We start from the raw sequence: 452,475 nt of genomic DNA, 5'->3' as shown, positions 1-452,475 counted from the left end.
CTGCCATGTTGATACTCCTTTGTCGGGGAATGCCTGACCTTATAAATAAAAAGGAAGCTGGCTATGCAGTATCACCGTATCCCACACAGTTCTCTTGAAATCAGCACCCTCGGGCTGGGAACCATGACTTTTGGTGAACAGAATAGCGAGGCCGATGCCCACCAGCAGCTCGATTACGCGGTTGCCAACGGCATCAACCTGATCGATGTCGCTGAAATGTACCCGGTCCCGCCGCGCCCGGAAACCCAGGGGCTGACTGAAACCTACGTCGGCAACTGGCTGGCGAAACGCGGCAATCGCGAAAAGCTGGTGCTCGCCTCGAAAGTCAGCGGGCCCGCGCGCAATAACGACAGCAGCATTCGGCCCAATCACGTCCTGGACCGCAAAAATATCCGCGAGGCGCTGCACGCCAGCCTGAAGCGGCTGCAGACCGATTATCTCGATTTATATCAGGTTCACTGGCCGCAGCGGCCAACCAACTGCTTTGGCAAGCTGGGCTATACCTGGGCCGACGCCGCGCCCGCCGTGACGCTGCTGGATACCCTCGAAGCGCTGACCGAGTTCCAGCGCGCCGGGAAGATCCGCTACATCGGCGTGTCGAACGAAACCGCCTTCGGCGTGATGCGTTATCTGCACCTGGCGGATAAGCACGACCTCCCGCGGATCGTGACTATTCAGAATCCTTACAGCCTGCTGAACCGCAGCTTTGAAGTCGGCCTCGCGGAAGTGAGTCAGTTCGAAGGCGTGGAGCTGCTGGCCTACTCTTGCCTGGCTTTCGGCACACTGACCGGCAAGTATCTCAACGGTGCGAAGCCGGCGGGGGCGCGCAATACGCTGTTCAGCCGCTTTACGCGCTACAGCAGCGAGCAGTCGCAGAAAGCGGTAGCGGCCTATGTGGATATCGCCAAACGCCACGGCCTCGATCCGGCGCAAATGGCGCTGGCCTTTGTGCGTCGGCAGCCGTTTGTCGCCAGCACCCTGCTGGGGGCGACGACCATGACGCAGCTGCAGGCCAACGTGGAAAGTTTGCAGCTTGAGCTGAGCGAAGAGGTATTAGCGGAGATTGAGGCGGTGCATCAGGTTTATACCTACCCGGCGCCGTAAGAAAGCAAAGCCCCGGGTAAGGCGTATACGCCTTACCCGGGCTACTGAAGAGCAGATATTGGCGACCCCCTCGCCCAGTCAAGCGCAGCGCAAGCCGGGAGGTTATTTACGCCGCCCCCAGACCCACAGCGCGGCGATGGCCACGGCGAATACCGCGCCAAAGCCTATCCCCACGGCGACCGGTGGAACACCCACGCTCACCGCCAGGGAATAGAGCCCCAGCATCAGCAGCATCGCCACGTTCTCACCGAGGTTCTGTACCGCAATGGCGTTACCTGCCCCGACCGAATGTTTCCCACGCTCCTGCAGCAGCGCGTTCAGCGGTACGATAAAGAACCCGCCGAACACCCCGAGCAGCAGCAGCAGACCGAACGCCGGCAGCAGCGACTGCTGCACCGCAAAGGCTATCACCGCGATACCGATCAAAATCCCGGCCGGCATACAGCGCGACACCGTCTCCAGGGTCACCAGCTTCGCCGCCGCCCCGGCACCCAGCACAATCCCCACCGCCACCATCGCATTAAGATAGGTGGGCATGGCGTTGCTGGTAATGCCCAGCGCCACCGGCACCCAGATCACCAGCAGGAAACGCAGGGTCACGCCAGCGCCCCAGAACAGGCTGGTGCCCATCAGCGAAAAGCGGGTTTCGCCGTTGCGCCACAGCGTCCGGCAGGCGCTGAAGAAGCTGTGCGTCATTGGCTTAAAACGCCACGACTGCCCCGGACGCGCTGCCGGCAGCCTGGGTATCCACAGGTTAGCCACTACCGCCCCGCCGTAGACCAGCGCGCAGACGATCAGCGCCGCCAGCACGTGCCAGTCGGCGAGGATCCCGCCGGCCATGGAGCCCAGCAGGATCGCCGCGATGGTCGAGGACTCCATCAGTCCGTTAGCCTTCACTAACTTATCGCCGGTGGTGAGTTCGCCGAGAATGCCATACTTGGCCGGCGAATAGGCGGCGGCGCCAATCCCCACCAGCGTATAGCCGATAAACGGATTGACGCCGAAGCAGATGCAGCCGGCGCCGAGCAGTTTCAGGCCGTTGGCCACCATCATCACCCGGCCTTTGGCAAAGCTATCGGCGAACTGGCCGACAAAGGGGGCAAAGAGGATGTAAGCGCCCACAAACAACATCTGCAGGACCGGCTGGCTCCACTCCGGATAATAGAGCTGCTTCATCAGCGCCAGGGTGGCGAAGAGAAGCGCATTGTCGCCGAAGGCCGACAGGAACTGGGCGCAGATCACCGCCAGCATCCCTTTCGAGTACAGCGAAGGGTTAGTATGTACTGACTCACTCATGGGTTGTTTCCGCCTCGTCGACCATATTTTTCAGGGTGACATAGTCTGGCTTGCCGCTGCCGAGCACCGGTAGCTGTTTCAGCCAGCGTATATCTCGCGGCACCGCCAGCTCCGGTACGCCGTGCTGGCGGGCGTAGCGCAGCAGGGCTTCACGAGTCAGTTCATTATCGGTGGTAAACAGCACCAACGCCTCGCCTTTGCTGGCGTCCTGTTTAATCGCCGTGGCGTGCATTTTGTCCGGCGACGCGCCGAGGGCCACCTGCTCCACCATCTCGAGGGAGATCATCTCGCCGGCGATTTTGGCGAAGCGCTTCGCGCGGCCCTGAATGCGGACATAGCCCTGCTCATCGAAGGTAACGATATCCCCGGTGTCATACCAGCCCGCTTCCATCTCGCCGTGCTGGTTTTCCGCCGCAGGCGCTTCCAGCACGCCGGGGTTTTCCACCCGCAGGTAGCCTTTCATGATGTTCGGCCCTTTCAGCTGCAGCCGCCCCCCTTGATCAATGCCTGGCATCGCCAGCAGGCGGGCGTCCATCCCCGGCAGGATGCGGCCCACGGTGCCGACCTTCGCCGCCATCGGCACGTTAATCGAGACCACAGGCGCGCACTCGGTCACGCCATAGCCTTCGAGAATGCGCAGGCCGAATTTATCCTGCCACAGCTGTTTGGTGCTCTCCTGCAGCTTCTCCGCCCCGGCGACCACGTAGCGCAGGCGGTAGAAATCGTACGGATTGGCGAAACGGGCATAGTTGGCGAGGAAGGTCGAAGTGCCGAACAGCACCGTACAGTTGCGATCGTAGACCAGCTCCGGCACCACGCGATAGTGCAGCGGGCTGGGATAGAGAAACACTTCCGCCCCGGTAAGCAGCGGCGTCAGCAAGCCGACGGTGAGGCCAAAAGAGTGGAACAGCGGCAGCGCCGACATAAAGCGGTCATTGGCGGTAAAGTCGGCGATAGTTTTGATCTGCTCGACGTTGGACAGCAGACTCTTATGGCTGTGCACCACCCCTTTCGGATTGCCCTCGGAACCGGAGGTGAAGAGGATCATCGCCGCGTCTTCCGGCTGCTGCTTAACCTGCGCCAGACGCGGCGCCAGCAGATGAGCAAAAATCCACAGTTTGTCAGCGAGGGTGATATCGCCTTTAAGATCTTCCAGGAATACCCAGCGCACCTGGGTCAGTTGCTCCGGCAGGTGCCAGAGTTTGCCTTTATCGAGGAAGGTGCGCGAGGTGAAAATGGTGTTGAGCTCCGCGGCGGCTATCGCGCTGCTGAGCCCTTTCACCCCGGCGGTATAGTTCATCATCGCCGGAATACGCCCGCGGGCGATAGCGCCGAAAATCACCGCCGCGCTGATGCCGGCGTTAGGCAGCATCAGGCCGATCTTCTCGCCCGGCTGGCTGTATTTTTCCAGAATGCGGGCGACAAACAGGGTTTTGGTCAGCAGCTTGCGATAGGTATCCGGCTGGAAGTTGATATCCTCCACGCAGGGTTTGCGCGCGCCGAAGCGGTCCTGCGCCGCCAGCAGCGACTCATACAGGGTTTCCCGCGGGCGCACCGCCATCCGGGCTTCCATCATGATCTGGTGCAGCATCTCCCCGGCGATCTTCCGCCGGTCGCGGGCGCGCGGCGCCTCGGGCATCGGCAGATGGGTGGGCGGCAGGAGATGCAGCTGAATACGCGGGAACAGGCGACGTTTCACCAGCCCCTTCAGCCGGCTGAAGGGTGTCAGTTCGGCGCCTTCAATACGCAGCGGCACAATGGTCGCCTGCGATTTGGCGGCGACAAAGGCGGCGCCGTCATAAATTTTCATCAGCGAGCCGCTGACCGAAATTCGCCCTTCCGGGAAAATAACCACCGGCCGCCCCTGCTCAATCAGGCGCACCAGATGTTTGATCGACATCGGCTTGGTCGGGTCCAGCGGCACAAAATCGATAATCGGCGTCAGCGCGCGCATAAACCAGCGCTGGCTGATTGAGGTATAGACCGCAAAAACCGGTCGGACCGGCAAAAACAGCGCCAGCAGAATGCCGTCGAGGAAAGAGACGTGGTTCGGGGTGATTAAGACCTTTTGCTGGTATAAAGCCTGCGTGTCGCCGGTCAGTCTGACCCGGTATAACCCCTTGAACAGCAGTCTGAAAAATCCCAAAAGCATAACAACTCCATGTGACCGGTTGATGAGTCAAAGCAGGTTACACGAGAAGGCATGGGAAAGCAGTGCAGCGGGGGGATTTTCGGAATAAAAAAAACCTGCGCATCCGCGCAGGTCGGTGTAAGACGTTCAGTACGAAGAGCGTACCTGAGAAACTCACCTATCAATACCTCTGGGATCTCGATTGTCACGTTTTTTGGCCGTAACGGGCCAGCGGGAAAACGCAAGGGAGTGAGCCTAAGTGCAACGAGTTATTACGATTTTCGCTATCTGTAACAACGCCGATAGCGGGCAAAAAAAAACCTGCGCATCTGCGCAGGCTGGTGTAAGTAAAGTGGTCAACGTGACGTTGACTCCACCTATCAATACCTCTGGGATAGCCAGAATATCAACCGGATCCGCGAACAAACCAGCGAACATTCGCAACAGCGCATCGCAAAGTGTAAGCAAAGGTTTGTATTTTCCTGCGCCGGTTTCAATTACCGATCGCGTCAATGTAAACAGGTCACCGATAAGCCCGCGCTGAATCACATTTGCGCCATTCCTTCGCCGCCGCGCCTTGAATCTGCCGCTCTTTCCCGTAACATAGCAGTATGTAAACGCTTACCCTAGAAAAGGCATGGTATGGCGACTATTAAGGATGTAGCCCGACTCGCAGGAGTCTCCGTCGCTACCGTCTCCCGCGTCATCAACAACTCTCCCAAAGCCAGCGAAGCTTCGCGTCAGTCCGTGGGCGCGGCGATGGAAACCCTGAACTATCACCCCAACGCGAACGCCCGGGCGCTAGCCCAGCAGTCAACGGAAACCGTCGGTCTGGTGGTGGGCGATGTCTCCGACCCCTTCTTCGGCGCAATGGTCAAAGCCGTCGAACAGGTGGCCTACCGCACCGGCAACTTTTTGCTGATTGGCAATGGCTACCACAACGTGCAGAAGGAGCGCCAGGCGATAGAGCAGCTGATCCGCCATCGCTGCGCGGCGTTGGTGGTGCACGCCAAAATGATCCCCGATGAGGAACTCGCCGGGCTGATGAAACAGATCCCGGGTATGGTGCTGATCAACCGCATCCTGCCCGGATATGAAACCCGCTGCGTCGCGCTGGACGACCGCTACGGCGCCTGGCTGGCGACCCGCCATTTGATCCAGCAGGGGCACACGCGTATCGGCTATCTGTGCTCAAACCATGATATCTCCGATGCGGAAGATCGGCTGCAGGGGTACTACGCGGCGCTGGAGGAGAGCGGCCTGCCGTGCAACGACCGGCTGGTCACGTTTGCCGAGCCGGATGAAAGCGGCGGCGAACAGGCGATGACCGAACTGCTTGGCCGCGGCCGCCACTTTAGCGCCGTCGCCTGCTATAACGACTCGATGGCCGCCGGCGCGATGGGGGTGCTGAATGACAACGGCATCGACGTTCCACGGGAGATTTCGCTGATTGGCTTCGATGATGTCCTGATTTCGCGCTATGTCCGCCCGCGGTTGACTACCGTCCGCTATCCGATCGTTACGATGGCGACCCAGGCGGCCGAGCTGGCTTTAGCCCTGGCGGAGCAGCGGCCGGCGCCGGAGATCACCCATCTGTTCAGCCCGACGCTGGTCCGTCGTCACTCGGTGGTCGCCCCGCAGGAAGGCGATAAGTCATAGCGATAGAGGTGCACGGCGGTGGCCGGGTAATCCAGTCCCTCGCCGATGTAGCGCCAGCCGAAGCGTTCATAGAAATCCCGGCAGGCGGAGTAGAGATAGAGCTCCCGAAAGCCCGCGCGGCGGGCATAATCGATCACATGCCGCTGCAGTTTTCCGGCCAGCCCCTGACCGCGGGCGGCGGGCGCGACGAACAGCGCCGCCAGCCAGGGAAACAGATCCTGGCGGCTGATCAAATCGCAGCGCCAGAGGCCAATCGTGCCGAGCAACTGCTCGCCTTCCACCGCAATAAAGGTCAACGGCAGCGCCTCCGCCGTCTGGCTATGCTGCACGATGCTGGCGAAGAATTGCCGCGGCAGCGTCTCGCCGCCAAAGGCCTGCCACAACCAGTCGGTCACCTGCGGGGCGAACTGCGGCGCAGCGTACAGCGGCAGGATCGTCATACCAGCTTCCCCTGAAAAATCGGCACTGAGTCGAACAGATAGCCGTCAAAGTCGGGGGCGTCCTCATCGGACAGCTCCAGCAGGCTGTTTTTGACGTTTTCCAGATGCTGCCACATCGCCTGCCAGGCGCCCATTACATCGCGACGCCGCAGCGCGGCGAGCAGGGTCTGCCGGTCGCCGAGCCATTTCAGCCGCCAGGCGCGGCTGGCAATATGCACATTGAACTGCTGCCACAGCGGGCTGCTGTCCATCTGCAGCCAGATCCGCTCTACCGTCGCCAACAGCATCTGGTTCTGCGTCGCCCCGGCGAGCACCAGATGGAACAGACGAGCGTTATCCTGCGCGGTGTCGTTGAGAGCGATTGCCCGCTGCTCCTGTTCAATAATCCGCTTCAGATTGTCGATATCGGCGCGGGTGGCCATTTTCGCGGCAAAGGCGGCGATGTTGCTCTCCAGCAGCTGGCGCGCCTGGAGAATTTCAAACGGGCCGACGTCGCTGCTGAGCAGCTGCTCCTCTTCGCTGTCGTTCTCGTGGGGAATGCGCATGACATACACCCCGGATCCCTGACGAATATCCACCGTCCCCTGCAGCTCCAGCATCAGCAGCGCTTCGCGCACGATGGTCCGGCTGACGCCATAGGTTTCGGCAATATGGCGTTCCGGCGGCAAACGCGACCCGACCGGGTAGCGCCCCTGCGCGATCTGGGCGCGCAGGTCATCACCAATCTCCTGATAGGGCTTCTTTTCCGGCGGAACTATCGCTTTTTCCACAAAATCACCTGTGCGTTACATGCCTGCGAGTCAAATACGCCGCTATCTTAGCAAATATTGCCCCCGGCTAGCGGTATTCATCATCGATATCCAGCACCAGTTCACGCCGTTCGCCCAGTTGACGAAACCAGTGCGCCGAGGCTTTGGGTCGCCGGGCGCGATGGTTTTGCAGATCGATTTCGATAAGCCCGTAGCGGTTTTTAAAGGCGTTCATCGGCGATACGTTGTCGGTAAACGCCCACAGCATATAGCCCTGGCAGTTGGCCCCTGCCTCGCGGGCGCGCAGGGTGTGCCACAGATGTTCGCTGATAAAACGAATGCGGTAGCTGTCATCGATGACGCCTTCGCGGTTACGGAACTGGCCTTCGTTTTCCACCCCCATCCCGCTCTCCGCCACGAACCACGGGATGTTGCGATAGTCATTTTTTATCCGCATCGCCATATCAAAGATGATTTGCGGGTAGATTTCCCAGCCGCGGGAGGCGTTCATCCGCCGGCCGGGCAGCTCAAACGGCTCATAATACCAGGCCGGATGGAACGGGGTGTGCGGATGCCAGGCCCGCGACGGGGCTTTGACCCGGTGCGGGTAGTAAAGATTAATCCCCAGCTCATCGACGGTGTGCTCGCGGATAACCGCCAGATCCTCCTCGCTGGTCTCCCACGTCACCTGATGCTGCTCAAGCAGCGCGAGAAGCTCCGGCGGCCAGACGCCGTGCACCAGCGGGTCGAGGAACATGCGGTTGTAGAACAGATCGTAGATCTCCGCCGCGCGCAGGTCATGGGGGGCGCGTGAGCGTGGGTAGGTCACCTCCGGATTGAGGATGCAGCCGACGGTCCCGGGATAGCCGAGCTCGCGAAACCGCTTCACGACGCTGGCGGTCGCCAGCACCTTATGATAGTTCCACTGCATCCAGGTGCTGGTGTTCTGCTCATAGGGCCAGCGCAGAGCATCCAGATAGACCCGGGTCTGCACCACAATTGGCTCATTAAAGGTAAACCAGCGCGTCACCTTCGGGTGGTAGCGGGCAAACACCTTCTCCGCGTAGCGCACAAACAGCTCAACCACCGTTTTCGACCCCCAGCCGCCATACTTTTCCAGCAGATAGCCGGGCAATTCATAATGCTCAAGGCAGATCATCGGCGTGATGCCGTTAGCCAGCAGCGCATCGAACAGCTGGTCATAATAGGCCGCATACTCCTCATCCACCGTGACGTTTTCATAGTCGGTCAGAAAGCGCGACCAGTTGATTGAGGTGCGGTAGTGGGTCAGCCCGGCCAGCTTCATCAGCTGCACATCTTCCTGAAAGCGGTTGATAAAATCGGTGGCCACCGCCGGGCCATAGCCGTTATGCCAGACGTGGCGATCGTTTTTGTACCAGAGATCGGGCCAGGAGTCCTGCCCTGGTTTTTTCCCGCTCCAGCCTTCGGTCTGCCAGGCGGAAGCCGCCGCGCCAAGGATAAAATCATCGGGAATGGTCATCCGTACGGTAGTCATAGGCTCCTCAGACAGGGTTGGCGGTTTGTTGATTGTCTACCTGACGCTGCGCGGCATCGGCACGGCGGGAGGCGATTTTGACGAAAGGCAGATAGATAAGCACCGCGACGACGATGCAGATAAGCTGGGTCACCACCGCCCCCATCGAGCCGGCGGTGGAGAGCCAGGCGTTGATCAGCGGCGGCGTGGTCCAGGGGACCATCACCACCGCCTTGCCGGCGAAGCCGGTCAGGGTGGCGAAATAGCCGATGCTGCCGGTCACCAGCGGGGTGATGATAAACGGGATGGCGAGGATCGGGTTAAGCATGATCGGCATCCCGAAGATCACCGGCTCGTTAATATTGAACAGCCCCGGGCCTATCGACAGCTTGGCGATCTCTTTCATCTCTTTGCGCCTGGTGGCGATCATCACCGCAATCAGCAGGCCGATGGTCAGCCCCGAGCCGCCGATGCTCATGTAGACATCCCAGAAGGGCATCGTGATGATGTTCGGTACCTCTTTCCCCTGCTCAAAAGCGCTCATATTGACGGTGATCGCTCCCAGCAGCAGCGGCTCGCGGATCGGCTTGATCATCTGGTTGCCGTGAATGCCGATCACCCAGAACAGCTGGGCGACGAACATCAGCAGCAGGATCCCCGGCAGGCTCTGCACCACCCGCTCCAGCGGCTGCTGCACCACCTGGTAGACCGCATCGTAGAGATACATTCCCGTCAGCTGGTGAAAGAGAAAACCAAAGGTGGCGATCGCGGTGGTGGTGATGATCGCCGGGATCAGCGCGGAAAAAGAGGCAGAGACGTTAGGCGGCACGGTATCCGGCATTTTGATCTTCAGTCCCTTGCGCCCTTCCAGCCAGCAGTAAATCTCCACTGACAGAATGGCGATGAACATCCCAAGGAACAGACTGCGGGTATCGGAAAACTGGCGCAGCAGGACATCTTTCACCACGTGCATCTGGCCATCGACCATCATCTCTACCGTGGTCGGCGTGACGCAGATAAAGCAGATCACCGCCAACAGGCCGGGAAACAGGCTTTTGATGCCGTTGATCCGCCCCAGCTCAATACCGATCAGAAACACGGCGCCGATATTGAGGAAGTTGAGCGTAGCGTAGTTTAGCGCGCTGGTGATCGGCTTCAGCGCCGCAAGAAAGGAGAGCGAGGAAAAGCTGGCGAGCCCATTCTTCGGATCCAGCACCATATTGGAGATCAGCACCGAAAAGGCCCCGACGATGATCACCGGCATCAGGGTAATAAACGCCGATTTGATCGCCATAATGTAGCGATAGCTGTTGAATGTCGTCGCGAAACGCCCCAGCGCGTCGATCAGTTTGTCCTGTAATGCCATAAAAGAGTACCTCAGTGTAAAGGGCTTATTGCGGCCAGGTGAACAGCCAGAGACTTTTGGCATACCAAAACATAGTCGCCAGGCAAAAATAGTTCTGTGACAGCGCTCGCAACGCGCACAGTGGTATCCCAAATATCCGATAAAATCGGCATTGGCATACCAGAGTCTGTCGGCTCGTCAGTTCCTGCCAAAAGCGTGATCGCGATGGTTTTTCCGCCCCGCCCCGTCGATATGTCCCTTTTCGGTCTGTGATAAACTGCGCTTTACCACGTGAAATCAGGAATCGATGAATGGCTACAATGCTGGATGTCTCAATTCGCGCAGGCGTCTCGAAAGCGACGGTTTCCCGCGTGTTGAACGGCACAGGTCAGGTGAAAGAGAGCACCCGCCAACAGGTCTTTAAAGCGATGGAAGAGCTGGGCTACCGGCCCAATTTCCTTGCCCGTTCGCTGGCCAATCAGACCAGCAATAGTATCGGGCTGGTCGTCTCCACCTTTGACGGCTTCTACTTTGGCCGTCTGCTGCAGCAGGCGTCACGCCAGACCGAAGCCTGGGGAAAGCAGCTTATCGTCACCGACGGCCATGATACGCCGGAGCGCGAAGAGGAAGCGGTGCAGATGCTCGCCGACCGGCAGTGCGATGCGATCATCCTCTATACCCGGCACATGAGCGAGAAGGCGATCATGTCGCTGATTAACTCGATCGCCATGCCGCTGGTGGTGATTAACCGCGATGTGGCGCAGGCCCGCGAACGCTGCGTGTTCTTCGAACAGCAGGAAGCCGCCTTCCAGGCCGTGGAGTATCTGATTACCCAGGGCCACCGCGATATCGCCTGCATCACCGTCCCGATGCATACCCCTACCGGCCAGGCTCGCCTGCAGGGCTACCGCAACGCGCTGATAAAACATGGTATTGAGTGGGATCCGAGCCGGGTGAAGTATGGGGACTCGACGATGACCCGCGGCTACGAACTGTGCCGGGAACTGCTGGACGAGAAAGCCCGCTTCAGCGCGCTGTTTTCCTGTAACGATGATATGGCGCTGGGGGCGTCAAAGGCGCTGCATCAGGCGGGGCTGCGTATTCCACAGGATGTGTCGCTGTTTGGCTTCGACGATGCGCCAAGCGCGAAATGGCTGGAGCCGGGGCTGTCGACGGTTTATCTGCCGATCGACAACATGATCACTACGGCTATCGACCAGGCGATCAAGCTTGCCAATCAGCAGCCGATAGAAACGATCCCGCCGTTTACCGGCACGCTGGTGCTTCGCGAGTCGGTGACGACGGGACCTTTTTTTAAATAAGCTCTAAGGCCAGCAGCTCCTGGATGGTCTGGCGACGGCGGATCAGCCGCGCCTTGCCGCCATCAAACAGCACCTCCGGCAGCAGCGGACGGCTGTTATAGTTGGACGACATCGAAGCCCCGTAGGCGCCGGTGTCATGGAGCACCAGATAATCCCCAGGCGCCACCGCCGGCAGCAGGCGGGTCTCGACTTTGCCCCCCTCCTGCTGGGTAAACACATCCCCGGATTCGCACAGCGGCCCGGCCACCACGGTTTCGACCTGCGGCGCGGCGCTGAGATCCCGGCCATCCCCCGCCAGAGCGGTGATATGGTGGTAGCTACCGTACATTGCCGGGCGCATCAGGTCGTTAAAGCCGGCGTCAATCAGCACGAAGTGACGGCTGCCCATCTCTTTCACGCTGCGCACCTGCGACACCAGCACGCCGGACTCGGCCACCAGGAAGCGTCCTGGCTCAATCTCCAGTTTCACCGGGTGCCCCAGATGGGCCGCGATCTGCTCCCGGGCGCGGTTCCACAGGCCATAATAGTGGGCGGTGTCGATGGCCTCTTCACCTTCGCGGTAAGGAATCGACAGACCGCCGCCGGCGGAGATGGCCTGCAGATCCTGGCCAAAGTCGACGACCTGGCGCACCATCGCGCCGCACACCTGCTCCAGGTGACCATAGTCAACGCCAGAGCCGATATGCATATGGATCCCGACCAGCTGCAGCTGATAGCGACGCATCACTTCCAGCGCCGCCGGCAGGTGGCTGTACCAGATGCCATGCTTGCTGTTCTCACCGCCGGTATTGGTTTTCTGGCTGTGGCCGTGACCAAATCCCGGGTTGACGCGCAGCCAGACGCGATGGCCCGGCGACACCTCGCCCAGCTGGCTCAGCATGTCGATCGAGCCGGCGTTCACCGGGATCTGTAACGCCTTCACCCGATCGAGGGTGGCGTCGTCGATCAGATCGGCGGTAAAGACAATATCCTCTGGATTCTGCTGCGGATCGTAGCCTGCCGCCAGCGCCCGCTCGATCTCCCCCAGCGACACCGAGTCCACCTTCACCCCCTGCTCACGCATCAGACGCAGAATATGAATGTTAGAGCAGGCTTTTTGCGCAAAACGCACCACGTCGAACTGGCTGAGCTGGGCTATCTGGCGGCGAATAATCTGCGCATCATAGACCCAGACCGGGCAGCCAAATTCCGCCGGCAGGCGCAGCAGGTTGTCCGCGGTCAGGTCAGTATCGGTGGCGTAAAGCGAGTGTGGCATAAGAACTCCGGTGCAGTGCGTGTGTTGGTCGCTGTTTTTTTTCGATTACGCCACAGTGGCGGACGAATAAAAAATATCGTTTTATCGCGACTCTATGCAAAAATGATATGGTTCCAGCCGAGCCTCACGGAGACCGCATGCCAGCCGTCAATTTGCGTCATATCGAAATCTTTCACGCGGTGATGACCACCGGCAACCTGACCGAAGCGGCGCGGATGCTGCACACCTCGCAACCCACCGTCAGTCGCGAGCTGGCGCGCTTTGAGAAGGTGCTCGGCCTGCAGCTGTTTGAGCGGACCCGCGGTCGCCTGCAGCCGACGGTGCAGGGCCTGCGTTTGTTTGAGGAGGTTCAGCGCTCCTGGTATGGCCTGGACCGTATCGTCAGCGCCGCCGAGAGCCTGCGCGAGTTCCGCCAGGGCGAGCTGTCGATCGCCTGTCTGCCGGTGTTTTCCCAGTCCTTTCTGCCGCTGCTGTTGCCGCCGTTTCTCGCTCGCTACCCGGAGGTCAGCCTGCAGATCGTCCCCCAGGAGTCGCCGCTGCTGGAGGAGTGGCTCTCCGCCCAGCGCCATGACCTTGGCCTGACGGAGACCCTGCATACCCCCGCGGGCACCGAACGCACCCCGCTGCTGACGCTGAATGAAGTCTGCGTGCTGCCCGCCGGCCATCCGCTGGCGGCGCAGGCGACGCTGACCCCCGCCGATTTTCAGGGCGAAAACTACATCAGCCTGTCGCGCACCGACAGCTATCGCCAGCTGCTCGACGCCCTGTTCCTTGAGCATCAGGTTAAACGGCGGATGGTGGTCGAAACCCACAGCGCGGCCTCGATCTGCGCCATGGTGCGCGCCGGCGCCGGGATCTCGGTGGTGAATCCGTTAACCGCCCTGGACTATGCCGATAGCGGCGTGGTGGTGCGCCGCTTCAGCGTCGAGGTGCCGTTTACCGTCAGCCTGATCCGCCCTCTCCACCGCCCGCGCTCGGCGCTGGTCGACGCCTTTGTTGCCCACCTGCAGCAGAGTCTGCCGCAGATCCTCACGCCGCTGGCGTCGGTCCTGCAGAGAGCATAAAGTTGACCGCGTCTTCCGCGTGGATCGCCGCGGTGTCAAAGACCGGCAGCGGGCTGAGCTCGGCAGGCACCAGCAGGCCAATCTCCGTACAGCCGAAAATAACCCCTTCCGCCCCCTGCTCCGCCAGGGCGGCGATCGTCTGCAGATAATAATCCCGCGACGCCTCGCTGAAGGTGCCGAGACAAAGTTCGTCGAAGATGATCTGATTGATCTGCGCCCGATCGTCAGCCTCAGGGATCAGCGTCTCGATGGCAAACTGCTCCTGCAGACGACCGCGGTAAAAGGTCTGCTCCATGGTATAGCGGGTGCCCAGCAGCGCGACCCGGCGCTGACCTTTGGCGGCAATCGCCCGTCCGGTGGCATCGGCAATATGCAGGAAGGGAACCTGGCAGCGGGCGGCGATGGCATCTGCGACTTTATGCATGGTGTTGGTGCACAGGACAATGCCTTCGGCCCCCGCCTGCTGCAGCCCGACCGCGGCCTCAGCAAGGATCTCTCCGGCGCGATCCCAGTCGCCGGCGGACTGGCAGGCTTCGATGTCGTGAAAATCGACGCTGTGCAGCACCAGGCTGGCAGAGTGCAGGCCGCCCAGTCGCGCCTTAACGCCCTCATTGATCAACCGATAATAGGGGATCGTGGACTCCCAGCTCATGCCGCCTAACAGGCCAATGGTTTTCATCTTCTGCTCCTTATGTCGTTTCTGCCAGTGAAGCAAACTTGTGATCAACTTTCCACTTCTCTGGCCGCGTATTTCTTTTTCATGAAGAGTGGGATAAGTTAAATGAAACAATGTTTCACTTTAACAACAGGATCGCCAGATGTTTATTTTTCATAAAGACACCACCCTTGAAGACCTCGGCAATGGCGTAACCCGCCGCATTCTGGCCCACGACGGCAAAATGATGGCCGTGGAGGTGAATTTTGCCGCCGGCGCCGTCGGCCCGATGCATAACCATCCTCACGAACAGCTCACCTATGTGCTTTCCGGCGAGTTCGAGTTCACCATCGGCGAGGAGACGCGCGTCGTCAGCGCCGGCGATACGTTGTATAAGCGGCCGGGGATTATGCACGGCTGCGTCTGCCTGCAACCCGGCACGCTGCTCGATACCTTTACTCCCATTCGCGAAGATTTTCTTGAAGGCTAATCCATAACGGGGGCGTTCGCCGTCCCCGGTTACTGCCCGGCGCCCTTCAATAAAAAGATGCGGCCACAATCATTATCCTGGTAATTATATTTCCCGCTCAGTTAAGCCTAATTTTTCATTCCTTTCAGGCGCCCTTTACGGCCAAAATGCTTACCACCTCACCTTTTTGAAACATCGTTTCGACTTTGATCACATTTCCATCCTGATCTGCATGACGCAGAAACAAATCGCAATAAAATGAAATTAAAACGGTGTTTTATAAAAAACAGTTCAGCATAAAAAAAGGGCTGACAGCCCTTACCTGCTAGACCAGTTAAAGGATAACCCATTAATTAACAAGGATATGTTAAGCAGAGGAAGCGTTCAGACATTTTTGCGTTGTCAGGCGTAAAAGGCCGACAGCGCGGCGTCACCGGATCCGTATTACAACTCGTAAGCCAGGTAGGTATGTATGAATGAAAACAAGCTGCTGGGATTGGCATGGATATCGCCCTATATCATCGGGCTGATCGTCTTTACCGCTTTTCCCTTTGTTTCATCTTTCTTTCTCAGTTTTACCGAGTACGACTTGATGAGCCCGCCGGTATTTAACGGCATCGAAAACTATCGCTATATGTTGACCGAGGATAGCCTGTTCTGGAAATCGATGGGGGTGACCTTTGCCTACGTCTTTTTAACCATCCCCTTAAAACTGGCTTTCGCCCTCGGCATTGCTTTTGTGCTCAATTTCAAACTGCGCGGCATCGGCTTTTTCCGCACCGCCTATTACATCCCATCGATCCTCGGCAGCTCGGTGGCGATTGCCGTGCTGTGGCGCGCCCTGTTCGCCATTGACGGCCTGCTGAACAGTTTTCTCGCCGTCTTTGGCATCGATGCCATCAACTGGCTGGGGGAACCCTCCCTGGCGCTGATGTCGGTCACCCTGCTGCGCGTCTGGCAGTTTGGCTCCGCGATGGTCATCTTCCTCGCCGCGCTGCAGAACGTTCCGCAGTCGCAGTATGAGGCGGCAATGATTGACGGCGCCTCAAAGTGGCAGATGTTCATGAAGGTCACCGTGCCGCTGATCACCCCGGTGATTTTCTTCAACTTTATTATGCAGACCACTCAGGCGTTCCAGGAGTTTACCGGCCCGTACGTGATAACCGGCGGCGGTCCGACCTATTACACCTACCTGTTCTCGCTCTATATCTACGATACCGCCTTTAAGTACTTCGACATGGGCTATGGCGCCGCGCTGGCGTGGGTGCTGTTCCTCGTCGTGGCGGTCTTTGCGTCGATCGCCTTTAAGTCATCGAAATACTGGGTCTTCTACTCCGCCGATAAGGGAGGCAAAAATGGCTGATATTCAACAGATGGCGCCGGTGATGAGCGACGCCGATCGTGAGGTCGCCCGTACGCTGCGCCGGGAAAAGGTGAGCCGGGTGGTGCGCTACGTCGTGCTGATATTCGTCGGCCTGCTGATGCTCTACCCGCTGGCGTGGATGTTCTCCGCCTCGTTCAAGCCGAACCATGAGATCTTCACCACCCTCGGGCTGTGGCCTGCCCATGCCACCTGGGACGGGTTTATCAACGGCTGGAAGACCGGCACCGAATACCATTTCGGCCACTATATGCTGAACACCTTTAAGTATGTGATCCCGAAAGTGGTGTTAACGATCATTTCCTCCACCATCGTGGCGTACGGCTTCGCACGCTTTGAGATCCCGTGGAAGAAGTTCTGGTTCGCAACGCTTATCACCACCATGCTGCTGCCAAGCACCGTCCTGCTGATCCCGCAGTACCTGATGTTCCGCGAAATGGGGATGCTGAACAGCTATCTGCCGCTGTACCTGCCGCTGGCCTTCGCCACCCAGGGATTCTTTGTCTTCATGCTGATCCAGTTTCTGCGCGGCGTGCCGCGCGATATGGAAGAGGCGGCGCAGATCGACGGCTGCAACTCCATCCAGGTGCTGTGGTATGTGGTGGTGCCGATCCTCAAGCCGGCCATTATCTCGGTGGCGCTGTTCCAGTTTATGTGGTCGATGAACGACTTTATCGGTCCGCTGATCTACGTCTACAGCGTCGATAAGTATCCCATCGCGCTGGCGCTAAAAATGTCTATCGACGTCACGGAAGGCGCGCCGTGGAACGAAATTCTGGCAATGGCGAGCATCTCCATTCTGCCGTCCATCATTGTCTTCTTCCTGGCTCAACGCTACTTCGTGCAGGGCGTGACCAGCAGCGGAATCAAAGGTTAAGAGGGAAATATCATGGCTGAAGTGATTTTCAACAAACTGGAAAAAGTCTACTCCAACGGGTTTAAAGCGGTGCATGGTATCGACCTGAAGATTGCCGATGGCGAATTTATGGTGATCGTCGGCCCCTCCGGCTGCGCCAAATCGACCACCCTGCGCATGCTGGCGGGTCTGGAGACCATCAGCGGCGGCGAGGTGCGGATTGGGGACAAAATCGTCAACAACCTGGCGCCTAAATCCCGTGGCATCGCGATGGTGTTCCAGAACTACGCCCTCTATCCGCACATGACGGTGCGCGAAAACCTCGCCTTTGGCCTCAAGCTAAGCAAGCTGCCGAAGGCGCAAATCGACAGACAGGTGGAAGAAGCGGCGAAAATTCTCGAACTGGAAGAACTGCTCGATCGCCTGCCGCGCCAGCTCTCCGGCGGCCAGGCGCAGCGCGTGGCGGTGGGCCGGGCGATCGTCAAAAAACCGGACGTCTTCCTGTTCGACGAACCGCTCTCCAACCTTGACGCCAAGCTGCGCGCCTCGATGCGGATCCGCATTTCCGATCTGCATAAGCAGTTGAAAAAATCTGGCAAACCGGCGACCACCGTCTACGTCACCCACGATCAGACGGAAGCGATGACCATGGGCGACCGCATCTGCGTGATGAAGCTCGGCCACATTATGCAGGTTGATACCCCGGACAATCTCTACCACCAGCCGAAAAATATGTTTGTCGCCGGGTTTATCGGCGCGCCGGAGATGAATATTCGTCCCAGCCAACTGGTTGAGCACGGTGGTCGCCTGCATTTGACGCTGGGCGATCAGCGGCTGCCGCTCAACGACCTGCTGCAAAGCAAAGTTGAGACCCACAAGAACCAGCAGGTGTTCTTTGGCGTGCGCCCGGAGTTTGTCTCTCTCTCCGATGAACCCTTTGCCGAGGGTTCCTGCGCGGGTGAAATGGTACGTGTGGAAAACATGGGACATGAATTCTTTGTTTATCTGAAGGTTGCTGATTATGAGCTGACCGCCCGCGTGCCGTCGGACGATGCGAAGCCGATGATTGCCAAGGGACTGAATCGCAAAGTCTATTTCACCTTTGATCTCAACAAGTGTCACATCTTTGACGCCAAAACCGAACAGAACCTCTCTCTGTGAACCCTGGAGCATAACAATGAAAAACGTGCTGATAAGCGCCACCCTCTCCGCCACCCTGGGCCTTAGCGCCTTCTCTTCGCTAGCGCAGGATGTCGACCTGCGTATGTCCTGGTGGGGGGGCAACGGCCGCCATCAGGTCACCCTCAAGGCGCTGGAGGAATTCCACAAACAAAACCCAGACATCAACGTCAAAGCAGAATACACCGGCTGGGACGGCCATCTTTCACGCCTGACCACCCAGATTGCCGGCGGTACCGAGCCTGACGTGATGCAGACCAACTGGAACTGGCTGCCGATCTTTTCGAAAAATGGCGATGGCTTTTACGATCTGAATACCCTGAAAGACGAGATCGACCTCAGCCAGTTCGACGCCAAAGAACTGCAGTCCACCACGGTCAACGGCAAGCTTAACGGTATTCCAATTTCCGTCACCGCCCGCGTCTTCTACTTTAACGACGAAGCATGGAAAAAGGCGGGCATCCCCTTCCCGAAAACCTGGGATGAACTCATGGCGGCGGGAAAAACTTTCGAAAGCAAGCTCGGGAAACAGTACTACCCGGTGGTGCTCGAACACCAGGACGTGCTGGCCCTGCTCAACTCTTATATGGTGCAAAAATACAATCAGCCGGCCATCGATGAGAAAGGGCGAAAATTCTCCTACAGCAAAGCGCAGTGGGCGGATTTCTTCGGTATGTATAAGAAGCTTATCGACAGCCATGTGATGCCGGACACCCGCTACTATGCCTCCTTCGGCAAGAGCAACATGTACGAAATGAAGCCGTGGATCCAGGGCGAATGGGGCGGGACCTACATGTGGAACTCCACCATCAACAAATATTCCGATAACCTGAAGCCGCCGGCGAAGCTGGTGCTGGGGGAATACCCGATGCTGCCGGGCGCCACCGATGCCGGACTGTTCTTCAAGCCCGCGCAAATGTTATCGATTGGCAAATCGACGAAAAACCCGCAGGCGGCGGCGAAAGTGATTAACTTCCTGCTGAACAGCAAAGAAGGGGTGGATATTCTTGGACTGGAGCGCGGCGTGCCGCTGAGTAAAGCGGCGGTCACCTACCTGACCGAGGATGGGGTAATCAAAGCCGACGATCCGGCGGTGTCCGGCCTGAAGCTGGCGCAATCCCTGCCCACCGCTCTGCCGGTCTCCCCGTACTTCGACGATCCGCAGATCGTCGCCCAGTTCGGCACCACCCTGCAGTACATCGACTACGGTAAAAAGTCGGTGGAAGAAGCGGCCGAGGACTTCCAGCGCCAGACCGACCGCATTCTGCGCCGCGCGATGCGCTAACCTGCCCGTCTGAACTCTCCCGCGGCGCACGCCGCGGGAGGGTCTGCCAGACGGCCCTGTCAGAAGAAATATTTAAAGCGCACCCGGGCGCCGTAGCGTTCATCGGGATTCCCGCTCTTCGCTGCCGTGGAATCGAGCCACGAGGCATAGGCGCCAAGGTAAATATTGAAGTTCGGCATCGCCATGATATTCGGCAACTGCCAGGAGGTGTGCAGGGTATGGATGTCATAGCGTCCCGGCGCCAGGATAGCGCAATCGCCATCGCATTCGCTGGTCACCCCGGCCATATTGAACTGGTCGATTTTATTGTGCGCATAGATATAGCCCAGCTCCACGCGATGCCAAAGGGCGTTGATCCCGGCGCTGAAGTCGGTTTCGTCCGCCGCGTCCAGCAGGGCGGTACTCAGATTGACCACCGCCCCATCCTGCGGATCGCTTTTCAGGGTGTTCCAGCTCATGGTCAGCCCGTAGCCGGTGCGGTTTGACTGGTCGACCCAGCGTCCGCTCTGGCTCTGATAGCCGTAAGCATTGTTGACGAGATTGCTCTCTATCGCCGCGGCCGCCGACCAGGCGCCGGACTGCCACGCCGCCACCGGCCGCACGTACACCACATTTTTGCGGTTTTCCAGCGCGTTACCATGATAGTTCTGATCGACAAACAGCGAACTGCCGTCCTCCACCAGGGTGTTAACTTCGAAATACCAGTTATCCACCGTTTTGCTAAACAGAAGGTTACCGCCGCTGCTGCTGCGCCCGCGCCCCTCTTTCATCATGTAAATATAGCCATAGCCATCGGAATAGAGATCGTTGGCGGTATTACCTGAATATTCAATAAAGGTATCCTGATTCAGCGGGAACATATCCCAGGCTTCAAAGCGGCCTATTTTTATTTTCCAGTCATCCTGCTGGCCGAAGAAAAATACCGCATCATCAAGATTCATTTTGCCATCCATATCCGCCAGAGGCTGCACGCTGAATCCGGCATATTGCCCATCGGCGCCATTCCGTCTGCCATCGAAACCCAGCAGAATACGACCGTTAATATCCCAGCGCTCTTTATCGCCGGGCGCCCAGCTTTTATTCGCGCTGGTCTTGACCGACGTCAGGCTGCCGGTGCGACTGGCGCCATCGAGGTTAAATTCGACGTCGCCATAAAATTTTAATTCGCCATTGTCATTTAGCTGCAAACGCGGCGAAGCAGGCTCCGCGCGGGCGACCGTCGCGGCCTGCTGCTGGCCTTTCAGCGTCTTAATTTCCGCCTCTGCGCTGGCGGCGCGCGCCTCCGTCGCCTTTAGCCGCTGCTCCATTTGCGCCAGTCGCTCCTCCAGCGATAACGGAGCCTGCGCCATAACGGATGGCAGATACAGAGACGTCAGAAAACACCCGACCCAGATTTTATTCATCGGTAAACCCTTTTATTATGGAATGAACTGAATTTTTTATTAATGGGTAACGCACGACGATGCAGGCAATAATAACCCGCCCATCGTCAAAGACGGGTTATTAACGACAACAGCCTTATTATTATTCGAGCTGCCAGGCGCCGGCTTCGTTTAATGCCGCCGAGCCGCTCCAGGCAAATAACGCTAATTCACGGCGGGGAGCCTGCGGATAGATACGGCTGCTCAGGCAGGCTTCGCCGTCATTGACAAAAACCTCCACCGAAGAGCTATCGAAAAATATTCGCAGGTTGAGATCCGCTCCGGCGGTCAACGGCACGCTGCGCGTCCCGCACAGGCCATACTGCGGATAATGCCGCTCCAGCACCAGACGCTGCTGTTGGGCATCCACGTAGATGCGCAGGCCATCGCCAAAGCGCAGACCATACTGCTCGGCGCTGCTGCGGGCGCAGTCCCAGCGCAGATTCACCTCCATCGCCTCGCAGTTGTCGACCATCGTCGTCTGCTGGTTGTTCAGGGTGCTGACCGGCCACGGGAACCAGGCGCCGCGCAGGCTCTCCACTTCTTTCGCCGGGCGCATCTGCAGGCGGTCATCCGCGCTCAGGCTCAGCTCGCGCGGCAAGGAGAGCATGCCCGCCCAGCCGTCCTGCTGCTCCGGCAGCGGCGATTCCCACATATCCAGCCAGCCAATCACGATCCGCCGGCCATCGGGGGTGGCGAAGCTTTGCGGGGCATAGAAATCGTGGCCGTTATCCATCTCCCGGAATTCGCCATGGCGAATAAAACGCTGGCCTGGCTGCCACTCGCCGATCAGATAGCCGCTCTGGAACAGATTGCGGTTGCTGAACCCCGCGGCCTGCATCCCCTGTGGGGAAAACATCAGAACGCGTTTGCCGTTGAGGGTAAAGAAGTCCGGGCACTCCCACATATAGCCCATGGTGCTTTCCGCTTCATCCAGCACCCCCGCGTCCTGCCACTGGCGCAGATCGGCTGAACGGTACAGCCGCACCTGGCCGGTATCGCCTTCGCGCGCGCCGACGATCATGTACCAGCTATCTCCCTCACGCCAGACCTTCGGGTCACGGAAGTGGTGCATACCCGGCGGGGTGTCGACCACCATCCCCTGACGCTCAAAGTGGATCCCGTCGCGGCTGGTGGCCAGACACTGCACCTGATACAGATTGGCTTCGTCGCCAGGATCGCCGTGGAACTTATGCCCGGTGTAAATCAGCGCCAGGGTATCGCCATCGACCACCGCCGAGCCGGAAAAGCAGCCGTCTTTATCCTCCGGGCCCTCCGGCGCCAGGGCTACCGGCAAATGCTCCCAGTGCACCAGATCCTTACTGCGCGCGTGCCCCCAGTGCATCGGTCCCCACTGGGTGGAGTACGGGTGATGTTGATAAAAGGCATGGTACCAGCCGTCGAACCACACCAGACCGTTTGGGTCGTTGATCCACCCGGCGCGGGCCGCCAGGTGATAGTGCGGATACCAGCGCAGATTGAGCGCCTGGCGTTGTGTCTGGAGTACCTGTTCAGCCCGGGAGATTGTGTAAGTCATCATTTTCACTCTTTTTGATTCAGATAGCGGTAGGTTGCGACACCAGCGGATCGGCGGAGGATTTGCCGGAGCGCAACAAGAAGATGGAAATAAAGGTGGTGCAGAACACCAGCAGGCCCATGATCAGGTAGGACTGGGCGAAGCCATATTTTTCATAGCTGTAGCCCGCCAGCGGCGACAATACGCTGGCGATAATCGAGCTGGTGCAGGCGAAGCCCACCAGATAGAGGGTGGAGGAGAGACGTTTATCGAAGTTGAGGCTGTTGTACTTAAAGATAGCCACCAGCAGTATCGGCAACTCCACCGCGTGCAGCAGTTTGGTGATGGAGATCAGCAGCGGCCCCTCCACCAGACCGGAGGCCACCATGCGCATCGCCATCACCATGCCGGCGAAAATCAGACCGTTTTTGGCGCCGATGCGGTTCACCAGCCACGGCGCGCAGAACATGCCGGCCGCCTCGAGGAACACCTGGAAGGAGTTGAGGTAGCCATACATCTCATTGCCTTCCTGCAGGGTCGCGAACTGCGATGAGAAATAGACCGGGAACTGCTGGTCATAGACGCCGTAAATGCAGGTGCCGATGACGAAGAAGACCAGCGCCCAAAAGCGCGGCAGCGTCAGCAGGCGCAGCGCATCTTCGAGGGTCACCTTACCGCCCGATACCGCCTCCTGCATCGCATGCGGCGCCGAGGAGACCCGCAGCCGCGCCAGCAGGATAAAGAACACCAGCCCGGAACAGCTGGCGACGAGGAAGTTTAGCTGCGGATTGATGTTAAACAGCAGGCCGGCGAAAAAGGTGGCCACCGCCCAGCCCAGCGAGCCCCACATCCGCGCCCTGCCGAATTCAAACTGGCTCTGACGCGCCACCCTCTCGGTGTAAGATTCCAGCACGCCGATGCCGCCGTTAAAGGTCAAACCGATATAGATCCCGCCAAAGATGCTGCCCAACAGGACGTTGATTTTCAGCAGGTGGCCGAACAGCAGATACGCCGGACCAGAGAGGATCAGCAGCGCGGTGATATACCAGAGCAGATGTTTGCGCAGCCCCAGCTTGTCCTGGATAAATCCATAGCAAACTTGCGCAAACAGCGCGGAAACCGACAGTACGGCATAGATAATACCGGTATCGCCTGCCTTCAGCCCAACCTCCTGGTGAAGCCAGATAGAGAGCAAGGAGCCGGATGACGACCAGGTCACGAAAAAGAAAAATAGTAAGGCACTGAGCAACGGGTAGCTGTGTGAGTGAGGCGCTTTCATCATGACATTCTCGTGTTAGAGGAATGCAATTATGGTAACGTTAACAAAAAACAAAACGCAGGTGGATTCGCTGCGATATATGATGTTAATCACAAAAGTTAACGTTAACATAATAAAGATGCGATCGCGATCAAAAATCAACCGCAACATAGCTCACGACGGCGATAGCAGAAAATCGTTTCACTCTTTTACATCAGCGACTTAGTTGTATAGCCTGTACTCTGCGGCAATGGCGGAGGAAAAAATGGCGTCCCTGAAAGATGTAGCAAAACTGGCGAATGTATCTCTGATGACCGTCTCACGGGCGCTGAACACCCCGGAGCGGCTCAAGCCTGAGACGCTGGCCCGCGTGCAGGCCGCCATCGCCGAAACCAACTACGTCCCCGACCTGTCGGCGAAGAAGATCCGCGGGGCGCGCGCAACCCCCAGCACCATCGGCGTGCTGGCGCTGGATACCGTCACCACACCCTTTTCGGTGGAGATCACCTTATCGATCGAAGAGACGGCCCGCGCCCACGGCTGGAACAGCTTTGTGGTCAATATGTTTTCTGACGATCGTCCGGAAGCGGTGGTCGACCTGCTCCTCTCCCATCGTCCGGACGGCATTATCTTTACCACCATGGGCCTGCGCCAGGTACCGCTGCCGGAAAAACTGCTGACTCTGCCCTGCGTGCTGGCCAACTGCGAAAGCCTCAGCCAGCCGGTGGCCAGCTATATCCCGGACGATGAACAGGGGCAGTACGACGCGGTGAAAGCCCTGCTTGCCGCTGGCTATCGTCGTCTGCTGTGCCTGCACTTACCCGCCAGCCAGCCGGCGACGATCCGCCGCCGCCGGGGGCTGGAGCGCGCCTGCCGGGAGGCCGGTATCGAACCGGACCATCTGAGCCATTCGTATATGGGCCAGGGCGATGAGCATTACCACGATATCCCGGCGGTGGTGCTGGCGCATATCCGCGAGGGTAAACCTGGCTTTGACTCAGTGATCTGCGGCAACGATCGCATCGCGTTTATGGTCTATCAGACGCTGCTGGGCCAGGGGTTACGCATTCCACAGGACGTGGCGGTAGTGGGATACGACAACATGGTGGGCATTGGCGATCTGTTTCTACCGCCGCTCTCCACAGTGCAACTGCCGCATTATGACATCGGGCGCCTGAGCGCCCTGCATATCATTCACGGCGACAACCATCGGGAGACGCGCAAAGTCGCCAGCCCGTGGTTGCCGCGCGCCTCACATTAACGATTACCGATGTTGCGCAGCTTCTCGCCCGCCATCAGGTTGCGCTCAATGTGCTCGAGGGTGACATTCTTGGTTTCCGGGATCAGCCAGAAGGTGATGCCGATAAAGGCCACGTTGAGCGCCGTGTAGAGCCAGAAGGTGCCGGCGGCGCCAATCGCGTCAAGCAGCGTCAGGAAAGTGGCGCCGATGATCATGTTCGACACCCAGTTGGTGGTGGTCGAGCAGGTGATGCCGAAGTCGCGGCATTTTAGCGGCTGGATCTCGGAGCAGAGGATCCACACCACCGGCGCCGCGCTCATCGCATACCCGGCAATACACATCATGGTCATGCCGACGGAGAGCCAGGAGAGGCCGCTGGATGCGGTGCCATTGTCGAACTGCATCAGGCAGTAGCCCAGCACCAGAGTGCCCAGCGCCATCACGCTAAAGCCGATTTTCAGCGCTGGCTTGCGGCCCGCTTTATCCACTGTGAACACCGCAATAAAGGTGGCAAACATAAAGGTCAGGCCCACCACCAGGGTGGCGATCATCTGCTGTTCAGTAGTGGTAAAGCCCGCCATTTTAAAGATACGCGGCGCATAGTACATGATGATGTTCATGCCGGTGAACTGCTGCATCGCCTGCAGCAGCATGCCCAGGAACACCGCCCGGCGCACGTTACGATTGACCTTAAACAACGCCCAACCGCCCTGCTTCAGCTTGAGGCTCTCACGGATCTCGTTAAGCTCGTCGCGCGCCTTTTCCGAGGTATCGCGCAGCATCCGCAGCACTTCTTCCGCTTCGATATGGCGTCCCTTCTCCGCCAGCCAGCGCGGGCTGTTCGGCAAAAAGACGACCAGAATGATCAGGATCACCGCCGGCAGCGCCAGCACGCCCAGCATGGCGCGCCAGTTACCGCTGTAGCTAAAGGCGGTATCGGAAAGAAACGCCAGCACAATGCCAAGGGTGACCATCAGCTGATACATACTGATCATTTTCCCGCGCACGTTCTCGCTGGCCATCTCGGAGAGGTACAGCGGCGCGGTATAAGAGGCAATCCCGACTGCCACGCCCAACACCACGCGGGCCACCAGCAGCACCTCCACGCTGGCGGCAAAAGCGGATCCGATAGAGCCGGCCACAAAGAGTACGGCCCCCGCCATCAGGCTGTATTTACGACCAAGGCGGAACGACAGCCAGCCGTTAAACAGCGCGCCTATCGCCGCCCCCAACATCATGCTGCTAACCACCCACTCCTGAAGCTGGCTGGATAAGGTGAAATGGTCGGTTATAAAGGGCAACGCTCCGGATATCACGCCGATATCCAGGCCAAAGAGCAAGCCCGCCACCGCCGCGGCGATGGAAACAAACCAGTTCATCCGCCGGGTATCACGTTGCGTCCGCGGCGATAATGTAGAGTCGTTACTGATTGAAGTCATTTTTTTCCTGCCACACAGAGTAAGACATAAGACGAAAGTACGTGACTGGTGGATGAATGGGTCAGGCAGGATAAGCCAAAGATATGGACTATATTGCTGGCAGGATGGGTTTTGTGATGGACATTAAACTTTCAAAGTAACAAAAAATGCGTTTCCAATAGTTAATAACCCTGTTTATACAGAGCGGTAACATTATACCCGTGTTCCGGAGTATGGACGATCCGCACTTTTGCGTATGGACAATAATTGCTCAGATGGCCGGAGCGATACGACAGACCCCGGCCATCGCGGACGGTTAGCGCGCCAGCCAGCCGCCGTCCACCGCCACCGTGTAGCCATTGATGTAATCGGAGGCTGAGGAGGCAAGGAACACGACTGGCCCCATCAGATCGGCCGGTAGCCCCCAGCGCCCGGCGGGAATGCGATCGAGGATTTCGCTGCTACGCTGCTCGTCGGCGCGCAGCTGCTGGGTGTTGTTGGTCGCCATATACCCCGGGGCGATGGCGTTGACGTTGATGTTGTGTTTGGCCCACTCGTTGGCCAGCAGGCGGGTGACGCCCATCACCGCGCTTTTGGATGCGGTATACGACGGCACGCGGATCCCCCCCTGGAACGACAGCATGGAGGCGATGTTAATGATCTTCCCGCCGCTGCCCTGGGCGATAAAGTGTTTCGCCGCCGCCTGGGACATAAAAAATACGCTCTTGATGTTGAGATTCATCACGTCGTCCCAGTCTTTTTCGCTGAACGCCAGCGCGTCCTCGCGGCGAATCAGGCCGGCATTGTTGACCAGAATATCAATATGGCCGAACTCCGCCACCGCCCGCTCCAGAAGCTGAGGAATACCGTCGATCTGGCGCAGGTCGGCGGTCAGGCTGAGAAAACGGCGTCCCAGCGCGGTTACCCGCTCGATAGTCTCCACCGGTTCGACGATATTGATACCGACAATATCGCAGCCCGCTTCCGCCAGCCCGAGGGCCATCCCCTGACCTAAACCGGTATCGCATCCGCTCACGACGGCCACTTTTCCCTGCAGGGAGAATGCATCAAGAATCATATTATGTTCCTTAGTCGTTCAGAGCCTGCTGTTTGCAGGCAAGGTTCTCTCGGCCCGGTCCGCGCCGGCGGCGCGACTGAGCGTGGGGCGAACTCTCGGGCATAGCCCACCATAATGAAAATAAAACAGAGTTCCGTTTTGCTGATGGGTGCCATCTTAGCCCCGCCCCCAGCCATTTTCAATATTATTTAAAACGATGTTTCATTTTTTATGATGATGATTACAAAAAAAGAAAAAGCAAAGGAGCCTCCCGGCACGCGCCAGGCCGGAAAAGGTTTTGAAAAGATGAAGATTCAACCGATTGTCTGCAGAGGTGCCGAAGCGAAGCCAGCAGCCCGCTGAAAACGCGGGAATTACGCTGAACTGCGTGAGCCATCACAAATAATGAAACAATGTTTTGATAAATTAATACCCGTCTTTTAAAACATATCACTCAGCGACACGCCTCTGGTCCAGCGGCATCGCAGGAAAGAAAGGAGCACTACATGGCTAAAGGCATGCGGGTCAAACTGAATTATCACGTCAGCCACGATCCGGATACCGGGGCGGAAGTCACCCGCTTAACCCCCCCGGAGGTCACCTGTCATCGCAACTACTTCTATCAGAAGTGCTTTTTTAACGATGGCAGCCATTTACTGTTCGCCGGCGAGTTTGACGGCCACTGGAACTACTATCTGCTGAATATCGCCAGCGCCGAGGCCGTCCAGCTAACCGAAGGCGCCGGGGATAACACCTTCGGCGGCTTCCTCTCCCCGGACGATAAGTCGCTTTATTACGTGAAAAATGACCGTATCCTGCTGGAAGTCAACCTGACCACCCTCGCCGAGCGCGAAGTTTATCGCGTTAGCGATGACTGGGTAGGGTATGGCACCTGGGTGGCAAACAGCGATTGCAGCAAACTGGTGGGCATTGAGATTGCCAAAAGCGACTGGACGCCACTCAACGACTGGCAGATTTTCCATGATTTCTTCCATAAAGGACCGCACTGCCGCCTGCTGCGCGTCGACCTGCGCAGCGGTGAGAGCCAGGTGATCCATGAGGAAAAAATCTGGCTGGGACACCCGATCTATCGTCCCTTCGACGACCATACCGTCGCCTTCTGCCATGAAGGGCCGCACGATCTGGTGGACGCCCGCATGTGGCTGGTCAACGAGGATGGCAGCCATGTTCGCAAAGTCAAAGCGCATGCTCCAGGCGAAAGCTGTACTCATGAATTTTGGGTGCCGGACGGTTCGGCGCTGATCTACGTCTCCTATCTGAAAGGCCAGCAGGGGCGGACGATCTATCGCTTTGATCCCGAAAGCGGCGTCAACGAGGCCCTGATGACGATGCCGGCCTGCTCGCATCTGATGAGCAATTTCGATGGCACGCTGCTGGTAGGCGATGGCTCAGGTACACCGGTGGATGTCAAGGATACCGGCGGCTACTCCATTGATAACGATCCCTGGCTGTATGTCTTTAACGTGGCGGAAAAGCGCTACTTCCGCGTCGCGCGCCATGATACCTCGTGGGCGACGGTGGCCAACAGCCGCCAGGTAACGCACCCGCACCCCTCATTTACCCCGGACGATAGCGCCATTCTGTTCAGCTCCGATAAAGACGGTAAACCGGCCATCTATATCGCGAAATTACCCGCGCACCCGTCAATGCTGAGCGCCTGATCCACGCCACACTTCTTTCTGTAACTGGCCTTGCCCTCCTCCATGGAGGGCTTTTTTTGTCCCTTCTCTTTCCCCCATAAAAAAACCCCGGCTGACGGCGCCGGGGAAAACAAACGATGAGGGATGAATGGTCGGTCAGAACGAGTAAGCCACCCCAACGCGGAAGCGGGTCTGGCGATCGCTGCGGTCATTGACCCCGACGTTGCCAATTTCGCCATACGGCGACCAGTTATTATCCAGCTTATAGGCCACCTTCACGTTATATTCCTGCGAGTAGGGTTTATTGTCGTTGCGGCTGACCCCTTCCGAGCTGCGGGCATAGACATAGTTCAGCTCTGTACGCCAGTCGCCGAGGACAAATCCGGCCCACGCGTCGCCGCGGTTAACTTTGTCATCATCTTTGCCAGCGTTGTTCGGATAGCGGGTGTATTCATAGCGATAGCGAGCGGCGACATAGAAGCCGTTGTCGAAGCTGTACTGCGCGTGCAGGTGCGGCTTGTAGATGGAGCGGCTGTCGTTGCTCTCAATGGTAAACCCGGGGGTGAGGAACAAGTTCGACGTCGCTTTCCAGCGCCAGCTGATGGTGTCTTCATGACCATTGCCCACCACGTCCGAATAGGGTTGCGAACCGTTGTCGCCGCCTGAGCGCCATTTGGCCTCGACGGTAAAGCCTAAGCCGTTGGCAAAGCGATGAGAAACGGAGACGCGGTCAGCATTACTTTTATCACTCTTTCCGCCATCAATAAATTCATGACGTAAATCTATCGTTACCGCGGTTGCTGCAAAAGACATACCGCAGAGGGCGGCGAGAACCAGAGAGCGTTTTAACATAGGGTACCCTTACAATAAATAAAATGACATTTCGTTTTTATGAAACATCATTTTATTTTTTAGGCACCATAGTTTTAGTGACCAGGATCGTAGTTATTTGTTTCAAAAAAGGTGGCACAACAAGACGTGACGAAGCTCAATAATTTCGCCGGGGAGAGTGAAAGAGGGAGGGAAAAATAAGGGTTCGGCAAAGCACGGCGCATAAAAAAGGCCTCCCGCAGGAGGCCATGGAAATCGAGGTATAGCGCTATGCGCGTTCTACCGCCAGCGCCACGCCCTGACCGCCGCCAATGCACAGCGTCGCCAGACCTTTGCGGGCATCGCGCTTGATCATTTCATGCACCAGCGACACCAGAATCCGGCAGCCGGAGGCGCCGATGGGGTGGCCGAGGGCGATCGCGCCGCCGTTGACGTTGACCCGGCGCTCATCCCACTCCAGTACCCGACCAACCGAGATCGCCTGAGCGGCAAAGGCCTCATTGGCTTCGATCAGATCGACGTCGTCCAGCCGCCAGCCGGCCCGCTCCAGACAGCGACGGGTGGCATGCACCGGGGCAATGCCCATCAGCGCCGGATCGACGCCGACGCTGGCGAAGGCGCGGATCCGCGCAAGGATCGGCAGCCCCAGCTCCAGCGCTTTAGCCTCGCTCATCATCATTACCGCCGCCGCGCCGTCATTGATGCTTGAGGCGTTGCCGGCGGTTACCGATCCAAGGCGATCGAAGGTGGGCTGCAGGCTGGCCAGCCCTTCCGCGCTGGCATCCACCCGCGGTTGTTCATCGGTATCCACGGTGCGCGCCGCGCCGTTATGCTCGGTGACAACCGGGACGATCTCATCGCGAAAGCGACCGGAATCAATCGCCTTGCGCGCCTTATGCTGTGAGCTGAGCGCCCAGGCGTCCTGCAGCTCGCGACTGATGCCAAATTCCCGGGCCAGGTTTTCCGCCGTGACGCCCATATGATAATCGTTGAAAGCATCCCACAGCCCATCATGCACCAGACTGTCAATCAGCTGGCTGTTGCCCAGCTGGGCGCCGGTGCGGCTGTCGGTAAGCACATGCGGAGCGCGGCTCATATTCTCCTGGCCGCCAGCGATCACCACGTCCGCTTCCCCGCACTGGATCGCCTGGGTAGCGAGGTGCAGAGCCTTCAGGCCGGAACCGCAGACATCGTTAATTGTGATAGCCGATACGGTGTTAGGCAGCCCACCGCGAATAGCGGACTGACGCGCCGGATTTTGTCCGGTCCCCGCGGTCAGCACCTGGCCGAGGATCACCTCATCCACGCTGTGCGGATCGATTCCCGTCTTCTCCACCAGCGCCTTCACCACCACGCTCCCCAGCTCGACGGCTGAATGGCGCGATAATGCGCCCTGAAAGCAGCCAATCGGCGTTCGCAGCGCGCCGACGATCACGACATCCTTCATCCTCTACCCCTGCCCATGCATTTGCGCAAAGAAACAGCGATATACTAGATAATTGTTATCAAAAAACTTTGTAATTGTTTAAAAAAAGTGAAGCCAATCACAAAGAAATAGCTATTCGTTAACGTTCACGCCGCTGCAGATGCTGACGCAGCCAGCTGCCGGCCGCTCCCGGCGGCGCTTTCTTATTCCACAGCAGATCGACTGAAATTGCCCGCGGCCAGCCGGGGATATCGAGCGCCACCAGCCCGCCCTGCGGCGCAAACTCCGCCACCAGCGCGCTGGGCAGAATGCACCAGCCGAACCCCTGCGCCGCCATGCTGAGCAGCAGCAGGTAGTTTGGCGCCGACCAGACCTGGCCTGCGGCAGGTTCGGTGGCGCTGGCCAGAAAGGTGCTCAAACGCAGCTCGCGCCAGCTGCGCAGCTCATCCCAGGCGACCTTACCCTGCGCCGCCAGCGGATGGCCAGGGGCTACATAAATGCCCATCGCCGTCTGCAGCGGCAGGCGGGTGTTGCCGATATCGGTGGGGTAGCGCTCCCTCGCCTCAATCAGCCCCACCTGGGCGCGGGATTTTTGCAGGAGATCGATCACATCCTCGTCTTCGCCAATCAAACACTCAAACTCGGTATGAGGAAAGCGGCGGTCAAACTGCACCAGCAGATCTTCCAGCACGTCCGGGTGCAGAGTATCGGAGAGCACGAAGGTCAGCCGCGGCTCCGTCTCGCCGGACAGCGACACAGCCAGTTCGTCCAGCCGCTCGCTGGCGGCGAGAATCGCTTTGACATAGCTCAGCACCTGCTCCCCCTGCGGGGTCAGCGTCGGTTGCCGCGTTGCCCTGTCAAAGAGGGTTACGCCGAGATCGGCCTCCAGATTGGCGATGGCGGTACTGATCGTCGACTGACTTTTCCGCAGGCGGCGGGCGGCGGCGGAGAACGATCCGCTGTCGACCGCCTCGACAAAGGCGGTTAAGGCTTCCGGTGAATAACGCATGATGTATCTACAATATCGATGGGTCTTATCTTTTGTTTATCATATTTTTCCATAAACTGCCGGGTAATTTCCTGTTCAGGCTAAAACTGGAGGTAGCTCGCCATGCAACAGACCCCACATCAGCGCAAGACGCTCACCGAACGCGTTATCCACGCCATCACCTTCGAAGGACTGGCGACGCTGATCCTCGCCCCTACCGCCGCCTGGCTGATGCAGCGCTCGGTAGTGGAGATGGGCGGACTGAGCATTCTGCTCGCCACCCTGGCGATGGTATGGAACATTATCTATAACGCGGCGTTCGATCGCCTGTGGCCGGTCTCCCGCTTCCCCCGCCAGCTGAAAGTACGCGCCCTGCACGCGCTCGGTTTCGAAACCGGATTCGTCATCATTGGCGTCACCATGGTGGCGATCGTGCTGGGCGTCTCGCTGCTGCAGGCGTTTATGCTGGAGATCGGTTTTATGCTTTTCTTCCTGCCCTACACCATGGCCTTTAACTGGGTATGGGACACCCTGCGCGAGCGCGTTATTCGTCACCGCCGCCCGCGCCAGACGGCGCGCGGTTAATCCCGGCGCGGATCTTCGACGATCCGCCGCGACTTTATCACCAAAAACTATCGCAACAGACGAACCATAAATATGGTAAATTGCACTCCTTTTTTTTGGTTTGACGGTTGATAAAGTCGCATAATGTCTAAAATTTGGTCTAAAGAAGAAACTCTATGGAGTTTTGCCTTATATGGCACTGCAGTAGGCGCTGGGACGCTATTTCTACCGATCCAGCTGGGTTCGGCTGGCGCCATTGTGCTGTTCATCACCGCGCTGGTCGCCTGGCCGCTCACTTACTGGCCCCACAAAGCGCTGAGCCAGTTTATTCTCTCGGCCAATATCGCGCCGGGAACCGGGATCACCGGCGCAGTTAATCACTACTATGGTAAGAAAATTGGCAACCTGATCACCGGCCTCTATTTCCTTGCCTTCTTTGTGGTGGTGCTCATCTACGCCGTGGCCATCACCAACTCGCTGGCCGAACAGGTGGCGCATCGCACGCCGATGACCCCAGGGCTGCGTGCGCTGCTGAGTCTGGGGGTCGTGCTGGTCCTCAACCTGATCTTTCTCATGGGACGGCAGGTCACCATCAAGGTGATGGGCTTTCTGGTCTTCCCGCTTATCGCCTGTTTCCTGTTTCTCTCCCTCTATTTAATCCGCGACTGGCATCCGGAGCATCTCACCAGCCAGATGCAGTTCAGCCCGCAGACGCTCCACCAGGTCTGGATCTCTATTCCCGTGATGGTTTTCGCTTTTAGCCATACGCCGATCATCTCGACTTTTGCTATCGATCAGCAGGAGAAACACGGCGACCTGGCCATGGGTAAATGCAAAAAAATCATGAAGGTGGCCTACACCATCATCTGCGCCAGCGTGCTGTTTTTTGTCTTCAGTTGTCTGCTGGCGATCCCGGCAACCTATATAGAGACCGCCCGCGATCAGGGGGTGACTATCCTCTCCGCCCTGTCGATGGTGCCAGGCGCGCCGGGATGGCTGGCGGTGACCGGCATCATCGTCGCCGTCGTCGCTATGTCGAAGTCGTTTCTCGGAACCTACTTCGGAGTGATTGAGGGCGCCAGCGAAATCGTCAAAAGCTCGCTGGGCCTGCTGGGCGTGCGTAAGAGCCGCGCTTTCAACCGCGCGATGTCGATCCTGCTGGTCTCCGCCTTCACTTTTGCGGTGTGCTTTATCAACCCGAATGCGATCTCAATGATCTACGCTATCAGCGGACCGCTTATCGCCATGATCCTGTTTATCATGCCCACGCTGTCGACATGGCTCATTCCGGCGCTGAAGCCGTACCGCTCGGTGGGTAACGCCATTACGCTGGTGGTTGGCCTGCTCTGCGTGTCGGTGATGTTCTTCGGCTAATCCCCTCTGGCGACAGCGGCTGCCTGAGCTGCTGTCGCACATTCTGACAATATTCTCCCCCTTGCCTTCCTTGTGAGCGGATTACACTTACGGCTTAGCCACCGTGAGGAGAGTTCTTATGTCCAGTGTCACCTTATCCGGTCGCGGCACGCTCGGCGATCGCCAGGTCTATCGCTTAGGTTACGGCGCGATGCAGCTGGCCGGCCCCGGTGTTTTCGGCCCGCCCAAAGATCCTGAAGAAGCGGTGCGCGTACTACAGGCCGCCGTCGAGGCCGGGATAAACCATATCGATACCTCTGATTTCTACGGTCCACATGTCACCAATCAGTTGATCCGCAAAGCGCTCCACCCCTACCCTGACGATCTGTGCATTGTCACCAAGGTCAGCGCCCGCCGTGACGAGAAAGGCAACTGGCTACCGGCCATGTCGCCCGCCGAACTGACCCAGGCCGTTGAAGACAATTTGCGTCACCTTGGGCTTGAGGTACTGGAAGTGGTTAATCTGCGCAGTATGCTGAGCCCGCACGGCCCGGTGGAGGGTTCGCTGGAGGCGCCACTCGCCACCCTGCTGGAACTGAAAGAGCGAGGATTAATCCGCCATATCGGCCTCAGCAACGTGACGGCAAAGCAGGTCGCGGATGCGCAGAAAATGACGCCCATCGTCTGCGTGCAAAATCTTTATAACGTTGCCCATCGCGCCGACGACGCGCTGGTGGATGCGCTGGCCGCCCAGCACATCGCCTGGGTGCCCTTTTTCCCGCTGGGCGGTTTTACGCCGTTGCAGACGCAGGAGTTGAACGAGGTCGCGGCTTCGCTTGAGGCGACGCCGATGCAGGTCGCCCTCGCCTGGCTGCTCCAGCGAGCGCCAAATATTCTGCTGATCCCCGGCACCTCCTCCCGCACGCACCTCGCGGAAAATATTGCCGCTGCCGAGCTGGTCCTGCCCGCGGAAGCGCTGCGCACCCTCGATAATATCGCCACCGCCGCGCGCCGCTGACCTGCCAGACAAAATTGAGGGAACCCTATCCCTCCTCAATATTTGCCTGGAAAAACCTCACCGCTACTGGCACTATAGATCCTACAAATGGGGCGTGATCGACGATCGTTCTCTCATTATCCCCGTTAATTAAACTTAAGTTTTTATCCTTCGACCGGTCTCCAGCTTGGAGGCCGTTGTCGTTTTTGTCATGACCAAAATTCGAAACTCTTGATTACAGGAAATACAATATCAAATTCCAAGTTTATACATATCAATCTGACTGCAAAGATAGTCAATAACATCAAACGCTCATAAAAACATCTGATTAACCCAATCAGAATGTTGCTATTGCTATAAGAAAAATCAAACGCCTCACGACAACTATTTACAAGGGATGCATATGACAGAGGGAACGATAAAGACCAGTAAGTATGAAATTATTGCTATTTTCAGAGAGGAGTTGCGCAAACGTACTGAAATTGAAATATTTTTTAACAACACCAGTATCATAACCCAACTGACGCGCGTGGACTTTGCCGAGTTTCATATTCAGACCCATCGCAAAATCCCGTCCGGGCATAAAATTCGCTTTCTCCTGCATAGCGATAGTAATAATGCCGATGTCAGTCTTTACCACCACTTAGTTTGCCGTTTAACCAGATTGGTGTGATTACTGATGCAGTGAAGACCTTCCCGCATCCTGACTCACACAGCGATCGACCTTTTGTGTCCTGCCCTGGACCCGTCGGTTGCCGGAAGCGCCTTCATGCGAGGCATCTCCTCACCGATGCGCGTGACTCAAGAAGGGCCTGACGGCTTGTCTCGTTACTGTCCTGTCCGGGTTATCTGTCTGGAGATTCAACTCTGTTTCCTCACAGGAGCTCTGTCATGGTTGATAAAGTTACCGAAGCTGCCGTTGTGGGTGGCGTGGATACACATAAAGATTTGCACGTTGCCGCTGTCGTAGATCAGAACAATAAAGTCCTTGGGACTCAGTATTTCTCCACAACACGACAAGGTTACCGGCAGATGCTGGCATGGATGACCTCGTTTGGGACATTAAAGCGAATTGGTGTTGAGTGCACAGGTACCTATGGTTCCGGTTTGCTTCGTTATTTTCAGAACGCCGGGTTAGAAGTTCTTGAGGTGACTGCTCCAGACCGGATGGAGCGACGCAAACGGGGTAAAAGTGACACAATTGATGCTGAATGTGCCGCTCATGCAGCATTCTCAGGCATCAGGACAGTTACTCCCAAAACGCGTGATGGCATGATTGAGTCCCTGCGGGTATTAAAAACTTGCCGAAAAACAGCAATATCAGCCCGCAGAGTCGCTCTCCAGATTATCCATTCAAATATTATCTCTGCCCCGGATGAATTACGTGAACAGCTCAGAAATATGACGCGCATGCAGCTCATCAGGACCCTGGGTTCCTGGAGACCTGATGCCAGTGAATACCGCAATGTAACCAACGTTTATCGCATTTCATTAAAGTCCCTTGCCCGACGCTATCTCGAGTTACATGACGAAATCGCTGATCTGGATGTCATGATTGCGGCAATTGTCGACGAGTTGGCACCTGAGCTGATTAAACGTAATGCTATCGGATACGAAAGCGCTTCACAGTTGCTGATCACTGCCGGAGACAATCCTCAACGGTTAAGATCAGAATCAGGATTTGCGGCACTGTGTGGTGTCAGCCCGGTCCCCGTTTCTTCTGGAAAAACGAACCGTTACCGACTTAATCGTGGTGGAGATCGTGCTGCAAATAGTGCACTTCACATCATCGCCATCGGACGCTTACGAACTGACGCAAAAACAAAGGAATATGTCGCCAGGCGTGTAGCCGAAGGACATACAAAAATGGAAGCGATACGCTGTCTAAAGCGATATATCTCCCGCGAAGTTTACACGTTACTGCGCAATCAAAACAGGCGGATCAACAGTATCCCGATAACAGCTTGACTCTTAGAAGGGCGTCCAGGGAAAATAGAGTTTAATGCGGCCCTGACAAAACATGACAATAGCGGTGTCGATAAAGGTATCCGCTACGCTTTTTCATTGCCTGAATGCCTGCAGGTAGTGCAGCGTCGCCGCGATCCCCGCTTTCGTTTACGCCATGAGCATGACTTTTATTGCCGCGGCCGCCATAAAAACGGCGAAAACTATCTTTTCGATATCAAAGACATTTCAGATGGCGGTTGCGCATTGATGACCAAAACGCCGAATCTTAAATTTCTCAGCCATAACGCCTTACTGAAAAACGCCGTACTTATGCTTGCAGAATATGGCGAGATCACCATCGACCTGGTGGTCAAAAATGTCATTGTTATCACCCTGGATAACGCTAATGAAGAGAGTGAGAGCTACTATCAGATATCCTGCCAGTTTAAGTTCCGCCATCTCGATGACCAGCGCAGAATAGAGAAGATACTGCTGGACCTGATCTTAGAAGCCAAGCGCAAAAAGAGAATCTGACAACCTTGGACAGTATATTGCTGTACACCAATGACAATCTCATTGGTCACTCAATCTATCACTACCTTATTGATAGCCATGAAAATGCCACCCGTCTGAGTTATGCCGATGTCATCCATGAGAAACATCTGCCACTGGCCCAGACGATTATTTTCAATTTAATTAATAAGGATATTTCTGCCATCAGAATCGTCGATCTGCTGAATGCGCTCCGCCTTTCCCTGCTGCGCTGCCAGCAGCCGGCGCTAATGGTGAAAAGCGACATTGTCGGGCTGTGCAGAGAGTTGATAAACTTTGACAACGCTATGATTATTAGTGAGAAATCTCCGCTAACTCTTTTTTCATCTATCGTCCAACGCGCCAAAGGCGTCAGCGAACTGCCGCCGCGAGGATTGCGCAAACAGCTTTCACCACGGGAGTGTCAGATCCTCGAACTGCTCATTGCCAACAATAATAATAAGCGTATTGCCGCCCTGCTCGGCATTGCTCATAAAACGGTTCATAGCCACCGCATCCATATCATGCAAAAACTGGGTATAGATAATTCCCGCACTATGAATCAGCGTATTGCCGCTCTCCATCAATGCTAAATGTTCTCCCGGTAAATCAGTAGCGGATAAAGCGTACTTATTCGCTGTTGATTTACATTTCCCGCCATTCCCATTAATCATCAGGTAGCCTATAATTAATGTATCCTCTGCCTATTGTCTGACTAACCTCGTGAAGAGGGATAATGAACACTAAAATATTCGAAGACAACATTTTATCTCGTAATGATATCGCTGTACGCTACGTCTTTCAGAAAATGTTTTCCCCACAAGGTACTCTGGTCGCGGTGGAATGCTTAAGCCGCTTTGATAATCTTTCTATTTCCCCCGAAGATTTTTTCCGCCATGCTACCGCCGCCGTTCGTGAACGTATTTTTCTCGAACAACTGGCACTGATTGAAAAGCATAAAGCCTGGTTTTTACGTAACCATATTTCCGCAACAATTAACGTTGATGACCATATCCTGAACCTGTTGCGCCAGAAGGATATAAAAGCCAAAATCGCCGCCCTGACCTGCGTCCATTTCGAGGTAACCGAAAACGCCGAGAATCTGCTGCATAATTCTCTTGCCGCCTGGCAGAGCCCACAGGATACCTCACTGTGGCTCGACGACTTCGGCTCCGGCTACGCGGGAATTAACGCTATTCGCGGTTATCACTTTGACTATGTGAAAATTGATAAGGATTTTTTCTGGCACCTGATGCGCAAAGAGTCCGGCCGCCAGCTGATGGATGCGCTGGTGACCTTTTTATCGCGCAACCATCATAATGTGATTATTGAAGGTGTCGAAAGCGAAGCCCATAAAGAATGGCTGCAGGGAATGGAGTGGTTTGCTATCCAGGGACATTACTGGCGGGAAGTCAGTATTGAACAACTGGTCGCCGATGATATTGCCATGTAAAAAAAGCCGGGAATTCCCGGCTTTTTAACGTCACTTAATTATAAACTAATTCCCACGTTGCCCAGCTGGTAATCGGCCCGCTGGTGGCGCTTTTCGGCGTTGGCGAAACATAGCCAACGTAATAGGTGAACAGGCCGCCGCTGACCGCGCTTTCCTGCAAACGCACCTGATTTTGCTGCGGGTCCGCCGGGACAATTTTATTACTCTTATCCAGCGTATTATTATCGTTAGTCGATAGCGCCAGATAAATATTCTGCGCTCCATCCGGCAAGGTATTGGCCAGATACCCGGCGTTTTCGTTACCGACCGCCGTCAGTAAAAAACCATCGACCCAGCGCACGCTGACCCGACGCACCTCATCCTGCGAGGCTGCCCCACCATCATGGCGCAGCTGGCAGTTTGACAGTGCCAGGGTAAACGGCTGCGGTTTCATAAACGCCCCGGCCCCGCGATCGTGGACTTCCGCCAGGCTGACCGGCGCCAGCCAGACATTACCGCTGCCGGCATGCTGGCCGCCGTTTAGCGCGACGCTACAGGAAATATCCGTCACCCGCCCGGCAAAATCGACCCGTCCGCGATCGTAATTGGTCTCAAAACCCCACGCCGAGGGGGCGGCGAGGCTGCCGCAAAATAGCAGCCACGCGATAGTGTTTTTCGGCAATCCCTTCATTCCCCCTCCCGTATTAATCGTACGTCAGGTTAAAGATCATATGCGACTCCACCTCGCCGGTGCTGGTCGTCGGGCCATACTGATAAAAACGCGCGTGCAGCGGTATGGTGATGTAGCGGGTCTCCTGATTATTCAAGCGGCCGACGGTGTATTTCTTATTAAACTGCAGCGGGGAGCCATCCTTCAGCACCTGGATGCCAATGCCTTTCGCCATCCCGCTGCCGGCTTTTTCATTCAGCAAGGCGCCCATGGTAGCGGTAGTGCTGGTGGCCAGGGTACCGGAGAACGAGGTGCTAATGTTGGCATATCCCGTTTCACTCAGGCCGCCGCTGCACTGCAGGTCGATATTAAAATCCTTCCCGCCGGCGGTGGTGCCGACCCCTTTCAGGTCGGTGCGCCGGATGGAACCCACATCGACATTCATATTTTTCCCGCTCAGCACCGAACAGGAGGGCGAGACCACGGTGATGGCGTTGGCGCTCAGATAGGTTTCGAGGATCGGGTTACCGCCGCTCTCCCAGTCGTAGGAGGTGTACTTACCCGCCGCCAGGGTGCCGCTGCCGGTGGTTGCCGCGGTTTTGATAATCTGCAGCGTAAAGCGCGACCCTTCGAGGGAATAGTTGGTGGTGTTATATACCCGGGACGAAAAGACGTCGGGATAGACGATATTTACCGTTGCGCCGCCGCGGCTGAAACGCATGCCGATTCCCGGCACGTTGGTGGAGTAGATTTTATTTCCAAGGTCCGTGGCCCCTGGCGACACGATCTTCGCCGCAAAGCGGTTGGTGCCGGAAGTACAGCGATAGCTTGCCCCGCCGGGAGCGCTCATCGTCCAGTCGCGGGTAAGGATCACCGAGCCCACCGGCAGATCCGGGGGCACCACCACCCTGCCCACCACCATGTCCAGCATCACCGTTGGCGATGAGAGACGCGTACAGGAGGCCCAGGACGAGGTGGTTCCCAGCGCCATTAAGACGATAAAAAGCGTTAGTAATTTCCTCAGCGACATACGCTATCCTTTGTTGTTTGCTGTCCCAGATCCACCGAACACTGCCCGCCGCTCCACTTCACAATCGCGCGTTTGGCGTTCGCATCGCTGATAAACATCATGCTGCCCTGGCCGACAACGCCGATCTCCTTGCCGTCGGGGGAGAAAATACTTGCCGCAAACGGCAACGGCTCGTGGTTCGCCTGGCGCGCCTGCAGGGTGAGGTTGTTCTGCACCTTAGTGCCGAACGCGACCTTAACCACGCTGCCTTCCCACGGCACAACCTGCGCCACGGTGCGATCGAAGGCCACGTCGTCATGGCTGCCTTTCGGGTCGATTTCCACGGCGTTAATCCGGTACGGGCGCAGATACGGCAGGATGGCGTAACCATTGCTGTCCACACGGGTGCCCGGCGATCCCGGAAGCATCGCCCCGGCCGCGTCTTTGGCTTCAATCAGGGCCATCGTCGAGCCGCTTTCCGGTGAGAGCACCACGCCGCCGCTGTGGGCGATCATCGTCCCGCTGGCGCCAATGCCGCTCTGACGATAGCCTTCGCCCTGGCTGTAGCTGCCGTTGAGGGTGGTCCATGGCGTACGGTAGCTGCCGTTGAGCGCCACATCATGCTGACCGCCGGTGGCGGTGGTGGTCGACACGCCGTAGTTAAGGTTGTTTTCACTGTCCAGCGAACCGTTGATACCAATCTGCGAGCTGGCAAAGCGCGAGTTATTGAACGAGGTGTTCGACGTCAGGTTGGCGGTGCGGTTATCGCCAAACCACAGCGGGTAGCTGAAGTTGAGTGAAATACGATCGTCGCGGCGATGACCGGAGCTGTCTGGCGTATAGACGCGCTGCGCGCTCGCCGACCAGGAGAGACGACCAAATGAATTGTTGTAGCTGACCTGATACTGCTTCTCGGTCCCGGAGCGGTTCCAGTAATCGGAGATACGGCCGCTGAGATAAAACCCGCCCCAGCCGTCCGGCAGGTTCTGGTTCACCGTGAAGGTCATGCCGTTTTTTTGCCGCCACAGGGTGTAGTTGCTGCGACTATTTTTTTCCTGATCGACGGCGTACAGCGCGTCGTTGAGGTTGTAATAACCTTTCGTCGAGTAGCGATACGCCGCCAACACGATGCTGGTCTGGGTATCGGTAAACATGCGGTTAAAGGTCGCGCGATAGCTCTGACCCGAGTCATCATGGGCATCGCTCTTCAACCGCGAATGGGTGACGTCAAAAGAGAGCGCGCCGATGCCGGTGTTCATCCCGGTCCCCACCAGGAAGGCCTGATAGTCGTCAAAACCGGTGACCCCGGTGTAGCCGGTCAACAGATTGTTGATCCCGTGCTGCCAGGTCGCCTGATAGAGCATCGGCTTGTTGCGCAGCGCGCTGTCGTCCACTTTACCGGCGGAGAGCGCGTAGCGGGTCATTCCCGGACGCAGCAGCTGGGCGACGGAAGCGTAAGGCACGCTAAACACTTCTACCGAGCCATCCGCTTCTTTCACCGAGACCTCAAGATCGCTGCCATAGCCGGAAGGATAGACATCCTGCAGGGTAAATGGTCCGGGCGGAACGGTGGTCTGATAGATAATATTGCTGCCCTGGCGCACGGTGACGAGGGCGTTGCTCTGCGCCACGCCGCGAATTTCCGGAGCATACGAGCGCATGCCGTCCGGGAACATATTGTCATCGGTGGAAAGATTAACCCCGCGCAGACCGATGGTGTCGAAAAATTCACCATTGGTGAAAATCTGCCCGCCGCTGACGATGGAGTTGAGCTGTGGGATAGGGCGCTGGAGATAGGTCTGGTTGCTGTTCCAGTGCGCTTTACCCTGCTGATGCTGCCAGTTCAGGTTGCCGATGTGCTTCAGCAGCCAGCCGTCCCACGACAGTCCGGCGTTGACGCCCAGATAGGCGCTGCTGTTATCCGACCCGCCTACCGAAGAGGTATGGCTGTTCCAGGCGTTCGCCATCCAGCCAAGATTGAGCGCGGTAATACCTTTGTCCCAGAACTCCGGGCTGACATAGTTTTTCAGGCGTTGATCTTCATAGATCTGCGGTACCGAAATGTTCAACCGCAGGGAGGACTGGACCAGGTTGTCTTTGACGTTTTCTTCGTTGCGCCAGGATTTGAGGCTACCGCAGTAGCCCTCCTGCTCGCTCAGCTGCGGATTGAGCTTTTCCGCCGCGATGCCATATTGGGCCAGCATCGCTTTGGTGTAGCAGACGCCCAGCCGACCATCTTTATCGCGCGCGATGCGTAAATCGTAGCGCCCTTTCCACTCGTCGTTGGTGTAGACGTCAAGGGAGTAAGTGCCTTCGGTAATCGCGCTGGTCGAAAAGCGCGACAGATCGACCTTTTCGCGACTGCCGACAATAAAGCCGTCGTTAAACTGATATACCGTTCCCGGGTTTTCCTGTCCGCTGGAAAATGGCGGAAAGCAGCACAGCGCGATGGCGATCGCGGTGCTTAATCTTCCCGGGCAGAATGACCTCTGCTTCATTAGCTTTTCCCTTATTTAACGGCCACTTTCACTGCGACATCGGCGCCATAGTCATTAATGTTGTTAACGGTCAGGGTTTCGCCGCGGTTGACGGCGGAGGAGAGCGCCACCGTTTGGCTGGACTGCGGCGCCAGCATCACGGTTTTGCTGTTCAGGGCTTTACCGCCGTCGCGGGAAATACGGCTGACGGTAATGTAGAACGGCGTCGGGTTGTTGATGGCGAGACCACTGCCGCTGGCGGTCAGGGTCAGCTTCTCGGCCGCCGCATCGCGGTTGCCCAGTCCGGTAGGACGATAAATAAATTTAAAGCGCGAACGGATCGCCAGCTGCAGCACGTTCTGGCCTTCATTTTTCTGATTGGCCACCACCGGCGGAATTTCCAGCAGATTCAGCCACCACAGCGTCTCTTTATCTTTCGCCAGACCGGCGCTGCTGCCGAGCTTAATACGCAGCGTCTGGCCGCTCTTGGCGTCAACACGCGAAATCGGCGGGGTGATAATAAACGGGGTGGTAATGGTATCCGGTGTGGCATCGGCATCGCCGTTATCCAGCCAGGCCTGCGCCAGCGCCGGACGGTCGGCGTTATTTGAAAGCTGTACCGTTATTTCTTTTTCATTTCCTGGATAAATAAAGCGGGTACCGTTAACAATAATATTGTTGGCATGGGCCGCAAAACTAAAAATGAAACAGAAAAAAAGGGCAATACGCTTCATGCTGACCTCAGAATAAAAATACAAGCGGCGGACATTGCCGCTTTATTATTGTTATTAACTGCCCCATCGCGGGGCAGTTTTATTTTCTGACGGAATTACTGGTAAGTAATTTCGTAAGTCGCGTAGCTGTTAACCACACCGGTGGTTACCGTGGTCGGCGCGCTGGTGGCGTAGCCTACGTAGTAGGTGAAACGCGCGCCATCGGCTACAGCGGAAGCGTCGCCTTTCGCTTTCGGCTGAGTGCTGTCACCCGGGATGATTTTGTTGGTCAGCGCGGTAGCGTTGTCAGTAGACAGCACCAGCTGGATGTTCTGAGCACCGGAAGCTTCGGTGTTCGCCAGGTAGCCCTGTTGTTTGCTGGTTGCGCCAGCCAGCAGGTTACCGCCGGTCCAGTTCACGCCCAGTTTGCTTACGTCATCCTGTTTAGTGCCATCAGCAGCCTGGCAGTTAGAGACGTCAATGGTGAAAGATTTCGGTTTCAGGTAAGTATCCGCTGCTGCCGCTTTAACTTCAGTCAGGGTTACCGGAGACAGGTAAACGTTCGCATCGCTGCCCTGGCCGTTAACGGAAACAGTACAGGATACATCGGTAACTTTACCGAAGAAATTAACCTGGCCGCCGCCAACATTGGTATCAGCTGCATGGGCAGCAGTCATGCCAAAAAACGCGGTTGCCATTGCTGCAGAAAGAAGAACCTTTTTCATTGCCATTTCCTTGTCAGAGTGAATTACGAATCAATGAGCACACTGTGAATTCGCATAGAACCAGAAACATCAGGCGATGCTGATTTATGCCACTGCTAATAGAATCTTCGACTGACCGGGAGCCGCAATATTTAAGGCGTCAGGTAACGAACCTAAAAATATAAGTTCGCTGGTGCTATCGGCGTCAAAGAATGCTATTTATTCGCCGACAAATATACATTTGTTCACGTTTCATTAAGTTATATAACAGATAACCATCGACTATTAATAAACAGTCATTGATAGATGAAAACGCGAGGGTGGTTGTTTACAGCGCAGCAAGCCTAACGCCAGAGCGAGAGAAAGTGACCGCAACAGCATGCAGAAAAAGCCCTCGGAAGGCCATCGCGATAAGTCTGAATCTGCCTTTGCGGTGGTGAAAACAGCACCAAACCATTCACACAACGAATGGTGAAAGCATGAATGAGGCGCATTCCTCTCCCTGAACAAGGGCAGCCCATGTGATATCCCCTTCCAGAAATAAATCATTAATTCATTGTTTTTAAATTAAAAAATAGATAAACGATCATGTTTTCGCCATCAAACCGCCATAAAAATGTGATCTAAATCGCACTTTTTGCCACGCGCGTTATAGTTAGCAGGCTTATTATAAGTCCATCGAAAGCAAACATGCTTTCCACCATAAAAGTTAAAAGGACAAACACCATGAAAAACGTAAAATTACTCGCCGCTGCCGGTATGCTCTCCCTGGTCTCTTTCGCTAGCTTCGCTCATCCGGTGAGCGTGACAGCAGACACCCTGGACAGCGCAGAAGCGAAAATCGCAACCATTGCGAAAGAACAAGGCGCTTCCTACCACATCACCGAAGCCTATACCGGCAACCAGGTCCATATGACCGCCGAGCTGTCTAAATAAGCGAATGGTTGCAGAGGGAGCTGCCGGACAGGCCGCCTGCGGGTGGCTGGTCTGGCTCCCGCCGCCCCCCCCGCACGCAGCAATGTCGAGCCCCGTTATGGGGCTTTTTTCGTTTTTGCTCCCGCCGCCTGGCGCGCCAGCGCGCGCTGGATAGACAGCACGCTCGCCAGCACCACGATCAACCCCACCAGCGCCATCCCCTGGATCTTTTGTCCAAGGAAAATCCATCCCAGCACCACGGCGGTCACCGGGCTCAGCAGACTCATCGCCGACACGGCCACCGGTGAGAGGCGGCCAATCCCCCGAAACCACAGGCCATAGGCCAGCATGGCGCCCGCCAGGCACAGCCACAGATAGCCGGCCGCCTGCAGCACTGTTATCTGATGCAAAGGAGGGTCAACGATCAGCGCCACCGGGGCCAGCACCACCCCACCGATCGTCAGCTGCCAGCCGGTCAGCGCGACGATCGGCAGGGAGAGCGCCCAGCGCCGGGAGAGCCAGGTGCCCAGCGCCATACTGATCGCCCCGAGAAACGCCGCGCCGATACCCAGCGGGTCGAGGACGGTGTGCGGCGACAGCAGCAGCATGGCCATACCGAGTATGCCGGCGATGGCGGAGAACACCGCCAGCCAGGGCGAGCGCTGCCGGTCGACACACCAGGCGAGGAGCATCACCAGCAGCGGCTGGATCGCGCCGATCACCGCCGCCAGCCCGCCGGGTAAGCGATAGGCGGCGATGAACAACAGCGCCTGAAACGCGCCGATATTTAAGATGCCGGTAACGATCAGCTTTGCCCATTCGCCGCGCTGCGGAAAACGACGGCTCCAGATCAGCAGGGCGATACCTGCCGGCAGCACCCTCAGCAGCGCAGCAATAAATGGGCGGTCAGGGGGAAGAAACTGGGAGGTGACGATGTAGGTCGTCCCCCAGATAGCGGGCGCCAGCGCGGTGAGCAGCAGGTCGAGAATCAGATTACGTGAGAGAAAAGCCATGATTTTATCTTCACTTCAAGGTAAATTAGGGAGTGAAGTATGTACCGCCAAGTATCTTGATATCAAGACAAGTGAGCACTAATGGACAAATCACCGCCGATCGACGCCGTGGATCGCATCCTCGCCCAGTGGCAGCGGGAGCGGCCAGACCTCGACTGCAGCCCCATGGGGCCGATAGGTCGCCTGAAACGATGCGCTATGCTGCTGGAGCCGCAGGTGGAAGTGGCCTTTACGCGCCACGATCTGGTGCGCTGGGAGTTTGACATGCTGGCGACGCTGCGGCGCGCCGGGGCGCCTTTCGTACTTTCGCCCACCCAGCTCTTCTCCACGCTGATGATTACCTCCGGCACCATGACCCATCGTCTGAAGGCGCTGGAGAAACGCGGGTTTATTACCCGCCTGCCCAATCCGGAGGATGCCCGCAGTATGCTGGTCGCCCTGACTTCCGCCGGACGCGAACGGATCGATGCCGCAGTGGAAACCCACGTCGACAACGAACGGCAACTGCTGGCAGGACTCAGTGACGGTGAACGCCAGCAGTTGGATCAGGCGCTGCGGGTGTTGATGCGACTGCTGGAAACGGGCTAACAGCCAGCGGCGATAAAGTCGCCGTTGGCGCTGATCGGCACCACGCTGAAAAACAATCCCACGGCAAAGAGGATCAGCGCCAGACCGCCGAGGATCTTCACCAACGGTACCAGCCAGGGCCGCGGGCGGTGTTTCGTGACCAATCGTTTGACCGTCCGATGGCGCGCATAGTGAACCAGCAGCGACAGACCGAGGATCGAGAGCGCGGTGCCCAGCGCCATGCTCATCACCGCGGCGATGCCCCAGCTAACAATCCCCAACGCATTGGCGAATAATAAAATCATGATCGCCCCGCTACAGGGCCGAACGCCGATAGCCAACACCACGCCAAGGCGCGTCTTCCAGTCAGCGCCCTGCAGATCCTGCCCCACGCCGTGATGGCCGCAGCCGCACGAGGCGTCATGCTGATGCGCTGGCGTCAGACGGCGAATCACCTGTTTTGTCGGCCACAGGCTTTGCAGAGCGCGAAAGATAACATAAGCCCCAAAGACGCCGATGGTCAGGGCGCTGATCTTCTCGACGTACCAGCGGCTGGCGCTAAGATCGCCGGCGGCCAGATTCAGCCCCACCGCAAGAATAAAGACGAAGAGTATCGCAGTGACGCCCTGCAACAGGCTGCCGAGAAAGGGCACCACCCGCGCCGCCGTCAGGCTCTCCTGATTGGTGCTCAGGTAGGTCGTCACGATAAATTTACCGTGTCCCGGTCCGACGGCGTGCAGCACGCCATAGAGAAAGGCCCCCACCAGCAGCCAGATACCGCCGCTGTACTGATGGTTATTCAGTAACAGAAGGTACATCACCAGATAGCGATGCAGGGTAATTTGGGTGGCGAGACACCACTGGAGAAAGTCACCCCAGTGGCTGTGCAAGGTGATAGCGGCGGCCAGCAGTAGAAGGCCGCCGCACCCGGCCGCCAGCAGGCGCCAGTCGCGGAGCGCAATCGGAGTCGTCATCGTTATACCATTGTAGTAAACGTAAACCGCCTGACAGCAACTTTACGACAGGCGAGCGAAGGCGTCAGCGCTGAAGGGTGAGGAATTTGTCGAAGCTGTTCACGGGATTGTTCGTAGTCATCAGGCTCCGCATTATCTACCGATCGCTATCTTCCCGACACCGTATTAGCGCAGAATGCCTCAATATCTTGAGCATACCACAGCTATATCTTTTTATGCGTTATTGGTTACCAATACCTTTTAACAGGAATAATTACTCAAAAAATCACAGATAAAAATAAATAACTTATTTCTTGGCGAGCATTTTTTGTCAGTTATTATGCTGCGCTTCCGGCAAGAATATTCTTTAACTGCTATTTATTGTACTCTTCAGCAGGATCACTTCCATGAAAAGAGGCTTACTTACCCTGGTTACTGCTGCCATCGCTTTCCGTACAGGCCACCTGGCGCAGCGACAAGCGCCAAGAGGCACGTGACGAAAAGTGGTGAACCGGCAGGCTTCGGCGTATCCTGGATGTGAGTCCTTCCCGCGCCGAAGCGAGTATTCAAACCCGCCGCCAGACCGTGTCGCAATACTTACCTGTCCTCTACTACCTCCCATTGATATCTTCCTGTATACGTTGACCGTGACGAGTTTTCATCTCATTCAACCGCATGTACCAGATTAAGCTTACCCGTTGAAATACGGCGTAATGTGCTCTATTACAGACAATGCTATTATCACCAGGCTTTTTGCAGTATGGTTTAATCACTGTTGTAGTTTTGCAGTGAATGCTATCCAGACGACTTAAGGTTGTATTTTGTCTGAGAAATTTCTCATGCCATTCCCGAAGGTTGTCGGCGAGGGAGGCTGGTTTACTGGGGTGACATTGCCCAGTAAACAGGCAATCAATCATGACGGCATTGATAGCCGCCTTGCCGTGGCCGGAAGCCCAAGCCTTCATCATCATGCGGGTATCATCAAGAGGATCAGGGATGTACAGGACGTGGAAACCCCCAGGAAAGATTCATCAGTTCAGCCAGCTCACCCTTTCTTTACCCTTCAGATCGCGGCCTCTTATCGTTAGCAATGGAGCTAGCCCATGATACCGCTCGCGCTCGTAGCAAATTAAAACGTTATCACCACGCTGTTTCAAAATAAAAAGGCAGTCAAATTTAACAATGACCTGACGCAGGCTCGGAAAACCAAAAATATGCCTGCAATAAAAGGGAAAACCATGACGAATAACGCCGACATAAAAAAAAGGAACTTCCTGACTCAGAATGAAATTGAGTCTTTACTTAAAGCGGCCGATACCGGTCCTTATGCTGCACGTAATTATTGCCTGACGTTACTGTGCTTCATCCATGGTCTGCGCGCCAGCGAGATCTGTCGTCTACGAATATCGGATATCGACCTTGCTGCCCGATGTGTTTACATCCATCGGCTTAAAAAAGTGTTTTCGACTACCCACCCGTTGCTGGATAAAGAGATCTACGCCCTAAAGCGCTGGCTGGCCATTCGCAGCAGCTGGCCGCAGGCCGCCAGCGAATGGCTATTTCTCTCCCGCAAAGGTAATCCCCTTTCCCGCCAACAGTTTTATTAGATTATCGCGTCCTCAGGGGGACTGGCGGGGCTGCCACTGGAGATCCACCCGCACATGCTGCGGCACTCCTGTGGCTTTGCGTTGGCGAATATGGGGATCGATACCCGCTTGATTCAGGATTATCTCGGGCATCGCAATATCCGCCACACCGTCTGGTATACCGCCAGCAATGCGGGACGCTTCTATGGCATCTGGGACAATCCCCGTGACAAACAGCGATCGTCGCTGATCCAATAGCCTTGACGCCACGGATGGCGTTGTATCGCGATCGGTCGACAAATTAAAATATTCATGATTATTAACCCTGCGTTAATTAGGATTACTGTTCCCACAAGTTCTTATTTAATCCTTATTACTGAGAGTTAATATAACCCTGCGTTTACTCAGGAATTAGACTGGGTATTTATTGGTGGGAAAAATTTCCGCGGCTGTGTTTTTAATAACGGCTGGTAGTGAAAAATATCCTTTCATTTTATATACCTGGCGGCAACCCGCACAGATACTATTGAGCCGATGATTAAAATCTTTAAAATTAAGAATTATCACCCGACGATATTTTTAGTGTCTGGCAATGTAATATGTTATCAATTCGTGATTAATCATCTTCACCCTGTACCGTTTTAGCATTACAGAACCTATTTCGTCATGGCGTATGGTTTCGCTGTGACGGTCATTCATACCTATTTTCAGGAGCAACTATTGTGAACCGACGTCGTTTTCTAACCGCCAAAGAAGTTCAGGCCATGATGCAGGCTGCTCGTCAGGGCCCTACCGGCGAACGGGACTACTGCCTCATTCTGCTGGCCTTTCGCCATGGCATGCGCATTAGCGAACTGCTGGATCTGCATTATCACGATCTGGATCTCCATGAAGGGCGGGTTAATGTGCGGCGATTAAAGAATGGTTTTTCGACGATTCATCCACTGCGTTTTGATGAGCGCGAGGCGATTGAGCGCTGGAGCCTGGTCCGTGCCGGCTGGAAAGCGGCGGACAAAACGGACGCACTGTTTATCTCCCGCCGCGGCACCGCGCTCTCCCGCCAGCAGGCGTATCGTATTATTCGCTCCGCCGGGGAAAATGCGGGTACCGTCACGCACACTCACCCCCATATGCTGCGTCACGCCTGCGGCTATGAACTGGCTGAAAGAGGGACAGATACGCGTTTGATACAGGATTATCTAGGACATCGCAATATTCGTCACACAGTACGTTACACCGCCAGTAATGCGGCACGTTTCGCTGGCATCTGGGAAAGAAATAATCTTTTAGAGGAAAAAGACCAGAAGACGAAAAATGAAATAACTGATTGATTTTAAAGAATTAAAAAAAATAACGAACAGGTCAATTGGGGCCAAACTGTTTATATCATAAAAATGTTTTGACATATTTTGCAACTCACTGCGCCATATTTCCGCAAAAAAAATCATATCTCATTGATTATTATCTATTTTTAAACCTGCAATTACTCACTTTTCTCTAACCATATCTCTGCTGCACCGGCGATCCGTCGCCAACGCCATCGCTATTCCTTTCGCACCCCCTCCCACCACACCAGATTATATTACCATAAAAATCAAATTTGGCAGAATTTAAAACCACAGAATACCAGGTTGACACAAAATACAGATCATTTATCCCAACGAGTCAAAATGGCCCCAATTGTCTCATCGGTTGGGCGAAAACTGTGCAGAGCCGGCAGCCGGACCACTCGGCTGAAATCTGAAATGCCTGGAAGGCACAACGGCTGCCAATCCGGTTCGTTATTTCGACATCGTTCAAAGGAAAACAGTATGAAAATCAAAACACTGGCAATGATTGTTGTGTCAGCCCTGTCACTGAGCTCCACGGCAGCTCTGGCCGATACCACCACGGTCAACGGCGGGACCGTGCATTTTAAAGGAGAAGTCGTTAATGCGGCCTGTGCGGTGGATGCCGGCTCTATCGATCAAACCGTTCAGTTAGGCCAGGTGCGTTCCGCGAAACTGGCCACGGCGGGGAGCACCAGTTCGGCCGTCGGTTTCAACATCCAGCTGGATGATTGCGACACTACGGTAGCCACCAAAGCGTCCGTCGCCTTCGCCGGTACGGCCATCGACAGCAGCAATACCACCGTTCTGGCCCTGCAAAACTCTGCCGCCGGCAGCGCAACCAACGTCGGCGTGCAGATCCTCGACAATACCGGTACGCCACTGGCACTGGACGGCGCCACCTTCAGTGCTGCGACCACGCTGAATGACGGCCCCAACATCATCCCGTTCCAGGCACGTTACTACGCGACCGGCGCAGCGACGGCTGGTATAGCGAACGCGGATGCCACGTTCAAAGTGCAGTACGAGTAAGACCCGAGTCAGGCAGGGAAGCTATTCGGGCCAGGAGGGCCCGCTCTCTATTTTCAACCGGAGTGAAACGATGCAGGGAATGAAATCTGGTCTGCTGCTGCTACTGCCTCCGCTGGCGCTGGCCGGTAATCATTGGAACGTCACGCTGCCGGGGGGCAGCATGCGTTTTCAGGGCCTGATAATGGCGAGCTCCTGCCGCGTCGAAGCCGGCGATCGGCAGATGACGGTCAATCTGGGGCAGATCAGCAGTAATCGATTTCATGCTGTCGGCGAAGACAGCAACCCAATCCCTTTCGCGATTCATTTACAGGATTGCAGTACGGCGGTCAGCCAGCATGTGGGTGTGACCTTTCACGGCGTGGCTGATGGAAAAAACCCCGACGTGCTGTCGGTGGGTGAAGGTCCGGGGATCGCCAGTGGGATCGGTATTGCGCTATTCGACAGCCAGGGCCAGCAGCTCCCGCTCAATCGTCCAGCGGATCGCTGGATATCACTCTACCGCGGACCGACGACGCTAAATTTCGTCGCCAAATATCGGGCGACCGGACGCCAGGTCACCGGCGGTGCAGCCAATGCCCAGGCCTGGTTCTCATTGACCTATCAGTAATTAATCCGCAGACAAACAGGACAACACGGTGAGCAGACAAGGAGATAATGTGAGAAAAACGGCAACGATGGCGCATGGCTTACTGGCAGGATGTGTGCTTTTCGCCGCCAGTATCTTTAGCGCCAGCGCGCAGGCGGGCGTTGCGCTTGGCGCGACCCGGGTTATCTACCCGGCGGGACAGAAGCAGGTCCAGCTCGCGGTGACCAATAATGATGACAACAGTACCTGGCTTATTCAGTCATGGGTGGAAAATGCCGATGGTCAGCGAGACGGCCGGTTTGTCATCACTCCTCCGCTGTTTGCCATGCAGGGTAAAAAAGAGAACACCCTGCGCATTATCGACGCCACCAATAACCAGCTGCCGCAGGATCGGGAAAGTCTGTTCTGGATGAACGTGAAGGCGATCCCTTCGATGGATAAATCAAAGCTCAGCGACAATACCCTGCAGCTGGCGATTATCAGCCGCATCAAGCTCTACTACCGTCCGGGAAAACTGGCCCTGCCTCCGGATCAAGCGGCGGAAAAGCTGACCTTTAGCCGTAGCGGATCGTCGCTGACGCTGACGAACCCCACCCCCTATTACCTGACGGTGACCGAACTGAACGCCGGGACACGCTTTCTGGAGAACGCCCTCGTACCGCCGATGGGCAAAACCAGCGTCAAGCTACCCGCGGATGCCGGGAACACCATCACCTATCGCACGATTAATGATTACGGCGCGCTGACGCCGAAAATGAATGGCGTGCTGCGCTAACCAAGAAGCGCCCCGCCGCGCGGGACACGCTGCGCATGACCAGAAGCAATGACAGCCGGGCAACGTCGGGCCGGAGGGATAATGTCACATCGGAAATATGGACTGGATCATTTAGGTTGCCGAACTGCCCGGCGCCTGGTATCTCCGGCGCTGGCGCTGTGGCTCTGCTCACAGCCGTTTGCCGCGCGGGCGGACCTCTATTTTAACCCCCGCTTTTTAGCTGACGATCCGGCGGCGGTGGCTGACCTGTCGGGATTTGAAAAAGGCCAGGAGGTTCCGCCAGGCACCTATCGCGTCGATATTTATCTCAACAATGGTTTTATGACCACCCGGGACGTCACTTTCCAGGCCGATGCCCAGGGTCACGGTCTGTCACCCTGCCTGACGCGCGGCCAGCTGGCGAGCATGGGTGTGGATACCGGTCGGGTGCCGGGCATGGCGACGCTGGACAGCACGGCCTGCGTGCCGCTGACCACGCTTATCAGCGAAGCTACCACGCGCTTCGACGTCGGACAGCAGCGCCTGTACCTCACCGTCCCCCAGGCATTTATGGGTAACCATGCGCGCGGCTATATTCCGCCGGAGCTGTGGGATAACGGTATCACCGCCGGGCTGATTAACTATAACTTCACGGGCAATAACGCCCATAACACCACAGGTGGCAGCAGCCGTTACGCCTATCTGAATCTACAGAGCGGCCTGAACATTGGCGCCTGGCGTCTGCGCGATAACAGCACCTGGAGCTACAGCAGCGGCGGTAGCACCTCATCCAACGAGAATCGCTGGCAGCACGTTAACAGCTGGCTTGAGCGGGACATCACGCCTCTGCGTTCGCGACTCACCCTAGGGGACAGCTACACCAACGGCGATGTCTTCGACGGGATCAACTTCCGCGGCGCCCAGCTGGCCTCCGACGACAATATGCTACCGGACAGCCAGAAAGGCTTTGCGCCGGTGATCCACGGGATCGCCCGCGGCACGGCGCAGGTGTCAATCAGGCAAAACGGCTACGAAATCTACCAGAGCACAGTGCCGCCGGGACCATTTACCATCGACGATCTCTACGCCGCGGGCAATGGCGGCGATCTGCAGGTCACGATCAAAGAAGCAGATGGCTCCCGCCAGGTCTTCAGCGTGCCCTGGTCAACGGTGCCGGTTCTCCAGCGTGAAGGCCATACCCGCTTCGCCCTCACCGCCGGGGAGTACCGCAGCGGCAACAGTCAGCAGGAAACGCCCGATTTTTTCCAGGGCACGGCCATGCATGGCCTGCCGGCAGGCTGGACGCTCTACGGCGGCACCCAGCTGGCAGACCGCTATCGCGCCTTTAACCTTGGGGTGGGGAAAAACATGGGCTATTTCGGCGCCCTGTCGCTGGATATCACTCAGGCCAACGCCACCCTGGCTGACGACAGCGAACATCAGGGGCAGTCGGTGCGTTTTCTCTATAACAAATCCCTGGATGAGACCGGCACCAACCTGCAGCTGGTGGGCTACCGCTACTCTACCCGCGGCTATTATAACTTTGCCGATACCACTTACCGCCGGATGAGCGGCTACAGTGTGGAAACCCAGGACGGCGTTATCCAGGTAAAACCGAAATTTACCGACTACTACAATCTGGCTTACAGCAAGCGCGGCAAGGTGCAGCTGAGCGTGACTCAGCAGTTGGGGCGCACCGCCACCCTCTATCTCAGCGGTAGCCACCAGACCTACTGGGGCACCGACGATGCCGATGAGCAGCTGCAGGCCGGCCTCAACGCCGCCGTGGACGATATCAACTGGTCGCTAAGCTACAGCCTGACAAAAAACGCCTGGCAGCAGGGGCGCGATCAAATGCTGGCGATCAATATCAATATCCCCTTCAGCCACTGGCTGCGTTCCGACAGCCGCTCGGTCTGGCGGCACGCCAGCGCCAGCTACAGCCTGTCGCACGATCTCAATGGCCGCATGACCAATCTGGCGGGCCTGTACGGCACCCTGCTGGAAGACAACAACCTCAGCTATAGCGTGCAGACCGGCTATGCCGGCGGCGGCAACGGCGACAACGGGAGCACAGGCTACACCGCCCTCAACTACCGCGGCGGCTACGGCAACGCCAACGTCGGCTACAGCCGCAGCGATGGCTTTAAACAGCTCTACTACGGGGTCAGCGGCGGCGTGCTGGCGCACGCCAACGGCATCACCCTGAGCCAACCGTTAAACGATACCGTGGTGCTGGTGAAAGCCCCCGGCGCCGGCGGCGTGAAAGTGGAAAACCAGACCGGGGTACGCACCGACTGGCGCGGGTATGCCGTCCTGCCTTATGCCACTGAGTATCGCGAAAACCGGATCGCGCTGGATACCAACACCCTGGCGGACAATGTCGACCTTGACGATGCGGTGGTCAGCGTGGTGCCCACCCATGGGGCGATTGTCCGCGCCAACTTTAACGCCCAGGTGGGGATGAAGATCCTGATGACGCTGACCCATCGCGGCAAACCGGTGCCGTTTGGCGCCCTCGCCACCGGCGACAGCAACCAGAGCGGCAGCATCGTCGCGGACAACGGCCAGGTCTACCTGAGCGGGATGCCGCTGGCGGGCAAAGTGCGGGTGAAATGGGGCGATGGCCCGGACGCTCAGTGCGTGGCCGATTACCGTCTGCCGCCGGAGAGCCAGCAGCAGGCGCTCAGTCAGCTTTCGGTCGCGTGCCGCTAAGGAGATCATGATGAGAACACTGCAGTATCTGCTGGGCGCCCTGTTCACCCTGGGCGCACCGGCTGCGCTTGCCGCCGATAGCACGATCGCCATCAGCGGCTATGTCCGCGATAACGCCTGCGCGGTAGCCGGCGAATCGAAGGATTTTACTGTCGATTTACAGGATAACGCCGCGAAGCAGTTTTATGCCGTTGGGGCGACGCCGCCGCCGGTGCCGTTCCGCATCGTGCTGTCGCCCTGCGGCACTTCCGTCACCGCGGTGAAGGTCGGTTTCACCGGCGTGGCGGACAGCATCAACACCAGCCTGTTAAAACTCGATGCCGGGGCCTCGGCGGCGGCAGGAATGGGGGTGGAAATTCTCGATCAGCAGCAGTCCCGGCTGCCGGTCAATGCGCCGTCATCCACCATGACCTGGACCACGCTGACCCCGGGCCAGACCAATATTCTCAACTTTTACGCCCGGCTGATGGCCACTCAGGTGCCCGTCACCGCCGGGCATGTCAATGCGACAGCGACATTCACCCTGGAATTTCAGTAAGCGGAGGCTGAAATGAAATGGACTCATGTGGGCTGGCTGCTGGCCGGCCTGTTAACCGCGAGCGCTTCCCTGCGGGCGGCCGACGTCACTCTCACCGTCAACGGCAAGGTGGTGGCCAGACCCTGCACGGTTTCCACCGTCAATGCCACCGTCGAGCTGGGCGATCTCTATACCTTTAGCCTGATCGGTGCGGGCTCGGCATCGGCCTGGCACAGCGTGGCGCTGGATCTGAGCAACTGCCCCGTGGGTACTTCACGGGTGAAAGCCACCTTCAGCGGAACGGCGGACAGCACCGGCTATTACAAAAACCAGGGAACGGCGGGCAATATTCAGCTCGAACTGCAGAACGAGGACGGCACCACGCTGAACAATGGCAGCAGCCAGTCGGTACAGGTGGATGAGGCCAGCCAGTCCGCTCGCTTCCCGCTGCAGGTCAGGGCGCTGTCCGTCAACGGCGGCGCCACGCAAGGCACCATTCAGGCGGTGATTAACGTCACCTATACCTACGCCTGAGCCAGGAGAGCATCATGATGAAAAAAATAATCCCCCTGTTCACCACCCTGCTGCTGCTGGGCTGGTCGATGAACGCCTGGTCCTTTGCCTGCAAAACGGCCACCGGGGCGACGATTCCCATCGGCGGCGGGTCAGCCAACGTCTACGTTAACCTGACCCCGGCGGTGAACGTCGGGCAAAACCTGGTGGTCGACCTCTCCACGCAGATTTTTTGCCATAACGACTATCCGGAAACGATCACCGACTACGTGACCCTGCAGCGCGGATCCGCCTATGGCGGTGTGCTGTCGAGTTTTTCAGGCACCGTGAAATATAACGGCACCTCTTACCCGTTCCCGACCACCACGGAAACCGCGCGGGTGATTTATGATTCACGGACCGATAAACCCTGGCCGGCCGTCCTGTATCTGACGCCGGTGAGCACTGCCGGTGGAGTGGCCATCACCGCAGGATCGTTAATCGCGGTGCTGATCCTGCATCAGACCAACAACTACAATAGTGACTCCTTCCAGTTCATCTGGAACATCTACGCCAACAACGACGTGGTGGTCCCCACCGGCGGCTGCGACGTCTCCGCCCGCGATGTCACCGTCACCCTCCCCGACTACCCGGGATCGATGGCCGTGCCGCTCACCGTCCACTGCGCGCAAAGCCAGCAGCTGGGGTATTACCTCTCCGGCACCACCGCGGACAGCGCCAACGCGATCTTCACCAATACCGCCTCCGCCTCGCCGGCGCAGGGGATAGGCGTTCAGCTGACGCACAACGGCAGCGCCGTCCCGGCGAACAGCACGGTCTCGCTGGGCACCGTCGGCACCTCGCCGGTCAATCTCGGCCTGACGGCCACCTATGCCCGGACCACAGGCCAGGTTACCGCCGGCAACGTACAGTCGATCATCGGCATCACCTTTGTCTATCAATGATGACCGATTATATCCTCTCGCCCTGCTCGCTGGCCGCCCGCGGGTTGAGCCAGCTGATGCTGAACGCCGCGAAGCGGCCCGTTGAGCTGCCGGTCGAGGGCGTGTCCCTGCGCGAGCTGGCCGCCGTGAAGCGGATCGTGGTGTATCTCCCTGACGATCCCCTGTGGATGCTCACCACGCTGCGCCAGGCGGCAAGGCTACTCGACGAGGCCTTGCCGCCGTTACCGATGTTGATTCTGAGCCGCAGCCCGGCCATCTGGCTGTGGCAAACGCTGCTCTATCAGGTGAGTCATCCGGATCGTCTGCGCAACGTCCATACTGCCCCCGCCGATCTGTCCTGCGCGGAGCTGGCCCATCGGCTGGAGAATGCGCCGCGGCTTGAGCGGCTTGCCGGCGAAGCCGCCCTGATCCACGGAAAACGGGTCGTCGGGTTGACCCACGCCGAGCTCAAGGTGATCCTCGCCCTGCTGCAAGGGCAGACGATAGGCGAGCAGGCCCAACGTCTCGGATTGAGCCAGAAAACGCTCTACACCCAGCGGCTGGCTGGGGTGAAAAAGCTGGTGGAATGTCATCCGCATCTGGCCCCCCGCTTTCCGCGCACGCTGCTGCCGCGCTCACCCGCAAACGCACTGACGGCGTTTGAACAGGAATGGGTACAAGCGATTCACGATCGCCAGATCTTCCCGGTTTTTCAACCTATCGTCGATAGTCGCTCACAGCTACAGGGGGTGGAGATCCTGATCCGCTGGCGCCACCGCGGCCAGGTACTTCACCCCCAGACCTTTCTGCCGCACTTCCGCGCCGACTACACCTGGCTGCTGCTTACGGCCTTTGTTCTGCAGGAGGCCGTGCAGAATATTAATGAGTATCCAGGCACCTTCTATTTTTCGGTCAACATACCCTCCTCGCTCGCCGACAGTGACAGCCTGCTGCGGATGGTGGAAGCCGCTCGCCAGCAGCTTCGGCAGCCAGAGGGCGTGACAAGGCTGGTGCTGGAATATGCTGAAACTATCGATTTTCGCCATCAGAGCCGCTCCGCCGCCCACGTGGCGCAGCTGCAACGTGCTGGCGTGCGCGTGATGCTGGACGACTGCTTTTCTCAGGGGAGCGTTATCTTTCCGGCGCGTCGACTGCACTTCAATGCGTATAAACTGGATATGAGCATCGTCAACGACGCCCAGCACGATCCAAAGGCGCTTGCGCTGATAAAAAGCCTGGCCTACTACTGCCAGTTGAGCGGCAGCCGCTGTGTGGCGGAAGGTGTGGATTCACTGGCGAAATTTACGCAGTTAAAATCGCTGGGGATTGATCGCTTCCAGGGCTATCTGTTTTCACCACCGATGCGGCGCGAACATCTCCCGGATCTGATCCGCCGCTTTTCCCACCAGCGCGATCCGGCGAAACGTTGAGGGTGCGAGAAAAGCGCACCGGTTAGCACCGGTGCCGGTACGTCATGCGCGAATATCGTCGTATTCGCGGGTGTTATCGAATTCATGTTTGGCAAACGGGCAGAGAGGGATAATCTTCCGCTGCTCCTGGCGCATTTTTTCCACTACCTTCGCCACCAGCTGTTTCCCCACGCCCTGGCCTTTCAGGCTGGGATCAACATCGGTATGTTCGATAATGCTGAGGTGTTCGCCGGTGGGAACAAAAACAATCTCCGCCACCTGGTTTCCCTGCGCGTCGTTAACATAAAATTTGTTATGCCCTTCCAGTATTTCCATCTTCTCCTCGCTTATTTATGACGATATTGCAGAGCGCCGCTCGGGCAGGTATCAATCACGTTTACCACCGTCGCGACATCCACTTCATCCGGGATAATCCACGGCTTACGCTTCAGGTTGAAGAGCTTCGCGCTGCCGCGCACGCAGTTCCCGGAATGCTGACAGATCGCCGTATTAAAGTAGACGTCGATTTTCTCCCCGGTGTAGGCCCGGTAGCCGGCTTCCAGTAATTCCTTATCCATGACATTGCCTCGGTCGTTTTTATCTTTCAGGCTAAGCATAGCCCTCGCCGTGGCGGCTGACTATGCGCAAGCGCGGGAATTGACGCCTCACATCATGCTCTCCCATCGCGCAAGGATCCCGCAGTCAACGATCGGTTGACTTTCATTCCCGCAACGAGGCGATTACACTCATGACACACTGGTATGATCACTCAGGGATGTTCCATTGAATCATATTGCCACCATCGCCCGCCCGGCGCGGTTACTGCTCGTATTGCCGCTTTCCGGCTGCTCACTTTCGCCAGAGATCCCGGTATTGGGCGCTGCTTTTCCCGGCTGGTTTTTCTGCTTACTGGGCGGTGCGTTTTTACTGATCCCCTGCCATATCCTGATTACCCGTAAAGGCTGGCAGCCGCGCTTTTCTCCCCTGGTCTTCAGCTACGTCGCGCTGATGTTCCTGTTCGCCACGTTGCTGTGGTTTCTGTTTTTTGTTCACTGATCGCTTATGACAACTTCCCGCACTCCCCTGTTACGCAAAAAGTGGCCTCTGCTGGCGCTGGTCCTTGCCGCCATCCTGGCGCTGATCCTCGTTATCTGGCAGTTGCAAACCTCGCCGGAGACCAATGACGCCTATGTCTATGCCGATACCATCGATGTAGTGCCCGAGGTCAGCGGACGCATCGTGGAGATGCCCATTCGCGATAACCAGCGGGTGAAAAAAGGCGATCTGTTGTTCCGCATCGACCCCCGCCCCTATCAGGCAATGCTCGATGACGCGAAAGCCCGGCTGACGACCCTCGACGCGCAGATCATGCTGACCCAGCGCACCATCAAAGCGCAAGAGTATAACGCCCAGTCGGTGGCGGCCGCCGTCGAGCGCGCCAGAGCGCTGGTTAAGCAGACCACCTCCACGCGTATCCGCCTTGAGCCGCTGGTGCCGCAGGGGTTCGCTTCCCAGGAAGATCTCGATCAGGCGCGCACCGCTGAGAAAGCGGCGCGGGCGGAGCTGGAGGCCACGCTGCTGCAGGCCAAACAGGCCTCGGCGGCCGTGACCGGCATGGATGCCATGGTGGCGCAACGCGCCGGGGTCCTGGCGCAAATCGCCCTCGCTGAACTGCATCTGGAATTTACCGAAGTGCGCGCGCCGTTCAACGGCGTGGTGGTGGCGCTGAAAACCACCGTCGGCCAGTACGCCTCGGCGCTGAAGCCGGTCTTCACCCTGCTGGATGACGACCGCTGGTATGTGATCGCGAACTTCCGCGAAACGGACCTGAACAACGTGCGCCCCGGCGTGGCGGCGCGGATCACCGTGATGACCAACCACAACCGGACCTTTAACGGGGTGGTGGATTCGGTCGGCTCCGGGGTCCTGCCCGAAGGTGGGAGCGTCATCGAAGGGCTGCCGCTGATCCAGAAAAGCATTAACTGGGTCCACGTCTCGCAGCGCTTCCCGGTGAAAATCGCCGTCAGCGATCCCGACCCGGAACTGTTCCGCATGGGCGCCTCGGCCAGCGCCGTGCTGCAGCCGTAGCCGGCGACGCTATGTTTCCTCTCGCCCATTTTTTACGCCAGGAACTGCGCGACGCGCCGGGACGCGCCAGCTACACGCTGCGCCTGACGCTAAGCTGCGCGGTGCTCATCACCCTGTTTATGACCCTGCAGATCCCTTTCCTGGCCGTTGCGCTGATCGTCGTGTTCTACGTCAGCCAGCCTAACGTGTTGATGATTAAGCTGGTCAGCGTGGTCTTTTTTGTCACCGTCACCGTGGCGCTCGGCGGCGTGCTGCTGATCATCAAGTGGACCTATGACTACCCGCTGATCCGCCTGGCGGCCTCCGTGGCGCTCTTTTTCTGCGCGCTCTATCTGATGCGGGTGCTGGGCAAGCTGGGACTGGCCTTTTTCGTGGTGGCGCTGGCGGTGATTTACGCTCAGACCTTCCCGTCGATGACCAGCCAGAGCGAGATCCTGGTGCGGCTGCTGCTTTGGCTGTGGGTGGCGATTAACACCGCGATCCTCGTCACCCTGCTGGTCAACGCCTGCTTTCAGCAGGCCTTTCCCGGTAACCAGTTTAAGGCGCGCCTGGCCGGGATGCTGCACGAGGTCGCCCGGCAGCTGGCGGCCCCGGACGCTGAAGCGCCACCGACCTTCGGCGAGACCGCCGCGCAGTTCAATCAGCTGCAGTCGCTGTTCGCCCAGGCCAGCCGGGCGACACCGGAGATCGCCGCCGATCCCCTGGCCTGGCGCTCGCGGCTGGCCGCCACTTTGCGCTGCTACCAGCTGGCGGCCCTGCTGCAAGCAGACGAGGCGGATAGTGACGATCGCCAGCAGCTGTCGCAGGCGGTACTTCAGCTGAAGAACGCCCTTAGCGAGGAGCCGTTTGACGGCGCTATTCCTCCCCTGACGCTCAGCGGTCGCGGCGTCAATCGCGCTGTTCTGCAGGAGATGGCTACCACTCTGCAGCGGCTGGCGCAGGGTGAGCCGGTTGCCCTGCCGCAGGGTGAGGTGGAGAAGGCGCCCCTGCTGGCGCCGGACGCCTGGCGCAACCCGGCATATCTCCATTTTGCGCTCAAGACCCTGCTGGCGACCCTAATCTGCTATGTCTTCTATACCGCTGCCGACTGGCAGGGTCTACATACCATTATGCTGAGCTGCGTGATCGTCGCCCAGCCCGGGCTGGGCGCCACGATGCAAAAGACATGGCTGCGCATCGGCGGGGCGCTGCTCGCCTCCCTGCTGGCGCTGCTGTTAATCGTCTTTGTCCAGCCCTGGACCGATTCGCTGACGGGCCTGCTGGCGATGTCCCTGCCGGTGCTGGCGCTGGCGGCGTGGATTGCCGCCGGCTCGGAGCGTATCGCCTACGCCGGGATCCAGATTGGTTTCACCTTTGCGCTGGCCTTTCTCAGCTGGTTTGCTCCGCTGACGAACCTCACCGAGCTGCGGGATCGGGTGCTGGGCATCCTGCTCGGGGTGCTGGTCTCCTCCATTGTTCATTTGTATCTCTGGCCGGACAGCGAAGCGCCGCAGCTGAAAACCCGCCTTGCGGCACTTTATCGCCGGCTGGCGGACTGCCTCGCCGCCCCGAAGGAGGCGGTTCCGCTGGCTCCCCTGCTTGTCGCCTTCACGGACAGCGAAGCGCTGATCCACCGGGTTCGCGCCGAACCGCTGGGCACGTATGCTCACCCCTGGCCCCAGGCGAAAGGCTGGCCGATGCGCGCCACCCTCGCCCAGGCCGAGGAGATCGCCCGCCTCAGCGAAGGCTACCGACTCAACGCCGCGCCGGGAGACCCGACCCTGACCCGCTGCGCCGAACAGCTGCGGCGCTACGCTGAACGTATCGAACAGGAGGCGACGGCGCCTGGCGAACAGCTGACCGCCGACCTGACTAACCCCTTTGGCCCGGCGCTGGCCGCCGCGCTGGCCGCCCTGCCCGACTGGGGGCCGACACCGATAGCGACTGAGCAACAGGCTAAAACGTCATGATGATCCTTCCTTTCTCCGCGCGCCTGCGCGGCACTCTTTTTACCCTGACGCTGACGCTGCTCAGCGGCTGCGCGCTGATCCAGGATGAGCCTGCCCAGGTCGCCATCGTCAATCCGCAGCAGGCCCAGCTGGCGCAGGTGATCCACCTGGCGAACAGCGACTGGCCGGCCGCCCGCTGGTGGGAGGCCTATGATGATCCTCAGCTCAATATGCTGATCAACCGGGCGCTGCAGAACTCGCCGACCATGCAGGCCGCCCGGCTGCGCATCTCCCAGTCGCAGTCCACGGTGGAACTCGCCCGGTCGGCGATGGGCCTGCAGGCCACCGCCGTCGCGGCGCAAAACCGCCTGCGGATCACCGACAAATCCTTTAGCTGGCCCTACTCATACTCCCTGCCGGTGGATAAAAACGGCCCTTGGTATACGCTGAATACCGTTGGCGTCGGGGCGCAGCTGAATATCGATCTCTGGGGGGCCGATCACGCCCGGGTCGCCGCCGCTATTGGCGAGAAAAACGCCCGGCTGGCGGAGAGCGCCGGCATTGAGCTCGACATCGCCAGCAGCGTGGCGCAGCTCTATTTCGCCATGCAGGCGACGTTCCAGAAAATCGCGCTGCTGCAGGAGCTGGAGGGCATTGCCCGATTCTCGGTGGAAGCCCACGAGCACCGGACCCGGCGCGGCCTGGAAGACAGTGTGGATGTGGCCAACGCCAAGGCCGAACAGCTCGCCGCTCGCCAGCAGATCATTAGCGCCGAGGGGATGCTGACCCAGTATCGTGAAACCCTGCGGGCGCTGATCGGCGCCGATGCGCAGAGCATGCCGGCCATCCATCCGGTGGCGTTGCCGGCGCTCCAGGAGACGCTGCCGCCGTCGCTCTCTTTCGAGCTGCTGGCCCGCCGTCCGGACCTGCAGGCGCTGCGCGGCTACGTCACCGCCTCCCTGAGCCAGGTCGATGCGGCGAAAGCGGCCTTCTACCCCCATTTTGATATCAAAGCGTTCTGGGGCTATAACGCCCTGAGCGTCGGGGATCTGTTTAAGTCCTCTTTCCAGCAGATCAACCTGCTGCCCGGGCTGTATCTGCCGATCTTCGACGGCGGCCGTCTGAACGCTAATCTGCAGTCGGTACGCACCGCCAGCAACATCCTGATCAAACAGTACAACCAGGCGGTGCTGGATGCGGTTCGCGATGTCGCCATCAGCTCCAGCCAGCTTAACGACCTGAATCAGCAGCGCGCGCTGCAGCAGCTAAAAGTCACCGCGGCGCAGACCACCACCGATAGCGCTCGCGCCCATTATCAGCGCGGCCTCCTCAGCCGCTACGCCGCCGAAGAAGCCCGCCGGGCGGTCCTCGCCCAGCAGCTGTTGCTGCTGGACATTGAGGCCCAGCGGCTAAGCACCGACATTACCCTGATCAAAGCCCTGGGCGGCGGCTATCGAGGGCAGTAACAAAAATGCCTTCCCCGAGGGGAAGGCAATCAGACTGCAGACAAAGTGCAATCTTCAGCGCTTGCCCGGCGGCGCTGCGCTTGCGCGGGCCTACAGCTAACTGCATAACTGTCTGATATTGGAGTTTTTTGTAGGCCGGGTAAGGCGAAAGCCGCCACCCGGCAGAAAGGCGAGCACAATAGCGAAACGGGTTTGTCATTCGCCAGAATGCCTTCCCAATAGGGGAAGGCATTAAGCTGAAGGGGCGGGGTAGATGCGCGGCGATTACACCAGGGCGCGCAGCTCTTCCCGCATATAGGTGGAAAAGAATTCCGGATGCTTTATCACCAGCCGTTCGCCGGCGGCGACCCGTTCAGCCCACTCCGCCACTTTGTCGGTAAACCCAGCGCTCCAGCCCTGCTGTTGGCCGCGCGCAGCGACGTCGGCCGGGGTGGCGGGTACGCCCAGTTCTTTTAAATATTTGAGAATTCCCTTCGCGGTACTTTCATCCATAGACTGTGGTACTGGCTCAGACGTATTCATACCACCGATGAAATCCAATGCTTTATCAATGACTGCTGGCATAGGTGTGTCCTTATATTAACCACATAGTAAACCTGACTACACTATGGACCGGAAAGCGACGTGATTTCAAAGAACACGCTCACGTTATGGGACATCGCGCATTGTGAAAAGGGGATTTTGTTCTGCTGGGGCGGGGATTGGACAAAAACAAGCCGGCCCGTAGGGCCGGCCTGAGGATCGCGTCAGGCGTTGCTGAGGGATTTTTGCGCGGCGCTGGACCGACTGTTCTCCAGCATCCGGCGGACCGGGACAATCAGCACGGCCAGCACGGCGGCGCAGATCAGCAATGCGATGGAGCAGCGGGCGAAGAGGTCCGGCAGCAGCGACAGCTGATCGGCCTTCACATGACCGCCGATCAGGCCCGCCGCCAGGTTACCCAGCGCGCTGGCGCAGAACCACAGCCCCATCATCTGGCCGCGCATTCTCTCCGGCGCCAGCAGAGTCATGGTCGCCAGCCCAATCGGGCTGAGGCACAGTTCACCGAGCGTCAGCATCAGGATGCTGCCCACCAGCCACAGCGGCGACACACCGGCCCCGCCGTTGCTCAGAACGTTCTGCGCCGCCAGCATCATCAGGCCAAAGCCCGCCGCTGCGCACAGGATGCCAATGACGAATTTGGTCATACTGCCCGGACGAACGTTTTTACGCGCCAGCGCAGGCCACGCCCAGCTGAATACCGGCGCGAGGAGAATGATAAACAAGGCGTTAATCGACTGGAACCAGACCGCGGGGATCTCAAAATCGCCGATCATCCGGTTGGTATAGTCGTTAGCAAACAGGTTGAAGGAGGTCGGTTTCTGTTCAAAAGCGGACCAGAAAAAGGCCGCCGAGACCAGCAAAATAAAGCACACCAGCAGGCGCGCCCGCTCTTTACGGTTGAGTCCGGCGAAGACGAACAGCCAGATGAAATAGAGCGCCACGGAGGCGGCAATCACATAGACCAGCACGCTGGCCACCGCTACCGGGTTAATCACGATCGTGCCCAGGCTGATAAGCGTGACCAGCACCGCCACTCCCAGCGCCAGCGCCAGCAGCCACGCTCCAACGCCATTCTTTTTCGCCACCGGGCTGTTCCAGGTGGAATCGAGGCCAACCTCCGCGTCATAGCGCTTCATCGACGGTACGGCAAAGACACGGAAAATGATCAGCGCCACCAGCATCCCGATCCCTCCGATGCCGAAGCCCCAGTGCCAGCCATGCGATTTGATAAGCCAGCCAGAGATCAATGGCGCGATAAACGAGCCGATGTTGATCCCCATGTAAAACAGCGAAAAACCACCGTCGCGGCGCGCGTCGCCCTTTTTATACAGGGTGCCGACCATCACCGAGATACAGGTTTTAAACAACCCGGAACCCAGGACGATAAACATCAGACCGATAAAGAACAGATCGTTGCCCAGCCATGCTGACAGAGCGATCGACAGGTGCCCCAGGGCGATCAGGATAGATCCGTACCAGACGGCGCGTTGTTGGCCAAGCCAGTTATCCGCCAGCCAGCCGCCCGGCAGCGCGGCCAGATACATACTGCCGGCAAAAATCCCAACGATCGCCGAGGCGTTCTCTCGCGCCAGGCCCATGCCGCCGTCGTACACTGTCGCCGCCATAAACAGGATCAGTAAAGGACGGATGCCGTAAAACGAGAAGCGCTCCCACATTTCAGTGAAGAACAGGGAGCCCAGCGGATAAGGATGGCCGAAAAAGGTACGGCTTTCGTTTTTATTAACAGAGGAATGCATAAATTCTCCAGGTAAGGTGCGCCGCAGCGCAAGTTAACCGTATAAAGCAGGCTGACGATTTATAATTTGTTTGTATTAACATCAAACACGAGCATTTTTAACCATTTGATAACCACGCAATGGTTTTGTCCAGCCCCTTACCTTCCCTTTTTAGATGAAAAGTCGACAAACATCTAGTTTTACAGATTTAATGTTCGCAATAATGCAAACGACGTTGACTTTATATCATTACGCACAAAACGAAATTTTACCCATTGAAAACAAACAGTTAATAATTTATCGAGAGACATAAACCACCGGCGCAGAGGCGGTGTATAACGGCAGGAAAAGTAAGGGAAACAGACTGGATAGTGGAGAAATAGCGCTAAGCGAGAATATTGTCAGCAATCCAGGCGCTACATACCTGGAGAGCCTACCATACAGGAGGATTAACACGGCATGCCGGCTGCTACAGCCGGCGCCATTCTGCGCGCTATTTCACACGCTGCCCTGCGGCATCAATGACTGGCTCACCGTCCTCCTTCACGAATGCGCCTTGTTGCGGCGCCGTCAGGATCTCCAGCACCACCTCTGACGGGCGGCAGAGTCGGGTGCCCTGCGGCGTCGTTACGATCGGACGGTTAATCAGGATCGGATGCTGAAGCATAAAGTCGATTATCTGGTCGTCAGTAAACCGGTCTTCCGCCAGGCCCAGCGCGTCGTAGGGTTCGACGTTTTTCCTCAGCAGCGCGCGCACCGGGATCCCCATCGCGGCGAGCAGCTGGCGCAGCTCATCACCCGACGGCGGCGTCTCCAGATAATAGATAACGGTGGGCTCGGCGCCGCTGTTACGGATCAGCGCCAGCGTATTACGCGAGGTGCCGCAGTCAGGGTTATGGTAAATGGTGATGCTCATGGTACGTTCTCATGGCTGGTTGAAGGAGAGACGCAGCGCCAGCGCGGCCAGCGTCACAAGCAGCACCGGCAGGGTCATGGTGATGCCGCAGCGGAAATAATACCCCCAACCGATGGTGATGTGCTTCTGCGCCAGCACATGCAGCCACAGCAGCGTGGCCAGGCTACCAATTGGCGTGATCTTGGGCCCCAGATCGCAGCCGATGACGTTGGCATAAATCATGGCCTCTTTGATCGTCCCTGTTGCCGCGCTGCCATCAATCGACAGGGCGCCGACCAGTACGCTGGGCATATTATTCATTATTGAAGAGAGGAAGGCCGACAGGATACCGGTGCCCAGCGTCGCGGCCCAGAGCCCGCGCTCCGCCAGCATGTTCAGCACCGTGGTCAGATAATCCGTTAACCCGGCGTTTCGCAGACCATACACCACCAGATACATTCCCAGCGAGAAGATCACTATCTGCCACGGGGCGCCGCGCAGCACCTTGCCGGTGTTAATTACCCGCCCGCGCTTCGCGACAACAAACAGGATCCCGGCGCCGAGCGCCGCGATGGCGCTGACCGGGATCCCCAGCGGTTCAAGGACGAAAAAGCCAGCCAGCAACAGCAGCAGCACGCCCCAGCCGGTGCGGAACGTCGCTGGATCTTTTATCGCCGTGGCCGGCGCTTTTAGTAACGCCATATCCCAGGCCGGCGGGATATCCTTGCGAAAGAACAGGTGCAGCATCGCCAGGGTGGTGAGGATCGCCGCGAGATCGACCGGCACCATCACCGAAGCGTACTCCCTGAAGCCGATGGCAAAGAAATCTGCCGAAACGATATTCACCAGATTCGACACCACCAGCGGCAGGCTGGCGGTATCGGCAATAAATCCGGCGGCCATGACAAAGGCCAGCATCGTTCCCTTGCTGAACCCCAGCGCTCGCAGCATGGCAATCACGATTGGCGTGAGGATCAGCGCCGCCCCATCGTTGGCAAACAGCGCCGCCACAGCCGCGCCGAGCAGGATAATCCAGGTGAACAGCAGTCGACCCCGGCCTCTTCCCCAGCGGGAAACGTGCAGCGCGGCCCATTCGAAAAAGCCAGACTCATCAAGCAGCAGGCTGATAATGATAACGGCGATAAAGGTGGCGGTCGCATTCCAGACGATATGCCATACCACCGGGATATCGGCTACCTGTACGCCACCGGTGGCCAGCGCCAGCGCCGCGCCAAAGGCCGCGCTCCAGCCGATCCCTAACCCCCGCGGCTGCCAGATCACCAGCACCAGGGTCAGGATAAAAATCGTACCTGCCAGCAACATCGTTCCTCCGCCAATCACATTCGAAAAATCATATATGTTAAGATAAATTTTTTACCGGCAACCCGGCCCGCCAGCCAGTCTGCTGATCATCAGCCGCACATCCTCCTGCTGACTGAGCCAGGCCTGCTCAATCACCTGCGCCGCCCAGGCCGGCATCTGCGGAGAGAGGCGGTAATGGACCCACTTACCCTGTTTACGATCCAGCAGCAATCCGCTCTCACGGAGCATCGCCAGATGGCGGGAGATCTTGGGCTGGGACTGGGCGAGCGCCGTACAGAGATCGCACACGCACAGCTCTCCACGCGCCTTGAGCAGCAATACGATCCCCAGCCGAGTTTCATCGGCGAGGTTTTTGAACAGTTGCAGGGGCAATAAAGACATGATTTCTCCTCAAGCGTGACGGACAGCATACGGGGCCACAAAGAAAGATCAATATACATGCGAAAAAACATATATATTAATTCACGTCTGCGATGAGCATCCGGGATTTTGCGCCCCGCCATCCCTGCTAAATAGCACGGAAAAATGCCGCGTTTTCTTTTATCCATCATCGAAATATGTCAGGCTGGAGATCCCATTGGATTGCCAGGGCTTTCAGGATGAGTACGATTTATGTGGTTGTTTTAACGTATATAAAACCGCTCGAAGAGGTTGACCGTGCGATCCCCGCCCACATCGAATGGCTCAAAAAAGGCTATGCCGACGGCCTCTTTCTCGCCTCCGGCCGCCGTATTCCCCGCACCGGCGGCGTCATTCTGGCAAAATGCGATAGCCGGGAAACTCTGCAAGCGCGTCTGAGCCAGGATCCCTTCCAGCTGCTGGGTCTCGCCCGTACAGAGATTATTCCCTTTGAGGCCAGCATGGCGTCACCCGCGCTGCAGTCGCTGTTATAACCCTGTCTGAAAGCATATCCCGGAGGAAAAATGCAGCCGTACTTTCACTGGATCAATGAACCTGCCGAGTGGCGCCGCGATTCCTACGGCCTGACGGTGGTCACTAATAAGCATACCGACTTCTGGCGCCATACCTGGTATGGCTTCGAGCGCTTCTCTGGCCATCTCTATGCCGCAGAAGTGGCGGGCGATTTTACCCTGCAGGCAAAAATCTGTGCGGATTTCACCACGCTTTACGACCAGGCTGGGCTGATGATGATGGCCGACGAGCAGACCTGGCTGAAGGCGGGAATTGAATTCAATGACGATGCCCCGGCCATCGGCAGCGTACTGACGCTAACCCACTCCGACTGGGCCACCGGGCTTTTCCCCGGCGACCCGCGCACCTTCTGGCTGCGGCTGACCCGCAAGGGCGACGCGTTAAGGCTGCAGTATTCAACCGACGGCGAGCGCTGGCCGCTGCTGCGGCTCGGCTACTTTCCGCCAGGCCCGGTGAAAGCGGGCGTCATGTGCTGCTCACCGGAGCGTGGCGGACTGGCGGTTGCGTTTCAGGATATTCAGCTTTCCCCGCCGCTGGACAAAGCGCTGCACGATCTGAGCTGAACGCTAGCGGGAAGACCCGACTTTCTCTGCATCATCCGCGGCATGCATTATCAGGAAATCAATCAGGGCTTTCACCCTTTTCGTTCTGCCTGCGTTTTTTGGGTAATAGAGATAAACCGGCGGATAGGTTTTCCAGTAGTCCTCCATCACGGGAATAAACTGCTCACGATCGGGCTGTAATTGCAGGATAGGTTCAAATAAACGGCCAATCCCCAGTCCGTGGCGAATACCGTCGGCCATGACGTCAATATCATTGCTGATTAACTGTCCGGGCATCTCGACGGTGAGCTGCTCGCCGTGGTCATTGAGGATCAGCGGCAGGATGCGGTTGTTGGTAATAAAGCGATAGCCAATCAGCCGGTGATGATGGAGATCGGCAGGCATCGCGGGCACGCCATATTCGGCAAGATAGGCAGAGGAGGCGTATAGCCCTTCACGAAACGGCTTCATTAACGGGCGGGCGACCACGCCGCCTTCGAGAATATCGCCAAAGCGGATCCCAAGGTCGAAACGTTCTTCAATAATATTGACGGTACCGTCATAGACCGATATTTCCAGCTGGATCCCCGGATATTGCTGACAAAATGCCGCCATCGCCGGTTTGAGAATAAGCAGGTAGGCAAAGCGCGAGAGGGTTATTCTCACTGCCCCGGAGGGCTCCTGATTCTGGTCGCGGATGATTTCCAGCGACTTTTCCAGTGTCTCCACCGCCGCGGCGGTCTGCTCCAGCAGCTGTTGCCCGGTTTCCGTCAGCTCGATACGCCGGGTAGTGCGCACAAAAAGGGGGTGGCCAATATGCTCCTCCAGCAGCCTGAGCGCATTGCTGACCGACGGCGGCGTGATTTCGAGCTTGCGCGCGGCGGCCGAGATATTGCCCTCGCGCGCAATGCTCTGAAAGATGCGTATCTGATTATAAAGCGCGTTATTCATAGCATCTCCTTAAGACACCCTCGCCTGATTATTAAGTACAGGCTAAATATTCTTAAGTCAATGACCGCCTAATCTTCCCCCCCTGCGGCTCGTATACTTTTGTCTCTTCCCGCTGACAACGACTTTCCGGAGACAACTATGCGAATTTTATGTCTGGATATCCCTGCCCCCGGCGCGACGCTGGAACACTATGCGCCGCACCTTACCGCAGAAGCCCTGCACGCCTGGGGACTGTACAAGTCAGGCTTTATTCGCGACATCTATTTCCGTCAGGATCGACCCGGCGTCGCTATTTTCCTCGAGTGCGACACCGTGGAAGAGGCGAATAATGTCATGGCCGAATTTCCGCTGGCAAAAGCGGGTCTATTAACCTTCGAGTGTATTCCACTCGGCTCGTTTATTAGCTGGGAAAATCTCTTCTCTGCTGAATTTAAACATCAGGAGTAACGTTGGGAATGGCTCATATTCTTGTCGTTTCCGGGCATCCGGATCTTAACCATTCCATCGCCAACGCCACCATCCTCGATGAGCTGGCGACCGCCCTGCCTGATGCGGAAATCCGTCGTCTGGACTGGCTCTATCCGGACGGCAAATTCAACATCGCCGCTGAGCAGGAAAGCCTGCTGCAGGCGGATGTAATTGTCTGGCAGTTCCCTTTTTCCTGGTATGGGCTGCCCGGGTTAATGAAACAATGGCTGGACGAGGTCTTTATTCACGGCTTCGCGCATGGATCAACGGCGAAACTGGGTGGTAAAAAGCTGATCCTCTCCTTCACCACCGGGGCGCCTCAGGCGGCGTATAGCGCTGACGGTTTCTTTGGCCATGCCATTGAAGAGTATCTTATTCCGTTCGAGACCACGGCAAGGCTGTGCAATCTTGAGCTGCTGGCGCCGGTGTATACCTGCGGCATCAGCTATGCCGACCGGGATGCCGACAAAATCGCGCAGCAAAAAACGCTTGCCCGGGAACACGCGTCAAGGCTTGTCGATCTGCTCAATTCCGTCGTGAATAATCCAAAGGGAGAATAAAGATGCAGTATATCCGGCTTGGTAAAAGTGACTTACTGGTCTCCCGCATCTGCATGGGATGTATGGGGTTTGGCGATCCGTTAACGGGCCAGCATCGCTGGACGCTGGACGAAACAGCAAGCCGGGACATCATTCGCTACGGTCTCGAAAAGGGTATCAATTTTTACGATACCGCCATCGCCTATCAGAACGGCTCCAGCGAGCGATACGTTGGCCGGGCGCTGCGGGAGATGGCAAAACGTGAGGACGTGGTGCTGGCCACCAAGTTTCTGCCACGAACCGCCGCGCAAATTGCCGGGGGGATCGGCGGAAAAGAGGCAATAGCCCGCTCACTCGACCAGAGTCTGCGCAACCTCGGGATGGACTATATCGACCTCTACATCTACCACATCTGGGATTACAACACGCCGGTTATTGACGTGCTTGAAGCGCTGCACGCCGCCGTGACCGCCGGCAAGGTGCGCGCAATTGGCATTTCCAATTGCTATGCCTGGCAGCTGGCGAAGGCGAACGCCCTGGCCGAACGCGAAGGGCTGACGCCCTTTGTTTCCGTGCAGAGCCACTACAACCTGATCATGCGTGAAGATGAACGAGAGCTGTTCGGGCTGTGCGCGGAAGATGATATCGCCATGACTCCCTATAGCGCGCTGGCCAGCGGCCGTCTCTCCCGCTTAGAAGGCCACACGCGGCGAGCGGTAGAAGATGAGTATGCGCGGGGAAAATACGACAGCACGGCAGAACAGGACCGGATCATTATTGCCCGCGTCGCCGAACTTGCCGAACGACATCAGGTTTCCATGACCGAAATTTCGCTGGCCTGGCTGCTGACAAAAGTGACGTCGCCTGTCGTAGGGGCCACAAAAAAAGATCACGTCGATGGCGCGGTAAACGCAGTCAATCTTCACCTGAGCCCGGAGGAAATCCATTTTCTTGAAGAAACCTACCAGCCGCACGTTCTGACGGGGATCATGGCGCAAAACACGCCGCAAACGAAGGACGTTAAGCAGGTCTGGACGCGGTAACAATCCGCCCTGCTGATCGGAAAGGAGCAAATATGAAAAACGTGATTGCCGCGGCAGCCTTGTCGCTTGTGCTGTCTGATTTTGCTTATGCCAACGAACAAAGAGATGAAGCTATGATGAAAATTACCCCTTCCACCCTTGCCGACGCTGATATTCAAGCGGTGTCGCCGGCGCTGGCGCGCTTCGGCCGCGAGGCCATCAGCAACGACCTCTGGCAACGTGACGCCCTGTCTGCCCGCGACCGCAGCATCGTGACCGTAGCGATGCTGATTGCCCGCAACCAGCCTGGCGAGCTTAAGCACTATATTGAAGTTGCTCTCGACAGCGGCGTGACGCCAGCGGAAGTATCAGAGATCATTACTCATCTGGCGTTCTACTCAGGTTGGCCCAATGCAATGTCAGCCGTCAGCGTGACCAAAACGATCTTTGCAGTCCGCGGCATCACGGCAGAGGCCCTGCCCGCCGCCTCGCCGACACTGCTGCCACTCAATGAACAGGTAGAGAAACAGCGTGCAGACACTGTGGAGAAAAATGTCGGTCCCATTTCGCCTGGCCTGGTTAAATTTACCGCCGACCCGCTGTTTCTCGACCTCTGGCAACGGCCCGCGCTTACGCCCCGCGACAGAAGTCTGGTGACGGTCAGCGCGTTAATCGCTGCCGGACAGAGCGCACAGATTGGCTACCACCTGAACAGAGCCATGGATAATGGGCTTTCGGCTGAAGAGGCCGGAGAAGTGGTCGCCCAGGCGGCATTCTACGCGGGATGGCCAAATGCGTTTACCGCTGCCCCGGTGGTCGGTGACGTGTTGCGATCGCGCGAGAGCAAAGCTGAATAAAAAAGAATAAAGGACAGGAAAGCTGTCCTTTATTTATCAGTTTAAAGGTAGCACGAGGGCTTTCGATTAAATCTCGCGGAAAGGACATAAACGGTCTAACGACGTATGGAGACATCAGGGTGGTAACGCCTTTTTTTCTTTAGCTGTACGTCCCTTTAATTCCCCCTATACTTTCCGAGTGGATTTATGAACAGCATAAGAATATGAATCAATGGCTGTCGGTCATTTTTCATTCAGGAGTGATAAAACAGTTTGTGGCGGCAGGATCCTTGAAGGATGCCCCGACCATCAATTTTTCGATAAAGACATGGCTTGTGAAGGCCATCAGATGACCTGTGGTAAACATACGGGTAGATTCCGCATCGTAGGTGGGTTTGATAGCCACCCGCAATAGTGGCTATCCCCGCAATTACTGGATACGAGACTGGATCCAATTGACAGCAATTTCATCCATCATCGGCGCGCCGTTACCACCCGATTCTCCGTTACAGAAAGCGGCGACATTAGAACTCATAAGATCAACGACGCCGATTATTTCATTATTATCCGTAAGTACAGGCCCTCCTGAATTTCCATGTTCCGCATCACAGTCGAACGCTAAAAGTCTTGGCTCCCATCCCAGTAAGGAATTCAGACAATAATAGTTTCCATCTTCGCGCAGCAGCACGCCAGGCGAAGCCCACATTTGTTGCGAACCTTTATCGCCGGGGTAACCAATAACCAACACTGAAGAGCCAACCTGAAGATCGTCAATCGTTATTTTTTTTATGCTCAACTGCGGTACAACATCACCAATGTGCTTCCCCTCCTCATTTGGCGCGACGATAACAAGCGCATAGTCATAAGTATTCGCTTTTGTCGTCGCCCATTCGTCGGGTATTTGAAGTGACACAACACGAAAAGCACCGTAGGGAGAAGTTTCATTCATGCCGGGGGTAACCATTTCACCAATGCTCATATCATCGGCAACGTGAGCAGAAGTTAAAATCGTATTGCGGCCTATAACGGTTCCAGTAGCAGCAGCCACACTTCCATTATTGACAGGAATTTGAACTATGCTGTTAAAAGGAGCAATAGTTGCATCTGGGACAGGGTAGCGTTGACCATTAACGATGCCCCTCGCACTTGAAGGATTTAAAGAATAAAGCAAGCCATTTTTATCAGTGATATTCATATAACCGCCTCATTAAATAATGAAAATATGACTGGATAGTGTGACGTCATTAACCCCCATAGTGGGTTAAAATTAGCTTTTTGCCAGCCCTCTTTTCGGGGTAAAAATTTCATCCTTTTTGGATTCACACTGACGAATATATTTTTCAATCAGTGACAAATTGACCGCTGAAGGATCAGCCACTGGCAATACGTGAGCGCCTGCTGCGGTGGCTGCCGCAATACCGTGCGGGTTATCTTCGACCACCACGCACTCTTGTGGACTGAGTTGCAATTTGGCAATAGCCTTGCGATAGATTTCCGGATGGGGTTTACCGCAAGAGACATCCTCGTTTGAAAGCGTAAACTGCAACCATTGATTCAAACCTGCTCGTGCAAGGAGAGTGTCGACACTGACACGCACAGAATTAGATGCTACCGCCAGGCGATAACCCTGCTCACTTAGCGCAGCCAACGCTTCCTGATGAGCGTCCACCGGACGACAGTATTTTTCCGCCATCTGCAATGTATAACGCTGCTTGAGATTATTAATTAGCGTATGTAACGTTACTGGCAAGCCCTCCTGTTCACTAAGACGTTTGAGCTTTTCCCGCGTCGGCAAACCGTCAAATCCACCTAGATGTGCTTCGCGGCTAATAGAAAGCCCAAACAGAGACAGCGCCTGATTAAGGGCGTTGTAATGCCACTCGCGAGCATCTATTAGGACTCCGTCCATATCAAATATCACACCGCGTATTCTGGTCATGCCAGCGCCTCCTTAGCCTGAAGCGGATAATCGGTACAAAGCATCAGATTTTTGTGGTGCTTCAAAGCTGGAGGGAGAAGGTTTAACTGTTGCCAGAACGAGTCGGGTTTACGTCCATGTAGCTCTGGCGAAACCAGACAAACGTTACGCTCTTCGATGAGCCAGTCAGCAAGGCGGGTAGATGAAAGTTGCGCCTCCTGGAAATAATCAACCCAAAGAGACGAGGTCACCGTAGTTAACAGTCCTTCCGGCTCGTACTCACTGACCCGCGCCGCGACAGATAGCCCAGCCTTGAGGTATGGCAGGGTGTCGGGCACTGACATATCAAAACAGAAATAATCAGTAACGGCGTAAACGTCGAGCAGTTGCCGCAAGGTTTCAGTCAGGCCGTCAGATTTGATATTCAGAGCCAGGGTGCCGGGTCGGCCAGCAGCCACATATTCGTTGAGCATCGTCCTTAGAGGAAGCGCCCCGCGTCGAGGCATATCGTGGCTAATCACCAGCTCTCCATCCAGATCGCGAATATCTGTTTCTACCCCCAAACCGGCGGCAAAGGCCCGGCGTAACGCATGACGACTGTTTTTGTGTTCAGGATCCTCCCAGAGGCCCCGGTGTGCCAGAAATTGCATTTGTTATCGCCCCTGAAGAGTAGAATAAAAATGAAGCGCGTCATCTACAGGACCGTAAAACTGGCAACGTCCATGCTCCAGCACCAGGCCCCTATCGCATACCGCCAGTAACTGGCTCGGGTCATGACTGACCAGTACCAGGGTGCCACCGCGCCTGCGAAAATGATTTATGCGCGCCAGGCAGCGAGCCTGAAAATCGGCGTCTCCAACCGCCAGCGCTTCGTCAATCACGAGAATGTCACTATCCAGGTGGACTCCTACAGAGAAAGCCAGCCGCAGAAACATGCCAGAAGAGTAAGTTCGAACCGGTTGGTCGAGAAAAGCAGTGAGATCGGCAAATTCAACGATGGCATCGAGACGGCGGGATACAGCCTGACGAGACATACCTAATATGGCACCAGCCAGCCAGATGTTTTCTCTGCCGCTCAAGTCATGGTGAAATCCAGCGCCAATCTCTAATAAAGACGACATGCTGCCCCGCACCGTGATACGTCCTTTGGTAGGACGCGTTATACGCGTGAGCAGTTTGAGCAGTGTAGATTTCCCGGCACCGTTACCGCCAATAATGCCCAATGATCCCCCACGGGGCAGATGAAAACTGATGTCATTTAAAGCGGTAAACATCGGTTTCTCAGGTTGTTGCCGGAAAGACAGTAGCCCCCGCAGAGTATTTCCTGACAGGCGGGACGGAGCATAGCAACGCGTTACGTGGTCAAAGATAATCATTCGCGCTCCGTTGCTGCTGGCTCATAGCGGATAAAGCAGCCGTATCCAAGTACCCCTAAAATCAGGCAAACAGCGATGGCTATCACCAGGGAAAACAGTGATGGTGCCGGCCCGGCAAGGAGTAGGTGGCGAAAAACGGCAAGCAAGGTACTTAGCGGATTGAGCAACAATATCCACCGCCAGCGCTCAGGTATTAACTCCGCAGTCCATACCACTGGCGTAGCATAGAAGAGTCCTTGTAGTAAAAGCGGCATCAGGTGACGAACATCCCGAAAACGCAGACGAGCCACGGCAAGGATGCAGCCCATGCTCCAGCCGCACAACGATATCAGAGCGCCGCACAGAAGCAGCAGTGGCAAGTTGGTTAAGGGCCAGTGAATGCCACACAGATACAAAAACAGGCCCAGGCACAGTAGCATAAGTAAAAAATCGGCCAGGCTTACGCCTGTTGCAGCTACCGTCAGCGCAATTCGGGGAAACCATATTTTCTTAATCAGGTGCAGATTGTTTAGCAGACTTTCACTGGTGGCATTTAAGGTGGCGGCAAACAGCATCCAGGGAACTAAACCGCACAGCAGCACAAATGCCCATGGAACTTGATACTCAGGTGAACGCACGCGCAGCAACAGGCCAAACACCGCGTAATACAGCGTCATATTCAGAACAGGATTAAGGAAGGCCCATAACCATCCTAATAATGTCTGCCGATAGCGAACCGTCAGGTCTCGCCATATAAGCTGGCTCACCATATAGCGGGCCAGCCAAAGTTCGCGAAGAGTGACGTGGCTTGTTGGATCAGAGATAAAGCCGGTCATATTTCTCTTCCTCACCGCTTGCCCGTATTCTTCTTTAGTCATACCTAATTTCCTTCCAGACCACCGTCAGCTACGGTGTAAAAACAGATGCATCGCCATTCGACGTACTGCGGGGCGTTTTAACAGATACACTCTGAATCGATACCCGATACGCCACAAAGCGGTCAGGAGGCGATCGGCCACAGCTATCAGCCGTAATGCCAGCGGCATTTTCCCTCCCAGATACCTCACTGCCAGCCTTCGCCAGCGGGCGTGGGTGTAAACGCTGAACAGCCCGCGCAGCGAATAGCAGCGCCAGTATTTGGGCCAGTGCAGCCCCAGAGTGAAACAGGAGTAAGGCACGAAATTAGCCAGATACCACTGCTCGGAAGCCATCACATTGGCCGGAGAGTATTCAAAATTACCGTCGTACACCCAGCTTCCCGTCACCTTATGGATGGCAGACAACCAGCACCATTGCTCCGGAGCATAACGCCAGGGACACCACAGTCCGGGCATGAGGGCCGGGCGAAACAGTTCCGCAGTTGCAGGTTTTGCACTGAAAAATAGCCTCAGGTCTTCGGTATACCCGGCCAGGAAAATATCCCCGGGATGAAACAGATAGGGCAGACTGCCCCTCGCATCCCGGGCGAAGCGGCTGGCATTGATCACCCGTCCCCGGAACACCCGGTAGGCCGGATCCCGGGGCACTTCACGGGGAACAGTCAGAACCTGCGTTTCCAGCAGGGAAAGAAGGCGCCTGCGGGACAGCCAGCAGTCTGTGCGCATCTTAACGGCCAACGGACGGGTGGCTTCTTCAAGTCCTGCCCGGGACGAAAGTAGCATCCGGTTAAGGTTTGTCACATACTTACCGGCCGTATCTTCCCCAATGAGCGGCCCCGGATCCGGACTCATGACCAGACGGACAGCCAACCCGGAAAGCCTGTGCTTCAGCCTTTCCACCGTCGCTAACGGAGCCTGCCAGGTGGAAAGAATGATTTCCGCAAGCGGGAAAGCCGCCCGGGTACGACGCAGGTTACGGATAACGCGCATGTCCGGTTCCCCATCCGGCCCCATCACGGGTCCCTGCACGATGATACTTAGCCGGTTCATTTCCGCCCCCTCAGCAACCAGTGCTTAAAGCGCGTAATACCCTGCGGTTTCGCTCGCAATCCAGACACCTCAACGCAGCGTTCATTAACGAATAAAAAAGGGGGATGTTGTAACTTCATCCTACTCGCTCCGCCAGAACGGGTGCCGCGACAGGGGCGAAACCATGATGCAATCCAGCTTTCGAGCATCTGCTCATGGCCCGTACAAAGTGAGGTCCGCTCGTGAAGGCAGTCAGGTCTTGTGGTGTTCCCAGCCCATGCATACCCGCGCCGATGTTATAGGTGGCGATAGCCGTCTGCCCGGCGTTATAGAGCCGGGTATAAACAGGCGCGACATAAAACTCGCCCTGGCTACGCTCGTCATCGGCGATCATAGCCTGCGCCTCCCGGCAGAAATCACTGCCACGCTGGAAATGGTAAATACCCGTAGTGGCCTCATTTGAAACAACTTTCTTTTCAACTACCCGGCATACCCTCTCCTTTGTATCCTTGAGCACATAAGACCACTTTGGATCGGTTGCGGGCATAGTCATAATTAAGCCGTCAGTGCCGGGACGGTTAGCTACCGACAGGAAGGCGTCGATATCGATATCGACCCACTGATCAGAGTTGGCAATCAGCAGTGGTGAGGCGTTATCAATCAAATCAGAGGCCATAAGGACTGAACAGGCGGCACCCGCAGTTATGCCGGATAGACCAAGCACCTCGCAACCCGGCGCAAGCGTCTGCAAACGGTGGTGAAAGTCATATCGCTCGAGATGGGATTGCTGGCAAACGAAGATAAAGCGGTGCGGGCACGCCGGACGCAAATTGCGAATAACCAGCTCAATCATGGGCATATCGCCCACCGGGATAAAGGGCTTGGGATCGGTGAACCCCGCCTCTGCAAAGCGACTGCCCCGGCCAGCCATTGGGATAACAATATTCAGCATCAGAGGACACCATCCACATACTTATCATTCAGCGCTCCGGGATGCTTCACTACCACCGTTACGCAGTCGGTTAATGCGATAAATGAGGAAGAAATGCCGGGAGCCAGCGTCAGAATATCGCCAGCAATCAGGCGCTCACCTGCCATTAATGCTTCCCCGCGCAGTAGCAGCGTCACTTCTGTCGCGATTTTATGGTGGTGGGCTGCACTCTGATAACCGGCAGGAAAATGCTGCACGGCGACCTCTACATCAGATGTAGATAAGGCTGCCGGGTGAAAAGCCCCGACAAACCAGCCACCGGTCATGTTATCCAGTCGGTTGCGAACAATACCGGAAGGAGTATTTACGTTATTTGTCATCGAAAAGACTCTGGTTGAAAGAAGGAAGCCGTCCCGCAGTGAAACCTTTGGTCGGTGCGATAGCTCAGGCAGCCACGTTGCCGCCAGGCTTCTGCCAGCGCTCGTTTCTGTTGCACTGCAGCTATGCGTATCATTGTTTCAGTCAGGTTCGGATCGTTGTGGCGGGTAAGCCAGTCACCCGCGTTGCGTTGAAAACGCGCTAACCAGCGGGGATCCTGGGTTTGATTAAACTGCATCAGGTCGGTAACGGCCCAGTCGAACTGGAGGCGTTCTGGTTGGGCATAGATGTTCCACACCTGAGCAAGGGGTTCTGGGGTGACGAAACCACTCGCTTCGGCCTTCCGGATGAGCCAGGCTGACTGCAGTCCGGTGAACATAAAAGCGATGCAGCCCATACACCCCAGCGCCAGCACCGCCCGCACACTCTTTCGATGCCTGCAAGGAAAATCACAGCGACGGGCGCTAACGGGGAGAGCCAGCCATAACAGTACAACCATCAGCACGCCGTGGAGAGCCGATAAATAAAACGGATATTCGGTCATCACGTGAGCCATTAAGGGTAAACTGAACGCACCACGGGCCAGACCACGTCGCGGGAAACGGAAAGGTAACGCCCAAAGCATTAGCCAGCATATCAGCCCCACTAATGCCACGCTCCCTCCTTCAACCCAGGCGTACAACACTTCGTTGTGGGGATGCGCAACAGTGACCGGAAAGGGGTTCGCCACGCCGAGCTGATTCAAAGCGACAGGAAAGGCGGTTTCAAAGGTGCCTGTTCCCTGCCCCCACAGCGGATCTTTAACAATCATTGCCCACGCGCCACGGATCAGCGCGACGCGTTCCTTATTCGAAGCATGGCGATCCTCAGACAAGCGATCTTCCACCTTAGCTGGCTGGTTGCGCGTGGATGGTGTTTGTACAGCGGATCCAGCGGCAAGAGAGGCCGTCACCGGTAATATTGTTGGACGCAACATCCGTGCGCCATGTCCGGCCAGCAACCCGGCGCCCAAGACCATTATGATGAGAATTCGCGAGCGGGAACGATCTGCTGACCATAGAAGCAAAAAGAGACCCGCCGCTGCGCCAAGCCAGGCTGTGCGGGATTCACTTAACATCAAAGCAACGCACAGCACGACAACGCAGCCCAACAGCAGATAAGAAATAGCTTTACGTCGAATAGTTACCGAGAGCCATAACGCGCAGAGCATCCCACAGGCCAGAAAAGAGCCCAGCAGATTGGCCTGACCAAATGCGCCAGTGGCTCTTCCTCCACTCACGAGCGGATTGTAATGAAGCCAGTGCGCGGCGCTCAGGGGCAAAAGCGCTTGCCAGAGGCAAAGCAGGGCCTGGATCAACGCGGCCACCACCACGATCCCGTATATACCCCGGCGCTGATCGCCGCGTACAGGAAGCTGCAGTAGCATCCACAGAAGAAAAGCGAAGCCTGCCGTAGCAGCCAGGCGGTAGATAGCTTCACTCCGAAACGGCGCAGGCGTCCATAATCCCGGTAAATTGAGGAGTATCAGCCCAATAAACAGCATCCTGCCGGCAGCGCCAAACCGTAAACGGCGCCAGGGAAGTGAAAAGCACAACCCAAGTCCCCATAGTCCAGCTACAAAGCATGTCAAAAGGTTAATCGTCACGGTCAACCCGCTGCCTGGCAGGCTCGGCCAGGGATATAATGGCAAAGCGCACAGCAAAATAACGGGAAAAAGAAAGAGGTAATAACGGCGCATTATTTTTCCTCATGTTCCAGAAATTCATTCAGATCCCGCAGATAGATCATCACGTCATGCAGCACGTCAGCTACGACCCGCTCGTCACCATGCGCGGGTAAGTTAATTGCTAAATCGGTGACTCTTTTTTCCAGTGCCTTTCTCCCGCCTGCATAATTAATGACCGCATTTTCCAGCAGAGACAAGCGACGGTAATTTTTATAGATATTCAGCATATTATTTTGGCAGTATAAAATTTGCAGCCATCACCTTTAAAATATGGATATGTTTTAAACATCGCATACATGTGAAGTATTAGAACTTTTATTGCTCAGTCATTTCCATTACGGCATCGGCGGAAAAACTTCCTGTTGGGATATCCTTTAAAGCCGTATCCTTGTCACGAACAGGTACAAATGTGAGCTCAACGTTACTAAAACCGGTTTTAAAATTCTCTACAGGAAGTTCCTGGCCGTTTGTCACCAGAAATCCTTTATAATAAATCGCGATTCCAAGCCCATTTTTTTTAGTAGACACTAAGTTATTACCACTAATGCTTACAGGCGTGTACTTGAATTTAGTCACGTTAGTTGTAGAACCATCACGGGTACAAAGAACAGATACCGTAACCGATTTTGCCATAGAACTGTTGCTATCCGGCACTGTTGGAATGTCACTCCGTTCAAGAGAGCCCAAAGTGACATTTAAATCAGCCAGTTCATTTATATAACAGTCTGCTGGAACAGATGGAAGTAGACGAGCATCGCTACAGTTTATTGTATCTGAAGTACGCCATTGTATTTCGGGATGAGTGATTTCAAAAAAAGTATAACATATTGCTGAATGAGCAGGAATAGTACCGCTCCCCCCACCCAAGCTTCCTCCCTGGTACCCTAACTCTTTTGCCGAGCTTGCATCTACCGCCTTAGCTGAGTCGACAAATGAAGTTGTCTTTGCTAACGTGCAGTTTATTGCGTCAGTAGCCGGGCATATATTCGCTCTGACTTTATACTTGCCAGTATATGGAACGTAACCCTCTGTAAACATAGGCGCACTAATTGAAGTTATAGAAGTGGCATTATTTATATAATTCGTCCCATCCCGAGCAACAAAATTACAGCCAAGGTAGGGTGAGTCATAACTAAACCCTCTACTTCCATCACTACCACTACAATCTGCTGGGCCCGGCGCACCAGTAAAAGCATGAGCGATTGGGGTTATGACTATAAGTAAAATAGTGAAAAACAAGCCCCCCATTAGCTTTGAAATAATCAATTCATATTTATAGTCATTCATAACTCATATCCTATAAAGTGGATTAAGATGCCACTACTGCAGTTCAATTCCACAACAAATTTGCTGTCTTATATTTAAAACATTAATTTAACGAGCATCATTCTTTAAAATACTCATGAGCGAACAACACATCTGCCATAGCTCTAATACTATTAAACATATTCAACAACAATAGTTCCCACTACGGTAAAGTCCTGCTCGGTAAGGTTAACTTTGGGGTCTTTCAATACCTTAGCCCGCAGTTTTGGCGGCATATTGGGATCGTCAATTTTAATATCAGTGTTCAGTTCAATCGGTTCACCATCTTTTAGAATGTAAACGCCCAGCCCTTCTGCACTCGAAGCAATAGCCTTTGGATCCCACAGAGCAGGCGTAGCCTTAATTGATAACGTCACTGTATTATCACTGGTGGCGCTCCCACAATCCAGCGTGTAATTAATGTCTTGTACATAGGTACCTTTGTCTATTTTCGCAATCCCAACTTTACCGAAATGCACTTCTACTGGCTTATCATTATTAATTTTGCATTGCGTCACACCAATCAGGCGTCCGGAGAAGGAATAAGACATTGCATCACCCGTTTGCTTTGCCAGTGCTGCCGTACAAATAAACGCCAAAGCAAATATCACTAATCTCAGAGGTAACAGCATTATGTCTTCCTCAGTTAAAAGCCATGGTCAACGTAGCATTCGCAAAGAAAGTAATCCCATTAGAAAAATCTTCGCCATCACCAACCTGAACGAGTTCCGCCTCCAGTTTCGGCGGGTTGGTCATGTCCACATCGAACCACTCGCCGGTATTTTTTATCGTGCCGTCGGCAGTCAAACGTATTCCCAGAGACTTACTGGCTTTTCCACCAGAATAAGTGACGGGTAGCAATTTGTTACTCCCATCCGATATATATTTGCCTGAACTGTTATCCAGCTTCATCTGCGTCTTGCCATCTATATCACCAGAACAGGTCATGTTGCTAACAAGCGGCTGGGTATAAGTCCCTTTCAGCGTGTTCTTAATATCGGTGTCGTATTTTACATCACCAAACTTAACATCTACGGCATCATCCTGAACAAATGAACATTTTCCGGTCGCAACAACCGTACCTTTGACATGAATTTTCATGTCGAAATTGTCGCCTTTATCTGCCATAACAACGCCTGGATATAATTCCAGAGCCAGAAAGATGAATAACAAAACCTTTTTTATATGACACATTACCTGTTCCAGATTCACGGATAGCTCGCTTCCAGAGTCGCTGTTGCACTAAAGTCTCCGGCCACCAGGGTTTGATGTTTAATCGCATCCGGTTCTGCTTCCACATACGCCTGCAGAGGTATTATGGTGGAGTTATCCTGCAGCTTATAAGCTGGGGATAATTGGTTTATTGGCAGTAACTTGCCTTCTGGTGTTTCGATCCCAACGGCTATTCCATTACTGCCAGCACCGGTGGTTGCCAGGTAGCCTGGGAGGCCATTACTCTCCGGACCGCTCAGCGTTAAATTCACTATTTTACCAAGGCTGGTGTCACAGTCCGTCAAGGTAATGACAAACGGCACGGCGTAGGTCCTGTGATCCTTATACAAGCCCTTCTTTATTACGGTGCCGAAATCGACTTCCAGCGTATTTATCGTTGAATCCAGTGTGCAGGGCTCAAAGACCAGCGCGCCATCCATCTGCAGGTTATTGCTCTGCGCAGCAAGGAGCGAAGACGTCGTTAAGAGCAGGATCACCGCCATCAGCAAACGCATATCAGTCATAGCTCACCTCAAAATTTGCTACTGCCCGAAAGCGGCCAAAGAGTAGCGACGCCGACGTGCGTACAGGGGTAACGGTGTACGTCAGGATGTTATCACCCGGTACCAGCATGATTGGCTCACCGCGCTGACCAAGCCGCACCAGACGCCCCAGAGGATCGTTCAGGCGCAGCCCCATGCCACGAATGCCACTTGCCTGCAGGAGATCGGGGCTATCCGAATCGGCGGCCCCCATAAAGCTAATGGTGACGACAGGTTGAATCGCATCCTGCGTGCTTGCACCTGTATAACGGTTAACCTGATCGCCGCCGCTTCGGGCGCAACCTGTCAGATTGATTTTGAATGACACCGCTTCCCCTGTATCACCAGGATGCTGCAGCACTTGTTTATTTATCGGTTTTAATTCTACCTGCTGCCAGGCCGAGGCCATGTCGATCATGCAAGCGCCTTCAGTCAGCATGCCGCTCAGATACAATTCCCCGAACTCACCCACAACATGCCAGTTGTCACTGGCTTCGGCGTGATGCGATAACACCGCCCCTGCCAGCACAATAGGTACTAAGCGGGATAAGGCATACCGTGCACGGAATGAAGAATTATTTATTCTGGTTATCATGTACTGTCCTGGCCTATAAGAATGCAGGCAGAATTACCCGGCTTTAATATCCGTTACCGTGCAGTTACTGGTGCAACTAAATAGCAATTTTGGTCGTCCGCCATAGTCGTTAATAAAGGTCAGTACAGGGTGGTTACCAAGGGTTGCTGCACTTCCTGACAGAGCTAATGTGCCTTTAGGCGCAACCATATCAGCCTTAAAGCCCGGCACGTCACCAGCATTCACAGACGGTGCCGCGTGAACAAAGGTGACGTAATAGCCAGTAGGGTTATGTACGACATAGCGATCGCCCTCTTTAGTCATATAAAGCTGTTTCTGAGGAATTTCATCGCCTTTCCCAGCGAGCCCGGAAGGTCGATAAAAAAGTTTGACCCGCGTTTGTAAGGCTATCTGCATGGTGTTCGGTTTGTCACTTTTTGGTGGAATCTCCCGCACATTAAAATAAAAAAGCGTCTCTTGATCCTGAGACAATTTAGTATTATCGATTGACTGGATCATCAATTGGCTTTTCGCGCCGGGCTCCACTCGTTGTAGAGGAGGCACGACATTCAGTGGACTCTCAATTTTATTTCCATGAGCGTCTTCCACCCATGCCTGGGCTAAATAAGGCAATGATTTATTTTGATTGGTGATGCTTAAAGCCTCTGAATGTCGATCGCCGTCAAAAATAACGCGCGTGCGATCCAAGGCAATAGCGGCGTGTGCCGCATGCATGGCAGAAAAACTTGCAATAATAAACGTTAAGGTTCGCTTAAAGGTATTTGATACCATATTTTAACTCTCGTCATTAATGGATTACATTGTTGTTGCGTATGCAGGGTAGTAACAACGTTGTGTTTATATCTGTCGGCAACGGATCCGGGAGGGTAATACGACACTGCGTTACCCCACTCCAGTTAACCATTAAGATGCCACCTGGTTGCAGACCTGTAAGCCATACATGGCCATCATCTCCGATAATACCGGTTTGAATCCGATCGCTGTTCGTTACCGTAGCGCCAAATGGTGGAGCACTATTGTCCGCCAACCGTATCGCAGCCATCGCTTTTTGCCCTGCCAAAAGACCAAACTTACGATAACCAATAGCCCCTTCGGTCAGGGTGTCCTCGATCACTGACCGGGTGGCGTCGACATCATTAGCCAGCTCATCCAAATCTATGGTGACGTTGCTGCGGTAATAACTATTAACATCGCTCACGACCGCCTTACCAAAGATGTTGCTTTTAGTAATGCCGCCGTAACCACGCACCGGAACATCACTTATTCCAGCAGTATCAACCATTAACCTCGTTCCACCAGTACTATTCATACGATGCAGCGCTGCGCCATGTAACGTGGCGGTGGCACCACCTTGTAAAGAAAGTCCGATAGCGTTGTATTCAGCATCCTGAAAACTTGTGTTAACGCTTAATTGCGCAAGATCGCCATTATGGGTGAAGTAGCCATTGCCGGTTGTATTGCCCTCTTCCGTTACGCCAGCACTAATCCGATAACTATTATTACTGTCAATTCGATCATACCAACCAACGCTATGACTGCTTCCGCCTCTGCCGGATTGACCGCTATAATCCAAAGAACCTTCTGTGCCCCAAGGTAACGACAGGTTTAAGAAGATTCCGTCGTCATTTTTCCCGTTATATTGAGTGCGAGTTGCAGACAGACCTAAACTGATATTATGAAAATGCCCCACATCAAAATAGGTTGCCAGAGAACCACTCCAGGTGTCATTAGCAGGTCGATCCCAGTAAGTCTGATGGCTATAATTCAAATAAGTACTCACATTCAAATCCCGGAACTGTTTATTAACCGAGATGGTATACAGCTCCTTACCATTACCTGATGTTGACGCAGCATGATACCGGGCGTTTAAATACTGGCTCATACTCATAAAATCTTGTTCTGAAAAACGATAGCCGGCAAAAGTTACCTGACTGTCATACTCATCAAAACGTTTTGAGTAACTCAATCTGTAAGAATTCCCAAGCTTTTCACTTTGATTCGGTAATATCGCTCTGGAATGAGTAATATCAGCCGAAATAGCGCCCAGGATCAGCAGATCACGACCAATACCTATCGACAGAGCATTATAGTCGCCAGCAAATAATCCCCCACCATAGAGTGACCAGCCGTTACTGACCCCCCATGAAAATTCACCCGTGGCAAAACCCGGACCTTCTGTCTTATGGTTATAATGGCTTTGTTGAATAAATCGAACTTTTGCTGAGTTGAAGGATCAGATCACGTATCTTCCCGACAACGCAGACCGTTCCGTGTCAAAGCAAAAGTTCAAAATCACCAACTGGCCCACCTACAATAAAGCCCTCATCAACCGTGGCTCCATAACTTTCTGGCTGGATGATGAAGCTATTCAGGCCTGGTATGAGTCAGCAACACCTTCTTCACGAGGCAGACCTCAGCGCTATTCTGACCTTGCCATCACGACTGTGCTGGTCATTAAACGCGTATTCAGGCTGACCCTGCGCGCTGCGCAGGGCTTTATTGATTCCATTTTTTCTCTGATGAACGTTCCGCTACGCTGCCCGGATTACAGCTGTGTCAGCAGGCGGGCAAAGTCGGTTAATGTCAGTTTCAAAACGCCCACCCGGGGTGAAATCGCACACCTGGTAATTGATTCCACCGGGCTGAAGGTCTTCGGTGAAGGCGAGTGGAAAGTCAAAAAGCATGGCCAGGAACGCCGCCGTATCTGGCGTAAGCTGCATCTCGCCGTTGACAGTAAAACACATGAAATCATCTGCGCAGACCTGTCGCTGAACAATGTGACGGACTCAGAAGCCTTCCCGGGTCTTATCCGGCAAACCCACCGGAAAATCAGGTCAGCCGCCGCCGATGGCGCTTACGACACCCGGCTCTGTCACGATGAACTGCGGCGTAAGAAAATCAGCGCCCTTATCCCTCCCCGAAAAGGTGCGGGTTACTGGCCCGGTGAATATGCAGACCGTAACCGTGCAGTGGCTAATCAGCGGCTGACCGGGAGTAATGCGCGGTGGAAATGGACAACAGATTATAACCGTCGCTCGATAGCGGAAACGGCGATGTACCGGGTAAAACAGCTGTTCGGAGGTTCACTGACACTGCGTGACTACGATGGTCAGGTTGCAGAGGCTATGGCCCTGGTACGAGCGCTGAACAAAATGACGAAAGCAGGTATGCCTGAAAGCGTGCGTATTGCCTGAAAACACAACCCGCTACGGGGGAGACTTACCCGAAATCTGATTTATTCAACAAAGCCCCCCTATGACTACAATGCGCTGGCGGCGATGCCGCTGGTGCTGCTGCACCGGGCGAAAGATTCCGGCACCTATGAAATGCTAATGGACCTGTTCCGTAAATCCGGCGTTAGCGCGAAGGTGATTATGCATATTACCCAGCCCGGAGTGATCCTCGACTGGCTGGAGGACGGGCTGGAAGCGGCAACATTGCTGCCATCTTCGGAAGTGAATGCCGAAAAACTGCCTCATTGCTATGTGGTTGATGTCTTCCCCTCACCGCAGATATTTTATCCGGCGCTGGTGAAATTGCCGTCGATGCCGTATCTCCCGGCGCTGATGGATATTATCGCCGGGGGTTATCCGTTTATCGCGCCGAGGGAGTAGAGATCAGAGAAAAAGCGTAGAGCATTGGGGATTGTGGCATGGACTGGTATGATATTCGCCCTGGTTGCGAGGTAAGTGGTTGTGTTAAGTGCAGGATGCCTGATGATGAAACGCGTTTATATATCACTGATGCTGGTGGCAAGCCTGGTGCTGGCCGGCTGCTCCAGTACGTCCGATTCTGGTGCCACTTATACCGTCAAACGCGGTGATACCCTGTATGGAATCTCCCGCACCACCGGCACCAGCGTTCGCGATCTCGCCCGTCTGAATAACATCTCGCCGCCTTACACCATCGAAGTGGGGCAGAAGCTGAAGCTTAACGGCAGCAGTTCGGCGAAGACGACGAAGAAAAAATCTTCCTCCACTCGCACTGCGGCGGTTACGCCTTCTTCCGCGGTACCTCAGTCCTCCTGGCCGCCGGTGGGACAGCGCTGCTGGCGCTGGCCGACCAGCGGCAAAGTGGTCCTGCCTTATTCCACCGCCGATGGCGGCAATAAGGGCATTGATATTGCCGGGACCCGCGGGCAACCGGTATATGCCGCCGGGGCGGGCAAGGTGGTGTACGTCGGCAACCAGCTGCGCGGCTATGGTAATCTGATCATGATTAAGCACAGCGAGGATTACATCACTGCCTACGCCCACAACGATAAGCTGATGGTGAATAACGGTCAGAGCGTGAAAGCCGGCCAGCAAATTGCCACCATGGGCAGTACGGATGCCGATTCAGTGCGCCTGCATTTCCAGATCCGCTATCGGGCGACGGCCATCGATCCGCTGCGCTATCTGCCGCCGCAGGGCAGTAAACCTAAGTGCTAAAAGGTTATTTTATCGCCAGTCAGTATCCAGCGGGCTTGTCACAGGGTGCGTAAGGGCTATAATGCTTCTCGCACCTCTTCGCGGGCGTAGTTCAATGGTAGAACGAGAGCTTCCCAAGCTCTATACGAGGGTTCGATTCCCTTCGCCCGCTCCAAACTCCAGTCTCCTGAAGTCTACCAAACTCAATTTTCCCTTGATAAATCAGCAGTTATAGCATTTTCTTTCGTCTGTTGAACTCAGTTTTACCCTCTGTACAGGGTTTACACTCCTAGCGCCACGTGTATCCATTCTGATCTCTGTGGCGAGTAGTTCCAGCAGGATGATTTCCTCATCGCGTAACGGGATGTCTGAAGCACTGGCGGCGTCCAAAACGTGATGGACTTTGGTCGTACCGATGAGTGGAAGGGTACTTTTCGCAATAGCCCATGTCTGTGCAACGCTGACATTCCTCTCGGCTTCCATTTTTTCATGGCGGCGGTTAGGGGTAATTCATGTTGAGGGGGTAAAACGGCAGCTAACTATTTACAAAACCTGAAGAAAAAAGTTAACCTATCAAATCAAAAATGCTCCTTAATACTCTTAAGGTGCCATTTGATTCATGTCAATCTCGTAAGTAAAGTTGCTTTTCAATTTAGTAGATATCGGACGGAAATATATTGTAAAATGCTTAGGAATCAATCTATTCTTGGCCGTGAGTGAAAAACATCAGGTAGAGGGTAATAACTAAATCTTGACAATATTGATAAGTTTTTCTAACGATTTTATTTTTTATCAGTGCCGTATGTTGGGAGCAACACATTAAGGACGGTTAATTCAGTTATGCCGTGTAAAGCATAACTTTGTATATAAAATACCTGATGAGAGAACATGAAATATTTCATTGAAAACCAAGTCGTTTTTAACACTGACGATGGAACCCTGACTGATACTTCAACACAGGAGATTATCAGTTTGCCAGTACCTGCGGTTCGTCTGTTAGAGGAGTTTTCACGTTCAGATGGCCGCAATCTCACCCGAGAATATTTATTGGAAAAAGTATGGGAAGAGCATGGACTTCAAGCGACGGATGGTAATCTTCGACAGTATATCAGTATTCTGCGCAGGCATTTGTCCGCTCTCGGTTTTCCTGAACTCATCGTGACTCTACCCAGGGTAGGCTTTAAAGTTCATCCAGGCATCGCAATAACGTTGGATGCAGTTCTCCCCGAACTCCAGGCGCAAAGCAATTCCACCGACGATAAAACAGCATCATTTGTTGAATCAACACCCAAAAATGGATTGGCGACAACGGGTCTAAAAACTGTTTCATATTTTTTGAGTGCCGGAGTGATTTTTACCTTACTCTTGTGGTACGTTGTCGTTGGTCGCGAACAAATCGATAATTCGGTAATCACCTCTGGTGACTGCGAAATAATATTAGTCAAAAATGTTTCACAGGAGGTTGAAAAGAAAATTATTAACCACATTCACCGTATTCTCAGTAATAACAAACTTGTTTGTACCAAAGATAATTTCATCGTTTTTGATCAACAACGTTCTGTATCTTCAGGTAATAACTCTCGAACTATGCTCTCTTTTTGCACCAAAGGGGAGGATGGCAACACGACTTCATGTGAAAATTTTTATCGATATCAGATAATGGAACATAAAAATGGTTAAAAAAAATATAGTGTTTTTGAGCGTTTTTGCCATCTTATCATTCGGTGTTTCTTACTTTGTGTCACATGAAAGACATAAAATACTCCCCCTGGCGCCAATGAAATGTAAAGCATTTTCAAAAGTAGAGATGGAAACCGAATACGGTAATCTGACCTTTTCTATCATTGAAAACATTCAGCTATATGGCGAGGACAAAGGATTAATGCAATTTGAAGGATATGTGACAAATGGAACACAACGAACCTATCTTGACAGAACCGCTTTCATGCACAATACAACCCCTGATGAACCGAGTGATTTCGTCTTTCTGGTCGAGAAATTTGAGCGGTCTGGCGCTGATACCACTCCTGATGAATTATTTAATCAAATGTGGCTGGAATTAGCCGGTAATGATAATTTGTTAAATGTAAGTATCACTGAATTAAAAAATAATGCTTTTACAGTCATTAGTCCTTATGCACCGCAATTTACCTGTGCAGCATACTAATGCTGTTACCCCCTCGGTAAAGACATTTTAGCGCCCTTTAACCCAGGGCTAGTATTAGCGTTGTTGCTACAAGGCAGACCTGGTGTATTGTATCTTCTAATGGCCATTATCTGGTTCATTTTCACTCGCTAAAAAATCGCTTTCCAGCTTCTATCTTCCCCTTTTCTTCCTGCTGAAAGTAACATCCTTTCTTATAGCTGAATAAATAATCCACTATTAATTCATAAATCAATGCAGACGTGAAAGAATGATGGATGAATAGCTATATCTTTCTAAAAATTATTCTCCCCACAACAAAGAGTAGGTTATAAAACAAAGTGAAATATGTCTGCCTTGTTAACTTTTGAAGCTTTACTGTACAAATTCTGTTCGATTCCATGAGTGGTGAGATGATAGTCTTCTGGTTTTTAGTATTAACGATTCGTCAATTTCCAGATGATTATGCTGTTTATGTGGGTCTGAGTTGTTGCTATTTGATATTTTAACCTCAATGAGTGTCATTTTGTTTTATCTGGCATGTGAATTTAAATTGGGTCAAAAAAAGGTATTTTCTAACCAAGCTAAAAATAGAACAATGACCCTGCCAACAACTTGGTGTGACTAATCCCGAACAGGGAATAACTCCCGGTGAGCTAAAGCTGACTGCGAGCGTCATGATAAAAGAAAATGCGCATTGCGTTTTATATAAAAAGATATTGAAGGAAAGCAGAAGAATGAAGATGAAAAAACTCGTATTAGTAATGGGTATGGGTGCGGCTATTTTCGCTGGCATGGCAAATGCTGCAGAGCACGAAGTTAAAGATCAGGGTCACGGTACCATTAACTTTACTGGTTCCATTATTGATGCTCCATGTTCTATTACTGGTGATACTGCCAAGCAGGACGTAGATCTCGGTGAAATTTCTAATGTTGCACTTAAAAATGGTCAGACTTCTGAGCCGAAAACTTTCAATATTGTACTGGAGCAATGTGATACCTCCGATCTCTCTTCAGTAAGCACCACCTTCACCGGTGCAGCTGACGCGAAAGATAAAAGCATGCTGGGTATTACTGGCTCTGCAAATGGTGCAGGTATTGTCATTACTGATGGTAGCGGCACGCCTGTCAAACTGGGTACAGCTTCTGCTGCCCAGATTATTGGCGATGGCCACAATACCTTGACATTCTCCGCTTACCTGAAAGGTAATGGTGCTTCTGTAACCGCGGGTCAATTCTCCTCTACCGCAGACTTTACTCTGGCCTATCAGTAAGAAAACGTGCCCGGTTTCCCTGTGGGAAGCCGGGCCGGATTACCGAAGGAATTTATGTGCATGTTTTATTGTACATTTTGGAGTCGGGTGCTACCCGTCATACTGATGGTACTCTCGGGTATAGCGTTAGCGCGCCAGCCTGAGCAGGGGAACGGTAGCGTCAATATGACGGGCAGTATCATTGACACCGCTTGTGCTATTGCAATGAGCGATCAGCATCAGGCGGTGGAATACGGAACTAAAACCACGGGTGAGATGATCCATGATGGTCAGGGGCCTGTTCTTTCGTTCCGTATCCACTTGATTAGTTGCTCGCTGTCCCCCTTGTTGCAGGGACATAAAGATTGGTCATGGTTTACGGTAACTTTTGACGGCAAGCATGACGACGAATATTTCGGCGTGACGGGCGCAGAGGGGGTTGGGATACGAGTATCAGATCAAATTGGTAATGTTGCGCAGCCCGGTGTAGCTATGCCTCCTCAACCGCTTAGTCCAGGTGAACAGATATTACATTACCGTTTTCAACTCGTAAAAGATCATCATCGAATGCGGGCAGGAAAATGGCATACAACAATACGCTTTAAAGTTGATTACAACTAGAACTCTTCTGGAAATTAAATTTATCAATTTAGCGTTCATGATGGACCGGGGTAAACTTTCTTATGATGCGACTTAGCCAATTAGCTCGCCTGGTGAGCATTCTGCTGGGGTCATACGCCTGTCAGATGGCTTGGTCTGCAGAAGAGGCCATACAATTCAATACTGACGTAATGGATGTTAAAGACCGAAGCAGTATCGATTTGAGTCAATTTTCCCGAGCAGGATATCTCATGCCTGGAGAATATCCCTTAACGTTAAGGTTAAATAAAATTGAACTGGCGGAGCATATTATCTCTTTTATTCCTCCGGATAATGACCCCAAAGGTTCTGAGGTTTGCCTGACACCATTTATAGTAAAAACGCTTGGAATAAAAGAAGAGCTAAAAGATAAGTTAATCTGGTGGCATAACAATCAATGTCTGGGTTTAGAATCGCTGGAAGGCATGACTGCCACGGCCGATCTGGGTTCAGGGATATTATACCTGAACATTCCTCAGGCATATCTTGAATATACGGCAGATAATTGGGATCCCCCTTCTCGCTGGGATGAGGGTATTTCTGGTTTGTTATTTGATTATAATCTTAATGCGAGCAATGTCCGTCAGCAAAAAGGCAGTTCACAACAGTCGATAAGTGGGAATGGTACTACGGGATTAAACCTGGGGCCATGGAGATTTCGGGCAGACTGGCAAGGGGATTACGAACATACCGGCGGGCCAGCACGTAATACCCGGCAGAATTGGGAATGGAGCCGTTTTTATCTTTATCGGGGGCTTTGTTGAATAAATCGAACTTTTGCTGAGTTGAAGGATCAGATCACGCATCCTCCCGACAACACAGACCATTCCGTGGCAAAGCAAAAGTTCAGAATCACCAACTGGTCCACCTACAACAAAGCTCTCATCAACCGTGGCTCCCTCACTTTCTGGCTGGATGATGGGGCGATTCAGGCCTGGTATGAGTCGGCAACGCCTTCATCACGGGGAAGGCCCCAGCGCTATTCTGACCTTGCCATCACGACTGTGCTGGTCATTAAACGCGTATTCAGGCTGACCCTGCGCGCTGCGCAGGGCTTTATTGATTCCATTTTTTCTCTGATGAACGTTCCGCTACGCTGCCCGGATTACAGCTGTGTCAGCAGGCGGGCAAAGTCGGTTAACGTCAGTTTCAAAACGTTCACCCGGGGTGAAATCGCGCATCTGGTGATTGATTCCACCGGGCTGAAGGTCTTTGGTGAAGGCGAGTGGAAAGTCAAAAAGCATGGCCAGGAACGCCGTCGTATATGGCGAAAGTTGCATCTGGCAGTTGACAGCAACACACATGAAATCATCTGTGCAGACCTGTCGCTGAACAATGTGACGGACTCAGAAGCCTTCCCGGGTCTTATCCGGCAGACTCACAGAAAAATCAGGGCAGCATCGGCAGACGGCGCTTACGACACCCGGCTCTGTCACGATGAACTGCGGCGTAAGAAAATCAGCGCGCTTATCCCTCCCCGAAAAGGTGCGGGTTACTGGCCCGGTGAATATGCAGACCGTAACCGTGCAGTGGCTAATCAGCGAATGACCGGGAGTAATGCGCGGTGGAAATGGACAACAGATTACAACCGTCGCTCGATAGCGGAAACGGCGATGTACCGGGTAAAACAGCTGTTCGGGGGTTCACTGACGCTGCGTGACTACGATGGTCAGGTTGCGGAGGCTATGGCCCTGGTACGAGCGCTGAACAAAATGACGAAAGCAGGTATGCCTGAAAGCGTGCGTATTGCCTGAAAACACAACCCGCTACGGGGGAGACTTACCCGAAATCTGATTTATTCAACAAAGCCTCATAGGGGTTGGAAGGCGGCTGCGACAGACATTTTTTATTAATGACCGCTACCAGTTTAATGGGGTCGAAGGAGATATAATCGAAGCCTTCGCTGCGATAAGGCCGCTGTATTAATGCCAGGTCGATAGCACCTTCATTTAATAATGTTTCCAGATGACTTGAGTCGGTCACCGAGATATTTATCGCGGTCTCAGGGTTGCGCCGATAGAGCTCCATTAATAAAGGCTGGAAATAATTCTGATACAGATGAGTTAAGCCAATACGTACTTCCACACGGGCCTTTTGCGCAATATCAGCCGTCTCGCGGGCAGTATCCTCAACCTGGCGTAAAATTTCACAGCCTTTCCGATATAAGAAATACCCCGCTTCCGTCGGTTCAATGCGGTTGCCGCGGCGCTCGAAAAGCGAAACCTGCAGCTCTTCTTCAAGCTCCTGAATCCGCTTGCTGAGCGGTGGTTGCGCCATGTTGAGCGACTTCGCCGCCTGACTCACCGAACCGTGTTCCACTACCCGGCAAAAATAGCGTAAGCGTTTAAGATCCATGACCGACCTCAGTAATTATCTTCCGGGCAGTATCACACTAACGCTGAGAAATAAAAAGCCGCGTCAAATTCACCATATTGATTAATTGTTCATTAACATTTTTTTAAAACCAACTTTTTTGATCTACTGAGCATCCGGTAAACGGTATTTGTTTAATTTATCGAAGAAAAATATTGTGCGCTTAGCAAAATTGCTTTTCAAAGGAACACTCATGGCAAACTCAGATAAAAAAACACCGTCACCGGTACATGATTTACGTTCGGCTCTGGCGCTGTTAAAAACGCTGCCGGGCGAATATGTTGAAACCGATACCGAAGTCGATCCCCATGCCGAACTCTCCGGCGTTTACCGCTACGTGGGCGCCGGCGGCACCTGCCAGCGTCCAACACGCAAGAACGGCCCGGTCATGGTCTTTAACAAAATTAAGGGCTTCAACGATATCAGCGTAGCCATCGGTCTGAACGGCTCGCGCCAGCGCGTTAGCCAGTTCCTGCAGTGTGAGCCGGCAAAACTGGGTCATCTGCTGAAAGATTCCGTTGAAAATGCTATTGCCCCTACCATGGTGCAGGGCGCGGCGGTATGCCAGGAAGTGGTTCATCTCGCCAGCGATGCTGATTTCGATCTGCGTAAACTGCTGCCTGCGCCAACCAACACCGAAGAAGATGCCGGCCCGTATATCACCATGGGCCTGTGCTACGCCTCCGATCCGCAAACTCGTGAATCCGATATCACCATTCACCGCCTGTGTGTTCAGAGCCGCGATGAGCTTTCAATGTGGCTGACGCCGGGTCGTCATATCGATGCCTTCCGCATGAAAGCTGAAGCGGCGGGCCAGCCGCTACCTATTTCGATCAGCATCGGCGTGGATCCGGCTATCGAAATCGCCGCCTGCTTTGAGCCGCCGACTACCCCGCTGGGTTTCAACGAGCTAAGCATCGCCGGCGCGCTGCGTGGCCGTGCGGTGGAGATGGTACAGTGTAAAACCATTAATGAAAAAGCCATCGCTCACGCCGAAATCGTTATTGAAGGCGAGCTGCTGCCGAACGTGCGCGTGCGTGAAGATCAAAACACCCATACCGGCCGCGCGATGCCGGAGTTCCCGGGCTATACCGGCGAAGCGAAAGAGGCGATTCCGGTCATTAAAGTCAAAGCCGTCACCCATCGTATCAACCCCATCTGGCGCACCACCGTCGGGCCAGGCGAAGAACATGTCAACATGGCCGGGATCCCGACCGAAGCCAGTATTCTCGATATGGTAGAACGCGCCATGCCGGGCAAATTACTCAACGTCTTCGCCCACTCGGCAGGCGGCGGCAAGCTGCTGGCGGTGCTGCAATTCAAAAAGTCGTCTCCAGCCGATGAAGGCCGCCAGCGCCAGGCGGCGCTCCTGGCGTTCTCTGCCTTCCCTGAGCTGAAGCATGTCATTCTGGTGGATGAAGACGTTGATATTTTCGATAGCGACGACGTGCTGTGGGCGATGCAAACCCGCTACCAGGGTGATGTCGATACCGTAATGATCCCGGGCGTACGCTGCCATCCGCTCGACCCGTCGCAGGTGCCAGAATACAGCCCGAGCGTGCTGCAGCAGGGAATGTCGTGCAAAACCATTTTCGACTGCACCGTACCGTTCCATCTGAAACACAACTTTGAGCGCTCTAAGTTCAAAGCGGTTGATGTAAAACGTTTCCTGCCGGACTTCGAATAAGGGCGATGACCATGACACCACGCATCATCATTGGCATTAGCGGCGCTTCCGGGTTCCAGTACGGCGTCAAAGCGCTGGAACTTTTGCGGCCACTGGCGGTAGAGGTTCATCTGGTGGTCTCCAAAGGCGCGGAAAAAACCTGCGAGCTGGAAACGGATTACCGCTTAGACGACGTGATGGCGCTGGCTGACGTGGTACATCCCATCAACCATCTGGGCGCGTCCATCTCCAGCGGCTCGTTTAAAACGCTGGGGATGTTAGTCGCCCCCTGCTCGATGCGGTCATTGGGCGCTATCGCCCATTGTCTCACCGATAATCTGCTTACCCGCGCGGCGGACGTAGTGCTCAAGGAACGCCGACGGCTGGTGCTGCTGGCGCGCGAGACGCCGCTTAATCTCGGCCATATACGCAATATGGCGGCGGTGACCGAGATGGGCGGCATCATCTTTCCGCCGGTGCCCGCGCTCTATCAGCGTCCGCAAAGCGCAGATGACATTATTACCCATAGCGTAAACCGCGCGCTTGACCTGTTTGGCCTGGAGGTCAATAACATCCCACGCTGGGGTGAGGGCGAGCTGCATTACGCATAACAGGAACTCGCAATGTTAATTGGTCCGTATGTAAATGGTTCCGCCGTGATTATCGGCGGATTAATTGGCGCAATGGCCGGAGGCAAACTTCCGGAACGCGTCAAAACAGCTCTGCCGATGACCTTTGGTCTCTGCTCCGTCGGCCTGGGGATCACCCTGGTGCTGAAGGTGAAATATATGCCGGCGGTAGTGCTGGCGATGGTACTCGGCGCTTTCCTTGGCGAACTGTTGCACCTGGAAAAACGTATCGGTCGCGCGGCGGGATCAACGCGTGGGTTGATTAATAAAGTCCTGCCCCCCGTTCAGGGATTAGGTCACGAAGAGTTCACCGAAAAATTCGTGGCTATTTTGGTCCTGTTTTGCGCCAGCGGTACCGGTATTTTTGGTGCCATGACCGAAGGTATGAGCGGCGATCCATCGATCCTGTACATTAAAACGATCCTCGATCTGTTTACCGCCGGGATCTTCGCGACGCTGCTGGGCTACGCGGTGATGACCATCGCTATCCCGCAGATTGTGATTCAGGTGGCGCTGGCGATGCTGGCAGTGTTTATTCTGCCGATGATCACCCCGTCAATGATGGCGGATTTCTCCTGCGCCGGTGGATTGCTGATGGTGGCCACGGGATTACGCATCTGCAACATTAAGCTTTTCCCGGTCGCCAACATGCTGCCAGGGCTTGTTTTGGTAATGCCTTTCTCCCATTTATGGGCTACCCTAGTGGCCTGAGTACATGACCCGGCGGGTTTGTGCCGGGTCATTTTTTATTTTCAGGAGTCGTCATGGCCGGGGAACACGTCATTTTGCTGGATGAGCAGGATCAGCCTGCCGGTATGCTGGAGAAGTATGCCGCCCATACGTTTGATACCCCTTTACATCTCGCGTTTTCCTGCTGGCTGTTTAACCAGCAGGGTCAGTTGCTGGTCACTCGCCGTTCGTTGGGCAAAAAAGCCTGGCCCGGGGTATGGACCAACTCGGTCTGCGGACACCCCCAGCAGGGCGAGACCTTCGAGCAGGCCGTCACGCGCCGCTGTCGCTTCGAACTCGGTGTGGAGATCTCTGATATCGCGCCGGTTCACCCGGCCTTCCGCTACCGGGCGGTCGCCCCAAACGGTATCGTTGAGAACGAAGTGTGCCCGGTATATGCCGCGCGCGTGGTAAGCGAAGTGCAGCCTAACGACGATGAAGTCATGGACTATCAGTGGGTTGACCTGGCAACCATGTTAAGCGCGCTGGCCGCCACGCCGTGGGCGTTCAGCCCGTGGATGGTGCTGGAAGCGGAAAATCGGGACGCCCGCCAGGCGCTGACCGACTTTGTTGCGCGTCTGCGCGGGTAAGCTGACTATTCTCCAGGCCAGGCGCAGCCCTGTGCCTGTCATTAATGCCTGGCGGCGCTACGCTTGCACAGGCCTACGGTTCTGCGCCATTGCGTAGCCCGGATAAGGCGTTTACGCCGCCATCCGGGATCCCCGGCTTGCGCTGCGCTGAGCCAGGCTACGCCAGCCTTAGGACCTCACATCAGACATAAAAAAACCCGGCAAGCCGGGTTTTTTGCTTTTCGCGAAGGGCGATTATTTCTGCGGACGCATCGCCGGGAACAGAATAACGTCGCGGATGGTGTGGCTGTTGGTGAACAGCATGACCATACGGTCGATACCGATACCCAGACCAGCGGTCGGCGGCAGGCCGTGTTCCAGCGCGGTGACATAGTCTTCGTCATAGAACATTGCTTCGTCGTCGCCTGCGGCTTTCGCATCAACCTGATCCTGGAAGCGCTGCGCCTGGTCTTCGGCGTCGTTCAGCTCGCTAAAGCCGTTACCGATCTCACGGCCGCCAATGAAGAATTCAAAGCGGTCGGTGATTTCCGGGTTGACGTCGTTACGGCGCGCCAGCGGAGAAACTTCCGCCGGGTATTCGGTGATGAAGGTCGGCTGGATCAGGTGCGCTTCCGCCACTTCTTCGAAGATCTCGGTCACGATACGGCCCAGACCCCAGCTCTTCTCCACTTTGATGCCGATAGATTCAGCGATCGCTTTCGCGGAATCAAAGTTATCCAGATCCGCCATCTCGGTTTCCGGACGGTATTTCTTGATCGCTTCGCGCATGGTCAGTTTTTCAAACGGCTTGCCGAAGTCGAACACCTGGTCGCCGTAAGGCACTTCGGTATTGCCGAGGATGTCCTGCGCCAGGGTGCGGAACAGAGATTCGGTCAGCTCGATCAGATCTTTGTAATCCGCATAAGCCATGTAGAGTTCCATCATGGTGAACTCTGGGTTATGACGAACGGAGATCCCTTCGTTACGGAAGTTACGGTTGATCTCGAAGACGCGTTCGAAGCCGCCAACCACCAGACGCTTGAGGTACAGTTCCGGCGCGATACGCAGGTACATGTCCAGATCCAGCGCGTTATGATGGGTGATGAACGGACGCGCGGAAGCGCCGCCCGGGATCACCTGCATCATCGGGGTTTCTACTTCCATAAAGCCGCGGCCAACCATGAACTGACGGATGCCCGCCAGGATCTGCGAACGCACTTTGAAGGTCTTACGAGATTCATCGTTGGAAATCAGGTCCAGGTAACGCTGACGGTAACGCGCTTCCTGATCCTGCAGGCCGTGGAATTTGTCCGGCAGCGGGCGCAGAGCTTTAGTCAACAGACGCAGCTCGGTGCAGTGGATAGAGAGCTCACCGGTTTTGGTCTTGAACAACTTACCGCGGGCGGCGATGATGTCGCCGAGGTCCCACTTTTTGAACTGGTCGTTATAAACGCCTTCCGCCAGGTCATCACGCGCCACGTACAGCTGGATGCGGCCGCCTACGTCCTGCAGGGTCACGAAGGACGCTTTACCCATGATACGACGGGTCATCATGCGGCCAGCAACGGCCACTTCAACGTTCAGCGCTTCCAGCTCTTCGTTTTCTTTGCCATCGAAGTCAGCGTGCAGTTGGTCAGAGGTATGGTCACGACGAAAATCGTTCGGGAATGCGACGCCCTGCTCACGCAGCGCAGCCAGCTTCTCGCGACGGGTTTTCAGTTCATTATTAAGGTCAATTGCCGCGTCAGCGCCCTGTGCTTGTTGTTCAGACATGTTGGTTCCTCATAACCCTGCTTTCAAACTTGCTTCGATAAATTGGTCCAGGCTGCCGTCGAGCACCGCCTGAGTGTTGCGGGTTTCCACCCCGGTACGCAGATCTTTAATACGCGAGTCATCCAGCACGTAAGAGCGGATCTGGCTGCCCCAGCCGATATCGGACTTGTTGTCTTCCATCGCCTGCTTCTCGGCATTTTTCTTCTGCATCTCCAGTTCATAAAGCTTTGCTTTCATCTGCTTCATGGCCTGGTCTTTGTTCTTGTGCTGCGAACGGTCGTTCTGGCACTGCGTCACCAATCCGGTCGGGATATGGGTAATACGCACCGCGGATTCCGTACGGTTAACGTGCTGACCACCGGCGCCGGAGGCGCGGTATACGTCAATGCGCAGGTCGGCCGGGTTAATTTCGATATCGATATCGTCTTCCACTTCCGGGTAAACGAACGCGGAGCTGAAGGAGGTATGACGGCGGCCGCCGGAATCGAACGGGCTCTTACGCACCAGACGATGAACGCCGGTTTCCGTACGCAGCCAGCCGTAGGCGTAATCGCCAATGATCTTAATGGTCACGGATTTAATCCCCGCGACTTCACCTTCGGATTCTTCGATGATTTCGGTCTTAAAGCCGCGCGCTTCCGCCCAGCGCAGGTACATGCGCATCAGCATGCTGGCCCAGTCCTGGGCTTCGGTGCCGCCGGAACCGGCCTGAATGTCAAGGTAGCAATCGGCGCTGTCGTATTCGCCGGAGAACATGCGGCGGAACTCAAGCTGCGCCAGCTTCTCTTCCAGGGTATCCAGCTCGGCGACGGCTTCGTTAAAGGTCTCTTCGTCGTCCGCTTCCACGGCCAGATCCAGCAGGCCGGCAACGTCTTCCAGCCCCTGGGACATCTGATCCAGGGTATCTACGATGGCTTCCAGGGAAGAACGCTCTTTACCCAGCGCCTGGGCGCGTTCGGGTTCGTTCCACACGTCCGGCTGTTCCAGCTCGGCGTTTACTTCTTCGAGACGCTCTTTCTTGGCATCGTAGTCAAAGATACCCCCTAAGAACGTCGGAGCGCTCCGTGAGGTCCTGAATGCGGTTTTTTACCGGATTTATTTCAAACATGGTCGGTTTCTTTTAATGGATTTGTCAAAATGCGGTGATAAGAGCGGAATTCTACCGGATTCGCGCCCTTATTCCTACACTGTTGTCAATTTGGCCAGAGGTGATCGATGATCAGCTGCAGGCTACGGTTGCCGCGGAACTCGTTGATGTCGAGCTTGTAGGCTAACTGGACTTCACGCACGCCGTTATCCGGCCAGATGGAAGTATCAACGTTGAAGGCGATACCGTCCAGCAGCGGCCCGCCGTCAACCGGTTCGACCATCACCTTCAGGTGACGCTCGCCCACCAGCCGCTGCTGCAGCAGGCGAAAATGACCGTCAAACAGCGGTTCCGGGAACATCTGCCCCCACGGCCCGGCGTCGCGCAGCATCTGTGCCACTTCCATGCTCATCTCCGCCGCCGCCAGCGGGCCATCGGAAACCACCTCGCCCTGCAACAGCGCAGGATCCAGCCATTCGGTCACCAGCTCGCCGAAGCGCTGTTGAAACTCTTCAAAACGCGCCTCCTCCAGCGATAAGCCCGCCGCCATCGCGTGGCCGCCGAACTTCAGGATTAGCCCGGGATAAAGCGTATCAAGGCGCTCCAGCGCATCGCGCATATGCAACCCCTGAATGGAACGACCGGAGCCTTTCAGCGTGCCGTCGCCGGTAGGCGCAAAAGCGATAACCGGGCGATGGAAGCGCTCCTTAATCCGCGAGGCGAGAATGCCGACTACCCCCTGATGCCATTGCGGATGGTACATCGCCAGCCCGCCGGGCAGGGTATCGGCGCTGCGCTCCAGCTGCTGACAGAGCGTTAGCGCTTCCGCCTGCATCCCCTGCTCAATCTCTTTGCGCGTCTGATTAAGCGCATCGAGCTCGTTGGCCAGCACCCGCGCTTCGCCGATGTTGTCGCACAGCAGCAGCGCGACGCCGACCGACATGTCGTCCAGCCGTCCCGCCGCGTTCAGGCGCGGCCCGAGGGCGAAACCGAGGTCGCTGGCCGCCAGCTTTTGCGGATCGCGGTTGGCAATTTCCAGCAGCGCCTTAATACCGGGCCGACATTTGCCGGCGCGAATGCGGCTTAACCCCTGCCAGGTGAGGATACGGTTGTTAGCATCCAGCGGCACGACGTCCGCGACGGTGCCAAGCGCCACCAGATCCAGCAGCTCGGCAAGGTTCGGCGCGGGGATGCCGCGAGCGTCGAACCAGCCTTTATCGCGCAGAAAAGTGCGCAGCGCCAGCATCAGATAAAACGCCACGCCCACCCCGGCCAGTGATTTTGACGGGAAGTCGCAATCGCGCAGGTTGGGATTAACGATAGCTTCCGCCGCCGGCAGCGTCTCGCCCGGCAGATGGTGATCGGTCACCAGCACCGGGATCCCCAGCGCATGGGCATGATCGACGCCGGCATGGGACGAGATCCCGTTGTCGACGGTCATGATCATCTGCGCGCCGCGAGCATGGGCCTGATCGACCACTTCCGGGCTTAAACCGTAGCCGTCTTCAAAGCGGTTCGGCACCAGATAGGAGACGTTGCCGTAACCCAGCGCTCGCAGGGCCAACACGCTGAGCGCGGTGCTGGTGGCGCCGTCGGCGTCAAAATCACCGACCACCACGATGTGCAACCCTTTCTGGAACGCGTCATGCAGCATCTCGACCGCTTTTTCAACGCCGGTGAGCTGCGTCCAGGGGAGCATGCCTTTGACGCTGCGCTCCAGCTCCTGCGCGCTGCGCACCCCGCGGCTGGCATATAGCCGCTGCAGCAGCGGCGGCAGGTCGGCGGGGAGTTCGACGCCGTCAACCGCCTCGCGGCGGCGTAGTTGTATCTGTTGTTTCACGCGAATCAGTTACCGCTTGTCTGTTTTTTGTGCTCATCGAGGAACGCCTTCAGCTCTTTCGGCCCCTGATAGCCCGGCAGCACCATGCCGTTACTGAGGACCATCGCCGGGGTGCCGTTGACGCCCATCTGCACGCCGAGGGTGTAATGTTTGGCGATATCTACGCTGCAGCTCGCCGGCTGCACGCCTTTACCATTCATGGCGTCATCCAGCGCTTTGTTGCGATCTTTCGCGCACCAGATGGCCTTCATGTCCTGCTCCGCCTGGCTTTGCAGACCCTGGCGCGGGAAAGCCAGATAGCGCACGGTGATCCCCAGCGCGTTGTAGTCGCTCATCTGCTCGTGCAGTTTATGACAGTAGCCGCAGGTAATATCGGTGAAGACGGTGATGACGTGCTGCTCCTTCGGCGCTTTGTAGACAATCATCTCATTGCTCAGCGCGTTCAGCTTACCCAGCAGCAGCTGGTTGGTGACGTTGACCGGCTGCGCGCCGCTCACGTCGTACATCGGCCCCTGGATGATATGTTTGCCGTCGTCGGTCACGTACAGCACGCCGCTGTCGGTCAGCACCGTGCTCATCCCGGAAACCGGCGATGGTTGAATATCGGTGCTCTGCACACCCAGCTTCGCCAGCGACTGTTTAATTGCCGCGCTATCGGCGTGCGCCGTTCCTGAAAGGGAGGCCGCCAGCAGGGTGAACATCAATAAACCTTTTTTCATACTCAGTCCTTTTGTTCAGCACTCACGCCCGCGGGTGGTGCTGTTGATGAAGTTGTCGCAGACGCTCGGTCGCCACGTGGGTGTATATCTGCGTGGTGGAGAGATCGCTGTGTCCTAACAGCATCTGCACCACGCGCAGATCGGCGCCATGATTGAGCAAATGCGTGGCGAACGCATGGCGTAACACGTGCGGGGAAAGCTTTTCGCTGTCGATCCCCGCCAGTACGGCATAGTGTTTAATCCGGTGCCAGAAGGTCTGGCGCGTCATCTGCTGGGCGCGCTGGCTGGGAAATAAGACATCCGACGCCACGCCGTTCAGCAGCCAGGGGCGACCATACTCGAGGTAATTTTCCACCCACAGTACCGCCTCTTCCCCCAGCGGCACCAGCCGCTCTTTGTTGCCTTTTCCCACCACCCGCAGCACGCCCTGCCGCAGGCTGATGTCGCTCATCGTCAGCCCCACCAGCTCCGAGACGCGCAGGCCGGTGGCATACAGCACCTCCAGCATCGCTTTATCGCGCAATTCCAGCGGCTGCTCCACCAGCGGCGCCTGCAGCAGGCGCTCAACCTGCGCCTCACTGAGATCTTTTGGCAGCCGCTGCGGTAGCTTCGGCGAGGCCAGCAGCGCGCTGGGATCGTCCGGGCGAATTTTTTCCCGGTACAGATGCTGGAAAAAACGGCGCACGGCGCTCAGCAGGCGCGCGGTGCTGGTGGCTTTGTAGCCGCCGGACTGCCGCTCAGCCAGCAGCGCCTGCAGATCGTCGCTGCCAACGCTTGCCAGCGACAGGCCGCGATGGTGCAACCACTCAACTAACATCGTCAAATCGCGACGGTAGGCGCTGAGCGTATTCTCCGCCAGGTTGCGCTCCAGCCAAAGGGCATCGAGAAACTGTTCGATTAGTGCCAGATCCTGTTTCACATCGGCCTCTTTGTTCGTTAAACGCTCTCATTATGCCTTAAGAGGACGCCTTTCTGGTACACTGCCCGCCATTCACGGCAAGAATAGAGATGTTTACGCGATGAATATAGGTCTGTTTTACGGCTCCAGTACCTGCTACACCGAAATGGCCGCGGAGAAAATCCGCGATATCATCGGCCCCGAGCTGGTGACGCTGCACAATCTGAAAGATGACTCCCCCGCGCTGATGAGCCAGTACGACGTACTGATCCTTGGCATCCCGACCTGGGATTTCGGCGAAATTCAGGAAGACTGGGAAGCGGTCTGGGATCAGCTGGACACCCTGAACCTCGAGGGAAAGATCGTCGCGCTGTACGGCATGGGCGATCAGCTGGGCTACGGCGAATGGTTCCTTGACGCGCTCGGCATGCTGCATGACAAGCTGGCGACCAAGGGCGTGAAGTTTGTCGGCTACTGGCCAACCGAAGGCTATGAGTTCACCAGCCCGAAACCGGTGATCGCCGATGGCCAACTGTTCGTTGGCCTGGCGCTGGATGAAACCAACCAGTACGACCTGAGCGACGAGCGCATCCAGAGCTGGTGCGAGCAGATCCTCGGCGAAATGGCCGAACACTTTTCCTGACGCGGCTTACTCCTGCGCCGGTTTTTGCAGCACCAGCCGGCGCAGATCGCGCCACTCTCCGGCGTCCATGCTGTCCGCCGCCAGCCAAAGATGCTGTCCGCGCCGGGTATCGACATGGCGCAAACGCAGCAGCATACCGCTATTGATAACCCACGGCGTCCCGAGGATCTCCCATTCGGCGTTTTGCCAGCGAAGACGGGAATCGGTGAGCAGTTTTATCTCCCCGCGACGGGCATGGATCCGCCGCTGGCTGCGCACGCAGTCGAAGACCACCAGCGACAGCAGCAGCAGCCAGATCGGGGTATAGCTCAGCGGCCAGGGAACCAACAGCACCAGGGCCGCCACCACGCCGTGAAGCAGCAGGGAAAACCACTGCGCGCGCCAGGAGATACGGAGATCAGATTGCCACAGGACCACGTTCCCGATTCCGTGTCTGAATTAAGGTTACCATCCGCTGCAGCTCCGCATCGGCCGGTTTGCCGTGGTTCATCAGCCAGTTGAACAGATCCGGATCGTCATTTTCCAGCAGGCGAATGAACAGCTGTTTGTCAGCGTCGCTGAGGGTATCGTACTCATACTCAAAGAACGGCATGATGGAGATGTCGAGTTCGCGCATCCCGCGGCGGCATGCCCAGTGGATACGTGCTTTATTGTTAATGTCCATGTTGACCTTCCAGCAGCAAAATATAGGTTAGTTTAACCCGTTTTCTGCCGTAACTTTACAGGAATATCGCTGAATGCGAGCATCCTTCCATAAAAACCTTAAAATAATGATGGGTTTATTGATTCCCTGCGTCAGGCGGCTGTCTCACGCCAGCGCACAAATGGCCTGTTGAAAGCACTTGCAATGCACTATAGCTCTTTTACCATTGGTCACACACACTGCGTTAAGCGATTCAGGATATGACTATGGCTTTTACACCTTTTCCTCCGCGTCAGCCTTCCTCTTCCGCTCGTCTGCCGTTAACGCTGATGACCCTGGATGACTGGGCGCTGGCGACAATTAGCGGGCCGGACAGCGAAAAATATCTGCAGGGGCAGATTACCGCCGATGTGAGTCATCTCACCGATGCCCAGCATCTGCTTGCCGCCCACTGTGATGCCAAAGGCAAGATGTGGAGCAACCTGCGCGTATTCCGTCGCGAGGGCGGCTTCGCGTGGATTGAGCGCCGCAGCCTGCGCGACGCGCAGCTGACCGAGCTGAAAAAATATGCCGTCTTCTCCAAAGTCACCATCGCCGCCAACGACGATCTGGTTCTGCTGGGGGTGGCCGGCTTCCAGGCGCGCGCCGCGCTGGCGCCGCTGTTCGCCGCCTTGCCCGACGCTGCCACCCCGGTGGTCAGCGAAGGCGCCACCAGCCTGCTGTGGTTTGAACACCCGGGCGAGCGCTTCCTGCTGGTGACCGATGTCGACACCGCCAACCGCGTCACCGACGCGTTGCGCGGCGAAGCGCAGTTTAACAACAGCCAACAGTGGCTGGCGCTGAATATTGAAGCCGGCCTGCCGGTTATCGACAGCGCTAACAGCGGGCAGTTCATTCCGCAGGCCACCAACCTGCAGGCGCTGGGCGGCATCAGCTTCAAAAAAGGCTGCTACACCGGCCAGGAAATGGTCGCGAGGGCGAAATTCCGCGGCGCCAATAAGCGCGCGCTGTGGACGCTGTCAGGGACCGCCAGCCGGGTGCCGGAAGCCGGGGAAGACCTGGAGCTGAAGATGGGCGACAACTGGCGCCGCACCGGTACGGTGCTGGCAGCCGTACAGCTGGATGACGGAAGCCTGATGGTCCAGGTAGTGATGAATAACGACATGGAACCGGACAGCGTGTTCCGTGTACGCGACGATGCCGGCAGCCTGAGCATCAAACCATTGCCGTATTCGCTGGAAGAAAATTAAGGAAAAGTTCCCGGCTTGCGGCGCTTGCGCCTTAGCCGGGCTACCCGGCCGCAGAATATCGTAGCCACGGTAAGCGTAGCGCCACCGTGGAATTTCCAGGCCGCAGAATATCGTAGCCACGGTAAGCGCAGCGCCACCGTGGCATGTTTATCAGGACTGGCCGATGTAAAGATAAATCGCCAGGAAGTGACATACGCTGCCGCCGAGCACGAAGCCGTGCCAGATAGCGTGGTTATAAGGAATACGTTTGCAGACGTAGAAGATGACTCCCAGCGAGTACACCACCCCGCCAACCGCCAGCAGCGTTACCCCGCCCACCGCCAGCTTCACCGCCAGCTGATAGACCACGATAAGCGACAGCCAGCCCATGGTCAGATAGGTCACCAGCGACAAAATTTTAAAGCGGTGCGCGATGGTCAGCTTAAACAGGATCCCCAGCAGCGCCAGGCTCCAGATGACGATCATCAGCCCCTTCGCCAGCGGTGAATTCAACCCCACCAGCAAAAACGGCGTGTAGGTCCCGGCAATCAGCAAATAGATGGCGCAGTGGTCGAATTTCTTCAGCCACTGTTTCGCCCGCTGATGCGGGATCGCGTGATAGAGCGTGGAAGCGAGGAACAGCATAATCATGCTGCCGCCGTACAGGCTGTAGCTGGCGATCGCCGTCGCGCTGGCGTTTGTATCCGCCGCCTGCACCAGCAGCAACACAAGGCCGACGATACCGAACACCAGCCCGATCCCGTGGCTGATGCTGTTGGCAACTTCCTCTGCCAGAGAATATCCCTGAGTGATTAATGGTTTGCGAACCATACTGGACTCCGTGAAAACAAGAACGCTTTCATTGCCCACTTAGGGTAACTGAGAATGATTCCAGTGAACACCTGTTAGCTAAAATAAAACGATGTATATTTGTAAACACTTTAAAATCATAAAGTTACATTTTTATTTCAACTCACAGCTGTTCCTGATTATCTTAAAGCGTTTTGAATTCAATGACATAAAACTGGCTCTCGCCAGGATAGATGTCGCTGATGACCTGCCGCAGCTGCCCGAGAGTCATATTCTCCTGTTGCGCATGCTGTTCGGTCAGCGTATCGAGCGTCACCGTCGAGGTCGCGGTCACGGCGATGGTGCAAAAATAGCCGTCATCTTCATAGCGCCCAACGCGCAGCACATCGCCGGGCTTAAAGTGCGACTCCGCTGCATCGCGAATGGTGATGGTTTTGCGCCCGGCGAGGATGTCGTCCTGAAAACGCTGAAAAAAGGTAATGTCATTGGCCTGCATGATATAATTCCGTCCTGGTCATTATGAATTGTGAGTTCGCCCTGTGAGTATGTTCTCCCACGCCGCTGTCGCCAGTCTCAATAATCTTGAGATGATGGTCTACCACTACGTCATTAAAAATCGTGACAAAGTGATGTACATGACCATCCGCGAACTGGCCGAGGCCGCCGGGGTCTCCACGACCACCGTGTTACGCTTCTGCCGCAAACTGCAGTGCGAGGGCTACTCTGAATTTCGCGTGCGCTTTAAATTATATCTCGAGCAGAATGAGCCTCAACAGGCAAATATCGGCGCCAGCGAAATAATGAGCTTTTTTAAAAGCGTCAATAATGACGAGTTCGATGAATTACTCGAGCAGGCCGTCGATATTATTCTCGCCTCCGAACGTATTATTTTTGTCGGCGCCGGCACCTCCGGCGCGCTGGCGAAATATGGCGCACGCTTCTTCTCCAACGTCGGTAAATTCAGCAACCATATTGACGACCCCTATTTTCCGGTAACCAACGATATGGCCCGCAACGCGCTGGCGATCGTGCTTTCCGTCTCTGGCGAGACGGAAGAGATCCTGCGCTTTGCCAGCCAGTTCAGCCTGCATCATTGCAAGGTGATGTCGATTACCAGCCATGAGCATTCGCGGCTGGCCAAACTGGCTGATTTCAATCTCTCCTGGCACGTGCCGCAGACGCGCATCGGCGGCGTCTACGATATTACAACGCAAATTCCAGTGATCTATATTCTCGAATCCCTCGGACGTAAATTAGCGCGCAAAATCAGCTAAAAATAACAGCCTGTTTTTTTGATGTAACATATTACCTTTGGCGGAATTTGTTATATCGTGACATTCACTTTCACTTTGCTAGACTCGAGAACAATAGTTATTAGAGAGATTAGCCAGGATGAAAAAATTAACCCTTCCGAAAGATTTTTTATGGGGTGGCGCGGTCGCCGCGCATCAGGTTGAAGGCGGCTGGGATCAGGGCGGCAAAGGCCCCAGCATCTGCGATGTGTTGACCGGCGGGGCGCACGGCGTGCCGCGCGAAATCACTCACCAGGTCGAAGCGGGAAAATACTACCCGAACCACGAAGCCGTCGACTTCTACGGTCGCTACAAAGAAGACATCAAACTGTTCGCCGAGATGGGCTTCAAATGCTTCCGCACCTCTATCGCCTGGACCCGCATCTTCCCGCAGGGTGACGAAACCCAGCCGAATGAAGAGGGACTGAAGTTCTACGACGACATGTTCGACGAGCTGCTGAAATACAACATCGAGCCGGTGATCACCCTCTCCCACTTCGAGATGCCCCTGCACCTGGTGCAGCAGTACGGCGGCTGGACCAACCGCAAAGTGGTCGATTTCTTTGTACGCTTCGCCGAAGTGGTCTTCGAGCGCTATAAGCACAAAGTGAAATACTGGATGACCTTTAACGAGATCAACAACCAGCGCAACTGGCGCGCACCGCTGTTCGGCTACTGCTGCTCCGGGGTGGTCTATACCGAGCATGACAATCCGGAAGAGACCATGTACCAGGTGCTGCACCACCAGTTCGTGGCCAGCGCGCTGGCGGTGAAAGCGGCGCGGCGCATCAACCCGGACATGCAGGTCGGCTGCATGCTGGCGATGGTCGCCCTCTACCCTTACTCCTGCAAACCGGAAGATGTCATGTTCGCCCAGGAGTCGATGCGCGAGCGCTACGTCTTTACCGACGTCCAGCTGCGCGGTTACTACCCGAGCTATGTGTTGAATGAATGGGAACGCCGCGGCTTCAACATCAGGATGGAAGACGGCGACGCGCAGATCCTGCGCGAAGGTACCTGCGCCTATCTCGGCTTCAGCTACTACATGACCAACGCGGTGAAAGCCGAGGGCGGCACTGGCGACGCCATTTCCGGTTTCGAAGGCAGCGTGCCGAACCCGCACGTCAAAGCTTCCGACTGGGGCTGGCAGATTGACCCGGTCGGCCTGCGCTATTCTCTGTGTGAACTGTATGAGCGTTATCAGAAGCCGCTGTTTATCGTGGAAAACGGCTTTGGCGCCTACGACAAAGTAGAATCCGACGGCAGCATCAACGATGACTACCGCATCGACTACCTGCGCGCCCACATCGAAGAGATGATCAAAGCGGTCACTTATGACGGCGTCGATCTGCTGGGCTATACCCCATGGGGCTGCATCGACTGCGTCTCCTTCACCACCGGGCAGTACAGCAAACGCTACGGCTTCATCTACGTCAACAAACACGACGATGGCACCGGCGACATGTCCCGCTCGCGCAAGAAGAGCTTTAACTGGTACAAAGAGGTCATCGCCAGCAACGGTGAGAACCTGTAACTAACCGCCCTCTCCCGGCCGGGGGAGGGCTAATTGCTTATCCGCCAGACACTTCTTTACAGCTTTACCATTGCCAAAACCCGTTCGCCCGTTAAGATAAGCCTCGTGAATATTTGAGGCAATCATGATTAAGCGACAACGCAAAGCCATTCTTTTTGTCCTCCTGGCCTGTCTGGTGGTGCTAACCTGCACCGCTCAACGGATGGCCGGGATGCACGCGCTGGTCATGAACCTCACCGCCGACAGCCCGTCGCTACAGAAAAACCAGGATCAGGCCGAGGCGCCGGTCACGCCGTGCGAGCTCAGCGCCAAGTCGCTGATGGCCGTTCCGCCGATGCTGTTTGAAGGGGCGCTGTTGGCTATCACCCTGCTGCTGGCGGTGCTGGCGGCGATCCCGCCGCGTATCGAACGCCAGTGGCCTCCCCGCGTTATCTCCTCACCCCGATTGCGGGTGCATCTGCGATTATGCGTCTTCCGTGAGTGATTGATTCTCCTGACAGTTCAGGTTAATTCATCACTTACGGAGCAAACTTATGTATATGGTATTCAGGCGACTACTGGTCTGCCTGCTTTGGCTATGGCTGCCCGTCAGCCAGGCCGCCGACAGCGGCTGGCTGCGCGCCGCCGACAATCAACACGCCAGCGTGCGCCTGCGGGCGCAAACCGAGAGCAATGGCGACACTCGCCTGCTTTTAGACGTAGCGCTGGAAAAGGGCTGGAAAACCTACTGGCGCTCGCCAGGGGAAGGCGGCATCGCGCCGGCTATCGCCTGGCACACGCCGCTGGAGGTGAACTGGCGCTGGCCGACGCCGCAGCGCTTCGACGTCGCGGGCATTTCCACTCAGGGCTATCACGGCGACGTCAGCTTTCCGATGACGCTGCGCGGGAAGATACCGCCGACGCTTAGCGGCGTCCTGACGCTCTCTACCTGCAGCAATGTCTGTATTCTCACTGACTATCCCTTTTCGCTGGATATGACGACTCCGGCGGGGGAGCGATTTAATTATGATTTTACCCGCGCGATGGGCACACTGCCGCTGCGCGATGGCCTGACTTCGCAACTGACCGCCAGCTACGTCAGCGGCAAACTGACGGTGACCGCCCGCCGCGATGCCGGCTGGCAGCAGCCAGCGCTGTTTATCGACAGCATGGAGGATGTCGATTTCGGTAAGCCGAGCTTTACCAGCCGCGGCGATACGTTGACCGCCACCGTACCGGTCACCGATAGCTGGGGCGAAGCGGCGCCGGACCTGAGCGGCAAAACGCTGTCGCTGGTGCTGGCGGATAGCGGTCAGGCGCAGGAAAGCCATATCGCCATCGCCGCCGGCAGCGCCGCGCCGGGGCTGGCGTTAGGCTGGGTGCTGCTGATGGCGCTGGCCGGCGGGCTAATCCTCAACGTCATGCCGTGCGTGCTGCCGGTGCTGGCGATGAAACTCGGCTCGCTGGTGCAAACCGAAGGTCGCGAACGCGGCGCGGTGCGGCGGCAGTTCCTCGCCTCGGTGTGCGGGATCGTCGTCTCGTTCCTGGCGCTGGCGCTGATGATGACCGCGCTACGCCTGGGGAATCAGGCGCTCGGCTGGGGCATCCAGTTCCAGAACCCGTGGTTTATCGGCGCGATGGCGCTGGTGATGGTGCTGTTCAGCGCCAGTTTATTGGGGCTGTTCGAAATCCGCCTCTCCTCCAGCGCCAGCACTTTCCTCGCCACCCGCGGCGGCAACGGCTTAATGGGCCATTTCTGGCAGGGCGCCTTCGCCACCCTGCTGGCGACGCCCTGTACCGCGCCGTTCCTCGGTACCGCCGTGTCGGTGGCGCTGGTGGCGCCCCTGCCGCTGCTGTGGGGCATTTTCTTCGCCATGGGGATCGGCATGAGCCTGCCGTGGCTGCTGATCGTTGCCTGGCCGGGTCTGGCGCAACGTCTACCGCGCCCGGGCCGCTGGATGAATCATCTGCGGGTGGTGCTGGGGCTAATGATGCTTGGTTCAGCGCTATGGCTGGTCAGCCTGCTGACGATCCACATCGGCCGTACGCCGGTGCTTACCCTGCTGGTGATTCTGGCCATCGCCCTGCTAGTGGCCACCGCCTGGCGCTACCGCTGGCGGACGGCGCTGCGCGCGGGCGCCCTGGCCATCGTGGTGGCGGGCGCCGTCGCCTTTGTCGCCCAACAGGACGGCCAGGGCCCGCGCCGCGACCGGGTTAACTGGCAGCCGCTCAGCGAGCAGGCTATCGCCAGCGCCCTGGCGGAGCATAAGCGGGTATTTATTGATGTCACCGCCGACTGGTGCGTGACCTGTAAAGCCAATAAATACAACGTGCTGCTGCGCGACGACGTCCAGCAGGCGCTGTTAGCGCCAGACGTAGTCGCCCTGCGCGGCGACTGGAGCCGCCCCTCCGCTGACATTAGCCAGTTTTTAACCGCACGCGGCAGTGCCGCGGTGCCGTTTAACCAGATTTACGGACCGGAATTGCCGCAGGGACAGATTCTGCCTGCGCTGTTAGACCGCGAACACCTTCTCGCCACCCTGTCCGCCGCTAAAGGAAAATAACATGAGAACTATCACCGCATTATTACTGCTGTGCGTATCGGCCTTCAGCTTCGCCGCCCCGGCGGAAGAACCACAATCGAACGGTAATGACCAGTTAGCCCAGCTGCTGTTTAACGATCCGAATAGCCCGCGCACCGGCGCGAAAGAGCCAAAACTCACGATCGTCTCGTTTACCGATTACAACTGCCCTTACTGCAAACAGTTTGATCCGCTGCTGGAAAAAATCGTCCACGATAATCCGGACATCCAGCTCATCGTTAAGCTGCTGCCGTTTAAAGGGCAGAGTTCGGTGAATGCCGCTAAAACCGCGCTCTCCACCTGGCGTCAGCAGCCCGATAAATTCTGGGCGCTGCATCAGCGGCTGATGGCGAAAAAAGGCTATCACGATGACGCCAGTATCGCCGCCGCGCAGAAGAAAACCGCCACCGATAGTGTAAATATCGATGACAAGACCATGGATTCGCTGAAGATGAACCTGATTTTGTCGCAGGTGCTGAATATTCAGGGCACCCCGGCGACCATAATCGGCGATCAGATGGTGGCCGGCGCGATCCCTGCTGAAGACCTGGAGGGGCTGGTGAAAGAGCAGCTGGCGAAAGCCCGTGGCCAGTAAAATCAGGCGCTGGCTGCGCGAGCTGGCGGTGTGGCTGCTGATTGGCGCGGCGGTGAGCCTGGCGGTGGATTATTTTCGCCAGCCCGCGCTGCCGCAAAACGTCAGCGCCACATCGCTGCAGACACTCGACGGCAGGACGCTGGATCTGAACGCCATGAGCCAGCAAAAGCCGCTGCTGCTGTACGTCTGGGCGACCTGGTGCGGAGTTTGTCGCTATACCACGCCGTCGGTGGCATCGCTTGCCGCGGACAGCGGCAATGTGCTGACGATAGCCCTGCGTTCCGGCGATAACGTCACGCTGGAGAAGTGGCTGACCAGGAAGAAAATGACGCTGCCGACGGTGAATGATCCGAGCGGCCAGCTGGCGCGGCAGTGGGACATCCAGGTAACGCCAACGCTGGTGGTCATTTCTCAAGGCGAGGTGAAGTCGGTCACCACCGGCTGGACCAGCAGTTGGGGAATGCGCCTGCGGCTGTGGCTGGCCTCCTGGTAGACCGTCGGGCTTTAGCGGTTTTTATGCCGGGTAAGGCGTATCCGCCACCCGGCCTACCATTCGGCTTTGACCCCGTAGGCCCGGCAAGCGCAGCGCCGCCGGGCAATAGACATCTACGGGTTATTTCCCGCCCGCCAGTTCAAGGAAGCTACCCGTCACATACGACGCTTTGTCGCTCAGCAGCCAGGCAATGGCCTGAGCGACCTCTTCCGGCTGGCCGCCGCGCTGCATCGGTAGCGAACCTTTCACTCGATCCACGCGTCCCGGTTCACCGCCGGAGGCGTGCATCTCGGTATAAATCAGCCCCGGACGCACGCCGTTGACCCGGATCCCCTGCGCCGCCACCTCCAGCGCCAGCCCGGTGGTCAGGGTATCTACCGCCCCTTTCGACGCGGCATAGTCAACGTACTCCCCCGGCGCGCCAAGGCGCGACGCCGCCGACGACACGTTAACTATCGCCCCGCCCTTACCGCCATGTCGATGTGACATGCGCTTTACCGCCTCGCGACAGCAGAGGAAATAACCGGTGACGTTGGTGGCCAGCACGCGGTTAATACGCTCGGCGCTCAGGCTCTCCACCGTACACTGGGTAAACAGGATCCCGGCGTTGTTGACCAGCGCCGTCAGCGGCTCGCCCATGCGGTCAACTGCCTCAAACATCGCCATCACCTGCGCTTCATCGCTGATGTCCGCCCGCAGCGCCGTGGCTTTGCCGCCAGACGCCACAATGGTATTCACCACCTCGGTGGCGGCGTTAATGTTGTGATGGTAATTGACCGCCACGGTATATCCTTCCTGCGCCAACAGCAGCGCCGTCGCCCGGCCTATGCCGCGGCTCGCGCCGCTAATAAGAGCTATTCCCATACCTTCCCTCCAAAAAAATAAAGGCGCCGCAGCGCCTTTAAAAGTTTAGCTAAAACGCAAACTTACTGGTATTCGCTCATCGGCACGCAGGAGCAGAACAGGTTGCGGTCGCCGTAGACATCATCCAGACGTTTCACCGTCGGCCAGTACTTGTTGTGCAACCCAGCCGGGAATACCGCCAGCTCGCGGCTGTACGGATGGTTCCACTCGCCCACCAGCTCGCCCTGGGTGTGCGGCGCGTTCACCAGAGGGTTATCCTCCAACGGCCATTCGCCGGCTTTGACGCGGTCGATTTCCGCGCGGATCGCCAGCATCGCGTCGATAAAGCGGTCCAGCTCGACCTTGCTTTCCGATTCCGTCGGCTCAACCATCAGCGTCCCCGCTACCGGGAAAGACATGGTCGGGGCATGGAAGCCAAAGTCGATCAGGCGCTTGGCGATATCCAGCTCGCTAATGCCGGTCTCTTCTTTCAGCGGACGAATATCAAGAATACATTCGTGCGCTACGCGACCATCGCGACCGGTGTAGAGCACCGGGTAGGCGTCTTTCAGCCGGGTCGCGATGTAGTTGGCGTTAAGGATCGCGTTCTGGCTCGCCTGCTTCAGCCCTTCCGCGCCCATCATGCGGATATACATCCAGCTGATGGGCAAAATGGACGCGCTGCCGAACGGCGCGGCGGAAACCGCGCCCTGGCGGGTCAGCATACCTTCAATCTGTACCACGCTGTGGCCCGGCACGAACGGCGCCAGGTGCGCTTTTACGCCGATTGGGCCCATGCCCGGGCCGCCGCCGCCGTGCGGAATGCAGAACGTTTTATGCAGGTTGAGGTGCGAAACGTCGGCGCCGATAAAGCCCGGAGAGGTGATCCCGACCTGGGCGTTCATGTTGGCGCCGTCGAGATAAACCTGGCCGCCAAACTGGTGCACGATCTCGCACACTTCGCGAATGGTCTCTTCATACACGCCGTGGGTCGACGGATAGGTGACCATGATGCAGGAGAGATTGGCCCCCGCCTGCTCTGCTTTTTCACGCAGATCGGCGAGATCGATGTTGCCGTTTTTATCACAGGCAACGACCACTACCTGCATACCCGCCATCTGCGCGGAAGCCGGGTTGGTGCCGTGCGCGGAGCTAGGGATCAGGCAGATATCGCGATGGCCTTCGTTGCGGCTCTCGTGATAATGGCGAATCGCCAGCAGGCCAGCATATTCACCCTGCGCGCCGGAGTTCGGCTGCATGCAGACGGCGTCATAGCCGGTCAGTTTCACCAGCCAGTCGGAAAGCTGGGCGATCATCTGATGATAACCTTCCGCCTGCTCGACCGGGCAGAACGGGTGCAGCTCGGCAAATTCCGGCCAGGTGATCGGGATCATCTCCGCCGCGGCGTTCAGTTTCATGGTGCAGGAGCCCAGCGGGATCATCGCCTGGTTCAGCGCCAGATCTTTACGCTCCAGCGCGTGCATGTAGCGCATCATCTCGGTTTCGCTATGGTAGCGGTTAAACACCGGATGGGTGAGGATCGCATCGTCGCGCAGCATCGCCGCCGGGATCGAACGGCTATCCAGCGCCACGTCTTTATCCAGGGTATCGATATCCAGACCGTGATCGTCGCCAACGATGGCGCGGAACAGGTTCAGCACATCTTCGCGGGTGGTCGCTTCATCGAGCGTAATGCCAACCGCGCCGTGAATATCGCTACGCAGGTTAATCTGCAGCGCTTCGGCACGCGCCAGCACCGCGGCTTTATCCGCCACTTCGACGCAAAGGGTGTCGAAGTAGTGAGCATGGCGCAGCTTCAGCCCTTTCTTCTGCAGGCCGTCGGCCAGAATGTCGGTCAGGCGATGAATGCGGCCAGCGATACGTTTCAGGCCCGCCGGGCCGTGGAAAACCGCGTACAGGCTGGCGATGTTGGCCAGCAGAACCTGCGAGGTACAAATGTTGGAGTTCGCTTTCTCGCGGCGGATATGCTGCTCGCGAGTCTGCATCGCCATGCGCAGCGCGGTATTACCCGCCGCGTCTTTCGATACGCCGATAATCCGGCCCGGCATGGAGCGTTTGAATTCATCTTTCGCCGCGAAGAAGGCCGCGTGCGGGCCGCCATAGCCCATCGGCACGCCGAAACGTTGAGCGGAACCGAAGACAATATCGGCGCCCTGCTTGCCCGGCGCCGTCAGCAGCACCAGCGCCATAAAGTCGGCGGCGACGCTGACAATCACTTTGCGCGCTTTCAGCTCGGCGATCAGTTTACTGTAATCGTGGATTTCACCGGTGGTGCCCACCTGCTGCAGCAGCACGCCAAAAACATCCTGGTGATCGAGCACTTTGTCAGCGTCATCGACGATGACGTCGAAGCCGAAGGTTTCCGCACGGGTGCGAACCACATCCAGGGTTTGCGGATGGACATCGGCGGCAACGAAGAAGCGGTTGGCGTTCTTCAGTTTGCTCACGCGTTTGGCCATCGCCATCGCTTCGGCGGCGGCGGTGGCTTCATCAAGCAGCGAAGCGGAAGCGATATCCAACCCGGTCAGATCCAGAGTGACCTGCTGGAAGTTGAGCAGCGACTCCAGACGGCCCTGGGATACTTCCGGCTGGTAAGGGGTATAGGCGGTATACCAGCCCGGGTTTTCCAGCATGTTGCGCTGAATGACCGGCGGCAGCTGCACGGCGGTATAGCCCATGCCGATGTAAGACTTGAAGCGCTTGTTGCGACTGGCAATCGCCTTCAGCTCCGCCAGCGCGGCGAATTCGGTAGTCGCGTCGCCCACCTGTGGTGGGGTCGCCAGCTGGATATCCTGCGGCACAATCTGGCCGATCAGGGCGTTAAGCGAATCCGCGCCGACGGTCTTCAGCATCTCTTGCTGCTGCTGAGCGTCCGGGCCAATGTGACGTTCAATAAAGGCGTCGCGGTTTTCAAGCTGACTTAAAGTCTGAGTCATGAGCGATGGTTCCTGAAACGTGCGGTGAATCGTGGTTGTCTGACTGGTTTGCCCGGCAAGCGCTGATGCTTACCGGGCCAGAATACGCAAAATCATTCGCGTTGCAGGAAGGCGGCGACACAGCGACTCCCCGGGAGCTTACAAAAGTAAGTGACCGGGGGGAGCCAGGAAGCCAACGCCCCTGCAGCGTGAAGGATGAAGCGTATTTATTCGTCTTCCAGTAAAGCTTCATACGCGGCGGCATCCAGCAGCGCGGCAACCTGCGCTTCGTCGCTGGCTTTGATCTTGAAGATCCAGCCGTCGGTATACGGGTCGCTGTTGACCAGTTCCGGAGAGTCGTTCAGCTCTTCGTTGACGGCAACGATTTCACCGCTAATCGGCGCGTAGATATCGGAGGCCGCCTTCACGGATTCGGCAACCGCGCAATCGGCACCCGCTTCAACGGTGGCGCCCACTTCCGGCAGGTCAACGAAAACCATATCGCCAAGCAGCTCCTGCGCGTGCTCGGTGATCCCTACGGTATAGGTACCGTCCGCTTCTTTACGCAGCCACTCGTGTTCTTTGCTGTATTTCAGTTCTGCTGGTACGTTGCTCATCAATTCATCTCCAAAAAAGGGAAATCACACAATGGCTTTGCCATTGCGTACAAAACCAGGTTTAGTCACTTTTACCGGCATTTCACGGTTACGGATTTGCACCACCGCGGTGTCGCCAATCCCGGCCGGCACGCGAGCCAGCGCGATGCTGTAGCCCAGCGTCGGCGAGAAGGTGCCGCTGGTGATAATGCCTTCTTTTTGATTACCGTCGCTATCGGTAAAACGGACCGGCAGACCACCGCGCAGGACGCCTTTCTCGGTCATCACCAGGCCAACCAGCTGCTCGGTGCCTTTTTCGCGCTGCATCTCCAGCGCTTCGCGGCCGATGAAGTTACGATCGGCGGGCTCCCAGGCGATAGTCCAGCCCATGTTCGCCGCCAGCGGGGAAACGCCTTCGTCCATCTCCTGGCCGTACAAGTTCATCCCGGCCTCCAGGCGCAGGGTGTCGCGCGCGCCAAGACCGCACGGCTTAACGCCAGCGTCCAGCAGACCGCGCCAGAAATCAGCCGCCTGCTCGTTCGGCATCGCAATTTCATAACCCGCTTCGCCGGTATAGCCGGTGGTGGCGATAAACAGGTCGCCGGCCTGCACGCCGAAGAACGGCTTCATGCCTTCCACGGCCTGACGTTGAGCGTCGGTAAACAGCGTCGCCGCCTTCGCTTTCGCCTGGGGGCCCTGGACCGCGATCAGCGACAGATCGTCGCGAACGGTAATTTCAAGGCCGTAAGGTTCAGCTTGTTCGGAGATCCAGGCGAGGTCTTTTTCGCGGGTGGCGGAGTTAACAACGAGGCGGAAATAATCTTCAGAAAGGAAATAGACAATCAGGTCGTCGATGACGCCGGCGGAGGCGGTCAGCATGCCGGTGTAGAGCGCTTTGCCCGGGGTGGTGAGCTTCGCCACATCGTTGGCCAGCAAATAGCGCAAGAACTCGCGGATCCGGCTGCCGTGGAAATCGACGATGGTCATATGCGACACATCGAACATCCCTGCATCGCCGCGCACCGCATGGTGCTCATCAATCTGGGACCCGTAATGCAGCGGCATCATCCAGCCATGGAAATCCACCATGCGCGCGCCGCACAGCGTGTGTTGTTCATACAACGGAGTCTGTTGAGCCATCTTTTCCTCATCGAATAAAACGGAACCAGCCACGAAATTGTCGGCGATTTTGCGCCACGAAATTCGGCATCGGCATCGCTGACGGACGCCGACGCAAACGTTCTCTTTGGCCTGAACTTACCACCGAACCCGGCGCTAAACCATAAGCTCATTCAGGGCATCACATTAGCTTATGGCTAAAATCCGCCGAAAAGCCTACAGAGTTATTGACTGGAAAAAAGCGATTTACGCCACATAAAATTAACATTAACGGCGCGACAATTAGGTAATGATGGTGTCTTATGCGATTTTACGGCTCTAATTTCTTTAACAAAAAAAAGGACGCATTAATAAATCTAATGCGAAAAAAGAGGTGAAATTAGAATATTTCAAATGAGGGGGAAAACCCGGCGCCCAGGCCGGGTGAAAGAAGTGTGACGCGGTTAACGTAACCAGGCAGGCAGATCGTTGAGGCCCATCGCCTGGCGAATCAGCTGCGGTTTCACGCCCGGCAGCGTATCGGCCAGTTTGAGTCCCACATCGCGAAGAAATTTCTTCGCCGGATGGCTCCCGGAGAACATTTCGCGGAAGCCCTGCATGCCCGCCAGCATCAGCGCCGCGCTGTGCTTGCGGCTGCGCTCGTAGCGGCGCAGATAAAGATGCTGGCCGATATCTTTGCCCTGAGCGTGCAGGCGCTTCAGCTCGTCAATAAGCTCGGCGGCATCCATAAAACCGAGGTTGACCCCCTGCCCGGCCAGCGGATGGATGGTATGCGCGGCATCGCCGACCAGCGCCAGTCGATGGGCGGCAAACTGACGGGCATAGCGGCCGGTCAGAGGGAAAACTTCACGTTCACTTGCCAGCTGGCAGAGGCCAAGGCGATTATCGAACGCGATATTCAGCGCCTGGTTGAAGGTGGTTTCATCAGCCTGCTGCATCCGCTGCGCTTCCCCCGGCGATAGCGACCAGACGATCGAGCACAGGTGCGGATCGCTGAGCGGCAGGAAGGCGAGGATCCCGTCGCCATGGAACGCCTGGCGGGCCACCGCCTGATGCGGCTCAGCGGTACGGATGGTCGCCACCAGCGCATGATGATGGTAATCCCAGAAGGTCAGCGGAATATCGGCTTTATTGCGCAGCCATGAATTGGCGCCATCGGCGCCGATCACCAGCCGCGCGGTCAGCATGCTGCCGTCCTGCAGGCTGAGAAAGGCTTCATTCTCGCCCCACGCCACCTGCTGAAGTTCCGCCGGAGCCAGCAGGGTAACGTCAGCGCAACGCTGCGCCTTCTGCCACAATGCATGATGCACTACGGCATTTTCGATAATATAGCCAAGGTGGCTAAAGCCCATGCTCTGGTCATCGAAGCTAATGTGGCCAAAGCTGTCTTTATCCCACACTTCCATACCGTGATAGCAGCTGGCCCTCTGGGCGACGATCTCGCGCCAGACGTCCAGCTTTGTCAGCAGCTTTTCGCTGGCGGCATTAATTGCCGAAACGCGCAGCGCCGGCGGCGCATCGGCGGCCAGCGGTCGCGGCTCTGCTTTCTCCAGCACTGCGACGCGCAGGCCGCTACCCTGTAGACCGCAGGCTACCGCCAGCCCCACCATTCCACCGCCAACAATGGCAACATCAACACTTTGCACGTTCTACTCCTTAACGGGGAACCCAACCGAGGGTACGCTGCGCCAGCGCATCGCGCGCCGGGGTAAATAATTCCATCGCCATCAGACCGACGTTGCGCCCCGCCACCAGCGGCGCCCAACGGTTGGCAAACAGATGCACCAGCCCATCGGTCACGCCGATGGTGGCGGCTTTATCCCCTGCCCTGCGCGCCTGATAGCGGCACAGCAGTGGATAATGACCGACATCTTCGCCGCTGAGATGGGCGTCAGCGAGTAATTCCGCCAGGCTCATCACATCGCGCAGGCCGAGATTAAAGCCCTGCCCGGCGATCGGGTGCAGCGTCTGCGCCGCGTTGCCGACCAGCGCCAGGCGGTGCGACACCGCGCGGCTGGCGGTGGTGAGGGCCAGCGGATAGACGCTGCGCTTCCCGGCGTGGGTAATACGCCCCAGCCGCCAGCCGAATGCCTGCTGCAGCTCCTGACAAAAGCGTTCGTCAGTCCAGCTCTGCACCTCATCGCGGCGCGACTGCGGATGACACCACACCAGCGAGCAGCGCCCTTGCGACATCGGCAGCATCGCCAGCGGGCCATGCTCGGTAAAGCGCTCGAAGGCGCGACCTTCGTGGGGCAACGCGGTGCTGACGTTAGCAATGATCGCTATCTGCTCATACGGCTGCTGCTGCCAGCTGATGCCGCAGCGGGCGCCCAGTGCCGAACGGGAACCGTCCGCCGCCACCAGCAGCTTACCGTTAATGATTTCGCCGCCCTCAAGCGTAAGGCTGACGCTCTCCTGGCTGCGACTGACCGCTTCCACTTTCGCCGGACAGTGCAGCGTGACGCCTGGCGCCTCGCGCAGCAGACCAAACAGCCGCTGGCCGACATCGTGGAGTTCAACCACCTGGCCCAGCGCCGACAGGCCATAATCCGCCGCCGCCAGATTCACAAACCCGGCATGACCGCGGTCGCTGACGTGTACTCGCTGGATGGGCGTCGCGCGTTCGGCGAGGCGTTGCCAGATACCGATACGCGCCAGCTGCTGGCAGGTGCCCGCAGCCAGGGCGATCGCCCGGTCGTCAAAGCCAGGGTGGCGTGACGAATGCGGATCCTGCGCTTCAATGAGGTGGACCGGCAGCGCGCCGCCAGTCAAACGGGAGATGGCCAGCGCGAGCGTCGCCCCGGTCATCCCGCCCCCGACGATCAGCACGCTCATGACTGGCGCGCCGCCGCCATCAGCGCCTCGATCTCATCCGCCTTCTTCACCACGCCGGCGGTGAGATTTTCGTTACCGTCTTCGGTAATCACGATGTCATCTTCAATACGGATGCCGATGCCGCGATACTGCGCCGGCACGTCGGCATCGGTGGCGATATACAGTCCCGGCTCGACGGTCAGCACCATTCCCGGCTCCAGGACGCGCGAACGGTCGGTGTCGTAATTACCGACATCGTGCACATCCAGACCCAGCCAGTGGCTCAGGCCATGCATAAAGTACGGGCGGTGGGCGTTGTTGGCGATAAGCTCGTCAATCTCGCCTTTCAGGATCCCCAGCCGCACCAGGCCGGTAATCATAATGCGCACCACTTCCTGGTTGACCTGACAGATCGAGGTGCCCGGCCGATAGAGTTTCAGCGCGGTCTCCAGCGATTCGAGCACAATGTCGTAGATCTCGCGCTGCGGCTGGGTAAATTTACCGTTTACCGGGAAGGTGCGGGTAATGTCCCCGGCATAGCCGCGATACTCGCAGCCGGCGTCAATCAGGACTAAATCGCCGTCGCGCAGTTCAGATTCGTTTTCGGTGTAGTGCAGAATACAGCCGTTTTCGCCGCCGCCAACGATGGTGTTATAGGAGGGGAAACGTGCCCCGTGGCGGTTGAATTCATGGAGAATTTCACCTTCCAGCTGATATTCGAACATGCCAGGGCGGCATTTTTCCATCGCCCGGGTATGGGCCAGCGCGGTGATCTCCCCGGCGCGGCGCATCACGGCAAGCTCTTCCGCGGATTTAAACAGGCGCATCTCATGCACAATGGGCCGCCAGTCGATAACCGAGTTCGGCGCCTGCAGATTCTGGCGCGAGCCTTTGCGCAGTTTTTCGAGGGCGTTGAACACAATCTCATCGGCATAGGCATATTCACCCTGGGCGAAGTAGATCGCGTCCAGACCGTTGAGCAGCTGATACAGCTGCTGGTTGATTTCGCTGAACGCCAGCGCCCGGTCGACGCCAAGCTTCGCCGGCGCGGCCTCCTGGCCCAGACGGCGTCCAAACCAGATCTCAGCGGTCAGATCGCGAACCCGGTTGAACAGCACGCTATGGTTGTGGGTTTCATCGCTTTTAATCAACACCAGCAGCGCTTCCGGTTCGTTAAAGCCGGTGAAGTACCAGAAATCGCTGTTCTGCCGGTAGGGATATTCCGAATCTGCACTGCGCACCGCTTCCGGTGCGGCGAAAATCAGCGCCGCGCTGCCTGGCTGCATCTGCGCCAACAGCGTCTGGCGACGCGATAGAAATTCCTGCTGAGTCATGACGCCCCCTGAACGAATTTTAGTTAGTGTAATGTCGGTTTGCGGACTTCCGGTGCGGTTGGCTGCTGACGGGCAAAGGTGTCGTGGCACAGCAGTGCGGCAACGCGGACATACTCGATAATCTCCTCCAGAGACATTTCCAGCTCTTCCTGATCTTCGTCTTCATCGTAGCCCAGCTGGGCAATATTACGCAGATCGTCAATCGCTTCCCCGGTTTCATCCTTCACTTTATCCAGCTTCGGCTGGCTAACGCCAAGACCAAGCAGGAAGTGGTTGACCCAACCGGCGAGGGCGTCGGCACGGTCAAAGACGCTCACCGCATCGCCTTCCGGCAGATACAGTTGAAAGAGGAAACCGTCGTCATCCAGTGAATCGCTGATGGCGGAATGCATGTTACGCAGCGCCTGAGCCAGTTCATGGCCAAAGGCGAGACCTTCGTTGGTCAGGTCGTGCACCAGCGGCTGCCAGCTGCTGTCCGTGTTGCCGCCGCACAGCAATCCGCTGATCAAACCGTGCATTTCGGCCGGGGTGAGACCTACCCCTTGTTGGTTCAGTAACTGGTCTACATCGTTGTAACCAGGCATTTCGTTCTGTATAGACATGCGCATTCGTCATCGTTGGGAGGAATATTCATGGTATGCTACCACTTTGGACCCTGGTGAACCAGAATAGGGCTTGTATCTTCGCACCAGGGTAGCTATAGTGTCGCCCCTTCGCAGACCCGGGCCAGGGTGTGAAGGCAGCGCAGTCAATCAGCAGGAAGGTGGCATGTCTGCACAACCCGTAGATCTCCAAATTTTCGGCCGTTCACTGCGAGTGAATTGCCCGCCTGAACAAAGGGATGCCCTGAATCAGGCAGCTGAAGACCTTAATCAGCGGTTGCAAGATTTAAAAGAACGCACTAGAGTCACAAATACTGAGCAGCTGGTCTTCATCGCGGCGTTGAACATCAGCTATGAGTTGACTCAGGAAAAAGCGAAGACCCGCGACTACGCTTCCAGCATGGAGCAGCGCATTCGCATGCTTCAGCAGACCATCGAACAAGCATTGCTTGAGCAAGGTCGCATAAGCGAAAAGCCAGGGTCGAAGTTTGAATAACACTTTGCAGTTAACTGTGTTAGAGTAATCGCAAGAACAAAATTTCTCTGAGATGTTTGCAAGCGGGCCAGTCCCCTGAGCCGATATTTCATACCACAAGAATGTGGCGCTCCACGGTTGGTGAGCATGCTCGGTTCGTCCGAGAAGCCTTAAAACCGTGACGACACATTCACCTTGAACCAAGGGTTCAAGGGTTACAGCCTGCGGCGGCATCTCGGAGATTCCCTTCTTTACTTCGCATCATCCCCCATACGTGTTTTCGGCTGAAGCCGCCCTGTATTACACTTGCTCCTATTGTTTCGCCAGCTCGTAACGAGACCTGCATGACTATACAGCCCGATACCCTGCTCTCCCGTCAGCATATTCGCCAGCAGATCCGCGATCGTCGACGCGCACTCAGCCCGGAGCAACAGCGCCTGTTTGCCCAACAGGCCGCCGAGCGGATGATGGCCTGGCCGCCGATAGTTCTCGCCCACAACGTGGCGCTGTTTCTCTCCTTTGACGGCGAGCTGGACACCCAGCCGCTGATCGACCAGCTCTGGCGCGCCGGCAAGCGGGTATATCTCCCGGTGCTGCATCCCTTTAGCCCCGGCAATCTGCTGTTTTTACACTACCATCCGCAGAGCCAACTGATCGTGAATCGCCTGAAGATCCGCGAACCGAAGCTCGATGTGCGGGATGTGCTGCCGCTGGCTGAACTCGATGTGCTGGTGACCCCGCTGGTGGCCTTCGATGTCAGTGGCCAACGGCTGGGAATGGGCGGCGGTTTTTACGACCGGACGCTGCAAAACTGGCAGCAGTATCGCCTGCAGCCGGTGGGCTACGCGCACGACTGCCAGCAGGTGGATAGCCTGCCGAGCGAAGAGTGGGATATCCCGCTGCCGGCGGTCATCACCCCGGGAAAAACCTGGTGTTGGTAGGTACGCGGGGACGAGAAATTCAGCCTGGAAAGTATTAACAAAAAAACGGGCAGGTACGCGACCTGCCCGAGAGGCAAAAATGATTAGAACAGCAGACGGGCGCGGATAGTCCCCGGGATCGCTTTCATTGCCTGCAGCGCCTGCTGGGCAACATCTTCTTCCGCTTCAATATCAATCACCACGTAGCCCATCTGCGGCGACGTTTGCAGATACTGGGCGGCAATGTTGATGCTCTGCGCGGCGAAGATTTGGTTGATTGCGGTCAGGACGCCCGGCCGGTTCTCATGGATATGCAGCAGACGACGGCCGCCGTGCAGCGGTAGAGAAACTTCCGGGAAGTTAACTGCCGACAGGGTTGACCCGTTGTCAGAGTATTTCGCCAGCTTGCCAGCTACTTCCAGACCGATGTTCTCCTGCGCTTCCTGAGTGGAGCCACCGATATGCGGTGTGAGGATCACGTTATCAAACTCGCACAGCGGCGAAGTGAAGGGGTCGCTGTTGGTCGCAGGTTCAGTCGGGAAGACGTCGATAGCCGCCCCGGCCAGATGCTTACTGGCCAGCGCATCGCATAGCGCCGGAATGTCCACCACGGTACCGCGGGAGGCGTTGATCAGCAGCGCGCCCGGCTTCATCAGCGCCAGTTCTTCCGCGCCCATCATATTTTTGGTAGAGGCGTTTTCCGGCACGTGCAGGCTGACCACATCGCTCATGTTCAGCAGGTCGGAGAGATGCTGTACCTGAGTGGCGTTGCCGAGCGGCAGTTTGTTTTCAATATCATAGAAGAAGACGTGCATTCCCAGCGATTCCGCCAGAATGCCAAGCTGGGTACCGATGTGGCCGTAACCGATGATGCCCAGCTTTTTACCACGCGCTTCGAAGCTGCCGACCGCCTGCTTGTTCCACACCCCGCGGTGCGCTTTGGCGTTGGCTTCCGGCACGCCGCGCAGCATCAGCAGCAGTTCGCCGATCACCAACTCGGCCACCGAGCGGGTGTTAGAGAACGGCGCGTTAAACACCGGAATACCGCGCTTCGCAGCGGCGTTCAGATCGACCTGGTTGGTCCCGATGCAGAAGCAACCGACGGCAACCAGTTTTTCCGCTGCGGCGAAAATCTCTTCAGTCAGATGGGTACGGGAACGCAGGCCGATGAAATGGGCATCACGGATCGCCGCTTTCAGCTGTTCTGAATCCAGCGCGCCTTTATGAAATTCAATGTTGGTGTAACCCGCTGCGCGAAGGCTATCGATTGCCTTTTGATGCACACCTTCAACCAGCAGAAATTTAATCTTGTCTTTTTCCAGTGATACCTTAGCCATTTCCCCGTCCTGTTTTGTCTTAACTGATGTCGTGCTGAACGAAAGTTCGTCTCAGCAACATATCAAAAAAAACTATCGCGGCAATATGAACGTTTGCGTCGCCGTCCTGAAGAAATGTCATCCAGAGGGAAATCGCAGGACAAAACACCAGAAAGAGAAGAAATGGTAGCGTGTAAATCAGAATGGTTGCATAAATGTGACAGAAGTCACCAAATTGCACCTGGTGAAAAAATATTTGCGAGGGAGCCGGTCGGCTCCCTGCGGACAGACTATTTTACGATGGTCTTCACGCCGTCGGCAGTGCCAATCAGCGCCACGTCGGCGCCACGGTTGGCGAACAGCCCCACGGTGACGACGCCAGGAATACCGTTGATCGCGTTTTCCAGCGCGATCGCATCGAGAATTTCCAGGCCGTGCACGTCAAGGATCACGTTGCCGTTATCGGTCACCACGCCCTGACGGTACTCTGGACGGCCGCCCAGCTTGACCAGCTGACGCGCCACGGCGCTGCGCGCCATCGGAATGACTTCCACCGGCAGCGGGAACTTGCCCAGAATATCGACCTGCTTGGAGGCGTCGGCGATGCAGATAAATTTATCCGCGACCGAGGCGATGATCTTTTCACGGGTCAGCGCCGCGCCGCCGCCTTTGATCATCTGCATATGGCCGTTGATCTCATCCGCGCCGTCAACATAGATCCCCAGGCGATCGACGCTGTTAAGATCGAAGACGGTGATCCCGAGGCTTTTCAGCTTCTCGGTGGAGGCGTCGGAGCTGGAAACCGCCCCTTCGATCTGCCCCTTCATGGTGCCCAGCGCGTCAATAAAATGGGCCGCCGTCGAGCCGGTGCCTACGCCGACAATAGTCCCTGGCTGTACATATTGCAGTGCTGCCCAACCTACCGCTTTTTTCAGTTCATCCTGCGTCATAATTCTGGTCCGAGATGTGAATGCCTGTGGCGCATTATAGAACATCGATAGTGGAAATGTCCCTGCGATGCAGATCACACAACTGAACAGACCAATTTCGTCTGTATCAAATAAAAATTTATGTCATAGTGCGAGATAACGATTAGTTATGGGGGCACGCCAGAATAATGAAACGACCGGACTACAGGACACTACAAGCGCTGGATGCGGTGATTAGGGAACGAGGATTTGAGCGCGCCGCGCAGAAGCTATGTATTACCCAGTCCGCCGTCTCACAGCGTATTAAGCAGCTGGAAAATATGTTCGGCCAGCCGCTGCTGGTGCGTACCGTGCCGCCGCGCCCCACCGAGCAAGGACAGAAACTGCTGGCTCTGTTGCGCCAGGTTGAACTGCTGGAGGAAGAGTGGCTGGGCGATGAACAAACCGGCTCTACGCCGTTGCTGCTGTCGCTGGCGGTGAACGCCGACAGTCTGGCGACCTGGCTGCTGCCGGCGCTGGCCAATGTTCTGTCAGACTCCCCTATTCGTCTCAACCTGCAGGTGGAAGATGAAACCCGCACCCAGGAGCGCCTGCGCCGTGGCGAAGTAGTGGGCGCAGTGAGTATCCAGCCGCAGGCGCTGCCAAGCTGCCTGGTGGATCAGCTGGGGGCGCTCGATTACCTGTTTGTCGCATCAAAAGAGTTTGCGCAACGCTATTTCCCGAATGGCGTGACGCGTTCGGCGCTGCTTAAGGCGCCGGTCGTCGCCTTCGACCATCTGGACGATATGCATCAGGCGTTCCTGCAGCAAAACTTCGACCTGCCGCCGGGCAGCGTCCCCTGCCACATCGTCAACTCGTCGGAAGCTTTCGTGCAGCTGGCGCGCCAGGGCACCACCTGCTGTATGATCCCGCATCTGCAGATCGAAAAAGAGCTCAACAGCGGCGAACTTATCGATCTCACCCCGGGCCTGTTCCAGCGCCGCATGCTCTACTGGCACCGCTTCGCCCCGGAAAGCCGCATGATGCGCCGGGTGACCGATGCGCTCATTGACTACGGACACAAGGTGCTGCGTCAGGATTAAACCGCGGGCATAAAAAAGCCACTTCGCTGAAGTGGCTTTTTTGTTTCTATCGCTTACTGGGCCGGTTTCGGCGTTTCCGCCGGTTTCGCCGGGGTGGCTGGAGCAGCGGCTTGCGCCGGCTGCAGCTCAAAGACTACATCGACCTGGTCGTCAAACTGGATAGTCGCCTGCTCGTAGGTTTCCTGGGCAGAAACCGGCGCAGCGTCAGCGGCCTTCATCATGCGAACCATCGGGCTCGGCTGATAGTTGGAGACATGGTAGCGCACGCTGTACACCGGACCCAGCTTGCTGTGGAAGCCTGCGGCCAGCTCCTGCGCCTGATGCACGGCGTCGTCGATCGCCGCTTTACGCGCTTTATCTTTGTAGGCGTCCGGTTGCGCAACGCCCAGCGAGACGGAGCGAATCTCGTTGAGACCCGCTTTCAGGGCGCCATCCAGCAGACCGTTGAGTTTATCCAGCTGGCGCAAGGTCACTTCCACTGTGCGCACCGCGCGATAGCCTTTCAGAATGCTTTTCCCGTTCTGATAGTCGTAATCAGGCTGGGTACGCAGATTCGCCGAGTTGATGTCCTTTTTAGCAATACCGCTCTTTTCGAGGAAAGAGAGATATTGCGCAACGCGATCGTCAGCCTGTTTTTTTGCCGACGCGGCGTCTTTTGCCGACACGTTCACTTCAATCGCCAGGGTGGCGATGTCCGGAACCGCGGCAACGCTTGCTGTGCCTGAAGTCACAATGTGCGGGCCATCCGGCAATTCGCTGGCCTGTGCCGCCATCGTGGTCAATCCGAGTGTTGCCGCCAGGGCTAAGACTTTTAACTTCACTGTCGTTTCTCCATGTTACTTAAATCGCCCTTACGGGACGCATGCAAGCAAGCTTAGCGCGTACAGCAGGAAAGTCCATCGGACAACGCTTAGTTAAGCAACGCCTGGATATGGCTGACGCCTTCTCTTGCCAGCTGAAACGCAATAAACCACATGACGGCGCCGACCACAATATTGATGATCCGCTGGGCTCTGGCGGTACGCAGTCTCGGCGCCAGCCAGGCGGCTAACAGCGCCAGGCCAAAGAACCACAGGAAAGAGGCGCTAATGGTCCCTAGCGCAAACCAGCGCTTCGGCTCCACCGCCAGCTGACCTCCCAGACTGCCTAACACCACAAAGGTGTCCAGATAAACGTGCGGGTTAAGCCAGGTCACCGCCAGCATGGTGATGATGATTTTCCAGCGCCCCTGCTGCATTACCTCTGCATTGGCGAGTTCAAGACTCTGACTGAACGCCGTTTTCAATGCGCCGAAGCCATACCACAGCAAAAAGGCCACGCCGCCCCAGGTCACTAGCGCCAGCAGCCACGGGGATTGCATCAGCAGTGCGCTACCGCCGAAAATGCCAGCGCAGATTAACAGCAAGTCGCTGACCGCGCATAGCAGGGCAATCATCAGATGATACTGACGACGGATCCCCTGATTCATCACAAAGGCATTTTGTGGGCCAAGCGGCAATATCATAGCCGCTCCCAGGGCAAGCCCCTGAAAGTAATAAGTAAACATAAGGATTTATCCGCTGAGTTCGAGAGTGGCGCTGACTATAGCGTGAATGAATTATTAGCGGAAATTTAAATAATTAATCATTAATTAGAACAACTAATGATGAGCTATTGAAAAAGGCCGGCATGGCCGGCCTGAGTTATTGAGAGGCGGTTTACTCTGCTTTTTCCGGCAGGCGCACCACATGAACATCCATCTGCGGGTAAGGGAAGCTGATGCCGTTGGCGTCAAATTCACGCTTGATACGCTCGAGGATATCCCAGTAGACGTTTTGCAGATCGCTGCTTTTGCTCCACACGCGCACCACGAAGTTCACCGACGAGGCGCCGAGTTCGTTCAGACGAACGGTCATTTCCCGATCGCGCAGAATTCGATCGTCAGATTCGATAATCGAGGTCAGCAGCTGCTTTACCTTGTCGATATCAGCATCGTAAGCGACGCCGATAATAAACTCATTGCGACGCGCAGGCTCCCGGGAGAAGTTAATGATATTGCCGGCGATGATTTTCCCGTTCGGGACCACCACTACATTACCGTCCGCGGTACGCAGGGTGGTGGAGAAAATCTGCACGTTCAACACCGTACCTGCCACGCCGCCAAGGTCGACATACTCGCCAGCGCGGAACGGGCGGAACATCACCAGCAGTACGCCTGCGGCAAGGTTCGACAGCGATCCCTGCAGCGCTAAACCCACCGCCAAACCGGCAGCACCCAGCACCGCAATCACCGAGGCGGTCTGCACGCCTACCCGCCCCAGGGCGGCAATCAGCGTAAAAGCGATAACCGCATAGCGCACCAGCGCAGAGAGAAAATCGGCCACGGTAGCGTCAATTTTACGCGCCAGCATCAGGCGGTTGACGGTATTAGAGACGACGCGCGCCACGATCATCCCGACGATCAGGATAGCGATAGCCGCGACGATGTTGACGGCATAGCTCAGCAGCAGCTCCTGGTTGCGTGCCAGCCACGTCCCGGCGTGGTTGATGCTATCGACAACGTTCAAATCTTCCATTTAACATTCCTTATGAATCCCCTGGGGGGAAGTAAATAACTCAGCCTGCGACAGGGCAGTCAGGTTATAGGGTAAACAATAAGTGCACGTTTTGCCAAATGGATCACAGTTTTCTGCCGCGCTATCCTGTTGTTAAGATAATAAAAAAGCCCGCATTGCTGCGGGCTTCCGGGTAAGAAACAGATTTTTCTTACAGAACGTCGATCGCGTTCAGCTCTTTAAATGCCTGCTCCAGACGAGTCACCATGGAAGTCTGGGCAGCACGCAGCCATACGCGCGGGTCGTAGTATTTCTTATTCGGCTGATCTTCGCCTTTCGGGTTGCCCAGCTGGCCCTGCAAATAAGCTTCGTTCGCTTTGTAATACTGCAGGATACCGTCCCAGGTTGCCCATTGGGTGTCGGTATCGATGTTCATTTTCACCACGCCGTAGCTGACGGAGTCTTTAATTTCCTGAGCGGAAGAACCGGAACCGCCGTGGAACACGAAGTTCAGGCTGTTGTGCGGCAGGTTGTGTTTCTTGGAAACATATTCCTGAGAGTCGCGCAGGATGGTCGGGGTCAGAACTACGTTACCTGGTTTGTACACGCCGTGTACGTTACCGAAGGAAGCGGCGATGGTGAAGCGCGGGCTGATTTTGCTCAGCTCGGTGTAGGCGTAATCCACGTCTTCCGGCTGGGTGTACAGGGCGGAAGCGTCCATGTGGCTGTTATCCACGCCGTCTTCTTCACCGCCGGTGCAGCCCAGTTCGATTTCCAGGGTCATGCCCATTTTGGCCATGCGCGCCAGGTACTTAGAGCAGATCTCGATGTTTTCGTGCAGGGACTCTTCAGACAGGTCGATCATGTGGGAAGAGAACAGCGGTTTGCCAGTAGCGGCGAAGTGTTTTTCACCGGCGTCCAGCAGGCCGTCGATCCACGGCAGCAGTTTCTTCGCGCAGTGGTCAGTGTGCAGGATAACCGGCACGCCGTAGTGTTCAGCCATCTGGTGCACGTGGTGGGCGCCAGAGATAGCGCCGAGGATAGCAGCACCCTGAGGAACGTCAGTTTTCACGCCTTTACCTGCGATGAACGCTGCGCCGCCGTTAGAGAACTGAACGATAACCGGAGAGCGAACTTTCGCTGCAGCTTCCAGAACGGCGTTGATGGAATCAGTACCTACGCAGTTTACCGCCGGCAGTGCAAAGTTGTTTTCTTTCGCTACCTGGAACACTTTCTGAACGTCGTCGCCAGTGATGACGCCCGGTTTTACGAAATCAAAAATTTTAGACATGTTACTTAGTCCTGTATCTGTATCTTCGACCGTTGAAGAAGGTTCGCGAGCCCTTAAGCGCGCTGAAAAACAGGCGGGTTTCCCCGCCTGAACTGAATTACTGCTTAGCGCGCTCTTCGAGCATCGCTACTGCCGGCAGGACTTTGCCTTCGACGAATTCAAGGAATGCGCCGCCGCCAGTGGAGATGTAGGAAATTTTGTCAGCGATGCCGAACAGGTCGATCGCTGCCAGGGTGTCACCGCCGCCGGCGATGGAGAAACCTTCGCTGTCCGCGATAGCGTTAGCCACGATTTCAGTCCCTTTACGGAAGTTAGGGAATTCGAATACGCCAACCGGGCCGTTCCACAGGATGGTTTTGGCGTTCTTCAGGATTTCAGCCAGTTTCTGTGCGGAAACGTCGCCAAGGTCCAGAATCTGCTCGTCATCTTTGATGTCGTTAACAGATTTCAGGGTTGCCGTTGCGGTTTCGGAGAACTCGGTCGCTACGCGAACGTCGGTCGGAACCGGGATATCGCAGGTGCCCAGCAGGCGCTTGGCTTCATCAACCAGATCTGCTTCGTACAGGGATTTACCGACGTTGTGGCCCTGAGCGGCAACGAAGGTGTTAGCGATACCGCCGCCCACGATCAGCTGGTCAGCGATTTTAGACAGGGAATCCAGAACGGTCAGTTTGGTGGACACTTTAGAACCACCAACGATAGCGACCATCGGACGAGCTGGCTCTTTCAGCGCTTTACCCAGCGCGTCCAGTTCAGCGGCCAGCAGCGGGCCTGCGCACGCCACGTCAGCAAATTTGCCGATGCCGTGGGTGGAAGCCTGCGCGCGGTGCGCAGTACCGAAAGCGTCCATCACGAACACGTCGCACAGCGCAGCGTATTTCTTAGACAGTTCTTCGTCGTCTTTTTTCTCGCCTTTGTTGAAGCGAACGTTTTCCAGCACTACCAGTTCACCGGCAGCTACTTCCACGCCGTCCAGGTAGTCTTTAACCAGGCGTACCGGGTTGGACAGTTTGTCTTTCAGGTAATTAACAACCGGCAGCAGAGAGAATTCTTCGTTGTACTCGCCTTCGGTCGGACGACCCAGGTGAGAAGTAACCATGACTTTCGCGCCCTGCTTCAGCGCCAGTTCAATGGTCGGCAGAGATGCACGGATACGTGCGTCGCTGGTTACTTTCCCGTCTTTAACTGGTACGTTCAGATCCGCACGGATAAAAACGCGTTTACCAGCCAGATCCAGATCGGTCATCTTAATTACAGACATGGTGAATCCTCTCGTTGATTCATAAAGTTTTGTCGACGTTTACGCGTCGAACCTGAAACCAATAGCCGCCATCGCTAACGTCGTGTCGAGCATTCGGTTAGCAAAGCCCCATTCGTTATCGCACCAGACCAGCGTTTTGATCAGATGCGCGCCACTGACCCGGGTTTGCGTACCATCGACGATGGCGCTGTGCGGATCGTGGTTAAAATCTGTCGAGACCAACGGTAATTCCGTATAGTCAACTATACCATGAAATGCACCTTGTGCTGCTTTTTGCAGCAACTGGTTGACTTCACATGCTTTTACCGGTTTTTTCACCGTCACGCTCAGGTCAATTGCCGTCACGTTAATCGTCGGCACCCGCACGGCAATCGCTTCAAAACGGTCGTTAAATTGCGGAAAAATACGGGTGATCCCTGCCGCCAGTTTGGTATCCACCGGAATGATCGACTGGCTGGCCGCGCGGGTACGCCGCAGATCCGGATGATAAGCGTCAATCACCTGCTGGTCATGCATCGCCGAGTGAATGGTGGTGACGGTGCCGGACTCAATGCCATAGGCGTCATCGAGCAGTTTAATGATCGGAATAATGCAGTTGGTGGTGCAGGAGGCGTTGGAGACAATGCGATGCCCGGCGCGAAGTTCATCCTGATTTACGCCGTACACCACCGTCGCGTCGAGGTCGTTGCCGCCGGGGTGAGAAAAGAGCACTTTTTTCGCCCCCGCCTGAAGATGGGCTTCACCGTGTTCACGGCTCCCGTATACGCCGGTACAGTCAAGCACTACGTCCACCGCCAGTTCGCGCCAGGGCAGCGCCGCAATGGTCGGCTCATGCAGCAGACGGATGGCATCGTCGCCAACAAACAGCTGCTCGCGCTCCTGACGGACATCCCAGGCGAAACGGCCATGGCTGGTGTCATATTTCAATAAATGCGCGATGCCCGCGGCATCCGCCAGCTCATTGATTGCCACCACGGTGATTTCCGCACGACGCCCGGATTCATATAGAGCACGAACCACGTTGCGTCCAATGCGACCGAAGCCATTAATCGCGATGCGAATGGTCATAGATCTCCTGCAAGGCTGTCCCTGTTATGAGGTGGCTGACAGAGTAATCCAGCAACGCTCTGAGGGGAACCTTACCAGCTGCAAACTGCGACTGATTGATTAATTGTCGAACATTTAAACGACTGAAACGCTTCAGCTAGAATAAGCGAAATGAGGAATAAAAGGAATGTTTGTCCAGCGCAATAAACCAGCTATATGACTCACATCACATTTTTGCTGGAATAATTTACAACCGTATTACATGGTTCAGGAATAGCAGATACAAAAAATCCGGGTGGCGAGATAAAAGCAAAACGGTAACCCAGGGGTTACCGTTTTTGGTGTTTGCACCCTCTCCTGTGGGAGAGGGTTGGGGTGAGGGCATCAGCCCGCACCGTACCAGCGATTACAGCAGCGCTTTCGCTTTAGCGACCACGTTATCAACGGTGAAGCCGAACTCCTCGAACAGCTGCTCAGCCGGCGCAGACTCACCGAAGGTGGTCATGCCAACGATAGCGCCGTTCAGGCCAACGTATTTGAACCAGTAGTCAGCGATACCCGCTTCCACGGCAACGCGCGCGGTCACGGCTTTCGGCAGTACGGATTCGCGATAAGCCGCATCCTGCTTGTCGAACGCGTCGGTGGACGGCATGGAAACCACGCGCGCCTTCACGCCTTCGGCAGTCAGTTTGTCCCATGCGGCAACCGCCAGCTCCACTTCTGAACCGGTGGCGATGAAGATCAGCTCCGGCTGGCCTGCGCAATCTTTCAGCACATAACCGCCGCGGGCCACGTTCGCCAGCTGCTCTGCGGTACGCTCCTGCTGCGCCAGGTTCTGACGGGAGAGGATCAGCGCGGTCGGGCCGTCCTGACGCTCCACGCCATATTTCCACGCAATCGCGGATTCAACCTGGTCACACGGACGCCAGGTGGACATGTTCGGGGTCACGCGCAGGGAAGCCACCTGCTCTACCGGCTGGTGAGTCGGGCCGTCTTCGCCCAGACCGATCGAGTCGTGGGTGTAGACCATCACCTGACGCTGTTTCATCAGCGCGGCCATACGTACCGCGTTACGCGCGTATTCCACGAACATCAGGAAGGTGGAGGTGTACGGCAGGAAGCCGCCGTGCAGCGCGATACCGTTGGCGATAGCGGTCATACCGAACTCGCGCACGCCGTAGTGGATGTAGTTCCCGGCAGCGTCTTCGTTGATCGGCTTAGAGCCAGACCACAGGGTCAGGTTGGACGGCGCGAGATCTGCGGAGCCGCCGAGGAATTCCGGCAGCAGCGGGCCGAAGGCTTCGATGGCGTTCTGCGAGGCTTTACGGCTGGCGATTTTCGCCGGGTTGGCCTGCAGCTTCGCGATGAACTCGTTAGCTTTCGCGTCGAAGTCAGACGGCATCTCGCCTTTCATACGGCGGGTGAATTCGGCTGCTTCCTGCGGGAAGGCTTTGGCGTAAGCCGCAAACTTCTCGTTCCATGCGGCTTCTTTCGCCTGGCCGGCTTCTTTGGCATCCCACTGGGCATAGATGTCAGACGGGATGTCAAACGGCGCGTGTTTCCAGCCCAGCGCTTCGCGGGTCAGGGCGATTTCGGCGTCGCCCAGCGGCGCGCCGTGGGAGTCGTGGGTACCGGCTTTGTTCGGCGAACCGAAACCGATGATGGTTTTGCACATCAGCAGGGACGGTTTGTCGGTGACCGCCCGTGCTTCTTCTACCGCGCGTTTGATGGCGTCAGCGTCGTGACCGTCCACGCCGCGCACCACGTGCCAGCCGTAGGCTTCAAAGCGTTTGGCGGTATCGTCGGTGAACCAGCCTTCAACGTGGCCGTCGATGGAGATGCCGTTGTCATCATAGAACGCCACCAGTTTACCCAGTTTCAGGGTACCGGCCAGGGAGCACACTTCGTGAGAAATGCCTTCCATCATACAGCCGTCGCCCATGAAGGCGTAGGTGTAGTGGTCGACGATATCGTGTCCCGGACGGTTGAACTGCGCCGCCAGGGTTTTCTCGGCGATAGCCATCCCGACCGCGTTAGCGATACCCTGGCCCAGCGGACCGGTGGTGGTTTCCACGCCTGCGGTGTAGCCGACTTCCGGGTGACCCGGAGTTTTGGAGTGCAGCTGGCGGAAGTTTTTCAGCTCTTCAATCGGCAGATCGTAGCCAGTGAGGTGCAGCAGGCTGTAAATCAGCATCGAACCATGGCCATTTGACAACACAAAACGGTCACGGTCAGCCCAGGCCGGATTGTTCGGGTTATGGTTCAGGAAATCACGCCACAGCACTTCGGCAATGTCAGCCATACCCATCGGGGCCCCCGGGTGGCCGGATTTGGCTTTCTGTACAGCGTCCATGCTCAGCGCACGAATAGCGTTAGCAAGCTCTTTACGTGAGGACATTTTGACTCCAGTTCGGACTGTTGAAGGCCATGCCCTTAACGACTTGACGAGAGCGCGTTTTGGGCTACGCCGGAAAAAAGTGTGAACAATGTAACCCAAGCGACAAGTCATGTACATGGAGCATCCTTTTGCCCTTTAAGAAATCTCTGGAACAGGTTGTGCTACGCCGGAATCCGCTCGCCCGCATCCTGCGATACTCTTTATAATTTACGCAGAATACGGTTCCCTGCCGTCGCCGTATTTTCGGATAAACAACCATAAGATTGTGGAAGATAAAAATGAAAATTCGCTCAACCGTACTTGCTCTTGGGATCGCAGCAACCCTCACCGGATGTCAGAACATGGACTCCAACGGTCTGCTCAGCTCAGGCGCCGAAGCCTTCCAGGCATACTCTCTCAGCGACGCGCAGGTGAAAACCTTAAGCGACCAGGCCTGTAAAGAGATGGACGCCAAAGCGAAAATCGCCCCGGCCAACAGTGAATACAGCCAGCGGCTGAACAAAATCGCGGCTGCGCTGGGCGATAACATCAATGGTCAGCCCGTGAACTACAAGGTCTATGAGACCAAGGATGTCAACGCCTTCGCCATGGCCAACGGCTGCATCCGCGTCTACAGCGGGCTGATGGATCTGATGAACGATAATGAAGTCGAGGCGGTGATCGGCCACGAAATGGGCCACGTCGCGCTGGGCCACGTGAAGAAAGGCATGCAGGTCGCCCTGGGTACCAACGCCGTGCGTGCGGCGGCGGCCTCCGCGGGCGGTATCGTCGGTAGCCTGTCGCAGTCTCAGTTGGGCGATCTGGGCGAAAAACTGGTGAACTCGCAGTTCTCCCAGCGTCAGGAATCGGAAGCGGATGACTACTCTTACGACCTGCTGCGTAAGCGCGGTATCAATCCGTCGGGACTGGCCACCAGCTTCGAGAAACTGGCCAAGCTGGAAGCCGGTCGTCAGAGTTCGATGTTTGACGATCACCCGGCCTCAGAAGCGCGCGCGCAGCATATTCGCGATCGCATGAAGGCCGACGGGATTAAATAATCATCAGCGGGAGGCATTATTGCCTCCCTTTTTTATATATCCGTTAAAATATTTAGCCGCATTAATTGATAATTTAAGCGCACAAACCGTTAATTATTATCACAGCGCATCACAGCCAATTATTTTATGCCCGGCGATTCAGAAATATATTATTTGGTAAATTAAAAAGGCCGCACACTATCTGGCTTCCAGAATCGTCTTTACCCGAATAATAAATAGTCCACCCATTACTGCCTGGCGCACGGCTCATGCACCATACAACCTGTTTCCGGCTGCAATAACTGCTCACACAATGATTGCTTTCGACATTATTTCAGGAGAATATCTGGTCAGCAGTGATTCCCTTGAATATATCGACAGACAGAGAAGTGCCCTCAGTGAAAAAAGAATTACCATTAATCGCACTTGGCATTATTGCCGCCGCGCCGGCTTTCGCCAGCCAACAATCTACCAGTCAGGGCTTTATTGAAGACAGCCACCTGGATCTCTTTTTACGTAACGCTTATATCAAACGCGATTATCGCGATGGTTTGCCGGATAAAGCCGAATGGGGTCAGGGTATCATCGCGACCTTCGAGTCCGGCTTTAGTCAAGGGCCGGTCGGCTTCGGCGTTGACGGCATTGCGCAGTACGCCGTGCGCCTCGACGGCGGCCGCGGCCGCAGCGGCGCGGGCGGTATCGACTTTTTCGCCCAGGATGATGATGGCCGCGCGAAGTCCGATTTAGCAAAATTTGGCGCTACCGCTAAAATGCGCTTCTCGAATACCGTCCTCAGCTACGGTAGCCAGCGCCCGATGCTGCCTATCGTCTACGCCGATGACTCGCGGCTGCTGTACGAGAGCTATACCGGTACCATGCTGACCTCAAGAGAAATCGACGGTCTGGAAATTAACGCCGGTTATCTCACCGATCAGCAGCGCAAAAGCGACGACAGCCACAACAGCGGCCTGAAAAGCCTGACCTTTGGCGGCGCCAGCTATCAATTCAACGACCAGCTCAGCGGCGCGCTTTACGCTTCGCACGTCGAAGACGTGCTGAATAAGCAGTATCTCGGCCTGAACTACAAGAAGCCGTTCGCCGCCGACCAGCAGCTGATTGTTGACTTCAACGGCTATAACTCGCGCTTAAATCAAGAATATGCCGACGCCAATGGCACCGGGCGCAGCAACAGCATCTGGAGCCTGGCCGCCAGCTATATCTGGGATATTCATACCTTTAAGGTCGCTTACCAGCAAAGCAGCGGCAGCACCGGCTACCATTATGGCGGCTACCAGAACCAGGGCGGCGTCGGCGATGGCGGCAACACCATCTGGCTGGCTAACTCCTACTGGTCCGATTTTAACGGCGAGGATGAACGTTCCTGGCAGGCCTCCTATGGCCTGGATTTTGCCGGACTGGGCGTACCGGGCCTGAGCTGGACCACCGCCTACGTTCGCGGGGATAACATTAAAACCGCCGAGACCAGCAACGGTAAAGAACACGAATGGTTTAACCAGGTGCAGTACCAGATGCAAAACGGCATGGCGAAAGATTTGAAATTGAGACTCCGCTATTCGGTGCTGCGCGTTTCCAGCAACGCCAGCGACTATAACGTCAGCGGGAATGAAGTGCGGTTCTACGTCGAATATCCGTTTAACGTGTTTTGACGCGATAATGACCCCTCTCCTGCGCGCCGGCCCTCTCCCGGCGCACAGGAGCACTCGCCCGGCGCCTTGATAACCCCTCTGTGCCGCGCGCAACCCTCTCCCGGGAAGGGAGAGGGTCGGGGTTACCCGGCTTATTCGCCCTTCTTCGCCGCCTGGATGTAGAGCATTTCCAGAGCGAGAGTCGCCGCCGCCAGAGCGGTAATTTCGGACTGATCGTAGGCCGGAGCGACTTCCACTACGTCCATCCCCACGATGTTCAGATCCTTCAGGCCACGCACCAGTTTGATCGCCCGGTCTGAGGTCAATCCGCCGATAACCGGGGTACCGGTGCCTGGCGCAAACGCCGGATCCAGACAGTCGATATCAAAGGTCAGGTACACCGGCATGTCGCCGACGATCTGCTTCACCTGAGCAATCACGTCATCAACGCTGCGGTCGTTAACCTGGCCGGCGTCGAGCACCGTAAAGCCATTGTCTTTGTCGAACTCGGTGCGGATCCCGATCTGTACGGAGTGGTTCGGATCGATAAGCCCTTCGTTCGGCGCGGTATAGAACATGGTGCCGTGGTCGAACTCGCAGCCGTTGGCGTAGGTATCGGTGTGAGCATCGAAGTGCACCAGCGCCATTTTACCAAAGTGCTTGGCATGGGCGCGCAGCAGCGGCAGGGTAACGAAGTGGTCGCCGCCAAAGGAGAGCATACGTTTGCCGGCCGCCAGTAGCTTCTCGGCGTGAGCCTGCAGCTTCTCGCTCATTTCGCGCGCGTCGCCGAAGGCGTACACCAGATCCCCGCAGTCCACCACGTTCAGGCGCTCGCGCATATCGAAGTTCCACGGGAAACGGTTGTGCTCCCAGGCAAGGTTAGTGGAAACCTGACGGATCGCCGCCGGGCCATGACGGCCGCCCGCGCGCCCGGAGGTCGCCATATCGAACGGCACGCCGGTGATGACCCAGTCCGCATCGCTTTCATACGGCATAAAGTTCATTGGCAAACGCAGAAAGCCAAAGGCATTGGATACCAGGGAGTTATCGTATTGATGACCTAAAGTGCTCATGGATATGACCTCTTTTGACAGTCGTGGAACGTAAAAAATAAGTATAAAAAAACCCCTCCGCGTCGTTAGGCCCGACGAGGAAGGGTTTGATAGATAAATCGCTTATTGACGTGAATTATCGCCGGTAATGCATACGGGTTCAAGTGAGTATCGCATGCTGCCGGATGACGGCTTCGCCTTATCCGGCCGACATACGCAGGCCCGGTCAGCGCAGCGCCACCGGGCATCAGCGGCTACTCGTCTTCCAGATAAGTATAGCCGTACAGTCCCGCCTCGAACTCCTCGAGGAACTGCTGCTGCAGCGCATCGTCCAGACCGGTATTTTTCACCTGATCGCGGAACTGGGTCAGCAGCGTGTTCGGATCCAGCTGCACATACTGCAGCATATCCGCTACGGTATCGCCCTCGTCGGACAGCTCAACCTCAACGCTGCCGTCAGGGAAGACGAACACGTCCACCGCCTCGGTATCGCCGAACAGGTTGTGCATGTTGCCGAGGATCTCCTGATAGGCGCCAACCATGAAGAAGCCCAGCATCGGCGGGTTCTCCGGGTCGTATTCCGGCATCGGCATGGTGGTGGCGATCCCGTCGCCGTCCACGTAGTGATCGATGGCGCCATCGGAATCGCAGGTGATGTCCAGCAGCACCGCGCGGCGCTCCGGCGACTTGTTCAGCCCTTCCAGCGGCATCACCGGGAACAGCTGATCGATCCCCCAGGCATCCGGCATCGACTGGAACAACGAGAAGTTGACGTAGATTTTATCCGCCATTCGCTCCTGCAGCTCATCGATGATGGGACGATGGGCGCGGTTGCTCGGGTCGAGCTGCTTCTGCACCTCATGGCACATGTTCAGATACAGCTGTTCCGCCCACGCGCGCTCCTGCAGGTTGAAGGTGCCTGAGGAGTAGCCGATGTGGATATCGTGCAGGTCCATCTGGCTGTCGTGCAGCCATTCGCGCAGCGAGCGGCGGTTGCCGGTCTCGTGCATCTCCAGCCAGGTTTCCCACATGCTCTGCAGCGGACGCGCAGCGTCTTCCGCCGGCGGGGTCGCCTCGGTGTATTCGTTACGCTCAACGCCGATGATGTTGGAAACCAGCACGGTATGGTGCGCGGTCACCGCGCGGCCGGACTCGGTGATCACCGTCGGGTGCGGCAGGCCATTCTCTTCGCAGGCATCGCCGATCGCCCAGATGATATTGTTGGCGTATTCGTTCAGACCGTAGTTCACCGAGCAATCGGACTGCGAGCGGGTGCCTTCATAGTCCACGCCCAGGCCGCCGCCGACGTCGAAGCACTGAATGTTGACGCCCAGCTTATGTAGTTCGACGTAGAAACGCGCCGATTCACGCACGCCGGTGGCGATATCGCGAATGTTAGCCATCTGCGAACCGAGGTGGAAGTGCAGCAGTTGCAGGCTCTCAAGATGGCCTGCCTCGCGCAGAATTTCGACCAGTTGCAGCACCTGGGTCGCTGCGAGGCCGAACTTGGACTTCTCGCCGCCGGAGGACTGCCATTTACCGGAGCCCTGCGAGGCCAGACGCGCACGTACGCCAAGGCGCGGCACCACGTTCAGGCGCTCGGCCTCTTCCAGTACGATAGCGATCTCGGACATCTTCTCAATGACCAGATAGACCTTGTGGCCCATCTTCTCGCCCACCAGCGCCAGACGGATATATTCGCGGTCTTTATAACCATTACAGACGATGACGCTGCGGGTCATCCCGGCGTGCGCCAGCACGGCCATCAGTTCCGCTTTCGAACCGGCTTCCAGGCCCAGCGGCTCGCCGGAATGGATCAGCGATTCAATCACGCGACGGTGCTGGTTAACCTTGATCGGGTAGACGAGGAAGTAATCGCCGTTATAGCCATACGATTCACGCGCGCGTTTGAAGGCGGCGTTGATCGAGCGCAGGCGGTGCTGCAGGATCTGCGGGAAGCAGAACAGCGCCGGCAAGCGCTGCCCTTGCGCTTCACGCGCTTTGACTAATTCCGCGAGGTCAACGCGCGCTTCCGGGACGTCCGGATCCGGGCAAACGCTGATGTGGCCCAGTTCGTTGACGTCATAATAGTTATTGCCCCACCAGGCAATATTATAAGTACGCAGCATCTTGCTGGCTTCCTGGGAGCTCATCGCTACCTCCTGCATGGAACGTAGTACACCGTGTTCGCCTGCTGACGAAGGCGAAACCATAGACATGTCGTCAGACATAGCGAACCTCAATTTTTAATAATAAGTGTAAGACAGTTAACTACTATCGCAGTCCAAAGATGCGATAACAACCCATGAACAGTCCTAAAGCCCAGCACTATCTGCTGGTTTTGCGACTGCGCGACCGGTTTCTTATTCATATCATCGTAAAACACGTAGCCGAACAGAGTATGACAGTCCGGAGAAACCACGAGAAAACTCTTGCCAGGCAAGAGCGCCCTTGTTCAGTTTTCTGACGGCCGACCGGCCCTGGAATCCTGAGAAGCGCCGAGATGGGGTGAACATCGGCTGGTTTGCATGAGAGAGATGCAGGTTGCGGAGTGCTGACGCGCGACAGAACGACGCGACGAATCAAACGAAAAACATTGGTTCATTATCTGGTATCACCTCCACACCGCCCTGCGACAGGGTCGGCGACAAGCCAAAGCTATACATACCGGGCAACAGGCGCTACGCCGCTGCGAGATTCTGTAAATACAGACTGCTTAACCCGGCTGGAAGTGGCACCACAGGGCCATGCCCCGTGCGCTTTTTTAATGAGCCGCGCGCGGCGTTTTATACCGAGAAGCGGGGTAAAAAGCAAAATAAAAATGTGCCTGTTTGCGCGGTTGTCAGGAAATTTTGCCAGGCGGGTTTTCCCATAAATGCGACCGCCATCAAAAAAGGCTGGAAATGGGCTCAAGATTTGACCTAAAATGGCCGTCCAGAAGTTAATCCGTCTATACTGATTAACACTCAGACTGCTCGTGTCGCTACCTGCGCGGCTTTGCGCTGATTATCCACCAAAGCCACATTACACAACAGTATGAGCTATCCGAATCGTCCACAGGTGAAATAAAATATGGCAAAACACCTTTTTACGTCTGAGTCCGTATCAGAAGGGCATCCTGACAAAATTGCTGACCAAATCTCCGATGCCGTGCTGGATGCGATCCTCGAGCAGGATCCAAAAGCGCGTGTCGCATGTGAAACCTATGTCAAAACCGGCATGGTGCTGGTAGGCGGCGAAATCACCACCAGCGCATGGGTTGATATCGAAGAGATCACCCGCAACACCGTCCGCGAAATTGGCTACGTGCATTCCGATATGGGCTTTGACGCCAACTCGTGCGCCGTACTGAGCGCCATTGGTAAACAGTCTCCGGACATTAACCAGGGCGTTGACCGTGCCGATCCGCTGGAACAGGGCGCCGGCGACCAGGGGCTGATGTTTGGCTACGCCACTAACGAAACCGACGTGCTGATGCCGGCGCCGGTGACTTACGCTCACCGTCTGGTGCAACGTCAGGCTGAAGTGCGTAAAAACGGCACCCTGCCGTGGCTGCGCCCGGATGCGAAAAGCCAGGTGACCTTCCAGTATGACGACGGCAAAATCGTCGGCATCGACGCGGTCGTTCTGTCGACTCAGCACGCGGAAGATATCGATCAGAAATCCCTGCAGGAAGCAGTGATGGAAGAGATCATCAAGCCGATTCTGCCGACCGAATGGCTCAACGCGTCCACCAAATTCTTCATCAACCCGACCGGCCGTTTCGTTATTGGCGGCCCGATGGGCGACTGCGGTCTGACCGGTCGTAAGATCATCGTTGATACCTACGGCGGCATGGCTCGCCACGGCGGCGGCGCGTTCTCCGGTAAAGATCCATCTAAAGTTGACCGTTCCGCAGCCTACGCGGCGCGCTATGTGGCGAAGAACATCGTTGCCGCAGGCCTGGCCGATCGTTGCGAAATTCAGGTTTCCTACGCTATCGGCGTTGCAGAACCAACGTCCATCATGGTGGAAACCTTTGGCACCGAGAAAGTGCCTTCTGAACAGCTGACCCTGCTGGTGCGCGAGTTCTTCGACCTGCGTCCATACGGCCTGATTCAGATGCTGGATCTGCTGCACCCGATCTACAAAGAAACCGCAGCCTACGGTCACTTTGGTCGCGAACATTTCCCATGGGAAAAAACCGACAAAGCGGCGCTGCTGCGGGAAGCGGCCGGTCTGAAATAATATCCGCGCTTCCTCTCTTCAAGGCCAGCCTCGCGCTGGCCTTTTTATTTACGCCCCCCTTTTCTGCGCCCCCATTTCAACGCGCGGCCGCCACAAAATGAAAGCGATTACATAGTAAAGACTGTCACCTTCTGCCCAAAGACGCTATCTCCTGTACCCATTTTTCACAATGTTACATATTGTTTCGGTCAACTCTGATTACCGTTTTTCAAAATGTCGTCTATCATTGTTTATACTGCTGATTTAAAAAGCATTTAATGAATTACGTTTCTTTACCTTTGTGGAAGCGATTACACAGCCGTGATTATAGTCACGTTTTTTTACCGACGAGTGTCCTACCCTAACCATCGACAGAATCAATAACTCAACTGGAGGGCGTTATGCCTGACAACAAAAAACAAGGGCGTTCGAACAAGACTATGACGTTCTTCGTCTGTTTCCTCGCCGCGCTGGCTGGCCTGCTGTTCGGCCTTGATATCGGTGTTATTGCGGGTGCCTTACCCTTTATTGCCAATGAGTTCCAGATTTCCGCCCACACCCAGGAGTGGGTGGTCAGCTCCATGATGTTCGGGGCTGCCGTCGGCGCGGTCGGCAGCGGCTGGCTCTCTTTCAAACTGGGCCGGAAAAAGAGCCTGATGATCGGCGCCATCCTCTTCGTCGCCGGTTCGCTGTTCTCTGCCGCCGCGCCAAACGTCGAGATCCTGCTGGTTTCCCGTGTGCTGCTCGGCCTGGCGGTGGGCGTCGCCTCATATACGGCTCCGCTGTATCTGTCGGAAATCGCCCCAGAAAAAATTCGCGGCAGTATGATTTCCATGTACCAGCTGATGATCACCATCGGGATCCTTGGCGCCTATCTCTCTGACACCGCTTTCAGCTACAGCGGCGCATGGCGCTGGATGCTCGGGGTTATCATCATTCCGGCGGTATTGCTGCTGATCGGTGTTATCTTCCTGCCGGACAGCCCGCGCTGGTTCGCCGCCAAACGTCGCTTTGTCGATGCGGAACGCGTGCTGCTGCGCCTGCGCGATACCAGCGCCGAAGCGAAACGCGAGCTCGATGAAATCCGTGAAAGCCTGAAGGTAAAACAGTCCGGCTGGTCGCTGTTTAAAGACAACAGCAACTTCCGCCGCGCGGTGTTCCTCGGCATCCTGCTGCAGGTGATGCAACAGTTCACCGGGATGAACGTCATCATGTACTACGCGCCGAAGATCTTTGAGCTGGCGGGTTATGCCAACACCACTGAGCAAATGTGGGGGACAGTGATCGTCGGTCTGACTAACGTGCTGGCCACCTTTATCGCCATCGGTCTGGTCGACCGCTGGGGCCGTAAACCGACGCTGATCCTTGGCTTTATCGTGATGGCCGCGGGTATGGGCGTCCTGGGTACCATGATGCACATCGGCATTCACTCCTCTACCGCCCAGTACATCGCCGTCCTGATGCTGCTGATGTTCATCGTCGGTTTCGCCATGAGCGCCGGCCCGCTGATTTGGGTACTGTGCTCCGAAATCCAGCCGCTGAAAGGCCGCGACTTCGGTATCACCTGCTCCACAGCGACCAACTGGATTGCCAACATGATTGTCGGCGCCACCTTCCTGACCATGCTCAACTCGCTGGGCAGCGCCAATACCTTCTGGGTGTACGGCGGTCTGAACGTGCTGTTTATCCTGCTGACGCTGTGGCTGATCCCGGAAACCAAAAACGTCTCGCTGGAACATATTGAACGTAACCTGATGCAGGGTCGTCCACTGCGCGAGATCGGTGCCCGCGATTAACCTTCCTGAGCTTCCTCCCATCCCGGGAGGAAGCTTCCTCTTGCTCTCCCCCCTCCGCCGCACTATCCTCTGGCGCTATGAAAACGCCCCGTATTCCCATCGCTATTCAGCAGGCCGTCATGCGCAGCCTGCGGGAGCATCTCGCCAATGCGAATCGCAAGCTGGAACGCCGCTATGCGGAACCGACGCTGGTCTACCAGCAGCGTGGTACTTCCGCCGGCACCGCCTGGCTGGAGAAAAACGAAATTCGTTTAAACCCGGTGCTGCTGCTGGAAAATCAGCGGGAGTTTATCGATGAAGTGGTGCCGCATGAGCTGGCGCACCTGCTGGTCTGGCAGCATTTCGGCCGCGTCGCGCCGCACGGGAAAGAGTGGAAATGGATGATGGAGAGCGTCCTTGGCGTTCCCGCGCGTCGCACCCACCGCTTTGAACTCGCTTCGGTCCGCCAGAACACCTTCCCCTATCGCTGTCGCTGTCAGCAGCACCAGCTCACCGTCCGTCGCCATAACCGGGTGGTTCGCGGCGAGGCCACCTACCGCTGCGTTCGCTGCGGCGATCTGCTGGTGGCTGAAAAATAACCATCGGAATTAATTAGAAACTTTCTGATCTGACTGATTGCATCCGGCACCCTCATTCGCTACGTTGCGGGCTCGTTTTGACACGGAGTTAACGATGTCCCGTATGCATGTTTTAGCCGTAGCGGTATTGAGCGCGGCAGTCAGTGGTCCGCTTGCGGCCGCTGGTATTAATAGTTTTTCCCAGGCCAAAGCCGCTGGCGTCAAAGTGAATGCCGACGTTCCGGGCGATTTTTATTGCGGCTGTAAAATCGACTGGCAGGGGAAAAAAGGCGTTATCGATTTGGAATCCTGCGGCTATAAAGTGCGTAAAAATGAGAACCGCGCCAGCCGGGTTGAATGGGAGCACGTAGTGCCGGCATGGCAGTTCGGCCATCAGCGTCAGTGCTGGCAGGAGGGTGGACGTAAAAACTGCGCCAAAGATCCGGAATACCGCAAGATGGAAAGCGATATGCACAACCTGCAGCCGGCGGTGGGAGAAGTGAATGGCGATCGCGGCAACTTTATGTACAGCCAGTGGAACGGCGGTGAAGGCCAGTACGGCCAGTGCACCATGAAGGTCGATTTTAAAGATAAAATTGCCGAGCCCCCTGCCCGCGCTCGCGGCGCCATCGCCCGCACCTACTTCTATATGCGCGACCGCTATCAGCTGAATCTTTCCCGCCAGCAAACTCAGCTGTTTACCGCCTGGAATAAACAGTACCCGGTCACCGCCTGGGAATGTGAACGTGATGAGCGCATCGCGAAAGTGCAGGGCAACCATAATCCGTATGTCCAGCAGGCTTGCCAGGCGCAAAAGAGCTAACCTACACTAGCGGCAATTGTTAATTTGCAGCCCTGTGCTTCCCGCCCGATGGCGGGAAGCTGGCATCTGCGCAACGAACGGAATATCAAGCATGCGCATTCCTCGCATCCATCATCCAGAACGCCTCATTGTCGGCAGCCAGATCGCGCTGAGCGATGACGCGGCCAACCACGTCGGCCGCGTCCTGCGCATGACCGCCGGTCAGCACCTACAGCTTTTTGACGGCAGTAACCAGGTGTTTGACGCGGTCATCACCGAGGCCGGTAAGAAAAACGTTACGGTTGAGGTGCTCAGTGGCGAACCTGACGATCGGGAATCGCCGCTGCATATCCATTTAGGCCAGGTGATGTCCCGCGGCGAAAAAATGGAATTCACCATCCAGAAATCGATCGAACTCGGGGTAAGCCTCATAACGCCACTGTTTTCCGAGCGCTGCGGCGTTAAACTGGATGCCGAACGTTTGCAGAAAAAGATCCAGCAGTGGCAGAAAATCGCTATTGCCGCCTGCGAACAGAGCGGTCGTAACGTGGTACCGGAAATACGTCCGGCGATGCAGCTGGAGGCGTGGTGCGCCGAGCAGGACAGCGGGCTGAAGCTCAACCTGCACCCGCGCGCCAGCGCCAGCATTAACACGCTGCCGCTGCCGGTTGAACGCGTCCGTCTGCTGATTGGCCCGGAAGGCGGGCTGTCGGCTGAAGAGATAGCGATGACCGCGCAATACCAGTTTACTGATATCCTGTTGGGACCGCGCGTTCTGCGTACAGAGACTACTGCGCTCACCGCCATCACCGCCCTACAGGTGCGTTTTGGCGACTTAGGTTGAGGCGTTAACGGAGAAGAACCATGATCAAGCTCGGCATCGTGATGGATCCCATCGCAACCATCAACATCAAGAAAGACACCAGCTTCGCTATGTTGCTGGAGGCGCAGCGTCGCGGCTATGAACTCCATTATATGGAGATGAACGACCTCTATTTGATCAACGGCGAAGCCCGCGCCCGGACGCGCACGCTGAGCGTCGAACAGAACTACGATAAATGGTATGACTTCACCGGCGAGCAGGATCTGCCGCTGGCGGACCTTGACGTCATCCTGATGCGTAAGGATCCGCCGTTTGATACCGAATTTATTTATGCCACCTACATCCTGGAGCGAGCGGAAGAGAAAGGCACGCTTATCGTCAACAAGCCGCAGAGTCTGCGCGACTGTAACGAGAAGCTGTTCACCGCCTGGTTCTCTGAACTGACTCCGGAAACGTTGGTCACCCGCAATAAAGCCCAGCTGAAAGCCTTCTGGGAAAAGCACGGCGATATCATCATGAAACCGCTCGACGGCATGGGCGGCGCCTCTATTTTCCGTGTTAAAGCCGGCGATCCAAACCTTGGGGTGATTGCCGAGACGCTGACCGAACTGGGCAGCCGCTACTGCATGGCGCAGAACTATCTGCCGGCCATTAAAGATGGCGACAAGCGCGTGTTGGTAGTGGATGGAGAGCCCGTGCCTTACTGCCTGGCGCGAATTCCGCAGGGTGGCGAGACCCGCGGCAATCTGGCCGCCGGCGGCCGCGGCGAAGCCCGCCCGTTGACCGAAAGCGACTGGGAAATCGCCCGCCGCGTCGGCCCGACGCTGAAGGCCAAAGGCCTTATCTTCGTCGGCCTGGATATCATCGGCGACCGTCTGACGGAAATTAACGTCACCAGCCCCACCTGCGTACGCGAAATCGAAGCCGCCTTCCCGGATATTTCGATCACCGGTATGCTGATGGACGCTATCGAAAGACGTATCGATAAATAAGCACGACGGCGGACCAACGTCCGCTTTTGGCGCAGCGAGCGCGGATTACCGCGCTCGTGAAACGTTGCCAGCCTGACGCCACTCGGGCGCCGGCCAGATAAAGTGCATCGACACCATTCTACTTTGCCCGCATACTGGGTGTTGCTTTTTTGAACCAGGAACGAACCTCTGACAATGAATTTACAGCATCACTTTCTGATTGCCATGCCCGCGCTTCAGGACCCCATTTTCCGCCGCTCCGTAGTCTATATCTGCGAGTACAACGACGAGGGTGCCATGGGCATTATTATCAATAAGCCGCTGGAAAATCTGCAGGTGGAAGGGATCCTTGAGAAGCTCAAAATTGTCCCGGAGCCGCGCAATCCAGAGATCCGTCTGGATAAACCAGTGATGCTGGGAGGCCCGCTGGCGGAAGACCGCGGCTTCATTTTGCATACCCCGCCCTCTGACTTTTCCTCGAGCATTCGCATCTCGGATAACACGGTGATTACCACCTCGCGGGATGTTCTTGAAACCTTAGGAACCGATCGGCAGCCGGGCAACGTGCTGGTTGCGTTGGGCTACTCTTCGTGGGAGAAAGGGCAGCTGGAGCAGGAGATTTTAGATAATGCCTGGCTCACCGCCCCGGCGGATCAGAATATTCTTTTCCGTACGCCGATCGCCGATCGCTGGCGCGAGGCGGCTAAACTGATTGGTATCGACATTGTGACGATGCCAGGCGTCGCGGGGCATGCGTGATGAGCGGAACCTTTCTCGGCTTTGACTTTGGCACCAAAAGCATCGGCGTGGCGGTGGGACAACGCATCACCGCGACCGCACGACCATTACCGGCGCTGAAGGCGCAGGATGGTAAACCGGACTGGAACGTCATCGAAAAACTGCTTAAAGAGTGGCAGCCTGAGGCGGTAATCGTCGGCCTGCCGCTCAATATGGACGGCACCGAGCAACCGCTGACGGCGCGCGCGCGTAATTTCGCCAATAAAATTCATGGCCGCTTTGGCGTCGCGATCCTTCTCCACGATGAACGGCTGAGTACGGTTGAGGCCCGCGCGGGCCTGTTTGAACACGGCGGCTACCGGGCGCTGAATAAAGGCAGCGTCGATTCAGCCTCTGCCGTAGTCATACTGGAAAGCTACTTCGAGCAGAGCTTTTAAACTCTGCCCTCCTGCGCCGCCGGCGGACCGCTGACGGCGCACGTTTACCCGCTTAGTGGCGCAGATGTTCGTTAGCCCAGCTCACCGCCTGGGTGCGATTTTTCACGCTCAGTTTACGAAACACATTGTACAGGTGCGTCCGCACCGTGTTCTCGCTGATAAACAGCGCGCGGGCGATATCCAGGTTCGTCGCGCCGCAGCGCAGTTCGTTGAGGATCTCGCATTCCCGCTCGGTCAGCGGCGAGTTCTCTACTGGAGTCGATGCATGGTCCGCAGCGTACATCGCCGGGTGCATCACGCTCAATTCAGCCGTCTGCTCGCCGTTCAGCACGGCCTTAACGCCCTCAATTAAGCGCGATTCATCATCGTCATGACGGAACACGCCATATAAAGCCGGCCACTGCGCCATTTCGTATAGCTCATACTTTTGTGCGCTATTAATAATCAACAAACGAGGATTATCTGCCTGCAGGCGAATAATATCCCGCCACACCCCGTTTAATTTCTTATTTGACACTGCAATATCAAATAATATTACAGAATCTTTTGCCAAACGCTGCGCCAGCGGTTTATTAATATTTTGTAAAACCACCGGTGCCATCAGGGTTTCGCTCAGATAGCTGGCAAAGGCTTTGCTTTGAATAGACGGGTGGGTAATAAAGGTTACCTGACGAGAAGATGATGAATTTCCATTTAAATTAATCACTTAAAACTCTCCTTAGCTGTTACCCACCGCCATGGTGGTTAAATGAATAAAAAAAGATACAAACAGTCGTGAATTTATAAATCACCAAGGTAATTTACAAACTGAAACGTTATTCCATGAGAATCATCCTATTCCCACAAACAGCATAAATCGAATGACTCAAAGCTGTCAAAAGATAATCAAACTTTTTTCCTGGAAATGCGTATTCACTGTCGACATATCTAATCTGAATGTGTTATTTGAATTTATAATCAAAAGTTATTTGTATTACCAAATAATATTAATAAACAACAAATAAACATTCATCTAACATATCATTTAACCTGTCATATCAATCTCTTTCTCATCTTATAGCGCGCCTGCAGCGACACGTTGCTGAAAACTCTGGGTAAAGGTCAACATTCCGGCCTGCATCCCGGTCTGCATCACACCAGGCAATTGATGTACTTTTCCTTCACGGATCAAATTCGCCACCGCTGGCGTGTTGACCAGAAGCTCGTATAGCGCAACTCTCCCGCCCTGACGTGCAGGTAACAATTTTTGCGCCAGCACCGCGCACAGGCTTCCGGCAAGCTGGCTACGAACCTGATCTTTCTCCTCCGCCGGAAAGACATCGATCAATCTCTCCACCGCCGGCGCCGCGCCGCGGGTATGTAATGTCGCCATTACCAGGTGCCCGGTCTCCGCCGCGGTTAACGCCAGGCGAATGGTTTCGCTGTCGCGTAGCTCCCCGAGCAGGATCACATCCGGATCCTGGCGCAGCGCCACGCGGAGCGCCGCGGCGAACGAAGGACAGTGACGGCCAACTTCCCGCTGCTGGATCAGACAGCGCTCGCTGTGATGAATAAATTCCACCGGATCTTCAAGCGTCAGAATATGGCCATCAAGATGCTGATTGAGGTGCCCCACCATTGCCGCCAGGGTGGTCGACTTGCCGCTGCCCGTCGCTCCGGTGACCAACAGCAAACCACTCTCTTCCGCCAGCAGTTCGCTCAGCGCAGGCGGGGCGCCGAGCATATCCAGACGCGGGCACTGTTCAGGAAGGAGGCGCAGCACCAGCGATATCCCACGCGTATGGGCGAAGGCGCTGGCGCGCAGCCGCGCACCGCAGGCCAGGTTCAGCGCAAAGTCAATCTGGCCGTGTTCCTGCCAGTGCAGTAACTGTGCGGCATCGAGCCAGTCGTTGAGTAAATTCGCAATATCCGGCGCGGGAAAGGGCGCGGGCTCCAGCCTGCCCTGCCGCCGCCAGCGCGGTGCGGCGGAATTGCACAGGTGTAGATCGGAGACATTATGCTTTACACTAAGGGCTACGATTTCTTCCAGCTTCATAACTCATCCTCGGAATATGAACGATATTGCGCATAACCTGGCACAGGTCCGGGACAAAATCTCCGGTGCTGCCGCCCGATGCGGGCGTGCGCCAGAAGAAGTGACATTGCTTGCAGTGAGTAAAACGAAACCTGCGAGCGCGATCGAAGAAGCCATTGCGGCAGGCCAGCGGGCATTTGGTGAAAACTACGTCCAGGAGGGCGTGGAGAAGATTAACCATTTCCAGCAGGCTGGCGTCAGCGGGCTGCAGTGGCACTTTATTGGCCCCCTGCAGTCCAACAAAAGCCGGTTGGTGGCAGAGCATTTTGACTGGTGCCACACCGTCGATCGGCTGAAAATCGCCACCCGCCTGAACGAGCAGCGCCCGGCGCATTTATCGCCGCTGAAGGTGCTGATTCAAATTAACATCAGCGATGAGCAGAGCAAATCCGGCATCCCGCTGGAAGCGCTCGACGGCTTAGCGGCGGAGATCGCTGAGTTACCTCATCTGGAACTGCGCGGCCTGATGGCCATCCCCGCGCCTGAGTCAGAATATGTAAGGCAGTTTGCCGTCGCCCGGCAAATGGCGGTAGCATTTGCGCGATTAAAAACGCGGTACCCCACGGTCGATACGTTGTCTCTGGGAATGTCGGACGATATGGAAGCCGCAATCGCGGCGGGAAGCACGATGGTGCGCATCGGTACTGCCATTTTTGGTGCGCGCGACTACAGCAAATAATAAGGAATCTGAGGAACGCCATGAAGACGTTGACTTTCCTGCTTTCAACGGTCATTGAGCTTTACACGATGGTCGTGTTGTTACGCGTCTGGATGCAGTGGGCGCGCTGCGACTTTTACAACCCGTTTTCGCAGTTTGTGGTGAAAGCCACGCAGCCGATTGTCGGACCGCTGCGCCGGATTATCCCGGCAATGGGGCCGATTGACAGCGCCTCGCTGCTGGTGGCATTTATTCTCTGCGTCATCAAAGCGATCGTGCTGTTTATGGTGATCACCTTCCAGCCGATCATCTGGATCTCCGCTCTGCTTATTCTGCTGAAAACCATCGGCTCGTTGATCTTCTGGGTACTGCTGTTGATGGCGATCATGAGCTGGGTCAGCCAGGGCCGTAGCCCGGTGGAGTATGTGCTGATGCAGCTGGCGGACCCGCTGCTGCGCCCTATCCGCAACCTGCTGCCGTCGATGGGCGGTATCGATTTCTCGCCGATGGTGCTGGTATTGCTGTTGTACGTAATCAATATGGGCATCGCCGAAGTGCTGCAGGCCACCGGTAATGTACTGCTGCCGGGGCTGTGGATGGCGCTATGAGTGCCGTTGAAACCTGCGCTGACGGGCTGGTGCTGAGGCTGTACATTCAGCCTAAGGCCAGCCGCGATAGCATCGTGGGCGTACATGGCGACGAGCTTAAAGTCGCCATTACCGCCCCGCCCGTTGATGGCCAGGCCAATGCCCACCTGGTGAAATTTCTCGCCAAACAGTTCCGCGTCGCCAAAAGCCAGGTACTGATTGAAAAAGGCGAGCTGGGCCGCCATAAGCAAGTTAAAATCATCGCCCCACAACAGATCCCGACTGCGGTCGCGGCGCTAACTGAATAAACAGGATTCATCATGCAAAAAGTCGTCCTCGCTACCGGCAACGCCGGCAAAGTGCGCGAACTGGCCTCGCTGCTGGAAGATTTTGGTCTCGATATCGTCGCTCAGACCGAGCTGGGCGTGGACTCTGCGGAAGAGACCGGCCTGACCTTCATTGAAAACGCGATTCTGAAAGCGCGCCACGCGGCGCAGATCACCGGCCTGCCGGCCATCGCCGACGATTCCGGTCTGGCCGTCGATGCTCTTGGCGGCGCGCCGGGTATTTACTCCGCACGCTATTCCGGCGTCGATGCCAGCGACCAGCAGAATCTTGAGAAGCTGCTCGACGCGTTAAAAGACGTGCCGGACGACCAGCGTCAGGCGCAGTTCCACTGTGTGCTGGTCTATCTGCGCCATGCCGAAGATCCCACGCCGCTGGTGTGCCACGGCAGCTGGCCTGGGGTAATCACCCGACAAGCCGCCGGTCATGGCGGCTTCGGTTACGACCCGATCTTCTTCGTCCCGTCAGAAGGTAAAACCGCGGCCGAACTGAGCCGTGAAGAAAAGAGCGCCATTTCCCATCGCGGGCAGGCGCTGAAACTGTTACTGGAAGCATTACGTAATGGCTAATTTGCCGCCGCTGAGTCTCTATATCCATATTCCCTGGTGCGTGCAGAAATGCCCGTACTGTGATTTTAATTCGCATGCGCTGAAAGGCGAGGTGCCGCATGATGACTACGTCCAGCATCTGCTGAACGATCTGCAGGCTGATGCGCACTATGCCCAGGGACGGGAAATAGGCACTATTTTTATCGGCGGCGGTACGCCGAGCCTGCTGTCCGGCCCGGCCATACAAACCCTGCTCGATGGCGTCCGCGCCTGCCTGCCGCTGGCCGCCGGGGCGGAAATCACCATGGAAGCCAACCCGGGTACCGTGGAGGCAGATCGCTTCGTTGATTATCAGCGCGCCGGGGTGAACCGCATCTCCATCGGCGTACAAAGCTTTAGCGAACCGAAGCTGCAGCGCCTGGGGCGGATCCACGGCCCGGAGGAGGCCAAGCGCGCAGCACGTCTCGCCAGCGGCCTCGGCTTGCGCAGCTTCAACCTCGACCTGATGCACGGTCTGCCGAACCAGTCGCTGGAGGAGGCGCTGGACGATCTGCGTCAGGCGATTGCCCTCAACCCGCCGCATCTGTCGTGGTACCAGCTGACCATTGAGCCGAACACCTTGTTCGGCTCCCGGCCGCCGGTGCTGCCGGATGACGACGCGCTATGGGATATTTTCGAGCAGGGGCATCAGCTGCTGAGCGCCGCCGGCTATCAGCAGTACGAGACGTCTGCCTATGCTAAGCCAGGCTTCCAGTGTCAGCATAATCTCAACTACTGGCGCTTTGGCGACTACCTCGGCATCGGCTGCGGCGCGCACGGCAAGATCACCTTCCCTGACGGACGCATTCTGCGGACCGCCAAAACCCGCCACCCGCGCGGGTATATGGAAGGCCGTTACCTTGAGCGTCAGCATGATGTGGAAGAAGCGGATAAACCGTTTGAGTTCTTTATGAACCGTTTTCGCCTGCTGGAGGCCGCGCCGCGCGCTGAATTTAGCCGCTATACCGGACTTGAGGAAGCAGCGATCCGCCCGCAGCTGGACGCGGCGATAGCCCAGGGCTACCTGCAGGAAGACGAGCAGAACTGGCAGATTACCGAGCACGGTAAGCTGTTCCTGAATTCCCTGCTCGAACTCTTCCTTAACGAATAAATATCACCCTTGTCCTTCCCTTTATCGTTTTAACGGGAAGGACAATAGTTCGAATTTATCGACATATCAACCTCACCATTCCCGATTCATTCTTTTAAAATATTCCATCCTCTAATTAATTCTCTTTTATTTATAGAAACAAAATATAATTAAACCCATAAAATCCATTATTTCAGTACCTCATTGAGAAAAAGTGTGAGTCAGGCAGCTTAAAGATGTACGACAACAAGGATAATATGTCATACAGAAACAAAACATGACGCTTAAGATATTGACCAATTACCACAAGTGCATGGAGCCAACTCATGAAAAAATACGCTTTTTCTCGTTCTCTAATAGCAATATCTTTGCTTGCTCTATTCTCTTCAGGAGCCAGCGCAGCTGAAAAAATCACGTTAAAACTGGCACATAACCTTGAACGCAGTCACGTGGTGCATCAGGCGTTTGAAGAGATGGCCAAAGAGGTAAACCAACTTTCTGACGGTAATATGAAGATTCGTATTTACCCCAGTAGCCAGATGGGCAGCGCACGCGAAACGATGGAGTTATTACAAAATGGCGCGCTGGATTTGACCAAAGGTTCCGCCAGCGATCTGGAGTCATTTGATAATATCTACGCGATATATAATTTACCGTTCCTGTTTAACGATCAAAATCATTTCAATAAGGTGGTATTCGGGAAAGTGGGCAAGGAAATAATGGATTCGACGAAAGAGAAAGGATTCTTTGCCCTTTCCGCTTATGTCGCCGGAACCCGAAGTTTTTATGCCAAAAAGCCCATCACCAAACCGGAGGATTTAAAAGGACTGAAGATCCGCGTGCAGGCCAGCCCGACAACCTTAAAAATGATTGAATTAATGGGGGGCTCCCCGACGCCAATCTCCTTTGGTGAAGTTTACACCGCCATGCAGCAAGGGGTGGTGGACGGTGCGGAAAATAACGTTCCCTCCTGGGTGCAGACTCGCCATATCGAAATCGCGAAAGTGTTCTCTGAAGATGAGCATGCCTCCATTCCTGACTTCCTCGTGATCTCCAGCAAAACCTGGGACAAACTGACGCCGGGGCAGCAGCAAATTCTGGTCAAAGCGGCCAAAGCCTCAGAGGTATATCAGCAACAGCTGTGGCAGAAGATCGACGCCGATACCCGCGCGCAGGCCAAAGCCCTGGGGGGCGAAATTATCAAAGTGGATAAAGCACCGTTCCGTGCCGCCGTGCAGCCGCTATTTGATGACTTTAAGAAAGATCCAAAACAGGCCGCCCTGCTGGCCAAATTTGACGCTGCCGCTGAATAACCTTTAACGGGCCAGCCGCTGGCCCGCTTTCACCAGGAAATCAATGATGATACTTAACCGCATAAAGCTGGCGGTGGACCGCACCATCGCCGCATTCTCTGTCGTCGTAATGATTGCGCTGGTTGTCTGCGTCGTCTGGCAGGTGTTCAGCCGCTACGTGCTCAACCAGCCTAGCACCCTGACCGATGAACTGGCGCGTTTCTTAATGATCTGGGTCGGGCTACTGGGTGCGGCCTATACCGTCGGCGCCCAGCGTCATCTGGCGATCGATTTACTTACGCTGATGCTCTCTTCCCGCAAGCAGGCACTGCTCAGCGTCATTATCAATCTGCTTATCTTTCTGTTTGCTGGCTCAGTGATTGTTACCGGCGGCGTAAAACTGATTGAAAAAACGCTGTCGACCGCCCAGGTCTCAGCCGCAATGCAGATCCCGATGGGCTATGTGTATCTGATCCTGCCGCTCACCGGCATCATGATGATGTTTTACGCGTTGTGTTTTATCAGCAACGGACTAAAAAACATGAAACATTCAGAAGCAGGAGCAAATTAATGGATAGCTATATTGCACTGACGCTGTTTGGCTCGTTCTTTATTCTGGTCTTTATTGGCGTACCTATCTCTTTTTCCATCGGTCTTGCTACCGTCGGCTCAATGCTGCTGATGTTTCCCTGGGATATCGCGGTGATTACCGTTGCTCAGCGCCTGGCGAACGGACTCGATAACTTCGCGCTGCTGGCTATCCCCTTCTTTATCTTTGCCGGTACCCTGATGAACAGCGGGGGAATTGCTATACGCCTCATCAATCTGGCGCAGGTGATGGTTGGGCGGGTACCCGGATCGTTGGGACACGTCAACGTGCTGGCCAATATGATGTTCGGCTCGATCTCCGGTTCGGCAGTCGCTGCCGCCGCTGCGGTAGGGGGGACGCTCAATCCCATTCAGACGCAGAAAGGCTACGATCCGGCATTCTCCACGGCGGTAAACGTTTCATCCTGCATCACGGGCCTGCTCATTCCGCCATCAAACGTGCTGATCGTCTTTTCTCTGACGGCCGGCGGCGTCTCGGTCGCCTCGCTGTTTATGGCCGGTTATTTGCCGGGCATTCTGATGGGTCTGTCCATCATGCTGGTCTGCGCTGGTATCGCTAAACACCGCGGATATCCGGTTTCCGACCGCCCGACCTGCGCCCAGGCGGCAAAGGCTTTTTTCGACGCCCTGCCCAGCCTGCTGCTGGTCATTATTGTCATGGGCGGGATCCTCGGCGGTATTTTCACCGCCACTGAAGCTTCCGCCATCGCCGTGGTCTACACCTTTATCCTCTCAGTGCTGATTTATCGGGAAGTCAAATGGCGCGACCTGCCAAAGCTGCTCCTTGAATCGGTGGTGATGACGTCTATCGTCCTTCTGCTGATCGGTTTTTCCGTCGGCATGTCGTGGGCAATGACCAATGCCGATATTCCCTACATGATAAGCGATGCGCTCATGGGGTTTTCTGAAAATCCGCTGGTGATCCTGCTGCTGATTAACATCGTGCTGTTAATCGTCGGTATCTTTATGGATATGACCCCAGCAGTACTGATTTTTACGCCAATATTTCTCCCCATCGCTGAGGATTTAGGCATGAACCCGGTCCATTTTGGCATCATGATGGTCGCCAATCTGTGCATCGGCCTGCTGACCCCGCCGGTAGGCAGCGCGCTGTTTGTCGGCTGCTCCATTTCAGGGGTTAAAATTCAGCAGCTCATCAAACCGCTGCTGCCGTTCTACGCCGCCCTGCTGATCGCGCTGATGATGATTGTTTATATCCCGCAGATCTCACTGTTTATTCCACAGCTGCTGGGGCTGATGTGATCGACTGAGCCTAACCGCTACCTGCAGGCGCAGGTAGCGAAATCAACTTACTTTAACGAGCCAACCAGCGCTTTGCGGCTGTCCTCCAGCGATACCACCCGGCTGCAGACGTCCTTACCAAACTGCTGGAAATCGGCCTCCTGGTTTTTCCATTCCTCCTGAATCGCCGTTTGCAGGCCGCCGAGGCTGCCGAGAATGCCCTGTAGCGGATTACCGCCGCCTTTGAGCACCGCTTTGGCGCCCATCTCGTTAATGCTGTCCTGCAGAATGCCGCCCATCGCCTGATTCACCAGCTGCTGGCCATCGGCGCGTACCTGGTCGATAGCTTTATAGTGGAAGGTCAGGCCATCGCTGCGACGTTCGATAATGCGGTTCATCTGTTCTTTCAGCTGCGCGTCCAGTTTGGTCAGGCGACCGTGCATGCTGCTGTTGGCGCCAACCTGTTCGGTAATGATTTTATCCAGCGCCTTGCGGCTTTTTTCGACTCGCGAACGCGCGCCTTCGTCAATCCACGGCAGGCTGCTGCGCAGGCTGGCCTGATAATCCTGCGCCTGTTCGCGCTGGGCGGCGCTGAGCGCATAGGCCTTGCCGTTAAAGGTCAGATTGCCGTCCGGCTTTATCACCAGATCGCCGTTTTCCCCTTTCACCTGCACCTGCTGCGGGCTGAGGATCACATCGTCACGCGGCGTGACGCTACACTGGTAGTCCGCATGGGCAGACAAAGCGGTGACGGAGAGCGCCACCGCCAGCAGCGTTTTACGCATCATAAAACTCCCTTAAGACAAAACGGGCCGGCAATTGCCGACCCTTGTCAAACTTAGTCCCACCAGACGTCAAAAAGTTCGCTGGTGCGCACATCCTCTAACTTACGCGCTTCCAGCCATTTGCGTACGATAGCCTGATGCTCTTCAGTGCACTTACCAATCTCCTGCATGCAGATGAGCCCTTCCCAGGAGAGATAACCGCTGCCGTCGAAGGCCAGCTTGTTCGGCTCTATCACCTCTTCGATCAGATCGTTGACCGTCTGGTCGATCTGCTCTTCGCTGGTCCCTTCCGGGAAACGCCAGGCGACGGAGAAGCCTAACTCCTGAAACTCATCGATATGCATTTTTTTACGCAGACGACGGCTACGATTCTTGGCCATTATTTCACCCTCTCGAACATTAAGTCCCATACGCCGTGGCCGAGACGATGGCCACGCTGTTCAAATTTGGTTACCGGGCGCGATTCCGGGCGCGGTACGTAATCGTTGCTTGCCGACTGGTTACGATAGCCTTCCAGCGAGGACATGACTTCCAGCATATGCACGGCATAAGCTTCCCAGTCGGTCGCCATATGGAAGACGCCGCCGAGCTTCAGCTTGCTTTTCACCAGCTCAGCGAAAGGCGGCTGCACGATACGACGTTTATTATGACGCGCTTTATGCCACGGATCAGGGAAAAACAGTTGCACCATATTCAGCGAGTTATCCGGGATCATGGTATGTAGCACTTCCACTGCATCGTGACACATTACGCGCAGGTTTTGTACGCCTTCTTCTTCCGCAGAAGCCAGACAAGCGCCAACGCCCGGGGAGTGTACTTCAATGCCGAGGAAATTCTGTTCCGGTTTGGCTTTCGCCATCGCCACCAGCGAGGCGCCCATCCCGAAGCCAATTTCTAAGGTGACCGGCGCGTCACGGCCAAACAGGGCGGCGAAATCGAGCGGCGCATCGTTGAATTCAACGCCCATCACCGGCCAAATGTTATCCAGCGCATGCTGCTGCCCTTTCGTCAGGCGGCCCTGGCGACGGACGAAGCTACGAATCCGGCGCAGCGGGCGACCGTTTTCATCGAATTCCGGAGAGATGACGTCGTTTTTCATATAAGTTTGGTCTGCTTGTGAATGTGTTCGGAAAACGGGCATTATCCAAAGTTACCCGGCGGATGCAAGGGTTTACAGCCACTCGCCCTTATGCTGCAATCTGCCCCCCTGTAATCGCGATCCCGGAGCCGTAGCTTTGACTTTTCTCGCCACGCAATTTTCAGCCCAGGTTCTGGACTGGTACGACAAATACGGGCGTAAAACCCTGCCCTGGCAAATCGCCAAGACGCCCTACAAAGTATGGCTCTCCGAAGTGATGTTGCAACAAACCCAGGTGACCACGGTAATCCCCTATTTTGAACGCTTTATGGCGCGTTTCCCCACGGTGGTGGATCTCGCCAACGCGCCGCTGGATGAAGTGCTGCATCTGTGGACCGGTCTGGGCTACTACGCGCGGGCGCGCAACTTACATAAAGCCGCGCAGCAAGTCGCCACACTGCACGGCGGCGAATTCCCCCGGACCTTTGACGAAGTGGCGGCGCTGCCCGGCGTCGGGCGCTCAACGGCGGGGGCGATTTTATCCCTTTCGCTCGGTCAGCATTATCCGATTCTCGACGGCAACGTGAAGCGCGTGCTCGCCCGCTGCTATGCTGTCAGCGGCTGGCCGGGGAAAAAAGAGGTGGAAAAACGGCTGTGGGACATCAGCGAAGAGGTCACCCCGGCAGAGGGCGTCGAGCGCTTCAACCAGGCGATGATGGATCTCGGGGCAATGGTTTGCACCCGCTCGAAGCCGAAGTGCGAGCTGTGTCCGCTGAGCAACGGCTGCGTGGCCTACGCGAACCATTCATGGGCGGAATATCCGGGCAAAAAACCGAAGCAGACCCTCCCGGTACGCACCGGCTACTTCCTGCTGATGCAGCACGGCGACGAGGTGTTTCTTTCCCAGCGTCCGCCGGTGGGTCTGTGGGGCGGGTTGTTCTGTTTTCCGCAGTTTGCAGACGAAGCGGAGCTACGCGAGTGGCTGGCGCAGCGCCAGATTAAGGCCGATAATCTGACGCAATTAACCGCTTTTCGCCACACTTTCAGTCATTTCCACCTGGATATTATTCCGATGTGGCTTACAGTGCACTCATCTGGCGCATGCATGGATGAAGGCAACGCACTCTGGTATAACTTAGCGCAGCCGCCGTCGGTCGGTCTGGCGGCCCCCGTGGAGCGCTTGTTGCAACAGCTAAAAGCCGGAGCGCCGGTATAAATTTTTCGGCTATCAAAGAGGATTAATTATGAGCAGAACCATTTTTTGTACCTTCCTGCAGCGTGAAGCGGACGGCCAGGATTTCCAGCTGTATCCGGGCGAGCTCGGAAAGCGTATTTACAACGAAATCTCCAAAGAAGCCTGGGCGCAGTGGCAGCACAAGCAGACCATGCTGATCAACGAGAAAAAGCTCAGCATGATGAACCCGGAGCACCGCAAACTGCTTGAGCAGGAGATGGTGCAGTTCCTGTTTGAAGGGAAAGACGTGCACATCGAAGGCTACACGCCGCCGGAAAAACAGTAAGGGCCCTGCGGCCTTTAAAAAAACAAACACAACACGCACGCCCGGAATGATGAAAAAATACTTAGCGCTCGCGCTGATTGCGCCGTTGCTCGTTTCGTGTTCCAGCTCCAATAAAAAAGGCGCCGAATACAACGAGGCCTGGGTCAAGGACACGAACGGATTCGATATTTTGATGGGCCAGTTCGCCCACAACATCGAGAACATTTGGGGGTACAACGAAGTCCTGCTCGCCGGGCCAAAGGACTACGTCAAGTACACCGACCAGTATCAAACCCGCAGCCACATCAACTTCGATGAAGGGACGATCACCGTCGAGACCATTGCCGGCACCGACCCTCGCGGACGACTGCGCCAGGCGATCGTCAAAACCCTGTTGATGGGCGATGACCCCAACTCCATTGACCTCTATTCCGATGTCGATGACATCCAGATCTCCAAAGAGCCGTTCCTCTATGGCCAGGTGGTGGATAACACCGGGGCGTCGATTCGCTGGGAGTGGCGCGCCGCGCGCTTTGCCGACTATCTGCTGCAAACCCGTCTGAAGAGCCGCAACAACGGCCTGCGCGTGGTCTACAGCATCACCATTAACCTGGTGCCGAACCACCTCGACAAACGTGCGCATAAATACCTCGGCATGGTGCGTCAGGCCTCGCGTAAGTATGGGGTTGATGAGTCTCTGATCCTCGCGATTATGCAGACCGAATCCTCCTTTAACCCCTATGCGGTCAGCCATGCCGACGCCATGGGGCTGATGCAGGTGGTCCAGCACAGCGCCGGCAGAGACGTCTTCCGCTCCCAGGGTAAATCCGGCCTGCCAAGCCGCAGTTATCTGTTTGACCCGGCGAATAACATCGACACCGGTACCGCCTACCTGGCGATGCTGAACAATGTTTACCTCGCCGGCATCGATAACCCCACCTCGCGTCGCTACGCGGTGATCACTGCCTATAACGGCGGCGCCGGCAGCGTACTGCGGGTCTTCTCCAGCGATAAAGTGCAGGCGGCCAATATTATCAACAGCATGGCGCCAGGGGACGTCTACCAGACGCTGACCACCCGCCATCCGTCGGCGGAATCGCGCCGCTATCTGTACAAAGTTAATACGGCGCAGAAAAGCTACCGCCGTAAATAGCCCTCCTCCCGACTCCGGCCTCAGCCCCGCGCTGAGGCCGCGCTTATTCTCCGCCATACTCTGTAATATCTTTCGGTTTTCTGCGGCAGTTAACAGAAGCATTAAGCTAGTGAATGATAGAATCGCATCAAAATAACGGGATTAATGTTATTTTAAAAACATAACAAGCCCACATTCGTGAGGATAACTACATGAATCTTAAGCTGCAGCTCAAAATACTGTCGTTCCTGCAGTTCTGCCTTTGGGGGAGCTGGCTCACCACGCTTGGCTCGTACATGTTTGTCACGCTGAAGTTTGACGGCGCGGCAATCGGCGCAGTGTATAGCTCGCTCGGTATCGCCGCGGTGTTGATGCCGACGCTGCTCGGCATCGTCGCCGATAAGTGGATCAGCGCCAAATGGGTATACGCCATCTGCCACCTGGTCGGCGCGTTAACGCTGTACCTCGCGGCGCAGGTCACCACGCCGGGCGAGATGTTCCTCGTGATCCTGCTTAACTCGCTGGCCTATATGCCGACGCTTGGCTTGATCAATACCATCTCCTACTACCGCCTGCAGTCGGCGGGGCTGGATATTGTCACCGATTTCCCGCCAATTCGTATCTGGGGCACCATCGGCTTTATCCTCGCCATGTGGGGCGTGAGCTTCTCCGGCTTTGAACTGAGCCATATGCAGCTGTACATTGGCGCGACGCTGTCGGTCCTGCTGACTCTGTTCACCCTGACGCTGCCGCATATTCCGGTCGCCAACGCCCAGCGCAATCAAAGCTGGACGGAGATGCTCGGCCTGAACGCTTTTGCGCTGTTTAAAAACAAGCGTATGGCTATCTTCTTTATCTTCTCGATGATGCTCGGCGCCGAGCTGCAAATCACTAACATGTTCGGTAACACCTTCCTGCACAGCTTCGATAAAGATCCGCTGTTTGCCGGCAGCTTTATCGTCGAGCACGCGTCAGTGCTGATGTCGATTTCGCAGATTTCCGAAACGCTGTTTATCCTGACCATCCCATTCTTCCTTAGCCGCTACGGCATTAAGAACGTGATGCTTATCAGTATTGTGGCGTGGATGCTGCGCTTCGGCCTGTTCGCCTTTGGCGACCCGACGCCGTTCGGCACTGTACTGCTGGTGCTGTCTATGATCGTCTACGGCTGCGCCTTCGACTTCTTTAACATCTCCGGTTCGGTGTTCGTTGAGAAAGAGGTGCGCCCGGAAATCCGCGCCAGCGCTCAGGGGATGTTCCTGATGATGACCAACGGCTTCGGCTGTATTCTCGGCGGGATGGTGAGCGGCAAAGTCGTCGAACACTTTACCGTCGAGGGGATCACTGACTGGCAGAGCGTGTGGCTGATTTTCGCCGGCTATTCGCTGGTGCTGGCCTTTGCCTTCGTGGCGCTGTTCAAATACAAACACGTCAGACAACCGACCGCCGCCCAGCAGAGCGTGTGATCGGCAAAAGTAAAACGCCCCGCCTGTTCGGCGGGGCGTTTTTTTATCCCTTCAGCACGTAGCCATACAGCCGCTTAATGCCGTCCGGATCCGTCTCGCTGTAAACCCCCTGCAGCTCCGGCGAGAAGCCAGGCAGCATATTGACCCCCTCCTCCAGCGCGAGGAAATAGCGCAGCACGGCGCCGCCCCAGACCTCGCCGGACACCACGCACAGCACGCCCGGCGGATACGGCAGCGCCCCCTCCGCCGCGACGCGGCCTTCCGCCTCGCTCAGACGCACCAGCTCAACGTTGCCGCGAATAAACTCGTGGTTGGCATCCTGGGGATTCATCACCACCCTTGGGAAGCTCCGTTTACGGAACATCTCTTTTTGCAGGCTCTTCACGTCAAAGCTAACGTACAGATCGTGCATCTCCTGGCACAGCTCGCGCAGGGTATAGTCGCGATAACGCACCGGATATTTGTTATAGATGGTCGGCAACACATCGGCCAGCGGCGTATCCGCTTCAATATGCTGTTCAAACTGCCCCAGCATCGCCACCAGCTGCGCCATTTTTTCGGCGCTCTCCGCCGGCGTCAGCAGGAACAGAATCGAGTTGAGATCGCACTTCTCCGGCACGATGCCGTTTTCACGCAGATAATGCGCCAGAATGGTTGCCGGGATGCCAAACTCACTGTACTCCCCACTTTCAGCGTCAATGCCCGGAGTGGTCAGCAACAGTTTGCACGGGTCGACAAAATACTGGTCGTCCGCGTAGCCTTCAAAACCATGCCAGCGCGCGTCGGGTTCGAAGCTGAAGAAGCGGCGCTCCCGGGCGATCGCCTCGGTCGGGTGATCCTGCCACGGGCGTCCCGCCACCACTGGCGGAATAAAGGGCTGGATCATCTTGCAGTTGGCGATGATCGCTTTGCGCGCCTCAATGCCCAGCGCCACACACTCGGCCCACAGGCGGCGGCCGCTCTCACCTTCATGAATTTTGGCGTTGACGTCCAGCGCGGCAAACAGCGGATAGAACGGGCTGGTGGAGGCATGCAGCATAAAGGCGTTATTCAGCCGCTTGTGCGGACAGAAACGCGCCTGGCCGCGCAGATGGTTATCCTTTTTATGGATCTGCGACGTCTGTGAGAAGCCGGCCTGCTGCTTGTGCACGGACTGGGTGACAAAAATACCCGGATCGTCGGGGGTCAGCTCCAGCAGCAGCGGCGAGCAGTCGGCCATCATTGGGATAAACTGCTCATAGCCCACCCACGCCGAGTCGAACAGGATGTAATCGCAGAGGTGGCCGATCTTATCCACCACCTGGCGGGCGTTATAGACCGTGCCGTCGTAGGTCCCCAGCTGGATCACCGCCAGACGAAACGGGCGGGAGGCATTGGCTTTCTCAGGCGCCGCTTCGCGGATGAGATCCCGCAGGTAATGCTCATCAAAGCAGCGCTCGTCAATGCCGCCGATAAAGCCGAACGGATTGCGCGCGGCTTCCAGGTAAACAGGCGTCGCCCCCGCCTGGATCAGCGCCCCGTGATGGTTTGACTTGTGGTTGTTGCGATCGAACAGCACCAGATCGCCGCGGGTCAACAGCGCGTTGGTCACGACTTTGTTGGCCGCCGAGGTGCCGTTGAGGACGAAGTAGGTTTTATCCGCGTTGAACACCTTCGCAGCGAACTTCTGCGCGTGCTTGGCCGATCCTTCGTGGATCAGCAGATCGCCTAATTTCACATCGGCGTTGCACATGTCGGCGCGAAAGACATTTTCGCCAAAAAAGTCATAGAACTGACGGCCTGCAGGGTGCTTTTTGAAAAACGCCCCGTGCTGATGCCCCGGACAGGCAAAGGTGCTGTTATCCATCTCGACGTACTGGGTCAGGGTATTGAAAAACGGCGGCAGCAGACGCGCTTCATAATCACAGGCCGCCGCCTCCAGCTCCAGCCACTCCTGATCTTTACCGGCGATCACCGCCTGCACCCCCTCCGGCTTGTCGACCGCCGTCTCACTCAGCAGGTAGACCGGCAGGTTAAATCCGCTACGCCTGAGGAGAGTAAGGATGCCGCTGCGACTGTCGGCCGCGGAGATGACGACTGCCGCCACATCGGTAAAATCGGTACTGTCCAGCGCCACAACGCGACGGTGGGTGGACAAGCGGGTGACCAGCTCGCAGCTGGCGGCAATGTGCATGGATTTCATAAGCGCAAATGCCCGTATCGGGAGTGTAAAAATCTCAGACAAGGGAGACCTTGCCCAACGATGTGTCCGGGTCTGACGGATTCAGCTCCGACCGCCGGACATCAGTAAAAGCAGACGCGTCCGATCTTACTGTTGCCCTACAGTGAGCATACGTGTCCTTCACCGCATGGTGAACAGAGGGGTAAGCGTAGCAAGATGAGGCAGCCCGCGCATCTGGGCGCGGCGTCGCTGGCGAGATAATGGCTGTGTCGTCATCGGCGGCCTCATATCAGGGAGGAGAAAATTCGCGCAATCATGGCACCTTTCCCGAACAGGCGCAAGATGAAAACCGTATGCACTTATATCACGGATACACAAGCTTTCCCGGTAAGTTAACGCCATAATAATGCGGTTATCAGGGATTTTTAACAGGAGTCAGCGTGGTTACAGGACCTTTTATTAACGCCAGCGCGGTGCTGGTCGGCGGTGTGCTGGGCGCCTTACTCAGCCAACGGTTGCCGGAACGGATCCGCACCGCAATGACCTCTATTTTTGGCCTGGCGTCATTGGGCATCGGCATTTTACTGGTCATTAAGTGCGCCAATCTGCCGGTGATGGTGCTGTCGACCCTGGTGGGGACGCTGCTCGGCGAAATATGCAATATGGAAAAAGGCATCAATACGCTGGTCAGTAAACTCCAGCAGTTGATGTCAGCGAAAGGCAAGAAAAAGGCTTCGGCTCATGAGTCTTATATTCAGAGCTATGTGGCGATTATCGTCCTGTTCTGCGCCAGCGGCACCGGCGTCTTCGGCGCCATGCGCGAAGGGATGACCGGCGACGCCAGCATTCTGATTGCCAAAGCGTTTCTCGACTTTTTCACCGCCACCATCTTCGCCTGCACCCTGGGCATTGCCGTCGCCGCCATCAGCGTACCGATGCTGCTTATCCAGCTGACTCTTGCAGCCTGCGCGGCGATCATTATGCCGCTTACCACGCCGATGATGCTGGCGGATTTCAGCGCCGTCGGCGGCATGCTGCTGGTGGCCACCGGGCTGCGCATCTGCGGGATAAAAATGTTTGCCGTAGTGAATATGCTGCCTGCGCTGGTGCTGGCGATGCCGATTTCCGCGGCCTGGACGCTGTTTTTTGCCTGAAAACGCGTGCTTTTAGCGCAATGTGGTGATAGATTGTTCAGTCTGCTGCAAAACAGATAAATTTCGTTGACGAGGCGCGGCGATTACGGTTTAATGCGCCCCGTTGCCCGGATAGCTCAGTCGGTAGAGCAGGGGATTGAAAATCCCCGTGTCCTTGGTTCGATTCCGAGTCCGGGCACCACTATTTAAAGAACCCGCCCAAAAGGCGGGTTTTTGCTTTTCTGTAGCCGGACTCTCCATCGAACTGCGTTCGATTATTCGCCGCACAGCGGCTCACCCCTTCGGGGCCAGCGCGACACGCGCGCTGTTCAACGCCTGCGGCGTTAGTCCGAGTCCGGGCACCACTATTTAAAGAACCCGCCCAAAAGGCGGGTTTTTGCTTTTCTGTAGCCGGACTCTCCATCGAACTGCGTTCGATTATTCGCCGCACAGCGGCTCACCCCTTTGGGGCCAGCGCGACACGCGCGCTGTTCAACGCCTGCGGCGTTAGTCCCAATCCGGGCACCAAATTCATAGCAACGGACCTCCACGGAGGTCCGTTTTTGCATTCCAAGCCCGCAGAAATCAACATTTCTTCAATCCCTTAACTCCACCCAACTCAATCAACTTCAACCCGCATCATGTCCATTGCGAGGGTACAACTGAGGGTGAGCTGACTCCGCCCCGGTAGGTCTTATAGCCACAAGCTTTTTCAGCCGCTGATTTTCATCCTCCAGTTGCCGCAGACGACGCAATTCAATTTCAGTTACGCCCAGAGCAGCGAATTTCTCTTCTAATTATAAAAATGGCTTCAGAAATGCCCATCTTTCGGCAGACTTCCCCGACACAGATGCCGGTTTCGGCCTGCTTCAGTGCAAATGCAATCTGTTCTTCGGTATAACGGGTCTTTTTCATGGCGATATGCCTCTCTGTGAGATGGAAGAAAAACCGTAGACTTCAGTTTATCCTGTCACTCTTTTCTGGGAGGAGATCAACTTAAGAGCCTCGTGATTAACGTCCTGGCTTCAGATAAGGGGTGAACATCCCCTGGAAATCAGATTTTAATTCTGGGGTGATAAGAACATCTCCTGTAACTTTTCTAGATTCTTCTACACCTACCATTTGGGAGCAACCGTCCATTGCATTAAATGATCGTAAATTTTTATAAGTTGTTTCACTACACCATGCTTCATCCACAGATTTTACAATGTTTATATATAAAAATTTTAACTGTGGCTCATTGTCACATTTATCACATCTAAAAAAAGGATACCAATAACTTCTCCCTATACCTATTAAGGTATAGCCTTTCATATATGGTATGTATGCCTTTAATATTCTATTACGAAAATCAGCATGCTGAATATCAACAAAAAAAATATCACCTTTATTTTTATAAGAAATTGTATAGTTTGTTTTTCCTGGAATATAGCCATTGCCATACGCCATTTCATTTGCCAGTCTGAAATCCATGACTATATACCCATAGCCGGGCATCTGTTTAGCGTCTTGATAATCAATAGTTTTATCAAAACTTCCCGAACAAGAAACCATAAACAATGACAGAATAATACAAACTGACAACCTTGCGAGAATTGAAGGCATCTAAATTTCCCTTTAGTAAAATTAGCTTCCTGTTAGCAATTATCATCCTTCGCGTTCAACATAGCAACAAATTATTACTTAGAACATGCAGGTTTATTCATCCCCTCCCCGTTTTGCCGTTTCCGGAACACAGCGTTCATAGCGGCGATAAAATGTGATTTGCACGGCGTCGTCAATTCATTTTAATTTTATGGCTTGTCGTGACTAACTGGGCTGTTTTCACCTGTGCGGTGAATTTTGCAGGCAACCTTATCTAGTTCGCCATCGGCGACCTTTAAGCTTCCATATGCTAATTGGTGACCTGGAGCGGTAAAGGACCGCTTGACGACGCCGTAACATCGGACGATATACCATACATCCTGTGAGTCCATATAGAACATCCTTTGTCGGATTTTCCCAGCTACAGCGGGGAGCTTATTACTTAGATCTGCATCCACGTCTATTCGCGTTCAAAGAGCTTGATAGCCAGTCACGGTACGACAAATCTGCATTACTTGGTTCAGACTGTTATGCATAAATTTGACATACAGTTGGAAGCCTTCTGACCGTCAGTTGGGACCATAGTCACAGACTAAATAGTACTAAAATGAGCAGATGGGACCGTGGTCCCAGGTTGATAATCTGACCGACGATACATGTGGGACTGAATCGCTACGGGTTTAACAAACACTTCAGATTCTCTTGTAATTATAAATAATACCCATCAGGCATTAACTAAATCCCTCAACGTCACCATCAACATCATCGGATCCATCGGCGACGGCTCAAACCCCACCCGCAGGTAAAAATCCCGTGCTTCATCCGACAGGGCGTGAACCAGCATCCCGCGAATGCCGATAGTCTCCGCCACCTGAATCACACGCAGCCCGGCATCACGTACCAGGGCCCGCCCGACACCTTTCCCATGTAGTGATTTATCCACCGCCAGACGACCCAGTACCACAACCGGGATCGGGTCAGGCATATTGCGGCGAAAACGACCCGGCGCAGTATTTGTCGTCACAGCGCTGGAAGCCAGTGAGTAGTAAGCCATCACCTTCGCGTCGTCGCAGCAGACAAAGGTGCGGGATGCGCCAGTAACCTGATTTTTCATCGCCCGCTGTTTCAGCCAGTGATCCATGGAATCTATACCGCAGCAAAACGGGGTAAGAATATGCCCGGCATGAAGCGGTTCTGGTGCCGAGATCATTCTTCCTGTTCCCACGGCGCAGGGGTCTGCATAGTTTTACGCAGTGCGGCATTAGGTGCAGGAGCCTGATCCAGACGAGCGAGAAATTCCTGATAAGCCTGCGGATCGGCCATAATGATGCGTTGCTCAATCAGCGCTTCCTCAGCGGCAGCGCGGGCGGCCTCCAGCACAAAGTCTGTGCGGTTTTTCCCTCTGGCTTTCGCCGCCCGATCAATAAGATCGCGTTCGGCAGGTTTAATGCGCAGATTTAACGTTTCGCGTTTTATGGACATGCTGTTTGCGGCTGGCATCGTCTTGTCCTCTTGTGTTTCTGTGGATATTAAGTATACAACACGCGTAACGCAGATGTCATTACGATAAATTTATAAGGAATCGAATCGGAGTATCGAACCGGACATGCCTTTAAATATTCAAATCTAGTATTTTGATTTGAAAGTAAAATTATGGGTCTAACTCTGAGTTTTGATAATCAACCAAAAACAGATTTATGATAAATTTCAAGTTAATAGAGTACTGAATGTTCCCGAGTCCGGGCACCACTATTTAAAGAACCCGCCCACAAGGCGGGTTTTTGCTTTTCTGCATCCGGACTCTCCATCGAACTGCGTTAACACGTGATTTCCCTGCTGCGTTTTTCTCCTGGCCAGCCCGCTGCTAGTTAACGACAAGCGCAGGCCTATTCTCCATAGAAACTTTTCGCAAACACATTTTCAGATATCAGATAACACACTGATTAAAATCGCCATTTTCCCGCTAAAAGCGGCTAAAAACGCCCTGTTCTGGAAATCGATCCGCCCAGGTGGCTGCCCTGCTTTCCCTCCAGATGGCCAAATAGCATCTTATATTCCATTTTGCGCTAAATGACAGAGAAATATTCTTTAAATAACCGTTTTCACAGTTCTAGTATGCAAAAATATCTTAAACGAGTGGGTAAATGGTTATGTCACTGTTTCATTCCGTGAGCGACCTGATCGGTCATACTCCCCTGCTCCAGTTGCACAAACTGGATACCGGGCCCTGCAGTCTGTTTTTAAAACTGGAAAATCAGAACCCCGGCGGGTCAATTAAAGATCGGGTTGCGCTGTCGATGATTAATGAAGCCGAGCGCCAGGGTAAACTGGCGCCCGGGGGAACGATTATCGAAGCCACCGCCGGCAATACCGGCCTCGGTCTGGCGCTGATTGCGGCGCAGAAAAATTACCGCCTGATCCTGGTGGTGCCGGACAAAATGAGCCGCGAGAAAATCTTTCACCTGCGGGCGCTGGGCGCGACGGTGCTGCTCACCCGCTCCGACGTCAATAAAGGCCACCCGGCCTACTACCAGGATTATGCCCGCCGCCTTGCCGATGAAACGCCGGGCGCCTTTTATATCGACCAGTTTAATAACGACGCCAATCCGCTGGCCCATGCCACCTCCACTGCGCCGGAGCTTTATCAGCAGCTGGAGGGCGACATCGACGCCATCGTCGTCGGCGTCGGCTCCGGCGGCACGCTGGGTGGGCTTCAGGCCTGGTTTGCTGAGCACTCGCCGAAAACGGAATTTATTCTCGCCGATCCGGCGGGTTCGATCCTTGCCGATCAGGTCGATACCGGACGCTACGGCGAAACGGGATCCTGGCTGGTCGAAGGGATCGGCGAAGATTTTATCCCGCCGCTGGCCAGGCTGGAGGGGGTACATACCGCGTATCGCGTCAGCGACCGCGAAGCGTTCCACACCGCGCGCCAGCTGCTGCAGGTTGAGGGCGTGCTGGCCGGCTCTTCCACCGGCACCCTGCTCAGCGCCGCGCTGCGCTACTGCCGGGCACAAAGCCGTCCGAAACGGGTAGTAACCTTCGCCTGCGACAGCGGCAATAAATACCTGTCCAAAATGTTCAACGACGACTGGATGCGCCAGCAAGGACTGATCGCCCGCCCCGAACAGGGCGATCTCAGTGATTTTATCGCCCTGCGCCATGACGAAGGCGCTACCGTCACGGCCGCGCCGGACGACACCCTGGCCGCGGTCTTTACCCGCATGCGGCTGTATGACATCTCCCAGCTGCCGGTTCTGGAGGATGGCCGCGTGGTCGGCATCGTCGATGAGTGGGATTTGATCCGCCACGTACAGGGCGATCGCCAACGCTTCTCCCTGCCGGTCAGCGAAGCGATGAGCCGCCATGTCGAAACTCTCGATAAGCGTGCGCCAGAGAGTGAACTGCAGGCCATTCTCGATCGCGGTCTGGTGGCGGTGATCGCTGACAACACGCGTTTTCTTGGCCTGGTCACCCGCAGCGATGTATTGACCGCCTGGCGTAACCGAGTCGCACAATAAGGAATTTTTTATGTCATCTATCCACACCCTGAGTGTACATAGCGGAACCTTCACCGACAGCCATGGCGCAGTGATGCCGCCGATTTATGCCACCTCCACTTTTGCTCAGCCAGCGCCGGGGCAGCATACCGGTTATGAATATTCCCGCAGCGGGAATCCCACCCGTCACGCGCTGGAGACGGCGATCGCCGACCTGGAAAACGGCACGCGCGGCTACGCGTTCGCCTCCGGGCTGGCCGCCATCTCCACCGTGCTGGAGCTGCTGGATAAGGACAGTCATCTGGTGGCGGTCGATGATGTGTATGGCGGCACTTACCGCCTGCTGGAAAACGTTCGCCGCCGTAGCGCTGGTCTGCAGGTGAGCTGGGTGAAACCCGACGACCTGGCGGGAATTGAAGCGGCGATCCGCCCCGATACACGCATGATCTGGGTGGAAACGCCCACCAACCCGCTGCTGAAGCTCGCGGATCTCAGCGCCATCGCCGCCATCGCGCGCCGCCATAACCTGATCAGCGTCGCCGATAACACCTTCGCTTCGCCGGCGATCCATCGCCCGCTGGAGCATGGGTTTGATATTGTGGTGCACTCCGCGACCAAGTACCTCAACGGCCATTCCGATGTCGTCGCCGGCCTGGCGGTGGTTGGCGATAACTCCGAGCTCGCGGAAAAGCTTGGCTATCTGCAGAATGCGGTAGGCGGCGTGCTTGACCCGTTCAGCAGCTTCCTGACGCTGCGCGGCATCCGTACCCTGGCGCTGCGGATGGAGCGCCACAGCGCGAACGCGCTGCAGCTCGCCGAATGGCTGGAACAGCAGCCGGAAGTGGAGCGAGTCTGGTTTCCCTGGCTGGCTTCGCACCCGCATCATCAGCTGGCGCGCCAGCAAATGGCCCTGCCCGGCGGCATGATTTCGGTGGTGGTGAAGGGCGATGAAGGTTACGCCGAGCGCATCATCAGCAAGCTGCGCTGGTTTACGCTTGCGGAGAGCCTGGGCGGCGTGGAGAGTCTGGTGAGCCAGCCCTTCAGCATGACCCATGCCTCGATCCCGCTGGAGAAACGCCTGGCGAACGGTATCACACCGCAGCTGATCCGCCTGTCGGTGGGGATCGAAGATCCCAACGATCTGATTGCCGACTGGCAGCAGGCGCTGCGGGCGGAGTGATTATTCCGACGCGCGGGTCGTTGTCAGCGCGTCGGCCATTCCCTGCTGAAGGTGGGCGATAAACTGCGTCAGCTTCGGCAGGGGCCGACGATCCTGGCGCCAGAGCAGATGCACAGGCCGCGGCTGCGGAGTCCACGCCTCCAGCACGCGCACCAGGCTGCCGCTGGCCAGCGCATCGGCCAGCAGTACCTCCGGCTGCATCAGCAGCCCGGCCCCGGCGATCGCCGCCTGGCGCAGCGCGTAGCCATCGTTGCAGCGCAAAACCGCATCGCGTTTCCAGCGCACTTCTCCCTCTACGCCCGGCAGCCGCCACTCGTTGCGGGCGGTCCAGACCGTATGGGACAGGCAGAGATGATCGGCGAGATCCTCTGGCGTCCCGGGGGTCCCGTAACGCGCCAGATAAGCCGGCGCGGCGCAGATCACCATCCGATACGGCGCCAGGTAGCGAGCCACCAGATCCTCCTGATGGATCTCGCCGATACGGATCGCCAGATCGAACCCCTCATCCACCAGATCGACCATCCGGTTAGTCAGATCCAGTTCCACCCGGACCGCAGGCCAGACCTGCAGGAAGGTGGCGGTCAGGGGCGCGATCACGCTGGCGCCGAACGAGGTGGGAGCGCTCACCCGCAGGGTGCCGGCCGGCGCCAGCCGCAGCCGCTCGACCGCGCTTTCGGCGATGGAGACCTGCTCCATCACCCGTTTCGCTTCGTCAAAATAGACTCGCCCGGCGTCGGTGAGGCTCTGGCGTCGGGTGTTACGCTCCAGCAGACGCGTCGCCAGCTGGCTTTCCAGCTGGGCGATATATTTCCCAACCATCACCGCCGACAGCCCCAGGCGCGACGCCGCCCCGGTAAAGCTGCCGCACTCCACCACGGCAATAAACGTCTCCATCCCTCGTAATTTGTCCATATTGCTAACCTCTGGTTAGTAATGTTCTAACTTTTAGCCAGTTTATCCGAGATTACTTTTATTAAAAAATAGCCTCTCACCTCATCAGGAGTCTGCCATGAAAATTATCGTTATCGGTGCCAGCGGCACCATCGGTCGCGCGGTCAGCGAAGAACTGAGTCAGAGACATGACGTTATCCGCGTCGGCCGCACCCGGGGAGATTATCAGGTGGATATCACCTCGCAGGAGAGCGTCGAGGCGCTATTTGCCCAAACGGGCGACGTAGATGCCATCGTCTCCACCACCGGCAATCTGCACTTTGGGCCGTTAAGCACCATGACCGACAGTCAGTTCAACCTCGGTCTGCAGGACAAGCTGCTGGGGCAAATTCGCCTGGCGCTGGTCGGCCAGCATTTTCTGCGCGACGGGGGGTCGATTACCCTGGTCAGCGGTATCGTCGCGCAGGAACCCATTGCTCAGGGGGTCAATGCCACGACGGTCAACGCCGGTCTGGAAGGCTTTGTCCGCGCCGCCGCCTGCGAGCTGCCGCGCGGGATCCGCATCAATCTCATCAGCCCCACCGTACTCAGCGAGTCGCTGGCAGCCTACGGCGACTTTTTCCCGGGCTTCCCCAGCGTTCCCGCCGCCGCCGTGGCGCAGGCCTATCGCCGCAGCATTGAAGGCGTTCAGACCGGCCGCATCTACCCGGTCGGCTACTAGCCTGTGCCGGCTCGCCGGGGCCGGCGCTTACATCAGGCCGTCGTTGCAGGTACACTGACGGCTGATTGTCTCCGGCCGAAAAACTGATGTTGAAAAAATTATCCTTAATTATCCCGCTGCTGGCGCTTATCGCGCTGCTGGTCTGGTGGTTCACCCCGCATTACACCGAGGAAGATGAAGCTTACTACCGGGCGGTATTTTGCATAATCGATCATGACGACAGCCGCCAGTTCCTCCACGATATGCAGAATATCGTCGAGGGGGGAAATTCTGACTACGCGCTGCATAAAACCCATTACCTTCCGGCGCTGGGGCAGCGGATGCTGGATACCTGGCGCCAGCTCAGCCCGCAGGAACAGCAGGCGCTGCGTCAGGACAAGCAGCGCTGCGGCGAGATATTGCGCGAAAAACAACAGGGGAAATCATCCTGACGAGTTGGCAAAATTGCAGCATATCGCCAGCGTCGAATAAGATTGTGCTGTTGATGACCGGATCGCTGTCACAAAATATCCGGTCGTCGTCGCGTCACAGTACGACGTTTTTTCTGCGGCGGAATACGATAAAAAGTAGTTGATCTGGTACGAACTAACTCTTATTTTGCTTCACAGTTTTCAAAATGAGATAAAACTGATGCCTGTCATTATTGCCAGTAGTGTTAAAGAAGCCAAAGCGTTAATTAACGGTGGAAAATACAGGGAAATTATTCTTAACTTCGATATTGATGCCGATGACTTTTTCTCTCTCGCCAGCCATTCCGCCGGAACTAAAATCTCCATCGCCGACCGCAACGATCGCTCTCCGGTAGAATCAGCAAAATAATTAACCCGCGAGGGACGTCTATGTGGTTGTTTATTGGAACCTTTGCGCTGGCTTTTCTCGCAGCGCTGATGCTGGTCTGGCTCGATGACCGGATCGCCGAAACGGATTGACCCTGCGCTGGACGTTAACGTCACGCAGGGCTGCGCGCCGCCGAAAAGCGGCGCACAGCAGAGACGTTACAGGGAGGCCGCCAGCCGCTCAACGGCCGTCAGCAATCCGGCTTCTGACACCGTGGAGTAAGAAAGACGCAGGGTACGGGTATCCGGCTTATCGTGATAGAACGCTTCACCCGGGACGTACACCACGCCGTTTTCCAGCGTTTTCTTCATCCATTCCATGGTATCGAACGGATAGCGGAAACGCGCCCACAGGAACATCCCCCCCTGCGGGCGGCTGAATTCCAGGTGCTCGCCAAGGCGGCTTTCCAGCGCATCGGCCAGCGCCACGCACTTCTTGCGGTAGTCTTCGCGAATCAACGCAATCTGGTTATCCAGCCGGTTCAGACTGAGGTATTCCGCAGTGATCACCTGCGACAGCATATTGGTATGCAGATCCGCCGCCTGCTTCACAATCACCGTCTGCTGCGCCAGCCAGTCCGGCATGACGATCCAGCCGATACGCATCCCTGGCGCGAGGATTTTCGAAAAAGTCGAGGTGTAAACCACCTGATCTTCACAGCCCAGCTCGACAGCATGCTGATAGAGCGGGCGTCTAACGGCGTCTGTAAAGCTAATTTCGCCGTAGGGATCGTCTTCCAGAATGACGAAATCATATTTTTTCGCCAGCTCAACCAGCCGGCGACGACGCGCCTCGCTCAGCGTTTTGCCGCCGGGATTGCCGAACGTCGGCACCAGGTAAACAGCTTTGACGCGGGTGGTCTCCAGCAGGTCGGCCAGCTGCTCGACCAGCATCCCGTCATCGTCGGTGTCAACGCTGAGAATATTGGCCTGCGCCAGCTGAAATACCTGCAGCGCCGCCAGATAGGTGGGACGCTCAACGACGATAGTATCGCCCGGATCAAGCAGCGTACGGGCAACGATATCCAGCGATTGCTGGGAGCCGGAGGTGATATAGACCTGGGCGGCTGAACAGGCGACGCCACGGGAGTGGCAAATTTCACTCACCGCCTGGCGCAGCGGCGGGTAGCCTTCCGTCAGACCGTACTGGAATGCGTCATTAAAACGCTCGCTCATCACCTTCTGCACCGCCAGCTCCAGGCCTTCGGTATCAAACAGTTCCGGGGCCGGAATGCCGCCGCCAAGCGAAATCACGCCGGGCAGTTTACTGTGCTTGAGAAGTTCGCGGACGGCGGAGGGCTTGAGTTCACCCGCGCGGGCGGCGAGACGCCGATCGTGCATACTATTTTCCTTTTCTGTCTTGTTGTTGTGTTAATTATCTTGGCTTTGTTGCAGGTGCTCCCCGGCGGCGCTTACCATGCCGGGGCTATCCTTTTCAGTACGTTGTCACCCGGACAGGGGTATGCCGCTACCCGGGTTTCGTACGTCATGCTTTGTCTTTCAAAACGATTAACGGCTCGATATCGCTCTCTTTTTTCACCACCAGCGACGAATCGCCGCGCAGGCAGGTACCGCCGTAGTTACCGCCGACGGTAAATGTGCACACCTGAATGTACTTACCGTCCACTTTCGGCAGGCACCACAGCTGCTGGTAGATATTCTTGCGATCGACAAACTGGCCGCTGGTCTTATCCAGAAGTTCATCCTGAGGGCCGATCAGGTCGATATTGTTACCGCAGCGCCCGGAAATAGGCTTCACCGCATAGCCGGTTTTCGCCAGCTCGTCGTTAACCTCAAAATCGGTATCCAGCAGATAGCGATGATGCGGGAACAGCGACCACAGCACCGGCAGAATGGCTTTGTTGCCGGGGATCACCGTCCACAGGGGTTCGAATACCAATACTTCAGGACGCAGCAGGACGTCAATCAGCCGCACCTCATTCTGCGGATGTCCGGTACGAATCGGTACCGCCGCGTACTCCTCGGCGCTGACTTCGCGCACCTGCTCAATGGCGGTTTCCCATGCCCAGGTTTTCCAGACGCAGTTGACCAGCCGCCCGTCGGCGTCGATCAGCTGACCGGCAGCGTCCCAGCGCAGCTCATCAAGGCCAAAGAGAATTTTGCTCTCAAAACCGGCCTGGGTCAGCGAACGCTGAATAAACTGCGCGTGGTAGTTCTCTTCCAGATCCTTGTCCTGCATGATGTGGACGAAGGGCCGCGCCCGGCTGTGTTTCCACGCCCCCGCCAGCTCATCGAGCAGACCTTCCGCCGGATTGTGGCCGGTGCCGTAGTAGCCCTGCTTCAGCCACTGTTCGAGGATCAGCCCGCCTTCGGTATGGCAGGAAGCGGAATCGGCATTGTACTCGTACACCTTCAGCCCGCGCTCGTCCATGCAAAAATCCATGCGCCCGGTGATCATATGATGACGGCGGCGCTGCCACGAGAGGCGCAGACGAGGCCAGAGAATTTTCGGAATATCGAACAGCGCCAGCAGGTTGTCATCCTTCATCACCTTATCGGTGGCGTGCAGATACATCAGGTGCAGCTCGTTGGTGGCTTTGATCAGCTCCTGTTCGGCACTTTCGCTGATGGTGAAATACTGATAGGGATCCTGGTTGATGAAATGACCGTTGGCTGCCACGTAGGCTTTCTGCAGCGGGTCTTTCTCGTTCAGCCATTTACCGCGAAACTGGCCGTTGTTTGGCAGCCGCGCGCCTTTGATGGCCATCGCCTCGCCCGGCAGCACCGGCTGCGGCAGGCTGTGTTCGGTATCGGCGGTCTGGATCATCCAGCCTAAAATTTCGGTATCGGCAAAGGTATCTTTGATGGTGTACCGGCCGTCGTTGACCTCGAGGGTCAGCTCGCGGGTCCACTGCTGGCCCTGCGGCAGCGGCGAGTGAATCACGTTCTGCTCGGCGATACGCACCTTATTGCCGACAAGCTGGGTGATCACCGCCACATGGCCGGTGTGCTTAAACTCGCCCCCCTTCTGCCAGATCAGCAGCGAACCAGCGATAGGCGGACGGCGGGAGCCGTTGGCGAAGGCCTGCAGCGGCAGAATATTGTCATTGACCACTTCGCGCAGGAAACGCAGGGAGAAGATTTCATAAGCCATCCCCACATCGGTGAAGACAAAGCCATAGGTCAGGAACAGAAAGCGGCGCGCAAACTCCACGCACTGCCATTTATGCCCCATATACTCATTGCCGATGTAGCTGCGAAACGTCGCGTCATCCGGGTAGTCCTGCGGATTTAAGCTACTGTAATTCGATGAATAAATCGCTACGCCACCGGGTGCATAGCCTAACAATGTCCCAAACGGGGCGTCACTGCTTGTCGATCCTTTGCTCATTTAGCCTGACCTCAAATTAATGCAGCCCGGGCAGTTGGCGAAACAAAACTCCCTCTTCTTATCCTGCCGCAGGCACTTACCAGACAGAGGTGTAACGATGATACCACTCATTCGTTTCGCTAATCGTGCCGTTAAGGAAAATAACCCTGCAGCCGGAAACAAAAGTGATATCGTTATCGGTGATATAACAAAAAAACAACGCAACATCAGGAGTCGACAATGAGCACACCCTCGCATCTGAATGCCCAACCGCTGGTCTGGGGACACGGCCCGCGGACGTTTGAGGTGTTCCTTGAGCCCACCTGCCCCTACTCTGTCCGCGCGTTTAATAAACTCGACGATCTGCTCGATGAGGTCGGCGCCGATAACGTGACCATCAAGATACGCCTGCAGTCGCAGCCGTGGCATCTGTTCTCCGGGGTTATCGTCCGCTGCATCCTCGCCGCGTCCACCCTGCCGCACGGCAGAGAGCAGGCGCATAAGGTGATGCAGGCCGTGGCCGACCATCGGGAAGAGTTTGAGTTTACCGATCACTGCAGCGGGCCGAATATGAACGCCACGCCGCAGCAAATCATTGAGCGCATTGAACGCTACAGTCACGTGCTGCTGGGGGCCGCCTTTGCCCGCCCGGAGCTGCAGGACGTGATCAAGTGGCACAGTAAATACGCCCGTCAGAACGGCATCCATGTCTCGCCGACCTTTATGGTCAACGGCCTGGTGCAGCCGGATCTGGGCAGCGGCGATGATGTCAGCGTGTGGGCCGCGCGGATTATGGCCTGAGGTCACCTGCTACACTTTTTGTACATCCACGAAAAAGGCAAACCAGCATGTCAGAGCAAAACTACCAGCCACCAAAAGTGTGGGAATGGAAGCAAAACAGCGGCGGCGCGTTCGCCAACATCAACCGTCCCGTTTCCGGCGCGACTCATGAACGCGTCCTGCCGGTGGGAACCCATCCGCTCCAGCTATACTCACTCGGCACGCCCAACGGCCAGAAGGTGACGATCATGCTGGAAGAGCTGCTGGCGCTGGGCGTCAGCGGCGCGGAGTACGACGCCTGGCTGATACGCATTGGCGAAGGGGATCAGTTTTCCAGCGGCTTTGTCGAGATCAACCCGAACTCGAAGATCCCGGCCCTCAGCGACCATTCCACCACGCCGCCGACCCGGGTATTTGAGTCCGGCAACATTCTTCTCTATCTGGCGGAAAAATTTGGTTTCTTCCTGCCGAAAGATCCTGCCGGTCGCACCGAAACCCTCAACTGGCTGTTCTGGCTGCAGGGCGCGGCGCCGTTCCTCGGCGGCGGCTTCGGCCACTTCTATAACTATGCGCCAGTGAAGATCGAGTACGCGATCGACCGCTTTACGATGGAAGCCAAACGCCAGCTCGACGTGCTGGACAAACAGCTCGCCCGCGGTCGCTATGTGGCCGGCGAGGAGTACACCATCGCCGATATGGCTGTCTGGCCGTGGTATGGCAACGTAGTGCTGGGCAATGTCTATAACGCGGCGGAGTTCCTCGACGCCGGGAGCTATAAAAACGTGCTGCGCTGGGCGCAGGATGTCGGCAACCGCCCGGCCGTCAAGCGCGGACGCATCGTCAACCGCACCAACGGCCCGCTCAATGAGCAGCTGCATGAGCGCCATGACGCCCGCGACTTTGACACCCAAACGGAAGATAAGCGCCAGGCGTAAGGTCTTCACCCTTTCCCGTTGACGGGAAAGGGTTCCCACCACAGGACGGTTCCGCCTGCGAAGCCGTCCTGTTTAGCTTTCCAGCCGATAGCCCGCCAGAAAATAGCGCATCGCCATACCCGACCCACCTTCTTTGAAGAAATCCATCACCATATCCCTGTCCAGGCCATAGCGACGGGTGAGGATCCCCGCTTCCCAGGCGCTGAGCTGGCGGTCGCCGGTTTTTTCAAACATGCGGTGCGAGTAGCCGAGCACAAACCCGCGTTTATAGTCGGCGCAAAAATTCGCCGCATGCGCGGCGGTGTCAGCATAGGATGCCTGTAGCCCCGCCATTAAGCCTTTGCCAAAATGATTTTCCATCGCGCCCTCCCAATCGTTATATAATAAATTATATAGCGTTTTTTTGAGCGAGCGGTAGCGCTATTTATGACGGTTGCGCTAGCGTAAATACTTCTCAAACCATGCCAGCGTGCGTTGCCAGGCCAGATCAGCCGCAGCCCGATCGTAGCGCGGCGTGGAATCATTATGAAAGCCGTGATTCACGCCCTGATAGAAATAGGCCTCGTAGACTTTATGGTGTTCCTTCAACGCCTGTTCATAGGCAGGCCAGCCTTCATTAATGCCGCTATCGAGGCCGGCATAGTGCAGCAGCAGCGGTGCTTTAATTTTATCAACCTCCTTCAGCGGCGGCTGGCGACCGTAAAACGGCACCGCGCAGGCCAGCTCCGGGATCGCCACCGCCGCCGCGTTGCTGACGCCGCCGCCGTAGCAAAAACCGGTGATACCGACCTTCCCCGTCGCCTGTGGATAGTTCGCCATAAACGCGACCGCCGCAAAAAAATCATTCATCAGCTTCACGGGATCGACTTTCTGCTGTAGGGCGCGGCCTTCATCATCATTCCCCGGATAGCCGCCGACGGCGCTCAGGCCATCCGGCGCCAGCGCGATGTACCCCGCTTTCGCTACCCGCCGGGCTACATCTTCAATATAAGGGTTCAGGCCGCGGTTCTCATGCACCACCACCACAGCGGGCGCTTTGTCGGCTATTTTTGTCGGCGTCACCAGGTAAGCCCGCACTTCGCCGTGACCGTCAGGAGAGGGATAATGAATATACTCCGGGCGGATATCCGGGTCGGTGAACGGTACCTGCTCTGCCAGGGCATAGTCGGGCTTCAGCAGATTAAACAGCGCCAGCGCGGTCATCCCGCCGACAGTATATTTCCCCGCCAGCTGGAGAAACTCGCGTTTACTGATTTTGCCGTGGGCATAGTAGTCATAATACTCGAGCAACTGCTGCGGGAAATCTTTGGCCGTTAATCGCGTCATCACCCTGCCTCCGTTGTTAAGCGCTCTTTAAGCAAAGCAGAAGCCCGGACATACGCCAGCCCAGAAAAGCATAAAACGGGGAGGAACAGCCCAGCGGCTAACACCGCCGGGAGAGAAGGGATCAGTGTTTCACTTTGGTCAGACGATCAAGGTAGCCCATCACAAAGGCCGAAAGCACGAAGGTCAGGTGGATAATCACGTACCACATCAGCTTATTGTCCGGGACGTTTTTCGCATCCATAAACACCCGCAGCAGGTGAATAGAGGAGATCGCCACGATGGAGGCGGCAACCTTATTTTTCAGCGAAGTCGCGTCCATTTTGCCCAGCCAGCTGAGTTTTTCTTTACCCTCGTTAATATCCAGCTGCGAGACAAAATTTTCATACCCGGAGAACATCACCATCACCAGCAAACCGCCCACCAGGGTCATATCCACCAGCGACAGCAGGGTCAGAATCATATCCGACTCGCTGACGCTAAAAATATGCGGCAGTATGTGGAAGATCTCCTGAAAAAATTTGATGGTCAGCGCAATCAGACCGAGCGAGAGGCCAAAATAAACCGGCGCCAGCAGCCAGCGCGAGGCGTACATAGCATTTTCCAGAAAGCGTTCCATAAGATCCTGTCAGTTAACATAAACGGCCGCCATTATATCGCAACAGGGTAACGCTTATGCAACATCAGCCGCCCGCGTCATCTGCAGGCGGCCAGAAACGGTTTCTTTAAAGTATGACCTCAAAGTCCTGCAAAGCGGAGTAGCCCTCGCTTTGTAGGCCAACCATTGAAGCAGCCAGCAGGCCAAATTTCGCGCCGACCCATTTTCCCTTCCCGGCAGCAAAACAAAGAGGAACCTTCCGCCACTCCTCCTCGGCTCGCCAGGAAAATTGACACAGGCCGCCTTCGCCTACGGCCACCTGCAGCTGACACTTGCCGCACTTAAGCTCAGCAAGAACCTGACGAGTTTCGCGCACCACGCCCGCATCGCTCATCCAACCGTGTCGCCACACGAGCCGGTAACTCCCTTGCCCAAACTCCACCAGCAAAGCGGCGTAGCGTTCGCCGTATACGATCAGGCCTCCGGCATCACCGTCCTGAGCGGCATATAACGTTACGCTTGTTTTCGCGCTAAAAGTTAGCACCGGGAATTTCTGCAGCAACAGCTGCGGCGCCCAGTATAACGCTCTCTGTCCATCGACTTCGGATAATGGGACGCAGCGTAATCGAAGTTCGCCTTCCGCCGGCAGCAGCCACTCAGGGCTGGGGTTAGCCTGCCACTGCCACTGTATTCCCGGTTGGCCTTGCGCAAAATAGTCGCTGGTTTGCGGCGCCATTGCCGGTGAAGGCGTTAACCCTTTAGGACGCGGCCAACGTAAAACCGGCTGTCCGACGCCGCAGTTGCCAATCTGCTCACCGATACGCGGCCAGCCATCGTTACCCCAGGACATCGGCTGGAGGTGAACCACGCGGCCATAGAGGTGTAAGTCCTGGAAATGAACAAACCAGCATTCGCCCTCCTCACCCTCCACCCAGCCGCCCTGATGTGGTCCGTTTATCGAGGTGTTTCCCTGGAAAAGCACGTTTTTGGCTTCCCAGGGCCCCGTCATCTGGCGCGCGCGCAGTACCGTCTGCCAGCCATTTTCAACCCCGCCCGCAGGAGCAAAGATGTAGTACCAACCGGCGCGTTGATAAACCTTTGGCCCCTCAAGGGTAGGTAAATCGCAGCAGCCGTCATAGATAATCTGCCCTTCGCCCAGCAATTCGCTGGCGTCCGGCGCCATCGCAAACAACTGCAGTTTATGCTTGATGCCGCTGCGGCTATGGGCGAAGGCATGTACCAACCAGGCCTGACCATTGTCGTCCCAGAACGGGCAGGGATCTATCCAACCTCTGGCCTCGCGCAGGCAGTGCGGAGCGCTCCATTTCCCCCACGGATCCTCGGTATGGCAGATAAAAATACCTTCATCTGGCGTGCTGAAGCAGACCCACAGCTTGCCATCGTGCCAGCGAATCGACGGCGCCCATACGCCCTTACCCGGCTGATACCGGTCATAACCAGGTAGCGGCAGTTCATCCATAACGTGGTTGATGATAGTCCAATTAACCAGGTCCGTTGAATGCAGGATCGGTAAAGCGGGCACATGGTTAAAACTGGAAGAGACCATAAAGAAATCATCGCCTACGCGCACGATATCCGGGTCGGAATAATCGGCGCATAAGATAGGATTTTGGTATTCAGAAGGGGTCATATTTCGCATCTCCTCAGGCCTTTTCCGGAACGGCGTTTAGCGGCAAATGCGTCTCTGAATGCCCCTGCTGCTGACGCATGGACAGCTCGCGCTGAATTGTCTGCATCATTTTGTCATCCAGCTTATAGAAACGCGCCAGCCACCACAGGAGCAGGTAAGATAGTGATGGACCGAGGGTTAACAGCCCCACAATTCCCATTGTCGCCAGCGGAGTCTGCGCCGTTACGCCCGCCTGATAGCCAAATAGCCCAAGCGAAAAACCTACGGCGGCGCCAGCAACCGCCATGCCCATTTTCAAAGCAAACAGATTACCGGAATAGGATAATCCCGTGATGCGACGGCCAAACTTCCATTCGCCATAATCGGCAGCGTTGGCCATCATGTTCCATTTAAACGGCTGGTACATCTGATGGAAGAAGCCGACCAGGAAGTATAAAGGGAACACCACCGGCAGCCAGGTCGGCGGCACAAAGAACATTACGACGCCAACCAGGACCAGCAGGAGGTTGATATTTTTAAACAGCGATACCGCGCGATAGCGCTTGGCCAGCCATCCGGCGGCGATGCTGCCGATAATCGTGCCAACGACGCTGGTGGAAACAAATGCTGATTTCATGGCCGTTCCCGCCGCTGACTCCACACCGCCTAACATCAGGTAGGTTGCATAATAGAGCGTGGCGGCGCTGCGCATAACCCCGGCCATACTGGAGAAAAAAGTAATTATCGCCACAATACGCCACTGGTCATTCGCCAGCAGCTGACGGAGGTCTTCGCGTATGCTCCCCTGCTGTTCAACAGCTGGAGCCACGCGTTCTTTGGTAGAGAAGAAGCAAAAAGCCAGCATTACAATAGCGATCGCGCCCATGATTCCCATTGTCGCCTGAAAACCAAACTGCTTATTTTCTTTACCGAAAAAATCCACCAGGAACAGGGTTGCGACAGAAACCATCAGACCGGCCAGAGATGAGATCGTAAAACGATATGACTGGGCTGAAAGGCGATCCTTCTCATCACGCGTAATGACTCCGCCCAATGCGCAGTAGGGAATATTGATAAAGGTGTAACACAGCATGAGTAAGGTGTAGGTCAGGTAGGCATAAATCAGTTTACCCGATGCGCCAAATTCCGGAGTCGTGAAGGTCATTACCGCCAGCACGGCATAAGGTACGGCAAACCAGATAAGCCACGGGCGAAAATGGCCCCAGCGGGTCTTTACACGGTCTGCAACAATGCCGGTTAGCGGATCGGTAATCGCATCCAGAACCCGCGTCACCAGGAACATCACTCCGACTGCGGCAGCAGAAAGCCCGTAAATATCCGTATAAAACCATGTCAGAAACATGGTTACCGAAGAGTAAACGATACCGCAGGCTGCATCCCCCATGCCATATCCCAGCTTCTCCGCAAATGACAGTTTATTATCGTGATTCACAATATAATCCCTCTCAGATGAAGTGGTATTCACTGTAGAGGCAGGATAAAAACTATCCTATTGTCATTTTTCGCATCGGGTTTATGTTTTCTGTTAACTGAGAAAGTTGTCACACATCTATAAGATTGGTCTTACAAGTTATTGCGCCACCTATTAAAAAGCTGGCGCAAGGCCAGCCTGAGGAGAAAAGTGGAAAGGGGGAGGTTACTTCGCTTTGACGGTCTCTTCGCCCACCAGCCCGATCTTGAGATAGCCCGCCTGATGCAGGGTATCCATCACTTTCATCATCGTCTCGTAATCGACGGTTTTATCCGCGCGGAAGAAGACGGTGGTATCTTTTTTGCCGGCGGTCAGGCTATCCAGGGCGTTAATCATATTCGCTTCGGTAACCGGGTCGTTGCCGAGGAACATGCTCTTATCCGCCTTCACCGACAGGTAGATGGGTTTTTCCGGTCGCGGTTGCGGCTGGCTGGAGGAGGCCGGCAGATTGACCTTCACGTCGACCGTCGCCAGCGGCGCGGCCACCATAAAGATAATCAGCAGAACCAGCATGACGTCGATAAACGGCGTCACGTTGATCTCATGCATTTCGCCGTTATCGTCCAGGTTTTCATTAAGACGCATCGCCATAGCCGATCAACCTACCCGTAATTTCTGCGCGCTGCGCACCGGCTTCACGCCGCTGGCGCTGAGGTCCAGATCGCGGCTTTGCAGCAGGAGTACCTGAGCGGCGACGTCGCCGAGCGAGGCCTTGTAGCTGCCGATCATGCGGGCGAAGATGTTATAGATGACCACCGCCGGGATGGCGGCGAACAGGCCGATGGCCGTCGCCAGCAGCGCTTCTGCGATGCCCGGCGCTACCACCGCAAGATTGGTGGTCTGGGTCTGGGCGATGCCGATAAAGCTGTTCATGATGCCCCAGACGGTACCAAACAGGCCCACAAACGGGGAAATGGCGCCGATGGTCGCCAGGTAGCCGTTACCGCGCCCCATATGGCGACCGACCGCCGCAACGCGGCGCTCAAGGCGAAAACCGGTTCGTTCCTTGATGCCTTCATTGTCTTCGGCACCGGCAGAGAGTTCGAGTTCGTTCTGCGCTTCATTGATAAGCTGGGTGGTGAGGCTTTTCGCCTCAAAGGCGCTGGCGATATCGCTGGCCTGATCGAGAGAGCGGGCTTCTGCCAGCTGCTGCTGTTCACGTTTGAGGCGACGCTTGCTGGCGAGGATTTCCGCCCCTTTACCGAAGAAAATGGCCCATGTGACGACCGACGCCAGAATCAGGCCAATCATCACCACCTTAACGACAATATCGGCATGATGATACATACCCCAAACGGAGAGATCCGCCTGCATCAAATTATTACCCACGCTCTATCTCCACGACGATAATCACAAAATCTGCCCACAATAATATCAAAACGACATCGAATTGATAGTGGTTCTCATTAGTATTTACACTGTGCAGCAAATCACGTTTATTTTCCTTGCGCTTACGCAGTAAAAAAGCGGCTAACCGCGGGCCTGGTAAAATTTTCGCCTGTATCGGCGGTGCGCTGGTACAGAAAAGCAGATTCATGTTAGTTTAGACGTCCAGACGTATAAAAACAGGTTCGTCAACATGGCTGATAAACATCTTGATACCGCGCTGGTCAACGCCGGGCGGAGCAAAAAGTACACCCAGGGCTCAGTGAACAGCGTTATCCAGCGCGCGTCATCGCTGGTTTTCGACACCGTCGAGGCCAAAAAGCACGCCACCCGCAATCGGGCCAACGGCGAGCTGTTCTACGGTCGTCGCGGCACCCTGACCCATTTCTCGCTGCAGGAAGCGATGTGCGAGCTGGAAGGCGGCGCCGGCTGCGCCCTCTTCCCCTGCGGCGCCGCGGCGGTGGCTAACACTATCCTGGCGTTTGTCGAGCAAGGCGACCATGTGCTGATGACCAATACCGCCTATGAGCCAAGCCAGGACTTTTGTACCAAAATTCTCGCCAAACTCGGCGTCACCACCAGCTGGTTCGATCCCTTAATCGGCGCTGATATCGCCCGTCTGGTTCGCCCTGAGACCCGCGTGGTGTTCCTCGAATCGCCCGGCTCGATCACCATGGAAGTGCACGATGTGCCGGCGATAGTCGCCGCCGTGCGTCAGGTCGCCCCGGAAGCGATTATCATGATCGATAACACCTGGGCGGCGGGGATCCTGTTTAAAGCCCTGGATTTTGGCATTGATATTTCCATTCAGGCAGGCACCAAATACCTGATCGGCCATTCCGACGCCATGGTGGGCACCGCGGTGGCTAACGCGCGCTGCTGGCCGCAGCTGCGTGAAAATGCCTACCTGATGGGGCAAATGCTGGACGCCGATACTGCCTATATGACCAGCCGCGGCCTGCGCACCCTGGGCGTTCGCCTGCGTCAGCATCATGAAAGCAGCCTGCGCATCGCCGAGTGGCTGGCGCAGCACCCGCAGGTGGCGCGGGTAAACCACCCCGCCCTGCCCGGCAGTAAAGGTCATGAGTTCTGGAAACGTGATTTCACCGGCAGCAGCGGGCTATTCTCGTTTGTGCTCAGCAAGCGCCTCAGTGATGCCGAACTGGCGGAGTATCTCGACAATTTCAGCCTGTTCAGTATGGCCTATTCGTGGGGCGGCTTTGAGTCGCTGATTCTCGCCAACCAGCCGGAGCAAATCGCCCACATTCGACCGGATGCTGAAGTCGACTTCAGCGGCACGCTGATCCGCCTGCACATTGGTCTCGAAAATGTTGACGATCTGCAGGCGGATTTAGCAGCGGGCTTCGCGCGTATCGTGTAAAGTGACAGTCAGTGGCAACAATAGCGGACGCTTTTTAGCAAAGCGGCCGCTTTTGTTGCGCCCGGGATCAAGGTGCTCGGGCCTCTTCAGGAGTACACTAGTCAACAATACGGTACCACTTAGGAAAGTCCATGGTTGTCATTCAAGAGATTGTCGCCGCGCTGTGGCAACATGATTTTGCCGCATTGGCGAACCCTCACGTTGTGGGCGTTGTATATCTGGTTATGTTCGCGACCCTGTTTCTGGAAAACGGGCTGCTGCCCGCCTCCTTTTTACCGGGAGACAGCCTGCTGCTGCTCGCCGGCGCGCTGATTGCTAAAGGCGTCATGGACTTTGTGCCCACTATCGCCATTCTGACCGCCGCCGCCAGCCTCGGCTGCTGGCTGAGCTATGTGCAAGGGCGCTGGCTGGGCAATACGCAAACGGTGAAAGGCTGGCTGGCGCATCTGCCGCATAAGTACCATCAGCGCGCCACCTGCATGTTTGACCGCCACGGCCTGCTGGCGCTGCTCGCGGGCCGTTTTCTGGCGTTTGTCCGCACCCTGCTGCCAACCATGGCCGGGATTTCTGGCCTGCCGAACCGCCGCTTCCAGTTCTTCAACTGGCTGAGCGCCCTGCTGTGGGTCTGTGTGGTGACGGGTCTTGGCTATGCGCTGAGCATGATCCCGTTTGTGAAGCGCCATGAAGATCAGGTGATGACCTGTCTGATGATCCTGCCGATTGCCCTGCTGCTGGCTGGCCTGCTCGGCACGCTGTTCGTGGTCATTAAAAAGAAATATTGCAGCGCCTGACGGTTACCTGCCGGGGGGCCTGCGCCCGCCCGGCCGCCCTTTCCCGGTATTACATCCCCTGCATCGTGCGAATACGCGCGGCGTCTTCTCCCGGCGTCAAACCGAAGTAGCGCTTAAACTCGCGGCTGAACTGCGAAGGGCTTTCATATCCCACGCGCATCGCCGCCGCGCTGGCCTTCATGCCGTCATGGATCATCAGCATTCGTGCTTTGTGCAAACGGTAGTTTTTCAGATACTGCAAAGGAGATGTGCTGGTCACCGCTTTAAAATTATGGTGAAACGCTGACACACTCATATTCGCTTCCGCCGCCAGCCGATCGACGCTGAGGTTTTCGGTGTACTGGCTTTCGATATGCTTGAGCACGCGGCTTATCAGGCTGAAGTGGGTCTGCCGGCTGACCAGCGCCAACAGCGCGCCGCCGCAGGGCCCCGTCAGCACATAATACAGAATTTCGCGGACGATTTGCTTGCCAAGGATCCGTGCGTCCAGCGGCCGCTCCATCACGTCAAGCAGCCGTTCGGCAGCGCACAGAATATCCTCCGAGAGTACCGCGGAGTTTATCCCGCTGGAGGCGACCGCGGGCTGAAACAGCGGATCTTCGCCAATATCCATCAGCAGCTCTTGCAGTTGCAGGATATCGACGTTCAGGCGCATCCCGGCGAGGGGCACCTCCGGGGTGGCAAAGGTTTCGCACTCGAAAGGTAGCGGCACGGTCAGCAGTAAATATTCGTTTGTATCGTAGCGAAAAGTCCGCTCATTGATATAACCAATTTTATGGCCCGAAAAGAGAAAAACGATCCCCGGCTGATACATCACCGGCGTCCGGGGCCCCGGTTGCGTTCCGTACAGCAAACGGACGTCAGGCAGCAACGAACTTAACATTTCGTGCTTATCTTTCAGCAGGTTAATCTTCTCCGTTAATGTCCGACATATCTCTGCGTGTTGCATTGCCACCGTCTCTCCCGATGTTTCTTCACCTGTACATTGTGCGCAGGCCGCTACAAATTCTCCAGCCATATGGAGAAATAGGCAAGACATCGGCAGAAATGTGCATTGAGGGTCAACGGCGCCAGGACCACAATAACCTTCATCGGGCAGCGGTATCGTCCCTGTCGACGGTTTTACTCTTTGGAGGACTTAAGCAATGAATAATTTCGACCTGCATACCCCAACCCGCATTCTGTTTGGCAAAGGCGCGATTGAAAAGCTGCGTGAACAGATCCCGGCGGAAGCCCGCGTACTGATCACCTACGGCGGCGGCAGCGTCAAAAAAACAGGCGTCCTGGATCAGGTCCTCACCGCTCTGAATGGCCTGGATGTCCTTGAATTTGGCGGCATCGAGCCGAACCCGTCTTACGAAACCCTGATGAATGCGGTGAAACTCGCCCGGGAAGAGAAAGTGACCTTCCTGCTGGCGGTCGGCGGCGGTTCGGTGCTGGATGGCACCAAGTTTATCGCTGCAGCAGCCCACTACGACGCGGATATCGATCCGTGGGAAATTCTGGAAACCTATGGCAGCAAAATTGCCAGCGCCATTCCAATGGGCTCGGTACTGACTCTGCCGGCGACCGGTTCTGAATCCAACAAAGGCGCGGTCATATCGCGGAAAACCACCGGCGACAAACGCGCGTTTATGTCTTCGCACGTCCAGCCGCAGTTCGCGATCCTCGATCCGGTTTATACCTATACCCTGCCACCGCGCCAGGTCGCGAACGGCGTGGTTGACGCCTTCGTCCATACCGTCGAGCAGTACGTGACCTACCCGGTAGACGGCAAAATCCAGGACCGTTTCGCCGAAGGCATTCTCCTGACCCTGATCGAGGATGGCCCGAAAGCCCTGCAGGAACCGGAGAACTATAACGTGCGCGCCAATATTATGTGGGCGGCGACGCAGGCGCTGAACGGCCTGATCGGCGCAGGCGTGCCACAGGACTGGGCGACGCATATGCTCGGCCACGAGCTGACGGCGATGCACGGCCTGGATCACGCCCAGACGCTGGCTATCGTGCTGCCGGCGCTGTGGAATGAGAAACGCGATGCCAAGCGCGAGAAGCTGCTGCAGTATGCCGAGCGCGTGTGGAATATTACCGAAGGCTCTGACGACCAACGTATCGATGCCGCCATCGCCGCAACGCGTCAGTTCTTCGAGCAGATGGGCGTGCCGACCCGCCTTTCCGATTACGGTCTCGACGGTAGCTCCATCCCGGCGCTGCTGGCGAAACTGGAAGAGCACGGCATGACTAAACTTGGCGAACATCAGGATATCACCCTGGACGTCAGCCGCCGTATTTACGAGGCTGCACGCTAAGCGCTCCCCGCCTGATTCACCTCTCCTTACGTTAAACAAACGCCGGGGAGAGGTGTTTTTACTACCGTTTTTAGCTATTTCGTCCAGACTTAATGCTACCCCTCGGCGGATCCTGCTTCGCCGAGTTCATTAACAGGAGGAAGGCATGACACATCCAACCGTTATAAAACTGCACGACGGCAACCTGATGCCGCAGCTGGGTCTCGGCGTGTGGAAAGCTGGCAACGAGGAAGTCGTCTCCGCCATTCATAAGGCGCTGGAAGTCGGTTATCGCTCTTTTGACACCGCCGCCGCGTACCAAAATGAGACCGGCGTCGGCAATGCGCTGCACAGCGCTGGCGTCAACCGCGATGAGCTCTTCATCACCACCAAGCTGTGGAACGACGATCAAAAACGGCCGCACGAGGCGCTGAAAGAGAGCCTCAGCAAACTGAAGCTGGACTATGTGGATCTCTATTTAATCCACTGGCCGGTACCGGCTATCGGCCATTACGTCGAGGCCTGGCAGGCGCTGATCGAGCTGCAGCAGCAGGGGCTGACCAAAAGCATTGGCGTGTGTAATTTCCAGGTACCGCATCTGCAGAAGCTGATTGATGAAACCGGCGTCGCCCCGGTGATCAATCAGATAGAACTCCATCCACTTATGCAGCAGCGTCAGCTGCACGCGTGGAACGCCACCCACAAGATCCAGACCGAATCCTGGAGCCCGCTGGCCCAGGGCGGCGAAGGCGTCTTCGATCAAAAAGTCATCCACCAGCTCGCCGATAAGTACGGCAAAACGCCGGCGCAAATCGTCATCCGCTGGCATCTTGATAGCGGTCTGGTGGTGATCCCGAAATCCGTCACGCCGTCGCGTATCGCGGAAAACTTTGACGTCTGGGACTTCCGTCTCGACAAAGATGAGCTGGGAGCGATCGCGAAGCTGGACCAGGGTAAACGTCTCGGTCCTGACCCGGATCAGTTCGGCGGATAATGCTCTCTCTTGCCATCGCCTTTAGCGCCTCGGCGTTAAAGGCGATCGCAGACCAGATGAATATCCTCTGGCTCCAGCGCAAACAGCGCCGGGTCGGGCTTATCCGCTAAGCGACATCCCTGAGCCAGATAAAAATCGACGGTGTTTTTGTTGGGGATCGACGAGATATAGAGGCCGGACGCCCCCATTTCTGGCAGCTGGTGCAGGGCATACTGAAACAGTCGCCGCCCCCAGCCCTGGCCGCGCTTTCCCGCCCCGACATAAAAGAATAATAGCTGGCGCAGCTCGCCATTCATGCCGCGAGGCAGCGTATCCAGCGCCGCTGCGGCAATCATCTGCTCATCGTCAAAAAAGGCGAAAAAAATACCGCCGCGATCGTAACAGGCCTCGTGAATCGGAGTATAAGCCTGACGATCGTGAGGGTCCCAGCCACGCACGTCATAATATTCCCGATAAGCCCGCAGCTGACCGTTATCGAGACGGTAGAGCGTATCGATAATTTCGCTGCGGTCTATCTCCCAGAGCTGGTCCAGTTGTTGTCGCGACAGGATGACCGGCGTCATCACCTCTCTCCTTTTTTCACAGATGTTCCCGGCGAGCGATCCCGCCGGGCCAGCCGCTTAGCGTGATACGGCCTTCGGCTTAACGCGTTTTTTCGCGCCCGCAGCGGCAGGCGTCTGGCGCTGATGGGCGATCGGCGTGTGCTTGGTCAGCGCCGGACGAGTATGGCGGTTCTGGCGACGCGCTTCACGCATTTCGTCCAGGGTTGGCGCTGGCACCAGGCAGTCGCGACGGGAGCCAATCAGGTGCTTCTTGCCCATCGCCTCCAGCGCCTGACGGATCAGCGGCCAGTTTGCCGGATCGTGGTAGCGGAGCAGCGCTTTGTGCAGACGGCGCTGTTTATCGCCCTTCGGCACCACCACCTCTTCGCTCTTATAACCAATTTTACCCAGCGGGTTCTTGCCGGTGTAATACATGGTGGTCGAGTTCGCCAGCGGCGACGGATAGAAGTTCTGCACCTGGTCGAGGCGGAAGCGATGCTTCTTCAGCCACAGCGCCAGGTTCACCATATCTTCATCACGGGTGCCCGGATGAGCGGAGATAAAGTACGGGATCAGATACTGCTCTTTACCCGCCTGCTTCGAATAGGTGTCGAACAGCTCTTTAAAGCGGTCGTAGCTGCCCATTCCCGGCTTCATCATCTTCGACAGCGGTCCCTCTTCGGTATGCTCCGGGGCGATCTTCAGATAGCCGCCGACGTGGTGGGTCGCCAGCTCTTTGATATAGCGCGGATCTTCGACCGCGATGTCATAGCGTACCCCGGAGGCGATAAGGATCTTCTTGATGCCCTTCAGTTCGCGAGCGCGGCGATAAAGATTGATCGTCGGCTCATGGTTGGTATCCATGTGCGGGCAAATATCCGGATAGACGCAGGAGAGACGGCGGCAGGTCTGCTCAGCGCGCGGCGATTTACAGCGCAGCATATACATGTTGGCCGTTGGCCCGCCGAGATCGGAGATCACCCCGGTAAAGCCGGGCACGGTGTCGCGAATGGCTTCGATCTCATTAATGATCGAATCCTCAGAACGGCTCTGGATTATGCGTCCTTCGTGCTCAGTGATCGAGCAGAACGAACAGCCGCCGAAGCAGCCGCGCATGATGTTGATTGAGAAGCGGATCATCTCATACGCCGGAATACGCGCATCGCCATAGGAAGGATGCGGCACCCGCTTGTACGGCAGCGCGAAGACGCTGTCCATCTCTTCGGTGGAGAGCGGGATTGCCGGCGGGTTGATCCAGAGGTAGCGCTCGCCGTGCTTTTGCATCAGCGCCCGGGCGCAGCCGGGGTTGGTTTCGTGGTGCAAAATGCGCGAGGCGTGAGCGTACAGGACCTTATCGCCTTTCACCTTCTCGAAGGAAGGCAGCAGCACATAGGTTTTTTCCCACGGTTTGGGCCGCGGCGGTTGCACAGTAATGCTTTTCGCTTCCTGTTTTTTCGGCGCGACCGGTTTGTTATCGGCGCACGGCAGATCTTCACCGTACGGATGCGGGATGGGGTCAATTTTACCGGGCGTATCCAGACGGGTGGAGTCCACGCCGCTCCAGCCGGGCAGCGCCTCTTTCACCATGATGGCGGTATTGCGCACATCGCGGATCTGGTCGATGGTTTCGCCCATCGCCAGGCGATGAGCCACTTCCACCAGCGGACGCTCGCCGTTGCCGAACATCAGCATATCGGCCTTGGAGTCCACCAGCACCGAGCGGCGCACGGTGTCGGACCAGTAATCATAGTGGGCGGTACGACGCAGGCTGGCTTCGATGCCGCCGAGGATCACCGGCACATCTTTCCACGCCTCTTTACAGCGCTGGGTATAGACGAGGGTAGCGCGGTCCGGACGTTTGCCCGCCACGTTACCCGCCGTATAGGCATCGTCATGACGTAGTTTACGGTCGGCGGTGTAACGGTTGATCATTGAGTCCATGTTGCCGGCGGTCACGCCGAAGAACAGGTTCGGTTTTCCCAGACGCATAAAGTCGTCTTTGCTGTTCCAGTCCGGCTGGGAGATGATCCCAACCCGGAAACCCTGCGCTTCCAGCATGCGGCCGCAGATAGCCATCCCGAAGCTCGGGTGGTCGACATAGGCGTCGCCGGTAACCAGAATAATGTCGCAGCTATCCCAGCCAAGTTGATCCATCTCTTCACGCGACATCGGTAAAAAGGGCGCAGGGCCAAAACAGGCAGCCCAGTATTGCGGCCAGGAAAAAAGGTCACGATCCGGTTGGATCAGGGATATTGCGCTCATATTGCTTCCGGGGAAAATGATAAAAAAATAACCAAAAGGGCGTGGATTATAAGCCGGAATGATAGTGGAAATGAAGGAGGATTTTCTCAAACCCTGACCGTGCGCCGGCCAGGGTCAAAGAGGTTACGGCGCGGGATTCACCAGCATCTGGCCGATCGAGCCGCGATCGGCAAGCTCCAGCGTCTGACTCAGATACTGGAACGGGAAGTGCGGCCACGACGGTTGAGCGTAATAGACCAGCAGCTCAACCTGCCCGTCGACCCACACGGTGTCCTTCCAGCCGCGATCTTCCGGGAAAGGAGACGAGCCGTTGACATTACGGATCTGGAACATCACCCCTTCAATATGGAACGACTGCGGGCGGTCGGCGCGCACCGTCCAGCGCTCCCAGGTCCCCTGCTGCGCCGTGATATCGATACGCTGCGGATCCCACAGCTGGCCGTTGATGCCCGGATCGTCGCCAAGGGTGATATCCCGGCTGCGGATCGGCGTACCGGAGAGCAGCTCGGTCGGCAGCAGGCGCACCGGCAGACTGTCGGTCACCAGCGGCAGCAGCCCGGTCGGACGCAGCGTCAGCACCAGCGTGGAGACCAGGATGCTTGACGGTTCAAAAAAACCGCGGATACGGTCGACGATGCTCGCCGCTTCGCCGCAGGTAATGGATACTTCATCGCCGTTAGTCATATCGACCAGAATTTCACGCCGCTCCCCCGGGGCCAGCGATAGCTGCTTGAGCGAAACCGGCGCCGGCAGGAATCCCTGATCGCCGGAAATCACATGCAGCAGTCGGCCATCGCTCATCTGCAGCTGATAGCGCCGGGAGTTGGAAGCGTTCAGCAGGCGCAGGCGCACCCAGCCGCGCGACACTTCAACATACGGGCTCTGCACGCCGTTAACCAGCAGCGTGTCGCCCACAAAGCCGCCGCTGCCCGGTTCGCTATATTCCGGCGTGCCGAAGTTATCCAGCCGTTTATCCTGAATAATCACCGGGAAGTCATCGACGCCATAGTGGTTAGGGATCGGCAGGTTCTTGCTGACCTCGTCTTCCACCAGCCACATGCCGGCCAGACCGTTGTAAACCTGTTTCGCCATCCGGTTCGGCGTGTTGGCCTGATACCACAGCGTCGCCGCGCTCTGGCGGATAGGCAGCACCGGCGCCCAGTCGGCGTTCGGCGACATCATGCGCGCCGCGCCGCCAATCAGCGGGCCAGGCACCTGCAGACCGCGGATGGTCATCGCCACGTTCTCCGTCAGGCGGTTGCTGTAGATAAGCTTGACGTCGTCTCCGTTCCAGACGCGGATCGTCGGCCCCATATAGCGGCCATTGATCCCCCAGACGGGGGCGCGGGTGCCGGGGGTAAACGACCAGTGGGAACGCTGCAGCGTCAGAAACAGCGGCTGGCCGCGACGAGATTCCAGCAGCGGCGGAACCGGCAGCGCAGGCTGCTGGCCGGCGGCATGGGCCTTCAGCGGCGCGGCGCCAGCGCACAGCGCTACGCCGGAAGCCTTAATAAACTGACGCCGACTGAGTGACATATTAACTCCATGACATACTGACAAATGAAAAAGGGAATTCGTTTCCCGCCAGCAATACGCGCGCGTTGGCGGCGTTTCCTGTCTTATTGCTTTCCAGCCGCTTCGCGCTCGGCCACTTCGTTGTCCAGATCAGCGATTTTGGCGGCCATCAGCTCGCGGCAATGCGTCGCCAGCGCGCGCACGTTGTCTTTACCAAACTGAGTGGTATCTACCGGCGGCAGCATTTCCACAATCACCAGACCGTTGTTCCAGCGATTGAGCTTTATTTTATTCGATGTATTCGAGACACACACCGGAATAATCGGCACCCCAGCGGCAATAGCCGCGTGAAAAGCCCCGGTTTTAAACGGCAGCAGGCCGCGGCCGCGGCTACGGGTCCCTTCCGGGAACATCCAGAACGAAATTTTACGCTTTTTAAAAGCGTTGACGACTTCGGCAATAGTGCCGTGCGCTTTGGTTCGGTTATTACGGTCAATCAGCAAATTGCCCGTCAGCCAGTACAGTTGGCCAAAGAACGGGATCCATAGCAGGCTCTTTTTACCTACGGTGACCGTCGGAGCCTGCACGATATTCGACGCCGTCACCATATCATAGTTGTTCTGGTGGTTAGCGATGTAGATCGCGTTGCCATAGCTTTCCGCGTCGGCGGGTTTGCGTAGCTCTACCTTGAGGCCAAATACCGGAGATAAACGGCCAAACAGATGGCCGAAAGTGGCAACGTGTTTTGGATTACGTGGGCTGAACAAGCAGTACAGACAGCCAAGTACGCACACTACGATGCAATAAATGACCACGAAAATTACTCGAAAAATGAATAGCATAGCTACCTCTAAAACCCAAACCGCTTAGAATTATTCGCTGCTGGCAGAAGGCAGGCTCACAAGTTCTGCGCAGGCCGGGACCGTTCTTCCTGGGTCCCTGATGATGGACATTGTTAATCGCAACGCCTGAATAAACAACGATTTTGCGGCATTTTTTCGTCTCCTCCCGTCAAAGACGGGAGGAGACGCGCTTACTCTTCGCTATCGCCTGCCGCGGCACGACGCGGCGAGTCAATTTCCACGCGGTCAATTTTCTGCAGCCCGCGCATCAGCGAACCGCGGCGGCCGCGCTCGCCGGTGACTTTTTGCAGCTCTTCCGGACGCAGTTTGATCTTCCGTTTGCCGACGTGAATGGTCAGCGTACTCTGCGGCGGCAGAACAAACAGATGTGCCAGACCGTCCTGGCCGGCTGCGGCTTCCGCCGCCGGAATGCTGATAATTTTGTTGCCCTTGCCTTTCGACAGCTGCGGCAGATCGCTGACCGGGAACATCAGCATCCGCCCGGCGGCGGTGATGGCCAGCAGCATATCGGACTCATCCTCAATCACCAGCGGCGGCATCACGTGCGCGTTGTCAGGCAGGGTGATTAGCGCTTTCCCGGCACGGTTGCGCGCCACCAGATCGTTGAAGGTACAGACGAAACCGTAGCCCGCGTCGGAAGCCATCAGCAGTTTCTGATCGTCGCTTTCCATTAGCATATGCTCCACGGTCGCGCCCGGCGGCAGGGTCAGTTTGCCGGTAAGCGGTTCACCCTGGCCACGCGCGGAAGGCAGAGTAATCGGATCGATGGCATAGCTGCGTCCGGTGGTATCGATAAACACCACCGGCTGGTTGCTCTTGCCCTTCGCCGAGGCTTTCCAGCTGTCGCCCGCCTTATAGCTCAAGCCCTGGGCGTCAATGTCGTGTCCTTTGGCGCTGCGCACCCAGCCCATCTGCGACAGAACGATAGTCACCGGCTCAGACGGCAGCATGTCATGCTCGCTCATCGCTTTCGCTTCTTCACGCTCGTGAAGCGGCGAGCGACGGTCGTCGCCGAAGGCATCGGCATCGGCCTGCAGCTCTTTTTTCAGCAGGTTGTTCATCTTACGTTCAGACGCCAGAATCGCCTGCAGCTGGTCGCGCTCTTTTTCCAGCTCGCTCTGCTCGCCGCGGATCTTCATCTCTTCCAGTTTGGCGAGGTGGCGCAGTTTTAATTCCAGAATCGCCTCCGCCTGGGTTTCGCTGATGCCAAAGCGCGACATCAGGGCCGGCTTCGGTTCATCTTCAGTGCGGATGATCTCAATCACTTCATCGATATTAAGAAACGCCACCAGCAAACCTTCGAGGATATGCAGGCGCTTCAGCACTTTCTCTAACCGATGGTTTAGACGGCGACGCACGGTATCGCGACGGAACACCAGCCACTCGCTGAGGATCTCCAGCAGGTTTTTCACCGCCGGGCGGCCGTCAAGGCCGATCATATTGAGGTTGATGCGGTAGCTCTTCTCCAGATCGGTGGTGGCGAACAGGTGGTTCATCACCTGTTCCATATCCACCCGGTTGGAGCGCGGGACAATCACCAGACGGGTCGGGTTTTCGTGGTCCGATTCGTCGCGCAGATCGTCAACCATAGGCAGCTTTTTATTGCGCATCTGCGCCGCAATCTGCTCCAGCACTTTGGCGCCGGAGACCTGATGCGGCAGCGCGCTGATCACCACCGCGCCGTCCTCTTTACTCCACACCGCGCGCATGCGCACTGAGCCGCGCCCGTTCTGGTAGATTTTGCGAATTTCCGCCCGCGAGGTGATGATCTCCGCCTCGGTCGGGAAATCCGGCCCCTGTACGATATCCAGCAGTTCGTCGAGGGTGGTTTTCGGCTGCTCAATCAGCGTAATCGCCGCTTTGGCCACTTCCCGCAGGTTGTGCGGAGGAATATCGGTCGCCATGCCTACCGCGATGCCGGTGGTGCCGTTCAGCAGGATGTTCGGCAGACGCGCTGGCAGCATTTTCGGCTCCTGCAGCGTGCCGTCAAAGTTTGGCACCCAGTCGACCGTCCCCTGCCCCAGCTCGCTGAGCAGCAGCTCGGCATACTTCGACAGGCGGGATTCGGTGTAACGCATGGCGGCGAAAGATTTGGGATCGTCCGGCGCCCCCCAGTTTCCCTGACCATCCACCAGCGGATAGCGGTAAGAGAACGGCTGCGCCATCAGCACCATCGCTTCATAGCAGGCGCTGTCGCCGTGCGGGTGATATTTACCCAACACGTCGCCGACGGTGCGGGCGGACTTTTTGAATTTCGCACTGGCGTTCAGCCCCAGCTCGGACATCGCATAGACGATGCGACGCTGGACCGGTTTTAAGCCATCGCCAATAAACGGTAATGCCCTGTCCATGATCACGTACATGGAGTAGTTCAGGTAAGCATTTTCCGTAAATTCATGCAGCGCAAGGCGCTCTGCCATATCGCTCATTAATCGTGGATCCTCAATCTGGGTACCGACCGTTCGGACGGCAAAACTACCCGCGATAATACCCGATCTCACGCCCTGAGTCACAGGCCGTGAGATCGGCTGAGGATTCCGTCACGCTTAATCAGGCCAGCGGCAGATAAATATCGGTTTGCAGTTCATGCTCAGCCACCTCATGGACAAAATTGAGGTAACGGAAGTACACCGGAAAATCCCGTAACGTCTCGCCTGAAGCGGGTAACCAGTCGCGATAGAGAAACCAAACGCTGTTCGCCAGCGTGTCCAGCGAGCCGTGATGGCGCACGACGGCGCAGCGTCCGCCGGGGATTTCGCCGTTAATCACGCCAAAGGCGTTTTCACCAACCGGCCGATCGACCGTACCGCAGATATCAAAACGAAATGCCTCCTGCGGGGTGGTCTGCGGATCGTCCCAGGCGATCCCCCAGGTATCGCTGGTGGCGACGGGCGATAATCCGCTCGTCTTACGCCAGGCGATAAAACGCGCGGCGGTGGCGTTGACAAGGTCCGGGCTACCGCGATGTTGCAGTACGGCTATCCGGGTGGAGGGGCACGAAATAATGTTGACGTCCATCGACGTTTGCTCCTGTAGCGTATGTTTCGGTACGCGTCGATGCCACTCGGCCCAGTCCGGTTGTTGACGGAATTGGGTCGGGCTTTGGTCAAACGCGGTACGGAAGGCACGACTGAACGACTCCGCATTCTGAAATCCGGCATCAAGGGCAATATCGATGACTTTATCGCGGGGGTTGAACGCCAGGCGCCAACAGGCGCGTCGCAGACGCAACCACTGAATATACCGGTACAATGGAATGCCGGTATAGGCGCTAAATTGCCGGTGAAAATGGTAAGGCGAACTGTGCGCTATCGCGCTCAGCGTCTCCAGCGACAGCGGCTCATCAAGATGGCGCGCAATGTACCTACAGACGCGCTGGAAGCGCCCGACATACGCCGGGCTGGCCTTAATATCGTTCATCGTCTCCTCCTCGCGACATACTCTGACAGAGCGAGGATCGCGATTCCTGACCGATCTTGCGCTTATCCGACGGAGACTTATGGCGCGATTTTACGGATCTGTTTAACGTCGATTTCTACCGAGTTCCAGTCCTTATCGACTTCCCCCTGAATTTCTACTGTATCCTGCGGGCCGACGGTCACGCCGTTCCAGCGCTTGTGGTCGATATCGACATTGATCACCCCGGAAGCATCCTGGAATTTATACAGGTCATCAGAGATGCGCTCGACGATTTTACCGCGCAGGGTCACCCAGGTGTCATCACGCAGCGACTTGGCGTTCGCCACGGTGGTCACCGCGCCGCTCGGCCCGGTGAAGCCGCCAGCCTGGGTGGTAGTGGTAGTCGACGGTCCGGTGAATCCTCCCTGCCCGGCGGCCAGTACCGGCATGGAAACCAAAGCAATAATCGCGGTCATCGCAGCAATTTTTTTCATCTTATATTCTCCCTTTTGTGTTGGTATGGCTCCTATTACGCCCGGCAAAACTTAACGACTTCTTAAGCGGAAAAAAGAAATTTTAATGCTGTACATCACCCGCTTCAACGCGGTTTACTGCGCAAAGAAACGGGATCGTCGGAGGGAAACATGCGCATATTACTGGTGGAAGATGACAAGCTTATCGGCGACGGCATCAAAGCCGGGCTGAGCAAAATGGGCTTTAGCATTGACTGGTTTACCGCCGGGCTGGAGGGCAAAAATGCCTTATACAGCGCCCCCTACGACGCCGCAATCCTTGACCTCACCCTACCCGGCATCGATGGCCTCGATATTCTGCGCGAATGGCGCGATAAAGGCCGCCATGAGCCGGTGTTGATCCTCACCGCCCGCGATGCCCTCAGCCAGCGGGTGGAGGGCCTGCGCCTGGGCGCCGATGACTACCTGTGCAAACCTTTCGCCCTGATTGAAGTGGCAGCGCGCCTCGAAGCGTTGATCCGCCGCGCGCACGGCCAGAGCAGCAGCGAACTGCGCCACGGCAAGGTGATCCTCGATCCGAACCGCTTAACCGCCAGCCTCGACGGCGAAAGCCTGGCGCTGAAGCCGAAGGAGTTCGCCCTGCTGGAACTGCTTATGCGCAACGCCGGGCGCGTATTGCCGCGTAAGCTTATCGAGGAAAAGCTCTACACCTGGGACGACGAGGTCTCCAGCAACGCCGTGGAAGTTCACGTCCATCATCTGCGCCGCAAGCTCGGCAGCGACTTTATCCGTACCGTCCACGGCATCGGCTATACCCTGGGTGACGCATGAAACGACTTGCCCGCCTGAGCCTGCGCCTGCGCCTGACGCTGCTGTTTGCCGTACTGACCACCGCCGCCTGGGGGATGGCCAGCGTTATCGCCTGGCAGCAGACCAGCAAAAAGCTGGATAAGCTGTTCGATACCCAGCAGCTGCTGTTCGCTCGCCGCCTGAGCGTCATGCATTTCGATGAACTGCGCGCCCCGCCCGCCTTGCTCGGGGAAAAGAAAAAGGTACGCCACGGGCACATCGACGACGACGCGCTGGCGTTCGCCATCTTCACCCGCAACGGCAAAATGGTGCTTAATGACGGCGAGAACGGAGAGGATATTCAGTGGAATTCGCAGCGCGAAGGATTCAGCGATGGCTATCTGCGTGACGACGATGACGAGTGGCGTTTCCTGTGGTTAACCACCGCCGACGGCCGCTACCGCATCGCCGTCGGCCAGGAGTGGGATTACCGGCGCGAAATGGCGATGGATATCGTGACCTCGCAGCTCACCCCGTGGATGGTTGCCCTGCCGCTGATGTTCGTGCTGCTCATCGTGCTGTTAAGCCGCGAGCTGGCGCCATTGAAAAATCTGGCGCGCACGCTGCGCCTGCGCGCGCCGGACTCGGCGGATTCGCTCAGCGTGGAGAAGATCCCCGCCGAAGTTCGCCCGCTGGTCGAAGCGCTGAATCAGCTGTTCCGACGCACTCACGACGCCATGCTGCGCGAGCGTCGGTTTACCTCTGATGCCGCCCATGAGCTACGCAGCCCGCTGGCGGCGCTGAAGGTGCAGACCGAAGTCGCCCAACTCTCCCTGGACGATCCCGAAGGGCGTGAGAAAGCGTTGGATCAGCTCCACCAGGGGATCGATCGCGCCACCCGACTGGTGGATCAGCTGCTGACGCTGTCGCGGCTGGACTCGCTCGCCCAACTGGATGATGTGCAGCAGGTCGCTATCGCCGATCTGCTGCAGTCGGCAGTGATGGAGATGTATCACCCGGCGCAGCAGTCCGGGATTGAGCTGCGCCTGCATCTTAATGCCAGCCATATCGTCCGCACCGGCCAGCCGCTGCTGCTCAGTCTGCTGGTGCGCAATCTGCTGGATAACGCCGTACGCTATAGCCCTCGCGGCAGCCAGGTCGATATCACGCTCAACGCCCGCGAGTTCCGGGTGCGCGATAATGGCCCAGGCATTAGCCCGCAGGCGCTCTCGCGCATTGGCGAGCGTTTTTATCGTCCGCCGGGGCAGGAGGCGCCGGGCAGCGGCCTGGGCTTGTCGATCGTCCGGCGCATCGCCTCGCTGCACGGCATGCAGGTTGATTTTGCCAACGCGCGCGACGGCGGCTTCGAGGCCCGCGTGTACTGGTAGCGAGATTATTGCTCATTTGGCAAAAGACTTTGCACATTTTGCTCATTTTACTGCCCCGCTTCGCGGGGTAAGATCGTCGGCAAATTTTCATATATGAGGGTAAAAAATGAGCAACATCCTGATTATCAATGGCGCAAAAAAATTCGCCCACTCGAATGGCCAACTGAACGACACCCTGACCGAGGTCGCGGAGAGTTATCTGCGCGACGCCGGGCACGATGTTAAAAGCGTTCGCGCCGAAAGCGAGTACGACGTAAAAGAAGAAGTACAGAATTTCCTGTGGGCCGATGTGGTGATCTGGCAGATGCCGGGCTGGTGGATGGGCGCTCCGTGGACGGTGAAAAAATATATGGATGACGTCTTTACCGAAGGCCACGGCTCGCTGTACGCCAGCGATGGCCGTACCCGCTCCGACGCCAGCAAAAAATATGGCTCCGGCGGCCTGGTGCAGGGGAAAAAATATATGCTTTCTCTGACCTGGAACGCGCCGATGGAAGCCTTCACCGACCAGGACCAGTTCTTCCACGGCGTCGGCGTTGACGGCGTTTACCTGCCGTTCCATAAAGCCAATCAGTTCCTCGGCATGGAGGCATTGCCAACCTTTATCGCCAACGACGTGATAAAAATGCCTGATGTCCCGCGGTATATCGCAGAATATCGCAAGCATCTAGCGGAAATTTTTGGTTAACTAGGGGTCTATGCTCTACATATTTCGAGTTATTGGAACCTGGAGTATGACAAGATCCACACAGAAGGAGTTGAGTTAACCATGTTAACAGTGATTGCAGAAATCCGTACCCGCCCGGGCCAGCACCACCGCCAGGCGGTTCTCGATCAGTTCGCGAAAATTATTCCGACCGTTTTGCAGGAGGCCGGCTGCCACGGCTATGCCCCGCTGGTGGATCATGCCGCCGGCGTCAGCTTCCAGACCACAGCGCCCGACTCTATCGTCATGGTCGAGCAGTGGGAAAGCGTCGCGCATCTTGAAGCACACCTGCAAACCCCGCACATGAAAGCCTGGTCGGAAGCGGTCAAAGGCGATGTGCTGGAGACCAGCATCCGTATTCTGCAGGCTGGCGTTTAAGTCCGCCGACTCAGTAATGCCATGAAAAAGGGAGCCTGAGGCTCCCTTTTACGTCTGGCGCAGCGTACAGACTTACACTTCCAGATCCGCCATATCGCCCTTCTCCTGCAGCCAGTTGCGACGATCTTCCGAACGCTTTTTGGCCAGCAGCATATCCATTATCGCCGTGGTCTGCTGCTCGTCCTCATCGCTGATCACCAGCTGCACCAGGCGGCGGGTATTCGGGTCAAGGGTGGTTTCGCGCAGCTGCATCGGGTTCATCTCACCGAGCCCTTTAAAGCGCTGGACGTTTGGCTTGCCCTTCTTGCGCTTTAGCTGCTCCAGCACGCCGGTTTTTTCTTCTTCCGTCAGCGCGTAGTAAACCTCTTTACCGAGGTCGATACGGTACAGCGGCGGTAGCGCCACATAGACGTGCCCCTCTTTCACGAGGGTACGGAAATGTCTTACGAACAGCGCGCACAGCAGGGTGGCAATGTGCAGACCATCGGAGTCCGCATCCGCCAGAATACAAATTTTACCGTAGCGCAGCTGGCTTAAATCATCGCTATCCGGGTCAATACCAATCGCCACCGAAATGTCGTGCACTTCTTGCGAAGCTAACACTTCATCGGAAGAGACTTCCCAGGTATTAAGGATCTTGCCCTTCAGCGGCATGATCGCCTGATATTCGCGATCGCGCGCCTGCTTGGCTGAGCCGCCCGCCGAATCCCCTTCGACGAGGAACAGCTCGGTACGGTTCAGATCCTGGGCGGTACAGTCCGCCAGCTTACCCGGCAGCGCCGGACCGCTGGTCAGCTTTTTGCGCACCACTTTTTTGGCCGCGCGCAGACGGCGCTGGGCGCTGGAGATGGCCATCTCCGCCAGCAGCTCCGCGGCCTGCACGTTCTGATTCAGCCACAGGCTGAAGGCGTCCTTCACCACGCCGGAGACGAACGCCGCGCACTGGCGCGACGACAGGCGCTCTTTGGTTTGCCCGGCGAACTGCGGATCCTGCATCTTCACCGACAGCACGTACGCGCAGCGATCCCAGATATCTTCCGCTGACAGCTTTACGCCGCGCGGCAGGATATTACGGTACTCGCAGAACTCACGCATCGCGTCGAGCAGCCCCTGACGCAGACCGTTAACGTGCGTCCCGCCCTGCATAGTCGGGATCAGGTTCACGTAGCTCTCGGTCAGCAGTTCGCCGCCTTCCGGCAGCCACAGCAGCGCCCAGTCCACCGCCTCCGTCTCGCCGGAGAAGGCGCCGACGAATGGTTTTTCCGGCAGCAGCGGCAGGCCGTTCACCGCTTCGCTCAGGTAATCGTTCAGGCCATCGGCATAGCACCAGCTCTGCTCGCTGTTGTTCACCTGGTCGCGGAAAACAATTTCCACGCCCGGGCACAGCACCGCTTTCGCTTTTAACAGGTGGGTCAGACGTGAAACGGAAAAGCGCGGGCTGTCGAAGAAGCTTTCGTCCGGCCAGAAATGGACGCTGGTCCCGGTATTGCGTTTGCCGCAGGTGCCGGTGACGTGCAGGTCTTCCACTTTTTCACCATTTTCAAAGGCGATGCTGTAGACCTGACCGTCGCGACGCACGTTGACCTCCACGCGTTTTGACAGGGCGTTGACCACCGAGATCCCCACCCCGTGCAGGCCGCCGGAAAACTGATAGTTTTTATTGGAAAACTTACCGCCCGCATGCAGCCGGCAGAGGATCAGCTCAACCGCCGGCACGCCCTCTTCCGGGTGGATGTCGACCGGCATCCCACGACCATCGTCAATGACCTCCAGGGACTGGTCGGCATGAAGGATAACTTCCACGCGTTTGGCGTGGCCTGCCAGCGCTTCATCCACACTGTTATCAATAACCTCCTGACCAAGATGGTTAGGACGAGTGGTGTCGGTATACATGCCCGGACGGCGGCGCACCGGCTCTAGCCCGGTGAGTACCTCAATGGCATCAGCATTATATGAAGATTGCGTCATGGTGTGTATTCGTAGGTCGTTCAGGGCCGTTTAGCGCAGGCCGAGAAATTCGATAATCTGAGTGAAATGATCGTCAAAGCCGACAAATGCGTGATTACCGCCCTCCTCTACCGTCTGCCGGCAAGAGGCGTAGTAATGAACGGCCTGGCGGTAATCAAGCACTTCATCCCCGGTCTGCTGCAGCAGCCAGAGTAAATCCGGCGCTTCGAGCGGGTCGATTTGCATGACTTTGAGATCGTAAATATGGCGAGACTCTAGCACATATTGCTGCCCGGTGTATGGATTCTCATTGTGGCCGAGAAAATTGTTTAGTAGTTCAAACGGCCGCACCGCCGGGTTAACCACCACCGCCGGCAGCATAAAGCACTGCGAAAGCCAGGTCGCGTAGTAGCCGCCCAGCGACGACCCTACGACCCCCAGCGGCTCGCCTCCGTGCTCCAGCACGATGGACTCCAACAGCTCCGCCGTTTCCGCCGGGTAAGGCGGCAACTCCGGCACCACCATGGTGATCTCTGGATAGTGCTGCGCCAGCCAGGTCTTTAACGCCGTCGCCTTCGCCGAGCGCGGAGAGCTGTTAAAGCCATGCAGATAAAGGAGCGTCGCCATCAGTAGCCTTCTGAAGCAATATCCGGATGAAACGCGGCGCCTTCCAGGCGGCACACTTCGGTGGTCAGCGTCCCGTCAGGGTGAAGCTCCAGCCAGCGCCAGCCCGGTGACACCGTATCCAGAGTGAAATTGGCACAGTGCGGTTTAAACTGGACGCAGGTCGACGGCGTCGCCATCATGCGCCGGCCATTCCAGTCGAGATCCAGTTCCTGATGAATATGGCCGCACAAAAGATGCTTCACCCGCGGCCAGGCGCTCAACGCGCTGTCCAGCGCGCCGGCATTGCGCAGACTATGCTGATCCAGCCAGCTGCAGCCGGCCGGCAGCGGATGATGGTGCAGCAGGAGTAAGGTATAGCGCTCCGGCGCCTCCGCCAGCTTATGTTCGAGCCACTCCAGCTGGAAGTCGCTCAGCTCGCCATGGGGAACGCCAAACACCTGGCTGTCGAGCAGCAGGATCTGCCAGCGATCGCCGAGAAACACGCGCTTGGCAGGGGAAATGCCCGCCTCCTGCAGGGTGCTGTACATCGCCGGCTGGAAATCATGGTTGCCCGGTAGCCAGACGCAGGGTGCAGCAAAACTCGCGATGCCCTCAGCAAAATGCTGATAGGCCGCGGAGGAGTGGTCCTGCGCCAGATCGCCTGTTGCGACAATCAGATCGCATGGACGCTGTGAGGCATGAATGGCCGACAGTACGGCCTGATAGCTATCCCAGGTATTGATGCCTAACAACGTTTCATGCTTTTCAGCAAACAGGTGAGTATCAGTAATTTGTAATATCCTGACTCTGGCCTCACCAGCCAGAGGTAGGTTTAACAGGCTTTCCAAATGGTGTCCTTAGGTTTAACGACGCTAACAAACCGGAATCGCCATCGCTCCATGTGCTAAACAGTAACGCAGCCAGTCGGCCAAAAACTGGTTAATTTGATGCTTTTCGTCGCGTTGATGCAACTTTTTATTAGGATAATCATATCGCGCTTTGAAGCGAAAGATCTGCTGACTCGAACACACTTCGGCCACCATGGCGTCATGGTAGAGGCGGACGGTCATCGATGGCAGGCTCCAGTAGCTCACTGCAGGCAGAGTCTGCTCTATTGCCACCAGAGTAGTGTAGCGGGTCGATTCAACTATCGTTAACCGATACTGCGCGCTTCCCACCTGATAGCTTACCTTCTCACCCGCTGCATCCGTTCGCGGCAACAGGCGGCGCAACTGCGCGAAGTTGGTCTCGCACAGGCGCATCATCTCAGGGAAGTCAGGTGTATAACGCTTCATTTTGTCCACTCATTTCGTAAATTGTGATAATGCAATTGCAGCCATTGCAAGGCGATGACAGAGGCTGCGTTGTCGATTTTCCCCTCTTCTACCCACTGGTAAGCCTGCTCCCGACTCACCACATGCACCCGAATATCCTCGTTTTCCTCGGCCAGGCCGTGAATGCCTTTTGCCGTCGATGCATCAACTTCTCCCACCAGGATCGATAACCGTTCGCTGGTGCCGCCGGGACTGGCCAGATAGCTTAATATTGGTTTCGTCCGCCCAACTTCAAGCCCGGCCTCCTCCAGCGCTTCCCGACGGGCAACATCTTCCACCGTTTCACCCGCTTCAATCATGCCGGCGACCATCTCCAGCAGCCACGGGCTCTCGCTGGTATCATAGGCGGCGATACGGATTTGTTCGACCAGCACCACTTCGTCGCGCACCGGGTCAAAGGGTAGCAAGACGGCGGCGTGCCCGCGCTCAAAAATTTCACGGGTGATTTCGCCACTCATGCCGCCGTTAAACAGGCGGTGGCGAAAACGGTATAAATCGAGCGAAAAAAAACCACGATATAGCGTTTCGCGTGCAATAATTTCTACATCATTTTTGGAGAAGGTAATTCCCTGCTGCGTGGGTTTGCTCATTGTCATGTCCTGCGAATCTGAAATTAGGGATTTCCAAACCGTTTGGCTACCGTTTTACGGTCCGTATGTTAGATTGGTGCAAATTACCGCCGGATGGCACGTAACGCCAACTTTTTACGGCGGCAGAATCGATACAATCAGCGGAATTTTTCTTAGAATTAGACCAGCGCTAAATGCTTCACAACAAGGAATGCAAATGAAGAAATTGCTCCCCATTCTTATCGGCCTGAGCCTGACCGGGTTCAGCGCCATGAGCCAGGCGGAAAACCTGCTTCAGGTTTACCAGCAGGCACGCATCAGCAACCCCGATCTGCGTAAATCGGCAGCCGATCGTGACGCCGCGTTCGAAAAGATCAACGAAGCGCGCAGTCCATTACTGCCTCAGCTTGGGCTGGGAGCGGATTATACCTATAACAATGGCTATCGCGACAGCAACGGCATCAATTCAAACGTCACCAGCGGCTCGCTGCAGTTAACGCAGGTTCTGTTTGATATGTCGAAATGGCGCGCCCTGACGCTGCAGGAAAAAACGGCAGGGATTCAGGATGTCACGTATCAGACCGATCAGCAAACACTGATTCTGAATACCGCGACGGCCTATTTTAAAGTGCTGGCCGCCATCGACACGCTCTCCTATACCGAAGCGCAGAAACAGGCTATTTACCGCCAGTTGGATCAAACCACGCAGCGCTTTAACGTAGGCCTGGTGGCGATCACCGACGTACAGAACGCCCGTTCACAATACGATGCCGTGCTGGCGAACGAAGTCACCGCGCGTAACGATCTCGACAACGCCGTCGAAGAACTGCGTCAGGTCACCGGTAATTACTATCCGGAGCTGGCCTCCCTGAACGTGAATGGCTTCAAAACCAACAAGCCGCAGGCGGTCAACGCCCTGCTGAAGGAAGCGGAGAACCGCAACCTGTCGCTGCTGCAGGCGCGTCTGAACCAGGACCTGGCTCGCGAGCAGATTCGCCAGGCGCAGGACGGCCATTTGCCGACGCTCAGCCTATCCGCGTCGAGTGGGATATCGAATACTAGCTACAGTGGTTCAAAAACCCATAATAATCCTCAGCAATACCAGGATAACGATGCCGGGCAGAACCAAATCGGCCTGAACTTCTCTCTGCCACTGTATCAGGGCGGCGCGGTGACCTCGCAGGTCAAACAGGCGCAATACAACTTCGTTGGCGCCAGCGAGCAGCTGGAAAGCGCCCACCGCAGCGTCGTGCAGACTGTGCGTTCATCGTTTAACAACGTGAACGCCTCCATCAGCAGCATCAACGCCTACAAACAGGCGGTGGTCTCTGCGCAAAGCTCCCTGGATGCCATGGAAGCTGGCTACTCGGTGGGTACGCGTACTATCGTTGACGTCCTCGACGCCACCACTACGCTGTATAACGCTAAGCAGCAGCTCTCGAATGCGCGCTACAACTACCTGATCAACGAGCTGAACATTAAGTCGGCGTTAGGTACCCTGAACGAGCAGGATCTGGTCGCCCTGAACAACACGCTGGGTAAACCCATCTCCACCTCCGCAGATAGCGTCGCGCCGGAAAATCCGCAACAGGATGCCACCGCTGATGGCTACGGCAACACTACCGCGGCGGTGAAGCCGGTGTCCGCACGAACCAACCAGAGCAGCGGCAGCAATCCGTTCCGTCAGTAATTCTCATACTGTGATGCGCATCGCCTGTCCGTCGGACAGGCGATGCGTTAAACGTAAGGCAACGTAAAGATCCCCCGCTTAGCGCCCCTCTTCGCTTCATTTTCCACCACTCATCCTCTATCCTGAGCGTTAACACACGCCATACCACTGGGTCCTGGAAGACAAATATGAAACGGACAAAAAATATTAATCATTCGTCGTTCCGCAAAAGCTGGAGCGCACGCCATCTGACGCCGGTCGCGCTGGCCGTTACCGCGGTCTTTATGCTCGCCGGTTGTGAAAAAAGCGACGAAACGGTGTCGCTGTACCAGAACGCCGATGACTGCTCCGCCGCCAACCCGGGCAAAGCAGCCGAATGCACCACGGCCTACACCAACGCGGTAAAAGAGGCAGAGCGCACTGCGCCGAAGTATGCCACCCGCGAAGACTGCGTCGCCGAGTTTGGCGAAGGCCAGTGCCAGCAGACGCCAGCCCAGGCGGGCGTCGCCCCGGAAAACCAGGCGCAGGCGCAAAGCAGCGGCAGCTTCTGGATGCCGCTGATGGCCGGCTACATGATGGGCCGCCTGATGGGCGGCGGCATGGCGCAACAGCAGCCGCTGTTCAGCTCGAAAAATCCGGCCAGCCCGGCCTACGGTCAGTACACTGACGCCAGCGGCAAGAGCTATGGCGCCGCCCAGCCGGGCCGCACCATGAACGTGCCGAAAACCGCGATGGCGCCGAAGCCAGCCACCACCACCACTGTCACCCGCGGCGGCTTTGGCGAGTCGGTAGCGAAACAGTCGACCATGCAGCGTAGCGCCGCAGGCTCAACGTCCTCTTCTCGCTCAATGGGCGGCTAAGCAACATGGAAAGAGTCAGTATTACCGAGCGCCCGGACTGGCGCGAGAAAGCGACCGAGTACGGTTTCAACTTCCATACCATGTACGGCGAGCCCTACTGGAGCGAAGAGGCGTATTACAAGCTGACCCTCGCGCAGGTGGAAAAGCTGGAAGCGGTCACCGCTGAGCTACATCAGATGTGCCTCCAGGTGGTGGAAAAAGTGATCGCCAGCGATGAGCTGATGACCAAATTCCGCATCCCTAAACACACCTGGGGTTTTGTACGCCAGTCGTGGAAAACCAACCAGCCGTCGCTCTACTCACGTCTCGACCTGGCCTGGGATGGCGTCGGCGAACCGAAGCTGCTGGAGAACAATGCCGACACCCCGACCTCGCTGTATGAAGCGGCCTTCTTCCAGTGGATCTGGCTGGAAGATCAGCTCAACGCCGGCAAGCTGCCGGCGGGCAGCGACCAGTTCAACAGTTTGCAGGAAAAGCTGATCGATCGCTTCGGCGAGCTGCGCGAGCAGTTTGGCTTTCAGCTGCTGCATATGGCCTGCTGCCGCGATACCGTTGAAGATCGCGGTACCGTGCAGTATCTGCAGGACTGCGCCGCTGAAGCGGGGCTGGCGACGGAATTCCTCTACGTTGAAGATATCGGCCTGGGCGAAAAAGGCCAGTTTACCGATCTGCAGGATCAGGTGATTGGCAATCTGTTCAAGCTCTATCCGTGGGAGTTTATGCTGCGGGAGATGTTCTCCACCAAGCTGGAAGACGCTGGCGTCCGCTGGCTGGAGCCGGCGTGGAAAAGCATTATCTCCAACAAGGCGCTGCTGCCGATGCTGTGGGAGATGTTCCCCAATCACCCTAATCTGCTGGCGGCCTACTTCAGCGAAGATGCTCACCCGGAGATGGAGAAGTACGTCATTAAGCCAATCTTCTCCCGCGAAGGCGCTAACGTGTCGATCGTTGAAAATGGCAAAGTGGTGGAGGCAGTAGAAGGCCCGTACGGGGAAGAAGGCACCATCGTGCAGGCGTTTTACCCGCTGCCGAAGTTTGGCGATAGCTATACGCTGATTGGCAGCTGGCTCATCAACGACCAGCCTGCAGGGATCGGTATTCGCGAAGACCGGGCGCTGATCACCCAGGATCTGTCGCGCTTCTATCCGCACATTTTCGTCGAATAATGCCGCGCTCCGGCGACGGTAAATGCCGCCGGAGCGCGCTATCATCAGGCGCCAACCAACACCGACAGCATGCTCAGCGAGCCCATCTCGATGCCATCGACTGGGATCGTTATCGCCTCAACGCCATCCCACGTCCCCAGGACATACAGCAGCGGCAGGAAATGCTCCGCCGTCGGGTTGGAGAGCGAGCCCCCTTCGTGTGCCAGGTAGTTAACCAGCGGGTGCTGCTCGTCCAGCCCCTGCCATTGCAGATTCGCCTTCACGTAGTTATTGAAGGACTCTGCCCAAGGGTACGGCGTGTTCTCGCCATGCCAGCGGGCGGTGCGCAGGTTATGCACCACGTTGCCGCTGGCCACCAGCATAATGCCTTCATCACGCAGCGAGGCCAGCTTCCGCCCCATTTCGAGATGCCAGGCCGGCGGTTTGGTGCTGTCGATGCTCAACTGAACCATCGGGATATCCGCCTGCGGATACATTTTAATCAGCACGCCCCACGAGCCATGGTCAAATCCCCAGGCTTCTGTATCGAGGGTGACCGGCACCGGCGAGAGCAGCTCCACCAGCCGTTGCGCCAGCGCCGGAGAGCCCGGCGCCGGATAATGCGTGTCATACAGCGCCTGCGGAAAACCGCCGAAGTCATGAATGGTCTTCGGCGCCTCCATCGCAGTTACGCCCGTACCGCGCGTAAACCAGTGCGCAGAGACCACCACGATCGCTTTCGGACGCGGCAGGGTTTCGCCCAGTTGAGCCCAGGCGCGGGTATAACGGTTGTCTTCCAGCACGTTCATTGGGCTGCCATGGCCGAGAAACAACGCGGGCATTCGGGTACGGGACATGATGATATCCTTAGGGTGTCAATGTGATGTGCTCACATTACGCGCTTTTGCGCCAGGATAAACTCAGATAACCATGATGATGATCGTCAGAAAATTTGAATGTAATTCGCGGTAAAGGGACGTGTCCCGTACGCGCATCCTCAGGCAATATACTCGTATGTAATTATTTTCACAGGGAGAGAAGCGATGTCATCACCCTTAATATTGACGCTGTTAGCCGGTAGCGCAACCTTCATTGGCGCCATATTCGGCGTGATTGGCCAGAAACCCTCTAACCGCCTGCTTGGCTTCTCCCTCGGCTTTGCCGCCGGGATTATGCTATTGATTTCGTTAATGGAAATGCTGCCTGCCGCGCTGGCCGCCGAGGGCATGTCGCCGCTGCTCGGCTACGGAATGTTTGTTGTCGGCCTGCTGGGTTACTTTGGTCTTGACCGCCTGCTGCCGCACGCCCACCCGCAGGATCTGATGACTCCCGCCATGCCGCGCCCGCGCAACTTACGCCGCACCGCTATTCTTCTGACGCTGGGGATCAGCCTGCATAACTTTCCGGAAGGGATCGCCACCTATGTCACGGCCAGCAACAACCTCGAGCTTGGCATGGGCGTCGCCCTTGCCGTCGCCCTGCACAATATTCCGGAAGGACTGGCGGTTGCCGGACCGGTGTATGCCGCCACCGGCTCGCGCAGCAAAGCGGTGTTCTGGGCCGGGCTTTCCGGCATGGCGGAAATGTTGGGCGGCGTGCTGGCGTGGTTGATTCTGGGGAGCCTGGTCTCGCCGCTGGTGATGGGCGCGATCATGGCTGCCGTCGCCGGGATTATGGTGGCGCTGTCGGTCGATGAACTGATGCCGCTGGCGAAAGAGATCGATCCGCAAAGCAATCCAAGCTACGGCGTCCTGTGCGGGATGTCGGTCATGGGGCTGAGCCTGGTGGTACTCCAGACGATGGGCATCGGTTAAAGCGCAGAAACAACACAGCCCACTAACAAGTGGGCTGTGCTTGGGCGTAGCGAACCGCTATTTAGCTGGCCTTACGCTCATGTTCGCGACGATAGGCCACCAGATCTTCAATCGTGACTACCGCCATATTGTGCTGCTGAGCGAACTTGATGCACTCCGGCGCGCGGGCCATGGTGCCATCGTCATTGGTCAGCTCGCACAGCACGCCTGCCGGTTTAAAGCCAGCCAGGGTCACGAGGTCGATAGTGGCTTCGGTGTGGCCGCCGCGGGTCAGTACGCCGCCCGGCTGCGCACGCAGCGGGAAGACGTGACCTGGACGGTTAAGATCGGAAGGTTTCGCGCCGTCGGCGATGGCCGCGCGGACGGTGGTCACGCGGTCGGCAGCGGAGACGCCGGTGGTCACACCTTCGGCCGCTTCGATGGTCACGGTGAAGCCAGTGCCGTAGGCGCTGGTGTTGTTCTCTACCATCATCGGCAGATCCAGCTGTTTGCGGCGTTCTTCGGTCAGGCACAGGCACACAATGCCGCTGCCGTGACGAATGGTCAGCGCCATCTGCTCAACGGTCATGGTTTCAGCGGCGAAGATCATATCGCCTTCGTTTTCACGGTCTTCATCATCAAGCACCATCACGCCGCGGCCTTCGCGCAGGGCGTTCAAAGCGTGTTCCACACGTTCAAAAGCGGTACCAAAAGAAGAAAGGAGCGTCTGATTCATGGTAAAAAAACCTCATTAAAATTATGGTTACCAGAATCAGGGCAGTCTTAGGAGCGCCGGTTTAGCGGCAAAAGTCAACGCGAGCGGGCCTGGGCCCGACTGTGCCGTTACTCTCTCCCATCCGGACTTTAACCGTCGGCCCCGGAATTACACCGGATCTGCTGACCTTCCCGTAGTCACGGGAAGCGCTCGCGGGCTTTCAACGCCATGGTTGATTTACCGCCGGTGGGGAATTTCGCCCCGCCCTGAGAATAAGCGAGATAACTATAACGCTATTGACTATCCTCGGCAATGCATAAGCTTCAAACATTTCTGGTTTATAGGCGGCCTGGTTCGCACTACAATGATCAATCATCCGACCCGAGCAGGAAACCACCATGATTGACCCGAAAAAAATTGAACAAATCGCCCGCCAGGTCCATGAGTCGATGCCAAAAGGACTTCGCGATCTGGGTGAGGATGTTGAGAAGAAAATCCGCCAGGCGCTACAGTCGCAGCTGACCCGTCTGGATCTGGTTAGCCGCGAAGAGTTTGACGTGCAGACTCAGGTGCTGCTGCGGACCCGGGAAAAACTGGCGCTGCTGGAGCAGCGCCTGAATGACCTCGAAAACCGCCCGGCGGCGACGCCGGGCAGCGAAGAGCAGCAGTAAAAAACGGGCCCCTGGGGGCCCGTTTTGCGTTTGGCTTAATGGGCGGCTTCCGCCTGACTACTCACCTGGCGACAGTACAGTTCATAGCGCTGGCAAAACCATTCACGATGTTCTTCATCCATATTGCCGACAATGGCCTGAAGATCAACTGGCTGGCCCTGGGCGTGCATTCTGGCGAAACTCCGCGCCAAAAAATCAAAATTCTTCATTGAATACATATCGTTATGGTTCATGCGCATACTCCTTCAGCGGTGGATGTTCTGATCAGTCATATGCCTTTTACTCACTTCAGTATTTACGCTTACCTTAACGCGATTTGTACGAAAAATGCGCTTAACATGATTATTTATTGCGCTAAATCATTTTCCACATGATTAAATAAAAACGGCCCGCGATATCGCTATCGCAGGCCGTAATGTTTCACCACACAGGCGGGTGAATAACGAAAAAGTTATTTTTCGCTATCTTTTTGTATTTTCTTAATAATATTGGTAGTCGAGCAGCCATCTTCAAAGTTGAGCACCAACACTTCGCCACCGTTCGCCCAGACCTCTTCGCTGCCGGCGATCTGCTCCGGTTTGTAGTCGCCGCCCTTGACCAGCAGATCCGGCAGGATGCCAGCGATCAGGCGCTGCGGAGTATCTTCTTCGAAGGAGACCACCCAGTCGACGGCTTCCAGCGCCCCCAGCACGATCATCCGCTGTTCCAGCGGGTTCACCGGGCGGGTTTCGCCTTTCAGACGTTTGGTGGAGGCATCGCTGTTGACCGCCACGATCAGACGGTCGCCCAGCTTGCGCGCATTCGCCAGATAGGAGACATGACCGGCATGCAGAATGTCGAAGACGCCGTTGGTCATCACCACTTTCTCGCCGCGCTTGCGCGCCGCCGCAACCGCCTGTTTGAGCTCCTCTTCGCTCATCACGCCAAAGCCGGTCTCAGCCCGGCCGCGGACCGCGTTTTCCAGCTCGACAGGGGAAACGGTGGATGTACCCAGCTTACCGACCACCACGCCCGCCGCGGCGTTAGCGAAATAGCAGGCCTCTTCCAGGGTGTTGCCGGACGCCAGGGTCGCCGCCAGCACGCCAATCACCGTGTCGCCGGCGCCGGTCACGTCGTACACTTCCTGGGCCTGGGTCGGCATATGCAGCGGCGGACGCCCCGGCTGCAGCAGCGTCATCCCCTGCTCAGAGCGCGTCACCAGCAGCGCCGACAGTTCGAATTCGGCGATGAGCTTCATGCCGCGCTCAACGATCTGCGCTTCATCCTGGCACTTGCCCACCACCGCTTCAAACTCAGAGAGGTTCGGGGTGAGCAACGTCGCGCCGCGATAGCGTTCGAAATCGGTGCCTTTCGGATCGATCAGCACCGGCACGCCCGCTTCACGTGCGAGTCGGATCATGGTCTGGACGCTGGTCAGCGCCCCTTTGGCATAGTCCGAAAGGACCAGCGCGCCAATAGAGCCCAGCGCCTGCTGAATGCGCTCGTGCATCGGCTGCGGATCGACGCCGGAGAAGCCCTCTTCAAAGTCGAGGCGGATCAGCTGTTGATTGCGCGACAGCACCCGCAGCTTGGTGATAGTCGGGTGAGTCGGGACGGAGACGAAGTCGCACTTCACATTGACGTTGGCCAGCGCCTGGCTCAGCGCGCGGGCGGCGTCATCAATCCCGGTCAATCCCACCAGGCGCGAGGTTGCCCCCAGCGAGGCAATGTTCATCGCTACGTTTGCCGCGCCGCCAGGACGTTCTTCGATATTTTCCACCTTCACCACCGGCACCGGGGCTTCCGGGGAAATACGACTGGTGGGGCCGTACCAGTAGCGGTCCAGCATCACATCACCCACCACCAACACTCCTGCACGTTCAAACTCCGGCAGCGTTACTTTCATGACTCTCTCCTGCGAGACGCAAACTTTGCGCGCGATAATAGCACACCCGATTTTATAGTTAAGCCATCAGCCATTTCTGCCAGCTGGCGCTGACCTGCTCGCGCTCCCGGCTGAAGGCCTCTGGCGCCACGTGTCCCGGCAGCTCCTGCAGGGCCAGGTGATGGAGCGCGTCACGCAAGGTGGTGTACGCGTGCGTTAAGGCGCGCGCTTCCTCCTCGTCCATGATGTCGTTCTGCGCCAGCAGCTCGAGAATACGCACATTATCAGACCAGCGGGTCAGCTTCGGCTTGTCGCTGGCATAGCGTAGGACCAGATACTGGGTAATAAATTCAATATCCGTGATCCCGCCGGCATCGGCTTTGATATCAAAACGATTGGGATGCTTGTTGCCGAGGTGGGCGCGCATCTTCTCGCGCATCTCGCGAACCTCGGTCTGCAGGGTTGCGCCCTCCCGCGGGGTGGTCAGGATATCGCGACGAATGGCGTCAAAGCGCGCCTGCAACGCCGGGTCGCCATAGACCACACGGGCGCGCACCAGCGCCTGATGCTCCCACGTCCAGGCCTCGTTCTGCTGATAGTCGGCAAACGCGTCAGCGGTGGTAACCAGCATCCCCGCCGCGCCGGAAGGGCGCAGCCGGGCGTCCACTTCGTAGAGAATACCGGACGAGGTGCGGGTGCTGAACAGATGCATGATCCGCTGGGCCAGCCGCAGGTAGAACTGACGGCCGTCAATCTCCCGCTCGCCGTCGGTCATCACCTCCGCCGGACAGTCATGGAGGAACACCAGGTCGAGATCGGAGCTGTAGCCCAGCTCCCAACCGCCGAGCTTACCGTAGCCGACGACGGCGAAGCCGCGCCCCTGGCGATCGTGCAGATGGGTCGGCAGGCCGTAGCGAGCCACCATCTGCCCCCATGCCTGCTGCACCACCGCATCGAGGATCGCTTCGGCAAGCCAGGTTAAATGATCGCTGACCTTCATCACCGGCAGGGTGCCGGCGATATCCGCCGCCGCGATATGCAGCTGCTGCGCCTGCTTGAACTGGCGCAACGCCTCCAGCTGCTGCTCTTCATCCTCTTCCGGCACCCGCAGCAGATACTGACGCAGCTCGTCGCGATAGGCATCGGTCGCCGTCGGCTGATAGAGGGTGTTGGGATCCAGCAGCTCATCCAGCAGCAGCGGGTGGCGCGCCAGCTGGCTGGCGACCATCGGCGATGCCGCGCAGAGCGTAATCAGGTGTTTCAGCGCGCCGGGGAATTCGCTCAGCAGTTCAAGATAGGTGGTGCGGGTGACGATGCCGGTCAACAGCGGCGTGATCCGCGCCAGAGGCAGCGGCGCATCGGCGCGCGAGCAGATTTCGCTCAACAGATGCGGCATCAGCTGATCCAGCACCTGGCGGCCGCGCGGGCCGATGGTGCGCCGATCCAGCTCTTTGCGGAAATCGGCAATCAGCGCCAGCACGCTGCGGCGGTCGGCGTCGTTTAAATGCGCCAGCGCCGGACTGGCGTCATCTTCTTCCAGCGCATCCTGCCACAGCTCGCGCCAGTACTCGGCCAGCTGCTCATCTGGCGACTGAGCCTCGTCATCGCCGATCAGTTCATTAAACACCCGCCGTACGTTGGCCATATGGTTCGCCAGCTGCGCGCTCAGCGTCTCCCAGTCATCGGTATGCATCCCCCACGCCAGTCTGGCGCGGTTCAGTTCATCCTGCGGCAGGGTCTGGGTCTGTTCATCATTGATACTTTGCAGCAGGTTTTCCAGCCGGCGCAGGAACAGATAGGCCGCGCGCAGCAGCGTCGCGTCGCCTTCCGGCAGCAGATGCAGCTCATCAATCGCCGCCAGTGTCGGCAATAGCGCGCGCTGCTGCAGCGCAGGTTCGCGACCGCCGCGGATCAGCTGAAAGACCTGAACGATAAATTCAATTTCACGAATGCCGCCGGCGCCGAGCTTGATGTTGTCTTTCAGCCCGCGACGCCGCACTTCACGGGCGATCATGCCTTTCATGTTACGCAGCGACTGGATCACGCTGAAGTCGATATAGCGGCGGAAGACGAAGGGGCGAAGCATCGCGCGCAGTTCGCTGGCGTAGGCGCCGTCGTTATCGCCCATGATCCGCGCTTTCACCATCGCGTAGCGTTCCCAGTCCCGCCCCTGCTCCTGGTAATAATCTTCCAGCGCCGCAAAGCTGAGCACCAGCGGCCCGCTGTCGCCAAACGGCCGCAGGCGCATGTCCACCCGATAAACAAAGCCGTCCTGCGTCGGCTGGTCGAGCGCCTTGATAAGCCGCTGCCCCAGGCGGGTAAAGAACTGGGCGTTATCCAGCTCGCGGCGGCCGCCGCGGGTGGCGCCATGCTCCGGCCAGGCAAAGATCAGATCGATATCGGAAGAGAAGTTCAGCTCGCCGCCGCCCAGCTTTCCCATCCCGAGGATCAGCAGCGGCTGCGGCTGACCCTCGGCGTTGCATGGCGTTCCCCACTCTTTACAGCAGGCGGCGTACAGCCAGTCGCGGGCGGCGACAATCAGGGTCTCCGCCAGGACGCTCAGCTGCTGCAGCGTCTCTTCTTCGCGCACCAGCGACAACGCCTGCGCCCAGGCGATGCGGACCATCATCTGGCGGCGGAAGAGACGCAGCTCTCGCATCAACCCCGCTTCGTCAGTGACGGCCTGCAGGCGCTCCTGCAGCCAGGCTTCGTAATGCCGCCACTCTTCCGCCGCCGGCGCGGAGTCCGCAAGCTCATTCAGCCAGCCCGGCTGAGCGATCACACTCTGTTCGACAAAATCGCTGAACACCATCACCGACCTGGCCTGTGGGCTCAGTTCGGCAACGGGAAAATCCGCTGGCAGACGGTCAGCGACCGTCTGCCAGTGCTGCTGTAACTGCGGAGAAAGCGGCATCATAAGGGCTCCCTGGCCTGTAATTATCGTTTTCCACTATGCAGCCAGAACGGCTCGGCAGCCAGCGCCTGGCGACGGAAATATTCAAACACGCTGCGGTCGTCATGCTCTATCGCACGCTGAAGTTCCTGCCAGTTCTCCAGCCACGGCGCGACGGCGTCGCCATAGGCGCCCGCCAGCAGCTGGACGCTGTCGATGTCGCGGGACAGCTTCGGCAACTGGTCAGCGGCATCTTCTACCGCCAGATGCTGCACGGCGCTGCGCAGCTCGGCCGCCACCCGCGAGAGGTGAATATCGGCAAACCGTTTGAACGATCCGGCTATTTTTTTCTCTCCCGCCTCGTTGAGGAACGGACGCCACCCGCGCTGGACCAGCCATTCGGTCAGGGCCAGTTTGGCGCCAACGACCTCGGTGCGGAATAACGCTTCGTCGGCGGTGTCCGCAGCCAGCAGAACGGCGTCGGCGTCGTTCAGCAACGCGCGGAGGTGGGTGGTCGCCTTACGCGGCACGATGCCGCCGAACAGCACGAGGGCATGGCGCACGCGGGCTATCGCCAGCAGAATTTCCGCTTTGGCTTTTGCGTTGCCGCGCAGCCAGATCTCGTCGTGATACAGCCAATGCGCCAGGGCGCTCTCCAGCGCCGTCTCCAGCCCCTGCTCCACGCTGGCCTTCGCTGCCACCGGCAGCACCGCCAGCCGGGTCACCGGACGCTCATTGTTACCTTGCGCCAGATGATACCCGCGCGCGGCTTTGCTCAGGCTCCCCTGACGCAGGACGCCGCTCTCCAGCAAACGATGCGCGAGGCGCAGCAGATCGGCGGTCTCCCCGGCGAGCAGCTCCAGCTCCAGTTCGCAGATCGGCTCCTGATGTTCGCCCGCCTTCACTTCGCCACGATCGAGGGCAATCTCAATCTCACTCTTTCCTTCCTGGATCACCCAGCGTTCACGGGCAAAATCGGTGCTGAACAGCGGCTGGACATGCTCCGCCAGCGCGGCCGGAAGTTCCCCTTGCGGCCAGACCTCCGCCGGCAGGCGCTCAAGCGCCAGCTCCGGTTTATCCAGTGGAATATTATATTCCGGGCGCTGGTGCAGGCCGCCGACCACCCGACCGGCGATTTTCAGCGTCATCTCATAACGCCCCTGATCGCCGCGGATGCGCAGCCCCATATCGTGACGACGCAGCCAGTTATCGGCGGTTTCGTAATAAATGTTCAGCAACTGGCCCGCGGGCGTATGTTTCGCCTCGAGCGCATTGAGCTGCTCGCGCAGCGTCTCTACCCCATCCTGAGCGACGATAAACTTGAGTTCGATTTCTTGAGCCATGACTGAATTCTTCCGCTTCTGTGCTGCGCCGACAAATTGCGGCGAACTTACGACAATATTTTTTGTCAGTAGATAGTATTTTGCGGTGAATCGCCATGCAACGCGCTTTTTGCCGGGCCACCTCCTGGATGATTCCGATTGTGGCGGAAAACTTTGCGTCGCTCTGGCGATGCCTCTACTATCGTTCCACTTTTTATGACCAAACGATGACCTGATGCCAAAATTACGCCTGATTACTTTTACTTTGCTCGCGCTTAGCGCCGCCACGGCGGTTCACGCAGAAGAAAAGCGCTACGTTTCCGATGAGCTGAACACCTGGGTTCGCAGCGGCCCGGGCGATAATTATCGTCTGGTCGGCACCATCAACGCCGGGGAAGAAGTGTCGGTACTGCAAACGAACGACAGCACCAGTTACGCGCAAATTCGCGATAGCAACGGCCGTACCGCCTGGATCCCGCTGAAAGAGCTGAGCAACGAGCCCAGCCTGCGCACCCGCGTCCCGGATCTGGAAAACCAGGTCAAAACGCTGACCGATAAGCTGAATAACATCGATGCCACCTGGAACCAGCGCACGGCGGATATGCAGAAGAAAGTCGCCGGCAGCGACAGCGTGATTAACGCGCTGAAGGACGAGAACCAAAAGTTGAAAAACGAGCTGGTTGTCGCGCAGAAGAAGGTGAATGCGGCAAATCTGCAGCTTGATGATAAACAGCGCACCATTATCATGCAGTGGTTTATGTACGGCGGCGGTGTGCTGGGCGTCGGTCTGCTGCTCGGTCTGGTGCTGCCGCATCTGGTGCCAAGCCGCAAACGTAAAGACCGGTGGATGAACTAATTCGTCTTCTCTGCCAGACTTACGTATCATCTTGCGAAAAACGGATACGGGAGAATCAGGCGTGAAGAGTTATCTGGTCGGTGGCGCGGTGCGTGACGCGCTGTTAGGGCTGCCGGTCAAAGACCGAGACTGGGTGGTGGTGGGCGCCACCCCGCAACAGATGCTAGACGCGGGCTATCAACAGGTAGGCCGCGATTTTCCCGTGTTCCTCCATCCGCAAAGCCGGGAAGAGTATGCCCTGGCCCGCACCGAGCGCAAATCCGGCGCGGGCTATACCGGTTTTACCTGCTATGCCGCCCCGGACGTCACCCTCGAAGCCGATCTGCTGCGCCGCGACCTGACGGTCAACGCCCTCGCCCAGGATGCCGACGGCGCAATTATCGACCCCTACGGCGGACAGAACGATCTCCGTCAGCGCCTGCTGCGCCATGTCTCTCCCGCGTTTAGTGAAGATCCGCTGCGCGTGCTGCGCGTCGCGCGTTTTGCCGCCCGCTACGCCCACCTCGGTTTTCGCATTGCCGAAGAGACCCAGGCCCTGATGGCCGCGATGGTTGAGGCCGGCGAGCTGGCGCATTTAACGCCGGAGCGGGTGTGGAAAGAGACGGAAAGCGCATTAACTACTCGCAACCCGCAGGTCTTTTTCCAGACGCTGCGCGACTGTCAAGCCCTCAAGGTGCTGTTCCCGGAGATTGACGCCCTGTACGGCGTGCCGGCCCCGGCGAAATGGCATCCGGAAATCGACACCGGCCTGCACACCCTGATGACCGTCACGATGGCCGCGATGCTGTCGCCGGATGTCGACGTACGTTTCGCCACCCTGTGCCATGACCTCGGCAAAGGGCTGACGCCGAAGGCGCTCTGGCCGCGTCACCACGGCCATGGTCCGGCGGGAGTCAAGCTGGTGGAGCAGCTCTGCGCGCGTCTGCGGGTGCCGAACGATATCCGCGATCTCGCGAAACTGGTGGCGGAGTACCATGACCTAATCCACACCCTGCCAATTCTGCAGCCGAAAACCCTCGTCAAACTCTTCGACAGCATTGACGCGTGGCGCAAACCGCAGCGCGTGCAGCAGATCGCGCTCACCAGCGAAGCCGACGTCCGCGGACGCACCGGTTTCGAGGCCAGCGATTACCCGCAGGGGCGCCTGCTGCTGGAGGCCTGGGAAGTGGCGCAGTCGGTCTCCACTAAAGAGGTCGTGGCGGCGGGCTTTAAAGGGGCGGAAATTCGCGAGGAGCTGACGCGGCGGAGAATTGCGGCGGTAGCGCAGTGGAAGGAACAGCGTTGCCCCCAGCCGCAAGGCTGAGGGCGCAGGCCTTAGAAGAAGACCACGTACACCGCTGCCGCGACGATAAAGCGGTAGATAGCGAACGGAATGAACGAGATCCGTTTGATCAGCTGCAGGAAGGTTTTAATCGCAATCAGCGCCACGATAAACGCCATCACGAAGCCGACGGCGAACATCGGGACGTCGCCCATGTTCAGGAAGCCGATGCTCTTGTAGACGTCCAGCACGGTGGCGCCCATCATCATCGGTACCGCCAGCAGGAAAGAGAACTCCGAGGCCGCATAGCGGCTGACGCCCATCAGCATGCCGCCGGAGATAGTCGCCCCCGAGCGGGAGAAACCTGGCCACAGCGCCAGGCACTGAAAGCAGCCGATGACGAACGCCTGACGGTAGGTCATATCGTCAATCCCGACCGCGCGCGGCTGTTTCGGCTTCAGCACTTCCGCTGCAATCAGCAATACGCCGCCGACAATCAGGGCGTACATCACGTTCACCGGGTTAAACAAGGATTTAATGGTGTCATGGAAAATCAGCCCCATCACCACCGCGGGGATCATGCCGAGAAGGATATGGATAAGCGACAAACGGCCGCTGCCCTGGCCTTCATGCGCCGGCGGTTTCCCGAAATGGATGCCGATCAGGCCGAACAGGCGACGCCAGAACATCACCACCACGGCGAGTATCGAACCTAACTGAATCACCACTTCAAAGGTATTTGCGGTATCACCTTCAAACCCCAGCAGGTGACCAACAATAATCATATGACCGGTACTGGAAACAGGTAAAAACTCTGTCAAACCCTCAACCACACCCAATATTGCCGCCACCAGCAGCGAGTGTATATCGCTCATCCAATTAAACCCTTTAAAAAAGTAAAATGAAAAAAACCAGGAACACGGTATCGTTCAACAGGCACAACCCGGCTGCCAGAGCGCACGTAATCCGCAGCGTACAGGAAGTACACACGGATTCGTCCACCGTTCTGGAAGGACATCGCCAGTAAAATTGCCTGATGACCGGATGCTATGACCGGTATAAACGCAATTTGTTTAACAAGTATGACCTGAAAAGTTTTGTTTCAGATTAAGGCCACGTTCAATAATCACCCCGACGTTTGCCGCGCGGGCCACGGCGCCAGGTTTGCTGACTTTTATGCGCACCCATGGCGACTGGAATGTTTCCAGCAGCAGGTCGGCCACCTCTTCCGCCACCCGCTCCACTAACGCAAATTTCCCCCCCTCCACATGCGCGATCACGCGCTCGCTGATATCAGCATAGCTGAGGCAATCGCTGACATCATCGCTGGCGGCCGCCTTGCGGTTATCCCATGCAATTTCGATATCGAACACCAGCTTCTGCTCAATGGTTTGTTCCCAGTCATAAACACCAATGGTGGTGATTACCGAAAGTTGCTCTATAAATACAATATCCATCACGTCCTGCCTGCTTTTTAGCTAAACCGGATACCACTTCCGGCGAATTATGCGTATTATCCACAGATGCAGAGAATACAACGACATTTTCAAAACGGAACAGCGTTATGAGTGCAATCGCGCCTGGACTGGTACTCCTCGCCTACCTCTGCGGCTCCATTTCCAGCGCCATTCTGGTATGTCGCCTTGCTGGCCTGCCCGACCCACGCGACAGCGGCTCAGGCAACCCCGGGGCCACTAACGTACTACGAATTGGCGGAAAAGGGGCGGCCGTAGCGGTACTTATTTTTGATGTGCTGAAGGGCATGCTCCCGGTGTGGGGCGCCTGGGCGCTGGGCCTTACGCCGTTCTGGCTGGGGTTAGTGGCGATTGCCGCCTGCGTGGGCCATATCTGGCCAGTCTTCTTTCATTTCCGCGGCGGTAAAGGCGTCGCCACGGCCTTCGGCGCTATCGCCCCCATCGGGCTCGATCTCACCGGGGTGATGGCCGGGACCTGGCTGCTGACCATCCTGCTCAGCGGTTACTCTTCCCTGGGCGCTATCGTCAGCGCGCTGATCGCCCCGTTCTACGTCTGGTGGTTCAAACCGCAGTACACCTTTCCGGTGTCGATGCTCTCCTGCCTGATCCTCCTGCGCCATCACGACAACATTCAGCGTCTGTGGCGCCGCCAGGAGAGCAAAATCTGGACCCGCGTGAAGAAGAAAAAAACGCCAGAGCAGAAGTAATCACCCCTCCCGGCTCCGCCAGCCGGGGAACTCCCCTGCGCTAATCGCGCCTTTCACCCGCTCTTTTACGCTTCCTCGCCATCAAAGGCGATCATCGCCACATCCTCCTTTTGTAACAATACGTTAGCAGCATGGAAAGGCAAAAGTTGCGCTGGCGGCTGGCGGCGCGGCGCAACCCGATCCGCCGCCTTTTCCGCCGCGCCCAGGCTGCGGATCAGGATATTGACGGCAAAGATTATCCGGGTGAATAATCCGGAGCGGTTATGCCGCTTTCCCCTCGCGCCCGTCGCGACGCTCCGGGTTACGGATGACATAAGCGTTTCGTATGACCGGGATAAACTCCCGCCGATCAATACTCATTGCTGCTGTTTTATCTTGATTTTGCAGGGGCGCAACATTGCACGGCACCGTGTTACCACCACTCAAAAAAGGCTGGCAGGCCACGCTGGATCTCTGCTTTCAGCAGGCCGGCGGCAAGACCGTTCTCGCCAGCGCCCAACACGTCGGCCCGCTGACCGTCCAGCGCCCGTTTTACCCGGAAGAAGAGACCTGTCACCTCTATCTGCTTCACCCGCCCGGCGGCATCGTCGGCGGTGATGAGCTGACAATTAGCGCGCACCTTGCCCCCGGCTGCCATACGCTGATAACCATGCCTGGCGCCAGCAAGTTTTACCGCAGCAGCGGCGCGCAAGCGCTAGTTCGCCAGCAGTTGACCCTTGCCCCGCAGGCGACCCTGGAGTGGCTCCCGCAGGATGCCATCTTCTTTCCCGGGGCGAATGCCCGGCTGTTCACTACCTTTCATCTTTGCGCCTCCAGCAGGCTGCTGGCCTGGGATCTGCTCTGCCTTGGCCGCCCGGTGATTGGCGAAACCTTCAGCCACGGCACCCTCAGCAACCGGCTGGAGGTATGGGTGGATGATGAGCCGCTGCTGGTCGAGCGCCTGCAGCTGCAGGAGGGAGAGCTCTCCAGCGTCGCCGAACGTCCCTGGGTCGGCACTTTGCTGTGCTATCCGGCTACCGATGCCCTGCTCGACGGGGTGCGCGACGCGCTGGCGCCGCTCGGTCTCTACGCCGGCGCCAGCCTGACCGACCGCCTGCTGACGGTGCGTTTCCTCAGTGACGATAATCTGATTTGCCAGCGGGTGATGCGCGACGTATGGCAGTTTCTGCGCCCTCATCTCACCGGTAAATCTCCCGTACTTCCCCGAATCTGGCTGACTTAAGAGAACGTTATGGAACTGACCCCCCGAGAAAAAGACAAGCTGTTGCTGTTTACCGCTGCGCTGGTGGCGGAGCGTCGCCTGGCCCGCGGCCTGAAGCTCAACTATCCGGAGTCCGTGGCCCTCATCAGCGCCTTTATTATGGAAGGCGCTCGGGACGGCAAAAGCGTGGCCTCGCTGATGGAGGAAGGCCGTCACGTCCTGACCCGCGAGCAGGTGATGGAGGGCGTCCCGGAAATGATCCCGGATATCCAGGTCGAAGCCACCTTCCCGGACGGCTCGAAGCTGGTCACCGTTCACAACCCGATTATCTGAGGTAGCGCCATGATCCCCGGTGAATATCACGTTAAGCCCGGTCAGATAGCCCTGAATACCGGCCGGGCAACCTGTCGCGTGGTCGTTGAGAACCACGGCGATCGGCCGATTCAGGTCGGTTCGCACTACCATTTCGCCGAGGTTAACCCGGCGCTGAAGTTCGACCGTCAGCAGGCCGCCGGCTATCGCCTGAATATCCCGGCGGGCACGGCGGTACGCTTTGAACCCGGCCAGAAACGCGAGGTCGAGCTGGTGGCCTTCGCCGGTCACCGCGCCGTCTTCGGCTTCCGCGGCGAGGTCATGGGCCCTCTGGAGGTAAACGATGAGTAATATTTCACGCCAGGCCTATGCCGATATGTTCGGCCCCACCGTCGGCGACAAGGTGCGCCTGGCGGATACCGAGCTGTGGATCGAGGTGGAGGACGATTTGACCACCTACGGGGAAGAGGTCAAATTCGGCGGCGGCAAAGTGATCCGCGACGGCATGGGCCAGGGGCAGATGCTGGCCGCCGACTGTGTCGACCTGGTGCTCACCAACGCGTTGATCGTCGATCACTGGGGGATCGTTAAGGCCGATATCGGCGTGAAGGACGGCCGGATCTTCGCCATCGGCAAAGCCGGTAACCCCGACATCCAGCCCAACGTCACCATCCCCATCGGCGCCGCGACGGAAGTGATTGCCGCCGAAGGAAAAATTGTCACCGCCGGCGGGATCGATACCCATATTCACTGGATCTGTCCGCAGCAGGCGGAAGAGGCGCTGGTCTCCGGCGTGACCACCATGGTCGGCGGCGGCACCGGCCCGGCCGCGGGCACCCATGCCACCACCTGCACCCCGGGCCCGTGGTATATCTCACGCATGCTGCAGGCGGCCGACAGCCTGCCGGTCAATATCGGCCTGCTGGGCAAGGGCAACGTTTCTCAGCCGGATGCCCTTCGCGAGCAGGTGGCGGCGGGCGTTATTGGCCTGAAGATCCATGAGGACTGGGGCGCCACCCCGGCGGCGATCGACTGTGCGTTAACCGTCGCCGATGAAATGGACATCCAGGTTGCCCTGCACAGCGACACCCTCAATGAATCCGGATTTGTGGAAGACACCCTCGCCGCCATCGGCGGGCGCACCATCCACACCTTCCATACCGAAGGGGCCGGCGGCGGCCATGCGCCGGACATCATCACCGCCTGCGCCCACCCGAACATTTTGCCGTCGTCCACCAACCCAACGCTGCCCTACACCCTCAACACCATCGATGAACATCTCGATATGCTGATGGTCTGCCACCATCTGGACCCGGACATCGCTGAGGACGTGGCCTTTGCCGAGTCGCGCATTCGCCGGGAAACCATCGCTGCGGAAGACGTGCTGCACGATCTCGGCGCCTTCTCGCTCACCTCCTCCGATTCGCAGGCCATGGGCCGCGTCGGGGAAGTGATTCTCCGCACCTGGCAGGTGGCGCATCGCATGAAGGTGCAGCGCGGAGCGCTGGCGGAGGAGACCGGGGATAACGACAACTTCCGCGTGAAGCGCTACATCGCCAAATACACCATCAACCCGGCGCTGACCCACGGCATCGCACACGAAGTCGGATCCATTGAGGTGGGTAAGCTGGCTGACCTCGTGGTCTGGTCACCAGCCTTCTTCGGCGTGAAACCGGCCACCGTGATCAAAGGCGGCATGATCGCCATCGCGCCGATGGGCGATATCAATGCCTCTATTCCGACCCCGCAGCCGGTGCACTACCGCCCGATGTTTGGCGCGCTGGGCAGCGCCCGCCATCACTGCCGCCTCACCTTCCTGTCGCAGGCGGCGGCAGCCAATGGCGTTGCCGGGCGGCTGAACCTGCGCAGCGCGATCGCCGTGGTGAAAGGCTGCCGTACGGTGCAGAAAGCCGACATGGTGCACAACAGCCTGCAGCCTAACATCACCGTCGACGCCCAGACCTATGAGGTGCGGGTGGATGGCGAACTTATCACCAGCGAGCCGGCAGACGTTCTGCCGATGGCGCAACGATATTTAATGAGATGGTCACTCCCTCCTTCCCAGTACTATGCTGAGGACAGGCTTTCATTCGGAGAACCATCATGGAAAACATTGCGCTTATTGGTATCGATCTGGGTAAGAACTCTTTCCATATTCATTGTCAGGATCATCGTGGGAAGGCCGTTTACCGTAAAAAATTCACCCGACCAAAGCTAATCGAATTTCTGGCGACATGCCCGGCAACAACCATCGCGATGGAAGCCTGTGGCGGTTCTCACTTTATGGCACGCAAGCTGGAAGAGTTAGGGCATTTTCCAAAGCTGATATCACCGCAATTTGTCCGCCCATTCGTTAAAAGCAACAAAAATGACTTCGTTGATGCTGAAGCTATCTGTGAAGCAGCATCACGTCCATCTATGCGTTTCGTGCAGCCCAGAACCGAATCTCAGCAGGCAATGCGAGCTCTGCATCGTGTCCGTGAATCCCTGGTTCAGGATAAGGTGAAAACAACTAATCAGATGCATGCTTTTCTGCTGGAATTTGGTATCAGCGTTCCGCGAGGTGCTGCCGTTATTAGTCGACTGAGTACCCTTCTTGAGGACAGTAGTTTGCCTCTTTATCTCAGCCAGTTACTGCTGAAATTACAACAGCATTATCACTATCTTGTTGAGCAGATTAAAGATCTGGAATCTCAGTTGAAACGAAAGTTGGACGAAGATGAGGTTGGACAGCGCTTGCTGAGTATTCCCTGCGTTGGAACGCTGACTGCCAGTACTATTTCAACTGAGATTGGCGACGGGAAGCAGTACGCCAGCAGCCGTGACTTTGCGGCGGCAACAGGGCTGGTACCCCGACAGTACAGCACGGGAGGTCGGACGACATTGTTAGGGATTAGCAAGCGGGGCAACAAAAAGATCCGAACTTTGTTGGTTCAGTGTGCCAGGGTATTCATACAAAAACTGGAACACCAGTCTGGCAAGTTGGCCGACTGGGTCAGGGAGTTGTTGTGTCGGAAAAGCAACTTTGTCGTCACCTGTGCTCTGGCAAACAAGCTGGCCAGAATAGCCTGGGCACTGACGGCGCGACAGCAAACTTACGAAGCATAAAGGCAGAAATACACCAGTTTAAACAATCATTCATCTGGTTTTGCGAATACTGATATTGATGATACTAACGGCCCACCGGCCTGTTGAGGAACCTGTAAAACGGAAAGGCTCATTGAAGCCGTATATTTTCTGGAGGTTCATCAGGCGCGGAACTCATCGAGGCGCGGGAATAAAATCCCATTCAGACGCCGGATAGATTCAAGCAAGCCAACTTGTCGTCAAAATCGGTGTTGCAAAAACGGGAGTGACCATAGATTCTGTTTTAAGGAGAGCGGATGCTTTATTTAACTCAACGTCTGGAGATCCCCGCCGCCGCGACCGCCAGCGTTACGCTGCCGATTGATGTTCGCGTCAAAAGCCGGGTTAAGGTCACCCTCAACGATGGCCGGGAAGCCGGCCTGCTGCTGCCCCGCGGCCTGCTGCTGCGCGGCGGCGATGTGCTCAGCAACGAAGAAGGCACCGAGTTTGTGCAGGTGATTGCCGCTGATGAAGGGGTGTCGGTAGTGCGCTGCGACGATCCGTTTATGCTGGCGAAGGCCTGCTACCACCTCGGCAACCGTCACGTGCCGCTGCAGATCATGCCGGGCGAGCTGCGCTACCATCACGATCACGTGCTGGACGATATGCTGCGCCAGTTCGGCCTGACGGTGACCTTTGGCCAGCTGCCGTTCGAGCCGGAAGCCGGCGCTTACGCCAGCGAGAGCCACGGTCATCATCATGCTCATCATGACCACCACGCTCACAGCCACTAGCATGTCGACAGCGGAACAACGCCTGCGGCTGATGCAGCTGGCCAGCAGCAACCTGCCGGTAGGGGGTTACAGCTGGTCCCAGGGGCTGGAGTGGGCTGTGGAAGCCGGCTGGGTGCCGGACGTCGCGGCCTTCGAGCGCTGGCAGCGACGCCAGATGACGGAAGGCTTTTTTACCGTTGACCTGCCGCTGTTCGCCCGCCTGTACCGCGCCTGCGAACAAGGCGATATCGCTGCGGCCCAGCGCTGGACCGCCTATCTGCTGGCCTGCCGGGAAACTCGTGAACTGCGGGAGGAAGAGCGCAACCGCGGCGCGGCGTTTGCCCGTCTGCTGAGCGACTGGCAGCCGGACTGTCCGCCGCCGTGGCGCTCCCTGTGCCAGCAAAGCCAGCTCGCCGGGATGGCCTGGCTCGGCGTGCGCTGGCGTATCGCCCTGCCCGAGATGGCCCTCAGCCTGGGCTATAGCTGGATTGAGAGCGCCGTGATGGCCGGCGTCAAGCTGGTCCCCTTCGGCCAGCAGGCCGCCCAGCAGCTGATTTTACGTCTTTGTGACCACTACGCGGCCGAGATGCCCCGCGCGCTGGCCGCGCCGGACGGCGATATCGGATCGGCCACCCCGCTCGCCGCCATCGCCTCTGCCCGGCATGAAACCCAATACTCTCGATTATTCCGTTCCTAGGAGAAGCCATGAACTCTTATAAACATCCGCTGCGCGTCGGCGTCGGCGGCCCGGTCGGCTCCGGTAAAACCGCTCTGCTGGAAGCACTGTGTAAAGCGATGCGCGATACCTGGCAGCTGGCGGTGGTCACTAACGACATCTATACCAAAGAAGATCAGCGCATCCTCACCGAAGCGGGCGCGCTGGCGCCTGAACGCATCGTCGGTGTGGAAACCGGCGGCTGCCCGCATACGGCGATCCGCGAAGATGCCTCAATGAACCTCGCCGCCGTGGAAGCGCTGAGTGAAAAGTTCGGTAACCTCGACCTTATCTTCGTGGAAAGCGGCGGCGATAACCTGAGCGCCACCTTCAGCCCGGAGCTGGCGGATCTGACCATCTACGTCATCGATGTGGCCGAAGGGGAGAAGATCCCGCGCAAAGGCGGACCGGGGATCACCAAATCCGATTTCCTGGTGATCAATAAAACCGACCTTGCCCCCTATGTGGGCGCGTCGCTGGAGGTGATGGCGAGCGATACCCAGCGTATGCGCGGCGATCGCCCATGGACCTTCACCAATCTGAAGCAGGGCGACGGCCTGAGCACCATTATCGCCTTCCTCGAAGACAAAGGCATGCTTGGCAAATAGGCCTGTTGCACCAGCCGGGCGCAAGTGCGTCCGGATGGTGCAGCCTCTGCTCTCTCTTTATATCATCCTGCCTCCACCTCCGCGCCACGCCTGCCCTGCAATATGGCATAAGGTTTGCTAATTCAAGTCATGCCTAACCATTAAGGAATGACTATGTCATCACTGGATCTTAACCCTGAATTACCCGCGACAACGCGGACTTCCGGCTCCCGGGAAACCTTAGAAGATTACACCTTACGTTACGCCCCGCTGAGCTTTCGCCGCTGGGGTCCGGGCGTCGTCGCGGTCACCGCGCTGGGCGGCATCGCCTATCTGGCCGACTTTTCCATCGGCGCCAGCATCGGTATGGCCTGGGGCACCAGCAACGCCATCTATTCGATCCTGGTGGCGGCGCTGGTGATCTTCCTCACCGGCATTCCGCTGGCGATCACCGCCGCGCGCTACAACATTGACCTTGACCTGATCACCCGCAGCGCCGGCTTCGGCTATTTCGGCTCGGTGATCACCAGCATTATTTTTGCCGGCTTCACCTTTATCTTCTTCGCCCTCGAAGGCTCGATCATGGCCCAGGGCCTGCTGGTGGGCCTCGGGATCCCGCTGTGGATGGGATATCTGATCGCCACCCTGATGGTGCTCCCGCTGGTGGTCTATGGCATGAAAGCCCTGACCCGCCTGCAGGTGTGGACCACGCCGCTGTGGCTGGTGCTGATGGTGGTGCCGGTGGTGTGGCTGATTGTCAAAGATCCGCAGCTGGTGGACGGCTTCCTGCATTTCGCCGGTAAAAACAGCGCGTCGACGGTGGACATTACCGCCATCATGCTCGGCGCCGGGGTATGCCTGTCGCTGATCATGCAGATTGGCGAGCAAATTGATTACCTGCGCTTTATGCCGCCTAAGACCGCGGAGAATCGTAAAAGCTGGTGGCTGGCGGTCTTTTCCGCCGGCCCGGGCTGGGTGGTGTTAGGGGCGATCAAACAGATCATCGGCGCCTTCCTCGGCTTCTATCTGTTGACCCGTTTCCCGGCGGTGCACAATACCGAACCGGTGCAGCAGTTCGTCAGCGTCTTCGATAACCTGGTGCCCGGCTGGCTGGCCCTGACGCTGGCGGTGGTGCTGGTGGTGATCTCGCAGATCAAAATTAACGTCACCAATGCCTACTCCGGCTCGCTGGCGTGGACCAGCGCCTGGACCCGCACCACCAAACGCTATCCGGGACGGATTATTTTTGTGGTGGTCAACCTGGCGATTGCCCTGGCGCTGATGGAGGGCGATATGTTCAGCGCCCTGTCGTGGATCCTCGGCTTTTACTCCAACTTCGCTATCGCCTGGGTCGTGGTGGTGGCGACCGACATCACCTTTAATAAAGGCTTGCTCAAGCTGGCGCCGGCGCAGCCGGAGTATCGCCGCGGCATGATCTACAACGTTAACCCGGTGGGCGTGGTCTCCTTTGGCCTGGCCGCCGGGCTGTCGATCTGCGCCTTCTTCGGTCTGCTGGGGGCGACGCTGGCGCCGTTCTCGCCGCTGATTGCGCTGGTCGTCGCCTTTGTCATGACCCCGCTGATGGGGCTCCTTACCCGCGGGCGCTACTATATTAAGCAGGTGGATGACGGCATCGCCGAGCCGCGCTATGACGCGGCGGGGAACGCCTCCACCACCGTGTATCAATGCGTTAGCTGTGAGGAAGAGTACGAGCGCCCGGACGTGATGCACTCGCACAAGCATCAGGGAGCCATCTGCTCGCTGTGTAAAAGTATGGAGTAGTCAGGAAGGCAGGCCGACGTGACGTCGGCCTGTTTCAGGATGCGTTAGGCGGCAGGCAGCTCGGCCAGCGGCCAGCGCGGGCGAACCGTCACGCCGAGCTCGGCTTTGGCGCCGGTTTGCAGACGCACCATGCCGGCGTAGGCGATCATCGCGCCGTTGTCAGTACAGAACTCAGGGCGGGCGTAGAACACTTCGCCGCCGCGTTTTTGCATCATCTCCGCCAGCTTCGCCCGCAGGGTACGGTTGGCGCTCACGCCTCCCGCCATCACCAGACGCTTAAAGCCGGTTTGCTCCAGCGCGCGGCGACATTTAATCATCAGCGTATCGACGACCGCATCCTCAAACGCCCGGGCGATGTCGGCGCGGGTTTGCTCATCGTCGCCGTTGCTGCGAATGGTGTTGGCGGCGAAGGTCTTCAGGCCGGAGAAGCTGAAGTCCAGCCCCGGACGGTCGGTCATCGGCCGCGGGAAGACAAAGCGGCCTTCGGTGCCCTGGGACGCCATTTTCGACAGCATCGGCCCGCCGGGATAATCCAGTCCCAGCAGTTTCGCCGTCTTATCAAAGGCTTCGCCCGCCGCATCGTCAATCGACTCGCCCAGCAGTTCATACTGACCAATACCGGTGACGCTAATCAACTGGGTGTGGCCGCCGGAAACCAGCAGCGCGACGAACGGGAACGCCGGCGGATTATCTTCCAGCATCGGCGCCAGCAGATGCCCTTCCATATGGTGTACCGGGATCGCCGGCACGTTCCAGGCGAAGGCCAGCGCCCGGCCAACGGTCGCCCCGACCAGCAGCGCGCCGACCAGGCCTGGACCCGCCGTATAGGCGACGGCGTCGATATCTTTCGCCGTCAGACCGGCTTCTTTCAGCGCCGCCTGGATCAGCGGCACCGTTTTGCGCACGTGGTCGCGCGATGCCAGCTCCGGCACCACGCCGCCGTAATCCGCATGCAGTTTCACCTGACTATACAATTGGTTGGCTAACAGACCTTGCTGGTCGTCATAAATCGCGATGCCGGTTTCATCGCAGGATGTTTCAATGCCCAGTACACGCATGAGTTGTTTTACCTCGCTTCAATACCGCGCAGTGTAGGTCCAATGACCGGCGATGTAAAACTTTGCTCACCCCTGGTGCTCTCTTCGTGTATACTCCTCACCCTTATAAAAGTCCCTTTCAAAAAAGGCGCCGGTGCTTTACAAAGCAGCAGTAGTTGCAGTAAAATTCCGCACCATTTTGAAATAAGCTGGCATTGCGGCCAGCGGCAAACCGAATTAATCAAAGGTGAGAGGCACATGCCGGTAATTAAAGTACGTGAAAACGAGCCGTTCGACGTAGCTCTGCGTCGCTTCAAGCGTTCCTGCGAAAAAGCAGGTGTTCTGGCGGAAGTTCGTCGTCGTGAGTTCTATGAAAAACCGACTACCGAACGTAAGCGCGCTAAAGCTTCTGCAGTGAAACGTCACGCGAAGAAACTGGCTCGCGAAAACGCACGCCGTACTCGTCTGTACTAATCTGTTGAGAGCGACGCTCTCAATTCAGACCGAGTTGTAGTTGTAAGGCCGTGCTTCCGAAAGGAATGCGCGGCTTATTTTCGTTTATAGTCATCAGAAATAACGGGGCTTATGGCTGGACGAATTCCACGTGTATTTATTAGCGATCTGCTTGCCAGAACCGACATCGTCGATCTGATCGATGCGCGGGTAAAGCTGAAAAAGCAGGGCAAAAATTTTCACGCGTGCTGTCCGTTCCATAACGAAAAAACCCCCTCTTTCACCGTCAACGGTGAAAAACAGTTTTACCACTGCTTCGGCTGCGGGGCGCACGGCAATGCTATCGACTTCCTGATGAACTACGACAAGCTCGAGTTCGTGGAAACGGTCGAAGAGCTGGCCGCCATGCACAACCTCGAAGTGCCTTATGAAGCAGGCAACGGACCCAGCCAGATAGAGCGCCATCAACGGCAGAACCTCTACCAGTTACTGGATGGTCTGAATGCGTTTTATCAACAGTCTCTGATGCAGCCCGCCGCCGATCCTGCGCGCCAGTACCTGGCGAAACGGGGGTTAAGCAGCGAGGTGATTACGCGCTTTGCCATCGGCTATGCTCCCCCAGGTTGGGATAACGTTTTAAAACGGTTTGGCGGCAATCAGGAAAACCGCCAGTCGCTTATTGATGCCGGCATGCTGGTCACCAACGATCAGGGACGCAGTTACGACCGCTTCCGCGAACGGGTGATGTTCCCCATCCGCGATAAGCGAGGCCGGGTGATTGGGTTTGGCGGACGGGTGCTGGGCGATGCCCTGCCGAAGTATCTGAACTCCCCGGAAACCGACATATTCCATAAAGGCCGCCAGCTGTATGGCCTGTATGAAGCGCAGCAGGATAACCCCGAACCACCGCGTTTGCTGGTTGTCGAAGGGTATATGGACGTCGTGGCGCTGGCGCAGTACGACATTAATTATGCCGTGGCCTCGCTGGGTACCTCGACCACGGCCGACCATATCCAGCTGCTGTTCCGGGTGACGAATAACGTCATCTGCTGCTACGACGGCGACCGGGCCGGCCGCGATGCCGCCTGGCGCGCGCTGGAGACGGCGCTGCCGTACATGACCGATGGTCGCCAGCTACGCTTTATGTTTCTGCCTGACGGCGAAGACCCGGATACGCTGGTGCGTAAAGAGGGCAAAGCGGCGTTCGAGGCGCGGATGGAGCAGGCTCAGCCGCTCTCCACGTTCTTGTTTAACAGCCTGCTGCCGCAGGTCGATCTGAGTACTCCGGACGGGCGCGCGCAGCTGAGCACGCTGGCGCTGCCGCTGATAACCCAGGTCCCGGGCGAAACGCTGCGCATCTATTTGCGTCAGGAGTTGGGCAATAAGCTGGGCATTTTAGATGACGCGCAGCTTGAACGATTAATGCCAAAACAGGCGGGAAATGGCGCGCCGCGTCCCGCACCGCAGCTAAAACGCACGACCATGCGTATACTGATAGGACTGCTGGTGCAAAACCCGGATCTGGCGCCGTTAGTCCCCCCGCTGGAGGGACTGGACTCGCGCAAAATGCCGGGGCTGAGCCTGTTCAGCGAACTGGTGAAGAGCTGTCTGGCGCAGCCTGGTCTGACAACCGGGCAACTTTTAGAGCAATATCGCGGCACAAAAGAGGCGGCAACCCTTGAAAAACTGTCGATGTGGGACGATATAGCAGATAAAGACATCGCTGAACAAACCTTCACCGACTCGCTCAACCATATGTTTGATTCACTGCTGGAACTGCGACAGGAAGAGTTGATAGCTCGCGATCGCACACACGGTTTAAGCAGTGAAGAACGCCGGGAGCTCTGGACCATCAGCCAGGAGCTGGCGAAAAAATAAATGACAGACAATATCCTTCACGTTGTATCAAAGCAGTAAGAAAACGCAGAACAACGTGAAGGAAAAGTATTTAACGGCTTAAGTGCCGAGTATCGATCGGGAAGCCCCCGACAGCCGCGCAGAGGCGCAGCGGCAATAATATAAGTACGCCCTCGCTTTAAATGTCGACAGCCCGTCTGCCGACACCAATCAAACGAATTAAGTGTGGATACCGTCTTATGGAGCAAAACCCGCAGTCACAGCTGAAGCTTCTTGTCCAACGTGGTAAGGAGCAAGGCTATCTGACCTATGCCGAGGTCAATGACCATCTGCCGGAAGATATCGTCGATTCCGATCAGATCGAAGACATCATCCAAATGATCAACGACATGGGTATTCAGGTGATGGAAGAAGCACCGGATGCCGATGATCTGATGCTTGCCGAAAACACCGCGGATGAAGATGCTGCCGAAGCCGCCGCGCAGGTGCTCTCCAGCGTGGAATCCGAAATCGGGCGCACGACCGACCCGGTGCGTATGTACATGCGTGAAATGGGTACCGTAGAGCTACTGACCCGTGAAGGCGAAATTGACATCGCCAAACGCATCGAAGACGGCATCAATCAGGTGCAGTGCTCCGTTGCCGAATATCCGGAAGCGATCACCTACCTGCTTGAGCAGTACGACCGCGTTGAAGCGGAAGAAGCCCGTCTGTCCGATCTGATCACCGGTTTCGTCGATCCGAACGCCGAAGAAGATATGGCGCCAACCGCCACCCACGTTGGCTCCGAGCTGTCTCAGGAAGAGATGGATGACGACGAAGACGAAGACGAAGATGAAGACGCCGACGACAACAGCGATGACGACAACAGCATCGACCCAGAGCTGGCCCGTGAGAAATTCGCCGAGCTGCGTACCCAGTACGAGCTGACGCGCGACACCATCAAAGCCAAAGGTCGTAGCCATGCCGCCGCCCAGGAAGAGATCCTGAAGCTGTCTGAAGTCTTCAAGCAGTTCCGCCTGGTGCCGAAGCAGTTCGATTACCTGGTCAACAGCATGCGCAGCATGATGGATCGCGTTCGTACTCAGGAACGTATCATCATGAAGCTGTGCGTTGAGCAGTGCAAAATGCCGAAGAAAAACTTCATCACCCTGTTCACCGGCAACGAAACCAGCGAAACCTGGTTCAACGCCGCGGTGGCAATGAACAAGCCGTGGTCTGAGAAGCTGCTGGAAGTGAAAGAAGATGTGCAGCGCGGCCTGCAGAAACTGCAGCAGATTGAAGAAGAGACCGGCCTGACCATCGAGCAGGTTAAAGATATCAACCGTCGCATGTCCATCGGCGAAGCGAAAGCCCGTCGTGCGAAGAAAGAGATGGTTGAAGCGAACCTGCGTCTGGTTATCTCTATCGCCAAGAAATACACCAACCGCGGTCTGCAGTTCCTCGACCTGATTCAGGAAGGCAACATCGGTCTGATGAAAGCGGTCGATAAGTTCGAATACCGTCGCGGCTACAAGTTCTCGACCTACGCCACCTGGTGGATCCGTCAGGCCATCACCCGCTCTATCGCGGATCAGGCGCGCACCATCCGTATTCCGGTGCATATGATTGAGACTATCAACAAGCTCAACCGTATCTCCCGTCAGATGCTGCAGGAGATGGGCCGTGAACCGACCCCGGAAGAGCTGGCTGAGCGTATGCTGATGCCGGAAGACAAAATCCGTAAAGTGCTGAAGATCGCCAAAGAGCCTATCTCCATGGAAACGCCGATCGGCGACGATGAAGATTCGCATCTGGGGGATTTCATCGAGGATACCACCCTCGAGCTGCCGCTGGATTCTGCGACCACCGAGAGCCTGCGCGCGGCAACGCATGACGTGCTGGCCGGCCTCACCGCTCGTGAAGCGAAAGTGCTGCGTATGCGTTTCGGTATCGACATGAACACCGACCACACGCTGGAAGAAGTGGGTAAACAGTTCGACGTTACCCGCGAACGTATCCGTCAGATCGAAGCGAAGGCGCTGCGTAAACTGCGCCACCCGAGCCGTTCTGAAGTGCTGCGTAGCTTCCTCGACGATTAATCGTCGCGGGGCATCGTCTACAGCCTGTTAAAAAGCTCCCTGCGGGGAGCTTTTTTATGGCGTTCAGGTGGCCATCCCGGGAAAGTCGCCTCTCTCCGCTACTGGCCGCGGGTTGCCAGGGCATCGTCCAGTTCACGATAGGCCGCCACCAGCTTATCGAGCGTCGCCCGGTTTAAGCCGCTGGGATTAGGCAGCACCCACACCTGGGTCGTCCCGATGGTCATGGCCTGTTTCCCCCACTTCGCGCCGCGCTGGTTAAAGGCCAGCTCGAAGGCCTGCTTGCCGAGCACCGCCAGCGCCTGCGGCTGATACTCTTCAATTTTCCGCACCAGCTCACGGCCGCCGCTGCGCAGCTCCTGCAAGGCGACCTCGCTGGCCTGCACCGTCGGACGCTCTACCAGCATGGTGATGCCGCAGCGCGTATCCAGCAGCTGCAGCTCCTCTTCCGGCCTGAGCTGCCGATCGGTGAACCCGGCCTGATGGATGACCTTCCAGAAGCGATTGCCAGGATGGGCAAAATGAAAGCCGGTATGGGCGGAGGACTTCCCCGGGTTGATACCGCAAAAGACAACGCGCAGGCCCGGCGCAAGGATATCGCTAATCATGTTTTCTCCGGCTGTATGGCTAAAACATGATTATAAAGGATTGAAAATGCATTGTTTATAAAAACAGCAGCTGCGCGCTTTACGCTGGATTGCAATCGCCAGTTACTTTATAATCCCTCGCCACGGCCCCTTAGCTCAGTGGTTAGAGCAGGCGACTCATAATCGCTTGGTCGTTGGTTCAAACCCAACAGGGGCCACCAAATTTTAGATTTAAAATCATATAATTAAGCCACTCGAAAGAGTGGCTTTTTTGTTCCTGAATTTTAAAATGGCACCACAAACCGCTGAGCAGCGCGCATGGCTTAGCGTGTTGTCGCTATCCCATTAAGAGGATAAAAAGTCCGTTATAACGCAGGGAAAATTTGCGCTTACGCTAAAACAGATAGCATTCTGCCTTAGCAAAATATTGCTCAGAGCATCTCGGGCAGCCCATAACCGCCGCACTCCTGTTGACTTCTGTCTAACTACGCAACGTAGTCTTGAAATATCTTTCATTCCTGCAATGCTGGAATTCATACTACTCACGATAAATGTAACAACACAGGTCAATTTCCGAAAAATAACCATAGCCTGCGCCAGCTGATCGAAATCAACGCGTTCCTCCCCCCGCTCTTATATATAACCCGCTGACTTACAAAAAGGATGAAATGATGAAAATACGGGATATATCAATCAGTACCTGTCTGGCACTGTTATTAATGGGTTGCGTAGCTAAACCACCCATGACGACGGAAAATGAAAGAGGCCGCCGCGTTTGCTTTTAATGTCGATGCTTCGCAGGTGACAATTTCCGATGCGAGGCAGCAGGATGTGAAAACCAACTTTGTGGCCACCATCGGCAAAACCAGCCATCGCTGCTATGTGACGAAGGCCGCCGAGCCGAAGCTTTACGGGCTGATCCCGCTGGGCGGCGGTAGCACCGTCTCGGATGCCATCTGCGCCGGCGCCAACCCGACGCTAGCGAGCAAAACCTGCGACGCCCTGTCGCAAAAAGCGGGCCGCTGCTGAGCCTTTGCGCAGAAGAAGGCCGCTAACTGCGCATTTAGTCACTTTTTCTGCCGTTTTACCGCGGTCGCTTAGTTCAGCGACCGCACCTGCTGATAAGAATTGAGCCGTTCCCGCAGCGAGGTGAGCCAGACATCCGGCTCTTGACGGCAGATTTCGGTGAGGATCGGCGTCAGCACCAGCTCGGCTTCATGGAAGTCGGTCCACTCCGGCGGCTCCAGTGAAAAAGGATCGTTCATCAGCCAAATCACCATCGGCGTCCAGGCGCGCGGATCCAGTTGCAGATAATCCTGACAGCGCATCATATCTCGGGTCCGCGCCTCATCGGGGTCGACATCCTTTCCCACCGCGGCGCTACTCATTGCCAGTACTGTTATTCCTGCCATCAGATGTTTCCAAACCCATTTTCGCCAGAAGGCGCATTTTTCTTTCGCCATTGTTATTATTTTACCTGCCAGTTGTCGCCGGACGATATTCCGAGAACTCACCTTAATAAGAGCAGATTAATCGTTTGCATTTTTTTTAACAGCAGACCGCGCTGAAGCAAGTGAACGCCCGTTCCTACAGCTGTCATCCAGCTATGCAAATATATTCGTCTGGCTCAGCTCCACAATATTTCCCTGGCCCAAAACGATTTGTGTTACAATTACGCCTTATAACGGCATCGATAAAAATAACCCCCGCCGCACCTGCACCAGGCATCGCCCTTCTTTTTTCATATCAGGATTTACGCCCCCATGAATGCGATAATCATTGACGATCATCCATTGGCACGTATCGCCATTCGCAACCTTCTCGACAGCAACGGTATTACCGTCGCGGCAGAGCTCGACAGCGGCGCTCATGCCGTGCAGACCGCGGAAAGCATGCAGCCTGACCTGCTCATCGTCGACGTCGATATTCCGGAGCTCAGCGGTATCGAGGTGCTGGAGCAGCTGCGCAAACGCCGCTACCAGGGAACAATCATCATCATTTCCGCTAAGAATGAACTGTTCTACGGCAAACGCAGCGCCGACTGCGGAGCAAATGGTTTTGTGAGTAAAAAAGAGGGAATGAATAATATCCTCGCCGCAATCGACGCAGCCAATAATGGCTACAGCTATTTCCCCTTTTCACTGGAACGCTTCTGCACCCACGGCATCACCGATCAGGACCGGCTGGATACGCTGTCAACGCAGGAGATGAAGGTGTTCCGCTATATTCTCAGCGGCGTCGACTACACCACCATCGGCAGCAAAATGAATATCAGCAATAAAACGGCTTTGTTGAATAAATCAGATTTCGGGTAAGTCTCCCCCGTAGCGGGTTGTGTTTTCAGGCAATACGCACGCTTTCAGGCATACCTGCTTTCGTCATTTTGTTCAGCGCTCGAACCAGGGCCATAGCCTCCGCAACCTGACCATCGTAGTCACGCAGCGTCAGTGAACCCCCGAACAGCTGTTTTACCCGGTACATCGCCGTTTCCGCTATCGAGCGACGGTTGTAGTCTGTTGTCCATTTCCACCGCGCATTACTCCCGGTCATTCGCTGATTAGCCACTGCACGGTTACGGTCTGCATATTCACCGGGCCAGTAACCCGCACCTTTTCGGGGAGGGATAAGCGCGCTGATTTTCTTACGCCGCAGTTCATCGTGACAGAGCCGGGTGTCGTAAGCGCCGTCTGCCGATGCTGCCCTGATTTTTCTGTGAGTCTGCCGGATAAGGCCCGGGAAGGCTTCTGAGTCCGTGACGTTATTCAGCGACAGGTCTGCACAGACAACTTCATGTGTGTTGCTGTCAACAGCAAGATGCAACTTTCGCCAGATACGACGGCGCTCTTTGCCGTGCTTTCTGACTTTCCATTCGCCTTCACCAAAGACCTTCAGCCCGGTGGAATCAATCACCAGGTGTGCGATTTCACCCCGGGTGGACGTTTTGAAACTGACATTAACCGACTTTGCCCGCTTACTGACACTGGTGTAATCCGGGCAGCGCAACGGAACGTTCATCAGGGCAAAAATGGAATCAATAAAACCCTGCGCAGCCCGCAGGGTCAGCCGGAATACGCGTTTAATCACCAGAAAGGTGGTGATGGCGAGATCAGAATAGCGCTGAGGTCTTCCCCGTGATGAAGGCGTTGCCGACTCATACCAGGCCTGAATCGCCTCATCATCCAGCCAGAAAGTGAGGGAGCCACGGTTGATGAGAGCTTTGTTGTAGGTGGACCAGTTGGTGATTCTGAACTTTTGCTTTGCCACGGAATGGTCTGTGTTGTCGGGAGGATGCGTGATCTGATCCTTCAACTCAGCAAAAGTTCGATTTATTCAACAAAGCCCAATAAAACGGTAAGTACCTATAAGGTCCGTCTGATGGATAAATTAGGCTGCAGCACCCTGCTTGAGCTATATGACTTTGCGCAACGCAATAAAATAGGGTGATGGCATGGCGGTTCGTCTTATTTTATCCGTCGTTGTCGGGCTGGCGCTGAGCCTCTCGCCTGCCGCGTATGCCATGAAACAGCTGGAGCTGAAGAGCCATTCTCATATCGCGGCGATCGATATCCCGCTTAGCGGTAAGGAGAAAGCATGGCTGGCGGCGCAGCCGACGCTGACCGTCGGGACCTGGCTTCCCGAGAGGACGCCCATCGTCTATGACGGCGACGAGAAAAGTTATCAGGGCATTAACGCCGACTATCTGGCGCTGATGGCGCACAGCCTCGGACTGAAGGTGATTATCCGCCAGTATGACACCGAGCAGCAGGCGCTCACCGCCCTGGCCGACCGCCAGGTGGATACCCTGCTAACTCAGGTGGCGCACCGGGATGCGCTCGCCCCGGGCCTGGATCAATCCGCGCCGCTGCTTAAAACCTGGCCGACGCTGGTCACCTCGCTGAAATCCCCTCTGCCGCCGCTGACCACTGACCGCCGCGTCACGCTGGCCTGCACCCGCGATTGCGCTTTTTTCGATATTATTCAGCAGGCGTTTCCCAACGCCAAAATCACCCTTTATGATAGCGACTATCAGGCTCTCGCCTCGGTGGTCAGCGGCGAGAATCAGTATTTTATCGGCAACAACATCACCACTGGCCACTGCATCTCGAAATATTTCTCGCAATCGCTGGTTATCGCGCACTATTTTCGTCAGCAGGAGCAACACAACCGCTTTGTCACCCGTGACGATCGGCCAGAGCTGCATCAACTCTTCGACCGTTTTATCCATGCCGTCGACAGCGACACCGCGATGCGGATCATGCAAAACTGGCTCAACCGTGGCGATCTGTCGTTTCTCAATACCCCGCTTACCTTTAGCCCCGAAGAGCAGCGCTGGCTGCAGAAGCATCGTCGCGTCCGCCTGCTGGTGAACCCCTATTTTCCGCCATTTACCCTAGTGGATAACGAGGATGAACTGCGCGGCATCATGGCCGATATGCTGAATATTGTCTCACTCCAGACCGGCCTGCAGTTTGACCCTATTCTAGTGCGCAACCGTCAGGCTCTGGCAAAGCGCATGGAAAAAGAGGACTGGGCGATCATGCCCGCCGCCACCCTGACCCCACAGCCGCAGGCCTACGTCACCCTCAGCGATCCGCTCATTAACGTGGCCTTTGTGCTGGTCGCCCGCGGCAGCGCCCCCGATCAGCATCTGCTGACGCGCTCGGCGCGGATCGCCCTGCCGGTCGGGCCTATCGCCGCCCATGATCTGAAAGCGCGTTTTCCGCTGATTAACTGGGTGGAAACGGATAACGTTGGCGTCGCCATGAAGATGGTAGAGGAAGGCGAAGTGGATGCCGCCGTAGCCTCGGAGCTTTCCGCCCGCTATATGATCGACCACTACTATCCACAGGGTCTGCACTACACCCGCATTGATGGACTCCCCGTCGCGGCCATTCGGCTGGCCATCCCGCGCGATGAACCGGTGCTGGCCGCCATTCTTAACAAAGCGCTGCAGGTTATTCCGCCACGGGATATTCTGCAGATGACCGAGAAGTGGTCGAAAATCTCCAGTCAGCAAATAGAGAACTGGAGCCAGTACAGCCGCCAGTTTTACCAGCTGATCGCCTTTGCGCTGGTGCTGATCGCCATCAGCCTCGGCTGGGGACTCTCCCTGTGTCGGGAAGTACGCAAACGCAAAGACTCCCAGCAGCGGCTCGAGGAGGAACTGGCGCAGAAGGAGGCCCTCTCCTGTGCGCTGGAGCGCGAAAAAGACAAAGCGATTCAGGCGACAAAAGCCAAGAGCCGCTTTCTGGCCAGCATGAGCCACGAGCTGCGCACGCCGGTGAGCGCCATCGTCGGCTTTCTGGAGCTGCTGGCGAAACCTGAGCTGAACGTCGGCCAGCGTAAAGAGGCGATCGAGCTGGCGGGGTCGACGGAGCAAACCCTGCTGGGACTTATCGGCAATATTCTTGATATCGACAAGATTGAATCGGGAAAATACCAGGTTACCCCGCAGTGGAGCGATGTCGCACAGTTAGTGTCGCAGCAGTGTCATACCTTCGACGCGCTGGCGCAGCAAAAGGGCATCGATCTGCACTACCATAACGCGCTGCAGGAAGGGACCATGCTGTGGGTCGACCCGCAGGCGCTACGGCAAATCCTCAATAATCTCATCGGCAATGCGCTGAAGTTTACCGTCGAAGGCGCAATTCAGGTCTCCTGCCGGCTGACGCTGGCGAATGAGACACAGGGAGAGCTGGCCCTCATGGTTAGCGACAGCGGCTGCGGGATCAGTGAAGCAGAGCAGGCCACCCTCTTCCACCGCTATGCCCAGGCGCGCCAGGGACGACAGCAGACCGGCTCCGGACTGGGGCTGGTCATTTGCAAAGAGCTGGTTGCGCTGATGCAGGGTCGCCTGGAGATGGTCAGCCGTCCGGGCGTGGGGACCACTTTCACCATCACGCTGCCGGTCAAGGCGAGCCGCTGCGCGATCCACGCGCCGCAGGCGTCGCCCGCCAGACCGCAAGCTCTACCCGGGCTGGCGATACTGATAGCGGACGATCACCCCACCAACCGGCTACTGCTCAAGCGCCAGCTCAGCACTATCGGCTATAGCGTCGATGAAGCCTGCGACGGTGAAGAGGCAGAGAATAAGCTCGCCAGCAAACATTACGATCTGCTGATAACAGACCTCAATATGCCGAAGAAAGATGGCCTGGCGCTGGCGGCCTCGCTACGCCGTCGCTATCCGGGCCTGGTAATTTGGGGCGTGACTGCCAGCGCGCTGCCGCAGTCGCGGGAGGCGTGTCTGGCCAGCGGCATGAATATGTGTCTGTTTAAGCCGGTGTCGGTCCAGACGCTGAGTCATGAGCTCAGCCGTTTAGCGGTGGGCCGCGCATCACCTCACGCTACCCGGCACCTGAAGCTCAGCGTGCTGAGCGAGAATACGGGGGGAGACCAGGCGCTGATGAATGAGATGCTGGAGACGTTCCGCGATGCGTCGGCCGCGGATTTACAGGCTGCCGGACAAGCAATCGCCCGGCATGAGCCGCAGATCTTTCTGCGGGCGCTGCACCGTCTGCACGGTTCAGCACAAATTCTGGGGATTACTGCGCTACAACAACTGTGCGCCCCTTTTGAGGCAAAGCGGCCTGATTCGCTGACGCCGGCAAGCTGTCTGGAGGTGGTACAGCGCATCACCGGCGTCATGCGCGAGATCGATGGCGAAATCGACGCCCTGATCGGCCGCTAGCCGTTCCGCTCGGGCAGTCCGCCTGCCCGAGCGTTAAGGGGACATCCTTGTCAGTTTTTTCCTCTGCGCTCTCTCAGGGTGGAACAAGTATCAGTTGCCTGCCACCAGCATCTCGCTATCCACCACAATGCCCTCTTCAGCGCCCTTCAGCACCAGATTCGCTTCGTAATATTTACCGGCTTTCAGCAGTTCTTGCGCCTGCGCTACCGCCTTACGGGTCTGGTTAAGCGGCATCAGATACTGGTTCTCAATCACGCCAATACCGGCCAGGCGCAGGGTATCGATAGCCCCTTTCTGATCGCCTTTCGCCAGCTTTTCGTTGGCGGATTGGATAGCGCTCTCTTTTTCCGGCGTGGCCACATAGTCTTCAGACAGGGCGATAGAGGCGTTAATGATCACATAGCGATCGGCGATCATTTTGGCTTTAGCATCAGTTTTCACAAACTTCGCCCAGCTGGCATCATCGGCGGCCAGCAGCGTGGCGGCGTCGTCTGTCAGTTTTTTGGCGCTATCCGGCTGGCCATGGAACAGCGCCAGACGGGCGAACTGGATGTCGCGCATCGCATTCGCGCCCTGCACCGCCACCTGCAGCACATCGGCGGCTTCTTTCTGTACCTGCGTCGTGGCTGCCGCGGCTGGCGCTGCCGTCGCGCTATCTGTTGCCCATACCGGAGAGGTACTCATCATGGTTGCCAGCAGGCTCGCCAGAATGACTTTTTTCATCGTTGACTCCTGATTAAAATCGGTAAGCATCACCAAACGCAGCCAGCTTAAAAAATATCGTGGGCATTGAGAATCAGAGCCCGGAAGTAATATTGCGGGCCTGGTCTGACAGCTGTCAGACCAGGCGTATAAAGTGGCCTCGGCGCTCTTATTTACGCCTGCCGATCGCGCGGCCTACTATTTTCCTCAGACCTTTCTTTTGGCCCGCTGAATAAACCCTCACGCTTTTTATTCAGCGTCAGGCCGCCAACCGGGATCTGCGGAGCAATTATGTTTATGTTTAGCCATTACACCTTAAATGCGTTTAGCCCACGCGTCTTCATTCGATATAAACGGCATGCCTGCCTGATGGCGGTATTGCTGTTTATCTGCGGAGCCTGTTGTCTGGCCTGGCCGTTGGTCGCCGGCTGGTATCTCGCCACAGTAACCGGCATGTTATTGATGATCTGCGGCTTCTATTCGCTGTACAGCCTGATTGTCTTCCGCCAGCAGCACTGGAAATCACGCCTGGTGGCGCTGATCTTCGCCATCGCCTGGATCGTGCTCGGCCTGAGCTTTGTCGTCAATCCTCTCAACGGTATGAGCAGTCTGGCCATTTTATTTGGCTTTTTATTTGTTCTCGGCGGTATTTCCCGCATCGTTAACGGATGTCAAACCCGCAAACAAAGCGGCGCTGGCTGGAATATTTTTATCGGCCTGTTGGATTTACTTATCGCCTGCCTGTGGCTGGCCATGAACCCGCAGCAAAGCTGGTTATTTATTACCGCCTTTATCGGCGTTGAAATGATATTTAGCGCCATCGGCTTGTTGGTCCTGCGCAATAAAATGAAGCACGCTCAGGCTTAAGCCCTATTTTGTCACTGGAGAAGAAAATGAATTTACCTAAAGCACTCGTATTGACCGTGGCGGCTACCACATTCTGTCTGATGACCAGCCCGGCGTTCGCGGTTGAGGAAACCACGCCGCAGAATATGACCTGTCAGGAATTTATGGATATGAACCCAAAAAGCATGACCCCGGTGGCCTTCTGGGTAGTGAATCGCAACACCGACTTTAGCGGCGGCGACTATGTTGACTGGCATGAAGTCGAGACCGTTTCGGTACCGAAAATGCTGCAGGAGTGCCACAAGAACCCCGCCGCTAAACTTGGCGATCTCAGCGCGGTCATCAAAAAATAACCCCCCCGGCATCAGGCCGGGGAAACCCGCCGCGCTGCGGCGGGTCCCGCTTTACTCATCGATACCGCATTCGCACGGCAGATGGCGGCCGATAAGCTTGCGATACAAAAACGCCCCGATAATCGCCCCCACCACCGGCGCCAGCAGCGGCACCAGAAAGTAAGGGATCGCCAGCCCACCGGTAAAAGCGATCGAGCCCCACCCGGCCAGACTGGTAAACAGTTTTGGGCCGAAGTCGCGCGCCGGATTCAGCGCAAAGCCGGTTAGCGGCCCCATCGACGCGCCGATCACGGCGATCAGCAAGCCAATCAGCAACGGCGCCAGCGGCCCGCGCGGAATTCCGTTGCCGTCGTCGGTCAGGGCCATGATCATCGCCATCAGGATTGCCGTGATGGTGGTCTCCACGGCAAACGCTTGTATAAAAGTGATATGTGGATGCGGGTACGTGGAAAAGACCCCGGCCAGGTTAAGACTGGCGGCAGTGCCGCGCACGATATGCTGACTCTGTTCAAGATCGAGAAACAGCTGGCGATAGAGCCCATACACCAGCGCGGCGGCGCAGAAGGCCCCGGCCGTCTGGGCAACAATAAACGGCAGCACCTTGCGGCGTTCAAAACAGGCGAACAGCCACAGGGCAATGGTCACCGCCGGATTAAGGTGCGCGCCGGAGACACCGGCCGTCAGGTAGATGGCCATGGCGACGCCAAGGCCCCAGATAATACTGATCTCCCACTGACCAAAGCTGGCCCCGGCGACCCGCAGCGCAGCGACGCAGCCCGCGCCGAAGAAAATGAGCAATCCGGTGCCAAGAAACTCGGCCACGCACTGCCCGGTTAAGGTAGAAGTCTGGTTCATTATCGGCATCCTGAAATAGCACGTTAAAGAGAGAGGCTGGCGCGAGCGCCCGTTTAATTCGCCTGACCGGCCAGTAGCAGCCCGGTGGCGACCGCATTGCGCGGCCCTTCTGTTCCCCGAATATTGCCCTGCCCGGCGACCACGCCATAGTGCGACAAGGCTTCCGTGATAAGCTGCGGGATCTCAAAGTCCAGCGATGAGCCGCCCACCAGCACCACAAAGGCGATATCGCGAATGGAACCGCCGGGTGAGACCTGGCGCAGCGCGCGCAGGCAGTTGGTGACAAACACTTTCTCTTTCGCCTGCCGGCGCACGAGACGAATTTTTTCCAGCGGGCTGGCGTTATCGATCGGCACCAGTTCGCCCTCCTTGATGTACACCACTTTGGCGAACACCGCCGGGCTGAGGGCTTCCCGAAAGAACTCCACCGCGCCATTCTCGTGACGAATACTGAACAGGCTTTCCACTTTGGCCAGCGGGTATTTTTTTATCGCTTCCGCCAGCGAAAGATCCTCGAGGCCCAGCTCGGTTTTAATCAACAGGCTGACCATATTCCCCGCCCCGGCGAGATGGACCGCCGTTATCTGCCCCTCCGCGTTGACGATCGCCGCATCCGTCGAGCCGGCGCCGAGATCGAGGATCGCCAGCGGCGCCGCACAGCCGGGAGTGGTTAACGCCCCGGCGATGGCCATGTTGGCCTCCACGCCGCCCACCACCACCTCGGTCTGCAGTCGGGCGCTCAGTTCGCGGGCGATAACCTGCATTTGCAGACGATCCGCTTTCACCATCGCCGCCATCCCGACAGCATTCTCCATGGCGCACTCGCCGGCCATCCCGCCCTGCACCTTGCGCGGAATAAACGTATCCACCGCCAGCAGATCCTGGATGTATATCGCGCTCATCTCATGGTCGGTCAGGGACGCCATTACCTTGCGCACCCGCTCAAGCATGCCGCCGGCGTGAGTGCCCGGTTCGCCGCGGATGTCGCGTACCGGAGCGCAGGCGCTCATCGCCTGCATGATGGCTTCAGCGCCCTCGGCGACATCGGCCTCTCCGCGGCGCTTTTCGCCGCTAATGTAGAGGTTGCCCGCCGGGATCACCCGCGACTGCACGTCCCCCTGCGGGGTCTTGAGCACCACCGCGGAACGGTTGCCAATCAGGGCGCGGGCGATGGGGACGATGGCCTGGGTCTCTTCCGGGCTTAGCCCGAAGAAGGTGGCGATCCCGTAGGGATTCGACAGGATCCGCACCACCTGGCCCGGCGCGGCCACTTCCACCGCCGCCATCACCCCCTCGGGGACCTGCTCCAGCAGCGTCACTTCATCCACCACCGGCAGGGTTTTACGCAGGCGGTTGTTCACCAGCACGCCGTCGTCCTTTTTGAGGATCGCCGCCACCACGTTGATCCCCCGGTCGAGCGCCTCATTGAGCCACCACACGGCGTCAAGGAAATCGACGGCGTCGTCAATCAGTACGATCCACCCCTCGGCATACTGCGCCGCCGGCAGCGTCGCCAGCCGCCCGAGAGCGATAGTCGTCCCCACGCCAACGCCCACCCCGCCCGGCGTCTGCGGGTTATGACCGATCATGGTCGATTCGGTGATAATGGTCTCGGTGATGGTCTCCATCGCCACATCGCCAATCACCGGCGCGGCTTCGTTAAGATAGATGCGAGAGACATCGCTCATCGACCACGGTGTTTTCGCCAGGGCCTGCTCCAGCGCGGCGAGGGTCCCGGCGATATTGTCCCGCGTCCCTTTCATGCCCGTCGTCGCGACGATCCCGCTGGCAACAAACGCCCTCGCCTGCGGGTCATCGGACGCCAGCGCCACCTCGGTGGTGGCGTTGCCGATATCAATCCCGGCTATTAACGGCATGCTGACCTCCGCTTAGCTTCCTTTACGCAGCTTATGCCGCTGCTGATACACTTCCGCCGACTCCCGGACAAAGGCGGCATTCACTGTCGCATGCCAGGTGTGCTCCAGCTCGTCGGCGATCGCCAGCAGCTCCGCCTGCGAGGAGCGGAACGGGCGCAGCGCGTTATAGATAGCCAGAATGCGCTCGTCAGGAATGGCGATAAGCTCCGCCGCGCGGCGGAAATTGCGCGCCACCGCATGGCGCTGCATCTGCTCGGCAATCTGCGCCTGGTACTCAAGGGTCTGGCGGGAGATCCGCACATCCTGCGGGCCCACCTCGCCAGAGAGCACCTTCTCGAGGGTAATATCGGTCAATGGTTTGCCGGTAGGCGTCAGGATATGCTCCGGGCAGCGGGTGGCTAACGGATAATCCTGCACGCGCATGGTTTTCTCGCTCATGGTCACTCCCTTACTAAGTCGATGTGCAGGGTGACGGGCTCGGCGTCCTGCACCACATGTTTGGTCTCTTTGATATGAAATAGCGCGGCTTTGGCCATAAATTTCGGCCGCACCATCTGATCGTTCACCACCGGCACCGGCGAAGGTGACTCTTTGCGCGCATAGCGCGCAGCGTTTTTGCCAATCTGCCGGTAGGTCTCCAGCGTCAGCAGCGGCGCCTGGGAGAACAGCTCCAGGTTGCTGAGCGGCAGCAGATCGCGCTGATGGATGACCGTGGTCCCCTTCGACTGGATACCGATGCCGATCCCCGAGCCGCTCAGGTTGGCCGCATCCCAGGCCATAAAGGAGACGTCGGACGTGCGCAGAATGCGCACCACCCGGGCGTGAAGCCCCTCTTCTTCCACCCCGGCAATCAGCTCTTTGAGGATCGCGCCATGGGGCATATCGATCAGAGTGTGATGCTGGTGTTTATCGAAGGCAGGGCCGACGCCGATCACCACTTCATCGGCGCGTTCATCGGCAGAAGCTACCCCGCCCTCGCGGGTTTTCAGGGTAAAAGAGGGCTGAATTTGGGTTGTCTGTTGCACAGGAATACCGCCTTATTCAATGGTGTCGGGCTGAACCACGCCCGGAATATTTTTGATCTCCGCCCAGCGTTCGGCAGAGATGCGATAGCCGGTGCCCGGCCCCTGATAGTCATTGATGTCGTTGACCGCACTCACCACCTCGAACTGCCGATCGAGAATGGCCGAGGTCTGCAGGTAATCGCCGGTGACCCGCTGGCGCAGCATATTGAGAATATTGCTGGCGATATCCTCAAAGCCGCTGCGGCTCAGCGCGCCGACAATATCGAGGCCGGTGATGTTGCGCTTCATCATCTCTTCCACCGCACTCAGATCCTCCACCACGTTACGCGGCGGCATCTCGTTGCTGCCGTGCGCGTAGGTGGCGGCCTCCACCTCCTCGTCGGCGATTGGCGGCAGCCCCAGCTCGCGGAAAACCGCCTGGATCGCCCGCGCCGCTTTCTGGCGAATGGCAATGGTTTCCGCCTCGGTCACCGGACGCAGGCCGCCGTCAACCATCAGGTCACGCTGCAGGATGTTGTAATCATCAAAATCTTCCGCATCGAAGTTCGAGCCGGCGAACATGTTGTCGTAGTTCGGCACCGCGCTGTAGCCGGAGAAAATAAAGTCGGTGCCCGGCAGCATCTGCATCAGGGTGCGCGCGGTGCGGCGAATATCCGAGTGGGAGAAAGTCTGGTCGTTGGCGGACGCCACTTCGAGGTCGAGCATAGAGGCGATCAGGTTTTCCGCCAGCACCGCCCGAATGCCCGACGGCACAGCGCCGGTCATGCCGATACAGCTCACCGCGCCGTTTTGCAGTCCCTGAACCCCGGCGCCTTTAGTAATGAAGATGCAGCGCGATTCGAGGTAGAGCATCGACTTGCTCTCCGAATAGCCCATCAGCGCTTCGGATCCGGTGCCGGAGGTGTAGCGCATTTTCAACCCGCGGGAGGCGTAGGCCGAGGCGAGGAACGCCTTTGACCACGGCGTATCATCGCCGTCGGTAAATACCGCTTCGGTGCCGTAGACCGACACCGTCTCGGCGTAGCTGGTTAAGCCACGCATGCCCAGCTCCAGCTCGGTGGCCTCTTCCACCGAGCACTGCGTCAACACGCCGGGGCGGCCGCACTGCGAACCGACCAACAGCGCCAGGGCGTTAAACGGCGCGTAGCGCGCGATACCGACCGTGGTCTCCTGTTCTGAGAAGCCGCGGATCCCGGCCTCGGCGGCGTCAGCGGCAATCTGCACCGGATTATCTTTGAGATTGGTGACGTGGCACTGGTTGGAGGGGGTCCGGCGGGCACGCATCTTCTGCAGCGCCATCATCATCTCCACCACGTTCATCTGCGCCATCACCTCGACCGCTTTGGCCGGCGTGATGGCGGTAGTGATGGCAATGATCTCCTCCCGGCTGACGTGAATATCCACCAGCATACGGGCTATTTCCACCGCCTCCAGGCGCATTGCCTGCTCTGTGCGCTCAACGTTGATCGCGTAATCGGCGATAAATCGGTCGATCATGTCAAACTGGTCCCGGCGTTTGCCGTCCAGTTCGACGATCAGACCGTTGTCCACTTTTACTGAAGAGACCGGGTCAAAGGGGCTGTCCATGGCGATCAGCCCCTCTTCAGGCCACTCGCCAATCAGCCCGTCCTGATTGACGGGGCGCTGGGCCAGTACTGCAAATCGTTTTGATCTTTTCATTGTTCATCGGCTCAAAAGGTGAAATCCGCAGACGGTAGCGAATACGCCGGGCCAGCGTCGTTGCCGCCCGGCCATTACCGGCAATAGCGGAACTTTAAATGAGCCAGTGGTGAAAAAAATAAATTTAATTTCGTTTCAATTTGGCACACGAAATCTACCGACAGTTTCACTATGAAACTTTACTCCGGCGGCAAAAATAAAAAATGTGATCGCCCGCAATGATATAAATCAATTAATAAAAAACGCCCTTAATTACGTTTTGCCGACGCTATTTTAACCCTATTGACTAAATCATGGCGGGCGACAAAATAACGCTGACAAAAATAAAGCAAGCCAACCGAATGGTAATAGTTTTTTACTATCGCCCCCTACTGACTATTCGCGCCAGCGTTATCCTGGTGCGGGAGAGAATGATGAACAAGAGCCAACAAGTTCAGACAATCACCCTGGCCGCCGCCCAGCAAATGGCGGCGGCGGTGGAAAAAAAAGCCACTGAGATCAACGTGGCGGTGGTGTTTTCCGTAGTTGACCGCGGAGGCAACACGCTGCTTATCCAGCGGATGGACGAGGCCTTCGTCTCCAGCTGCGATATTTCCCTGAATAAAGCCTGGAGCGCCTGCAGCCTGAAGCAAGGTACCCATGAAATTACGTCAGCGGTCCAGCCAGGACAATCTCTGTACGGTCTGCAGCTAACCAACCAACAGCGAATTATTATTTTTGGCGGCGGCCTGCCAGTTATTTTTAATGAGCAGGTAATTGGCGCCGTCGGCGTTAGCGGCGGTACGGTCGAGCAGGATCAATTATTAGCCCAGTGCGCCCTGGATTGTTTTTCCGCATTATAACCTGAAGCGAGAAGGTATATTATGAGCTATCGTATGTTTGATTATCTGGTGCCAAACGTTAACTTTTTTGGCCCCAACGCCATTTCCGTAGTCGGCGAACGCTGCCAGCTGCTGGGGGGGAAAAAAGCCCTGCTGGTCACCGACAAAGGCCTGCGGGCAATTAAAGATGGCGCGGTGGACAAAACCCTGCATTATCTGCGGGAGGCCGGGATCGAGGTGGCGATCTTTGACGGCGTCGAGCCGAACCCGAAAGACACCAACGTGCGCGACGGCCTCGCCGTGTTTCGCCGCGAACAGTGCGACATCATCGTCACCGTGGGCGGCGGCAGCCCGCACGATTGCGGCAAAGGCATCGGCATCGCCGCCACCCATGAGGGCGATCTGTACCAGTATGCCGGAATCGAGACCCTGACCAACCCGCTGCCGCCTATCGTCGCGGTCAATACCACCGCCGGCACCGCCAGCGAGGTCACCCGCCACTGCGTCCTGACCAACACCGAAACCAAAGTGAAGTTTGTGATCGTCAGCTGGCGCAACCTGCCGTCGGTCTCTATCAACGATCCACTGCTGATGATCGGTAAACCGGCCGCCCTGACCGCGGCGACCGGGATGGATGCCCTGACCCACGCCGTAGAGGCCTATATCTCCAAAGACGCTAACCCGGTGACGGACGCCGCCGCCATGCAGGCGATCCGCCTCATCGCCCGCAACCTGCGCCAGGCCGTGGCCCTCGGCAGCAATCTGCAGGCGCGGGAAAACATGGCCTATGCTTCTCTGCTGGCCGGGATGGCTTTCAATAACGCCAACCTCGGCTACGTGCACGCCATGGCGCACCAGCTGGGCGGCCTGTACGACATGCCGCACGGCGTGGCCAACGCTGTCCTGCTGCCGCATGTGGCGCGCTACAACCTGATCGCCAACCCGGAGAAATTCGCCGATATCGCTGAACTGATGGGCGAAAATATCACCGGACTGTCCACTCTCGACGCGGCGGAAAAAGCCATCGCCGCTATCACGCGTCTGTCGATGGATATCGGTATTCCGCAGCATCTGCGCGATCTGGGGGTAAAAGAGGCCGACTTCCCCTACATGGCGGAGATGGCTCTGAAAGACGGCAATGCGTTCTCGAACCCGCGTAAAGGCAACGAGCAGGAGATTGCCGCGATTTTCCGCCAGGCATTCTGAGTGTTAACGAGGGGACCGTCATGTCGCTTTCACCGCCAGGCGTACGCCTGTTTTACGATCCGCGCGGGCACCATGCCGGCGCCATCAATGAGCTGTGCTGGGGGCTGGAGGAGCAGGGGGTCCCCTGCCAGACCATAACCTATGACGGAGGCGGTGACGCCGCTGCGCTGGGCGCCCTGGCGGCCAGAAGCTCGCCCCTGCGGGTGGGTATCGGGCTCAGCGCGTCCGGCGAGATAGCCCTCACTCATGCCCAGCTGCCGGCGGACGCGCCGCTGGCTACCGGACACGTCACCGATAGCGACGATCAACTGCGTACGCTCGGCGCCAACGCCGGGCAGCTGGTTAAAGTCCTGCCGTTAAGTGAGAGAAACTGAATGTATCGTATCTATACCCGCACCGGGGATAAAGGCACCACCGCCCTGTACGGCGGCAGCCGCATCGAGAAAGACCATATTCGCGTCGAGGCCTACGGCACCGTCGATGAACTGATATCCCAGCTGGGCGTCTGCTACGCCACGACCCGCGACGCCGGGCTGCGGGAAAGCCTGCACCATATTCAGCAGACGCTGTTCGTGCTGGGGGCTGAACTGGCCAGCGATGCGCGGGGCCTGACCCGCCTGAGCCAGACGATCGGCGAAGAGGAGATCACCGCCCTGGAGCGGCTTATCGACCGCAATATGGCCGAGAGCGGCCCGTTAAAACAGTTCGTGATCCCGGGGAGGAATCTCGCCTCTGCCCAGCTGCACGTGGCGCGCACCCAGTCCCGTCGGCTCGAACGCCTGCTGACGGCCATGGACCGCGCGCATCCGCTGCGCGACGCGCTCAAACGCTACAGCAATCGCCTGTCGGATGCCCTGTTCTCCATGGCGCGAATCGAAGAGACTAGGCCTGATGCTTGCGCTTGAACTGGCTGGCGTCAATATCGTACTGCTTCATTTTGCGCCACAGGGTGGTGCGGCCGATATTGAGCAGCTGCGACATCTCCTGCACCCGCCCGCTGGTCACCCGGGCGGCGTGAATAATAGCTTCCTTTTCGATGGCGCTAAAAGTCAGGCTGGCCGGCAGCAGCGATGACGCGCTATCCCCGCCCGGCCGCTCGGAAAAGAGATATTCCGGCAGATTACTCAGGCGAATGTGGCCGTTGTCGCTGCTGATGGCGATATTCTCAATGACGCTGTTGAGCTCAAAATCATTCCCCGGCCACGAGTAGGCCACCAGCTGCGCCAGCGCGTCATCGTCCACTTTCAGTCGCGAAGAGAAACGCTTCTCCAGGCTCTTCAACCGGTTATGCACCAGCGACGGAATACTGTTGCGTCGGGCGCGCAGCGGCGGGATGACGATCTCAAAGGAGTGCAGCGCATAGTACAGCTGGCGGCTAAAGCGGTTCTGTTCCACCAGATTGGCCAGATCGACGGTGGTGGTGGCAATCACCTTCACATCCACCGGGATCAGGCGCCGGGCGTCGAGGCGGGTGAGCACGCCCTGCTTAATCACCTGCAGCAGAGCCGACTGCAGCTCCGGCGCCAGATACTCGATCTTTTCCAGAAACAGGGTGCCGCCGTTGGCCAGCTCAAGGCGGCTCAGGCGACCATTTTCATCGTCGGTAGGGGCGCTGCCCATAAAGTCCTGGCCCAGCACGCTGTCGGCATATAGCTGGCAGTTGACGGCGATGTAGGGGCCGCCCGCCCGTTCGCTTTCATTGTGAATAGCCTGGCTCAGCAGCTCTTTCCCGACCCCCTCTTCGCCGCACAGTAGCACCGGGAAGCCGCCGCGCGCCGCCTGGCGGCCAAAGTGGATCAGGCGTCGGGTTTCCGGATCGTCGGCAGACATCTGCTCAAAGGTGTGGCTGACTTTACCGAGCTGGCTGGTCATCAGCTGCCGCATCTGCTCCACCGGATGCAGCAGCAGAATAAAACTGTTGCCTTGCGCCTCGACAATCGGTTTTAAGGTGATCACCGCATCGACAAACTGATGCTGACTTTCAAAGGTGACTTCGACGTGATTCAGGCCGCGGGCGTGTTTGATGGCGCGGCGCAGCAGCGCCGGGAGGGTCACCAGATCGGCGATATTTTTCCCCTGGCTGGCCTGAGCATCAAGATGCAGCAGTCTCGCCGCCTGAACATTGAGAAACTGCAGCACGCCCTGTTCGTTCCACGCCATCACCCCATCGTCCATGCTCTCCAGCAGGCCGTACATCTGATTGAGGTGACGGTTGGATTCCGCCAGCAGGCTGTCGGTAAGCAGGGAGTTACCCACCTCGCGGGCGATGGCCAGCGTCAGGGAGAGGTCGGCGCTGGACTGGTGCTCGACCAGACAGCAAAGCGAGATAGAGCCGAACAGCCGCCCGTGGTTATCAAACACCGGCGTCGAGCAAAAACTCCATGGCTGTAGCGCCTGCTTAAAATGCCGATCGCCGGCGGTGTTGATCGGCTGGCCCTGCATCGCGGCCAGCGACAGCGCGCAGGTGCCGATAATGCTCTCCGCACAATAGCTGCCGTCGCGAAATCCCAGGGCAGCCAGCTGGGCCAGGGTTTGCGGCTCGCCGCAACGGCTCAGGATGCAGGCGGACTCATCAAGAATAAACAGCGCGCAGGGGCGGCCGTCCATAAACTCCCAGGCGTCTTCCAGCGCCGCCTGGCCGATGGTGAGCAGCGCGGTTTTACGCCGACAGATGGAGTCGAAGGTCAGGCCCTGGGCCTGGTGCGGCGTTTGCCAGGTTTCGCGCTGCATAAACTTGCTGCAGCGGTGCCATGACTGGGCAATGACGGAAGAGACCGCCTTCCCGGTATCCTGAGTCTGAACAGTCATATCCTTTTCCGCGTTGTACCATAGAGAACCCCTCCGGCAGCGACTGCCGGAGGGGAGAAAGAAAAACCGCTGACCTGGGCCAGCGGTTTAGCCACCGCGAATTAACGCGCCAGCCACTGCTGGCCTAACAGATCGGCGGTGAGGATAGCGGCATGGACGCTCTCCGGGGTCACCGCAAACGGCATATTATGGATGGTTTCCCCTTCCGCGCAGGTAGCTTTCGCCACCGCGGCGATTTTCTCGTCGATCCCCTCTTTGACGCCCATCTGCGCGAGCGTCACCGGCAGGCCGACGCGCTGGCAGAAGCCCAGCACCGTTTCAATCTCGTCCATCGGGCTGTTCTGCAGCACCAGCTGCGCCAGGGTACCGAAGGCCACTTTCTCACCGTGATACAGGTGATGGCACTCTTCAAGAATGGTGAAACCGTTGTGGATTGCATGGGCAGCGGCCAGGCCACTGCTTTCAAAGCCAATGCCGCTGAGGTAAGTGTTCGCCTCGATGATGCGCTCCAGCGCTTCGGTCACTACCCCGGCCTGCGCCGCCAGACGGGCCTTTTCGCCCTCCGCCAGCAGCGTATCATAGCACAGGCGGGCGAGGCTCAGCGCCGCCTCGGTGGACTGTCCTCCGGCCATGCTGGTGGCGCGCGCATCGTAGCAAGCTTTGGCCTCGAACCAGGTGGAGAGCGCATCGCCCATGCCGGAGACCAGCAGGCGTACCGGCGCTTTGGCGATAATCGCCGTGTCCATCACCACCATATCCGGGTTTTTCGGATAGATCAGATACTCTTCAAACTCGCCCGCTTCGGTGTAGATCACCGACAGCGCGCTGGTTGGCGCATCGGTCGAGGCGATGGTCGGGATCACCACCACCGGCAGCTTCTGGTAGTAACCGATCGCCTTCGCGGTATCGAGGGTTTTACCACCGCCGATCCCGACCACGCCGCGGCAGCCCTGTTTTTGCAAAATCGCCATCAGACGGTTGATTTCCGCATGGCTGCATTCGCCGTTAAACCGTTCCGCATGGCAGCGAATATCGTGGCTCTGCAGGCCATTCACCACTTTCTCTCCCGCCAGCTTCATTACGAAATCGTCAGCGATGACGAAGAAGCTCTCCGCCAGGTTTTTGGCATATTGACCGAACAGAACAGCAGCATCAGGACCCTGAAGATATTTGGCTGGAGATTGAATAACTTTTAGCATTCCTTTCACCCTCAAATAAGTGCGCATGTAGACATGATGAGCCCTGGCGTTATCCGCGCCGACCAGTGAAGCGCGGCCTGAACGGAGCGTACCGGAGCAGTGCGATCACTGTAGGGCCGGCAGGGAACAAAAAAATCTTTCGCCTTTTTGTTCTGATATGAAACACAGGTTAATTTTTTACGTTCCATATTGGAACAAAAAACCCTAGTCTCTGTCAGGATTGCGATCCCGATCCGCTCCTTTGCCGCATAATGCCCTTACAATCCTCCGTGTTTGACCGCCTTTTCTCCCGCAGTCGGCAGAAAATCAGCAAAAAATTTTTTCCCACCCGCTTCGCCGGCTATCCTGACCGCCGCTTATGGCAGAAGAAAAAAAGCGCGCCAGCTCGCATTTTCACCATATCCTCAGCAAAAACGTTCCATAAAGAAACAAAATCAGGAAGCAATGTTTCGTAATGAAACCCGATCGTCGGGGCATTCTTTTTTTCGTCCGCTCAGCCAGAATCATCATATCGCCAGGCACGCTCCACCGTCAGACGATACCCCTACGCGATGACCGCCTCCGCCAGCAGAGAGGCGGCATCGAACCTTCTCCAACGGAGCACTGAATAATGAAAAAGCTGATTAACCGTGTTGAAGATGTACTGAATGAACAATTACAGGGGCTGGCTAAAGCCCATCCGCAGCTGACCCTGCATCAGGACCCGCTGTATGTGACCCGCACCGACGCGCCGGTGGCTGGCAAGGTGGCCCTGCTCTCCGGCGGCGGCAGCGGACATGAACCGATGCACTGCGGCTATATCGGCCAGGGCATGCTCTCCGGCGCCTGTCCGGGGGAAATATTCACCTCGCCGACGCCGGACAAAATGTTTGAATGCGCGATGCAAATTGACGGCGGCGAAGGCGTCTTGCTGATTATCAAAAACTATACCGGCGACATCCTGAATTTTGAGACCGCCACCGAGCTGCTGCATGAGAGCGGCATTAAAGTCACCACCGTGGTGGTCGACGACGACGTGGCAGTGAAAGACAGCCTCTATACCGCCGGTCGTCGCGGCGTCGCCAACACCGTACTGATCGAAAAATTGGTCGGCGCCGCCGCCGAGCGCGGCGACTCGCTGGAAGCCTGCGCTGAACTGGGCCGCCGCCTGAACAATCTCGGCCACTCGATTGGTATCGCCCTTGGCGCCTGCACCGTACCGGCTGCCGGGCAGCCCTCCTTTACGCTGAAAGATGACGAGATGGAGTTCGGCGTCGGCATTCACGGCGAGCCGGGCATCGACCGCCGCCGCTTCAGCTCGCTGGACCAAACCGTCGATGAGATGTTCGATACCCTGCTGGAAAACGGCGCTTACAGCCGCACGCTGCGCCAGTGGGATACCGTCAAGGGCGCGTGGCAGGAAGTGCAGCAGAGCAAAACCGCGTTGCAAAACGGCGACCGGGTTATCGCGCTGGTTAATAACCTCGGCGCCACTCCGCTTTCCGAACTGTATGGCGTGTATAACCGCCTCGCCCAGCGCTGCGAAGCGTCCGGCATCATCATCGAACGCAACCTCATCGGCAGCTACTGTACTTCGCTGGATATGGCAGGCTTCTCTATCACTCTGCTGAAAGTGGATGACGAGACGCTGACGCTATGGGACGCCCCGGTTCACACCCCGGCGCTGAACTGGGGAAACTAAGGAGCACGACATGTCACTGAACAGAACGCAAATCGTCGACTGGCTGTACCGCTGCGGCGATATTTTCACCAAAGAGAGCGATTTTCTCACCGGCCTCGATAAAGAGATTGGCGACGCCGACCACGGTCTCAATATGCACCGCGGTTTCAGTAAAGTGGTCGAAAAGCTGCCGTCGATTGCCGATAAAGATATTGGCTTTATCCTCAAAAACACCGGCATGACGCTGCTCTCCAACGTCGGCGGCGCCAGCGGCCCGCTGTTCGGCACCTTCTTCATTCGCGCCGCGCAGGTGACCCAGGCCCACCAGAGCCTGACGCTCGACGAGCTGTACCTGATGATCCGCGAAGGTGCGGACGGTGTCGTCAACCGCGGCAAAGCGGAGCCAGGGGATAAAACCATGTGCGACGTCTGGCTGCCGGTGGTGGACTCCCTGCGCCAGTCCAGCGAGCAGCACCTGTCGATCGCCGCCGCGCTGGATGCCGCCTGCGAAGTGGCCGAGCGTGCGGCCCACGCCACCATCACTATGCAGGCGCGTAAAGGCCGCGCCAGCTATCTCGGCGAGCGCAGCATCGGACATCAGGATCCCGGCGCGACCTCGGTGCTGTTTATGGTTCAGATGCTGGCCGCCGCCGCCAAAGAGTAAGGAAATCGCGATGGTAAACCTGGTTATTGTTTCTCATAGCGCCCGGCTGGGCGAAGGTGTCGGAGAACTGGCCCGGCAGATGTTAATCAACGATGGCTGCAAACTGGCGATCGCCGCCGGGATCGACGATCCCGACAGCCCGATCGGCACCGATCCGCTTAAAGTCATGGAGGCGATCGAATCCGTGGCCGATACCGATCACGTGCTGGTGATGATGGATATCGGCAGCGCGTTGCTCAGCGCCGAAACCGCCCTCGATCTGCTCGATCCGGCGATTGCCGCGAAGGTGCGACTGTGCGCCGCGCCGCTGGTGGAAGGGACGCTGGCGGCCACCGTCAGCGCTGCCTCCGGCGCCGGGATCGACAAGGTGATCGCCGACGCCATGAGCGCCCTGGAGGCCAAGCGGGTTCAGCTGGGTTTACCTTCGCCAACTTCTGACGCCGCGCCGGCGCCGATGCTTGCCGACGACGGCGACACAAAATCGGTGTCAGTCATTATTAACAATCATAACGGCCTGCACGTGCGTCCGGCGTCGAAGCTGGTCGCCGCGCTGGCGGGCTTTAACGCCGATCTGCTGCTGGAGAAAAACGGGAAGTGCGTCAAACCGGACAGCCTCAACCAAATCGCGCTATTGCAGGTCCGCCGCAACGATAAGCTGCGCCTGCTGGCCCGCGGTCCGGATGCCGACGCGGCGCTGGCGGCGTTTCAGGCGCTGGCCGCCGATAACTTCGGTGAATCGCCTGCGGCGAAACCGGCAGCGGCTCCGGCAACGCCCGAGCGCGTCGAAGGCGCTGCCCTGCGCTATCCGCTGGCCCTGATCCAGCCGCTCCGCCCGGCTGCCGCCGATGCCGCCCGCGAGCAGCAGCGCCTGCGCCAGGCCATTGACCAGACGCTGGCGGATCTTATCGCACTGACCGAGCTGGCGGAAAATAAATTTCACGCCGATATCGCGGCGATCTTCGCCGGGCACCACACCCTGCTCGACGATGACGATCTGTTTGATGCCGCCAACGATCGTCTGCTCACCGAACAATGCACGGCGGAATGGGCATGGCATCAGGTGTTGATGGAGCTCAGCCAGCAGTATCGCCAGCTGGATGACCCCTACCTGCAGGCGCGCTATATCGATATCGAAGATATTTTGCAGCGCACCCTGCGCCATCTGCAGGGCGTTCAGGAGAGAGTGCCGACGCCCGGCGAGCCAACAATTATTATTGCCGACAACATTTATCCCTCAACCGTCTTACAGCTGGATGCCAGCTTCGTTAAAGGCCTGTGCCTGCGCGATGGCAGCGAACAGGCTCACGGCGCGATTATCGCCCGCGCGGCGGGGATCGCCTGGCTGAGCCAGCAGGGCGAGGCGCTGAACAGCGTGCAGCCCGGCGAGACTATCGTGCTCGATATGCGCCACCAGCGCCTTATCCGTGACTAAAATTCACGTTGACCGTTACCGCTCCGGGGGCCTGCCTCCGGAGGGTGAGTTTTCGCTTACTCTTCAGGAACCACTATGTCTCAATTCTTTTTTAACCAGCGCGCCAGCCTCGTCAACGATGTGATTGAGGGTACCATTATCGCCAGCCCGTGGAATAACCTCGCCCGTCTGGAGAGCGACCCGGCGATCCGGGTGGTGGTCCGTCGCGATCTGAATAAAAACAACGTGGCGGTGATCTCCGGCGGCGGCGCCGGCCATGAACCGGCGCACGTCGGCTTTATTGGTAAAGGCATGCTGACCGCCGCGGTCTGCGGCGATCTGTTCGCCTCGCCGAGCGTCGACGCGGTGCTCACCGCCATTCAGGCAGTGACCGGCGAGGCGGGCTGCCTGCTGATCGTCAAAAACTACACCGGCGATCGGCTTAACTTCGGTCTGGCGGCGGAGAAAGCGCGCCGACTCGGCTACAACGTGGAGATGCTGATCGTCGGCGACGATATTTCGCTGCCGGATAACAAACAGCCGCGCGGCATCGCCGGGACCATTCTGGTGCATAAAGTGGCGGGCTATTTCGCCGAGCGCGGCTTCAACCTCGCCACCGTCCTGCGTGAAGCGCAATACGCCGCCAGCCATACCGCCAGCATCGGGGTGGCGCTGGCCAGCTGCCACCTGCCGCAGGAAGCCGACAGCGCGCCGCGCCATCAGGCCGGTCACGCCGAGCTGGGAATGGGCATCCACGGTGAGCCGGGCGCCTCGACGATCGCCACGCAAAACAGTGCAGAAATCGTTAACCTAATGGTGGAAAAACTGACCGCCGCCCTACCGGAAACCGGCCGCCTGGCGGTGATGCTCAATAACCTCGGCGGCGTGTCGGTGGCTGAGATGGCGATTCTGACCCGCGAGCTGGCCAACACCCCGCTGCAGGCGCGCATTGACTGGTTAATAGGCCCGGCCTCGCTGGTGACGGCGCTGGATATGAAAGGCTTCTCGCTGACCGCCATCGTGCTGGAGGAGAGTATTGAGAAAGCGCTGCTGTCGGATGTGGAAACCGCCAGCTGGCAGAAGCCGGTGCAGCCGCGGACTATCAACGTCGTGCCGTCCACCCTCGACAGCGCCCGGGTGGATTTTACGCCCTCGGCCAACCCACAGGTGGGCGATTACGTGGCGCAGGTGACCGGCGCCCTCATCGATCTTGAAGAACATCTCAACGCGCTGGATGCCAAAGTAGGCGACGGCGATACCGGCTCCACCTTCGCCGCCGGGGCGCGTGAAATTGCCGAGCGGCTCGAGCGTCAGCAGCTGCCCCTGAACGATCTGCCAACGCTCTTCGCGCTGATCGGCGAACGCCTGACGGTGGTGATGGGCGGCTCCAGCGGGGTATTGATGTCTATCTTCTTCACCGCTGCCGGGCAGAAGCTGGGGCAAGGCGCCAGCGTGGCCGAGGCGCTGAACGCCGGTCTGGAACAGATGAAGTTTTACGGCGGCGCCGATGAGGGAGACCGGACGATGATCGACGCTCTGCAGCCGGCCCTGGCGGCGCTGCTGGCCGAACCGGAGAATCTGCAGGCCGCTTTCGCCGCGGCGCAGGCCGGGGCGGATCGCACCTGCCAGTCAAGCAAAGCCGGCGCCGGACGCGCGTCCTATCTCAACAGCGATAGCCTGCTCGGCAACATGGACCCCGGCGCCCACGCGGTGGCGATGGTGTTTAAGGCGCTGGCGGAACGCTAAGCCTTCCCCGGTGGCGCTGCGCTTACCGGGGCGATGTAACACCGCCGAATAGCAGGTCGGGTAAGGCGTAAGCCGCCACCCGACAAAAAACGGCACCGCCGGTAGCCCGGATAAGGCGCGACGCGCCGCTATCCGGGTTTTACCACGATGGCTTTTTACTTGCTGTGCCAGTACGCTTGGGAACGCACCAGCTGCTGATCGATGCTCTCGTCTTCAAAGCGCGCCAGCAGCGATTTCACCACCGCGCCTTCGCCGGTCAGCCAGATAAAATAATCCTCCGCCGGCACCTTCACCTGCGCCAGACGCTCGGCGACGAAGGCCGGATTGTGGCCCACCACCCACTCGATGTTAAAGCCGTCGAGATCCGCCAGATAATCTTTATACGACGCATCGGCGATAGTAACGATGGCCGTCACCTGCGGCCTCGCCGGCAGCTGGCGTAATCCCAGCAGACGACGGCGCAGCGCCGGCATGCCGGACTCATCGCAAACATACAGCTGCCAGGCATAATCTTCCGGCACCACCAGCGAGCCGCGCGGGCCGCCGATCACCAGCTTATCGCCCACTTTTGCTTCCAGCGCCCAACGGCTGGCGATACCGCCATCGTGGATATAGAAATCGTAAGCCAGCTCGTGACGTTCGGCATCGTACAGCGGCGTATAGTCGCGGGTGGCAGGCCGCACGCCTTCCCCCCAGTCAATCCCCTCCTCGGTCACCTGCGGCGGGGTAAATGCCGCGCCCGGCTCGGGGAAAAAAAGCTTGGTATGGTCGTCAAAGCCGTGAGAGGCGAAGCCTTCCAGCGCCTCGCCTCCCAGCACGATACGCTGGAACGCCGCGCCTGCGCGCTCCACGCGCAGCACCGTCAGCTCACGGAAACGCAGCTCATTGCGGACACGCTGCGGGTACTTGTCTGCTTTGGTTTTTGTCATCATCGATTGCCTTCGTGAACGGTAAATAGATATATCTAAACTTGATGCAAATGATAATGATTGCCAACTAAAAAGAATGCAAGTCTTTTTTTGATATAGTCAAAACAAACCGCATCAAAATCCACATCCAGAAAACAATCACATATATATCAACAGCTTAAAAAATAAATAGCAACCAGCATTGCGAACATTCATTTTTTAGATATAAATTAGATATATCAAAAACAGCAGGAGGTAACCATGCGACATCATCATGAAGAAGGGCGTGGGCCACGCGGGCGCCACGGTGATCCCAGCGAACACGGCGACCATGGCCGCCGCGGCGGCGGACGTCGCCAGCGTTTCTTTGGCCACGGCGAACTGCGGCTGATCATTCTGGATATCCTCAGCCGCAGCGCCAGCCATGGCTATGAGCTGATCAAAGAGATCGAAACGCTTACCCAGGGGAACTACAGCCCCAGCCCGGGGGTGATCTATCCGACGCTGGATCTGCTCCAGGACCAGGGCCTTATCAGCGTGGAAGACGACAACGGACGCAAGAAAATCCTTATCAGCGAGGAAGGAAAACAGCTGCACGCCGAGAACCAGGAGCACCTGGCCCATATCCAGGAGCGCCTGCAGGCGCGGATGGTCGGCTGCGAGCTGCGCCGCGATCCGCAGATGAAGCGCGCGCTGGAAAACTTCAAAGCGGTCCTCGACCTGAAAGTGAACCAGCAGGCCAGCAGTGCCGCCCAGCTCAAGCAGATCATCGGCATTATTGACCGGGCGGCGATGGAGATCTCTCAGCTCGACTAAGCCTCTTTTTTCACCACCGGCTGCCCCGCGCTGGGGCAGCCCGCACCACGGCGGATCGCCCCGTCTATTGCCGCCAGGCAGAAAATCTCGTCAGCTCAGGAATAAAACGTGCCAATAGTGGCGCAATGAGATTAAATTTTACACAATTCGTCTTTTGCTTTGCATTTATCCCGATTTTCACCGCTTCTGCCGAACTGGCGTAATCCCTGCAATACTTAATCCAGTATCGTGTGATACGTCCGCCCCAGGAGCACATTTTGAACAGGTTACCTTCCAGCGCATCGGCTCTGGCCTGCAGCGCACACGCACTGAATCTCATTGAAAAGCGCACGCTTGATCATGAGGAAATGAAAGCACTTAACCAAGAGGTCAGGGAATACTTTAAAGAGCATGTGAATCCGGGGTTTTTAGAGTATCGAAAATCGGTCACAGCCGGCGGGGATTACGGAGCCGTAGAGTGGCAAGCGGGAGGGTTAAATACGCTTGTCGACACCCAGGGACAGGAGTTTATCGACTGCCTTGGTGGGTTTGGCATCTTCAATGTAGGGCACCGTAATCCAGTTGTGGTATCCGCCGTCGAGAATCAACTCGCGAAACAACCGCTTCACAGTCAGGAGCTGCTGGACCCGCTACGCGCGATGCTGGCGAAAACCCTGGCGGCCTTAACGCCCGGCAAGCTCAAATACAGTTTCTTCTGCAACAGCGGTACCGAATCAGTAGAAGCGGCGCTGAAGCTGGCAAAAGCCTATCAGTCTCCGCGCGGCAAATTTACCTTCGTCGCCACCAGCGGCGCGTTCCACGGTAAATCGCTGGGCGCGCTGTCGGCCACCGCCAAGTCGACCTTCCGCAAACCCTTTATGCCGCTGCTGCCGGGCTTCCGCCACGTGCCGTTCGGCGATATCAACGCCATGCGCACCATGCTGAGCGAGTGCAAGAAAACCGGCGACGACGTCGCGGCGGTGATCCTCGAGCCGATTCAGGGCGAAGGGGGCGTGATCCTCCCGCCGGCGGGTTACTTACCGGCGGTCCGTAAACTGTGCGACGAGTTTGGCGCATTGCTGATCCTCGACGAAGTGCAGACCGGCATGGGCCGCACCGGCAAGATGTTCGCCTGCGAGCATGAGAACGTCCAGCCGGACATTCTGTGTCTGGCGAAAGCGCTCGGCGGCGGTGTGATGCCGATCGGCGCGACGGTGGCGACGGAAGAGGTCTTCTCGGTGCTCTTCGATAACCCGTTCCTGCACACCACCACCTTCGGCGGCAACCCGTTGGCCTGTGCGGCGGCGCTGGCGACGATCAACGTGCTGCTGACGCAAAACCTGCCGGCGCAGGCGGCGCAGAAAGGCGATATGCTGCTGGACGGTTTCCGCCTGCTGGCGCAGGAGTATCCGGACCTGGTGAATGAAGTGCGCGGGAAAGGCATGCTGATGGCCATGGAGTTTGTTGATAACGAGATTGGCTACGACTTTGCCAGCGAGATGTTCAGACAGCGGGTGCTGGTCGCCGGGACGTTAAACAACGCCAAGACGATCCGCATTGAACCGCCGCTGACGCTCACCCTTGAGCAGTGCGAACAGGTGCTGAAGGCGGCGCGCAAGGCGCTGGCGGCCCTGCGCGTTTCGGTCGAAGAAGCGTAATAAAGTGTCCTTCACCCTCTCCCTCTGAGAGGGTGAAGGATAACCCTCACACCTGCGGTAACAGGCCGATAAAGCTGCGCTTCTGCCGCGGCTGCGACATCATCTCCTCCAGCTTTTCGACGCAGGCTAAATAGTGCGGCGTCTTCTTATGCGCCAGCACCGCCTCATCGTCTTTATAGGCTTCGTAGATAAAAAAGCGGGTTTTCACCTCGAGATCCTGCAGGACATCAAAGCGCAGGTTGCCTGGCTCCTGCAGCGCGCCCTCGTGGTTGGCGCGAAACACCTCGAGAAACTCATCCACCCGCTCGGGTTTAATATTGATCTCCACTAGCGTGACGTTCATTTCAGCTCTCCCTGTTTTTCTTCCTGCCAGAACTGATACGCTTCGCGCGCGTTCAGATTCTCATGCACCACCTTTTTCACCGCCTTAAGCATCGCGCGCGGGGCGCTGGACTGGAAGATGTTGCGCCCCATATCCACCCCGGACGCGCCCTGGTCGATCGCCCGCCAGCACATCTCCAGCGCCTCATGCTCCGGCAGTTTTTTACCGCCGGCGATAACGATCGGCACCGGACAGCTGGCGGTCACTTTTTCAAAGCCTTCCTCAACGAAATAGGTCTTCACAAACTGCGCCCCCATTTCGGCGGCAATCCGGCTGGCCAGCGAGAAGTAGCGCGCATCGCGGGTCATCTCTTTGCCGACGCCGGTAACCGCCAGGACCGGCATACCGTAGCGATTGCCGGCGTCCACCAGTTTGATGATGTTATTGATCGACTGATGTTCGTATTCGCTGCCGATATAGACCTGCGCCGCCACCGCGCATACGTTGAGCCGCAGCGCGTCTTCCATCGCCACCGCCACGCATTCGTTAGAGAGTTCGCTCAAAATCGAATTGCCGCCGGAGGCGCGGAGCACCACCGGCTTATTGGTGGCCGCCGGTACCTGGCTGCGCAGTACGCCGCGGGTGCACATCAGCACGTCGGTGTCGGCAAACAGCGGCGCAATCGACAGGTCGATACGCTCCAGCCCGGTGGTTGGCCCCTGGAAGTAACCGTGATCGAAGGCCAGCATCACCGTGCGGTTGCTGTGCGGATTAAAAATGCGCGCCAGCCGCGACTGCATGCCCCAATCCAGCGAGCCGCAGCCTTTCAGGGTATACAGCGTATTCTGCTGCGGGCGGTCAATACCGAAGTCCTTCCCCTCTTTGATATCGTCTAAATCTGCCATCTCATCCTCCGTCAGAAGTCGTAGTTGTTGATGTTCTCTTTGCTGAACACCACGCGCTCCGGCAGCAGCACGATACCGTTGCCCTTCGCCTCATACTGGTAGCCCTGCACGCTGTTCGGTTCGACCTTCAGCGAGCCGATATCTTTCACCTCAACGCTGTCGCCCACGTTAAGATCGCCCTTTTTCAGCAAACGATCGGCGACGTTAACCGCAATTTTGCCCTGCTGAACCACATCCCACAGGCCGAACGCTTTCACCGTGCCGCGCTCAACGTACGGACGCATCACGTTCGGCGTACTAAAGCCGACAATCGCCACGCCCTGACGCTTGAGGTTCTCTGCCGCCTGCGCCGCCGCCGGCAGCGCATTGGCATCCGGCGCGATAATGGCGTCAAGATCCGGATAGGCTTTTAAGATCCCCTCGGCGGTTTGTAGCGATTTGGTGGCATCGTTATAGCCGAACTGAGTGGTGACGATTTGCCACTGCGGATGCTCTTTTTCGATTTTGGCTTTGGCTTCCTTCACCCATTGGTTCTGGTCGGTCACCGTCGGGCTGGAGTAGAAAAACGCTACCTTGGCAGTAGGCTTCGTCACCTGCTTTTCCGCCATCTCGACCAGCAGGCCGCCAAGCTGCTGCGGCGTGCCCTGATTGATATAGATGCTGCGGCACTCCGGCCTGGTATCGGAATCCCAGGTCAGGACTTTCACCCCGCGCTGCATCGCCCGCTTCAGCGCCGGACACAGGCCGTCCGGCGAGACGGCGGAAACGATAATCGCGTTGTAGCCCTGGTTGACGAAGTTGTTGATAAGCTGCACCTGGCCGGAGACGCTGGGCTCGGTTGGGCCGTCATAGGTGACATCCACGCCCAGCGCTTTCCCCGCCTCTTTCGCGCCGTTGCCGCCGCTGGTAAAGAAGCCGACGCCGACCAGCTTAGGAATAAAGGCGATGCGGTCCGCCGCCTGTGCGGTGACTACGCTCATCGCCAGCGCCAGCACGATCAGTTTTAATTTCATTTTATGCTCCGATTGTTTTATGCGAGAAAAGACGCCGCCAGGTCGCGCGCACCCATTCACGGTGCAGGCTCAGCGAACGCCCCATCACCACCACAACCAACAGAGCCCCTGACAGCGCGCTCGACACCTGGTTGGGGATGCCGACCATCTGTAAACCCTGTTGCAGATACCCCACCAGCAATGCCGCCAGCGCGGTACCCAGTATCGATCCCGAGCCGCCGTAAATATTGGCCCCGCCGAGCACCGCCGCGGTCAGCGCCGGCATCAGCAGGTCGCGGCCTAAATCCGAACGTGCCGAGCCGAAGTAGGAAACCATCACCAGCGCCGCGACCGCCGAGGCGACGCCAACCAGGCCATACAGCACGTACGGGATGCCGTTCACCGACAGCGCGGCATAGCGCGCGGCGCGCGGGTTTTGCCCGAGTAAAAAGAGGTGGCGGCCAAAGCGCCCGCGGTGGGTCAGCAGCCAGAAGAAAAAGGTGATAATCGCGAACAGCACCAGCGGCAGCGGCAGTCCGGCGAGGGTTAAATTGGCGAAGGCGGTGAAGCTATCGGGAAAACCGCCAATCCCCTCGTAACCGGTCGCGCCGGCCATCCCGGAAAGCAGCAGCGCGCCGCCGCCGTACAGATACAGCGTACCAAGCGTGATCACCAGCGGGCTGATGCCGGTGTAGTGGATCAGCGCGGCGTTGAATAACCCGCACAGCAGTCCCAAGAGCAACGTCAGCGATACTGCGAGCCACAGCGGCCAGCCCGCCTGGGTCATCACCCCGAGGGCGATGGCGCACAGGCCGATGGTCGAGCCCAGCGAAATATCGATCCCGCCGCTGATGATCACCAGCGTCAGCGGCAGCGCGACGATGCCGATGCAGATAAAGTCGCTGGTGCTAAAGAGCAGCATATTGAGATCCAGCATGCGCGGATTCAGCGCGCCGAACAGCAGGATCTCCACGATCAGCAACGCCAGCAGCGCGCTTTCCCAGTTAAGCTTCAGCTTCATTTAAGCCACCTCTTTGCTTTTGCGTTCGGGAAAGCGGGCAACCTGTTTCCCCCCTTTGTTACCGGGCTGGAAACGGCTGTACTTTAGCGCCCGCTGATGGCGGGCCAGCGCCTGGCGCAGGCGGCCATCGAGCACCAGCACGCCGAGCAGCACCAGACCGGCGATAAAGTCATTCCACCAGGCGGGAAGGCGGAACAGCACCAGTACGGTGTCGATTTGGGTAAGGAAAAAGGCGCCGAGAAACGCGCCGAGCAGCGTACCGGTACCGCCAAGCAGCGAGATCCCGCCCAGTACGCAGGCGGCGATGGCTTTCATCTCCAGGCCGCTGCCGGTCTGATTAGGCACAAAGCCAATCTGCGCGGCGAAGACGATCCCGGCGCAGGCCGCCAGCATACCGTTGAGGGTAAAGGCCAGCATCCGCGTGCGGTTGACCGCCACGCCCAGCTGGCGCGCGGCGGCGAGGTTATCGCCAACGGCGTAAAAATCACGACCAAAGGCGGTGCGCGACAGCAGCCAGCCGCCCGCCAGCAGCAGCGCCAGCACCAGCCAGCCCAGCGGCGACACGCCGATAAACGCAGGCTCCGAGAGCGATTTCAGGCTGTCGGGCAAGCCTTCGATCCATTTCCCGCCGGTCCACAGCAACATCACCCCGCGATACAACCCCAGCGTGCCGAGCGTCGCGACGATCGCCGGAATGCGCAGCCCCACCACCAGCAGGCCGTTAAACGCCCCGGCCAGCGCGCCAATCGCCAGCGCGAAGGCGATGGCCGTCGCCAACCCGTATCCGTTGTTCAGCGCCACGCCGACGGCGATGGCGCATAGCCCAACGGTGGAGCCTACCGACACGTCAATATTGCGGGTCAGCATCACCAGCGTCGCGCCCAATGCCAGCAGGCAGAGGATTTGCGAGCTGGCGAAAATCATCGCCAGGGTCTGCAGGCTGAAATAGGCCGGATTGAGCGCCACCAGCACAACAAAGAGCGCCACGCTGGCAAAGAAGGCGCTCAGTTCGCGATTCTTGAGTAACGTTTTCATGCCTGCCCTCCAAAGGCCAGGGTCATCATGCGATCGACGGTGACCGCCTGCCGCGCCAGCTCGCCGCTGTAGCGGCCCTGATGCATCACCAGCACCCGGTCGGCCAGGCCGATGAACTCATCCAGATCGGAGGAGATCATCAGCACTGCCACATTTTGCGCGGCGACGCTTTTCAGCAGCTGATAGATATCGGCGCGGGCGGAGACATCCACGCCGCGCGTCGGCTCATCGACAATTAGCAGCAGCGGGTTGGCCTCCAGACAGCGCGCCAGCAGCACCTTCTGCTGGTTACCGCCAGAGAGAGTGCGCACCGGCTGATCGCCATCGGCCAGCTTGATCCCCAGCGCCCGGTGATAGCGCTCAACCACCGCCGCCTCCCGTTTCCCCTGCTGCCACCACGACGGCTGATTGAACATCACCGTGTTCCAGCGCACCGGCGCATCAAGAAACAGCCCCGAGACCTGGCGGTCTTCCGGCAGATAGACCAGCCCGCTGGCCAGCCGGGCTCGGGTGCTGTCATTACTAATCTCGCGATTCTCCAGCCAGATCCGCCCGGCGCGTGGTGGACGCAGGCCGTATAAGGTTTCAGCAAATTCGGTGCGCCCGGATCCCACCAGCCCGGCGAGGCCGACGATCTCCCCGGCGCGGATCTCCAGATTGAGATCGATAAAGCCTTCTCCGGTAAGATCCTCCACCCGCAGCACGGGAAAATCCTGCGCCTGGGTGCGGCGGTTGCCCGGCAGCGCCAGCCACAGCTTTTGCGTGTCGCTCAGCGTATGGTCGCGGCTGGCCGGCGTCATAGCGCTAATCAGTTGCTCATCGCGGTAAGTTGCGGTCTCGCCGCTCAGCACTACCGCCCCGTCGCGCATCACCGAAATATGGCTGGCAAGCTGGCGGATTTCGGGCAGTTTGTGCGAGATAAACACGATCCCCACGTCCAGCGCCTGTAACGCGCGGATCTGGCTAAACAACCTCTCCGTTTCCCCCGGGGTTAAAGAGGCGGTGGGTTCATCAAGGATCAGGATCCGCGCTTCGCGCATCAGGCCGCGCAGGATCTCGACCATCTGTTGATCGGCTACCTCGAGCGTGCTGGCGCTGGCATCGAGGTTGATCTGGCAGTTCAACTGCTGCAGTTTTTCCTGCAGTCGCGCGGCGGTATCCGCCCGCTTCGGCAAACGAAAGAGAATGTTCTCGCGCACGCTGAGGTTGGGAAACAGCATCGGCTCCTGCGGCACCAGATAAATGCCCAGCTGGTGGGCCAGCGCCGGGCTGAGGCGCGCAAACGCGCGGTCGCCGATCGTCAGCTCACCGCTATCCGGGGTTTCGACGCCGGCGATGATCTTCATCAGCGTCGATTTACCCGCGCCATTGCCTCCCATCAGGGCATGCACCTGGCCCGCGCATAGCGTAAAGTCGATGCCCTTCAGCACGGCAACGCCGGAGAACTGTTTGCGGATCTGGCGAGCTTCAAGCAGTGGCTTCATCGTCGCGCCTCGTTTGAACAAATGATTTTTAAATTTAATAATGTTCGAAAGCGTAGACGGTGAACTATATTTACAACCGTGCGAAGATCACAGTTTGGCGCTTTAGATCCTCAGGAAAAAATGGGCCAGCGATGAAAGATCCGTTTTGCCAGTCGGCTCACACTTTCCGGCCGCGCAATAGCGAACATATGATCTAAATTTTTATAAGAGTTCAATTTATGAGCGAAAAACGCATTACGGAAGAGAACCGCTACGCCGGGCTGGCGTTAGCCGAGGAAGAGCTGGTGGCGCGGGTGGCGTGGTGCTACTACCACGACGGCCTGACGCAAAATGACATCGGCGAGCGTTTGGGGCTGCCGCGGCTGAAGATTTCCCGCCTGCTGGAGAAAGGCCGTCAGTCCGGGGTGATCCGCGTGCAGATCAACTCGCGCTATGAGGGCTGTCTGGCACTGGAAAGTGAACTCCAGCAGCGTTTTGGCCTCAAGATTGCCCGCGTACTGCCGGCGCTCAACACCCCGCCGATGAATACCCGGCTGGGTATCGGCGCGGCGCAGTCGCTGATGGGCATTCTGCAGCCGGGACAGCTGCTGGCGGTCGGCTTCGGCGAAGCCACCATGAGCTGCCTGCAGCATCTCAGCGGCTTTATCGGCTCGCAGCAGGTGCGGCTGGTGACCCTCTCCGGCGGCGTCGGCCCCTATATGACCGGTATTGGCCAGCTGGATGCCGCCTGCAGCGTCAGCATTATCCCGGCGCCGCTGCGGGTCTCTTCGGCGGAGGTCGCCGAGATCCTGCGCCGTGAGTCGAGCGTGCGCGACGTGATCCTCGCGGCGACGGCGGCGGACGCGGCGGTGGTTGGCATCGGCGCCATCGATCAGCGGCGCGACGCGACCATCCTGCGCTCCGGCTATATCAGCGAGGGCGAACAGCTGATGTACGCCCGCAAAGGCGCGGTCGGCGACATTTTAGGTTATTTCCTGCAGGCCGACGGCAGGCCGGTAGAAGGACTGGAGATCCATCGGGAACTGCTCGGCGTGACCCTTGATGAGCTAGCGCAGCTGCCGACCATCGTTGGCGTCGCCGGGGGAGAAGAAAAAGCGCAGGCGATTTATGCCGCTCTGATTGGCAAGCGCATTAATGGCCTGGTAACGGAAGAGACAACAGCACGCGCGGTGCTTACCCTGGCCTCCTGACGGCCTGGCGCCGCGCGACAACAGCGAGGCGCATGTCATGAGTTACCTGTTAGCGTTAGATGCCGGGACCGGCAGCATTCGGGCGGTTATTTTCGATCTTAATGGCCGCCAGCTGGCGGTAGGCCAGGCCGAATGGAAACACCTGAGCGTTGATAACGTCCCCGGCTCGATGGAGTTCGACCTTACCACCAACTGGCAGCTGGCCTGCCAGTGCATTCGCCAGGCGCTCGACGCCGCCCGGCTCTCTGCCGCCGATATTCAGTCTGTCGCCTGCTGTTCGATGCGCGAAGGCATCGTTCTCTATGACCGCAACGGCGAGGCCATCTGGGCCTGCGCCAACGTCGATGCCCGCGCCAGCCGCGAAGTGGCGGAGCTTAAGGAGATCCACGACTATCGCTTCGAATCCGAGGTATACGAGGTCTCGGGACAAACCCTGGCGCTCAGCGCCATGCCGCGCCTGCTGTGGCTGGCGCACCACCGCCCCGATATCTACCGCAAAGCGGCAACCATCACCATGATCAGCGACTGGCTGGCGGCGAAGCTTTCCGGCGAGCTGGCGGTCGACCCGTCAAACGCCGGCACCACCGGCATGCTCGATCTGTTCAGCCGCGACTGGCGTCCGGCGCTGCTGGATATGGCCGGGCTGCGCGCCGATATGCTGTCGCCGGTCAAAGAGACCGGTACCCTGCTGGGCGCCGTCACCGAAGCGGCGGCGCAGCAGAGCGGCCTGCGCGCCGGGACGCCGGTGGTGATGGGCGGCGGCGACGTCCAGCTCGGCTGCCTGGGCCTTGGGGTGGTGCGCGCCGGGCAAACCGCGGTACTCGGCGGCACTTTCTGGCAGCAGGTGGTCAACCTGCCGCAGGTGCGGACCGATCCGCAGATGAATATTCGCGTTAATCCTCACGTGATTCCCGGCATGGCGCAGGCGGAATCGATCAGCTTCTTTACCGGCCTGACCATGCGCTGGTTTCGCGACGCCTTCTGCGCTGAAGAAAAACTGATTGCCGAGCGGCTCGGCGTCGATGCCTATTCGCTGCTGGAGGAGATGGCCAGCCGCGTCCCCGCCGGTTCCCACGGCGTGATGCCTATTTTTTCCGACGCCATGCACTTTAAGCAGTGGTACCACGCCGCGCCGTCGTTTATTAACCTCTCCATCGATCCGGAGAAGTGCAATAAAGCGACCCTGTTCCGCGCGCTGGAAGAGAACGCGGCGATTGTCTCCGCCTGCAACCTCGCGCAGATCTCGCAGTTCTCCGGGGTGACATTCGACAGCCTGGTGTTTGCCGGCGGCGGCTCTAAAGGCGCGCTGTGGAGCCAGATCCTCAGCGACGTCACCGGCCTGCCGGTGCGGGTGCCGGTGGTCCGCGAAGCCACCGCGCTGGGCTGCGCCATCGCCGCCGGAACCGGCGCCGGATTGTATGGCGATATGGCCAGCACCGGAGAACGGTTAGTGAGCTGGCACCGCGAGTTCACCCCAAATCCGCAGCATCGCGAGCTGTATCAGGAGATGATGAGCAAGTGGCAGACGGTGTACGCCGATCAGCTTGGCCTTGTCGATAGCGGGCTGACAACGTCGATGTGGCAGGCGCCGGGTCTGGAACGCCGCCAGCGCGTTGCGTCTTCCCCCTCACCCTAACTACCGGTGCCGCTCCGCCTTTCCCCCCTCTCCCTTTGGGAGAGGGCCGGGGTGTGGGGCAACGCTTCGCCGTTCTTTGAATCCCATCACAATCACCGCACTCCCCTTTTCCCTTTTTCTCCACGATGGCTAAATTAGTAACTCATCCGACCACATAACAATAATTTTACATTGGAAGCCACTATGAGCCGCTATCCGTCGCTTTTCGCCCCGCTTGAGCTGGGCTTCACAACGCTCAAAAACCGCGTGTTGATGGGCTCAATGCACACCGGGCTGGAAGAGCTGCCGGACGGCGCGCAGCGGCTGGCGGCCTTTTACGCCGAGCGCGCCCGTCACGGCGTGGCGCTGATCGTCACCGGCGGCATCGCTCCGGCGCCCTCTGGCGTCACCATGGCCGGCGGCGCAGTACTCAACGATGCCAGCCATCTGGCGCACCATCGCCATATTACCGACGCGGTACATCAGGAAGGCGGCAAAATCGCTCTGCAGATCCTGCACACCGGCCGTTACAGCTACCAGCCCGCGCTAGTGGCCCCCTCGGCGCTACAGGCGCCGATCAACCGTTTTACCCCCCATGAACTGAGCCACGATGAGATCCTGACGCTGATCGATGATTTTGCCCACTGCGCCCAGCTGGCGCGCGAAGCGGGCTATGACGGCGTCGAGGTGATGGGCTCTGAGGGCTATCTGATTAACGAATTTCTCGCCGCGCGCACCAACCAGCGCGACGACCAATGGGGCGGCGATTATGCCAGGCGCATGCGTTTCGCCGTAGAGGTGGTTAAGGCGGTGCGCCAGCGCGCCGGCCACGATTTCATTATCATTTACCGTCTGTCGATGCTCGATCTGGTCAACGACGGCAGCACGCTGGCGGAAGTCACTGAACTGGCCAAAGCGATTGAAGCGGCGGGAGCGACCATCATCAACACCGGGATTGGCTGGCACGAAGCGCGCATTCCGACCATCGCCACGCCGGTACCGCGCGGAGCTTTCAGCTGGGTCACCCGCAAGCTGAAGGGCGTGGTGTCGATCCCGTTGATCACCACCAACCGCATTAACGATCCGCAGGTCGCGGAGGATATTCTCGCCCGCGGCGATGCCGATATGGTATCGATGGCCCGCCCGTTCCTTGCCGACGCCGAATTTATATCAAAAGCGCAGGACGATCGCGCCGATCAGATCAACACCTGCATCGGCTGCAATCAGGCGTGTCTCGATCGGATCTTCGTCGGCAAAGTCACCTCCTGTCTGGTCAACCCGCGCGCGTGTCATGAAACCCTGATGCCGGTCCTGCCTGCCAACGCGCCTAAACGGCTGGCGGTGGTCGGCGCCGGGCCTGCCGGTCTGGCCTTCGCCGTAAACGCTGCCGCCCGCGGTCATCACGTCACGTTGTTTGATGCGCTCCCGGAGATCGGCGGTCAGTTTAATATCGCCAAACAGATCCCCGGCAAAGAGGAGTTTCACGAGACGCTGCGTTACTACCGCACCATGCTCGATCTCCATGGTGTCGATCTACGCCTGAACACCCGCGTCACGACAGACGATCTGCTGGCGTTCGATGAGACGATCCTCGCCACCGGTATCGCCCCGCGCCTGCCGGCGATCGACGGGATCGATCATCCAAAAGTGCTGAGCTATCTTGATGTCTTGCGCGATAAAGCACCGGTTGGCGCGAAGGTGGCGATTATCGGCTGCGGCGGTATCGGCTTCGACACCGCGATGTTTTTAAGCCAGTCGGGCGTGGCCACCAGCCAGGATATCGGCGAGTTCTGCCGCGAATGGGGTATCGATACCAGCCTGCAAACGGCGGGAGGGCTGAGTGCTGAAGGCCCGCAACTGAGTAAAAGCCCGCGACAGATTGTGATGCTGCAGCGCAAAGCCAGCAAACCGGGCGAAGGGCTCGGCAAAACCACCGGCTGGATCCACCGCGCGACGCTGCTGGCGCGCGGGGTGAAAATGATCCCGGCGGTCAGCTATGAAAAGATCGATGATGAAGGGTTACATGTCACTATCGGCGGCGAGCGCCAACTGCTGGCGGTCGATCAGGTGGTGATCTGCGCCGGTCAGGAGCCGCGCCGCGAGCTGGCGGATCCGCTGCGCGCGGCGGGGAAAACGGTGCATCTCATCGGCGGTTGCGACGTGGCGGCGGAGCTGGATGCGCGTCGGGCGATTGCCCAGGGCACTAAACTGGCGCTGGCGATTTAGCCCTGTCCCGGGGGCGGCGCGATGCGCCTTCCCCGGGCTACCACGATAATCCCGCACGCTAGCCCGGCTAAGGCGACAGCCGCGAGCCGGGGGAAACCGCGACAAGAATCAGCGCTGCTTACGCACCTTGGTTGCTTTCAAAATGACAAACTTATTGTTCGTCGCAATCGTCGTGCAATTACCAAACGCGCGCTTCAGCTTACGGAAGTAATCGAGGTGGCGGTTGCCGACGACGTACAGCTCGCCGCCGTATTTCAGGCTGCGGCGGGCATCGTTAAACATCTGCCAGGCGATATGGTCGGTAATAGCGTGTTGCTGATGGAACGGCGGATTACACAGAATCGCCGTAAAGCGGTCAGGCTCAATGCCGGAGAGCGAGTTGTTGACCATAAATTCACAGCGTGCGATATCGTCCGGCAGATTGCGCTCGACGTTCAACCGGCTGGAAGCCACCGCCATGTGCGACTCATCGGTAAACATGACCCGCGCGTTCGGGTTCTGCGCCAGCGCCTGCAGGCCAATCACCCCATTGCCGCAGCCGAGATCGGCGATCTCGCCTTCTAGATCAGACGGTAAATGCTGCAGGAAGAAACGCGCGCCGATATCCAGCCCGCTGCGGGCAAAAACGTTGGCGTGGTTATGGATGGTCCACGGCGTGCCGTCCAGCTTCCAGCTGTAGGTTTGCGGCGCATCGGCAAGCTCAGGAGCGGTGAAAACGCAGTGGATCAAACGCGCTTTTTTCCACGCCAGCGAGGTGGTGGTGGTGCCGAGGATTTTTTCAAACAGCGCCAGCGTCGAGTTGTGCACATCACGGGCTTTCGCCGCGGCGATGATGCGGGTTTCCGGCGTGACTACTTCGCGCAGGGCGCGCAGCTGCTGTTCCAGCAGCGCCAGCTGTTTTGGCACCTTAATCAGCACCAGCGCCGGCGCGGCCGGTAGCGGGCTCAGGCTATCCTGAAAGCGCACGCTCTCTTCATCGATACCGTTCATCCGCAGGTTGTGGCGGGTCGCCAGCTCGGAAATAAAGGAGTCGTTGATGCTGACCGGGTTGCGATCCGCCAGCGCGCAGGCGAGCGCGCCGAAGCCGTCGTTGAAGATGAGCGTCAGGCCGTCGACGTCATTCACCTGTTGCAGCAGATATTCATCCGCCGCTTCCCATGCCTGAAGCGCTTCTTCTTCAGCGTTAGGTGGGAACCGCTCTAATGTGAATAACTCACCGTTTAACTCTGCCTGGCTCATCGCCTCTCCGCCTCCGGAATAGTAAAACCCGCGAGTTTATACGCAAATCCTGTCCAGTTGAAGAGAGATCGCTGATCATCGCCGCTCAGCGTAGATCGCCCTCGTCATCGGCTCGGAGCAGCGTTATCGACGCGCGGGCGCCGGGCATCAGCTGCTGCAGATAACCTACCAGCCGCTCTCCCGCCTCATGCAGGGCCGACAACGGCATCGCCGGCAGGCTTTCGAGAATAAACCACATCGTCTGCGCGCCGCTGTCCAGCCGGGTGCGCACGCCCTGTCGCCAGTTCCAGCGTCGGCAGGTTACGCCTATATCATCCCGCCAGATGACTTCGCCCGGCTCCGGATATTCCACTACCGGCTCTGCCGATTTTAGCGTATCGAATGGCTCATCGCCGCGGGCAATGGCCAGCCGCGGTTCGCCACGGTAGGCGGCCAGATTTTCCCCACCGACCGGGACGGCATAGCGAATGCTGATCGCGTTGTAGATATCCACCACCGGATCGATGGCCGGCAGGCTCCCCTCTTTCAGCACCCGCTTGCGCAGCGCCTGCGCCGAACAGGGGGTACGTTTCGCCTTCGCGCCGAAGGCGCTGAACGCTTCATCCCATGCCGCCAGGTGCGCTTGCGCCCAGGGCACATCATCCTGCTGCACCGCCAGGCAGGCCTCGGCCAGCGCCTGCTCCGCGACGGCGGGATCGGCCACCGGCGCGCTCTCCACCACAATACTTAATGCCCGAAAGCCCGGCGCCAGGCGGCTGACCGCAGATTCGATTGACGGCGTTACGCTACGCATTCGATAATCCTGTAATGACCAATTTGTTTCATCATAGTGACCAATGAACGTAAAAGTCAATATAACGACCGATTCAGGATCTGATGTCGACCAGGTAAGTCGCGCCGTCGCCACGCGGCTGAAGGCCTACCGTAAAGCGAAAAAAATGTCGCTGGACGAGCTGTCGCGCCGGGCCAGCATCAGCAAAGGTATGCTGGTCGAGATGGAAAAAGAGGCCGCCAATCCCAGCATTGCGATCCTCTGCAAACTCGCCGCCGCGCTGGGCGTATCGGTAGCGGATATTGTCAATGTGGCAAGCGAACCCGCGTTGCATATTATTCCCGCCGAGCAGATCCCCACCCTCTGGCAAGGCCCGCTGGGGGGCAGCGCCAGGCTCCTCGCCGGCACCGCCGGGCCGAATATGATTGAGCTGTGGCGCTGGGAGATGCAGCCCGGCGAAGCCTTTGCCTCGCCCGGCCACCCGGCAACAACCTTCGAGCTGCTGCACGTGGAAGCTGGCGCGCTGACGCTGACGCTTGGCGAGACCTGCCGCACGGTGGCGGCCGGGGAATCGGCGGTGGCCCGCACCGAAATAGAGCACGGTTACCGCAATGAGGGTACCGCGCCGCTGGTCTTTACCATGACCGTGGCTGAACTGCCCTCCTGACAGACATAATGATAAGACGATGACAAAACTCATTTATTTACAGGGCTATCCTGAATCGCTGCTGGCGCAGGTGACCACGTTAATCGAGCAAGACCGCCTCGGCGAGGTGCTGCAAAAGCGCTATCCGCAAGGGCACGACGTTAACAGCGATAAAGCGCTGTATCAGTACACCCAGGACTTGAAAAACCGCTTTCTGCGCGGCGCGGCGCCGATCAACAAAGTGATGTATGACAGTAAGATCCACGTGCTGAACAATGCGCTCGGCCTGCATACCGCCATTTCCCGCGTGCAGGGCGGTAAGCTGAAAGCTAAAGCGGAAATTCGCGTGGCGACGGTATTTCGCGACGCGCCGGAAGCCTTTCTGCGGATGATCGTGGTTCATGAACTGGCGCATCTGAAAGAGAAGGATCACAACAAGGCTTTTTATCAGCTGTGCTGCCATATGGAGCCGCAGTACCACCAGCTGGAGTTCGACACCCGCCTGTGGCTGACGCACCTTTCGTTAAATCGTTCTGCGTAGTGACGCACTGGTTTTGTCATGACGGCATGATAGAGTGGCGGCAGGTTCCCTTTAACGGAGTTCGTCAACGTTTATGATACGTTTCGCAGTTGTTGGCACAAACTGGATCACCAAGCAGTTTGTCGATGCCGCCCATGAAACCGGCAAATATAAACTTACCGCCATCTACTCCCGCAGCCTCGAACAGGCGCAAGCCTTCGCCAAAGACTATCCGGTCGAGCATCTGTTTACCTCGCTCGATGAACTGGCACAGAGCCCTGACGTTGACGCGGTCTATATTGCCAGCCCGAACTCGCTGCACTTTCCGCAGACCCGGCTGTTCCTGAGCCATAAGAAGCACGTCATTTGCGAAAAGCCGCTGGCGTCGAACCTGCAGGAAGTCGAGGCGGCGATAGCGCTGGCGAAAGAAAATAACGTGGTGCTGTTTGAAGCCTTTAAAACCGCCAGTCTGCCTAACTTTCTCCTACTGAAAGAAACGCTCGCTAAAGTGGGCAAACTACGCAAAGCCTTCATCAACTACTGTCAGTACTCCTCGCGCTATCAGCGCTACCTTGACGGCGAAAACCCCAACACCTTTAACCCGGCGTTCTCTAACGGTTCGATTATGGATATCGGCTTCTATTGCCTGGCGTCCGCTGTGGCGCTGTGGGGCGAGCCGCGGGCCGTTCTTGCCACCGCCAGCCTGCTGGACAGCGGCGTAGACGCCCAGGGCACCGTGGTGCTGAGCTATGGCGACTTCGACGTGACGCTGCATCACTCCAAAGTTAGCGATTCCGCGATCCCCAGTGAAATTCAGGGCGAAGACGGCGCGTTAGTGATCGAAAAAATCTCCGAATGTCAGAAGCTGGCGTTTGTGCCGCGCGGCGGTAAAGCCCAGGACCTGACGCAGCCCCAGCACATTAATACCATGCTGTATGAGGCGGAGACCTTTGCGCGGCTGGTGGAGACACAGGATGTGGATCACCCGGGCCTGGCGGTGAGCCGGATCACCGCCAAACTGTCCAGCGAAATTCGTCGCCAGACCGGAGTGATCTTCCCGGCCGATACGCAGCCGCTGGCGTAAAAGAGTGTAAAGGCCCGACCGGCCGCCATTGACGAAAACCGCCCTGTGACATATTTTGTTACGTGCAAAGGGGAGTAACTTCCTTGCCGGTTGATCGTCATTACGATGCGTGCAATACCGCATCCGGTCGCCGGGCAATAACCAAAGCCCATCGCGATGTACTTTGGTTGTTGTAAGTGAGACCTTGCCGGAAGGCGAGGTCTATGCATAAAAGCGCAGCGGCTGCCGTCTTCCGACGTCAGCCGTTTTGTTTTTATGTAAGGAATATCAAATGAATACTGTCGGCACGCCGTTGCTATGGGGTGGATTCGCTGTCGTTGTCGCGATCATGTTGGCAATCGACCTGCTGCTTCAGGGACGACGCGGTTCGCATAGCATGACCATGAAGCAGGCCGCTGGCTGGTCAATCCTCTGGGTCACGCTTTCTCTGCTGTTCAACGCCGCCTTCTGGTGGTATCTGGTGCAAACCCAGGGCCGGGCCGTCGCCGATCCGCAGGCCTTAGCCTTCCTCACCGGTTATCTGATTGAAAAAGCGCTGGCGGTCGATAACGTCTTCGTCTGGTTGATGCTGTTCAGCTATTTCGCCGTACCGCCTGCTCTGCAGCGCCGGGTGTTGGTGTATGGCGTACTGGGCGCGATCGTTCTGCGTACCATTATGATCTTCGCCGGCAGCTGGCTGATTTCGCAGTTCGACTGGCTGCTGTACGTCTTTGGCGCCTTCCTGCTGTTTACCGGCGTGAAGATGGCGCTGGCGAAGGAGGACGACTCCGGCATCGGCGATAAGCCGCTGGTGCGCTGGATCCGCAGCCATCTGCGGATGACCGATAAAATCGAGAGCGAGCGCTTCTTCACCCGTAAAAACGGGGTGCTGTTCGCCACCCCGCTGCTGCTGGTGCTGATTCTGGTGGAACTGAGCGACGTGATTTTCGCCGTCGACAGTATCCCGGCAATCTTCGCGGTCACCACCGATCCGTTTATCGTGCTGACCTCGAACCTGTTCGCCATCCTCGGCCTGCGCGCCATGTACTTCCTGCTGGCGGGGGTCGCTGAGCGCTTCTCGATGCTCAAATACGGTCTGTCGGTGATCCTGGTGTTTATTGGCGTGAAGATGCTGATCGTCGACTTCTACCATATCCCGGTTGCCATCTCGCTGGGCGTGGTGGGCGGCATCCTGGCCGTCACGCTGCTGATTAACGCCTGGATCAACAGGCAGCACGACAAGCAGCGCAAACTGCCAGAGTAATCTGCTACCGCGCCGTCGGCCCTCGCTGGCGGCGCGGTAATCAGCTATAGCAGACGTTCTCGTAACGAGAATACCTGCTCATGTCACAATTATGTTACTACGCAGTTAAAAAATAAGATCCATATTAAAATCACAGTATTTTACGCTTCCCGCCAGTCTTTCTTTCCGTATACTCGACTATGCAAACATCTACTTACATCCTGACATAAACGTAAAAAATAATACGTGGCTGGGATGGCTTGCTACATCACTGGAAGGAATGAATTATGACAACACGCACTCCCTCATCAGGGTGGCTCTCCCGCCTGGCGCAAGGCAGCCTGGTGAAACAAATTTTAATCGGCCTGGTGCTTGGCGTACTGTTGGCGCTGGTCTCTAAGCCTGCGGCTATCGCCGTCGGTCTGCTGGGGACCCTGTTCGTCGGCGCGTTAAAAGCGGTAGCGCCGGTGCTGGTATTGATGCTTGTCATGGCCTCGATCGCCAACCATCAGCACGGACAAAAAACCAGTATACGCCCCATTCTGTTTCTCTATCTGCTGGGCACCTTTAGCGCGGCGCTGACCGCGGTGTTGTTCAGTTTTCTCTTTCCCTCGACCCTGCACTTAACCACCGCCGCCGACAGCATCACGCCGCCGTCGGGGATTGTTGAGGTGCTGCGCGGCCTGCTGATGAGCATGGTGTCCAACCCGATCGACGCTCTGCTGAACGCCAACTATATCGGCATTCTGGTGTGGGCGGTGGGGCTTGGCTTCGCCCTGCGTCATGGTAACGACACCACCAAAAACCTGATCAACGACGTCTCCCACGCGGTGACCTTTATCGTTAAAGTGGTGATCCGCTTTGCGCCGCTGGGGATCTTCGGCCTGGTATCTTCCACCCTGGCGACCACCGGTTTCGAGACCCTGTGGGGCTATGCCCAGCTGCTGCTGGTGCTGGTGGGCTGTATGCTGCTGGTAGCGCTGGTGATTAACCCGCTGCTGGTGTTCTGGAAGATCCGCCGCAACCCCTATCCGCTGGTGCTCACCTGCCTGCGCGAAAGCGGCGTTTACGCGTTCTTCACCCGCAGTTCCGCCGCCAACATTCCAGTGAATATGGCGCTGTGCGAGAAGCTGAATCTGGATCGCGATACCTATTCGGTCTCTATTCCACTGGGGGCGACCATCAATATGGCAGGCGCGGCAATCACCATCACCGTGCTGACGCTGGCGGCGGTGCATACGCTGAATATTCCAGTGGATCTGCCGACGGCGCTGCTGCTGAGCGTGGTCGCTTCGCTGTGCGCCTGCGGCGCCTCCGGCGTGGCGGGCGGTTCGCTGCTGCTGATCCCGCTGGCCTGTAATATGTTTGGGATCCCGAACGATGTGGCGATGCAAGTGGTTGCCGTTGGCTTTATTATCGGCGTGCTGCAGGACTCCTGCGAAACCGCGCTGAACTCCTCCACCGACGCCCTGTTTACCGCCGCGGCCTGCATGGCGGAAGACGACCAGCTGGCGAAAAACGCCCTGCGCGGATAACGCCTTTCCCCTCCGCTATCGGGCGGAGGGGCTCTCTTCCTGTACTGCGTTTTCAACCTTAAACGGATCGATACCGCGCTTTTGCATCCGGCGGAAGCGAATGATGTTCAGCCCGTTGACGATCAGGAAACTGCCTTCTATCAGCGTCCCGCCAATGGAACCCAACCACAGATTATGCGTGACCCAGCAGGCGGTGGAGCACCACATCACGCAGCGGACGGTTAGCCCTTTGCAGCGAAACAGCGCCCAGGTGCTGGCGACGGTGCCAATGATCGGCAGCAGCTCCATGGCATGCTGCAGTTTACCCAGGCCGAGAATCAACGTCAGGAGGATAAAGACTGTCATCACCCACAGACTACGGGTGCGTAAGGAAATGACCGTGCGAAGCGCATTGAGCCCGGCGCTCATTCCAGCCGGCCCGGCGCCCATCAGGAAAAAATGAACGCCGATAATAGCGCTATAGACCGCCAGCTGCAGCCTGAAACGGCGTTCATCGCGGTTGATAAAGGTGGTAATGCCGATAAGAAAGGCGATGACGCCGACCCCCTGGGCCAGCCAATACGCGGTCATGTAAGCTCCCTGACTGAAAAAAACAAACGGCGCTTCACTGGCTGAAACGCCGCTGTTACGAGCCCGATGGCGCTACGCTATCAGGCCGATACACAAACCAAGCCTCTGGGCGCCAACGCAAATACGCCTTTACAGGGTAACACCGCTTTTAAAGATGGCCAGCTCGCGGAAGTCATTCTGCTCATTACAGGTCGGTTTACCGTTGGCGAAGGCTACAATGGCATCCACAAACTCTTCCAGCAGCTGCGGCATCGTTTTGCCGTGGAGCAGCTGCCCGGCATCAAAGTCGATCCAGTGCTTTTTCTTCGCCGCCAGCTCGCTGTTGGTGGCGATCTTCACCGTTGGCACAAAGCCGCCGTACGGCGTGCCGCGACCGGTGCTGAACAGCACCATATGGCAGCCGGCGCCGGCCAGCGCGCTGGTGGCGACCGCGTCGTTGCCCGGCGCGCTCAGTAAATTCAGACCATGAACCTTCAGGCGCTCGCCGTAGCGCAGAACATCCACCACCTGGCTGGAGCCCGCTTTCTGAGTACAGCCCAGCGACTTATCTTCGAGGGTAGTGATCCCTCCGGCCTTATTACCCGGCGAGGGGTTTTCGTAAATAGGCTGGTCGTGAGCAATAAAGTACTGCTTAAAGTCATTGACCATGGTCACCAGCTTGTCGAAGGTCGCTTCGTCGCGGCAGTGGCTCATCAACAACTGTTCAGCGCCGAACATCTCCGGCACTTCGGTCAGCACGGTAGTGCCGCCGTTGGCGATCACATAGTCTGAGAAGCGGCCCAGCATCGGATTAGCGGTAATGCCCGACAGGCCGTCCGATCCCCCGCACTCGAGGCCAAACTTCAGCTCGCTGAGCTTGCCCGGCTGGCGTTTATCCTGACGCATCACTTCATACAGCTGATGCAGATGCTCAACCCCCGCCTCCACTTCATCGTCCTGATGCTGGCAAACCATAAAGTGCACGCGCTGCGGGTCAAACTCGCCCAGCGTCTCGCGAAAGGCCTCCACTTGGTTGTTTTCACAGCCAAGGCCAACCACCAGCACCGCCCCGGCGTTCGGGTGACGAACCATATTTTGCAGCATGGTGCGAGTGTTGATATGGTCGTCCCCAAGCTGCGAGCAGCCATAGGTGTGGCTGAAGAGATGTACCCCATCGATATCCTCAGCGCCATACGTCTCTTTCAGGAAACGGTTCTGCATTTGTCTGGCCATCGCGTTGACGCAGCCGACGGTCGGCAGGATCCACAGCTCATTGCGCACGCCGACGTCACCGTTGGCGCGACGATAAATCTGTACTTCGCGATCCGCAGGCTGTGGCGGTTGGGCAACCAGGTCCGGTTGATAGCGATACGCGTCAAGGTCGCTGAGATTGGTGCGCGTATTGTGCGCATGAACATGCTCGCCCGGCGCGATATCCGCCAGCGCATGGCCAATCGGCAACCCGTACTTAACGACGTTTTCCCCTTTCGCGATAGCGCGCAGTGCAAACTTGTGGCCGCGAACGATATCCTGGCCGAGGGTGACCGAGTCATTATCAATCGTCACCACGCTACCGGCAGCGATATCCGTCAGCGCGACCGCGACGTTATCCTGCGAATGGATTTTGATGTATTGCATATCAACCGACCTCTGGCCTTAGTTCAGTTCAATGGCGAAATAGTCACGCGCATTGTTAAAGCAAATGTTTTTCACCATCTCGCCCAGCAGCGCGATATCCGCAGGCGCTTCGCCGGCAGCCACCCAACGGCCGATCATCTGGCACAGAATGCGGCGGAAGTATTCGTGGCGCGTGTAGGAGAGGAAGCTGCGACTGTCGGTCAACATCCCGACGAAGCGGCTCAGCAGCCCGAGCTGCGCCAGCTGGGTCATCTGCCGCTCCATACCGTCTTTCTGATCGTTGAACCACCAGCCGGAGCCGAACTGCATCTTGCCTGGCATGCCTTCACCCTGGAAGTTACCGATCATGGTGCCCAGCACTTCGTTATCACGCGGGTTCAGGCAGTAGAGAATCGTTTTCGGCAGCAGGTTTTCTTCGTTCTGCTTGCTCAGCAGCTTAGACAGCTCTTCCGCCATCGGACGATCATTGATCGAGTCGAAGCCGACGTCTGGCCCTAACAGTTTGAACTGACGGAGGTTGTTGTTACGCAGGGCGCCAATGTGGTACTGCTGGACCCAGCCGCGACGGGCATACTCTGCGCCGAGGAACACCAGCACCGCGGTTTTGAACTGCGCCACTTCGTGTTCGCTAAGGGTCTCGCCAGCCAGGCGGCGCGCCAGAATGTCATCCAGCTCGGCGTCGGTCGCTTCGGCAAACAGCACCACGTCGAGCGCATGATCGGAGACTTTGCAGCCGTGTGCGGCAAAATGATCCAGACGTTTGGTCAGGGCGCTTTGCAGGTCAGCGAAGCGGCGAATATCGGTATCGGATACCTCGCCCAGCTTAGCCATATAATCATTGAAGGTCGCCAACTCGATGTTGAACGCTTTATCCGGGCGCCAGCTCGGCAGCACTTTGATGTCAAAGGAGTTGTCTTTGGCGACAGCCGCGTGGTGCTCAAGAGAATCAATCGGATCGTCGGTGGTACCGACCATCTTCACATTCATCTGCTTCATGATTCCGCGGGCGGAGAAGGCATCCTGAGCCAGCAAATCATTACACTGGTCCCAGATCTCATCGGCGGTGGATGGCGACAACAGCTTACCTGTAATACCAAAAGGTCGACGCAGCTCTAAATGGGTCCAGTGGTATAACGGGTTGCCAATAGTGTGCGGAACCGTGGCCGCCCAGGCGTCAAATTTCTCGCGATCGGACGCATCACCGGTACACAGACGCTCCGGCACGCCGTTAGTGCGCATTGCGCGCCATTTATAGTGATCGCCTTTCAGCCAGATGTCATACAGGTTTTTAAAGCGATAGTTTTCGGCAACCTGCTGCGGCGGAAGGTGGCAGTGGTAGTCGAAAATCGGCTGATCTTTGGCGTAATCATGGTACAGACGGCGGGCAAACTCGGTATCAAGTAGAAAATCTTCAGTCATAAACGATGTCATTCGCGTGTCCTCTTCGCTCCAGTGCGGGAGCCTTTCAGATGATTGACTACAATGCTGACAAAGTTATCACACCAATTTCTACAGACCGAACTGTTTTTCGTGAGTTAGATCAATAAACGTCGATAAAAAAATGACCGCCCTGGAGCAAAACACCTCGCCAGAGCGCGCCATCTCTGGCTTTCCAGGCAAGGGATAAAGACCACACTAACTTTCCCACTTTTGTGACAGCTCTCAACTTTTAAAGTTGTATGACAAGTTATCTTTCTGCCGTCGCAACATATAAACCGACGGAATGCATTACCGGTGCTTATGGCATCGGCTTATACGGAATGGATACCGACTTTCAACATAACAACTGATGGTAAGGTTCAGGCCAGAGGGGACTACCCTCCTGAATCCTCCGTTTCGCTTTCCCGGCCGCTTATTGCGCTCGGTAAAGGCCGCACCTGATGCGGAAAGATAACAGACGATGAGGTTTACATGCGTAAAATTAAAGGGTTACGTTGGTACATGATCGCGCTGGTGACGCTGGGCACCGTGCTGGGCTACCTGACCCGTAACACCGTAGCGGCGGCCGCGCCGACGCTGATGGAAGAGTTACACATTTCGACCCAACAGTACTCCTATATCATTGCAGCCTATTCCGCTGCCTATACCGTTATGCAGCCCGTCGCGGGGTATGTCCTTGATATTCTGGGGACCAAAATTGGCTATGCCTTCTTCGCCATCGCCTGGGCGGTATTCTGCGGCTCAACGGCGCTGGCCGGCAGCTGGGGTGGACTGGCGCTGGCCCGTGGCGCAGTCGGCGCAGCGGAGGCCGCAATGATCCCCGCCGGCCTGAAGGCCAGCTCAGAGTGGTTCCCGGCAAAAGAGCGCTCTATCGCGGTGGGCTACTTCAACGTGGGTTCCTCTATTGGCGCCATGATCGCGCCGCCGTTGGTGGTATGGGCGATTGTCATGCACAGCTGGCAGATGGCGTTCATCATCTCCGGGGTATTGAGCTTCGCCTGGGCCATCGCCTGGCTTATCTTCTATAAACACCCGCGCGACCAGAAAAAATTATCTGACGAAGAACGTGACTACATCATTGGCGGTCAGGAGTCTCAGCATCAGACCAATAACGCGAAGAAAATGTCGCCGTGGCAAATCCTGCGCAACCGTCAGTTCTGGGGTATCGCCCTGCCGCGCTTCCTCGCCGAGCCGGCCTGGGGGACCTTTAACGCCTGGATCCCGCTGTTCATGTTCAAAGTTTACGGTTTTAACCTGAAAGAGATCGCCATGTTCGCCTGGATGCCGATGCTGTTCGCCGACCTCGGCTGCATCGTCGGCGGATATCTGCCGCCGCTGTTCCAGCGCTGGTTTGGCGTCAACCTGATCGTGTCGCGTAAAATGGTGGTCACCATGGGCGCCCTGCTAATGATTGGCCCGGGGATGATCGGCCTGTTCACCAGCCCGTACGTGGCGATTGCCCTGCTGTGCATCGGCGGGTTCGCTCACCAGGCGCTGTCCGGGGCGCTGATCACCCTCTCTTCCGACGTCTTTGGCCGTAACGAAGTCGCTACCGCCAACGGCCTGACCGGGATGGCCGCCTGGCTGGCGAGCACCATGTTCGCCCTGGTCGTCGGCGCGCTGGCGGACACCATCGGCTTTAGCCCGCTGTTTGCGGTACTGGCCGTCTTTGACCTGCTGGGCGCGCTGGTTATCTGGACGGTGCTGAAAAACAAACCGGCTGACGATGACTCGACGCCGCTTAGCAGTCGCAAACCGGTCACGCAGAGTTAGATCGAATGGCAAGGTAATCGCCGATCAAGCCGCCTTCTCAGGCGGCTTTTTCATGTCTGCCAGTGGTGGAAAGCGCGTAAAAGTGGTATAACAAATCGAATATTGTCGCCATCTTCCGGGAGCGAATATGGAAATCATTGAACCACGCCGTCTATATCAGCAGCTTGCCGCTGAGCTGAAGACGCGCATCGAACAAGGTGTCTACCTTGTAGGGGATAAGCTGCCCGCCGAGCGCTTCATCGCCGATGAAAAAAACGTCAGCCGCACCGTGGTTCGTGAAGCCATTATCATGCTGGAAGTGGAAGGGTATGTCGAAGTCCGCAAAGGGTCGGGTATCCACGTTATCTCCAACCATCCGAAATACCAGCAGGTGGCCGATGAAAGCCTTGAGTTCGCCAACTATGGCCCCTTTGAACTGCTGCAGGCGCGGCAGCTAATTGAAAGCAATATTGCCGAATTCGCGGCGACTCAGGTGACCAAACAGGACATCATGAAGCTGATGGAGATTCAGGAGAAAGCGCGTAACGAGAAATGTTTCCGCGACTCCGAGTGGGACCTGCAGTTTCATGTCCAGGTGGCGCTGGCGACGCAGAACAGCGCGCTGGCGGCGATCGTGGAAAAGATGTGGACCCAGCGCGTGCATAACCCCTACTGGAAAAAGCTGCATGAGCATATCGACCTGCGTACGGTCGATAACTGGTGCGACGACCACGATCAAATCCTGAAAGCTCTGCTGCGAAAAGATCCCAACGCCGCCAAGCTGGCGATGTGGCAGCATCTGGAAAATACCAAGCAAATGTTGTTCAACGAAACCAGCGATGACTTTGAATTTAATGCCGATCGCTACTTATTTGCCGAAAACCCAGTCGTTCATCTCGATACCGCAGTCAACGGCGCGAAATAAGGCCTTATCCCTCCGGCGCGCCCCCCTGCGCGCCTGTCTGACAGTGAGGCTGGAGTAAGCAAGTCATATATAGTGTCAGCCTGTGTAAATCCTCTCGCCTCCCATCTCCGCAATCAGCAAAATCAACGAGCAACACGTTGCAATTTCTCTGACGGAAAGTCAGGTGATTTGTTACAATTAGATGCATTTTGTCGTTCTGGGGGTAGGTATTTACTTACTTCAGTCTTATACAGGGAAGCGTTCAGAGCGCCTAAGCAGCGACCATAATCTCATAAAAATCTTGTCGCCCTATATGCCGCGCGCTCAGACGTGCCGTTAACCGATGTACCAGGAATCGTGAATGGAACTATTTACCCAGTTATTGAATGCCTTGTGGGCTCAGGATTACGAAACGCTCGCGAATCCCTCCATGATAGGCATGCTGTATTTTGTCTTGTTTATGATTTTGTTCCTTGAGAACGGGTTATTGCCTGCCGCGTTTTTACCGGGGGATAGTCTGCTCGTGCTCGTGGGCGTGCTGATCGCCAAAGGGGCGATGGGTTTTCCGGAAACTTTGCTGCTGCTCACCGCCGCCGCCAGCCTCGGCTGCTGGCTAAGCTATATTCAGGGGCGTTGGCTGGGTAATACGCGGATCGTGCAAAACTGGCTGTCACACCTGCCTTCGCACTATCACCAGCGTGCGCATCACTTGTTTCATAAGCATGGGCTCTCCGCGCTGCTGATCGGCCGCTTTATCGCCTTCGTACGCACGCTGCTGCCCACCATCGCCGGGCTTTCCGGCCTTAATAACGCCCGTTTTCAGTTTTTCAACTGGATGAGCGGCCTGCTGTGGGTGCTCATCCTGACCTCGCTTGGCTATCTGCTGGGTAAAACCCCGGTATTCCTCAAGTATGAAGATCAGCTGATGTCCTGCCTGATGCTCCTGCCGGTTGCCCTGTTGGTCTTCGGACTGATCGGCTCGCTGGTGGTGCTGTGGAAGAAAAAATACAGAAGCCGGGGCTAATGATGGTCATGAAACGCCCTTCCCTGCGCCAGTTCAGCTGGCTGCTGGGTGGTTCTCTTCTGCTCGGCGCCCTGTTCTGGCTTTGGCTGGCGGTGCAGCAGCAGGAGGCCACGCTGGCGATACGCCCGGTTGGCCAGGGTATCGGAATGCCGGACGGTTTCTCCGTCTGGCATCATCTCGATGCCAACGGCATCCGCTTTAAAAGCATCACGCCACAGAAGGATGGCCTGCTGATTAAGTTCGATTCCACCGCCCAGGGCGCGGCGGCGAAAGAAGTTCTCGGCCGCGCTCTGCCACATGGTTATATTATTGCCCTGCTGGAGGACGATAACTCGCCCACCGCCTGGCTATCCCGCCTGCGCGACGCGCCGCATCGCCTCGGGTAAGCTGCCGCCAGACTGCGTTTTTAACCCAGTCTGGTGGTTTCCCGCATTTGTTACTATGCTTAAACCTGCGGGAATCAACGCATTCACGTTCACCAACGGGAACGGGTATATCCTCCGGGTATCCCCTCAGACAATGGAAGGTACTATCCATGAAACACCGCATCGCTCTGCTTCTGGTCCTGACTTCACTTAGCGCCAGCGCCCTAGCCGCCTCTCCCTGCCAGGAAAAAGAGCAGGATATTCAACGAGAGATCAGCTACGCCGAAAAGCATCATAATCAAAGTCGCATTGATGGGCTAAATACCGCGCTACGTCAGGTTCGGGAAAACTGTAGCGACAGTAAACTCAAAGCCGATCATCAGCAAAAAATTGCCAAACAGCGGGAAGAGATCGCTGAACGTCAGCGCGATCTGCAGGAAGCCCGGAAGAAAGGCGATGCGGACAAAATTAACAAACGCCAGCATAAACTCAATGAAGCGCAACAGGAGTTAAAAACGCTGGAGTCTCGGGATTACTAATCACCATTAACTTTCGCAACACGGACCACGCTACAGGAGAACGACATGGCTAAAGAGAATGTGACTGACGACCTTCGTGCAGAACTGAAAACGCTGGCGGATACCCTGGAGGAAGTACTAAATTCCTCGGCGGACAAGTCGAAAGAAGAGATGGGTAAACTGCGCAGTAAAGCCGAGAGCGCGCTGAAAGAGAGCCGCGCTCGTTTGGGTGAAACCAGCGAAGCGATTCTTCGTCAAACTCGTGAGACCGCCGCGCGAGCGGATGATTATGTTCGCGAAAATCCGTGGACTGGGGTAGGAATTGGCGCCGCCGTCGGGCTGGTGCTGGGTGTCCTGCTGTCGCGTCGCTGATTATGGCGAATACTCAACACACGCAGGGACCGGGTCAGCGCGTTTTCTCCATTGGTCAGCGCATCGTCACGCTGCTGGTCGAAATGGTGGAAACGCGGCTGCGTCTGGTCGTCGTGGAGCTGGAGGAGGAGAAAGCCAACCTCTTCCAGCTACTGATCATGACCGGACTGACGCTGCTGTTTGCCGCGTTTGGCCTCATGAGTCTGCTGGTGCTGGTTATCTGGGCCGTTGACGCTCAGTACCGCCTGCACGTGATGATCGCCACCACCGTTGTGCTGCTCCTCGCCGCCGCGATCGTGGGTATCCTAACCCTACGTAAGGCGCGCCGCTCCACGCTGCTGCGTCTAACGCGTAAAGAGCTGGAGAACGACCGTGCCCTTCTGGAGGAGGATAAATCGTGAATGGCCGACAGGAGCGTGAACGGCAAAAGGCGCAGCTGCTGCGCCAGATCCAGCAGCAACGGCTGGAGCTCAGCGCCTGCCGCCGTCACTGGCACGAGGCGACTGCGCCCCTCGACCGCGGCTGGCATACGCTGCTGAGTTTACGTTCGTGGCTGATGGTTGGCAGCGGTCTGATGGCCGTATGGTCCGTACGACATCCGCATTTTTTAATGCGCTGGACCAAACGCGGACTCGGACTGTGGAGCACCTGGCGCCTGGTGCGCGGGATCCTGCGCCAGTCGGCAGTTCGCTAGCGGCCCTGAGCGTGGGCGCTTTCCCTGGCGCCCACGCTCTGCCATTTCCCTGTCCCTTATTGCACGCTGTTCGCAGCAACATGCGCCTTTTCCGTAGCGCGCCCTTCTCTACGACGCCCTTTACCTCACGCCATACCAGGACCGGTGGTGGCCCATCGCGTTCGGTACACTTTCGCCTCCGCGTACTGATTGCTCAGAAACTTTGAAATAGATCTACAGTTTTCCTTGCTAACAATTCCCTCTCCGCCTCGCTACTATCCTCTCCATCGACAGCAACACCGCGTAACTACGCGGGATTGCACTAAAAAACAAAACCGCCGCCCTTTGGGTTTTCTGGAGTAACAAATGAAAAAATTAGAAGATGTTGGTGTATTGGTAGCGCGTATTCTGATGCCGATTCTGTTTATCACTGCAGGATGGGGCAAAATCACCGGTTATGCGGGAACCCAGCAGTATATGGAAGCCATGGGCGTCCCGGGCGCGCTGCTGCCGCTGACCATCCTCCTTGAGTTCGGCGGCGGTCTGGCGATTCTGTTCGGTTTCCTGACCCGGACCACCGCGCTGTTCACTGCGGGCTTTACGCTGCTGACCGCGTTCCTGTTCCATAGCAACTTTGCGGAAGGCGTGAACTCCCTGATGTTCATGAAGAACCTGACCATTGCGGGCGGTTACCTGCTGCTGGCCATTACCGGACCGGGCGCCTTCAGTATTGACCGTGTACTGAATAAGAAATGGTAAGCGCACTATACTGAATGAATGAAAAAAGCGAGGAGACCACTCCTCGCTTTTGCTATCTGTAGTCTGAAGGAGGAGCAAAGATGGGACAATTAGTCGACGGCGTCTGGCAGGATACCTGGTATGACACAAAATCCACCGGTGGGCGTTTTAAACGTTCCGTTTCCGCCTTCCGTAACTGGCTGACCGCCGACGGCGCGGCTGGCCCCAGCGGTGAAGGCGGTTTTGCAGCGGAAAAGGATCGCTATCATTTGTATGTTTCTCTCGCCTGCCCGTGGGCGCATCGCACGTTAATTATGCGTAAATTAAAAGGTCTGGAGCCTTTTCTCCCCGTATCCGTGGTCAATCCGCTGATGCTGGAAAACGGCTGGACCTTTGACGATAGCTTCCCGGAAGCCACCGGCGATACCCTCTACCAGCATGACTTTCTCTATCAGCTGTATCTGCACGCCGACCCGCACTACACCGGACGCGTGACCGTGCCGGTGCTGTGGGATAAAAAACAGCAGACCATCGTCAGCAATGAGTCGGCAGAAATCATCCGCATGTTCAATACCGCCTTCGATAGCCTTGGCGCCCGGGCCGGGGATTACTACCCGCCAGCGCTGCGGGAACAAATCGATGAGCTGAACGGCTGGATCTATGACAACGTCAACAACGGCGTGTATAAAGCCGGCTTTGCCACCAGCCAGCAAGCTTACGACGAAGCGGTGGATGCGGTCTTTACCTCGCTGGAGCGGCTGGAGCAGATCCTCGGCCAGCATCGCTATCTGACGGGCAATCAGCTAACGGAAGCCGACATTCGCCTGTGGACAACGCTGGTACGCTTCGACCCGGTATATGTGACCCATTTTAAATGCGATAAACGGCGCATCAGCGATTACCTCAATCTGTACGGTTTCCTGCGCGACATCTACCAGATGCCGGGTATCGCCGAGACGGTGAGTTTTCCGCATATCCGTCACCACTATTACCGCAGCCATAAAACCATTAACCCTACCGGTATTATTTCCATTGGGCCGCAGCAGGATCTCAACGAACCGCACGGTCGCGATCAGCGCTTCCGTTGATCTGTCGGGCGCCAGTGATGGCGCCCAATAATTCAGAAAACAGATATTTACCCACCATTCATTCACGTCTATTCTTATTGCGATCGCTTAAAAAACAAGTGATTGACGGTTAATTGAGGCGTAGAAATGGACTGGTATCTCAAGGTATTAAAAAACTATATAGGATTTGGCGGCCGTGCGCGGCGCAAAGAGTACTGGATGTTTATTCTGGTCAACCTCATCCTGACCGGCGTATTGAGCATCATCGATAAAATGCTGGGCTGGCAGCGGGCTGGCGGCGAAGGCATTCTGACCACTATCTATGGCGTACTGGTCTTTTTACCGTGGTGGGCGGTGCAATTTCGCCGTCTGCATGACACCGATCGTTCGGCCTGGTGGCTATTGCTGCTGTTGATCCCGGTCATCGGCTGGCTGGTGATCCTGATCTTTAACTGCCAGCGCGGCACCGAAGGCAATAATCGCTTCGGGCCCGATCCGAAACCCTTTTCCTACTAATCTTCCTGCTCCTCCCGCTAGCGGGAGGAGCGTCTTCATCACTATCTGCCGGCAAACAGCTTGGGGATCTCACGCAGACACCAGGACTTCGCTTCGCCCATACTGTCCCGTCGCCAGGCCATGATAATGTCAATTTCATTGGTGTATTCCGGGCTGACGACCCGCAGGCGACCTTCGGCAATATCCTTCTCCACCAGCGGATAGGGCATAGTCGCCACGCCCAGTCCGGCCAGTAGCGCCTGACGTTTATCTTCTATCGTACTCACCGTTAAACGCGGCTGTTTATCCAGCAGTTGAACGGTGAGGACGGGCCGCTCGCGCGCGGTATCCGCCACCGCGACGCCGCGGTATTTCACGCGGGTAACCTCAGAGAGCGGCTCCGGCTCCTGATGGATCGGGTGATCCGGCGCCGCGACGTACACGCTGAGCACCGAATAGAGTTTGCGCGAGTTAATCTCCGAAGAGGAACGAAAATGCATATCCGGTGCGACAACGATATCCGCCCGCCCCTGCTCCAGCCGCTCCCAGGCGCCGGCCAGCACCTCAGTGATAATCGACAGCTGGGTGTTTGATTTAGTCGCCAGTTTCTCAATCAGCGGAAACAGATCCGGAGTGGGCACCAGCGCTTCGGTAACGATCGTCAGGTGGGTTTCCCAACCGCGCGACAGGGCTTCAGCATCGGTGGTGAGTTTATCCGCCGCTTCAAGCAGCACGCGCCCGCGCTCCAGCAGCATTCTTCCAACGTTAGTGAACTTCGTGCGATGACCTGAGCGGTCAAACAGCACCACGTCCAGTTCCTCCTCCAGTTTTTGCATGGTGTAGCTCAGGGCGGAAGGCACGCGTCCCAGCTCATCAGCCGCGGCAGCGAAGCTTCCGCGCCGGTCGATCGCATCCATCACGCGTAACGCTTCCAGCGTTAATGCTCTCTCTTTGGCCATCGCTTTCTCATTCAGGAAATTTGAACATACCGGGCAGAATATCTGGCTAACAATACAGCGTCCATACCTTTACCATTGATTTAGTGTAAAGAGAGGTCAAGAACATGATTACTACCCGAACAGCCAAACAATGCGGACAAGCAGACTTCGGCTGGCTGCAGGCCCGCTACACCTTCTCCTTTGGCCACTACTTCGACCCGAAATTACTGGGCTTCGCATCCTTGCGCGTCCTCAACCAGGAAGTGCTGGCGCCCGGCGCTTCCTTCCAGGCCAGAACGTACCCAAAAGTCGATATCCTGAACCTGATTCTGGAAGGCGAAGCGGAGTATCGCGACAGCGACGGCAACCACGTGCAGGCCAAAGCCGGTGAAGCGCTGCTGATCGCCACCCAGCCTGGCGTGAGCTATAGCGAGCATAATCTGAGTAAAGAGCAGTCGTTAACGCGAATGCAACTTTGGCTTGATGCCTGCCCGCAGCGGGAAAACCCGCTGCAGCAGAAAATCAATGTCGCAGACGCGACGCTGCAGCTGCTGGCCTCTCCGGAGGGCGGGGATAACAGCCTCCAGCTTCGCCAACAGGCCTGGGTCTACCATATCGCGCTGGAGAAAGGTGAGCAGATCAACGTGCAATTACATGGTCCACGCGCCTACCTGCAGTCGATTCACGGCTCCGTCCATGCCGTCGCACAGGAACAGCAAAAGCAGGCTCTCACCTGCGGTGACGGCGCATTTATTCGTGACGAAGCTAACATTACCCTCGTCGCCGATACGCCGCTGCGCGCTTTGCTGATAGATTTACCGGTGTAACAACGGAAGTGATGGAGTCTGTCAGTGAGTAAGAAGAAAAACAGAAAAAAGGCGTCACCAACGCCGTTAGCCCCGGTGCAACCGCAAGTCGCCGGGGCCGCCAGCTTTGGTTATGATGAGATGCTTAGCGAACTGGAAGCCATTGTTGCTGAAGCGGAGATCCGCCTGCGGGATGAAGAAAGTCTCGCCTGAAACGGCAAAATGGCTGGGTTGATTTTCATTAATGGCCTGAAGAAGATATCGGCCCCGCGAGGGGCCGATGGCATTATTCACTCAGCGCGTCGGCAAGATCTTTTTTCACCTGCGTGCGCTGCTCCGGCGTCAGTACCTTATTCACCTCAAAATAGTACTTCACGCGGTAATAACGCACCTGCTGATCAATCTTGCTGAAGGCCGCCAGCTGATCGTTGACCGCTTTTTCATCCCATTTACCGGAATCAATCACGTTTATCAGAGCCCCGTCTTTAATTTCCTGTTGGGAAATCTGCTGGACATTACTCTCCAACTGCTGATGCAGGCTTTTAATTTTCGCAACCTGATCGTTGGTAAGTTTTAAGTGCTGAACAATAGGATCCTGCGCCGGTGCTGGCGCCGCCTTAACGTCTGCGGCCTGAGCCGTGATAGAGAAACCGGTGGTCAACAGCGTGGCAAAGGCAATACGGGTTATCAATTTCATTTTTTTTCCTGAAGTAAAGGTGGCAGAAATAGCGGATTATTATTTTACAGGGCGCAGTGAATAAATGTAAAAAATGATAGCCAAACATTATATATATCCACAGCACTAATATACCTCACTAAAACATATAAAATATGAATACCGTTTTAACTTATATAGTTGACGCCCTAACATCACCAGGTTTTATTTTAATTTCAACAGCAAGCAAAATATTTGACAGTGGTGACTTTTCCTTTAATTTAATTAGCGCATATTACGTTATCCAGCGCATCAAGGATATCATTTAAAAATAGATAAGGAGATTGAGATGTTATTACGTTTTCGCGTATTACCGCTGGTTTTTGTCATCTCGCTGTTAAGCGGCTGCGGCCTGGCTTCTAAAGCCTTTTATTCCGCGGGAGACAAATTATTTCAACCCGGAGATGACGCCGTCGCTTCGATGCAGACGTATTCAGTGGCTCAGTTCCTGCAGCCGTTTACTCTCAACCCGGCGAAGGCCAGCAGCGATTATCTGGGTAAATGGGTCAAGGTACGCGGGGTGATTGTCGACATTCGTCGGAAGAGCGGTATCGCCGGCAGCTACTATTTTATCGTGACCATGCGAGATGAACAGAATAAAACGGATAAACGTCTTACCTTTAATTTTGGCTCGCATAACAGCGCAGACGTAGAGGCTTTAAGCAACGGCAGCGTCGCTACGATCGTCGGCCAGGTTCATCAGGTGCAAGATTCCACGATCCCGACGCTACAGAATCCTAAGGTGGTAAAATAACGGTAGCTGACCGAGAAGCCGCCTTCTTTTGGTATAGCGTCGTGGACAGTTATTCATCCGCGTCACGGGTTCAGATAGCAAAAACCCCGCCGAAGCGGGGTTTTGACATAAAAAGGTGAAACTGACCGATAAGCCGCGTTCTTTTGGTATAGCGTCGTGGACAGTCATTCATCCTTTCTCCGCTATTCGAATAGCAAAAACCCCGCCGGAGCGGGGTTTTTGCGTAAAAGGTGAAACTGACCGATAAGCCGGGTTCTGTCGTGGACAGTCATTCATCTAGGCCAGCAATCGCTCACTGGCTCAAGCAGCCTACCCGGGTTCAGTACGGGCCGTACCTTATGAACCCCTATTTGGCCTTGCTCCGGGTGGAGTTTACCGTGCCGCGGACTGTTACCAGCCGCGCGGTGCGCTCTTACCGCACCCTTTCACCCTTACCTGATCCCGCTTGCGCGGGCCATCGGCGGTTTACTCTCTGTTGCACTGGTCGTGGGCTGTGACACCCCCCAGGCGTTACCTGGCACCTTGCCCTATGGAGCCCGGACTTTCCTCCCCTCCGCCCGTCTCCCCCCGAAGGAGGACGACGACGAAGCGGCGACTGTCTGGTCAGCTTCGGCGCGCAGTATAGAGGGTTTACCGCCCGTTGTCATCCCTCAGTGGTCATCCCAACCTGCAGGGTGGCAGCAATATTACGCGACGCGCGGTAAATATTATCAAACGCCCCGCGAAATGCCTCTTCCAGCGTCGAAACGGAAGTTAACACGCTGAATACGGCATCGATACCGTGCTGGTGAACCACGCCGACATCGTGAGTCAGGCTGCCAGCAATACCGATCACCGGCTTACGGTATTTCTTCGCCACCCGGGCCACCCCCACCGGCACCTTACCGTGAACAGACTGGCTATCGAGCCGCCCTTCCCCGGTGACCACCAGTGAGCAGTCATGGATTTGTTCTTCCAGCTTCAGCGCCTCGGTAACGATCTCAATCCCGCTGCGCAGCTCCGCATTGAGAAAGGCCATCAGCGCCGCACCCATGCCGCCGGCCGCTCCCGCGCCAGGGATCGACTTCACGTCCACCTGCAGCGACGTCTTAATGACGTCGGCATAATGCGCCAGATTACGATCCAGCTCGACGATCATCGCCTCGGTCGCCCCTTTCTGTGGGCCAAAGATCCGCGACGCCCCACGCTCGCCCACCAGCGGATTGGTAACATCGCAGGCCACGTGGATCATCCTGTCACGTAAGCGCGGATCGATGGCGGAAAGATCGATCCGGCTCAGACGGCTCAAACTGCCCCCGCCATGGCCGATCTCCTGTCCCTCGGCGTCACAGAGGCGGGCGCCTAGCGCCTGCATCATACCCGCCCCACCGTCGTTGGTCGCACTACCGCCGATGCCGATAATGATCCGTTCCGCACCATGCTCCAGCGCCTGTAATATTAGCTCCCCGGTACCCCGTGAAGTGGTGATGAGCGGGTTACGTTTGTCGGGCGGAACGAGCCCCAGACCGCTGGCTGCCGCCATCTCAATAAACGCGGTGACGCCGTCGCCGGACATGCCCCAGCAGGCCTTCACTCTCTCACCCAGCGGACCCGTTACCCATGCGAAATGTTCCTTTCCCTGGGTGGCGGCAATCATGGCTTCCACCGTCCCCTCGCCGCCGTCGGCGACGGGCAGGGAAACATACTGTGCATCAGGGAAAATTTCCCGAAATCCTTTTTCTATCGCCTGAGCTACCTCGCTGGCAGAAAGGCTTTCTTTGTAAGAGTCTGGGGCAATGACGATTTTCATAATTTTGTAGCCTGACAGTGCCGCGCAAGGCAAGCATAACAGGGCGCGCAGGGCGCCCTTCTTGTTAGCGAGTGACTTCCACTTTCGCCAGTTTTTCGTAATAGCACGCCAGCGCGCTATGGTCTGCAGTGCCGAGACCGTCCGCGCGCAGCGCCTGCATCATCTCCATCACCGCCGCCGTCAGCGGCAGTTGGGCGCCCACGCCGTGTGAGGTATCCAACGCATTGGCCAGATCTTTAATATGCAGGTCGATACGGAAACCCGGTTTGAAGTTACGGTCCATCACCATCGGGGCTTTCGCATCCAGCACGGTACTGCCCGCCAGACCGCCGCGAATAGCCTGATAAACCAGATCCGGATTGACGCCGGCTTTAGTCGCCAGGGTCAGCGCTTCAGACATCGCCGCGATGTTCAGCGCGACAATCACCTGGTTAGCCAGTTTGGTGACGTTGCCCGCGCCAATATCGCCGGTATGCACTACGGAGCCGGCCATCGCTTTCATCAGATCGTAGTATTTATCGAAGATCGCTTTATCGCCGCCGACCATGACCGACAGCGTGCCGTCGATGGCTTTCGGTTCGCCGCCGCTCACCGGCGCATCCAGCATATCAATACCTTTGGCTTTCAGCGCTTCGCTGATTTCCCGACTCGCCAGCGGCGCAATGGAGCTCATATCGATCACCACGGTGCCCGGTTTCGCCCCTTCAATAATGCCGTTTTCACCCAGCGCCACCTCTTTAACATGCGGAGAGTTCGGCAGCATGGTGATGATCACCTCGCACTGTTCGGCAATCGCTTTCGGCGTCGTCGCGGTCTCAGCGCCAGCGGCGATCACGTCGGCAATCGCTTCCGGGTTACGGTCAGACACCACCAGCGAGTAACCCGCTTTCAGCAAATTTTTGCTCATCGGTTTGCCCATAATGCCAAGACCGATAAAACCTACTTTGATTGTCATAATGTTCTCTCTCTTCATCCTGGTGATTATTTTTTAAACGCGTCGGCAAGTTTCTGGGTTGCAGAACGGAAGACGCCCAGATCGCTGCCAACGGCGACGAAGGTCGCGCCCCATTCCAGATAGCGGCGCGCATCGGCTTCCACTGGCGCCAGAATGCCGCTTGGCTTACCGTGCTTCTTCGCGCTGGCGAAGATATGTTGGATAGCGCGCTGCACCTCAGGATGGGCGGCATTGCCCAAATGGCCTAAGGCGGCGGCCAGGTCGCTCGGGCCGACAAACACACCGTCCACGCCCTCGGTCGCGGCAATCGCCTCGACGTTGTCCACTCCGGTCTGGCTCTCAATCTGCACCAGAATGGAAATGTTCTTGTTGGACTGGGCGAAGTAGTCCGGCACGGTGCCAAACATATTGCCGCGGTGGGAAACGGAGACCCCGCGGATCCCTTCCGGCGGATAACGGGTCGAAGCCACCGCCTGCGCCGCCTGTTCAGCCGTCTCGACAAACGGCACCAGGAAGTTATAGAAGCCGATGTCCAGCATGCGCTTGATGATGATGGGTTCATTGGTCGGCACACGGACTACCTGCGCGCTGGAGCTACCTTTCAGGGCCATCAGCTGCGGAATGAGCGTGGTGACGTCGTTTGGCGCGTGTTCCGCGTCCAGCACCAGCCAGTCGAACCCCGCCAGACCCAGCACCTCGGTGCTAATCGGGTTAGCCAAAGCGCACCAGCAGCCAATCTGCACCTGATGCGCCGCCAGCGCGGCCTTAAATTTGTTCGGAAAAATTGCGTTATCCATGATTTTTACCTTGCGTTAATCGTTGCTTACTTCTGCAATTCCATACGTTTGATATCGCCAACCACAAACAGGTAGCAGACCATCATCATCAGCGCGGAGCCGCCAACAAAAATCAGTGCGCCATTAAATGAGTGCAGTTCGCTCACGATATAGCCAATAACCAGCGGCGTGGCGATCGAGGCCACATTGCCAAAGACGTTGAATACCCCGCCGCACAGGCCAACAATCTCCTTCGGCGCGACATCCGAGATAACCGGCCAGCCCAGCGCGCCAAAGCCTTTGCCAAAGAACGCCAGCGCCATCAGCGTAATGACCAGCGGCGTGCTGGCCGTGTAGTTACACAGGATGATGGACGACGCCAGCAGCATTCCCAGCACAATGGGCAGCTTACGCGCAAAAGTCAGCGTGCAGCCGCGGCCAATCAGATAATCCGAAAACAGCCCGCCCAGTACGCCGCCAGCAAAGCCAAACAGCGCCGGAATCGAAGCCACAAACCCCACTTTCAGAATCGACATTCCCTTGTCCTGCACGAGGTAGATCGGAAACCACGTCAGGAAGAACCATGTAATGGTATTCAGGAAATACTGACCGAAAAATACGCCTAACATCATTCGGTTAGTTAGCAACTGGCGGATATAGTCCATCTTCGGCCCGGCCGCCGGGGTGGCCTCTTTTTTATGGTCCATATCGACCACTGCGCCGCCTTCTGAGATATATTTCAGCTCCGCGGCGGACATTCGCGGATGATCGGTGGGGTTATGCACAAACTTCACCCAGATGATGGTGAGCACAAACCCTATTATCCCCATCACGGTAAAGACATGTTCCCAGCCCAGCGCGAAGGTCAGCCAGCCGAGCAGCGGCGAGAACAGAGCCAGCGAGAAGTACTGAGCGGCATTAAAGATAGCTGAAGCCGTACCCCGCTCTTTGGCCGGAAACCAGGCCGCCACAATGCGGGCGTTGGCGGGAAACGAGGGCGCTTCGGAAAAGCCCAGCATAAAACGCATAAAGAACATGGAGACCCCGGCCCAGGCGAGCGGGAACACATCAATAAAGCCTTGCAGGAAGGTAAACAGTGACCAGAAAAACAGACTGTATGAATAAACCTTTTTCGAGCCAAATTTATCCAGCAGCCAGCCGCCAGGGATCTGCATCAGCAGATAAGCCCAGCCGAAGGCGGAAAAAATGTATCCCATCGACACCGCGCTGAGCCCCAGCTCTTTCGCGACTTCAGTACCGGCGATAGACAAGGTCGCGCGGTCGCCATAGTTCACTGCCGTCACCACAAATATAATCAACAGAATTAAATAGCGGGTCGGTATTCCTTTTTTTTCATCTAATGTAGAATCCAAAATCATTTAGACATTCCTCGGGCACAGAACACCTTTTATAATTGTTTTAAGTGGTTTCTGATTTATTTAAAAGACGATATTGAAACTGTCTATTCGCATATCGATCACCTCAAAAACATGACTCAGTATAATCAGCACGCCCCCGCCAGACACTATGCATACCCACAATATAAAGTTATTATTTAAAGCCATAATTGTGCTTATGCCATAAGTCATGGGCGCTAATCCACACTTCTTACGATTGCCTGCCCTGCAGAGGTTAGCGTCATAAAAAGGAGTGATGCCGATCACATTTTAAAATCAACTCAGCTGACATCCTTTATTCCATCATACTGATACGTAGCAAATGAATTAGCGTTTTATTTTATTATTAGCACCTGTTTGGAGATGACTGGACAATGGCTGACATTGCAATTCGACAACAATCGCCGACCGCGTTTTATATTAAAGTTGACCCGACAGATAATGTGGCGATTATTGTCAACGATCGCGGCTTAACCGCCGGAACGCGTTTCCCGGACGGCCTGACGCTCGTCGAGCATATCCCGCAGGGTCACAAAGTTGCCCTGGTGGATATCCCCGCCCATGGTGAAATCATCCGCTACGGCGAAGTCATTGGCTATGCCGTACGCGATATCCCGCAGGGAAGCTGGATTGACGAGTCGCTGGTGGAGCTGCCCACCGCCCCGCCGCTGAATACCCTGCCGCTGGCCACTAAAGTGCCTGAACCGCTACCGCCGCTGGAAGGTTACACCTTCGAAGGCTACCGCAATGCTGACGGCAGCGTGGGTACCAAGAATCTGCTGGGTATTACCACCAGCGTGCACTGCGTCGCTGGCGTGGTCGATTACGTGGTGAAAATCATTGAACGCGACCTGCTGCCAAACTATCCCAACGTCGATGGCGTGGTGGGCCTGAATCATCTCTATGGCTGCGGCGTGGCGATTAATGCGCCGGCGGCGGTAGTGCCGATTCGCACCATTCATAATATCGCCCTCAACCCAAACTTCGGCGGCGAGGTGATGGTCATTGGCCTCGGCTGTGAGAAGCTGCAGCCGGAACGCCTGCTGCAGGGCACGGAAGACGTCAAAAGTATCCCGGTGGACAGCGCCAGCATCGTCAGCCTGCAGGATGAAAAGCATGTTGGTTTTAAATCGATGGTCGATGACATCCTGCAGGTCGCCGAGCGCCACCTGGCGAAACTGAACCAGCGCCAGCGGGAAACCTGCCCGGCCTCTGAGCTGGTGGTCGGGATGCAGTGCGGCGGCAGCGACGCCTTTTCAGGCGTGACCGCCAACCCGGCGGTAGGTTACGCGTCCGACCTGCTGGTGCGCTGCGGCGCGACGGTGATGTTCTCAGAAGTGACCGAAGTACGCGACGCCATTCATCTGTTGACGCCGCGGGCGATTAACGAAGAGGTCGGTAAACGTCTGCTGGAAGAGATGGCCTGGTACGATAACTATCTTGATATGGGCAAAACCGACCGCAGCGCCAACCCCTCCCCCGGCAACAAGAAAGGCGGTCTGGCCAACGTGGTGGAAAAAGCGCTGGGGTCGATTGCCAAATCAGGGAAAAGCGCCATCGTTGAGGTGCTCTCTCCGGGGCAGCGTCCGACCAAACGCGGCCTCATTTACGCCGCAACCCCCGCCAGCGATTTTGTCTGCGGCACCCAGCAGGTAGCCTCTGGCATCACGGTGCAGGTATTCACCACCGGTCGCGGTACGCCGTACGGACTGATGGCGGTACCGGTGATAAAAATGGCGACCCGTACCGAGCTGGCCAACCGCTGGTATGACTTAATGGACATTAACGCCGGGACCATCGCCACTGGCGAAGAGACGATTGAGGATGTCGGGCGGAAGCTGTTCGAATTTATTCTCGACGTCGCCAGCGGACGCAAAAAAACCTTCTCCGATCAATGGGGCCTGCACAACCAGCTGGCGGTATTTAACCCGGCGCCGGTAACCTGATCGAGAGCGTAAGGATTTAACCACTTTTAGCCCGGATCTATCCGGGCTTGTTGGTTAGGGATGCTGGGCGGCAAGAAAAGCGGTTCTGCCCTTTTCTTCCGACATTTTTTCCGACATTTCTTCCGACATGTGGGAGGACGCTCAAGCAGCTCTTCACTATCTGAAGGGCTGCTTGCCAGGCTTCAATTGGGTTTACAGGATCACTCCCCCTGCTGCTCCAGGACGTACTTATACAACGCATTTTTCTTCACGCCGTGGATTTCCGCGGCCAGCGCGGCGGCTTTCTTCAGCGGCAGCTCCGCCTGCAGCAGCGCCAGAGTACGCAGCGCGGCCGCCGGCAGCGCCTCTTCCTGAGCCTTGAAACCTTCGACGATCAGCACCATCTCGCCTTTGCGACGGTTTTCATCTTCCTTCACCCACGCCACCAGCTCACCAATCGGCGCGCCATGGATCGACTCCCAGGTTTTGGTCAGCTCACGAGCCAGCACCACATAGCGGGATTCTCCCAGTACCGCGCAGATATCCTCCAGACTCTCCACCAGACGGTGGGTCGACTCATAGAAAATAAGGGTACGCGGCTCTTCTTCCAGCGCTTTCAGGGTATCGCGGCGGCCTTTCGATTTCGCCGGCAGGAAGCCTTCATAACAGAAACGGTCGGAAGGCAGGCCGGCGGCGCTCAGGGCGGCGATAGCCGCACAGGGGCCCGGCAGCGGCACCACGCGAATATTCGCTTCGCGGCAGGTGCGCACCAGATGGTAACCAGGATCGTTAATCAGCGGCGTGCCGGCATCGGAAACCAGCGCGATGTTTTGCCCTTCTTTCAGTTTGGCAAGCAGGGTTTCCGCCTTTTGCTGCTCATTATGGTCGTGAAGCGCAAACAAACGGGCGTTTATCGCAAAATGTTGCAGCAGCAAACCGGTATGACGGGTATCTTCCGCTGCAATTAAATCAACGGCTTGCAGCACTTCCAGTGCACGCTGCGTGATATCAGACAGATTTCCTATCGGAGTGGGCACAATATAGAGCTGCCCCTGAGAATTATCCGCTGATTCGTGTTGTTTCATTGTCTCGTCCGTATTGCCGATTTAATATTGAGCATTGAGCCAAAAAAATATCACTGGACACTTATGGTACCGTCAACATTTCTTCGTTCTAAGCCCGCGCGCTGCCTGCCCGTATTGCTGGCGACTCTTATTTTTGCTGGCTGCGGCACCCACACGCAGGATCAAAGCGCGGCGTTTATGCAGGGTACGTCGCAGGCCAACTCCAGTTTCTACTTACAGCAGATGCAGCAAAGCACGAATGATAGCAAGACCAACTGGCAATTACTCGCCATTCGTGCACTACTGCAGGAAGGGAAGAAGCAGCAGGCTATCGACCTGTTTAACCAGCTGCCGGCGAACCTGAACAGCACTCAGGCCCGTGAACAGTCGCTGCTGGCGGTGGAAGTGAAGCTGGCGCAGAACGATTATCAGGCCGCCCGTAATCTGCTGGCTAAGATCGATCCGACAAACCTTGAGCAGCCTCAGCAGGCGCGCTACTGGCAGGCGCAAATCGATGCCAGCCAGGGCAAACCATCGCTGACCCTGCTGCGCGCCTTAATCGCCCAGCAGCCGCTGCTGAGTGACGCCAAACAGCGTCAGAAAAATATTGATGCGACCTGGCAAGCGCTCACCTCGATGCCCCAGGACCAGGCCAATGCGCTGGTGATCAACGCCGATGAAAATATCCTCCAGGGCTGGCTGGATCTGCAGCGGATGTGGTTTGACAACCGCAACGATCCGACGCTACTGAAAGCGGGCGTTAAAGACTGGCAGACGCGCTATCCGCAAAACCCGGGCGCTAAAATGCTGCCGACGGCGCTTGTGAATATGCAAAACTATAAGCCCGCGTCCATCAACAAGATTGCGCTTTTTCTGCCGCTAAACGGTCAGGCGTCGATCTTCGGCCGCACTATCCAGCAGGGCTTTGAAGCCGCCAAAAACGGCGCGCCGTCGGTGACGGGCAGCGCGGTTCCCGCCCAGGTCGCCCAGGCGGCGAATGTCTCCGGTAATGATGATGTGGTGAGTCCGTCGCAGGCAGAAATCAGCGATCTTACCGCCACCGGAAGCCGCGCTGATCCGGTTCAGGCCCCGACGCAGGACCAGGCAGCGCCTGCTGCGGAACCGGCAGCCCAGGCGCCGGCAACATCCACCACGCCGCAGACTACCGCTTCCCCGGCCACCCAGCCGGTTACCGCGCCGGCCGCACAGCCGCAGCCCGTGGTCGCAACCGCCGCTAACCCTTCTGCGGAACTGAAAATTTACGACACCACCAGCCAGCCGATAAGCCAGCTGCTCGCCCAGGCGCAGCAGGATGGCGCCACCCTGGTGGTTGGGCCGTTGCTGAAAGAAAACGTTGAAGAGGTTATCAAGAGCAACACGCCGCTCAATGTGCTGGCCCTCAACCAGCCGGAAAAAGTCGAAAGCCGCGCTAACCTCTGCTATTTCGCGCTTTCTCCGGAAGACGAAGCGCGTGACGCCGCCCGACATATCCACCAACAGGGGAAACAGACCCCGCTGCTGCTGGTTCCGCGCGGCGCGCTGGGCGATCGTGTGGTTAGCGCTTTTGCCGACGAGTGGCTGAAGCTGGGCGGCGCCAGCGTCCTGCAGCAGCGTTTTGGATCCACGGCCGAGCTGCGCGCCGGCGTGAACGGCGGCGGGGGCATTGCGCTGAGCGGCACCCCGGTCTCCACCCTGCCATCAGCGCAGAACAGCATCCTCGGCAGTGCGGATGAGATGCCGGTAAGCAGCGGCGGCAGCGTCGATGCGGCCTATATCCTCGCCACCCCGGAACAGATTGCCTATATCAAACCGATGATCGCCATGCGCAACGGCAGCCAGAGCAATGTCACCCTGTACGCCAGCTCGCGCAGCGCCCAGGGCACCGCGGGGCCGGATTTCCGTCTGGAGATGGAAGGCTTGCAGTATAGTGAGATCCCAATGCTGGCCGGCAGCAATCCGTCGCTAATGCAGCAGGCGCTGTCCGCGGTGCGTAATGACTACTCGCTGGCGCGTCTGTATGCCATGGGCGCTGACGCCTGGTCACTGGCAAATCACTTCACGCAAATGCGCCAGACGCCTGGCTTCGAGCTGAACGGCAATACCGGCGATCTGACGGCCAACCAGGATTGCGTGATTAACAGGAAACTGTCATGGCTCAAGTACCAGCAGGGAAAAATCGTTCCGGCCAGCTAAGCAAACAGACCGGCGATGCCTGGGAAAACCAGGCTCGCCGCTGGCTGGAAGGCCAGGGCCTGCGTTTTATCGCCGCCAATGCCCGCGAGCGTGGCGGCGAAATTGACCTTATCATGCGCGACGGCACGGTCACCGTTTTTATCGAAGTGCGCTACCGCCGTAGCGCCCGGTACGGTGATGCGGCAGCCAGCGTCACTCCGCAAAAACAACAACGACTGCTTAAAGCCGCCCGTTTGTGGCTCTGCCGACAGAATGGGAGCTTTGAGACTGTGGATTGCCGTTTCGATGTGGTAGCCTTCACCGGAAACGACATCCAATGGCTAAAAAACGCCTTTGGCGAATAGCGTAATACCAGAAGTAAGGGATCCCGTGCTCGACAGAATCAAAGCCTGCTTTACCGAAAGCATTCAAACCCAAATTGCCGCAGCGGAAGCACTCCCGGACGCCATCTCCCGGGCGGCGATGACGCTCGTCCAGTCCCTGCTTAACGGCAACAAAATCCTCTGTTGTGGTAATGGCACCTCCGCCGCCAACGCACAGCATTTTGCTGCCAGCATGATTAATCGCTTTGAAACGGAACGCCCTGGTTTACCTGCCATTGCACTAAATACCGATAATGTGGTCTTAACCGCCATCGCTAACGATCGCTTGCATGACGAGATCTACGCCAAGCAGGTGCGCGCCCTGGGACACGCCGGCGATGTGCTGCTGGCGATCTCTACGCGCGGAAATAGTCGGGACATCGTCAAGGCGGTGGAAGCCGCCGTGACCCGCGACATGACCATCGTCGCGTTAACCGGCTATGACGGCGGTGAGCTGGCGGGCCTGTTAGGTCAACAGGATGTCGAAATCCGCATCCCCTCCCATCGCAGCGCGCGTATCCAGGAGATGCACATGCTGACCGTCAACTGTCTGTGCGATTTGATAGATAACACTCTTTTTCCACACCAGGACGATTAAGGAGAACACATGAAGGCTCTCTCGCCCCTCGCCATCCTGCTTTCTGCACTACTGCTGCAGGGCTGCGTTGCCGCCGCGGTAGTCGGAACGGCAGCAGTCGGCACCAAAGCCGCAACGGACCCGCGTACGGTGGGAACCCAGGTCGATGACAGTACCCTGGAACTGCGCGTCAATAGCGCCTTGTCGAAAGATGAACAGATTAAGAAACAGGCCCGTATCAACGTCACCGCTTATCAGGGCAAAGTCCTGCTGACCGGCCAGTCGCCGACGCCGGACCTCTCCGCGCGCGCCAAGCAAATCGCCATGGGCGTGGAAGGGACCACGGAAGTGTTTAATGAAGTGCGCCAGGGCCAGCCGATTGGTTTAGGCACCGCCTCGTCTGATACCTGGATTACCACCAAGGTGCGTTCGCAGCTCCTGAGCACCGATCAGGTCAAATCCTCGAACGTGAAAGTAACCACGGAAAACAGCGAAGTCTTCCTGATGGGGCTGGTGACCGACCGCGAAGGCCGGGCGGCGGCGGATATTGCCAGCCGGGTAAGCGGCGTATCCCGGGTGACCACCGCCTTTACCTACATTAAATAAAGCTGCAGTTTCCCGGCTGGCGCTGCGCTTAGCCGGGCTACCGCCCCCTGTACGTTGTGTGCCGGGTAAGGCGTAGCCGCCACCCGGCATCCAATCCGGCTATGCGTACGTTTACGGCAAACTACACCAGCGCCAGCGCACCGACAATCGCCCCGCACAGCGCCACCAGTCCGCCCGTCAGCCACAGCGCTTTGGCCGGGAAGGCTTTACGCAGCATAATCAGCGACGGCACGCTCACTGCCGGCAGTGTGATGAGCAGCGCCAGCGCGGGCGCCGTCCCCATACCCGCCAGCATCATTGTCTGCACAATCGGAATTTCCGCCGCGGTAGGGATCACAAACAGGCAGCCGGCGATCGCCATCGCGATAACCCAGAACAACGTATTATCCACCACGCCATCGGCGTGCGGGAACAGCCAGACGCGCGCTGCTCCCAGCACCAGCACCGCGAGGATATAAACCGGGATCGTGTTCCAGAACAGCGTCCACAGCGCCCGCAGCCAGCGACTAAAGAAGCCGCCCTGGCTCGCCTCCGCCTGTACATCTGGCACCGCTACCGGCTGCGTCGCCGCCTCTTTCACCCATTTCTGCACCAGCGTCGCCACAGTTAATACTGTCGCCAGGCCCGCCACCAGGCGAACCAGCGCAAACTGCCAACCCAGAACAAAGCCCATAAACACCAGCGTCGCCGGGTTGAGCAGCGGGTTCCCCATCCAGAACGCCAGCGCCCCGCCCATCGACACCCGCTGTTTGCGCATCCCGGCCGCGACCGGCGCGGCGCAGCAGGTGCACATCATGCCGGGCAGCGAGAAAATCGCTCCCAGCAGCGTGCCCTGAAACCGCGATTGTCCCAGGGTGCGTAGCAGCCAGTCGCGCGGAATGAGTACCTGAATCAATGACCCGAGCAGCACGCCGAGCACCGCCGCTTTCCAGACGGCAAGGAAGTAAACCATCGCATAGTCCCACGCCGCCATCAGCGGGTTAGCGTCGGCCTGGGCAAGAATGGATTTACCGATACTGTGGGTTTCCGCAGCGGTGAAGGCTTTCCCGTAGTACGGCTGCCATTTGACGTACCACAGACCAACAATCACGACGAGAAAGAAAAGCGCGGGTTTCCACCATTGAAATGGTGACGCCGCCTGAGATGAAGACTGACCAGCCATAGCATTCCCCAGCAAGAAATGTGGATATGAATTAAAGCCGTGAATACTACGCCGGAAGCCTGCGTTTGCAAACCGCTATTCAGCCTGCCGCGCGGCGCGCTCCCGTAGTTCCGATGATGTCAGAATTCGCACCCCTTCGTGGGTGGGCGACAGCGCCTCCGCCAGCAGGGCGATCGCCACATCGCGGGCCGCAATGGATTTCCAGTTCCCCGGCAAGAGCCGGAACAATGGTGCGAGGAAGGTCTCATTGGCCCGCTTTTTTTCCCGCTCGCCTGACAGCATCGACGGCCTGGCGATGGTCAGCCGCGGCCAGTCTTGCTCAATCAGCGCCGCCTCCATTTCTCCCTTCACCCGATTGTAGAAAAACGGCGAGTGGGCGTTGGCGCCCATCGCGCTAACCACCAGCATATGTTGCGCACCCAGTCGTTTGCCGGTCAGCGCGGTATCAACCACCAGCGTGTAGTCAGCATGGACGAAGGCCTCTTTGCTCCCGGCCTCCCGGCGCGTCGTTCCCAGGCAACAGAAGACGATATCCACCGGGTCAACCACCTGCGCCAGGGCATCGGTCAGCTGGGGATCGTGAGGATTAAAGACACCTTCCGCTGGCGCCAGCGGGCGACGCGTCGGCGCGGCGATGGTGCTTATACGGGGCTCATTCTGCAGCAGCCGGAGTAAGTGACCGCCAACTAACCCGGTCGCGCCGGTTAATAATACCTGACTCATTGGTTCTCCTTTACAGAATTCTCCGCCTTGCACTTTCGGGCTCATGTTCCAGGCTTAATACCTTACAAGGTAAGTATCCACCATCATCATGGAATTACCTCATTGACCATCCAGACAGTGGAGGAAGCATGAGTAAAAAGATAGCCGTCCTCATTACCGACGACTTTGAAGATTCTGAATTTACCTCTCCCGCCGAAGCCTTTAAGCTCGCCGGGCATCAGGTCATCACGATCGAAAAGCAGGCTGGCAAAACGGTGAAGGGTAAGCAGGGAGAAGCGGAGGTCGCCATCGACAGAGCCATCGATGACGTCACACCGGGTGAATTTGATGCCTTATTGCTGCCCGGGGGCTACTCTCCCGACCAGCTGCGTGGTGATGAACGCTTCGTCACCTTTACCCGCGATTTTGTCAACGGCGGTAAGCCGGTGTTTGCCATCTGCCACGGCCCGCAGCTGCTGATCAGCGCCGATGTGATCCGCGGACGTAAGCTCACGGCGGTGAAACCGATTGTGGTGGATGTGAAAAACGCCGGAGGCGAGTTTTACGACCAGGAGGTGGTGGTCGATAACGAACAGCTGGTCACCAGCAGAACGCCGGACGATCTGCCGGCCTTCAATCGCGAAGCGCTACGCCTGCTCGGCGCCGGCATCACGCCGCCAGTGTAATTTTTTCCCGAAACCCAGCGTGTTGTCGGTAAATTTGATTTCGTCCGGACGAATCTCCCATACCGGCGCCGACAGCATGCGGGCCACCGGGAAGCGCTTGACGTAGCGCTGGCGCATTCGCGCCTCTTCGTCACCGCTCAGACGACGGATCTCGCCTTTGAACTGCACGCCGCGGATCAGGGCCACCGTTTTTGGCTGGCCGTTAACCGTGCCGGCCACCTTCGCCCTCTGTCCGGTCATCTGGCCATGGCGGGTGTGCTCCTCGCTGAGCAGATAAAAGGCCACGGTATCCGGGTCATAGACGTAAAAGGCATTCGCGCACCACAGCTCGTCTTCACGGGAGACGCACCAGGTGACGACGTGCTGTTTACTCAGCCAGCGACCAATGGCGGCAAGCGTATCCATCTTTCTTCTCCATTATGCTATGGTGCACACACCTTACCATAGTGACTTTGTGACCGTGTGCTGGTTTCTGTATCTCATTCGAACCGCGGATAATCGCCTTTATACCGGCATCACCACCGACGTGCCACGCCGCTTTCGCCAGCATCAGGCGGGAAAAGGCGCAAAGGCGTTGCGCGGCAAAGGCGACCTGCAGCTGGCCTTTAGCCACGAAGTTGGTGAACACTCACTTGCATTGCGACTGGAATATCGCGTCAAGCAGCTAACGAAGCGCGAAAAAGAGCGCCTCGTTGCCGGAGAGGATGCCTTCGAAACCCTGCTGGCAAGGCTTAAAGACGATTAAAGTGCTCGCTGTATTCTACCTGGCCATGGACGCCGTCGAGGGCGTCATCCGCCAGACGGTGAACCTGGAACGCCTCGGCGCTGTCCGGCCAGCGGCAGCGGAGATCGAAGCGCGCGGCCGGTTCAAAGCCGAAGCGACGGTATAAATCCGGGTCGCCCAGCGTCACCACCGCGGCGTAGCCAAACTCATTCAGCGAGTCCAGCCCTTCATAAACCAGCTGCCGGCCAATGCCCTGTCCGCGGTAGCGTTCATCTACCGCCAGCGGCGCCAGGCCGACCCACTGCAGCTCTTCACCTTCCACCGCCACCGGGCTGAAGGCAACGTAGCCGATCACCTGGCCTTCATCATCCGTCGCCACTACCCCCAGCGTGATCAGTCCATCTTCACGCAGATCGTGCACCAGCTGCGCTTCGGCATCGCGGCCGAAAGTACGACGCAGCAGCGCGTCGATTCCCGGTGCATCAATCCCAATCTCCACTCGAATCAGCATGCCTCACCTACCGATGTCTGTTCAGGTTTCTGCGGGCTCTTCAGTCCAGCTTCGACAAAATCCGCCAGTTGCAGCAACATCACGCGCAGCGCTTTTGGCATCTGCTCGAGCTCAATGGCGTCCATCAAATTTTTTACATACAGCCCCAGCTCCGTATCGCCTTCAATGACCAGACGACGCTGGAAGAATAGCGTATCCGGATCCTGCTTGCGCGCGGCGATCATTAACAGATCGCTGGCGTCGGCGCTGAAGCTGACGTCGGCGTCGGCCTGCTGGCTGACCACCAGTCGACCATCGACTACCGAGGTATACCACAGCAGACCGATGTCACGCACATGAATACTTAACCAACGCCCCTCAAGAAACTCCAGCTCCCCCTCCGCCAGCGCCTGGCGAAACTGCCAGCTCAGCACTTGCTCCAGCACCTGGCGCTTGAGGGCAAAAGGCGCCAGCTTAACCGGCACGCTCATTAAAGACGGGCCAAAGTGGACCAGCCGGGAACGCAGTTTATCCAACACAAGCTTTACTCCATGAATGCAATAGTTCCGCTATTGTGCCATATCACATAAACAACATAGCGGCGTAAATCAACAAAAACGCGATGACGGCCGCCAGTTATTGGCGCCGCCAATACACTTTTAACTGCCTCAAATCAAAAATTGTCACCAGAAGGTTAACTAAAATCCCTGCTCGTTAACCATTCAGCGTCCCTGACGGGCCGCATTTTTCAGGAAAAATTATGGAGCTGCTCTGCCCAGCCGGTAACCTTCCGGCGCTTAAGGCGGCCATCGAAAACGGCGCCGATGCCGTCTATATCGGGCTGAAAGATGACACCAACGCCCGCCACTTTGCCGGCCTTAATTTCACCGAAAAGAAACTGCAGGAAGCCGTCAGCTTTGTGCATCAGCACCGTCGTAAGCTGCATATCGCCATCAATACCTTCGCTCATCCCGACGGCTACGCCCGCTGGCAGCGAGCAGTGGATATGGCCGCTCAATTGGGCGCCGATGCGCTCATTCTGGCCGATATCGCCATGCTGGAGTACGCTGCGGAGCGTTACCCACACATTGAGCGTCACGTTTCGGTGCAGGCTTCCGCCACCAATGAAGAGGCCATTCGCTTCTATCATCGCAACTTCGACGTCGCGCGCGTCGTACTGCCGCGCGTGTTGTCTATTCATCAGGTGAAACAGTTGGCCCGCGCTACGCCGGTGCCGCTGGAAGTCTTCGCCTTCGGCAGCCTGTGCATCATGGCGGAAGGCCGCTGCTATCTCTCTTCCTACCTGACCGGCGAATCGCCCAACACCGTCGGCGCCTGTTCGCCTGCCCGCTTCGTACGCTGGCAGCAAACGCCGCAGGGGCTGGAATCGCGTCTCAATGAAGTGCTGATTGACCGTTATCAGGATGGCGAAAATGCCGGTTATCCGACGCTGTGCAAAGGCCGCTACCTGGTTGATGGCGAGCGCTATCACGCGCTGGAGGAGCCCACCAGCCTCAACACCCTGGAACTGTTGCCGGAATTGATGGCCGCCAATATCGCCTCGGTGAAAATCGAAGGCCGTCAGCGCAGCCCGGCTTACGTGACCCAGGTGGCGAAAGTCTGGCGCCAGGCGATCGATCGCTGCAAAGCCGATCCGCAGAATTTCGTACCGCAGTCCGCCTGGATGGAGACCCTGGGCGCCATGTCCGAGGGGACACAAACTACCCTTGGCGCTTATCACCGTAAATGGCAGTGAGAAACATGAAATATTCATTAGGGCCGGTGCTGTACTACTGGCCAAAAGAGACGCTGGAAGATTTTTACCAGCAGGCGGCAAACTGCAGCGCCGACACCATTTATCTCGGCGAAGCGGTATGCAGCAAACGCCGCGCCACCAAAGTTGGCGACTGGATCGAAATGGCGAAAACGCTGGCCGCTAGCGGCAAGCAGGTTGTGCTCTCCACCCTCGCGCTGGTGCAGGCCTCTTCTGAACTGGGCGAGCTGAAGCGCTATGTCGATAACGGCGAATTTCTGATTGAGGCCAGCGATTTGGGCGTGGTAAATCTCTGCGCCGAACGCAAGCTACCGTTCGTCGCCGGGCATGCGCTGAACTGCTACAACGCCGTTACCCTGCGCCAGCTGCGGAAACAGGGCATGGTGCGCTGGTGCATGCCGGTGGAACTCTCCCGTGACTGGCTGGCTAATTTACTGACCCAGTGCGAAGAGCTGGGTATCCGCAACCAGTTTGAAGTCGAAGTGCTGAGCTACGGCCATCTGCCGCTGGCTTATTCCGCGCGCTGCTTTACCGCCCGCTCGGAAGACCGGCCAAAGGACGAGTGCGAAACCTGCTGCATCAAGTACCCTACCGGGCGCAGCATGCTGTCGCAGGAGAACCAGCAGGTGTTCGTGCTCAACGGTATTCAGACCATGAGCGGCTACGTCTATAACCTGGGCAATGAGCTGACCTCCATGCACGGCCTGGTGGATATGGTGCGCCTGTCGCCGATGGGCAACGAGACCTTCGCCATGCTCGAGGCCTTCCGCGCCAACGAAAACGGCGCTGCGCCGCTGGATCTCACCAGCAATAGCGATTGCAACGGCTACTGGAAACGATTGCCAGGACTGGTGCTTCAGGCCTGATAAACCGCTCACTTTGTTAACAACAGTGCTCAGATTTTAATGCATTATTAAAGATGCAGCTTTTCTGGCTGGCGCGTCCAGGATGCGCCAGGCTGGAAGAAGACCTTCAATCTGATGACGATGCTGTAGCAAAGTGAGCCTTTATGACTGACAAATCTGTTCCATTCTCGGTGCTCGATCTGGCGCCGATCCCGCAAGGATCTTCTGCCAAAGAAGCCTTTACCCACTCTCTGGATCTCGCCCGGCTGGCCGAATCGCGCGGCTATCATCGCTACTGGCTGGCGGAGCACCATAATATGGTCGGCATTGCCAGCGCAGCGACCTCGGTGCTGATTGGCTATCTCGCCGCCAACACCACCACCCTGCATCTCGGGTCCGGCGGCGTGATGCTGCCTAACCACTCTCCACTGGTGATAGCTGAGCAGTTCGGCACCCTGAACACCCTTTACCCCGGGCGGATCGACCTCGGCCTTGGCCGCGCGCCGGGCAGCGATCAGCCGACCATGCGCGCCCTGCGTCGCCATATGAGCGGCGATGTCGATAATTTCCCGCGCGATGTAGCGGAACTGGTGGACTGGTTTGACGCCCGCGATCCGAACCCGCACGTGCGCCCGGTTCCCGGCTACGGGGAGCGCATTCCAGTATGGCTGCTGGGCTCAAGCCTCTATAGCGCGCAACTGGCGGCGCAGCTCGGCCTGCCGTTTGCCTTCGCCTCGCACTTCGCGCCGGATATGTTGTTCCAGGCCCTGCACCTGTATCGCAGCAATTTCAAACCTTCGGCGCGGCTGGAAAAACCGTACGCGATGGTGTGTATCAATATCATCGCCGCCGACAGCAACCGCGATGCGGAGTTTCTCTTCACCTCCATGCAGCAGGCGTTTGTGAAGCTGCGTCGCGGCGAGACCGGGCAGTTGCCGCCGCCGGTGGAAAATATGCATCAGCTGTGGTCAGCGTCCGAGCAGTATGGTGTGCAGCAGGCACTGAGCATGTCGCTGGTCGGCGATAAAACTAAAGTCCGCCATGGGCTAGAGTCGATTCTGCGTGAAACCGAGGCGGACGAAATCATGGTCAATGGCCAGATCTTCGACCACCAGGCGCGTCTGCATTCTTTCGATTTAGCGATGCAGGTGAAAGAGGAGCTGTTGGGGTAGTGAGCTATGCGGCATTTTTGCCGCATTTCTTTTCCTCCGCTAAACCATTTTGTGATCGTCTTCATTCATATTTTCACATAATCCCCGCCTTATTACGTTGAGCGTAATTACATTACCTCTGGCGTAATTGCCCCCCTCTTTCAACGGTGTTAGTTTTCCTCTGTTTTATTTTTCAACCCTGAGTCTGGTAAAAGAGAATACTCATGAGCCAACCAACTGCCCGTGCTATGTGGATCGGCGAGTGCTTATTAAAAGCGCTGTTAATGGAGGTATCCGCCTGGCCTAAACCTGGCCTTGTTACACCTCATTCACAAGGGGCGCATAAAGATATGGATATCTGGTTATTTATTACCAGTTCATCGGCTATTGCCCCCTGTTTTAGCGCCTGCGCCCATGCAGGGGAAAATCATCAAGGATCGCCGTGGGAACTCTTTACAAAAATACGTGCCATTGGCATTCATTATGAAAATACGCTGCTGCGGGCAACACAGCAGGTTAATACCCAGCGCGGCATTCTTTTTTCCGGCACGGTTCTGGCGACAGCGGCAGGATGGCTTTCCGGGCGCGGAGAAACCCTCTCATATAACGCCTTAAGCCAGTGCGTCGCTGAACTCTGCCGCGATCTCTGCCGTAGGGATTTTGCCGCCCTGGCCGAACGCCCGGCGCAAACCCACGGTGAGAAATTGTATGTCGGATTCGGCATTACCGGCGTGCGCGGAGAGGCAGAGCAAGGTTTCCCACTAGTTTGCCAGATTGGCTTACCCGCGCTGCATCAGGCGCTGGACAACGGGCTGGCCTGGCGGGAAGCGCTTATTCATACGTTGCTCACCTTAATGGCCCATTGCGATGACACTACCGTGCTGTTTCGCGGCGGCCAGCAGGCGCTGGCGGAAATGAAGCAGTATGCCCGGCGTCTTGTGACGCAGGGCGGAATGTTTAACCCTGCGATCGAGCAGCAACTGGCTGATTTTAATTCATGGTGCATGGATAAGTGGGTCAGCCCTGGCGGTTCGGCCGATTTATTAGCGCTGTGTCTGGCGATGTATTTTCTTTGCCGCCAGCCGCAAGGAGATATGACATAAGGAAGAATATGAACATCTATTTTTATACTTTATTAACGTATGGCTTAACGATTGTAATTTCATTTGCGGTTGTCGGCATCATCGTTGGCGTCAACAAGATGATGAATAAGTTAAATATCACCGACGATTAATTTGCGAACTTTACTTTTGCCATCAGGAATATAGTTATGGATATCTTTGTTAAGCTCTTTTCGGGCATTGGCACTTTTTTTATTGAAGACCCGAAAATAGCCATTGCACGTTTTCTGTTAATTGTTCTCGGCTTTATATTGGCCTGGATGGGATTCCGTCGGAAGCTTGAACCGTTAATTATGGTGCCGATGGGCCTTGGTATGATTGCAGTTAACGCCGGGGTACTGTTTCTGGCAGGCGGACAAACCGGGACCTTAATTCTCGACCCGATGGTCAGCGAACCTAACGAGCTGGTAAACCTAATGCAGGTAAACTTCCTGCAGCCGGTCTATAATTTCACCTTTAGCAATGGCCTCATCGCCTGTATCGTTTTCTTCGGCATTGGCGCAATGAGCGACATCAGCTTTATTTTGCTCCGCCCCTGGGCCAGTATTGTTGTCGCTCTGTTCGCCGAGGCGGGAACCTTCGCCGCGCTGCTGCTGGGTATTGAAGTATTCGGCCTGCCCGCCAACGAAGCCGCGTCGATTGCCACTATCGGCGGCGCAGATGGGCCGATGGTGCTCTTTGCCTCCCTTATCCTGGCACCGAACCTGTTCGTCCCCATCGCCATTATCGCTTATCTCTACCTGAGCCTGACATATGCCGGTTATCCGTACCTGGTGCGTCTGCTGGTGCCGAAAAAATACCGTGGCATGGAAGTTGAAATTGACTACCCCACCGTATCGAAGAAAGCGAAATTCATCTTTACCGTCTGCGCCTGCCTGCTGTTGTGCCTGCTGCTGCCGGTCGCCGCGCCGCTGATCCTCTCGTTCTTCCTCGGCATCGCTATTAAAGAGGCGGAGATCGAACCGTTTCAGAAATTACTGGAATCCACGCTGACCTATACCGCAACGCTGTTTCTGGGCCTGCTACTGGGCACGCTGTGTGAAGCGCAAACTATTCTCGACCCGAAAGTTGCCATCATCCTGATCCTTGGTATCGGCGCGCTGGCCATTTCCGCCGTCGGCGCTCTGCTGGGCGGCTGGTTTATCTGGTTTATCTCGAAGGGGCGTTATAACCCGGCTATCGGTATTGCGGGCGTCTCCTGCCTGCCGACGACGGCAAAAATCGCGCAGAAAGAGGTTAACCATGAGAACCCCTACGCCATCATCCTGCCGCTAGCGATGGGTGCGGGCGTGAGCGGTCTGATCGTCTCGGCTATCGCCACCGGGATCTTTATCTCCACGCTATTCCTGCTGAATTAATGGAGTCAACCCATGCTAAAAGAGCACAACTGGCATCAACTCAAGGACGATACGGCGCAGCGCCTGAATCAGCTGGCCCCGTATTTTCGTGACGGCAAAATTATCGACGCCAAAGATACTGTCGCCGCGCTGGAAGCCGTTATTCGAAGCTTCGATCGCGTCAATATCGAGGGTAATAACCAGAAACAGGCGGATTTTCTCTCCGAATGCCTGTGCCAGCTTGATCCGCAAAAGATCTCCGGCCTGCATATGGTGCAGTCATCCGTACCGTTGTCCAGCCATCTGGATTTGTTTGAAAAGGGCATCGCTGAAAAGCTCGATTTCGCCTATGCCGGGCCGCAGGATGGACGTCTGGCGAAGCTGATCCAGGACGGTAAGATCAAGCTCGGGGCCATCCACACCTATCTGGAGCTGTTCAGCCGCTACTTTGTCGACCTCACGCCGCGCGTGTCGCTAATCACCGCCTTTGAAGCGGATAAAGACGGCAATCTCTCCACCGGCTTTAACACCGAAGATACTCCTGTTATTACCGAAGCCACCCACTTCCGCCAGGGAATTGTGATCGCGCAGGTCAACAAGATTGTCGATAAAGTGCCGCGCGTGGATATCCCCGGCGACTGGGTAAATGCGGTGATTGAAGCGCCGCGTCCGTTCTATGTCGAGCCGCTGTTTACCCGCGATCCGGGACTTATTACTGACACCCATGTGCTGATGGCAATGATGGCGCTGAAAGGTATCTATGTCGAATACGGCGTTGAGCGCATTAACCACGGTATTGGCTTCTTCACTGCCGCCATTGAGCTACTGCTACCCACCTACGGCGAGGAGCTTGGGCTGAAAGGCAAAGTCTGTACCCATATGGTACTCAACCCGCATCCGACGCTGATCCCGGCGATCGAAAGCGGCTGGATCCAGTCGGTGCACTGCTTCGGCGGCGAACTGGGCATGGAAAAATATGTCGCCGAACGCCCGGATATCTTTTATATCGGCCAGGACGGCACGCTACGCTCCAACCGCGCCTTCGCCCAGGCTGCGGGTCACTACGCGCTGGACATGTTTATCGGCGGCACTTTGCAGATCGATAAGTACGGAAACAGTAGCACCGCCACCGCCAGCCGCGTTTCGGGCTTTGGCGGCGCGCCGAATATGGGCTGCGACGCCAAAGGCCGCCGTCATGCAACGCAATCCTGGCTGAAATGCGGCGAAGAGTTTAACGCCACCCAAAAGCAGCTAATTGGCGATATGCCGCGCGGCAAACGTCTGGTGGTGCAGATGCAGGAAACCTTCCGCGAGAAGCGCCAGCCCGCTTTCGTCGACAAGCTGGACGCCTGGGAACTGGCGGAAAAAGCCAACCTCGCCCTGCCGCCGGTGATGGTCTACGCCGATGACGTCACCCACGTACTGACCGAAGAGGGCATCGCCTATCTGCACCGCTGCGAAGGGCTGGAACAGCGCATGGCGGCCATTCGCGCCGTGGCGGGCTACACCGGAATTGGCCTTGCCGCCGATCCGGAACAGACCGCACAGCTGCGGGAGGCAGGCATTGTCAAAACGCCGGAAGATTTAGGCATTGACCGTCGCCGTGCCAACCGTCAGATGCTGGCGGCGAAAAGCATTCGCGATCTGGTTGACTGGTCTGGCGGACTCTATAACCCGCCCACTCGATTCCGTAACTGGTAGGGGAAAAGGACATGGCTCTACATCAAATATCACATCATTTCAGCGGCACCCACGAAAGAGCATCTCTGCAGCAAACCGTGCACTGCGGCGTTGTTGGCTCCGGCGATCTGGAGATCCTGCTGGAGCCGAAAGCGCTGGCGGGCGGGATTGAAGTCAGCATCTGCACGCCGGTGACCGGTTTCGATCATATCTGGGAAATCGTACTGAAACGATTTCTGGACAGCGGCCCCCTGGGCAACATGCAGGTCAGCATCAATGACAACAACGCCACGCCTGCGGTCGTCGCGTTAAGAATTCAGCAAGCGTTACAGCAGGCTATGCCGGGAGAAACCCATCATGAATGATCTGCGTTTTCTGGAAGCCAGCGCCCGCGTTCGCGCCAGCTCGCTGGTGGATAAAGGCACCTTTACTGAACTGATCGGCCCGGCGGACAAACGAACCAGCCCGCACCTGCCCGTGCTGAATGAAGCGGTGGAGTTTGACGACGGCATCGTTACCGGCATCGGCCTGCTCGGCCAGCACCCGGCCATTGTCATCTCCCAGGAAGGACGCTTTATCGGCGGTGCGGTGGGCGAGGTGGGCGGCGCAAAAATGGTCGGCGCGCTGATGCTGGCGGACGAACTGGCGGCGCAGACCACCGACCCGGCCCGCCGCCCGATCGTTCTCATCTCCTTTGAAACCGGCGGCGTGCGCCTGCATGAGGCTAACGCCGGGCTACTGGCCCACGCCGAGTGTATGGACATGCTGCAAACCCTGCGCGGTCGCGTCCCGGTCGTGGCGATGATCGGCAGCAAGATCGGCTGCTTTGGCGGGATGGGTTTTGTCGCCGCCGCCACCGACATCATCGTGATGAGTGAATCGGGCCGCCTGGGGCTGACCGGGCCGGAGGTCATCGAACAGGAGATGGGCCGCAGCGAGTTTGACGCCTCGGACCGCGCGCTGGTGTTCCGCACCACCGGCGGTAAGCATAAGTACATCGTCGGAGACTGTAACTACCTGATTGCCGACTCGCTAACGGCTTTCCACCAGCAGGCCGCGCTGATTGCCGACCTGCCCTGGCCGCAGATTGAAGCCATGCGCCGCATCGGCAGCGAAGCGAAAGTACGCGCCCAGATGGCGCTCACGAAAAAAATCAGCGAGTCAGAGCCATCAGATGCACGGGATGTCTGGGCTATGGCAGGCAATACCGCGCCCCAGTCGCTGGTGGATATGGATCTCGAGACGTTCCTGAGCAACGTTAAACGCCTGCCGGTGGAGGAAGCATAATGGAAAATTTACTCGGCCAGGGCCGCGCCGCTATCGATCTGCTTGTTGACGAAAATAGCTTCGAAGAGAACGCGTTGGCGGATCTCAAGCTGCCTTATGAAGATTATGGACCGGGAGCCGTCGTCGGCAGCGCCCGCATTAACGGTGAAATCTGCACCGTTATTGCTAACGACGCCATGACCTTTAACCCGCGTTTTCCGGTGGTGTACGCCGGAGTTATCGGGCTGGAAGAGGGATATAAAATGGCGCTGGCGGTGTATCGCACGCTGGCGATGGATAAAGACAAGCCCGTCGGCGAGAAACGTCCGCTGGTGCTGATTGTTGACACTCCCGGCAACGGACCGGGCAAACTGGAAGAGATAATTGGTATGAATAAAGCGACCGGTGCCTATCAGCTGGCGCTGGCTGAGGCGCGCCATGCCGGGCATCCGATTATCGCGATGGTCATCGGCCGCGCCATTAGCGGCGCGTTCCTCTGCCACGGTTTGCAAGCCGACCATATCCTGAGCCTGACATCGGAATTTGGCACCATGATCCACGTAATGCCGCTGAGCAGCATTGCGCGCATTACCCGCCAGGACGTGGAGCGTCTGAGCGAGCTTTCCCGCACTAATCCGGTCTTCGCGGCCGGACCGGAGTTCTTCTGGCAACTGGGCGGGGTGGAAGAACTGATCAAGGCGATCCCGGAGATGAAAGAGGCGATCGTTCGCCATATCGCAGAGGTGCGCCAACAGAAACAAGCGGCTGGCGTGACGTCGACAGGCCCGCAGGGGCGTGGGAGCGCAGGCGAAGATCGCGGCGGCAGAAAAATGCGCAATGTGATTCTGGCGCAGATGCGCGAGGAGTATCGGGCGGTCGCGGCGCGTTACTTGCCGGCCTGATTCAGGAGTGCGCGCGATGAACGATCCCATTGCAATGCTCGAATGGCTGGTTGACGCCCAGCAGGGTATCCCCACGTTAGCGGAAATGCCGCGCCGTACGCTTAGCGATAAAGGTATCGCTGGCCCCACGGCGGCTCACGTTATCGAGGAGATTCACACGCCGTTAAATCTTGCGCTGGTTACCTTTACCACCGGCAGTAGCGCATTTCAGAACATCGTCGGCGTAACGCAGAACGAACTGCTGTTGCGTTCCGCGGCGGGTAAGCGTGTGCTGGCGGAATGCGGCGTAACCGCTGGGCAGCATATGGTGGTGACCTACGCGCCGCTGGTGAATGTGTTCACGCGTCAGGCGCTGGATGAGAGTGGTCTGCACTGGTCGTTTTTATCCCGCTCATGCCGGGACGCGCTGCTCATTGCCCTGTGTCGCCAGCAGCCGGATGTGGTGGTGGGAGAGTCCTCATTTTTACGCGCCACGCTGGAACAGGCGCTAAAGATGAACCTGCAGGCGTATTTACCAAAAACGCTGATGCTGATTACCGCAGGCACCCCCCTTGATGAAGCGCTGGTTCCGCTGTGCGCTTCACTGGGATATGGGCTGCATGATGTCTACGGTTGCCAGGAGTTCGGTTGGCTGATCCTGGACGGCCTTCCGCTGCGGGAAGATATCTCGCTGGTCGCCGCGCCGCAGGGCGGTGACTGGCGGGAAGTTATCGTCGGCGGCCTGCCAACCGGCGACAGCTTTCCCGTGGCAACGAACGGCCACCTGTGTAATTTGCAGGGCAAAATCCAGACCTGGAAGCGTCGGCGCACCACGCCGGAATATGACATGGTGGTGATGGCGACTACCGCCCATCACCGGGAAATTGTGGAGCGGACGGCACGGACGATTTTACGTATCAAGGGGCGAGTTTGCCGGGTCAGTACGCAGCTACAAACCCAAGCCAGCGCCACCCATATCCGCCTCTACCCCGTTACTGTTCCAGGGGAGGAAGCGGCAAAAGCCGCGCCGGTCGATATTATCGGTCCGCAGGCCACCTCGCAGTTTGACGCCCTGCTTGCAGCACAGCGGGATTTACAGCAACAAGCGAAAAACGATCCGGCATGGAGCAAACAGCGATGAGCGCCCTGCAACGCCATACTTTGTGCTGGCTGGAGAGCGCTGAACTGCGGCTGATTGCGAGGCAGTTGAACGGCGCGTTTAGTGCCCTACCCGCCTCATTGCGGGAAGAGTTGCGGGACTATCTGCTTTCCGGATATCTCCCCGGCATCGTGCGCAGGGGCATCCGTGATGAAGCGAGTATTTCCCTGGGCTTTTGCTTTCCGCAGCGCTGGCAAGGGCAGCGTCTACGGCTGGCGACGGTTGCTTCATTACAGGCCGTCACGCGCGTGTCAACACCGGAACAAACGGCCATCCTGCCTGCCGTCAACCGTACCAGCGCGATACGCGCCTTTAGCGCCCTGCGTCAGGCGTGGCGTGGGCCGGAAACCGGGCTTGGCGTGTGGGGGTCGGTGGCGCTGGAGATGACGACGCCCTGGCTATGGACGGACAGTCGCTCCGATTTAGATATTCGCATAACGCCCTGGCACGAAATGGCGTTAAGCGATTGTTACTCTGTTCTGACAGATATTGCCCAGCAATATTCAGTACGTATTGATGGAGAAATTAATTTACCAAACGGTTTTTCTATCAATATCAAAGAGTGGTTTAGCAGGAGTCTGACCCTGCTGGCTAAAGGTGAGACCGATGTCGAATTAATGACGCGACAAGACGTCGACGGGTTAATAAAACATCTTTCAATGATATATATTAAAGGAAATTAATATGTCTGAAGTTAAATCAAAAGTACCGGGTGTGGTCGATGAAGTTAAAGCCGCCGTAGGCGACAAAATTGAAAAAGGCCAGCCGATTGTTATTCTTGAAGCCATGAAAATGAAAATGCCTGTCGCCTCACCGGAGGCTGGCGTATTAAAGTCATTGGCGGTGAACGCAGGCGATCGCGTAAACCCAGGCATGGTCTTATTCGAAATTGCCGCTGAGTAGAACGTCACGTTTTTAATACTAAATAAATAGTGCGGCATTCCTTTGTGATATAACCATTATGCCTCAGTCATATCAGCGATAAACATTTCGCTGATATGACAGGCAGGGTGTGTACGAATAAATTTACTGTTGACTGTCCGCATCATAAAAACATACTGTGCTAAAAGCCCTTGTCTTACTTTATTGTCATTTCCCGGTTCGGGTAGTCTCTTATGCTTTTAGTGTGGTTATAGAAAGAGAAACATCATGATTATTTACGGATTGATGTTAATGGGATTGTGCATGTTCGCCGGGTTAATTGTCGGCGATCTTTTGGGTTTGCTGCTTGGAATTTCCGCCAATATCGGCGGCGTCGGCTTTGCCATGCTGTTTTTAGTCGTTATTTCCCAGAAGTTGACGGAAAAGGGGCTGTTGTCTAAACCCGCCGAACAGGGGGTTGGATTCTGGAATGCGATGTATATCCCTATTGTTGTCGCCATGTCCGCGAACCAGAACGTTGTGGCCGCGCTCAAAGGAGGCCCGGTGGCGCTTATTGCAGGCCTTGGCGCAGTCGTGATTGGTTTTCTGCTGATTAAACCACTGAGCAAAATCGGCAGCAAAAGCACGATGACACGTTCAGCAGACTAACCGGTGGAGAGCATAAAGAATGGAACAACTTACAAAGATTCTTACCAGTAACTTCACCAGCAATGCCCTGATCACCGCTTTTGTGGTGGTTGGCATTGTCTGCTGGGTCGCGGCTTGGATCTCGACCCACGTCTTTCGCGGTAAAATTCACAGTTCGGCGATCGCCATTGCCGCAGGCCTGCTGCTGGCCTGGCTCGGCGGCGAACTCACCGGCGGCAAAAAAGGGCTTTCCGACATCACGCTTTTTAGCGGTATTGCGCTGATGGGCGGCGGCATGTTCCGTGATTTTGCCATTATCGCCACCGCCTTTGGCGTGAAGCTTGACGAGCTGAAAAAAGCGGGCCTCGCGGGCGCGCTGGCGCTGGTCGTCTCCACCGTGCTCTCCTTTTACCTGGGAGCGATTGTCGCCTGGGCCTTCGGCTATACCGATGCGGTCAGCATGGCGACTATCGGCGGCGGCGCGGTGACCTTTATCGTCGGCCCGGTTACCGGTGCGGCGCTTGGCGCAAGTTCCGATGTTATCGCGCTCAGTATCGCTGCCGGGGTGATTAAATCTATCGCCATCATGATTGTCACGCCGCTGGTGGCGAAAGCCGCCGGACTGAACTCTCCCGCTGCAGCCATTGTATATGGCGGGCTGATGGGATCTACTAGCGGCGTGGCGGCAGGGCTGGCGGCGACTGACCCGAAACTTGTACCTTATGGCGCAATGACAGCCACCTTCTATACCGGCCTGGGCTGCCTGTTGGCGCCGTCTGCGCTCTATATCTCTTTAGCCCCGTTCTTTTAACCGCATGCGCCTGTTGTTTTATGCAACAGGCGCCAGGGAGACTTATGTATTCATTTCAACGTATGAAGCCCGGGCAAATCGCGATACAGGCCTCACTGTGCACCCAGGAGGAAGAGGAGGTTTTCCGGCAAAAGCTACTGGGTGATAAACCCGAACACCGAATCGGCTTTGCGTTTATCAGCGGCACCTCTGACGAACTGCGAAACAAGCTGCAGCGCTGCGTCATCGGATGTGCGTTGAAGAATCAGATCATCACTAGGCAGGAGTCGGCCATTTTCACCTTATGCTCACTTAGCCGCCAGGCTCTGACCCACGCGTTAACCAACACCATCACCGGCGATCATATCCGTCTGAAAATCGCCTTAGTTAGTACCTCCCGATGGCTCGCCGTCGCCATGTACGGCGAAGCTCAGGTTTATCAGCGGATTACTCAGGAAATCATGGGACTTTGTCTACATCGTTATCCTCCCGCATAAGCTGCCTGGCATACATACGGCATTCTGCGAGAAGAGATAGCAGTCCAGGATGATTTTCCTGACTACGGGGAAAAACGAGCGAAATTTCTTGTTCCATGCGATAGGCTTCCTGCAAAGGTAGCAGGCGTATCCCACTCCGAAAAAGCCCGCGCATGCGTCCGGGTATGAGAGTGTACCCCACTCCAGCATTAACCATGCTCATTAACGAAAAAATATCGTGTACCCGAACCGCAATATCCGGCTCAAAGCCAGCGATACGGAAGGCCTGCTGAAAACCTCTCCAGGTTGCGAACCCTTCACTCAAGGCAATAAATTTTTTACTCTGTAAACGAGAGAGATCAACGGGGGTTTGTAGCGTATCCGCATCCTGTACAGGAACCGCTAAATAAATCGAATCCGAAAATATCGTCCAGGTTTCAAATAAATTTGAATTATACTCATCGGGCGTAGAGATTAATGCCGCATCGATATTGCCTTCATTTAGCGCTTCTAATAATTTCTTATTAGAGTTCATGATAAACTCAATTGAAAGCTCAGGGCGCCGCTTCTTCAATCCCTGTACTATCTGCGGTGCCGTTTTTAATACTAGTGAATAGAGTAGGCCTAAGCGTAATGCAGGAGAATGGTATCCTGAAGCCTCACGCGTCAGATAAATACAGCGTTCCATTGCATTGATCACCTCGCGGGCCTGCTTTTGCATTACCCATGCGCCGGGGAGGGGATGTAAATTCCGGCCATTGTGTGTGAAAAGATCGCAGCGTAAATTATCCTCCAAAGAATGCAAGGCACGATGTACGCTAACCGGAGAAATATGCATGATTTCTGCCGTCTTAGAAATATTCATGGTATCCATATATCCCAGAAAAATCTCCAGTTTGCGCAAAGTTATGTCCTGCTCAGGCATATAAACATTCCCTTATTTAAAATAACCTTTATCTGATAATAAGAGAATGTATGCATATATATATTGAGCCAGATCGGTAATTCTGGCTCAGATAAAATAAAACTTACTGATAAACCGGCAGCAGATTGACGCTCGACAGGATATGTACAACCGCATTGCCGAGGCCAAAGAGCAGGATCAGCACAATCATTGGCGTTCCGCCCCAGACGCGGAACTGTGGGCTGCCGAAGCGTTTGCGTGAGGCGTGAGCCAGCAGCGCCGGTACAATCGCCGCCCAGATCGTCGCCGCCAGGCCAGCATAGCCGATGGCGTAGAGGAAACCATCGGGTTTGACCAGTCCGCCAATCATCGGCGGGATAAAGGTCAGCAGCGCGGTTTTAAAGCGTCCCATCGCGCTATCGTCAAAGCCAAACAGATCCGCCAGGTAGTCGAACAGCCCCAGCGTCACGCCGAGGAACGAACTGGCGACAGCAAAGTTCGAGAACACCACCAGCAGCAGATCCAGACTCCGACTATTCAGCACGCCGCTCAACGCCTGCACCAGCACATCAATGTTGCCGCCCTTCTGCGCAATGTCGATAAACTGCGGACGAGGGATGTTACCCATCGTCACCAGCAGCCAAACCACGTACAGACCCAGCGCCAGCAGCGTACCGTAGGTTAAGCAGCGGATGATGGTGCGCGGATCTTTTCCGTAGTATTTCATCAGGCTCGGCACGTTGCCGTGATAGCCAAACGAGGCCAGGCAGAACGGGAGCGTCATCAGCAGGTATGGCGCATAGGAGGCATTCTTCTCCGCAACGTTAAATAGCGTCGTCGGCTCGACGTGCCCGAGCAGGCTACCGAAGGTCAGGAAGAAGGTGATTACCTTAGCGCCCAGTACGATAGCCGTCATGCGGCTCACCGCTTTGGTGCTCATCCAGACGATAAACGCCACCAGCAGCGCAAAGCCGAAGCCCGCCGCGCGCGCCGGCACCTTCAGCGACAGTTCACTGAAGGTGTGGTGGAGGATCGAACCGCTCGCCGAAATATAGGCGTAGGTCAGGATATAGAGCACAAAGGCGATTGATACACCGTTCACCAGGTTCCAGCCCTTGCCGAGCAGGTCTTTGGTAATGGTGTCGAAGCTGGAGCCGATGCGGTAGTTAAGATTGGCCTCGAGGATCATCAAACCGGAGTGCAGCATGCAGAACCAGGTGAAGACTAGCGCCGCCAGCGACCAGAAAAACCACGCGCCGGACATCACCACCGGCAGCGAGAACATGCCCGCGCCGATAATCGTGCCGCCGATAATCACCACGCCGCCAAATAGAGACGGACGGGTTGCCGTAGTGGTTAGTGTCGCCATTTACCGAATTCTCCAGTCGAAAATACTTCGCTCACGTTGAGCATGACGCACTGTACCAGTACACGAGTACAAAGGGAATAAAAAAAGCCCCAATCATGACGATCGGGGCTGTATTATTTAGTTTACGCTAGCGGGCGGCGTTGATTACGCATCGCCACCGAAGCGACGGCGACCGGCTGAGTCATCGCGGCGCGGCGCGGATGCATCGTCACGACGCGGCGCACGGCCTTCACGACGTTCGCCGCTGAAACGACGTCCTTCACCACGACCGCCTTCACGACGTTCGCCACCGAAGCCACGGCCGCCTTCACGACGCTCGCCGCCGAAGCCACGGCCGCCTTCGCGACGCTCACCGCCGCCACGACGTTCGGTGCGCGGCTGCGCATCGCCCAGCAGCTGCATGTTCATCGGCTTGTTCAGGATACGGGTACGAGTAAAGTGCTGCAGCACTTCGCCCGGCATCCCTTTCGGCAGCTCAATGGTGGAGTGAGAAGCGAACAGCTTGATGTTACCGATGTAACGGCTGCTGATATCGCCTTCATTGGCGATCGCGCCAACGATATGACGCACTTCAACGCCGTCATCGCGACCCACTTCAATGCGATACAGCTCCATGTCACCCACGTCACGACGCTCACGCTTCGGACGATCTTCGCGATCGCCGCGCGGGCCGCGATCATTACGGTCGCCACGACGGTCGAAACGATCGTCACGATCGCGGAATTCACGACGTGGACGCATCGGCGCGTCCGGCGGAACGATCAGCGAACGTTCGCCCTGAGCCATCTTCAGCAGCGCAGCAGCCAGCGTTTCCACGTCCAGCTCTTCACCTTCCGCCGTCGGCTGGATTTTCGCCAGCAGTGCACGGTACTGATCCAGATCGCTGCTTTCCAGCTGCTGCTGAACTTTCGCGGCGAATTTTTCCAGACGACGCTTGCTCAGCAGCTCCGCGTTAGGCAGTTCCACTTCAGGAATGGTCAGCTTCATAGTGCGTTCGATGTTGCGCAGCAGACGACGCTCGCGGTTCTCAACGAACAGCAGCGCGCGGCCAGCACGACCGGCACGACCAGTACGGCCGATACGGTGAACGTAGGATTCAGAATCCATTGGGATGTCGTAGTTCACCACCAGGCTGATACGCTCAACGTCCAGGCCACGGGCCGCAACGTCAGTCGCAATCAGGATATCCAGACGACCATCTTTCAGGCGTTCCAGAGTCTGCTCACGCAGCGCCTGGTTCATGTCGCCGTTCAGCGCCGCGCTGTTGTAGCCATTACGCTCCAGCGCTTCAGCTACTTCCAGGGTCGCGTTTTTGGTACGGACGAAGATAATCGCCGCATCAAAGTCTTCCGCTTCCAGGAAACGCACCAGCGCTTCGTTTTTACGCATGCCGTAGGCAGTCCAGTAGCTCTGGCTGATATCCGGGCGAGTCGTCACGCTGGACTGAATGCGCACTTCCTGCGGCTCTTTCATAAAGCGACGGGTAATGCGACGGATAGCTTCCGGCATGGTGGCGGAGAACAGCGCGGTCTGATGCCCTTCCGGGATCTGCGCCATAATGGTTTCTACGTCTTCGATAAAGCCCATGCGCAGCATTTCATCTGCTTCATCCAGTACCAGGCCGCTCAGTTTGGAGAGGTCCAGGGTGCCGCGCTTCAGGTGGTCCAGCAGACGACCCGGGGTACCGACGACGATCTGCGGACCCTGACGCAGGGCGCGCAGCTGCACGTCATAACGCTGGCCGCCGTACAGGGCAACCACGTTCACGCCGCGCATATGTTTAGAGAATTCCGTCATTGCTTCAGCAACCTGTACCGCCAGCTCGCGGGTCGGCGCCAGCACCAGAATCTGCGGTGCTCTCAGCTCAGGATCGATGTTGTTCAGCAGCGGTAAAGAGAATGCTGCGGTTTTACCGCTACCGGTCTGGGCCATACCCAGAACGTCGCGGCCGTCCAGCAGATGCGGAATGCACTCAGCCTGGATCGGAGATGGTTTTTCGTAACCCAGATCGGTGAGCGCTTCAAGGATAGGAGCCTTCAGGCCCAGATCTGCAAAAGTGGTTTCGAATTCAGCCATGTAGTACGTGTGCCTCAAAATTAATGGCGGCCAGTCTACATAACTCATCGTGAAAATTTACGGTAATTTTCATTGAAAAGTGTGAACCGGCTCAAAGTAGGTGTATTAACGAACAACAACGCCCTCACCCGCAAAGGTGATGGCAAGCAAAAAACTATGGGCTGATGTGTTCGTCAGCTATTGCTGGTCCGATTCTGCCAGGTCATCTTGCTCCTGGCCCAAGAGCGATAATTCCAACAATGCGTATCGGTGCTCAACGTAGTTGTGTACGTTGTTGGCGACCGCCAGTTTGAACAGTGCCGTAGCGCTGTCCTTGTCCCCCAGACTTAGGTAGTACTTACCTAAATAGAAGTTGGTTTCACTGAGATGCTCAGCGAGCGAGGTGTTATCCGTTGCGTCTGCCTTCAGACGAGTCATCAGCTCTTTTTCGCTAATGTCGCCAAGGTAGAACTCGACAATGTTCCATCCCCATTGCTCTTTATCCGACTTGTTTAAGCGCTCTCTGAGTGCTTCAAGCGCCCGCTTCTCGTCGAGTTTACGCTCGGCGATATAAAGCCACAGGCTACGGAAAGGATCATTGGGATCGTCTTGATAAAACGCCAGCAGATCATCTTGCGCTAACTTAGCCCGGCCGCCGTAATACAGGGCGATACCGCGGTTCAAGTGCGCGTAGTTGTAAGTTGGATCAAGCTCAAGTACAGAATCAAACGCTTCATAGGCAGCATCAAAATTGCCTGCCTGCGTTAAGTAAATGCCTAAGTAATTGAATACTTCCGGCATATCGGGTCGGATTGCCAGCGCTTGTGAAAAATCATTTCGCGCAAGTGCCCTCAGACCGAGACTATCATACAACACTCCGCGCTCATATAAAAGCTGTGCGCGTTCGTCATCGGATAAAGCCCGACTGGCAAGAATTTGTTCCATGCGTGCCAGAATCACTTCTTGCTGTAAAGTCGGTTGCAATGGTACTGCGAGGACGGCGTCCTTACGCCAGGCGGTGCTACTGCATCCTGCCAGCGTGAGAGCTGTCGCCACGAAACACCAGCGCAAAAAAGGCTTCATTTCCCACTCCCGAAGACAACGATTGGATGAACGTCCTGTTCCCCGGCTGCAAACGAGGCGTCCTGCCCGTAAAACGCCCTCCGCAAAAGCGGAGGGCTAACGGCAACCTTACTCGCCCTGCTCGGCAGCCGGAGCTTCCGGCGCTGCGGCAGACGGAGTCTGTTCAGTTGCTTCTTTAATGCTCAGACGGACACGGCCCTGGCGGTCAACTTCCAGAACCTTAACCGGTACTTCCTGACCCATCTGCAGGTAGTCAGTCACTTTCTCAACGCGCTTGTCAGCGATCTGCGAGATGTGAACCAGACCTTCTTTACCGCCGCCGATGGCAACGAATGCGCCAAAGTCAACGATACGGGTCACTTTACCATTGTAGATGCGGCCAACTTCGATCTCAGCGGTGATCTCTTCGATACGACGGATAGCATGCTGCGCTTTGTCGCCGTCGGTCGCTGCGATCTTCACGGTACCGTCATCTTCGATCTCGATGGTAGTACCGGTCTCTTCGGTCAGGGCACGGATAACAGAACCGCCTTTACCGATAACGTCTTTGATCTTGTCCGGGTTGATCTTGATGGTGTGGATACGCGGTGCGAATTCAGAGATATCGCCGCGCGGCGCGTTAATCGCCTGCTCCATCACGCCCAGGATGTGCAGACGCGCACCTTTAGCCTGGTTCAATGCAACCTGCATGATTTCTTTGGTGATACCTTCAATTTTGATATCCATCTGCAGCGCAGAGATACCGTCGCGGGAACCCGCAACTTTGAAGTCCATATCGCCGAGGTGGTCTTCGTCACCGAGGATGTCAGACAGCACGACGAAGTTGTCGCCTTCTTTCACCAGACCCATTGCGATACCCGCCACAGCGGCTTTTACCGGCACGCCCGCGTCCATCAGCGCCAGAGAGGCGCCGCAGACGGAAGCCATGGAAGAGGAACCGTTAGATTCGGTGATTTCCGATACCACGCGCACGGTGTACGGGAATTCTTCAATAGTCGGCATCACGGCCAGTACGCCGCGCTTCGCCAGACGACCATGACCGATTTCACGACGCTTCGGAGACCCCACCATGCCAGTTTCGCCTACGGAGTACGGAGGGAAGTTGTAGTGGAACAGGAAGGAGTCGGTGCGCTCGCCCATCAGTTCGTCGATGTTCTGCGCATCGCGTGCGGTACCCAGAGTCGCGGTAACCAGCGCCTGCGTTTCGCCACGGGTGAACAGCGCGGAACCGTGAGTACGCGGCAGAACGCCGGTACGAACGTCCAGACCACGGATCATATCTTTTTCACGGCCATCGATACGCGGCTCGCCGGCCAGTACGCGGCTACGAACCACGTTTTTCTCGATGGCGTGCAGGATTTCACCCAGCTCGTTAGCGTCCAGGGTTTCATCTTCAGCAACCAGCGTGGCGATGGTTTCAGATTTGATCACGTCAACCTGAGCGTAACGCTCTTGTTTGTCGGTGATACGGTAAGCATCGCTCAGACGGGATTCAGCCAGCGCAGCCACGCGCGCGTTCAGCGCTTCGTTGACCGCTTCCGGCTGCCAGTCCCAACGCGGTTTACCGGCTTCTTTCACCAGGTCGTTGATGTTCTGAATAACAATCTGCTGCTGCTCGTGGCCGAAGACCACCGCGCCCAGCATCTGGTCTTCGCTCAGCAGTTCCGCTTCGGATTCCACCATCAGCACGGCCGCTTCGGTACCGGCAACCACCAGGTCCAGTTTGCTGGACTTCAGTTCTTCCTGGGTTGGGTTCAGTACGTACTGGTCGTTGATGTAACCCACGCGCGCAGCGCCGATTGGGCCATTGAACGGAATACCAGACAGCGACAGCGCAGCGGAAGCACCGATCATCGCGACGATGTCTGGGTTAACCTGCGGGTTAACGGAAACGACGGTGGCGATAACCTGAACTTCGTTAACGAAGCCTTCCGGGAACAGCGGGCGAACCGGGCGGTCAATCAGACGCGCGATCAGGGTTTCGCCTTCGCTTGGACGGCCTTCACGACGGAAGAAACCACCCGGGATTTTACCGGCAGCGTAGGTACGCTCCTGGTAGTTAACGGTCAGCGGGAAAAAGTCCTGGCCTGGCTTCGCTTTTTTCTGACCCACAACGGTAACGAATACCGCAGTGTCATCCATGCTAACCATCACAGCGGCCGTTGCCTGGCGCGCCATCATGCCGGTTTCCAGGGTCACGGTATGCTGGCCGTACTGGAATTTACGAACGATCGGATTAAGCAAAATTCTATCCTTTTTATCTATAAATCACGCCATATCCACGACATAGCGTCTATTGACCCGATCTTCTGCATCCTCGCGACTAATGACAACCTTTACCCGCCCCTGCGGATGAAGCCTCTCATTAGCCGCGCGAACCTCTGCATGAAGATCATTACTAGCAACAATACATGAGTTTTGAATGAATTGCTGCCGCCCGGTCGAAAAAAGGGGCCGTCAGGCCCCTTTTTCTGAAACTCGCAGAATTAGCGACGCAGACCCAGACGCTCAATCAGCGCAGAGTAACGGGCAACATCTTTACGTTTCAGGTAGTCGAGCAGTTTACGACGCTGAGAAACCATGCGCAGCAGACCACGACGGCTGTGGTGATCTTTTTTGTGCTCTGCAAAGTGGCCCTGCAGGTGGTTGATCTGTGCGGTCAGCAGTGCAACCTGAACTTCGGTAGAACCGCTGTCGTTTTCGCCACGACCAAACTCAGAAACGATTTTTGCTTTAGCTTCAACGCTTAGAGACATTTTATAACTCCAAAAATTAAAAGAAAGAAAGGGTGCCGATCTCTAATTCAGCGACCCCTGATGCAACGCCCGAAAATGTTAAAACACGTTAGCGGACGTTAAGCGGCGATATTCTACTCGTAGCAGGCTTTTATCGCAAGAAAAGCGCTTACGCCGGGTATTCCACCACCAGACGACGCGGGGCCACGCGGCCTTCATCGTCAATTTCGCCCATGCCGAGAAACTTGCCGGACTCGCTCTCCATCACCCGCACCAGCCCGTCAAGCGGCGCGCCTGACTGACGTACCGGGTTGCCGTTCTTAAAGTAGACTGCGGAGGTTTCTGGAATATTAACCAGCGGGTAATCCGAGGCCGGGCTGTCCATCGGCATCAGCAGCGGATCAAGCAACTGAGCGGCAGGAATATCCTGCGCCGCCGCCTCATCGACCAGCGCCTGCAGCTGCTCGAGGGTCACCATCCGCTCGACCGGGTATTTGCTTACCGCCAGGCGACGCAGGAAAATCACGTGCGCGCCGCAGCCGAGCTTCTCACCTAAATCATCGATAATCGTCCGGATGTAGGTGCCTTTCGAGCAGTGGATCTCCAGCTCCAGCTCATCGCCTTCGCGGCGAATAAACAGCAGCTCATAGACGGTTATCGGCCGGGCTTCCCGCGGAACTTCAATACCCTGGCGAGCATATTCGTATAGCTTCTTGCCCTGATATTTCAGCGCCGAATACATCGACGGCACCTGCTGCGTCTCGCCGCGGAAGCTGTCCAGCGCCGCCGCCAGCTGTTCGTCGCTAAAAGTCAGCGGGCGCTCTTCCACCACCTGACCGTCGGCATCGGAGGTATCCGTGCGCTGGCCAAGTTTGGCGATCACGCGGTAACGCTTATCGGAGTCCAGCAGATACTGGGAAAACTTGGTCGCTTCGCCAAGGCAGATCGGCAGCATACCGGTCGCCAGCGGATCCAGCGCGCCGGTATGCCCGGCGCGGTTGGCGTTATAAATACGTTTTACTTTCTGCAGCACATCGTTACTGGAGGCGCCCTGAGGCTTGTCCAGCAACAATACGCCATGCACGTCGCGGCCGCGACGACGAGGACGACTCATCAGTCCTCCTTGCTGTCGTCCGGGTTCACACGACGCTCATCGTCGTGTTTCACCACGCTGGTGACCAGGTTGGACATACGCATCCCTTCGACCAGTGAGTTGTCGTAGAAGAAAGTCAGTTCCGGTACGATGCGCAGACGCATCGCTTTCCCCAGCAGAGAGCGGATAAAGCCAGAAGCTTCCTGCAGCGCTTTGATGCCCGCTTTCACCGCGGCTTCATCTTTGTCGTTAAGGAAGGTGACATACACCTTGGCATAGGCCAGGTCACGGGACATTTCCACACCGGAAACGGTGGTCATCATGCCCAGACGCGGATCTTTAATTTCACGCTGCAGGATGATGGCAATCTCTTTTTGCATCTCCTGGGCCACACGCTGCGGGCGACCAAATTCTTTCGCCATAATAAGTTCTCCAGAATAAAGACAAAAAAGGGGCCAAAAGCCCCTTTTTAAAATGATTGCCGGGTGGCGCTTCGCTTCCCCGGCTGCTTAGCCATCAAATGATTAATCGATGCTACGCTGGATTTCGATGATTTCGAACACTTCGATCATATCGCCAACGCGAACGTCGTTGTAGTTCTTCACGCCGATACCACATTCCATGCCGTTACGGACTTCGTTAACGTCATCTTTGAAGCGGCGCAGGGATTCCAGCTCGCCTTCATAGATAACCACGTTGTCACGCAGAACGCGGATTGGGTTGTGACGTTTGATCGTCCCTTCGGTAACCATACAGCCCGCGATGGCGCCGAATTTCGGCGATTTGAAGACATCACGCACTTCAGCCAGACCGATGATCTGCTGTTTCAGTTCCGGAGACAGCATGCCGCTCATCGCCGCTTTCACTTCGTCGATCAGGTTATAGATGACGGAGTAGTAACGCAGATCCAGGCTTTCCGCTTCGATAACTTTACGCGCAGAGGCATCGGCACGAACGTTGAAGCCAACCAGAATCGCGTTGGATGCTGCTGCCAGGGTAGCGTCGGTTTCGGTGATACCACCTACGCCGGAACCGATGATCTTCACTTTCACTTCGTCGGTAGACAGTTTCAGTAAGGAATCGGAAATCGCTTCGACAGAACCCTGTACGTCCGCCTTCAGTACGATGTTCACTTCGTGAACTTCGCCTTCGGTCATGTTAGCGAACATGTTTTCCAGTTTAGATTTCTGCTGACGCGCCAGCTTAACTTCACGGAATTTGCCCTGACGATACAGCGCCACTTCACGCGCTTTTTTCTCGTCACGCACTACGGTCACTTCATCACCGGCAGCCGGCACACCGGACAGGCCGAGGATTTCCACCGGAATGGACGGACCCGCTTCCAGCACTTCGCGACCCAGTTCGTCACGCATCGCGCGCACACGGCCATATTCGAAGCCGCACAGAACAATGTCGCCCTTATGCAGAGTACCTTCGCGAACCAGAACGGTAGCTACCGGACCACGACCTTTATCAAGGAAGGATTCGATGACCGCGCCGCTCGCCATACCGTTGCGGACCGCTTTCAGCTCAAGAACTTCAGCCTGCAGCAGGATCGCGTCCAGCAGGTCGTCGATGCCGGTACCCGCTTTCGCGGAAACGTGGACAAACTGGCTCTCGCCGCCCCACTCTTCCGGCAGGATGCCGTACTGGGACAGTTCGTTCTTCACGCGATCCGGATCGGCTTCTGGCTTATCGATCTTGTTCACCGCCACTACCACCGGTACCTGCGCCGCTTTAGCGTGCTGGATAGCTTCGATAGTCTGCGGCATCACGCCGTCGTCTGCCGCCACCACCAGAACCACGATATCCGTCGCCTGCGCGCCACGAGCACGCATGGAGGTAAACGCGGCGTGGCCCGGGGTATCCAGGAAGGTGATCATGCCGTTGTCGGTTTCGACGTGGTAAGCACCGATGTGCTGGGTAATACCACCCGCTTCGCCGGAGGCAACCTTGGTAGAACGAATGTAGTCCAGCAGCGAGGTTTTACCGTGGTCAACGTGACCCATAATGGTCACGACCGGTGCGCGCGGTTCAGCCGCCGCGCCGGTGTCACGGTCGCTCATTACGGCTTCTTCCAGTTCGTTTTCACGACGCAGGATAACTTTGTGGCCCATCTCTTCGGCAACCAGCTGTGCGGTTTCCTGGTCGATGACCTGGTTGATGGTCGCCATGGCGCCCAGCTTCATCATCGCTTTGATGACCTGAGAACCTTTCACCGCCATCTTGTTAGCCAGTTCGCCAACGGTGATGGTTTCGCCGATTACGACGTCACGGTTAACGGCCTGCGCTGGCTTCTGGAAGCCCTGCTGCAGAGCGGAACCTTTACGGTGCTTACCGCCTTTACCGCCGCGCACGGCCGCGCGGGCTTCTTCACGATCAGCTTTCGATTCAGCGTGTTTGTTGCCTTTCTTCGCCGGACGAGCCGCTTTGCTGCTACGGCTACGGCCGCGACCGCCTTCGACTTCACGATCGTTATCATCTTCAGCCTGACGAGCATGCTGTGATGTGGTGACGTGATAGTCGCTGCTATCTTCCGGGCTGTCTGAGGTTTCAGACCAATTTTTTTCGTTTTCTTCAGCCATACGGCGTGCTTCTTCCGCTACACGGCGCGCTTCTTCTTCAAGTTTGCGGCGTGCTTCTTCTTCCGATTTGCGCTTCAATTCCGCGGCTTCGTTCTCGCGACGGATCTTTTCAGCCTGGGCGGTTTTGGTCATTTCGTCGGTATGTTGATTGCTCACTTTGTCTTTTTCCGCAGCTTCACGTTTCGCTTTATCAGCGACTTCACGTTTAGCTTGTTCTGCGGCCTCACGTTCAGCTTTTAATTGCGCCTCGCGTTTCGCTGCTTCTTCAGCTTCACGACGGGCCTGCTCTTCCGCTTCACGCTGCGCCTGCTCTTCCGCGGCCAGGCGTTCAGCCTCTTGCGGATCGCGTTTCACAAAGGTGCGTTTCTTGCGGACTTCGATTTGTACCGATTTACTCTTTCCACCGGTACCTGGAATATTCAACGTACTGCGCGTCTTACGCTGTAACGTCAGCTTGTCTGGCGCCGAGCCGTGTTCACGGTTCAGGTGCGTCAACAAAGTTTGTTTCTCTTGCGAGGTCACAGAATCATCAGCCGATTTGCGGATGCCTGCGTCAGCAAATTGCTGTATCAGGCGATCCACAGAGGTCTGAATCTCTGAGGCCAGCGCTTTAATAGTCACATCTGTCATGCTGTTCCTTCCTGCTACAGTTTATTACGCTTCGTCGCCGAACCAACAAATGTTGCGAGCGGCCATGATGAGCTCGCCAGCTTTCTCGTCGGTCATCCCTTCGATATCAGCCAGGTCATCAACGCCCTGCTCGGCGAGATCTTCCAGCGTACAAACACCACGGGCAGCCAGTTTGAATGCCAGGGCACGATCCAGACCTTCGAGATTCAACAGATCATCGGCAGGTTTGTTATCTCCCAGGCTTTCTTCCTGAGCCAGCGCCAGCGTAGTCAGTGCGTTTTTCGCACGCTCACGAAGTGCTTCAACGGTGGCTTCATCCAGACCGTCGATTTCCAGCAGTTCTTTCATCGGCACATAGGCCAGCTCTTCCAGCGAGGAGAAGCCTTCTTCAACCAGCACTGTCGCGAAATCTTCATCAATATCAAGATATTTGGTGAAGGTATCGATAGCGGCATGCGCTTCCGCCTGGTGCTTAGCCTGCAGATCGTCAACGGTCATGACGTTGAGTTCCCAGCCGCTGAGCTGTGAAGCCAGGCGGACGTTCTGACCGTTACGGCCGATCGCCTGCGCCAGGTTGCCCGCTTCTACCGCGATATCCATGGTGTGTTTATCTTCATCCACCACGATGGACGCGACGTCTGCCGGCGCCATAGCGTTAATCACGAACTGCGCCGGGTTATCATCCCACAGGACGATATCGATGCGTTCACCACCCAGCTCAGTCGACACGGCCTGCACACGCGCACCGCGCATACCGACGCAAGCGCCAACCGGGTCGATGCGCTTGTCGTTGGTTTTCACCGCGATTTTGGCACGAGAGCCCGGATCGCGAGCCGCTGCTTTGATCTCCAGCACTTCTTCACCGATTTCCGGCACTTCGATGCGGAACAGTTCGATCAGCATCTCAGGTTTGGAACGGGTGACGAACAGCTGGGCGCCACGCGCTTCCGGACGGACAGCGTACAGTACGCCGCGAATGCGGTCGCCCGGACGGAAGTTTTCACGCGGCAGCATATCTTCACGCAGGATCACGGCTTCAGCGTTGTTACCCAGATCCAGTGTGATATTGTCGCGGTTCACTTTTTTCACCACGCCGGTGATGATCTCACCTTCGTGCTCGCGGAACTGATCGACCACCATCGCGCGCTCGGCTTCGCGGACTTTCTGCACGATAACCTGCTTAGCGGTCTGGGTGGTGATACGGTCGAAGGTAACAGATTCGATCTGATCTTCGACATAGTCGCCGACGTTCATGCTTTCATCTTCGAAACGCGCTGCTTCCAGCGTGATCTCGCGCGTCGGCTGGGTGACTTCTTCTACAACCAGCCAACGACGGAAGGTATCGAAATCGCCGCTCTTGCGGTCGATTTCAACGCGAACGTCGATCTCTTGTTCGTATTTTTTCTTGGTGGCCGTTGCCAGCGCGCTTTCCAGCGCTTCGAAAATTTTCTCACGCGGCAGCGCTTTTTCGTTGGAAACGGCTTCAACAACAGCCAAAATTTCTTTGTTCATCGGGGCCTTTCACCTCAATCCAGACTGTTAAAAGTGGGGAACCAGGTTCGCCTTCTGGATGTTACTCAGCGCGAACACTTCATCTTTGCCTTCGACGGTTACCGTGATCATCTCACCGTCTACCGCTTTGATAATGCCCTGCCATTTGCGGCGGTTCTGAACCGCCATGCGCAGCACCAGCGCAACTTCTTCGCCGGTGAAACGTTGATAGTGTTCGGCGGTGAACATCGGACGGTCAAGACCAGGCGAAGAGACTTCCAGGTTGTAAGCGACAGTGATCGGGTCTTCGACATCCATGACGGCGCTTACCTGGTGGCTCACATCAGCACAATCATCAACGTTGATGCCATCTTCACTATCAATATAGATGCGCAGTGTGGATGTGCGACCGCGAATAAATTCGATGCCGACCAGCTCAAAGCCAAGCGCTTCAACCGGCGCAGTGAGCATCTCTGTCAATTTTTGCTCTAATGTGGACAAACCCACCCCCAAGACATAAAAAAAGGGCGTATAGCCCAGTTATTCTGAAGTCAGATAACAAAAAACCCCGATAAATCGGGGCTTTAGATAACTGAACCCTGAGATCGCCATGGCGATCTGGAACACCTTCCGCAAGAATTCTTTCAAATTCGGCTACGAAGGACACCTAGTCCTCACAGTATATTTGAAAAAGTACTTAATGGGAAAGTGGTTGCGGGGGCCGGATTTGAACCGACGACCTTCGGGTTATGAGCCCGACGAGCTACCAGGCTGCTCCACCCCGCGCCTGAAACGTGGCATATTTTACTCTTTATGAGCAAAAGACGCAAATACTGCTGGGATTTGGTACCGAAGACGGGACATAAAATCGAGATGAATTGTAACGGTGATTAGTATATTTTGTCAACATGCTTTTTAGCGCCCGCGATTGCCGTTTGTGCTGGTATTTCAGGCTTTTTTAGCAAAAAGATGATGAAGCACTTCCTGTCGCCAGTAAAAGATGGTTAAATGAATACTCACAATTAATGCATAAAAATGCAGTTAAGGTTGTTGGGTCGAACTCACCACAGTCTATCGAGCAGGGTTTTATTTTATGACGACGATTCTCAAGCATCTCCCGGTTGGTCAACGTATTGGTATCGCTTTCTCTGGTGGACTGGATACCAGCGCCGCGCTGTTATGGATGCGCAAAAAAGGCGCCGTGCCTTATGCATATACCGCTAACCTGGGTCAACCGGACGAAGACGACTACGATGCTATCCCGCGCCGCGCGAAAGAGTACGGCGCTGAAGGCGCCCGTCTGATCGACTGCCGCAAACAGCTGGTCGCAGAAGGGATCGCCGCGATTCAGTGTGGCGCTTTCCATAACACTACCGGTGGGTTGACCTACTTCAACACCACGCCGCTAGGCCGCGCGGTCACCGGCACCATGCTGGTGGCGGCGATGAAAGAAGACGGCGTTAACATTTGGGGCGATGGCAGCACCTATAAAGGCAACGATATCGAACGTTTCTATCGTTACGGCCTGCTGACCAACGCTGAACTGCAGATTTACAAACCGTGGCTGGACAGCGACTTTATCAATGAGCTCGGCGGTCGTCACGAAATGTCCGAATTTATGATCGCCTGCGGCTTTGATTACAAGATGTCGGTCGAGAAAGCCTACTCCACCGACTCCAATATGCTCGGCGCGACCCATGAAGCGAAAGATCTCGAATTCCTGAACTCCAGCGTCAAGATCGTCAACCCGATTATGGGCGTGAAGTTCTGGGACGAAAACGTGAAGATCCCTGCGGAAGAGGTCACCGTACGCTTTGAGCAGGGCCATCCGGTGGCGCTGAATGGTAAAACCTTTGCCGATGACGTCGAGATGATGCTGGAAGCCAACCGCATCGGCGGTCGTCACGGCCTGGGCATGAGCGACCAGATTGAAAACCGGATTATCGAAGCGAAAAGCCGCGGCATTTATGAAGCTCCGGGGATGGCGCTGCTGCATATTGCCTACGAGCGTTTGCTGACCGGTATCCATAACGAAGATACGATTGAGCAATATCACGCCCACGGTCGCCAGTTGGGCCGCCTGCTGTATCAGGGCCGCTGGTTTGATTCCCAGGCGCTGATGCTGCGTGATTCGCTGCAGCGCTGGGTCGCCAGCCAGATCACCGGCGAAGTCACCCTCGAACTGCGTCGCGGTAACGACTACTCGATCCTTAATACGGTATCAGACAACCTGACCTATAAAGCGGAGCGTCTGACCATGGAAAAAGGCGATTCCATGTTTACTGCCGAAGACCGTATCGGCCAGCTGACCATGCGTAATCTGGACATCACCGATACCCGCGAGAAGCTGTTCGGCTATGCACAGTCTGGCCTGCTGAGCGCCTCCTCGGCAACCGGTTTACCGCAGGTTGAAAATCTGGAAAACAAAGGCAAATAATCGCCTGACAATGTTGCTTTCCGCCGGCGGATCACCGCCGGCTTTTTATTTTGAATGACCCACCAACGTAAAAAAATGCCATGACGCATTTTTTCCTTATCGCCAGACCAGCAAAACTGTTGACTATAATAGCCTCAATTGATTAATTCATATCTGGTGATACACATCATGAATATTAAACCGCCGATCAGGCCGCAAAAGACCATTGACCGACTGATCGATGTACTTGAGCCACACGCGACACCCGTTAACGCGATCGCCAGAAAAAGACTGACATGGGAATATAAAGGCAAAACCCAGCTCTTTATTTTTAAAAAAGGCGAGCTGTCGATTATTCGTAATTCCGACAGGCTACTGATGGTGACCGTCTATGAGCCGCATCTTTTCGGCGTGGCGGAAATGCTGCAGCCCAGCCGCAGCCACAGCCTGCGAGCCGAGGTATCATGCGAACTGCTACGGATCGACCACGACCTGGCTTCGGCGCATTTTCGTCAGCATAACCTGTGGGAAGAGGTGACCAGCCTGTTGGCTTATCATACCTCGTATATGGTGTATCGTGACGATCTGGTCCTGCAGCAGCGTACCTATTCGGTCATCCGTAACCATCTGCTGGAGATGATGCTATTAAGCGAAGAGACCCGACAGCGAGTATCTATTCTTGAGTATATTCAGGACAGGACCCTTCTGTCGCGTAGCAGTATTCTCAATGTATTGTCAGCATTAAAGAAAGGCGGTTATATTGCCTTTGCCCGCGGCGGTTATTTACAAAATATCGTCTCACTTCCTGAAAAATTCTGACCTGCACTCCTCCTATCATTTATTGTTATTTGCTGCAGCGGGGAAGATGTTTAAATTTAAACCAATAACCGTTACCGCTAAAAGAACAAAAATTTTATGCTAAGCGCCTGGGTTTCCCGGAAGACAATCTATTCCTGAGTTCGCCAGCAGACGACCACAAACGGCGTTAACCGCCGGGCCTGCACCGGCTCAGGATATGCCAGCGGAAATCGGCCAGACGTGTGCGGCGGTAGCGAGAGTTGCCCCCTCGCCTGCCGCGACCATAACAATGAGATGCACGAACCCGTTAATTATGCCCGAACGCCCATATCGGGCTTTTTTTTATCTGAAGGAATTTAATAATGAAGTCTATTGCTGCAAAAATGGTTGCCGTAACGATCGCTTTGGGAGCCAGCAGCGCTGCCTGCGCAGCCGTTAACCTGCATGGAGAAGCTGGCGCCGAGTTTACCAATCTGTCCGCCAGCTTTGGCGCCGGGGAACCGGGTATGACGTTCAGTTCTCAGTGGGCTCATAGCGACAACGACGGAGATAGTGCAGGACTGGGAATGGGTTATAACTTTAACGTTGGCCCTTTTCTGATGACCCTGGGCGGTAAGGCGGTCTATCTGAACCCAAAAGATGGTGATGAAGGTTACGCCATCGCCGCCGGTGGTGGCGCTGAACTCCCCCTTGGTCAGTATTTCACGTTTTTCGGCGAGGGCTATTACTCACCGGACTCAATGTCCAGCGGCGTTGAGGATTATGTGGAGGCCAATGCCGGGGTACGCCTTAACGTGCTCCCGTCTCTGAATATCGAAGCTGGCTATCGCTATATTGATATGGCAGGGAAAGATGGCAATCGCGATAACACGCTGGCCGACGGCGCTTACGCCGGGGTTAACTTCCGCTTTTAACTCTTCACAGGGATTGCCGGTCGGCAGTCCCTGTTTCATTCTCAGCTGGTCAGCGGCACGCTTTTCAGTACGCGGTTGATCTCTTGTAGGCCTGCAATATTATTCTCTTTGCGGTAAACCTCATTCATGGACGCCATCTGCTCCAGGCGGGTCAGGGCGCCATACACCTTATACGCCTCGCTGTGTCTGTCGAACACATCGCGGCGCTCCACGTCCTGCAGATAATGACTTTTCAACGAATGGTTAAGGCGACTAATCAGTGCCGTATTGTCCTGGAAATAGCGCCTCACCGCCTGGGCATGATTCGCTGTAGTCCCAGACTCACTGGGCGATACCGGTACGGTTAGCGCATTAATCGTCTCCACCGTTTGGGAGGGCGATGTTGAACTGCACCCAGCTAAACCGAGCACGCCGGCGACGATAAGCAACCCGATCTTGTTCATTGTGTCACTTCACCTCTGTTAATTTGACGAGGCGACTTTAACGACAGTAAAAGGAGGCAACCAGCGAAGAGATGTTTATAAATAAATGTCCAGCGGGGACAAAAACAAAAAAAGACGCTTTTCAGCGTCTTTTTTCTGGAATATTGGTACCGAGGATGGGACTCGAACCCACAAGCCCGTTAGGGCACTACCACCTCAAGGTAGCGTGTCTACCAATTCCACCACCTCGGTACAGAATACTTAGTGCGGGATATCGCTGGTCGGCTGAGCCGGCGCAGTTGGCTGAGTTTGCTCCGTTTTCGGCGCGCTCAGATTATCCCACTCACTTCCTTTACTGGTCTTGTTGCTGTTGATATTACCCAGCGCCAGACTGATGATGAAGAACAGCGCAGCCAGGATGCCGGTCATACGGGTCATAAAGTTGCCAGAACCGCTGGACCCAAACAGTGTGCCGGAAGCGCCTGCACCGAAGGAGGCTCCCATATCAGCGCCTTTACCTTGCTGCAGCATAACCAGACCTACAAGGCCAATCGCTACAATAAGGAAAACAACCAAAAGAGCTTCGTACATAATCAACCTGTTCCTTGCGGATTCGCCGCATACCAAGTGCTTCGACCAATAAAGCGGGACGTTTTAACGTTTCCCACTGAAGCGGGTGTGAATACTAACCAAAGCGAATGACCTTCGCAAGGGCAATTTCGACACATTGTATCAACTGCAGAAAAAAACAGCAAAAAGCCAATTTTCGATCATAAAAAAGGCGGCAAGCGCCGCCTTTTTAACCACTTAGCCGGCAAAGCTAAACGCTTTTTACCGCCTCAGCGATGCGGTGCGCAAACTCGTGCACCTGATCTTCATGCTCGCCTTCCACCATCACGCGGATCAGCGGCTCCGTACCCGATTTACGCAGCAGGACACGGCCGCGTTTTCCTAACGCCGCCTCCACTTCCGCGGTCACCGCTTTGACGCGCTCATTCTCCAGCGGGTTACCGCTGCCCTCGGTAAAGCGGACATTCACCAGCAGCTGAGGGAACATTTTCATCCCGCTGCACAGGTCATGCAGGCTCATGTGGTTGCGGACCATCGCCGCGACCACCTGCAGGCTGGCGACAATGCCATCGCCGGTGGTGGTTTTATCCAGCAGGATCACATGGCCGGAGTTTTCCGCACCGATGCGCCAGCCTTTTTCCTGGAGCATCTCCAGTACATAGCGGTCACCGACCTTCGCGCGGGCAAACGGGATGCCTAACTGCTTGAGCGCCAGCTCCAGCCCCATATTACTCATCAGCGTGCCGACGGCGCCGCCGCGCAGCTGCCCCTGACGCAATCCTTCCCGGGCTATGATATAGAGGATCTGGTCGCCATCGACTTTATTGCCTTCGTGGTCAACCATAATCACCCGATCGCCATCGCCGTCGTAGGCGATGCCCAGATCGGCTTTTTCCGCCAGCACGCGCGCCTGCAGCGCCCGCACGTCAGTGGCGCCGACCTCTTCGTTGATGTTGAGACCGTCTGGCTCGCAGCCCATCGCGATAACCTGGGCTCCCAGCTCGCGGAAGACATTAGGGGCGATGTGATAGGTCGCGCCGTGCGCGCAATCCACCACCACTTTCAGCGTGCCCAGGCTCAGTTCGTTGGGAAAGGTACCCTTACAAAATTCAATGTAGCGCCCCGCCGCATCAACGATACGGCTGGCTTTGCCCAGCTCAGCCGAATCCACGCAGGTGAGCTCTTTCTCCATTTCGGCTTCAATCGCCTCTTCGACATCATCCGGCAGCTTGGTGCCCTCAATGGAGAAGAATTTAATGCCGTTGTCGTAGAAAGGGTTATGTGAAGCAGAGATAACAATCCCCGCCTCGGCGCGGAAGGCGCGCGTCAGGTAGGCGATGGCCGGTGTCGGCATAGGCCCGGTGAACGACGCAGAGAGCCCCGCTGCCGCCAGTCCAGCTTCCAGCGCCGATTCCAGCATATAGCCCGAAATACGGGTATCCTTGCCGATGATAATTTTACGCGAACCGTGACGCGCTAACACTTTGCCCGCCGCCCAGCCCAGCTTGAGCACAAACTCCGGAGTGATCGGCGCATCGCCGACGCGGCCACGAATACCATCGGTGCCAAAATACTTGCGGTTACTCATAACGTTTTTTTCCCTTAGCGGCGAGGGTGGCTTCCACCACGCGCAGCGCTTCTACCGTTTCTTTGACATCATGGACGCGGATAATCTGCGCGCCCTGCATTGCTGCAATGACGGCACACGCCAGGCTGCCGTTCAGCCGCTCCGACGGCCCGACGTTCAGCAACTGACCTACCATCGACTTACGTGACATACCGACCAGCAGCGGCAGACCAAAGTGATGAAACTCCCCAAGCCTGGCCAACAGTTGGTAATTGTGGGAGAGATTTTTACCGAAACCGAATCCCGGGTCGAGCAGCAATTTTTCTTTTGCGATCCCCGCCTGTTCGCAGCGCACAATGTGCTCATTAAAAAAACGCTCAACATCGGCGAAGACGTCCTCATACTTCGGCGCCTCCTGCATGGTTTTTGGTTGTCCCTGCATATGCATCAGACACACCGGCAGTCCGGTTTCCGCGGCGGCCTGCAGCGCGCCGGGCTCGGTCAGCGAACGAATATCGTTGATGATATGCGCCCCGGCCCGGGCCGATTGGCGAATAACCTCCGCCTTGGAGGTATCCACTGAGATCCATACCTCAAAGCGCTGGGCAATGGCTTCAACCACCGGTATCACCCGCGCAAGCTCCTCTTCCACACTAACCTCAGCCGCCCCTGGCCGCGTCGATTCACCGCCGATATCAATGATGGTCGCGCCGGCGTTGATCATCAGATTGGCATGCTTCACCGCCTCAATCAGCGAATTATGGGCGCCGCCATCGGAGAAGGAGTCAGGCGTCACATTTAGAATACCCATCACGTGGGGGTGAGAGAGATCGAGGGTTGAGCCCTGGGCTACAAGTTTCATCACAAAATCCCTGAGACTGAAGAGGTTAAAAAAGAAAAACCCCGGAGCGGACGCCCGGGGTTTTAAGGTTAAACAAGCATCAACAGCGGTAGCTTACTTGTCGCCCAGCTGCTCTGACATGGTGTTGCCCGGGTTCGGCGTACGCGGTTCATCAACCGGACGCGGCGCACGAGGCGTGCCATTGTTGTCAGAGTTGTTAGAAGAACCAGGTTCTTCCCAACCCGCTGGCGGACGAACTTCGCGACGAGCCATCAGGTCGTCAATCTGCGGCGCATCGATGGTCTCATACTTCATGAGCGCATCTTTCATCGCGTGCAGAATGTCCATGTTGTCGTTCAGCAGCTGGCGAGCACGACCGTAGTTACGCTCAATCAGCGATTTCACTTCCTGGTCGATGATACGCGCGGTTTCATCGGACATATGCTTCGCTTTCGCAACGCTACGGCCGAGGAAGACTTCACCCTCTTCTTCCGCATACAGCAGCGGACCGAGTTTGTCGGAGAAGCCCCACTGGGTCACCATGTTACGCGCCAGGTTCGTCGCCACTTTAATATCGTTGGACGCACCGGTAGAAACATGTTCCGGACCGTAGATAATCTCTTCCGCCAGACGACCGCCGTACAGGGTGGAGATCTGGCTTTCCAGTTTCTGACGGCTGGCGCTGATTGCATCGCCTTCCGGCAGGAAGAAGGTCACACCCAGCGCACGACCGCGCGGGATAATCGTCACTTTGTGCACCGGATCGTGCTCCGGCACCAGGCGACCAATAATCGCGTGGCCCGCTTCATGATAAGCAGTAGACTCTTTCTGCGCTTCCGTCATCACCATGGAGCGACGTTCCGCACCCATCATGATTTTGTCTTTCGCTTTCTCGAACTCAACCATCGACACAACGCGTTTGTTGCCGCGGGCAGCAAACAGCGCCGCTTCGTTGACCAGGTTGGCCAGATCCGCACCGGAGAAGCCCGGGGTACCGCGCGCAATGATTGCCGCATCGATATCCGGCGCCAGCGGAACGCGACGCATATGCACTTTCAGGATCTGCTCACGACCGCGAACATCCGGCAGGCCAACCACCACCTGGCGGTCAAAACGGCCCGGACGCAACAGCGCGGGGTCAAGAACGTCCGGACGGTTAGTCGCCGCGATAACGATGATACCTTCGTTACCTTCGAAGCCGTCCATCTCAACCAGCATCTGGTTCAGGGTCTGCTCACGTTCATCGTGTCCACCGCCCAGGCCTGCGCCACGCTGGCGGCCGACGGCGTCGATTTCATCGATGAAGATGATGCAAGGCGCGGCTTTCTTAGCCTGTTCGAACATGTCACGCACACGAGAAGCGCCCACACCGACGAACATTTCGACGAAGTCAGAACCGGAAATGGTAAAGAACGGTACCTTCGCTTCACCAGCGATCGCTTTCGCCAGCAGCGTTTTACCGGTACCCGGAGGGCCGACCATCAGGACGCCTTTCGGGATTTTACCGCCCAGTTTCTGGAAGCGGCTCGGCTCACGCAGGTATTCTACCAGCTCGCCGACTTCCTCTTTCGCTTCGTCACACCCGGCAACGTCTGCAAAAGTGGTTTTGATCTGGTCTTCCGTCAACATACGGGCTTTGCTTTTGCCGAAGGACATCGCGCCCTTCCCGCCGCCGCCCTGCATTTGCCGCATAAAGAAGATCCAGACGCCGATCAGCAGCAGCATTGGGAACCAGGAGATGAAGATGGAAGCCAGCAGGCTCGGCTCTTCTGGTGGTTCGCCAACAACTTTGACGTTTTTAGTCAACAGGTTATCGAGCAGCTTCGGATCGTTAACCGGAATGTAAGTCGTGTAACGGTTACTATCTTTCTTGGTAACGTTGATCTCACGTCCGTTGATACGCGCTTCGCGAACCTGGTCCTGATTGACCTCTTGCAGGAAGGTAGAATAATCCACCTTGCGGCCATTCGACTCGCTGGGCCCAAAGCTCTGGAATACTGACATCAGCACAACGGCAATGACCAGCCAGAGTATTAGGTTTTTCGCCATGTCACTCAAGGGATTAACCTCTTATTACAACTGTGTTAAAAACAGCGTCAGGATACTCTATATCCAGTTTCTTTCAAACTTTCGTTTGAAATCTGCCGGTTATGGTTTACGCCCGGTCGCTACAATATACACTTCACGCGAACGAGCGCGGGAAGAGTCCGGCTTACGAACTTTGACCTTCGTAAACAGGGAGCGAATTTCTCGAAGATACTCATCGAAGCCTTCGCCCTGGAACACCTTCACTACAAAACTACCACCTGGCGCTAATACATCACGAGACATTTCAAGCGCCAGTTCTACCAGATACATAGCCCGGGGAATATCCACCGCCGGTGTTCCGCACATATTCGGCGCCATATCGGACATGACAACTTGGACTTTACTGTCGCCCACTCGCTCAAGTAACGCTTTCAGGACTAATTCATCACGAAAATCGCCCTGAAGGAAGTCCACACCAACGATTGGATCCATTGGTAAAAGATCGCAAGCGATGATGCGGCCGCTGTTGCCGATCTGCGTGACCGCATACTGCGACCAGCCGCCGGGAGCAGCACCGAGGTCGACTACCGTCATCCCCGGCTTAAAAATTTTGTCACTTTGCTGTATTTCATCAAGTTTAAACCAGGCACGGGAACGTAACCCCTTTTTCTGTGCCTGTTGAACATATTTATCGCTAAAGTGTTCCTGAAGCCAGCGGCTTGAGCTGGCAGAACGCTTTTTACCTGTCATTTAACATTCCCGTTCGGGTTCATCGTACTTTACTGCGTAAAAATCGACGCGGTAGTTTGGCGATATATGGGAGATGGCGGTAGAATGACCCGTTTTCAATCCCAACGTAAGCAAAAAAATACGATGAATCTGAGTACTAAACAAAAACAGCACCTGAAAGGTCTGGCACATCCGCTCAAGCCGGTAGTTATGCTTGGCAACAATGGTTTGACCGAAGGGGTACTGGCCGAGATCGAACAAGCGTTAGGGCACCATGAACTCATCAAGGTGAAGATCGCCTCAGAAGATCGCGAAACAAAAGCCTTGATCGTGGAAGCCATCGTACGCGAAACCGGCGCCTGTAACGTACAGGTCATCGGTAAAACGCTGGTTCTGTACCGCCCAACGCCAGAGCGTAAAATCTCGCTGCCACGCTAAGAATATCCTGAATCTCGACACAACTTTGTGTAAAACGAGGGATTTCTGCGGCCAGGCGAGCAAAATGCCATGCTCCTGACGTTGATAAAAGGCCGCTATGCGGCCTTTTTCCTTTCTTTACAATCTATAAACATCGTAGCGGGAAATACGCCTTACAGGTATTCAACCTTGGTAATTTCGTATTCCACTTCCCCACCCGGGGTACGGATAGTCACGACGTCATCCTGCTCTTTGCCGATCAGACCGCGGGCGATCGGCGAGTTCACGGAGATCAGATTCTGCTTAAAATCAGCTTCGTCATCGCCCACGATGCGGTAGGTCTGTTCCTCGTCGGTATCGAGGTTCAGCACGCTGACGGTAGAACCAAAAATCACCCGGCCGTTGTTCGGCATTTTGGTGATATCGATAACCTGCGCGTTAGACAGCTTCGCTTCGATATCCTTGATACGCCCCTCGCAGAAACCCTGCTGCTCACGCGCGGCGTGATACTCGGCATTCTCTTTCAGATCGCCGTGTTCACGGGCCTCAGCAATAGCGGCAATGATTTCAGGACGACGCACAGACTTCAGATAATCCAGTTCTTCGCGCAGTTTTTCAGCGCCACGTAAGGTCATCGGAATCGCTTGCATTAGTTATACCTCTTTATCATTCCTTCAGGGAACGGATAGCTCCGCTCCGCCACCTGTCCTGCCCACGGGCAGGACACGAGCAAAAAGAAACCGACCCGGGAAACACTCCCCAGGTCAGCAGCAATTTTTCATTTGATGGGTATTTTACCCCGAAGTTCATTATGGGTCATCGTTTACTTTACTGGGCGTTGCACCGTAGTATGACGGCCTGGCTTCAGGTTGTTAGCGCGAGATTATGCGATTTCCCAGATTTATCATCGGATTGACCGCCGGTATAGCGCTTAGCGCTCAGGCGGCGAATATTGACGAGTACATCAACCAGCTTCCCGCCGGTGCGAACCTTGCCTTTATGGCGCAAAAGGTCGGCGCATCGACGCCGGAAATCGACTATCACAGCCAGCAAATGGCGCTCCCGGCCAGTACGCAAAAGGTCATCACCGCGCTGGCGGCGCTGCTGCAACTGGGGCCCGATTTTCGCTTTACCACCACGCTGGAAACCAAAGGTTCCCTTGACGGCGGCGTGCTGAAAGGCGACCTGATTGCGCGCTTCGGCGGCGATCCGACGCTTAAACGGCAGGATATTCGCAATATGGTGGCGACGCTGAAAAAAGCCGGCGTGCAGCGTATCGAAGGCAATGTGCTCATCGATACGTCGGTCTTCGCCAGCCATGACAAAGCGCCCGGCTGGCCGTGGAACGACCTGACGCAGTGCTTCAGCGCCCCGCCGGCGGCGGCGATTGTCGACCGTAACTGCTTCTCTGTCTCGCTGTATAGCGCGCAGAAACCGGGCGATGTCGCCTTCATTCGCGTTGCATCCTATTATCCGGTCACCATGTTCAGCCAGGTGCGAACGCTGGCGCGTGGCTCATCGGAAGCGCAGTATTGCGAGCTCGACGTGGTGCCGGGCGATCTCAATCGCTATACTCTCACCGGCTGCCTGCCGCAGCGTAGCGAGCCGCTGCCTCTGGCCTTCGCCATTCAGGATGGCGCCAGCTATGCCGGAGCGATCCTCAAAGCCGAGCTGGCCCAGGCGGGGATCACCTACAGCGGCACGCTGCTGCGCCAGACGCTGGCCAATGAGCCCGGCACCGTGCTGGCAACCAGCCAGTCGGCTCCGCTGCACGATCTGCTGCGGATCATGCTGAAGAAGTCAGACAACATGATTGCCGACACCGTCTTTCGCACCATCGGCCACGCCCGGTTTGGCGTACCTGGCACCTGGCGGGCGGGCTCCGATGCCGTACGGCAGATCTTGCGTCAACAGGCTGGGGTCGATCTCGGCAACACTATCATCGCCGACGGCTCTGGCCTGTCGCGCCACAACCTGATCGCCCCGGCGACCATGATGCAGGTGCTGCAGTATATCGCCCAGCACGATACCGAGCTCAACTTCATCTCCATGCTGCCGCTGGCGGGCCATGACGGATCGCTGCAGTATCGCGCCGGTCTTCATCAGGCGGGCGTCGATGGTAAAGTTTCGGCGAAAACCGGGTCGCTCCAGGGGGTTTATAACCTCGCAGGCTTCATCACTACCGCCAGCGGACAAAAGGTGGCCTTCGTGCAATATCTCTCCGGATACGCCGTGGAGCCAGCTGATCAGCGCAATCGCCGCATCCCACTGGTCCGCTTTGAAAGCCGCTTGTATAAAGATTTGTACCAGAACAATTAAAACAAAAGGGCCGCATCAGATGCGGCCCTTTTTGATCCAGAGAAGTCAGGATTAGCGTTTGTAGATGAATTCGACGCCTTCTTCGTCGTCCTCATCCCAGTCGTCATCCCAGTCTTCGTCATCTTCTGCTTCGGCTTCGGCCTCTTCAAGCTGCTGACGGTGATAGTCGTCCCACATAAACTCGACTTTCTCCGGCTTCTGCTCTTCTTCCGCCTGGACGATCGGGTTTTCGATGATGAAGGTCATCACGTCCCAGCACAGCTCTTTCACGCCCTGCTGGCTGGCCGCGGAGATCAGGTAGAATTTCTCTTCCCAACCCAGCGCTTCGGCAATCGCTTTGGCTTTGGCTTCGGCTTCGGCCTTGTCCATCAGGTCAATCTTGTTGAAAACTAACCAGCGTGGTTTGGAGGCTAGCTTCTCGCTGTATTTCTCCAGCTCGCCGATGATAATGCGCGCATTCTCAACCGGATCGGAGCCGTCGATCGGATCGATATCGATGAGGTGCAGCAGTACGCGGCAGCGCTCGAGGTGCTTGAGGAAGCGGATACCGAGGCCTGCCCCTTCCGCTGCGCCTTCAATCAGCCCCGGGATATCGGCAACTACGAAGCTCTTTTCATTGTCCATACGCACCACGCCCAGGCTTGGCACCAGGGTGGTAAACGGATAGTCAGCCACTTTCGGCTTGGCGGCGGAGACCGCACGGATGAAGGTGGATTTGCCGGCGTTCGGCATGCCCAGCATCCCGACATCGGCCAACAGCATCAGCTCCAGCTGCAGGTCGCGTTTATCACCCGGGGTACCCATGGTTTTCTGACGCGGCGTACGGTTAACGGACGATTTGAAACGGGTGTTGCCCAAACCGTGCCAGCCGCCTTTCGCCACCATCAGACGCTGACCGTGTTTGGTCATATCGCCCATGGTCTCGCCGGTGCCCTGATCGATAACCCGGGTGCCGACCGGCACTTTTACCGTCACGTCTTTACCGCGCTTACCGGTACAGTCGCGGCTTTGACCATTCTGCCCACGTTCGGCGCGGAACGATTTTTCAAAACGGTAGTCGATCAGGGTGTTCAGGTTCTCGTCCGCTTCCAGCCAGACATCGCCGCCATCGCCGCCATCGCCGCCATCCGGACCGCCTTTCGGAATATACTTTTCGCGGCGGAAGCTTACGCAACCATTGCCGCCGTCACCTGCTACGACCAGGATCGTTGCTTCATCTACAAACTTCATTTTACTCTCCGTAAATCATTCGCCTGAGCGGGGCAGCGGTACTACCGCCTCTCGCTTACGCCAACGTCCCCAAAGACGATGGCCGATGGCGGAATACATCGCGCCCGCAACCACGACAAACGCACCGAGATAACCAATCAGGTTTAACATCGGTCTGGCGAAAACATCGGGCCAGGCCATTGATAATAAATCAGAAAACAGTAGCGTAAACAGTGGCGTCAAGGTGATTAACGCGCTGACCTGCGCCGCCTGCCAGCGCGCCATGGCTTCCGCCAGCGCCCCGTAGCCGACCAGGGTATTCAGCCCGCAAAAAATCAGGCATGCCAGTTGCCAACTGCTTAACCGGGAAATCACTCCGGGCTCAGCAAGCGGCAGTAATGCAATCGTACACAAAGTGTACAGCAAAAATAGTATCTGCTGTGATGCCAGACGGCGCAATAACACCTTTTGCGCGACGCCGTAGCTTACCCACACCGTAGCGGCAGCAACGCCGAAAATTACCCCCCACGTGTAGTCCGTCAGGCGGGTAAAGATTTCAATCAGACTGGTATTGAAGAACATCACCAGCCCGCTGAGCAGCATCAACGCGCCCACCACCTGGGTGCCGCGCATGCGCTCTTTCAGAATTACGACGCTAGCCACCATCATCCCCACCGGCGATAGCTGGCCGATGACCTGAGAAGCCGTGGGGCTGAGGTATTGCAGGGAAGAACTAAACAGGATGAAGTTACCGAACAGACCGCCGGTGGCAATCGCTAATAACACCAGCCAGCGCGGCTTGCGAAAAATTCGCATCGGCGGCAGTTTGCCTTTGATCGCGAGGATCGCGCCAAGCCCAATGCTGGCCATCAGAAAGCGATAAAAGACCACCGTAGGCGGCGCCATCACCTCGAGAACCTGTTTCATTGCAATCGGCAACGCTCCCCAACACATTGCGGTGGTAAGCGCCAGAATAATGCCAATCCCAGCCTGCTGCTTCATGCCTGTTTCCCTGCAAAAATTTTCCGGTAGACGAATGTAAAAAGCCCCGCAACGTGTTGCGGGGCTTTCATCCGTTACCGGGACGCGAAAAACTTATTCAGCAACGATGCTGATGAATTTACGGTTTTTCGGGCCTTTAACTTCGAACTTGACTTTACCGTCAGTCAAAGCGAACAGAGTGTGGTCACGGCCGCAACCAACGTTGGTACCAGCGTGGAATTTAGTACCACGTTGACGAACGATGATGCTACCTGCCAGAACTGCTTCACCGCCGAAACGTTTTACGCCCAGACGTTTAGCTTCTGAATCGCGACCGTTACGAGTCGAGCCGCCAGCCTTTTTATGTGCCATTTAAATCTACTCCTCAGGTCTTAGGCGCTGATGCCAGTGATTTTCACATCAGTGAACCACTGACGATGGCCCTGCTGCTTACGATAGTGTTTACGACGACGAAACTTAACGATTTTAACTTTCTCGCCACGACCGTGAGCAACAACTTCAGCTTTGATTACGCCGCCCTCAACGAAAGGAACGCCGATCTTGATTTCTTCACCGTTTGCGATCATCAGCACTTCAGCGAATTCAACAGCTTCGCCAGTTGCGATGTCCAGCTTTTCCAGGCGAACGGTCTGACCTTCGCTTACTCGGTGTTGTTTACCACCACTTTGGAAAACCGCGTACATATAAAACTCCGCTTCCGCGCACCTCTTTATGTGATTCAGAGTGCGCTATAAATATTCACAATAGGGCGCGAATATTACGCAAAACGCGAGCCTTTGACAAGAGCGATTAGCGATCAATGCAGAAAAAAAACACAACTTTCACGACAACGTTTATCTACGGCAATTTTTCAGTACAATCATATCTTCTTTTAATTCTGTCTTAATCCTTCTGTGATCCCACCTGGATTCATGGTAACAGGACATTTGGCCCGGCTTTTGCGATGAATTTAGAAAAAATCAATGAGTTAACCGCGCAAGATATGGCGGGTGTCAATGCGACGATTCTTGAGCAACTCAACTCCGATGTTCAGCTTATCAATCAGTTAGGCTATTACATCGTCAGCGGCGGCGGCAAACGCATTCGCCCGATGATTGCTGTGCTCGCCGCACGCGCGGTGGGCTATCAGGGGAGCGCGCATGTCACCATTGCCGCGCTGATTGAATTTATTCATACCGCCACCCTGCTGCATGACGACGTCGTCGATGAGTCTGATATGCGTCGCGGCAAAGCCACGGCCAATGCGGCGTTTGGCAATGCCGCCAGCGTGCTGGTCGGCGATTTTATCTATACCCGCGCCTTTCAGATGATGACCCAGCTGGGCTCGCTGAAGATCCTTGAGGTCATGTCGGAAGCGGTGAACGTCATTGCCGAAGGAGAAGTGCTGCAGCTGATGAACGTCAATGACCCGGATATCACCGAAGAGAACTACATGCGCGTTATCTACAGCAAGACGGCGCGCCTGTTTGAAGCAGCCTCGCAGTGTGCGGGACTGCTGGCCGACTGCACTGCGGAAGAAGAGCGCGCGTTGCAGGATTATGGCCGCTATCTCGGCACCGCTTTCCAGCTAATCGACGATTTACTCGATTATAGCTCTGACGGCGAGCGGCTCGGTAAAAACGTCGGTGACGACCTGAACGAAGGTAAACCCACGCTACCGCTGCTGCACGCCATGCACCATGGCACACCCGATCAATCAGCGATGATCCGCGGTGCGATCGAGCAAGGCAACGGCCGCCATCTACTGGATGCTGTGCTGGAAACGATGGCGACCTGCGGTTCGCTGGAATGGACGCAGAAGCGTGCCGAAGAAGAAGCTGACAAAGCCATTGCCGCGCTGCAGATCCTCCCGGACACGCCCTGGCGCGAAGCCTTGATTAGGCTGGCGCATATTGCAGTCCAGCGCGATCATTAATCCCCCCTCCTTTCCCGCGCGACGCGCGGGAAAGTTCCAGTAAAATGTCATTTCTCTCCCTAAACTTCCGAATATCTTGATAGATTCTGAATATTCCGGCGCTTTAACAGAACTTGTTAGAACCCTACATAATACGCGGGTATAGTGTCTCTATCGCCCATGTGGGACGATCTGGACCTTTAACACCAGGAGAATTTATGGATAAGTTCATCGACTGGCATCCCGCAGATATTGTTGCGGGATTACGTAAACGGGGAACATCGCTGGCGGCAGAGTCGCGACGGCACGGACTAAGTTCTTCAACGCTGGCGAACGCCCTGACCCGCCCCTGGCCGAAAGGCGAATTGATTATCGCCACAGCGCTGGAAACGCAGCCGTGGGTCATCTGGCCGTCACGCTACCACGACCCGGTGACTCATGAGTTTATCGACAGAACGCAGATGATGCGTCAGAAGAAGATCGACAAGTGATGTGATTGCTCGACAGCGCCCCGGAACAACGTCCCGGGGCGCTGTCAGGACGCGGTTACTCGCCCTTCACGCGTTGAATATTGGCGCCCAAGGCCTGCAGTTTATCTTCGATACGCTCATAGCCACGATCGATATGATAGATGCGATCGACGATGGTGGTCCCTTCAGCGATACAGCCGGCCAGCACCAGGCTCGCCGACGCGCGCAAATCGGTCGCCATCACCTGCGCGCCAGAAAGCTGCTTCACGCCGTGACAGATAGCGGTATTGCTCTCGATCTCCGCGTGCGCGCCCATACGGATCAGCTCCGGAATGTGCATGAAGCGGTTTTCAAAGATCGTTTCGGTGATCACGCCGGTCCCTTCCGCTACCAGGTTAAGCAGCGTGAACTGGGCCTGCATATCGGTCGGGAAGCCCGGGTGCGGCGCGGTACGCACGTTGACCGCTTTCGGACGGTTGCCGTGCATATCGAGGCTGATCCAGTCTTCGCCCGTTTCGATGTCAGCCCCGGCGTCGCGCAGCTTCGCCAGTACGGCATCCAGGGTATCCGGCTGCGCGTTACGGCAGAGGATCTTGCCGCCGGAAATCGCCGCGGCCACCAGGAAAGTCCCGGTTTCAATACGGTCAGGCAGCACACGGTAGACGCCGCCGCCCAGGCGCTGCACGCCTTCGATGGTAATGCGATCGCTACCCTGGCCTGTGATTTTTGCGCCCAGCGCGTTCAGGAAGTTGGCGGTATCGACAATCTCCGGCTCGCGAGCGGCGTTTTCAATAATCGTCGTTCCCTCCGCAAGCGTCGCTGCGCTCATGATGGTTACGGTGGCGCCGACGCTCACCTTATCCATCACAATATGCGCGCCTTTCAGGCGACCGCTGACCGAGGCTTTGACATAACCTTCTTCCAGTTTGATCTCGGCGCCCAGCTGCTCCAGACCGCTAATATGCAGATCGACCGGACGCGCGCCGATAGCGCAGCCGCCAGGCAGAGAAACTTGCCCCTGACCGAAACGTGCCACCAACGGGCCCAGCGCCCAGATAGAGGCGCGCATGGTTTTCACCAGATCGTACGGAGCACAGAATACATCGACCGGGCCGGCGTCAATCCATACCGAACCATTGCGCTCGACCTTCGCGCCCAGCTGGCTCAGCAGCTTCATGGTGGTATCGATGTCTTTCAGCTTAGGTACGTTTTGGATCTCTACCGGCTCTTCGGCAAGCAGCGCGGAAAAGAGGATTGGCAGGGCGGCGTTTTTTGCCCCGGAGATGGTGACTTCACCCTGAAGGCGAGTCGGCCCCTGAACACGGAATTTATCCATTGATTCTGTTCTCTATTAAAAATTCACATACGCTGCAGGGGATCCCCCACAGCTTAGAAGCCATTGAGTTTGCGGTCTCGCGCCCACTCCTGCGGAGTAAAGGCCTTGATCGACAGCGCATGGATGCGGTTGTCGGCAATATATTCCATCAGCGGCGCGTAGACGCTCTGCTGCTTTTTCACCCGACTCATGCCATCGAACATCTCACCCACAGCAATAACCTGAAAGTGGCTGCCATCGCCAGAGACGTGGACTTCCTGGAGGGGGAGTGCGTTCATCAGCACGGTCTGAATTTCATGATTTTCCATGGGCTCAAATTTATCTGATAGTGAAAACAGCCCAACATCTTAGAGGAAAGTGGCGCGGTCTTAAACAAGCAAAAAGCCCCGGCGAAAAGATTGCCAGGGCTTTCGGAATAGCTTCAGTGCTAAGGCACTGAAAAGATTATCAGATCAGATCGGCAGGCAGGTTGTAAAGACCGATCAGCGTTTGCAGGTTTTCGCTCTTGCCGACCAGCTGCGCTTCCCGGCCCTGACGGCGAATCAGCGCCATAAAATGCACTAACAGCGCCAGGCCCGCGGTGTCCACGCGCGTGGTCTGACTGAGATCGATGATCGCCGTTCCCGCCGTCGCCTGGGCGCGCGCCTCCCAGAGCGGGACCAGCAGATCCTGATCCAGCTCCCCGTGCAGCGCCAGCGTCTCGCCCTCGCGAGTCCAGCTCAGCTGCCCGCTCATTATTTTTTCTGTTCCAGGGTGATCGGCTGCGCAGAGATCGCTTTCAGCTGCGCGGTCAGGCCATCAACGCCCTTGGTGCGCAGCAGATCGCTCCACTCATTCTGTTTGGTGGTGATCATGCTCACCCCTTCCGCGATCATATCGTAGGCCTGCCAGTTGCCGGTCTGGGTATTTTTACGCCACTGGAAGTCAAGACGTACCGGCGGACGACCGTTCGGGTCGATGATAGTGACGCGGATCGGAACGATGGTTGCGCTGCCCAGCGGCTGCTCCGGAGCAATCTGGTAAGTCTGCCCATGGTACATCGCCAGCGCCTGACCGTAGGCCTGCTTCAGGTATTCACGGAAGGCGGCAAAATAGGCCTCACGCTGCGCAGGGGTCGCTTCTTTGTAATAGCGGCCCAGCACCAGCGCGCCGGCATATTTCACCTGTACATACGGCAATAACTCCTGGTCGACGATGTCGCGCAGATAGTTAGGATTAGCTTTAATCTTCGGCTGTTCATTCTTCAGGCGATCGAAGGTTTTCTGCGCCGCTTCATTCATCAGCTTATACGGATTGGACTGATCTGCAGCCTGGACGGCGGTCAGCGGGGCAATCACCAGCATGGCGACCATGAGTAAGCGTTTAAGCATATCGTATTTCTCCTGAAATTAATGCGTCGTGCCGGCTGCCGGCGTCGCGTCAGTATGACCTTCTGCCTCGGCCTTATCATTGCCAGAATTCTGATTGTCGCCGCCCTTACTGTTATAAAGGAACTGACCAATCAGATCTTCCAGCACCATGGCGGACTTGGTGTCCTGGATAGTGCCGCCGTCTTTAAGGATAGTCGTCCCGAGGTCCGGGTCTTCAAAACCGACGTTCAGCGCCAGGTACTGCTCGCCCAGCAGGCCAGAGGTGCGGATCGCCAACGAACTGGTATCCGGGATATGGTTGTAGCGCTCATCGATATCGAGCTCCACGCGTGGCAGATAGGTTTTCGGATCGAGCGTAATGTCCGCTACCCGCCCCACTACCACGCCGCCGATGCGCACCGGCGAGCGCGCCTTCAGGCCGCCGATGTTATCGAAAGTCGCATAAAGGCGATAAGTCGGCTCGGTGCGTAGCGAGGTGACGTTCGCCGCCTTCAGGCAGACAAACAGCGCCGCCAGCAGCGCCACCAGTAAGAACACCCCTACCCAGATTTCAGTTTTTTTCGTTTGCATGAACTCAATTCCCAAACATCAGCGCAGTCAGCACAAAATCCAGCCCCAGAACCGCCAGCGACGCATGCACCACGGTACGCGTTGTCGCCCGGCTAATCCCGGCGGAAGTGGGGATAGCGTCATAACCATTAAATAACGCAATCCAGGTTACCGTAATAGCGAACACCAGACTCTTAATCAGGCAGTTCACCAGATCCATTCGCCAGTCGACGGCATTTTGCATCGCGGTCCAGAAAAAACCACCGTCAATACCTTTCCAGCTCACACCCACCAGCGCACCGCCCCATATCCCTACCGCGACGAATATAATCGTCAGCAGCGGCAGCGAAATGACACCGGCCCAGAAGCGTGGGGAAATGACGCGACGCAGCGGATCCACCGCCATCATCTCCATACTGGAGAGCTGTTCCGTGGCCCGCATCAGGCCAATCTCGGCGGTCAGCGCCGACCCGGCGCGGCCGGCAAACAGCAGCGCGGCGACCACCGGCCCCAGCTCACGCAGCAGCGACAGCGCCACCAGCATGCCAAGACTGGTCTCTGCGCTGTAGGTGGTTAACACCAGATACCCCTGCAGCCCGAGCACCATACCGATAAACAAGCCCGATACAATGATAATCAGCATCGACAGGACGCCGACGTTATAGAGTTGACGAACCAGCAGCGGCGCGTGCTTGCGAAACTCTGGTTTGCCGACAACGGCGTTGAAAAGCATTAATCCGGCGCGTCCAAACGTCGCGGTGGTTTTAATACCGCGATGACCTAGCGCGGCCAGCGCATTAAACAGCATGAGTCGCTCAACTCCCTATGCCTAATAAATCATGGTGATAGTCGCCAGCAGGATAACGGAACGGCACCGGACCGTCGGCAATACCATCAATGAACTGACGAACCCGAGGATCGGTATTCTCCCGTAGCGACTGGGCGCTACCGTGGGCGACAATCTTTTTATCCGCCACGATATACGCGTAGTCCGCGATGCTAAGCACCTCGGGCACATCGTGCGAAACCACGATGCAAGTGACACCCAGCGTGCTGTTGAGTTCAGAAATCAGCTTCACCAGCACGCCCATAGTGATGGGATCCTGCCCGACGAACGGTTCGTCGAACATAATCAGATCCGGCTCCAGGGCAATGGCTCTCGCCAGGGCGGCGCGGCGCGCCATCCCACCGGAAAGCTCAGAAGGCATTAACTTCGCCGCACCGCGTAGCCCCACCGCTTCCAGCTTCATCATCACCGTCGTATGCAGCAGCGCAGGCGGCAAATGCGTATGTTCGCGCAGCGGATAGGCAACGTTGTCAAAGACATTGAGATCGGTGAACAGCGCGCCGGACTGGAACAGCATGCTCATCCGCTTACGCACCGTATAAAGACGCGAACGCGTCATCTGCGGCACGTTCTCGCCATCAAACAGGATCTCTCCCCTGTCCGGCGGGATCTGGCCGCCGATCAGGCGTAACAGGGTAGTCTTGCCGATCCCCGAAGGTCCCATGATCGCAGTAATTTTACCGCGCGGCACCGACAGCGAGATGTCGTCGAAGATCACACGATCGCCGCGTGAAAAGCGGATACCGCGCACTTCAACTAAATTCGCCTGAGTTTGGCTCATAAAATCATCCTTACTAAACACCTGACGGGCAAGCATGGCCCTTTCTTGCGCCACAATCACAACATTTTTACAGAATCTTACCTGCACAGGTTAGCGAAAGCTGGCATTTGTTTTACTTTTGGCACACATAAAGTCAAAATTAAGAATTCGTTACGCTGCGTAGGGATAACCCAGCGAGGCGACGATTATACCTGAAGAAAGGACTTTAGATGCTCTTAGCGACGGCTCTGTTAATTATTGGTTTATTGCTGGTTGTCTACAGCGCCGATCGTCTGGTCTATGCCGCCTCCATCCTGTGTCGTATGTTGGGGATCCCGCCCCTGATCATCGGCATGACAGTGGTCAGTATCGGCACCAGCCTGCCTGAGATCATGGTCGCCACCACGGCCTCGCTGCACGGGCAGACCGATCTGGCGGTCGGCACCGCGCTCGGATCTAATATCACCAATATCTTATTGATCCTCGGTCTCGCCGCCTTACTCAGGCCATTTACCGTGCATTCTGATATTCTGCGCCGCGAATTACCGCTAATGTTGCTGGTCAGCGTGCTGGCGGGACTGGTGCTCTACGATGGACAACTGACCCGTCTCGACGGGCTATTTTTACTGGCGTTAGCGCTTCTGTGGCTGCTGTTCACCATCAAAATCGCTCGCCTGGCGGAGCGCCAGGGAAGCGATAGCCTGACCCGCGAACAGCTGGCGGAGCTGCCACGCGAAGGGTCGCTGCCGGTCGCCCTGCTCTGGTTAGGGGTAGCGATGATCGTCATGCCGATGGCGACCCGCATGGTGGTGGATAACAGTACAGTGCTGGCAAACTATTTCGCCATCAGCGAACTGACCGTCGGCCTGACGGTGGTGGCGATAGGCACCAGCCTGCCGGAGCTGGCCACCGCCATCGCCGGGGCGCGGAAAGGGGAAGATGATATTGCTATCGGCAATATCATCGGCGCCAATATCCTTAATATCGCACTGGTGCTGGGTTTACCGGCGCTGATCGCGCCGGGGAGCTTTGCGACCGAAGCCTTCACTCGCGATTATGGCGTGATGCTGCTGGTCAGCCTGATCTTCGCAGTGCTGTGCTGGCGCCGTCAGCAGCAGCCGGGACGACTGGTTGGCGCGCTGCTGGTCGGCGGCTTTGTGGTTTGGTTGGCGATGCTGTTTTGGACAGCACCGCTCTTCGTTGAATGATTCGGGATAACATCATGTCGCAAATAGATTTGCCCACGGATTTTGACTTTCAACAGGCAGGCCGTCAGGTGCTGGAAATTGAACGTGAAGGTCTGGCCCAGCTCGATCAATACATAAATGAAGACTTTACCCATGCCTGCGAAACGATTTTCCGCTGCGGCGGGAAAGTCGTGGTGATGGGGATGGGCAAATCCGGCCACATCGGCCGCAAAATGGCGGCAACCTTCGCCAGTACCGGCACCTCGGCATTTTTTGTCCACCCCGGCGAAGCGGCGCACGGTGATTTAGGTATGGTCACCCCGCAGGATGTGGTAATTGCGCTGTCGAACTCCGGCGAATCGAATGAAATCCTCGCGCTGATCCCGGTCCTCAAGCGCCAGCAGGTGAAGCTTATCTGTATCACCAGCCGGCCGGAGAGCAGCATGGCGCGCGCGGCGGATATCCATCTGTGCGTGAAAGTGCCGAAGGAGGCCTGCCCGTTAGGACTGGCGCCCACGTCGAGCACCACCGCCGCGCTGGTGATGGGTGATGCCCTCGCCGTCGCCCTGCTGGAAGCCCGCGGCTTTACCGCTGAGGATTTCGCCCTGTCGCATCCGGGCGGCGCACTCGGCCGTAAGCTGTTGCTGCGGGTCAATGATATTATGCATACCGGTGATGAAATCCCGCACGTCGGCCTGCAGGCGACCCTGCGCGATGCGCTGCTGGAAATCACGCGTAAAAATTTAGGCATGACCGCTATCTGCGATGACGATATGAACATCATCGGTATCTTTACCGACGGTGACCTGCGCCGGGTCTTCGATACCGGCGTTGATATGCGCGATGCCAGCATTGCCGACGTCATGACCCGGGGAGGTATCCGCATCCGCCCCGGCACTCTGGCGGTGGATGCGTTAAACCTGATGCAATCCCGTCATATCACCTGCGTGCTGGTTGCCGATGGCGACCATCTGCTGGGTGTGGTACATATGCACGATCTGCTGCGCGCGGGCGTAGTGTAAGTAAGGAAAAAATAATGAATAATGCTGATGCTCAGTTAGCGACCTGCTACGGGCCGGTAAGCCAGGCGTTTGTCGATCGCGCGGCGAAGATCCGTCTACTGATCCTTGATGTCGACGGTGTATTATCCGACGGGCTTATCTATATGGGTAATCACGGCGAGGAGCTGAAAGCGTTTAACGTCCGCGATGGCTATGGTATCCGCTGCGCGCTGACCTCGGGTATTGAAGTGGCGATTATTACCGGGCGAAAAGCTAAACTGGTAGAAGATCGCTGTCAGACGCTGGGCATCACGCATTTGTACCAGGGGCAGTCGGACAAGCTGCTGGCGTTCCGCGATCTGACGGACAAACTGCACGTGCGGCCGGAAGAAGTCGCCTACATCGGCGACGATCTTATTGACTGGCCGGTGATGGCCGAAGTGGGCCTTAGCGTCGCCGTCGCCGATGCGCATCCGCTGCTGCTACCGCGGGCGAATTATGTCACGCGAATTAACGGCGGACGCGGCGCGGTACGCGAAGTCTGCGATTTGTTACTATTGGCGCAGGGCAAGTTGGATGAGGCCAAAGGGCAATCAATATGAGTAAAACCAGACGTTGGGTTATCATTTTACTGTCGCTGCTCGCGCTGATCCTTATCGGCCTGAATCTGGCGAATACGGACGACACGGCGCAGCCGGAGGTCAATCCTAACGACCCTACGTATAAAAGCGAACATACCGACACCGTGGTATACAGTCCGGAAGGCGCCCTGAGCTATCGACTGATTGCCGAGCACGTGGAATATTTTTCCGATCAGGAGGTCTCCTGGTTTACCAAACCGGTGATGACCACCTTTGATACTAACAAGGTGCCTACCTGGTCGGTCAGAGCAGACAAAGCGAAGCTGACGAATGACCGGATGCTCTATCTTTACGGGCACGTTGAGGTGAATGCGCTCGCGCCAGATTCTCAACTGCGCAAAATTACGACGGATAACGCCCAGATAAATCTGGTAACGCAGGACGTTACCTCCGATGACATGGTGACGTTATACGGCACCACATTTAATTCCAGCGGCCTGAAAATGCGTGGAAACCTTCGCAGCAAAAATGCCGAGCTGATTGAAAAGGTGAGAACCTCTTATGAAATTCAGAACAAACAAACTCAGCCTTAAGATTGCGCTCGCCGGCGCGTTACTGGCCGCCAGCCTGCCGGCCCTCGCCAAGACGGGCGATACCGATCAGCCGATCCATATCGAATCCGATCAGCAGTCGCTGGACATGCAGGGCAATGTCGTCACCTTCACCGGTAACGTGGTCGTGACCCAGGGGACGATCAAGATTAACGCTGATAAAGTGGTGGTCACCCGTCCGGGCAACGAGAAAGGCAAAGAGGTGATCGAAGGTTTCGGTAACCCGGCTACTTTCTATCAGATGCAGGATAACGGCAAGCCGGTAAAAGGCCGGGCGTCGAAAATGCGCTACGAGCTGCAGAACGATTACGTCGTGCTGACGGGCAACGCTTATCTGGAACAGCTCGACAGCAACATCAAGGGCGACAAGATCACCTATCTGGTGAAAGAGCAAAAAATGCAGGCCTTCAGCGACAAAGGTCGACGCGTCACCACCGTTCTGGTGCCGTCCGAGCTGCAGGACAAAAGCGGCAACCAGCAAAAGAAGAGTAACTAATCCGTTATGGCAACCTTAACTGCGAAGAATCTCGCTAAAGCGTATAAAGGCCGCCGCGTGGTGGAAGATGTCAGTCTCACCGTTAACTCGGGCGAGATTGTCGGCTTGCTCGGCCCGAACGGCGCCGGTAAAACGACCACCTTCTACATGGTGGTCGGGATTGTGCCCCGCGACGCAGGCAATATCATCATCGATGACGAAGACATCAGCCTGCTGCCGCTGCACGCGCGCGCGCGACGGGGCATCGGCTATCTGCCGCAGGAAGCGTCGATTTTCCGTCGCCTCAGCGTCTATGACAACCTGATGGCGGTCCTGCAGATCCGTGACGATTTAACCAGCGAGCAACGGGAAGATCGCGCTAAAGAGCTGATGGAAGAGTTTCATATTGAGCACCTGCGCGACAGCCTCGGTCAGGCGCTCTCCGGTGGTGAACGCCGCCGCGTCGAAATCGCCCGCGCGCTGGCGGCGAATCCGAAATTTATTCTTCTGGATGAACCCTTTGCCGGCGTGGATCCGATCTCCGTTATCGATATTAAACGCATCATTGAGCACCTGCGCGACAGCGGTCTCGGCGTTCTGATTACCGACCATAACGTCCGTGAGACCCTCGCGGTCTGCGAACGCGCGTATATTGTCAGTCAGGGACACCTTATCGCTCATGGTACACCGCAGCAGATCCTCGAAGATGAGCAGGTTAAGCGCGTGTATCTTGGGGAAGACTTCAGACTCTGATAGGGTAGAGGTTACAGACGTTTTAGCCGGAGATATTTACCCTGAACATGAAGCAAGGTTTGCAATTAAGGCTTAGCCAACAGCTTGCCATGACGCCGCAGCTGCAGCAGGCGATTCGTTTGCTGCAGTTGTCCACGTTAGAACTCCAGCAAGAGCTCCAGCAAGCGCTGGAAAGTAACCCGTTGCTTGAGCAAACCGATCTTCACGACGAGGTAGAGGCAAAAGAGGTGGAGGACCGCGAGTCCCTCGATACCGTCGATGCGCTTGAGCAAAAAGAGATGCCCGACGAACTGCCTCTCGATGCCAGCTGGGATGAAATCTATACCGCTGGCACGCCGTCGGGTAACGGCGTCGACTATCAGGACGACGAGCTTCCCGTCTATCAAGGCGAGACCACCCAGACGCTGCAGGACTATCTGATGTGGCAGGTTGAGCTGACGCCTTTCACCGACACCGACCGCGCTATTGCCACCTCTATCGTCGACGCCGTCGACGATACGGGCTACCTCACGATTCAGATTGAAGATATTGTCGACAGCATCGGCGATGACGAGATCGGCCTGGAGGAGGTGGAAGCGGTCCTCAAGCGAATCCAGCGTTTTGATCCGGTTGGCGTCGCAGCGAAAGATCTGCGCGACTGCCTGTTGATCCAGCTGTCGCAATTTGCTAAAGAGACGCCGTGGCTGGAAGAGGCCCGGCTGATTATCAGCGACCATCTTGATCTGCTGGCCAACCATGATTTCCGCACTCTAATGCGAGTCACCCGCCTGAAAGAAGAGGTGCTTAAAGAGGCGGTCAACCTAATCCAGTCCCTGGATCCTCGCCCTGGCCAGTCCATTCAGACCAGCGAACCGGAATATGTCATCCCGGATGTGCTGGTGCGCAAGGTGAGCGGCCGCTGGACCGTCGAGCTCAACGCCGACAGCATTCCACGGTTGAAAATAAATCAGCAGTATGCGGCAATGGGCAACAGCGCCCGCAATGACGCCGACGGCCAGTTCATTCGCAGCAATCTGCAGGAAGCCCGCTGGCTGATTAAAAGTCTGGAAAGCCGCAACGATACCCTGCTGCGCGTCAGCCGCTGCATCGTAGAGCAGCAGCAGGCTTTTTTCGAACAGGGTGAAGAGTATATGAAGCCGATGGTGCTGGCTGATATCGCCCAGGCCGTCGAGATGCATGAATCGACGATTTCCCGTGTCACCACGCAAAAATATCTGCACAGTCCGCGCGGTATTTTTGAACTGAAGTATTTCTTCTCCAGCCATGTGAATACCGAAGGCGGAGGCGAAGCCTCGTCGACGGCGATTCGCGCGCTGGTGAAGAAGCTCATCGCCGCGGAAAACCCCGCGAAGCCGTTGAGCGACAGTAAGCTCACCTCCATGCTGTCCGAGCAGGGTATTATGGTGGCGCGCCGCACTGTCGCGAAGTACAGAGAGTCTTTATCCATCCCGCCGTCAAACCAGCGTAAACAACTGGTCTGACATAACCGATAAGGAAGACACTATGCAGCTCAACATTACAGGACACAACGTCGAAATTACGCCTGCGATGCGCGAATTCGTTACGGCGAAGTTCAGCAAGCTGGAGCAATTTTTCGACCGGATCAATCAGGTCTATATTGTGTTAAAAGTAGAGAAAGTGACGCAAATTGCGGACGCGAATCTGCATGTCAACGGTGGCGAAATCCATGCCAGTGCGGAAGGGCAGGATATGTATGCGGCTGTCGATGGTCTTATCGACAAGCTGGCAAGACAGTTAACGAAGCACAAAGATAAACTAAAACAACACTAATTGTCCGGGCCCCCTTGCGCCCGCCGCTGGATATCATCGGCGACGGGCGCGGGGGCGCTCAGGTGAAATTATGATGAACAACGATTCGGCTCTACAACTGAGCAACGTCCTGAACCAGGAATGTACCCGTAGCCAGGTGCACTGCCAGAGCAAGAAGCGTGCTCTGGAAATCATCAGCGAACTGGCCGCCAAACAGTTAAGTTTGCCGCCGCAGGTGGTGTTCGAAGCGATCCTCACCCGCGAAAAAATGGGCAGTACCGGGATCGGCAATGGTATCGCCATTCCCCACGGAAAACTGGAAGAGGATACGCTGCGTGCTGTCGGCGTTTTTGTCCAGCTGGAAACCCCCATCGCCTTCGACGCGATCGACAATCAACCTGTCGACCTGCTGTTCGCGCTGCTGGTGCCGGCCGACCAGACAAAAACTCACCTGCATACGCTCTCCCTGGTGGCCAAACGGCTGGCGGACAAAGCGATTTGTCGTCGCCTGCGCGCGGCGCAGAGCGATGAAGAGTTGTATGAGATCATCACCGAAGCAGGAAGCAGCGATGACGCATAACGGCAGTCGCACCTTATCCTTTATCGTACTGAGGAGAAACGGTACATGGTACTGATGATCGTCAGCGGCCGCTCGGGCTCGGGGAAATCCGTCGCTCTGCGAGCGCTGGAAGATATGGGCTTTTACTGCGTGGATAACCTGCCGGTCGTGCTGCTGCCCGACCTGGCGCGGTCGCTGGCTGACCGTAATATCTCCGCGGCCGTCAGCATCGACGTGCGTAACATGCCGGAATCCCCGGAGATCTTCGAGCAGGCGATGCAGAATCTGCCGGAATGTTTTTCTCCGCAGCTGCTGTTCCTTGATGCCGACCGCAATACCCTGATCCGCCGGTACAGCGACACCCGTCGTCTGCACCCGCTCTCCAGCAAGAATCTGTCGCTGGAAAGCGCCATCGACGAAGAGAGCGATCTGCTGGAGCCCCTGCGCTCCCGCGCCGATCTGATCGTCGATACGTCGGAAATGTCGGTGCATGAGCTGGCGGAAATGCTGCGTACCCGACTGCTGGGTAAACGCGAGCGTGAACTGACGATGGTCTTCGAATCCTTCGGCTTCAAGCACGGTATTCCGATCGATGCCGATTACGTCTTTGACGTGCGCTTTCTGCCCAACCCGCACTGGGATCCGAAACTGCGTCCAATGACCGGTCTGGATAAACCAGTGGCCGCCTTCCTCGATCGGCACACTGAAGTGCACAACTTTATTTATCAGACCCGAAGCTATCTTGAGCTATGGTTACCGATGCTGGAGACCAACAATCGCAGCTATCTGACGGTGGCCATTGGCTGTACCGGCGGTAAACATCGTTCGGTTTATATTGCTGAACAACTGGCTGACTACTTCCGCTCGCGCGGCAAGAACGTGCAGTCTCGTCATCGGACGCTAGAAAAACGTAAATCATGACCGTAAAGCAGACCGTTGAAATCACCAATAAGCTGGGCATGCACGCCCGCCCGGCGATGAAGCTGTTCGAACTGATGCAGAATTTCGATGCCGAAGTACTGCTGCGCAACGATGAAGGCACGGAGGCGGAAGCCAACAGCGTGATTGCCCTGCTGATGCTGGACTCGGCGAAAGGGCGACAGATAGAGGTGGAGGCCAGCGGTCCGCAGGAAGTTGAAGCCCTCGCCGCGGTGATTGCCCTGTTTAACGCTGGCTTTGACGAAGACTAAACGTGACGCTTCCCGGCGACGGACGACTGACGACTGTACCAGCCCCGGCGCCGGAGTAACCTGCTAATAGAGCTTATGCTCGCGCATGAACCCTTCCCCGCCCAGCTGTCGCATCTGGCGTAAGATCCAGGCCTGACGACTGCGCACATAGCCTGACGGCGCATCGGCGCGATAGCGGATCGGGTTCGGCAGCACCGCGGCCAGCAGAGCCGCTTCCCCCGGCGTCAGCTGACTGGCGGGTTTATGAAAATAGCGCTGGGCGGCCGCTTCCACACCAAATATCCCATCGCCGAACTCGGCAATATTCAGGTAGACGGTCAGGATCCGCTTTTTACTCCACACGGTTTCGATCCCGACAGTCAGCCCGGCTTCCAGCCCCTTACGCAGCCAGCTGCGGCCATCCCATAAAAACAGGTTTTTCGCCGTCTGCTGCGACAGCGTTGACGCGCCGCGGATGCGGGTCTCGTGACGTTCATTGTGCGCCAGCGCTTTCTCAATCGCCGACACGTCGAACCCCCAGTGTTCCGGGAACTTCTGATCTTCGGCGGCAATCACCGCCAGCCCCATCCATGGGGAGATTTTATCCATAGCGACCCAGTCGGAATGCGCCAGATAATGGAAATCGCCGGACAGCCAGGCGCTCACCTGCCGCTCAAGCATCACCGCCGAAAACGGCACCGGCAGCACGCTAAACAGCGCGATCCCCCCGCCCCAGAAAACGGCGGCGATCAGCAGCAGACGCAATGCCAGACGTTTTAGCAGCGCAAAGGGCGCAATGCGGAGCCTCATGCGCTCAGCGCCAGCACGCGGGCCACCAGCTTCTCAATTCCGGTGGCGGCTTGCGCAATGTCCTCCGCCAGCATATACGCCGGAGTGGTGACCACTTTGTTGTCTTCATCCACCACGATGTCGTCGACCGGGCAAGGCACGTGCTCTGCCCCCATCTCTTCCACCACATCGGCGGTATCAAGATCGGTCCCAATGGTTATCCGCAGCGGAAACGCAAAGATTTTCGGCAGCATCGCCGGGGCAATGCACATAAAGCCCAGCGGCTTGCCGGTCTGATGCATCGCCAGCGCCAGGGCCCGCAGATCGGGATCCACCTGGCATTCGCTGCCCTCGGCGGCGAAGCTGCTTAGATTTTTCGCCGCGCCGAAGCCGCCAGGGACGATCAGCGCGTCCAGCGTCTCCGCACGCGCCTGCGCCAGCGGCAGGATGTCGCCGCGGGCGATACGCGCTGCTTCCACCAGCACATTGCGCTGCTCTGGCATCGCCTCCCCGGTTAGATGGTTGATGACATCGCGCTGCGGTTTATCGGGCGCAAAGCACACTGCCTGCGCGCCGTTGCGCGCGATCGCCAGCAGGGTAATCACCGCCTCATGGATTTCACTGCCGTCGTACACGCCGCAGCCGCCCAGTACCACACCAATTTTTTTCATCGCTTTCGCTCCTCCATGCAACTCGCTGAAACCAGTCAAAAATGTCGATTAACTCGCTATGCTTCACATATTTTACTGATTCATGTAACAAATTAGTTAAGCTTTGCTATCTTAATGAGCGAGCAATCCACTTCTTCGGTTGCGCCACGTAACAACATCACTCAAACAACACTGGCTCAACCACCAGTTCCCTGGTGTTGGCGCAGTATTCGCGCGCCCCGGTCTGTCCGGGGTCATTTTTTGCTGGCTTTCGCCACCCACGCCTTCAGTACCGCTACATCGTTTTGCCACTCGGATTTCATCTCTTCAACCCATTCAGCGACATTATCAGACCAGGCAGGCAGATCCGGAGTCTGGATCTGCTGGCCCAGCTGCTGGATGTGGCGCAGTCCGATAGAACCGGCCGCCCCTTTGATCTTATGCCCCTCTTCGACAATCCCTTTTTGGTCGCGGGCGGTCAGATTAGACTCCAGAACGGACATGTAGCCCGGCATCATCTTCTCAAACACCGCGAGACCATCGTTGATAAGCTTCGGTCCCACCAGCTCGATATATTGCTCCAGCATATCGGTATCCAGCACCGCGTCGGCTTTATGCAGATCAGCCGCCGGCGCTTCCTGCGCTTCCTCATCCGGTGCATCCCAGAATTTCTTGATCATGGCCGTTAGCGCTGGCACCGAAAGCGGCTTACTCAATACATCGTCCATCCCGGCGTCGAGATACTCTTTTTTATTCTTCAGCACGTTGGCGGTGAGGGCGACCAGCGGCGGTAGCTCGTCAGCGGCAAAGCGCTGTTTCAGTTCACGGGAAATATCCAGTCCGGTCATGTCCGGTAACTGAATATCCAACAGCACAAGGTCATATTCGCCTGGCTCAAACATCTCCAGCGCGGCTTTCCCGGTCATCGCCACATCAACGCTGTTACCCAGTTTTTCCAGCACTGAACGGGCCACAATAACGTTGAGCTCAATGTCCTCAACCAGCAGCACGTTGAGCGCCGGTAATGGCATGTCGTCTTCCGCCAGCGTATCTTCCACTTCTTCCGCAATGGCAGGCGCATGGACAGTAAGCGTAAAGGTCGCCCCTTTACCCGGCTGGCTGGTAACGCTGATATCACCGCCCATATTACGCGCCAGGCGACGCGAGACGGCGAGACCAATCCCGGTTCCGGTGGCCGGTTTGCCGCCGTGGCTGTCTTTGACCTGGTAATACATGGCGAAAATTTTGTCCTGTTCCGCTTCAGGAATACCAATTCCGGAGTCTTCCACTTCGAAGTGCAGGATATCGCCTTCGTCATAGCGCACGCGGACATTCACCCCTCCGCCCTGCGGGGTAAACTTCACGGCGTTACTGATAAGATTCCACAGGATCTGCCGCAGGCGGGTCCCATCCGTGATTACCTTATGCGGCAGCGGCAGGCTCGGCTCCAGCACAAAGCGCAGCCCCTTCTGCTGTGCCTGCAGGCCGGATAGGTTTTCAAGGTCGGCAAGGAAGCTGGTGAAGTCCACCGGCTGGTTATCGAGCTGCACCTTGCGGCGCTCCATTTTGTCCATGTCGATAATATCATTGAAGATATTCCCCAGCGTCACCGCCGATACATGGATAGTTTTCAGGTATTTTTCCTGTTCGCTGGTCAGTTCGGTATCCAGCAAAATTCGGCTCAGCCCGACGATCCCGTTTAGCGGGGTACGCAGCTCATGACTGATGGTGGAAATAAAGGTGGTTTTATCCCGGCTGGCGCGCTCAAGAGCGTCCTGATAGCGTTTACGTTCGGTGATATCGCGGCCGAAGCCCATCAGGCCGCGACGCTTACCGACGCGATCGTAGTAGGGGACCTTGCGGATTTCAAAGCACGCTTTGCGGCCATCGGGATAGTCCAGCCACTGCTCATAGGTCAGCGATACATTATGGCGGAACACCTTCTCGTCGGTCTCCAGTACCTTTTCCGCCGCCTCTTCGCTATAGACGTCCTGCGGTTTGAGGTGGATCAGCTGTTTCTCGCTTTTGCCGGTCAGCAGCTCCATCGCCCGGTTACAGCCTGAAAACTCCTTATCCTCATTGCGATAGAAGACCAGGTCCGGGGAAGCATCAAGGAAAGAGCGCAGAAAGGAGGATTGCTGTTCGAGCTGGATCTGTGTCTCTTCACGCTCTTTCATCTCAATCTTCAACTGCTCGAGGGTGGTCTCGCGCTCGGCTTCCGCTTTTTCACGTTCGCCAATCTCCTGATTCAACTGCGCGATGTTATCTTTCAGTTGGACGTTCAGCTTTAGATCGCGCTCACGCATCTCCTCCAGCTTGTCCACCAGCCGCGAAAGACGCTGACGGGACTCTTCGAGCTGCTCCACCACCACCGAGAGAAAGTAGACCGCCCAAGGCGTGATCAGCAGGCCAAAGAAGATAGAGCGGATAACGTCGATACTTTCAACCTGGCCATGCAGCACCATGGTAACCGCCATCTGTACCACGATGGCTAGCACCACCAGCGCAAGAGCCAACAGCATCGAAAAGCGGACCAGACCCAGCTTCATCATCAGGTCGACATAATACTGCGCCAGCATACGAATTTGCTTCATAGGGGATTCCTTCACGACAACTCCGCACAATAATACTCAATTCTGAGCAATGCGCTGTAAGTTGTGCAAAAAATGCGGGCAGGAGTCGATACGGCGGCCGGCCGCAGAGGCGAACCAGCCGCAAAAGAGGGGGATCAGAAGAGGGATTAACGCTTGCTTAACGCCTCCCAGAGTCCTTTCAGGTAGGTCACGCCGAGGGCGCGGTCGAACAGGCCATAGCCCGGCCGTCCGGTCTCTCCCCAGATAAAGCGACCATGATCCGGGCGAATATAGCCGTCGAATCCGTTGTCATACAGCGCTTGCATCACTTTGTACATATCCAGGGAGCCGTACTCTGACGGATGGGCGCACTCGTAAAAGTCTTTATCCTGCATCAGCTTTATATTGCGGACGTGGGCAAAATGAATTCGCTTACGCCGCGTAAATTCGGCCAGGATGGCGTACACGTCATTATCAGGATCTTCGGCAATCGAGCCGGTGCAGAGCGTAATGCCGTTGGCGGGTGAATCGACGGCCCGGCAGATCCAGTCCAGATCGTCGCGGTTTTTGACCACCCGCGGCAGGCCAAAAATGGAGTACGGCGGGTCGTCCGGGTGGATCGCCATTTTCACCCCAACCTCTTCGCAAACCGGGATCACCGCCTGCAGAAAATAAACCAGGTTCTCCCGCAGCTTCTGATCATCCACCGCGCTATATTTGGCAAACAGGGTCTGCACCTCCGCCAGCCGTTCCGGCTCCCAGCCCGGCAAGGCGAAGCCGTTTGAATTCTCAAGCACCTCCTTCACCACGTCTTCCAGCCGCTTATCGATATCTTTCTTCTCAAACGCCATCGTCAGCGAGCCATCCGGCAGGACGTAGTTCATATCCGTCTTCATCCAGTCGAAAACCGGCATGAAGTTATAGCAGATGACTTTAACGCCAAAGCGGGCAAGGTTGCGGATGGTCTGCTGGTAGTTGGCAATATAGCGGTCACGGGTAGGTAGGCCGATTTTGATGTCGTCATGGATGTTGACGCTCTCGATCACCTCCATTTTCAGGCCTGCGGCATGGGCCTGACCGACCAGACGCTCAATTTTATCCACCGGCCATACTTCGCCCACCGCGACGTCGTAGAGCGCGCCGACCACCCCCTCAACGCCAGGCACCTGGCGAATATGTTCTAATGAAATCTTGTCTTCCTCTGGTCCAAACCAGCGCATTGTCATCTGCATTGTCTTCACCTGCTCAACTTAGTTTAATTTACCCTACTACCATACCAGTAATCATAGATGATTGAGCGTTGGCTGTCGTGATAGCGATCACATTCCTGCCGACCGGCTCGCCAGCGGTGAATGCGTCGGCGCATTCATAATTTTTTTCAATTTATTTCAATAGATTAATCATGCCATGGCTTTTTCTGCCGAGCTTTCTCAAATGTGATCAAGGCCTGATTATGATCTTTTGCATACTTGTATGGTAATAAAAGTAGCGTAATTTGTTCAGAAAAAAGACAATGGAAGGAATCAAAATGAGAAGCGTCGTCGTCAAAGAGCCAGGCCAACTGAACATTGAATCACGTCCGGTTCCAGTTCCGGGCGCCCATGAAGTACGGGTGAAAATTGCTTTTGCCGGGATCTGTGGTTCCGATGTACACATCTATCACGGCCACAACCCTTTCGCGAAATATCCCCGCGTCATCGGCCATGAATTCTATGGCATCATCGACGCCGTCGGCGAGCAGGTATCTCCGGCACGCATCGGCGAGCGTGTCGCGGTGGACCCCGTTGTCAGCTGCGGCCATTGTTATCCTTGCTCGGTAGGAAGGCCGAATGTCTGTACGCAGCTCCAGGTCATAGGAGTTCACCGCGACGGGGGATTTAGCGACTATGCCTGCGTGCCGGCGAAAAATGCCTGGCGCATCCCCGAGGCTATCAGCGACCGTCAGGCAACGATGGTTGAGCCTTTTACCATCGCGGCAAATATTACCGCCCAGCTGCAGCCCACGGCGCAAGATATTGCCCTGGTTTACGGCGCTGGCCCGATGGGGCTGACAATCATTCAGGCGCTAAAGGGGGTATATGGCGTTAAGCAGGTGATCGTCGTGGATCGCATTGCCGAACGTCTGCAGATGGCCCGGGAAAACGGCGCCGATCTGACGCTCGATAACACTGACCAGCCGCTCGCGGAACAGCTGGCGCAGCGGCAGCTTGCCCCCACGCTGGTCATTGATGCCGCCTGCCACCCGGCGATCCTGCAGGAAGCCATTCTCCTCGCCTCCCCCGCCGCCCGCATCGGTATACTCGGTTTCTCCGGCGAGGCCTCGACCCTCACTCAGCAAAGCATCACCAGTAAAGAAATTTCTATTTTCTCCTCCCGGCTGAACAGCGGGCGTTTTCCGCTGGTCATCGACTGGATGGAGAAAGGCCTTATTCGTCCGGAGGCGTTAATCACCCATTGTATGCCGCTGGAGCAGGTGAAAGAGGCCATGGAGATTTTTGCTAACGACCGTAAGACCTGCTGCAAAGTGCTGCTGCAGCTGGGTTAAACCGGCATCGTATAGAATAACGGCCGACGGATATCTGCATATCCGCCGCGCCTGATATAAATAATATAATGAGCATGGTGTTATCATGGGAAAAAATATCCGCTGGATTATCGTCCTGTTATTATTTTTAGTATATATGATAAATTATCTGGACCGGGTGGCATTATCCATTACGGTCCCGATGATTGAAAAGGACCTTGCACTTAACGCTGAACAATTCGGCATTATTTTCGGCAGCTTTTTCTTCGGCTATGCGGTATTTAATTTTATTGGCGGTTTGGCCGTGGATAAGTTTGGCGCAACGCTGGTAATGGGCCTGGCGGTCGGTCTGTGGTCGCTGTTTTGCGGCTTAACCGCGGTAGCCACCGGCTTTTATTCCATGCTGGTGCTGCGGGTGCTTTTCGGGATGGCGGAAGGCCCGATCTGCGCATCGGCGAACAAGATGATCAACGGCTGGTTTCCTAAAAAGCAAGCGGCTACCGCCGTCGGCTTTCTCAGCGCAGGCTCTCCGCTGGGCGGCGCGGTCGCCGGCCCCATCGTCGGTTACCTGGCCCTGGCATTCGGCTGGCGCCCGGCTTTTATGATTATTTTCGCTATCGGTATTGTATGGATGATAGCGTGGTTTTTCATTGCCGCTAATTCGCCCGAAAAGCACAAAAAAGTCAGCCAGGAAGAACTTAAGCTGATTAATAAAATGAAAGAAGAAGAAGTCGCGCTGGAAACAATAGAAAATCAAACAACTCACTCGCTGGGTTATTATTTGAAACAGCCAATTATTCTGGTAACGGCCTTTGCCTTCTTCTGCTACAACTATATTCTGTTTTTCTTTCTCAGCTGGTTCCCGTCCTATCTGGTACAACAGCACCATCTGGATATTAAACAGATGAGCCTTACCACTATGATCCCATGGATAGTCGGCTTTGTCGGTCTGGCGCTTGGGGGCTATATTTCCGATAAAATTTTTAAACTCACCGGGCGCCTGCTGCTGTCGCGCAAAATTGTGCTGGTGGTATGCCTGCTGATGGCCGCTATCTGCGTGGGACTGGCGGGTACCGTCAGCAGCGTCGTGCCTGCCGTTCTGCTGATGTCGGTCTCTATCTTTTTCCTCTATGTAACCGGGGCGATCTACTGGGCGATTATCCAGGACGTGGTGCATAAATCCCGCGTCGGCGGCGCCAGCGGCTTTATCCATCTTATCGGCAGCGTCTCCGGCATCGTGGGGCCGATTGTTACCGGCTATATCGTGCAGTCTACTGGTAAATTTGACAGCGCTTTCGTACTCGCCGGCACTATCGCCGCGCTTGGCGCCCTGCTGGTGCTGTTCGTGATCAAAACTCCGCGTGTGACGATGAAAGCCAGCCAGGCATAAATGGCAGGAGCGCGATGTCCGGCATTGTTCCGGACATCACGCTCGTACTTCTCACTCAGCCTGGGGAGCAACCCAGCTACGGCCCAGCGCCGAGCCCTGAGCGCCCTGCTGATTCAGATAACGATCCAGTTCAACCATGCCGGTCCAGCGATTTTCACACCACAGCGGCGCCAACAACGTGGGCCGACGGGCGCTGGCGGAAATACGGTGGTAGATCACCTCCGGCGGCGTATGGCGGATCATCTCTCCAGCGGTGACGGTATACGCCTCCAGCTCAATGCCATCGAGACGCCCGGCCTGCCACGCTTTGGCCATAATGCTGCCTTTCACAATATGCAGTGGATGCAATTTGATCCCATCCACGCCGGTCGCCACTACCTGCTCCAGCGTCTGCAGACAATGCCCCTGGCTCTCTCCGGGCAGACCGACGATCAGATGCGCACAGACTTTCAGCCCCCGCTCTCGCGCCAGGCGCGCGGTACGCTGATAACAGGCGAAATCGTGTCCACGGTTAATGCGATGCAGGGTCTTGTCATGAGCAGTTTGCAGCCCCAGCTCCAGCCATACCTCATACCCTTGCTGATGGTATTCACTCAGCAGGTCAAGGACCGCCTGCGGAACGCAGTCCGGGCGGGTGCCGACGCACAGGCCAACGATATTTGCGGCACTGACGGCCTGACGATACATTGAACGGAGCACCTGCACTTCAGCGAAGGTGCTGGTGTAGGCCTGAAAATAGGCCAGATAGCGCTTCGCCCGGTTGACGAGCTGCGCCTGATGAGCGAGCTGTTCGGCGATAGAGCGATGCTGCTGCGCCTCATCGGCAAACGATGCCACGTTACAGAAAGTGCAACCGCCGCGGCCCAGCGTGCCGTCGCGGTTTGGGCAGCTAAAACCGCCGTGCAGCGTTAGCTTATGGACCTTTTCGCCATAGCGACGCATAAGATCCCCACCAAACATATTGACTAATTTCTGTAACTGCATAATCTGATAGACCGCCCTCAACAAAGGGGGCCAAGCCTGCCACTTTTCGTCACCGATGGCGATGACCTGGATCAATCGTCAGCGCGGCGATCAACCCTATTGCATAAACAATCAATATTACTGCAATTTCATTCAACCCCCAGGTGATGAGTTTTCCTTATATTTTATCTTAGCATTGCCCTAATCTGCTTTCTGGTAAAAAACGGTATTAATGTCCAGTAGTTAAAAATATTGCAGTCAAATATGCTAATAATGAAATGTATTTCAGCGCATATTGGTAATGCAAAGCCGCGTGCACAGTGAGACAGATCACACTAGCCGCACCACCAGCAGGCGTATTAAAAGCATAAAAATTGCCATTATTTTCTTTAATAACAATTAGTTAACTTGTGTATAGCACATTTTTGTATTAATAAGATTGCCATTTGACGTAAGTGTGGATTCCCGATAAGTTGGGAATCCGCTGGAAGCTTTCTGGATGAGCACTCTGCTCATCATATTTATGCAGTAATTGAGATTCCCTCTTAACAGCAAGTCCTCAAACTTGTGTACCGATGCGAAAAGGATTTAAAGAGGGCGAATGCGAGGTGTAAACCCCGTCGCCATGCTCTTTCTGTGCCTGTGCGCAATCGGTATCGGAGGGTGTCCGTAGAGCCTGGGGAGGTTCACTGATATGTTGTACGACAAATCCCTTGAGAGGGATAACTGTGGTTTCGGCCTGATCGCCCACATAGAAGGCGAACCTAGCCACAAGGTAGTGCGAACCGCAATACACGCACTGGCCCGCATGCAGCACCGTGGCGCAATCCTTGCCGATGGTAAAACCGGCGACGGTTGCGGTCTGCTGCTGCAAAAACCCGATCGTTTCTTCCGCATCGTTGCCGAAGAGCGCGGCTGGCGTTTAGCCAAAAACTACGCCGTTGGGATGCTGTTCCTGAATAAAGATCCTGAGCTGGCTAAAGCGGCGCGCCGCATCGTTGAAGAAGAACTTCAGCTTGAGACCCTGTCGATTGTCGGCTGGCGCGATGTGCCGACCAACGAAGGCGTGCTCGGTGAAATCGCCCTCTCCTCGCTGCCCCGTATTGAGCAAATCTTTGTCAACGCCCCGGCTGGCTGGCGCCCGCGCGATATGGAGCGCCGTCTGTTTATTGCGCGTCGTCGCATTGAAAAACGCCTGCAGGAAGACAAGGATTTCTACGTTTGTAGCTTGTCCAATCTGGTCAACATCTATAAAGGTCTGTGTATGCCGGCGGATTTGCCGCGCTTCTACCTGGACCTCGCGGACCTGCGCCTGGAGTCGGCTATCTGCCTGTTCCACCAGCGCTTCTCCACCAACACCGTACCACGCTGGCCGTTGGCGCAGCCGTTCCGCTACCTGGCGCACAACGGTGAAATTAACACCATTACCGGCAACCGCCAGTGGGCCCGCGCCCGTACCTATAAGTTCCAGACCCCGCTGATCCCAGACCTGCACGACGCCGCGCCGTTCGTTAACGAAACCGGCTCCGACTCCAGTTCTATGGACAACATGCTGGAGCTGCTGCTGGCCGGCGGGATGGACATCGTGCGCGCCATGCGTCTGCTGGTGCCGCCAGCCTGGCAGAACAACCCGGATATGGATCCGGAGCTGCGTTCGTTCTTCGACTTTAACTCCATGCATATGGAGCCGTGGGACGGCCCGGCGGGCATCGTCATGTCAGATGGCCGCTACGCGGCCTGTAACCTCGACCGTAACGGTCTGCGCCCGGCGCGCTACGTCATTACCAAAGATAAGCTCATCACCTGCGCCTCCGAAGTCGGCATCTGGGATTACCAGCCTGACGAAGTGGTCGAGAAAGGCCGCGTGGGCCCGGGCGAGCTGATGGTTATCGATACCCGTGCCGGACGCATTCTGCACTCAGCGGAAACCGATGACGATCTGAAGAGCCGCCACCCGTATAAAGAGTGGATGGAGAAAAACGTTCGTCGCCTGGTGCCGTTCGAAGATCTGCCGGACGAAGAGGTTGGCAGTCGCCAGCTGGATGACGACACGCTCGCCAGCTACCAGAAACAGTTTAACTACAGCGCGGAAGAGCTGGACTCCGTCCTGCGCGTGCTCGGCGAAAATGGCCAGGAAGCAGTCGGTTCGATGGGCGATGACACGCCTTTCGCCGTGCTCTCCAGCCAGCCGCGCATTATCTACGATTACTTCCGTCAGCAGTTCGCCCAGGTGACTAACCCGCCGATCGACCCGCTGCGCGAAGCGCACGTCATGTCGCTGGCTACCAGCATCGGCCGCGAAATGAACGTCTTCTGCGAAGCGGAAGGCCAGGCGCATCGTCTGAGCTTCAAATCGCCGATCCTGCTGTACTCCGATTTTAAACAGCTGACGACGATGGAAGAAGAGCACTATCGCGCCGACGTCCTCGATATCACGTTCAACCCGGCAGAGGCCTCCCTCAGCGAGACGGTGAAAGCGCTGTGCGATAAAGCGGAGCAAATGGTGCGCGACGGCACCGTGCTGCTGGTGCTCTCTGACCGCAACATCGCCAAAGACCGTCTGCCGGTACCGGCGCCGATGGCCGTTGGCGCGATCCAGACCCGTCTGGTCGATAAAAGCCTGCGCTGCGATGCCAACATCATCGTTGAAACCGCCAGCGCCCGCGATCCGCACCACTTCGCCGTGCTGCTCGGCTTTGGGGCGACGGCTATCTATCCATACCTCGCCTACGAAACGCTGGCGAAGCTGGTCGACAGCAAAGCCATCGATAAACCGTACCGTGCGGTGATGCTGAACTATCGCAACGGTATCAATAAAGGTCTGTATAAGATCATGTCCAAGATGGGGATCTCGACCATCGCCTCCTACCGCTGCTCGAAGCTGTTCGAAGCGGTCGGTCTGCATCGCGATGTCTCCGATCTCTGCTTCCAGGGCGTGGTCAGCCGCATCGGCGGCGCCAGCTTCGACGACTTCCAGCAGGATCTGCTGAATCTGTCGAAACGCGCCTGGCTGGCGCGTAAGCCGCTGGCCCAGGGCGGTTTGCTGAAATATGTGCACGGCGGCGAATATCATGCCTACAACCCGGACGTGGTGCGCACCCTGCAGCAGGCCGTGCAGAGCGGCGAATACAGCGATTATCAACAATACGCGAAATTGGTTAACGAACGTCCAGCGGCCACGCTGCGCGACCTGCTGGCGCTCAACCCAGGCGAAGACGCTATCAGCATCGACGAAGTAGAGCCGGCGAAGGAGCTGTTTAAACGCTTCGATACCGCGGCGATGTCGATCGGCGCCCTGAGCCCGGAAGCGCACGAGTCGCTGGCGGAAGCGATGAACAGCATCGGCGGCTTCTCCAACTCCGGTGAAGGCGGTGAAGACCCGGCGCGCTACGGCACTAATAAAGTGTCGCGCATCAAGCAGGTCGCGTCCGGCCGCTTCGGCGTCACGCCAGCCTACCTGGTCAATGCCGACGTCATCCAGATCAAAGTCGCCCAGGGGGCGAAACCGGGTGAAGGTGGCCAGCTGCCGGGTGATAAAGTCACCCCGTACATCGCTAAACTGCGCTATTCGGTACCGGGCGTCACGCTGATTTCCCCGCCGCCGCACCACGATATCTACTCTATCGAGGATCTGGCGCAGCTGATTTTCGACCTCAAGCAGGTCAATCCGAAAGCGATGATTTCGGTCAAACTGGTTTCTGAGCCGGGCGTTGGCACCATCGCCACCGGCGTGGCCAAAGCCTATGCCGACCTGATCACCATCGCCGGCTACGACGGCGGCACCGGGGCGAGCCCGCTCTCTTCGGTGAAATATGCCGGCTGTCCGTGGGAGCTCGGCCTGGTGGAAACCCAGCAGGCGCTGGTCGCTAACGGTCTACGTCATAAGATCCGTCTGCAGGTGGATGGCGGCCTGAAAACCGGTCTCGATATCATCAAAGCGGCGATCCTCGGCGCGGAGAGCTTCGGTTTCGGTACCGGCCCGATGGTCGCGCTGGGCTGTAAATACCTGCGTATTTGCCACCTGAACAACTGCGCTACCGGCGTGGCGACCCAGGATGACAAACTGCGTAAGAATCACTATCACGGTCTGCCGTTCAAAGTGACCAACTACTTTGAATTTATCGCCCGTGAGACCCGCGAGCTGATGGCCCAGCTGGGCGTCAAGCGTCTGGTGGATCTGATTGGCCGCACCGATCTGCTCAAAGAGCTGGATGGGTTCACCGCCAAGCAGCAGAAACTGGATCTGGGTAAACTGCTGGAGACCGCAGAGCCGCATCCGGGCAAAGCGCTGTACTGCACCGAGAACAACCCACCGTTCGATAACGGCGTGCTCAACGCCCAGCTGCTGCAGCAGGCGAAACCGTACGTGGATGAAAAGCAGAGCAAGACGTTCTGGTTTGATATCCGTAACACCGACCGCTCCGTGGGGGCCTCGCTGTCCGGGTATATCGCCCAGACCCATGGCGACCAGGGACTGGCGGGCGACCCGATCGTCGCTCACTTTAGCGGCACCGCGGGCCAGAGCTTCGGCGTGTGGAACGCCGGCGGCGTGGAACTGCATCTGACTGGCGACGCCAACGACTACGTCGGGAAAGGCATGGCGGGCGGTCTGCTGGCCATTCGTCCGCCGGTGGGCTCTGCGTTCCGCAGCCATGAAGCCAGTATTATCGGCAACACCTGCCTGTACGGCGCGACCGGTGGTCGTCTGTACGCCGCAGGCCGCGCGGGCGAGCGTTTCGCCGTGCGTAACTCCGGCGCCATCACCGTGGTGGAAGGCATCGGCGACAACGGCTGCGAATATATGACCGGCGGCATCGTCTGCGTGCTCGGAAAAACCGGCGTCAACTTCGGCGCAGGGATGACCGGCGGCTTTGCCTATGTCCTGGATGAAGATGGCGACTTCCGCAAACGCGTGAACCCGGAGCTGGTGGAAGTGCTGGACGTTGATTCTCTGGCCATCCATGAAGAGCACCTGCGCGGTTTAATCACCGAGCACGTACAGCTTACCGGTTCGCAACGCGGCGAAGAGATCCTCGCCAACTGGCCGGCCTTCTCCGCGAAGTTTGCGCTGGTTAAACCAAAGTCCAGCGATGTTAAAGCACTGTTGGGTCACCGTAGTCGTTCCGCAGCTGAGCTGCGGGTGCAGGCGCAGTAAGGGGTTAAGATGAGTCAGAACGTTTATCAATTTATCGACCTGCAGCGCGTTGATCCGCCAAAGAAACCGCTGAAGATCCGTAAAATTGAGTTTGTGGAAATTTACGAGCCGTTTTCAGAAGGCCAGGCCAAGGCGCAGGCGGATCGCTGCCTCTCCTGTGGCAACCCGTACTGCGAATGGAAGTGCCCGGTGCATAACTACATCCCGAACTGGCTGAAGCTGGCCAACGAGGGGCGTATTTTTGAAGCGGCCGAGCTGTCGCATCAAACCAACACTCTGCCGGAAGTCTGCGGGCGCGTCTGCCCGCAGGACCGCCTGTGTGAAGGCTCCTGTACGCTGAACGATGAGTTCGGCGCGGTGACCATCGGCAACATCGAACGCTATATCAACGATAAGGCATTCGAGATGGGCTGGCGTCCGGATCTCTCCGACGTGAAGCCGACCGGTAAAACCGTCGCGATCATCGGCGCTGGCCCGGCGGGCCTCGCCTGCGCCGACGTGCTGACCCGTAACGGCGTCAAGGCGGTGGTATTTGACCGCCATCCGGAAATCGGCGGCCTGCTGACCTTCGGTATCCCGGCGTTCAAGCTGGAAAAAGAGGTGATGACCCGCCGCCGGGAGATCTTCACCGGCATGGGCATTGAGTTCAAACTCAATACCGAAGTGGGCCGCGACGTGCAGCTCGACGACCTGCTGAAGGAGTACGATGCGGTGTTCCTCGGCGTCGGGACCTATCAGTCGATGCGCGGTGGACTGGACAACGAAGACGCTCCGGGTGTTTACGACGCGCTGCCGTTCCTGATCGCTAACACTAAGCAGATCATGGGCTTTGGTGAAACCGCCGATGAGCCCTATGTCAGCATGGAAGGCAAACGCGTGGTGGTGCTCGGCGGTGGCGATACCGCGATGGACTGCGTACGCACCTCCGTCCGTCAGAATGCGGCGCACGTGATCTGCGCCTATCGCCGTGACGAAGAGAACATGCCCGGCTCAAAACGCGAAGTGAAAAACGCGCGCGAAGAAGGCGTTGAGTTCCAGTTTAACGTCCAGCCGCTGGGCGTGGAAGTGAATGCCAACGGTAAGGTTTGCGGCGTGAAGATGGCGCGCACCGAAATGGGCCAGCCGGATGCGAAGGGCCGCCGCCGCGCGGAGATCGTCCCCGGCTCTGAGCACGTGGTGCCGGCTGACGCCGTAGTCATGGCGTTTGGCTTCCGTCCGCACAGCATGGAGTGGCTGGCGAAGCACAGCGTCGAACTGGACTCCCAGGGCCGTATTATCGCCCCGGAAGGCAGCGAAAACGCCTTCCAGACCAGCAACCCGAAAATCTTCGCCGGTGGCGATATCGTTCGCGGTTCCGATCTGGTGGTCACCGCGATTGCCGAAGGCCGTAAAGCGGCGGACGGGATCCTCAACTACCTTGAAGTCTGATTAGGTCCGGAACCTCACGCATAAAAGCCCGATGGTTAACGTCATCGGGCTTTTTTATTGCTCATTCGCCGGGCAAACCGCCGCTTTCAGCGCCGTATTATACCAGCCGCAGATATGCTCCAGGCGGGTAATCGCCGAGCCGACGGTCACCGCCCACGCGCCGCAGCGCATCGCCTCCGCCGCCTGGGCAGGCGTGTTATAGCACCCTTCGGCAATCACTCTGCAGCCCGCCGCGCTCAGGCATTGCACCAGCGCCAGATCCGGCTCATCCGGCGTCTCTTCTGCGGTATAGCCGGAGAGAGTCGTGCCGACAATCTCAGCCCCCAACTGCCAGCACTCGAGAGCATCGTCGAGAGATGAGCAATCGGCCATCGCCACTTTCCCCAGCCGATGAATTTCTGCTAATAGCGCCGACACTGACGCCGGACGCTGACGCTGGGTGCCGTCAATAGCAATAATATCCGCTCCGCCCTGCGCCAGCGCGTCGATATCTTCCAGCCATGGCGTAATACGCACCGGGCTATCGGGCAAATCGCGTTTGATCAACCCAATAACGGGCACCGTCACTAACGGACGAACGGCCTGCAGGTTGGCCAGGCCTTCGATGCGCAGCGCTACCGCTCCCGCCTGCTCAGCCGCCAGCGCCATTGCCGCGACGATAGCGGGATTATCCAGCGGACTGCCCGGCACCGGCTGGCAGGAGACAATTAATCCGCCATGATGACGGATACGCTGGTCCAGTTGTGCGAGTAAAGACATGTCTGCTCCCTAAAAACTACCTGTGGCGATGACGATACCAGCCATGGGACGCCTCGTTTGTGGCAGAGTTAACAAAGCGGACAGACAAAAAAACAGGCCCCGCAGGGCCTGTCAGAGAAGGGATTTACTTCACCACGCGCAGCGCCGGGCGACCACCGCGCGGCGGCGGCGTGTCGTCAGGATCGTCGTCGTGATTATCCGGCTTATCGCCATCGATCACCGACATCACCGTTTCGCTTTCACTCTCCGGCGCGACGTCATCATCGTTGAGGCTGCTGACGTCTTCGTCATAGGCCGCTTCCGGTTCGAACATCGTACCAGCGCCGTTCTCACGGGCGTAGATGGCGAGTACCGCAGCCAGCGGGACAGACACGTTGCGTGGTACCCCGCCAAAGCGCGCGTTGAAGCGCACTTCGTCGTTCGCCAGCTCGAGATTGCCTACCGCACGCGGGGCAATATTGAGAACGATTTGCCCATCGCGCGCGTACTCCATCGGCACGAGCACGCCCGGCAGCGTCACATCCACCACCAGGTGCGGCGTCAGCTGGTTATCCAGCAGCCAGTCATAAAACGCCCGTAACAGATACGGGCGACGCGGCGTCAGCTGTGATACATCCATTATTTAGCCCCGACCGAGGCGCATTTCACGCTCGGCTTCAGTTAAAGAAGCGAGGAAGGAATCACGCTCAAATACGCGAGTCATATAGCCTTTGAGCTCTTTCGCGCCAGCGCCAACCAGCTCCACACCAAGAACCGGCAGACGCCACAGCAGCGGCGCCAGGTAGCAGTCCACCAGGCTGAACTCATCGCTCAGGAAGTAAGGTTTCTGGGTGAAGACCGGCGCGATGGCCAGCAATTCTTCACGCAGCTGCTTACGCGCAGCATCAGCTTGCGCTGCGGTACCGCTCTGGATGGTGTTCATCAGCGAATACCAGTCCTTCTCGATACGTTGCATATACAGGCGGCTTTCACCACGCGCCACCGGATAAACCGGCATTAACGGCGGGTGCGGGAAACGCTCATCCAGATACTCCATAATGATGCGGGATTCCCACAGAGTGAGCTCACGATCCACCAGCGTCGGTACGCTTTGATTCGGGTTGAGGTCAATCAGATCCTGAGGCGGGTTATCCTTCTCCACGTGCTCTATCTCAAAACTGACACCCTTCTCGGCCAGCACAATGCGGACCTGATGGCTATAGATGTCAGTAGGACCAGAAAACAGCGTCATTACCGAACGTTTGTTGGCAGCGACAGCCATGAAAACCTCCAGGTATATTCAGAATTTTGTACTGCTGCCGGCCACTCATGACCAGCCAGATGTAAAAACCCCATTAGCGCGATGTCACCTTCGTTCACGAATAAAACAAAAAATGAACAATCACCAGCATTTGGGCAGAAAATTGGATGATAGTTTACCAGATTTTGAAGACGTTGTGGTGAGGGGATTCTGGAAATGCTGAAAAAGTGGCGAGAACCGGCGCTATGCTTGTGGATAACAGCCGTTTTATCCATAAAAAAACCCGCCGAAGCGGGTTTTTTCGCAAATTGTTCTGCGTGAGCAGAAAACAATTAACGTTTGGAGAACTGCGGACGACGACGTGCTTTACGCAGACCGACTTTCTTACGTTCAACCTGACGAGCGTCACGAGTAACGAAGCCAGCTTTACGCAGTTCGGAACGCAGGGACTCGTCGTACTCCATCAGAGCGCGGGTGATACCGTGACGGATCGCACCAGCCTGACCAGAGATACCACCACCTTTAACAGTGATGTACAGATCCAGTTTCTCAACCATGTCGACCAGTTCCAGCGGCTGACGAACTACCATGCGGGCAGTTTCACGACCGAAGTACTGTTCCAGAGAACGCTGGTTGATAACGATTTTACCGTTGCCCGGTTTGATGAAAACGCGAGCTGCGGAACTTTTGCGGCGACCAGTGCCGTAGTATTGATTTTCAGCCATTGCCTATAATCCCGATTAGATGTCAAGAACTTGCGGTTGCTGTGCCGCGTGGTTGTGCTCGTTACCCGCGTAAACTTTCAGTTTACGGTACATAGCACGACCCAGCGGGCCTTTTGGCAGCATGCCTTTAACCGCGATTTCAATCACACGCTCAGGACGGCGGGCAATCATCTCTTCAAAGGTCGCTTCTTTGATACCACCGATGTGGCCGGTGTGGTGGTAGTACATTTTGTCTTCGCGCTTGTTGCCGGTAACAGCAACTTTTTCTGCGTTCAGAACGATGATGTAATCACCGGTATCAACGTGCGGAGTGTATTCCGCTTTGTGCTTACCGCGCAGGCGACGAGCCAGTTCAGTAGCCAGACGGCCCAGAGTTTTACCGGTCGCGTCAACAACATACCAGTCGCGTTTTACGGTTTCTGGTTTAGCTGTAAAAGTTTTCATTAAAAGCTTACCCAAATAATAAGTTACACGTTGGTGAACACCCAAACGTTTAGTCAGTTGAGGTTCACACGACATTGTCCAGCAAACCTACCCCTTCGAATAGCCTATGCCGGCGCATAGAAAGTTTCGGGAAAAAAACCTTCTCGTAACGTGGGGTCGCAAGATTATAGAGAAGTCGGGGTCAAAGATCGACCCCTTTATGAGATTTTTCAGGCCGCGCCCGGGGCGGCCTTACGGCCCTGAATCCGCCTGAAAAAGTCACCTGTCAGGGCATATGCGGACGTTTGAGGTACTCTTCGCTCTGCATCTCCTGCAGACGCGAGAGACAGCGCTGGAACTCAAACTTCAGCCGCTCGCCCTGGTAAATGTCGTACAGCGGTACTGCCGCGCTGACCACCAGCTTTACATGGCGCTCGTAGAACTCATCCACCAGAGCGATAAAGCGGCGGGCCTCGCTCTCCAGCTGCGCGGTCATCACCGGCACGTCGAACAGCATCACCGTATGGAACAGTCGGGAGAGCGCGATATAGTCATGCTGGCTGCGCGCATCCACGCATAGCGTGGCGAATGACGCCGCCAGCGTCTGGTTTTCTACGCCGAGGGTAGGCAGCTCGCGATGGTTAATCTCCAGCGTCGGCCCGGCAGCGCGCGGCGCGCCCGCCAGCGCGAGCCACAGTTTATCCATCTGTTCGCGGGTGTCGTTATTCAGCGGCGACAGCCACAGGTGCGCCTGCGTCAGGGTACGCAGTCGATAATCGATGCCGGCATCGACGTTCATAATATCGCAATGCTGCTTGATGGCGTCGATCGCCGGCAGAAAACGGGCCCGCTGCAGGCCATTACGATAGAGTTCATCCGGCGGAATATTGGAGGTCGCCACCAGGGTGATGCCGCGGGCGAACAGGGCTTTCATCAGCCCGCCCAACAGCATGGCGTCGGTAATATCGGAGACAAAAAACTCGTCGAAACAGAGCACGTCGGTTTCCGCTTTAAAGCGGTCGGCGACGATCTCCAGCGGGTCGCTATGTCCCTGCAGGGTGGTCAGCTCTTCGTGTACGCGCAGCATGAAACGATGGAAATGCAGGCGCTGTTTACGCTCGCCCGGCAGGCTCTGGTAAAACAGGTCCATCAGCCAGGTTTTGCCTCGCCCCACGCCGCCCCACATATATAGGCCGCGGACAGGTGCCGTCCCGGCAGCCGGCTCGCGCTTACCCAGCAGTTTGCCGAATTTCGCGCGCAAACCGCCGCCTGACGCGACCGGCGCGGGCTGCGTCTGCAGTTCCTGGTAAATGGTATCAAGGCGGCTCACCGCTTCTTGCTGGACGTCGTCGGGTTGATGGCTGCCCTCTTTCAGGGCTAAAAGGTAACGCGATGTTGGAGACAGGCTTTGCATGATCTAATTGTTATTCCTTGAAAACCGTAATGCCGAAGCTCACGATTGACGAAAAAAAGGCCGTTCTACACTACGCGATGATACGCCAGGATTCCACTTCTGTGGAATTAGCGGTTATAGTGGCACTATCGGGCGCAGGCGGAGAGCCTAAGAGCCACCCTACGGAACCACAATACAACGGGAGATGTTCATGACCTGGGAATACGCGCTAATTGGGTTAGTCGTCGGTATCATCATTGGTGCCGTCGCCATGCGTTTCGGCAACCGCAAACTGCGCCAACAGCAGGCGCTGCAGTACGAACTGGAAAAGAATAAAGCCGAGCTTGAAGAGTACCGTGAAGAGCTGGTGAGCCACTTTGCGCGTAGCGCCGAACTGCTGGATAACATGGCGCACGACTATCGTCAGCTATATCAGCATATGGCGAAAAGCTCTAACAACCTGCTGCCGGACTCGATGGCAGACGCCAACCCGTTCCGCAACCGTCTGGAAGAGTCTGAAGCCAGTAACGATCAGGCGCCGGTCCAGATGCCGCGCGACTACTCCGAGGGCGCATCCGGTTTACTGCGCGGAGGCGCAAAACGCGATTAAGCCTCGCTGCGATTAAAATATTCTCCGGGCGCGCCCGTCGCGCCCGCTCCTTCCCCCACTTCCCGGCTACAATTTAAACCAGTCCCCACGTTGTTACCTGTGCAAAAATTCAATAACATCAGGTTATTCAGGACATTTTTCCATACACCTCAGGTTACGAGAGCCAGCATCTAATGAAGAAACAGACTTTGCTGTTGAGTGCGTTAGCGTTAAGCATTGGGTTATCGTTGTCGGTCCTGCCTCCGGCAGCGGCATCCTTACCGACTCAGGTGCCCGGCCAGGGCGCGTTACCAAGCCTGGCGCCGATGCTGGAAAAGGTTCTGCCGGCGGTAGTTAGCGTACAGGTGGAAGGCACCGCCTCGCCGACGCTCAATATGCCGGAAGAGCTGAAAAAATATTTTGGCGATAACGCCCCGCAGGAGCAGGCGCAGCCGTTTGAAGGGCTCGGCTCCGGCGTTATCATCGACGCGGCGAAAGGCTATGTGCTGACCAATAACCACGTCATCAATCAGGCGCAGAAGATCAGCGTCCAGCTGAACGATGGCCGTGAGTTCGATGCCAAACTGGTCGGGAGCGATGAACAGAGCGATATCGCTCTGCTGCAGCTGATTAAGCCAGACCACCTGACGCAAATCGCCATTGCTGACTCTGATAAACTTCGCGTCGGCGACTTCGCCGTCGCCGTCGGCAACCCGTTCGGCCTTGGCCAGACCGCCACATCCGGCATTATCTCTGCCCTTGGCCGCAGCGGCTTGAACCTTGAAGGGCTGGAGAATTTCATTCAGACCGACGCCTCGATTAACCGCGGCAATTCCGGCGGCGCGCTGCTGAACCTCAACGGCGAGCTTATCGGGATCAACACCGCGATCCTCGCGCCGGGCGGCGGCAGCATCGGCATCGGCTTTGCCATTCCAAGCAATATGGCGAAAACCCTCGCCGACCAGCTTATTCAGTTTGGCGAAATCAAGCGCGGCCTGTTGGGCATTAAAGGCATGGAAATGAGCGCCGACATCGCCAAAGCGATGAATCTCAACGTTCAGCGCGGCGCCTTCGTCAGTGAAGTCCTGCCAAACTCCGGCTCCGCCAAAGCGGGGATTAAATCCGGGGACGTCATCGTGAGTCTGAACGGCAAACCGCTGAACAGTTTCGCCGAACTGCGTTCGCGGATCGCCACCACCGAGCCGGGTACCAAGGTCAAACTGGGCCTGCTGCGCGATGGAAAGCCGGTCGATGTCGAAGTGACCCTGGATAAGAGCACCTCCTCAACCGCCAGCGCGGAACTGATTATCCCGGCGCTGCAGGGGGCCTCGTTCAGCGACGGCCAGATGAAAGATGGCACCAAAGGAGTGGTGATCGATAATGTGGATAAAGGCAGCGCCGCCGCCCAGGTCGGTCTGCATAAGGATGACATTATCATTGGCCTTAACCGGCAGCGTATTCACTCGATTGCCGAACTGCGCAAAGCGCTCGAAGGCAAACCGCCGGTCATCGCCCTGAACGTGATCCGCGGCAACGAAAGCATCTATCTGCTGCTGCGCTGATTGTCTCTCCGGGCATCGCCGCCATGTGCGATGTCCGGACAACTCATGCTATGCTGCGCCTGACCATTCATTAACGATATCTGCATCATGCCTGGAAAGTTATTACGTTCAGTACTCATCGGTTTGCTTGTCGGGGGTCTGCTGCTGGCCCTGATGCCCTCGCTGCGCCAGTGGCAGTTGGCGCCGACTACCCAGAACGATACGGCAGACGACTCCCCGGCGAGCTATAACGCCGCGGTGCGCCGCGCGGCGCCCGCCGTGGTGAACGTCTATAACCGCGCCCTGAACAGCACCAGCCATAATCAGCTGACGCTTGGCTCAGGGGTGATTATGGATCAGCGCGGCTATATCCTGACCAACAAGCATGTTATCAACGATGCCGATCAGATTATCGTCGCCCTGCAGGACGGCCGCGTCTTCGAAGCGCTGCTGGTAGGATCCGATTCCCTCACCGATCTCGCCGTGCTCAAGATCAATGCTACCGGCGGGCTGCCGGTGATCCCGATCAATCCGAAACGCACGCCGCACATCGGCGACGTGGTGCTGGCGATTGGCAACCCTTATAACCTGGGGCAGACCATCACCCAGGGGATTATCAGCGCCACAGGGCGCATTGGCCTCAATCCGACCGGCCGCCAGAACTTCCTGCAGACTGACGCCTCGATCAACCACGGTAACTCCGGCGGGGCGCTGGTGAACTCTCTCGGCGAGCTGATGGGGATTAACACCCTTTCCTTTGACAAGAGCAATGACGGCGAAACGCCGGAAGGCATTGGCTTTGCGATCCCGTTCCAGTTAGCGACCAAAATTATGGATAAACTGATCCGCGATGGCCGGGTGATCCGCGGCTATATCGGCATTAGCGGCCGGGAGATCGCCCCGCTGCACGCGCAGGGCGGAGGGATCGATCAGATTCAGGGGATCGTCGTTAACGATGTCGCCCCGGACGGTCCAGCGGCGCAAGCCGGGATCCGCGCCAACGACGTAATCATCTCCGTGAATGACAAACCCGCCGTCTCGGCACTGGAGACGATGGATCAGGTGGCCGAGATCCGCCCGGGATCGGAAATTCCGGTGGTCATCATGCGTGATGATAAGAAAATCACGCTCCATATCGCCGTCCAGGAATACCCGGCCACCAACTAAACGGCTCCCCGTTTGGGGAGCCACGTTAATCGCTAAATACCGGACCGGCCGGGAATCTGACCAGAAACCCGGTTTCCATGAATGCTGGACAATAAAAAGCCGGAACAGCGGTTCCGGCTCTTCTGTTAGGGCGAGATTACTTGTTGACGAAGTCTTCGCCGAGCGCGATATCTTTCTTCAGGGTGTCCAGCATGCCCTCCAGCGCCTGCTGTTCAAAGGCGCTGAGTTTGCCGATAGACTGTCGCTCTTCCACGCCGTTTTTCCCCAGCAGCAGCGGCTGGGAGAAGAAACGCGCATAGTGGCCGTCGCCTTCCACGTAGGCGCACTCCACCACGCCTTTTTCCCCCTGCATGGCGCGAACCAGAGAGAGACCAAAACGGGCAGCCGCCTGGCCCATCGACAAGGTCGCCGACCCGCCGCCCGCTTTCGCTTCCACGACTTCGGTACCGGCGTTCTGAATACGTTTAGTCAGGTCGGCAATTTCCTGATCGCTAAAGCTGACGCCGGGGATCTGCGACAGTAAAGGCAGAATGGTGACCCCGGAGTGACCACCAATGACCGGGACTTCCACCTCGGTTGCCGATTTACCTTTCAGCTCCGCCACAAAGGTATTGGAACGGATGATGTCCAGCGTGGTAACGCCGAACAGTTTGTTTTTATCGTACACGCCGGCTTTTTTCAGTACTTCGGCGGCGATAGCCACGGTGGTATTCACCGGGTTGGTGATAATGCCGATGCAGGCCTGCGGGCAGGTTTTGGCAATCTGCTGCACGAGGTTCTTCACGATACCCGCATTCACATTAAACAGGTCGGAACGATCCATGCCGGGCTTACGCGCCACGCCCGCGGAGATCAGCACTACATCCGCGCCTTCCAGCGCCGGAGTAGCGTCTTCACCGGAAAATCCTTTAATTTTTACATCTGTGGGGATATGACTTAGATCTACCGCCACGCCCGGCGTAACCGGAGCGATGTCGTACAACGAGAGCTCTGAACCTGAAGGCAGTTGGGTCTTAAGTAGTAGGGCAAGCGCCTGGCCGATACCACCGGCAGCGCCAAGGACTGCAACTTTCATCCTAAACTCCTTATTATGGTTAATTTAGTCTTTCGTTATTCCGTCGCCTGGACCTTAATTCACAAGATGAACAATTACAATGATTATGGCTGAAGAATGCATTATTGTGCGTAGCAATAGAACAGCGGCGCACTTTATGCTTCCTGACTGACCATCCAGCAAAGCGAAGTACCGGATCGACTATTGGTTACAATACACCCAGCCAGTTGCGCAAAACAACACCAACTCAATAACATTTCATTTACTTTTACATGGCTTTAAGCGTTGTGATGAGAACATGTTCCTTATACGGTTTTTTTGCTAAAATATGCCCCCTTCATAACATTATTGACCTATCCTTTCGCGGATTATTTGCATAAAAATTCATGGTTATGCATAATGATGTTGATTTTACCACCATAATCTGGGTGACTTATGCGAAGTTCGGCAAAACAAGAAGAACTGGTTAAAGCGTTTAAAGCGCTGCTTAAAGAAGAGAAATTCAGCTCGCAGGGAGAGATCGTCCAGGCGCTGCAGGAAGAGGGCTTCGAGAATATCAACCAATCGAAGGTTTCCCGCATGCTCACCAAATTTGGCGCGGTGCGTACCCGTAACGCCAAAATGGAAATGGTCTATTGCTTGCCTGCCGAGCTTGGGGTACCGACCACCTCCAGCCCGCTGAAGAATTTGGTGCTGGATATCGACTATAACGATGCCGTAGTAGTGATTCATACCAGCCCCGGCGCCGCGCAGCTGATCGCCCGTCTTCTCGACTCGCTGGGCAAAGCGGAAGGCATTCTTGGCAGTATCGCCGGGGATGACACCATCTTTACCACGCCTGCGCGCGGTTTTACGGTGAAAGATCTGCACGACGCCATTCTGGTTCTGTTTGAGCAGGAACTCTGAGTAATTCCCCTCTGGCTACCGTCAGAGGGCGACTCCCTTTTCTTTTGCCTCTCCCCCCTTCCGGCACAACAACTATTTAACACTTAGTGTCATTTACGCCGTCTATACGTTCTTTTACTAACGCGAAAATCGTAAAACGCACAAAAGATCAAATTCGTATACCTTTATGAATTTATTAGAAATAAATCTTATCGCTGTCGCTAACGTGTCATTTTTAATTCTTATCCGTTATAAAAAGCGCAATCTATTGTAACTATTAACGCACAAAACAATTAGCATGGTATTAATATTTTTAGTGATTAGTGTATACTTGGTTTTGTGATGAGGGTCACGAAACAAAGACCCCCAACAAAAAGATTCGACGAGGTGAACATCATGAAAATCAAAACCACTGTAGCTGCTATCAGCATCCTGTCCGTCGTGTCGTTTGGCGCTTTCGCCGCTGATATTATCAACAGCGAGCAGGCCCAGGGCCGCGAGGCCATCGGCACGGTTTCCGTCGGCGCGGTAGCATCTTCCCCGATGGATATGCATGAAATGCTGAACAAAAAAGCGCAGGAAGAAGGGGCTTCTTCTTACCGCATTATTGAAGCCCGCACTGGCGATCACTGGCATGCCACTGCTGAGCTGTATAAATAAGTTTTAGACGTCAACGATTAACCTGACAAAAATTCTCTACCGCGGCCCGGCGACATACATCGCCCCGCCGCGGCAAAACAAAGACTGGAGTAAAGATTATGAAACGCGCAATGATCATCGCATCCCTTGGCCTGGCTTCCCTTCTCTCTTTCGGTGCCAGCGCGGCTGTCCAGCAAGTGAACGCAGAGCAAGCCCAAAATCTGCAATCCATGGGCACCATCTCCGTATCCCAGGTAGGTAGTGCGCCAATGGACATGCGTCAGGAACTGGCGGCTAAAGCCGAGAAAGAAGGCGCCAGCAGCTACCGTATTATTGAAGCACGTACCGGCGATAGCTGGCACGCCACCGCTGAGCTGTACAAATAAACCCTCGTCGTCTTATTTCGACGACTTGCCCCCGCCTGCCGGGGGCTTTTTTATGCTTGTCGGGCATTAAAACGCAACTCCCCCTCCAGCTCTTCCTCTGCTTCATCAAACAATAAAATCAATGCGCCAAAGCGCCGGCGCTGCTTGTCATTTAAATGGATGAACTCAATATCCAGCGGCAGCGGTAGCAGGCCACCGGTCACTGCGTCCCATAGCGAATCCAGGTTGTTGACCTTATCCTGAGCCAGCTCGAAGGTTCGGGAAAACTCCCGGTAGAAATCCTGTTGTTCGGCGATTTCGTCAAAATCAAACGTATAGGTGGTCATGACAGCCCCTCCCGCTTCTCTTTCTGTCGCCGTTAAGTATAGCGATAAAAAAACCGACGCCTGGGCGTCGGTTTATGGGTTAGCTGCTGGTCAGCACATGCTGGTACTTATGCAACATCTCAACCAGTCGCCGTACCGGCTCGGTAACCTGCGGCGAGGCCTCCCAGACCCGCAGCTTCTCCTGATAGACATCAAGCTCCGCCAGCAGCTGGGTAAAATAGCGCCGACGCTTATCATCGCTGCCGGCGGAGATCACATGGTCCGCGGTTCGTCGCAGCTGACGATGGAAGGCGGAGAGATCGTCATTCACCGGCACGGGCGCATCGCGCAAGCGCTGATGGGCGATGATTAACGTCAACGCCAGACGGAAACGGGCGACGTCACCTGGGAATTTATTGAGTAATAAAAACAGCTGCTGATAGAGCGCGGGCAGATGATTTTCTTTGCGACGCGCCGAGTTGGTGGTCAGCGAAGAGACCGCCGCGGAGACAAACTGGTTCAGCAGCACCCGACCGGTTCTGGCCCGGGAGTTATCCCTGACAATAAGAATAACCATCAGAGCGAGGAAACAGCCGACGATCTGCCCCAGCGCGCTATCGAGGAACTGGCTGAACTGGAACTGCATCGGATTATCCAGCACCAGAATGTTGATGGTGCTCGCCAGCGCCCCCAGCGATCCGAGACGCCTTTTCTGCACTTCGATCCCGATAAAGAACGCCATCGCCGCCAGGCTGATGCAAAGCAACAGCATGCTCTGCTGCGTCGCCGGCATGATCACCAGGAAGTACAAGGTGCCCAACGGTAACGCCGCCAGGGTGCCATAGAGGAAGTCTATCGCCACCATTCGGGGATTCGGCAGGCGCATCGCCAGCGCGGTAACCACGGCGATCATTACCATCGCGCCGCTGCCTGAGGTCCAGCCCGTCCACAGCCAGAATAGCGTTCCGAGAATACAGGAGACAGAGGTGCGCCAGAAGTTCACCATCGCGTGATGACGTTCGGCGGACTCCACTTTAACCACCGTTTCGCCGCGCAACACGCCATCCTCGATACGGCTGATTTTAGTATTCCCCACCACGCCGCGCTTAAGCAGCAGGTAACGCGTGGCGGCGCCCACCCAGCTATAAATCGTGACCGGGGTATTATGCTCGCCTTTCCAGGTCAGGAAGCGGCGCATGCGCTTCAGCTGCTGGTGAACATCCTGCACCGTCTCAACCGGCTCGGCGAACAGCTCGCGATAGTCGTCCGTGACCATTTCCGGGCGTGAGTTCTGAATCAGATAGGTTTCGCAAGCCTGGGTGATAAGGGTTAGCGAAAGGGTGTTGATCGCCTTCAGGCGCTGATTGGCCTTTGCCCAGCGTGAGGATTCCATAATCAGGTTACTACGCATACCTTCCAGCGCCGTAGTGCGGCGTACCAGCGCTCCCCAGGCTTGATCCACTTCCTCTTTTTCACCGTGCGCGACGCATAACTGCATCAGCTTATACTGTGCAATCAGCAGATTATCGAGCTCGAGGTCGATCTCTTTTTTAATCGAACGCGGCGAAAACAGGAGATCGGCGACGATGGCGCTGACAATACCGATGACAATTTCGCTGCAGCGTTCGACAGCAAACTGCGGCGCCAGCATCGGATTGGTATGGATGGTAATAATGATAATCAGCGCGGTGTACCCGGCCAGCCCCCAGGCATAGGAGTTTTCGACCTTGACCAGCGACGAAACCCAGGTACAAAACCCGGCCCACAGACAGCAGACCAGCATCATCAACAGAGGCGCGCGGATCATCAGGATGATGATAACCAGCGCCGCAATACAGCCAATAAAGGTCCCGGCAATACGCAACATACCGCGATAGCGGATCGCGCCGGAGTACGGTTCGCCGCCAGCAGCAAAGGCCGGCCCGGCGGCGACGATCGCTGCCGTCAGTACCGCCCAGCGCGGCGTTTCGAGCTGAAAATGGAAACCGACAAACAGCGCCAGCACCACCGCGCATGCAAGCTTAATGGCAAAGCGGAGATGCCGGGGAGCAATGGTATATGTCCCCATAGCGATTAACCAAATTCGCGCAGGCGCATAGCCAGTTTCTGGAAGAAGTTGGCCTGGCTGGTATCACGATCTTCTTGACCGGTGATCACTACCGTCGCCGTGGTGCCCGATGGCCACAGATTCCCCTGCTGGTGATCGAGGCGAATACGCACCGGCACACGCTGCGCCAGACGCACCCACTCAAGGTTGGAGTCGACCGAGGCCATCCCTTTCGAGTCGCTGCTGCTGCTGGCGTTGGTCACCCCCGCAGCGATACTGTCCACCGTCCCTTTAATGGTTTTGCTGCTGCCCAGCGGGGTAATCTCCGCACGATAGCCTGGACGGACGCCCTCCAGTTTGGTCTCTTCCAGATAGGCCATGACGTAAAACGTATTCTCTTTCACCAGCGCCACCGCCGTGGAGCCACGGGTGATAAATTCCCCAGTGTAGACGTTAAGGTTAGTCACCCAGCCATCCGCAGGGGCGCGAATGACCGTCCGCTCCAGATCTAGCCTGGCCAGGTCGCGACTAGCCACCGCTTTCGCCAGCTGATGTTCAACGGTTTGCAGTACGTTGTTCGCCTGATCAATCTCTTCCCGCGACATCGCCTGTACGCCAAGCTTATTACGCCGACCGGCTTCGACGCGTTTTTCCTGAGCTAACGTCTGATAATAGGCGACATCAGCTTCCGCCTGCGCCAGCGCTTTTTGGTAACGAGGTTGGTCAATAACGAACAATACCTGGTCTTTCTTAACCAGTTGGTTATCCTTGACGTTTACCTGAGAAATCAGCCCGGAGACGTCGGGGGCAATCGCCACAATGTCGGCGCTAAAGCGCGCATCACGCGTCCACGGCGAGGCGGTGTAATAAACCCAGGCGCGGAAAATCGCCACGAAGGCCAGAATGACCAGTATCACGGTAATGGCAGTACGGAGGATATTTCTTGTAAGTGTTTTCACATCAACCTCAAACGAACAAGCGCGATATCAAATAAAAAAGGCAGCAATAGAGCGCCGTATTAAACAGTGCTGGGTGCCAGACAAAATCGTAAATGCCGGTCGGAACCAGCAGTCGGTGCACCAGCCAAAAGATAGCCAGCGACAAAAGCAACTCGAAGAAGATCGGCGGAAACGATAAGCCGAAAATCACGATGACAGGAAACAGACTCATGATGACCTTGAATAAGAAGCGTACAGGTAGTGAGCAGATGCGTTTATTATGTAGCTAACAATATATTAACGTAACGATTGCCGCATTATCTACAATGTGTGATCTAAATCACTTTTAAGCCAGAGTGAATAATGGAACGATTAAAACGCATGTCCGTTTTCGCCAAAGTGGTCGAATTAGGTTCATTCACCGCAGCGGCCCGCCAGCTTCAGATGAGCGTTTCCTCGATCAGTCAGACTGTCGCCAAACTGGAAGATGAACTGCAGGTAAAGCTGCTCAACCGCAGCACCCGCAGCCTTGGCTTAACTGAAGCAGGTAAAATCTATTACCAGGGCTGCCGTAGGATGCTGTTTGAAGCGCAGGATGTCCATGAGCAATTATACGCATTTAACAATACCCCCATCGGGACGCTGCGCATCGGCTGCTCTTCAACTATGGCACAGAATGTTCTGGCGCGCATAACGGCGAAAATGCTCAAAGAATACCCCGGGCTCTCTGTTAATCTGGTCACCGGCATACCTGCGCCAGACCTGATCGCCGACGGCCTTGACGTGGTGATCCGCGTGGGCGCCCTGCAGGATTCCAGCCTTTTTTCCCGCCGCCTGGGCTCAATGCCGATGGTTTTATGCGCCGCTAAAAGCTATCTGGCGCAGGCTGGCAATCCAGAGAAACCGGCCGACCTTGCCGGACATGCCTGGCTGGAATATAGCGTGCGGCCGGACAATGAGTTTGTCATTATCGCGCCGGAAGGGATCTCGACCCGCCTGACCCCGCAGGGGCGCTTCGTGACCAACGACCCTATGACGCTGGTGCGCTGGCTAACCGCCGGGGTGGGTATCGCCTATGTACCGTTAATGTGGGCGATCGAAGAGATCAACCGCGGTGAGCTTGAGATCCTGCTGCCCAGCTATCAGTCCGATCCGCGACCGGTCTACGCCCTGTATACGGAAAAGGATAAACTGCCGCTGAAAGTGCAGGTCTGTATCAACTATCTGACGGAGTATTTTGTCGACGTGGCGAAGATCTATCAGGGCATGCACGGGCGCGGGATCGCCCGGTGAGGCGGTTCCCGGCAGCGCCGGGAACCAGGTCAGGATCAGGCGGTGCCGCCGACGGTAAGGTTATCGACCTTCAGGGTCGGCTGGCCGACGCCCACCGGCACGCTCTGGCCCTCTTTGCCACAGACGCCGACGCCGTTATCCAGGCGCAGGTCGTTGCCCACCATCGAAATCTGCTGCATGGTCTCAATGCCGGAGCCAATCAGCGTGGCCCCTTTCACCGCCTTCGTGACCTTCCCTTTTTCGATCAGATAGGCCTCGGAAGTGGAAAAGACGAATTTACCGGAGGTGATATCCACCTGCCCGCCGCCGAAGTTAGGCGCAAAGATACCGTAGTCGACCGATTCGATAATCTCCTGTGGCGTCGACTGGCCCGCCAGCATATAGGTGTTGGTCATACGCGGCATCGGCAGATGGGCATACGACTCACGTCGGCCATTGCCGGTCGGTGCGACGCCCATCAGGCGCGCGTTGAGTTTATCCTGCATATAGCCTTTCAGAATGCCGTTTTCGATCAGCACGTTGTATTGCCCCGGCGTCCCTTCGTCATCAATGGCCACCGAGCCACGGCGATCGGCGATGGTGCCGTCATCCACTACGGTGCACAGCTCAGAGGCGACTAATTCCCCCATATGGCCGCTAAAGACCGAGGTGCCACGCCGGTTGAAATCGCCTTCCAGCCCATGGCCGACCGCTTCATGCAGCAGGACGCCAGGCCAGCCGGCGCCGAGCACCACCGGCAGCATCCCCGCAGGGGCGGCGACCGCCGAGAGGTTGACCAGCGCCATGCGCACCGCTTCTTTCGCCCAGGCATCGGCCCGCACGTCGCCCTCCTGGGAGGCGAGGAAATAGTCATAACCAAAACGCCCGCCACCACCGCTGCTGCCGCGCTCACGCTTGCCATCCTCTTCCACCAGCACGCTGACGGAAAGACGAACCAGCGGACGAACGTCGGCGGCCAGAGTGCCATCGGTGGCGGCGACCAGGATCAGCTCATACACCCCGCTCAGGCTGGCTGAAACCTCCTGCACCCGCTGGTCCGCCGCCCGGGCGACTTTGTCTACCCGGCGCAGAATATCCAGCTTCTCTTCCCGGGTCATACTCTGCAGCGGGTCGATGCTGGTGTACAGGGCACGATGCTCTACGGCGCCGAGGGTCTGCACTTTGCCATTGCCGGTGTCGCGCACAATGGTCCGCGCCGCCTGGGCGCTCTGCTCCAGCGCCAGTTTGCTGATCTGATCGGCGTAGGCAAAGCCCGTTTTTTCGCCGCTGACGGCGCGCACGCCTACGCCCTGGTCGATATTGTACGACCCATCTTTAATGATGCTGTCTTCCAGAACCCAGGATTCGTGATAGCTCGACTGAAAATAGAGATCGCCGTAATCGAGGCGGCGCTCGGTCAGTTGACCAAGAATGGCAAACAGGTCCTGATGATTCAGGCCATTTGCCGACAGTAATTGTTCACTTACCAGGTTCAGACTCATCGTTATGCTACTCGTTTGTTGCCGCCTGACAGGCGGAAATACAGAAGGCTATCTATTGAGATTGCGGCAATTCCCGGCAATCGTCAAATCATTGCTTTTTATTGCTGCGCGCCTGGCGCAGCACTTCATTGATCTGCGGCTGGTCAATCGGGCCAGTGATGCGATAGCGCAGAATCGAAACTTTATTCCACAGCGGACCCAGCACTTTGCTGGCGGCAAATACCGCCGCGCCGACGATGGGGTTGACGGCAAAGGCCGCCGCCACGCCGACGGTCGCGGAGATCTCCGGCGCCACCACCGCCTGCAGATCCAGCTGGCGACGCACCAGATCGACCGACCCTTTCATAGCAATATCCGCTTCAAGGCCATCCACCAGCGTATCATCGGTATGCAGTACGCCATCCTTAATCCATGCCGTACTGTTAATCGAATCAAAGTAAAAGCCTTCGCTGAAGGTATCGCTGAAATCGAAACGCAGTTTACGCAGCAGGGCATCCACACTCAGCAGACGCAGCAGCTGGCCAGCGTGCCCGGTACTCAGGTCGGTAAACTGCCCCTTGCCCAGGTGGCTTTTAATGATGCCATTGAGCGACGCGACATCGGGTGACCAGGGCGGCGCGCGCCAGTGCAGATCGTAGTCGATATCAAACGGCGAATCCTTCACCGGCGTGGAGACGCCAAAGAAATCCGCAAATGCATCCGTCTTATTGCCGTGCAGTCTGCCTTTCAGCGAGGTTCGAACCCCTGAAGGGGCGTTCACCCACACGCCGTTGGTCGTCAGCCGGCCAAACCCGGTATCCACCAGGCCGTTGGAGAGCGTTAAGGTATCCCCTTTGATCGCCACATCCCCATCGATGCGGCCATATTTTTGTCCCCACAGCCAGCATTCCGCGCAGCGTAGCTGCAGATCGGGCCAGCCATGGAAATCCAGCCGCGTCGCCGTCTGGGGGGCCACATTCTCTGTTGCGTTCTGGCCGCTGGCGCTGGCCGGATTGAAATAGAGATAACGCACATTTGCCAGCCACGGAGCATTGTCGCGCATCGTCAATGTGGCATTGATCTCACGCCCCTGCGCCTCAACCTGCGAGCCGCCGGCGACCGGCTGGGACATCAGACTGACGTTGTTCCACTGTTGCCCCGCGAGGGCCAGCGACGGCGTACGCAGCACAATGCGCGGTGGAAAGAGCACGCTGCTGCTCACTTCATTTGCCGCGCCGTTCTCGAAGAGCGCCAGCCACTGCGCGCCATCCATCGGCGGCAGGTTGAGCTCGATACCGGGCTGATCGGGCAGCGGAGAGTGCCCTTTGCTGTCAGTGGTAAGGATCGCTCTATCCAGCGTCAGCTTATGATTGAGCAACCAGCGGCTGTTAATATGATTCTTCGCCCCGATGGAGCCGGTCAGGTCGAAGCTGCTCAGGCCGCCGGCGACGTTAATTTTGACCGGAAGGGGTTCGCCGGCGGGCTTACTGACTGGCGAAGGTAAGCGACTGCTCACATTCTTCAGATCGCCGTTGATATCGACCTTATAGCTGGCATTGCCATGGTACGGCAGTTCGATGGCGACCTTGCCATCCCACGGGACGCTACCGCTCAACGCCTCACTCACGGCTTTCGGCAGCAGCCCGGTGCGCGACGGCTGCCAGTTGGCATTCATCCCGACATCCACCAGAAACGCTTTTTCACCTTCGCGGGTGGAAAAATTGAGGTTCAGCGGCTGATTAAACCAGGTCGCGCTCAACGTTTGACTATTGAGATCGCCATTCACAAAGCTGAAATTACCGCTCAGGTTCTGCAGCGTAGTATCTAACGGTTTGATAAACAGGCTATTATTCTGCAGGCGCACATCGCCTTTCGCGGTGGTCATCTCGCCGTCGAGGGGGATATTAAGATGTAAGCGAGCGCTCACATCCCCATCCAGCTGCAGGGAATCCAGCGCCGCCCCGAGCGACTCTTTCAGCGGCGTAGTATTAAAGTAAGGTCCAACCTCTTTGCCCGGGCCTTTGATATCGGAATCAATCAGCAGTTTTTCCTGCGCATAGTCCGGGATCGCGGCATCGAGATTGCTGGCGGTCACGTTGCCAAGCATCGCTTTATCCGCCCGCATCCACAGGCCGTTGTTGATAAAATTGAGATCGATGTTCAGCCCGGTTAACGCCGGCCAGTCCGGTTGGAAGGCAAAAGTGGCGTTCTTCAGCGGAACATAAACCTGGAACTGGCCTTCATTATGCGGATAAGGGAATAGATGCGGATTGCCGCCATACACCAGCGTCGCATCGCTGGCTTGCCCTGCTTTAATCGCGCCGCTGAGATAGTCCACCAGCGCTTTGCCCATCAGATTTTCCGGGAAATAACGCCATGCCTGGCCACCGTCATTGGTGCTGATGCCCGCCAGAATACCCAGCCAGGGATCGTCCCCCTGCGGTTGCAGATAGCGGAAGCCGCCGCGGGCGCGTACGCCTGTCGCCTGCACGTCTATATCGCGGCCATCAAGCATAAACCCTTTGTCGTTTTTCACCCAACTGAGTGTGGCTTCGCCAGCGGCTATCTCCAGCGGCGCGCGGAAGACGCCGGCATACGGCATCAGCGCCTTCGCCATATGAGCGCGTAATTCCCCGTGCTCAACGCTGCCATTCAGACTGCCGGAGAAGTGCTCTGCCCCCGGCAGGAGTTTCCACTGCTTCCACGCCAGATCGCTCCACTGCGCCTGAAAACGCGTTTTCTCCGTCGCCTGCAGGGGGATATCTAGAGCCAGCAAATTGATTTTGCCGCCAGGCTGCGTGGTTCGCCAGAGTTCGCCCAGAGAAGGCGCCAGCTTATCAGCAAACGGCTGTAACCCGCTCAGGCCGCTGAGGGCCAAATTGCTGGCGCGAATACGTAACTCATCGCTACGCTGACGATCGTCGCCACCAACGTCCTGCGCCGGGATCCACGCCATCGCCAGGGCTCCGCTTGGCCAGGGTTTATCATCGATAGCGATCCGCGTATCGGGAATATAAAAGGCCCAGCTTTGCTTATCATGGGAGAGATGCGCCGTCAGGTTATCCACCGACAAATGATGGACTTCGTTATCGCCCTGCCAGCTGGCGCCCCCTTTTTTCAGCCATACGTCGCCGCTGGCCACATCGCCTTTTTCAATGGTCATCCAGCCTTCGAGGCTGAAGCGGGCGCTTTTCAGGGCGATATTGTCCTGCATCCAGCGTCCCAGCCACGGTTTGACGTCGATATCATCCGCCTGTAGCCAGACCCGGCCTTTATTCAGCAGGCCATCCTCATCGCGAAGATCCATCCGCACCTGCATGACGCCATGCTGGCCGGTGAGGCTGGAGAGGCTGAGCTGCCCCTCGGCGCGATGACGGTTCCTGCCGTTAAGCCATGTCAGTTGCGGAACCGCCAGCTCCGCCCGCTGACCGGAAAGGGTCAGGAAGCTCAGATGGCTGTCGCGCAGAGTAAAGTGATCGAACTGACGTAAAAAGAGATCGCTGATGCGGTCGGTTTTCAGGCTTTCGCCACCGTCATTGGTCTGAATAGGGGTATTGGTATGGACCTGCAGCTGCCAGAAGGTGAGGTCGCGGAACTGCCAGCGCATATGCAGCAGGCTCTGCCAGACATCCAGCGCCAGGGTTACGCGCTTGACCGCCATTGTGCCGCCATCTTTCAGCCCGACATGGATATCGCGGGCGTCTAACGTCGGACCAAAAGTCTGCCAGCTGGCGGTGATCTGCGAGGCGTCCACCGGCGTACCGGTGAGGGTGGAGATCTTCTCCAGCAGCTGCGGACGCCAGGCGTCGAGCTGTGGCAACACGAGACGCAAGCCACTCACCAGCAGCGCGACGATAACAATCAATGTTGCCACGGTGAGCAATAAAATCCCGGGCAGTCGCCTCACGCCTCTCTCCTTGTCAGCCGCACAATGACGCGGTGTCTTACATCATAACCACATCGAACTGCTCTTGATTATAGAGCGGCTCAATTTGTACCTTCACCTGTTTGCCGACAAAGATTTCCACTTCCGCCAGCGCATGCGACTCTTCCCCTTTCAGGGTTTCCGCCACCGCAGGGGAAGCATAGACCAGGAAGCGATCGGAATCATAAGCATGATGTACGCGGACGATCTCACGCATAATCTCATAGCACACCGTTTCCACCGACTTTACCGTTCCACGTCCGTGGCAGGTTGGGCACTCGTTGCACAGCACATGCTCCACGCTTTCACGGGTGCGTTTACGGGTCATCTCCACCAGGCCCAGCTGGGAGAAGCCGTTAATGCTGGTCTTCACCCGATCTTTACTCAGCGCCTGCTCTAAAGAGTGCAACACCCGTCGACGGTGATCTTCATTGTTCATGTCTATGAAATCAATGATGATAATGCCGCCGAGATTACGCAAACGTAGCTGGCGGGCTATCGCCTGGGTGGCTTCGATGTTGGTATTGAAGATCGTATCGTCAAGATTGCGGTGCCCGACAAAGGCCCCGGTGTTGATATCGATGGTGGTCATCGCCTCGGTCTGGTCGATGATCAGATAGCCCCCCGATTTGAGCTCGACTTTACGCTCCAGCGCGCGCTGAATTTCGTTCTCAACGTCAAAGAGATCGAATATCGGCTGACGGCCGCTGTAGTGTTCCAGCTTGCTGGTCATTTCCGGGATATATTCGGCGGTGAATTCGAGCAACGCCTCATAGGTCAGGCGCGAGTCGACGCGAATGCGATCCAGTTGCGCATCGGCAAAATCACGCAGCACGCGCTGGGCCAGAGCCAGCTCGCCATACAGCTGATAGCGGGTCTGGTTGCGCTTTTTGCGCTCCATCACCTTGGTCCATACGCGCTTAAGATAAGCGGCATCGGCGGCCATCTCCTGCTCGTGAACGCCTTCCGCAGCGGTGCGAATGATAAACCCGCCCTGCTCATCGCAATATTCTGCGACGACCTTTTTTAGGCGCTCGCGCTCGGCTTCGCTTTCAATCCGCTGAGAGACCCCCACGTGGGAGGCGCCTGGCATAAAGACCAGATAGCGGGAAGGCAGGGTAATATCGGTGGTCAGACGCGCGCCTTTGGTACCCAGCGGATCTTTAACCACCTGGACCATCAGGTCCTGGCCCTGGCGCACCAGCTCCGAAATATCGCGCACGGTAAACTGCTTTTGCTCCTCACCGGCGACGCACTCGGTATGCGGCATGATATCGGAGGCGTGAAGGAACGCCGCCTTATCCAGACCAATATCTACAAAAGCCGCCTGCATTCCCGGCAGCACTCGGCTAACACGACCTTTGTAGATATTGCCTACTATTCCGCGTCGCGCTTCACGCTCAATATGGATTTCCTGCAGAATACCGCCATCAATATACGCAACGCGCGTTTCGGATGGCGTTACGTTAACTAATAATTCAGCCGTCATCTTTATCCCTTTCCTTTACGCAGTGAGTTAAAGTTACTGAGCAACTCATACGTTTCCACCAGCGGTAAGCCGACTACGGCGTGATAGCTGCCATTAATCTTCCTGACGAAGCAACCACCCAACCCTTGAATACCGTATGCACCTGCTTTATCTAAAGGCTCGCCGCTGGCCACATAATCGGCGATATCCTGCTCGCTGAGCCGCCGGAAGGTCACTTCCGTGACCACCAGACAGTCCAGCGTTTGCTGCTTATCCGCCAGCGCCACCGCGGTCATGACCTGATGGGTGTGGCCGGAAAGCAAACGCAGCATCGCTGCAGCGTGTTCGGCGTCGCGCGGTTTTTCCAGCACTTCGCCGTTCAAAATGACAATCGTATCCGCTCCCAGCACCGGCAAATCGCGGGTGGCCATCGCCACCCCGGCCTGCGCTTTTTCGCGCGCCAGGCGGACGACATAGTGCTGGGCGCTCTCCTGCGGCTGGCGCTGCTCCTCGATACCAGGAACCAGACGCTCGAAAGCGAGACCAAGCTGAGTCAGCAGTTCCTGCCGACGCGGGGAACCAGAAGCGAGATACAGAGTTGTCATATCAACCTTATTGCACTGCAAATTGCTGACGCACTTTACGCATCAGCAGGAAGAGCCATGGCCAGAGGATGCCGTTTACTACACTACTCCAGAATACTTCCGGACGGAAAGAGACGTTGATCACTAAAAACTCTGCCCAGAAAACAATGATATCCACGGCCAGGGATAACAGCATTACCACCAGCGCCTGTTGCCACAGCGCCAGGTTACGGAACAGCTGATACTTCAGCGCGACCAGATAGGCGACGATGCTTAAAGACAGCGCGCGAACGCCGAGCGTTGAACCGCTGATGAGATCAAGAATAGCCCCCATCACGAAACCCGTCCCCACGTTTACCCGGTGCGGCAACGCGAGGATCCAGTACAGCAGGATCAATAATACCCAGTTGGGCCGGAAAACGCTGATGTCCGCCGGCCAGGGCATAATTTGCAGCAATAGCGCGATAAGAAACGAGAGCCAGATAACCCAGCGTCCCTGGCTACGGTAACTTGCCACTATTGCCCCCCTGCAGGCTGCGATGGCTGAGGCGGCGTCAACCCGGTGGCGGGCGCCGGCATCTGCGGCCCCATCGCATCCGGCGCAGGCAGTACCTGCGGCATCATCTGCATCAGACGTTCGTTAGCCACCCGATGAACCTCTTCCGGGGTCATCGGGTTAGCGCCATTACGATCGGCGCCCCACAGCAGCAACAGATAGCGCAAGCGCTGCAGCCCGGCCGTCGGACGCGCCTGAATCACGGTATAGGCGCGCTGGGTGTCCAGTTTCACCGAGGAGACTACCCCGACCGGATACCCTTCAGGGAAACGACCGCCGAGACCGGAGGTCACCAGCACGTCGCCGACGCGAATATCGGTATTTGCCGGCAGATGCTCAAGCTGGAGATCGTCCGTGCAGCCGTTACCGGCGGCAATGACGCGAATGTCGTTACGCAGAACCTGGATCGGCAGCGCATGAGTGGCATCGCAGATCAGCAGCACCCGGCTGGTCATTTTCGCCACGGCCACGACCTGCCCCACGACGCCTTTATCGCTGATAACCGGCTGGCCTTCATAGACGCCGTTCACGCTGCCTTTGTCAATAACCACCTGATCGCTGTAAGGGTCGTTGACCGTTGAGATGACCTGCGTCACCATTTTTTGCTCGTCCTGGCGCAGCGGCGAGCCAAGCAGTTCACGCAGGCGCGCGTTCTCCTGCTTGTACTGGCCCAGCATCAGCAGATCGCTGTTTTTCAGCAACAGCTCCTGGCGCAGCGCGCGGTTTTCCAGTTCGAGCTGGTCGCGGGTAGCTAGCGTCTGCGATACGCTGTCGAGCAGTTCCCGGGGACCATTAGAGACAAAGTAGAAAGGGCTGACGGCTGTATCCATGTACGTTCTGATTTGACTGAACGTACCCAGGCGGCTGTCGGCGATAATCACGCCAAGCGCCACCAGCACCGCCAGAATAAGGCGAATCTGTAGCGAGGGGCCACGGCTAAAAATTGGCTTCATAGGCTATGCGTATTCTCGTGTCAGTAAAGACCAGGGGCAGCTCGTATGCCGCCCCGGACCTTCAGGCTGACTACTCTTCGCTAAACAGGTCGCCGCCGTGCATGTCGATCATCTCCAGCGCCTTGCCGCCGCCACGCGCTACGCAGGTCAGCGGATCTTCAGCAACCACGACTGGAATACCGGTTTCTTCCATTAACAGACGGTCCAGGTTGCGCAGCAGCGCACCACCGCCGGTGAGAACCATCCCGCGTTCAGAGATATCAGACGCCAGTTCCGGCGGGCACTGCTCAAGGGCAACCATGACCGCGCTCACGATGCCGGTCAGAGGCTCCTGCAGCGCTTCAAGAATTTCGTTTGAGTTCAGGGTGAAGCCGCGTGGCACGCCTTCCGCCAGGTTACGACCGCGCACTTCAATTTCGCGCACTTCATCGCCCGGGTAAGCCGAACCGATTTCATGCTTGATACGTTCAGCGGTCGCTTCACCGATCAGGGAGCCGTAGTTACGACGCACGTAATTGATAACGGCTTCGTCGAAGCGGTCACCGCCGATACGTACAGAAGAGGAATAGACCACGCCGTTCAGGGAGATAACCGCCACCTCAGTGGTACCGCCACCGATATCCACCACCATGGAGCCGGTCGCTTCAGAAACCGGTAAGCCTGCGCCAATCGCTGCCGCCATCGGCTCTTCGATCAGGAAGACTTCACGGGCGCCTGCGCCCTGCGCGGATTCACGAATAGCGCGACGTTCGACCTGGGTTGCGCCAACCGGTACACACACCAGCACGCGCGGGCTCGGGCGCATAAAGCTGTTGCTGTGCACTTGTTTGATAAAGTGCTGCAGCATCTTTTCCGTCACGAAGAAGTCAGCGATAACGCCGTCCTTCATCGGGCGAATCGCCGCGATATTACCCGGGGTACGGCCGAGCATCTGCTTCGCTTCATGACCCACGGCGGCGACGCTTTTCGGCGATCCGGCACGATCCTGACGAATGGCCACCACGGAAGGCTCATTCAATACGATGCCTTGTCCTTTTACGTAAATAAGGGTATTCGCGGTACCCAGGTCAATGGACAGGTCATTGGAAAACATGCCACGAAATTTTTTTAACATACTAAGGGATAATCCTGAAAGCTGGGGCGGAAAACAAAATCCGCTTACTTTACCAACCACACGCAGCAGCGACAAGGCGCAAAAATCACCTGCTGCGGTGAAAATTAGTGCAGTTCATTTCCTTTGTTACAAATTTTCCCGACTCCGTTCATTGCTGAAATCTTCAGCAGCGCTCCACGCCTGAATTTGTAACCTGTCAAAGGAGGGTCACTGGCATTTACATTGCGATGATCCGGCAGGTAGACAAGCACACCCCCTTCACGATGGCGCGCGTTATTCTACGTGAAATCACGCTAAACGGCAGATCAAACCGAGTATCTTTGCGAATATTTTTTCACATTTGTGTCAAGTGGCTGTGAGGCGGCAAAAAATTCCCCCTGCCCGCCCGTGACACCGCATTGGGACAGTACCAACCACTCGCTGCGGCTACGTACGCCCGTCGCAAAAACTTGCATAGGCATGCCTTTACAGGCTTCCACCAGGCTTTGCACCAGCAGTTGGTTCTCGCTGCGCTTTTCGATGTTGCGCGCCAGACCCGGATGCAGTTTGATCAGCTCCGCATCCAGCTGCTTGATCCAGCTGGTTCCAACCAGGGTTAACCCCGCCTGAACCACTGCCACCCGAACGCCCAGAGCGTTAACCAATCGCATAACCGGCTGCAGACGGCCGATATATTGACAAACATCTGCCTCTGCAAGTTCAAAAATAATCCGCTGACGCTGCGATTTTTCACACTGCATCAAGGCATCGCGCAGCCAGCGCTGGAAACGCGGACGGATCAGCGACTCCACCGACAGCTGGAGCGCCAGATTCTCCTCGGGCCAGAAGCCTAAAAACGGCAGCAGGCGCGTTACCTGCAGGCGGTCATACTCCTCCGCCAGGCCAAACTGCAGCACCATCGGCATGTATTCCGCTGCAATCACCTCTTCTTTACCGTCGTACATCCGCGACATCAGTTCACGATGATGTACCCGCCCGTCGCGGGTGACAGCAGGTTTTTGGTACAACCGCGGCCCGCCGCGGCTCAGCATCTGTTCGATCAGCGTTCGCCAGCGAACGTTGCCACGACCTTTCTCCGGAAGGGTGTCATCATAGACCGACCAGCTGTTGCTGCCCTGCAGCACCGCGTTGCGCGTCGCCGCTTCCGCATGTTCCATCACCTGCGCCGCCGATTGCCCGCTGCGGAAAGAACAGATGCCGATATGCATCATATCGTCGCGATCGAGGATACGCGTTGGAGGCAGCGCATCCATCGCCTTCAGCAACAGGCCGGCGATACTATCCGCCTCTTTCAACGTACGGTGCGGCAGCAGCACGGCGAAGTCGCTACGGTGATAGCGCGCCAACAGCGCGCCGGGGTAACGCATAATAAAGGTAGAGAGCAGGTTGATAAGCGTAAAGTAATGTTCTTCGGCCGCCGCCCGTCCCCAGTTGTCCCGTAGCAGATCAAACTCCGGCAGACGGATCATCATCACGATGCCGTAGGCTCCCACCTTCTCCTGGTCTTCCAGCAGCGTGGCCAGCTGATTGTCAAAAAACAGGCGGTTATTCAGTCCGGTTTTCGAATCCTGCGCCGCGTAGGAGCGAATAAGCGTATCCATCCGGCTGCGCTGATCGCTGGCGAACTGCAGCTCCGACAGCAGCATATCCAGCGCGCTACTGGTGCTGGCCGGCCATTCATAGACCGACCCGCGCACCTGCGGCCCGCGCTCGCCGCTCAGGATACGCGTGGAACGCAGCTCCAGCAGCTCCTGGCCGGCCAGCTGGCGGCGGATCCAGCGGACGGCGAAGAAAATAATTACCACCATGAAGCCAATGGAGATCGACAGCGGGGCAGTGATCGACAGCGAACGGAAATAGTTCACCATCGGGTCAACGTAGACCAGATGCAGCGTAATACCAGGATGTTTAAGCGACTGAACCGTGATCTCACGGAATTGCTCATGGCTGCCGAGCGGGCGATAGCTATCGGGTCGGGAATGGCTGTAGAGCGGTTTGCCGTTGAGCATGAAATCGATATGCACGATCTCGATCGGCGTCATCAGCTCATCCAACTGCGGTTCAAGCTTATCGAAAGAGGTGGTGATGAGCCGGTTATCCAGCATGGTCGCCACCGCCTGAACGCGGTTTTCGACCTTGTTCTCAATGCCGTTATAAAAACTCAGCGAAGCGCCAATCAGCGTGACAAAGATGGTCAGGCTAGTTAGCAGCGTAATAAAGGCTGAGAACTTCGTCGTTAATCGCATCCCTGTGTTAACTCCGCGAGTGAATGACTACCCGATGAACCATCAGGCTCCCGTGCCGGCGCGCACCTTGCCGCAAGCATTAACCTTTTAAAGCGCGACGCATACTATCAAAGATGGCGAGTCTGGCAATGGAATGCGTATTATCGGTAAAAGTATGCCGATAGCGAGTATAGTTTGCAGAAAAAATTTGCCAATCGTCGCCCGCCTGCGGCCTGCGCCAGAAGCGCTTTAATTTTAGACGCAGGATGGCAAACCCGCGCCGGCGGCGCAAATTATTACCGGTTTACCGTTTGGCCTGCTTGCCGCCCTCTTTTTCCCTGCTAAAGATGCCGGGTCATGCGCGGTAAAGGAAACGTCTTGCGCCACTTTCCGATGATTCCTGGACGACCGCGCCTCTGCTTCGGCGGCGGCTCCTCATCCTAATGTGCAATTTTTCGTGACATATTCGCCATTCATCGCCGTCTCCGTCATGCTTAGGAAAACGCATGACGGAGGACACCATGAAAAGAAAAAAACTGACGGAAGCCGACGTCACGGCCGAATCCGTTTTTATGCTCAAGCGGCGCCAGGTGCTGAAAATGCTGGGTATCAGCGCGACGGCGCTTTCGCTTCCCGCCGCCGCGCAGGCCGATCTGCTGGACTGGTTTAAAGGAAATGACCGCCCGCCGGCCCCGGCGGGCAAGGCCCTGGAGTTTGCTAAACCCGCCGAGTGGCAGGCTAATCTGACGCTTACCCCGGAAGATAAGGTCGCCGGTTACAATAATTTTTATGAATTCGGCCTCGATAAAGCCGATCCGGCGGCGAACGCGGGTAGCCTGCGCACCGATCCCTGGACGCTCACCATCGGTGGCGAAGTGGCGAAACCTCTGACCCTTGACCATGACGATCTGACCAAACGCTTCCCGCTGGAAGAGCGCATTTATCGTATGCGCTGTGTGGAAGCCTGGTCGATGGTGGTCCCCTGGGTCGGCTTCCCGCTGCATAAACTGCTGGCGCTGGTGGAGCCCACCAGCAGCGCGCGCTATGTGGCCTTCAAAACCCTCTATGCTCCGGATCAAATGCCCGGCCAGAAAGACCGGTTTATCGGCGGGGGGCTCGCTTACCCTTACGTGGAGGGGCTACGGCTGGATGAAGCGATGCACCCGCTGACGCTACTCACCGTCGGGGTGTATGGCAAAGCGCTGCCGCCGCAAAACGGCGCGCCGGTCCGCCTGACCGTGCCGTGGAAGTACGGTTTTAAAGGCATAAAATCCATTGTTAGTATCGAGCTGACCCGCGAGCGGCCGCCAACCACCTGGAACCTGGCGGCGCCGGACGAATACGGCTTCTTCGCTAACGTCAATCCGCACGTCGATCACCCCCGCTGGTCGCAGGCTAGCGAGCGGTTTATCGGCGCCGGCGGCGTGCTCGATGTGAAGCGTCAACCGACGTTGCTGTTTAATGGCTATGCCGACGAAGTGGCGTCGCTGTATCGCGGCATGAATCTGCGGGAGAACTTCTAGTGCGTTTCACCGTCAAACAGATCGTCTGGCTGAAGGTTTTACTTCACCTTGCGGGGTTTTTGCCGCTGGTCTGGTTATTCTGGGCCGGGCACCAGGGCTACTTTAGCGCCGATCCAGCCAAGGATATCCAGCACTTTACCGGCAGAATGGCGCTTAAGTTTCTGCTGGCGACGCTGCTGGTCTCTCCGCTGGCGCGCTATGCGAAGCAGCCATTATTGATTCGCGTTCGTCGGCTGTTAGGTTTATGGTGTTTTGCCTGGGCGACGCTGCACCTGACCAGCTATACCCTACTGGAGCTGGGCATTAACAATCTGGCTCTGCTGGGCTCGGAGATTATCACCCGCCCCTATCTGACATTGGGCATGATCAGCTGGGCGATTCTGCTGGCGCTGGCGGTGACCTCCACGCAAGCGATGCAGCGAAAACTGGGGCGTCGCTGGCAACTTTTACACAACTTCGTCTATCTGGTAGCGATCCTCGCGCCGATACACTACCTGTGGTCAGTGAAGATCGTCTCGCCGCAGCCCGTTATATATGCCCTGCTGGCAGCGGGGCTATTGACATGGCGTTACAAGAAGTTCCGCCAGTGGTGGCGCGCAATCCGGTAATGTGCAGTTTCCCGCAGATCCTTTATCAACCGCGACTCTTTTTCAGATAGCGGTTGATAATCTTCCCTGATAAGACCAGTATTTAGCTGCCAATTGCTACGAAATCGTTATAATGTGCGACTTTGGTTTTCCTGACGGGGTTTTCTGACCCTGAAAAGGTGACAAGGGCGCATTGAAGGTATATGTTGTTTTTTACCCGAAAATGGCAGGAGATCGCCACACAATGGCAGTGAAGTTTCACATTTTGCTTTTGAATGGTCCAAACATTAACATGCTCGGTACCCGCGAGCCTGAGAAGTATGGCCCTCTCACGCTGGCTGAAATTGTTAACCGTTTAACATCTGAAGCGGCGGCGCTGAATGTGAGTCTGGATCACCTGCAGTCCAACGCGGAGCATGCGTTAATCGACCGAATTCATCAGGCTAAAGACAACGTGGACTATATCCTGATTAATCCGGCCGCGTTCACGCATACCAGCGTAGCAATCCGTGACGCTTTGCTCGCCGTGAACATCCCGTTTATCGAGATTCACCTGAGCAATGTGCATGCACGCGAACCCTTCCGCCAGCACTCGTATCTGTCAGATGTCGCCGCTGGCGTCATTTGCGGGCTGGGGGCGGATGGTTATTCATACGCTTTACAGACGGCGGTAAAACGCCTGTCACAATCACACTAAACAAAGAGTACGGAACCCACTCATGGATATTCGTAAGATTAAAAAACTGATCGAGCTGGTTGAAGAATCAGGTATCTCCGAACTGGAAATTTCTGAAGGCGAAGAGTCTGTTCGCATCAGCCGCTCTGCACCGGCCGCAAGCTATCCGGTTATGCAGCAGGCTTATGCTGCGCCGATGATGCAGCCTCAGGCGCCTGCCGCCGCGACTGCCGCACCAGCTGCTGCGGCTGAAGCGCCGGCGAAAGCGGAAATCAGTGGTCACATCGTACGTTCCCCGATGGTTGGTACTTTCTATCGTACGCCGAGCCCGGACGCGAAAGCGTTTGTGGAAGTTGGCCAGAAAGTTAACGTGGGCGACACCCTGTGCATCGTCGAAGCGATGAAAATGATGAACCAGATCGAAGCCGACAAAGCCGGCGTGGTGAAAGCCATTCTGATCGAAAGCGGCCAACCGGTAGAATTCGACGAGCCGCTGGTAGTTATCGAGTAACGAGGCGAACATGCTGGATAAAATTGTCATCGCTAACCGTGGCGAGATCGCACTGCGCATCCTGCGTGCCTGTAAAGAACTGGGCATCAAGACTGTCGCTGTGCACTCCACTGCGGATCGCGATCTAAAACACGTATTGTTAGCGGATGAGACGGTCTGCATCGGTCCGGCTCCGTCCGTAAAAAGCTATCTGAACATTCCGGCCATTATCAGCGCCGCTGAGATCACTGGCGCGGTAGCGATTCACCCGGGTTATGGCTTCCTCTCTGAGAACGCTAATTTTGCTGAGCAGGTTGAGCGTTCCGGCTTTATCTTCATCGGCCCGAAAGCCGACACTATCCGCCTGATGGGCGACAAAGTGTCCGCGATCACCGCCATGAAGAAAGCCGGCGTCCCGACCGTTCCGGGTTCTGACGGCCCGCTGACCGACGACATGGACGCTAACCGCGCCCATGCCAAACGCATCGGCTACCCGGTTATCATCAAAGCCTCCGGCGGCGGCGGCGGTCGCGGTATGCGCGTTGTACGTAGCGACGCTGAACTGGCGCAATCCATCTCCATGACCAAAGCGGAAGCCAAAGCGGCTTTCAACAACGACATGGTCTACATGGAGAAATACCTGGAAAACCCACGCCACATTGAAATTCAGGTGCTGGCGGATGGTCAGGGTAACGCTATCTATCTGGCTGAACGTGACTGCTCCATGCAGCGCCGTCATCAGAAAGTGGTCGAAGAAGCGCCGGCGCCGGGCATCACCCCGGAACTGCGTCGCTACATCGGCGAGCGTTGCGCGAAAGCCTGTGTGGATATCGGCTACCGCGGGGCGGGTACCTTTGAGTTCCTGTTCGAAAACGGCGAGTTCTACTTCATTGAAATGAACACCCGTATCCAGGTAGAGCATCCGGTAACTGAAATGATCACCGGCGTTGACCTGATCAAAGAGCAGCTGCGTATCGCAGCCGGCCAGCCGCTGTCCATCAAGCAGGATGAAGTGGTAGTTCGCGGCCATGCGGTGGAATGCCGTATCAACGCCGAAGACCCGAACACCTTCCTGCCGAGCCCGGGCAAAATCACCCGTTTCCACGCGCCGGGTGGCTTTGGCGTGCGCTGGGAGTCACATATTTACGCCGGTTACACCGTACCGCCGTACTATGACTCCATGATCGGTAAACTGATCTGCTACGGCGAAAGCCGTGACGTGGCGATTGCCCGCATGAAGAATGCGCTGCAGGAGCTGATCATCGATGGCATCAAAACCAACGTCGATCTGCAGATGCGCATTATGAGCGACGAGAATTTCCAGCATGGTGGCACCAATATCCACTATCTGGAGAAAAAACTCGGCTTGCAGGAAAAATAATTCTGCTCTCTCAGCAAAAGGCCGGGTAAACCGGCCTTTTTTCTTTTTCTCTCTCCTCATCTATACCATGCGGTACAATCCCCGCTTTCTTCATCCTCAAGGGACAAAAAATGGACAAACGCTTTGTTCAGGCCCACAAAGAAGCGCGCTGGGCGCTGTGGCTGACCCTTCTCTACCTTGCCGCCTGGCTGGCCGCCGCCTATCTGCCGGGGGTGGCTATTGGCTTTACCGGCCTGCCACACTGGTTTGAAATGGCCTGCCTGCTGGTACCGCTGCTGTTCATTCTGCTGTGCTGGGCGATGGTCAAACTGATTTTCCGCGATATTTCTCTGGAGGACGATGATGCAGTTTGAGGTCATTATTCCCCTGATCGCCTACCTGGTGGTGGTGTTCGGTTTATCCCTCTACGCCATGAGAAAACGCGCCTCAGGTAGCTTTCTTAATGAGTACTTTCTCGGCAGCCGCTCGATGGGCGGCTTCGTGCTGGCCATGACGCTAACCGCCACCTATATCAGCGCCAGCTCATTTATCGGCGGACCCGGCGCCGCCTATAAATACGGCCTGGGCTGGGTGCTGCTGGCGATGATCCAGCTCCCCGCCATCTGGCTGTCGCTGGGCGTGCTGGGGAAAAAATTCGCCATCCTTGCGCGTCGCTATAATGCTGTCACCCTCAATGACATGCTGTTTGCTCGCTATCAGAGTCGCCTGCTGGTCTGGCTGGCCAGCCTGAGTCTGCTGGTGGCCTTTGTCGGCGCCATGACCGTCCAGTTTATCGGCGGCGCCCGCCTGCTGGAGACGGCTGCCGGTATTCCTTACGATACCGGCCTGCTGATCTTCGGGGTCAGCATCGCGCTGTATACCGCCTATGGCGGCTTTCGCGCCAGCGTGCTCAACGACACGATGCAGGGCATGGTAATGCTGATCGGCACGATCGTGCTGCTGGTGGGCGTGATCCACGCCGCCGGGGGGGTTGGCCATGCGGTAGAGACGCTGCAGTCGATCGACGTCAAGCTGGTGTCCCCGCAGGGCGCGGAGGATATCCTCTCGCCAACCTTTATGGCCTCGTTTTGGGTGCTGGTCTGCTTCGGCGTTATTGGTCTGCCACATACCGCAGTGCGCTGTATCTCCTACAAAGACAGCAAAGCCGTGCATCGCGGCATCATTATCGGCACCATCGTGGTGGCGATCCTGATGTTTGGCATGCATCTGGCTGGGGCATTAGGCCGGGCGGTGATCCCCGATTTAACCGTGCCGGATCTGGTGATCCCGACGCTGATGGTTAAAGTGCTTCCGCCCTTTGCCGCCGGGATCTTCCTTGCCGCGCCGATGGCGGCGATTATGTCGACGATCAATGCCCAACTTCTGCAAAGTTCCGCTACGATCATCAAAGATCTGTACCTGAACTGGCGGCCGGATCAGGCGACTAACGAAAAGCGGCTTAAACGCATGTCCGCCGGCATCACGCTCCTGCTGGGGGTCTTGTTGCTGCTCGCGGCCTGGCGGCCGCCGGAGATGATTATCTGGCTGAACCTGCTGGCCTTCGGCGGCCTGGAAGCCGTCTTCCTGTGGCCGCTGGTGCTGGGCCTTTACTGGGAACGCGCCAACGCGGCTGGCGCGCTGAGCGCGATGATCGTAGGCGGCGTCCTGTATGCCGTACTGGCCACGCTGAAAGTGCAGTTTCTGGGCTTTCACCCGATCGTTCCCGCGCTGCTGCTGAGTTTGCTGGCGTTTGTGGCGGGGAACCGTTTCGGTCGTCCCGCCCCACAGTCCCCCATTTTGACTACTGATAAATAAAGAGTTTTGCTATGCCATGGATCCAACTGAAACTAAATACCACCGGCGCGAACGCTGAAGATCTTAGCGATGCGCTGATGGAGGCCGGATCGGTCTCGATCACCTTCCAGGATACGCACGATACGCCGGTATTTGAGCCATTGCCCGGGGAAACCCGCCTGTGGGGGGATACCGACGTAATCGGCCTGTTCGATGCTGAAACCGATATGAAAGCGGTCGTTGCCCAACTGGAGCAGCATCCGCTGCTGGGCGCCGGGTTCGCGCATAAGATCGAGCAGCTGGAAGATAAAGACTGGGAACGGGAATGGATGGATAACTTCCACCCCATGCGCTTCGGGGAGCGGCTATGGATCTGCCCAAGCTGGCGCGATGTTCCGGATGAAAATGCCGTCAACGTGATGCTCGATCCGGGTCTGGCCTTTGGCACCGGTACGCATCCGACGACATCCTTGTGTCTGCAGTGGCTGGATGGACTCGACCTCAACGGAAAAACGGTGATTGATTTCGGCTGCGGCTCCGGCATCCTGGCGATTGCCGCACTGAAGCTGGGGGCGGCAAAAGCAATCGGGATTGATATCGACCCGCAGGCTATTCAGGCCAGTCGTGATAACGCGCAGCGTAACGGCGTTTCTGAACGCCTGGAGCTCTATCTTCCTCAGGACCAACCGGAGTCGATGAAAGCCGACGTGGTGGTCGCGAATATCCTGGCAGGCCCGCTGCGTGAGCTGGCGCCATTAATCAGCGTCCTGCCCGTTTCAGGCGGTTTGCTGGGGCTTTCCGGCATCCTTGCCAGCCAGGCGGAGAGCGTCTGTGAAGCCTATGCCGATCTCTTCACCCTTGACCCGGTGGTCGAGAAGGAAGAGTGGTGCCGGATTACCGGCCGGAAAAACTAAGCGCGATGCGGCCTACGGGCCGCATTTTTGTTTCCAGTAGCCACCAAATAATGCCAGGAAATGAGAGGCAGATCGCACTACAGAGCACTTTTTTGGCTACAAAAACAGCGTTTTATATCGCCATGCGGCCAGTTTATCCAAGAAAAATCGAGAAGTTTTATGATTTTATAAATGGACACAAATTATCCACCACCCATTAAATCAATGATTAATATAAGTATTTATTCATCCCTTTTACGCTAGTCCCGGATTCATTGATCTGCAACAGAGGATTGCTCAAAGTTTGGCCTTTCATCTCGTGCAAAAAATGCGTAATATACGCCGCCTTGCAGTCACAGTATGGTCATTTCTTAACTCATGCGCATCGGACACCACCAGCTCAGAAATCGCCTGATCGCAGCGCCCATGGCTGGCATTACTGACAGACCATTCCGGACGCTGTGCTACGAGATGGGAGCGGGTTTAACCGTTTCCGAGATGATGTCTTCTAACCCACAGGTGTGGGAGAGCGACAAGTCCCGTTTACGGATGGTGCATATCGATGAGCCCGGTATTCGTACCGTGCAAATCGCCGGTAGCGTGCCGGAAGAGATGGCTGCCGCCGCGCGGATTAACGTGGAAAGCGGCGCCCAGATTATTGATATCAATATGGGATGCCCGGCGAAAAAGGTGAATCGCAAGCTTGCAGGTTCAGCCCTCTTGCAGTACCCCGACCAGGTGAAGTCGATCCTGACGGCGGTCGTTAACGCGGTGGACGTTCCTGTGACTCTCAAGATTCGCACCGGTTGGGAACCGGAACACCGTAACTGCGTAGAGATTGCCCAACTGGCCGAAGAGTGTGGCATTCAGGCTCTGACTATTCACGGACGCACCCGCGCCTGTTTGTTTAACGGAGACGCTGAGTACGACAGTATTCGGGCAGTTAAGCAGAAAGTTTCCATTCCGATTATCGCGAATGGCGACATTACTGACCCGCTTAAAGCCAGAGCTGTGCTCGACTATACAGGGGCTGATGCCCTGATGATAGGCCGTGCAGCTCAGGGAAGACCCTGGATCTTTCGGGAAATCCAGCATTATCTGGACACTGGAGAGCTGCTGCCCCCGCTGCCGCTGGCAGAGGTGAAGCGCTTGCTTTGTGCGCACGTTCGGGAATTGCATGACTTTTATGGTCAGGCAAAAGGGTACCGAATCGCGCGTAAACACGTCTCCTGGTATCTTCAGGAACATGCTCCAGATGACCAGTTTCGGCGCACATTCAACGCCATTGAGGATGCCAGCGAACAGCTGGAGGCGTTGGAGGCATACTTCGAAAATTTTGCGTAATAGAAATAAAGAGCTGACAGAACTATGTTCGAACAACGCGTAAATTCTGACGTACTGACCGTTTCTACCGTTAACTCTCAGGATCAGGTAACTCAAAAGCCCCTGCGTGACTCGGTTAAACAGGCACTGAAGAACTATTTTGCTCAACTGAACGGTCAGGATGTGAATGACCTGTATGAGCTGGTACTGGCTGAAGTTGAACAGCCCCTGTTGGACATGGTGATGCAATACACCCGTGGTAACCAGACCCGCGCTGCTCTGATGATGGGCATCAACCGCGGTACGCTGCGTAAAAAACTGAAAAAATACGGCATGAACTAAAAATAAGCCGTAAGCAGTTGATTTTAAAGGGGCCAATTGGCCCCTTTGCTTTTTAATTACACGCCAAGTTACACAGGGTTTTGCTATGGCTGATATGCCCCGTCAGTCATCATGCTGCGGCCTCTGACAGCCTGCTGCCGTTTGAGCGTTTCGGCAACTTTACGGGCCAACGCATCTTCATTCATGCCAGGTTCCGCCTTCACGCTGATGTGGTACTGGTCGTTCGTGTTCACCGTAGTGCTACCGGTGCGGTTAGCCATTGCCGGTGCTGGTGGCGCTACCAGGCCAGCCGGTGCCTTCGGCGCTTCTTTCTCGTCATCAGTTCCGCCAGCCCATGACGGCAGCCAGGATTTGGCCTTGTCGATGGTCGCGCCAACGGAATTCATGATTTGGCCGCCGTGTTCAGAGATCCACTTAAAGCCGTCCACCAGCGCTGTCAGCGGCGTCAGTACAAAGCTGATGGCGTCGCCCACCACCCTGCCGAACGTCTGGCCAGCGTCAGTGGCTGATTTAAGCTGGTCAGCGGTGTGCTTCGTTGGCGTCAGCAGGTCGCTGAACCAGTTGAACACGCCTTTTACCGCGTCACCCACGGCCACAAAGGCAGGTTCCAGGGGGTGAAGCGCCTGGCGAACGGTGCTGATGGCGTCAGATACCGGCTGCAAGCCTTCCACCATGCCACGGCCAAACCCGATGGCAGCGGCTTTGACCATATCCCAATTCTTATAGATGGCCAGGCCAGCTACAGCGATGCCAGCGGCAATGGCACCAATCGGGTTCATCACCAGTGCACGCCCCAAACCGATGACGCCACCCTGCGCCACGGCTGCGGATGCGCCCAGCAACCGCGCTCCGGTGGCCGTCAGGGCCATTTCTGCCCTTGCCCCTGCCAAACCCTTAGCCAGCGTCAGCGCGCCGCCCTTGAGGAACGTAAAGGCATAGCCGCCAGCCAGGGTGGCCACTTTCAGGGAGGTCAGGGCAACAGCGGTTCCTACCACGGCTTTGGTTACGCCGGGGTGTTCCTGCGCGAAGTTGGCCACAACAGTTGTGAACCGGCCAATTGTGCTGGCTGCGTCGTTCACGGACGGCAGCAGGACGGTGCCGATATTGTCAGCCACGTCAGCCATGCGGTTGGACAGCAGGACCATCTGCGCATTGGTGGTGCCAATGGTGTTCTGGAACTCCTTCTGCACGCTGCCTTTGGCTGCTTCGCCGTTGACCGCTTCCAGGGCGCTGGCAAGCTCTTTGGTGCCGGTCACCAGTTTGGCAATCTTGCCAACGTGTTCCTGTCCAAAAATGTCTACCAGCACGCCAGTGCGTGACGCTTCCGGCAGTTTGCGAACGCGGTCAAACAGCATTTCCATTGCGCCAATGGCGTCCTTCTGGACGGCTTTGGACATCTGACCGGCTGACAGGCCCAATTCCTTGAACGCTTCGCGGGCGGCTTTGGTGTTCTTGTCACCCATAGCCAGCTTGCTGAACAGGGCAGCGGTTGACGTTCCGGCAGTCTCTGCCGTCTCACCCATGCTAATCAGCGCCGTACCGATTGCAGCCACCTGGCCTGCGGTAATCTTCACCAGGCCAGCGGAACCACCAACACGCGCCATAAAGTCAATGATTTCACCGCCTTTGGCCGTGGTCTGGTCGTCCAGGTAGTTGATGGCGTCACCCAGGCCCATCAACTGATCCTGACTCAGTTTAAACACGGTGCCCAGCTTGGCGAAGCGTTCCGCAGTTTCGCCGGGGTCCAGCTCCAGGGCGGCAGCCAGTTTGGCCGTGTTCCGGGTAAAGCCCAGGATGTCATTGCTTGCCACGCCCATTCGCAGGCCAGCGGCGGCCATATCGTACAGGTCATTAGTGGCCAGTGGGATTTCGTGCCCCAGGTCGGTCACAGCCTTGCGCATCTGCCAGAATACCGGCGTCAGCTTGCCTGCTTCGTCGCGTGCGCCCTGTAGCTGCTTGGCGATGCCAACGGCGTGGCTTTCACGATCGGCAGCAATCTTGATGGGTGCCGCCACTGCGGCACCTAATGCCACCGTGTCCAGCATCTGCCCGCGTAACTCGGCACGCTTGGCCAGGTTGGCCGCGCTGGCGCGCTCGACTGCGTTTAAACGCTCCTGCGCTTTCCGCAGGCGTTCCACCTGGCCCACAATGGCATCGTAGCGCCCGCGCAGGCGGTCAACCATCACGGAGTTTTGCCCGTAGCGCTTCATTGCTTCATTCAACTGGCGCTGTTCGCGTGACAGGTGAGTGATGGCGCTGCCGATCTCAACGGTGGATTTCTTCACCGTGCCAAACGCACCACGGAGGCTGCCGGAAACAGCCCCGCCGATGGTGATTACGGCATTCATTTTTTTATTTGCCATTTTAAAATCTCAGGTCAGTTTAAAAGGTTATCGGCCAGCGTAAATTCGCCCGCTGCCCGTAGTGCCGCTGCGGCCAATAACAGCGCCTGTCTTTTTATTTCCTCTCTCTGTTCTTCCATTTCCTCCCGCGTGTCCATAACCATGACGCGTGGCAGTGCCAGTTCCACGAATGAATCCCACAAACCATTTTCTGTTTGGGGTTGTGGGTCCATGCGTTCCATCAGAAAGCATCCCGAATGAGAGTGGCCCCACGCTTCACCGCCTGGCGCTTGGCACGTTCACCGGAACTGATGCGACTGGATGGCTTCCATTTTTTGCGCTCAATGGTGGATGCGTGGCTTTCCGCTTCGTTGCGCATGGCGCGCCCGGCTTCATCGGTCATGTGTTCGAATGCGTTTAAACGGTTACGAAGGCTGGCCAGCAGGTCGGCTGCTTCGTGGCAGATAGGGTTTTTCTCTGAAATGGTCTGGAAACGCTTTGTTTCGCTAAGGATTAAGCGCGCTTCTTCTTTCATTGATTCGTACAGGTCATTATTTTTCATAGTATTGGCCGCTAACAATAGTTGTTGATGATTGAGTGAGTGAGTGCGCCGCTTTCAGGTGTCCGGTGCGGCGCAACCGGCGTGGAATTAGTGGTGGTTTTGACCGTCCAGGATAACCACCAACCTGGTTCCAGCATCCATCGTCTGAGGAACGATGAAGGTTAAATTTGGCCGGTTATTTGGGGCACAGGGAACCGGTGAAACCTGTATTCTTGGCCATTATTTGCCGTTCAGCCCGCTACTCAGAAACTTTTCAATTACCTGGCTACGTGAAGGACGGATGCCTGTTCTACGTTCCAGTTTGGTTCTTTCACGTTCCACCTGGCGCACCAGTTCAGGTGCCAGACGAACAGTCACATGCTGACGTGCTGCGTTTTCTTTGCTCATAATCACCACCTGTTCACCCAGCTATTGCGCTGGCGCTTTGGCTGATGCTCCCGGTGGTGTTCCCGCACCAGGGAGGCGAGATAATTGACTGCACGTTCCACCTGGTACGGTGTCAATTCGATAAACGCGCGCCTGACCCACTTTTCCGCCGCTTGTTCGCTGTAGATAAAGCCGGTGTAGCCTGCTGGTTGCACGATGATGCGCGGTGCTTCAGCATCGCCGTGTCGCGTGTACATGGCGGCACCCTCAATGGCGGCCAGCACTTCGCCCGATAAGGCGGCGCGTTCCGCCGCCACTTTCCTGATGCCCCAGCCCATGATTAAGCTCCGTATTTCCAGAAGTAAGCGGAATCAGGAACCAGGGCCTGTGCGTTGCACCACACGACGATCTCAACGGCACCGTTGTTGATGCGCTTGGCTGTTACGCGCAGTTCGTCATCAATCGCCACGGCTGCACGGCTAAAATCGCCAACAATGGTTGTTGCAATAGTGTCGGTCAGTTCGGCTTTAACCGCACAGACGCGCAGGGTTCCGTCACCGCCCAGGGTCACGCCAGCAGCACTGGTTCCGGCGATGGCTGACAGGTCAGCCCATCGGCAGCCCTTAGCGGCGGCAGCCTTTGCAACAGCATCAACGGTGGCGTCGGTCAGTGTCGCGGCTTTGGTGTTCAGGTCAGTCAGTAGAACGCTGTCGGCCAGTCGGGCAATGCCCTGCTCGATAGCGCTGTTAACGGCACGCAGCACGGTGTCAGGGTCAGCAAAGGTGTGTTTCAGTTGCTGGCGCGTCAGGGTGTAGCCGATGCCGTAGGATGGCGCGGTGGCGTCTTCATAAGTAGCAACCAGGTAAGGTGCGCCACTCAGAGTGATTTCGGCATCATCGGCCACTGCTGCGAACTTACCCGGCGCTACAACGATGTAGTGGCGCGGCACTTCCTGCTGTTTCAGCGGGCGGCGGTTGCCTTCGGCGTCGATATCAGCTTGCTGCGTCATGGGGCCAGGGATGCGGATGATTTCAGCACCAGCAGCGGCCACCAGGGAACGCGCGGCAATGATGCCGTTGAATGTGGTCTGGCTACCGGCTTTCGGCGTCAGCACTTCGTTCAGTGACAGATATCGGACAACAGCAGGTTCTACTGGGATAACTTGATTGACATCGCCGTTACCATCAAAGCGAATATGAGCGCCTTGATGTTCCAGGGCTCCGCGAACAAGTTCACTAAGTACGTCATTCATTTTGGTTCTCTCAATTGCTCAGGATTTATTGAAAGAATACCAGGAAGATCGCCGAACACAATGGCCACAAAGTGTAAATTTAGAAGTAAAATCAGCTACTTATCATTATGAAACACGCTGAATAACTATGGATAACTACAGCTAACGGAAATCACGATATTTTAGGATTATTCCTACCCTTGATATGTGTTCGCTTTGCAATGCAAATAACACGTTTTCACCGCATGGCATTGATAACAATCACATAAACCACTGATTTATTTGGAATAATCATAAATTTGATTTTGAGGGGCCACCCACAACGCGAATTATGCGGAGCCAATGCCCCCGCAAGGGGTGCCGCCTCGGAAGAACCTACCTTTTTTTGAGGCAGTCTGTGGTGGTGGCGAGTGGTGGCGAGTCAAAACACTCGTCACCACGCTCAAACCCGCGCCACGCCTGGCTTACAAGGAAAAGTGGTGGCGAGTGGTGGCGAGTTTCTATAAAGGACGTGTGGGGGTATTGGGGTTTATAGTTTTATACCCCCTGACGTTTGTTTTTCAATAATCATCACCACTCGTCACCACACCTCATAAAAAACCAATATAAACAGCACCTTAACGGTGGTGGCGAGTGTGGTGGCGAGTGTGGTGGCGAGTGCAAAATGGCCACCATTTCTGGCTACTCATCACCACATATGCCCAATAAAAAAAGCCCCGATATATAACCGGGGCTTAAGGGTTCACAACACTGTCACTTTTTAAACGGCAATATCTCAGCGTTACCAATTTCAGGCACTTCAATCACATCGCAATCTATATGCAGCACTCGTTTTTCGGTCTTGCTGGTGAAGTCAGTGATTTGCTTCTGGCCATGGTTGAATGCCTCTATCTTGCTGTCAAATATCTCGTTAAAAAGAATACTAAACGGATCTCTGCCTTCACAAAAAATTGTAATTTCAGCTTGGTATCTCATGTAATCCTCTCAGAATGGGCCTTCTTTATATTCAGTATTAACCGAAACCAAATGGCGAAAGCCTTTAGCGCTCGGCATATGATAAACCGTCAAGCCACGGCTAATTTTATGGCCAAACATTTTGCGGAGTAGTGCCGATGCCTTGCGGGTATCCGTCTGCTTCGGATTTAGTACGCCAATTTCATTCAGTACTTCACTGGCTGACACGTAGCGGCTTGGCAGCGCGCCTGGGTCGTATGAGGACAGAATCATCTCCTCAATACGATCTTTGCTGCGGAACGCGTCATTATGCTCACCAATAACACAGTTTTCCTGCTGGTCTAAATGCCAGGTTTCACCAGCGTTGATGCGTGCCAATGCTTCGGCCCAAACCTGCTGCATGTCAATTGAGTGCTGATAATTCACAGCAGCCACCTGGATTGGCCAGAAACGGCGGTTATTCGTGTCATCCATGAGGAATTGAACGTTGTTCACGCTGCCAAAAAAAGCTGTGCGGCGCTGGTAACGGTTTGCAGCCCTGGCGTAAGCCGGTCGTAGCTCGTCTTTGTCTTTGCTCAGGAACGCTTTCAGGCTCTCGATGTCCGATTTGCTGAACGTCGCGCCTATCTCGCCTAGTTCCACCAGCCATTTGCTGACCACTTGCAAAACGCTGTCTTTGTCATCCGGGTTGAGGGTTACGCCGTCAGCCTGAAAGTCTTTTGGGCAAAGTGTATTAAAGAACCGCGTTTTGCCCAGCCCACCCATAGGATCAACCAGTATCAGGACGTGTTCAAACTTGCTGGTTTTGCCACTCAGCAGGGCAATAGCACCAAAGAACCACTTGCGGAACAACGTCCAGCTAATTTCTGTCTTATCCTGGTCGGCCAACGTAAGGCAGTCAAACAGTTCGCGCAGGCGGCTTGTGCCGTCCCAGGGCTGCGATTTCACCCAATCCAGCGCGGGATTGTATGAATCTGCTGACGCCAGGTTATCTAGGTGGCTGGCTGCTGCTGTGTACGGGTAATCGTTGATGCGGCAAATGTCCTCAATCTTTGACAGGGACACGTTCCGTGCCAAGTCGCCGATTGGCAGGCTGCCGTTCACGCTAATCTCAACATCGCGTGATAACTCGTTGTACCGAACGCGAACACCATATGCTTTGAGAAGCCTTGATAAATTTTCCGCCGTACCTTTCGCTTTATGGAAAACCCATTCCTGCGTAACTTTATCCCGTTTCCAGTCTATATGGTCTGGATGGTAGATATCCCCTGGCGTTGGTAATGGCTTGTCTAACGGAATACATTCAACCGGTTCGGACATCATTTCAACCAGACTTTTACCACAGTGGTGGCCGTCACGAATCCTGGTTAAATAGTTGCTCCAGTTCTCTGGCTCGCGGTCAGGGATTCCTTTAAATAGGCGTGCTTCCTTAACTCCAGCCAAAGCCAGTTTTTCAGCGATGGCGTTAATTGTTATTGGCTCAATATCACCGGCCAAATATACCCGTGCAGACCGGCGACCATCGTCGATAATGCGTAGATTATCTAAATCAGCCAGTTGCCTTGGCCCAAGGTAGACAGGCGGTGTATCATCGCCAGCTATCTGTTTACCCATGCCTTCTTCCCAGCCCTTGGCATGACTCCAGGCGTCAGAACCGGCAAAAATAATGGCTTCCGTAAAAGGGTCTTTCGGTAATAGCTTGACGTTAGGCGCGTTTCTCATTTCGCACCCCGCGTTTTAACTCCAGATACATCGCCCATGATTCAGAATCGCTGATACGGAACGGCACCAGGCTATCAGCCATAGCGGCATGACGTGAAACAATAGTCCACGGGCGGTTTACACCTTCGCGGATGCACGCTTGCAACAATGATTGTGCAACCGCCATGCGCTGGGCGGTGAGTTCGCCAACAGTTAACTGGCGTAAGGGATTACGCAACAGGCCGTTATAATTACGGATTGCTTCGGCAGTGGTGACTTGTTTCATAAGCCACCTCAGCGCTGTACTGGCTGGCGGCTTTTCATCCAGGCCTCTACTTCGGCCTTATGCCACGCCACTCTTTTTGGACCTAACTGAACACGTGCAGGAAACATTCCTGACACTTCATAGCGCCAAATGGTCACACGGCTAAGAGTAGTTAATGCGCAGACTTGCTTTGTTGTTAACATTTCCATTTTACTGCCCTCAAACAGGGCCGGTGGAAATATGGTATGCAATGATATATAGTGATACTGCGTTATGAACCAACGCAACCATTGCAGCCATTCCACTGGCTTTTTTGGTATTCGGGGTCGATTCAGTCCGCGAAAACTTGTAATCGGCCCCACTCTTTTCAGAGCCCTCGGTACTGCTGGGGGCTCTTTTTTGTGCGTCTCGATAAGCACAGATTCAAGATAATACTTATTGTTTCACCATGCAATTTACCTAGGTAAAACAAGCATTTAACTACTTAAATGTTTATTTACAAAGGTAAATACCACCACCGCTAACTGCTTGTTTTATCTAGCCACAATCAATTTGTAATTTTTTGTAAATCTGAAAGTTTATCAACCCATTTATTTAGGGCGTCTAACTTTTCGGGCAGATACTGACTCCGATTGTAAATTGCCATGACACCCCCAAGCGCATGTCCTAACAGCCCCTCTACAATATGCGGCGCAACCCCCATATCATTAAGCGTGGTAGAAAACGTACGGCGAAGATCGTGAAGGGTCCACGGTTCTGAATGTCCCAGACGTTTGTAGATACTTCTTCCCCACTGACTGACAGCTTCGGGGTTCTTCAACTCACCGAGTAACAGGCCAGTATCTTTATGTTGCTCAATCAGGTCTAAGATAAACGGCCTTATGGATTCAGGTACGGGACGCACAATCTTTTCGCCACCTTTGGCATGTTCTTTAGGTACTGTCCAAATCCACGTTTTAACATCCCATTCCTTAGTTTCAGACAGGCGGACCTCATTGGTTCTAGCACCAAAGACCAGTAATGTTTTTAGCAATGCATTGTAATAGGGGAGAAAAAAGGTTTCAGACGTTATTGCATTACATATGTCTGCCAGTTCAGCTTCGCTATGCACACGGTCCCTTTTAGCTTGCTTTTGCCCTACATCAGGAATAGCCAAATCATCCAGAGCATTGCTGAACGCATACCGACGAACTCGGCAATATTTAAGGGCCTGCTTACACATCTGGAAAATGTAACCAGCAGCCACCGGAGATTTTTTCTTAGTTCTATCAAAGCATGAAAGCCAATGTTTGGTTTCGCATAGTGATAAAGGCATATCCCCTATATAGGGAAAAATGTGCTTATCCAATTGCGCCAGGTGCCTTTGATAGTTTGCCCGGTTATGAACAGCATAGTTGTCTACCCAGTACTGCAAAGCCTGCCTTACTGTCACGGGATTCAATGTTTCTGTCGATGTAAGTTTGTATTGATCTTTCGGGTCAAGATTGTCAGCAAGCCAAGACTTACATTTGTCTCTCTGTACACGTGCGGCAGATAACGACAAATCAGGGTAGCGGCCCAGCACAAGTGTTAATGGGTTAGTGCTTTTATGGGGGTTCCTGTAACGGAATAGCCATAAAAGGTTATTAGTCGGTCGCTTGTCATCATTGCCAGTCTGTTTCTGTGAAGGGGTCACACGTATGGACAGACCTGCACCATCAGCGATGGTTTTCGGTTTTGTGACATCAGCCCGCATTAAGGCGCGCAGTTTCATGTCTGATAATTTGTCATTGGCCATAATAGTTACACAAATAGTTACACTAAAGGCATGATAACCATTAAAACAAACTGAAACAATACGAACGAAAGCAATAAAAATAAACATCTAAAAATCAAGAGATTGGAATTACTTTAAATTACTCACGATGTTTCAAAGTGATTTATGATGATAAGCACACCTATAATACGGCATGAACTGATACTAGTCAGTTGCTTGCTTGATATAAAAGGCGCTCTTCGGCATGGGGAAGCGCCTTTTTTATTATCTGCGCCAACAGAACTCATTACTAATTCACCAGCCGTAGCGCAGGCCCTCCCGATAAACGCGCAGCACAGACCACCGCCATTATATTATCCACCAGCGCAGGCGCCTGCTGATAAAGATCGAAGCGTTGCGGATCGAGCAGCCAGTTTTTAATCAGCCCGGAAAAAGCACTGTGTAAAACAATTAATATCATCTCAATGTTTGTTTCGGCTGGCAATATATTGTTACGCACGCAGCACTGCAGGATGCCGCCAATGAGTGAATAATTAAAACCAATACGTTGGCGAATTTCGTATTCCGAAAGCATATCACTGGAAAACTCACAGCGCTGATAAAGAATTTGCATCAGAGCGCGCTGTCGAGGATTCGCAGCAATATAGCGCAGGCCTGCAATAAACCGCTCGCGTAAAGCATTTAGCGGCTCATGTTCGTACTCTATGGCCTGACTGGGCTGAATCAAATCTCTAAGCGGCGGCTGCTGCTGCCACATTTCATTAAACAGCTCCGTCTTACTGGCAAAATGCCAGTACACCGCGCCGCGAGTCACTCCCGCCGCATCGGCGATATCCGTCAGGGTGGTGTTGGTTACTCCGCGCAGGGCGAACTGCTGGATTGCGGACTCAATCAGGAGCTGCCGCGTGCGCTGCGCCTCTTCTTTTGTTTTTCTTGCCATACAAGGCCCCACTTCCCGATAAGCAGATAATATAGGATATTCTTAATTAGAATTAATCTAGCATTTGCCATGAAGTATTATTTAGCAAAAATGCAGACAAGTTAATCCTGATGAGAAAAGAGAATTAATTATTCAAGTGAATATCACCGAAAAATACATTCACTGAAACAATGTCTATTTATCAACTTTTACAATTGCGATAAATCGCAATACTACAGTGACCATTTTTTTGTTTTTGCGTGCCTTGCTGATTGCTTAAAAATAAGTATTTCTTACATCCAACGGCGTTTATTTGTAGGATGGCAAACTGCTTTTTGATTCCCTCTTTCTTTCACAGATTCGCCGCCTGATTGGGTACGTAATCTATAAGGAACCGCCATGACGACTCACGCCAGAGTGACACTTTTATCCGGTTTAATTATCTCGGCCTTATTGCTAACCGGTTGCGATAATTCTGACAACCAGCAACCCCATGCGCAGGCGCCGCAGGTGACGGTCCATGTCGTGAACAGCGCGCCGCTATCAGTCACCACCGAACTGCCGGGCCGAACCTCTGCTTTTCGCGTAGCGGAAGTCCGCCCCCAGGTGAGCGGTATCATCCTGAAGCGTAACTTTGTTGAAGGAAGTGATGTCGAAGCAGGCCAGTCGCTCTATCAGATCGATCCGGCGACCTACCAGGCGGCGTGGAACAGCGCCAAAGGCGATGAGGCCAAAGCCGAAGCCGCGGCCGCTATCGCCCATTTGACGGTGAAACGCTACGTTCCACTGCTGGGTACTAAATATATCAGCCAGCAGGAATACGATCAGGCAGTGGCCACCGCCCGCCAGGCCGATGCCGATGTCATCGCCACCAAAGCTGCCGTAGAAACGGCCCGTATCAACCTGGCCTACACCAAAGTAACCTCCCCCATTAGCGGGCGCATCGGTAAATCGAGCGTCACCGAAGGGGCGCTGGTCACCAACGGCCAGTCGGATGCCCTGGCTACCGTCCAGCAGCTCGATCCCATCTATGTTGACGTGACGGAGTCCAGTAATGACTTCATGCGCCTTAAGCAGGAAAGCCTGCAGCGCGGCGGTGATACTAAAAGCGTTGAGCTGGTCATGGAGAACGGCCAGGCCTATCCGCTCAAAGGTTCACTGCAGTTTTCTGACGTCACTGTTGATGAAAGTACGGGCTCAATTACTCTGCGCGCTATCTTCCCTAACCCGCAGCATGTCCTGCTGCCAGGGATGTTCGTCCGCGCCCGCATAGACGAAGGCGTCGATCCGCAGGCTATCCTGGTACCGCAGCAAGGGGTGACCCGCACGCCGCGTGGTGATGCCTCTGTGATGCTGGTGAATGACAAAAACCAGGTTGAAACCCGGGAAGTGGTCGCGACTCAGGCCGTTGGCGATAAGTGGCTTATCACCAGTGGGCTGAAGCCGGGCGATAAAGTGATTGTCAGCGGCTTACAGAAAGTCCGTCCAGGCGTCACTGTCAAAGCGGAAGCGGAGCGTGCGGCGCCGGCCGTGCAATAAGGATACCCAGCCATGTCTAAGTTTTTTATTCATCGACCGGTCTTCGCCTGGGTGCTGGCTATCATTATGATGATTGCCGGCGGCCTGGCCATTCTGCAGCTGCTGATAGCTCAGTACCCGACAATCGCCCCTCCTGCGGTAGCGATCTCCGCCACCTACCCCGGTGCAGATGCCCAGACCGTACAGGATACGGTAACCCAGGTTATCGAGCAGAATATGAACGGCATCGACAATCTGATGTATATGTCGTCGACCAGCGACTCTGCCGGTTCGGTAACCATTACGCTCACCTTTAAATCGGGTACCGATCCCGATATTGCCCAGGTACAGGTGCAAAACAAACTGCAGCTGGCCACGCCGCTGCTGCCCCAGGAAGTACAGCAGCAGGGGATTAGCGTCGAGAAATCCAGTAGCAGCTTCCTGTTGGTCGCCGGCTTTATCTCTGATAACCCGACCACCACCCAGGACGATATTTCTGACTATGTTGCCTCCAATGTCAAAGATCCTATTAGCCGCCTCAACGGCGTGGGCGATGTGCAGCTGTTCGGCGCGCAGTACGCCATGCGCGTCTGGCTGGATGGCAACCTGCTGAATAAATACAACCTGACGCCGGTGGACGTCATCAATGCGCTGCAGGTCCAGAACGATCAGATCGCCGCGGGTCAGCTCGGCGGTACGCCAGCGCTGAAAGGCCAGCAGTTGAACGCGTCAATCATCGCTCAGACGCGGCTCAAAGATCCGCAGGAGTTTGGCAAGGTCACGCTGCGGGTCAATGCCGATGGCTCTGTCGTCCATCTGAAAGACGTCGCCCGCATTGAGCTGGGGGGAGAGAACTATAACGTTGTCGCCAGAATTAACGGTAAACCTGCCTCTGGTCTGGGTATTAAGCTTGCGACCGGCGCCAACGCCCTGGATACCGCCACCGCGATTAAAGCGAAGCTGGCCGAGCTGCAGCCCTACTTCCCTCAGGGGATGAAGGTGGTCTATCCGTATGATACGACCCCTTTCGTCAAAATCTCCATTCACGAAGTGGTCAAAACGCTTTTTGAAGCAATTATTCTCGTCTTTCTTGTCATGTATCTGTTCCTGCAGAACATGCGCGCAACGCTCATTCCAACCATTGCCGTACCCGTGGTGCTGTTGGGCACCTTCGCGGTATTGTCGATGTTTGGCTACTCCATCAACACGCTGACGATGTTTGGCATGGTGTTGGCGATAGGTCTGCTGGTCGATGACGCTATCGTAGTAGTGGAAAACGTCGAACGTGTGATGGTTGAGGAGAAGCTCTCGCCAAAAGAAGCGACGGAAAAATCTATGTCGCAGATCCAGGGAGCGCTGGTGGGTATCGCCATGGTGCTCTCCGCAGTATTTGTCCCGATGGCCTTTTTCGGCGGCTCAACCGGCGCGATTTATCGTCAGTTTTCAATCACCATCGTCTCCGCCATGGCGCTCTCCGTGCTGGTTGCGCTGGTACTGACTCCGGCGCTCTGCGCCACGTTGTTGAAGCCAGCCTCAGCTGAACACCATGAGAAAAAAGGATTTTTCGGCTGGTTTAACGCCCGCTTCGACCAGAGCGTTAACCACTATACCAACAGCGTCAGCGGTATTTTACGTGGAACTGGCCGTTATCTGGTGATCTACCTGCTGATCGTCGTGGGGATGGCCGTGCTGTTCATGCGCTTGCCCACGTCCTTTCTGCCCGACGAAGACCAGGGCGTCTTCCTGACCATGATCCAGCTGCCGTCCGGTGCTACCCAGGAGCGCACGCAGAAGGTCCTGGATACGGTGACCGACTACTACCTGCATAACGAGAAGGCCAACGTCGAAAGCGTCTTTACCGTTAACGGCTTCAGCTTCAGCGGCCAGGGACAAAACTCCGGTATGGCGTTTGTCAGCCTGAAGCCCTGGGAAGCGCGCAGCGGCGATGAAAACAGCGTGGAGTCCATCATCAAGCGGGCCACCGTAGCCTTTAGCCAGATCAAAGACGCCATGGTTTTCCCGTTCAACATGCCAGCCATTATTGAGCTGGGTACCGCCACCGGCTTCGACTTTGAACTGATCGACCAGGGCGGACTCGGTCATACCGCTCTGACCCAGGCGCGCAATCAACTGCTGGGCATGGTGAAACAGCATCCGGATCAGCTGGTTCGGGTACGCCCTAATGGGCTGGAAGATACCCCTCAGTTCAAACTGGATGTCGATCAGGAAAAAGCGCAGGCGCTGGGCGTATCGCTCTCCGATATCAATGAAACGATATCAGCCGCGCTGGGCGGATACTACGTCAATGACTTTATTGACCGCGGCCGCGTGAAAAAAGTGTACGTTCAGGCTGATGCCCACTTCCGTATGCTGCCGAGCGACATTAACAACATGTATGTTCGTAGCGCCAACGGCGAAATGGTGCCGTTCTCCGCCTTTGTCACTTCACGCTGGATATATGGCTCGCCGCGCCTGGAGCGCTACAACGGGTTGCCATCTATGGAGATCCTCGGCGAAGCTTCGCCAGGCAAAAGTACCGGGGAAGCCATGGCGCTGATGGAAACGCTGGCCAGTAAACTGCCGAGCGGCATCGGTTATGACTGGACCGGGATGTCTTACCAGGAACGGCTCTCCGGCAACCAGGCGCCTGCGCTCTATGCCATCTCGCTGATCGTCGTATTCCTGTGTCTGGCGGCGCTGTATGAGAGCTGGTCGATCCCCTTCTCAGTCATGTTAGTGGTTCCGCTGGGGGTCATTGGCGCGCTGTTAGCCGCCACGCTGCGTGGGCTGAATAATGACGTTTACTTCCAGGTCGGACTCTTGACCACGATCGGTTTGTCGGCCAAGAATGCGATCCTGATCGTCGAGTTCGCCAAGGATCTGATGGAGAAAGAAGGGAAAGGGATCATTGAGGCCACGCTGGAGGCATCGCGGATGCGCCTGCGGCCTATTCTGATGACCTCTCTGGCCTTTATTCTCGGGGTCATGCCGCTGGTGATTAGCCATGGTGCCGGCAGCGGGGCGCAGAATGCGGTTGGCACCGGCGTGATGGGCGGGATGCTGACCGCGACGCTGCTGGCGATCTTCTTTGTTCCGGTGTTCTTCGTGGTCGTTAGACGACGCTTTACCCGGCACGCTGAATAACTCGGCTATGTCTTGAAGGCGCCCCTTGCGGGCGCTTTTTTTCGCATGCAATATTGGCAGCCAGCTAAACGCGCCACAGTCTGGCAACCGCCATCGCACGCAGCATCGCTGAATCACAATCTTTCTCTCCATCTTTTCTGCATATTCCCGGGCTTATCTTCACGATATTTACGCGGCTCATATATTGAGATGATTTCGGCCTCCGGCCCGGACAATTCGCGGTGATAAAATAAGCCATTCCGTTCTGCACTGGCTTTCAGTACAACCCAGCGGATTATCCAGAGGTAATATCATGAAAAAGTATTTAATCGTGGCGCTGCTGGCCTCTCTACTGGCAGGCTGTGCCCATGACTCTCCCTGCGTACCGGTTTATGACTCGCAAGGCCGCTTAGTCCATACCAATACCTGTATGAAAGGCACAACAGAAGACAACTGGGACACGGCAGGCGCGATCGCCGGGGGGGCCGCCGCGGTAGCCGGCCTCACGTTAGGGATCGTCGCACTGACCCGCTAGATCGCTTCCCCAACCGCAGATACAGGTATATCCCCTGTATCTGCTCCACTCCATTCCCCAAAGTAAGCGATCATTCAGGCTCTTCCTGACGATAGTTCGCCAGCTTTCTTAGCCGTTGTTGTTGCCAGAGACCGCTGGCAATGAGTCGTCCATCGCTATCGGCAAACTTTTCAGATTCAGGGTTCAGAACCAACAAACACCAAAGGCCCGGTCGAAGAGCGGGCCTTTGCTCTGATGGTGAGCAATGATGGCGAACGTCCTGTCCCTCTCTCCGGACCGTTGCTGCGCAATGTTCATATCGATGCCAGTTAGATTTTCCCTGGGCAGCAAAGAAGCTCATCGGCAAACAACAGATAACACAAAAGCAAAAGGCCCAGTCTTTCGACTGGGCCTTTTGCTTTATTTGATGCCTGGCGATTCCCTACTCTCACATGGGGAGACCCCACACTACCATCGGCGCTACGACGTTTCACTTCTGAGTTCGGCATGGGGTCAGGTGGGACCGCCGCGCTATTGTCGCCAGGCAAATTCTTTACAACGTGCCGAACTTTAACCTAAAAAGTGGTGCTGATACCCAGAGTCGAACTGGGGACCTCACCCTTACCAAGGGTGCGCTCTACCAACTGAGCCATATCAGCACGCTAAATTTGATGCCTGGCAGTTCCCTACTCTCACATGGGGAGACCCCACACTACCATCGGCGCTACGGCGTTTCACTTCTGAGTTCGGCATGGGGTCAGGTGGGACCACCGCGCTAGTGCCGCCAGGCAAATTCTGTTTTATCAACACGTCTCACCAACGTATCGATTAATCTGTATCAGAGCTGAAAATTCTCTCAATCCGCCAAAACATCTTCGGCGTTGTAAGGTTAAGCCTCACGGTTCATTAGTACCGGTTAGCTCAACGCATCGCTGCGCTTACACACCCGGCCTATCAACGTCGTCGTCTTCAACGTTCCTTCAGGAGACTTAAAGTCTCAGGGAGAACTCATCTCGGGGCAAGTTTCGTGCTTAGATGCTTTCAGCACTTATCTCTTCCGCATTTAGCTACCGGGCAGTGCCATTGGCATGACAACCCGAACACCAGTGATGCGTCCACTCCGGTCCTCTCGTACTAGGAGCAGCCCCCCTCAATTCTCCAGCGCCCACGGCAGATAGGGACCGAACTGTCTCACGACGTTCTAAACCCAGCTCGCGTACCACTTTAAATGGCGAACAGCCATACCCTTGGGACCTACTTCAGCCCCAGGATGTGATGAGCCGACATCGAGGTGCCAAACACCGCCGTCGATATGAACTCTTGGGCGGTATCAGCCTGTTATCCCCGGAGTACCTTTTATCCGTTGAGCGATGGCCCTTCCATTCAGAACCACCGGATCACTATGACCTGCTTTCGCACCTGCTCGCGCCGTCACGCTCGCAGTCAAGCTAGCTTATGCCATTGCACTAACCTCCTGATGTCCGACCAGGATTAGCTAACCTTCGTGCTCCTCCGTTACGCTTTGGGAGGAGACCGCCCCAGTCAAACTACCCACCAGACACTGTCCGCAACCCCGGTAAGGGGCCAACGTTAGAACATCAAACATTAAAGGGTGGTATTTCAAGGTTGGCTCCACGCAGACTGGCGTCCACGCTTCAAAGCCTCCCACCTATCCTACACATCAAGGCTCAATGTTCAGTGTCAAGCTATAGTAAAGGTTCACGGGGTCTTTCCGTCTTGCCGCGGGTACACTGCATCTTCACAGCGAGTTCAATTTCACTGAGTCTCGGGTGGAGACAGCCTGGCCATCATTACGCCATTCGTGCAGGTCGGAACTTACCCGACAAGGAATTTCGCTACCTTAGGACCGTTATAGTTACGGCCGCCGTTTACCGGGGCTTCGATCAAGAGCTTCTCCTTACGGATAACCCCATCAATTAACCTTCCGGCACCGGGCAGGCGTCACACCGTATACGTCCACTTTCGTGTTTGCACAGTGCTGTGTTTTTAATAAACAGTTGCAGCCAGCTGGTATCTTCGACTGGTCTCAGCTCCATCCGCAGGGACTTCACCTACACACCAGCGTGCCTTCTCCCGAAGTTACGGCACCATTTTGCCTAGTTCCTTCACCCGAGTTCTCTCAAGCGCCTTGGTATTCTCTACCTGACCACCTGTGTCGGTTTGGGGTACGATTTGATGTTACCTGATGCTTAGAGGCTTTTCCTGGAAGCAGGGCATTTGTTACTTCAGCACCGTGGTGCCTCGTCATCACACCTCAGCCTTGATTATCCGGATTTGCCTGGATAATCAGCCTACATGCTTAAACCGGGACAACCGTCGCCCGGCTAACATAGCCTTCTCCGTCCCCCCTTCGCAGTAACACCAAGTACAGGAATATTAACCTGTTTCCCATCGACTACGCCTTTCGGCCTCGCCTTAGGGGTCGACTCACCCTGCCCCGATTAACGTTGGACAGGAACCCTTGGTCTTCCGGCGAGCGGGCTTTTCACCCGCTTTATCGTTACTTATGTCAGCATTCGCACTTCTGATACCTCCAGCATGCCTCACAGCACACCTTCGCAGGCTTACAGAACGCTCCCCTACCCAACAACACATAGTGTCGCTGCCGCAGCTTCGGTGCATGGTTTAGCCCCGTTACATCTTCCGCGCAGGCCGACTCGACCAGTGAGCTATTACGCTTTCTTTAAATGATGGCTGCTTCTAAGCCAACATCCTGGCTGTCTGTGCCTTCCCACATCGTTTCCCACTTAACCATGACTTTGGGACCTTAGCTGGCGGTCTGGGTTGTTTCCCTCTTCACGACGGACGTTAGCACCCGCCGTGTGTCTCCCGTGATAACATTCTTCGGTATTCGTAGTTTGCATCGGGTTGGTAAGTCGGGATGACCCCCTAGCCGAAACAGTGCTCTACCCCCGAAGATGAATTCACGAGGCGCTACCTAAATAGCTTTCGGGGAGAACCA

General features: G+C 56.7%; 448 protein-coding genes, 6 tRNA genes, 3 rRNA genes, 2 other RNA genes, 11 pseudogenes and 1 riboswitch (1 of these 471 only partly in view). Of the genes and pseudogenes, 235 read left to right on the top strand and 235 right to left on the bottom strand.

The window, feature by feature from the left end:
* Positions 1 to 63 precede the first annotated feature (63 nt).
* Positions 64 to 1,104 carry an NADP(H)-dependent aldo-keto reductase gene (locus tag ACR809_RS04540; RefSeq protein ID WP_002915975.1) on the top strand — a complete coding sequence of 347 codons (1,041 nt, stop codon included), beginning with the start codon at positions 64 to 66 and terminating at the stop codon, positions 1,102 to 1,104.
* Positions 1,105 to 1,206: 102 nt separating this feature from the next.
* Here ACR809_RS04540 and lplT read toward each other — a convergent pair whose 3' ends face one another.
* Positions 1,207 to 2,400, bottom strand: coding sequence for a lysophospholipid transporter LplT (gene lplT, locus ACR809_RS04535; protein ID WP_002915976.1), 1,194 nt, complete (start codon positions 2,398 to 2,400; stop codon positions 1,207 to 1,209).
* Entirely contained in the window at positions 2,393 to 4,552 is a 2,160-nt protein-coding gene (aas, locus tag ACR809_RS04530; RefSeq protein WP_002915977.1) for a bifunctional acyl-ACP--phospholipid O-acyltransferase/long-chain-fatty-acid--ACP ligase, read from the bottom strand. The genes lplT and aas overlap by 8 nt, the downstream gene beginning before the upstream one ends.
* Positions 4,553 to 5,173: 621 nt before the next feature.
* Here aas and galR point away from each other — a divergent pair.
* The gene (gene galR, locus ACR809_RS04525) at positions 5,174 to 6,190 is read left to right on the top strand and encodes an HTH-type transcriptional regulator GalR (protein ID WP_002915981.1); all 1,017 of its coding nucleotides are present in this window, start codon (positions 5,174 to 5,176) and stop codon (positions 6,188 to 6,190) included.
* On the opposite strand, the gene ACR809_RS04520 is transcribed toward galR, so the two are convergent.
* The 4 genes from ACR809_RS04520 to ACR809_RS04505 all read right to left on the bottom strand — a co-directional run bounded on the left by ACR809_RS04520 (position 6,151) and on the right by ACR809_RS04505 (position 10,240).
* Complete coding sequence (locus tag ACR809_RS04520; protein ID WP_004174522.1) at positions 6,151 to 6,630, bottom strand: GNAT family N-acetyltransferase; 480 nt, start codon at positions 6,628 to 6,630, stop codon at positions 6,151 to 6,153. The genes galR and ACR809_RS04520 overlap by 40 nt on opposite strands.
* Positions 6,627 to 7,400, bottom strand: a complete 774-nt coding sequence (locus ACR809_RS04515; protein WP_002915985.1) for a GntR family transcriptional regulator — start codon at positions 7,398 to 7,400, stop codon at positions 6,627 to 6,629. The genes ACR809_RS04520 and ACR809_RS04515 overlap by 4 nt, the downstream gene beginning before the upstream one ends.
* A gap of 67 nt (positions 7,401 to 7,467) precedes the next feature.
* Positions 7,468 to 8,895 carry a glycoside hydrolase family 1 protein gene (locus tag ACR809_RS04510; protein ID WP_004174521.1) on the bottom strand — a complete coding sequence of 476 codons (1,428 nt, stop codon included), beginning with the start codon at positions 8,893 to 8,895 and terminating at the stop codon, positions 7,468 to 7,470.
* A gap of 7 nt (positions 8,896 to 8,902) precedes the next feature.
* Positions 8,903 to 10,240 (bottom strand): PTS sugar transporter subunit IIC, encoded by a 1,338-nt coding sequence (locus ACR809_RS04505; protein WP_004174520.1) that lies wholly within the window; start codon positions 10,238 to 10,240, stop codon positions 8,903 to 8,905.
* 299 nt (positions 10,241 to 10,539) lie between these two features.
* Between ACR809_RS04505 and ACR809_RS04500 the strand changes: the two genes are divergently transcribed.
* Positions 10,540 to 11,541, top strand: a complete 1,002-nt coding sequence (locus tag ACR809_RS04500; RefSeq protein ID WP_004229436.1) for a LacI family DNA-binding transcriptional regulator — start codon at positions 10,540 to 10,542, stop codon at positions 11,539 to 11,541.
* Here ACR809_RS04500 and lysA read toward each other — a convergent pair.
* Positions 11,534 to 12,796, bottom strand: coding sequence for a diaminopimelate decarboxylase (gene lysA, locus ACR809_RS04495; RefSeq protein WP_002915990.1), 1,263 nt, complete (start codon positions 12,794 to 12,796; stop codon positions 11,534 to 11,536). The genes ACR809_RS04500 and lysA overlap by 8 nt on opposite strands.
* Before the next feature lie 137 nt (positions 12,797 to 12,933).
* Between lysA and ACR809_RS04490 the strand changes: the two genes are divergently transcribed.
* Positions 12,934 to 13,860 (top strand): LysR family transcriptional regulator, encoded by a 927-nt coding sequence (locus ACR809_RS04490; RefSeq protein ID WP_002915991.1) that lies wholly within the window; start codon positions 12,934 to 12,936, stop codon positions 13,858 to 13,860.
* On the opposite strand, the gene ACR809_RS04485 is transcribed toward ACR809_RS04490, so the two are convergent.
* Positions 13,826 to 14,539 carry an aspartate/glutamate racemase gene (locus ACR809_RS04485; RefSeq protein ID WP_002915992.1) on the bottom strand — a complete coding sequence of 238 codons (714 nt, stop codon included), beginning with the start codon at positions 14,537 to 14,539 and terminating at the stop codon, positions 13,826 to 13,828. The two genes, ACR809_RS04490 and ACR809_RS04485, sit on opposite strands and share 35 nt — an antisense overlap.
* 139 nt (positions 14,540 to 14,678) lie before the next feature.
* On the opposite strand from ACR809_RS04485, the gene ACR809_RS04480 reads away from it, so the two are divergent.
* From ACR809_RS04480 to ACR809_RS04460, 5 genes are all read left to right on the top strand, one after another.
* Positions 14,679 to 15,005: a cupin domain-containing protein gene (locus tag ACR809_RS04480; protein WP_002915993.1), complete on the top strand. Its 327-nt coding sequence runs from the start codon at positions 14,679 to 14,681 to the stop codon at positions 15,003 to 15,005.
* A 451-nt stretch (positions 15,006 to 15,456) separates the two neighbouring features.
* Complete coding sequence (locus ACR809_RS04475) at positions 15,457 to 16,347, top strand: carbohydrate ABC transporter permease (RefSeq protein WP_002915995.1); 891 nt, start codon at positions 15,457 to 15,459, stop codon at positions 16,345 to 16,347.
* Positions 16,340 to 17,242, top strand: a complete 903-nt coding sequence (locus ACR809_RS04470; protein WP_002915996.1) for a carbohydrate ABC transporter permease — start codon at positions 16,340 to 16,342, stop codon at positions 17,240 to 17,242. Before ACR809_RS04475 ends, ACR809_RS04470 begins: the two co-directional genes overlap by 8 nt.
* Before the next feature lie 12 nt (positions 17,243 to 17,254).
* Complete coding sequence (locus tag ACR809_RS04465; protein ID WP_023278750.1) at positions 17,255 to 18,382, top strand: ABC transporter ATP-binding protein; 1,128 nt, start codon at positions 17,255 to 17,257, stop codon at positions 18,380 to 18,382.
* Positions 18,383 to 18,398: 16 nt separating this feature from the next.
* Positions 18,399 to 19,685 (top strand): ABC transporter substrate-binding protein, encoded by a 1,287-nt coding sequence (locus ACR809_RS04460; protein ID WP_002915998.1) that lies wholly within the window; start codon positions 18,399 to 18,401, stop codon positions 19,683 to 19,685.
* Positions 19,686 to 19,744: 59 nt separating this feature from the next.
* Here ACR809_RS04460 and ACR809_RS04455 read toward each other — a convergent pair whose 3' ends face one another.
* From ACR809_RS04455 to ACR809_RS04440, 4 genes are all read right to left on the bottom strand, one after another.
* Complete coding sequence (locus ACR809_RS04455) at positions 19,745 to 21,088, bottom strand: carbohydrate porin (protein ID WP_023313609.1); 1,344 nt, start codon at positions 21,086 to 21,088, stop codon at positions 19,745 to 19,747.
* A gap of 121 nt (positions 21,089 to 21,209) precedes the next feature.
* The gene (locus ACR809_RS04450; protein WP_014906967.1) at positions 21,210 to 22,643 is read right to left on the bottom strand and encodes a glycoside hydrolase family 32 protein; all 1,434 of its coding nucleotides are present in this window, start codon (positions 22,641 to 22,643) and stop codon (positions 21,210 to 21,212) included.
* A gap of 19 nt (positions 22,644 to 22,662) precedes the next feature.
* Positions 22,663 to 23,904 carry an MFS transporter gene (locus tag ACR809_RS04445; RefSeq protein ID WP_002916000.1) on the bottom strand — a complete coding sequence of 414 codons (1,242 nt, stop codon included), beginning with the start codon at positions 23,902 to 23,904 and terminating at the stop codon, positions 22,663 to 22,665.
* Between the two features lie 12 nt (positions 23,905 to 23,916).
* Positions 23,917 to 24,051, bottom strand: coding sequence for a hypothetical protein (locus ACR809_RS04440; protein ID WP_004143987.1), 135 nt, complete (start codon positions 24,049 to 24,051; stop codon positions 23,917 to 23,919).
* A gap of 94 nt (positions 24,052 to 24,145) precedes the next feature.
* Between ACR809_RS04440 and ACR809_RS04435 the strand changes: the two genes are divergently transcribed.
* Complete coding sequence (locus ACR809_RS04435; RefSeq protein WP_122051076.1) at positions 24,146 to 25,141, top strand: LacI family DNA-binding transcriptional regulator; 996 nt, start codon at positions 24,146 to 24,148, stop codon at positions 25,139 to 25,141.
* On the opposite strand, the gene araE is transcribed toward ACR809_RS04435, so the two are convergent.
* Both araE and kduD read right to left on the bottom strand, forming a co-directional pair.
* Complete coding sequence (gene araE, locus ACR809_RS04430) at positions 25,138 to 26,559, bottom strand: arabinose-proton symporter AraE (protein ID WP_002916001.1); 1,422 nt, start codon at positions 26,557 to 26,559, stop codon at positions 25,138 to 25,140. The genes ACR809_RS04435 and araE overlap by 4 nt on opposite strands.
* Before the next feature lie 295 nt (positions 26,560 to 26,854).
* Entirely contained in the window at positions 26,855 to 27,616 is a 762-nt protein-coding gene (gene kduD, locus ACR809_RS04425; protein WP_002916003.1) for a 2-dehydro-3-deoxy-D-gluconate 5-dehydrogenase KduD, read from the bottom strand.
* A gap of 210 nt (positions 27,617 to 27,826) precedes the next feature.
* Between kduD and ACR809_RS04420 the strand changes: the two genes are divergently transcribed.
* Entirely contained in the window at positions 27,827 to 27,958 is a 132-nt protein-coding gene (locus ACR809_RS04420) for a hypothetical protein (protein ID WP_004154563.1), read from the top strand.
* A gap of 143 nt (positions 27,959 to 28,101) precedes the next feature.
* Positions 28,102 to 29,277: an oligogalacturonate lyase family protein gene (locus tag ACR809_RS04415; protein ID WP_002916048.1), complete on the top strand. Its 1,176-nt coding sequence runs from the start codon at positions 28,102 to 28,104 to the stop codon at positions 29,275 to 29,277.
* Between the two features lie 135 nt (positions 29,278 to 29,412).
* Here ACR809_RS04415 and ompK26 read toward each other — a convergent pair whose 3' ends face one another.
* From ompK26 to ACR809_RS04400, 3 genes are all read right to left on the bottom strand, one after another.
* Positions 29,413 to 30,108, bottom strand: a complete 696-nt coding sequence (gene ompK26, locus ACR809_RS04410; protein ID WP_004143995.1) for a KdgM family porin OmpK26 — start codon at positions 30,106 to 30,108, stop codon at positions 29,413 to 29,415.
* Between the two features lie 247 nt (positions 30,109 to 30,355).
* On the bottom strand, positions 30,356 to 31,534 hold the full coding sequence (locus ACR809_RS04405) for an acetyl-CoA C-acetyltransferase (RefSeq protein ID WP_002916052.1): 1,179 nt from the start codon (positions 31,532 to 31,534) through the stop codon (positions 30,356 to 30,358).
* Between the two features lie 118 nt (positions 31,535 to 31,652).
* Positions 31,653 to 32,522, bottom strand: coding sequence for a LysR family transcriptional regulator (locus ACR809_RS04400; RefSeq protein ID WP_117053809.1), 870 nt, complete (start codon positions 32,520 to 32,522; stop codon positions 31,653 to 31,655).
* 102 nt (positions 32,523 to 32,624) lie between these two features.
* On the opposite strand from ACR809_RS04400, the gene ACR809_RS04395 reads away from it, so the two are divergent.
* From ACR809_RS04395 to mrkJ, 8 genes and pseudogenes are all read left to right on the top strand, one after another.
* On the top strand, positions 32,625 to 33,086 hold the full coding sequence (locus tag ACR809_RS04395; protein ID WP_002916056.1) for a multidrug/biocide efflux PACE transporter: 462 nt from the start codon (positions 32,625 to 32,627) through the stop codon (positions 33,084 to 33,086).
* Positions 33,087 to 33,209: 123 nt separating this feature from the next.
* Positions 33,210 to 34,439 carry an amino acid permease gene (locus ACR809_RS04390; RefSeq protein WP_002916058.1) on the top strand — a complete coding sequence of 410 codons (1,230 nt, stop codon included), beginning with the start codon at positions 33,210 to 33,212 and terminating at the stop codon, positions 34,437 to 34,439.
* A 118-nt stretch (positions 34,440 to 34,557) separates the two neighbouring features.
* The gene (locus ACR809_RS04385) at positions 34,558 to 35,436 is read left to right on the top strand and encodes an aldo/keto reductase family oxidoreductase (RefSeq protein ID WP_122051075.1); all 879 of its coding nucleotides are present in this window, start codon (positions 34,558 to 34,560) and stop codon (positions 35,434 to 35,436) included.
* Positions 35,437 to 35,818: 382 nt separating this feature from the next.
* Positions 35,819 to 36,040, top strand: a pseudogene (locus tag ACR809_RS04380) (PilZ domain-containing protein); the annotation flags it as partial.
* Between the two features lie 266 nt (positions 36,041 to 36,306).
* The gene (locus ACR809_RS04375) at positions 36,307 to 37,383 is read left to right on the top strand and encodes an IS110 family transposase (RefSeq protein ID WP_000227969.1); all 1,077 of its coding nucleotides are present in this window, start codon (positions 36,307 to 36,309) and stop codon (positions 37,381 to 37,383) included.
* Positions 37,384 to 37,896, top strand: a pseudogene (gene mrkH, locus ACR809_RS04370) (transcriptional activator MrkH); the annotation flags it as partial. It lies immediately after the preceding gene.
* A gap of 5 nt (positions 37,897 to 37,901) precedes the next feature.
* Complete coding sequence (gene mrkI / locus ACR809_RS04365; protein WP_122051074.1) at positions 37,902 to 38,486, top strand: transcriptional regulator MrkI; 585 nt, start codon at positions 37,902 to 37,904, stop codon at positions 38,484 to 38,486.
* 143 nt (positions 38,487 to 38,629) lie between these two features.
* Positions 38,630 to 39,346, top strand: coding sequence for a cyclic-di-GMP phosphodiesterase MrkJ (gene mrkJ, locus ACR809_RS04360; RefSeq protein WP_004149658.1), 717 nt, complete (start codon positions 38,630 to 38,632; stop codon positions 39,344 to 39,346).
* 34 nt (positions 39,347 to 39,380) lie between these two features.
* Here mrkJ and mrkF read toward each other — a convergent pair whose 3' ends face one another.
* From mrkF to mrkA, 5 genes are all read right to left on the bottom strand, one after another.
* The gene (gene mrkF, locus ACR809_RS04355) at positions 39,381 to 40,016 is read right to left on the bottom strand and encodes a type 3 fimbria minor subunit MrkF (protein ID WP_002916122.1); all 636 of its coding nucleotides are present in this window, start codon (positions 40,014 to 40,016) and stop codon (positions 39,381 to 39,383) included.
* Between the two features lie 13 nt (positions 40,017 to 40,029).
* Complete coding sequence (gene mrkD / locus ACR809_RS04350) at positions 40,030 to 41,025, bottom strand: type 3 fimbria adhesin subunit MrkD (protein WP_002916123.1); 996 nt, start codon at positions 41,023 to 41,025, stop codon at positions 40,030 to 40,032.
* Positions 41,016 to 43,502, bottom strand: a complete 2,487-nt coding sequence (gene mrkC / locus ACR809_RS04345) for a type 3 fimbria usher protein MrkC (RefSeq protein ID WP_122051073.1) — start codon at positions 43,500 to 43,502, stop codon at positions 41,016 to 41,018. Before mrkC ends, mrkD begins: the two co-directional genes overlap by 10 nt.
* Positions 43,503 to 43,513: 11 nt before the next feature.
* Complete coding sequence (gene mrkB / locus ACR809_RS04340; RefSeq protein WP_122051072.1) at positions 43,514 to 44,215, bottom strand: type 3 fimbria chaperone MrkB; 702 nt, start codon at positions 44,213 to 44,215, stop codon at positions 43,514 to 43,516.
* A gap of 95 nt (positions 44,216 to 44,310) precedes the next feature.
* Entirely contained in the window at positions 44,311 to 44,919 is a 609-nt protein-coding gene (gene mrkA / locus ACR809_RS04335; protein ID WP_000756959.1) for a type 3 fimbria major subunit MrkA, read from the bottom strand.
* Positions 44,920 to 45,624: 705 nt separating this feature from the next.
* Between mrkA and ACR809_RS04330 the strand changes: the two genes are divergently transcribed.
* Positions 45,625 to 45,834 (top strand): DUF1471 domain-containing protein, encoded by a 210-nt coding sequence (locus ACR809_RS04330; RefSeq protein WP_002916131.1) that lies wholly within the window; start codon positions 45,625 to 45,627, stop codon positions 45,832 to 45,834.
* Between the two features lie 95 nt (positions 45,835 to 45,929).
* Here ACR809_RS04330 and ACR809_RS04325 read toward each other — a convergent pair whose 3' ends face one another.
* A complete protein-coding gene (locus tag ACR809_RS04325; RefSeq protein WP_004174511.1) occupies positions 45,930 to 46,826 on the bottom strand; it encodes an EamA family transporter in 897 nt (298 codons plus the stop codon).
* Between the two features lie 81 nt (positions 46,827 to 46,907).
* On the opposite strand from ACR809_RS04325, the gene ACR809_RS04320 reads away from it, so the two are divergent.
* Positions 46,908 to 47,414 (top strand): MarR family winged helix-turn-helix transcriptional regulator, encoded by a 507-nt coding sequence (locus ACR809_RS04320; protein WP_002916184.1) that lies wholly within the window; start codon positions 46,908 to 46,910, stop codon positions 47,412 to 47,414.
* Here ACR809_RS04320 and ACR809_RS04315 read toward each other — a convergent pair.
* The gene (locus tag ACR809_RS04315; RefSeq protein WP_032435030.1) at positions 47,411 to 48,367 is read right to left on the bottom strand and encodes a nickel/cobalt transporter; all 957 of its coding nucleotides are present in this window, start codon (positions 48,365 to 48,367) and stop codon (positions 47,411 to 47,413) included. The two genes, ACR809_RS04320 and ACR809_RS04315, sit on opposite strands and share 4 nt — an antisense overlap.
* Before the next feature lie 818 nt (positions 48,368 to 49,185).
* Here ACR809_RS04315 and ACR809_RS04310 point away from each other — a divergent pair.
* The 11 genes and pseudogenes from ACR809_RS04310 to ACR809_RS04260 all read left to right on the top strand — a co-directional run bounded on the left by ACR809_RS04310 (position 49,186) and on the right by ACR809_RS04260 (position 59,730).
* The gene (locus ACR809_RS04310) at positions 49,186 to 49,434 is read left to right on the top strand and encodes a hypothetical protein (protein ID WP_002916186.1); all 249 of its coding nucleotides are present in this window, start codon (positions 49,186 to 49,188) and stop codon (positions 49,432 to 49,434) included.
* 150 nt (positions 49,435 to 49,584) lie between these two features.
* Positions 49,585 to 50,190 (top strand): annotated as a pseudogene (fimB, locus tag ACR809_RS04305) (type 1 fimbria switch DNA invertase FimB).
* Positions 50,191 to 50,654: 464 nt separating this feature from the next.
* On the top strand, positions 50,655 to 51,263 hold the full coding sequence (gene fimE / locus ACR809_RS04300) for a type 1 fimbria switch DNA invertase FimE (RefSeq protein ID WP_002916189.1): 609 nt from the start codon (positions 50,655 to 50,657) through the stop codon (positions 51,261 to 51,263).
* 480 nt (positions 51,264 to 51,743) lie between these two features.
* On the top strand, positions 51,744 to 52,292 hold the full coding sequence (gene fimA, locus ACR809_RS04295; protein WP_002916190.1) for a type 1 fimbrial major subunit FimA: 549 nt from the start codon (positions 51,744 to 51,746) through the stop codon (positions 52,290 to 52,292).
* A 70-nt stretch (positions 52,293 to 52,362) separates the two neighbouring features.
* Positions 52,363 to 52,899 (top strand): fimbrial protein, encoded by a 537-nt coding sequence (locus ACR809_RS04290; protein WP_004174507.1) that lies wholly within the window; start codon positions 52,363 to 52,365, stop codon positions 52,897 to 52,899.
* A gap of 67 nt (positions 52,900 to 52,966) precedes the next feature.
* A complete protein-coding gene (locus tag ACR809_RS04285; protein WP_275692312.1) occupies positions 52,967 to 53,653 on the top strand; it encodes a fimbria/pilus periplasmic chaperone in 687 nt (228 codons plus the stop codon).
* Between the two features lie 81 nt (positions 53,654 to 53,734).
* Entirely contained in the window at positions 53,735 to 56,347 is a 2,613-nt protein-coding gene (locus tag ACR809_RS04280) for a fimbrial biogenesis usher protein (RefSeq protein ID WP_009308599.1), read from the top strand.
* Between the two features lie 10 nt (positions 56,348 to 56,357).
* Positions 56,358 to 56,885 carry a fimbrial protein gene (locus ACR809_RS04275; RefSeq protein ID WP_122051071.1) on the top strand — a complete coding sequence of 176 codons (528 nt, stop codon included), beginning with the start codon at positions 56,358 to 56,360 and terminating at the stop codon, positions 56,883 to 56,885.
* A gap of 27 nt (positions 56,886 to 56,912) precedes the next feature.
* Positions 56,913 to 57,398 (top strand): fimbrial protein, encoded by a 486-nt coding sequence (locus ACR809_RS04270; protein ID WP_004229447.1) that lies wholly within the window; start codon positions 56,913 to 56,915, stop codon positions 57,396 to 57,398.
* 17 nt (positions 57,399 to 57,415) lie between these two features.
* A complete protein-coding gene (locus tag ACR809_RS04265) occupies positions 57,416 to 58,321 on the top strand; it encodes a fimbrial protein (RefSeq protein ID WP_114266914.1) in 906 nt (301 codons plus the stop codon).
* A complete protein-coding gene (locus ACR809_RS04260; RefSeq protein ID WP_064159362.1) occupies positions 58,318 to 59,730 on the top strand; it encodes an EAL domain-containing protein in 1,413 nt (470 codons plus the stop codon). The genes ACR809_RS04265 and ACR809_RS04260 overlap by 4 nt, the downstream gene beginning before the upstream one ends.
* Before the next feature lie 42 nt (positions 59,731 to 59,772).
* Here the strand turns inward: ACR809_RS04260 and ACR809_RS04255 are convergent, their stop codons facing one another.
* Together ACR809_RS04255 and yjdI are read right to left on the bottom strand one after the other, a co-directional pair.
* The gene (locus ACR809_RS04255; protein ID WP_002916201.1) at positions 59,773 to 60,045 is read right to left on the bottom strand and encodes a GNAT family N-acetyltransferase; all 273 of its coding nucleotides are present in this window, start codon (positions 60,043 to 60,045) and stop codon (positions 59,773 to 59,775) included.
* A gap of 11 nt (positions 60,046 to 60,056) precedes the next feature.
* Entirely contained in the window at positions 60,057 to 60,287 is a 231-nt protein-coding gene (yjdI, locus tag ACR809_RS04250) for a 4Fe-4S mono-cluster protein YjdI (RefSeq protein ID WP_002916202.1), read from the bottom strand.
* 205 nt (positions 60,288 to 60,492) lie between these two features.
* Here yjdI and ACR809_RS04245 point away from each other — a divergent pair, with 205 nt between their 5' ends.
* From ACR809_RS04245 to ACR809_RS04230, 4 genes are read left to right on the top strand one after another with little or no spacing between them, the layout of a single operon-like run.
* Complete coding sequence (locus ACR809_RS04245) at positions 60,493 to 60,765, top strand: YtcA family lipoprotein (protein ID WP_002916204.1); 273 nt, start codon at positions 60,493 to 60,495, stop codon at positions 60,763 to 60,765.
* Positions 60,766 to 60,771: 6 nt separating this feature from the next.
* Positions 60,772 to 61,797, top strand: coding sequence for a multidrug transporter subunit MdtN (mdtN, locus tag ACR809_RS04240; RefSeq protein WP_122051070.1), 1,026 nt, complete (start codon positions 60,772 to 60,774; stop codon positions 61,795 to 61,797).
* Between the two features lie 11 nt (positions 61,798 to 61,808).
* Positions 61,809 to 63,746: a multidrug efflux transporter permease subunit MdtO gene (gene mdtO / locus ACR809_RS04235; protein WP_122051069.1), complete on the top strand. Its 1,938-nt coding sequence runs from the start codon at positions 61,809 to 61,811 to the stop codon at positions 63,744 to 63,746.
* Positions 63,743 to 65,191, top strand: coding sequence for an MdtP family multidrug efflux transporter outer membrane subunit (locus ACR809_RS04230; protein WP_122051068.1), 1,449 nt, complete (start codon positions 63,743 to 63,745; stop codon positions 65,189 to 65,191). Before mdtO ends, ACR809_RS04230 begins: the two co-directional genes overlap by 4 nt.
* A gap of 264 nt (positions 65,192 to 65,455) precedes the next feature.
* Here the strand turns inward: ACR809_RS04230 and ACR809_RS04225 are convergent, their stop codons facing one another.
* The 5 genes from ACR809_RS04225 to ACR809_RS04205 form a co-directional block, all read right to left on the bottom strand.
* Positions 65,456 to 65,755 (bottom strand): DUF1889 family protein, encoded by a 300-nt coding sequence (locus tag ACR809_RS04225; RefSeq protein WP_002916274.1) that lies wholly within the window; start codon positions 65,753 to 65,755, stop codon positions 65,456 to 65,458.
* A 182-nt stretch (positions 65,756 to 65,937) separates the two neighbouring features.
* Positions 65,938 to 67,491 (bottom strand): peptide MFS transporter, encoded by a 1,554-nt coding sequence (locus tag ACR809_RS04220; protein WP_002916277.1) that lies wholly within the window; start codon positions 67,489 to 67,491, stop codon positions 65,938 to 65,940.
* Positions 67,492 to 67,963: 472 nt separating this feature from the next.
* Complete coding sequence (gene arsC / locus ACR809_RS04215) at positions 67,964 to 68,386, bottom strand: glutaredoxin-dependent arsenate reductase (protein ID WP_004185524.1); 423 nt, start codon at positions 68,384 to 68,386, stop codon at positions 67,964 to 67,966.
* Between the two features lie 9 nt (positions 68,387 to 68,395).
* Positions 68,396 to 69,688, bottom strand: coding sequence for an arsenic transporter (locus tag ACR809_RS04210; protein ID WP_048332853.1), 1,293 nt, complete (start codon positions 69,686 to 69,688; stop codon positions 68,396 to 68,398).
* Positions 69,689 to 69,739: 51 nt separating this feature from the next.
* Positions 69,740 to 70,069 (bottom strand): metalloregulator ArsR/SmtB family transcription factor, encoded by a 330-nt coding sequence (locus ACR809_RS04205; protein ID WP_002916281.1) that lies wholly within the window; start codon positions 70,067 to 70,069, stop codon positions 69,740 to 69,742.
* 218 nt (positions 70,070 to 70,287) lie between these two features.
* Between ACR809_RS04205 and ACR809_RS04200 the strand changes: the two genes are divergently transcribed.
* Positions 70,288 to 70,581, top strand: coding sequence for a YciI family protein (locus tag ACR809_RS04200; RefSeq protein ID WP_040244284.1), 294 nt, complete (start codon positions 70,288 to 70,290; stop codon positions 70,579 to 70,581).
* Between the two features lie 30 nt (positions 70,582 to 70,611).
* Positions 70,612 to 71,184, top strand: coding sequence for a DUF1349 domain-containing protein (locus ACR809_RS04195; protein ID WP_064188976.1), 573 nt, complete (start codon positions 70,612 to 70,614; stop codon positions 71,182 to 71,184).
* A gap of 3 nt (positions 71,185 to 71,187) precedes the next feature.
* On the opposite strand, the gene ACR809_RS04190 is transcribed toward ACR809_RS04195, so the two are convergent.
* The gene (locus tag ACR809_RS04190; RefSeq protein ID WP_002916285.1) at positions 71,188 to 72,114 is read right to left on the bottom strand and encodes a LysR family transcriptional regulator; all 927 of its coding nucleotides are present in this window, start codon (positions 72,112 to 72,114) and stop codon (positions 71,188 to 71,190) included.
* A gap of 138 nt (positions 72,115 to 72,252) precedes the next feature.
* Here ACR809_RS04190 and ACR809_RS04185 point away from each other — a divergent pair, with 138 nt between their 5' ends.
* The 5 genes from ACR809_RS04185 (at position 72,253) to ACR809_RS04165 (ending at position 75,394) form a co-directional block, all read left to right on the top strand.
* Positions 72,253 to 72,561 carry a superoxide dismutase gene (locus tag ACR809_RS04185; protein ID WP_004151785.1) on the top strand — a complete coding sequence of 103 codons (309 nt, stop codon included), beginning with the start codon at positions 72,253 to 72,255 and terminating at the stop codon, positions 72,559 to 72,561.
* Between the two features lie 8 nt (positions 72,562 to 72,569).
* Positions 72,570 to 73,142, top strand: coding sequence for an NAD(P)H-dependent oxidoreductase (locus ACR809_RS04180; protein WP_040190295.1), 573 nt, complete (start codon positions 72,570 to 72,572; stop codon positions 73,140 to 73,142).
* Between the two features lie 2 nt (positions 73,143 to 73,144).
* Positions 73,145 to 74,164 (top strand): aldo/keto reductase, encoded by a 1,020-nt coding sequence (locus ACR809_RS04175; protein ID WP_108452546.1) that lies wholly within the window; start codon positions 73,145 to 73,147, stop codon positions 74,162 to 74,164.
* Between the two features lie 32 nt (positions 74,165 to 74,196).
* A complete protein-coding gene (locus tag ACR809_RS04170; protein ID WP_108452545.1) occupies positions 74,197 to 75,000 on the top strand; it encodes a carboxymuconolactone decarboxylase family protein in 804 nt (267 codons plus the stop codon).
* Between the two features lie 211 nt (positions 75,001 to 75,211).
* Positions 75,212 to 75,394 (top strand): PAAR domain-containing protein, encoded by a 183-nt coding sequence (locus tag ACR809_RS04165; RefSeq protein ID WP_108452544.1) that lies wholly within the window; start codon positions 75,212 to 75,214, stop codon positions 75,392 to 75,394.
* A gap of 15 nt (positions 75,395 to 75,409) precedes the next feature.
* Here ACR809_RS04165 and ACR809_RS04160 read toward each other — a convergent pair whose 3' ends face one another.
* The 17 genes from ACR809_RS04160 to ACR809_RS04080 form a co-directional block, all read right to left on the bottom strand.
* On the bottom strand, positions 75,410 to 76,174 hold the full coding sequence (locus tag ACR809_RS04160) for a trypsin-like serine peptidase (RefSeq protein WP_108452543.1): 765 nt from the start codon (positions 76,172 to 76,174) through the stop codon (positions 75,410 to 75,412).
* A 72-nt stretch (positions 76,175 to 76,246) separates the two neighbouring features.
* A complete protein-coding gene (locus ACR809_RS04155) occupies positions 76,247 to 76,918 on the bottom strand; it encodes an HAD family hydrolase (RefSeq protein ID WP_122051067.1) in 672 nt (223 codons plus the stop codon).
* Positions 76,915 to 77,547 (bottom strand): hypothetical protein, encoded by a 633-nt coding sequence (locus ACR809_RS04150; protein WP_108452541.1) that lies wholly within the window; start codon positions 77,545 to 77,547, stop codon positions 76,915 to 76,917. Before ACR809_RS04150 ends, ACR809_RS04155 begins: the two co-directional genes overlap by 4 nt.
* 3 nt (positions 77,548 to 77,550) lie before the next feature.
* Positions 77,551 to 78,273 carry an ABC transporter ATP-binding protein gene (locus tag ACR809_RS04145; protein ID WP_108452540.1) on the bottom strand — a complete coding sequence of 241 codons (723 nt, stop codon included), beginning with the start codon at positions 78,271 to 78,273 and terminating at the stop codon, positions 77,551 to 77,553.
* Positions 78,270 to 79,130, bottom strand: a complete 861-nt coding sequence (locus tag ACR809_RS04140) for an ABC transporter permease (RefSeq protein ID WP_108452539.1) — start codon at positions 79,128 to 79,130, stop codon at positions 78,270 to 78,272. The genes ACR809_RS04145 and ACR809_RS04140 overlap by 4 nt, the downstream gene beginning before the upstream one ends.
* Before the next feature lie 24 nt (positions 79,131 to 79,154).
* Positions 79,155 to 80,180, bottom strand: a complete 1,026-nt coding sequence (locus ACR809_RS04135) for a WavE lipopolysaccharide synthesis family protein (protein WP_122051066.1) — start codon at positions 80,178 to 80,180, stop codon at positions 79,155 to 79,157.
* Positions 80,181 to 80,295: 115 nt separating this feature from the next.
* Positions 80,296 to 81,111 carry a glycosyltransferase family 2 protein gene (locus ACR809_RS04130; protein WP_108452537.1) on the bottom strand — a complete coding sequence of 272 codons (816 nt, stop codon included), beginning with the start codon at positions 81,109 to 81,111 and terminating at the stop codon, positions 80,296 to 80,298.
* On the bottom strand, positions 81,111 to 81,470 hold the full coding sequence (locus ACR809_RS04125) for a hypothetical protein (RefSeq protein WP_108452536.1): 360 nt from the start codon (positions 81,468 to 81,470) through the stop codon (positions 81,111 to 81,113). The genes ACR809_RS04130 and ACR809_RS04125 overlap by 1 nt, the downstream gene beginning before the upstream one ends.
* Complete coding sequence (locus tag ACR809_RS04120; RefSeq protein ID WP_108452535.1) at positions 81,467 to 83,206, bottom strand: PglL family O-oligosaccharyltransferase; 1,740 nt, start codon at positions 83,204 to 83,206, stop codon at positions 81,467 to 81,469. The genes ACR809_RS04125 and ACR809_RS04120 overlap by 4 nt, the downstream gene beginning before the upstream one ends.
* Positions 83,206 to 83,421 carry a hypothetical protein gene (locus ACR809_RS04115; protein ID WP_122051065.1) on the bottom strand — a complete coding sequence of 72 codons (216 nt, stop codon included), beginning with the start codon at positions 83,419 to 83,421 and terminating at the stop codon, positions 83,206 to 83,208. Before ACR809_RS04115 ends, ACR809_RS04120 begins: the two co-directional genes overlap by 1 nt.
* An 88-nt stretch (positions 83,422 to 83,509) precedes the next feature.
* Positions 83,510 to 84,481, bottom strand: coding sequence for a fimbrial protein (locus ACR809_RS04110; RefSeq protein ID WP_126438427.1), 972 nt, complete (start codon positions 84,479 to 84,481; stop codon positions 83,510 to 83,512).
* 152 nt (positions 84,482 to 84,633) lie between these two features.
* On the bottom strand, positions 84,634 to 85,131 hold the full coding sequence (locus tag ACR809_RS04105) for a fimbrial protein (RefSeq protein WP_108452533.1): 498 nt from the start codon (positions 85,129 to 85,131) through the stop codon (positions 84,634 to 84,636).
* Between the two features lie 10 nt (positions 85,132 to 85,141).
* Positions 85,142 to 85,627 (bottom strand): fimbrial protein, encoded by a 486-nt coding sequence (locus tag ACR809_RS04100; RefSeq protein WP_162992521.1) that lies wholly within the window; start codon positions 85,625 to 85,627, stop codon positions 85,142 to 85,144.
* An 80-nt stretch (positions 85,628 to 85,707) separates the two neighbouring features.
* The gene (locus ACR809_RS04095) at positions 85,708 to 86,235 is read right to left on the bottom strand and encodes a fimbrial protein (RefSeq protein ID WP_108452531.1); all 528 of its coding nucleotides are present in this window, start codon (positions 86,233 to 86,235) and stop codon (positions 85,708 to 85,710) included.
* Positions 86,228 to 86,848: a fimbrial protein gene (locus tag ACR809_RS04090; RefSeq protein WP_108452530.1), complete on the bottom strand. Its 621-nt coding sequence runs from the start codon at positions 86,846 to 86,848 to the stop codon at positions 86,228 to 86,230. The genes ACR809_RS04095 and ACR809_RS04090 overlap by 8 nt, the downstream gene beginning before the upstream one ends.
* Before the next feature lie 33 nt (positions 86,849 to 86,881).
* Positions 86,882 to 87,619, bottom strand: a complete 738-nt coding sequence (locus tag ACR809_RS04085; protein WP_122051064.1) for a fimbria/pilus periplasmic chaperone — start codon at positions 87,617 to 87,619, stop codon at positions 86,882 to 86,884.
* Between the two features lie 16 nt (positions 87,620 to 87,635).
* Complete coding sequence (locus tag ACR809_RS04080) at positions 87,636 to 89,054, bottom strand: fimbria/pilus outer membrane usher protein (RefSeq protein ID WP_122051063.1); 1,419 nt, start codon at positions 89,052 to 89,054, stop codon at positions 87,636 to 87,638.
* A 19-nt stretch (positions 89,055 to 89,073) separates the two neighbouring features.
* On the opposite strand from ACR809_RS04080, the gene ACR809_RS04075 reads away from it, so the two are divergent.
* The 4 genes and pseudogenes from ACR809_RS04075 to ACR809_RS04060 all read left to right on the top strand — a co-directional run bounded on the left by ACR809_RS04075 (position 89,074) and on the right by ACR809_RS04060 (position 91,432).
* Positions 89,074 to 90,042, top strand: coding sequence for an IS5-like element IS903B family transposase (locus ACR809_RS04075; protein ID WP_074423712.1), 969 nt, complete (start codon positions 89,074 to 89,076; stop codon positions 90,040 to 90,042).
* Positions 90,043 to 90,099: 57 nt separating this feature from the next.
* A pseudogene (locus ACR809_RS04070) lies at positions 90,100 to 90,462 on the top strand (LysR family transcriptional regulator); the annotation flags it as partial.
* A gap of 102 nt (positions 90,463 to 90,564) precedes the next feature.
* Positions 90,565 to 91,278: an amidase activator ActS gene (actS, locus tag ACR809_RS04065; protein ID WP_025712480.1), complete on the top strand. Its 714-nt coding sequence runs from the start codon at positions 90,565 to 90,567 to the stop codon at positions 91,276 to 91,278.
* 80 nt (positions 91,279 to 91,358) lie between these two features.
* Positions 91,359 to 91,432, top strand: a tRNA-Gly gene (locus tag ACR809_RS04060).
* 47 nt (positions 91,433 to 91,479) lie between these two features.
* Here the strand turns inward: ACR809_RS04060 and ACR809_RS04055 are convergent.
* A pseudogene (locus ACR809_RS04055) lies at positions 91,480 to 91,790 on the bottom strand (hypothetical protein); the annotation flags it as partial.
* A 355-nt stretch (positions 91,791 to 92,145) separates the two neighbouring features.
* On the opposite strand from ACR809_RS04055, the gene ACR809_RS04050 reads away from it, so the two are divergent.
* From ACR809_RS04050 to ACR809_RS04025, 6 genes are all read left to right on the top strand, one after another.
* Positions 92,146 to 92,937 carry a winged helix-turn-helix domain-containing protein gene (locus ACR809_RS04050; protein WP_108452524.1) on the top strand — a complete coding sequence of 264 codons (792 nt, stop codon included), beginning with the start codon at positions 92,146 to 92,148 and terminating at the stop codon, positions 92,935 to 92,937.
* Entirely contained in the window at positions 92,930 to 93,424 is a 495-nt protein-coding gene (locus ACR809_RS04045; RefSeq protein WP_108452525.1) for a FidL-like protein, read from the top strand. Before ACR809_RS04050 ends, ACR809_RS04045 begins: the two co-directional genes overlap by 8 nt.
* Positions 93,425 to 94,137: 713 nt before the next feature.
* The gene (locus ACR809_RS04040; protein ID WP_108452526.1) at positions 94,138 to 94,674 is read left to right on the top strand and encodes a fimbrial protein; all 537 of its coding nucleotides are present in this window, start codon (positions 94,138 to 94,140) and stop codon (positions 94,672 to 94,674) included.
* Positions 94,675 to 94,839: 165 nt separating this feature from the next.
* Positions 94,840 to 95,274 carry a fimbrial protein gene (locus ACR809_RS04035; RefSeq protein ID WP_126438424.1) on the top strand — a complete coding sequence of 145 codons (435 nt, stop codon included), beginning with the start codon at positions 94,840 to 94,842 and terminating at the stop codon, positions 95,272 to 95,274.
* Between the two features lie 62 nt (positions 95,275 to 95,336).
* Positions 95,337 to 96,056 carry a FimD/PapC N-terminal domain-containing protein gene (locus tag ACR809_RS04030; RefSeq protein ID WP_122051061.1) on the top strand — a complete coding sequence of 240 codons (720 nt, stop codon included), beginning with the start codon at positions 95,337 to 95,339 and terminating at the stop codon, positions 96,054 to 96,056.
* A gap of 21 nt (positions 96,057 to 96,077) precedes the next feature.
* Entirely contained in the window at positions 96,078 to 97,046 is a 969-nt protein-coding gene (locus ACR809_RS04025; protein ID WP_074187230.1) for an IS5-like element IS903 family transposase, read from the top strand.
* A 58-nt stretch (positions 97,047 to 97,104) separates the two neighbouring features.
* Here ACR809_RS04025 and ACR809_RS04020 read toward each other — a convergent pair.
* A pseudogene (locus ACR809_RS04020) lies at positions 97,105 to 97,647 on the bottom strand (LysR family transcriptional regulator); the annotation flags it as partial.
* Between the two features lie 211 nt (positions 97,648 to 97,858).
* On the opposite strand from ACR809_RS04020, the gene ACR809_RS04015 reads away from it, so the two are divergent.
* The 4 genes from ACR809_RS04015 to idi are packed head-to-tail and all read left to right on the top strand — an operon-like array spanning position 97,859 to position 101,279.
* Positions 97,859 to 99,352, top strand: a complete 1,494-nt coding sequence (locus ACR809_RS04015) for a UbiD family decarboxylase (protein ID WP_108452516.1) — start codon at positions 97,859 to 97,861, stop codon at positions 99,350 to 99,352.
* Between the two features lie 11 nt (positions 99,353 to 99,363).
* Positions 99,364 to 99,942, top strand: a complete 579-nt coding sequence (locus ACR809_RS04010) for a UbiX family flavin prenyltransferase (RefSeq protein WP_025712483.1) — start codon at positions 99,364 to 99,366, stop codon at positions 99,940 to 99,942.
* Positions 99,943 to 99,954: 12 nt separating this feature from the next.
* Positions 99,955 to 100,671 (top strand): DUF554 domain-containing protein, encoded by a 717-nt coding sequence (locus tag ACR809_RS04005; protein WP_025712484.1) that lies wholly within the window; start codon positions 99,955 to 99,957, stop codon positions 100,669 to 100,671.
* A 53-nt stretch (positions 100,672 to 100,724) separates the two neighbouring features.
* Positions 100,725 to 101,279 carry an isopentenyl-diphosphate Delta-isomerase gene (gene idi / locus ACR809_RS04000; RefSeq protein WP_002916298.1) on the top strand — a complete coding sequence of 185 codons (555 nt, stop codon included), beginning with the start codon at positions 100,725 to 100,727 and terminating at the stop codon, positions 101,277 to 101,279.
* A 234-nt stretch (positions 101,280 to 101,513) separates the two neighbouring features.
* Here idi and lysS read toward each other — a convergent pair whose 3' ends face one another.
* From lysS to xerD, 5 genes are all read right to left on the bottom strand, one after another.
* Positions 101,514 to 103,031: a lysine--tRNA ligase gene (lysS, locus tag ACR809_RS03995; protein WP_002916299.1), complete on the bottom strand. Its 1,518-nt coding sequence runs from the start codon at positions 103,029 to 103,031 to the stop codon at positions 101,514 to 101,516.
* Between the two features lie 9 nt (positions 103,032 to 103,040).
* A protein-coding gene (gene prfB / locus ACR809_RS03990; RefSeq protein WP_095858446.1) for a peptide chain release factor 2 occupies positions 103,041 to 104,139 on the bottom strand; the annotation gives its coding sequence in 2 pieces (ribosomal slippage) (positions 103,041 to 104,063 and positions 104,065 to 104,139; 1,098 coding nt in all).
* A gap of 85 nt (positions 104,140 to 104,224) precedes the next feature.
* A complete protein-coding gene (gene recJ, locus ACR809_RS03985; protein ID WP_108452515.1) occupies positions 104,225 to 105,958 on the bottom strand; it encodes a single-stranded-DNA-specific exonuclease RecJ in 1,734 nt (577 codons plus the stop codon).
* Between the two features lie 5 nt (positions 105,959 to 105,963).
* Positions 105,964 to 106,677: a bifunctional protein-disulfide isomerase/oxidoreductase DsbC gene (gene dsbC, locus ACR809_RS03980; protein ID WP_004174456.1), complete on the bottom strand. Its 714-nt coding sequence runs from the start codon at positions 106,675 to 106,677 to the stop codon at positions 105,964 to 105,966.
* A gap of 22 nt (positions 106,678 to 106,699) precedes the next feature.
* Positions 106,700 to 107,596 carry a site-specific tyrosine recombinase XerD gene (gene xerD / locus ACR809_RS03975; RefSeq protein WP_004144729.1) on the bottom strand — a complete coding sequence of 299 codons (897 nt, stop codon included), beginning with the start codon at positions 107,594 to 107,596 and terminating at the stop codon, positions 106,700 to 106,702.
* A gap of 100 nt (positions 107,597 to 107,696) precedes the next feature.
* Here xerD and fldB point away from each other — a divergent pair, with 100 nt between their 5' ends.
* The gene (fldB, locus tag ACR809_RS03970) at positions 107,697 to 108,218 is read left to right on the top strand and encodes a flavodoxin FldB (RefSeq protein WP_004144730.1); all 522 of its coding nucleotides are present in this window, start codon (positions 107,697 to 107,699) and stop codon (positions 108,216 to 108,218) included.
* A 6-nt stretch (positions 108,219 to 108,224) separates the two neighbouring features.
* Here fldB and ACR809_RS03965 read toward each other — a convergent pair whose 3' ends face one another.
* Together ACR809_RS03965 and sdhE are read right to left on the bottom strand one after the other, a co-directional pair.
* On the bottom strand, positions 108,225 to 108,635 hold the full coding sequence (locus tag ACR809_RS03965) for a protein YgfX (protein WP_002916310.1): 411 nt from the start codon (positions 108,633 to 108,635) through the stop codon (positions 108,225 to 108,227).
* Positions 108,616 to 108,882 (bottom strand): FAD assembly factor SdhE, encoded by a 267-nt coding sequence (sdhE, locus tag ACR809_RS03960; protein WP_002916312.1) that lies wholly within the window; start codon positions 108,880 to 108,882, stop codon positions 108,616 to 108,618. Before sdhE ends, ACR809_RS03965 begins: the two co-directional genes overlap by 20 nt.
* A gap of 245 nt (positions 108,883 to 109,127) precedes the next feature.
* Between sdhE and ygfZ the strand changes: the two genes are divergently transcribed.
* A complete protein-coding gene (ygfZ, locus tag ACR809_RS03955) occupies positions 109,128 to 110,111 on the top strand; it encodes a tRNA-modifying protein YgfZ (RefSeq protein WP_002916313.1) in 984 nt (327 codons plus the stop codon).
* Between the two features lie 150 nt (positions 110,112 to 110,261).
* On the opposite strand, the gene trhA is transcribed toward ygfZ, so the two are convergent.
* Positions 110,262 to 110,921, bottom strand: a complete 660-nt coding sequence (gene trhA, locus ACR809_RS03950) for a PAQR family membrane homeostasis protein TrhA (RefSeq protein WP_002916317.1) — start codon at positions 110,919 to 110,921, stop codon at positions 110,262 to 110,264.
* 163 nt (positions 110,922 to 111,084) lie between these two features.
* Positions 111,085 to 111,396: a N(4)-acetylcytidine aminohydrolase gene (gene yqfB, locus ACR809_RS03945; RefSeq protein ID WP_004144734.1), complete on the bottom strand. Its 312-nt coding sequence runs from the start codon at positions 111,394 to 111,396 to the stop codon at positions 111,085 to 111,087.
* 49 nt (positions 111,397 to 111,445) lie between these two features.
* On the opposite strand from yqfB, the gene ACR809_RS03940 reads away from it, so the two are divergent.
* From ACR809_RS03940 to ACR809_RS03915, 6 genes are all read left to right on the top strand, one after another.
* Positions 111,446 to 112,174, top strand: coding sequence for a MurR/RpiR family transcriptional regulator (locus ACR809_RS03940; protein WP_002916321.1), 729 nt, complete (start codon positions 111,446 to 111,448; stop codon positions 112,172 to 112,174).
* Between the two features lie 118 nt (positions 112,175 to 112,292).
* On the top strand, positions 112,293 to 113,726 hold the full coding sequence (gene bglA, locus ACR809_RS03935; protein WP_004185559.1) for a 6-phospho-beta-glucosidase BglA: 1,434 nt from the start codon (positions 112,293 to 112,295) through the stop codon (positions 113,724 to 113,726).
* Between the two features lie 124 nt (positions 113,727 to 113,850).
* On the top strand, positions 113,851 to 114,210 hold the full coding sequence (locus ACR809_RS03930) for a hypothetical protein (RefSeq protein WP_004900527.1): 360 nt from the start codon (positions 113,851 to 113,853) through the stop codon (positions 114,208 to 114,210).
* Positions 114,211 to 114,259: 49 nt separating this feature from the next.
* On the top strand, positions 114,260 to 116,269 hold the full coding sequence (locus tag ACR809_RS03925; protein ID WP_023280516.1) for a protein-disulfide reductase DsbD family protein: 2,010 nt from the start codon (positions 114,260 to 114,262) through the stop codon (positions 116,267 to 116,269).
* A 1-nt stretch (position 116,270) separates the two neighbouring features.
* On the top strand, positions 116,271 to 116,882 hold the full coding sequence (locus ACR809_RS03920; protein ID WP_004181237.1) for a DsbA family protein: 612 nt from the start codon (positions 116,271 to 116,273) through the stop codon (positions 116,880 to 116,882).
* Positions 116,872 to 117,375: a protein disulfide oxidoreductase gene (locus tag ACR809_RS03915; RefSeq protein WP_023280517.1), complete on the top strand. Its 504-nt coding sequence runs from the start codon at positions 116,872 to 116,874 to the stop codon at positions 117,373 to 117,375. The genes ACR809_RS03920 and ACR809_RS03915 overlap by 11 nt, the downstream gene beginning before the upstream one ends.
* A 120-nt stretch (positions 117,376 to 117,495) precedes the next feature.
* Here ACR809_RS03915 and ACR809_RS03910 read toward each other — a convergent pair whose 3' ends face one another.
* From ACR809_RS03910 to ACR809_RS03875, 8 genes are all read right to left on the bottom strand, one after another.
* Positions 117,496 to 118,239, bottom strand: a complete 744-nt coding sequence (locus ACR809_RS03910) for an SDR family oxidoreductase (RefSeq protein WP_019704916.1) — start codon at positions 118,237 to 118,239, stop codon at positions 117,496 to 117,498.
* A gap of 62 nt (positions 118,240 to 118,301) precedes the next feature.
* Positions 118,302 to 121,175, bottom strand: a complete 2,874-nt coding sequence (gcvP, locus tag ACR809_RS03905; protein ID WP_032412226.1) for an aminomethyl-transferring glycine dehydrogenase — start codon at positions 121,173 to 121,175, stop codon at positions 118,302 to 118,304.
* Positions 121,176 to 121,381: 206 nt separating this feature from the next.
* Complete coding sequence (gene gcvH, locus ACR809_RS03900) at positions 121,382 to 121,771, bottom strand: glycine cleavage system protein GcvH (RefSeq protein WP_002916479.1); 390 nt, start codon at positions 121,769 to 121,771, stop codon at positions 121,382 to 121,384.
* A gap of 24 nt (positions 121,772 to 121,795) precedes the next feature.
* A complete protein-coding gene (gene gcvT, locus ACR809_RS03895) occupies positions 121,796 to 122,890 on the bottom strand; it encodes a glycine cleavage system aminomethyltransferase GcvT (RefSeq protein ID WP_002916480.1) in 1,095 nt (364 codons plus the stop codon).
* Positions 122,891 to 123,312: 422 nt separating this feature from the next.
* Complete coding sequence (gene ubiI / locus ACR809_RS03890; RefSeq protein ID WP_002916481.1) at positions 123,313 to 124,515, bottom strand: FAD-dependent 2-octaprenylphenol hydroxylase; 1,203 nt, start codon at positions 124,513 to 124,515, stop codon at positions 123,313 to 123,315.
* 10 nt (positions 124,516 to 124,525) lie between these two features.
* Entirely contained in the window at positions 124,526 to 125,704 is a 1,179-nt protein-coding gene (gene ubiH / locus ACR809_RS03885; protein ID WP_032423842.1) for a 2-octaprenyl-6-methoxyphenyl hydroxylase, read from the bottom strand.
* Positions 125,701 to 127,017, bottom strand: coding sequence for a Xaa-Pro aminopeptidase (gene pepP / locus ACR809_RS03880; RefSeq protein WP_002916483.1), 1,317 nt, complete (start codon positions 127,015 to 127,017; stop codon positions 125,701 to 125,703). Before pepP ends, ubiH begins: the two co-directional genes overlap by 4 nt.
* Positions 127,018 to 127,040: 23 nt before the next feature.
* On the bottom strand, positions 127,041 to 127,619 hold the full coding sequence (locus ACR809_RS03875) for a YecA/YgfB family protein (protein ID WP_002916486.1): 579 nt from the start codon (positions 127,617 to 127,619) through the stop codon (positions 127,041 to 127,043).
* Positions 127,620 to 127,785: 166 nt separating this feature from the next.
* Between ACR809_RS03875 and zapA the strand changes: the two genes are divergently transcribed.
* The 3 genes from zapA (at position 127,786) to ACR809_RS03860 (ending at position 129,035) form a co-directional block, all read left to right on the top strand.
* Entirely contained in the window at positions 127,786 to 128,115 is a 330-nt protein-coding gene (gene zapA / locus ACR809_RS03870; RefSeq protein WP_002916488.1) for a cell division protein ZapA, read from the top strand.
* A gap of 41 nt (positions 128,116 to 128,156) precedes the next feature.
* A non-coding RNA gene (ssrS, locus tag ACR809_RS03865) (6S RNA) lies at positions 128,157 to 128,340 on the top strand.
* A 98-nt stretch (positions 128,341 to 128,438) separates the two neighbouring features.
* Entirely contained in the window at positions 128,439 to 129,035 is a 597-nt protein-coding gene (locus ACR809_RS03860) for a 5-formyltetrahydrofolate cyclo-ligase (protein WP_004144746.1), read from the top strand.
* Positions 129,036 to 129,118: 83 nt separating this feature from the next.
* Here ACR809_RS03860 and serA read toward each other — a convergent pair whose 3' ends face one another.
* Both serA and rpiA read right to left on the bottom strand, forming a co-directional pair.
* Positions 129,119 to 130,351, bottom strand: coding sequence for a phosphoglycerate dehydrogenase (gene serA / locus ACR809_RS03855; RefSeq protein WP_122051060.1), 1,233 nt, complete (start codon positions 130,349 to 130,351; stop codon positions 129,119 to 129,121).
* Positions 130,352 to 130,620: 269 nt separating this feature from the next.
* Positions 130,621 to 131,280 carry a ribose-5-phosphate isomerase RpiA gene (gene rpiA / locus ACR809_RS03850; RefSeq protein ID WP_002916495.1) on the bottom strand — a complete coding sequence of 220 codons (660 nt, stop codon included), beginning with the start codon at positions 131,278 to 131,280 and terminating at the stop codon, positions 130,621 to 130,623.
* A 167-nt stretch (positions 131,281 to 131,447) separates the two neighbouring features.
* Between rpiA and argP the strand changes: the two genes are divergently transcribed.
* Entirely contained in the window at positions 131,448 to 132,341 is an 894-nt protein-coding gene (gene argP / locus ACR809_RS03845) for a DNA-binding transcriptional regulator ArgP (RefSeq protein WP_002916497.1), read from the top strand.
* 53 nt (positions 132,342 to 132,394) lie between these two features.
* Here argP and ACR809_RS03840 read toward each other — a convergent pair whose 3' ends face one another.
* The 7 genes from ACR809_RS03840 to tkt all read right to left on the bottom strand — a co-directional run bounded on the left by ACR809_RS03840 (position 132,395) and on the right by tkt (position 140,872).
* Positions 132,395 to 133,162: an oxidative stress defense protein gene (locus ACR809_RS03840; protein ID WP_002916499.1), complete on the bottom strand. Its 768-nt coding sequence runs from the start codon at positions 133,160 to 133,162 to the stop codon at positions 132,395 to 132,397.
* Positions 133,163 to 133,251: 89 nt separating this feature from the next.
* Positions 133,252 to 133,887, bottom strand: a complete 636-nt coding sequence (argO, locus tag ACR809_RS03835; protein WP_004144747.1) for an arginine exporter ArgO — start codon at positions 133,885 to 133,887, stop codon at positions 133,252 to 133,254.
* 151 nt (positions 133,888 to 134,038) lie between these two features.
* The gene (locus tag ACR809_RS03830; RefSeq protein WP_122051059.1) at positions 134,039 to 134,896 is read right to left on the bottom strand and encodes a small-conductance mechanosensitive channel MscS; all 858 of its coding nucleotides are present in this window, start codon (positions 134,894 to 134,896) and stop codon (positions 134,039 to 134,041) included.
* Between the two features lie 190 nt (positions 134,897 to 135,086).
* A complete protein-coding gene (fbaA, locus tag ACR809_RS03825; protein ID WP_004144748.1) occupies positions 135,087 to 136,166 on the bottom strand; it encodes a class II fructose-bisphosphate aldolase in 1,080 nt (359 codons plus the stop codon).
* A gap of 97 nt (positions 136,167 to 136,263) precedes the next feature.
* The gene (pgk, locus tag ACR809_RS03820; protein WP_002916508.1) at positions 136,264 to 137,427 is read right to left on the bottom strand and encodes a phosphoglycerate kinase; all 1,164 of its coding nucleotides are present in this window, start codon (positions 137,425 to 137,427) and stop codon (positions 136,264 to 136,266) included.
* 39 nt (positions 137,428 to 137,466) lie between these two features.
* Positions 137,467 to 138,495 carry an erythrose-4-phosphate dehydrogenase gene (gene epd / locus ACR809_RS03815; protein ID WP_002916512.1) on the bottom strand — a complete coding sequence of 343 codons (1,029 nt, stop codon included), beginning with the start codon at positions 138,493 to 138,495 and terminating at the stop codon, positions 137,467 to 137,469.
* 385 nt (positions 138,496 to 138,880) lie between these two features.
* Positions 138,881 to 140,872: a transketolase gene (tkt, locus tag ACR809_RS03810; protein ID WP_004174438.1), complete on the bottom strand. Its 1,992-nt coding sequence runs from the start codon at positions 140,870 to 140,872 to the stop codon at positions 138,881 to 138,883.
* Between the two features lie 278 nt (positions 140,873 to 141,150).
* Here tkt and ACR809_RS03805 point away from each other — a divergent pair, with 278 nt between their 5' ends.
* Together ACR809_RS03805 and ACR809_RS03800 are read left to right on the top strand one after the other, a co-directional pair.
* Positions 141,151 to 141,909 (top strand): M48 family metallopeptidase, encoded by a 759-nt coding sequence (locus tag ACR809_RS03805; protein WP_004151780.1) that lies wholly within the window; start codon positions 141,151 to 141,153, stop codon positions 141,907 to 141,909.
* 377 nt (positions 141,910 to 142,286) lie between these two features.
* Positions 142,287 to 143,555 carry an OprD family outer membrane porin gene (locus ACR809_RS03800; protein ID WP_023280520.1) on the top strand — a complete coding sequence of 423 codons (1,269 nt, stop codon included), beginning with the start codon at positions 142,287 to 142,289 and terminating at the stop codon, positions 143,553 to 143,555.
* 131 nt (positions 143,556 to 143,686) lie between these two features.
* On the opposite strand, the gene speB is transcribed toward ACR809_RS03800, so the two are convergent.
* The 4 genes from speB to ACR809_RS03780 all read right to left on the bottom strand — a co-directional run bounded on the left by speB (position 143,687) and on the right by ACR809_RS03780 (position 147,191).
* Complete coding sequence (gene speB, locus ACR809_RS03795) at positions 143,687 to 144,607, bottom strand: agmatinase (protein WP_002916572.1); 921 nt, start codon at positions 144,605 to 144,607, stop codon at positions 143,687 to 143,689.
* A gap of 233 nt (positions 144,608 to 144,840) precedes the next feature.
* Complete coding sequence (speA, locus tag ACR809_RS03790; RefSeq protein ID WP_004149805.1) at positions 144,841 to 146,817, bottom strand: biosynthetic arginine decarboxylase; 1,977 nt, start codon at positions 146,815 to 146,817, stop codon at positions 144,841 to 144,843.
* A gap of 8 nt (positions 146,818 to 146,825) precedes the next feature.
* The gene (gene yqgB, locus ACR809_RS03785) at positions 146,826 to 146,957 is read right to left on the bottom strand and encodes an acid stress response protein YqgB (protein WP_002916578.1); all 132 of its coding nucleotides are present in this window, start codon (positions 146,955 to 146,957) and stop codon (positions 146,826 to 146,828) included.
* Positions 146,958 to 147,041: 84 nt separating this feature from the next.
* Positions 147,042 to 147,191 carry a hypothetical protein gene (locus tag ACR809_RS03780; protein WP_418133705.1) on the bottom strand — a complete coding sequence of 50 codons (150 nt, stop codon included), beginning with the start codon at positions 147,189 to 147,191 and terminating at the stop codon, positions 147,042 to 147,044.
* A gap of 467 nt (positions 147,192 to 147,658) precedes the next feature.
* Between ACR809_RS03780 and metK the strand changes: the two genes are divergently transcribed.
* The 8 genes from metK to ruvX all read left to right on the top strand — a co-directional run bounded on the left by metK (position 147,659) and on the right by ruvX (position 154,916).
* Positions 147,659 to 148,813 carry a methionine adenosyltransferase gene (gene metK, locus ACR809_RS03775; protein ID WP_004149807.1) on the top strand — a complete coding sequence of 385 codons (1,155 nt, stop codon included), beginning with the start codon at positions 147,659 to 147,661 and terminating at the stop codon, positions 148,811 to 148,813.
* 380 nt (positions 148,814 to 149,193) lie between these two features.
* Positions 149,194 to 150,588: a sugar porter family MFS transporter gene (locus ACR809_RS03770; protein WP_002916587.1), complete on the top strand. Its 1,395-nt coding sequence runs from the start codon at positions 149,194 to 149,196 to the stop codon at positions 150,586 to 150,588.
* A 77-nt stretch (positions 150,589 to 150,665) separates the two neighbouring features.
* Entirely contained in the window at positions 150,666 to 151,166 is a 501-nt protein-coding gene (locus ACR809_RS03765; protein ID WP_002916588.1) for a SprT family zinc-dependent metalloprotease, read from the top strand.
* A 94-nt stretch (positions 151,167 to 151,260) separates the two neighbouring features.
* Positions 151,261 to 151,968, top strand: a complete 708-nt coding sequence (gene endA, locus ACR809_RS03760; protein WP_002916589.1) for a deoxyribonuclease I — start codon at positions 151,261 to 151,263, stop codon at positions 151,966 to 151,968.
* Between the two features lie 91 nt (positions 151,969 to 152,059).
* The gene (gene rsmE, locus ACR809_RS03755; protein ID WP_002916597.1) at positions 152,060 to 152,791 is read left to right on the top strand and encodes a 16S rRNA (uracil(1498)-N(3))-methyltransferase; all 732 of its coding nucleotides are present in this window, start codon (positions 152,060 to 152,062) and stop codon (positions 152,789 to 152,791) included.
* Positions 152,792 to 152,811: 20 nt separating this feature from the next.
* Positions 152,812 to 153,762, top strand: coding sequence for a glutathione synthase (gene gshB, locus ACR809_RS03750; RefSeq protein WP_002916600.1), 951 nt, complete (start codon positions 152,812 to 152,814; stop codon positions 153,760 to 153,762).
* A 174-nt stretch (positions 153,763 to 153,936) separates the two neighbouring features.
* Positions 153,937 to 154,500, top strand: a complete 564-nt coding sequence (locus tag ACR809_RS03745; RefSeq protein WP_002916603.1) for a YqgE/AlgH family protein — start codon at positions 153,937 to 153,939, stop codon at positions 154,498 to 154,500.
* Complete coding sequence (ruvX, locus tag ACR809_RS03740) at positions 154,500 to 154,916, top strand: Holliday junction resolvase RuvX (RefSeq protein WP_002916605.1); 417 nt, start codon at positions 154,500 to 154,502, stop codon at positions 154,914 to 154,916. Before ACR809_RS03745 ends, ruvX begins: the two co-directional genes overlap by 1 nt.
* A 52-nt stretch (positions 154,917 to 154,968) precedes the next feature.
* Here ruvX and ACR809_RS03735 read toward each other — a convergent pair whose 3' ends face one another.
* Together ACR809_RS03735 and ACR809_RS03730 are read right to left on the bottom strand one after the other, a co-directional pair.
* Positions 154,969 to 155,622 carry a LuxR family transcriptional regulator gene (locus ACR809_RS03735; protein WP_002916607.1) on the bottom strand — a complete coding sequence of 218 codons (654 nt, stop codon included), beginning with the start codon at positions 155,620 to 155,622 and terminating at the stop codon, positions 154,969 to 154,971.
* Positions 155,623 to 155,970: 348 nt separating this feature from the next.
* A complete protein-coding gene (locus tag ACR809_RS03730; RefSeq protein ID WP_004149811.1) occupies positions 155,971 to 156,951 on the bottom strand; it encodes a type IV pilus twitching motility protein PilT in 981 nt (326 codons plus the stop codon).
* Positions 156,952 to 156,967: 16 nt separating this feature from the next.
* Between ACR809_RS03730 and ACR809_RS03725 the strand changes: the two genes are divergently transcribed.
* The 8 genes from ACR809_RS03725 (at position 156,968) to ACR809_RS03690 (ending at position 163,421) form a co-directional block, all read left to right on the top strand.
* A complete protein-coding gene (locus ACR809_RS03725; protein ID WP_023285548.1) occupies positions 156,968 to 157,669 on the top strand; it encodes a YggS family pyridoxal phosphate-dependent enzyme in 702 nt (233 codons plus the stop codon).
* Between the two features lie 20 nt (positions 157,670 to 157,689).
* Positions 157,690 to 158,256, top strand: a complete 567-nt coding sequence (locus ACR809_RS03720) for a YggT family protein (protein WP_002916613.1) — start codon at positions 157,690 to 157,692, stop codon at positions 158,254 to 158,256.
* Positions 158,253 to 158,543 (top strand): DUF167 family protein YggU, encoded by a 291-nt coding sequence (gene yggU, locus ACR809_RS03715; protein WP_002916614.1) that lies wholly within the window; start codon positions 158,253 to 158,255, stop codon positions 158,541 to 158,543. The genes ACR809_RS03720 and yggU overlap by 4 nt, the downstream gene beginning before the upstream one ends.
* Before the next feature lie 12 nt (positions 158,544 to 158,555).
* Complete coding sequence (locus ACR809_RS03710) at positions 158,556 to 159,149, top strand: XTP/dITP diphosphatase (RefSeq protein ID WP_002916615.1); 594 nt, start codon at positions 158,556 to 158,558, stop codon at positions 159,147 to 159,149.
* A complete protein-coding gene (gene hemW, locus ACR809_RS03705) occupies positions 159,142 to 160,278 on the top strand; it encodes a radical SAM family heme chaperone HemW (RefSeq protein WP_122051057.1) in 1,137 nt (378 codons plus the stop codon). The genes ACR809_RS03710 and hemW overlap by 8 nt, the downstream gene beginning before the upstream one ends.
* 305 nt (positions 160,279 to 160,583) lie before the next feature.
* Positions 160,584 to 161,570, top strand: a complete 987-nt coding sequence (locus ACR809_RS03700; protein WP_023285550.1) for a TRAP transporter substrate-binding protein — start codon at positions 160,584 to 160,586, stop codon at positions 161,568 to 161,570.
* 46 nt (positions 161,571 to 161,616) lie between these two features.
* Positions 161,617 to 162,120, top strand: coding sequence for a TRAP transporter small permease (locus tag ACR809_RS03695; protein WP_025861936.1), 504 nt, complete (start codon positions 161,617 to 161,619; stop codon positions 162,118 to 162,120).
* A complete protein-coding gene (locus ACR809_RS03690) occupies positions 162,120 to 163,421 on the top strand; it encodes a TRAP transporter large permease (RefSeq protein ID WP_023285551.1) in 1,302 nt (433 codons plus the stop codon). Before ACR809_RS03695 ends, ACR809_RS03690 begins: the two co-directional genes overlap by 1 nt.
* A 47-nt stretch (positions 163,422 to 163,468) precedes the next feature.
* Here the strand turns inward: ACR809_RS03690 and ACR809_RS03685 are convergent, their stop codons facing one another.
* From ACR809_RS03685 to trmB, 3 genes are read right to left on the bottom strand one after another with little or no spacing between them, the layout of a single operon-like run.
* On the bottom strand, positions 163,469 to 164,188 hold the full coding sequence (locus ACR809_RS03685) for a DUF2884 domain-containing protein (RefSeq protein ID WP_002916619.1): 720 nt from the start codon (positions 164,186 to 164,188) through the stop codon (positions 163,469 to 163,471).
* Between the two features lie 50 nt (positions 164,189 to 164,238).
* On the bottom strand, positions 164,239 to 164,565 hold the full coding sequence (locus ACR809_RS03680) for a YggL family protein (protein ID WP_002916620.1): 327 nt from the start codon (positions 164,563 to 164,565) through the stop codon (positions 164,239 to 164,241).
* Positions 164,565 to 165,284: a tRNA (guanosine(46)-N7)-methyltransferase TrmB gene (gene trmB / locus ACR809_RS03675; protein WP_002916627.1), complete on the bottom strand. Its 720-nt coding sequence runs from the start codon at positions 165,282 to 165,284 to the stop codon at positions 164,565 to 164,567. Before trmB ends, ACR809_RS03680 begins: the two co-directional genes overlap by 1 nt.
* Positions 165,285 to 165,420: 136 nt before the next feature.
* On the opposite strand from trmB, the gene mutY reads away from it, so the two are divergent.
* From mutY to ACR809_RS03655, 4 genes are all read left to right on the top strand, one after another.
* On the top strand, positions 165,421 to 166,479 hold the full coding sequence (mutY, locus tag ACR809_RS03670) for an A/G-specific adenine glycosylase (protein WP_023285553.1): 1,059 nt from the start codon (positions 165,421 to 165,423) through the stop codon (positions 166,477 to 166,479).
* Positions 166,480 to 166,507: 28 nt separating this feature from the next.
* Positions 166,508 to 166,783, top strand: coding sequence for an oxidative damage protection protein (locus ACR809_RS03665; protein ID WP_004105744.1), 276 nt, complete (start codon positions 166,508 to 166,510; stop codon positions 166,781 to 166,783).
* Positions 166,784 to 166,832: 49 nt separating this feature from the next.
* A complete protein-coding gene (mltC, locus tag ACR809_RS03660; protein ID WP_002916629.1) occupies positions 166,833 to 167,915 on the top strand; it encodes a membrane-bound lytic murein transglycosylase MltC in 1,083 nt (360 codons plus the stop codon).
* Between the two features lie 191 nt (positions 167,916 to 168,106).
* A complete protein-coding gene (locus ACR809_RS03655; RefSeq protein WP_004144787.1) occupies positions 168,107 to 169,360 on the top strand; it encodes a nucleoside permease in 1,254 nt (417 codons plus the stop codon).
* 43 nt (positions 169,361 to 169,403) lie between these two features.
* On the opposite strand, the gene ACR809_RS03650 is transcribed toward ACR809_RS03655, so the two are convergent.
* Positions 169,404 to 171,542: an ornithine decarboxylase gene (locus ACR809_RS03650; RefSeq protein WP_023285554.1), complete on the bottom strand. Its 2,139-nt coding sequence runs from the start codon at positions 171,540 to 171,542 to the stop codon at positions 169,404 to 169,406.
* A 419-nt stretch (positions 171,543 to 171,961) separates the two neighbouring features.
* Here ACR809_RS03650 and ACR809_RS03645 point away from each other — a divergent pair, with 419 nt between their 5' ends.
* Both ACR809_RS03645 and ACR809_RS03640 read left to right on the top strand, forming a co-directional pair.
* A complete protein-coding gene (locus tag ACR809_RS03645) occupies positions 171,962 to 172,675 on the top strand; it encodes a DUF554 domain-containing protein (RefSeq protein WP_002916694.1) in 714 nt (237 codons plus the stop codon).
* Positions 172,676 to 172,780: 105 nt separating this feature from the next.
* A tRNA-Phe gene (locus tag ACR809_RS03640) sits at positions 172,781 to 172,856 on the top strand.
* Positions 172,857 to 173,352: 496 nt separating this feature from the next.
* Here the strand turns inward: ACR809_RS03640 and ACR809_RS03635 are convergent.
* From ACR809_RS03635 to ACR809_RS03620, 4 genes and pseudogenes are all read right to left on the bottom strand, one after another.
* A pseudogene (locus tag ACR809_RS03635) lies at positions 173,353 to 173,569 on the bottom strand (transposase); the annotation flags it as partial.
* Positions 173,570 to 173,665: 96 nt separating this feature from the next.
* Positions 173,666 to 174,259 carry a hypothetical protein gene (locus ACR809_RS03630; RefSeq protein WP_004188553.1) on the bottom strand — a complete coding sequence of 198 codons (594 nt, stop codon included), beginning with the start codon at positions 174,257 to 174,259 and terminating at the stop codon, positions 173,666 to 173,668.
* Positions 174,260 to 174,962: 703 nt separating this feature from the next.
* Positions 174,963 to 175,448 carry a GNAT family N-acetyltransferase gene (locus ACR809_RS03625; RefSeq protein ID WP_009308645.1) on the bottom strand — a complete coding sequence of 162 codons (486 nt, stop codon included), beginning with the start codon at positions 175,446 to 175,448 and terminating at the stop codon, positions 174,963 to 174,965.
* On the bottom strand, positions 175,445 to 175,738 hold the full coding sequence (locus ACR809_RS03620; protein WP_004150912.1) for a type II toxin-antitoxin system TacA family antitoxin: 294 nt from the start codon (positions 175,736 to 175,738) through the stop codon (positions 175,445 to 175,447). The genes ACR809_RS03625 and ACR809_RS03620 overlap by 4 nt, the downstream gene beginning before the upstream one ends.
* Before the next feature lie 644 nt (positions 175,739 to 176,382).
* On the opposite strand from ACR809_RS03620, the gene ACR809_RS03615 reads away from it, so the two are divergent.
* Complete coding sequence (locus ACR809_RS03615) at positions 176,383 to 177,759, top strand: pyridoxal-phosphate dependent enzyme (protein WP_004217775.1); 1,377 nt, start codon at positions 176,383 to 176,385, stop codon at positions 177,757 to 177,759.
* A 10-nt stretch (positions 177,760 to 177,769) separates the two neighbouring features.
* A complete protein-coding gene (locus tag ACR809_RS03610) occupies positions 177,770 to 178,918 on the top strand; it encodes a trans-sulfuration enzyme family protein (RefSeq protein ID WP_004174416.1) in 1,149 nt (382 codons plus the stop codon).
* On the opposite strand, the gene ACR809_RS03605 is transcribed toward ACR809_RS03610, so the two are convergent.
* Positions 178,919 to 179,830, bottom strand: coding sequence for a LysR family transcriptional regulator (locus tag ACR809_RS03605; RefSeq protein WP_004188550.1), 912 nt, complete (start codon positions 179,828 to 179,830; stop codon positions 178,919 to 178,921). It abuts the gene before it with no gap.
* A gap of 97 nt (positions 179,831 to 179,927) precedes the next feature.
* On the opposite strand from ACR809_RS03605, the gene ACR809_RS03600 reads away from it, so the two are divergent.
* From ACR809_RS03600 to ACR809_RS03590, 3 genes are all read left to right on the top strand, one after another.
* Positions 179,928 to 180,530, top strand: a complete 603-nt coding sequence (locus tag ACR809_RS03600) for a short chain dehydrogenase (RefSeq protein ID WP_009308651.1) — start codon at positions 179,928 to 179,930, stop codon at positions 180,528 to 180,530.
* Positions 180,531 to 180,616: 86 nt separating this feature from the next.
* On the top strand, positions 180,617 to 180,961 hold the full coding sequence (locus ACR809_RS03595) for a hypothetical protein (RefSeq protein ID WP_004185642.1): 345 nt from the start codon (positions 180,617 to 180,619) through the stop codon (positions 180,959 to 180,961).
* 199 nt (positions 180,962 to 181,160) lie between these two features.
* On the top strand, positions 181,161 to 181,349 hold the full coding sequence (locus tag ACR809_RS03590) for a hypothetical protein (protein WP_002916738.1): 189 nt from the start codon (positions 181,161 to 181,163) through the stop codon (positions 181,347 to 181,349).
* Between the two features lie 176 nt (positions 181,350 to 181,525).
* Here the strand turns inward: ACR809_RS03590 and ACR809_RS03585 are convergent, their stop codons facing one another.
* From ACR809_RS03585 to ACR809_RS03575, 3 genes are all read right to left on the bottom strand, one after another.
* On the bottom strand, positions 181,526 to 182,707 hold the full coding sequence (locus ACR809_RS03585; protein ID WP_004149825.1) for an aminotransferase-like domain-containing protein: 1,182 nt from the start codon (positions 182,705 to 182,707) through the stop codon (positions 181,526 to 181,528).
* A 145-nt stretch (positions 182,708 to 182,852) separates the two neighbouring features.
* A complete protein-coding gene (gss, locus tag ACR809_RS03580; RefSeq protein ID WP_002916740.1) occupies positions 182,853 to 184,718 on the bottom strand; it encodes a bifunctional glutathionylspermidine amidase/synthase in 1,866 nt (621 codons plus the stop codon).
* 76 nt (positions 184,719 to 184,794) lie between these two features.
* A complete protein-coding gene (locus ACR809_RS03575) occupies positions 184,795 to 184,917 on the bottom strand; it encodes a hypothetical protein (RefSeq protein WP_004217169.1) in 123 nt (40 codons plus the stop codon).
* Positions 184,918 to 184,937: 20 nt separating this feature from the next.
* On the opposite strand from ACR809_RS03575, the gene ACR809_RS03570 reads away from it, so the two are divergent.
* Together ACR809_RS03570 and yghU are read left to right on the top strand one after the other, a co-directional pair.
* Positions 184,938 to 185,498 (top strand): DsbA family protein, encoded by a 561-nt coding sequence (locus ACR809_RS03570; RefSeq protein WP_004150918.1) that lies wholly within the window; start codon positions 184,938 to 184,940, stop codon positions 185,496 to 185,498.
* Positions 185,499 to 185,545: 47 nt separating this feature from the next.
* Positions 185,546 to 186,412 (top strand): glutathione-dependent disulfide-bond oxidoreductase, encoded by an 867-nt coding sequence (gene yghU, locus ACR809_RS03565; RefSeq protein WP_002916742.1) that lies wholly within the window; start codon positions 185,546 to 185,548, stop codon positions 186,410 to 186,412.
* Positions 186,413 to 186,484: 72 nt separating this feature from the next.
* On the opposite strand, the gene ACR809_RS03560 is transcribed toward yghU, so the two are convergent.
* The 7 genes from ACR809_RS03560 to exbB all read right to left on the bottom strand — a co-directional run bounded on the left by ACR809_RS03560 (position 186,485) and on the right by exbB (position 192,784).
* Positions 186,485 to 186,772: a DUF2623 domain-containing protein gene (locus ACR809_RS03560; RefSeq protein ID WP_002916743.1), complete on the bottom strand. Its 288-nt coding sequence runs from the start codon at positions 186,770 to 186,772 to the stop codon at positions 186,485 to 186,487.
* Positions 186,773 to 186,850: 78 nt separating this feature from the next.
* Complete coding sequence (gene yghX / locus ACR809_RS03555; protein ID WP_004144560.1) at positions 186,851 to 187,738, bottom strand: YghX family hydrolase; 888 nt, start codon at positions 187,736 to 187,738, stop codon at positions 186,851 to 186,853.
* Positions 187,739 to 187,859: 121 nt separating this feature from the next.
* Positions 187,860 to 188,354: a TIGR00645 family protein gene (locus tag ACR809_RS03550; RefSeq protein WP_004105804.1), complete on the bottom strand. Its 495-nt coding sequence runs from the start codon at positions 188,352 to 188,354 to the stop codon at positions 187,860 to 187,862.
* Between the two features lie 106 nt (positions 188,355 to 188,460).
* Positions 188,461 to 189,984, bottom strand: coding sequence for a glycoside hydrolase family 43 protein (locus ACR809_RS03545; RefSeq protein ID WP_023285558.1), 1,524 nt, complete (start codon positions 189,982 to 189,984; stop codon positions 188,461 to 188,463).
* A 13-nt stretch (positions 189,985 to 189,997) separates the two neighbouring features.
* Entirely contained in the window at positions 189,998 to 191,416 is a 1,419-nt protein-coding gene (locus tag ACR809_RS03540) for a glycoside-pentoside-hexuronide (GPH):cation symporter (protein WP_122051056.1), read from the bottom strand.
* A gap of 204 nt (positions 191,417 to 191,620) precedes the next feature.
* On the bottom strand, positions 191,621 to 192,046 hold the full coding sequence (exbD, locus tag ACR809_RS03535; protein WP_002916785.1) for a TonB system transport protein ExbD: 426 nt from the start codon (positions 192,044 to 192,046) through the stop codon (positions 191,621 to 191,623).
* A gap of 6 nt (positions 192,047 to 192,052) precedes the next feature.
* Positions 192,053 to 192,784 carry a tol-pal system-associated acyl-CoA thioesterase gene (gene exbB / locus ACR809_RS03530; protein WP_004174395.1) on the bottom strand — a complete coding sequence of 244 codons (732 nt, stop codon included), beginning with the start codon at positions 192,782 to 192,784 and terminating at the stop codon, positions 192,053 to 192,055.
* Between the two features lie 250 nt (positions 192,785 to 193,034).
* Between exbB and metC the strand changes: the two genes are divergently transcribed.
* Together metC and yghB are read left to right on the top strand one after the other, a co-directional pair.
* Positions 193,035 to 194,222, top strand: a complete 1,188-nt coding sequence (gene metC / locus ACR809_RS03525; protein WP_023285560.1) for a cystathionine beta-lyase — start codon at positions 193,035 to 193,037, stop codon at positions 194,220 to 194,222.
* A gap of 131 nt (positions 194,223 to 194,353) precedes the next feature.
* Positions 194,354 to 195,013, top strand: a complete 660-nt coding sequence (gene yghB / locus ACR809_RS03520; protein ID WP_002916791.1) for a DedA family general envelope maintenance protein YghB — start codon at positions 194,354 to 194,356, stop codon at positions 195,011 to 195,013.
* A 49-nt stretch (positions 195,014 to 195,062) separates the two neighbouring features.
* On the opposite strand, the gene ACR809_RS03515 is transcribed toward yghB, so the two are convergent.
* Positions 195,063 to 195,962 (bottom strand): AraC family transcriptional regulator, encoded by a 900-nt coding sequence (locus tag ACR809_RS03515; protein WP_004144552.1) that lies wholly within the window; start codon positions 195,960 to 195,962, stop codon positions 195,063 to 195,065.
* A 196-nt stretch (positions 195,963 to 196,158) separates the two neighbouring features.
* On the opposite strand from ACR809_RS03515, the gene yqhD reads away from it, so the two are divergent.
* Positions 196,159 to 197,322, top strand: coding sequence for an alcohol dehydrogenase (gene yqhD / locus ACR809_RS03510; protein ID WP_004144551.1), 1,164 nt, complete (start codon positions 196,159 to 196,161; stop codon positions 197,320 to 197,322).
* A gap of 145 nt (positions 197,323 to 197,467) precedes the next feature.
* Positions 197,468 to 198,295, top strand: a complete 828-nt coding sequence (gene dkgA / locus ACR809_RS03505; protein WP_002916796.1) for a 2,5-didehydrogluconate reductase DkgA — start codon at positions 197,468 to 197,470, stop codon at positions 198,293 to 198,295.
* A 35-nt stretch (positions 198,296 to 198,330) separates the two neighbouring features.
* Here the strand turns inward: dkgA and ACR809_RS03500 are convergent, their stop codons facing one another.
* From ACR809_RS03500 to ACR809_RS03470, 7 genes and pseudogenes are all read right to left on the bottom strand, one after another.
* The gene (locus tag ACR809_RS03500; protein WP_023280567.1) at positions 198,331 to 198,858 is read right to left on the bottom strand and encodes a GNAT family N-acetyltransferase; all 528 of its coding nucleotides are present in this window, start codon (positions 198,856 to 198,858) and stop codon (positions 198,331 to 198,333) included.
* Positions 198,858 to 201,189, bottom strand: a pseudogene (locus ACR809_RS03495) (YgiQ family radical SAM protein). The gene ACR809_RS03500 and the pseudogene ACR809_RS03495 overlap by 1 nt, the downstream one beginning before the upstream one ends.
* A 33-nt stretch (positions 201,190 to 201,222) precedes the next feature.
* The gene (gene ftsP, locus ACR809_RS03490; protein WP_004144547.1) at positions 201,223 to 202,635 is read right to left on the bottom strand and encodes a cell division protein FtsP; all 1,413 of its coding nucleotides are present in this window, start codon (positions 202,633 to 202,635) and stop codon (positions 201,223 to 201,225) included.
* Between the two features lie 83 nt (positions 202,636 to 202,718).
* Entirely contained in the window at positions 202,719 to 203,456 is a 738-nt protein-coding gene (gene plsC / locus ACR809_RS03485) for a 1-acylglycerol-3-phosphate O-acyltransferase (protein ID WP_002916826.1), read from the bottom strand.
* 191 nt (positions 203,457 to 203,647) lie between these two features.
* The gene (parC, locus tag ACR809_RS03480) at positions 203,648 to 205,906 is read right to left on the bottom strand and encodes a DNA topoisomerase IV subunit A (RefSeq protein WP_004181324.1); all 2,259 of its coding nucleotides are present in this window, start codon (positions 205,904 to 205,906) and stop codon (positions 203,648 to 203,650) included.
* Between the two features lie 121 nt (positions 205,907 to 206,027).
* The gene (locus tag ACR809_RS03475) at positions 206,028 to 206,897 is read right to left on the bottom strand and encodes an AraC family transcriptional regulator (protein ID WP_002916831.1); all 870 of its coding nucleotides are present in this window, start codon (positions 206,895 to 206,897) and stop codon (positions 206,028 to 206,030) included.
* Positions 206,898 to 206,974: 77 nt separating this feature from the next.
* Positions 206,975 to 207,370, bottom strand: a complete 396-nt coding sequence (locus tag ACR809_RS03470) for a YgiW/YdeI family stress tolerance OB fold protein (RefSeq protein ID WP_002916833.1) — start codon at positions 207,368 to 207,370, stop codon at positions 206,975 to 206,977.
* 150 nt (positions 207,371 to 207,520) lie between these two features.
* Between ACR809_RS03470 and qseB the strand changes: the two genes are divergently transcribed.
* The 4 genes from qseB to ACR809_RS03450 all read left to right on the top strand — a co-directional run bounded on the left by qseB (position 207,521) and on the right by ACR809_RS03450 (position 210,610).
* Positions 207,521 to 208,180, top strand: a complete 660-nt coding sequence (qseB, locus tag ACR809_RS03465) for a quorum sensing response regulator transcription factor QseB (RefSeq protein WP_002916836.1) — start codon at positions 207,521 to 207,523, stop codon at positions 208,178 to 208,180.
* On the top strand, positions 208,177 to 209,526 hold the full coding sequence (qseC, locus tag ACR809_RS03460; RefSeq protein ID WP_023285561.1) for a quorum sensing histidine kinase QseC: 1,350 nt from the start codon (positions 208,177 to 208,179) through the stop codon (positions 209,524 to 209,526). Before qseB ends, qseC begins: the two co-directional genes overlap by 4 nt.
* A gap of 106 nt (positions 209,527 to 209,632) precedes the next feature.
* Positions 209,633 to 210,214 (top strand): NAD(P)H-dependent oxidoreductase, encoded by a 582-nt coding sequence (locus ACR809_RS03455; protein WP_004900659.1) that lies wholly within the window; start codon positions 209,633 to 209,635, stop codon positions 210,212 to 210,214.
* An 81-nt stretch (positions 210,215 to 210,295) separates the two neighbouring features.
* The gene (locus ACR809_RS03450; RefSeq protein WP_002916842.1) at positions 210,296 to 210,610 is read left to right on the top strand and encodes a putative quinol monooxygenase; all 315 of its coding nucleotides are present in this window, start codon (positions 210,296 to 210,298) and stop codon (positions 210,608 to 210,610) included.
* 72 nt (positions 210,611 to 210,682) lie between these two features.
* On the opposite strand, the gene parE is transcribed toward ACR809_RS03450, so the two are convergent.
* Genes parE through nudF form a run of 5 tightly spaced genes read right to left on the bottom strand, consistent with a single transcriptional unit; the run spans position 210,683 to position 215,087 of the window.
* Positions 210,683 to 212,578 carry a DNA topoisomerase IV subunit B gene (gene parE / locus ACR809_RS03445; protein ID WP_002916844.1) on the bottom strand — a complete coding sequence of 632 codons (1,896 nt, stop codon included), beginning with the start codon at positions 212,576 to 212,578 and terminating at the stop codon, positions 210,683 to 210,685.
* 30 nt (positions 212,579 to 212,608) lie between these two features.
* Positions 212,609 to 213,184 (bottom strand): esterase YqiA, encoded by a 576-nt coding sequence (yqiA, locus tag ACR809_RS03440; RefSeq protein WP_002916845.1) that lies wholly within the window; start codon positions 213,182 to 213,184, stop codon positions 212,609 to 212,611.
* Complete coding sequence (gene cpdA / locus ACR809_RS03435) at positions 213,184 to 214,011, bottom strand: 3',5'-cyclic-AMP phosphodiesterase (protein WP_002916846.1); 828 nt, start codon at positions 214,009 to 214,011, stop codon at positions 213,184 to 213,186. The genes yqiA and cpdA overlap by 1 nt, the downstream gene beginning before the upstream one ends.
* A gap of 24 nt (positions 214,012 to 214,035) precedes the next feature.
* Complete coding sequence (locus ACR809_RS03430; protein WP_002916847.1) at positions 214,036 to 214,458, bottom strand: DUF1249 family protein; 423 nt, start codon at positions 214,456 to 214,458, stop codon at positions 214,036 to 214,038.
* Positions 214,455 to 215,087 (bottom strand): ADP-ribose diphosphatase, encoded by a 633-nt coding sequence (gene nudF, locus ACR809_RS03425; RefSeq protein ID WP_002916848.1) that lies wholly within the window; start codon positions 215,085 to 215,087, stop codon positions 214,455 to 214,457. The genes ACR809_RS03430 and nudF overlap by 4 nt, the downstream gene beginning before the upstream one ends.
* Before the next feature lie 196 nt (positions 215,088 to 215,283).
* Here nudF and tolC point away from each other — a divergent pair, with 196 nt between their 5' ends.
* The 3 genes from tolC (at position 215,284) to ACR809_RS03410 (ending at position 218,761) form a co-directional block, all read left to right on the top strand.
* A complete protein-coding gene (gene tolC / locus ACR809_RS03420; RefSeq protein WP_020316753.1) occupies positions 215,284 to 216,756 on the top strand; it encodes an outer membrane channel protein TolC in 1,473 nt (490 codons plus the stop codon).
* A gap of 167 nt (positions 216,757 to 216,923) precedes the next feature.
* Positions 216,924 to 217,595 (top strand): DUF1190 family protein, encoded by a 672-nt coding sequence (locus ACR809_RS03415; protein WP_002916849.1) that lies wholly within the window; start codon positions 216,924 to 216,926, stop codon positions 217,593 to 217,595.
* 5 nt (positions 217,596 to 217,600) lie between these two features.
* A complete protein-coding gene (locus ACR809_RS03410) occupies positions 217,601 to 218,761 on the top strand; it encodes a glutathionylspermidine synthase family protein (protein ID WP_004900674.1) in 1,161 nt (386 codons plus the stop codon).
* Positions 218,762 to 218,805: 44 nt separating this feature from the next.
* Here the strand turns inward: ACR809_RS03410 and ygiD are convergent, their stop codons facing one another.
* Entirely contained in the window at positions 218,806 to 219,597 is a 792-nt protein-coding gene (gene ygiD / locus ACR809_RS03405; RefSeq protein WP_004181331.1) for a 4,5-DOPA dioxygenase extradiol, read from the bottom strand.
* 186 nt (positions 219,598 to 219,783) lie between these two features.
* On the opposite strand from ygiD, the gene zupT reads away from it, so the two are divergent.
* On the top strand, positions 219,784 to 220,554 hold the full coding sequence (gene zupT, locus ACR809_RS03400) for a zinc transporter ZupT (protein WP_122051055.1): 771 nt from the start codon (positions 219,784 to 219,786) through the stop codon (positions 220,552 to 220,554).
* 61 nt (positions 220,555 to 220,615) lie between these two features.
* Here zupT and ribB read toward each other — a convergent pair whose 3' ends face one another.
* The gene (gene ribB / locus ACR809_RS03395; RefSeq protein WP_002916855.1) at positions 220,616 to 221,269 is read right to left on the bottom strand and encodes a 3,4-dihydroxy-2-butanone-4-phosphate synthase; all 654 of its coding nucleotides are present in this window, start codon (positions 221,267 to 221,269) and stop codon (positions 220,616 to 220,618) included.
* Between the two features lie 105 nt (positions 221,270 to 221,374).
* Positions 221,375 to 221,526: riboswitch (FMN riboswitch) on the bottom strand.
* Positions 221,527 to 221,646: 120 nt separating this feature from the next.
* On the opposite strand from ribB, the gene ubiK reads away from it, so the two are divergent.
* Positions 221,647 to 221,919, top strand: a complete 273-nt coding sequence (gene ubiK / locus ACR809_RS03390; protein WP_002916856.1) for a ubiquinone biosynthesis accessory factor UbiK — start codon at positions 221,647 to 221,649, stop codon at positions 221,917 to 221,919.
* A gap of 35 nt (positions 221,920 to 221,954) precedes the next feature.
* Here ubiK and glgS read toward each other — a convergent pair whose 3' ends face one another.
* On the bottom strand, positions 221,955 to 222,152 hold the full coding sequence (gene glgS / locus ACR809_RS03385; protein ID WP_002916857.1) for a cell surface composition regulator GlgS: 198 nt from the start codon (positions 222,150 to 222,152) through the stop codon (positions 221,955 to 221,957).
* On the opposite strand from glgS, the gene ACR809_RS03380 reads away from it, so the two are divergent.
* Entirely contained in the window at positions 222,144 to 222,293 is a 150-nt protein-coding gene (locus tag ACR809_RS03380; protein WP_004144536.1) for a hypothetical protein, read from the top strand. The genes glgS and ACR809_RS03380 overlap by 9 nt on opposite strands.
* Positions 222,294 to 222,370: 77 nt before the next feature.
* On the opposite strand, the gene hldE is transcribed toward ACR809_RS03380, so the two are convergent.
* From hldE to ACR809_RS03365, 3 genes are read right to left on the bottom strand one after another with little or no spacing between them, the layout of a single operon-like run.
* Positions 222,371 to 223,804: a bifunctional D-glycero-beta-D-manno-heptose-7-phosphate kinase/D-glycero-beta-D-manno-heptose 1-phosphate adenylyltransferase HldE gene (hldE, locus tag ACR809_RS03375; protein WP_004174353.1), complete on the bottom strand. Its 1,434-nt coding sequence runs from the start codon at positions 223,802 to 223,804 to the stop codon at positions 222,371 to 222,373.
* 58 nt (positions 223,805 to 223,862) lie between these two features.
* A complete protein-coding gene (gene glnE / locus ACR809_RS03370; protein ID WP_023280575.1) occupies positions 223,863 to 226,700 on the bottom strand; it encodes a bifunctional [glutamate--ammonia ligase]-adenylyl-L-tyrosine phosphorylase/[glutamate--ammonia-ligase] adenylyltransferase in 2,838 nt (945 codons plus the stop codon).
* A 20-nt stretch (positions 226,701 to 226,720) separates the two neighbouring features.
* Positions 226,721 to 228,019, bottom strand: coding sequence for a CYTH domain-containing protein (locus ACR809_RS03365; protein WP_023280576.1), 1,299 nt, complete (start codon positions 228,017 to 228,019; stop codon positions 226,721 to 226,723).
* A gap of 214 nt (positions 228,020 to 228,233) precedes the next feature.
* Here ACR809_RS03365 and ACR809_RS03360 point away from each other — a divergent pair, with 214 nt between their 5' ends.
* Both ACR809_RS03360 and ACR809_RS03355 read left to right on the top strand, forming a co-directional pair.
* Positions 228,234 to 228,854 (top strand): TIGR04211 family SH3 domain-containing protein, encoded by a 621-nt coding sequence (locus tag ACR809_RS03360; protein ID WP_002916862.1) that lies wholly within the window; start codon positions 228,234 to 228,236, stop codon positions 228,852 to 228,854.
* 61 nt (positions 228,855 to 228,915) lie between these two features.
* On the top strand, positions 228,916 to 230,157 hold the full coding sequence (locus ACR809_RS03355) for a multifunctional CCA addition/repair protein (protein WP_002916864.1): 1,242 nt from the start codon (positions 228,916 to 228,918) through the stop codon (positions 230,155 to 230,157).
* Between the two features lie 11 nt (positions 230,158 to 230,168).
* Here the strand turns inward: ACR809_RS03355 and bacA are convergent, their stop codons facing one another.
* Both bacA and folB read right to left on the bottom strand, forming a co-directional pair.
* Positions 230,169 to 230,990, bottom strand: coding sequence for an undecaprenyl-diphosphate phosphatase (bacA, locus tag ACR809_RS03350; RefSeq protein WP_004144532.1), 822 nt, complete (start codon positions 230,988 to 230,990; stop codon positions 230,169 to 230,171).
* A 198-nt stretch (positions 230,991 to 231,188) separates the two neighbouring features.
* The gene (gene folB, locus ACR809_RS03345; protein WP_004150923.1) at positions 231,189 to 231,572 is read right to left on the bottom strand and encodes a bifunctional dihydroneopterin aldolase/7,8-dihydroneopterin epimerase; all 384 of its coding nucleotides are present in this window, start codon (positions 231,570 to 231,572) and stop codon (positions 231,189 to 231,191) included.
* A 107-nt stretch (positions 231,573 to 231,679) separates the two neighbouring features.
* Between folB and plsY the strand changes: the two genes are divergently transcribed.
* Together plsY and ACR809_RS03335 are read left to right on the top strand one after the other, a co-directional pair.
* Positions 231,680 to 232,297 (top strand): glycerol-3-phosphate 1-O-acyltransferase PlsY, encoded by a 618-nt coding sequence (gene plsY / locus ACR809_RS03340; RefSeq protein WP_004144530.1) that lies wholly within the window; start codon positions 231,680 to 231,682, stop codon positions 232,295 to 232,297.
* A 131-nt stretch (positions 232,298 to 232,428) separates the two neighbouring features.
* Positions 232,429 to 232,548, top strand: coding sequence for a hypothetical protein (locus ACR809_RS03335; RefSeq protein WP_020324810.1), 120 nt, complete (start codon positions 232,429 to 232,431; stop codon positions 232,546 to 232,548).
* Positions 232,549 to 232,558: 10 nt separating this feature from the next.
* Here the strand turns inward: ACR809_RS03335 and ACR809_RS03330 are convergent, their stop codons facing one another.
* Positions 232,559 to 232,705, bottom strand: a complete 147-nt coding sequence (locus ACR809_RS03330; RefSeq protein ID WP_004144529.1) for a short-chain dehydrogenase — start codon at positions 232,703 to 232,705, stop codon at positions 232,559 to 232,561.
* Between ACR809_RS03330 and ACR809_RS03325 the strand changes: the two genes are divergently transcribed.
* From ACR809_RS03325 to ACR809_RS03285, 9 genes and pseudogenes are all read left to right on the top strand, one after another.
* Positions 232,695 to 233,519: an urease accessory protein UreD gene (locus ACR809_RS03325; protein ID WP_023280577.1), complete on the top strand. Its 825-nt coding sequence runs from the start codon at positions 232,695 to 232,697 to the stop codon at positions 233,517 to 233,519. The two genes, ACR809_RS03330 and ACR809_RS03325, sit on opposite strands and share 11 nt — an antisense overlap.
* 9 nt (positions 233,520 to 233,528) lie before the next feature.
* A complete protein-coding gene (locus ACR809_RS03320; RefSeq protein ID WP_002916871.1) occupies positions 233,529 to 233,831 on the top strand; it encodes an urease subunit gamma in 303 nt (100 codons plus the stop codon).
* Positions 233,832 to 233,840: 9 nt separating this feature from the next.
* Positions 233,841 to 234,161 carry an urease subunit beta gene (locus ACR809_RS03315; RefSeq protein WP_002916872.1) on the top strand — a complete coding sequence of 107 codons (321 nt, stop codon included), beginning with the start codon at positions 233,841 to 233,843 and terminating at the stop codon, positions 234,159 to 234,161.
* Positions 234,154 to 235,851 (top strand): annotated as a pseudogene (gene ureC, locus ACR809_RS03310) (urease subunit alpha); the annotation flags it as partial. The gene ACR809_RS03315 and the pseudogene ureC, both read left to right, overlap by 8 nt.
* Positions 235,852 to 235,913: 62 nt before the next feature.
* Positions 235,914 to 236,918 (top strand): IS110-like element IS5075 family transposase, encoded by a 1,005-nt coding sequence (locus tag ACR809_RS03305; protein WP_000427619.1) that lies wholly within the window; start codon positions 235,914 to 235,916, stop codon positions 236,916 to 236,918.
* A gap of 275 nt (positions 236,919 to 237,193) precedes the next feature.
* Positions 237,194 to 237,670 (top strand): urease accessory protein UreE, encoded by a 477-nt coding sequence (gene ureE / locus ACR809_RS03300; RefSeq protein WP_002916875.1) that lies wholly within the window; start codon positions 237,194 to 237,196, stop codon positions 237,668 to 237,670.
* A gap of 1 nt (position 237,671) precedes the next feature.
* A complete protein-coding gene (locus tag ACR809_RS03295) occupies positions 237,672 to 238,346 on the top strand; it encodes an urease accessory protein UreF (RefSeq protein WP_016532672.1) in 675 nt (224 codons plus the stop codon).
* An 8-nt stretch (positions 238,347 to 238,354) separates the two neighbouring features.
* Positions 238,355 to 238,972 (top strand): urease accessory protein UreG, encoded by a 618-nt coding sequence (gene ureG / locus ACR809_RS03290; RefSeq protein WP_002916877.1) that lies wholly within the window; start codon positions 238,355 to 238,357, stop codon positions 238,970 to 238,972.
* A 153-nt stretch (positions 238,973 to 239,125) separates the two neighbouring features.
* A complete protein-coding gene (locus ACR809_RS03285) occupies positions 239,126 to 240,733 on the top strand; it encodes a purine-cytosine permease family protein (RefSeq protein ID WP_004181356.1) in 1,608 nt (535 codons plus the stop codon).
* Between the two features lie 44 nt (positions 240,734 to 240,777).
* Here ACR809_RS03285 and tsaD read toward each other — a convergent pair whose 3' ends face one another.
* On the bottom strand, positions 240,778 to 241,791 hold the full coding sequence (tsaD, locus tag ACR809_RS03280; RefSeq protein ID WP_004900709.1) for a tRNA (adenosine(37)-N6)-threonylcarbamoyltransferase complex transferase subunit TsaD: 1,014 nt from the start codon (positions 241,789 to 241,791) through the stop codon (positions 240,778 to 240,780).
* 237 nt (positions 241,792 to 242,028) lie between these two features.
* On the opposite strand from tsaD, the gene rpsU reads away from it, so the two are divergent.
* From rpsU to rpoD, 3 genes are all read left to right on the top strand, one after another.
* Positions 242,029 to 242,244 carry a 30S ribosomal protein S21 gene (gene rpsU, locus ACR809_RS03275; protein WP_001144069.1) on the top strand — a complete coding sequence of 72 codons (216 nt, stop codon included), beginning with the start codon at positions 242,029 to 242,031 and terminating at the stop codon, positions 242,242 to 242,244.
* Positions 242,245 to 242,355: 111 nt separating this feature from the next.
* Positions 242,356 to 244,101, top strand: coding sequence for a DNA primase (gene dnaG / locus ACR809_RS03270; RefSeq protein ID WP_023280578.1), 1,746 nt, complete (start codon positions 242,356 to 242,358; stop codon positions 244,099 to 244,101).
* 218 nt (positions 244,102 to 244,319) lie between these two features.
* Complete coding sequence (gene rpoD / locus ACR809_RS03265; protein ID WP_004174339.1) at positions 244,320 to 246,161, top strand: RNA polymerase sigma factor RpoD; 1,842 nt, start codon at positions 244,320 to 244,322, stop codon at positions 246,159 to 246,161.
* A 98-nt stretch (positions 246,162 to 246,259) separates the two neighbouring features.
* Here the strand turns inward: rpoD and mug are convergent, their stop codons facing one another.
* Positions 246,260 to 246,766 carry a G/U mismatch-specific DNA glycosylase gene (gene mug / locus ACR809_RS03260; RefSeq protein ID WP_002917636.1) on the bottom strand — a complete coding sequence of 169 codons (507 nt, stop codon included), beginning with the start codon at positions 246,764 to 246,766 and terminating at the stop codon, positions 246,260 to 246,262.
* 124 nt (positions 246,767 to 246,890) lie between these two features.
* On the opposite strand from mug, the gene ACR809_RS03255 reads away from it, so the two are divergent.
* Together ACR809_RS03255 and ACR809_RS03250 are read left to right on the top strand one after the other, a co-directional pair.
* Positions 246,891 to 246,966 (top strand) — tRNA-Ile (locus ACR809_RS03255).
* 535 nt (positions 246,967 to 247,501) lie between these two features.
* Positions 247,502 to 247,774, top strand: a complete 273-nt coding sequence (locus ACR809_RS03250) for a hypothetical protein (protein ID WP_004889691.1) — start codon at positions 247,502 to 247,504, stop codon at positions 247,772 to 247,774.
* Between the two features lie 68 nt (positions 247,775 to 247,842).
* Here ACR809_RS03250 and ACR809_RS03245 read toward each other — a convergent pair whose 3' ends face one another.
* Positions 247,843 to 248,208: an HdeA/HdeB family chaperone gene (locus ACR809_RS03245; RefSeq protein WP_162992520.1), complete on the bottom strand. Its 366-nt coding sequence runs from the start codon at positions 248,206 to 248,208 to the stop codon at positions 247,843 to 247,845.
* 300 nt (positions 248,209 to 248,508) lie between these two features.
* Here ACR809_RS03245 and evgA point away from each other — a divergent pair.
* Positions 248,509 to 249,048, top strand: a pseudogene (gene evgA, locus ACR809_RS03240) (acid-sensing system DNA-binding response regulator EvgA); the annotation flags it as partial.
* Between the two features lie 37 nt (positions 249,049 to 249,085).
* Here evgA and ACR809_RS03235 read toward each other — a convergent pair.
* Positions 249,086 to 250,054 (bottom strand): IS5 family transposase, encoded by a 969-nt coding sequence (locus tag ACR809_RS03235; protein WP_162992519.1) that lies wholly within the window; start codon positions 250,052 to 250,054, stop codon positions 249,086 to 249,088.
* Positions 250,055 to 250,087: 33 nt separating this feature from the next.
* On the opposite strand from ACR809_RS03235, the pseudogene ACR809_RS03230 reads away from it, so the two are divergent.
* A pseudogene (locus ACR809_RS03230) lies at positions 250,088 to 250,189 on the top strand (acid-sensing system DNA-binding response regulator EvgA); the annotation flags it as partial.
* Positions 250,190 to 250,193: 4 nt separating this feature from the next.
* A complete protein-coding gene (locus tag ACR809_RS03225; protein WP_122051053.1) occupies positions 250,194 to 253,436 on the top strand; it encodes an ATP-binding protein in 3,243 nt (1,080 codons plus the stop codon).
* Between the two features lie 90 nt (positions 253,437 to 253,526).
* On the opposite strand, the gene ACR809_RS03220 is transcribed toward ACR809_RS03225, so the two are convergent.
* Positions 253,527 to 254,189 carry a YfdX family protein gene (locus ACR809_RS03220; protein WP_162992567.1) on the bottom strand — a complete coding sequence of 221 codons (663 nt, stop codon included), beginning with the start codon at positions 254,187 to 254,189 and terminating at the stop codon, positions 253,527 to 253,529.
* A gap of 240 nt (positions 254,190 to 254,429) precedes the next feature.
* Here ACR809_RS03220 and ACR809_RS03215 point away from each other — a divergent pair, with 240 nt between their 5' ends.
* Together ACR809_RS03215 and hdeB are read left to right on the top strand one after the other, a co-directional pair.
* Complete coding sequence (locus ACR809_RS03215) at positions 254,430 to 255,005, top strand: HdeD family acid-resistance protein (RefSeq protein WP_002917651.1); 576 nt, start codon at positions 254,430 to 254,432, stop codon at positions 255,003 to 255,005.
* 26 nt (positions 255,006 to 255,031) lie between these two features.
* A complete protein-coding gene (gene hdeB, locus ACR809_RS03210; RefSeq protein WP_002917655.1) occupies positions 255,032 to 255,337 on the top strand; it encodes an acid-activated periplasmic chaperone HdeB in 306 nt (101 codons plus the stop codon).
* Positions 255,338 to 255,388: 51 nt separating this feature from the next.
* Here the strand turns inward: hdeB and ACR809_RS03205 are convergent, their stop codons facing one another.
* The 5 genes from ACR809_RS03205 to ACR809_RS03185 are packed head-to-tail and all read right to left on the bottom strand — an operon-like array spanning position 255,389 to position 260,774.
* Positions 255,389 to 256,192: an MIP/aquaporin family protein gene (locus tag ACR809_RS03205; protein WP_002917658.1), complete on the bottom strand. Its 804-nt coding sequence runs from the start codon at positions 256,190 to 256,192 to the stop codon at positions 255,389 to 255,391.
* 53 nt (positions 256,193 to 256,245) lie between these two features.
* Positions 256,246 to 258,069 carry a diol dehydratase reactivase subunit alpha gene (locus ACR809_RS03200; RefSeq protein ID WP_004174234.1) on the bottom strand — a complete coding sequence of 608 codons (1,824 nt, stop codon included), beginning with the start codon at positions 258,067 to 258,069 and terminating at the stop codon, positions 256,246 to 256,248.
* 12 nt (positions 258,070 to 258,081) lie between these two features.
* Positions 258,082 to 258,507 (bottom strand): glycerol dehydratase small subunit DhaB3, encoded by a 426-nt coding sequence (locus ACR809_RS03195; RefSeq protein ID WP_002917670.1) that lies wholly within the window; start codon positions 258,505 to 258,507, stop codon positions 258,082 to 258,084.
* A gap of 2 nt (positions 258,508 to 258,509) precedes the next feature.
* A complete protein-coding gene (locus ACR809_RS03190; protein ID WP_021440746.1) occupies positions 258,510 to 259,094 on the bottom strand; it encodes a propanediol/glycerol family dehydratase medium subunit in 585 nt (194 codons plus the stop codon).
* A 12-nt stretch (positions 259,095 to 259,106) separates the two neighbouring features.
* Positions 259,107 to 260,774 carry a propanediol/glycerol family dehydratase large subunit gene (locus ACR809_RS03185; RefSeq protein WP_002917676.1) on the bottom strand — a complete coding sequence of 556 codons (1,668 nt, stop codon included), beginning with the start codon at positions 260,772 to 260,774 and terminating at the stop codon, positions 259,107 to 259,109.
* Between the two features lie 413 nt (positions 260,775 to 261,187).
* On the opposite strand from ACR809_RS03185, the gene ACR809_RS03180 reads away from it, so the two are divergent.
* From ACR809_RS03180 to ACR809_RS03165, 4 genes are read left to right on the top strand one after another with little or no spacing between them, the layout of a single operon-like run.
* Positions 261,188 to 261,616, top strand: a complete 429-nt coding sequence (locus tag ACR809_RS03180; protein WP_015875176.1) for a GlcG/HbpS family heme-binding protein — start codon at positions 261,188 to 261,190, stop codon at positions 261,614 to 261,616.
* Positions 261,617 to 261,637: 21 nt separating this feature from the next.
* Positions 261,638 to 262,801 carry a 1,3-propanediol dehydrogenase gene (gene dhaT / locus ACR809_RS03175; RefSeq protein ID WP_004150927.1) on the top strand — a complete coding sequence of 388 codons (1,164 nt, stop codon included), beginning with the start codon at positions 261,638 to 261,640 and terminating at the stop codon, positions 262,799 to 262,801.
* 20 nt (positions 262,802 to 262,821) lie between these two features.
* Entirely contained in the window at positions 262,822 to 263,175 is a 354-nt protein-coding gene (locus tag ACR809_RS03170) for a glycerol dehydratase reactivase beta/small subunit family protein (RefSeq protein WP_021440747.1), read from the top strand.
* Positions 263,176 to 263,706, top strand: a complete 531-nt coding sequence (locus ACR809_RS03165; RefSeq protein WP_002917679.1) for a cob(I)yrinic acid a,c-diamide adenosyltransferase — start codon at positions 263,176 to 263,178, stop codon at positions 263,704 to 263,706. It abuts the gene before it with no gap.
* On the opposite strand, the gene dhaR is transcribed toward ACR809_RS03165, so the two are convergent.
* Together dhaR and ACR809_RS03155 are read right to left on the bottom strand one after the other, a co-directional pair.
* On the bottom strand, positions 263,684 to 265,609 hold the full coding sequence (dhaR, locus tag ACR809_RS03160) for a dihydroxyacetone kinase operon transcriptional regulator DhaR (RefSeq protein WP_002917680.1): 1,926 nt from the start codon (positions 265,607 to 265,609) through the stop codon (positions 263,684 to 263,686). The two genes, ACR809_RS03165 and dhaR, sit on opposite strands and share 23 nt — an antisense overlap.
* 101 nt (positions 265,610 to 265,710) lie before the next feature.
* Complete coding sequence (locus ACR809_RS03155) at positions 265,711 to 266,808, bottom strand: glycerol dehydrogenase (protein ID WP_002917681.1); 1,098 nt, start codon at positions 266,806 to 266,808, stop codon at positions 265,711 to 265,713.
* 269 nt (positions 266,809 to 267,077) lie between these two features.
* On the opposite strand from ACR809_RS03155, the gene ACR809_RS03150 reads away from it, so the two are divergent.
* From ACR809_RS03150 to ACR809_RS03130, 5 genes are all read left to right on the top strand, one after another.
* Positions 267,078 to 267,263 (top strand): hypothetical protein, encoded by a 186-nt coding sequence (locus tag ACR809_RS03150; protein ID WP_020324489.1) that lies wholly within the window; start codon positions 267,078 to 267,080, stop codon positions 267,261 to 267,263.
* A gap of 155 nt (positions 267,264 to 267,418) precedes the next feature.
* On the top strand, positions 267,419 to 268,489 hold the full coding sequence (dhaK, locus tag ACR809_RS03145; RefSeq protein ID WP_002917682.1) for a dihydroxyacetone kinase subunit DhaK: 1,071 nt from the start codon (positions 267,419 to 267,421) through the stop codon (positions 268,487 to 268,489).
* A gap of 10 nt (positions 268,490 to 268,499) precedes the next feature.
* A complete protein-coding gene (dhaL, locus tag ACR809_RS03140; protein WP_004181378.1) occupies positions 268,500 to 269,132 on the top strand; it encodes a dihydroxyacetone kinase subunit DhaL in 633 nt (210 codons plus the stop codon).
* A 10-nt stretch (positions 269,133 to 269,142) separates the two neighbouring features.
* Positions 269,143 to 270,564 (top strand): dihydroxyacetone kinase phosphoryl donor subunit DhaM, encoded by a 1,422-nt coding sequence (gene dhaM, locus ACR809_RS03135; protein WP_004185754.1) that lies wholly within the window; start codon positions 269,143 to 269,145, stop codon positions 270,562 to 270,564.
* A gap of 75 nt (positions 270,565 to 270,639) precedes the next feature.
* The gene (locus tag ACR809_RS03130; protein ID WP_004185760.1) at positions 270,640 to 272,289 is read left to right on the top strand and encodes a glycerone kinase; all 1,650 of its coding nucleotides are present in this window, start codon (positions 270,640 to 270,642) and stop codon (positions 272,287 to 272,289) included.
* Positions 272,290 to 272,444: 155 nt separating this feature from the next.
* On the opposite strand, the gene ACR809_RS03125 is transcribed toward ACR809_RS03130, so the two are convergent.
* A complete protein-coding gene (locus ACR809_RS03125; protein WP_004144829.1) occupies positions 272,445 to 273,221 on the bottom strand; it encodes a siderophore-interacting protein in 777 nt (258 codons plus the stop codon).
* 237 nt (positions 273,222 to 273,458) lie between these two features.
* On the opposite strand from ACR809_RS03125, the gene ACR809_RS03120 reads away from it, so the two are divergent.
* Both ACR809_RS03120 and ygjG read left to right on the top strand, forming a co-directional pair.
* Entirely contained in the window at positions 273,459 to 274,013 is a 555-nt protein-coding gene (locus tag ACR809_RS03120; protein ID WP_002917718.1) for a PadR family transcriptional regulator, read from the top strand.
* 257 nt (positions 274,014 to 274,270) lie between these two features.
* Positions 274,271 to 275,650 carry a putrescine aminotransferase gene (ygjG, locus tag ACR809_RS03115; RefSeq protein ID WP_122051051.1) on the top strand — a complete coding sequence of 460 codons (1,380 nt, stop codon included), beginning with the start codon at positions 274,271 to 274,273 and terminating at the stop codon, positions 275,648 to 275,650.
* Positions 275,651 to 275,696: 46 nt separating this feature from the next.
* On the opposite strand, the gene lsrG is transcribed toward ygjG, so the two are convergent.
* Genes lsrG through lsrA form a run of 6 tightly spaced genes read right to left on the bottom strand, consistent with a single transcriptional unit; the run spans position 275,697 to position 281,409 of the window.
* Positions 275,697 to 275,993, bottom strand: coding sequence for a (4S)-4-hydroxy-5-phosphonooxypentane-2,3-dione isomerase (lsrG, locus tag ACR809_RS03110; protein WP_023285568.1), 297 nt, complete (start codon positions 275,991 to 275,993; stop codon positions 275,697 to 275,699).
* Positions 275,990 to 276,877: a 3-hydroxy-5-phosphonooxypentane-2,4-dione thiolase gene (gene lsrF, locus ACR809_RS03105; protein ID WP_002917724.1), complete on the bottom strand. Its 888-nt coding sequence runs from the start codon at positions 276,875 to 276,877 to the stop codon at positions 275,990 to 275,992. Before lsrF ends, lsrG begins: the two co-directional genes overlap by 4 nt.
* 11 nt (positions 276,878 to 276,888) lie before the next feature.
* Entirely contained in the window at positions 276,889 to 277,890 is a 1,002-nt protein-coding gene (gene lsrB, locus ACR809_RS03100) for an autoinducer 2 ABC transporter substrate-binding protein LsrB (protein WP_002917725.1), read from the bottom strand.
* A gap of 1 nt (position 277,891) precedes the next feature.
* Entirely contained in the window at positions 277,892 to 278,890 is a 999-nt protein-coding gene (lsrD, locus tag ACR809_RS03095) for an autoinducer 2 ABC transporter permease LsrD (protein ID WP_002917727.1), read from the bottom strand.
* Positions 278,891 to 279,925 carry an autoinducer 2 ABC transporter permease LsrC gene (lsrC, locus tag ACR809_RS03090; protein WP_122051050.1) on the bottom strand — a complete coding sequence of 345 codons (1,035 nt, stop codon included), beginning with the start codon at positions 279,923 to 279,925 and terminating at the stop codon, positions 278,891 to 278,893.
* Positions 279,922 to 281,409 (bottom strand): autoinducer 2 ABC transporter ATP-binding protein LsrA, encoded by a 1,488-nt coding sequence (gene lsrA, locus ACR809_RS03085; RefSeq protein ID WP_004889660.1) that lies wholly within the window; start codon positions 281,407 to 281,409, stop codon positions 279,922 to 279,924. Before lsrA ends, lsrC begins: the two co-directional genes overlap by 4 nt.
* Before the next feature lie 218 nt (positions 281,410 to 281,627).
* On the opposite strand from lsrA, the gene lsrR reads away from it, so the two are divergent.
* The 3 genes from lsrR (at position 281,628) to ACR809_RS03070 (ending at position 286,440) form a co-directional block, all read left to right on the top strand.
* Positions 281,628 to 282,599 carry a transcriptional regulator LsrR gene (gene lsrR, locus ACR809_RS03080; RefSeq protein ID WP_004144837.1) on the top strand — a complete coding sequence of 324 codons (972 nt, stop codon included), beginning with the start codon at positions 281,628 to 281,630 and terminating at the stop codon, positions 282,597 to 282,599.
* Between the two features lie 37 nt (positions 282,600 to 282,636).
* Positions 282,637 to 284,235, top strand: coding sequence for an autoinducer-2 kinase (gene lsrK, locus ACR809_RS03075; protein WP_023283013.1), 1,599 nt, complete (start codon positions 282,637 to 282,639; stop codon positions 284,233 to 284,235).
* A 183-nt stretch (positions 284,236 to 284,418) separates the two neighbouring features.
* On the top strand, positions 284,419 to 286,440 hold the full coding sequence (locus tag ACR809_RS03070; RefSeq protein ID WP_023286889.1) for an NADPH-dependent 2,4-dienoyl-CoA reductase: 2,022 nt from the start codon (positions 284,419 to 284,421) through the stop codon (positions 286,438 to 286,440).
* Between the two features lie 108 nt (positions 286,441 to 286,548).
* Here the strand turns inward: ACR809_RS03070 and rlmG are convergent, their stop codons facing one another.
* Positions 286,549 to 287,679, bottom strand: coding sequence for a 23S rRNA (guanine(1835)-N(2))-methyltransferase RlmG (gene rlmG, locus ACR809_RS03065; protein ID WP_009309651.1), 1,131 nt, complete (start codon positions 287,677 to 287,679; stop codon positions 286,549 to 286,551).
* A gap of 85 nt (positions 287,680 to 287,764) precedes the next feature.
* Positions 287,765 to 288,472 carry a B3/B4 domain-containing protein gene (locus ACR809_RS03060; RefSeq protein WP_002917889.1) on the bottom strand — a complete coding sequence of 236 codons (708 nt, stop codon included), beginning with the start codon at positions 288,470 to 288,472 and terminating at the stop codon, positions 287,765 to 287,767.
* Positions 288,473 to 288,515: 43 nt separating this feature from the next.
* Between ACR809_RS03060 and ACR809_RS03055 the strand changes: the two genes are divergently transcribed.
* From ACR809_RS03055 to sstT, 5 genes are all read left to right on the top strand, one after another.
* Positions 288,516 to 289,118, top strand: a complete 603-nt coding sequence (locus tag ACR809_RS03055) for a helix-turn-helix domain-containing protein (protein WP_004144842.1) — start codon at positions 288,516 to 288,518, stop codon at positions 289,116 to 289,118.
* 19 nt (positions 289,119 to 289,137) lie between these two features.
* Positions 289,138 to 289,638 (top strand): M48 metallopeptidase family protein, encoded by a 501-nt coding sequence (locus ACR809_RS03050; protein WP_002917891.1) that lies wholly within the window; start codon positions 289,138 to 289,140, stop codon positions 289,636 to 289,638.
* A 73-nt stretch (positions 289,639 to 289,711) separates the two neighbouring features.
* On the top strand, positions 289,712 to 290,701 hold the full coding sequence (locus ACR809_RS03045) for a Gfo/Idh/MocA family protein (RefSeq protein WP_004149902.1): 990 nt from the start codon (positions 289,712 to 289,714) through the stop codon (positions 290,699 to 290,701).
* Between the two features lie 271 nt (positions 290,702 to 290,972).
* Complete coding sequence (locus ACR809_RS03040; RefSeq protein WP_023280588.1) at positions 290,973 to 291,944, top strand: TerC family protein; 972 nt, start codon at positions 290,973 to 290,975, stop codon at positions 291,942 to 291,944.
* Positions 291,945 to 292,210: 266 nt separating this feature from the next.
* Entirely contained in the window at positions 292,211 to 293,458 is a 1,248-nt protein-coding gene (gene sstT / locus ACR809_RS03035) for a serine/threonine transporter SstT (RefSeq protein WP_002917895.1), read from the top strand.
* 15 nt (positions 293,459 to 293,473) lie between these two features.
* Here the strand turns inward: sstT and ACR809_RS03030 are convergent, their stop codons facing one another.
* The 3 genes from ACR809_RS03030 to uxaC all read right to left on the bottom strand — a co-directional run bounded on the left by ACR809_RS03030 (position 293,474) and on the right by uxaC (position 297,076).
* Positions 293,474 to 294,028, bottom strand: coding sequence for a YgjV family protein (locus ACR809_RS03030; RefSeq protein WP_002917897.1), 555 nt, complete (start codon positions 294,026 to 294,028; stop codon positions 293,474 to 293,476).
* Positions 294,029 to 294,157: 129 nt separating this feature from the next.
* Positions 294,158 to 295,645 carry a UxaA family hydrolase gene (locus ACR809_RS03025; protein ID WP_002917898.1) on the bottom strand — a complete coding sequence of 496 codons (1,488 nt, stop codon included), beginning with the start codon at positions 295,643 to 295,645 and terminating at the stop codon, positions 294,158 to 294,160.
* An 18-nt stretch (positions 295,646 to 295,663) separates the two neighbouring features.
* The gene (uxaC, locus tag ACR809_RS03020) at positions 295,664 to 297,076 is read right to left on the bottom strand and encodes a glucuronate isomerase (RefSeq protein ID WP_002917899.1); all 1,413 of its coding nucleotides are present in this window, start codon (positions 297,074 to 297,076) and stop codon (positions 295,664 to 295,666) included.
* A 480-nt stretch (positions 297,077 to 297,556) separates the two neighbouring features.
* Here uxaC and ACR809_RS03015 point away from each other — a divergent pair, with 480 nt between their 5' ends.
* The 11 genes from ACR809_RS03015 (at position 297,557) to ACR809_RS02965 (ending at position 305,014) form a co-directional block, all read left to right on the top strand.
* Entirely contained in the window at positions 297,557 to 298,858 is a 1,302-nt protein-coding gene (locus ACR809_RS03015; protein ID WP_002917905.1) for an MFS transporter, read from the top strand.
* A gap of 127 nt (positions 298,859 to 298,985) precedes the next feature.
* On the top strand, positions 298,986 to 299,762 hold the full coding sequence (gene exuR, locus ACR809_RS03010) for a transcriptional regulator ExuR (RefSeq protein ID WP_002917907.1): 777 nt from the start codon (positions 298,986 to 298,988) through the stop codon (positions 299,760 to 299,762).
* 340 nt (positions 299,763 to 300,102) lie between these two features.
* Positions 300,103 to 300,765 (top strand): DedA family general envelope maintenance protein YqjA, encoded by a 663-nt coding sequence (gene yqjA, locus ACR809_RS03005; protein ID WP_002917909.1) that lies wholly within the window; start codon positions 300,103 to 300,105, stop codon positions 300,763 to 300,765.
* 8 nt (positions 300,766 to 300,773) lie between these two features.
* Positions 300,774 to 301,151, top strand: coding sequence for an EnvZ/OmpR regulon moderator MzrA (gene mzrA / locus ACR809_RS03000; protein ID WP_004218213.1), 378 nt, complete (start codon positions 300,774 to 300,776; stop codon positions 301,149 to 301,151).
* 149 nt (positions 301,152 to 301,300) lie between these two features.
* Positions 301,301 to 301,669, top strand: coding sequence for a DUF1090 domain-containing protein (locus tag ACR809_RS02995; protein WP_004144860.1), 369 nt, complete (start codon positions 301,301 to 301,303; stop codon positions 301,667 to 301,669).
* 45 nt (positions 301,670 to 301,714) lie between these two features.
* The gene (locus ACR809_RS02990; RefSeq protein WP_002917916.1) at positions 301,715 to 302,020 is read left to right on the top strand and encodes a DUF883 family protein; all 306 of its coding nucleotides are present in this window, start codon (positions 301,715 to 301,717) and stop codon (positions 302,018 to 302,020) included.
* Between the two features lie 2 nt (positions 302,021 to 302,022).
* Positions 302,023 to 302,421 carry a phage holin family protein gene (locus ACR809_RS02985; RefSeq protein WP_002917917.1) on the top strand — a complete coding sequence of 133 codons (399 nt, stop codon included), beginning with the start codon at positions 302,023 to 302,025 and terminating at the stop codon, positions 302,419 to 302,421.
* Positions 302,418 to 302,714 carry a YqjK-like family protein gene (locus tag ACR809_RS02980; RefSeq protein WP_004144862.1) on the top strand — a complete coding sequence of 99 codons (297 nt, stop codon included), beginning with the start codon at positions 302,418 to 302,420 and terminating at the stop codon, positions 302,712 to 302,714. The genes ACR809_RS02985 and ACR809_RS02980 overlap by 4 nt, the downstream gene beginning before the upstream one ends.
* A 345-nt stretch (positions 302,715 to 303,059) precedes the next feature.
* A complete protein-coding gene (locus ACR809_RS02975) occupies positions 303,060 to 303,452 on the top strand; it encodes a DoxX family protein (protein ID WP_002917920.1) in 393 nt (130 codons plus the stop codon).
* A gap of 80 nt (positions 303,453 to 303,532) precedes the next feature.
* Positions 303,533 to 304,519, top strand: coding sequence for a glutathione S-transferase family protein (locus ACR809_RS02970; protein WP_023280590.1), 987 nt, complete (start codon positions 303,533 to 303,535; stop codon positions 304,517 to 304,519).
* A gap of 126 nt (positions 304,520 to 304,645) precedes the next feature.
* Positions 304,646 to 305,014 (top strand): DUF805 domain-containing protein, encoded by a 369-nt coding sequence (locus tag ACR809_RS02965; protein WP_002917923.1) that lies wholly within the window; start codon positions 304,646 to 304,648, stop codon positions 305,012 to 305,014.
* 41 nt (positions 305,015 to 305,055) lie between these two features.
* Here ACR809_RS02965 and ACR809_RS02960 read toward each other — a convergent pair whose 3' ends face one another.
* The gene (locus tag ACR809_RS02960; protein WP_004144865.1) at positions 305,056 to 305,952 is read right to left on the bottom strand and encodes a LysR family transcriptional regulator; all 897 of its coding nucleotides are present in this window, start codon (positions 305,950 to 305,952) and stop codon (positions 305,056 to 305,058) included.
* A gap of 104 nt (positions 305,953 to 306,056) precedes the next feature.
* On the opposite strand from ACR809_RS02960, the gene ACR809_RS02955 reads away from it, so the two are divergent.
* The gene (locus tag ACR809_RS02955) at positions 306,057 to 306,758 is read left to right on the top strand and encodes a pirin family protein (protein ID WP_002917925.1); all 702 of its coding nucleotides are present in this window, start codon (positions 306,057 to 306,059) and stop codon (positions 306,756 to 306,758) included.
* 24 nt (positions 306,759 to 306,782) lie between these two features.
* Positions 306,783 to 306,950 carry a hypothetical protein gene (locus ACR809_RS02950; RefSeq protein ID WP_002917926.1) on the top strand — a complete coding sequence of 56 codons (168 nt, stop codon included), beginning with the start codon at positions 306,783 to 306,785 and terminating at the stop codon, positions 306,948 to 306,950.
* A gap of 73 nt (positions 306,951 to 307,023) precedes the next feature.
* Here the strand turns inward: ACR809_RS02950 and ACR809_RS02945 are convergent, their stop codons facing one another.
* Positions 307,024 to 307,434, bottom strand: coding sequence for a Spy/CpxP family protein refolding chaperone (locus ACR809_RS02945; protein ID WP_004149907.1), 411 nt, complete (start codon positions 307,432 to 307,434; stop codon positions 307,024 to 307,026).
* A gap of 307 nt (positions 307,435 to 307,741) precedes the next feature.
* Here ACR809_RS02945 and ACR809_RS02940 point away from each other — a divergent pair, with 307 nt between their 5' ends.
* Positions 307,742 to 308,206: an OB-fold putative lipoprotein gene (locus ACR809_RS02940; RefSeq protein WP_004150939.1), complete on the top strand. Its 465-nt coding sequence runs from the start codon at positions 307,742 to 307,744 to the stop codon at positions 308,204 to 308,206.
* 228 nt (positions 308,207 to 308,434) lie between these two features.
* Here the strand turns inward: ACR809_RS02940 and rnpB are convergent.
* From rnpB to ACR809_RS02915, 5 genes are all read right to left on the bottom strand, one after another.
* Positions 308,435 to 308,817: RNase P RNA component class A (gene rnpB, locus ACR809_RS02935), an RNA gene on the bottom strand.
* Between the two features lie 32 nt (positions 308,818 to 308,849).
* Complete coding sequence (garK, locus tag ACR809_RS02930; RefSeq protein WP_004149910.1) at positions 308,850 to 309,995, bottom strand: glycerate 2-kinase; 1,146 nt, start codon at positions 309,993 to 309,995, stop codon at positions 308,850 to 308,852.
* Positions 309,996 to 310,059: 64 nt separating this feature from the next.
* Positions 310,060 to 310,950: a 2-hydroxy-3-oxopropionate reductase gene (garR, locus tag ACR809_RS02925; RefSeq protein ID WP_002917952.1), complete on the bottom strand. Its 891-nt coding sequence runs from the start codon at positions 310,948 to 310,950 to the stop codon at positions 310,060 to 310,062.
* A gap of 26 nt (positions 310,951 to 310,976) precedes the next feature.
* The gene (gene garL, locus ACR809_RS02920; RefSeq protein WP_002917954.1) at positions 310,977 to 311,747 is read right to left on the bottom strand and encodes a 2-dehydro-3-deoxyglucarate aldolase; all 771 of its coding nucleotides are present in this window, start codon (positions 311,745 to 311,747) and stop codon (positions 310,977 to 310,979) included.
* A 26-nt stretch (positions 311,748 to 311,773) separates the two neighbouring features.
* Entirely contained in the window at positions 311,774 to 313,105 is a 1,332-nt protein-coding gene (locus ACR809_RS02915) for an MFS transporter (protein ID WP_023280593.1), read from the bottom strand.
* A gap of 392 nt (positions 313,106 to 313,497) precedes the next feature.
* Here ACR809_RS02915 and garD point away from each other — a divergent pair, with 392 nt between their 5' ends.
* Positions 313,498 to 315,069, top strand: a complete 1,572-nt coding sequence (gene garD / locus ACR809_RS02910; protein WP_002917960.1) for a galactarate dehydratase — start codon at positions 313,498 to 313,500, stop codon at positions 315,067 to 315,069.
* A gap of 200 nt (positions 315,070 to 315,269) precedes the next feature.
* Here the strand turns inward: garD and rsmI are convergent, their stop codons facing one another.
* Positions 315,270 to 316,133: a 16S rRNA (cytidine(1402)-2'-O)-methyltransferase gene (rsmI, locus tag ACR809_RS02905; protein WP_023280594.1), complete on the bottom strand. Its 864-nt coding sequence runs from the start codon at positions 316,131 to 316,133 to the stop codon at positions 315,270 to 315,272.
* A 63-nt stretch (positions 316,134 to 316,196) separates the two neighbouring features.
* On the opposite strand from rsmI, the gene ACR809_RS02900 reads away from it, so the two are divergent.
* The 4 genes from ACR809_RS02900 to dolP are packed head-to-tail and all read left to right on the top strand — an operon-like array spanning position 316,197 to position 319,850.
* Positions 316,197 to 318,305, top strand: a complete 2,109-nt coding sequence (locus tag ACR809_RS02900; protein WP_020802042.1) for a penicillin-binding protein activator — start codon at positions 316,197 to 316,199, stop codon at positions 318,303 to 318,305.
* A complete protein-coding gene (locus ACR809_RS02895; RefSeq protein ID WP_002918206.1) occupies positions 318,263 to 318,649 on the top strand; it encodes a YraN family protein in 387 nt (128 codons plus the stop codon). Before ACR809_RS02900 ends, ACR809_RS02895 begins: the two co-directional genes overlap by 43 nt.
* Before the next feature lie 25 nt (positions 318,650 to 318,674).
* Positions 318,675 to 319,265, top strand: coding sequence for a DnaA initiator-associating protein DiaA (gene diaA, locus ACR809_RS02890; protein WP_002918211.1), 591 nt, complete (start codon positions 318,675 to 318,677; stop codon positions 319,263 to 319,265).
* A 9-nt stretch (positions 319,266 to 319,274) separates the two neighbouring features.
* On the top strand, positions 319,275 to 319,850 hold the full coding sequence (dolP, locus tag ACR809_RS02885; protein WP_002918214.1) for a division/outer membrane stress-associated lipid-binding lipoprotein: 576 nt from the start codon (positions 319,275 to 319,277) through the stop codon (positions 319,848 to 319,850).
* 121 nt (positions 319,851 to 319,971) lie between these two features.
* On the opposite strand, the gene ACR809_RS02880 is transcribed toward dolP, so the two are convergent.
* Both ACR809_RS02880 and ACR809_RS02875 read right to left on the bottom strand, forming a co-directional pair.
* Positions 319,972 to 321,012: a permease gene (locus tag ACR809_RS02880; RefSeq protein WP_019725229.1), complete on the bottom strand. Its 1,041-nt coding sequence runs from the start codon at positions 321,010 to 321,012 to the stop codon at positions 319,972 to 319,974.
* Between the two features lie 75 nt (positions 321,013 to 321,087).
* Entirely contained in the window at positions 321,088 to 321,735 is a 648-nt protein-coding gene (locus ACR809_RS02875; protein ID WP_002918218.1) for an NAD(P)H-binding protein, read from the bottom strand.
* Positions 321,736 to 321,863: 128 nt separating this feature from the next.
* Here ACR809_RS02875 and ACR809_RS02870 point away from each other — a divergent pair, with 128 nt between their 5' ends.
* Positions 321,864 to 322,400, top strand: a complete 537-nt coding sequence (locus ACR809_RS02870) for a type 1 glutamine amidotransferase domain-containing protein (RefSeq protein ID WP_002918221.1) — start codon at positions 321,864 to 321,866, stop codon at positions 322,398 to 322,400.
* Here ACR809_RS02870 and ACR809_RS02865 read toward each other — a convergent pair.
* Positions 322,362 to 322,805, bottom strand: a complete 444-nt coding sequence (locus ACR809_RS02865) for a YhbP family protein (RefSeq protein ID WP_002918223.1) — start codon at positions 322,803 to 322,805, stop codon at positions 322,362 to 322,364. The genes ACR809_RS02870 and ACR809_RS02865 overlap by 39 nt on opposite strands.
* 49 nt (positions 322,806 to 322,854) lie before the next feature.
* Between ACR809_RS02865 and ACR809_RS02860 the strand changes: the two genes are divergently transcribed.
* A complete protein-coding gene (locus ACR809_RS02860) occupies positions 322,855 to 323,145 on the top strand; it encodes a GIY-YIG nuclease family protein (RefSeq protein WP_002918226.1) in 291 nt (96 codons plus the stop codon).
* Here the strand turns inward: ACR809_RS02860 and ACR809_RS02855 are convergent.
* A complete protein-coding gene (locus ACR809_RS02855) occupies positions 323,132 to 323,635 on the bottom strand; it encodes a GNAT family N-acetyltransferase (RefSeq protein WP_002918229.1) in 504 nt (167 codons plus the stop codon). The two genes, ACR809_RS02860 and ACR809_RS02855, sit on opposite strands and share 14 nt — an antisense overlap.
* Positions 323,629 to 324,153, bottom strand: a complete 525-nt coding sequence (gene ubiT, locus ACR809_RS02850) for a ubiquinone anaerobic biosynthesis accessory factor UbiT (protein ID WP_002918231.1) — start codon at positions 324,151 to 324,153, stop codon at positions 323,629 to 323,631. Before ubiT ends, ACR809_RS02855 begins: the two co-directional genes overlap by 7 nt.
* Positions 324,154 to 324,374: 221 nt before the next feature.
* Here ubiT and ubiU point away from each other — a divergent pair, with 221 nt between their 5' ends.
* From ubiU to ACR809_RS02775, 15 genes are all read left to right on the top strand, one after another.
* The gene (gene ubiU, locus ACR809_RS02845; RefSeq protein ID WP_002918232.1) at positions 324,375 to 325,370 is read left to right on the top strand and encodes a ubiquinone anaerobic biosynthesis protein UbiU; all 996 of its coding nucleotides are present in this window, start codon (positions 324,375 to 324,377) and stop codon (positions 325,368 to 325,370) included.
* 5 nt (positions 325,371 to 325,375) lie between these two features.
* Entirely contained in the window at positions 325,376 to 326,254 is an 879-nt protein-coding gene (locus tag ACR809_RS02840) for a U32 family peptidase (RefSeq protein WP_023280595.1), read from the top strand.
* A 143-nt stretch (positions 326,255 to 326,397) separates the two neighbouring features.
* Positions 326,398 to 327,405: a luciferase-like monooxygenase gene (locus tag ACR809_RS02835; RefSeq protein ID WP_002918234.1), complete on the top strand. Its 1,008-nt coding sequence runs from the start codon at positions 326,398 to 326,400 to the stop codon at positions 327,403 to 327,405.
* A 203-nt stretch (positions 327,406 to 327,608) separates the two neighbouring features.
* Positions 327,609 to 328,487, top strand: coding sequence for a triphosphoribosyl-dephospho-CoA synthase CitG (gene citG, locus ACR809_RS02830; protein WP_004174187.1), 879 nt, complete (start codon positions 327,609 to 327,611; stop codon positions 328,485 to 328,487).
* A gap of 167 nt (positions 328,488 to 328,654) precedes the next feature.
* Positions 328,655 to 329,863, top strand: a complete 1,209-nt coding sequence (gene madB, locus ACR809_RS02825; protein WP_004174184.1) for a Na+-transporting malonate decarboxylase, carboxybiotin decarboxylase subunit — start codon at positions 328,655 to 328,657, stop codon at positions 329,861 to 329,863.
* Positions 329,864 to 329,875: 12 nt separating this feature from the next.
* The gene (mdcA, locus tag ACR809_RS02820) at positions 329,876 to 331,543 is read left to right on the top strand and encodes a malonate decarboxylase subunit alpha (RefSeq protein ID WP_122051049.1); all 1,668 of its coding nucleotides are present in this window, start codon (positions 329,876 to 329,878) and stop codon (positions 331,541 to 331,543) included.
* An 11-nt stretch (positions 331,544 to 331,554) separates the two neighbouring features.
* The gene (mdcC, locus tag ACR809_RS02815) at positions 331,555 to 331,887 is read left to right on the top strand and encodes a malonate decarboxylase acyl carrier protein (RefSeq protein ID WP_004174180.1); all 333 of its coding nucleotides are present in this window, start codon (positions 331,555 to 331,557) and stop codon (positions 331,885 to 331,887) included.
* Entirely contained in the window at positions 331,880 to 332,809 is a 930-nt protein-coding gene (locus tag ACR809_RS02810; RefSeq protein ID WP_019725231.1) for a biotin-independent malonate decarboxylase subunit beta, read from the top strand. The genes mdcC and ACR809_RS02810 overlap by 8 nt, the downstream gene beginning before the upstream one ends.
* Positions 332,809 to 333,690, top strand: a complete 882-nt coding sequence (gene mdcE / locus ACR809_RS02805; protein ID WP_004174178.1) for a biotin-independent malonate decarboxylase subunit gamma — start codon at positions 332,809 to 332,811, stop codon at positions 333,688 to 333,690. The genes ACR809_RS02810 and mdcE overlap by 1 nt, the downstream gene beginning before the upstream one ends.
* A gap of 16 nt (positions 333,691 to 333,706) precedes the next feature.
* On the top strand, positions 333,707 to 334,810 hold the full coding sequence (locus tag ACR809_RS02800; RefSeq protein ID WP_019725233.1) for a hypothetical protein: 1,104 nt from the start codon (positions 333,707 to 333,709) through the stop codon (positions 334,808 to 334,810).
* Positions 334,807 to 335,511, top strand: a complete 705-nt coding sequence (mdcG, locus tag ACR809_RS02795) for a malonate decarboxylase holo-[acyl-carrier-protein] synthase (protein ID WP_004174159.1) — start codon at positions 334,807 to 334,809, stop codon at positions 335,509 to 335,511. Before ACR809_RS02800 ends, mdcG begins: the two co-directional genes overlap by 4 nt.
* A 1-nt stretch (position 335,512) precedes the next feature.
* Positions 335,513 to 335,731, top strand: coding sequence for an acetyl-CoA carboxylase biotin carboxyl carrier protein subunit (locus ACR809_RS02790; protein ID WP_019725234.1), 219 nt, complete (start codon positions 335,513 to 335,515; stop codon positions 335,729 to 335,731).
* Positions 335,732 to 335,977: 246 nt separating this feature from the next.
* Positions 335,978 to 336,358: a malonate transporter subunit MadL gene (gene madL / locus ACR809_RS02785; RefSeq protein ID WP_004174157.1), complete on the top strand. Its 381-nt coding sequence runs from the start codon at positions 335,978 to 335,980 to the stop codon at positions 336,356 to 336,358.
* Positions 336,359 to 336,377: 19 nt separating this feature from the next.
* Positions 336,378 to 337,148, top strand: a complete 771-nt coding sequence (gene madM / locus ACR809_RS02780; protein ID WP_020804360.1) for a malonate transporter subunit MadM — start codon at positions 336,378 to 336,380, stop codon at positions 337,146 to 337,148.
* 44 nt (positions 337,149 to 337,192) lie between these two features.
* The gene (locus tag ACR809_RS02775; RefSeq protein ID WP_004174155.1) at positions 337,193 to 337,624 is read left to right on the top strand and encodes a HutP family protein; all 432 of its coding nucleotides are present in this window, start codon (positions 337,193 to 337,195) and stop codon (positions 337,622 to 337,624) included.
* On the opposite strand, the gene ACR809_RS02770 is transcribed toward ACR809_RS02775, so the two are convergent.
* From ACR809_RS02770 to ACR809_RS02710, 13 genes are all read right to left on the bottom strand, one after another.
* Complete coding sequence (locus ACR809_RS02770) at positions 337,587 to 338,528, bottom strand: LysR family transcriptional regulator (protein WP_020804359.1); 942 nt, start codon at positions 338,526 to 338,528, stop codon at positions 337,587 to 337,589. The two genes, ACR809_RS02775 and ACR809_RS02770, sit on opposite strands and share 38 nt — an antisense overlap.
* 103 nt (positions 338,529 to 338,631) lie before the next feature.
* Positions 338,632 to 339,876 (bottom strand): tryptophan permease, encoded by a 1,245-nt coding sequence (mtr, locus tag ACR809_RS02765; protein WP_002918235.1) that lies wholly within the window; start codon positions 339,874 to 339,876, stop codon positions 338,632 to 338,634.
* A gap of 144 nt (positions 339,877 to 340,020) precedes the next feature.
* Complete coding sequence (gene deaD / locus ACR809_RS02760; RefSeq protein WP_004150943.1) at positions 340,021 to 341,952, bottom strand: ATP-dependent RNA helicase DeaD; 1,932 nt, start codon at positions 341,950 to 341,952, stop codon at positions 340,021 to 340,023.
* Complete coding sequence (gene yrbN / locus ACR809_RS02755; RefSeq protein ID WP_085903200.1) at positions 341,945 to 342,025, bottom strand: protein YrbN; 81 nt, start codon at positions 342,023 to 342,025, stop codon at positions 341,945 to 341,947. Before yrbN ends, deaD begins: the two co-directional genes overlap by 8 nt.
* Before the next feature lie 104 nt (positions 342,026 to 342,129).
* Complete coding sequence (gene nlpI, locus ACR809_RS02750) at positions 342,130 to 343,014, bottom strand: lipoprotein NlpI (RefSeq protein WP_002918241.1); 885 nt, start codon at positions 343,012 to 343,014, stop codon at positions 342,130 to 342,132.
* Between the two features lie 108 nt (positions 343,015 to 343,122).
* Positions 343,123 to 345,258 carry a polyribonucleotide nucleotidyltransferase gene (gene pnp, locus ACR809_RS02745; RefSeq protein ID WP_004150944.1) on the bottom strand — a complete coding sequence of 712 codons (2,136 nt, stop codon included), beginning with the start codon at positions 345,256 to 345,258 and terminating at the stop codon, positions 343,123 to 343,125.
* Between the two features lie 242 nt (positions 345,259 to 345,500).
* The gene (rpsO, locus tag ACR809_RS02740) at positions 345,501 to 345,770 is read right to left on the bottom strand and encodes a 30S ribosomal protein S15 (RefSeq protein ID WP_002918244.1); all 270 of its coding nucleotides are present in this window, start codon (positions 345,768 to 345,770) and stop codon (positions 345,501 to 345,503) included.
* Between the two features lie 148 nt (positions 345,771 to 345,918).
* Positions 345,919 to 346,863, bottom strand: coding sequence for a tRNA pseudouridine(55) synthase TruB (truB, locus tag ACR809_RS02735; RefSeq protein WP_023280600.1), 945 nt, complete (start codon positions 346,861 to 346,863; stop codon positions 345,919 to 345,921).
* Positions 346,863 to 347,264 carry a 30S ribosome-binding factor RbfA gene (gene rbfA, locus ACR809_RS02730; protein WP_002918248.1) on the bottom strand — a complete coding sequence of 134 codons (402 nt, stop codon included), beginning with the start codon at positions 347,262 to 347,264 and terminating at the stop codon, positions 346,863 to 346,865. Before rbfA ends, truB begins: the two co-directional genes overlap by 1 nt.
* 102 nt (positions 347,265 to 347,366) lie before the next feature.
* The gene (infB, locus tag ACR809_RS02725) at positions 347,367 to 350,057 is read right to left on the bottom strand and encodes a translation initiation factor IF-2 (RefSeq protein WP_002918250.1); all 2,691 of its coding nucleotides are present in this window, start codon (positions 350,055 to 350,057) and stop codon (positions 347,367 to 347,369) included.
* Between the two features lie 24 nt (positions 350,058 to 350,081).
* Positions 350,082 to 351,569 (bottom strand): transcription termination factor NusA, encoded by a 1,488-nt coding sequence (gene nusA / locus ACR809_RS02720; protein WP_002918252.1) that lies wholly within the window; start codon positions 351,567 to 351,569, stop codon positions 350,082 to 350,084.
* 27 nt (positions 351,570 to 351,596) lie between these two features.
* Positions 351,597 to 352,049 carry a ribosome maturation factor RimP gene (gene rimP, locus ACR809_RS02715; RefSeq protein ID WP_002918364.1) on the bottom strand — a complete coding sequence of 151 codons (453 nt, stop codon included), beginning with the start codon at positions 352,047 to 352,049 and terminating at the stop codon, positions 351,597 to 351,599.
* 208 nt (positions 352,050 to 352,257) lie between these two features.
* Positions 352,258 to 352,334 (bottom strand) — tRNA-Met (locus ACR809_RS02710).
* Positions 352,335 to 352,641: 307 nt separating this feature from the next.
* Between ACR809_RS02710 and argG the strand changes: the two genes are divergently transcribed.
* From argG to ACR809_RS02695, 3 genes are all read left to right on the top strand, one after another.
* Positions 352,642 to 353,985 (top strand): argininosuccinate synthase, encoded by a 1,344-nt coding sequence (gene argG, locus ACR809_RS02705; protein ID WP_004144895.1) that lies wholly within the window; start codon positions 352,642 to 352,644, stop codon positions 353,983 to 353,985.
* Positions 353,986 to 354,153: 168 nt separating this feature from the next.
* Entirely contained in the window at positions 354,154 to 354,783 is a 630-nt protein-coding gene (locus ACR809_RS02700; protein WP_023280602.1) for a winged helix-turn-helix transcriptional regulator, read from the top strand.
* 341 nt (positions 354,784 to 355,124) lie between these two features.
* Entirely contained in the window at positions 355,125 to 355,676 is a 552-nt protein-coding gene (locus ACR809_RS02695) for a YfaZ family outer membrane protein (protein WP_023280603.1), read from the top strand.
* A 41-nt stretch (positions 355,677 to 355,717) separates the two neighbouring features.
* Here the strand turns inward: ACR809_RS02695 and ACR809_RS02690 are convergent, their stop codons facing one another.
* From ACR809_RS02690 to rlmE, 7 genes are all read right to left on the bottom strand, one after another.
* Positions 355,718 to 355,966, bottom strand: a complete 249-nt coding sequence (locus tag ACR809_RS02690; RefSeq protein WP_002918368.1) for a hypothetical protein — start codon at positions 355,964 to 355,966, stop codon at positions 355,718 to 355,720.
* Positions 355,967 to 356,263: 297 nt separating this feature from the next.
* A tRNA-Leu gene (locus ACR809_RS02685) sits at positions 356,264 to 356,350 on the bottom strand.
* 9 nt (positions 356,351 to 356,359) lie between these two features.
* A complete protein-coding gene (gene secG / locus ACR809_RS02680; protein WP_002918369.1) occupies positions 356,360 to 356,689 on the bottom strand; it encodes a preprotein translocase subunit SecG in 330 nt (109 codons plus the stop codon).
* Between the two features lie 229 nt (positions 356,690 to 356,918).
* A complete protein-coding gene (gene glmM / locus ACR809_RS02675) occupies positions 356,919 to 358,256 on the bottom strand; it encodes a phosphoglucosamine mutase (protein WP_023280604.1) in 1,338 nt (445 codons plus the stop codon).
* Positions 358,249 to 359,097: a dihydropteroate synthase gene (gene folP, locus ACR809_RS02670; RefSeq protein ID WP_002918371.1), complete on the bottom strand. Its 849-nt coding sequence runs from the start codon at positions 359,095 to 359,097 to the stop codon at positions 358,249 to 358,251. The genes glmM and folP overlap by 8 nt, the downstream gene beginning before the upstream one ends.
* Before the next feature lie 93 nt (positions 359,098 to 359,190).
* Positions 359,191 to 361,125 carry an ATP-dependent zinc metalloprotease FtsH gene (ftsH, locus tag ACR809_RS02665; RefSeq protein WP_002918372.1) on the bottom strand — a complete coding sequence of 645 codons (1,935 nt, stop codon included), beginning with the start codon at positions 361,123 to 361,125 and terminating at the stop codon, positions 359,191 to 359,193.
* A 99-nt stretch (positions 361,126 to 361,224) separates the two neighbouring features.
* The gene (gene rlmE / locus ACR809_RS02660) at positions 361,225 to 361,854 is read right to left on the bottom strand and encodes a 23S rRNA (uridine(2552)-2'-O)-methyltransferase RlmE (protein ID WP_002918373.1); all 630 of its coding nucleotides are present in this window, start codon (positions 361,852 to 361,854) and stop codon (positions 361,225 to 361,227) included.
* Between the two features lie 123 nt (positions 361,855 to 361,977).
* On the opposite strand from rlmE, the gene yhbY reads away from it, so the two are divergent.
* Positions 361,978 to 362,271 carry a ribosome assembly RNA-binding protein YhbY gene (gene yhbY, locus ACR809_RS02655; RefSeq protein ID WP_002918374.1) on the top strand — a complete coding sequence of 98 codons (294 nt, stop codon included), beginning with the start codon at positions 361,978 to 361,980 and terminating at the stop codon, positions 362,269 to 362,271.
* Between the two features lie 152 nt (positions 362,272 to 362,423).
* Here the strand turns inward: yhbY and greA are convergent, their stop codons facing one another.
* The gene (greA, locus tag ACR809_RS02650; protein WP_002918375.1) at positions 362,424 to 362,900 is read right to left on the bottom strand and encodes a transcription elongation factor GreA; all 477 of its coding nucleotides are present in this window, start codon (positions 362,898 to 362,900) and stop codon (positions 362,424 to 362,426) included.
* Between the two features lie 235 nt (positions 362,901 to 363,135).
* On the opposite strand from greA, the gene dacB reads away from it, so the two are divergent.
* Positions 363,136 to 364,569 carry a serine-type D-Ala-D-Ala carboxypeptidase gene (gene dacB / locus ACR809_RS02645; RefSeq protein WP_004149937.1) on the top strand — a complete coding sequence of 478 codons (1,434 nt, stop codon included), beginning with the start codon at positions 363,136 to 363,138 and terminating at the stop codon, positions 364,567 to 364,569.
* 51 nt (positions 364,570 to 364,620) lie between these two features.
* Here dacB and cgtA read toward each other — a convergent pair whose 3' ends face one another.
* From cgtA to rplU, 4 genes are all read right to left on the bottom strand, one after another.
* Positions 364,621 to 365,799, bottom strand: coding sequence for an Obg family GTPase CgtA (gene cgtA / locus ACR809_RS02640; protein WP_002918377.1), 1,179 nt, complete (start codon positions 365,797 to 365,799; stop codon positions 364,621 to 364,623).
* Positions 365,800 to 365,814: 15 nt separating this feature from the next.
* Entirely contained in the window at positions 365,815 to 366,780 is a 966-nt protein-coding gene (locus tag ACR809_RS02635) for a DMT family transporter (protein ID WP_004149938.1), read from the bottom strand.
* Positions 366,781 to 366,873: 93 nt separating this feature from the next.
* Positions 366,874 to 367,131, bottom strand: a complete 258-nt coding sequence (gene rpmA / locus ACR809_RS02630) for a 50S ribosomal protein L27 (protein WP_002434222.1) — start codon at positions 367,129 to 367,131, stop codon at positions 366,874 to 366,876.
* Between the two features lie 20 nt (positions 367,132 to 367,151).
* A complete protein-coding gene (gene rplU / locus ACR809_RS02625) occupies positions 367,152 to 367,463 on the bottom strand; it encodes a 50S ribosomal protein L21 (RefSeq protein WP_002918379.1) in 312 nt (103 codons plus the stop codon).
* Positions 367,464 to 367,723: 260 nt separating this feature from the next.
* Between rplU and ispB the strand changes: the two genes are divergently transcribed.
* Both ispB and sfsB read left to right on the top strand, forming a co-directional pair.
* Positions 367,724 to 368,695, top strand: a complete 972-nt coding sequence (gene ispB / locus ACR809_RS02620; protein ID WP_108452371.1) for an octaprenyl diphosphate synthase — start codon at positions 367,724 to 367,726, stop codon at positions 368,693 to 368,695.
* A gap of 197 nt (positions 368,696 to 368,892) precedes the next feature.
* A complete protein-coding gene (sfsB, locus tag ACR809_RS02615; RefSeq protein ID WP_002918381.1) occupies positions 368,893 to 369,165 on the top strand; it encodes a DNA-binding transcriptional regulator SfsB in 273 nt (90 codons plus the stop codon).
* A gap of 55 nt (positions 369,166 to 369,220) precedes the next feature.
* On the opposite strand, the gene murA is transcribed toward sfsB, so the two are convergent.
* The 7 genes from murA to mlaF all read right to left on the bottom strand — a co-directional run bounded on the left by murA (position 369,221) and on the right by mlaF (position 374,027).
* Positions 369,221 to 370,480, bottom strand: a complete 1,260-nt coding sequence (murA, locus tag ACR809_RS02610; RefSeq protein ID WP_002918382.1) for a UDP-N-acetylglucosamine 1-carboxyvinyltransferase — start codon at positions 370,478 to 370,480, stop codon at positions 369,221 to 369,223.
* A 53-nt stretch (positions 370,481 to 370,533) separates the two neighbouring features.
* Positions 370,534 to 370,788, bottom strand: coding sequence for a BolA family iron metabolism protein IbaG (gene ibaG / locus ACR809_RS02605; RefSeq protein WP_004144910.1), 255 nt, complete (start codon positions 370,786 to 370,788; stop codon positions 370,534 to 370,536).
* 139 nt (positions 370,789 to 370,927) lie between these two features.
* Entirely contained in the window at positions 370,928 to 371,215 is a 288-nt protein-coding gene (mlaB, locus tag ACR809_RS02600) for a lipid asymmetry maintenance protein MlaB (protein WP_004185850.1), read from the bottom strand.
* Entirely contained in the window at positions 371,215 to 371,850 is a 636-nt protein-coding gene (gene mlaC / locus ACR809_RS02595) for a phospholipid-binding protein MlaC (RefSeq protein ID WP_004185852.1), read from the bottom strand. Before mlaC ends, mlaB begins: the two co-directional genes overlap by 1 nt.
* Positions 371,851 to 371,868: 18 nt before the next feature.
* Positions 371,869 to 372,420, bottom strand: coding sequence for an outer membrane lipid asymmetry maintenance protein MlaD (gene mlaD / locus ACR809_RS02590; protein ID WP_002918387.1), 552 nt, complete (start codon positions 372,418 to 372,420; stop codon positions 371,869 to 371,871).
* Positions 372,421 to 372,424: 4 nt separating this feature from the next.
* Positions 372,425 to 373,207 carry a lipid asymmetry maintenance ABC transporter permease subunit MlaE gene (gene mlaE, locus ACR809_RS02585; RefSeq protein ID WP_004150949.1) on the bottom strand — a complete coding sequence of 261 codons (783 nt, stop codon included), beginning with the start codon at positions 373,205 to 373,207 and terminating at the stop codon, positions 372,425 to 372,427.
* Between the two features lie 7 nt (positions 373,208 to 373,214).
* Entirely contained in the window at positions 373,215 to 374,027 is an 813-nt protein-coding gene (gene mlaF, locus ACR809_RS02580; RefSeq protein ID WP_004150950.1) for a phospholipid ABC transporter ATP-binding protein MlaF, read from the bottom strand.
* Positions 374,028 to 374,236: 209 nt separating this feature from the next.
* Between mlaF and ACR809_RS02575 the strand changes: the two genes are divergently transcribed.
* From ACR809_RS02575 to npr, 11 genes are all read left to right on the top strand, one after another.
* Positions 374,237 to 375,214 (top strand): calcium/sodium antiporter, encoded by a 978-nt coding sequence (locus ACR809_RS02575; RefSeq protein WP_004149949.1) that lies wholly within the window; start codon positions 374,237 to 374,239, stop codon positions 375,212 to 375,214.
* Positions 375,211 to 376,215, top strand: coding sequence for an arabinose-5-phosphate isomerase KdsD (gene kdsD / locus ACR809_RS02570; protein ID WP_004144922.1), 1,005 nt, complete (start codon positions 375,211 to 375,213; stop codon positions 376,213 to 376,215). The genes ACR809_RS02575 and kdsD overlap by 4 nt, the downstream gene beginning before the upstream one ends.
* 14 nt (positions 376,216 to 376,229) lie before the next feature.
* Positions 376,230 to 376,796, top strand: coding sequence for a 3-deoxy-manno-octulosonate-8-phosphatase KdsC (kdsC, locus tag ACR809_RS02565; RefSeq protein ID WP_002918405.1), 567 nt, complete (start codon positions 376,230 to 376,232; stop codon positions 376,794 to 376,796).
* Complete coding sequence (gene lptC, locus ACR809_RS02560) at positions 376,793 to 377,368, top strand: LPS export ABC transporter periplasmic protein LptC (protein WP_002918413.1); 576 nt, start codon at positions 376,793 to 376,795, stop codon at positions 377,366 to 377,368. Before kdsC ends, lptC begins: the two co-directional genes overlap by 4 nt.
* On the top strand, positions 377,337 to 377,882 hold the full coding sequence (gene lptA, locus ACR809_RS02555; protein WP_002918415.1) for a lipopolysaccharide ABC transporter substrate-binding protein LptA: 546 nt from the start codon (positions 377,337 to 377,339) through the stop codon (positions 377,880 to 377,882). Before lptC ends, lptA begins: the two co-directional genes overlap by 32 nt.
* Before the next feature lie 6 nt (positions 377,883 to 377,888).
* Positions 377,889 to 378,614 carry an LPS export ABC transporter ATP-binding protein gene (lptB, locus tag ACR809_RS02550; protein ID WP_002918417.1) on the top strand — a complete coding sequence of 242 codons (726 nt, stop codon included), beginning with the start codon at positions 377,889 to 377,891 and terminating at the stop codon, positions 378,612 to 378,614.
* A gap of 47 nt (positions 378,615 to 378,661) precedes the next feature.
* Positions 378,662 to 380,095, top strand: coding sequence for an RNA polymerase factor sigma-54 (gene rpoN, locus ACR809_RS02545; protein ID WP_002918420.1), 1,434 nt, complete (start codon positions 378,662 to 378,664; stop codon positions 380,093 to 380,095).
* A gap of 22 nt (positions 380,096 to 380,117) precedes the next feature.
* Positions 380,118 to 380,405, top strand: coding sequence for a ribosome hibernation promoting factor (hpf, locus tag ACR809_RS02540; protein WP_002918423.1), 288 nt, complete (start codon positions 380,118 to 380,120; stop codon positions 380,403 to 380,405).
* A 70-nt stretch (positions 380,406 to 380,475) separates the two neighbouring features.
* Positions 380,476 to 380,964: a PTS IIA-like nitrogen regulatory protein PtsN gene (ptsN, locus tag ACR809_RS02535; protein WP_004144926.1), complete on the top strand. Its 489-nt coding sequence runs from the start codon at positions 380,476 to 380,478 to the stop codon at positions 380,962 to 380,964.
* A gap of 45 nt (positions 380,965 to 381,009) precedes the next feature.
* Entirely contained in the window at positions 381,010 to 381,864 is an 855-nt protein-coding gene (rapZ, locus tag ACR809_RS02530; protein ID WP_002918428.1) for an RNase adapter RapZ, read from the top strand.
* Positions 381,861 to 382,133, top strand: a complete 273-nt coding sequence (gene npr, locus ACR809_RS02525) for a PTS phosphocarrier protein NPr (RefSeq protein WP_002918431.1) — start codon at positions 381,861 to 381,863, stop codon at positions 382,131 to 382,133. The genes rapZ and npr overlap by 4 nt, the downstream gene beginning before the upstream one ends.
* A 63-nt stretch (positions 382,134 to 382,196) precedes the next feature.
* Here the strand turns inward: npr and mtgA are convergent, their stop codons facing one another.
* The 4 genes from mtgA to uxuA form a co-directional block, all read right to left on the bottom strand.
* A complete protein-coding gene (gene mtgA, locus ACR809_RS02520; protein WP_004144927.1) occupies positions 382,197 to 382,922 on the bottom strand; it encodes a monofunctional biosynthetic peptidoglycan transglycosylase in 726 nt (241 codons plus the stop codon).
* Complete coding sequence (gene elbB / locus ACR809_RS02515; RefSeq protein ID WP_004181418.1) at positions 382,919 to 383,572, bottom strand: isoprenoid biosynthesis glyoxalase ElbB; 654 nt, start codon at positions 383,570 to 383,572, stop codon at positions 382,919 to 382,921. Before elbB ends, mtgA begins: the two co-directional genes overlap by 4 nt.
* A gap of 233 nt (positions 383,573 to 383,805) precedes the next feature.
* A complete protein-coding gene (gene arcB / locus ACR809_RS02510) occupies positions 383,806 to 386,145 on the bottom strand; it encodes an aerobic respiration two-component sensor histidine kinase ArcB (RefSeq protein WP_002918444.1) in 2,340 nt (779 codons plus the stop codon).
* Positions 386,146 to 386,291: 146 nt separating this feature from the next.
* The gene (uxuA, locus tag ACR809_RS02505) at positions 386,292 to 387,356 is read right to left on the bottom strand and encodes a mannonate dehydratase (protein ID WP_004174133.1); all 1,065 of its coding nucleotides are present in this window, start codon (positions 387,354 to 387,356) and stop codon (positions 386,292 to 386,294) included.
* A gap of 296 nt (positions 387,357 to 387,652) precedes the next feature.
* On the opposite strand from uxuA, the gene ACR809_RS02500 reads away from it, so the two are divergent.
* Positions 387,653 to 388,669, top strand: a complete 1,017-nt coding sequence (locus ACR809_RS02500) for a Zn-dependent oxidoreductase (protein WP_002918451.1) — start codon at positions 387,653 to 387,655, stop codon at positions 388,667 to 388,669.
* An 85-nt stretch (positions 388,670 to 388,754) separates the two neighbouring features.
* Positions 388,755 to 390,038, top strand: coding sequence for an MFS transporter (locus ACR809_RS02495; protein ID WP_004188427.1), 1,284 nt, complete (start codon positions 388,755 to 388,757; stop codon positions 390,036 to 390,038).
* Positions 390,039 to 390,089: 51 nt separating this feature from the next.
* Here ACR809_RS02495 and ACR809_RS02490 read toward each other — a convergent pair whose 3' ends face one another.
* Entirely contained in the window at positions 390,090 to 391,022 is a 933-nt protein-coding gene (locus ACR809_RS02490) for a TIGR01212 family radical SAM protein (RefSeq protein WP_002918455.1), read from the bottom strand.
* 673 nt (positions 391,023 to 391,695) lie between these two features.
* Here ACR809_RS02490 and gltB point away from each other — a divergent pair.
* Positions 391,696 to 396,156: a glutamate synthase large subunit gene (gene gltB, locus ACR809_RS02485; protein WP_004144939.1), complete on the top strand. Its 4,461-nt coding sequence runs from the start codon at positions 391,696 to 391,698 to the stop codon at positions 396,154 to 396,156.
* Positions 396,157 to 396,165: 9 nt separating this feature from the next.
* Complete coding sequence (locus ACR809_RS02480) at positions 396,166 to 397,584, top strand: glutamate synthase small subunit (RefSeq protein ID WP_002918461.1); 1,419 nt, start codon at positions 396,166 to 396,168, stop codon at positions 397,582 to 397,584.
* A gap of 54 nt (positions 397,585 to 397,638) precedes the next feature.
* On the opposite strand, the gene ACR809_RS02475 is transcribed toward ACR809_RS02480, so the two are convergent.
* From ACR809_RS02475 to zapE, 7 genes are all read right to left on the bottom strand, one after another.
* Complete coding sequence (locus tag ACR809_RS02475) at positions 397,639 to 398,343, bottom strand: N-acetylmannosamine-6-phosphate 2-epimerase (RefSeq protein ID WP_108452370.1); 705 nt, start codon at positions 398,341 to 398,343, stop codon at positions 397,639 to 397,641.
* Between the two features lie 124 nt (positions 398,344 to 398,467).
* Complete coding sequence (gene sspB / locus ACR809_RS02470) at positions 398,468 to 398,962, bottom strand: ClpXP protease specificity-enhancing factor (RefSeq protein ID WP_002918465.1); 495 nt, start codon at positions 398,960 to 398,962, stop codon at positions 398,468 to 398,470.
* 3 nt (positions 398,963 to 398,965) lie between these two features.
* Positions 398,966 to 399,604 (bottom strand): stringent starvation protein SspA, encoded by a 639-nt coding sequence (gene sspA / locus ACR809_RS02465; RefSeq protein WP_002918467.1) that lies wholly within the window; start codon positions 399,602 to 399,604, stop codon positions 398,966 to 398,968.
* The gene (locus tag ACR809_RS02460) at positions 399,574 to 399,858 is read right to left on the bottom strand and encodes a hypothetical protein (protein WP_135801240.1); all 285 of its coding nucleotides are present in this window, start codon (positions 399,856 to 399,858) and stop codon (positions 399,574 to 399,576) included. The genes sspA and ACR809_RS02460 overlap by 31 nt, the downstream gene beginning before the upstream one ends.
* Positions 399,859 to 399,915: 57 nt before the next feature.
* Positions 399,916 to 400,308, bottom strand: coding sequence for a 30S ribosomal protein S9 (rpsI, locus tag ACR809_RS02455; RefSeq protein WP_000829818.1), 393 nt, complete (start codon positions 400,306 to 400,308; stop codon positions 399,916 to 399,918).
* 15 nt (positions 400,309 to 400,323) lie between these two features.
* Positions 400,324 to 400,752 (bottom strand): 50S ribosomal protein L13, encoded by a 429-nt coding sequence (gene rplM / locus ACR809_RS02450; protein ID WP_002918559.1) that lies wholly within the window; start codon positions 400,750 to 400,752, stop codon positions 400,324 to 400,326.
* 265 nt (positions 400,753 to 401,017) lie between these two features.
* The gene (gene zapE / locus ACR809_RS02445) at positions 401,018 to 402,145 is read right to left on the bottom strand and encodes a cell division protein ZapE (RefSeq protein WP_004144945.1); all 1,128 of its coding nucleotides are present in this window, start codon (positions 402,143 to 402,145) and stop codon (positions 401,018 to 401,020) included.
* A 190-nt stretch (positions 402,146 to 402,335) separates the two neighbouring features.
* Here zapE and zapG point away from each other — a divergent pair, with 190 nt between their 5' ends.
* From zapG to degS, 3 genes are all read left to right on the top strand, one after another.
* On the top strand, positions 402,336 to 402,734 hold the full coding sequence (zapG, locus tag ACR809_RS02440) for a Z-ring associated protein ZapG (protein ID WP_002918565.1): 399 nt from the start codon (positions 402,336 to 402,338) through the stop codon (positions 402,732 to 402,734).
* Between the two features lie 173 nt (positions 402,735 to 402,907).
* A complete protein-coding gene (gene degQ / locus ACR809_RS02435; protein ID WP_004174125.1) occupies positions 402,908 to 404,275 on the top strand; it encodes a serine endoprotease DegQ in 1,368 nt (455 codons plus the stop codon).
* 87 nt (positions 404,276 to 404,362) lie between these two features.
* Entirely contained in the window at positions 404,363 to 405,421 is a 1,059-nt protein-coding gene (gene degS / locus ACR809_RS02430; protein ID WP_002918568.1) for an outer membrane-stress sensor serine endopeptidase DegS, read from the top strand.
* A 136-nt stretch (positions 405,422 to 405,557) separates the two neighbouring features.
* On the opposite strand, the gene mdh is transcribed toward degS, so the two are convergent.
* Positions 405,558 to 406,496, bottom strand: coding sequence for a malate dehydrogenase (gene mdh / locus ACR809_RS02425; RefSeq protein ID WP_002918570.1), 939 nt, complete (start codon positions 406,494 to 406,496; stop codon positions 405,558 to 405,560).
* A gap of 414 nt (positions 406,497 to 406,910) precedes the next feature.
* Here mdh and argR point away from each other — a divergent pair, with 414 nt between their 5' ends.
* The 3 genes from argR to yhcN-B all read left to right on the top strand — a co-directional run bounded on the left by argR (position 406,911) and on the right by yhcN-B (position 408,385).
* On the top strand, positions 406,911 to 407,381 hold the full coding sequence (gene argR / locus ACR809_RS02420; RefSeq protein ID WP_002918625.1) for a transcriptional regulator ArgR: 471 nt from the start codon (positions 406,911 to 406,913) through the stop codon (positions 407,379 to 407,381).
* Positions 407,382 to 407,756: 375 nt separating this feature from the next.
* Complete coding sequence (yhcN, locus tag ACR809_RS02415; RefSeq protein WP_002918626.1) at positions 407,757 to 408,020, top strand: peroxide/acid stress response protein YhcN; 264 nt, start codon at positions 407,757 to 407,759, stop codon at positions 408,018 to 408,020.
* 98 nt (positions 408,021 to 408,118) lie between these two features.
* Positions 408,119 to 408,385 (top strand): DUF1471 family stress response protein YhcN-B, encoded by a 267-nt coding sequence (gene yhcN-B / locus ACR809_RS02410; protein WP_002918627.1) that lies wholly within the window; start codon positions 408,119 to 408,121, stop codon positions 408,383 to 408,385.
* A 50-nt stretch (positions 408,386 to 408,435) separates the two neighbouring features.
* On the opposite strand, the gene ACR809_RS02405 is transcribed toward yhcN-B, so the two are convergent.
* From ACR809_RS02405 to aaeX, 4 genes are all read right to left on the bottom strand, one after another.
* Positions 408,436 to 408,711, bottom strand: a complete 276-nt coding sequence (locus ACR809_RS02405; protein ID WP_002918629.1) for a barstar family protein — start codon at positions 408,709 to 408,711, stop codon at positions 408,436 to 408,438.
* Between the two features lie 79 nt (positions 408,712 to 408,790).
* Positions 408,791 to 410,758 (bottom strand): p-hydroxybenzoic acid efflux pump subunit AaeB, encoded by a 1,968-nt coding sequence (aaeB, locus tag ACR809_RS02400; protein ID WP_002918632.1) that lies wholly within the window; start codon positions 410,756 to 410,758, stop codon positions 408,791 to 408,793.
* 5 nt (positions 410,759 to 410,763) lie between these two features.
* Positions 410,764 to 411,696: a p-hydroxybenzoic acid efflux pump subunit AaeA gene (gene aaeA, locus ACR809_RS02395; RefSeq protein WP_002918639.1), complete on the bottom strand. Its 933-nt coding sequence runs from the start codon at positions 411,694 to 411,696 to the stop codon at positions 410,764 to 410,766.
* 7 nt (positions 411,697 to 411,703) lie between these two features.
* Positions 411,704 to 411,907, bottom strand: a complete 204-nt coding sequence (gene aaeX, locus ACR809_RS02390) for a p-hydroxybenzoic acid efflux pump operon protein AaeX (protein WP_002918640.1) — start codon at positions 411,905 to 411,907, stop codon at positions 411,704 to 411,706.
* Positions 411,908 to 412,038: 131 nt separating this feature from the next.
* On the opposite strand from aaeX, the gene aaeR reads away from it, so the two are divergent.
* Positions 412,039 to 412,968, top strand: a complete 930-nt coding sequence (gene aaeR / locus ACR809_RS02385) for an HTH-type transcriptional activator AaeR (RefSeq protein ID WP_002918641.1) — start codon at positions 412,039 to 412,041, stop codon at positions 412,966 to 412,968.
* Positions 412,969 to 413,003: 35 nt separating this feature from the next.
* On the opposite strand, the gene tldD is transcribed toward aaeR, so the two are convergent.
* The 9 genes from tldD to ACR809_RS02340 form a co-directional block, all read right to left on the bottom strand.
* Positions 413,004 to 414,449 carry a metalloprotease TldD gene (gene tldD / locus ACR809_RS02380; protein WP_004144958.1) on the bottom strand — a complete coding sequence of 482 codons (1,446 nt, stop codon included), beginning with the start codon at positions 414,447 to 414,449 and terminating at the stop codon, positions 413,004 to 413,006.
* A gap of 88 nt (positions 414,450 to 414,537) precedes the next feature.
* Positions 414,538 to 418,335 (bottom strand): AsmA2 domain-containing protein YhdP, encoded by a 3,798-nt coding sequence (yhdP, locus tag ACR809_RS02375; protein WP_058229192.1) that lies wholly within the window; start codon positions 418,333 to 418,335, stop codon positions 414,538 to 414,540.
* 37 nt (positions 418,336 to 418,372) lie between these two features.
* Complete coding sequence (gene rng, locus ACR809_RS02370; protein ID WP_002918644.1) at positions 418,373 to 419,842, bottom strand: ribonuclease G; 1,470 nt, start codon at positions 419,840 to 419,842, stop codon at positions 418,373 to 418,375.
* Positions 419,843 to 419,844: 2 nt separating this feature from the next.
* Positions 419,845 to 420,426 carry a Maf family protein gene (locus tag ACR809_RS02365; RefSeq protein WP_002918646.1) on the bottom strand — a complete coding sequence of 194 codons (582 nt, stop codon included), beginning with the start codon at positions 420,424 to 420,426 and terminating at the stop codon, positions 419,845 to 419,847.
* A gap of 7 nt (positions 420,427 to 420,433) precedes the next feature.
* Positions 420,434 to 420,922 (bottom strand): rod shape-determining protein MreD, encoded by a 489-nt coding sequence (gene mreD, locus ACR809_RS02360; protein ID WP_002918648.1) that lies wholly within the window; start codon positions 420,920 to 420,922, stop codon positions 420,434 to 420,436.
* Entirely contained in the window at positions 420,922 to 421,914 is a 993-nt protein-coding gene (mreC, locus tag ACR809_RS02355; protein WP_004149974.1) for a rod shape-determining protein MreC, read from the bottom strand. Before mreC ends, mreD begins: the two co-directional genes overlap by 1 nt.
* A 70-nt stretch (positions 421,915 to 421,984) precedes the next feature.
* Positions 421,985 to 423,028, bottom strand: coding sequence for a rod shape-determining protein MreB (gene mreB / locus ACR809_RS02350; RefSeq protein ID WP_002918653.1), 1,044 nt, complete (start codon positions 423,026 to 423,028; stop codon positions 421,985 to 421,987).
* A gap of 305 nt (positions 423,029 to 423,333) precedes the next feature.
* A complete protein-coding gene (gene csrD / locus ACR809_RS02345) occupies positions 423,334 to 425,274 on the bottom strand; it encodes an RNase E specificity factor CsrD (RefSeq protein ID WP_002918686.1) in 1,941 nt (646 codons plus the stop codon).
* A gap of 79 nt (positions 425,275 to 425,353) precedes the next feature.
* The gene (locus tag ACR809_RS02340; RefSeq protein ID WP_004211674.1) at positions 425,354 to 425,545 is read right to left on the bottom strand and encodes a hypothetical protein; all 192 of its coding nucleotides are present in this window, start codon (positions 425,543 to 425,545) and stop codon (positions 425,354 to 425,356) included.
* 229 nt (positions 425,546 to 425,774) lie between these two features.
* On the opposite strand from ACR809_RS02340, the gene msrP reads away from it, so the two are divergent.
* The 10 genes from msrP (at position 425,775) to fis (ending at position 434,241) form a co-directional block, all read left to right on the top strand.
* Positions 425,775 to 426,776 carry a protein-methionine-sulfoxide reductase catalytic subunit MsrP gene (msrP, locus tag ACR809_RS02335; protein WP_004211677.1) on the top strand — a complete coding sequence of 334 codons (1,002 nt, stop codon included), beginning with the start codon at positions 425,775 to 425,777 and terminating at the stop codon, positions 426,774 to 426,776.
* Positions 426,776 to 427,384: a protein-methionine-sulfoxide reductase heme-binding subunit MsrQ gene (msrQ, locus tag ACR809_RS02330; RefSeq protein WP_004185869.1), complete on the top strand. Its 609-nt coding sequence runs from the start codon at positions 426,776 to 426,778 to the stop codon at positions 427,382 to 427,384. The genes msrP and msrQ overlap by 1 nt, the downstream gene beginning before the upstream one ends.
* Before the next feature lie 223 nt (positions 427,385 to 427,607).
* Positions 427,608 to 428,060 carry a type II 3-dehydroquinate dehydratase gene (gene aroQ / locus ACR809_RS02325; protein ID WP_004174104.1) on the top strand — a complete coding sequence of 151 codons (453 nt, stop codon included), beginning with the start codon at positions 427,608 to 427,610 and terminating at the stop codon, positions 428,058 to 428,060.
* A gap of 22 nt (positions 428,061 to 428,082) precedes the next feature.
* Positions 428,083 to 428,550 carry an acetyl-CoA carboxylase biotin carboxyl carrier protein gene (accB, locus tag ACR809_RS02320; RefSeq protein WP_002918736.1) on the top strand — a complete coding sequence of 156 codons (468 nt, stop codon included), beginning with the start codon at positions 428,083 to 428,085 and terminating at the stop codon, positions 428,548 to 428,550.
* A gap of 10 nt (positions 428,551 to 428,560) precedes the next feature.
* Entirely contained in the window at positions 428,561 to 429,910 is a 1,350-nt protein-coding gene (accC, locus tag ACR809_RS02315; protein ID WP_004174096.1) for an acetyl-CoA carboxylase biotin carboxylase subunit, read from the top strand.
* 110 nt (positions 429,911 to 430,020) lie between these two features.
* Entirely contained in the window at positions 430,021 to 430,263 is a 243-nt protein-coding gene (locus tag ACR809_RS02310; protein WP_002918740.1) for a YhdT family protein, read from the top strand.
* Entirely contained in the window at positions 430,253 to 431,704 is a 1,452-nt protein-coding gene (gene panF / locus ACR809_RS02305) for a sodium/pantothenate symporter (protein ID WP_004188394.1), read from the top strand. Before ACR809_RS02310 ends, panF begins: the two co-directional genes overlap by 11 nt.
* Positions 431,705 to 431,715: 11 nt before the next feature.
* Positions 431,716 to 432,597, top strand: coding sequence for a 50S ribosomal protein L11 methyltransferase (gene prmA, locus ACR809_RS02300; protein WP_004144971.1), 882 nt, complete (start codon positions 431,716 to 431,718; stop codon positions 432,595 to 432,597).
* 357 nt (positions 432,598 to 432,954) lie between these two features.
* Positions 432,955 to 433,920, top strand: coding sequence for a tRNA dihydrouridine synthase DusB (gene dusB, locus ACR809_RS02295; protein WP_004144972.1), 966 nt, complete (start codon positions 432,955 to 432,957; stop codon positions 433,918 to 433,920).
* Between the two features lie 24 nt (positions 433,921 to 433,944).
* The gene (gene fis / locus ACR809_RS02290) at positions 433,945 to 434,241 is read left to right on the top strand and encodes a DNA-binding transcriptional regulator Fis (protein WP_000462905.1); all 297 of its coding nucleotides are present in this window, start codon (positions 433,945 to 433,947) and stop codon (positions 434,239 to 434,241) included.
* 83 nt (positions 434,242 to 434,324) lie between these two features.
* Here the strand turns inward: fis and ACR809_RS02285 are convergent, their stop codons facing one another.
* From ACR809_RS02285 to envR, 12 genes are all read right to left on the bottom strand, one after another.
* A complete protein-coding gene (locus tag ACR809_RS02285) occupies positions 434,325 to 436,604 on the bottom strand; it encodes a phage tail tape measure protein (RefSeq protein WP_122051048.1) in 2,280 nt (759 codons plus the stop codon).
* 14 nt (positions 436,605 to 436,618) lie between these two features.
* Positions 436,619 to 436,825: a hypothetical protein gene (locus tag ACR809_RS02280; protein WP_228200880.1), complete on the bottom strand. Its 207-nt coding sequence runs from the start codon at positions 436,823 to 436,825 to the stop codon at positions 436,619 to 436,621.
* Positions 436,825 to 437,145 (bottom strand): hypothetical protein, encoded by a 321-nt coding sequence (locus ACR809_RS02275; protein WP_094326347.1) that lies wholly within the window; start codon positions 437,143 to 437,145, stop codon positions 436,825 to 436,827. Before ACR809_RS02275 ends, ACR809_RS02280 begins: the two co-directional genes overlap by 1 nt.
* Before the next feature lie 219 nt (positions 437,146 to 437,364).
* Positions 437,365 to 437,532, bottom strand: coding sequence for a hypothetical protein (locus ACR809_RS02270; protein ID WP_162992518.1), 168 nt, complete (start codon positions 437,530 to 437,532; stop codon positions 437,365 to 437,367).
* A 2-nt stretch (positions 437,533 to 437,534) separates the two neighbouring features.
* Positions 437,535 to 437,849, bottom strand: a complete 315-nt coding sequence (locus ACR809_RS02265) for a hypothetical protein (protein ID WP_094326346.1) — start codon at positions 437,847 to 437,849, stop codon at positions 437,535 to 437,537.
* Between the two features lie 2 nt (positions 437,850 to 437,851).
* Entirely contained in the window at positions 437,852 to 438,763 is a 912-nt protein-coding gene (locus tag ACR809_RS02260) for a hypothetical protein (protein WP_122051047.1), read from the bottom strand.
* A 732-nt stretch (positions 438,764 to 439,495) separates the two neighbouring features.
* Entirely contained in the window at positions 439,496 to 439,717 is a 222-nt protein-coding gene (locus tag ACR809_RS02255; RefSeq protein ID WP_104158987.1) for a hypothetical protein, read from the bottom strand.
* Between the two features lie 9 nt (positions 439,718 to 439,726).
* Positions 439,727 to 441,418: a VapE domain-containing protein gene (locus ACR809_RS02250; protein WP_205841477.1), complete on the bottom strand. Its 1,692-nt coding sequence runs from the start codon at positions 441,416 to 441,418 to the stop codon at positions 439,727 to 439,729.
* Positions 441,402 to 441,683 (bottom strand): hypothetical protein, encoded by a 282-nt coding sequence (locus ACR809_RS02245; RefSeq protein ID WP_122051046.1) that lies wholly within the window; start codon positions 441,681 to 441,683, stop codon positions 441,402 to 441,404. The genes ACR809_RS02250 and ACR809_RS02245 overlap by 17 nt, the downstream gene beginning before the upstream one ends.
* An 8-nt stretch (positions 441,684 to 441,691) precedes the next feature.
* Positions 441,692 to 441,865: a helix-turn-helix transcriptional regulator gene (locus ACR809_RS02240; RefSeq protein WP_223168433.1), complete on the bottom strand. Its 174-nt coding sequence runs from the start codon at positions 441,863 to 441,865 to the stop codon at positions 441,692 to 441,694.
* A 344-nt stretch (positions 441,866 to 442,209) separates the two neighbouring features.
* Positions 442,210 to 443,439 carry a tyrosine-type recombinase/integrase gene (locus ACR809_RS02235; RefSeq protein ID WP_122051639.1) on the bottom strand — a complete coding sequence of 410 codons (1,230 nt, stop codon included), beginning with the start codon at positions 443,437 to 443,439 and terminating at the stop codon, positions 442,210 to 442,212.
* Positions 443,440 to 443,707: 268 nt separating this feature from the next.
* Positions 443,708 to 444,358 (bottom strand): acrEF/envCD operon transcriptional regulator, encoded by a 651-nt coding sequence (gene envR / locus ACR809_RS02230; RefSeq protein WP_004150972.1) that lies wholly within the window; start codon positions 444,356 to 444,358, stop codon positions 443,708 to 443,710.
* A 378-nt stretch (positions 444,359 to 444,736) separates the two neighbouring features.
* Between envR and ACR809_RS02225 the strand changes: the two genes are divergently transcribed.
* From ACR809_RS02225 to ACR809_RS02215, 3 genes are all read left to right on the top strand, one after another.
* Positions 444,737 to 445,876 carry an efflux RND transporter periplasmic adaptor subunit gene (locus ACR809_RS02225; RefSeq protein ID WP_002919101.1) on the top strand — a complete coding sequence of 380 codons (1,140 nt, stop codon included), beginning with the start codon at positions 444,737 to 444,739 and terminating at the stop codon, positions 445,874 to 445,876.
* 12 nt (positions 445,877 to 445,888) lie between these two features.
* On the top strand, positions 445,889 to 448,999 hold the full coding sequence (locus tag ACR809_RS02220) for an efflux RND transporter permease subunit (protein ID WP_122051045.1): 3,111 nt from the start codon (positions 445,889 to 445,891) through the stop codon (positions 448,997 to 448,999).
* A 292-nt stretch (positions 449,000 to 449,291) separates the two neighbouring features.
* Positions 449,292 to 449,513, top strand: a complete 222-nt coding sequence (locus ACR809_RS02215; protein WP_004206262.1) for a membrane protein — start codon at positions 449,292 to 449,294, stop codon at positions 449,511 to 449,513.
* 408 nt (positions 449,514 to 449,921) lie between these two features.
* Here the strand turns inward: ACR809_RS02215 and rrf (ACR809_RS02210) are convergent.
* The 4 genes from rrf (ACR809_RS02210) to ACR809_RS02195 all read right to left on the bottom strand — a co-directional run.
* Positions 449,922 to 450,037, bottom strand: a 5S ribosomal RNA gene (gene rrf / locus ACR809_RS02210).
* A gap of 38 nt (positions 450,038 to 450,075) precedes the next feature.
* A tRNA-Thr gene (locus ACR809_RS02205) sits at positions 450,076 to 450,151 on the bottom strand.
* Between the two features lie 14 nt (positions 450,152 to 450,165).
* A 5S ribosomal RNA gene (gene rrf, locus ACR809_RS02200) occupies positions 450,166 to 450,281 on the bottom strand.
* Between the two features lie 96 nt (positions 450,282 to 450,377).
* Positions 450,378 to 452,475: ribosomal RNA gene (locus tag ACR809_RS02195) — 23S ribosomal RNA — on the bottom strand (it continues 804 nt past the right edge of the window).

This window comes from Klebsiella sp. CD33, assembly GCF_051992865.1.
Taxonomy (GTDB): domain Bacteria; phylum Pseudomonadota; class Gammaproteobacteria; order Enterobacterales; family Enterobacteriaceae; genus Klebsiella; species Klebsiella pneumoniae.
Note: the sequence above shows the minus strand (reverse complement) of the source record. Positions and strands in the feature narration are given on the sequence as shown.

Coding starts and splice junctions, on each gene's coding strand:
- ACR809_RS02235 (WP_122051639.1), bottom strand. CDS start 443,439: ATGGCCAATGACAAATTATCAGACATGAAACTGCGCGCCTTAATGCGG.
- ibaG (WP_004144910.1), bottom strand. CDS start 370,788: ATGGAAAATCATGAAATTCAGACCGTGCTGATGAACGCACTCCCCCTC.
- gcvP (WP_032412226.1), bottom strand. CDS start 121,175: ATGACTCAGACTTTAAGTCAGCTTGAAAACCGCGACGCCTTTATTGAA.
- ACR809_RS04030 (WP_122051061.1), top strand. CDS start 95,337: ATGATGCGACTTAGCCAATTAGCTCGCCTGGTGAGCATTCTGCTGGGG.
- hldE (WP_004174353.1), bottom strand. CDS start 223,804: ATGAAAGTAACGCTGCCGGAGTTTGAACGTGCAGGAGTGTTGGTGGTG.
- ACR809_RS04490 (WP_002915991.1), top strand. CDS start 12,934: ATGCCAGCCGTCAATTTGCGTCATATCGAAATCTTTCACGCGGTGATG.
- ACR809_RS02285 (WP_122051048.1), bottom strand. CDS start 436,604: ATGGCAAATAAAAAAATGAATGCCGTAATCACCATCGGCGGGGCTGTT.
- ACR809_RS04400 (WP_117053809.1), bottom strand. CDS start 32,522: ATGCGTTATTCACCGGAAGCCTTAACCGCCTTTGTCGAGGCGGTCGAC.
- ACR809_RS03680 (WP_002916620.1), bottom strand. CDS start 164,565: ATGGCCAAGAATCGTAGCCGTCGTCTGCGTAAAAAAATGCATATCGAT.
- ureE (WP_002916875.1), top strand. CDS start 237,194: ATGCTTTATTTAACTCAACGTCTGGAGATCCCCGCCGCCGCGACCGCC.
- ACR809_RS04520 (WP_004174522.1), bottom strand. CDS start 6,630: ATGACGATCCTGCCGCTGTACGCTGCGCCGCAGTTCGCCCCGCAGGTG.
- infB (WP_002918250.1), bottom strand. CDS start 350,057: ATGACAGATGTGACTATTAAAGCGCTGGCCTCAGAGATTCAGACCTCT.
- ACR809_RS04265 (WP_114266914.1), top strand. CDS start 57,416: ATGAAAAAAATAATCCCCCTGTTCACCACCCTGCTGCTGCTGGGCTGG.
- rng (WP_002918644.1), bottom strand. CDS start 419,842: ATGACGGCTGAATTATTAGTTAACGTAACGCCATCCGAAACGCGCGTT.
- ACR809_RS04180 (WP_040190295.1), top strand. CDS start 72,570: ATGGCTCATATTCTTGTCGTTTCCGGGCATCCGGATCTTAACCATTCC.
- yghU (WP_002916742.1), top strand. CDS start 185,546: ATGTCAGAGCAAAACTACCAGCCACCAAAAGTGTGGGAATGGAAGCAA.
- ACR809_RS02405 (WP_002918629.1), bottom strand. CDS start 408,711: ATGACCACCTATACGTTTGATTTTGACGAAATCGCCGAACAACAGGAT.
- pepP (WP_002916483.1), bottom strand. CDS start 127,017: ATGACTCAGCAGGAATTTCTATCGCGTCGCCAGACGCTGTTGGCGCAG.
- ACR809_RS03470 (WP_002916833.1), bottom strand. CDS start 207,370: ATGAAAAAAATTGCTGCGATGACCGCGATTATTGCTTTGGTTTCCATG.
- ACR809_RS04140 (WP_108452539.1), bottom strand. CDS start 79,130: ATGACTAAAGAAGAATACGGGCAAGCGGTGAGGAAGAGAAATATGACC.
- ACR809_RS02810 (WP_019725231.1), top strand. CDS start 331,880: ATGAATGATCTGCGTTTTCTGGAAGCCAGCGCCCGCGTTCGCGCCAGC.
- rpsI (WP_000829818.1), bottom strand. CDS start 400,308: ATGGCTGAAAATCAATACTACGGCACTGGTCGCCGCAAAAGTTCCGCA.
- ACR809_RS03940 (WP_002916321.1), top strand. CDS start 111,446: ATGTTCTCCCACGCCGCTGTCGCCAGTCTCAATAATCTTGAGATGATG.
- ACR809_RS04015 (WP_108452516.1), top strand. CDS start 97,859: ATGGCAAACTCAGATAAAAAAACACCGTCACCGGTACATGATTTACGT.
- yghX (WP_004144560.1), bottom strand. CDS start 187,738: ATGACGCGATTAACGGCCAAAGATTTCCCGCAGCAGTTGCTCGAGTAT.
- ACR809_RS04135 (WP_122051066.1), bottom strand. CDS start 80,180: ATGAACCGGCTAAGTATCATCGTGCAGGGACCCGTGATGGGGCCGGAT.
- zapA (WP_002916488.1), top strand. CDS start 127,786: ATGTCTGCACAACCCGTAGATCTCCAAATTTTCGGCCGTTCACTGCGA.
- ACR809_RS03315 (WP_002916872.1), top strand. CDS start 233,841: ATGATCCCCGGTGAATATCACGTTAAGCCCGGTCAGATAGCCCTGAAT.
- ACR809_RS03155 (WP_002917681.1), bottom strand. CDS start 266,808: ATGCTAAAAGTTATTCAATCTCCAGCCAAATATCTTCAGGGTCCTGAT.
- metC (WP_023285560.1), top strand. CDS start 193,035: ATGGCTGATAAACATCTTGATACCGCGCTGGTCAACGCCGGGCGGAGC.
- mrkF (WP_002916122.1), bottom strand. CDS start 40,016: ATGAAGGGATTGCCGAAAAACACTATCGCGTGGCTGCTATTTTGCGGC.
- tkt (WP_004174438.1), bottom strand. CDS start 140,872: ATGTCCTCACGTAAAGAGCTTGCTAACGCTATTCGTGCGCTGAGCATG.
- ACR809_RS04465 (WP_023278750.1), top strand. CDS start 17,255: ATGGCTGAAGTGATTTTCAACAAACTGGAAAAAGTCTACTCCAACGGG.
- ACR809_RS03600 (WP_009308651.1), top strand. CDS start 179,928: ATGAAAATTATCGTTATCGGTGCCAGCGGCACCATCGGTCGCGCGGTC.
- trhA (WP_002916317.1), bottom strand. CDS start 110,921: ATGGTTCGCAAACCATTAATCACTCAGGGATATTCTCTGGCAGAGGAA.
- msrP (WP_004211677.1), top strand. CDS start 425,775: ATGAAAAGAAAAAAACTGACGGAAGCCGACGTCACGGCCGAATCCGTT.
- ACR809_RS03745 (WP_002916603.1), top strand. CDS start 153,937: ATGAATTTACAGCATCACTTTCTGATTGCCATGCCCGCGCTTCAGGAC.
- lsrK (WP_023283013.1), top strand. CDS start 282,637: ATGAGTTACCTGTTAGCGTTAGATGCCGGGACCGGCAGCATTCGGGCG.
- ACR809_RS03130 (WP_004185760.1), top strand. CDS start 270,640: ATGTCTCAATTCTTTTTTAACCAGCGCGCCAGCCTCGTCAACGATGTG.
- argR (WP_002918625.1), top strand. CDS start 406,911: ATGCGAAGTTCGGCAAAACAAGAAGAACTGGTTAAAGCGTTTAAAGCG.
- tldD (WP_004144958.1), bottom strand. CDS start 414,449: ATGAGTCTGAACCTGGTAAGTGAACAATTACTGTCGGCAAATGGCCTG.
- ACR809_RS03500 (WP_023280567.1), bottom strand. CDS start 198,858: ATGACGCCGGTCATCCTGTCGCGACAACAACTGGACCAGCTCTGGGAG.
- uxuA (WP_004174133.1), bottom strand. CDS start 387,356: ATGCAGATGACAATGCGCTGGTTTGGACCAGAGGAAGACAAGATTTCA.
- plsY (WP_004144530.1), top strand. CDS start 231,680: ATGAGTGCAATCGCGCCTGGACTGGTACTCCTCGCCTACCTCTGCGGC.
- zapE (WP_004144945.1), bottom strand. CDS start 402,145: ATGCAAAGCCTGTCTCCAACATCGCGTTACCTTTTAGCCCTGAAAGAG.
- argO (WP_004144747.1), bottom strand. CDS start 133,887: ATGTTTACTTATTACTTTCAGGGGCTTGCCCTGGGAGCGGCTATGATA.
- ACR809_RS04470 (WP_002915996.1), top strand. CDS start 16,340: ATGGCTGATATTCAACAGATGGCGCCGGTGATGAGCGACGCCGATCGT.
- ACR809_RS03220 (WP_162992567.1), bottom strand. CDS start 254,189: ATGCTTACCGATTTTAATCAGGAGTCAACGATGAAAAAAGTCATTCTG.
- ACR809_RS04125 (WP_108452536.1), bottom strand. CDS start 81,470: ATGACAAATAACGTAAATACTCCTTCCGGTATTGTTCGCAACCGACTG.
- ACR809_RS03570 (WP_004150918.1), top strand. CDS start 184,938: ATGAGCACACCCTCGCATCTGAATGCCCAACCGCTGGTCTGGGGACAC.
- idi (WP_002916298.1), top strand. CDS start 100,725: ATGGCCGGGGAACACGTCATTTTGCTGGATGAGCAGGATCAGCCTGCC.
- ACR809_RS04500 (WP_004229436.1), top strand. CDS start 10,540: ATGCTGGATGTCTCAATTCGCGCAGGCGTCTCGAAAGCGACGGTTTCC.
- ACR809_RS04010 (WP_025712483.1), top strand. CDS start 99,364: ATGACACCACGCATCATCATTGGCATTAGCGGCGCTTCCGGGTTCCAG.
- yhbY (WP_002918374.1), top strand. CDS start 361,978: ATGAATCTGAGTACTAAACAAAAACAGCACCTGAAAGGTCTGGCACAT.
- ACR809_RS03430 (WP_002916847.1), bottom strand. CDS start 214,458: ATGAAGCGTTATACACCTGACTTCCCTGAGATGATGCGCCTGTGCGAG.
- lysA (WP_002915990.1), bottom strand. CDS start 12,796: ATGCCACACTCGCTTTACGCCACCGATACTGACCTGACCGCGGACAAC.
- dacB (WP_004149937.1), top strand. CDS start 363,136: ATGCGATTTCCCAGATTTATCATCGGATTGACCGCCGGTATAGCGCTT.
- ACR809_RS02995 (WP_004144860.1), top strand. CDS start 301,301: ATGAAACACCGCATCGCTCTGCTTCTGGTCCTGACTTCACTTAGCGCC.
- ACR809_RS03165 (WP_002917679.1), top strand. CDS start 263,176: ATGTATCGTATCTATACCCGCACCGGGGATAAAGGCACCACCGCCCTG.
- ACR809_RS03875 (WP_002916486.1), bottom strand. CDS start 127,619: ATGTCTATACAGAACGAAATGCCTGGTTACAACGATGTAGACCAGTTA.
- sspB (WP_002918465.1), bottom strand. CDS start 398,962: ATGGATGTATCACAGCTGACGCCGCGTCGCCCGTATCTGTTACGGGCG.
- ACR809_RS03125 (WP_004144829.1), bottom strand. CDS start 273,221: ATGATGACAAAAACCAAAGCAGACAAGTACCCGCAGCGTGTCCGCAAT.
- hemW (WP_122051057.1), top strand. CDS start 159,142: ATGGCTAATTTGCCGCCGCTGAGTCTCTATATCCATATTCCCTGGTGC.
- ACR809_RS03615 (WP_004217775.1), top strand. CDS start 176,383: ATGGTTATGTCACTGTTTCATTCCGTGAGCGACCTGATCGGTCATACT.
- metK (WP_004149807.1), top strand. CDS start 147,659: ATGGCAAAACACCTTTTTACGTCTGAGTCCGTATCAGAAGGGCATCCT.
- yqfB (WP_004144734.1), bottom strand. CDS start 111,396: ATGCAGGCCAATGACATTACCTTTTTTCAGCGTTTTCAGGACGACATC.
- ACR809_RS03205 (WP_002917658.1), bottom strand. CDS start 256,192: ATGAACCAGACTTCTACCTTAACCGGGCAGTGCGTGGCCGAGTTTCTT.
- ACR809_RS03725 (WP_023285548.1), top strand. CDS start 156,968: ATGAACGATATTGCGCATAACCTGGCACAGGTCCGGGACAAAATCTCC.
- ACR809_RS04505 (WP_004174520.1), bottom strand. CDS start 10,240: ATGGCATTACAGGACAAACTGATCGACGCGCTGGGGCGTTTCGCGACG.
- galR (WP_002915981.1), top strand. CDS start 5,174: ATGGCGACTATTAAGGATGTAGCCCGACTCGCAGGAGTCTCCGTCGCT.
- ACR809_RS03250 (WP_004889691.1), top strand. CDS start 247,502: ATGAAAGAGGCCGCCGCGTTTGCTTTTAATGTCGATGCTTCGCAGGTG.
- mreB (WP_002918653.1), bottom strand. CDS start 423,028: ATGTTAAAAAAATTTCGTGGCATGTTTTCCAATGACCTGTCCATTGAC.
- ACR809_RS02495 (WP_004188427.1), top strand. CDS start 388,755: ATGGGAAAAAATATCCGCTGGATTATCGTCCTGTTATTATTTTTAGTA.
- mlaB (WP_004185850.1), bottom strand. CDS start 371,215: ATGAGCGGGCAGCTGAGCTGGACTCGCGAGGGCGAGACGCTGGCGCTG.
- rpmA (WP_002434222.1), bottom strand. CDS start 367,131: ATGGCACATAAAAAGGCTGGCGGCTCGACTCGTAACGGTCGCGATTCA.
- ACR809_RS04510 (WP_004174521.1), bottom strand. CDS start 8,895: ATGACTACCGTACGGATGACCATTCCCGATGATTTTATCCTTGGCGCG.
- ACR809_RS03630 (WP_004188553.1), bottom strand. CDS start 174,259: ATGCCTTCAATTCTCGCAAGGTTGTCAGTTTGTATTATTCTGTCATTG.
- rplM (WP_002918559.1), bottom strand. CDS start 400,752: ATGAAAACTTTTACAGCTAAACCAGAAACCGTAAAACGCGACTGGTAT.
- ACR809_RS02260 (WP_122051047.1), bottom strand. CDS start 438,763: ATGAATGACGTACTTAGTGAACTTGTTCGCGGAGCCCTGGAACATCAA.
- mrkJ (WP_004149658.1), top strand. CDS start 38,630: ATGAACACTAAAATATTCGAAGACAACATTTTATCTCGTAATGATATC.
- yggU (WP_002916614.1), top strand. CDS start 158,253: ATGAGTGCCGTTGAAACCTGCGCTGACGGGCTGGTGCTGAGGCTGTAC.
- ACR809_RS02700 (WP_023280602.1), top strand. CDS start 354,154: ATGAATATTAAACCGCCGATCAGGCCGCAAAAGACCATTGACCGACTG.
- gshB (WP_002916600.1), top strand. CDS start 152,812: ATGATCAAGCTCGGCATCGTGATGGATCCCATCGCAACCATCAACATC.
- mrkA (WP_000756959.1), bottom strand. CDS start 44,919: ATGAAAAAGGTTCTTCTTTCTGCAGCAATGGCAACCGCGTTTTTTGGC.
- degQ (WP_004174125.1), top strand. CDS start 402,908: ATGAAGAAACAGACTTTGCTGTTGAGTGCGTTAGCGTTAAGCATTGGG.
- secG (WP_002918369.1), bottom strand. CDS start 356,689: ATGTACGAAGCTCTTTTGGTTGTTTTCCTTATTGTAGCGATTGGCCTT.
- ACR809_RS04225 (WP_002916274.1), bottom strand. CDS start 65,755: ATGCCAGCAGTCATTGATAAAGCATTGGATTTCATCGGTGGTATGAAT.
- ACR809_RS04110 (WP_126438427.1), bottom strand. CDS start 84,481: ATGAATGACTATAAATATGAATTGATTATTTCAAAGCTAATGGGGGGC.
- yqiA (WP_002916845.1), bottom strand. CDS start 213,184: ATGGCGACGCTCCTTTATCTGCATGGCTTTAACAGCTCTCCGCGCTCG.
- ACR809_RS04330 (WP_002916131.1), top strand. CDS start 45,625: ATGAAAAACGTAAAATTACTCGCCGCTGCCGGTATGCTCTCCCTGGTC.
- ACR809_RS03610 (WP_004174416.1), top strand. CDS start 177,770: ATGTCATCTATCCACACCCTGAGTGTACATAGCGGAACCTTCACCGAC.
- ubiK (WP_002916856.1), top strand. CDS start 221,647: ATGATTGACCCGAAAAAAATTGAACAAATCGCCCGCCAGGTCCATGAG.
- gss (WP_002916740.1), bottom strand. CDS start 184,718: ATGAGCAAAGGATCGACAAGCAGTGACGCCCCGTTTGGGACATTGTTA.
- ureG (WP_002916877.1), top strand. CDS start 238,355: ATGAACTCTTATAAACATCCGCTGCGCGTCGGCGTCGGCGGCCCGGTC.
- mltC (WP_002916629.1), top strand. CDS start 166,833: ATGAAAAAATACTTAGCGCTCGCGCTGATTGCGCCGTTGCTCGTTTCG.
- lplT (WP_002915976.1), bottom strand. CDS start 2,400: ATGAGTGAGTCAGTACATACTAACCCTTCGCTGTACTCGAAAGGGATG.
- fimA (WP_002916190.1), top strand. CDS start 51,744: ATGAAAATCAAAACACTGGCAATGATTGTTGTGTCAGCCCTGTCACTG.
- ACR809_RS03475 (WP_002916831.1), bottom strand. CDS start 206,897: ATGAACGATATTAAGGCCAGCCCGGCGTATGTCGGGCGCTTCCAGCGC.
- rpoN (WP_002918420.1), top strand. CDS start 378,662: ATGAAGCAAGGTTTGCAATTAAGGCTTAGCCAACAGCTTGCCATGACG.
- zapG (WP_002918565.1), top strand. CDS start 402,336: ATGACCTGGGAATACGCGCTAATTGGGTTAGTCGTCGGTATCATCATT.
- ACR809_RS04040 (WP_108452526.1), top strand. CDS start 94,138: ATGAAGATGAAAAAACTCGTATTAGTAATGGGTATGGGTGCGGCTATT.
- ompK26 (WP_004143995.1), bottom strand. CDS start 30,108: ATGTTAAAACGCTCTCTGGTTCTCGCCGCCCTCTGCGGTATGTCTTTT.
- ACR809_RS03170 (WP_021440747.1), top strand. CDS start 262,822: ATGTCGCTTTCACCGCCAGGCGTACGCCTGTTTTACGATCCGCGCGGG.
- argP (WP_002916497.1), top strand. CDS start 131,448: ATGAAACGACCGGACTACAGGACACTACAAGCGCTGGATGCGGTGATT.
- rsmE (WP_002916597.1), top strand. CDS start 152,060: ATGCGCATTCCTCGCATCCATCATCCAGAACGCCTCATTGTCGGCAGC.
- dkgA (WP_002916796.1), top strand. CDS start 197,468: ATGACACATCCAACCGTTATAAAACTGCACGACGGCAACCTGATGCCG.
- ACR809_RS02250 (WP_205841477.1), bottom strand. CDS start 441,418: ATGAGAAACGCGCCTAACGTCAAGCTATTACCGAAAGACCCTTTTACG.
- fldB (WP_004144730.1), top strand. CDS start 107,697: ATGAATATAGGTCTGTTTTACGGCTCCAGTACCTGCTACACCGAAATG.
- bacA (WP_004144532.1), bottom strand. CDS start 230,990: ATGAGCGATATACACTCGCTGCTGGTGGCGGCAATATTGGGTGTGGTT.
- ACR809_RS04290 (WP_004174507.1), top strand. CDS start 52,363: ATGCAGGGAATGAAATCTGGTCTGCTGCTGCTACTGCCTCCGCTGGCG.
- csrD (WP_002918686.1), bottom strand. CDS start 425,274: ATGCGATTAACGACGAAGTTCTCAGCCTTTATTACGCTGCTAACTAGC.
- arsC (WP_004185524.1), bottom strand. CDS start 68,386: ATGAGCATCACCATTTACCATAACCCTGACTGCGGCACCTCGCGTAAT.
- ACR809_RS02880 (WP_019725229.1), bottom strand. CDS start 321,012: ATGGCTGGTCAGTCTTCATCTCAGGCGGCGTCACCATTTCAATGGTGG.
- ACR809_RS02490 (WP_002918455.1), bottom strand. CDS start 391,022: ATGCAGTTACAGAAATTAGTCAATATGTTTGGTGGGGATCTTATGCGT.
- ACR809_RS03665 (WP_004105744.1), top strand. CDS start 166,508: ATGAGCAGAACCATTTTTTGTACCTTCCTGCAGCGTGAAGCGGACGGC.
- ACR809_RS04105 (WP_108452533.1), bottom strand. CDS start 85,131: ATGCTGTTACCTCTGAGATTAGTGATATTTGCTTTGGCGTTTATTTGT.
- ACR809_RS02835 (WP_002918234.1), top strand. CDS start 326,398: ATGACTGACAAATCTGTTCCATTCTCGGTGCTCGATCTGGCGCCGATC.
- greA (WP_002918375.1), bottom strand. CDS start 362,900: ATGCAAGCGATTCCGATGACCTTACGTGGCGCTGAAAAACTGCGCGAA.
- ACR809_RS03780 (WP_418133705.1), bottom strand. CDS start 147,191: ATGAACCAATGTTTTTCGTTTGATTCGTCGCGTCGTTCTGTCGCGCGT.
- mdh (WP_002918570.1), bottom strand. CDS start 406,496: ATGAAAGTTGCAGTCCTTGGCGCTGCCGGTGGTATCGGCCAGGCGCTT.
- aas (WP_002915977.1), bottom strand. CDS start 4,552: ATGCTTTTGGGATTTTTCAGACTGCTGTTCAAGGGGTTATACCGGGTC.
- ACR809_RS04385 (WP_122051075.1), top strand. CDS start 34,558: ATGTCCAGTGTCACCTTATCCGGTCGCGGCACGCTCGGCGATCGCCAG.
- bglA (WP_004185559.1), top strand. CDS start 112,293: ATGAAAAAATTAACCCTTCCGAAAGATTTTTTATGGGGTGGCGCGGTC.
- ACR809_RS03070 (WP_023286889.1), top strand. CDS start 284,419: ATGAGCCGCTATCCGTCGCTTTTCGCCCCGCTTGAGCTGGGCTTCACA.
- ACR809_RS02500 (WP_002918451.1), top strand. CDS start 387,653: ATGAGAAGCGTCGTCGTCAAAGAGCCAGGCCAACTGAACATTGAATCA.
- ACR809_RS03060 (WP_002917889.1), bottom strand. CDS start 288,472: ATGCGTAGCGTAACGCCGTCAATCGAATCTGCGGTCAGCCGCCTGGCG.
- ACR809_RS03225 (WP_122051053.1), top strand. CDS start 250,194: ATGGCGGTTCGTCTTATTTTATCCGTCGTTGTCGGGCTGGCGCTGAGC.
- mzrA (WP_004218213.1), top strand. CDS start 300,774: ATGAAACGCCCTTCCCTGCGCCAGTTCAGCTGGCTGCTGGGTGGTTCT.
- ACR809_RS03050 (WP_002917891.1), top strand. CDS start 289,138: ATGACAAAACTCATTTATTTACAGGGCTATCCTGAATCGCTGCTGGCG.
- ACR809_RS02960 (WP_004144865.1), bottom strand. CDS start 305,952: ATGGCCAAAGAGAGAGCATTAACGCTGGAAGCGTTACGCGTGATGGAT.
- citG (WP_004174187.1), top strand. CDS start 327,609: ATGAGCCAACCAACTGCCCGTGCTATGTGGATCGGCGAGTGCTTATTA.
- aroQ (WP_004174104.1), top strand. CDS start 427,608: ATGGCAGTGAAGTTTCACATTTTGCTTTTGAATGGTCCAAACATTAAC.
- ACR809_RS03625 (WP_009308645.1), bottom strand. CDS start 175,448: ATGATCTCGGCACCAGAACCGCTTCATGCCGGGCATATTCTTACCCCG.
- ACR809_RS04165 (WP_108452544.1), top strand. CDS start 75,212: ATGGCTGTCGGTCATTTTTCATTCAGGAGTGATAAAACAGTTTGTGGC.
- rpiA (WP_002916495.1), bottom strand. CDS start 131,280: ATGACGCAGGATGAACTGAAAAAAGCGGTAGGTTGGGCAGCACTGCAA.
- mdcE (WP_004174178.1), top strand. CDS start 332,809: ATGGAAAATTTACTCGGCCAGGGCCGCGCCGCTATCGATCTGCTTGTT.
- ACR809_RS03860 (WP_004144746.1), top strand. CDS start 128,439: ATGACTATACAGCCCGATACCCTGCTCTCCCGTCAGCATATTCGCCAG.
- ACR809_RS02855 (WP_002918229.1), bottom strand. CDS start 323,635: ATGCTGATTCGAGTGGAGATTGGGATTGATGCACCGGGAATCGACGCG.
- lptC (WP_002918413.1), top strand. CDS start 376,793: ATGAGTAAAACCAGACGTTGGGTTATCATTTTACTGTCGCTGCTCGCG.
- ACR809_RS03770 (WP_002916587.1), top strand. CDS start 149,194: ATGCCTGACAACAAAAAACAAGGGCGTTCGAACAAGACTATGACGTTC.
- kdsC (WP_002918405.1), top strand. CDS start 376,230: ATGAATAATGCTGATGCTCAGTTAGCGACCTGCTACGGGCCGGTAAGC.
- ACR809_RS03560 (WP_002916743.1), bottom strand. CDS start 186,772: ATGGAAAATCATTTTGGCAAAGGCTTAATGGCGGGGCTACAGGCATCC.
- ftsH (WP_002918372.1), bottom strand. CDS start 361,125: ATGGCGAAAAACCTAATACTCTGGCTGGTCATTGCCGTTGTGCTGATG.
- ACR809_RS02255 (WP_104158987.1), bottom strand. CDS start 439,717: ATGAGATACCAAGCTGAAATTACAATTTTTTGTGAAGGCAGAGATCCG.
- ACR809_RS03650 (WP_023285554.1), bottom strand. CDS start 171,542: ATGAAATCCATGCACATTGCCGCCAGCTGCGAGCTGGTCACCCGCTTG.
- mdcA (WP_122051049.1), top strand. CDS start 329,876: ATGCTAAAAGAGCACAACTGGCATCAACTCAAGGACGATACGGCGCAG.
- aaeX (WP_002918640.1), bottom strand. CDS start 411,907: ATGAGTCTGTTTCCTGTCATCGTGATTTTCGGCTTATCGTTTCCGCCG.
- ACR809_RS03730 (WP_004149811.1), bottom strand. CDS start 156,951: ATGAAGCTGGAAGAAATCGTAGCCCTTAGTGTAAAGCATAATGTCTCC.
- glnE (WP_023280575.1), bottom strand. CDS start 226,700: ATGATGCCGCTTTCTCCGCAGTTACAGCAGCACTGGCAGACGGTCGCT.
- ACR809_RS04170 (WP_108452545.1), top strand. CDS start 74,197: ATGAAAAACGTGATTGCCGCGGCAGCCTTGTCGCTTGTGCTGTCTGAT.
- rpsU (WP_001144069.1), top strand. CDS start 242,029: ATGCCGGTAATTAAAGTACGTGAAAACGAGCCGTTCGACGTAGCTCTG.
- ACR809_RS03380 (WP_004144536.1), top strand. CDS start 222,144: ATGGTTCATGCGCATACTCCTTCAGCGGTGGATGTTCTGATCAGTCAT.
- ACR809_RS03910 (WP_019704916.1), bottom strand. CDS start 118,239: ATGGGAATAGCTCTTATTAGCGGCGCGAGCCGCGGCATAGGCCGGGCG.
- ACR809_RS02475 (WP_108452370.1), bottom strand. CDS start 398,343: ATGTCTTTACTCGCACAACTGGACCAGCGTATCCGTCATCATGGCGGA.
- ACR809_RS03930 (WP_004900527.1), top strand. CDS start 113,851: ATGATTAAGCGACAACGCAAAGCCATTCTTTTTGTCCTCCTGGCCTGT.
- ACR809_RS04150 (WP_108452541.1), bottom strand. CDS start 77,547: ATGCAATTTCTGGCACACCGGGGCCTCTGGGAGGATCCTGAACACAAA.
- parE (WP_002916844.1), bottom strand. CDS start 212,578: ATGACGCAATCTTCATATAATGCTGATGCCATTGAGGTACTCACCGGG.
- hpf (WP_002918423.1), top strand. CDS start 380,118: ATGCAGCTCAACATTACAGGACACAACGTCGAAATTACGCCTGCGATG.
- serA (WP_122051060.1), bottom strand. CDS start 130,351: ATGGCTAAGGTATCACTGGAAAAAGACAAGATTAAATTTCTGCTGGTT.
- fis (WP_000462905.1), top strand. CDS start 433,945: ATGTTCGAACAACGCGTAAATTCTGACGTACTGACCGTTTCTACCGTT.
- ACR809_RS02945 (WP_004149907.1), bottom strand. CDS start 307,434: ATGAAATTGATAACCCGTATTGCCTTTGCCACGCTGTTGACCACCGGT.
- ACR809_RS04185 (WP_004151785.1), top strand. CDS start 72,253: ATGCGAATTTTATGTCTGGATATCCCTGCCCCCGGCGCGACGCTGGAA.
- yghB (WP_002916791.1), top strand. CDS start 194,354: ATGGTTGTCATTCAAGAGATTGTCGCCGCGCTGTGGCAACATGATTTT.
- ACR809_RS03040 (WP_023280588.1), top strand. CDS start 290,973: ATGAATACTGTCGGCACGCCGTTGCTATGGGGTGGATTCGCTGTCGTT.
- murA (WP_002918382.1), bottom strand. CDS start 370,480: ATGGATAAATTCCGTGTTCAGGGGCCGACTCGCCTTCAGGGTGAAGTC.
- ruvX (WP_002916605.1), top strand. CDS start 154,500: ATGAGCGGAACCTTTCTCGGCTTTGACTTTGGCACCAAAAGCATCGGC.
- prmA (WP_004144971.1), top strand. CDS start 431,716: ATGCCATGGATCCAACTGAAACTAAATACCACCGGCGCGAACGCTGAA.
- sstT (WP_002917895.1), top strand. CDS start 292,211: ATGACAACACGCACTCCCTCATCAGGGTGGCTCTCCCGCCTGGCGCAA.
- mlaD (WP_002918387.1), bottom strand. CDS start 372,420: ATGCAAACGAAAAAAACTGAAATCTGGGTAGGGGTGTTCTTACTGGTG.
- epd (WP_002916512.1), bottom strand. CDS start 138,495: ATGACCATTCGCATCGCGATTAATGGCTTCGGTCGCATTGGACGCAAC.
- ACR809_RS03365 (WP_023280576.1), bottom strand. CDS start 228,019: ATGGCTCAAGAAATCGAACTCAAGTTTATCGTCGCTCAGGATGGGGTA.
- ACR809_RS04100 (WP_162992521.1), bottom strand. CDS start 85,627: ATGGCAGATAAAGGCGACAATTTCGACATGAAAATTCATGTCAAAGGT.
- cgtA (WP_002918377.1), bottom strand. CDS start 365,799: ATGAAGTTTGTAGATGAAGCAACGATCCTGGTCGTAGCAGGTGACGGC.
- rbfA (WP_002918248.1), bottom strand. CDS start 347,264: ATGGCGAAAGAATTTGGTCGCCCGCAGCGTGTGGCCCAGGAGATGCAA.
- mrkD (WP_002916123.1), bottom strand. CDS start 41,025: ATGTCGCTGAGGAAATTACTAACGCTTTTTATCGTCTTAATGGCGCTG.
- ACR809_RS04205 (WP_002916281.1), bottom strand. CDS start 70,069: ATGTCTTTATTGCCCCTGCAACTGTTCAAAAACCTCGCCGATGAAACT.
- rsmI (WP_023280594.1), bottom strand. CDS start 316,133: ATGAAACAACACGAATCAGCGGATAATTCTCAGGGGCAGCTCTATATT.
- ribB (WP_002916855.1), bottom strand. CDS start 221,269: ATGAATCAGACGCTCCTTTCTTCTTTTGGTACCGCTTTTGAACGTGTG.
- ACR809_RS04315 (WP_032435030.1), bottom strand. CDS start 48,367: ATGACGACTCCGATTGCGCTCCGCGACTGGCGCCTGCTGGCGGCCGGG.
- ftsP (WP_004144547.1), bottom strand. CDS start 202,635: ATGTCACTCAGTCGGCGTCAGTTTATTAAGGCTTCCGGCGTAGCGCTG.
- ACR809_RS02970 (WP_023280590.1), top strand. CDS start 303,533: ATGGGACAATTAGTCGACGGCGTCTGGCAGGATACCTGGTATGACACA.
- ACR809_RS04280 (WP_009308599.1), top strand. CDS start 53,735: ATGTCACATCGGAAATATGGACTGGATCATTTAGGTTGCCGAACTGCC.
- ACR809_RS04540 (WP_002915975.1), top strand. CDS start 64: ATGCAGTATCACCGTATCCCACACAGTTCTCTTGAAATCAGCACCCTC.
- plsC (WP_002916826.1), bottom strand. CDS start 203,456: ATGCTATTCATTTTTCGAGTAATTTTCGTGGTCATTTATTGCATCGTA.
- ACR809_RS04420 (WP_004154563.1), top strand. CDS start 27,827: ATGATGATGATTACAAAAAAAGAAAAAGCAAAGGAGCCTCCCGGCACG.
- ACR809_RS02790 (WP_019725234.1), top strand. CDS start 335,513: ATGTCTGAAGTTAAATCAAAAGTACCGGGTGTGGTCGATGAAGTTAAA.
- ACR809_RS04310 (WP_002916186.1), top strand. CDS start 49,186: ATGCCATTCCCGAAGGTTGTCGGCGAGGGAGGCTGGTTTACTGGGGTG.
- pgk (WP_002916508.1), bottom strand. CDS start 137,427: ATGTCTGTAATTAAGATGACCGATCTGGATCTGGCTGGTAAACGCGTT.
- ACR809_RS02895 (WP_002918206.1), top strand. CDS start 318,263: ATGGCTCAAGTACCAGCAGGGAAAAATCGTTCCGGCCAGCTAAGCAAA.
- ACR809_RS04115 (WP_122051065.1), bottom strand. CDS start 83,421: ATGCTGAATATCTATAAAAATTACCGTCGCTTGTCTCTGCTGGAAAAT.
- dnaG (WP_023280578.1), top strand. CDS start 242,356: ATGGCTGGACGAATTCCACGTGTATTTATTAGCGATCTGCTTGCCAGA.
- actS (WP_025712480.1), top strand. CDS start 90,565: ATGATGAAACGCGTTTATATATCACTGATGCTGGTGGCAAGCCTGGTG.
- ACR809_RS02940 (WP_004150939.1), top strand. CDS start 307,742: ATGTTATTACGTTTTCGCGTATTACCGCTGGTTTTTGTCATCTCGCTG.
- mdcG (WP_004174159.1), top strand. CDS start 334,807: ATGAGCGCCCTGCAACGCCATACTTTGTGCTGGCTGGAGAGCGCTGAA.
- lsrG (WP_023285568.1), bottom strand. CDS start 275,993: ATGAACGTCACGCTAGTGGAGATCAATATTAAACCCGAGCGGGTGGAT.
- ACR809_RS03055 (WP_004144842.1), top strand. CDS start 288,516: ATGAACGTAAAAGTCAATATAACGACCGATTCAGGATCTGATGTCGAC.
- ACR809_RS04480 (WP_002915993.1), top strand. CDS start 14,679: ATGTTTATTTTTCATAAAGACACCACCCTTGAAGACCTCGGCAATGGC.
- ACR809_RS03015 (WP_002917905.1), top strand. CDS start 297,557: ATGCGTAAAATTAAAGGGTTACGTTGGTACATGATCGCGCTGGTGACG.
- ACR809_RS04485 (WP_002915992.1), bottom strand. CDS start 14,539: ATGAAAACCATTGGCCTGTTAGGCGGCATGAGCTGGGAGTCCACGATC.
- ubiH (WP_032423842.1), bottom strand. CDS start 125,704: ATGAGCGTGCTGATCGTCGGGGGCGGGATGACCGGGGCGACGCTCGCG.
- rpsO (WP_002918244.1), bottom strand. CDS start 345,770: ATGTCTCTAAGCGTTGAAGCTAAAGCAAAAATCGTTTCTGAGTTTGGT.
- ACR809_RS04445 (WP_002916000.1), bottom strand. CDS start 23,904: ATGATGAAAGCGCCTCACTCACACAGCTACCCGTTGCTCAGTGCCTTA.
- nusA (WP_002918252.1), bottom strand. CDS start 351,569: ATGAACAAAGAAATTTTGGCTGTTGTTGAAGCCGTTTCCAACGAAAAA.
- mdcC (WP_004174180.1), top strand. CDS start 331,555: ATGGCTCTACATCAAATATCACATCATTTCAGCGGCACCCACGAAAGA.
- ACR809_RS03620 (WP_004150912.1), bottom strand. CDS start 175,738: ATGCCAGCCGCAAACAGCATGTCCATAAAACGCGAAACGTTAAATCTG.
- ACR809_RS03655 (WP_004144787.1), top strand. CDS start 168,107: ATGAATCTTAAGCTGCAGCTCAAAATACTGTCGTTCCTGCAGTTCTGC.
- ACR809_RS04440 (WP_004143987.1), bottom strand. CDS start 24,051: ATGTTGCGGTTGATTTTTGATCGCGATCGCATCTTTATTATGTTAACG.
- lsrD (WP_002917727.1), bottom strand. CDS start 278,890: ATGAAGCTGAAGCTTAACTGGGAAAGCGCGCTGCTGGCGTTGCTGATC.
- yjdI (WP_002916202.1), bottom strand. CDS start 60,287: ATGGATAAGGAATTACTGGAAGCCGGCTACCGGGCCTACACCGGGGAG.
- ACR809_RS03285 (WP_004181356.1), top strand. CDS start 239,126: ATGTCATCACTGGATCTTAACCCTGAATTACCCGCGACAACGCGGACT.
- araE (WP_002916001.1), bottom strand. CDS start 26,559: ATGACTTCAATCAGTAACGACTCTACATTATCGCCGCGGACGCAACGT.
- ACR809_RS03585 (WP_004149825.1), bottom strand. CDS start 182,707: ATGCACGATCGGCGTCTCGCCGCCCGCGCGGGTGAACTCAAGCCCTCC.
- ACR809_RS04005 (WP_025712484.1), top strand. CDS start 99,955: ATGTTAATTGGTCCGTATGTAAATGGTTCCGCCGTGATTATCGGCGGA.
- truB (WP_023280600.1), bottom strand. CDS start 346,863: ATGAGTCGTCCTCGTCGTCGCGGCCGCGACGTGCATGGCGTATTGTTG.
- ACR809_RS03410 (WP_004900674.1), top strand. CDS start 217,601: ATGGAAAGAGTCAGTATTACCGAGCGCCCGGACTGGCGCGAGAAAGCG.
- ACR809_RS03025 (WP_002917898.1), bottom strand. CDS start 295,645: ATGCAATACATCAAAATCCATTCGCAGGATAACGTCGCGGTCGCGCTG.
- ACR809_RS02225 (WP_002919101.1), top strand. CDS start 444,737: ATGACGACTCACGCCAGAGTGACACTTTTATCCGGTTTAATTATCTCG.
- trmB (WP_002916627.1), bottom strand. CDS start 165,284: ATGAAAAACGACGTCATCTCTCCGGAATTCGATGAAAACGGTCGCCCG.
- ACR809_RS04210 (WP_048332853.1), bottom strand. CDS start 69,688: ATGTTGCTGGCAGGTACGATTTTTATCCTGACCCTGGTGCTGGTGATC.
- ACR809_RS03605 (WP_004188550.1), bottom strand. CDS start 179,830: ATGGACAAATTACGAGGGATGGAGACGTTTATTGCCGTGGTGGAGTGC.
- ACR809_RS04375 (WP_000227969.1), top strand. CDS start 36,307: ATGGTTGATAAAGTTACCGAAGCTGCCGTTGTGGGTGGCGTGGATACA.
- deaD (WP_004150943.1), bottom strand. CDS start 341,952: ATGGCTGAATTCGAAACCACTTTTGCAGATCTGGGCCTGAAGGCTCCT.
- ACR809_RS02955 (WP_002917925.1), top strand. CDS start 306,057: ATGATTACTACCCGAACAGCCAAACAATGCGGACAAGCAGACTTCGGC.
- ACR809_RS02460 (WP_135801240.1), bottom strand. CDS start 399,858: ATGGATAAAACGGCTGTTATCCACAAGCATAGCGCCGGTTCTCGCCAC.
- ACR809_RS04160 (WP_108452543.1), bottom strand. CDS start 76,174: ATGAATATCACTGATAAAAATGGCTTGCTTTATTCTTTAAATCCTTCA.
- mrkB (WP_122051072.1), bottom strand. CDS start 44,215: ATGAAGCGTATTGCCCTTTTTTTCTGTTTCATTTTTAGTTTTGCGGCC.
- ACR809_RS04190 (WP_002916285.1), bottom strand. CDS start 72,114: ATGAATAACGCGCTTTATAATCAGATACGCATCTTTCAGAGCATTGCG.
- ACR809_RS04405 (WP_002916052.1), bottom strand. CDS start 31,534: ATGAAGGATGTCGTGATCGTCGGCGCGCTGCGAACGCCGATTGGCTGC.
- tolC (WP_020316753.1), top strand. CDS start 215,284: ATGAAGAAATTGCTCCCCATTCTTATCGGCCTGAGCCTGACCGGGTTC.
- sspA (WP_002918467.1), bottom strand. CDS start 399,604: ATGGCTGTCGCTGCCAACAAACGTTCGGTAATGACGCTGTTTTCTGGT.
- garR (WP_002917952.1), bottom strand. CDS start 310,950: ATGACAATCAAAGTAGGTTTTATCGGTCTTGGCATTATGGGCAAACCG.
- aaeB (WP_002918632.1), bottom strand. CDS start 410,758: ATGGGGACATATACCATTGCTCCCCGGCATCTCCGCTTTGCCATTAAG.
- ACR809_RS04320 (WP_002916184.1), top strand. CDS start 46,908: ATGGACAAATCACCGCCGATCGACGCCGTGGATCGCATCCTCGCCCAG.
- ACR809_RS04255 (WP_002916201.1), bottom strand. CDS start 60,045: ATGGAAATACTGGAAGGGCATAACAAATTTTATGTTAACGACGCGCAG.
- ACR809_RS03045 (WP_004149902.1), top strand. CDS start 289,712: ATGATACGTTTCGCAGTTGTTGGCACAAACTGGATCACCAAGCAGTTT.
- mlaF (WP_004150950.1), bottom strand. CDS start 374,027: ATGAGCCAAACTCAGGCGAATTTAGTTGAAGTGCGCGGTATCCGCTTT.
- dusB (WP_004144972.1), top strand. CDS start 432,955: ATGCGCATCGGACACCACCAGCTCAGAAATCGCCTGATCGCAGCGCCC.
- ACR809_RS02265 (WP_094326346.1), bottom strand. CDS start 437,849: ATGGGCTGGGGCATCAGGAAAGTGGCGGCGGAACGCGCCGCCTTATCG.
- mug (WP_002917636.1), bottom strand. CDS start 246,766: ATGATTAGCGATATCCTTGCGCCGGGCCTGCGCGTTGTCTTTTGCGGT.
- mlaC (WP_004185852.1), bottom strand. CDS start 371,850: ATGCTTAAACGCTTACTCATGGTCGCCATGCTGGTGATTGCCCCGCTG.
- mtgA (WP_004144927.1), bottom strand. CDS start 382,922: ATGAGGCTCCGCATTGCGCCCTTTGCGCTGCTAAAACGTCTGGCATTG.
- ACR809_RS02875 (WP_002918218.1), bottom strand. CDS start 321,735: ATGAGTCAGGTATTATTAACCGGCGCGACCGGGTTAGTTGGCGGTCAC.
- ubiU (WP_002918232.1), top strand. CDS start 324,375: ATGGAGCTGCTCTGCCCAGCCGGTAACCTTCCGGCGCTTAAGGCGGCC.
- ACR809_RS04130 (WP_108452537.1), bottom strand. CDS start 81,111: ATGCTGAATATTGTTATCCCAATGGCTGGCCGGGGCAGTCGCTTTGCA.
- ACR809_RS04035 (WP_126438424.1), top strand. CDS start 94,840: ATGACGGGCAGTATCATTGACACCGCTTGTGCTATTGCAATGAGCGAT.
- ACR809_RS03360 (WP_002916862.1), top strand. CDS start 228,234: ATGCCAAAATTACGCCTGATTACTTTTACTTTGCTCGCGCTTAGCGCC.
- folP (WP_002918371.1), bottom strand. CDS start 359,097: ATGAAACTTGTAGCCCAGGGCTCAACCCTCGATCTCTCTCACCCCCAC.
- ACR809_RS02770 (WP_020804359.1), bottom strand. CDS start 338,528: ATGCCTGAGCAGGACATAACTTTGCGCAAACTGGAGATTTTTCTGGGA.
- rlmG (WP_009309651.1), bottom strand. CDS start 287,679: ATGAGCCAGGCAGAGTTAAACGGTGAGTTATTCACATTAGAGCGGTTC.
- lsrC (WP_122051050.1), bottom strand. CDS start 279,925: ATGAAAACGTTACTCAAGAATCGCGAACTGAGCGCCTTCTTTGCCAGC.
- qseC (WP_023285561.1), top strand. CDS start 208,177: ATGAAACGACTTGCCCGCCTGAGCCTGCGCCTGCGCCTGACGCTGCTG.
- ispB (WP_108452371.1), top strand. CDS start 367,724: ATGAATTTAGAAAAAATCAATGAGTTAACCGCGCAAGATATGGCGGGT.
- ACR809_RS03545 (WP_023285558.1), bottom strand. CDS start 189,984: ATGACCCCTTCTGAATACCAAAATCCTATCTTATGCGCCGATTATTCC.
- ACR809_RS02220 (WP_122051045.1), top strand. CDS start 445,889: ATGTCTAAGTTTTTTATTCATCGACCGGTCTTCGCCTGGGTGCTGGCT.
- speB (WP_002916572.1), bottom strand. CDS start 144,607: ATGAGCACTTTAGGTCATCAATACGATAACTCCCTGGTATCCAATGCC.
- ACR809_RS04415 (WP_002916048.1), top strand. CDS start 28,102: ATGGCTAAAGGCATGCGGGTCAAACTGAATTATCACGTCAGCCACGAT.
- mrkC (WP_122051073.1), bottom strand. CDS start 43,502: ATGAAGCAGAGGTCATTCTGCCCGGGAAGATTAAGCACCGCGATCGCC.
- ACR809_RS04230 (WP_122051068.1), top strand. CDS start 63,743: ATGATGATCCTTCCTTTCTCCGCGCGCCTGCGCGGCACTCTTTTTACC.
- ACR809_RS03245 (WP_162992520.1), bottom strand. CDS start 248,208: ATGGCGAAAGAAAAATGCGCCTTCTGGCGAAAATGGGTTTGGAAACAT.
- ACR809_RS03030 (WP_002917897.1), bottom strand. CDS start 294,028: ATGACCGCGTATTGGCTGGCCCAGGGGGTCGGCGTCATCGCCTTTCTT.
- ACR809_RS04395 (WP_002916056.1), top strand. CDS start 32,625: ATGCAACAGACCCCACATCAGCGCAAGACGCTCACCGAACGCGTTATC.
- yqjA (WP_002917909.1), top strand. CDS start 300,103: ATGGAACTATTTACCCAGTTATTGAATGCCTTGTGGGCTCAGGATTAC.
- zupT (WP_122051055.1), top strand. CDS start 219,784: ATGTCATCACCCTTAATATTGACGCTGTTAGCCGGTAGCGCAACCTTC.
- uxaC (WP_002917899.1), bottom strand. CDS start 297,076: ATGACATCGTTTATGACTGAAGATTTTCTACTTGATACCGAGTTTGCC.
- aaeR (WP_002918641.1), top strand. CDS start 412,039: ATGGAACGATTAAAACGCATGTCCGTTTTCGCCAAAGTGGTCGAATTA.
- fbaA (WP_004144748.1), bottom strand. CDS start 136,166: ATGTCTAAAATTTTTGATTTCGTAAAACCGGGCGTCATCACTGGCGAC.
- ACR809_RS04455 (WP_023313609.1), bottom strand. CDS start 21,088: ATGAATAAAATCTGGGTCGGGTGTTTTCTGACGTCTCTGTATCTGCCA.
- panF (WP_004188394.1), top strand. CDS start 430,253: ATGCAGTTTGAGGTCATTATTCCCCTGATCGCCTACCTGGTGGTGGTG.
- ACR809_RS02240 (WP_223168433.1), bottom strand. CDS start 441,865: ATGTTAACAACAAAGCAAGTCTGCGCATTAACTACTCTTAGCCGTGTG.
- yhcN (WP_002918626.1), top strand. CDS start 407,757: ATGAAAATCAAAACCACTGTAGCTGCTATCAGCATCCTGTCCGTCGTG.
- ACR809_RS03695 (WP_025861936.1), top strand. CDS start 161,617: ATGATACTTAACCGCATAAAGCTGGCGGTGGACCGCACCATCGCCGCA.
- rpoD (WP_004174339.1), top strand. CDS start 244,320: ATGGAGCAAAACCCGCAGTCACAGCTGAAGCTTCTTGTCCAACGTGGT.
- ygiD (WP_004181331.1), bottom strand. CDS start 219,597: ATGTCCCGTACCCGAATGCCCGCGTTGTTTCTCGGCCATGGCAGCCCA.
- ACR809_RS02280 (WP_228200880.1), bottom strand. CDS start 436,825: ATGGAACGCATGGACCCACAACCCCAAACAGAAAATGGTTTGTGGGAT.
- ACR809_RS02215 (WP_004206262.1), top strand. CDS start 449,292: ATGAAAAAGTATTTAATCGTGGCGCTGCTGGCCTCTCTACTGGCAGGC.
- ygfZ (WP_002916313.1), top strand. CDS start 109,128: ATGGCTTTTACACCTTTTCCTCCGCGTCAGCCTTCCTCTTCCGCTCGT.
- ACR809_RS03195 (WP_002917670.1), bottom strand. CDS start 258,507: ATGAGCGAGAAAACCATGCGCGTGCAGGATTATCCGTTAGCCACCCGC.
- mlaE (WP_004150949.1), bottom strand. CDS start 373,207: ATGCTGTTTAATGCGCTGGCCGCGCTAGGTCATCGCGGTATTAAAACC.
- ACR809_RS02985 (WP_002917917.1), top strand. CDS start 302,023: ATGGCGAATACTCAACACACGCAGGGACCGGGTCAGCGCGTTTTCTCC.
- ACR809_RS02275 (WP_094326347.1), bottom strand. CDS start 437,145: ATGAAAAATAATGACCTGTACGAATCAATGAAAGAAGAAGCGCGCTTA.
- lsrB (WP_002917725.1), bottom strand. CDS start 277,890: ATGAAATTAAAACTGATCGTGCTGGCGCTGGCGATGAGCGTAGTCACC.
- ACR809_RS02990 (WP_002917916.1), top strand. CDS start 301,715: ATGGCTAAAGAGAATGTGACTGACGACCTTCGTGCAGAACTGAAAACG.
- ACR809_RS04275 (WP_122051071.1), top strand. CDS start 56,358: ATGAGAACACTGCAGTATCTGCTGGGCGCCCTGTTCACCCTGGGCGCA.
- ACR809_RS04145 (WP_108452540.1), bottom strand. CDS start 78,273: ATGATTATCTTTGACCACGTAACGCGTTGCTATGCTCCGTCCCGCCTG.
- ACR809_RS02775 (WP_004174155.1), top strand. CDS start 337,193: ATGTATTCATTTCAACGTATGAAGCCCGGGCAAATCGCGATACAGGCC.
- tsaD (WP_004900709.1), bottom strand. CDS start 241,791: ATGCGTGTACTGGGCATTGAAACATCCTGCGATGAAACCGGCATCGCG.
- ACR809_RS02900 (WP_020802042.1), top strand. CDS start 316,197: ATGGTACCGTCAACATTTCTTCGTTCTAAGCCCGCGCGCTGCCTGCCC.
- garK (WP_004149910.1), bottom strand. CDS start 309,995: ATGAAAATCGTCATTGCCCCAGACTCTTACAAAGAAAGCCTTTCTGCC.
- kdsD (WP_004144922.1), top strand. CDS start 375,211: ATGATTCGGGATAACATCATGTCGCAAATAGATTTGCCCACGGATTTT.
- yrbN (WP_085903200.1), bottom strand. CDS start 342,025: ATGAAAATTACCGTAAATTTTCACGATGAGTTATGTAGACTGGCCGCC.
- ACR809_RS03595 (WP_004185642.1), top strand. CDS start 180,617: ATGTTGAAAAAATTATCCTTAATTATCCCGCTGCTGGCGCTTATCGCG.
- mdtN (WP_122051070.1), top strand. CDS start 60,772: ATGACAACTTCCCGCACTCCCCTGTTACGCAAAAAGTGGCCTCTGCTG.
- ACR809_RS02965 (WP_002917923.1), top strand. CDS start 304,646: ATGGACTGGTATCTCAAGGTATTAAAAAACTATATAGGATTTGGCGGC.
- ACR809_RS04095 (WP_108452531.1), bottom strand. CDS start 86,235: ATGACTGATATGCGTTTGCTGATGGCGGTGATCCTGCTCTTAACGACG.
- dhaK (WP_002917682.1), top strand. CDS start 267,419: ATGAAAAAGCTGATTAACCGTGTTGAAGATGTACTGAATGAACAATTA.
- gcvT (WP_002916480.1), bottom strand. CDS start 122,890: ATGGCTCAACAGACTCCGTTGTATGAACAACACACGCTGTGCGGCGCG.
- elbB (WP_004181418.1), bottom strand. CDS start 383,572: ATGAAAAAAATTGGTGTGGTACTGGGCGGCTGCGGCGTGTACGACGGC.
- ACR809_RS03710 (WP_002916615.1), top strand. CDS start 158,556: ATGCAAAAAGTCGTCCTCGCTACCGGCAACGCCGGCAAAGTGCGCGAA.
- madM (WP_020804360.1), top strand. CDS start 336,378: ATGGAACAACTTACAAAGATTCTTACCAGTAACTTCACCAGCAATGCC.
- dhaT (WP_004150927.1), top strand. CDS start 261,638: ATGAGCTATCGTATGTTTGATTATCTGGTGCCAAACGTTAACTTTTTT.
- nlpI (WP_002918241.1), bottom strand. CDS start 343,014: ATGAAGCCTTTTTTGCGCTGGTGTTTCGTGGCGACAGCTCTCACGCTG.
- ACR809_RS02840 (WP_023280595.1), top strand. CDS start 325,376: ATGAAATATTCATTAGGGCCGGTGCTGTACTACTGGCCAAAAGAGACG.
- rlmE (WP_002918373.1), bottom strand. CDS start 361,854: ATGACAGGTAAAAAGCGTTCTGCCAGCTCAAGCCGCTGGCTTCAGGAA.
- ACR809_RS03120 (WP_002917718.1), top strand. CDS start 273,459: ATGCGACATCATCATGAAGAAGGGCGTGGGCCACGCGGGCGCCACGGT.
- ACR809_RS04175 (WP_108452546.1), top strand. CDS start 73,145: ATGCAGTATATCCGGCTTGGTAAAAGTGACTTACTGGTCTCCCGCATC.
- ACR809_RS03590 (WP_002916738.1), top strand. CDS start 181,161: ATGCCTGTCATTATTGCCAGTAGTGTTAAAGAAGCCAAAGCGTTAATT.
- ACR809_RS04460 (WP_002915998.1), top strand. CDS start 18,399: ATGAAAAACGTGCTGATAAGCGCCACCCTCTCCGCCACCCTGGGCCTT.
- arcB (WP_002918444.1), bottom strand. CDS start 386,145: ATGAAGCAAATTCGTATGCTGGCGCAGTATTATGTCGACCTGATGATG.
- ACR809_RS03200 (WP_004174234.1), bottom strand. CDS start 258,069: ATGCCGTTAATAGCCGGGATTGATATCGGCAACGCCACCACCGAGGTG.
- garD (WP_002917960.1), top strand. CDS start 313,498: ATGGCTGACATTGCAATTCGACAACAATCGCCGACCGCGTTTTATATT.
- ACR809_RS03685 (WP_002916619.1), bottom strand. CDS start 164,188: ATGATGCGTAAAACGCTGCTGGCGGTGGCGCTCTCCGTCACCGCTTTG.
- ACR809_RS03830 (WP_122051059.1), bottom strand. CDS start 134,896: ATGGAAGATTTGAACGTTGTCGATAGCATCAACCACGCCGGGACGTGG.
- ACR809_RS04085 (WP_122051064.1), bottom strand. CDS start 87,619: ATGGTATCAAATACCTTTAAGCGAACCTTAACGTTTATTATTGCAAGT.
- dsbC (WP_004174456.1), bottom strand. CDS start 106,677: ATGAAAAAAGGTTTATTGATGTTCACCCTGCTGGCGGCCTCCCTTTCA.
- mtr (WP_002918235.1), bottom strand. CDS start 339,876: ATGGCGACACTAACCACTACGGCAACCCGTCCGTCTCTATTTGGCGGC.
- ACR809_RS04220 (WP_002916277.1), bottom strand. CDS start 67,491: ATGCATTCCTCTGTTAATAAAAACGAAAGCCGTACCTTTTTCGGCCAT.
- ACR809_RS04155 (WP_122051067.1), bottom strand. CDS start 76,918: ATGACCAGAATACGCGGTGTGATATTTGATATGGACGGAGTCCTAATA.
- ACR809_RS04475 (WP_002915995.1), top strand. CDS start 15,457: ATGAATGAAAACAAGCTGCTGGGATTGGCATGGATATCGCCCTATATC.
- ACR809_RS02270 (WP_162992518.1), bottom strand. CDS start 437,532: ATGAGCAAAGAAAACGCAGCACGTCAGCATGTGACTGTTCGTCTGGCA.
- exuR (WP_002917907.1), top strand. CDS start 298,986: ATGGAAATCATTGAACCACGCCGTCTATATCAGCAGCTTGCCGCTGAG.
- lsrR (WP_004144837.1), top strand. CDS start 281,628: ATGAGCGAAAAACGCATTACGGAAGAGAACCGCTACGCCGGGCTGGCG.
- ACR809_RS02575 (WP_004149949.1), top strand. CDS start 374,237: ATGCTCTTAGCGACGGCTCTGTTAATTATTGGTTTATTGCTGGTTGTC.
- ACR809_RS03450 (WP_002916842.1), top strand. CDS start 210,296: ATGTTAACAGTGATTGCAGAAATCCGTACCCGCCCGGGCCAGCACCAC.
- ACR809_RS03765 (WP_002916588.1), top strand. CDS start 150,666: ATGAAAACGCCCCGTATTCCCATCGCTATTCAGCAGGCCGTCATGCGC.
- yqgB (WP_002916578.1), bottom strand. CDS start 146,957: ATGAATAAGAAACCGGTCGCGCAGTCGCAAAACCAGCAGATAGTGCTG.
- parC (WP_004181324.1), bottom strand. CDS start 205,906: ATGAGCGATATGGCAGAGCGCCTTGCGCTGCATGAATTTACGGAAAAT.
- rplU (WP_002918379.1), bottom strand. CDS start 367,463: ATGTACGCGGTTTTCCAAAGTGGTGGTAAACAACACCGAGTAAGCGAA.
- folB (WP_004150923.1), bottom strand. CDS start 231,572: ATGGATATTGTATTTATAGAGCAACTTTCGGTAATCACCACCATTGGT.
- degS (WP_002918568.1), top strand. CDS start 404,363: ATGCCTGGAAAGTTATTACGTTCAGTACTCATCGGTTTGCTTGTCGGG.
- rapZ (WP_002918428.1), top strand. CDS start 381,010: ATGGTACTGATGATCGTCAGCGGCCGCTCGGGCTCGGGGAAATCCGTC.
- dhaM (WP_004185754.1), top strand. CDS start 269,143: ATGGTAAACCTGGTTATTGTTTCTCATAGCGCCCGGCTGGGCGAAGGT.
- madB (WP_004174184.1), top strand. CDS start 328,655: ATGGATATCTTTGTTAAGCTCTTTTCGGGCATTGGCACTTTTTTTATT.
- endA (WP_002916589.1), top strand. CDS start 151,261: ATGTCCCGTATGCATGTTTTAGCCGTAGCGGTATTGAGCGCGGCAGTC.
- ACR809_RS03305 (WP_000427619.1), top strand. CDS start 235,914: ATGGAAAACATTGCGCTTATTGGTATCGATCTGGGTAAGAACTCTTTC.
- ACR809_RS04285 (WP_275692312.1), top strand. CDS start 52,967: ATGGCGCATGGCTTACTGGCAGGATGTGTGCTTTTCGCCGCCAGTATC.
- lsrF (WP_002917724.1), bottom strand. CDS start 276,877: ATGGCAGATTTAGACGATATCAAAGAGGGGAAGGACTTCGGTATTGAC.
- ACR809_RS03515 (WP_004144552.1), bottom strand. CDS start 195,962: ATGCAACACGCAGAGATATGTCGGACATTAACGGAGAAGATTAACCTG.
- dhaL (WP_004181378.1), top strand. CDS start 268,500: ATGTCACTGAACAGAACGCAAATCGTCGACTGGCTGTACCGCTGCGGC.
- ACR809_RS03690 (WP_023285551.1), top strand. CDS start 162,120: ATGGATAGCTATATTGCACTGACGCTGTTTGGCTCGTTCTTTATTCTG.
- ACR809_RS02915 (WP_023280593.1), bottom strand. CDS start 313,105: ATGATTTTGGATTCTACATTAGATGAAAAAAAAGGAATACCGACCCGC.
- speA (WP_004149805.1), bottom strand. CDS start 146,817: ATGTCTGACGACATGTCTATGGTTTCGCCTTCGTCAGCAGGCGAACAC.
- ACR809_RS04390 (WP_002916058.1), top strand. CDS start 33,210: ATGTCTAAAATTTGGTCTAAAGAAGAAACTCTATGGAGTTTTGCCTTA.
- ACR809_RS03180 (WP_015875176.1), top strand. CDS start 261,188: ATGAACAAGAGCCAACAAGTTCAGACAATCACCCTGGCCGCCGCCCAG.
- ACR809_RS04120 (WP_108452535.1), bottom strand. CDS start 83,206: ATGCGCCGTTATTACCTCTTTCTTTTTCCCGTTATTTTGCTGTGCGCT.
- ACR809_RS03320 (WP_002916871.1), top strand. CDS start 233,529: ATGGAACTGACCCCCCGAGAAAAAGACAAGCTGTTGCTGTTTACCGCT.
- ACR809_RS04195 (WP_064188976.1), top strand. CDS start 70,612: ATGCAGCCGTACTTTCACTGGATCAATGAACCTGCCGAGTGGCGCCGC.
- ACR809_RS04450 (WP_014906967.1), bottom strand. CDS start 22,643: ATGACTTACACAATCTCCCGGGCTGAACAGGTACTCCAGACACAACGC.
- ACR809_RS03805 (WP_004151780.1), top strand. CDS start 141,151: ATGAAAATTCGCTCAACCGTACTTGCTCTTGGGATCGCAGCAACCCTC.
- lptA (WP_002918415.1), top strand. CDS start 377,337: ATGAAATTCAGAACAAACAAACTCAGCCTTAAGATTGCGCTCGCCGGC.
- ACR809_RS02800 (WP_019725233.1), top strand. CDS start 333,707: ATGAACGATCCCATTGCAATGCTCGAATGGCTGGTTGACGCCCAGCAG.
- ACR809_RS03455 (WP_004900659.1), top strand. CDS start 209,633: ATGAGCAACATCCTGATTATCAATGGCGCAAAAAAATTCGCCCACTCG.
- yhcN-B (WP_002918627.1), top strand. CDS start 408,119: ATGAAACGCGCAATGATCATCGCATCCCTTGGCCTGGCTTCCCTTCTC.
- glmM (WP_023280604.1), bottom strand. CDS start 358,256: ATGAGTAACCGCAAGTATTTTGGCACCGATGGTATTCGTGGCCGCGTC.
- ACR809_RS04260 (WP_064159362.1), top strand. CDS start 58,318: ATGATGACCGATTATATCCTCTCGCCCTGCTCGCTGGCCGCCCGCGGG.
- ACR809_RS03335 (WP_020324810.1), top strand. CDS start 232,429: ATGGAAAGGCAAAAGTTGCGCTGGCGGCTGGCGGCGCGGCGCAACCCG.
- ACR809_RS02870 (WP_002918221.1), top strand. CDS start 321,864: ATGAGTAAAAAGATAGCCGTCCTCATTACCGACGACTTTGAAGATTCT.
- ACR809_RS04435 (WP_122051076.1), top strand. CDS start 24,146: ATGGCGTCCCTGAAAGATGTAGCAAAACTGGCGAATGTATCTCTGATG.
- argG (WP_004144895.1), top strand. CDS start 352,642: ATGACGACGATTCTCAAGCATCTCCCGGTTGGTCAACGTATTGGTATC.
- glgS (WP_002916857.1), bottom strand. CDS start 222,152: ATGAACCATAACGATATGTATTCAATGAAGAATTTTGATTTTTTGGCG.
- hdeB (WP_002917655.1), top strand. CDS start 255,032: ATGAATTTACCTAAAGCACTCGTATTGACCGTGGCGGCTACCACATTC.
- ACR809_RS02695 (WP_023280603.1), top strand. CDS start 355,125: ATGAAGTCTATTGCTGCAAAAATGGTTGCCGTAACGATCGCTTTGGGA.
- mdtO (WP_122051069.1), top strand. CDS start 61,809: ATGTTTCCTCTCGCCCATTTTTTACGCCAGGAACTGCGCGACGCGCCG.
- ACR809_RS03415 (WP_002916849.1), top strand. CDS start 216,924: ATGAAACGGACAAAAAATATTAATCATTCGTCGTTCCGCAAAAGCTGG.
- exbD (WP_002916785.1), bottom strand. CDS start 192,046: ATGGCGATGCGTCTTAATGAAAACCTGGACGATAACGGCGAAATGCAT.
- gltB (WP_004144939.1), top strand. CDS start 391,696: ATGTTGTACGACAAATCCCTTGAGAGGGATAACTGTGGTTTCGGCCTG.
- dolP (WP_002918214.1), top strand. CDS start 319,275: ATGAAGGCTCTCTCGCCCCTCGCCATCCTGCTTTCTGCACTACTGCTG.
- sdhE (WP_002916312.1), bottom strand. CDS start 108,882: ATGGACATTAACAATAAAGCACGTATCCACTGGGCATGCCGCCGCGGG.
- ACR809_RS03215 (WP_002917651.1), top strand. CDS start 254,430: ATGTTTATGTTTAGCCATTACACCTTAAATGCGTTTAGCCCACGCGTC.
- envR (WP_004150972.1), bottom strand. CDS start 444,358: ATGGCAAGAAAAACAAAAGAAGAGGCGCAGCGCACGCGGCAGCTCCTG.
- qseB (WP_002916836.1), top strand. CDS start 207,521: ATGCGCATATTACTGGTGGAAGATGACAAGCTTATCGGCGACGGCATC.
- yqhD (WP_004144551.1), top strand. CDS start 196,159: ATGAATAATTTCGACCTGCATACCCCAACCCGCATTCTGTTTGGCAAA.
- ACR809_RS02365 (WP_002918646.1), bottom strand. CDS start 420,426: ATGACAACTCTGTATCTCGCTTCTGGTTCCCCGCGTCGGCAGGAACTG.
- ptsN (WP_004144926.1), top strand. CDS start 380,476: ATGATGAACAACGATTCGGCTCTACAACTGAGCAACGTCCTGAACCAG.
- accB (WP_002918736.1), top strand. CDS start 428,083: ATGGATATTCGTAAGATTAAAAAACTGATCGAGCTGGTTGAAGAATCA.
- garL (WP_002917954.1), bottom strand. CDS start 311,747: ATGGATAACGCAATTTTTCCGAACAAATTTAAGGCCGCGCTGGCGGCG.
- nudF (WP_002916848.1), bottom strand. CDS start 215,087: ATGAGCAAACCCACGCAGCAGGGAATTACCTTCTCCAAAAATGATGTA.
- ACR809_RS02635 (WP_004149938.1), bottom strand. CDS start 366,780: ATGAAGCAGCAGGCTGGGATTGGCATTATTCTGGCGCTTACCACCGCA.
- madL (WP_004174157.1), top strand. CDS start 335,978: ATGATTATTTACGGATTGATGTTAATGGGATTGTGCATGTTCGCCGGG.
- ACR809_RS04090 (WP_108452530.1), bottom strand. CDS start 86,848: ATGATAACCAGAATAAATAATTCTTCATTCCGTGCACGGTATGCCTTA.
- ACR809_RS03720 (WP_002916613.1), top strand. CDS start 157,690: ATGAAGACGTTGACTTTCCTGCTTTCAACGGTCATTGAGCTTTACACG.
- ACR809_RS03700 (WP_023285550.1), top strand. CDS start 160,584: ATGAAAAAATACGCTTTTTCTCGTTCTCTAATAGCAATATCTTTGCTT.
- ACR809_RS03295 (WP_016532672.1), top strand. CDS start 237,672: ATGTCGACAGCGGAACAACGCCTGCGGCTGATGCAGCTGGCCAGCAGC.
- ACR809_RS03920 (WP_004181237.1), top strand. CDS start 116,271: ATGAGAACTATCACCGCATTATTACTGCTGTGCGTATCGGCCTTCAGC.
- npr (WP_002918431.1), top strand. CDS start 381,861: ATGACCGTAAAGCAGACCGTTGAAATCACCAATAAGCTGGGCATGCAC.
- ACR809_RS02975 (WP_002917920.1), top strand. CDS start 303,060: ATGAAAAAATTAGAAGATGTTGGTGTATTGGTAGCGCGTATTCTGATG.
- lysS (WP_002916299.1), bottom strand. CDS start 103,031: ATGTCTGAACAACAAGCACAGGGCGCTGACGCGGCAATTGACCTTAAT.
- ACR809_RS04050 (WP_108452524.1), top strand. CDS start 92,146: ATGAAATATTTCATTGAAAACCAAGTCGTTTTTAACACTGACGATGGA.
- dhaR (WP_002917680.1), bottom strand. CDS start 265,609: ATGACTGTTCAGACTCAGGATACCGGGAAGGCGGTCTCTTCCGTCATT.
- ACR809_RS03550 (WP_004105804.1), bottom strand. CDS start 188,354: ATGGAACGCTTTCTGGAAAATGCTATGTACGCCTCGCGCTGGCTGCTG.
- accC (WP_004174096.1), top strand. CDS start 428,561: ATGCTGGATAAAATTGTCATCGCTAACCGTGGCGAGATCGCACTGCGC.
- mreC (WP_004149974.1), bottom strand. CDS start 421,914: ATGAAGCCAATTTTTAGCCGTGGCCCCTCGCTACAGATTCGCCTTATT.
- ACR809_RS02865 (WP_002918223.1), bottom strand. CDS start 322,805: ATGGATACGCTTGCCGCCATTGGTCGCTGGCTGAGTAAACAGCACGTC.
- ACR809_RS04045 (WP_108452525.1), top strand. CDS start 92,930: ATGGTTAAAAAAAATATAGTGTTTTTGAGCGTTTTTGCCATCTTATCA.
- lptB (WP_002918417.1), top strand. CDS start 377,889: ATGGCAACCTTAACTGCGAAGAATCTCGCTAAAGCGTATAAAGGCCGC.
- sfsB (WP_002918381.1), top strand. CDS start 368,893: ATGGATAAGTTCATCGACTGGCATCCCGCAGATATTGTTGCGGGATTA.
- ACR809_RS04325 (WP_004174511.1), bottom strand. CDS start 46,826: ATGGCTTTTCTCTCACGTAATCTGATTCTCGACCTGCTGCTCACCGCG.
- lsrA (WP_004889660.1), bottom strand. CDS start 281,409: ATGAAGCCACTGCTTGAAGCTCGCCAGATCCGCAAACAGTTCTCCGGC.
- ACR809_RS02480 (WP_002918461.1), top strand. CDS start 396,166: ATGAGTCAGAACGTTTATCAATTTATCGACCTGCAGCGCGTTGATCCG.
- ACR809_RS02310 (WP_002918740.1), top strand. CDS start 430,021: ATGGACAAACGCTTTGTTCAGGCCCACAAAGAAGCGCGCTGGGCGCTG.
- ACR809_RS04200 (WP_040244284.1), top strand. CDS start 70,288: ATGAGTACGATTTATGTGGTTGTTTTAACGTATATAAAACCGCTCGAA.
- kduD (WP_002916003.1), bottom strand. CDS start 27,616: ATGATTCTTGATGCATTCTCCCTGCAGGGAAAAGTGGCCGTCGTGAGC.
- gcvH (WP_002916479.1), bottom strand. CDS start 121,771: ATGAGCAACGTACCAGCAGAACTGAAATACAGCAAAGAACACGAGTGG.
- ACR809_RS03185 (WP_002917676.1), bottom strand. CDS start 260,774: ATGAAAAGATCAAAACGATTTGCAGTACTGGCCCAGCGCCCCGTCAAT.
- ACR809_RS03925 (WP_023280516.1), top strand. CDS start 114,260: ATGTATATGGTATTCAGGCGACTACTGGTCTGCCTGCTTTGGCTATGG.
- ACR809_RS02245 (WP_122051046.1), bottom strand. CDS start 441,683: ATGAAACAAGTCACCACTGCCGAAGCAATCCGTAATTATAACGGCCTG.